At 65.1% G+C, this 448079-nt stretch carries 445 protein-coding genes, 7 tRNA genes and 1 riboswitch (1 of these 453 running past the window's edge); of the genes, 236 read left to right on the forward strand and 216 right to left on the reverse strand.

From position 1 onward, the window contains the following. The 5 genes from A7X65_RS00005 to flaF all read left to right on the forward strand — a co-directional run. Positions 1 to 1499, forward strand: a 1499-nt coding sequence (locus tag A7X65_RS00005; RefSeq protein ID WP_063682341.1) for a DUF1522 domain-containing protein, incomplete at its 5' end; no start/stop codon positions are given. Between the two features lie 360 nt (positions 1500 to 1859). After that, positions 1860 to 4154 (forward strand): DUF1522 domain-containing protein, encoded by a 2295-nt coding sequence (locus A7X65_RS00010; RefSeq protein WP_063682342.1) that lies wholly within the window; start codon positions 1860 to 1862, stop codon positions 4152 to 4154. A gap of 327 nt (positions 4155 to 4481) precedes the next feature. Next, positions 4482 to 6779, forward strand: coding sequence for a DUF1522 domain-containing protein (locus A7X65_RS00015; RefSeq protein ID WP_063682343.1), 2298 nt, complete (start codon positions 4482 to 4484; stop codon positions 6777 to 6779). 219 nt (positions 6780 to 6998) lie between these two features. Beyond that, positions 6999 to 9290, forward strand: a complete 2292-nt coding sequence (locus A7X65_RS00020; protein WP_063682344.1) for a DUF1522 domain-containing protein — start codon at positions 6999 to 7001, stop codon at positions 9288 to 9290. 296 nt (positions 9291 to 9586) lie between these two features. Next, positions 9587 to 9955 (forward strand): flagellar biosynthesis regulator FlaF, encoded by a 369-nt coding sequence (gene flaF / locus A7X65_RS00025; RefSeq protein ID WP_063682345.1) that lies wholly within the window; start codon positions 9587 to 9589, stop codon positions 9953 to 9955. Positions 9956 to 10090: 135 nt separating this feature from the next. Here flaF and A7X65_RS00030 read toward each other — a convergent pair whose 3' ends face one another. The 4 genes from A7X65_RS00030 to A7X65_RS00045 all read right to left on the reverse strand — a co-directional run bounded on the left by A7X65_RS00030 (position 10091) and on the right by A7X65_RS00045 (position 12620). Next, complete coding sequence (locus A7X65_RS00030) at positions 10091 to 10453, reverse strand: hypothetical protein (RefSeq protein WP_063682346.1); 363 nt, start codon at positions 10451 to 10453, stop codon at positions 10091 to 10093. A gap of 159 nt (positions 10454 to 10612) precedes the next feature. Then, entirely contained in the window at positions 10613 to 11110 is a 498-nt protein-coding gene (locus A7X65_RS00035) for a hypothetical protein (protein WP_063682347.1), read from the reverse strand. An 11-nt stretch (positions 11111 to 11121) separates the two neighbouring features. Further along, positions 11122 to 11496, reverse strand: coding sequence for a flagellar assembly peptidoglycan hydrolase FlgJ (gene flgJ / locus A7X65_RS00040; protein WP_063682348.1), 375 nt, complete (start codon positions 11494 to 11496; stop codon positions 11122 to 11124). After that, positions 11496 to 12620, reverse strand: coding sequence for a flagellar basal body P-ring protein FlgI (locus A7X65_RS00045; RefSeq protein WP_063682349.1), 1125 nt, complete (start codon positions 12618 to 12620; stop codon positions 11496 to 11498). Before A7X65_RS00045 ends, flgJ begins: the two co-directional genes overlap by 1 nt. A gap of 270 nt (positions 12621 to 12890) precedes the next feature. Here A7X65_RS00045 and A7X65_RS00050 point away from each other — a divergent pair, with 270 nt between their 5' ends. Then, a complete protein-coding gene (locus A7X65_RS00050) occupies positions 12891 to 13304 on the forward strand; it encodes a flagellar assembly protein FliX (protein ID WP_063682350.1) in 414 nt (137 codons plus the stop codon). A gap of 176 nt (positions 13305 to 13480) precedes the next feature. Here the strand turns inward: A7X65_RS00050 and A7X65_RS00055 are convergent, their stop codons facing one another. Next, positions 13481 to 13852, reverse strand: a complete 372-nt coding sequence (locus A7X65_RS00055; RefSeq protein ID WP_063682351.1) for a winged helix-turn-helix transcriptional regulator — start codon at positions 13850 to 13852, stop codon at positions 13481 to 13483. A gap of 156 nt (positions 13853 to 14008) precedes the next feature. Here A7X65_RS00055 and A7X65_RS00060 point away from each other — a divergent pair, with 156 nt between their 5' ends. Beyond that, the gene (locus A7X65_RS00060) at positions 14009 to 14620 is read left to right on the forward strand and encodes an NAD(P)-dependent oxidoreductase (RefSeq protein WP_063682352.1); all 612 of its coding nucleotides are present in this window, start codon (positions 14009 to 14011) and stop codon (positions 14618 to 14620) included. Positions 14621 to 14836: 216 nt separating this feature from the next. Continuing rightward, entirely contained in the window at positions 14837 to 15202 is a 366-nt protein-coding gene (gene dksA / locus A7X65_RS00065) for an RNA polymerase-binding protein DksA (protein WP_008554760.1), read from the forward strand. A 283-nt stretch (positions 15203 to 15485) separates the two neighbouring features. Here dksA and A7X65_RS00070 read toward each other — a convergent pair whose 3' ends face one another. Next, positions 15486 to 15884 (reverse strand): winged helix-turn-helix transcriptional regulator, encoded by a 399-nt coding sequence (locus A7X65_RS00070; RefSeq protein ID WP_208608592.1) that lies wholly within the window; start codon positions 15882 to 15884, stop codon positions 15486 to 15488. Positions 15885 to 15977: 93 nt separating this feature from the next. Here A7X65_RS00070 and A7X65_RS00075 point away from each other — a divergent pair, with 93 nt between their 5' ends. The 3 genes from A7X65_RS00075 (at position 15978) to A7X65_RS00085 (ending at position 19369) form a co-directional block, all read left to right on the forward strand. Then, a complete protein-coding gene (locus A7X65_RS00075; RefSeq protein WP_063682353.1) occupies positions 15978 to 17006 on the forward strand; it encodes an SDR family oxidoreductase in 1029 nt (342 codons plus the stop codon). Between the two features lie 84 nt (positions 17007 to 17090). Next, the gene (locus A7X65_RS00080) at positions 17091 to 17870 is read left to right on the forward strand and encodes a 2-keto-4-pentenoate hydratase (RefSeq protein ID WP_063682354.1); all 780 of its coding nucleotides are present in this window, start codon (positions 17091 to 17093) and stop codon (positions 17868 to 17870) included. 332 nt (positions 17871 to 18202) lie between these two features. Next, positions 18203 to 19369, forward strand: a complete 1167-nt coding sequence (locus A7X65_RS00085; protein ID WP_063682355.1) for a PcfJ domain-containing protein — start codon at positions 18203 to 18205, stop codon at positions 19367 to 19369. Positions 19370 to 19501: 132 nt separating this feature from the next. Here the strand turns inward: A7X65_RS00085 and flgH are convergent, their stop codons facing one another. Genes flgH through flgF form a run of 4 tightly spaced genes read right to left on the reverse strand, consistent with a single transcriptional unit; the run spans position 19502 to position 22994 of the window. Next, complete coding sequence (gene flgH, locus A7X65_RS00090) at positions 19502 to 20263, reverse strand: flagellar basal body L-ring protein FlgH (protein ID WP_063682356.1); 762 nt, start codon at positions 20261 to 20263, stop codon at positions 19502 to 19504. A gap of 3 nt (positions 20264 to 20266) precedes the next feature. Continuing rightward, the gene (gene flgA / locus A7X65_RS00095; RefSeq protein WP_063684710.1) at positions 20267 to 21406 is read right to left on the reverse strand and encodes a flagellar basal body P-ring formation chaperone FlgA; all 1140 of its coding nucleotides are present in this window, start codon (positions 21404 to 21406) and stop codon (positions 20267 to 20269) included. 21 nt (positions 21407 to 21427) lie between these two features. After that, positions 21428 to 22216 (reverse strand): flagellar basal-body rod protein FlgG, encoded by a 789-nt coding sequence (gene flgG, locus A7X65_RS00100; protein WP_063682357.1) that lies wholly within the window; start codon positions 22214 to 22216, stop codon positions 21428 to 21430. Between the two features lie 16 nt (positions 22217 to 22232). After that, entirely contained in the window at positions 22233 to 22994 is a 762-nt protein-coding gene (flgF, locus tag A7X65_RS00105) for a flagellar basal-body rod protein FlgF (protein WP_063682358.1), read from the reverse strand. Between the two features lie 387 nt (positions 22995 to 23381). Here flgF and fliL point away from each other — a divergent pair, with 387 nt between their 5' ends. From fliL to A7X65_RS00135, 6 genes are all read left to right on the forward strand, one after another. Then, positions 23382 to 23882, forward strand: coding sequence for a flagellar basal body-associated protein FliL (gene fliL, locus A7X65_RS00110; protein ID WP_063682359.1), 501 nt, complete (start codon positions 23382 to 23384; stop codon positions 23880 to 23882). A gap of 30 nt (positions 23883 to 23912) precedes the next feature. After that, positions 23913 to 25115 (forward strand): flagellar motor switch protein FliM, encoded by a 1203-nt coding sequence (gene fliM, locus A7X65_RS00115; RefSeq protein WP_063682360.1) that lies wholly within the window; start codon positions 23913 to 23915, stop codon positions 25113 to 25115. Further along, positions 25112 to 25558, forward strand: coding sequence for a DUF6468 domain-containing protein (locus A7X65_RS00120; protein WP_063682361.1), 447 nt, complete (start codon positions 25112 to 25114; stop codon positions 25556 to 25558). Before fliM ends, A7X65_RS00120 begins: the two co-directional genes overlap by 4 nt. A 9-nt stretch (positions 25559 to 25567) precedes the next feature. Next, complete coding sequence (locus A7X65_RS00125) at positions 25568 to 26329, forward strand: MotE family protein (protein ID WP_063682362.1); 762 nt, start codon at positions 25568 to 25570, stop codon at positions 26327 to 26329. Between the two features lie 63 nt (positions 26330 to 26392). Next, the gene (locus A7X65_RS00130; protein WP_156527566.1) at positions 26393 to 30190 is read left to right on the forward strand and encodes a tetratricopeptide repeat protein; all 3798 of its coding nucleotides are present in this window, start codon (positions 26393 to 26395) and stop codon (positions 30188 to 30190) included. 82 nt (positions 30191 to 30272) lie between these two features. Next, positions 30273 to 30509, forward strand: a complete 237-nt coding sequence (locus A7X65_RS00135; RefSeq protein WP_063682363.1) for a hypothetical protein — start codon at positions 30273 to 30275, stop codon at positions 30507 to 30509. Positions 30510 to 30674: 165 nt separating this feature from the next. On the opposite strand, the gene fliP is transcribed toward A7X65_RS00135, so the two are convergent. Further along, entirely contained in the window at positions 30675 to 31439 is a 765-nt protein-coding gene (gene fliP / locus A7X65_RS00140; protein ID WP_063682364.1) for a flagellar type III secretion system pore protein FliP, read from the reverse strand. Continuing rightward, positions 31436 to 32407, reverse strand: a complete 972-nt coding sequence (locus tag A7X65_RS00145; RefSeq protein WP_063682365.1) for a flagellar biosynthetic protein FliO — start codon at positions 32405 to 32407, stop codon at positions 31436 to 31438. The genes fliP and A7X65_RS00145 overlap by 4 nt, the downstream gene beginning before the upstream one ends. A gap of 346 nt (positions 32408 to 32753) precedes the next feature. On the opposite strand from A7X65_RS00145, the gene flgB reads away from it, so the two are divergent. The 10 genes from flgB (at position 32754) to A7X65_RS00195 (ending at position 42086) form a co-directional block, all read left to right on the forward strand. Beyond that, entirely contained in the window at positions 32754 to 33158 is a 405-nt protein-coding gene (flgB, locus tag A7X65_RS00150; RefSeq protein WP_063682366.1) for a flagellar basal body rod protein FlgB, read from the forward strand. Between the two features lie 39 nt (positions 33159 to 33197). Next, positions 33198 to 33623, forward strand: coding sequence for a flagellar basal body rod protein FlgC (gene flgC, locus A7X65_RS00155; protein ID WP_063684712.1), 426 nt, complete (start codon positions 33198 to 33200; stop codon positions 33621 to 33623). A gap of 16 nt (positions 33624 to 33639) precedes the next feature. Beyond that, entirely contained in the window at positions 33640 to 33957 is a 318-nt protein-coding gene (gene fliE / locus A7X65_RS00160) for a flagellar hook-basal body complex protein FliE (protein WP_063682367.1), read from the forward strand. A 170-nt stretch (positions 33958 to 34127) separates the two neighbouring features. Beyond that, on the forward strand, positions 34128 to 34391 hold the full coding sequence (gene fliQ / locus A7X65_RS00165; RefSeq protein ID WP_011088555.1) for a flagellar biosynthesis protein FliQ: 264 nt from the start codon (positions 34128 to 34130) through the stop codon (positions 34389 to 34391). Positions 34392 to 34408: 17 nt separating this feature from the next. Next, positions 34409 to 35179: a flagellar biosynthetic protein FliR gene (gene fliR / locus A7X65_RS00170; RefSeq protein ID WP_063682368.1), complete on the forward strand. Its 771-nt coding sequence runs from the start codon at positions 34409 to 34411 to the stop codon at positions 35177 to 35179. 10 nt (positions 35180 to 35189) lie between these two features. Beyond that, the gene (flhB, locus tag A7X65_RS00175) at positions 35190 to 36269 is read left to right on the forward strand and encodes a flagellar biosynthesis protein FlhB (protein ID WP_063682369.1); all 1080 of its coding nucleotides are present in this window, start codon (positions 35190 to 35192) and stop codon (positions 36267 to 36269) included. A gap of 154 nt (positions 36270 to 36423) precedes the next feature. After that, the gene (cckA, locus tag A7X65_RS00180; protein ID WP_063682370.1) at positions 36424 to 39012 is read left to right on the forward strand and encodes a cell cycle histidine kinase CckA; all 2589 of its coding nucleotides are present in this window, start codon (positions 36424 to 36426) and stop codon (positions 39010 to 39012) included. A 325-nt stretch (positions 39013 to 39337) separates the two neighbouring features. After that, positions 39338 to 40354: a Tim44 domain-containing protein gene (locus tag A7X65_RS00185; protein WP_063682371.1), complete on the forward strand. Its 1017-nt coding sequence runs from the start codon at positions 39338 to 39340 to the stop codon at positions 40352 to 40354. 145 nt (positions 40355 to 40499) lie between these two features. After that, positions 40500 to 41180 (forward strand): lectin, encoded by a 681-nt coding sequence (locus A7X65_RS00190; protein WP_063682372.1) that lies wholly within the window; start codon positions 40500 to 40502, stop codon positions 41178 to 41180. Positions 41181 to 41378: 198 nt separating this feature from the next. Further along, positions 41379 to 42086 (forward strand): glutathione S-transferase, encoded by a 708-nt coding sequence (locus A7X65_RS00195; RefSeq protein WP_063682373.1) that lies wholly within the window; start codon positions 41379 to 41381, stop codon positions 42084 to 42086. 371 nt (positions 42087 to 42457) lie between these two features. Here A7X65_RS00195 and A7X65_RS00200 read toward each other — a convergent pair whose 3' ends face one another. From A7X65_RS00200 to A7X65_RS00205, 3 genes are all read right to left on the reverse strand, one after another. Then, on the reverse strand, positions 42458 to 43132 hold the full coding sequence (locus A7X65_RS00200) for a methyltransferase family protein (protein WP_063682374.1): 675 nt from the start codon (positions 43130 to 43132) through the stop codon (positions 42458 to 42460). Positions 43133 to 43249: 117 nt separating this feature from the next. Then, on the reverse strand, positions 43250 to 43423 hold the full coding sequence (locus tag A7X65_RS42400; RefSeq protein ID WP_167358184.1) for a hypothetical protein: 174 nt from the start codon (positions 43421 to 43423) through the stop codon (positions 43250 to 43252). A 303-nt stretch (positions 43424 to 43726) separates the two neighbouring features. After that, the gene (locus tag A7X65_RS00205) at positions 43727 to 44200 is read right to left on the reverse strand and encodes a hypothetical protein (RefSeq protein WP_063682375.1); all 474 of its coding nucleotides are present in this window, start codon (positions 44198 to 44200) and stop codon (positions 43727 to 43729) included. A gap of 245 nt (positions 44201 to 44445) precedes the next feature. On the opposite strand from A7X65_RS00205, the gene A7X65_RS00210 reads away from it, so the two are divergent. Then, positions 44446 to 46101 carry a fumarate hydratase gene (locus tag A7X65_RS00210; RefSeq protein WP_063682376.1) on the forward strand — a complete coding sequence of 552 codons (1656 nt, stop codon included), beginning with the start codon at positions 44446 to 44448 and terminating at the stop codon, positions 46099 to 46101. Positions 46102 to 46279: 178 nt separating this feature from the next. Further along, positions 46280 to 47074 carry a hypothetical protein gene (locus A7X65_RS00215; RefSeq protein ID WP_063682377.1) on the forward strand — a complete coding sequence of 265 codons (795 nt, stop codon included), beginning with the start codon at positions 46280 to 46282 and terminating at the stop codon, positions 47072 to 47074. Between the two features lie 15 nt (positions 47075 to 47089). Here A7X65_RS00215 and A7X65_RS00220 read toward each other — a convergent pair whose 3' ends face one another. From A7X65_RS00220 to A7X65_RS00245, 6 genes are all read right to left on the reverse strand, one after another. Beyond that, a complete protein-coding gene (locus A7X65_RS00220) occupies positions 47090 to 48010 on the reverse strand; it encodes a hypothetical protein (RefSeq protein WP_063682378.1) in 921 nt (306 codons plus the stop codon). A 17-nt stretch (positions 48011 to 48027) separates the two neighbouring features. Beyond that, positions 48028 to 48324, reverse strand: coding sequence for a hypothetical protein (locus A7X65_RS00225; protein WP_063682379.1), 297 nt, complete (start codon positions 48322 to 48324; stop codon positions 48028 to 48030). 189 nt (positions 48325 to 48513) lie between these two features. Beyond that, a complete protein-coding gene (locus tag A7X65_RS00230) occupies positions 48514 to 49068 on the reverse strand; it encodes an inner membrane-spanning protein YciB (protein WP_063682380.1) in 555 nt (184 codons plus the stop codon). Positions 49069 to 49080: 12 nt separating this feature from the next. Next, on the reverse strand, positions 49081 to 49656 hold the full coding sequence (locus tag A7X65_RS00235) for a hypothetical protein (protein WP_063682381.1): 576 nt from the start codon (positions 49654 to 49656) through the stop codon (positions 49081 to 49083). 76 nt (positions 49657 to 49732) lie between these two features. Further along, positions 49733 to 49996 (reverse strand): hypothetical protein, encoded by a 264-nt coding sequence (locus A7X65_RS00240; protein ID WP_063682382.1) that lies wholly within the window; start codon positions 49994 to 49996, stop codon positions 49733 to 49735. Between the two features lie 37 nt (positions 49997 to 50033). After that, complete coding sequence (locus A7X65_RS00245; protein ID WP_063682383.1) at positions 50034 to 51431, reverse strand: carotenoid oxygenase family protein; 1398 nt, start codon at positions 51429 to 51431, stop codon at positions 50034 to 50036. Positions 51432 to 51537: 106 nt separating this feature from the next. On the opposite strand from A7X65_RS00245, the gene A7X65_RS00250 reads away from it, so the two are divergent. Then, entirely contained in the window at positions 51538 to 52269 is a 732-nt protein-coding gene (locus A7X65_RS00250; protein ID WP_063682384.1) for a TetR/AcrR family transcriptional regulator, read from the forward strand. Positions 52270 to 52317: 48 nt separating this feature from the next. After that, the gene (locus tag A7X65_RS00255) at positions 52318 to 52944 is read left to right on the forward strand and encodes a DUF6321 domain-containing protein (protein ID WP_063682385.1); all 627 of its coding nucleotides are present in this window, start codon (positions 52318 to 52320) and stop codon (positions 52942 to 52944) included. Positions 52945 to 52954: 10 nt separating this feature from the next. Here A7X65_RS00255 and A7X65_RS00260 read toward each other — a convergent pair whose 3' ends face one another. Then, positions 52955 to 53560 (reverse strand): hypothetical protein, encoded by a 606-nt coding sequence (locus A7X65_RS00260; RefSeq protein ID WP_063682386.1) that lies wholly within the window; start codon positions 53558 to 53560, stop codon positions 52955 to 52957. 160 nt (positions 53561 to 53720) lie between these two features. Between A7X65_RS00260 and A7X65_RS00265 the strand changes: the two genes are divergently transcribed. After that, entirely contained in the window at positions 53721 to 54281 is a 561-nt protein-coding gene (locus A7X65_RS00265; RefSeq protein ID WP_063684713.1) for an SET domain-containing protein, read from the forward strand. A 151-nt stretch (positions 54282 to 54432) separates the two neighbouring features. Here the strand turns inward: A7X65_RS00265 and A7X65_RS00270 are convergent, their stop codons facing one another. Next, the gene (locus A7X65_RS00270) at positions 54433 to 54831 is read right to left on the reverse strand and encodes a hypothetical protein (protein WP_063682387.1); all 399 of its coding nucleotides are present in this window, start codon (positions 54829 to 54831) and stop codon (positions 54433 to 54435) included. A 37-nt stretch (positions 54832 to 54868) separates the two neighbouring features. Beyond that, complete coding sequence (locus tag A7X65_RS00275) at positions 54869 to 55099, reverse strand: hypothetical protein (protein WP_186467385.1); 231 nt, start codon at positions 55097 to 55099, stop codon at positions 54869 to 54871. A gap of 101 nt (positions 55100 to 55200) precedes the next feature. On the opposite strand from A7X65_RS00275, the gene A7X65_RS00280 reads away from it, so the two are divergent. Both A7X65_RS00280 and A7X65_RS00285 read left to right on the forward strand, forming a co-directional pair. Then, complete coding sequence (locus A7X65_RS00280) at positions 55201 to 56019, forward strand: helix-turn-helix domain-containing protein (RefSeq protein WP_063682389.1); 819 nt, start codon at positions 55201 to 55203, stop codon at positions 56017 to 56019. A 43-nt stretch (positions 56020 to 56062) separates the two neighbouring features. Continuing rightward, a complete protein-coding gene (locus tag A7X65_RS00285) occupies positions 56063 to 56887 on the forward strand; it encodes a helix-turn-helix domain-containing protein (protein WP_063682390.1) in 825 nt (274 codons plus the stop codon). Here A7X65_RS00285 and A7X65_RS00290 read toward each other — a convergent pair. Then, the gene (locus A7X65_RS00290; protein ID WP_063682391.1) at positions 56875 to 57675 is read right to left on the reverse strand and encodes a thioesterase family protein; all 801 of its coding nucleotides are present in this window, start codon (positions 57673 to 57675) and stop codon (positions 56875 to 56877) included. The genes A7X65_RS00285 and A7X65_RS00290 overlap by 13 nt on opposite strands. Positions 57676 to 57843: 168 nt before the next feature. On the opposite strand from A7X65_RS00290, the gene A7X65_RS00295 reads away from it, so the two are divergent. Continuing rightward, complete coding sequence (locus A7X65_RS00295) at positions 57844 to 58509, forward strand: DsbA family oxidoreductase (RefSeq protein ID WP_063682392.1); 666 nt, start codon at positions 57844 to 57846, stop codon at positions 58507 to 58509. A gap of 6 nt (positions 58510 to 58515) precedes the next feature. On the opposite strand, the gene A7X65_RS00300 is transcribed toward A7X65_RS00295, so the two are convergent. The 3 genes from A7X65_RS00300 to A7X65_RS00310 form a co-directional block, all read right to left on the reverse strand. After that, a complete protein-coding gene (locus A7X65_RS00300) occupies positions 58516 to 59685 on the reverse strand; it encodes a GNAT family N-acetyltransferase (protein ID WP_063682393.1) in 1170 nt (389 codons plus the stop codon). 146 nt (positions 59686 to 59831) lie between these two features. Beyond that, positions 59832 to 61268 (reverse strand): cytochrome c oxidase accessory protein CcoG, encoded by a 1437-nt coding sequence (ccoG, locus tag A7X65_RS00305; protein WP_063682394.1) that lies wholly within the window; start codon positions 61266 to 61268, stop codon positions 59832 to 59834. A gap of 31 nt (positions 61269 to 61299) precedes the next feature. Further along, positions 61300 to 61620, reverse strand: a complete 321-nt coding sequence (locus A7X65_RS00310) for an ArsR/SmtB family transcription factor (RefSeq protein WP_063682395.1) — start codon at positions 61618 to 61620, stop codon at positions 61300 to 61302. A gap of 93 nt (positions 61621 to 61713) precedes the next feature. On the opposite strand from A7X65_RS00310, the gene A7X65_RS00315 reads away from it, so the two are divergent. Genes A7X65_RS00315 through A7X65_RS00325 form a run of 3 tightly spaced genes read left to right on the forward strand, consistent with a single transcriptional unit; the run spans position 61714 to position 62993 of the window. Next, positions 61714 to 62142 carry a YeeE/YedE family protein gene (locus A7X65_RS00315; protein ID WP_063682396.1) on the forward strand — a complete coding sequence of 143 codons (429 nt, stop codon included), beginning with the start codon at positions 61714 to 61716 and terminating at the stop codon, positions 62140 to 62142. A gap of 5 nt (positions 62143 to 62147) precedes the next feature. Further along, complete coding sequence (locus A7X65_RS00320; RefSeq protein WP_063682397.1) at positions 62148 to 62615, forward strand: DUF6691 family protein; 468 nt, start codon at positions 62148 to 62150, stop codon at positions 62613 to 62615. Between the two features lie 21 nt (positions 62616 to 62636). Continuing rightward, positions 62637 to 62993, forward strand: coding sequence for a carboxymuconolactone decarboxylase family protein (locus A7X65_RS00325; RefSeq protein WP_063682398.1), 357 nt, complete (start codon positions 62637 to 62639; stop codon positions 62991 to 62993). Positions 62994 to 63066: 73 nt separating this feature from the next. Here A7X65_RS00325 and A7X65_RS00330 read toward each other — a convergent pair whose 3' ends face one another. Together A7X65_RS00330 and A7X65_RS00335 are read right to left on the reverse strand one after the other, a co-directional pair. Next, positions 63067 to 63402 carry a hypothetical protein gene (locus A7X65_RS00330; RefSeq protein WP_063682399.1) on the reverse strand — a complete coding sequence of 112 codons (336 nt, stop codon included), beginning with the start codon at positions 63400 to 63402 and terminating at the stop codon, positions 63067 to 63069. A gap of 111 nt (positions 63403 to 63513) precedes the next feature. Next, a complete protein-coding gene (locus A7X65_RS00335; protein WP_063682400.1) occupies positions 63514 to 63918 on the reverse strand; it encodes a hypothetical protein in 405 nt (134 codons plus the stop codon). Between the two features lie 152 nt (positions 63919 to 64070). On the opposite strand from A7X65_RS00335, the gene A7X65_RS00340 reads away from it, so the two are divergent. Continuing rightward, a complete protein-coding gene (locus A7X65_RS00340) occupies positions 64071 to 64313 on the forward strand; it encodes a hypothetical protein (RefSeq protein ID WP_063682401.1) in 243 nt (80 codons plus the stop codon). Positions 64314 to 64606: 293 nt separating this feature from the next. On the opposite strand, the gene A7X65_RS00345 is transcribed toward A7X65_RS00340, so the two are convergent. After that, positions 64607 to 64849 carry a PilZ domain-containing protein gene (locus A7X65_RS00345; RefSeq protein ID WP_063684714.1) on the reverse strand — a complete coding sequence of 81 codons (243 nt, stop codon included), beginning with the start codon at positions 64847 to 64849 and terminating at the stop codon, positions 64607 to 64609. 180 nt (positions 64850 to 65029) lie between these two features. On the opposite strand from A7X65_RS00345, the gene A7X65_RS00350 reads away from it, so the two are divergent. Beyond that, positions 65030 to 65323 carry an HdeA family protein gene (locus tag A7X65_RS00350; protein ID WP_014494092.1) on the forward strand — a complete coding sequence of 98 codons (294 nt, stop codon included), beginning with the start codon at positions 65030 to 65032 and terminating at the stop codon, positions 65321 to 65323. 126 nt (positions 65324 to 65449) lie between these two features. On the opposite strand, the gene A7X65_RS00355 is transcribed toward A7X65_RS00350, so the two are convergent. Next, positions 65450 to 65914, reverse strand: a complete 465-nt coding sequence (locus A7X65_RS00355; RefSeq protein ID WP_063682402.1) for a PaaI family thioesterase — start codon at positions 65912 to 65914, stop codon at positions 65450 to 65452. A gap of 357 nt (positions 65915 to 66271) precedes the next feature. Between A7X65_RS00355 and A7X65_RS00360 the strand changes: the two genes are divergently transcribed. After that, on the forward strand, positions 66272 to 66571 hold the full coding sequence (locus A7X65_RS00360; protein WP_063682403.1) for a hypothetical protein: 300 nt from the start codon (positions 66272 to 66274) through the stop codon (positions 66569 to 66571). Between the two features lie 98 nt (positions 66572 to 66669). Beyond that, entirely contained in the window at positions 66670 to 66924 is a 255-nt protein-coding gene (locus A7X65_RS00365) for a hypothetical protein (protein ID WP_063682404.1), read from the forward strand. An 11-nt stretch (positions 66925 to 66935) separates the two neighbouring features. On the opposite strand, the gene A7X65_RS00370 is transcribed toward A7X65_RS00365, so the two are convergent. Together A7X65_RS00370 and A7X65_RS00375 are read right to left on the reverse strand one after the other, a co-directional pair. After that, the gene (locus tag A7X65_RS00370; RefSeq protein ID WP_063682405.1) at positions 66936 to 67169 is read right to left on the reverse strand and encodes a DUF6894 family protein; all 234 of its coding nucleotides are present in this window, start codon (positions 67167 to 67169) and stop codon (positions 66936 to 66938) included. 175 nt (positions 67170 to 67344) lie between these two features. Then, positions 67345 to 67533, reverse strand: coding sequence for a hypothetical protein (locus tag A7X65_RS00375; protein ID WP_063684715.1), 189 nt, complete (start codon positions 67531 to 67533; stop codon positions 67345 to 67347). Between the two features lie 311 nt (positions 67534 to 67844). On the opposite strand from A7X65_RS00375, the gene A7X65_RS00380 reads away from it, so the two are divergent. Beyond that, positions 67845 to 68084: a DUF2798 domain-containing protein gene (locus tag A7X65_RS00380; RefSeq protein ID WP_063682406.1), complete on the forward strand. Its 240-nt coding sequence runs from the start codon at positions 67845 to 67847 to the stop codon at positions 68082 to 68084. A gap of 765 nt (positions 68085 to 68849) precedes the next feature. Here A7X65_RS00380 and A7X65_RS41370 read toward each other — a convergent pair. Beyond that, positions 68850 to 69017, reverse strand: a complete 168-nt coding sequence (locus A7X65_RS41370; protein WP_063682407.1) for a hypothetical protein — start codon at positions 69015 to 69017, stop codon at positions 68850 to 68852. Between the two features lie 207 nt (positions 69018 to 69224). Here A7X65_RS41370 and A7X65_RS00390 point away from each other — a divergent pair, with 207 nt between their 5' ends. Next, positions 69225 to 69599, forward strand: coding sequence for a DUF7677 family protein (locus A7X65_RS00390; protein ID WP_063682408.1), 375 nt, complete (start codon positions 69225 to 69227; stop codon positions 69597 to 69599). Between the two features lie 124 nt (positions 69600 to 69723). Beyond that, positions 69724 to 69897: a hypothetical protein gene (locus A7X65_RS41375; protein ID WP_156527568.1), complete on the forward strand. Its 174-nt coding sequence runs from the start codon at positions 69724 to 69726 to the stop codon at positions 69895 to 69897. Positions 69898 to 70761: 864 nt separating this feature from the next. Here A7X65_RS41375 and A7X65_RS41380 read toward each other — a convergent pair. Then, positions 70762 to 70908 (reverse strand): hypothetical protein, encoded by a 147-nt coding sequence (locus A7X65_RS41380; RefSeq protein WP_156527569.1) that lies wholly within the window; start codon positions 70906 to 70908, stop codon positions 70762 to 70764. A gap of 435 nt (positions 70909 to 71343) precedes the next feature. Between A7X65_RS41380 and recA the strand changes: the two genes are divergently transcribed. After that, positions 71344 to 72432 (forward strand): recombinase RecA, encoded by a 1089-nt coding sequence (recA, locus tag A7X65_RS00395; protein ID WP_063682409.1) that lies wholly within the window; start codon positions 71344 to 71346, stop codon positions 72430 to 72432. A gap of 111 nt (positions 72433 to 72543) precedes the next feature. Next, positions 72544 to 73548, forward strand: a complete 1005-nt coding sequence (locus A7X65_RS00400) for a hypothetical protein (RefSeq protein WP_063682410.1) — start codon at positions 72544 to 72546, stop codon at positions 73546 to 73548. A gap of 128 nt (positions 73549 to 73676) precedes the next feature. On the opposite strand, the gene gcvP is transcribed toward A7X65_RS00400, so the two are convergent. The 3 genes from gcvP to gcvT form a co-directional block, all read right to left on the reverse strand. After that, a complete protein-coding gene (gene gcvP, locus A7X65_RS00405; protein WP_063684716.1) occupies positions 73677 to 76541 on the reverse strand; it encodes an aminomethyl-transferring glycine dehydrogenase in 2865 nt (954 codons plus the stop codon). 177 nt (positions 76542 to 76718) lie between these two features. Beyond that, positions 76719 to 77087 (reverse strand): glycine cleavage system protein GcvH, encoded by a 369-nt coding sequence (gene gcvH / locus A7X65_RS00410; protein WP_063682411.1) that lies wholly within the window; start codon positions 77085 to 77087, stop codon positions 76719 to 76721. 9 nt (positions 77088 to 77096) lie between these two features. After that, positions 77097 to 78245: a glycine cleavage system aminomethyltransferase GcvT gene (gene gcvT / locus A7X65_RS00415; RefSeq protein WP_063682412.1), complete on the reverse strand. Its 1149-nt coding sequence runs from the start codon at positions 78243 to 78245 to the stop codon at positions 77097 to 77099. A 146-nt stretch (positions 78246 to 78391) separates the two neighbouring features. Beyond that, positions 78392 to 78482: riboswitch (glycine riboswitch) on the reverse strand. 222 nt (positions 78483 to 78704) lie between these two features. Here gcvT and alaS point away from each other — a divergent pair. Next, on the forward strand, positions 78705 to 81386 hold the full coding sequence (gene alaS / locus A7X65_RS00420; RefSeq protein WP_063684717.1) for an alanine--tRNA ligase: 2682 nt from the start codon (positions 78705 to 78707) through the stop codon (positions 81384 to 81386). Positions 81387 to 81392: 6 nt separating this feature from the next. Continuing rightward, the gene (locus tag A7X65_RS00425; RefSeq protein ID WP_063682413.1) at positions 81393 to 82619 is read left to right on the forward strand and encodes a cyclic nucleotide-gated ion channel; all 1227 of its coding nucleotides are present in this window, start codon (positions 81393 to 81395) and stop codon (positions 82617 to 82619) included. A gap of 35 nt (positions 82620 to 82654) precedes the next feature. Here the strand turns inward: A7X65_RS00425 and A7X65_RS00430 are convergent, their stop codons facing one another. The 3 genes from A7X65_RS00430 to A7X65_RS00440 all read right to left on the reverse strand — a co-directional run bounded on the left by A7X65_RS00430 (position 82655) and on the right by A7X65_RS00440 (position 84973). Then, positions 82655 to 83026 carry a hypothetical protein gene (locus A7X65_RS00430; RefSeq protein WP_063682414.1) on the reverse strand — a complete coding sequence of 124 codons (372 nt, stop codon included), beginning with the start codon at positions 83024 to 83026 and terminating at the stop codon, positions 82655 to 82657. Between the two features lie 128 nt (positions 83027 to 83154). Then, positions 83155 to 83655, reverse strand: coding sequence for a DUF3455 domain-containing protein (locus A7X65_RS00435; protein ID WP_063682415.1), 501 nt, complete (start codon positions 83653 to 83655; stop codon positions 83155 to 83157). Positions 83656 to 83758: 103 nt separating this feature from the next. Further along, positions 83759 to 84973: an NADP-dependent isocitrate dehydrogenase gene (locus A7X65_RS00440; RefSeq protein WP_063682416.1), complete on the reverse strand. Its 1215-nt coding sequence runs from the start codon at positions 84971 to 84973 to the stop codon at positions 83759 to 83761. A gap of 336 nt (positions 84974 to 85309) precedes the next feature. Between A7X65_RS00440 and A7X65_RS00445 the strand changes: the two genes are divergently transcribed. Then, positions 85310 to 86509, forward strand: a complete 1200-nt coding sequence (locus A7X65_RS00445) for a TrmJ/YjtD family RNA methyltransferase (protein WP_063682417.1) — start codon at positions 85310 to 85312, stop codon at positions 86507 to 86509. 174 nt (positions 86510 to 86683) lie between these two features. On the opposite strand, the gene A7X65_RS00450 is transcribed toward A7X65_RS00445, so the two are convergent. After that, complete coding sequence (locus A7X65_RS00450) at positions 86684 to 87067, reverse strand: nuclear transport factor 2 family protein (protein ID WP_063684718.1); 384 nt, start codon at positions 87065 to 87067, stop codon at positions 86684 to 86686. Between the two features lie 121 nt (positions 87068 to 87188). Then, complete coding sequence (locus A7X65_RS00455; protein ID WP_063682418.1) at positions 87189 to 87941, reverse strand: SDR family NAD(P)-dependent oxidoreductase; 753 nt, start codon at positions 87939 to 87941, stop codon at positions 87189 to 87191. Positions 87942 to 88056: 115 nt separating this feature from the next. Here A7X65_RS00455 and A7X65_RS00460 point away from each other — a divergent pair, with 115 nt between their 5' ends. From A7X65_RS00460 to A7X65_RS00470, 3 genes are all read left to right on the forward strand, one after another. Further along, complete coding sequence (locus tag A7X65_RS00460; RefSeq protein ID WP_063682419.1) at positions 88057 to 88950, forward strand: LysR family transcriptional regulator; 894 nt, start codon at positions 88057 to 88059, stop codon at positions 88948 to 88950. 94 nt (positions 88951 to 89044) lie between these two features. Continuing rightward, positions 89045 to 90721: a tetratricopeptide repeat protein gene (locus A7X65_RS00465; protein WP_063682420.1), complete on the forward strand. Its 1677-nt coding sequence runs from the start codon at positions 89045 to 89047 to the stop codon at positions 90719 to 90721. Positions 90722 to 91005: 284 nt separating this feature from the next. Beyond that, positions 91006 to 92445 (forward strand): DUF1254 domain-containing protein, encoded by a 1440-nt coding sequence (locus A7X65_RS00470; RefSeq protein ID WP_063682421.1) that lies wholly within the window; start codon positions 91006 to 91008, stop codon positions 92443 to 92445. A 34-nt stretch (positions 92446 to 92479) separates the two neighbouring features. On the opposite strand, the gene A7X65_RS00475 is transcribed toward A7X65_RS00470, so the two are convergent. The 4 genes from A7X65_RS00475 to mddA form a co-directional block, all read right to left on the reverse strand. Beyond that, a complete protein-coding gene (locus tag A7X65_RS00475; RefSeq protein ID WP_063682422.1) occupies positions 92480 to 93688 on the reverse strand; it encodes a GGDEF domain-containing protein in 1209 nt (402 codons plus the stop codon). A gap of 176 nt (positions 93689 to 93864) precedes the next feature. Next, complete coding sequence (locus A7X65_RS00480; RefSeq protein WP_063682423.1) at positions 93865 to 94617, reverse strand: hotdog family protein; 753 nt, start codon at positions 94615 to 94617, stop codon at positions 93865 to 93867. A 36-nt stretch (positions 94618 to 94653) separates the two neighbouring features. Then, positions 94654 to 95631 (reverse strand): NADPH:quinone oxidoreductase family protein, encoded by a 978-nt coding sequence (locus A7X65_RS00485; RefSeq protein ID WP_063682424.1) that lies wholly within the window; start codon positions 95629 to 95631, stop codon positions 94654 to 94656. Continuing rightward, entirely contained in the window at positions 95628 to 96419 is a 792-nt protein-coding gene (mddA, locus tag A7X65_RS00490; RefSeq protein ID WP_063682425.1) for a methanethiol S-methyltransferase, read from the reverse strand. The genes A7X65_RS00485 and mddA overlap by 4 nt, the downstream gene beginning before the upstream one ends. A 148-nt stretch (positions 96420 to 96567) precedes the next feature. Here mddA and A7X65_RS00495 point away from each other — a divergent pair, with 148 nt between their 5' ends. After that, on the forward strand, positions 96568 to 98124 hold the full coding sequence (locus tag A7X65_RS00495) for a bifunctional AfsR/SARP family transcriptional regulator/alpha/beta hydrolase (RefSeq protein ID WP_063682426.1): 1557 nt from the start codon (positions 96568 to 96570) through the stop codon (positions 98122 to 98124). A 75-nt stretch (positions 98125 to 98199) separates the two neighbouring features. On the opposite strand, the gene A7X65_RS00500 is transcribed toward A7X65_RS00495, so the two are convergent. Then, a complete protein-coding gene (locus A7X65_RS00500) occupies positions 98200 to 98838 on the reverse strand; it encodes a TetR/AcrR family transcriptional regulator (protein ID WP_063682427.1) in 639 nt (212 codons plus the stop codon). Positions 98839 to 99085: 247 nt separating this feature from the next. Between A7X65_RS00500 and A7X65_RS00505 the strand changes: the two genes are divergently transcribed. The 3 genes from A7X65_RS00505 to A7X65_RS00515 all read left to right on the forward strand — a co-directional run bounded on the left by A7X65_RS00505 (position 99086) and on the right by A7X65_RS00515 (position 101727). Beyond that, on the forward strand, positions 99086 to 99628 hold the full coding sequence (locus A7X65_RS00505; protein ID WP_063682428.1) for an OsmC family protein: 543 nt from the start codon (positions 99086 to 99088) through the stop codon (positions 99626 to 99628). A 35-nt stretch (positions 99629 to 99663) separates the two neighbouring features. Then, the gene (locus A7X65_RS00510) at positions 99664 to 100776 is read left to right on the forward strand and encodes an acyl-CoA dehydrogenase family protein (protein WP_063682429.1); all 1113 of its coding nucleotides are present in this window, start codon (positions 99664 to 99666) and stop codon (positions 100774 to 100776) included. 72 nt (positions 100777 to 100848) lie between these two features. Continuing rightward, on the forward strand, positions 100849 to 101727 hold the full coding sequence (locus A7X65_RS00515; RefSeq protein WP_063682430.1) for a sulfurtransferase: 879 nt from the start codon (positions 100849 to 100851) through the stop codon (positions 101725 to 101727). Positions 101728 to 101733: 6 nt separating this feature from the next. On the opposite strand, the gene A7X65_RS00520 is transcribed toward A7X65_RS00515, so the two are convergent. After that, a complete protein-coding gene (locus A7X65_RS00520) occupies positions 101734 to 103662 on the reverse strand; it encodes a sigma 54-interacting transcriptional regulator (RefSeq protein ID WP_063682431.1) in 1929 nt (642 codons plus the stop codon). A gap of 163 nt (positions 103663 to 103825) precedes the next feature. Here A7X65_RS00520 and A7X65_RS00525 point away from each other — a divergent pair, with 163 nt between their 5' ends. The 4 genes from A7X65_RS00525 (at position 103826) to cynS (ending at position 107648) form a co-directional block, all read left to right on the forward strand. After that, positions 103826 to 105205, forward strand: a complete 1380-nt coding sequence (locus A7X65_RS00525; protein WP_063682432.1) for a CmpA/NrtA family ABC transporter substrate-binding protein — start codon at positions 103826 to 103828, stop codon at positions 105203 to 105205. 169 nt (positions 105206 to 105374) lie between these two features. Further along, positions 105375 to 106214: a nitrate ABC transporter permease gene (gene ntrB, locus A7X65_RS00530; protein WP_063682433.1), complete on the forward strand. Its 840-nt coding sequence runs from the start codon at positions 105375 to 105377 to the stop codon at positions 106212 to 106214. Positions 106215 to 106219: 5 nt separating this feature from the next. After that, positions 106220 to 107143, forward strand: a complete 924-nt coding sequence (locus tag A7X65_RS00535; RefSeq protein WP_063684719.1) for an ABC transporter ATP-binding protein — start codon at positions 106220 to 106222, stop codon at positions 107141 to 107143. 16 nt (positions 107144 to 107159) lie between these two features. Next, positions 107160 to 107648 (forward strand): cyanase, encoded by a 489-nt coding sequence (cynS, locus tag A7X65_RS00540; RefSeq protein WP_063682434.1) that lies wholly within the window; start codon positions 107160 to 107162, stop codon positions 107646 to 107648. Positions 107649 to 107799: 151 nt separating this feature from the next. Here cynS and purB read toward each other — a convergent pair whose 3' ends face one another. Then, a complete protein-coding gene (purB, locus tag A7X65_RS00545) occupies positions 107800 to 109242 on the reverse strand; it encodes an adenylosuccinate lyase (protein WP_167358185.1) in 1443 nt (480 codons plus the stop codon). Between the two features lie 118 nt (positions 109243 to 109360). Beyond that, the gene (locus A7X65_RS00550) at positions 109361 to 110173 is read right to left on the reverse strand and encodes an isocitrate lyase/PEP mutase family protein (protein ID WP_063682437.1); all 813 of its coding nucleotides are present in this window, start codon (positions 110171 to 110173) and stop codon (positions 109361 to 109363) included. Positions 110174 to 110282: 109 nt separating this feature from the next. Between A7X65_RS00550 and A7X65_RS00555 the strand changes: the two genes are divergently transcribed. Further along, positions 110283 to 111197: a LysR family transcriptional regulator gene (locus A7X65_RS00555; RefSeq protein WP_063682439.1), complete on the forward strand. Its 915-nt coding sequence runs from the start codon at positions 110283 to 110285 to the stop codon at positions 111195 to 111197. A gap of 49 nt (positions 111198 to 111246) precedes the next feature. On the opposite strand, the gene A7X65_RS00560 is transcribed toward A7X65_RS00555, so the two are convergent. Continuing rightward, entirely contained in the window at positions 111247 to 111570 is a 324-nt protein-coding gene (locus A7X65_RS00560) for a DUF1476 domain-containing protein (RefSeq protein WP_063682441.1), read from the reverse strand. A gap of 330 nt (positions 111571 to 111900) precedes the next feature. On the opposite strand from A7X65_RS00560, the gene purC reads away from it, so the two are divergent. Continuing rightward, positions 111901 to 112668: a phosphoribosylaminoimidazolesuccinocarboxamide synthase gene (gene purC / locus A7X65_RS00565; protein WP_172782948.1), complete on the forward strand. Its 768-nt coding sequence runs from the start codon at positions 111901 to 111903 to the stop codon at positions 112666 to 112668. A 13-nt stretch (positions 112669 to 112681) separates the two neighbouring features. Next, on the forward strand, positions 112682 to 112924 hold the full coding sequence (gene purS, locus A7X65_RS00570; protein WP_063682443.1) for a phosphoribosylformylglycinamidine synthase subunit PurS: 243 nt from the start codon (positions 112682 to 112684) through the stop codon (positions 112922 to 112924). 136 nt (positions 112925 to 113060) lie between these two features. Here the strand turns inward: purS and A7X65_RS00575 are convergent, their stop codons facing one another. Beyond that, positions 113061 to 114077, reverse strand: a complete 1017-nt coding sequence (locus A7X65_RS00575) for a magnesium and cobalt transport protein CorA (RefSeq protein ID WP_063682445.1) — start codon at positions 114075 to 114077, stop codon at positions 113061 to 113063. A gap of 166 nt (positions 114078 to 114243) precedes the next feature. Between A7X65_RS00575 and purQ the strand changes: the two genes are divergently transcribed. The 3 genes from purQ (at position 114244) to A7X65_RS00590 (ending at position 116836) form a co-directional block, all read left to right on the forward strand. Further along, positions 114244 to 114945 carry a phosphoribosylformylglycinamidine synthase subunit PurQ gene (gene purQ / locus A7X65_RS00580; protein ID WP_063682447.1) on the forward strand — a complete coding sequence of 234 codons (702 nt, stop codon included), beginning with the start codon at positions 114244 to 114246 and terminating at the stop codon, positions 114943 to 114945. After that, a complete protein-coding gene (locus A7X65_RS00585; RefSeq protein WP_063682448.1) occupies positions 114942 to 115916 on the forward strand; it encodes a tripartite tricarboxylate transporter substrate binding protein BugD in 975 nt (324 codons plus the stop codon). Before purQ ends, A7X65_RS00585 begins: the two co-directional genes overlap by 4 nt. A 182-nt stretch (positions 115917 to 116098) precedes the next feature. Beyond that, positions 116099 to 116836, forward strand: a complete 738-nt coding sequence (locus A7X65_RS00590; RefSeq protein WP_063682450.1) for a tetratricopeptide repeat protein — start codon at positions 116099 to 116101, stop codon at positions 116834 to 116836. A 35-nt stretch (positions 116837 to 116871) separates the two neighbouring features. Here the strand turns inward: A7X65_RS00590 and A7X65_RS00595 are convergent, their stop codons facing one another. After that, positions 116872 to 118752 (reverse strand): TRAP transporter large permease, encoded by a 1881-nt coding sequence (locus tag A7X65_RS00595; protein WP_156527573.1) that lies wholly within the window; start codon positions 118750 to 118752, stop codon positions 116872 to 116874. Next, complete coding sequence (locus tag A7X65_RS00600) at positions 118749 to 119771, reverse strand: TRAP transporter substrate-binding protein (protein WP_063682452.1); 1023 nt, start codon at positions 119769 to 119771, stop codon at positions 118749 to 118751. Before A7X65_RS00600 ends, A7X65_RS00595 begins: the two co-directional genes overlap by 4 nt. 281 nt (positions 119772 to 120052) lie before the next feature. On the opposite strand from A7X65_RS00600, the gene A7X65_RS00605 reads away from it, so the two are divergent. Both A7X65_RS00605 and A7X65_RS00610 read left to right on the forward strand, forming a co-directional pair. Beyond that, a complete protein-coding gene (locus A7X65_RS00605) occupies positions 120053 to 120958 on the forward strand; it encodes a LysR substrate-binding domain-containing protein (protein WP_063682454.1) in 906 nt (301 codons plus the stop codon). Between the two features lie 138 nt (positions 120959 to 121096). Then, the gene (locus tag A7X65_RS00610; RefSeq protein ID WP_063682456.1) at positions 121097 to 122452 is read left to right on the forward strand and encodes an NAD(P)H-dependent oxidoreductase; all 1356 of its coding nucleotides are present in this window, start codon (positions 121097 to 121099) and stop codon (positions 122450 to 122452) included. Positions 122453 to 122478: 26 nt separating this feature from the next. Here A7X65_RS00610 and A7X65_RS00615 read toward each other — a convergent pair whose 3' ends face one another. Further along, positions 122479 to 123444 (reverse strand): DMT family transporter, encoded by a 966-nt coding sequence (locus A7X65_RS00615; protein WP_063682457.1) that lies wholly within the window; start codon positions 123442 to 123444, stop codon positions 122479 to 122481. Between the two features lie 75 nt (positions 123445 to 123519). Then, entirely contained in the window at positions 123520 to 123999 is a 480-nt protein-coding gene (locus A7X65_RS00620; RefSeq protein ID WP_063682459.1) for a PaaI family thioesterase, read from the reverse strand. 184 nt (positions 124000 to 124183) lie between these two features. On the opposite strand from A7X65_RS00620, the gene purL reads away from it, so the two are divergent. Next, entirely contained in the window at positions 124184 to 126394 is a 2211-nt protein-coding gene (purL, locus tag A7X65_RS00625) for a phosphoribosylformylglycinamidine synthase subunit PurL (protein ID WP_063682461.1), read from the forward strand. Positions 126395 to 126507: 113 nt separating this feature from the next. On the opposite strand, the gene A7X65_RS00630 is transcribed toward purL, so the two are convergent. Further along, a complete protein-coding gene (locus A7X65_RS00630; RefSeq protein WP_063682463.1) occupies positions 126508 to 127692 on the reverse strand; it encodes an acyltransferase family protein in 1185 nt (394 codons plus the stop codon). A gap of 180 nt (positions 127693 to 127872) precedes the next feature. On the opposite strand from A7X65_RS00630, the gene A7X65_RS00635 reads away from it, so the two are divergent. Further along, the gene (locus A7X65_RS00635; protein WP_063682464.1) at positions 127873 to 128046 is read left to right on the forward strand and encodes a DUF1328 domain-containing protein; all 174 of its coding nucleotides are present in this window, start codon (positions 127873 to 127875) and stop codon (positions 128044 to 128046) included. Positions 128047 to 128181: 135 nt separating this feature from the next. On the opposite strand, the gene A7X65_RS00640 is transcribed toward A7X65_RS00635, so the two are convergent. Then, complete coding sequence (locus A7X65_RS00640; RefSeq protein WP_063682465.1) at positions 128182 to 128541, reverse strand: DUF427 domain-containing protein; 360 nt, start codon at positions 128539 to 128541, stop codon at positions 128182 to 128184. A 200-nt stretch (positions 128542 to 128741) separates the two neighbouring features. On the opposite strand from A7X65_RS00640, the gene A7X65_RS00645 reads away from it, so the two are divergent. Next, positions 128742 to 128978: a BolA family protein gene (locus tag A7X65_RS00645; RefSeq protein ID WP_015685068.1), complete on the forward strand. Its 237-nt coding sequence runs from the start codon at positions 128742 to 128744 to the stop codon at positions 128976 to 128978. A gap of 26 nt (positions 128979 to 129004) precedes the next feature. After that, a complete protein-coding gene (locus A7X65_RS00650) occupies positions 129005 to 130207 on the forward strand; it encodes a low temperature requirement protein A (RefSeq protein WP_063682466.1) in 1203 nt (400 codons plus the stop codon). A 173-nt stretch (positions 130208 to 130380) separates the two neighbouring features. On the opposite strand, the gene egtD is transcribed toward A7X65_RS00650, so the two are convergent. Both egtD and egtB read right to left on the reverse strand, forming a co-directional pair. Further along, on the reverse strand, positions 130381 to 131352 hold the full coding sequence (egtD, locus tag A7X65_RS00655; protein ID WP_063682467.1) for an L-histidine N(alpha)-methyltransferase: 972 nt from the start codon (positions 131350 to 131352) through the stop codon (positions 130381 to 130383). A gap of 51 nt (positions 131353 to 131403) precedes the next feature. Beyond that, on the reverse strand, positions 131404 to 132702 hold the full coding sequence (gene egtB / locus A7X65_RS00660) for an ergothioneine biosynthesis protein EgtB (protein ID WP_063682469.1): 1299 nt from the start codon (positions 132700 to 132702) through the stop codon (positions 131404 to 131406). Between the two features lie 273 nt (positions 132703 to 132975). Between egtB and grxD the strand changes: the two genes are divergently transcribed. The 4 genes from grxD to A7X65_RS00680 are packed head-to-tail and all read left to right on the forward strand — an operon-like array spanning position 132976 to position 136473. Next, on the forward strand, positions 132976 to 133302 hold the full coding sequence (grxD, locus tag A7X65_RS00665) for a Grx4 family monothiol glutaredoxin (protein WP_063682471.1): 327 nt from the start codon (positions 132976 to 132978) through the stop codon (positions 133300 to 133302). A 4-nt stretch (positions 133303 to 133306) separates the two neighbouring features. Continuing rightward, positions 133307 to 133858 (forward strand): O-acetyl-ADP-ribose deacetylase, encoded by a 552-nt coding sequence (locus tag A7X65_RS00670; protein WP_063682472.1) that lies wholly within the window; start codon positions 133307 to 133309, stop codon positions 133856 to 133858. 46 nt (positions 133859 to 133904) lie between these two features. Then, positions 133905 to 135209, forward strand: a complete 1305-nt coding sequence (locus tag A7X65_RS00675) for a serine hydrolase domain-containing protein (protein ID WP_063682473.1) — start codon at positions 133905 to 133907, stop codon at positions 135207 to 135209. Position 135210: 1 nt separating this feature from the next. After that, positions 135211 to 136473: a serine hydrolase domain-containing protein gene (locus A7X65_RS00680; RefSeq protein WP_063682474.1), complete on the forward strand. Its 1263-nt coding sequence runs from the start codon at positions 135211 to 135213 to the stop codon at positions 136471 to 136473. Here the strand turns inward: A7X65_RS00680 and A7X65_RS00685 are convergent, their stop codons facing one another. The 6 genes from A7X65_RS00685 to murI all read right to left on the reverse strand — a co-directional run bounded on the left by A7X65_RS00685 (position 136474) and on the right by murI (position 141406). Next, positions 136474 to 137541 (reverse strand): threonine aldolase family protein, encoded by a 1068-nt coding sequence (locus tag A7X65_RS00685; protein ID WP_063682475.1) that lies wholly within the window; start codon positions 137539 to 137541, stop codon positions 136474 to 136476. Between the two features lie 89 nt (positions 137542 to 137630). Further along, positions 137631 to 138248, reverse strand: a complete 618-nt coding sequence (gene rpsD / locus A7X65_RS00690; protein ID WP_063682476.1) for a 30S ribosomal protein S4 — start codon at positions 138246 to 138248, stop codon at positions 137631 to 137633. Between the two features lie 204 nt (positions 138249 to 138452). Beyond that, positions 138453 to 139220, reverse strand: a complete 768-nt coding sequence (locus tag A7X65_RS00695; protein ID WP_063682477.1) for a hypothetical protein — start codon at positions 139218 to 139220, stop codon at positions 138453 to 138455. 107 nt (positions 139221 to 139327) lie between these two features. Then, positions 139328 to 139711, reverse strand: coding sequence for a cupin domain-containing protein (locus A7X65_RS00700; protein WP_063682478.1), 384 nt, complete (start codon positions 139709 to 139711; stop codon positions 139328 to 139330). 68 nt (positions 139712 to 139779) lie between these two features. Then, positions 139780 to 140553, reverse strand: coding sequence for an HpcH/HpaI aldolase family protein (locus A7X65_RS00705; protein ID WP_063682479.1), 774 nt, complete (start codon positions 140551 to 140553; stop codon positions 139780 to 139782). A 61-nt stretch (positions 140554 to 140614) separates the two neighbouring features. Next, on the reverse strand, positions 140615 to 141406 hold the full coding sequence (gene murI / locus A7X65_RS00710) for a glutamate racemase (protein WP_063682480.1): 792 nt from the start codon (positions 141404 to 141406) through the stop codon (positions 140615 to 140617). 176 nt (positions 141407 to 141582) lie between these two features. On the opposite strand from murI, the gene A7X65_RS00715 reads away from it, so the two are divergent. Continuing rightward, positions 141583 to 142134, forward strand: coding sequence for a cytochrome b (locus A7X65_RS00715; protein WP_063682481.1), 552 nt, complete (start codon positions 141583 to 141585; stop codon positions 142132 to 142134). Positions 142135 to 142428: 294 nt separating this feature from the next. Next, complete coding sequence (locus A7X65_RS00720) at positions 142429 to 143070, forward strand: glutathione S-transferase family protein (RefSeq protein WP_063682482.1); 642 nt, start codon at positions 142429 to 142431, stop codon at positions 143068 to 143070. 7 nt (positions 143071 to 143077) lie between these two features. Here A7X65_RS00720 and A7X65_RS00725 read toward each other — a convergent pair whose 3' ends face one another. Beyond that, positions 143078 to 143884, reverse strand: coding sequence for a Crp/Fnr family transcriptional regulator (locus A7X65_RS00725; protein ID WP_063682483.1), 807 nt, complete (start codon positions 143882 to 143884; stop codon positions 143078 to 143080). 254 nt (positions 143885 to 144138) lie between these two features. Then, on the reverse strand, positions 144139 to 145236 hold the full coding sequence (locus A7X65_RS00730) for a SecDF P1 head subdomain-containing protein (protein ID WP_063684721.1): 1098 nt from the start codon (positions 145234 to 145236) through the stop codon (positions 144139 to 144141). A 248-nt stretch (positions 145237 to 145484) separates the two neighbouring features. Here A7X65_RS00730 and A7X65_RS00735 point away from each other — a divergent pair, with 248 nt between their 5' ends. Further along, the gene (locus A7X65_RS00735) at positions 145485 to 147392 is read left to right on the forward strand and encodes an acyl-CoA synthetase (RefSeq protein ID WP_063682484.1); all 1908 of its coding nucleotides are present in this window, start codon (positions 145485 to 145487) and stop codon (positions 147390 to 147392) included. 80 nt (positions 147393 to 147472) lie between these two features. On the opposite strand, the gene A7X65_RS00740 is transcribed toward A7X65_RS00735, so the two are convergent. Next, complete coding sequence (locus A7X65_RS00740) at positions 147473 to 148846, reverse strand: extracellular solute-binding protein (RefSeq protein ID WP_063682485.1); 1374 nt, start codon at positions 148844 to 148846, stop codon at positions 147473 to 147475. Positions 148847 to 149066: 220 nt separating this feature from the next. Here A7X65_RS00740 and A7X65_RS00745 point away from each other — a divergent pair, with 220 nt between their 5' ends. The 3 genes from A7X65_RS00745 (at position 149067) to A7X65_RS00755 (ending at position 154320) form a co-directional block, all read left to right on the forward strand. After that, the gene (locus A7X65_RS00745) at positions 149067 to 150920 is read left to right on the forward strand and encodes an ATP-binding protein (protein WP_063682486.1); all 1854 of its coding nucleotides are present in this window, start codon (positions 149067 to 149069) and stop codon (positions 150918 to 150920) included. Positions 150921 to 151112: 192 nt separating this feature from the next. Then, positions 151113 to 152909, forward strand: a complete 1797-nt coding sequence (locus A7X65_RS00750) for a caspase family protein (protein ID WP_063682487.1) — start codon at positions 151113 to 151115, stop codon at positions 152907 to 152909. 85 nt (positions 152910 to 152994) lie between these two features. Then, positions 152995 to 154320 carry an LVIVD repeat-containing protein gene (locus tag A7X65_RS00755; RefSeq protein ID WP_082884793.1) on the forward strand — a complete coding sequence of 442 codons (1326 nt, stop codon included), beginning with the start codon at positions 152995 to 152997 and terminating at the stop codon, positions 154318 to 154320. Between the two features lie 111 nt (positions 154321 to 154431). On the opposite strand, the gene A7X65_RS00760 is transcribed toward A7X65_RS00755, so the two are convergent. Beyond that, positions 154432 to 155601, reverse strand: coding sequence for a M20 aminoacylase family protein (locus A7X65_RS00760; RefSeq protein WP_063682488.1), 1170 nt, complete (start codon positions 155599 to 155601; stop codon positions 154432 to 154434). Between the two features lie 189 nt (positions 155602 to 155790). Between A7X65_RS00760 and A7X65_RS00765 the strand changes: the two genes are divergently transcribed. After that, on the forward strand, positions 155791 to 157095 hold the full coding sequence (locus tag A7X65_RS00765; RefSeq protein WP_063682489.1) for an aminotransferase class V-fold PLP-dependent enzyme: 1305 nt from the start codon (positions 155791 to 155793) through the stop codon (positions 157093 to 157095). Between the two features lie 432 nt (positions 157096 to 157527). Further along, complete coding sequence (locus tag A7X65_RS00770; RefSeq protein WP_063682490.1) at positions 157528 to 158115, forward strand: TetR/AcrR family transcriptional regulator; 588 nt, start codon at positions 157528 to 157530, stop codon at positions 158113 to 158115. 15 nt (positions 158116 to 158130) lie between these two features. On the opposite strand, the gene A7X65_RS00775 is transcribed toward A7X65_RS00770, so the two are convergent. The 3 genes from A7X65_RS00775 to A7X65_RS00785 all read right to left on the reverse strand — a co-directional run bounded on the left by A7X65_RS00775 (position 158131) and on the right by A7X65_RS00785 (position 160575). Then, positions 158131 to 158439: a hypothetical protein gene (locus A7X65_RS00775; RefSeq protein ID WP_063682491.1), complete on the reverse strand. Its 309-nt coding sequence runs from the start codon at positions 158437 to 158439 to the stop codon at positions 158131 to 158133. Positions 158440 to 158546: 107 nt separating this feature from the next. Further along, positions 158547 to 159197: a response regulator gene (locus A7X65_RS00780; RefSeq protein WP_063682492.1), complete on the reverse strand. Its 651-nt coding sequence runs from the start codon at positions 159195 to 159197 to the stop codon at positions 158547 to 158549. Positions 159198 to 159204: 7 nt separating this feature from the next. Next, positions 159205 to 160575 carry a sensor histidine kinase gene (locus A7X65_RS00785; RefSeq protein WP_063682493.1) on the reverse strand — a complete coding sequence of 457 codons (1371 nt, stop codon included), beginning with the start codon at positions 160573 to 160575 and terminating at the stop codon, positions 159205 to 159207. Positions 160576 to 160773: 198 nt separating this feature from the next. Between A7X65_RS00785 and A7X65_RS00790 the strand changes: the two genes are divergently transcribed. The 5 genes from A7X65_RS00790 to A7X65_RS00810 all read left to right on the forward strand — a co-directional run bounded on the left by A7X65_RS00790 (position 160774) and on the right by A7X65_RS00810 (position 165152). Further along, complete coding sequence (locus A7X65_RS00790) at positions 160774 to 161574, forward strand: MotA/TolQ/ExbB proton channel family protein (RefSeq protein ID WP_063684723.1); 801 nt, start codon at positions 160774 to 160776, stop codon at positions 161572 to 161574. Then, entirely contained in the window at positions 161571 to 162257 is a 687-nt protein-coding gene (locus tag A7X65_RS00795) for a DUF2135 domain-containing protein (RefSeq protein ID WP_063682494.1), read from the forward strand. The genes A7X65_RS00790 and A7X65_RS00795 overlap by 4 nt, the downstream gene beginning before the upstream one ends. Continuing rightward, positions 162250 to 162855 carry a hypothetical protein gene (locus tag A7X65_RS00800; RefSeq protein ID WP_063682495.1) on the forward strand — a complete coding sequence of 202 codons (606 nt, stop codon included), beginning with the start codon at positions 162250 to 162252 and terminating at the stop codon, positions 162853 to 162855. The genes A7X65_RS00795 and A7X65_RS00800 overlap by 8 nt, the downstream gene beginning before the upstream one ends. A 117-nt stretch (positions 162856 to 162972) precedes the next feature. Continuing rightward, positions 162973 to 163713, forward strand: a complete 741-nt coding sequence (locus tag A7X65_RS00805; protein WP_063682496.1) for a metallophosphoesterase family protein — start codon at positions 162973 to 162975, stop codon at positions 163711 to 163713. A 5-nt stretch (positions 163714 to 163718) separates the two neighbouring features. Continuing rightward, positions 163719 to 165152 carry a serine/threonine protein kinase gene (locus A7X65_RS00810; RefSeq protein ID WP_063682497.1) on the forward strand — a complete coding sequence of 478 codons (1434 nt, stop codon included), beginning with the start codon at positions 163719 to 163721 and terminating at the stop codon, positions 165150 to 165152. Positions 165153 to 165158: 6 nt separating this feature from the next. Here the strand turns inward: A7X65_RS00810 and A7X65_RS00815 are convergent, their stop codons facing one another. The 5 genes from A7X65_RS00815 to rpe all read right to left on the reverse strand — a co-directional run bounded on the left by A7X65_RS00815 (position 165159) and on the right by rpe (position 167141). After that, positions 165159 to 165350 carry a hypothetical protein gene (locus A7X65_RS00815; protein WP_063195324.1) on the reverse strand — a complete coding sequence of 64 codons (192 nt, stop codon included), beginning with the start codon at positions 165348 to 165350 and terminating at the stop codon, positions 165159 to 165161. A 24-nt stretch (positions 165351 to 165374) separates the two neighbouring features. Further along, entirely contained in the window at positions 165375 to 165554 is a 180-nt protein-coding gene (locus A7X65_RS00820; RefSeq protein WP_063682498.1) for a hypothetical protein, read from the reverse strand. Positions 165555 to 165559: 5 nt separating this feature from the next. Further along, a complete protein-coding gene (locus tag A7X65_RS42405; RefSeq protein ID WP_167358186.1) occupies positions 165560 to 165700 on the reverse strand; it encodes a hypothetical protein in 141 nt (46 codons plus the stop codon). 90 nt (positions 165701 to 165790) lie between these two features. Continuing rightward, positions 165791 to 166390, reverse strand: a complete 600-nt coding sequence (locus A7X65_RS00825) for a hypothetical protein (RefSeq protein WP_063682499.1) — start codon at positions 166388 to 166390, stop codon at positions 165791 to 165793. Between the two features lie 49 nt (positions 166391 to 166439). Further along, positions 166440 to 167141 (reverse strand): ribulose-phosphate 3-epimerase, encoded by a 702-nt coding sequence (rpe, locus tag A7X65_RS00830; RefSeq protein WP_063682500.1) that lies wholly within the window; start codon positions 167139 to 167141, stop codon positions 166440 to 166442. A gap of 251 nt (positions 167142 to 167392) precedes the next feature. Between rpe and A7X65_RS00835 the strand changes: the two genes are divergently transcribed. Then, positions 167393 to 168193 (forward strand): EF-hand domain-containing protein, encoded by an 801-nt coding sequence (locus A7X65_RS00835; RefSeq protein ID WP_063682501.1) that lies wholly within the window; start codon positions 167393 to 167395, stop codon positions 168191 to 168193. A 160-nt stretch (positions 168194 to 168353) separates the two neighbouring features. Here A7X65_RS00835 and A7X65_RS00840 read toward each other — a convergent pair whose 3' ends face one another. Together A7X65_RS00840 and A7X65_RS00845 are read right to left on the reverse strand one after the other, a co-directional pair. Beyond that, positions 168354 to 169352 carry a P1 family peptidase gene (locus A7X65_RS00840; protein ID WP_063684724.1) on the reverse strand — a complete coding sequence of 333 codons (999 nt, stop codon included), beginning with the start codon at positions 169350 to 169352 and terminating at the stop codon, positions 168354 to 168356. A 52-nt stretch (positions 169353 to 169404) separates the two neighbouring features. After that, a complete protein-coding gene (locus A7X65_RS00845; protein ID WP_145660866.1) occupies positions 169405 to 172230 on the reverse strand; it encodes a PAS domain S-box protein in 2826 nt (941 codons plus the stop codon). 220 nt (positions 172231 to 172450) lie between these two features. On the opposite strand from A7X65_RS00845, the gene A7X65_RS00850 reads away from it, so the two are divergent. Further along, a complete protein-coding gene (locus A7X65_RS00850; protein ID WP_063682502.1) occupies positions 172451 to 172837 on the forward strand; it encodes a response regulator in 387 nt (128 codons plus the stop codon). A gap of 79 nt (positions 172838 to 172916) precedes the next feature. On the opposite strand, the gene A7X65_RS00855 is transcribed toward A7X65_RS00850, so the two are convergent. The 5 genes from A7X65_RS00855 to A7X65_RS00875 form a co-directional block, all read right to left on the reverse strand. Then, positions 172917 to 174035, reverse strand: coding sequence for a branched-chain amino acid ABC transporter substrate-binding protein (locus A7X65_RS00855; RefSeq protein ID WP_063682503.1), 1119 nt, complete (start codon positions 174033 to 174035; stop codon positions 172917 to 172919). Positions 174036 to 174185: 150 nt separating this feature from the next. After that, positions 174186 to 174926 (reverse strand): ABC transporter ATP-binding protein, encoded by a 741-nt coding sequence (locus A7X65_RS00860; protein WP_063682504.1) that lies wholly within the window; start codon positions 174924 to 174926, stop codon positions 174186 to 174188. Further along, positions 174923 to 175756, reverse strand: a complete 834-nt coding sequence (locus A7X65_RS00865; RefSeq protein ID WP_063682505.1) for an ABC transporter ATP-binding protein — start codon at positions 175754 to 175756, stop codon at positions 174923 to 174925. The genes A7X65_RS00860 and A7X65_RS00865 overlap by 4 nt, the downstream gene beginning before the upstream one ends. After that, positions 175753 to 177072, reverse strand: coding sequence for a high-affinity branched-chain amino acid ABC transporter permease LivM (livM, locus tag A7X65_RS00870; protein ID WP_063682506.1), 1320 nt, complete (start codon positions 177070 to 177072; stop codon positions 175753 to 175755). The genes A7X65_RS00865 and livM overlap by 4 nt, the downstream gene beginning before the upstream one ends. Before the next feature lie 11 nt (positions 177073 to 177083). Next, on the reverse strand, positions 177084 to 178001 hold the full coding sequence (locus tag A7X65_RS00875; RefSeq protein WP_063682507.1) for an ABC transporter permease subunit: 918 nt from the start codon (positions 177999 to 178001) through the stop codon (positions 177084 to 177086). Positions 178002 to 178287: 286 nt separating this feature from the next. On the opposite strand from A7X65_RS00875, the gene A7X65_RS42410 reads away from it, so the two are divergent. Both A7X65_RS42410 and A7X65_RS00880 read left to right on the forward strand, forming a co-directional pair. Further along, the gene (locus A7X65_RS42410) at positions 178288 to 178458 is read left to right on the forward strand and encodes a hypothetical protein (protein WP_167358187.1); all 171 of its coding nucleotides are present in this window, start codon (positions 178288 to 178290) and stop codon (positions 178456 to 178458) included. A 237-nt stretch (positions 178459 to 178695) separates the two neighbouring features. Continuing rightward, positions 178696 to 179220, forward strand: coding sequence for a hypothetical protein (locus A7X65_RS00880; RefSeq protein ID WP_063682508.1), 525 nt, complete (start codon positions 178696 to 178698; stop codon positions 179218 to 179220). Here A7X65_RS00880 and A7X65_RS00885 read toward each other — a convergent pair. The 3 genes from A7X65_RS00885 to A7X65_RS00895 form a co-directional block, all read right to left on the reverse strand. Beyond that, a complete protein-coding gene (locus tag A7X65_RS00885; protein ID WP_063682509.1) occupies positions 179182 to 179574 on the reverse strand; it encodes a carboxymuconolactone decarboxylase family protein in 393 nt (130 codons plus the stop codon). The two genes, A7X65_RS00880 and A7X65_RS00885, sit on opposite strands and share 39 nt — an antisense overlap. A gap of 111 nt (positions 179575 to 179685) precedes the next feature. After that, complete coding sequence (gene pcaD / locus A7X65_RS00890; protein ID WP_063682510.1) at positions 179686 to 180468, reverse strand: 3-oxoadipate enol-lactonase; 783 nt, start codon at positions 180466 to 180468, stop codon at positions 179686 to 179688. A 20-nt stretch (positions 180469 to 180488) separates the two neighbouring features. Further along, positions 180489 to 181844 (reverse strand): 3-carboxy-cis,cis-muconate cycloisomerase, encoded by a 1356-nt coding sequence (locus A7X65_RS00895; protein ID WP_063682511.1) that lies wholly within the window; start codon positions 181842 to 181844, stop codon positions 180489 to 180491. A 184-nt stretch (positions 181845 to 182028) separates the two neighbouring features. Here A7X65_RS00895 and A7X65_RS00900 point away from each other — a divergent pair, with 184 nt between their 5' ends. The 11 genes from A7X65_RS00900 to adhP all read left to right on the forward strand — a co-directional run bounded on the left by A7X65_RS00900 (position 182029) and on the right by adhP (position 191157). Beyond that, complete coding sequence (locus tag A7X65_RS00900) at positions 182029 to 182475, forward strand: SRPBCC family protein (protein WP_063682512.1); 447 nt, start codon at positions 182029 to 182031, stop codon at positions 182473 to 182475. Between the two features lie 139 nt (positions 182476 to 182614). Continuing rightward, positions 182615 to 183100: a (2Fe-2S)-binding protein gene (locus A7X65_RS00905; RefSeq protein WP_014494194.1), complete on the forward strand. Its 486-nt coding sequence runs from the start codon at positions 182615 to 182617 to the stop codon at positions 183098 to 183100. Between the two features lie 33 nt (positions 183101 to 183133). After that, a complete protein-coding gene (locus A7X65_RS00910) occupies positions 183134 to 183940 on the forward strand; it encodes an FAD binding domain-containing protein (RefSeq protein WP_063682513.1) in 807 nt (268 codons plus the stop codon). Positions 183941 to 184000: 60 nt separating this feature from the next. Then, positions 184001 to 184906: an AAA family ATPase gene (locus A7X65_RS00915; protein ID WP_063682514.1), complete on the forward strand. Its 906-nt coding sequence runs from the start codon at positions 184001 to 184003 to the stop codon at positions 184904 to 184906. Positions 184907 to 185037: 131 nt separating this feature from the next. Next, positions 185038 to 186240, forward strand: coding sequence for a vWA domain-containing protein (locus A7X65_RS00920; RefSeq protein ID WP_063682515.1), 1203 nt, complete (start codon positions 185038 to 185040; stop codon positions 186238 to 186240). Positions 186241 to 186251: 11 nt separating this feature from the next. Then, on the forward strand, positions 186252 to 186575 hold the full coding sequence (locus A7X65_RS00925) for an XdhC family protein (RefSeq protein WP_008564652.1): 324 nt from the start codon (positions 186252 to 186254) through the stop codon (positions 186573 to 186575). A 2-nt stretch (positions 186576 to 186577) separates the two neighbouring features. After that, positions 186578 to 187279 carry an XdhC family protein gene (locus tag A7X65_RS00930; protein WP_063682516.1) on the forward strand — a complete coding sequence of 234 codons (702 nt, stop codon included), beginning with the start codon at positions 186578 to 186580 and terminating at the stop codon, positions 187277 to 187279. Beyond that, the gene (locus tag A7X65_RS00935; RefSeq protein WP_063682517.1) at positions 187276 to 188880 is read left to right on the forward strand and encodes an NTP transferase domain-containing protein; all 1605 of its coding nucleotides are present in this window, start codon (positions 187276 to 187278) and stop codon (positions 188878 to 188880) included. Before A7X65_RS00930 ends, A7X65_RS00935 begins: the two co-directional genes overlap by 4 nt. Before the next feature lie 212 nt (positions 188881 to 189092). Then, on the forward strand, positions 189093 to 189482 hold the full coding sequence (locus tag A7X65_RS00940; RefSeq protein WP_063682518.1) for a DUF4189 domain-containing protein: 390 nt from the start codon (positions 189093 to 189095) through the stop codon (positions 189480 to 189482). A gap of 103 nt (positions 189483 to 189585) precedes the next feature. After that, entirely contained in the window at positions 189586 to 189996 is a 411-nt protein-coding gene (locus A7X65_RS00945; RefSeq protein ID WP_063682519.1) for a DUF2000 family protein, read from the forward strand. A 135-nt stretch (positions 189997 to 190131) separates the two neighbouring features. Continuing rightward, entirely contained in the window at positions 190132 to 191157 is a 1026-nt protein-coding gene (gene adhP, locus A7X65_RS00950; protein ID WP_063682520.1) for an alcohol dehydrogenase AdhP, read from the forward strand. A gap of 67 nt (positions 191158 to 191224) precedes the next feature. Here adhP and A7X65_RS00955 read toward each other — a convergent pair whose 3' ends face one another. Genes A7X65_RS00955 through A7X65_RS00965 form a run of 3 tightly spaced genes read right to left on the reverse strand, consistent with a single transcriptional unit; the run spans position 191225 to position 192444 of the window. After that, positions 191225 to 191638: a GFA family protein gene (locus A7X65_RS00955; RefSeq protein ID WP_063682521.1), complete on the reverse strand. Its 414-nt coding sequence runs from the start codon at positions 191636 to 191638 to the stop codon at positions 191225 to 191227. A gap of 12 nt (positions 191639 to 191650) precedes the next feature. Continuing rightward, positions 191651 to 192112 carry an SRPBCC family protein gene (locus tag A7X65_RS00960; protein ID WP_063682522.1) on the reverse strand — a complete coding sequence of 154 codons (462 nt, stop codon included), beginning with the start codon at positions 192110 to 192112 and terminating at the stop codon, positions 191651 to 191653. Then, positions 192109 to 192444 (reverse strand): ArsR/SmtB family transcription factor, encoded by a 336-nt coding sequence (locus A7X65_RS00965; protein WP_014494205.1) that lies wholly within the window; start codon positions 192442 to 192444, stop codon positions 192109 to 192111. Before A7X65_RS00965 ends, A7X65_RS00960 begins: the two co-directional genes overlap by 4 nt. Positions 192445 to 192561: 117 nt before the next feature. On the opposite strand from A7X65_RS00965, the gene A7X65_RS00970 reads away from it, so the two are divergent. The 6 genes from A7X65_RS00970 (at position 192562) to A7X65_RS01000 (ending at position 199130) form a co-directional block, all read left to right on the forward strand. Next, the gene (locus tag A7X65_RS00970) at positions 192562 to 193248 is read left to right on the forward strand and encodes a TetR/AcrR family transcriptional regulator (RefSeq protein ID WP_156527578.1); all 687 of its coding nucleotides are present in this window, start codon (positions 192562 to 192564) and stop codon (positions 193246 to 193248) included. Beyond that, positions 193245 to 194162 carry an HlyD family secretion protein gene (locus A7X65_RS00975; RefSeq protein ID WP_245323194.1) on the forward strand — a complete coding sequence of 306 codons (918 nt, stop codon included), beginning with the start codon at positions 193245 to 193247 and terminating at the stop codon, positions 194160 to 194162. Before A7X65_RS00970 ends, A7X65_RS00975 begins: the two co-directional genes overlap by 4 nt. Then, a complete protein-coding gene (locus A7X65_RS00980) occupies positions 194159 to 195091 on the forward strand; it encodes an ABC transporter ATP-binding protein (protein WP_063682523.1) in 933 nt (310 codons plus the stop codon). Before A7X65_RS00975 ends, A7X65_RS00980 begins: the two co-directional genes overlap by 4 nt. Then, positions 195088 to 196251, forward strand: a complete 1164-nt coding sequence (locus A7X65_RS00985; RefSeq protein ID WP_063682524.1) for an ABC transporter permease — start codon at positions 195088 to 195090, stop codon at positions 196249 to 196251. Before A7X65_RS00980 ends, A7X65_RS00985 begins: the two co-directional genes overlap by 4 nt. A gap of 103 nt (positions 196252 to 196354) precedes the next feature. Continuing rightward, positions 196355 to 197659, forward strand: a complete 1305-nt coding sequence (locus A7X65_RS00990) for an adenylate/guanylate cyclase domain-containing protein (protein ID WP_063684728.1) — start codon at positions 196355 to 196357, stop codon at positions 197657 to 197659. Positions 197660 to 198215: 556 nt separating this feature from the next. Further along, positions 198216 to 199130, forward strand: a complete 915-nt coding sequence (locus tag A7X65_RS01000; RefSeq protein ID WP_063682526.1) for a PhzF family phenazine biosynthesis protein — start codon at positions 198216 to 198218, stop codon at positions 199128 to 199130. A gap of 16 nt (positions 199131 to 199146) precedes the next feature. Here A7X65_RS01000 and A7X65_RS01005 read toward each other — a convergent pair whose 3' ends face one another. Together A7X65_RS01005 and A7X65_RS01010 are read right to left on the reverse strand one after the other, a co-directional pair. Further along, on the reverse strand, positions 199147 to 199608 hold the full coding sequence (locus A7X65_RS01005; RefSeq protein WP_063682527.1) for a DUF488 domain-containing protein: 462 nt from the start codon (positions 199606 to 199608) through the stop codon (positions 199147 to 199149). Positions 199609 to 199775: 167 nt separating this feature from the next. Then, positions 199776 to 200612 (reverse strand): DUF72 domain-containing protein, encoded by an 837-nt coding sequence (locus A7X65_RS01010; RefSeq protein WP_156527579.1) that lies wholly within the window; start codon positions 200610 to 200612, stop codon positions 199776 to 199778. 103 nt (positions 200613 to 200715) lie between these two features. Here A7X65_RS01010 and A7X65_RS01015 point away from each other — a divergent pair, with 103 nt between their 5' ends. The 4 genes from A7X65_RS01015 (at position 200716) to A7X65_RS01030 (ending at position 204281) form a co-directional block, all read left to right on the forward strand. Beyond that, positions 200716 to 201093: a hypothetical protein gene (locus tag A7X65_RS01015; RefSeq protein WP_063682529.1), complete on the forward strand. Its 378-nt coding sequence runs from the start codon at positions 200716 to 200718 to the stop codon at positions 201091 to 201093. A 105-nt stretch (positions 201094 to 201198) separates the two neighbouring features. Beyond that, the gene (locus A7X65_RS01020; protein WP_063682530.1) at positions 201199 to 201399 is read left to right on the forward strand and encodes a hypothetical protein; all 201 of its coding nucleotides are present in this window, start codon (positions 201199 to 201201) and stop codon (positions 201397 to 201399) included. Between the two features lie 239 nt (positions 201400 to 201638). Next, positions 201639 to 202772: a glycosyltransferase family 2 protein gene (locus A7X65_RS01025; RefSeq protein WP_063682531.1), complete on the forward strand. Its 1134-nt coding sequence runs from the start codon at positions 201639 to 201641 to the stop codon at positions 202770 to 202772. A 6-nt stretch (positions 202773 to 202778) separates the two neighbouring features. Further along, the gene (locus tag A7X65_RS01030; RefSeq protein WP_063682532.1) at positions 202779 to 204281 is read left to right on the forward strand and encodes a glycosyltransferase family 39 protein; all 1503 of its coding nucleotides are present in this window, start codon (positions 202779 to 202781) and stop codon (positions 204279 to 204281) included. A 166-nt stretch (positions 204282 to 204447) separates the two neighbouring features. On the opposite strand, the gene A7X65_RS01035 is transcribed toward A7X65_RS01030, so the two are convergent. Both A7X65_RS01035 and A7X65_RS01040 read right to left on the reverse strand, forming a co-directional pair. Next, positions 204448 to 206334, reverse strand: coding sequence for a CHASE2 domain-containing protein (locus A7X65_RS01035; RefSeq protein WP_063682533.1), 1887 nt, complete (start codon positions 206332 to 206334; stop codon positions 204448 to 204450). A gap of 88 nt (positions 206335 to 206422) precedes the next feature. Further along, positions 206423 to 206944 carry a FecR domain-containing protein gene (locus tag A7X65_RS01040; RefSeq protein WP_063682534.1) on the reverse strand — a complete coding sequence of 174 codons (522 nt, stop codon included), beginning with the start codon at positions 206942 to 206944 and terminating at the stop codon, positions 206423 to 206425. Positions 206945 to 207588: 644 nt separating this feature from the next. Here A7X65_RS01040 and A7X65_RS01045 point away from each other — a divergent pair. Then, a complete protein-coding gene (locus A7X65_RS01045) occupies positions 207589 to 208680 on the forward strand; it encodes a DUF2778 domain-containing protein (protein ID WP_063682535.1) in 1092 nt (363 codons plus the stop codon). A gap of 73 nt (positions 208681 to 208753) precedes the next feature. On the opposite strand, the gene A7X65_RS01050 is transcribed toward A7X65_RS01045, so the two are convergent. The 3 genes from A7X65_RS01050 to A7X65_RS01060 all read right to left on the reverse strand — a co-directional run bounded on the left by A7X65_RS01050 (position 208754) and on the right by A7X65_RS01060 (position 210898). Then, the gene (locus A7X65_RS01050) at positions 208754 to 209578 is read right to left on the reverse strand and encodes an SDR family NAD(P)-dependent oxidoreductase (RefSeq protein WP_063682536.1); all 825 of its coding nucleotides are present in this window, start codon (positions 209576 to 209578) and stop codon (positions 208754 to 208756) included. Positions 209579 to 209653: 75 nt separating this feature from the next. Next, a complete protein-coding gene (locus A7X65_RS01055) occupies positions 209654 to 210292 on the reverse strand; it encodes a glutathione binding-like protein (protein WP_063682537.1) in 639 nt (212 codons plus the stop codon). A gap of 12 nt (positions 210293 to 210304) precedes the next feature. Further along, positions 210305 to 210898, reverse strand: a complete 594-nt coding sequence (locus tag A7X65_RS01060) for a cysteine hydrolase family protein (protein ID WP_063682538.1) — start codon at positions 210896 to 210898, stop codon at positions 210305 to 210307. 128 nt (positions 210899 to 211026) lie between these two features. Between A7X65_RS01060 and A7X65_RS01065 the strand changes: the two genes are divergently transcribed. The 6 genes from A7X65_RS01065 (at position 211027) to A7X65_RS01090 (ending at position 216852) form a co-directional block, all read left to right on the forward strand. Continuing rightward, on the forward strand, positions 211027 to 211860 hold the full coding sequence (locus tag A7X65_RS01065) for a LysR family transcriptional regulator (protein ID WP_063682539.1): 834 nt from the start codon (positions 211027 to 211029) through the stop codon (positions 211858 to 211860). A 194-nt stretch (positions 211861 to 212054) separates the two neighbouring features. Continuing rightward, positions 212055 to 212124 (forward strand) — tRNA-Phe (locus A7X65_RS01070). Between the two features lie 4 nt (positions 212125 to 212128). Beyond that, a tRNA-Asn gene (locus A7X65_RS01075) sits at positions 212129 to 212194 on the forward strand. Positions 212195 to 212527: 333 nt separating this feature from the next. Continuing rightward, positions 212528 to 213679 (forward strand): slipin family protein, encoded by a 1152-nt coding sequence (locus tag A7X65_RS01080; RefSeq protein ID WP_063682540.1) that lies wholly within the window; start codon positions 212528 to 212530, stop codon positions 213677 to 213679. Between the two features lie 149 nt (positions 213680 to 213828). Further along, positions 213829 to 214569, forward strand: coding sequence for a signal peptidase I (gene lepB / locus A7X65_RS01085; protein ID WP_063684729.1), 741 nt, complete (start codon positions 213829 to 213831; stop codon positions 214567 to 214569). Positions 214570 to 214629: 60 nt separating this feature from the next. Next, positions 214630 to 216852, forward strand: coding sequence for a hypothetical protein (locus A7X65_RS01090; RefSeq protein WP_156527581.1), 2223 nt, complete (start codon positions 214630 to 214632; stop codon positions 216850 to 216852). Positions 216853 to 216905: 53 nt separating this feature from the next. Here the strand turns inward: A7X65_RS01090 and groL are convergent, their stop codons facing one another. Together groL and A7X65_RS01100 are read right to left on the reverse strand one after the other, a co-directional pair. After that, on the reverse strand, positions 216906 to 218546 hold the full coding sequence (gene groL, locus A7X65_RS01095) for a chaperonin GroEL (protein WP_024340800.1): 1641 nt from the start codon (positions 218544 to 218546) through the stop codon (positions 216906 to 216908). 45 nt (positions 218547 to 218591) lie between these two features. Next, positions 218592 to 218906: a co-chaperone GroES gene (locus tag A7X65_RS01100; RefSeq protein WP_063682542.1), complete on the reverse strand. Its 315-nt coding sequence runs from the start codon at positions 218904 to 218906 to the stop codon at positions 218592 to 218594. Positions 218907 to 219304: 398 nt separating this feature from the next. On the opposite strand from A7X65_RS01100, the gene A7X65_RS01105 reads away from it, so the two are divergent. Then, the gene (locus A7X65_RS01105; protein WP_063682543.1) at positions 219305 to 219592 is read left to right on the forward strand and encodes an usg protein; all 288 of its coding nucleotides are present in this window, start codon (positions 219305 to 219307) and stop codon (positions 219590 to 219592) included. Positions 219593 to 219775: 183 nt separating this feature from the next. On the opposite strand, the gene A7X65_RS01110 is transcribed toward A7X65_RS01105, so the two are convergent. Then, positions 219776 to 221902, reverse strand: a complete 2127-nt coding sequence (locus A7X65_RS01110) for an O-linked N-acetylglucosamine transferase, SPINDLY family protein (protein ID WP_063682544.1) — start codon at positions 221900 to 221902, stop codon at positions 219776 to 219778. Between the two features lie 194 nt (positions 221903 to 222096). Here A7X65_RS01110 and A7X65_RS01115 point away from each other — a divergent pair, with 194 nt between their 5' ends. Then, positions 222097 to 222624, forward strand: a complete 528-nt coding sequence (locus A7X65_RS01115) for a cupin domain-containing protein (protein WP_063682545.1) — start codon at positions 222097 to 222099, stop codon at positions 222622 to 222624. 270 nt (positions 222625 to 222894) lie between these two features. Further along, a complete protein-coding gene (locus A7X65_RS01120) occupies positions 222895 to 224112 on the forward strand; it encodes a rhomboid family intramembrane serine protease (RefSeq protein WP_082884794.1) in 1218 nt (405 codons plus the stop codon). A 6-nt stretch (positions 224113 to 224118) separates the two neighbouring features. Here A7X65_RS01120 and A7X65_RS01125 read toward each other — a convergent pair whose 3' ends face one another. Further along, positions 224119 to 225369 (reverse strand): NupC/NupG family nucleoside CNT transporter, encoded by a 1251-nt coding sequence (locus A7X65_RS01125; protein ID WP_063682546.1) that lies wholly within the window; start codon positions 225367 to 225369, stop codon positions 224119 to 224121. A gap of 183 nt (positions 225370 to 225552) precedes the next feature. Here A7X65_RS01125 and A7X65_RS01130 point away from each other — a divergent pair, with 183 nt between their 5' ends. Next, positions 225553 to 226791, forward strand: a complete 1239-nt coding sequence (locus A7X65_RS01130; protein ID WP_063682547.1) for an MFS transporter — start codon at positions 225553 to 225555, stop codon at positions 226789 to 226791. 153 nt (positions 226792 to 226944) lie between these two features. On the opposite strand, the gene A7X65_RS01135 is transcribed toward A7X65_RS01130, so the two are convergent. From A7X65_RS01135 to A7X65_RS01160, 6 genes are all read right to left on the reverse strand, one after another. After that, positions 226945 to 227703 (reverse strand): SDR family oxidoreductase, encoded by a 759-nt coding sequence (locus A7X65_RS01135; RefSeq protein WP_063682548.1) that lies wholly within the window; start codon positions 227701 to 227703, stop codon positions 226945 to 226947. 24 nt (positions 227704 to 227727) lie between these two features. Next, positions 227728 to 228486 (reverse strand): proteasome-type protease, encoded by a 759-nt coding sequence (locus A7X65_RS01140; protein WP_018647004.1) that lies wholly within the window; start codon positions 228484 to 228486, stop codon positions 227728 to 227730. A gap of 82 nt (positions 228487 to 228568) precedes the next feature. Further along, positions 228569 to 228976 (reverse strand): carboxymuconolactone decarboxylase family protein, encoded by a 408-nt coding sequence (locus tag A7X65_RS01145; protein WP_063682549.1) that lies wholly within the window; start codon positions 228974 to 228976, stop codon positions 228569 to 228571. Between the two features lie 89 nt (positions 228977 to 229065). Further along, positions 229066 to 229914 carry a transglutaminase family protein gene (locus A7X65_RS01150; protein ID WP_063682550.1) on the reverse strand — a complete coding sequence of 283 codons (849 nt, stop codon included), beginning with the start codon at positions 229912 to 229914 and terminating at the stop codon, positions 229066 to 229068. A 194-nt stretch (positions 229915 to 230108) separates the two neighbouring features. Then, on the reverse strand, positions 230109 to 231053 hold the full coding sequence (locus A7X65_RS01155; protein ID WP_063682551.1) for an alpha-E domain-containing protein: 945 nt from the start codon (positions 231051 to 231053) through the stop codon (positions 230109 to 230111). 4 nt (positions 231054 to 231057) lie between these two features. Beyond that, positions 231058 to 232476 carry a circularly permuted type 2 ATP-grasp protein gene (locus A7X65_RS01160; RefSeq protein WP_063682552.1) on the reverse strand — a complete coding sequence of 473 codons (1419 nt, stop codon included), beginning with the start codon at positions 232474 to 232476 and terminating at the stop codon, positions 231058 to 231060. A 278-nt stretch (positions 232477 to 232754) separates the two neighbouring features. Between A7X65_RS01160 and A7X65_RS01165 the strand changes: the two genes are divergently transcribed. The 3 genes from A7X65_RS01165 (at position 232755) to A7X65_RS01175 (ending at position 234843) form a co-directional block, all read left to right on the forward strand. Then, positions 232755 to 233492, forward strand: coding sequence for a competence/damage-inducible protein A (locus A7X65_RS01165; protein ID WP_063682553.1), 738 nt, complete (start codon positions 232755 to 232757; stop codon positions 233490 to 233492). Positions 233493 to 233531: 39 nt separating this feature from the next. Beyond that, on the forward strand, positions 233532 to 234059 hold the full coding sequence (gpt, locus tag A7X65_RS01170) for a xanthine phosphoribosyltransferase (RefSeq protein WP_063682554.1): 528 nt from the start codon (positions 233532 to 233534) through the stop codon (positions 234057 to 234059). Positions 234060 to 234225: 166 nt separating this feature from the next. Continuing rightward, complete coding sequence (locus A7X65_RS01175; protein ID WP_063682555.1) at positions 234226 to 234843, forward strand: hypothetical protein; 618 nt, start codon at positions 234226 to 234228, stop codon at positions 234841 to 234843. Here A7X65_RS01175 and A7X65_RS01180 read toward each other — a convergent pair. Then, positions 234840 to 235073, reverse strand: coding sequence for a hypothetical protein (locus tag A7X65_RS01180; protein WP_063682556.1), 234 nt, complete (start codon positions 235071 to 235073; stop codon positions 234840 to 234842). The two genes, A7X65_RS01175 and A7X65_RS01180, sit on opposite strands and share 4 nt — an antisense overlap. Continuing rightward, complete coding sequence (locus A7X65_RS01185; RefSeq protein WP_063682557.1) at positions 235073 to 236095, reverse strand: methionine synthase; 1023 nt, start codon at positions 236093 to 236095, stop codon at positions 235073 to 235075. Before A7X65_RS01185 ends, A7X65_RS01180 begins: the two co-directional genes overlap by 1 nt. Before the next feature lie 158 nt (positions 236096 to 236253). On the opposite strand from A7X65_RS01185, the gene A7X65_RS01190 reads away from it, so the two are divergent. The 4 genes from A7X65_RS01190 to A7X65_RS01205 all read left to right on the forward strand — a co-directional run bounded on the left by A7X65_RS01190 (position 236254) and on the right by A7X65_RS01205 (position 238976). Then, complete coding sequence (locus A7X65_RS01190) at positions 236254 to 236955, forward strand: glutathione S-transferase N-terminal domain-containing protein (RefSeq protein ID WP_063682558.1); 702 nt, start codon at positions 236254 to 236256, stop codon at positions 236953 to 236955. Positions 236956 to 237089: 134 nt separating this feature from the next. Beyond that, entirely contained in the window at positions 237090 to 237698 is a 609-nt protein-coding gene (locus A7X65_RS01195; RefSeq protein ID WP_063682559.1) for a 2-hydroxychromene-2-carboxylate isomerase, read from the forward strand. Then, positions 237698 to 238675 (forward strand): NADPH:quinone oxidoreductase family protein, encoded by a 978-nt coding sequence (locus tag A7X65_RS01200; protein ID WP_063682560.1) that lies wholly within the window; start codon positions 237698 to 237700, stop codon positions 238673 to 238675. The genes A7X65_RS01195 and A7X65_RS01200 overlap by 1 nt, the downstream gene beginning before the upstream one ends. 109 nt (positions 238676 to 238784) lie before the next feature. Next, positions 238785 to 238976, forward strand: a complete 192-nt coding sequence (locus tag A7X65_RS01205; protein ID WP_156527582.1) for a hypothetical protein — start codon at positions 238785 to 238787, stop codon at positions 238974 to 238976. A 96-nt stretch (positions 238977 to 239072) separates the two neighbouring features. Here the strand turns inward: A7X65_RS01205 and A7X65_RS01210 are convergent, their stop codons facing one another. From A7X65_RS01210 to A7X65_RS01245, 8 genes are all read right to left on the reverse strand, one after another. Next, positions 239073 to 239963: a crotonase/enoyl-CoA hydratase family protein gene (locus tag A7X65_RS01210; protein WP_063682562.1), complete on the reverse strand. Its 891-nt coding sequence runs from the start codon at positions 239961 to 239963 to the stop codon at positions 239073 to 239075. Positions 239964 to 240124: 161 nt separating this feature from the next. Next, positions 240125 to 241546, reverse strand: coding sequence for an amidase (locus A7X65_RS01215; protein WP_063682563.1), 1422 nt, complete (start codon positions 241544 to 241546; stop codon positions 240125 to 240127). 2 nt (positions 241547 to 241548) lie between these two features. After that, complete coding sequence (locus A7X65_RS01220) at positions 241549 to 242712, reverse strand: M20 aminoacylase family protein (protein WP_063682564.1); 1164 nt, start codon at positions 242710 to 242712, stop codon at positions 241549 to 241551. A gap of 14 nt (positions 242713 to 242726) precedes the next feature. Then, the gene (locus A7X65_RS01225; RefSeq protein WP_063684731.1) at positions 242727 to 244232 is read right to left on the reverse strand and encodes a M81 family metallopeptidase; all 1506 of its coding nucleotides are present in this window, start codon (positions 244230 to 244232) and stop codon (positions 242727 to 242729) included. A gap of 305 nt (positions 244233 to 244537) precedes the next feature. Beyond that, the gene (locus A7X65_RS01230) at positions 244538 to 246187 is read right to left on the reverse strand and encodes an ABC transporter ATP-binding protein (RefSeq protein ID WP_063684732.1); all 1650 of its coding nucleotides are present in this window, start codon (positions 246185 to 246187) and stop codon (positions 244538 to 244540) included. Positions 246188 to 246201: 14 nt separating this feature from the next. Beyond that, positions 246202 to 247089, reverse strand: a complete 888-nt coding sequence (locus tag A7X65_RS01235; protein WP_063682565.1) for an ABC transporter permease — start codon at positions 247087 to 247089, stop codon at positions 246202 to 246204. An 18-nt stretch (positions 247090 to 247107) separates the two neighbouring features. Beyond that, the gene (locus A7X65_RS01240; RefSeq protein ID WP_063682566.1) at positions 247108 to 248049 is read right to left on the reverse strand and encodes an ABC transporter permease; all 942 of its coding nucleotides are present in this window, start codon (positions 248047 to 248049) and stop codon (positions 247108 to 247110) included. 221 nt (positions 248050 to 248270) lie between these two features. Next, positions 248271 to 249401, reverse strand: coding sequence for a M20/M25/M40 family metallo-hydrolase (locus A7X65_RS01245; protein ID WP_063682567.1), 1131 nt, complete (start codon positions 249399 to 249401; stop codon positions 248271 to 248273). Positions 249402 to 249673: 272 nt separating this feature from the next. Between A7X65_RS01245 and A7X65_RS01250 the strand changes: the two genes are divergently transcribed. The 3 genes from A7X65_RS01250 to A7X65_RS01260 all read left to right on the forward strand — a co-directional run bounded on the left by A7X65_RS01250 (position 249674) and on the right by A7X65_RS01260 (position 254804). Beyond that, positions 249674 to 251281: an ABC transporter substrate-binding protein gene (locus A7X65_RS01250; protein WP_063682568.1), complete on the forward strand. Its 1608-nt coding sequence runs from the start codon at positions 249674 to 249676 to the stop codon at positions 251279 to 251281. 85 nt (positions 251282 to 251366) lie between these two features. Beyond that, on the forward strand, positions 251367 to 252989 hold the full coding sequence (locus tag A7X65_RS01255) for an ABC transporter substrate-binding protein (protein ID WP_063682569.1): 1623 nt from the start codon (positions 251367 to 251369) through the stop codon (positions 252987 to 252989). 219 nt (positions 252990 to 253208) lie between these two features. Continuing rightward, positions 253209 to 254804: a glycosyltransferase family 39 protein gene (locus tag A7X65_RS01260; protein WP_347336367.1), complete on the forward strand. Its 1596-nt coding sequence runs from the start codon at positions 253209 to 253211 to the stop codon at positions 254802 to 254804. 9 nt (positions 254805 to 254813) lie between these two features. On the opposite strand, the gene A7X65_RS42415 is transcribed toward A7X65_RS01260, so the two are convergent. From A7X65_RS42415 to A7X65_RS01275, 3 genes are all read right to left on the reverse strand, one after another. Then, positions 254814 to 254954 (reverse strand): hypothetical protein, encoded by a 141-nt coding sequence (locus A7X65_RS42415; RefSeq protein ID WP_167358188.1) that lies wholly within the window; start codon positions 254952 to 254954, stop codon positions 254814 to 254816. Positions 254955 to 255007: 53 nt separating this feature from the next. Next, entirely contained in the window at positions 255008 to 256258 is a 1251-nt protein-coding gene (locus tag A7X65_RS01270) for a multidrug effflux MFS transporter (RefSeq protein ID WP_063682572.1), read from the reverse strand. Between the two features lie 141 nt (positions 256259 to 256399). Further along, positions 256400 to 256987, reverse strand: a complete 588-nt coding sequence (locus A7X65_RS01275) for a TetR/AcrR family transcriptional regulator (protein WP_063682573.1) — start codon at positions 256985 to 256987, stop codon at positions 256400 to 256402. An 88-nt stretch (positions 256988 to 257075) separates the two neighbouring features. On the opposite strand from A7X65_RS01275, the gene A7X65_RS01280 reads away from it, so the two are divergent. The 3 genes from A7X65_RS01280 (at position 257076) to A7X65_RS01290 (ending at position 260641) form a co-directional block, all read left to right on the forward strand. Then, positions 257076 to 257855: a crotonase/enoyl-CoA hydratase family protein gene (locus tag A7X65_RS01280; RefSeq protein WP_063682574.1), complete on the forward strand. Its 780-nt coding sequence runs from the start codon at positions 257076 to 257078 to the stop codon at positions 257853 to 257855. 168 nt (positions 257856 to 258023) lie between these two features. After that, positions 258024 to 259352 (forward strand): hypothetical protein, encoded by a 1329-nt coding sequence (locus tag A7X65_RS01285; RefSeq protein ID WP_063682575.1) that lies wholly within the window; start codon positions 258024 to 258026, stop codon positions 259350 to 259352. After that, the gene (locus A7X65_RS01290) at positions 259349 to 260641 is read left to right on the forward strand and encodes a glycosyltransferase 87 family protein (RefSeq protein WP_063682576.1); all 1293 of its coding nucleotides are present in this window, start codon (positions 259349 to 259351) and stop codon (positions 260639 to 260641) included. Before A7X65_RS01285 ends, A7X65_RS01290 begins: the two co-directional genes overlap by 4 nt. Before the next feature lie 2 nt (positions 260642 to 260643). Here the strand turns inward: A7X65_RS01290 and A7X65_RS01295 are convergent, their stop codons facing one another. Together A7X65_RS01295 and A7X65_RS01300 are read right to left on the reverse strand one after the other, a co-directional pair. Continuing rightward, positions 260644 to 262152 (reverse strand): hypothetical protein, encoded by a 1509-nt coding sequence (locus A7X65_RS01295; RefSeq protein ID WP_063682577.1) that lies wholly within the window; start codon positions 262150 to 262152, stop codon positions 260644 to 260646. 232 nt (positions 262153 to 262384) lie between these two features. Next, a tRNA-Leu gene (locus A7X65_RS01300) sits at positions 262385 to 262473 on the reverse strand. 173 nt (positions 262474 to 262646) lie between these two features. On the opposite strand from A7X65_RS01300, the gene A7X65_RS01305 reads away from it, so the two are divergent. Then, positions 262647 to 263075, forward strand: coding sequence for a hypothetical protein (locus A7X65_RS01305; protein ID WP_063682578.1), 429 nt, complete (start codon positions 262647 to 262649; stop codon positions 263073 to 263075). Between the two features lie 18 nt (positions 263076 to 263093). On the opposite strand, the gene A7X65_RS01310 is transcribed toward A7X65_RS01305, so the two are convergent. Next, positions 263094 to 264296, reverse strand: coding sequence for an FAD-dependent monooxygenase (locus A7X65_RS01310; protein ID WP_063682579.1), 1203 nt, complete (start codon positions 264294 to 264296; stop codon positions 263094 to 263096). A gap of 19 nt (positions 264297 to 264315) precedes the next feature. Then, the gene (locus A7X65_RS01315) at positions 264316 to 264561 is read right to left on the reverse strand and encodes a zinc-finger domain-containing protein (protein ID WP_007602543.1); all 246 of its coding nucleotides are present in this window, start codon (positions 264559 to 264561) and stop codon (positions 264316 to 264318) included. Positions 264562 to 264866: 305 nt separating this feature from the next. Between A7X65_RS01315 and A7X65_RS01320 the strand changes: the two genes are divergently transcribed. Further along, positions 264867 to 266003: a hypothetical protein gene (locus A7X65_RS01320; RefSeq protein WP_063682580.1), complete on the forward strand. Its 1137-nt coding sequence runs from the start codon at positions 264867 to 264869 to the stop codon at positions 266001 to 266003. A gap of 113 nt (positions 266004 to 266116) precedes the next feature. Next, positions 266117 to 266872 (forward strand): alpha/beta fold hydrolase, encoded by a 756-nt coding sequence (locus A7X65_RS01325; protein ID WP_063682581.1) that lies wholly within the window; start codon positions 266117 to 266119, stop codon positions 266870 to 266872. Positions 266873 to 266921: 49 nt separating this feature from the next. Here A7X65_RS01325 and A7X65_RS01330 read toward each other — a convergent pair whose 3' ends face one another. Then, positions 266922 to 267551, reverse strand: coding sequence for a CPBP family intramembrane glutamic endopeptidase (locus A7X65_RS01330; protein WP_063682582.1), 630 nt, complete (start codon positions 267549 to 267551; stop codon positions 266922 to 266924). Between the two features lie 269 nt (positions 267552 to 267820). On the opposite strand from A7X65_RS01330, the gene A7X65_RS01335 reads away from it, so the two are divergent. Next, positions 267821 to 268066, forward strand: a complete 246-nt coding sequence (locus A7X65_RS01335) for a hypothetical protein (protein WP_156527583.1) — start codon at positions 267821 to 267823, stop codon at positions 268064 to 268066. Between the two features lie 108 nt (positions 268067 to 268174). On the opposite strand, the gene A7X65_RS01340 is transcribed toward A7X65_RS01335, so the two are convergent. Then, positions 268175 to 269533, reverse strand: coding sequence for a hypothetical protein (locus A7X65_RS01340; RefSeq protein WP_063682584.1), 1359 nt, complete (start codon positions 269531 to 269533; stop codon positions 268175 to 268177). 275 nt (positions 269534 to 269808) lie between these two features. Here A7X65_RS01340 and cysE point away from each other — a divergent pair, with 275 nt between their 5' ends. Then, positions 269809 to 270633 (forward strand): serine O-acetyltransferase, encoded by an 825-nt coding sequence (cysE, locus tag A7X65_RS01345; protein ID WP_063682585.1) that lies wholly within the window; start codon positions 269809 to 269811, stop codon positions 270631 to 270633. A 124-nt stretch (positions 270634 to 270757) separates the two neighbouring features. After that, positions 270758 to 270976, forward strand: coding sequence for a DUF3126 family protein (locus A7X65_RS01350; protein WP_007602550.1), 219 nt, complete (start codon positions 270758 to 270760; stop codon positions 270974 to 270976). 257 nt (positions 270977 to 271233) lie between these two features. Here the strand turns inward: A7X65_RS01350 and A7X65_RS01355 are convergent, their stop codons facing one another. After that, positions 271234 to 271728: a PaaI family thioesterase gene (locus A7X65_RS01355; protein ID WP_208608593.1), complete on the reverse strand. Its 495-nt coding sequence runs from the start codon at positions 271726 to 271728 to the stop codon at positions 271234 to 271236. Positions 271729 to 271784: 56 nt separating this feature from the next. Continuing rightward, a complete protein-coding gene (locus A7X65_RS01360; RefSeq protein WP_063682586.1) occupies positions 271785 to 272486 on the reverse strand; it encodes a hypothetical protein in 702 nt (233 codons plus the stop codon). A gap of 222 nt (positions 272487 to 272708) precedes the next feature. On the opposite strand from A7X65_RS01360, the gene A7X65_RS01365 reads away from it, so the two are divergent. Then, positions 272709 to 273038, forward strand: a complete 330-nt coding sequence (locus tag A7X65_RS01365; RefSeq protein ID WP_063682587.1) for a DUF6949 family protein — start codon at positions 272709 to 272711, stop codon at positions 273036 to 273038. 109 nt (positions 273039 to 273147) lie between these two features. Further along, on the forward strand, positions 273148 to 273678 hold the full coding sequence (locus A7X65_RS01370) for a gamma carbonic anhydrase family protein (protein ID WP_063682588.1): 531 nt from the start codon (positions 273148 to 273150) through the stop codon (positions 273676 to 273678). On the opposite strand, the gene A7X65_RS42420 is transcribed toward A7X65_RS01370, so the two are convergent. Both A7X65_RS42420 and A7X65_RS43515 read right to left on the reverse strand, forming a co-directional pair. Continuing rightward, positions 273675 to 273839, reverse strand: a complete 165-nt coding sequence (locus A7X65_RS42420) for a hypothetical protein (protein ID WP_167358189.1) — start codon at positions 273837 to 273839, stop codon at positions 273675 to 273677. The genes A7X65_RS01370 and A7X65_RS42420 overlap by 4 nt on opposite strands. Beyond that, entirely contained in the window at positions 273836 to 273970 is a 135-nt protein-coding gene (locus tag A7X65_RS43515) for a hypothetical protein (RefSeq protein ID WP_283806146.1), read from the reverse strand. The genes A7X65_RS42420 and A7X65_RS43515 overlap by 4 nt, the downstream gene beginning before the upstream one ends. Here A7X65_RS43515 and A7X65_RS01375 point away from each other — a divergent pair. Together A7X65_RS01375 and A7X65_RS01380 are read left to right on the forward strand one after the other, a co-directional pair. Continuing rightward, on the forward strand, positions 273969 to 274250 hold the full coding sequence (locus tag A7X65_RS01375; RefSeq protein WP_167358190.1) for a hypothetical protein: 282 nt from the start codon (positions 273969 to 273971) through the stop codon (positions 274248 to 274250). The two genes, A7X65_RS43515 and A7X65_RS01375, sit on opposite strands and share 2 nt — an antisense overlap. 104 nt (positions 274251 to 274354) lie before the next feature. Beyond that, positions 274355 to 274720, forward strand: a complete 366-nt coding sequence (locus tag A7X65_RS01380) for a hypothetical protein (protein ID WP_063682589.1) — start codon at positions 274355 to 274357, stop codon at positions 274718 to 274720. Positions 274721 to 274905: 185 nt separating this feature from the next. On the opposite strand, the gene A7X65_RS01385 is transcribed toward A7X65_RS01380, so the two are convergent. The 6 genes from A7X65_RS01385 to A7X65_RS01410 all read right to left on the reverse strand — a co-directional run bounded on the left by A7X65_RS01385 (position 274906) and on the right by A7X65_RS01410 (position 280500). Further along, positions 274906 to 275400, reverse strand: a complete 495-nt coding sequence (locus tag A7X65_RS01385) for a hypothetical protein (protein ID WP_063682590.1) — start codon at positions 275398 to 275400, stop codon at positions 274906 to 274908. A gap of 177 nt (positions 275401 to 275577) precedes the next feature. Continuing rightward, positions 275578 to 276309 carry an aspartate/glutamate racemase family protein gene (locus A7X65_RS01390; protein ID WP_063682591.1) on the reverse strand — a complete coding sequence of 244 codons (732 nt, stop codon included), beginning with the start codon at positions 276307 to 276309 and terminating at the stop codon, positions 275578 to 275580. Positions 276310 to 276341: 32 nt separating this feature from the next. Then, positions 276342 to 277220: an ABC transporter permease gene (locus A7X65_RS01395; protein WP_063682592.1), complete on the reverse strand. Its 879-nt coding sequence runs from the start codon at positions 277218 to 277220 to the stop codon at positions 276342 to 276344. 2 nt (positions 277221 to 277222) lie between these two features. Beyond that, positions 277223 to 278176, reverse strand: coding sequence for an ABC transporter permease (locus A7X65_RS01400; protein WP_082884797.1), 954 nt, complete (start codon positions 278174 to 278176; stop codon positions 277223 to 277225). Between the two features lie 5 nt (positions 278177 to 278181). Next, the gene (locus A7X65_RS01405; protein WP_063682594.1) at positions 278182 to 279471 is read right to left on the reverse strand and encodes an ABC transporter substrate-binding protein; all 1290 of its coding nucleotides are present in this window, start codon (positions 279469 to 279471) and stop codon (positions 278182 to 278184) included. A gap of 42 nt (positions 279472 to 279513) precedes the next feature. After that, positions 279514 to 280500 (reverse strand): ABC transporter ATP-binding protein, encoded by a 987-nt coding sequence (locus A7X65_RS01410; RefSeq protein ID WP_063682595.1) that lies wholly within the window; start codon positions 280498 to 280500, stop codon positions 279514 to 279516. A gap of 256 nt (positions 280501 to 280756) precedes the next feature. On the opposite strand from A7X65_RS01410, the gene A7X65_RS01415 reads away from it, so the two are divergent. From A7X65_RS01415 to A7X65_RS01425, 3 genes are all read left to right on the forward strand, one after another. Beyond that, a complete protein-coding gene (locus A7X65_RS01415; RefSeq protein ID WP_063682596.1) occupies positions 280757 to 281464 on the forward strand; it encodes a GntR family transcriptional regulator in 708 nt (235 codons plus the stop codon). A 218-nt stretch (positions 281465 to 281682) separates the two neighbouring features. Next, positions 281683 to 283038 (forward strand): metal-dependent hydrolase family protein, encoded by a 1356-nt coding sequence (locus A7X65_RS01420; protein ID WP_063682597.1) that lies wholly within the window; start codon positions 281683 to 281685, stop codon positions 283036 to 283038. Between the two features lie 444 nt (positions 283039 to 283482). After that, a complete protein-coding gene (locus A7X65_RS01425) occupies positions 283483 to 285246 on the forward strand; it encodes a CYTH and CHAD domain-containing protein (RefSeq protein WP_063682598.1) in 1764 nt (587 codons plus the stop codon). 118 nt (positions 285247 to 285364) lie between these two features. Here A7X65_RS01425 and A7X65_RS01430 read toward each other — a convergent pair whose 3' ends face one another. The 6 genes from A7X65_RS01430 to A7X65_RS01455 form a co-directional block, all read right to left on the reverse strand. After that, positions 285365 to 285988, reverse strand: a complete 624-nt coding sequence (locus A7X65_RS01430) for a transglutaminase-like cysteine peptidase (protein WP_063682599.1) — start codon at positions 285986 to 285988, stop codon at positions 285365 to 285367. Between the two features lie 331 nt (positions 285989 to 286319). After that, the gene (locus A7X65_RS01435) at positions 286320 to 286931 is read right to left on the reverse strand and encodes a PilZ domain-containing protein (protein WP_063682600.1); all 612 of its coding nucleotides are present in this window, start codon (positions 286929 to 286931) and stop codon (positions 286320 to 286322) included. A gap of 68 nt (positions 286932 to 286999) precedes the next feature. Further along, positions 287000 to 288163 (reverse strand): MFS transporter, encoded by a 1164-nt coding sequence (locus tag A7X65_RS01440; RefSeq protein ID WP_063684735.1) that lies wholly within the window; start codon positions 288161 to 288163, stop codon positions 287000 to 287002. 78 nt (positions 288164 to 288241) lie between these two features. Beyond that, positions 288242 to 289483 (reverse strand): MFS transporter, encoded by a 1242-nt coding sequence (locus tag A7X65_RS01445; RefSeq protein ID WP_283806124.1) that lies wholly within the window; start codon positions 289481 to 289483, stop codon positions 288242 to 288244. A 198-nt stretch (positions 289484 to 289681) separates the two neighbouring features. Continuing rightward, on the reverse strand, positions 289682 to 290089 hold the full coding sequence (locus A7X65_RS01450) for a nuclear transport factor 2 family protein (protein ID WP_063682601.1): 408 nt from the start codon (positions 290087 to 290089) through the stop codon (positions 289682 to 289684). 188 nt (positions 290090 to 290277) lie between these two features. Next, positions 290278 to 290763, reverse strand: a complete 486-nt coding sequence (locus A7X65_RS01455; RefSeq protein WP_245323195.1) for a GNAT family N-acetyltransferase — start codon at positions 290761 to 290763, stop codon at positions 290278 to 290280. Positions 290764 to 290934: 171 nt separating this feature from the next. Here A7X65_RS01455 and A7X65_RS01460 point away from each other — a divergent pair, with 171 nt between their 5' ends. The 4 genes from A7X65_RS01460 (at position 290935) to A7X65_RS01475 (ending at position 293798) form a co-directional block, all read left to right on the forward strand. Further along, positions 290935 to 292086 carry a zinc-binding dehydrogenase gene (locus A7X65_RS01460; RefSeq protein WP_063682602.1) on the forward strand — a complete coding sequence of 384 codons (1152 nt, stop codon included), beginning with the start codon at positions 290935 to 290937 and terminating at the stop codon, positions 292084 to 292086. 2 nt (positions 292087 to 292088) lie between these two features. Continuing rightward, positions 292089 to 292571 (forward strand): DUF5680 domain-containing protein, encoded by a 483-nt coding sequence (locus tag A7X65_RS01465; RefSeq protein WP_063682603.1) that lies wholly within the window; start codon positions 292089 to 292091, stop codon positions 292569 to 292571. 26 nt (positions 292572 to 292597) lie between these two features. Next, positions 292598 to 293005 carry a VOC family protein gene (locus A7X65_RS01470; RefSeq protein WP_063684738.1) on the forward strand — a complete coding sequence of 136 codons (408 nt, stop codon included), beginning with the start codon at positions 292598 to 292600 and terminating at the stop codon, positions 293003 to 293005. A gap of 280 nt (positions 293006 to 293285) precedes the next feature. Continuing rightward, a complete protein-coding gene (locus tag A7X65_RS01475; RefSeq protein WP_063682604.1) occupies positions 293286 to 293798 on the forward strand; it encodes a hypothetical protein in 513 nt (170 codons plus the stop codon). A 13-nt stretch (positions 293799 to 293811) separates the two neighbouring features. Here A7X65_RS01475 and A7X65_RS01480 read toward each other — a convergent pair whose 3' ends face one another. After that, positions 293812 to 294165 carry a cupin domain-containing protein gene (locus A7X65_RS01480; protein ID WP_063682605.1) on the reverse strand — a complete coding sequence of 118 codons (354 nt, stop codon included), beginning with the start codon at positions 294163 to 294165 and terminating at the stop codon, positions 293812 to 293814. A 109-nt stretch (positions 294166 to 294274) separates the two neighbouring features. Further along, complete coding sequence (locus tag A7X65_RS01485; protein WP_063682606.1) at positions 294275 to 295015, reverse strand: metallophosphoesterase family protein; 741 nt, start codon at positions 295013 to 295015, stop codon at positions 294275 to 294277. A gap of 327 nt (positions 295016 to 295342) precedes the next feature. On the opposite strand from A7X65_RS01485, the gene A7X65_RS01490 reads away from it, so the two are divergent. After that, positions 295343 to 297301: a DEAD/DEAH box helicase gene (locus tag A7X65_RS01490; protein ID WP_063682607.1), complete on the forward strand. Its 1959-nt coding sequence runs from the start codon at positions 295343 to 295345 to the stop codon at positions 297299 to 297301. 74 nt (positions 297302 to 297375) lie between these two features. Here A7X65_RS01490 and A7X65_RS41390 read toward each other — a convergent pair whose 3' ends face one another. Together A7X65_RS41390 and A7X65_RS01500 are read right to left on the reverse strand one after the other, a co-directional pair. Further along, positions 297376 to 297675: a hypothetical protein gene (locus A7X65_RS41390; protein ID WP_063682608.1), complete on the reverse strand. Its 300-nt coding sequence runs from the start codon at positions 297673 to 297675 to the stop codon at positions 297376 to 297378. A 127-nt stretch (positions 297676 to 297802) separates the two neighbouring features. Next, positions 297803 to 298309, reverse strand: coding sequence for a GNAT family N-acetyltransferase (locus A7X65_RS01500; protein ID WP_063684739.1), 507 nt, complete (start codon positions 298307 to 298309; stop codon positions 297803 to 297805). A gap of 146 nt (positions 298310 to 298455) precedes the next feature. Here A7X65_RS01500 and A7X65_RS01505 point away from each other — a divergent pair, with 146 nt between their 5' ends. Further along, positions 298456 to 298842 (forward strand): COG4315 family predicted lipoprotein, encoded by a 387-nt coding sequence (locus A7X65_RS01505; protein WP_063682609.1) that lies wholly within the window; start codon positions 298456 to 298458, stop codon positions 298840 to 298842. Positions 298843 to 298902: 60 nt separating this feature from the next. Here A7X65_RS01505 and A7X65_RS01510 read toward each other — a convergent pair whose 3' ends face one another. Continuing rightward, positions 298903 to 299331: a cupin domain-containing protein gene (locus A7X65_RS01510; protein ID WP_063684740.1), complete on the reverse strand. Its 429-nt coding sequence runs from the start codon at positions 299329 to 299331 to the stop codon at positions 298903 to 298905. A gap of 457 nt (positions 299332 to 299788) precedes the next feature. Here A7X65_RS01510 and A7X65_RS01515 point away from each other — a divergent pair, with 457 nt between their 5' ends. Next, entirely contained in the window at positions 299789 to 300280 is a 492-nt protein-coding gene (locus tag A7X65_RS01515) for a phasin (RefSeq protein ID WP_245323196.1), read from the forward strand. A 277-nt stretch (positions 300281 to 300557) separates the two neighbouring features. On the opposite strand, the gene A7X65_RS01520 is transcribed toward A7X65_RS01515, so the two are convergent. Both A7X65_RS01520 and A7X65_RS01525 read right to left on the reverse strand, forming a co-directional pair. After that, complete coding sequence (locus A7X65_RS01520) at positions 300558 to 301355, reverse strand: Crp/Fnr family transcriptional regulator (RefSeq protein WP_063682610.1); 798 nt, start codon at positions 301353 to 301355, stop codon at positions 300558 to 300560. A gap of 212 nt (positions 301356 to 301567) precedes the next feature. Beyond that, positions 301568 to 302122, reverse strand: a complete 555-nt coding sequence (locus A7X65_RS01525; RefSeq protein WP_063682611.1) for a PAS domain-containing protein — start codon at positions 302120 to 302122, stop codon at positions 301568 to 301570. A gap of 453 nt (positions 302123 to 302575) precedes the next feature. Here A7X65_RS01525 and A7X65_RS01530 point away from each other — a divergent pair, with 453 nt between their 5' ends. Then, positions 302576 to 303382 carry a rhomboid family intramembrane serine protease gene (locus A7X65_RS01530; protein WP_208608594.1) on the forward strand — a complete coding sequence of 269 codons (807 nt, stop codon included), beginning with the start codon at positions 302576 to 302578 and terminating at the stop codon, positions 303380 to 303382. A 191-nt stretch (positions 303383 to 303573) separates the two neighbouring features. Then, positions 303574 to 304002, forward strand: a complete 429-nt coding sequence (locus tag A7X65_RS01535; RefSeq protein WP_063682612.1) for a CBS domain-containing protein — start codon at positions 303574 to 303576, stop codon at positions 304000 to 304002. Positions 304003 to 304102: 100 nt separating this feature from the next. On the opposite strand, the gene A7X65_RS01540 is transcribed toward A7X65_RS01535, so the two are convergent. Beyond that, positions 304103 to 305131 (reverse strand): patatin-like phospholipase family protein, encoded by a 1029-nt coding sequence (locus tag A7X65_RS01540; RefSeq protein WP_063682613.1) that lies wholly within the window; start codon positions 305129 to 305131, stop codon positions 304103 to 304105. A gap of 250 nt (positions 305132 to 305381) precedes the next feature. On the opposite strand from A7X65_RS01540, the gene A7X65_RS01545 reads away from it, so the two are divergent. Beyond that, complete coding sequence (locus tag A7X65_RS01545) at positions 305382 to 306455, forward strand: hypothetical protein (protein ID WP_063682614.1); 1074 nt, start codon at positions 305382 to 305384, stop codon at positions 306453 to 306455. Between the two features lie 675 nt (positions 306456 to 307130). Continuing rightward, the gene (locus A7X65_RS42425; RefSeq protein ID WP_063682615.1) at positions 307131 to 307325 is read left to right on the forward strand and encodes a hypothetical protein; all 195 of its coding nucleotides are present in this window, start codon (positions 307131 to 307133) and stop codon (positions 307323 to 307325) included. Between the two features lie 10 nt (positions 307326 to 307335). Here A7X65_RS42425 and A7X65_RS01555 read toward each other — a convergent pair whose 3' ends face one another. Then, positions 307336 to 308328, reverse strand: a complete 993-nt coding sequence (locus tag A7X65_RS01555; RefSeq protein WP_186467367.1) for a zinc-dependent alcohol dehydrogenase family protein — start codon at positions 308326 to 308328, stop codon at positions 307336 to 307338. Positions 308329 to 308435: 107 nt separating this feature from the next. Between A7X65_RS01555 and A7X65_RS01560 the strand changes: the two genes are divergently transcribed. After that, positions 308436 to 309287, forward strand: a complete 852-nt coding sequence (locus A7X65_RS01560) for a LysR family transcriptional regulator (protein WP_063682616.1) — start codon at positions 308436 to 308438, stop codon at positions 309285 to 309287. Between the two features lie 1227 nt (positions 309288 to 310514). Then, entirely contained in the window at positions 310515 to 312977 is a 2463-nt protein-coding gene (locus A7X65_RS01565; RefSeq protein ID WP_063682617.1) for a putative bifunctional diguanylate cyclase/phosphodiesterase, read from the forward strand. On the opposite strand, the gene A7X65_RS01570 is transcribed toward A7X65_RS01565, so the two are convergent. Further along, a complete protein-coding gene (locus A7X65_RS01570; protein ID WP_063682618.1) occupies positions 312963 to 314225 on the reverse strand; it encodes a serine hydrolase domain-containing protein in 1263 nt (420 codons plus the stop codon). The two genes, A7X65_RS01565 and A7X65_RS01570, sit on opposite strands and share 15 nt — an antisense overlap. Positions 314226 to 314288: 63 nt before the next feature. Beyond that, positions 314289 to 314852: a nitroreductase family protein gene (locus A7X65_RS01575; RefSeq protein ID WP_063682619.1), complete on the reverse strand. Its 564-nt coding sequence runs from the start codon at positions 314850 to 314852 to the stop codon at positions 314289 to 314291. 147 nt (positions 314853 to 314999) lie between these two features. Between A7X65_RS01575 and A7X65_RS01580 the strand changes: the two genes are divergently transcribed. Further along, complete coding sequence (locus A7X65_RS01580) at positions 315000 to 315302, forward strand: type II toxin-antitoxin system HigB family toxin (RefSeq protein ID WP_063682620.1); 303 nt, start codon at positions 315000 to 315002, stop codon at positions 315300 to 315302. Between the two features lie 10 nt (positions 315303 to 315312). Continuing rightward, on the forward strand, positions 315313 to 315684 hold the full coding sequence (locus tag A7X65_RS01585; protein WP_063682621.1) for a helix-turn-helix domain-containing protein: 372 nt from the start codon (positions 315313 to 315315) through the stop codon (positions 315682 to 315684). Between the two features lie 6 nt (positions 315685 to 315690). On the opposite strand, the gene thrS is transcribed toward A7X65_RS01585, so the two are convergent. Further along, positions 315691 to 317733, reverse strand: coding sequence for a threonine--tRNA ligase (thrS, locus tag A7X65_RS01590; protein ID WP_063682622.1), 2043 nt, complete (start codon positions 317731 to 317733; stop codon positions 315691 to 315693). A 186-nt stretch (positions 317734 to 317919) separates the two neighbouring features. On the opposite strand from thrS, the gene A7X65_RS01595 reads away from it, so the two are divergent. Next, positions 317920 to 319095 (forward strand): MFS transporter, encoded by a 1176-nt coding sequence (locus A7X65_RS01595; protein ID WP_063682623.1) that lies wholly within the window; start codon positions 317920 to 317922, stop codon positions 319093 to 319095. 91 nt (positions 319096 to 319186) lie between these two features. Further along, positions 319187 to 319564, forward strand: a complete 378-nt coding sequence (locus A7X65_RS01600; protein ID WP_063682624.1) for a hypothetical protein — start codon at positions 319187 to 319189, stop codon at positions 319562 to 319564. A gap of 32 nt (positions 319565 to 319596) precedes the next feature. Here A7X65_RS01600 and A7X65_RS01605 read toward each other — a convergent pair whose 3' ends face one another. Together A7X65_RS01605 and A7X65_RS01610 are read right to left on the reverse strand one after the other, a co-directional pair. Then, the gene (locus A7X65_RS01605) at positions 319597 to 319923 is read right to left on the reverse strand and encodes a GrlR family regulatory protein (protein WP_063684744.1); all 327 of its coding nucleotides are present in this window, start codon (positions 319921 to 319923) and stop codon (positions 319597 to 319599) included. A 170-nt stretch (positions 319924 to 320093) separates the two neighbouring features. Beyond that, on the reverse strand, positions 320094 to 321419 hold the full coding sequence (locus A7X65_RS01610; RefSeq protein ID WP_063682625.1) for a hypothetical protein: 1326 nt from the start codon (positions 321417 to 321419) through the stop codon (positions 320094 to 320096). 322 nt (positions 321420 to 321741) lie between these two features. Here A7X65_RS01610 and A7X65_RS01615 point away from each other — a divergent pair, with 322 nt between their 5' ends. Together A7X65_RS01615 and A7X65_RS01620 are read left to right on the forward strand one after the other, a co-directional pair. Further along, positions 321742 to 323109, forward strand: coding sequence for an APC family permease (locus A7X65_RS01615; protein ID WP_063682626.1), 1368 nt, complete (start codon positions 321742 to 321744; stop codon positions 323107 to 323109). A 2-nt stretch (positions 323110 to 323111) separates the two neighbouring features. Next, positions 323112 to 324323 (forward strand): hypothetical protein, encoded by a 1212-nt coding sequence (locus tag A7X65_RS01620; protein WP_156527587.1) that lies wholly within the window; start codon positions 323112 to 323114, stop codon positions 324321 to 324323. Positions 324324 to 324339: 16 nt separating this feature from the next. On the opposite strand, the gene A7X65_RS01625 is transcribed toward A7X65_RS01620, so the two are convergent. Then, positions 324340 to 324900, reverse strand: coding sequence for a helix-turn-helix domain-containing protein (locus A7X65_RS01625; protein WP_063682627.1), 561 nt, complete (start codon positions 324898 to 324900; stop codon positions 324340 to 324342). A gap of 356 nt (positions 324901 to 325256) precedes the next feature. Between A7X65_RS01625 and A7X65_RS01630 the strand changes: the two genes are divergently transcribed. From A7X65_RS01630 to A7X65_RS01640, 3 genes are read left to right on the forward strand one after another with little or no spacing between them, the layout of a single operon-like run. Beyond that, complete coding sequence (locus A7X65_RS01630; protein ID WP_063682628.1) at positions 325257 to 326570, forward strand: MFS transporter; 1314 nt, start codon at positions 325257 to 325259, stop codon at positions 326568 to 326570. Positions 326571 to 326625: 55 nt separating this feature from the next. Then, positions 326626 to 327147: an MOSC domain-containing protein gene (locus A7X65_RS01635; protein ID WP_063682629.1), complete on the forward strand. Its 522-nt coding sequence runs from the start codon at positions 326626 to 326628 to the stop codon at positions 327145 to 327147. Further along, positions 327144 to 328100: a PDR/VanB family oxidoreductase gene (locus A7X65_RS01640; protein ID WP_063682630.1), complete on the forward strand. Its 957-nt coding sequence runs from the start codon at positions 327144 to 327146 to the stop codon at positions 328098 to 328100. Before A7X65_RS01635 ends, A7X65_RS01640 begins: the two co-directional genes overlap by 4 nt. A gap of 63 nt (positions 328101 to 328163) precedes the next feature. Here the strand turns inward: A7X65_RS01640 and A7X65_RS01645 are convergent, their stop codons facing one another. Then, positions 328164 to 328370: a hypothetical protein gene (locus tag A7X65_RS01645; protein ID WP_063682631.1), complete on the reverse strand. Its 207-nt coding sequence runs from the start codon at positions 328368 to 328370 to the stop codon at positions 328164 to 328166. Between the two features lie 90 nt (positions 328371 to 328460). After that, entirely contained in the window at positions 328461 to 328799 is a 339-nt protein-coding gene (gene yidD / locus A7X65_RS01650; RefSeq protein ID WP_063682632.1) for a membrane protein insertion efficiency factor YidD, read from the reverse strand. Positions 328800 to 329028: 229 nt separating this feature from the next. On the opposite strand from yidD, the gene A7X65_RS01655 reads away from it, so the two are divergent. Further along, complete coding sequence (locus A7X65_RS01655) at positions 329029 to 329928, forward strand: COG3904 family protein (RefSeq protein ID WP_063682633.1); 900 nt, start codon at positions 329029 to 329031, stop codon at positions 329926 to 329928. 117 nt (positions 329929 to 330045) lie between these two features. On the opposite strand, the gene A7X65_RS01660 is transcribed toward A7X65_RS01655, so the two are convergent. Next, positions 330046 to 330501 carry an iron-sulfur cluster assembly scaffold protein gene (locus A7X65_RS01660; protein ID WP_063682634.1) on the reverse strand — a complete coding sequence of 152 codons (456 nt, stop codon included), beginning with the start codon at positions 330499 to 330501 and terminating at the stop codon, positions 330046 to 330048. 243 nt (positions 330502 to 330744) lie between these two features. Between A7X65_RS01660 and folE the strand changes: the two genes are divergently transcribed. From folE to A7X65_RS01680, 4 genes are all read left to right on the forward strand, one after another. Continuing rightward, entirely contained in the window at positions 330745 to 331425 is a 681-nt protein-coding gene (gene folE / locus A7X65_RS01665) for a GTP cyclohydrolase I FolE (protein ID WP_063682635.1), read from the forward strand. Between the two features lie 29 nt (positions 331426 to 331454). Next, complete coding sequence (gene hisI, locus A7X65_RS01670) at positions 331455 to 331877, forward strand: phosphoribosyl-AMP cyclohydrolase (RefSeq protein WP_063682636.1); 423 nt, start codon at positions 331455 to 331457, stop codon at positions 331875 to 331877. 149 nt (positions 331878 to 332026) lie between these two features. Continuing rightward, the gene (locus tag A7X65_RS01675) at positions 332027 to 333046 is read left to right on the forward strand and encodes a lytic transglycosylase domain-containing protein (RefSeq protein WP_245323199.1); all 1020 of its coding nucleotides are present in this window, start codon (positions 332027 to 332029) and stop codon (positions 333044 to 333046) included. 285 nt (positions 333047 to 333331) lie between these two features. Beyond that, a complete protein-coding gene (locus A7X65_RS01680) occupies positions 333332 to 334507 on the forward strand; it encodes a DUF2336 domain-containing protein (protein WP_063682638.1) in 1176 nt (391 codons plus the stop codon). A gap of 233 nt (positions 334508 to 334740) precedes the next feature. Here A7X65_RS01680 and A7X65_RS01685 read toward each other — a convergent pair whose 3' ends face one another. From A7X65_RS01685 to A7X65_RS01695, 3 genes are all read right to left on the reverse strand, one after another. Further along, complete coding sequence (locus tag A7X65_RS01685; RefSeq protein ID WP_063682639.1) at positions 334741 to 335319, reverse strand: Hpt domain-containing protein; 579 nt, start codon at positions 335317 to 335319, stop codon at positions 334741 to 334743. 28 nt (positions 335320 to 335347) lie between these two features. Beyond that, positions 335348 to 335893 (reverse strand): response regulator, encoded by a 546-nt coding sequence (locus A7X65_RS01690; protein ID WP_008549760.1) that lies wholly within the window; start codon positions 335891 to 335893, stop codon positions 335348 to 335350. An 87-nt stretch (positions 335894 to 335980) separates the two neighbouring features. Then, complete coding sequence (locus A7X65_RS01695; protein ID WP_063682640.1) at positions 335981 to 336760, reverse strand: NAD kinase; 780 nt, start codon at positions 336758 to 336760, stop codon at positions 335981 to 335983. Between the two features lie 249 nt (positions 336761 to 337009). Between A7X65_RS01695 and A7X65_RS01700 the strand changes: the two genes are divergently transcribed. Next, entirely contained in the window at positions 337010 to 338563 is a 1554-nt protein-coding gene (locus A7X65_RS01700; protein WP_063682641.1) for a S10 family peptidase, read from the forward strand. Here the strand turns inward: A7X65_RS01700 and A7X65_RS01705 are convergent. Together A7X65_RS01705 and A7X65_RS01710 are read right to left on the reverse strand one after the other, a co-directional pair. Beyond that, positions 338553 to 339938, reverse strand: coding sequence for a serine hydrolase domain-containing protein (locus A7X65_RS01705; protein ID WP_063682642.1), 1386 nt, complete (start codon positions 339936 to 339938; stop codon positions 338553 to 338555). The two genes, A7X65_RS01700 and A7X65_RS01705, sit on opposite strands and share 11 nt — an antisense overlap. Positions 339939 to 340051: 113 nt before the next feature. Next, positions 340052 to 340597 (reverse strand): tetratricopeptide repeat protein, encoded by a 546-nt coding sequence (locus A7X65_RS01710; RefSeq protein ID WP_063682643.1) that lies wholly within the window; start codon positions 340595 to 340597, stop codon positions 340052 to 340054. A gap of 252 nt (positions 340598 to 340849) precedes the next feature. On the opposite strand from A7X65_RS01710, the gene A7X65_RS42430 reads away from it, so the two are divergent. The 4 genes from A7X65_RS42430 (at position 340850) to A7X65_RS43680 (ending at position 343350) form a co-directional block, all read left to right on the forward strand. Continuing rightward, positions 340850 to 341218: a His-rich protein BRANT gene (locus tag A7X65_RS42430; RefSeq protein WP_063682644.1), complete on the forward strand. Its 369-nt coding sequence runs from the start codon at positions 340850 to 340852 to the stop codon at positions 341216 to 341218. Between the two features lie 212 nt (positions 341219 to 341430). Continuing rightward, complete coding sequence (locus A7X65_RS01720) at positions 341431 to 341862, forward strand: hypothetical protein (protein ID WP_208608595.1); 432 nt, start codon at positions 341431 to 341433, stop codon at positions 341860 to 341862. 274 nt (positions 341863 to 342136) lie between these two features. Next, entirely contained in the window at positions 342137 to 342844 is a 708-nt protein-coding gene (locus tag A7X65_RS01725; protein WP_063684747.1) for an outer membrane protein, read from the forward strand. A 263-nt stretch (positions 342845 to 343107) separates the two neighbouring features. Next, positions 343108 to 343350: a DUF6719 family protein gene (locus tag A7X65_RS43680; protein WP_063682645.1), complete on the forward strand. Its 243-nt coding sequence runs from the start codon at positions 343108 to 343110 to the stop codon at positions 343348 to 343350. A 24-nt stretch (positions 343351 to 343374) separates the two neighbouring features. Here the strand turns inward: A7X65_RS43680 and A7X65_RS01735 are convergent, their stop codons facing one another. Both A7X65_RS01735 and A7X65_RS01740 read right to left on the reverse strand, forming a co-directional pair. After that, entirely contained in the window at positions 343375 to 343629 is a 255-nt protein-coding gene (locus A7X65_RS01735) for a hypothetical protein (protein WP_063682646.1), read from the reverse strand. A 304-nt stretch (positions 343630 to 343933) separates the two neighbouring features. Then, positions 343934 to 344329 carry a hypothetical protein gene (locus tag A7X65_RS01740; protein ID WP_063682647.1) on the reverse strand — a complete coding sequence of 132 codons (396 nt, stop codon included), beginning with the start codon at positions 344327 to 344329 and terminating at the stop codon, positions 343934 to 343936. A 109-nt stretch (positions 344330 to 344438) separates the two neighbouring features. Here A7X65_RS01740 and A7X65_RS42435 point away from each other — a divergent pair, with 109 nt between their 5' ends. Next, positions 344439 to 344609 carry a hypothetical protein gene (locus A7X65_RS42435; RefSeq protein WP_167358191.1) on the forward strand — a complete coding sequence of 57 codons (171 nt, stop codon included), beginning with the start codon at positions 344439 to 344441 and terminating at the stop codon, positions 344607 to 344609. A gap of 3 nt (positions 344610 to 344612) precedes the next feature. On the opposite strand, the gene A7X65_RS01745 is transcribed toward A7X65_RS42435, so the two are convergent. Continuing rightward, entirely contained in the window at positions 344613 to 344804 is a 192-nt protein-coding gene (locus tag A7X65_RS01745) for a hypothetical protein (protein WP_208608596.1), read from the reverse strand. 244 nt (positions 344805 to 345048) lie between these two features. Between A7X65_RS01745 and A7X65_RS01750 the strand changes: the two genes are divergently transcribed. From A7X65_RS01750 to A7X65_RS01760, 3 genes are all read left to right on the forward strand, one after another. Next, a complete protein-coding gene (locus A7X65_RS01750) occupies positions 345049 to 346746 on the forward strand; it encodes a methyl-accepting chemotaxis protein (RefSeq protein ID WP_063682649.1) in 1698 nt (565 codons plus the stop codon). 251 nt (positions 346747 to 346997) lie between these two features. Beyond that, complete coding sequence (locus A7X65_RS01755) at positions 346998 to 347699, forward strand: class I SAM-dependent methyltransferase (RefSeq protein ID WP_063682650.1); 702 nt, start codon at positions 346998 to 347000, stop codon at positions 347697 to 347699. Between the two features lie 50 nt (positions 347700 to 347749). Beyond that, positions 347750 to 348163: a GFA family protein gene (locus A7X65_RS01760; protein ID WP_063682651.1), complete on the forward strand. Its 414-nt coding sequence runs from the start codon at positions 347750 to 347752 to the stop codon at positions 348161 to 348163. A 15-nt stretch (positions 348164 to 348178) separates the two neighbouring features. Here the strand turns inward: A7X65_RS01760 and A7X65_RS01765 are convergent. Beyond that, positions 348179 to 348253 (reverse strand) — tRNA-Thr (locus A7X65_RS01765). 164 nt (positions 348254 to 348417) lie between these two features. Then, positions 348418 to 348882, reverse strand: coding sequence for a hypothetical protein (locus A7X65_RS01770; protein ID WP_063682652.1), 465 nt, complete (start codon positions 348880 to 348882; stop codon positions 348418 to 348420). Between the two features lie 310 nt (positions 348883 to 349192). Here A7X65_RS01770 and A7X65_RS01775 point away from each other — a divergent pair, with 310 nt between their 5' ends. Beyond that, positions 349193 to 349678, forward strand: a complete 486-nt coding sequence (locus A7X65_RS01775) for a hypothetical protein (RefSeq protein ID WP_063682653.1) — start codon at positions 349193 to 349195, stop codon at positions 349676 to 349678. 44 nt (positions 349679 to 349722) lie between these two features. After that, positions 349723 to 350202: a hypothetical protein gene (locus A7X65_RS01780; protein WP_063682654.1), complete on the forward strand. Its 480-nt coding sequence runs from the start codon at positions 349723 to 349725 to the stop codon at positions 350200 to 350202. 80 nt (positions 350203 to 350282) lie between these two features. Here A7X65_RS01780 and rlmB read toward each other — a convergent pair whose 3' ends face one another. Continuing rightward, a complete protein-coding gene (rlmB, locus tag A7X65_RS01785) occupies positions 350283 to 351113 on the reverse strand; it encodes a 23S rRNA (guanosine(2251)-2'-O)-methyltransferase RlmB (protein ID WP_063682655.1) in 831 nt (276 codons plus the stop codon). A gap of 206 nt (positions 351114 to 351319) precedes the next feature. Here rlmB and A7X65_RS01790 point away from each other — a divergent pair. Next, a tRNA-Tyr gene (locus A7X65_RS01790) sits at positions 351320 to 351405 on the forward strand. Between the two features lie 122 nt (positions 351406 to 351527). On the opposite strand, the gene A7X65_RS01795 is transcribed toward A7X65_RS01790, so the two are convergent. Together A7X65_RS01795 and A7X65_RS01800 are read right to left on the reverse strand one after the other, a co-directional pair. Then, the gene (locus tag A7X65_RS01795; protein ID WP_063682656.1) at positions 351528 to 352559 is read right to left on the reverse strand and encodes an LLM class flavin-dependent oxidoreductase; all 1032 of its coding nucleotides are present in this window, start codon (positions 352557 to 352559) and stop codon (positions 351528 to 351530) included. 135 nt (positions 352560 to 352694) lie between these two features. Next, positions 352695 to 353618, reverse strand: a complete 924-nt coding sequence (locus A7X65_RS01800) for a LysR family transcriptional regulator (protein ID WP_063682657.1) — start codon at positions 353616 to 353618, stop codon at positions 352695 to 352697. 112 nt (positions 353619 to 353730) lie between these two features. Here A7X65_RS01800 and A7X65_RS01805 point away from each other — a divergent pair, with 112 nt between their 5' ends. From A7X65_RS01805 to A7X65_RS01815, 3 genes are read left to right on the forward strand one after another with little or no spacing between them, the layout of a single operon-like run. Continuing rightward, positions 353731 to 355089, forward strand: coding sequence for an MFS transporter (locus tag A7X65_RS01805; RefSeq protein ID WP_063682658.1), 1359 nt, complete (start codon positions 353731 to 353733; stop codon positions 355087 to 355089). Continuing rightward, a complete protein-coding gene (locus A7X65_RS01810) occupies positions 355086 to 355589 on the forward strand; it encodes a GAF domain-containing protein (protein ID WP_063682659.1) in 504 nt (167 codons plus the stop codon). The genes A7X65_RS01805 and A7X65_RS01810 overlap by 4 nt, the downstream gene beginning before the upstream one ends. Positions 355590 to 355606: 17 nt before the next feature. Further along, positions 355607 to 356854, forward strand: a complete 1248-nt coding sequence (locus tag A7X65_RS01815; protein WP_063682660.1) for a metal-dependent hydrolase family protein — start codon at positions 355607 to 355609, stop codon at positions 356852 to 356854. 41 nt (positions 356855 to 356895) lie between these two features. On the opposite strand, the gene A7X65_RS01820 is transcribed toward A7X65_RS01815, so the two are convergent. From A7X65_RS01820 to A7X65_RS01840, 5 genes are all read right to left on the reverse strand, one after another. After that, entirely contained in the window at positions 356896 to 357870 is a 975-nt protein-coding gene (locus A7X65_RS01820; RefSeq protein ID WP_063682661.1) for an NADPH:quinone oxidoreductase family protein, read from the reverse strand. Positions 357871 to 357926: 56 nt separating this feature from the next. Then, positions 357927 to 359984, reverse strand: coding sequence for an ATP-dependent helicase (locus A7X65_RS01825; protein WP_063682662.1), 2058 nt, complete (start codon positions 359982 to 359984; stop codon positions 357927 to 357929). Between the two features lie 126 nt (positions 359985 to 360110). After that, the gene (locus A7X65_RS01830; protein WP_063682663.1) at positions 360111 to 361490 is read right to left on the reverse strand and encodes an esterase/lipase family protein; all 1380 of its coding nucleotides are present in this window, start codon (positions 361488 to 361490) and stop codon (positions 360111 to 360113) included. Beyond that, positions 361487 to 362380 (reverse strand): hypothetical protein, encoded by an 894-nt coding sequence (locus A7X65_RS01835; protein ID WP_063682664.1) that lies wholly within the window; start codon positions 362378 to 362380, stop codon positions 361487 to 361489. Before A7X65_RS01835 ends, A7X65_RS01830 begins: the two co-directional genes overlap by 4 nt. Before the next feature lie 10 nt (positions 362381 to 362390). After that, complete coding sequence (locus A7X65_RS01840) at positions 362391 to 363434, reverse strand: CHAT domain-containing protein (RefSeq protein WP_063682665.1); 1044 nt, start codon at positions 363432 to 363434, stop codon at positions 362391 to 362393. On the opposite strand from A7X65_RS01840, the gene A7X65_RS42440 reads away from it, so the two are divergent. After that, complete coding sequence (locus A7X65_RS42440; RefSeq protein ID WP_167358192.1) at positions 363420 to 363617, forward strand: hypothetical protein; 198 nt, start codon at positions 363420 to 363422, stop codon at positions 363615 to 363617. The genes A7X65_RS01840 and A7X65_RS42440 overlap by 15 nt on opposite strands. Then, a complete protein-coding gene (locus tag A7X65_RS01845) occupies positions 363614 to 364204 on the forward strand; it encodes a TMEM175 family protein (protein ID WP_063682666.1) in 591 nt (196 codons plus the stop codon). Before A7X65_RS42440 ends, A7X65_RS01845 begins: the two co-directional genes overlap by 4 nt. Positions 364205 to 364213: 9 nt before the next feature. On the opposite strand, the gene A7X65_RS01850 is transcribed toward A7X65_RS01845, so the two are convergent. Continuing rightward, the gene (locus tag A7X65_RS01850; RefSeq protein ID WP_063684748.1) at positions 364214 to 364594 is read right to left on the reverse strand and encodes a YciI family protein; all 381 of its coding nucleotides are present in this window, start codon (positions 364592 to 364594) and stop codon (positions 364214 to 364216) included. Positions 364595 to 364787: 193 nt separating this feature from the next. On the opposite strand from A7X65_RS01850, the gene A7X65_RS01855 reads away from it, so the two are divergent. Then, on the forward strand, positions 364788 to 364967 hold the full coding sequence (locus A7X65_RS01855) for a hypothetical protein (protein WP_063682667.1): 180 nt from the start codon (positions 364788 to 364790) through the stop codon (positions 364965 to 364967). 20 nt (positions 364968 to 364987) lie between these two features. Next, on the forward strand, positions 364988 to 365191 hold the full coding sequence (locus tag A7X65_RS01860; RefSeq protein WP_063682668.1) for a hypothetical protein: 204 nt from the start codon (positions 364988 to 364990) through the stop codon (positions 365189 to 365191). A gap of 10 nt (positions 365192 to 365201) precedes the next feature. Here the strand turns inward: A7X65_RS01860 and A7X65_RS01865 are convergent, their stop codons facing one another. Next, the gene (locus A7X65_RS01865) at positions 365202 to 365915 is read right to left on the reverse strand and encodes a substrate-binding periplasmic protein (RefSeq protein ID WP_063682669.1); all 714 of its coding nucleotides are present in this window, start codon (positions 365913 to 365915) and stop codon (positions 365202 to 365204) included. Positions 365916 to 366232: 317 nt separating this feature from the next. Here A7X65_RS01865 and A7X65_RS01870 point away from each other — a divergent pair, with 317 nt between their 5' ends. From A7X65_RS01870 to A7X65_RS01880, 3 genes are all read left to right on the forward strand, one after another. After that, positions 366233 to 368644 carry a hybrid sensor histidine kinase/response regulator gene (locus A7X65_RS01870; protein ID WP_063684749.1) on the forward strand — a complete coding sequence of 804 codons (2412 nt, stop codon included), beginning with the start codon at positions 366233 to 366235 and terminating at the stop codon, positions 368642 to 368644. 318 nt (positions 368645 to 368962) lie between these two features. Further along, positions 368963 to 369036 (forward strand) — tRNA-Gly (locus A7X65_RS01875). A 643-nt stretch (positions 369037 to 369679) separates the two neighbouring features. Beyond that, positions 369680 to 370120 carry a cupin domain-containing protein gene (locus A7X65_RS01880; RefSeq protein WP_063684750.1) on the forward strand — a complete coding sequence of 147 codons (441 nt, stop codon included), beginning with the start codon at positions 369680 to 369682 and terminating at the stop codon, positions 370118 to 370120. Between the two features lie 51 nt (positions 370121 to 370171). On the opposite strand, the gene A7X65_RS01885 is transcribed toward A7X65_RS01880, so the two are convergent. From A7X65_RS01885 to A7X65_RS01905, 5 genes are all read right to left on the reverse strand, one after another. After that, a complete protein-coding gene (locus A7X65_RS01885; RefSeq protein WP_245323202.1) occupies positions 370172 to 370459 on the reverse strand; it encodes a hypothetical protein in 288 nt (95 codons plus the stop codon). 57 nt (positions 370460 to 370516) lie between these two features. Then, positions 370517 to 371128: a DsrE family protein gene (locus A7X65_RS01890; protein WP_430642669.1), complete on the reverse strand. Its 612-nt coding sequence runs from the start codon at positions 371126 to 371128 to the stop codon at positions 370517 to 370519. A 22-nt stretch (positions 371129 to 371150) separates the two neighbouring features. After that, positions 371151 to 371771 carry a hypothetical protein gene (locus tag A7X65_RS01895; RefSeq protein ID WP_063682670.1) on the reverse strand — a complete coding sequence of 207 codons (621 nt, stop codon included), beginning with the start codon at positions 371769 to 371771 and terminating at the stop codon, positions 371151 to 371153. Continuing rightward, positions 371768 to 372811: a TAXI family TRAP transporter solute-binding subunit gene (locus tag A7X65_RS01900; RefSeq protein WP_156527591.1), complete on the reverse strand. Its 1044-nt coding sequence runs from the start codon at positions 372809 to 372811 to the stop codon at positions 371768 to 371770. Before A7X65_RS01900 ends, A7X65_RS01895 begins: the two co-directional genes overlap by 4 nt. 95 nt (positions 372812 to 372906) lie before the next feature. Then, positions 372907 to 374664 (reverse strand): coiled-coil domain-containing protein, encoded by a 1758-nt coding sequence (locus tag A7X65_RS01905; protein WP_245323204.1) that lies wholly within the window; start codon positions 374662 to 374664, stop codon positions 372907 to 372909. Positions 374665 to 374844: 180 nt separating this feature from the next. Between A7X65_RS01905 and A7X65_RS01910 the strand changes: the two genes are divergently transcribed. Together A7X65_RS01910 and A7X65_RS01915 are read left to right on the forward strand one after the other, a co-directional pair. Continuing rightward, the gene (locus tag A7X65_RS01910; RefSeq protein WP_082884800.1) at positions 374845 to 376575 is read left to right on the forward strand and encodes a polysaccharide biosynthesis/export family protein; all 1731 of its coding nucleotides are present in this window, start codon (positions 374845 to 374847) and stop codon (positions 376573 to 376575) included. A gap of 304 nt (positions 376576 to 376879) precedes the next feature. Further along, positions 376880 to 377728, forward strand: coding sequence for a methyltransferase domain-containing protein (locus A7X65_RS01915; protein WP_063682672.1), 849 nt, complete (start codon positions 376880 to 376882; stop codon positions 377726 to 377728). 72 nt (positions 377729 to 377800) lie between these two features. On the opposite strand, the gene A7X65_RS01920 is transcribed toward A7X65_RS01915, so the two are convergent. From A7X65_RS01920 to A7X65_RS01960, 9 genes are all read right to left on the reverse strand, one after another. Beyond that, the gene (locus A7X65_RS01920; RefSeq protein ID WP_063682673.1) at positions 377801 to 379132 is read right to left on the reverse strand and encodes a lipopolysaccharide biosynthesis protein; all 1332 of its coding nucleotides are present in this window, start codon (positions 379130 to 379132) and stop codon (positions 377801 to 377803) included. 6 nt (positions 379133 to 379138) lie between these two features. Beyond that, positions 379139 to 380404 (reverse strand): glycosyltransferase family 4 protein, encoded by a 1266-nt coding sequence (locus A7X65_RS01925; RefSeq protein ID WP_082884801.1) that lies wholly within the window; start codon positions 380402 to 380404, stop codon positions 379139 to 379141. Continuing rightward, positions 380401 to 381120, reverse strand: a complete 720-nt coding sequence (locus A7X65_RS01930) for a hypothetical protein (protein ID WP_156527592.1) — start codon at positions 381118 to 381120, stop codon at positions 380401 to 380403. The genes A7X65_RS01925 and A7X65_RS01930 overlap by 4 nt, the downstream gene beginning before the upstream one ends. A gap of 40 nt (positions 381121 to 381160) precedes the next feature. Then, on the reverse strand, positions 381161 to 383167 hold the full coding sequence (locus A7X65_RS01935; RefSeq protein WP_156527593.1) for a hypothetical protein: 2007 nt from the start codon (positions 383165 to 383167) through the stop codon (positions 381161 to 381163). Then, positions 383137 to 384300 (reverse strand): glycosyltransferase family 4 protein, encoded by a 1164-nt coding sequence (locus A7X65_RS01940; protein WP_063682676.1) that lies wholly within the window; start codon positions 384298 to 384300, stop codon positions 383137 to 383139. The genes A7X65_RS01935 and A7X65_RS01940 overlap by 31 nt, the downstream gene beginning before the upstream one ends. 42 nt (positions 384301 to 384342) lie before the next feature. Beyond that, complete coding sequence (locus tag A7X65_RS01945; RefSeq protein ID WP_245323208.1) at positions 384343 to 385131, reverse strand: glycosyltransferase family 2 protein; 789 nt, start codon at positions 385129 to 385131, stop codon at positions 384343 to 384345. Further along, complete coding sequence (locus A7X65_RS01950; RefSeq protein ID WP_063682678.1) at positions 385128 to 386384, reverse strand: SidA/IucD/PvdA family monooxygenase; 1257 nt, start codon at positions 386382 to 386384, stop codon at positions 385128 to 385130. The genes A7X65_RS01945 and A7X65_RS01950 overlap by 4 nt, the downstream gene beginning before the upstream one ends. Before the next feature lie 212 nt (positions 386385 to 386596). Then, on the reverse strand, positions 386597 to 388147 hold the full coding sequence (locus tag A7X65_RS01955) for a glucosamine inositolphosphorylceramide transferase family protein (RefSeq protein WP_063682679.1): 1551 nt from the start codon (positions 388145 to 388147) through the stop codon (positions 386597 to 386599). Between the two features lies 1 nt (position 388148). Then, positions 388149 to 389384, reverse strand: a complete 1236-nt coding sequence (locus A7X65_RS01960; RefSeq protein ID WP_156527594.1) for a carboxylate--amine ligase — start codon at positions 389382 to 389384, stop codon at positions 388149 to 388151. A 184-nt stretch (positions 389385 to 389568) separates the two neighbouring features. Between A7X65_RS01960 and A7X65_RS01965 the strand changes: the two genes are divergently transcribed. The 7 genes from A7X65_RS01965 (at position 389569) to A7X65_RS01995 (ending at position 400446) form a co-directional block, all read left to right on the forward strand. Further along, entirely contained in the window at positions 389569 to 390741 is a 1173-nt protein-coding gene (locus A7X65_RS01965; RefSeq protein WP_063682681.1) for a glycoside hydrolase 5 family protein, read from the forward strand. After that, entirely contained in the window at positions 390738 to 391742 is a 1005-nt protein-coding gene (locus tag A7X65_RS01970; protein ID WP_063682682.1) for a glycosyltransferase family 2 protein, read from the forward strand. Before A7X65_RS01965 ends, A7X65_RS01970 begins: the two co-directional genes overlap by 4 nt. A gap of 57 nt (positions 391743 to 391799) precedes the next feature. Next, entirely contained in the window at positions 391800 to 392897 is a 1098-nt protein-coding gene (galE, locus tag A7X65_RS01975; protein WP_063682683.1) for a UDP-glucose 4-epimerase GalE, read from the forward strand. 115 nt (positions 392898 to 393012) lie between these two features. Further along, positions 393013 to 393225: a hypothetical protein gene (locus A7X65_RS01980; protein ID WP_145660524.1), complete on the forward strand. Its 213-nt coding sequence runs from the start codon at positions 393013 to 393015 to the stop codon at positions 393223 to 393225. A gap of 351 nt (positions 393226 to 393576) precedes the next feature. Next, a complete protein-coding gene (locus tag A7X65_RS01985; RefSeq protein ID WP_063682685.1) occupies positions 393577 to 396276 on the forward strand; it encodes a glycoside hydrolase family 16 protein in 2700 nt (899 codons plus the stop codon). A 110-nt stretch (positions 396277 to 396386) separates the two neighbouring features. After that, positions 396387 to 399035 (forward strand): type I secretion system permease/ATPase, encoded by a 2649-nt coding sequence (locus A7X65_RS01990; protein WP_082884803.1) that lies wholly within the window; start codon positions 396387 to 396389, stop codon positions 399033 to 399035. Next, positions 399022 to 400446 carry an HlyD family type I secretion periplasmic adaptor subunit gene (locus tag A7X65_RS01995; RefSeq protein ID WP_063682686.1) on the forward strand — a complete coding sequence of 475 codons (1425 nt, stop codon included), beginning with the start codon at positions 399022 to 399024 and terminating at the stop codon, positions 400444 to 400446. The genes A7X65_RS01990 and A7X65_RS01995 overlap by 14 nt, the downstream gene beginning before the upstream one ends. 33 nt (positions 400447 to 400479) lie before the next feature. Here the strand turns inward: A7X65_RS01995 and A7X65_RS02000 are convergent, their stop codons facing one another. Continuing rightward, positions 400480 to 401373: a LuxR C-terminal-related transcriptional regulator gene (locus A7X65_RS02000; RefSeq protein WP_167358193.1), complete on the reverse strand. Its 894-nt coding sequence runs from the start codon at positions 401371 to 401373 to the stop codon at positions 400480 to 400482. Positions 401374 to 401865: 492 nt separating this feature from the next. Here A7X65_RS02000 and A7X65_RS02005 point away from each other — a divergent pair, with 492 nt between their 5' ends. Beyond that, a complete protein-coding gene (locus tag A7X65_RS02005; protein ID WP_245323211.1) occupies positions 401866 to 402564 on the forward strand; it encodes a response regulator transcription factor in 699 nt (232 codons plus the stop codon). A 339-nt stretch (positions 402565 to 402903) separates the two neighbouring features. On the opposite strand, the gene A7X65_RS02010 is transcribed toward A7X65_RS02005, so the two are convergent. The 4 genes from A7X65_RS02010 to A7X65_RS02025 form a co-directional block, all read right to left on the reverse strand. Then, positions 402904 to 404292, reverse strand: a complete 1389-nt coding sequence (locus A7X65_RS02010) for a class I adenylate-forming enzyme family protein (RefSeq protein WP_063682688.1) — start codon at positions 404290 to 404292, stop codon at positions 402904 to 402906. Continuing rightward, positions 404279 to 404524, reverse strand: coding sequence for an acyl carrier protein (locus A7X65_RS02015; protein ID WP_063682689.1), 246 nt, complete (start codon positions 404522 to 404524; stop codon positions 404279 to 404281). The genes A7X65_RS02010 and A7X65_RS02015 overlap by 14 nt, the downstream gene beginning before the upstream one ends. Before the next feature lie 36 nt (positions 404525 to 404560). Then, complete coding sequence (locus A7X65_RS02020; protein WP_063684758.1) at positions 404561 to 406351, reverse strand: long-chain-acyl-CoA synthetase; 1791 nt, start codon at positions 406349 to 406351, stop codon at positions 404561 to 404563. A 77-nt stretch (positions 406352 to 406428) separates the two neighbouring features. Next, on the reverse strand, positions 406429 to 406698 hold the full coding sequence (locus A7X65_RS02025; RefSeq protein WP_063682690.1) for a phosphopantetheine-binding protein: 270 nt from the start codon (positions 406696 to 406698) through the stop codon (positions 406429 to 406431). Between the two features lie 242 nt (positions 406699 to 406940). Here A7X65_RS02025 and A7X65_RS02030 point away from each other — a divergent pair, with 242 nt between their 5' ends. From A7X65_RS02030 to A7X65_RS02075, 9 genes are all read left to right on the forward strand, one after another. Continuing rightward, entirely contained in the window at positions 406941 to 408167 is a 1227-nt protein-coding gene (locus A7X65_RS02030) for an acyl-CoA dehydrogenase family protein (protein ID WP_082884805.1), read from the forward strand. Between the two features lie 26 nt (positions 408168 to 408193). Continuing rightward, positions 408194 to 409198 (forward strand): amino acid--[acyl-carrier-protein] ligase, encoded by a 1005-nt coding sequence (locus tag A7X65_RS02035; protein WP_063682691.1) that lies wholly within the window; start codon positions 408194 to 408196, stop codon positions 409196 to 409198. 32 nt (positions 409199 to 409230) lie between these two features. Then, complete coding sequence (locus A7X65_RS02040; protein WP_063682692.1) at positions 409231 to 410505, forward strand: O-acetylhomoserine aminocarboxypropyltransferase/cysteine synthase family protein; 1275 nt, start codon at positions 409231 to 409233, stop codon at positions 410503 to 410505. Positions 410506 to 410532: 27 nt separating this feature from the next. Further along, positions 410533 to 411645 carry a homoserine O-succinyltransferase MetA gene (metA, locus tag A7X65_RS02045; RefSeq protein WP_063682693.1) on the forward strand — a complete coding sequence of 371 codons (1113 nt, stop codon included), beginning with the start codon at positions 410533 to 410535 and terminating at the stop codon, positions 411643 to 411645. 36 nt (positions 411646 to 411681) lie between these two features. After that, the gene (locus tag A7X65_RS02050) at positions 411682 to 412542 is read left to right on the forward strand and encodes a hypothetical protein (protein ID WP_063682694.1); all 861 of its coding nucleotides are present in this window, start codon (positions 411682 to 411684) and stop codon (positions 412540 to 412542) included. A 507-nt stretch (positions 412543 to 413049) separates the two neighbouring features. Next, positions 413050 to 413307, forward strand: a complete 258-nt coding sequence (locus tag A7X65_RS02060) for a helix-turn-helix domain-containing protein (protein ID WP_063684760.1) — start codon at positions 413050 to 413052, stop codon at positions 413305 to 413307. A 320-nt stretch (positions 413308 to 413627) separates the two neighbouring features. Further along, positions 413628 to 414698, forward strand: a complete 1071-nt coding sequence (gene gmd, locus A7X65_RS02065) for a GDP-mannose 4,6-dehydratase (protein WP_063682696.1) — start codon at positions 413628 to 413630, stop codon at positions 414696 to 414698. Beyond that, on the forward strand, positions 414679 to 415638 hold the full coding sequence (fcl, locus tag A7X65_RS02070) for a GDP-L-fucose synthase (protein WP_063682697.1): 960 nt from the start codon (positions 414679 to 414681) through the stop codon (positions 415636 to 415638). The genes gmd and fcl overlap by 20 nt, the downstream gene beginning before the upstream one ends. Before the next feature lie 193 nt (positions 415639 to 415831). After that, complete coding sequence (locus tag A7X65_RS02075; protein ID WP_063682698.1) at positions 415832 to 416035, forward strand: hypothetical protein; 204 nt, start codon at positions 415832 to 415834, stop codon at positions 416033 to 416035. Between the two features lie 5 nt (positions 416036 to 416040). Here the strand turns inward: A7X65_RS02075 and A7X65_RS02080 are convergent, their stop codons facing one another. Continuing rightward, positions 416041 to 416973, reverse strand: a complete 933-nt coding sequence (locus tag A7X65_RS02080) for a diacylglycerol kinase catalytic domain-containing protein (protein ID WP_063682699.1) — start codon at positions 416971 to 416973, stop codon at positions 416041 to 416043. Continuing rightward, on the reverse strand, positions 416957 to 418000 hold the full coding sequence (locus A7X65_RS02085) for an SPFH domain-containing protein (protein WP_063682700.1): 1044 nt from the start codon (positions 417998 to 418000) through the stop codon (positions 416957 to 416959). The genes A7X65_RS02080 and A7X65_RS02085 overlap by 17 nt, the downstream gene beginning before the upstream one ends. Before the next feature lie 102 nt (positions 418001 to 418102). Here A7X65_RS02085 and A7X65_RS02090 point away from each other — a divergent pair, with 102 nt between their 5' ends. The 3 genes from A7X65_RS02090 to A7X65_RS02100 all read left to right on the forward strand — a co-directional run bounded on the left by A7X65_RS02090 (position 418103) and on the right by A7X65_RS02100 (position 420363). Next, the gene (locus A7X65_RS02090; RefSeq protein ID WP_063682701.1) at positions 418103 to 418843 is read left to right on the forward strand and encodes an NUDIX hydrolase; all 741 of its coding nucleotides are present in this window, start codon (positions 418103 to 418105) and stop codon (positions 418841 to 418843) included. Between the two features lie 456 nt (positions 418844 to 419299). Further along, complete coding sequence (locus A7X65_RS02095) at positions 419300 to 420118, forward strand: alpha/beta fold hydrolase (protein WP_063684761.1); 819 nt, start codon at positions 419300 to 419302, stop codon at positions 420116 to 420118. 11 nt (positions 420119 to 420129) lie between these two features. Continuing rightward, positions 420130 to 420363: an NrtR DNA-binding winged helix domain-containing protein gene (locus A7X65_RS02100; RefSeq protein WP_063682702.1), complete on the forward strand. Its 234-nt coding sequence runs from the start codon at positions 420130 to 420132 to the stop codon at positions 420361 to 420363. A gap of 298 nt (positions 420364 to 420661) precedes the next feature. Here the strand turns inward: A7X65_RS02100 and A7X65_RS02105 are convergent, their stop codons facing one another. Continuing rightward, positions 420662 to 421624 (reverse strand): ABC transporter substrate-binding protein, encoded by a 963-nt coding sequence (locus tag A7X65_RS02105; RefSeq protein WP_167358194.1) that lies wholly within the window; start codon positions 421622 to 421624, stop codon positions 420662 to 420664. A 383-nt stretch (positions 421625 to 422007) separates the two neighbouring features. Here A7X65_RS02105 and A7X65_RS02110 point away from each other — a divergent pair, with 383 nt between their 5' ends. The 7 genes from A7X65_RS02110 (at position 422008) to A7X65_RS02140 (ending at position 429123) form a co-directional block, all read left to right on the forward strand. Then, positions 422008 to 423396 (forward strand): MFS transporter, encoded by a 1389-nt coding sequence (locus A7X65_RS02110; protein ID WP_063682703.1) that lies wholly within the window; start codon positions 422008 to 422010, stop codon positions 423394 to 423396. 117 nt (positions 423397 to 423513) lie between these two features. Further along, entirely contained in the window at positions 423514 to 424341 is an 828-nt protein-coding gene (locus tag A7X65_RS02115) for a 3-oxoadipate:acetyl-CoA acetyltransferase (RefSeq protein ID WP_063682704.1), read from the forward strand. Positions 424342 to 424475: 134 nt separating this feature from the next. Then, positions 424476 to 425681 carry an MFS transporter gene (locus A7X65_RS02120; RefSeq protein ID WP_063682705.1) on the forward strand — a complete coding sequence of 402 codons (1206 nt, stop codon included), beginning with the start codon at positions 424476 to 424478 and terminating at the stop codon, positions 425679 to 425681. Between the two features lie 180 nt (positions 425682 to 425861). Then, complete coding sequence (locus A7X65_RS02125; protein ID WP_063682706.1) at positions 425862 to 427091, forward strand: CaiB/BaiF CoA transferase family protein; 1230 nt, start codon at positions 425862 to 425864, stop codon at positions 427089 to 427091. A 278-nt stretch (positions 427092 to 427369) separates the two neighbouring features. Continuing rightward, the gene (locus A7X65_RS02130; protein ID WP_063682707.1) at positions 427370 to 428248 is read left to right on the forward strand and encodes a beta-keto acid cleavage family enzyme; all 879 of its coding nucleotides are present in this window, start codon (positions 427370 to 427372) and stop codon (positions 428246 to 428248) included. A 173-nt stretch (positions 428249 to 428421) separates the two neighbouring features. Further along, a complete protein-coding gene (locus tag A7X65_RS02135) occupies positions 428422 to 428637 on the forward strand; it encodes a hypothetical protein (RefSeq protein WP_063682708.1) in 216 nt (71 codons plus the stop codon). A gap of 93 nt (positions 428638 to 428730) precedes the next feature. Further along, positions 428731 to 429123, forward strand: coding sequence for a RidA family protein (locus A7X65_RS02140; protein WP_063682709.1), 393 nt, complete (start codon positions 428731 to 428733; stop codon positions 429121 to 429123). 193 nt (positions 429124 to 429316) lie between these two features. Here the strand turns inward: A7X65_RS02140 and A7X65_RS02145 are convergent, their stop codons facing one another. Then, positions 429317 to 429988, reverse strand: a complete 672-nt coding sequence (locus A7X65_RS02145; protein ID WP_063682710.1) for a TetR/AcrR family transcriptional regulator — start codon at positions 429986 to 429988, stop codon at positions 429317 to 429319. A gap of 314 nt (positions 429989 to 430302) precedes the next feature. Here A7X65_RS02145 and A7X65_RS02150 point away from each other — a divergent pair, with 314 nt between their 5' ends. Together A7X65_RS02150 and A7X65_RS02155 are read left to right on the forward strand one after the other, a co-directional pair. Beyond that, a complete protein-coding gene (locus tag A7X65_RS02150) occupies positions 430303 to 431538 on the forward strand; it encodes an acyl-CoA dehydrogenase family protein (RefSeq protein WP_063682711.1) in 1236 nt (411 codons plus the stop codon). A gap of 151 nt (positions 431539 to 431689) precedes the next feature. Further along, on the forward strand, positions 431690 to 432748 hold the full coding sequence (locus tag A7X65_RS02155; protein WP_063682712.1) for a phosphotransferase family protein: 1059 nt from the start codon (positions 431690 to 431692) through the stop codon (positions 432746 to 432748). Positions 432749 to 432952: 204 nt separating this feature from the next. Here the strand turns inward: A7X65_RS02155 and argE are convergent, their stop codons facing one another. Continuing rightward, positions 432953 to 434146, reverse strand: a complete 1194-nt coding sequence (argE, locus tag A7X65_RS02160) for an acetylornithine deacetylase (protein WP_063682713.1) — start codon at positions 434144 to 434146, stop codon at positions 432953 to 432955. 1163 nt (positions 434147 to 435309) lie between these two features. After that, on the reverse strand, positions 435310 to 436095 hold the full coding sequence (locus A7X65_RS02165) for an SDR family NAD(P)-dependent oxidoreductase (protein ID WP_063682714.1): 786 nt from the start codon (positions 436093 to 436095) through the stop codon (positions 435310 to 435312). A gap of 134 nt (positions 436096 to 436229) precedes the next feature. Between A7X65_RS02165 and A7X65_RS02170 the strand changes: the two genes are divergently transcribed. Next, on the forward strand, positions 436230 to 436928 hold the full coding sequence (locus A7X65_RS02170) for a histidine phosphatase family protein (protein ID WP_063682715.1): 699 nt from the start codon (positions 436230 to 436232) through the stop codon (positions 436926 to 436928). 84 nt (positions 436929 to 437012) lie between these two features. Further along, on the forward strand, positions 437013 to 437780 hold the full coding sequence (locus A7X65_RS02175; protein WP_063682716.1) for an SDR family NAD(P)-dependent oxidoreductase: 768 nt from the start codon (positions 437013 to 437015) through the stop codon (positions 437778 to 437780). A gap of 144 nt (positions 437781 to 437924) precedes the next feature. On the opposite strand, the gene A7X65_RS02180 is transcribed toward A7X65_RS02175, so the two are convergent. Beyond that, positions 437925 to 439148: a serine hydrolase domain-containing protein gene (locus A7X65_RS02180; protein WP_063682717.1), complete on the reverse strand. Its 1224-nt coding sequence runs from the start codon at positions 439146 to 439148 to the stop codon at positions 437925 to 437927. Positions 439149 to 439297: 149 nt separating this feature from the next. Here A7X65_RS02180 and A7X65_RS02185 point away from each other — a divergent pair. Next, positions 439298 to 439373 (forward strand) — tRNA-Trp (locus tag A7X65_RS02185). Positions 439374 to 439490: 117 nt separating this feature from the next. Here the strand turns inward: A7X65_RS02185 and A7X65_RS02190 are convergent. The 3 genes from A7X65_RS02190 to A7X65_RS02200 all read right to left on the reverse strand — a co-directional run bounded on the left by A7X65_RS02190 (position 439491) and on the right by A7X65_RS02200 (position 441398). Continuing rightward, positions 439491 to 440252: a glycosyltransferase family 2 protein gene (locus tag A7X65_RS02190; protein ID WP_063682718.1), complete on the reverse strand. Its 762-nt coding sequence runs from the start codon at positions 440250 to 440252 to the stop codon at positions 439491 to 439493. Positions 440253 to 440385: 133 nt separating this feature from the next. Continuing rightward, on the reverse strand, positions 440386 to 440892 hold the full coding sequence (locus A7X65_RS02195) for a hypothetical protein (RefSeq protein WP_063682719.1): 507 nt from the start codon (positions 440890 to 440892) through the stop codon (positions 440386 to 440388). Between the two features lie 5 nt (positions 440893 to 440897). After that, positions 440898 to 441398 (reverse strand): hypothetical protein, encoded by a 501-nt coding sequence (locus tag A7X65_RS02200; protein ID WP_063682720.1) that lies wholly within the window; start codon positions 441396 to 441398, stop codon positions 440898 to 440900. A gap of 220 nt (positions 441399 to 441618) precedes the next feature. Here A7X65_RS02200 and A7X65_RS02205 point away from each other — a divergent pair, with 220 nt between their 5' ends. Then, on the forward strand, positions 441619 to 443244 hold the full coding sequence (locus A7X65_RS02205) for a hypothetical protein (RefSeq protein ID WP_245323213.1): 1626 nt from the start codon (positions 441619 to 441621) through the stop codon (positions 443242 to 443244). Here A7X65_RS02205 and A7X65_RS02210 read toward each other — a convergent pair. The 4 genes from A7X65_RS02210 to A7X65_RS02225 form a co-directional block, all read right to left on the reverse strand. Further along, on the reverse strand, positions 443234 to 444268 hold the full coding sequence (locus A7X65_RS02210; RefSeq protein ID WP_063682722.1) for a Gfo/Idh/MocA family protein: 1035 nt from the start codon (positions 444266 to 444268) through the stop codon (positions 443234 to 443236). The two genes, A7X65_RS02205 and A7X65_RS02210, sit on opposite strands and share 11 nt — an antisense overlap. Positions 444269 to 444271: 3 nt before the next feature. Beyond that, on the reverse strand, positions 444272 to 445477 hold the full coding sequence (locus tag A7X65_RS02215; protein WP_063682723.1) for a class I SAM-dependent methyltransferase: 1206 nt from the start codon (positions 445475 to 445477) through the stop codon (positions 444272 to 444274). Next, complete coding sequence (locus A7X65_RS02220) at positions 445470 to 446687, reverse strand: class I SAM-dependent methyltransferase (RefSeq protein ID WP_063682724.1); 1218 nt, start codon at positions 446685 to 446687, stop codon at positions 445470 to 445472. Before A7X65_RS02220 ends, A7X65_RS02215 begins: the two co-directional genes overlap by 8 nt. Before the next feature lie 235 nt (positions 446688 to 446922). Next, positions 446923 to 448079, reverse strand: the 3' portion of a protein-coding gene (locus A7X65_RS02225; protein ID WP_156527595.1) for a hypothetical protein. Its footprint extends 814 nt past the window's final position; 1157 of the gene's 1971 nt are visible here — the last part of the coding sequence; its start codon lies beyond the right edge, outside the window; the stop codon is at positions 446923 to 446925.

The following is a 448079-nucleotide window of genomic DNA, read 5'->3' on the forward strand; positions in this document are numbered from 1 at the left end:
TCTTGACCGCGATCGATCTGGCCAGCGGCGTGGATACGGCGTCCATCACCGCAGGTGCTGCGACGATCACCAACAGCGTCAACCAGACGCCGTCGAGCATTGCCGGTACCGGCAAGGTGACCCTGCAAAGCTCGACCGGTGCGGATCTGAGCGTCACCGGCAAGGCGGACCTGCTCAATGCGCTCGGTCTGACCTCGGCCGTGGGTGGCGGCAATGCCACCATCAACGTCGCCCGGACCACGAGCGCGGGCTCGCTCGGTGCGACGATTGCGGACGGTTCGACGCTGAATGTCGACGGTCACGTGATCACCTTCAAGAACGCGCCGATCCCGGGTTCGACCGGTGCTCCGAGCGTTCCGAGCGGCTTCGGCGCTTCCGGCAACGTCCTCACCGACGGCGCCGGCAACTCGACCGTCTACCTGCAGGGCGGCACGGTCAACGACGTGCTGAAGGCGATCGACCTTGCCACCGGCGTGCAGACGGCAACGATCTCGAGCGGCACCGCGACGCTCAAGACCGCCACCGGCCAGACCAACTCGTCGATCAACGCCTCCGGCCAGCTCAAGCTCTCGACCGGCGTCAACGCCGATCTGTCGATCACGGGCACCGGCAACGCGCTGAACGTGCTCGGCCTCGCCGGCAACACCGGAACCGCGACCGCGTTCACCGCGGCTCGTACCTCCGGCGTCGGCGGCATCAGCGGCAAGACCTTGACCTTCTCCTCCTTCAACGGCGGCACGGCGGTCAATGTCACGTTCGGTGATGGCACCAACGGCACGGTCAAGACGCTCGATCAGCTCAACACGCAGCTCCAGGCCAACAACCTGACTGCGACGATCGACGCCAACGGCCTGCTGACCGTTTCGACCACCAACGACTACGCGTCCTCGACCATCGGCTCGAGCGCCGCAGGTGGTTCGATCGGCGGTACGCTGACCACGTCGCTCACGTTCTCGACGGCTTCCAGCCCCGTCCAGGACACGGTTGCCCAGACCTCGCGTGCCAACCTGGTCAATCAGTACAACAACATCCTGAACCAGATCGACACGACCTCGCAGGACTCCTCGTTCAACGGTGTCAACCTCCTGAACGGCGACCAGCTCAAGCTGGTGTTCGACGAGACCGGCAAGTCGAACCTGAGCATCACGGGCGTGACCTACAACTCGAAGGGTCTGGGCCTCGCCTCGCTGACCAGCGGTGTCGACTTCATCGACAACGCCGCCACCAACAAGGTGCTGTCGAACCTGAACGCCGCCTCGAGCACGCTGCGCTCGGAAGCGTCGAGCCTCGGTTCGAACCTCTCGGTGGTGCAGGTTCGTCAGGACTTCAACAAGAGCCTGATCAACGTGCTGCAGACCGGTTCGTCCAACCTGACCCTGGCCGACACCAACACCGAGGCTGCCAACAGCCAGGCGCTGTCGACCCGTCAGTCGATCGCGGTCTCCGCGCTGTCGCTGGCCAACCAGTCGCAGCAGAGCGTGCTGCAGCTGCTCCGCTAAGTCGCGGCTGACATCGCAAGCAAGATCCGGCGGCGGGGCTTCGGCCCCGCCGCTTTCTTTTTTGCGGCGGCATCGGATTGCCGCTCGGCGACGCGCGGACGATGGATCCGAATGCAGCCAATTGCTCACTCTGAGTTATGGTTGACAAGTCGCAAATGTCTCACCGCTGCACCAAAAAGCGTCATCCGATCATGGCGATATGGGCGAGGGCGATCCGGCCCTAAGCGCGCATATGGTGAATCCGCGCAAGGACTCGCGCGACACGCTTCATGCTTTGTTAGCCCCAAACGTTCACCGTCCCGGCCATCGATTAATCCTAATCGAAGTTTGTTGCGTTGCGTACCAGAAGGGTAACACTCAATGTCCGGTATTGTTCTCTCCTCATCGGTTCGTCAGAACCTGCTCTCTCTCCAGTCCACCGCCGATCTTCTCGCCACCACCCAGAGCCGCCTTTCGACCGGTAAGAGTGTCAACTCGGCCCTGGACAATCCGACCAACTTCTTCACCGCCCAGTCGCTCGACAACCGCGCCAGCGACATCAACAACCTGCTCGATGGCATCGCCAACGGCGTGCAGGTGCTGCAGGCTGCCAACACCGGCATCACCTCGCTGCAGAAGCTGATCGACTCCGCGAAGTCGATTGCCAACCAGGCGCTGCAGACCACCGTCGGYTACTCCACCAAGTCCAACGTCTCCACCACGATCTCCGGTGCGACGGCGGCGGACCTGCGCGGCACCACGAGCTTCGCCAGCGCAACCGCAAGCAGCAACGTGCTCTATAACGGCACGGCCGGCGGCACCACGGCGGCGAACGGCACCACGACGCTCGGCGCCACCATCGGTGCCTTCACGGGCACGGCGGCAACGACCGGCGCGGGCGGCACCACGCTCCTCGGCGGCACCATCACCCTGATCGCCACCAACGGCACGAGCGCCAGCGGCCTTGCCGGCGTCGCCCAGCCCTCCGACGGCGACACGCTGACCGTGAACGGCAAGACCATCACGTTCCGCGCCGGCCTCGCTCCGGCRTCGACCGCGGTTCCGACCGGTTCGGGCCTGAGCGCCAACGGCCACCTCGTCACCGACGGTAGCGGCAACACCACCGTCTATCTGGGCAGCACCGGCACGGCSTCGACGCTTGCGACCGCCGACGATCTCTTGACCGCGATCGATCTGGCCAGCGGCGTGGATACGGCGTCCATCACCGCAGGTGCTGCGACGATCACCAACAGCGTCAACCAGACGCCGTCGAGCATTGCCGGTACCGGCAAGGTGACCCTGCAAAGCTCGACCGGTGCGGATCTGAGCGTCACCGGCAAGGCGGACCTGCTCAATGCGCTCGGTCTGACCTCGGCCGTGGGTGGCGGCAACGCCACCATCAACGTCGCCCGGACCACGAGCGCGGGCTCGCTCGGTGCGACGATTGCGGACGGTTCGACGCTGAATGTCGACGGTCACGTGATCACCTTCAAGAACGCGCCGATCCCGGGTTCGACCGGTGCTCCGAGCGTTCCGAGCGGCTTCGGCGCTTCCGGCAACGTCCTCACCGACGGCGCCGGCAACTCGACCGTCTACCTGCAAGGCGGCACGGTCAACGACGTGCTGAAGGCGATCGACCTTGCCACCGGCGTGCAGACGGCAACGATCTCGAGCGGCACCGCGACGCTCAAGACCGCCACCGGCCAGACCAACTCGTCGATCAACGCCTCCGGCCAGCTCAAGCTCTCGACCGGCGTCAACGCCGATCTGTCGATCACGGGCACCGGCAACGCGCTGAACGTGCTCGGCCTCGCCGGCAACACCGGAACCGCGACCGCGTTCACCGCGGCTCGTACCTCCGGCGTTGGCGGCATCAGCGGCAAGACCTTGACCTTCTCCTCCTTCAACGGCGGTACGGCGGTCAACGTCACCTTCGGCGACGGCACCAACGGCACGGTCAAGACGCTCGATCAGCTCAACACGCAGCTCCAGGCCAACAACCTGACTGCGACGATCGACGCCAACGGCCTGCTGACCGTTTCGACCACCAACGACTACGCGTCCTCGACCATCGGCTCGAGCACCGCAGGTGGTTCGATCGGCGGTACGCTGACCACGTCGCTCACGTTCTCGACGGCTTCCAGCCCCGTCCAGGACTCGGTTGCGCAGACGTCACGTGCCAATCTGGTCAACCAGTACAACAACATCCTCCAGCAGATCGACTCGACTGCGCAGGACTCCTCGTTCAACGGTGTCAACCTCCTGAACGGCGACCAGCTCAAGCTGGTGTTCGACGAGACCGGCAAGTCGAACCTGAGCATCACGGGTGTGACCTACAACTCCAAGGGTCTGGGCCTCGCTGCGCTGACCGGTGGTGTCGACTTCATCGACAACGCCGCCACCAACAAGGTGCTGACCAACCTGAACTCGGCCTCGAGCACGCTGCGCTCGGAAGCTTCGAGCCTCGGCTCGAACCTGACGATCGTGCAGGTTCGTCAGGACTTCAACAAGAACCTGATCAACGTGCTGCAGACCGGTTCGTCCAACCTGACCCTGGCCGACACCAACGTCGAAGCGGCGAACAGCCAGGCGCTGTCGACCCGTCAGTCGATCGCGGTCTCCGCGCTGTCGCTGGCCAACCAGTCGCAGCAGAGCGTGCTGCAGCTGCTCCGCTAAGTCGCGGACGACATCGCAAGCAAGATCCGGCGGCGGGGCTTCGGCCCCGCCGCTTTCTTTTTGTCGCCAATTGGAATCGGAGGAGGGCGGGGAGCGCTCGAAAAAGTAACCAGCGGTTATGGTTAATGGAGAGTAAGCGCGCAGAATCGCCAACGATTTCAGGCTGATTACGCGGCCGACCAGCGCGTCACAATGGTTTATGGTGAACCGGCGCTTATGACTGCGATGTTCGCTTCACGCTTTGTTAGCCATGTCAGCGCACCCTCAGGGCGTCACTCGATCCAGAAGCGATCGAACGAAGACGCGTAAGCCAGAAGGGTAAGAGTCATGTCCGGTATTGTTCTCTCTGCGTCGGTTCGTCAGAACCTCCTCTCTCTCCAGTCCACCGCCGATCTTCTCGCCACCACACAGAACCGTCTGTCGACCGGCAAGAGCGTCAATTCGGCCCTGGACAACCCCACCAACTTCTTCACCGCCCAGTCGCTCGACAACCGCGCCAGCGACATCAACAACCTGCTCGATGGCATCGCCAACGGCGTGCAGGTGCTGCAGGCTGCCAACACCGGCCTGACCTCGCTGCAGAAGCTGATCGACTCCGCGAAGTCGATTGCCAACCAGGCGCTGCAGACCACGGTCGGTTACTCCACCAAGTCCAACGTCTCCACCACCATCGCGGGTGCGACGGCGGCCGATCTGCGCGGCACGACCTCTTTTGCCAGCGCAACCGCAAGCAGCAACGTGCTCTATAACGGCACGGCCGGCGGCACCACGGCGGCGAACGGCACCACGACGCTCGGCGCCACCATCGGTGCCTTCACGGGCACGGCGGCAACGACCGGCGCGGGCGGCACCACGCTCCTGGGCGGCACCATCACCCTGATCGCCACCAACGGCACGAGCGCCAGCGGCCTTGCCGGCGTCGCCCAGCCCGCCGACGGCGACACGCTGACCGTGAACGGCAAGACCATCACGTTCCGCGCCGGCCTCGCGCCGGCCACGACCGCGCTTCCGGCCGGTTCGGGCCTGAGCGCCAACGGCCACCTCGTCACCGACGGTAGCGGCAACACCACCGTCTATCTGGGCAGCACCGGCACGGCGTCGACGCTTGCGACCGCCGACGATCTCTTGACCGCGATCGATCTGGCCAGCGGCGTGGATACGGCGTCCATCACCGCAGGTGCTGCGACGATCACCAACAGCGTCAACCAGACGCCGTCGAGCATTGCCGGTACCGGCAAGGTGACCCTGCAAAGCTCGACCGGTGCGGATCTGAGCGTCACCGGCAAGGCGGACCTGCTCAATGCACTCGGCCTGACGACGTCTTCCGGTGCGGGCAATGCCACCATCAATGTCGCCCGGACCACGAGCGCGGCCTCGCTGGGGGCGACGATCACGGACGGTTCGACGCTGAATGTCGACGGCCACGTCATCACCTTCAAGAACGCGCCGACCCCGGGCTCGACCGGTGCGCCGGCCGTTCCGAGCGGATATGGTTCGAGCGGCGCAGTCGTCACCGACGGTAACGGCAACTCGACGGTCTACCTGCAGTCCGGCACGGTCAACGACGTGCTGAAGGCGATCGACCTTGCCACCGGCGTGCAGACCGCGACGATCAACGCCAATGGTACCGCGACGCTGGCGACCGCGACCGGCCAGTCGAACTCGACCATCAATACGTCGGGTCAGCTCAAGATCTCGACTGGCATCAATGCCGATCTGTCGATCACGGGCACCGGCAACGCACTCAACGTGTTCGGTCTCGCCGGTAACACCGGGACCGCGACCGCGTTTGCCGCATCACGGACCTCCGGCGTCGGCGGCATCGCCGGCAAGACCTTGACCTTCTCCTCCTTCAACGGCGGCACGGCGGTCAACGTCACCTTCGGCGACGGCACCAACGGCACGGTCAAGACGCTCGATCAGCTCAACACCAAGCTCCAGGCCAACAACCTGGCTGCGACGATCGACGCCAACGGCCTGCTGACCATCACCGCGTCCAACGACTACGCATCCTCGACGCTCGGCTCGATTGCGGCGGGCGGCGTGATCGGCGGCACGCTCACTTCGGCGCTGACCTTCTCGACGGCTTCCAACCCCGTCCAGGATGGCGTTGCCCAGACGGCGCGTGCCAACCTGGTGTCGCAGTACAACAACATCCTGAACCAGATCGACACGACCTCGCAGGACTCCTCGTTCAACGGCGTCAACCTGCTCAACGGCGACCAGCTCAAGCTGGTGTTCGACGAGACCGGCAAGTCGAGCCTGAACATCACCGGCGTGACCTACAACTCCAAGGGTCTGGGCCTCGCCTCGCTGACCGTCGGCGTCGACTTCATCGACAACGCCGCCGCCAACCGGGTGCTGACCAACCTGAACGCCGCCTCGAGCACGCTGCGCTCGGAGGCCTCGAGTCTCGGCTCGAACCTCTCGGTGGTGCAGATCCGTCAGGACTTCAACAAGAACCTGATCAACGTGCTGCAGACCGGTTCGTCCAACCTGACCCTGGCCGACACCAACGTCGAAGCCGCCAACAGCCAGGCGCTGTCGACCCGTCAGTCGATCGCGGTCTCCGCGCTGTCGCTGGCCAACACCTCGCAGCAGAGCGTGCTCCAGCTGCTCCGCTAATAAGCGACTGAAATTACTAACGAAAATCGGGCGGCGAGGCGATTTGCCCCGCCGCTCTTTTTTGCGTCCGGAGGCGGGCAGGGGCGTTCACCGGCCATTAACCGTATCCCTTAAACCGCCGTTAACCATACTTTAAAGGACACCTCCTAAAACTGGACGAAAGCCCGCTCTCCAGACCGCGCGGCCGATTCGTATCCGGTTCAAGAGGAAGTCTCGCCAATGTCCAACATCGTTCTCTCGGCGTCAGTTCGCCAGAACCTGTTGTCGCTGCAGTCGACGGCCGACTTGCTGGCCACGACGCAGGAACGGCTGTCGACCGGCAAGAAGGTCAACACGGCGCTCGACAATCCCACCAACTTCTTCACGGCGCAGGGACTGGACAACCGGGCGAGCGACATCAGCAACCTCCTGGACGGCATCAACAACGGTGTGCAGGTGCTGCAGGCAGCCAATACCGGCATCACCTCGCTGCAGAAGCTGATCGACAGCGCGAAATCGATCGCCAACCAGGCGCTGCAGACCACGGTCGGCTATTCCACCAAGTCGAACGTCTCCACCACGATTCCCGGCGCGACGCCCGCCGATTTGCGCGGCACGACCTCCTATGCCAGCGCGACCGCCAAGAGCAACGTGCTTTATACCGGCGCCCCCGGTGGCGTGACCCCGGTGACGGGCACCGCCGCGCTCGGCGCTTCGCTGGGTTCGAGCGCCGGCACCTTCGCCGGAACCGGAGCGGTCGCCGCCGACGGCACCACCGCACTGTCCGGCACCGCCACGCTGCTCGGCACCACGGCATCCTCCACCTTCGGCGCGGCGCCCGCGGATGGCGACACCATCACGGTGAACGGCAAGACCATCACCTTCCGCACCGGCATTGCTCCGGGCACCCAGCCGACCGGCTGGGGCCTCGATGCCAGCGGCCACATCGCCACCGACGGCAACGGCAATTCGATCGTCTATGAGGGCACGCCGACCGCGCCCGGCGCGACCGTCAACGACGTTCTGACCGCGATCGACCTCGCCAGCGGTGTCAAGACCGCGACGATCAGCGCGAGCGCGGCGACCATCGCCATCAGCGGCTCGGCCGGTCCTGTCGGCACGCTTCAGGTGGCATCTTCCGCCACGGCGGGTGCGGTGACGCTGAAGAGCTCGACCGGTGCCGATCTGAGCGTGACGGGCAAGGCCGACTTCCTCAAGGCGCTCGGCCTGACCTCGGCGACCGGCGCCGGCAACGCCACCGTCACCGCCAACCGGTCGACCACCGCAGGCTCGCTCGGCTCGCTGGTGCAGGACGGCTCGACGCTCAACATCGACGGCCACACCATCACGTTCAAGAACGCCCAGACGCCGCAATCGGCGGCGAGCGTGGCCAACGGCTTCGGCGTAAGCGGCAACGTCGTCACCGACGGCAACGGCAACTCGACGGTCTACATCCAGAGCGCGACGCTGACCGACCTCCTGAACTCGATCGACCTTGCCACCGGCGTCAAGACCGCCAGCATCTTCAACGGCGCGGCGACCATCACGACCACGCCGGGCCAGATCCCGTCGTCGGTGAACTCGAGCGGCCAGCTCTCGCTCTCGACCGGCGTCAACGCCGACCTTTCGATCACCGGCACCGGCAACGCGCTCAACGCCTTCGGCCTCAGCGGCAACACGGGCACGGCGACCGCCTTCACCGCGGCGCGCACCTCGGGCGTCGGCGGCATCAGCGGCAAGACGCTGACCTTCACCTCCTTCAACGGCGGCACGCCCGTCAACGTCACCTTCGGCGACGGCACCAACGGTACCGTCAAGACGCTCGACCAGCTCAACGCGCAGCTTCAGGCCAACCACCTGACCGCGACGATCGACGCCAACGGCGTGCTGACGGTGACCACCGTCAACGAATACGCCTCCTCGACGCTCGGTTCGACCACCGCCGGCGGCACGGTCGGCGGCACCATCACCGGTGTGCTGGCCTTCACCACGGCGCAGCCGCCGGTCCAGGATCCCGTCGCGCAGACGGCGCGCTCCAACCTGGTCAACCAGTTCAACAACATCCTCCAGCAGATCGACACGACGTCGCAGGACTCCTCCTTCAACGGCGTCAACCTGCTCAACGGCGATACGCTCAAGCTGGTCTTCAACGAAACCGGCAGCTCGACGCTCAGCATCAACGGCGTGGTGTTCAACGCGGCCGGCCTCGGCCTCAGCAACCTCGTCAACGGCGTCGACTTCATCGACAACGGCGCCACCAACAAGGTGCTGTCCAGCCTGAACGCCGCTTCGAGCACGCTGCGCTCGGAAGGCTCCTCGCTCGGTTCGAACCTCTCGATCGTGCAGGTGCGTCAGGACTTCTCCAAGAACCTGATCAACGTGCTGCAGACCGGCTCGTCCAACCTGACGCTCGCCGACACCAACGAGGAAGCGGCCAACAGCCAGGCGCTGTCGACCCGCCAGTCGATCGCGGTGTCCGCACTGTCGCTGGCGAACCAGTCGCAGCAGAGCGTGCTGCAGCTGCTCCGCTAACTTCGCAGCGCAACGTCTTTGATGCAGATAGCGCGGCGGGGCTAAAGCTCCGCCGTTCTTTTGAGGGAGATCGCTAAGACAAGATTAGCTGAGATCGACGCGCATCACGCGAAGCGAGTTTACATCGTGCGTGCGTGCATCTAGCGTTTGTGCAAACGAAGAAACCCCGCGACCCGTAATAATCCGGGGGGCTTCCAAGCACACACGTAAGCAAATCTTAAGCGGTGCTGCCTAGGGTTGGGAAAGAAATCCTTAAGCGCGTTCAACGGGCTAGGTAAACTTCCAGGGTGTGATTGATGTCGAATTCCGCTGCCTCGGCTTATGCGCGTGTTGCAACAACCACCGCATCTCCTCGCGACATCGAGGCGCAGACCCTGCTCAAGGCCGCCAACAAGCTCCAGGACGCGATCAACAGTGCTGATCCGTTCAGCGAGCAGACCACGCAGGCTTTGATGTTCAACCGCAAGCTCTGGACGATCTTCCTGAGCGAAGCCATGCGCGACAGCAATCCGCAGCCGATCGACGTCCGGCAGAAGATCGCCAACATCAGCGTCTTCGTCCTGAGCCAGACCGCGGCGCTGCAGATGAGCCCGCAGTTCGATCACTTCCGTCCGCTGATCGAGATCAACCGCAACATCGCCGCGGGTCTGTCCGGCCGTCCGTGATGCGGCCCGTCATGGCCCGCATCATCGGCGTCCCGTCGACGGCAAACTAATCCAGCATCGGGAATTTCGCGCGCAGCATCGCTGTGAGAGAGCGCCGGCGCGTCCGGCGCCGTCGTCACGCATCATGGCCGATCGTCAGGCGCTGAGGTCCGTATTGAGCGGACGCGAGGGCTTCGACTTCATGTCTTCCGCATGGAAATAGGCCCGCCGGCGCAGCATCGCTTCGTCGGGGAACTGGTTCACCACCGCATCGGTCTTGTCATTGACGACCTGGAAGACGAAGGATGCGGCTGCCTGGTCGAACACGACCTGCCGCGAGATGTTTTCGTTCTTGTTCGGCAAGTCATTGCGGACAGGCGCGCTGGCATCGCTCGCGGCGACCGTCTGGCTCACGGGCAAATCGGTTTGCACGGCATCGTTCGCCGCCGAATTCGACGTCGTTACGATCTGTACGGGGGCCGGTATCCCCACCGGCCTGATGCTGAAATCTGTACTCATGGCAGCCTCCTGGTTGCCTCACGTGAGTCAAATCCCAACCCCTCTCAATACGCAACCATGGAACACCAGGCCTGAAGACCCGGTAAGTAAACGTGCCTAACCGCACGGCGACAACGCCGCGCGGTTTTTTCTAAAATTGTAGCTGGTTTTCGCGTGTGCTCAGAGCGAGCGGCTGACCGCGAGCGGCGTGATGTGGCGCGGGCCCGGAGCGGCGCGACGTCCCGCGGCGGTATAGGTGTTCGGCACGTTGCGCTTCTGGATCTCGGCGTTGACGCCGCGCACCACGCTCTCGGAGACCGCGTGCGCGGTCGCAAGCACGGTGAGATTGACCTGGAGCATCGCGCGGAACGCATCATGATGGCGATGCAGCGTCGAGAGCAGCTCCGGCGCGGACTTCGCGAGCTGGGCCTGGTTCGCCTTGAGCTGGCTGACCGCGCCGACATAGTTGCGCGACAGCTCCTGCTTCTTGCTCTCCAGCGTCATCGCCTCGCGGACCTTGCCGGCGCGCACGAGCTCGGTCTCGCGTTCGATCAGGGCGAGCAGGGCGTTCATCGCATCCATCAGATCTTCGGCGAGCTTGCGTGCTTCGGCGCTGCCGGGCGCGGTGCCCGGGCGCTGCGCTTGCATCGGCTGACGTGAGGCGTTGAACTGGTTCATCTCGTTGGACCTTATGCCGTACGAAGAGTGGTTTTCGCCTGCTGGATGATCAGGGTACGGTAGACGTCGCGCGCAACGCCGACGCCGCCGGCATTGGCGAAGTTCTTGGAATATTGCTCGGTCAGCATCGAGCGCCACACGCCGGTACCGGGCGTGCTGCCGAACGGGCCATCGCCCTTCAGGCCCGACGTCATCTGCGAGAACATGCTGTTGAGGAACATCGCCTCGAAGTCGGTGGCGGTCTTCTGCGCCTTGGCCTGCTGCTGCGGCGCGACCTTCTGCAGGGCGGCGGCGAGCTCGAAGTCGGGCCGGCCGTTGCGGCTCTCGACGGAGAAGGCCGGGGAGTAGGTCGTGAGGTGCGGGGTGTTGATCGTGCTCGTCTGCATCACATCACCTCGATGTCGGCTTCGATCGCGCCGGCGGCCTTGATCGCCTGCAGGATGCTGATCATGTCGCGGGGGCCGATGCCGAGGCCGTTGAGGCCGTCGACGAGCTGCTGCAGCGAGACGCCGTCCTTGACCAGCGCCAGCTTCCTGCCGTCCTCGGTGACGCTGACGCTGCTGCGCGGCGCCACCACGGTGCGGCCGCGGGACAGCGGGTTGGGCTGGCTCACCTGCGGGCTCTCGGAGATCGTGACGGTGAGGTTGCCCTGCGCGACCGCAACGGTGGCGACGCGGACGTCGCGGCCCATCACGATGATGCCGCTGCGTTCGTCGATGATGATCTTGGCGGCGAGATCAGGGTCGACCTGGAGCTGCTCGATCTCGGTGAGGAAGGCAACGACGTTGCCCTTGAACTCCGGCGGGACCGACAACTGCACCGTCGAGGGATCGATCGGCTCGGCCGTCTTGACGCCGAGATAGTCGTTGACCGCCGCCGCGATGCGCTTGGCGGTGGTGAAGTCGGCGTTGCGCAGCGCCAGGCGGACGTTCGGCAGCCGATTGAGCGCGAACTCGATCTCGCGCTCGATGATGGCGCCGTTGGCGATGCGGCCCACGGTCGGCACGCCGCGCACGATCTTGGCGGCCTCGCCCTCGGCCTGGAAGCCCGAGATCGCGAGCGAGCCCTGCGCCACCGCGTAGACATTGCCGTCGGCGCCGAGGAGGGGGGTGACGAGCAGGGTGCCGCCCTGCAGATTCTTGGCATCGCCGAGTGCGGAGACGGTGACGTCCATCCGCGTGCCCTGGGTGGCGAAGGCCGGCAGATTGCCTGTTACCATCACGGCCGCGACGTTGCCGGTACGGATGGTCGCGCCGCGGATGTTGACGCCCATGCGCTCGAGCATCGCCTGCAGCGACTGTTTGGTGAAGGGGATGTTGTTGAGCGTGTCGCCGGTGCCGTTGAGGCCGACGACGAGGCCGTAGCCGATGAGCTGGTTCTGCCGCACGCCTTCGATATTGGCGAGGTCCTTGATGCGCGAGGTCGCAGCCGCCGACGTCACGGACAGCGCCAGCGCAGACAGCGCGGCGCAGGCCACCCCAACAATCCTCACCCAACGAACGCCTGGCATCCTCTGCTCCCCGAGGCTCCTTAAATCTCGGACCAAACCCCACACTCCCATGTCGAGCTGGTCCGGCGCTTTCCTTGCGAGGGCTGTGCCAACGCGGGGCAGGGGGCTTACGCGGTTGAATAGGTTGAATAAATCTGTTTTGACCGGCGTTAGCGGGCGTTGTCCGTGAGGAGCGAAACTGCCGCCTGTCGGCAGATTTTGCCGGGCTGTTTACGGCTCGTTAACCATAAAACGGCGAATGTGGCGCATCGATCACCCGGATTCTTTCCGATGCGCATCTACGGACCGAACGGCACCACGCTTGGGACGCCCGCCAGCCAGGCCCGGCGGACCGGCTCCGGCACCTTCGTGCTGCCCGACACCTCCTCGGCGCAGGAGACGCGAAGCGCCGCCGCACCGAAGGCCGCCGCCAACATCGACGCGCTGCTTGCATTGCAGGGTGTCGAGGAGGATCCGGTCGAGCGCCGCAAGCGCTCGGTCGCCCGCGGCAAGACCGCGCTCGACGTGCTCGACGAACTCAAGATGGGCCTGTTGTCCGGCAATCTCGACACATCGACCGTGTTGCGGCTGCGCGATGCCGCGGCGAATTTGAAATCGTCCTCGGGCGATCCCGGACTCGACTCCGTGCTCTCGGAGATCGAGTTGCGCGTCGAGGTCGAGCTGGCGAAGGCCGGGCAGGCTTAGTCAGGCATTGCGCGTCGTCATCGCCCGCGAAGGCGGGCGATCCAGTATTCCAGAGGCAGTCGTTATTGAATCGAGAGGCCGCGGCGTACTGGATGCCCCGGTCAAGCCGGGGCATGACAGCGGAGCTTGGGTCGAGACTGCGCGTCGCTTCACACGCACGTCGCTTCATCCCGCACTTACGCCGCCTCCTCCTTCAGTTGCGCGTCGTAGCGGCGCTGGGCGGCGAGCACGTCTTTCAGGTTTTCCTCGGCCCAATCGCGCAGCGGGTCGACCGCTGCCGCGAGCGTCACGCCGAGCTGCGTGATCGAATATTCCACCGTCACGGGAACGGTTGCGATGGCACGGCGGCGGATCAGGCCGTCGCGTTCGAGTGACTTGAGAACCTGGCTCAGCATCTTCTGCGAAATGCCTTCAATCGTGCGGCGCAACTGATTGAAGCGCATCGGCTCTTCACGCAGCAGCAACAGGATCAGCACCGCCCATTTGTCGCCGACGCGGTCGAGGATTTGGCGCGTGGGGCAATTCGCTGCATAGACGTCGGGCTTCATGTCGGGGTCCTCGATCCATTCCGGTCGCCTGCGCGCCGGTTTCGCTCTGCCGGTTACTCCAGCGTAATCAGGTAAGCACAAAGTGCTCTCTTAACACCAGCATTCTTTGCGATATCTAGTAACCGTTAGGTACTACTCAAGCAAAGGAACCTTCCAATGAAAATCGCAGTTGCCGGCGCCTCGGGCCGGGCCGGGTCGGAGATCACCAAGGAGCTGTCTCGCCGGGGTCACGCGGTCACCGCCATTGCCCGGAACCCGGAGAAGATCGCGGGCCTGCCGAACGTCACGCCGACCAAGGGTGACGTGCTCGACCAGGCGGGCTTGACCAAGCTGTGGGCCGGCCACGACGTCGCCGTGAGTTCCGTGCACTTCCTGGCCAGCGACCCGCAGAAGTTGATCGGCGCCGCCAAGGCGTCCGGGGTGGGCCGTTACCTCGTGGTCGGCGGCGCCGGCAGCCTCGAAGTCGCCCCGGGCGTGAAACTGGTCACGACTCCCAATTTCCCGGCCCAGTACAAGGCCGAGGCGGAGGCGGGCTCCGCCTTCCTGGATCTGCTGCGGCAGGAAAAGGACCTGAACTGGGCCTTCATCTCGCCCTCGGCGCTTTTCATCGAGGGGGAACGCACCGGCAAGTTCCGGCTCGGGACCGATCAGCTTCTCGCAGATGCGAACGGCAAGAGCTGGATCAGCTTCGCTGACTACGCCATCGCGCTCGCCGACGAGATCGAGCGGCCGGCCCATCAAAAGCAGCGTTTCACCGTCGGATACTAGGCCTCCGGCCGCGCCCCGGGTCCTCCAGGATAAACCTTCCTGTGCAAGGGCTTGGGGCGGGCCGCCGGGCGATGAGGACAATATTGTCTGTCACAGGAGGCCGCTATATAACGCCCCGCTCAACGGACCCCGTTCCGTTTGCGAGTCGTTGCTTAGACAGATAGGCCGCCCTTGGAAAAGTTGAAAAACTACCGACCGACCGAAAAAGAGCCTTTCATGAACGACCGGCAGAAGGAGTACTTCCGTTTGAAGCTCCTCGCCTGGAAGGATGAGATCCTCAAAGAGTCCAAGCTCACCCTGCAGGCCCTGCAGGAGGAGAACGTGAACCACCCCGATCTTGCCGATCGGGCATCGTCCGAAACCGACCGCGCCATCGAACTCCGCGCCCGCGACCGCCAGCGCAAGTTGATCGCCAAGATCGACGCCGCGCTCCAGCGCATCGAGGACAACACCTACGGGTATTGCGAGGACACCGGCGAGCCGATCTCGTTGAAGCGGCTCGAAGCCCGGCCCATCGCGACGCTCTCGGTGGAAGCGCAGGAGCGCCACGAGAAACGCGAGAAGGTCTATCGCGACGAATAGAGCCCGAGCCGCAGCGATGCGGCTCTTTGTTTTTGAAAGCAAAGGCGCCGTTCCGCGCCGTGATTAGCATTTTGCCTGTCGCTGGCCGCCGCGCGCCTCGATGCGCGGGCGCAATCGCGAAAAGTGAATCGCGATCAATGGGCTAGACTCGACTCCTCCGAGCTCACGTGAGTTCGGATGAGAAACAGCCTTCACTTCAGGTGCGGAAGATTTTGCGAGTCGCATCAACGAGATCGGCTCGGATGCTGAGGGGCCGATCCAGCGGCATCAAGCAGCGCTGCAATCAGGCTTCTTGCGACGCCGCGAGGCGCGCGTCCCCATAAAGCCTCGACCAGCTCAATATTTCCTTAAACGCCGGCAACAGGCCGTAGGCCGCGTCCGTCAGCTCGTACTCGACCCTTAGGGGTTTCTCTGCAAAGGCGGTTCGGGACACCAGCCCGTCCTGCTCGAGCTCGCGCAGTTGCGTGGTCAGCATGTGCTGGGTGATGCCGCCGATCGCGCGCCGCAACGCACCGAAGCGGACCGCCCCGTTCATCAGCGCGAACAGGATCTCCAGTTTCCACTTGCCGCCGAGCGCATGGATCGCGCGCTTGAAGTCGGCGAGCAGGGCGGGGTCGGGGCTGCAATCGCAGTTGCGGTCGCAAGGGCTGGTCAGGTTTTCCATACCGGTCTCGAAATCCATTCTACTTGTCCCCGGGGAGATAGTGACCAGATGCGGCCTTGAGCAGGGTGGCGGAACTCATTCGTGGACCTGCGCAACGAGGGAAATTTTGCAATGAGCACTGTGCTGGTCACCGGCGGGTCGGGCTTCGTCGGCATCCATGTCATCCTGCAGCTTCTGGCCGCCGGCCACACGGTGCGGACGACGGTGCGCCGGCCGGACCGGCGCGACGAGGTACTGGCTATGTTGCGCGAGGGCGGGGCGGCTGCGCCGGAGGGCCTGACCTTCTTCACGGCCGACCTGACCCGGGATGACGGCTGGCAGGAGGCGGTGACGGGCTGCGACTACGTTCTCCATGTCGCCTCGCCCCTGTCGACCAGTGTTCCCGAGGACGAGAACGAGATGATCATTCCAGCCCGGGACGGAACGCTGCGGGTGCTGCGCGCCGCGCGCGAGGCCGGCGTCAAGCGGGTGGTCATCACCTCGTCGCTGGGCGCGATCGGCTACGGCCACCCGCCGCGCGAAAAGCCGTTCGACGAGACCGACTGGACCAATCTCACAGGCAGCGACGTGCAGCCCTACATCAAGTCCAAGACGCTGGCCGAGCGGGCGGCCTGGGATTTCGTCGCGCGCGAGGGCGGCGGGCTCGAATTGTCGGTGGTCAATCCCGCCGGCATTTTCGGCCCCGTGCTGGGGCCGGACTTCTCCGGATCGATCGAGATCGTCAAATCGCTGCTGGACGGCGCCATGCCGGCGGTGCCGCGGGTCTATTTCGGCGTGGTCGAAGTCCGCGATGTCGCCGACCTGCATCTGCGGGCGATGACGGCGCCCGAGGCGAAGGGCGAGCGCTTCATCGCGGTGTCCGGCGAGACGATGTCGATCCTCGACATCGGCAAGGTGCTGCGGCGGGAACTGGGGCCGGCCGCGCGCCGGGTTCCGCGGCTCCAGGCCCCGGACTGGTTGGTGCGGCTGGCGGCGAACCGGATTCCGCTGCTGCGCGCCGTCGTGCCGATGCTCGGACGGGTCAGGCACTCCACCAGCGCCAAGGCGCGGTCGCTGCTCGGCTGGCAGCCCCGCTCCAACGATGAAGCGATCCTCGCCACCGCCGAGAGCCTGATCCGGCTTGGTCTCGTCAAGCGGTAAGGCTGCCCGCCGCTCGCGCTTGTCAGGCCGGACCGGGGATGCTGAACTGCCCTCCTCGATTGCGTAGCGTGGGAGGCGGCGCCGATGGACAAGATTCTCGAAGCCGCAAAGGCGATCGCGCTGGCGCGACGCAACCATGCGCCGCTGGCCGCCCTCGAGGATCCGCCGGTCGACGAGGCCGAGGGCTACCAGGTCCAGCGTGCGCTGCACGACCTGATGCTGCCGCATGTCGGGCCGCTGGTCGGCTACAAGATCGGCTGCACCAGCCAGGTGATGCAGGACTATATCGGCATCCCGCATCCCTGCGCCGGCGGCGTGTTCCAGAAGGGCGTGCACGACAGCGGTGCGAAGCTCGCAGCCTCCAAATATGTCCGCGTCGGCGTCGAATGCGAGATCGCGGTGCGGCTCAAGCGCGACCTTGCCGCCGGCGAGGCACCGTTCACCGCCGAATGGGTCGGCGAGGCCGTCGAGTCCTATCATCCCGCGATCGAGATCGTCGACGACCGCTACGTGAAGTGGGAGACGATGGGTGCGCCGACCCTGATCGCCGACGATTTCTTCGCCGCCGGCTGCGTGCTGGGGCCGTCCGTGCCGCGCTCGTCGGTGCCGGACCTGAAGGCGGTCAAGGGCCGCGCCATCGTCAACGGCGAGGAGGTCAGCCACGGCACCGGCGCCGACGTGCTCGGCCATCCCCACAACGCACTCGCCTGGCTCGCCAACCATCTCGCCGCGGACGGCAAGGGGCTGCGTGCCGGCCAGCTCGTTCTCACCGGGAGCCTGGTGAAGACGCTGTGGCTGAAAGCCGGCGACAAGGTGCGGATGGAGCTGGACGGGCTCGGCGTGGTGGAGGCGGAGTTCAAGTGAGGGCTCTCCGCCGTCATTGCGAGCGCAGCGGAGCAATCCAGAATCTTTCCGCGGCGGCAGTCTGGATTGCTTCGCTGCGCTCGCAATGACGGAGTGTGCGGTGTCGGCGTTGCGATAATGTCGCAGGCCTCTCTCCATTTGTGCCGTTTCTGAATCCCCGAGATAGAGACATCTTGCGCCCGCCGGCGATCGGGTCTATGAGCCCCGTCCTATTCAACCTGTGCGTTCAACGATGAGGAGACCAGCCGTGAGTCCTTTGTGGCGATCGACACGTTCCGTGCCGACGCTCTCAGTGCGTCCGGCTGACAGTCATCCAATCATGTTGAACGACAATGGCACAGTCATTGATTCAGCGCCGCCGGGAGGCCGAGCGCGCGCGGGTTGAAGCGTACGAGATATCGCTGCGACACGTGTCGCAGCGGACGCGTCCTCCGCCGGATTTCGAGACCGCGATCTACGAGGCCAGGCGTGGCTTCGAGGCCGACATCGTGCGCGATGCCGAGGCCTGGAAGCCGCGAATGAAGACTCGCGATGCCGCGCGTCTTCGCCTTGCCGCGGCTCGCCATCTCTTCGCGCGCTATCCTGTCGCAGAACATCTGGAGCAGGTCTGGATCGAAGGCGCGGGACTTGGCGCCGACGAAATCCGTTTGCGCAAGCGCTGGTACATCGCTGCGGCCGGCGGTGGTCCGCTCTACGCCGTCGGTGCGGCCGAGTGGCTGTCGCGCAAGGAGGTCCATGCGTTCCTCAATCCGCTGGGGAACGTCAGCTTCGAGGCTGCGATCTGGCAGGCGATTGCGCGATCCTATGCGACCGATCCGGCCGTTGCGATGCGGATCGCGCGTACCAGGATCACGCAGACGCCGCGGGCCCAGCATCGCTTCTGGCGCGAAGTGGCGCGCTTCTTCTGCGCGCATCCCACCACGGTCGAGGACATGGACGACTTCCACGATTACCTAGCCGATTGCCACCGGCGTGATCCGCAGTACAGCCTCAAGGGGCGTTCGCTGATCTCGCTCGGCCGGCAGATGCGCGAATGGCATCGCGATCTCGATGCGATCGCTCGTATCGAGGCCGCGCGCCGTCGGGCCGAGGCTGCGCGAAACCGTGCGCGTGGGTTGGCAGGAGGCCCCGAGCAGATCGAGGACCGTTGGCTCGGTGCAGCGATCGCGGACTGGTCCTGGACGAAGTTGTCCAAGGACCGGGCCAAGCGTGAGGAGTATGTCGTGCTCCAGTTGCGGACCGCGGCCGATCTCGTCGCCGAGACACGCGGCATGCGTCACTGCGTTGCCACTTACGCGACGAAGTGCATCGCCGGGCATGCGTCGATCTGGTCGCTCCGTCGGCGTTCCGCCGGCAGTGTCCAGCGGCTGCTGACCATCGAGCTGGATCCCCGTTCGCGGGCGGTTCAGGTTCGCGGGTTTGCAAACCGTCCGCCGCTCGCGGAGGAGGGCAAGATCCTCGAGCGGTGGGCGCAGGCCCGCGGGATCATGCTGCTGTGAGAGTTGCCTGCGCCGCCACGGCGGCGCAGGCAAAAGACATGCGGCCCTCGCCAGGGGAGCTAGCGAGGGCCGCGTAGTACACCGTCGTTCGCGCCTAGGTTCGCGAACACGATGTGGGAGCTCGGGAGAAGGTTAGAAGGGCAGCAGCACGTCCATGACCTGCTGGCCGTAGCGCGGCTGCTGCACGTCCATGATCTGGCCGCGGCCGCCATAGGCGATGCGGGCCTGCGCGATCTTGCTGGAATCGATGGTGTTGTCGCTCTGGATGTCTTCGGGGCGGACGATGCCGGCGACCACGAGCTCGCGGATCTCGTAGTTGACGCGGATCTCCTGCTTGCCCTCGACCACGAGGTTGCCGTTCGGCAGCACCTGGGTCACGACGGCCGCGACGTTGGTCTGCAGGGCTTCCGTGCGGTTGACCGAGCCCTTGCCGTCGCTGGAGGCGGTGGAGTCGGCGGTCAGGATGCGGCCGGGCAGGATCTTGTTGGCCTGGGTGATGGTCTTGGATCCGATGAAGTCGGTGATGCCGGAATCTTCCGAATTGGTGCGGCTGCGCTGGGTCTCGTTGGAGAGGTTGGCCTTGTCGGTGATGTTCACGGACACGGTGAGGAGGTCGCCGATCTGATGGGCGCGCTGGTCCTTGAAGAACGCGCGGCTGCCGTTGCGCCACAGCGAGTTCGGATTGTAGGAGGCGACTTCCGGCTTCGGCATCGGCATCTGCACTGGCTTGTAGCCGGGCTGCGTCGTCGGATTGTCGATCGCGGACAGTTTCGGCTGCTCGCCGATCTGCGACAGGCGGTCGATCGAGGAGCAGCCACCCAGCGCGCAAGAGGCCAGCAGCAGGGCGGAGATCGCGATGCGACGAAGACGGGAAGCCGAACTGAACGAGGACATGACTTACTCTGACTTGGCTGGAGCTTGCGAGGCGCGAACTTGCGGGATCTGGGCTTGTGCGACTTGAGCGGGCGAAGCGGGGGGCACGACCAGGCTGCGGACGATGGCTGCGGTGTCGACCGGCGCGGGCGCTTCGTCGCGCTTGAGCGAGGAGGTCTGCTCGACCGCCGGCGCGATCGGCACGGACGCGCTGGCACCCTGCACGGTGATCTGGCCGCGGCCGGTGACGACGCCGGTCAGCGTGCGCTTGGATTGCAGGTTGAGCACGGAGACGGTGTCGCCTTCGGCGCCGCTCTCGACCGCCTTGCCGCGCGTGGTGAGGTAGAGGCCGGGCACCTGGTAGATGATGGTGACGGCCTGGTCGCGCTGCACGAAGTCGGGCTTGACGATGTCGGCGACGCGGATCGGCGTGCCCGCCCGCATCGGCCGGCGCAGCTGCATGCCGACGCTGCGGTCGCGCGAGGCGGGCTCGCCCGTGACCTCGGCCTTCGGCCGCCGCTCCAGCGAGATGTCCGAGGACTTCAGCATGTCGGCGCGGTCGATGTCGCGCGTCAGCACGGCGACTTCCACGGTCTCGATCGCGGTGCCGGTGAGGCGCAGCTTAGTCGGCGTCGGGTTGTTGTCGTTGCCGATCTCGAAGGCGATGTCGAAACGGCCGCCGCGCGCATCGTAGCGGGTGGCGACCGGCAGCAGGGCGCCGGTGTTGGAGGCATCGAGCCGCATGTCGGAGACGCCGCGGTCGAAGGTGACGGCGATGTTGGCGGCATCGCCGAGGCCGAAGCGGCGCTCGAGCGCGAAGGCCACCGCATTCTCGAGATCCTTGTTGGCGAGCGTGCGGGCGAGGCGGGTGACCTGGACTTCCCTGATGTCGCCGGTCATCACGCCGATCACCTGCTTGGCGCGCAGCACGCCGAGGACCTGGGCGACCGGCAGCGCGCCGGTGGTGCCGAGATCGGGCGAGCGGTAGACCGGGATCAGCGCAGCCGAGCCGGCATTGTCGATGAGATCGCCGACCCGAACCACGTCCGAGGTCACGGTGACGTTGGCGCGCAGCGTCGGCGCCGCGATGCCGTCGTCGGCGGCCCGTGCCGGCAGTGCCAGCAGCAGCAGAGCTGAGATCGTGGCGATTGTGGTGCGGATCATCGTCATTGCTTCAGTCTTGGCTCAGCGGAACAGCGCCGTGGTCGATTGCATCATCTGGTCGGCGGCGCTGATGACCTTGGCGTTCATCTCGTAGGCGCGCTGGGCTGCGATCAGGTCGCTCATCTCCGAGACGACGTCGACATTGGCCTGCTCGAGGCTGCCCTGGGTGATCTTGCCGTAGCCCTCGGAGTTCGCCGTGCCGTCCTGCGGCGGGCCGGAAGAGGGCGTTTCGGTGAACTGGTTGCTGCCGACCGGCTGCAGGCCCGCCTTGTTGATGAAGCGGGTCACGCCGATCTGGCCGAGAACGGTGTTGCTCGACGAGCCGGGCAGCGTCACCGAGACTTGGCCCTGCTCGTTGACGGTGAGGCCCGAGGCGTTGTTCGGGATCGTAATCGTCGGCTGCACCGGGTTGCCCTGGGCGGTGACGACACGGCCCTGGTTGTCCATCTGGAAGGTGCCGTCGCGGGTGTACTGGTAGGTGCCGTCGGGCATCAGGATCTTGAAGAAGCCTTCGCCGGACATCGCGAGGTCGAGGTCGTTGCCGGTCTGCGACAGCGTTCCCTGCGTCATGCTGCGCGGCGTGCCGACGGTCTTGACGCCGCCGCCGATGTCGACGCCGACGGGCACGATGGTGCCCTGGTCCGAGGCCTGCGCGCCGACGCGGCGGACGTGTTCGTAGATCAGGTCCTGGAACGCCGCGGTCTGCTTCTTGAAGCCGGTGGTGCGGAGGTTCGCGATGTTGTTGGAGATCACCTGAACGTTGAGTTCCTGTGCCGCCATTCCGGTCGCTGCGGTGTGAAGCGCCTGCATGTCAGTTCTCCCTCAATCAGGCCGGCACGTCGGCGAGCTTCTCGATCGCCGATTTGTGCATGTCGCTCTGCTGCTGCAGCAGGTTGGCGATGGCGGTGTAGCTGCGCATGACCTCGACCATCCGGGTCATCTCGCCGACCGAGTTGACGTTCGACTTCTCGATGTAGCCCTGCTGCACGGTCGACTTGGTGTCGGCCTGCTGGTTCGCCGATCCCGTGGTGTAGAGGTTGGCGCCGAGCTTGGTCAGCTTGGCCGGATCGTCGAACGTCACCATCTTGATCTTGCCGCGGATCGAGTCGGTCTTGGCGGTGCCCTCGAGGACGGTCACGGTGCCGTCGGGCGCGACGTTGATGTCGTGGTCGGTCGGCTGGAAGGTGATCGGGCCGCCGGTGCCGAGCACGAGGTTGCCGTCGGGGGTGACGAGCTGGCCGGTGTTGTTCATCGTGAACTTGCCGTCGCGGGTGTAGCGCTCGGCGCCGCCGGCCTGCACGGCGAAGAAGGCATTGCCGCTGATCGCCATGTCGAGCGGGTTGTTGGTCGGCTCCATCGGGCCCTGGCCGACGTCGCGGTAGGTGCCGCGGTCCTGCACATAGGAGACCCGGCGGTCGGAGCCGACGAAATTGTCCTCACGCGCGTTCGAGTTGAGGAACTCCTCGAACAGCGAATGGTCGGCCTTGAAGCCGTTGGTGTTGGCATTGGCGACGTTGTTGGCGATGACATCCATCTGCCGTTCCAACGTCATCTGCCGTGACAAGCCGATCAGAAGCGCGTTCTGCATCGGAAGATCTCCCCTGAGTGAGATCCGCCATTTCGCTCTCCCAAGCGCCTTGGCCGACCCCGTGAACGAGACTGTCGGGTTCTCCCAAACCCTGCGGTCTCGGTCCTTTCTCAGCGAAAGCCGTGCCAACTCGGAAAGATGTGTAATTTCAATTGATTGGATGTTTCGCGGGGGCGCGGGAGGGCGGCAGAAAGGTTCTGTTAGCCATGTTTGCCCGGCAGATTTTTCCTAGCTGGGGCCCAATCGAAAGATTCCGTTAACCATTATTACCGTAGCGTTTGCGTGCAAGAGGAGCGCATTGCGCTGGGACATTTGTATCGCGTCACTGTCTGCCAGGGGGCTTCGCTCTTTCGACACCTTTAAGAGATGAGCGAGCCTGAGCGACCCATGGCAGAGAATGAAGCGGAAGGCGGCGCAGCCACTGATGGCGCAGAAGCCGCTCCCCCGAAGAACAAGCTCAAGCTCATCATCATGGCCGTCGGCCTGCTCGCCGTCCTCGGCGGCGGCGCGGCGACCTGGTTCTTCTTCTTCCGTCACGGCGACGACGAGCACCATGCCGAGGCGGCGCCCCCGCCGAAGCCGCCGGCCTTCGTCGACGTGCCCGACATCATGGTCAACCTCGCCGGCGCGCCGGGCGAGCGCGTGCAATATCTGAAGCTGAAGATCGTGCTGGAGCTGAAGGAAGAGAAGCAGATCGAGGCGATCAAGCCGACCATGCCGCGCGTCACCGACATCTTCCAGACCTATGTGCGCGAGCTGCGCTCCTCCGACCTCAACGGCTCCGCCGGCATCTTCCGCCTCAAGGAGGAGCTGACCAAGCGCGTCAACGCCGCGGTCTCGCCGATCCAGGTCAGCGCGGTGCTGTTCAAGGAAGTCGTGATCCAGTGACGATGCGGCGGAAGGCAACGGGCTAGCGCCATGGCCGGCAACGAGCAAATGGACCAGGATGCGATTGCCGCCCAATGGGAGGCGTCGCTCGATTCCGAGGATCCCGCGGAGGCGGCGAAGGCCGCTGCCGAAAACGAACTATCGGAGACCATGGCCCTGCAATGGGCGGCCATGGTCGAGGACGGCAGCCGCGATCTCGGCTCCGGCAAGAATTCCGGCGAACGGGTGCTGTCGCAGGAGGAGATCGACAATCTCCTCGGCTTCACCGTCGGCGACGTCACGCTCGACGACCACAGCGGCATCCGCGCGATCATCGATTCGGCGATGGTCTCCTACGAGCGCCTGCCGATGCTCGAAATCGTCTTCGACCGCCTGGTGCGGCTGTTGACGACCTCCTTGCGCAATTTCACCTCGGACAACGTCGAAGTCTCGCTCGACCGCATCACCTCGGTGCGCTTCGGCGACTACATGAACTCGATCCCGCTGCCGGCCGTGCTCTCGGTGTTCAAGGCCGAGGAGTGGGAAAACTTCGGCATGGCGACGGTCGATTCCAACCTGATCTACTCGATGATCGACGTGCTGCTCGGGGGCCGCCGCGGCACCAGCCAGCTCCGCATCGAGGGCCGGCCCTACACCACGATCGAGACCGAGCTGGTCAAGCGCCTCGTCGAGGTGGTGCTGGCCGACGCCGAGCAGGCGTTCCGGCCGCTGTCGCCGGTGACCTTCACGATCGACCGGCTCGAGACCAATCCGCGTTTCGCCGCGATCAGCCGCCCCGCCAATGCCGCGATCCTGGTGCGCCTGCGCATCGACATGGAAGACCGCGGCGGCAATATCGAGCTCCTGCTGCCCTACGCGACCATCGAACCGATCCGGGGCGTCCTGCTCCAGATGTTCATGGGCGAAAAGTTCGGCCGTGACCAGATCTGGGAAGGCCATTTCGCCACCGAGATCGTGCAGGCTGAGATCGCCGTCGATGCCGTGCTCTACGAGGCCGATATCCCGCTCAAGCAGCTGATGCGGCTCAAGGTCGGTGACACCCTGCCGCTCGAGATGCGCGCGGATGCCGCCGTGACCGTGCGCTGCGGCGACGTCACCCTGACCGAGGGGCGGATGGGCCGGGTCGGCGACCGCGTCGCGATCCGCGTGACGAAACCCTTGCGCAAGCCAAGTACGACACTTGCGATGTTCGAGAAGGTGGACGAGCAGAACAAGATGATGGAGGCCCCATGAACCACTCCCTTGGAATGGCAATCGAAACGCTGGTGGCTATCCTGCTGATGCTCACCATCGGCTACTGTATCCTGCTGAACAAGCGGCTGACCCGGCTGAAGGCGGACGAGCATTCGCTGAAAGCCGTGATCGCCGAGCTGATCACCGCGACCGAGATCGCCGAGCGCGCGATCGGCGGGCTGAAGCTCGCGGTGCGCGACGTCAACGAGAACCTCGGCAGCCAGCTCGCGGCGGCGACCCAGATGTCGGACCAGCTCTACAAGCAGCTCGGCGAAGCCGACAACGTGGTGCGGCGCCTGTCCAAGATCGCGATCGCCGCGCGCCCCGTGACGGCCCCGGAAACGGTCGCCGCGCCTGCAGCAAAACCCTCGTCGGCCAAGGCGGTGGCGGCTGCAGCCGAAGCGTTCTCCGAGCGCCGCCGATCCAACGGCCTTGCCGCATGAAGTCAGGGTATGAAGTCCTTTCGTAACATCCGCGTCATTCCGGTCGTCCTGGTCGCCGTCGCAGGTCTTGCCACGCTCAAGGTCGCAGGCCTGGCGATCAATGGCGGCTATGTCTTCGACTACAAGCCGAACCAGACCAAGAAGTCCTGGGCGCAGGAGAATTTGAACTTCCCGACCGGCCGCGAGGACCCCGACATCACCGGCTCGACCCATGGCGCGCCGAAGGAGGCACCGAAACCTGCCGCGCCCGAGACCAAGCCCGAAGGCACCGTGGTCAAGATCGAGGAAGGCCAGCCGCAGGTCTCGGCGTCGGAGCGCGCGATCCTCGAGCGCCTGCAGGCGCGCCGCCAGGAGATCGAGGCCCGCCAGCGCGAGATCGACATCCGCGAGAGCCTGCTCAAATCGGCCGAGAAGCGCATCGAGAACAAGGTCGAGGAGATGAAAGCGGTGGAAACCCGCATCTCCGCGACCCAGGCCGAGCAGAAGGCCGCCGAAGCCCAGCGCATGAAGGGCCTCGTCACCATGTATGAGGGCATGAAGCCGAAGGACGCCGCGCGGGTGTTCGACCGGCTCGAGATGGGCGTGCTGATCGAGATCGCCTCGGCGATCGCGCCGCGAAAGATGTCGGACATCCTCGGCCTGATGTCGCCGGAGGCCGCCGAGCGGCTGACGGTCGAGATGGCCCGCCGTGCCAATGGCGGCGGCGATCAGTCCGCCGCGGCCGGCGACCTGCCCAAGATCGACGGCAAGCCGACGCAAAAGCCGAATTGAGGGCTCATACTTAAGAAGTCCTTAATTGCCAAAACCTACAGTCGAGGGCAGGGGCCGGCACCAATGCCGGCGTGGACCGTCGAACCGGAAGACATGCCGCCAATGGCGCAGAAGGCTGCCGATGGATTGTGGTCGCGAGCCCGCGCTTTGGCGTTCGGGCTGTCGCGCCATGTCCGCGTGGCGCCGCTGCTCGCCGCCTGCCTGCTGACCGGCCTCACGGCGCCGGCCCGTTCCGCCGATGCCGTCAAGGGCGAGGCGAGCTTCTCGGCCGGAGGCGGCTTTGCCCGTCTCGTGATCAAGCTCGGCGAGGACGTTCCCTCCGAGGTGACGACGGCCGGCTCCATCCTCATCATCCGCTTCGACCGGCCGGTCGACGTTCCCGTCGACCGCGTGCCTGAAGGCGCGCCCGACTACGTCAACTCCGCGCGCCGCGACCCGGACGGCGGTGCCATCCGCCTGTCGCTGGCGCGGCGCGTCACCGTCAACACGATGAATGCCGGCGAGCGCACCTTCGTTGACCTCCTGCCGGAGGGCTGGAAGGGGCCGCCGCCGAGCCTGCCGATGGACGTGGTCAAGGAACTCGCCGAGCGCGCCCGGCTCGCCGAACGCGCCTTGCGCGCCCAGCGCGCGGCAGCCGAGACCAAGAAGCGTCCGCAGATTCGCGTCCGGGCCTCGATGCAGCCGACCTTCGTGCGCTTCGTGTTCGAGATGCCCGACGGCGTCGGCGTGTCCTCCGTGCTCAATGAGCAGAAGCTCACGCTGATGTTCAACGCCAACCTCAATTTCGACCTGGCGGACGCCGTCGTCGCCGCGCCGCCGAACGTCGCCTCGATCAAGCAGAAGGCCGACATCGACCAGACCAGCGTCGAGATCGCGTTGATCGGCGATTCCGACGTGCACTCGTTCCGCGACGACAAGAACTACGTCGTCGACGTCTCCTTCCAGCCGGACAAGGGCAAGATGGCTGCGACGGCCGAGTCCGTGATCGCGCAGGCCAAGCCCGCCGGCCACGGACCGGCGCCTGCGCCGGAAAAGCCTGTGGCCGAGAAGCCGAAGGACGCGCATCGCGAGATCCCGCCGCCGACCTCGGAGACGATTGCGCGCGAGGCCAAGATCGACGTGAAGCCCGACGTGAAGCCCGACGTGAAGCCCGAGGCGAAGCCGGAAGCTCCTGCAGCGATGCCGGTCGTCGAAGCGCCGAAACCGGCGCCAGCGCCCGCGGTGACGGCCGAAGCCCCGCAAGTTGTGGAATCGCCGAAGGAAGCTCCCAAGCCCGCGCCTGCGGCTGAAGCTCCGGCCGCACCCGTCAAGCCTGCAACGGCCGAGGCGCCCAAGGAGGCCGTGAAGGAAGCTGCGAAGGAGCCGGTCAAGGAAGCCGTCAAGGCCGCGCCGGCCGAGACGCCGGCGCCGCAGCCCTCGATCGCCAGCGTCGATGCGCGCCGCGACAGCGATGGCCTGCGGGTTACGTTCCCGCTTCAGGTTTCAACGCCGGCGGCGGCGTTCCGCCGCGGCGATACCATCTGGCTGGTGTTCGATACGCCGAAGCCGATCGACGTCGAGGCGATCCGCACCAAGGGCGGCGCGATGATCGGCGAGGTCGGACGCATGCCGCTCGACAAGGGGCAGGCGGTGCGCATCCGTCTCACCCGGCCGCTGGTCTACTCGCTGACGAGCGAGGAGGTCGGCAAGGAAAACAACTGGCTGCTGACGCTCGCCGACAAGATCCAGGCGACGCCGCTGCCGCTGATGATGTCGCGCAACATCACCGATCCCGCGCTCGCCAACATCGCGATTCCCTTCGCCAATCCGGGCCAGCTGCACAAGCTGACCGATCCCGACGCCGGCGACACGCTCTACGTCGTCACCGGGCAGCGGCCGGTGCGCGGCTTCATCAAGCGGCAGGATCTCGTCGATCTCTCGCTGCTGGAATCCGCGCACGGCATCGCCATTCGGCCGAACTCGGACGAGGTCGGCGTCGAGGTCGGTTCCGACAAGGTCATCCTCGGCAAGAAGGGCGGGCTGACGCTGTCGCCGGTCGACATCTCGGCCGAGCGTGCGCCGACCGCGGTGCGTCCGATCTTCAGCCCCGAAGGCTGGCGCAAGGGGCAGTCGGAGAATTTCTGGACGCGGCAGACCGATCTGGTGATGGCGATCTCCGCGGTCGATCCGGCGATGCGTTCGCTGCCGCGGCTCGACCTCGCGCAGTTCTACATGTCGCGCGCGATGTATCACGAAGCCAAGGCCGTCACCGAGTTGATGCTGGCCGATCCGCTCAACAAGGAAGAGAGCGGCGCCCTGATCATGCACGCGATCGCGAGCATCCTGATCGGCCGGCCGGCACAGGGCCTGAAGGACCTCGCCAATCCCGTGATCGGCAACAGCCACGATTCCCAGCTCTGGAAGGCGCTCGCTTATGCGCGCCAAGGCAAGTGGGCGGATGCGCGCGAGAAGTTCAAGAACGTCGAATTCGCCATCGCCTCGCTGCCGCTCGACATCCAGCGCATCGTGACGATGGACGCGATGCGCTCCTCGCTCGAAGTGAAGGACTATGCCGGCGCCTCCAAGCGCCGCAGCGAGCTCGAGGTCGTCGGCGTCTCGCCGGAGGCTGCGCCCGGCTTTGCGGTGTTGCGCGGCCGGCTCGCCGAGGCGCTCGGCCACGACAAGGATGCGCTCGACGACTACAAATTCGCAGTCGGCTCGAACGACCGCCTGGCTGCCGCCGAAGCCAAGCAGCTCGAGGTGGCGCTGCGCCAGAAGCGCGACGAGATCGGCAAGGAAGACGCGCTGCGCGAGCTCGAGACGCTGTCGATGACCTGGCGTGGGGACTCGATCGAGGTCAAGACGCTGCAGATGCTGTCGCAGCTTTATGCCGAGAACGGGCGCTACCGCGACGCGCTTACGGCGGCGCGCACCGCGACAAGGCTGCAGCCGAACGCCGAAGCCTCGCGCCAGGCGCAGGACCTCGCCTCCGAGCTGTTCACGCAGATCTTCCTGGGGCCGAAGGGCGACGAGCTGCCGGTGGTCGAAGCGCTCGGCATGTTCTACGAGTTCCGCGAGCTGACGCCGATCGGCCGCCGCGGCGACGAGTTGATCCGCCGGCTCGCCGACCGTCTCGCCTCGATCGACCTGCTCGATCAGGCCGCCGAGCTGCTGCAATACCAGGTCGACCACCGCCTCGAAGGCGCCGCCCGCGCCCAGGTCGCCGCGCGCTTGTCCATGATCTATCTGGCCAACCGCAGGCCCGACAAGGCGATCTCGGCGCTGCGCGCGAGCCGGATCAGCGATCTCTCCGGCGAGCTCAGGCAGCAGCGCCTGCTGCTGGAGGCCCGCGCGCAGAGCGACGTCGGCCGCCACGATCTCGCGCTCGACATCGTCTCCAACGTCTCCGGGCGCGAGGTGCTCCGCCTGCGCTCCGACATCTTCTGGGCGGCGCGGCGCTGGCGCGAATCCGCCGAGCAGATCGAGCTCTATTACGGCGAGCGGTTCCGCGACTTCAAGCCGCTCAACGCGGTGGAGAAGAGCGACATCATCCGCGCCGCGGTCGGCTACGCGCTCGCCGACGACTCGATCGGCCTGTCGCGCTTCCGCGAGAAATACGCGCCGCTGATGAGCGAGAGCGCCGACCGTCTCGCCTTCGACATCGCCAGCAAGCCGGCGGCGGCCTCCAGCGCCGAGTTCGCCGAAATCGCCAAGCTCGCCGCCAGCGTCGATACCCTCGACGGCTTCCTGCGCGAGATGAAGCAGCGCTTCCCGGACGCCACCGCCCGCGCGCCGGCTTCGCCCCAGGCCAAGGACGAGAGCGACCACACCGGCTCCCTGCCCACGATCCCGGTCGTGCGCCAGATCAAGATGACGCGCTAGGAACCTTGCTACCTCTGGACCCCTCGACAGGCGCCGCGCCAGGCGGCAACCTGAGGCAACTTCATGCCGGGAGAGGGACGATATGAGCAAGCCTGCCAAGACCGAAGCCGAACTCATCGCCATGGCGCGGGCCGAATTGAAGGCCCATGTCGACGGGCCCGACGGCTTTGGCATCTCCATCGTTCGCGACGGCGACAGCTGGGAGTTCCGCGCCGACGCCGATCAGGCGACGCGGGACAAGGCCGGCTTTCCCGAAAGCGTCGCCATGCTGGTGCAGATCGGCGACCATCTCAGCAAGCAGTACGACGTGAAGGGGTAGGGGGCGTAGCCTCGTTCGTTGTAACGCCGAACTCGCCACACGATCGATGTCATCGCCCGACTTGATCGGGCGATCCAGTATTCCAGAGACGGCGGTGATGGAATCGAGAGGCCGCGGCGTGCGGGATGCCCCGGTCAAGCCGGGGCATGACAGCGATGGGTGCTGTTATCCGCCCCCGTAACTCTGCACCAGGCTTCCCGCCACCAGCGACCAGCCGTCCACCAGCACGAAGAAGATCAGCTTGAATGGCAGCGAGATCGTTGCCGGCGGCAGCATCATCATGCCCATCGACATCAGCACCGAGGCGACGACGAGGTCGATGATCAGGAAGGGCAGGAACAGCAGGAAGCCGATCTCGAAGGCGCGCTTCAGCTCGGAGATCATGAAGGCGGGAACGAGGATACGCAGTGCGAGGTCGTCGGGGGTGGCCGGGGGCGGCTCGCCGGAGAGGTCGAGGAACAGCTTGAGATCCTTCTCGCGCACGTTCTTCTGCATGAAGCCGCGCAAGGGGACGGAGGCGCGCTGGAGCGCGTCCTCGACGCTGATCTGATTGGCGACGAGCGGACGGATGCCCTCGTCGTAGGACTTCTGCAGCACCGGTCCCATCACGAAGAAGGTGAGGAACATCGCGAGCGCGATGATCACCGAGTTCGGCGGCGCGGTCGCGGTGCCCATCGCGGTGCGCAGCAGCGACAGCACGACCACGATGCGCGTGAACGAGGTCATCATGATCAGGATCGACGGTGCGATCGACAGCACCGTGAGCAGCGCGATCAGCTGGATCGCGCGCTCGGTGACGCCGCCACCGCCGGCGCCGCCGCCACCGAGATTGATGCTGATGTCCTGCGCATGCGCAAGGGTTGCGAGCGAAGCCGCACCGGCCAGGACAGAAAGGAAAAGAACTCTACGCGGGAGGGCCGGCAGCCTCACGAAGACGGCTTCGGACGGCCGAGCAGCGAGGCCATCTCGTCTTCGAGATTTTCAAAGCTGGTCTTCTCCGCGGCAGGCTTTGCCGGCGGGGCGGCCGGGGGCGCCGGCGGCTCGCTTCGCGCCGCGCGCGGGGGAGCGGACGGCGGTTCCGGTGCCACCGGAGGCGCGACGTCACCGGCCGGGCGGCGTAGCGCAGCTTCCAGCCGCTGCGCCATCTCGGCGAGGTTCTGCTCGGCGCTGGACGGCGCTGCCGGAGCGGGCGCCGGCGGCGGAACGGGGGGCGCCTGCGGCACGGGCGGAGGCGGCGGCGGCGCGGCTGCGCGTTCGGCGCGCACCGGCGGAACCTTCACCGGCTCGCTCTGGCGCGGCGGACGTGGCATCAGCGGCGGCTCGTTGCGGGCAATGCGCGGCGGCAGCGGCTCGGGCCGTGGCTCGCGCTCGGCACGCGGCGCCATCGGTTCCGGCGGGAAGGCCGGCGGCTCGCTGCGGCGTTCGGCCAGCGCGGGCGCGGGCCTGCGCACTTCGTCGGCGAAGGACGGGCGCGCGGGCCGCGGCGGCGGCTCGGGCATTTGCGGCTCGGGATGATCGAGCAGTTCGGGGCGCGGCGCTTCGTCGGCCCAGCCGCCGGCGTCCGGCATCGGGGCGAGCCGCGGCGGCTCGGCCGCGTTGGGACGCTGCGGAAGCTGGTCGCGGCCGGGCGCCGCACGCACGATATTGGGCTCGACGACGATGTCGGTCGGGCCGCCGATCATCAGCAGATGCTCGACATTGTCGCGCCGGACCAGCACCAGGCGGCGCCGGCCATCAACCGCGGCGGCATCGATCACCGCGAGGCGGGGCATCCGGCCGCGCTGGGTGTTGGCGCCGATCCGGTTGCCGGCGAATCGGCGAACCAGCCATGCAGCGACGCCGATCAACGCCAGAACGACGATGAACGCGACGATGAAGGTGATAGGGCTGCCTTGCATACTTGTCCCCGACAAATGGCGCTGATTTCGTGCCCGCGGTCAGCTGCGCCAACCACCGGCATACGATGCCCCAAATTGAGATCTCTTAACGTTCCACGGCAAGTTTTGCCGTCCCCAACTCTTAATAACCCATGAATCGCTCGATCCAAAACGACTTCTTGGCCTGTGCATGCGCCGCCAAGCGGTTGGGTTAATGCCACTTTTGGACGCGTAGAATCACGGTATCGCAAGATCGTGTCCCGCGCGGGGACAGGTCTCTGCGGCATCCTTAACCACCTGTTAACCATACAGGCGGCAAATTCTGCCTAGCTTCGGACACAGGTCCGACGGGCAAGGAGCCGCAACGATGTCCATCAACGACCTCCCGGTGCTGTCGGCGCTTCGCACCAAGATGCAGTGGCATCAGGAGCGCCAGCGCGTCCTGTCCGAGAACGTCTCCAACTCCGATACGCCCAAATTCCGGCCGCGCGACCTCGTGGAGCCGAAGCTCGACAAATCAGGCGCGGTCACGGGCTCGATGGGCCCCCTGGCGATGGCGGTCACCAGCGCCTCCCACATGAAGCCGTCAGGAGCGCCCTCCGGGTTCGACCAGAACAAGAATGCCGGCTTCGAGACCCGCCCCGCGGGCAATGCCGTCAATCTCGAGGAGGAGATGATGAAGGCCGCCAGCAACCAGATGGACTACGCGGCGGCGACCTCGCTCTATTCCAAGAGCCTGCATCTGCTCAAGACCGCGATCGGCAAGGGCTAGGTCGTGATCCGGAAACAGCAGGGCTAACGGAGGCAGATGATGGCGAACGACAGCAGCGACTTTGCCCGTTCCATGGCGATCGCAACCTCCGGCCTGCGCGCGCAGGCCGGGCGCATGCGGGTGATCTCCGAAAACATCGCGAACGCGGATTCGACCGCGCAGTCCGCCGGCGGCGATCCCTACCGGCGCAAGGTTCCGACCTTCTCCTCCGCGCTCGACCGCACGCTCGACGCGCAGGTCGTCACCCTCGGCAGGATCAAGCCCGACCAGTCCGCCTTCCGCGTCAGATACGAGCCGAACAATCCGGCGGCGGATGCCACCGGCAACGTCAAATATCCCAACGTGAACTCGGTGGTCGAGATGACCGACATGCGCGATGCGCAGCGGTCCTACGAGGCCAATCTCAACATCATCAGTGCGACGCGCCGGATGATCCAGCGCACGCTCGACATCCTCAAGAGCTGAACAGGACATTTGAGCCATGGCATCACCGTCAGTCGCCGCCAATGCTTATGCGAGCCTCGCCCGCGTGCTGGACAACACCGGCGCCGGTGCTGCCGGCAAGGGCAGTGAAGCAGGCGGGCAGTCTTTTGCCTCGCTGCTGAAAGACGCCGTCGGCAGCGTCATGGAATCCGGCCGCAAGTCCGACGCCCAGACGGTGGCGATGGCCTCCGGCAAGGCCAACGTGATGGACGTGGTGACGGCGGTCGCCGACACCGACGTCGCGGTGTCCACGCTGGTCTCGGTCCGCGACCGCGTGATCGCGGCGTATGAAGACATCATGAAGATGCCGATCTGATTTTAGCGCTGGCGCTCGCCCCAATTGTCATTGCGAGCGAAGCGAAGCAATCCAGAATCTCTCTGCGGCGGCAGCCTGGATTGCTTCGCTTCGCTCGCAATGACGGGGGGAGGTCTTCGCATCGCTCGGAACAGCGGTGGGAAGGTGGAAATGAACAAGGAAAGTTTGAAATGACCGGACCCGAGACCCTCGACGTCGCCCGCGATGCGATCTGGACCATCGTGATCGTGTCCTCGCCGCTGATGGTGGTTGGCCTGGTGGTCGGCGTCATCGTGTCGCTGTTCCAGGCGCTGACGCAGATCCAGGAGCAGACGTTGATCTACGTGCCGAAGATCCTCGCCATCTTCGCCACGATGCTATTGGCGCTACCGTTCATGGCCGACTCGCTCCACGCCCACATGCTGCGGATATCGTCGCGAATCATCGGCGGCTGAGGCACAATGCGGGTGCTATGCGCATCGACGTCTCGCTGCTGCCGGCGCTCGCCGCTGCCTTCATGCTCGCCTTCGCCCGGGTCGGTGCGATGGTGATGCTGCTGCCTGGCCTGGGCGAGACCAATATCCCGACGCGGATCAAGCTGTCGATCGCGCTGCTGCTCACGCTGATCATCCTGCCGCTGCATCGCAACGCCTATCAGGTCGACATGGGTTCGCTGGCGCCGCTGCTGGTGCTGATGCTGCACGAGATCGCGATCGGCATCGTGCTGGGCGCGACCGCGCGCGTGACGCTGTCGGCGCTGCAGGTCGCGGGCTCCGTGATCGCGCAGCAGATGGGGCTCGGCTTCGTCACCTCGGTCGATCCGACCCAGGGACAGCAGGGCGTGCTGGTCGGCAACTTCCTGACCATGCTCGGGGTGACGCTGCTGTTCGCCACCGACAGCCATCATCTGGTGATCGCGGCGCTGAACGACAGCTATACGATCTTCTCGCCGGGCGAGACGGTGTCGAGCGGCGATGTCGCTTCGCTCGCGACGCGCGCCTTTGCCGCAGCGTTCCGCCTCGGCCTGCAGCTCTCGGGGCCGTTCCTGGTGTTCGGCCTCGTCTTCAACATCGGGCTCGGCGTGCTGGCGCGGCTGATGCCGCAGATGCAGGTCTATTTCGTCGGCGTGCCGCTGTCGATCTTCGCAGGCTTCCTGGTGCTCGCCGTCGTGCTCACCGCGATGATGGGCACGTATCTCGACTATTTCATCGGTGTCATGCACCAGATGATGCCGCTCAAGTAACGAGGGATCGATGGCGGAAGACAACGATCCAGAGAGTCAAACAGAAGACCCGACACAAAAACGTCTCGACGACGCGCTCGAACGCGGCGACGTTGCCAAAAGCCAGGAAATCAACACCTGGTTCATGATCGCCGGCGGCACGCTCGTGGTCTCGACGTTCTCGAGCTCGGTCGGCAGCGGGCTGGTGACGCCGATGCGCAACCTGCTGGCCAATTCCTGGATGATCAAGACCGACGGCGGGAACCTGATCAAGCTGATGCAGCAGATCGAGCTCGCCGTGCTCGCGGCGGTCGGCGTGCCCTTGCTGATGCTGGTGCTGGCGGCGATCGCCGGCAACATGCTCCAGCACCGCCTGGTGTGGTCGGCCGAATCCCTGACGCCCAAGTTCAGCAAGATCTCGCCCGGCGCCGGCTTCAAGCGCATCTTCGGCAAGCAGGCGGCCGCCAACTTCCTCAAGGGGATCGGCAAGCTGGTCGCGCTCAGCGTGGTCATGACCATGATCCTGTGGCCGGAGCGGCATCGCATGGAGGCGATGGTCAGGCTCGATCCGGCCGCCATGCTCGGCGCCAGCACCAGCATGACCGTCCACCTGCTCGGCGCGGTGGTCGCGGCGCTCGCGATCATCGCCATCGCCGACTATTTCTTCCAGTACCGCAGCTGGTTCCAGCGGCAGAAGATGTCGCTCCAGGAGATCAAGGAAGAGTTCAAGCAGTCCGAAGGCGACCCGCACATCAAGGGCAAGCTGAGGCAAATCCGGCAGCAGCGCGCCAAGAAGCGCATGATGGCGGCGGTTCCCAAGGCCTCGGTGATCATCACCAACCCGACCCACTATTCGGTGGCGTTGTCCTACGAGCGCGGCATGACCGCGCCGATCTGCGTCGCCAAGGGCGTCGACAACCTCGCCTTCAAGATCCGGGAGATTGCGCGCGAGCACGACATCCCGATCGTCGAAAATGTCCCGCTGGCCCGTGCGCTCTACGCCACCGTCGAGATCGACCAGGAAATCCCGACCGAGCACTACCATGCGGTTGCCGAGGTCATCGGCTACGTCATGCGGCTGAAGCAGGGATTCCGCGCCGGGCGAGGCTAAAACCCCCGAAAAGTACCGGAAATGGCTGTAAACTGGGAATCAGCGTACCTTTCAACCCGGCTGCCCTTGCGCCTGCGGGTCCTGATGAGGCAGGGAAGGCCCTGCGCGCGCGGCAGCGCGTTGATTCTCTGCCAACAGGCTGCGCCAGCTCGATATGACCGCTGAGACCGACCACGACCTCACACGCGAGCCCGTTGCGGCGCACGAGCCGTCGCCGCGCTCGGGCAGCATTGCGCTGGTGCTGCTGGTGGCCGCCGGCCTCGTCGCGGTCGCCGTCGGGCTGATGACGCTCGGCCGCGCGCAGGCGCAGCCCTACATCCTCGGCATCCTCGCGGTGCTGGCGATGGTCGGCCTGTTCAACCTGTTCGCCTTCGCCGCCGGTATCATCCGCTTCGCCGACCGCAATCTCGACGATCCCATCATCGGCCGCATCTCCGATCACGCCTTCGATGGCCTCGCCGTGACCGATCCGCGCGGCCACGTGGTCTATTCCAATGCGGCCTATTTGACGCTGACCGGCGCCGGCGGTCCGCAGGATGTGCGCCCCGTGGAGCGCGTCTTCATCGGCAATCCCGACGTCTCCGAGGCCGTGTTCCGCCTGCTCAAGGCCGCCCGCGAGGGCAAGCGGCAGCAGGAGGAGGTGCGCCTCTCCGGCCATGACGGCAGCCAGGGCCGCTGGCTGCGCATGCGCGTGCGCCCGCTCGGCGGCGGCAAGCGCGAGTCGAAATATGCGGTGTGGTCGATCGCCGACATCACCCGCGATCGCGAGCGCCAGGAGGACGTGTTCCAGGAGCTCCAGCACGCGATCGAATATCTCGACCATGCGCCGTGCGGCTTCTTCTCGGTCAATCCGGCCGGGGAGCTCGCCTATGTCAACGCCACGCTGGCGAACTGGCTCGACTATGACCTCGCCGAAATCGGCTCGGGCGGGTTGAAGCTCACCGACATCGTCTCCGGCGACGGCGCCTCGCTGCTGACCTCGATCGTGGCGGTGCCGGGCGAGGTCAAGACCGAGGTCTTCGACATCGACCTGCGGATGCGGACCGGCAAGACCATGCCGGTGCGGCTCTATCACAAGCTCGCCTTCGGTGCCGACGGCGCGCCGGGGCCCTCGCGCACGCTCGTCATCAGCCGCGCCCGCGACGAGCGCAGCGATCCCGACCGTGCCGCCGAAGTGCGCTTCATGCGCTTCTTCGACCACACGCCCATGGCGATCGCGACCGTCGACCGCGGCGGCAACGTCGTGCGCGCCAATGCGCGCTACGCCAAGCTCGGGCAGGCGCTCGGGCTCGACAGCGCCTCCAAGTCGATCTTCCGCGCCGTCAATTCGCGCGACCGCCATCTCCTGATCGCAGCCATCAACCAGGCCGCCGAGGGCCAGGCCGACATCGCGCCGGTCGAGGTCGCGCTGGAAGGGACCAAGGAGCGCTGGGGCCAGTTCTTCGTCACGCCGGTGGATGCCGCCGAGAACGAGGCGGAAGCCGCCATCGTGCACATGCTCGAGACCACCGAGCGGCGCGCGCTGGAGAACCAGATCAACCAGTCGCAGAAGATGGAGACGGTCGGCCAGCTCGCCGGCGGCATCGCCCACGACTTCAACAACGTGCTCTCCGCCATCATGATGGCGAACGACTTCCTCCTGAACGCGCACAAGCCGACCGATCCGTCGTTCCAGGACATCATGCAGATCAAGCAGAACGCGACGCGCGCCGCCACGCTGGTGCGGCAGCTGCTGGCGTTCTCGCGGCGGCAGACGCTGCGCCCGCAGGTGCTCGATCTCGGCGATGCGCTCTCCGACCTTGCCATGCTGCTGCGCCGCCTGATCGGCGAGAAGGTCAAGCACGAGACGATCCACGGCCGCGATCTCTGGCCGGTCAAGGTCGACGTCTCCCAGTTCGAGCAGGTCATCGTCAACCTCGCGGTCAACGCGCGCGACGCCATGCCCGATGGCGGCAAGCTGATCATCCGCACCGCCAACGTCACGGCCGAAGAAGCGGCCAAGCTCGCCTACAAGGGCATGCCGCCCGCGGACTATGTGCGGATCGAGGTCGCCGACACCGGCACCGGCATTCCCGCCGACATCCGCGACAAGATCTTCGAGCCGTTCTTCTCGACCAAGGAAGTCGGCAAGGGCACCGGCCTCGGGCTCTCCACCGTCTACGGCATCGTCAAGCAGACCGGCGGTTTCATCTACGTCGATTCCGAGCCGGGGCAGGGCACCTCGTTCCACATCTTCCTGCCGCGCCATCACGCCGAGCAGGAAGCGCAGGTCGAGCAGCCCGCGGCCGCGGCCAGCGCGACCAATGGCGCCGCAAAGGAAGCCGCTGCCGGCGCGCCGGCGGAGGCCAAGCCGCGCACCGATCTCACCGGGCAGGGCACGATCCTTCTCGTCGAGGACGAGGAAGGCCTGCGTGCGCTCAACGCCCGTGGCCTGCGCTCGCGCGGCTACACCGTGGTCGAGGCCGAGAACGGTGTCGAGGCCATGGAGGTGCTGGACGAGCAGAGCGGCGCGATCGACCTCGTGGTCTCCGACGTCGTGATGCCGGAGATGGACGGCCCGACGCTGCTGAAGGCGATGCGCGAGCAGAACCCCGACATCAAGTTCATCTTCGTCTCCGGCTATGCCGAGGACGCCTTCGAGAAGAGCCTGCCCGAAGGCCAGCAGTTCGACTTCCTGCCAAAGCCGTTCACGCTCAGCCAGCTCGTGGCGGCGGTGAAGGAGACGATGACGAAGCAGGGGTGAGGGCGCGTCCTCTTCGTCATTGCGAGGAGCGAAGCGACGAAGCAATCCGGACTGCGTTTGCGGAACATTCTGGATTGCTTCGTCGCAAGGGCTCCTCGCAATGACGGTGGAGAGAGCCGCGACTTTCATGACGAGGATCGGGAAAACGCGGAATTTACCACGGCAAGCCAGCGGTAACCGGCGACCTCGGTTCCCCCGGCGCACCCGGCCAAACCCCCGTCAAATATGGGCTTTTGCCACATCCCCGCGACTGAGGGCCGCAGCTACAAGTTCCGAAACCGGCTTCACTTTTCGGGAAGTCTGCCCATCTTAGGGACACGTCCCCATGCCGGGGATATGGGAAACGCACATGACTTTCTCGCAACGCTCCCGCACTCTCTTCAAGACGATGGCCGTCGTGCTGGCGCTTGCGCTGCCGACCGCGCTCGCCATCTCGTCCGCCGACGCGCGCGTCGGCGGCGGCATGTCGTCGGGCTCGCGCGGCTCGCGCACCTATTCGGCGCCGCCCTCGACCACGACCGCGCCGGGCTCGACTTCGCAGTTCAACCGCACCTACACCCAGCCGGGTGCAGGCATGAATTCGGCCGCAGCTGCGCCCGCGCGCGGCGGTCTGTTCGGCCGCGCCGGCGGCTTCATGGGCGGCCTTGCGGCCGGCTTCCTCGGCGCTGGCCTGCTCGGCATGCTGTTCGGTGGCGGCCTGTTCGGCGGCCTCGGTGGCCTGTCGTCGATCATCGGCCTGATCATCCAGATCGCCCTCGTGGTGCTGGTGGTTCGCCTCGCGATGTCGTGGTGGCAGCGCCGTCACACCCCGCAGACGGCTTACGCCAATGCTGACGCCGGCGCCGGCCAGGGACCGCAGCCGAACTATCGCAGCGGCCTCGGTGGCGGACTTGGCGGTGGCCTCGGCGGCTTCGGCTTCGGTGGTGCCAACAACGCGCCGCTCGAGATCAAGCCTGACGACTACGAGGCGTTCGAGCGCCTGCTCGGCGAAGTCCAGACCGCGTGGTCGAACGAGGACGTGGCCAAGCTGCATACGCTCGCGACGCCGGAGATGGTCTCCTATTTCGAGCAGGACCTCAGCCAGAACCGCGCGCGCAACGTCGTCAACAAGGTGAGCAACACCAAGCTGCTGCAGGGCGACCTCGCGGAAGCCTGGCGCGAAGGCGAGACCGACTACGCCACGGTGGCACTGCGCTTCGCGCTCACCGACAAGACGGTGGATCGCAACACCGGCGCGATCGTCGCCGGCAGCGAGCAGCCGGGCGAGGCCACCGAGATCTGGACCTTCGCCCGTCGCCCGAACGGCGGCTGGGAATTGTCGGCGATCCAGCAGACCAACTGATCGCGGACGAGATGAGAAACCAGGGCGTCGTGCTTCCAGCACGGCGCCCTTTTCTTTTGGGCGTTCCGCATCGCGGCATCGGAATAAGCGGGCGCGCCCCGGGTTGAAGTCAGGCGGCGAACAAAAACACTCCTGGGAGGACAAGATGATCCGTATCGAAAGATCCGTGACGATTTCAGGGCTCGCGCTCGCACTGGCCTTGCTCGCGGCGCCATCCGTGCACGCGCAGTCGGCTGACATGACGTTCTTCGTGACGTCGAACGGCCCGGGCAAGGGTGCCGACCTCGGCGGCCTGGAAGGAGCCGACGCGCAGTGCCAGAAGCTCGCACAGACCGCCGGTGCTGGCGCCAAGACCTGGCGCGCCTATCTGTCGACGCAGGCTGCCGACGGCAAGCCGGCCGTCAACGCCAAGGATCGCATCGGCAAGGGACCATGGCAGAACGCCAAGGGCGCGGTCATCGCCAAGGACGTCGCCGATCTGCACGGCGCGGCCAACAATCTCACCAAGCAGACGGCACTGAGCGAGAAGGGCGAGGTGACCAACGGCCGCGGCGATACGCCGAACCGGCACGACATCCTCACGGGAACGCAGCCCGACGGCACCGCGTTCGGAGCCGGCGACGACAAGACCTGCAAGAACTGGACGTCGAGCACGCAGGGCACGGCGGTGGTGGGCCATGCTGATCGGCAGGGCCTGCGCGACGACGAGCCGTCCAAGTCCTGGAACAGCTCGCACCCTTCGCGCGGTCCCGACGGCGGCTGCTCGCAGGCCGATCTCAAGAGCACCGGCGGCGACGGCCTGCTGTACTGCTTCGCGTCGAATTGAGGAACTGAGCTCTTTCCTTCGTCATTGCGAGGAGCGAAGCGACGGAGCAATCCAGACTATCTCCGCGGAACGACTCTGGATTGCTTCGCTGCGCTCGCAATGACGGTGCTTGAAGCGCAGCTGTTCCGTCGCACCCTGACGGAACTCGAGGCCACATGCTACATTGGTCCGCAGCATCCACGCTCACGGACCCCTCCCATGAAATACGAGCTCTACTACTGGCCCGAGATCCAGGGCCGCGGCGAATATGTGCGGCTGGCGCTGGAGGAGGCCGGCGCCGCTTATGTCGACGTCGCGCGTGGCCCGCGCGGCTCCGGTGCGATGATGAAAATGATGGATGCGCAGAAGGGCACGCCGCCTTTTGCGCCGCCGTTCCTCAAGGCCGGCAAGCTCGTGATCGGCCAGACCGCGAACATCCTGCTCTATCTGGGCGGTCGCCACGGCCTCGCGCCGAAGACCGAAGCCGGCAAACTCTGGGTACACCAGCTTCAGCTCACCATCACGGACTTCGTGCTGGAGATCCACGACACCCATCACCCGCTCGGTCCCTCGCTCTATTACGAGGACCAGAAGGCGCCGGCGAAGAAGCGCACCGCGGAGTTCTGGGATGAGCGCGTGCCGAAATATCTGGGCTATTTCGAGCAGCTGCTCGCCGGCAATGGCGGCGCTTACGTCACGGGCCGCCGGCTCACTTACGTCGATCTCTCGCTGTTCCAGATCGTCGCCGGGCTGCGCTATGCCTTTCCCAAGCGCATGAAGGCGTTCGAGACCGACATCCCGGGCCTCGTCGGCCTGCACGACCGCATCGCTGTGCGGCCCAACATCAAGGCCTACCTCGACAGCCCGCGCCGCATCGCCTTCAACGAGCAGGGCATCTTCCGCCGTTACAAGGAATTGGACGGCTAGAGCGTTTTCGAGCGACGGGGATTCCGGCTCGCGTGAAGGTGCGCGTCCAATAAGAGCTAGCCGGTCCGGATGGAGGCTGGCGGCAGCCCCCGTTCCGGACCGGCCGTATCGGGCGCGATCAATCGCCCGAACGCGTCACGGCTTCCGGGCGCCTGTGAACGCTGCGGGCCGGATGGATGATTTGTATCGCCGGAGGCAGGAGCGGGATCATGCTCGTCGGGGCAGGGAGGCTTGCAGAACATCGTCGCGTCTTCCGCTTGCGTGGATGCGGCTTGCTCTAGCGAGGTTCGATCGCGGCGACGTCAGTCGATCGGAGGATGGCGGGCGCTTTTCCGGCAGATGTCGACGTGGTGCGCGACAGTGGTGCGCCCTCACCACACGCCGGGCACCAGGCGATAGCGCACCCGCGCGGCATAATCGACATAGCCCGGCAGGCCCTCGCGCAGCGTGCGCTCCTCGATGCGGATGCGGACGGCAAACAGGGCGAGGAACAGCGGCGCCATCGCAAGTCCCCACCACGAGCCCAGAGCCAACGGCAGGCCGGCGAAGAACAGCATCATGCCGCTATACATGGGATGGCGCACATACGCGTAGGGCCCGGTCGAGATCACGTGTTGCGCGCGCTCGGCCTGCAGCTTCACCACGGGGGCCGCGAACGAGTTCTCGCGGAACACTGACATCGTGAACAGCATGCAGAGCATGAACAGCACGAAGCCGAGGACCTGGAGTGCAACCGGCATGTCGGACGCAAGCGCGCGCCGGTCGAGCCCCATCACGACCAGCCAGGCCAGCATCACCGCCATGAGCGCGGTGACGAAAACCTTGTCGGCCGGCGGCTGCTCCTTCTGGATTACCGGACGGAGACGCTCCGCCAGCAATGCCGGATCGAGCCGGTAGAGCCACCAGCCGCAGAGTGGACCGAGCGAGGCGGAGGCAGCGAGGAACACCCAGGCCGACGGCCAATGCAGCGTGCCGGCGGAGGCGAACAGCAGCGCGCCCATCGCGACGGTGAAGGTGATGTTCTGCAACAGAAGGCGGGCGATCATGCGCAGCTCTCAGGTTCGAGCGCGCACGAGCATGGTCCCGCTATCCGGCGAAGATGCGGCCGGAGACGCCAAAAGCCCGATCGACCGGATCGGGCGTTTCAGCTCTGGCAAGGCCGATCAGGCGAGCTGATCGATCCGCGTGCCCTGACCCGGCGGCAGCGGCGCGGGCGGCGGCGGCTTGTAGGTCGGGTCGTTGTCCTTGGTCTTGGTCTGGTCGTCCTGCTGCTTGGTCGTGTCGTAGCTCGGCACCACGATCGCGATCGGCGGCGGCGCAACGGTAGAAACGCTCATCCACAAATCCTCACACATGGAAACAATTCAACCTGCCCCGACAGGAGCGAAATTTCCTTCAAGGCAATCGTTAAAATGCGAGGGATTGGGGTGGTGGTGTGCTCTTGTTCGCGCCCTTCATTCTGCAGTTTCGAGGAACACGAGCTCTCTCATCCGTGATTGCGAGCGCAGCGAAGCAATCCAGAGTCCCTCCGCGGAGACGGACTGGATTGCTTCGCTGCGCTCGCAATGACGAAGTGTGTGGCGAGCGGCGTCCCGATGGTGGCGCCGGCGTGCGCGCGGAAAGAGCGCGAGAGCAGTTGCCTACTCGTCCTTGCCGCGTGTGATCGCGATGGAGGCGTCCGTCTTGGTGCGGGTGCATTCCATGTTGAGGCGGCGGTAGCGCATGACGATCTTGTCGCCGCGCAACAGACCCATCCGCTTCAGGCAGCGCGTCGCGCCGGTCGTGGTGTCGTCCTTGGTCACGGTGAAGACGATCGCCGCCATCGATCCCACCAGCGCGAAGAACTCCGGCGTCGGCTTGCGATCGCCCTTGGCATAGAGCTCGATCGAGTATTTGTCGCCGCGGCACCCGACCGACAGCTCCTTGGCCGCCGGATGCGTCAGATAGACGATGTTGCCGGCGCGGAAATTCACCTTGAGGCGATCGACCTGGTTCGCCAGCTCCTTGGCGCTGTCGTCGCAACGATCGGCGCGCGCAGGCGAGGCGAGAGCCACAAGTCCGGTGATGGCGGCGGCGACCAGGATCGCGCCGCGGACGTTCAAGTTGAAAAGCATGATGAAAAGCCCCTGAGGGCGCGCATTCAACCGTCGTCGCGCGCGGAGCGCAAGGGGTGCAACCAGACCTTCTCGGGGACAATGATGGCCACGCACCGCCGCGGCCGTCGATCCGGAAAGGCCGTCTTGTCGCCGATTTGGGATGCCCCGGCCGCGCCAGAACGCCTTCCATTTGTGGCAAAAGAGCTTAAACGCTTCTACGCTTAGAGGCCCGCGCGGGCTCCAAAACCCCTGGATTCGACCCCATGAACGCTCCCACCGCCTTTCCCGACCCGTCAAAGCCCGTTCCGCCCTACAAGCACACCCCGCTGTTCCCGCTGGGCAAGGACGAGACGCCCTACAAGAAGATTTCGTCCGAGGGTGTCAGGGTCGAGAAGGTCCTCGGCAAGGACATGCTGGTGGTGTCGCGCGAGGCGCTGCGGGCGCTGTCGGAGGCGGCTTTTGGCGACATCAACCACTATCTGCGGCCCGGCCATCTGAAGCAGCTCCGTGCGATCCTGGAGGACGGCGAGGCCAGCCCCAACGACAAGTTCGTCGCGCTCGACTTCCTGAAGAACGCCAACATCGCCGCCGGCGGCGTGCTGCCGATGTGCCAGGACACCGGCACCGCGATCATCATGGGCAAGAAGGGCTGCAACGTCATCACCGACGGTGAGGACGAGGCGGCGCTGTCGGAAGGCGCGCGCGATGCTTATTTGCGCCGCAACCTGCGCTACTCGCAGGTCGCGCCGCTCACGATGTACGAGGAGAAGAACACCGCGAACAACATGCCGGCGCAGTGCGAGATCTACGCCGAGGGCGACGATGCCTACAAGTTCATGTTCATGGCGAAGGGCGGCGGCTCCGCCAACAAGAGCTTCCTGTTCCAGGCCACACCCTCGGTGCTGACCAAGGACAGGTTGCTTGCCTTCCTGAAGGAAAAGATCCTCACCCTCGGTACCGCCGCGTGCCCGCCCTATCACCTCGCGATCGTAATCGGCGGCACCTCGGCCGAGCTCTGCATGAAGACGGTGAAGCTCGCTTCCGCCCGCTATCTCGATGCGCTGCCGACCCACGGCTCGCCCGACGGCAACGCCTTCCGCGACGTCGAGATGGAGAAGGAAATCCACAAGATGACGCAGTCGCTCGGCGTCGGCGCGCAGTTCGGCGGCAAGTATTTCTGCCACGACGTGCGCGTGATCCGCATGCCGCGCCATGGCGCGTCGCTGCCGATCGGGCTTGGCGTGTCCTGCTCGGCCGACCGCCAGGTGCTTGGCAAGATCACCAAGGACGGCGTCTATCTCGAGGAGCTCGAGCACAATCCGGCGCAGTATCTGCCGCAGGTCGAAGAGGCGCTCGGTGGTGAGGTCGTCAAGATCGACCTCAACCAGCCGATGAAGGACATCCTGGCGACTTTCTCAAAGAACCCGATCAAGACGCGGGTCTCGATGACGGGCACCATGATCGTCGCGCGCGACAGCGCGCACGCCAAGCTGCGCGAGCGGCTGGAGAAGGGCGAGCCGCTGCCGGATTACTTCAAGAACCACCCGGTCTACTACGCCGGTCCGGCCAAGACGCCCGACGGCTACGCCTCCGGCGCATTCGGTCCGACCACTGCGGGCCGCATGGATTCCTTCGTCGACCAGTTCCAGGCCGCCGGCGGCTCCATGGTGATGGTGGCCAAGGGCAACCGCGCGCCGGCCGTGCGCGAGGCCTGCAAGAAGTATGGCGGCTTCTATCTCGGCTCGATCGGCGGTGCTGCGGCGAACCTCGCCGAGCACTGCATCAAGAAGGTCGAGGTGCTCGAATATCCCGAGCTCGGCATGGAAGCGATCTGGCGTATCGAAGTCGTGGACTTTCCCGCCTTCATCATCATCGACGACAAGGGCAACGACTTCTTCAAGGAGTTGAACCTGGGCTAGGCCCTCCGCTGTTCCGGAAAGGACAGCAGCAATTTGCCCCGGCGCCGTCTTGGCGTCGGGTAGGGCGTTATGACGCGCGACGGATCGCACCGATTGCTGCTTCAGGTTGTGCGGAATTCACGGAACGTTAACTGTCACGGGTGCTCCTCTTGCATGTCGAGGGGAAGTGGAGCAACCGATGCGTGTAGGTGGCGCGGCCCAGATCCAATCCGAGCTCATTGCGCTGCAGATCTTGTCGCGCGCATCGAGTGGGGCCCAGTCGGGTCCGTCAGCTCGCTCGCCGCTCGCGGCCTCCCGCGATGACGGCTTCACTGCATCGAGCCTGAACGGCGGTACAGGCGCTCTCCAGACTTATTCGGCATCCGGTGCTCTGTCCGACGGCGGCAACGCAATCGCCGCCATCAAGGCGATGGCGAAATCGGACGCCTTCCGAAATGCGGCGCAGGGACGTGCGGACGATCAGGTCCGCGCGCTCGTTCGCGATGGCAAGCTCGCCGAGCTTCCCGCACTCGATGAGACGCAATGGGCGAGCCTCAGCAAGAGCGAGCAAAGCATCTACGGTGTGGTTCGCACCTTGCAGGGGCTTTATGACGCCATGCCCAAGTCGATCGAGCAGGCGCTTTCGGATCACGTCAAGACCGTGCTCGACTCCTATCCCGAGTCCATTGCGCGCATGAAGGATGGCCTGGCATCCGGCACGCTGCCCGCCAGTGACGGATGGACCGACATCATTGCCAACTCCGAGGCTGAGCTCGAGGCGGCCCGGCAGGGTCGCATGCAGATCCATGCGGCGTCGGATTCCGGCATGGTGACGGCAACCGAGGAGTTCAGCGCCAGCGGCGGCGAATTCGGCTGGAGCGGCAGAGGCGTGACGGTGCATGCCGATATCCCGGCATTGCAGAAGGCTTACGGCACCAAGAACGTTCTGCCCGGCGACAGTCCGTATTTCGGGACCTATGTGATCACCTGGTAAGACGGTTGCAGCGTTTCAGCTGCAATTCGTGACCTGGTTGGAGCACAGCGAACGCCACCAGCCGCGCACGTTGTCGTGGCTCTCGACCAGGCCCCAGAAGCCGCTGCAGGCGAGCAGGCGCTTCGGGCCGCCATCGCCGTCGATGGGGCCGCCGAGCTCGCGCTGGGCCGGCGTCCATTTGGCATCGACGAACGGCGCCTGGAACAGCCCGCCCGCGCGTGTGTAGCCGTTGGCGTAGTTTGCGCCGACCTTGTTCGAGGCGACCCAGCCGCGCCCTGCATAGGGTTTTGGCGCGTTGCGCGGATAGCGCTTCTCGTCCTCGTAATCCTTGCCCGGCGGTTTTGCGCCTTCGATCAGGAACCAGCCGTCCCTAAAACCGATGATGCGGAATTCGGTGAGCCAGCCGCCGTCGGGCGTGTTCTCGGCGCCGCCGAGCTTCAGCTTGTACGGCGGCGGCAGCGTGCCGAGCACGCGTCCCTTCACCGAGGGCTCGGCGCGGACGTTGAGACCATTCGGGTCCTTGTCGATGGACCAGGCGCCGAGATCGCAGGGCTCGGTGCCTTCGGGCATGCCGGCGCGTTTCGCGGCGAGCTCGGCGTGCAGCTTCGCGAAATCGCCGTCGTCATTGTCGGGATCAGGCTCGGCGCGCGGTTTCAGTTCGGCTGAAACGGCGCGTGCCGCATCCGGCGTCAGCGTAACGACGAGAGTCTGACGCGCGGCGAACACGCTTGCCGGTGTCTTCGGATCGTTCGATATCGCCGGATAGACCGCGAGATAGCCGGTCGCCCCTTCAGTGCGGTAGGCGAGGCCGGCGACATAGCCGGCCGGCAGCATGGCGAGCGCGCTTGCGCGCCACGCCGGTTCGGTGTCGTCCGCGCGCGCCGCCTGTGTCGCGGCACACAGGATCGTTGCCGCGATGAAGCGGAGCACGCGCATCGGTGCAGCCCGGCCCTTTACGCGCGGGCGCCCGTGAACGGGAAGCTGCCCATCGGGCCGATGCCCATCTCGCCGTTGATGCTGTCGCCGGAGACGGTACCGGTGAATTCGAGCGTGAGCGGCATCGGGTTGGTGATCGAGACCTTCCAGGAGACGTTGTCGCCGGAGACGGTGCCGTCGAAAATCTCGGTGGTATCGCCTTCCGCGGCCTGGGTGCCTGTGAGCGTGCCGCCCGCAGCCTTCAGGCTCAGCGTCGTCCGGCGCTCGCCCATCGGCGTCGTCATGGTCAGATTCCAGTTGCCGTCTACGGCCATTCCCGTCTCCCGAACAAATCCCGGCGGGCCGCGACGATCCGCGGCCAGTCCTGGGCGAGCCTATACCCCAACTCGCAGCGCCTGCCTAACGCTCCGATGGGGCATCGAAGCATGATCCGGAAAAGTGTGTGGCGGTTTTCCGAAAAGATCATGCTCAAACGTCAAGCTGAAGCGCGATCGCATCGCGCTTCAGGCGCGGGCGGCCGCACGGCGGCGGCTGGTGACGATGAGCCTGAGCACCACATACTGCACGGCAAAGGCCAGGATCTTGGCGCCGCCCGCGACCACCGTGATGTAGAACGCCCACAGCTTCAGATCGCCGGTGGCGGCGACCGCGATCATGCCGGCGCCGATCACGAACATCAGCGCGGCCCAGGCATAGCCCGCGGCGGTCACGTATTCCGGGACGGTCTCGGTGACGATCGGCGGCATGTAGCGCAGCATCCAGCCGCGCTTGAGCATGATGGCGCCGATCGCGAAATGCGCGATCGAGGGTTTTGCCAGCATGAAGCGGGGATCGTTGGTCAGCAGCGTGACCGTGCCCAGCACGACGACGAGCGCGAGGCTCGCATAGGTCATGTAGTTGAGCTGCTGCCCCTTGACCCGGGCATAGATCACCTGCGCGAACGCGCCGGCGATCGCCACCGACGTCGCCAGGATGACGTTGTCGGTGATGAGATAGACGGCCAGGAAGATGATGGCGGAAAGGAAGTCGGAGGCGAGGCGGGCGAAAACGTCCTTCATCGTCAATCCTGTTCAGCGGGCGTCGGGGAGAGCGCGGGCGGGCGTACCGTACTTGATCTGGCGATACTCGGGATACCATTTTGTGAAGTAGATCGCGCTGTTGCGGGCGGCGAAGGCGACCGCAAGGCTCGACCAGAGCGGCAGGCCGGGCACGTAGAGCAGCACGAGATTGGCGGCCGCCATCAGCAGCGCTGCCGCGGTCCAGGCGGCGGTAATGATGTAGTTGGCGCGGAGAAAACCGGGCATCGCCGCGGTCTCGGCCGGGACGGATTCGAGCGCATATTGCAGCGTGAAGGGACGGCGGAGCAGCATCGATCCCAGTGAAATGACGACGATGCCGACATCGACCGACAGCTTGACGCCGAGCGAGCCGAGCGCGGGGTCGACCAGCGCTAGGTAGAGGCCGATCGCCGCAAAGACGATCGCCGAGCCGACGGCCAGGATCTTCACCGAGCGGCCGCGCGCGACATCGAGTGCGACCGTGGCGAGGCAGATCGCGGAGGCCGCGAGCACGCTGATCGTGGCCGTCGTCACCAGCATCAGGAAGGTGTAGGCGCCGTAGGGCGCAAGGATCAGGAAAATCGCCATGGGCCGCCTCGGTCAGGTCGATCTTTACGATGTAAAGATTAGTAGTCCGCGGACGGCGCCCGGTCAAGCGAAATCTTTACAGTGTCAAAATCACGTAGGCGACCTCCAGCAGGTGGAGGGCTGCAACGGCCTGGTCGGACGCCTCCTCGGCCAATTCCGCCCAGGGCAGGCGCGACAGCAGCGGCAGTGCGCAGGCGAGCAGCAGCCCGATAGTGAGCAGGATGCCGCCGTTGAAGAAGATGGGGCCATTCCGCCGCAACCGGATCATCTGAATTACGAGCGCGCCGCCGGCGAGGGCGAGGAGGGCAAGCCAGGCCGCGATGATCGAGGGCATGTGCATGAAAGACCTCTCTGCGTTCGCGACGTCATTCCGCGCGTTACGCCGCGCCCACCCAATTGCCGTGAAAGCCGTCGGGCACGCGGTGGCCGAGCTGCACCAAGGCGGCGGGCCCGGCCTCGATGTCGGTAGCATTGAACACGGCGAGGTCGCTGCGGTTCTCCCGCGCGCGCCAGACCAAGGCGAGCAGCCAGCCGTCGCCCTCCGGTGCATCCTTCGACCGTTCGACGAAGACAGGCTCTGAAATGGTGTCGCCCGCCGGCAGCAGATAATGGCCGAGCCGCCTGCCGTTGCCGTCGACATGGACGATGCCGGACAGCGCACCGAACATCGGCAGCTTCGGATTGGCGCAGGCGTACCAGCCGTGCCGGCTCTTCAGCCCGGCGCGGCGATCGTCGATGCGCGGGAATTCGCCGGTGAGGTCGTCCAGGTAGGTCTGCTGGAAACGGTCGGTATTCCCTGAGAGATCGAAGCTCCAGCGGCAATGGCGGGCGCGCGATTTATCCGGATCGGTCGGCCGCCCGTCGGGATGCGGAAACAGCGGCGCCTCCTCGAACTGCATGACGTCGGCGACGATACGGTTGTCCTCCTCCCACGCATTCATGATGTGGAAGACGTAGCAGGCCTCGCCGCGAAACCATACGATGTCCTTCGCGGTGCCGCTGCGCTTCATCACGCCGACATAGGCGCCCTTGTCCGGCTCCCAGGCATAGGGCGGCCGTCCGCTCATCGCGCGTTCCATGCTGCCGGTGATGGGCAGGATCGGAAACAGCACATGGTTCGCGGTGACGATGAAGTCGTGCACCATGCTGGCATAGGGCGCCTCGAAACGTTCGAAGCGCGTGGCCCTGCCGGAAGCGTCGATCGATCCGTAGGAGAGGGCTGGTGTCAGCGGCCCCGCGGCGTTGTAGCCGAAGAACACCAGCTCGCCGGTGACGGGGTCGACCTTCGGATGCGCGGTGAAGCTGCCGGCGACGCGGCCCTGATAGTTGTGATAGCCGCGCGTCGCCAGCGTGCCCGGCTCGATCTCGGTCGGCAGGTGCGCTTCTTCGAGTGCGAGCAGCTTGCCGGCGTGGAAGATGATGTTGGTGTTGGCGACGCCGCCGTCGGTGAGGTCTTTCGGTGCATCAGGCAGCTTGCGGCCGAAGCCGCCGAACAGCGCGCGGCCGGCGTCGTGCTCGGCCAGCCATTTCGGCGTGCGGATCCACCGGTTGCGGTAGCTGGCGCGGCCGTTCTCGAGGTGAAAGGCGTGCAGCATGCCGTCGCCCACGAACCAGTGCGCGCCGGGAGATTCGAACTGCGGATTGGGGCCGTTGCGATAGAGCACACCGTTGAGCTCCCGCGGCAATTCGCCGACGATCTTGAGGAAGGGGGCGTCGGCCTCGAACGGGATCGGCGCGATATTGTTGCGGCGCTCGGTGACGGCGTCGTGCTGCACGGCGTAGTCCTCCCCATCTTTACATCGTAAAGATGGAATAGAGCTGATCGCGGCTTTCGTCAAGTGAAATCTTTACACTGTCAATATTGCGTCATATAGCTTGCAAATGGCCAAGACCGACACCAAGAGCGAAACGGCACGAGGCGCGCGTGCCCCCAAGAGACCGACATCGGTTGCGGCATCGCGTCCGGCACGCCGCGCGGCGGGCGCGAAGACGGAGACGCCGTATCATCACGGCGCCCTGCGCGAAGCGCTGCTCCAGGCCGCCGAACGGGTGCTCGAGCGCGACGGGCTCGGAGGCCTGACCTTGCGCGCGGTGGCGCGCGAGGCGGGCGTCTCGCATGCGGCGCCGACGCATCATTTCGGCGATCTCACCGGGCTTCTCAGCGAGCTTGCAGCCGTCGGCTTCCGCCAGTTCAACGCCGCGATGGCCTCGTCCTGCGATGCCGCCACCACGCCGCTCGGGCGCGCGCTGGCGCGGCCGAAGGCCTATGTCGCCTATGCCCAGGCCCATCCCGGCATGTACGGCATCATGTTCCGCACCGAGCGGCTGGATTATTCCAGGCCCTCGCTGCACGAGGCGGCGGAGGCGTCCTTCGCCGGGCTTGCCAATGCCATCGGCGCGATGCGGCAGGAGCAGATCAGCGGCGATGCGCTGACGATGGAGCAGGGCGCCGCGATCGCGCGCGCCTGGTCGATGGTGCACGGCTTCACCACATTGCTGCTCGACGGCCGCCTCGAGGACATTCTGGGGCGGCTGCCCGAGGGCACGACGGCCGAGCGGCTACTCGAGTCGATGTTGACGGCCCCCATCAGCGGCAAGCTGCCGGGGCCCTGATCCCTCGGGTCGGACGCAACCCTTGCCATGGTCGGGCGTTGGACCCGCATGGCCGGAACACCGCGCGCTCCCTGGAAACGCTCGAACCCGCGCAAGCGGGCAGGCAAGGCGTCGAAGCATCTCACGCCCGCGCAGAAATCGGCGGCGAAAGCTCGTGCCCGCCGCGCCGGCCGCCGCTATCCCAACCTCGTGGACAACATGCGCATGGCTGCGAAGAAGACGTCCGGATCGTCGAAGGCAAAGACGTCGGCGAAGAAGACATCAGCGAAGAAGACCCGCAAGCGCACCGCGAAGAAGGCTGCCAAGAAGACCGCAAAGTCCGCGCGCAAGCGCCGTGCCTCGGCGCGGGAGAAAGATCCGCGCGGCGGTCTGACCGCCGCCGGCCGCAAGGCCTTTGCGCGCAAGCAGGGCGCGCATTTGCGGCCCGGCGTCACCAAGAAAGAATCCGAGATGACGCCGCAGGAGATGCGGCGCAAGGGCAGTTGGGCGGTGCGCTTCTATGGCCGCGCGAAACTGCCGCCGCTGGTCGATGCGAAGGGACGGCCGACCCGCCTCGCATTGTCGGCGCATGCCTGGGGCGAGCCTGTTCCGAAGACGGTAGCGGCAGCAAGGCGCATTGCGGCAAAGGGCGAGCGCCTCCTGGCGCACTATCACCGCATCAAGGCGCGTGCCTAGCGCCGGGACATCAGCGCATGGTCGCAAGCTCGACCGCGCGGCCGCGCGCGCCGATGATCTTGACCTCGTCCTTGCCGCAGGTGAAGCCGCGGGCGAAATCGTCGGCGGCCTTGCGGGCGAGCTCATTGGCATTGGTGTTGGCGATGGCATCGACATAGACGACATGGCAGACCGGGCCGGGCGGCAGCCGGGTCACGACCAGCATGGCTTTCGTGTTGGGCCGTCCCTGCTTGTCGGGATCGGTGCTGTCGGCGATGTGCCAGCGCTGGATCATCGCAAACGGTTTTGCGCTAGCGCTGCGCCATTCGACCGTGTTCTCCGATGAATTGAACGGCGCAAACCACAGCTTCGCCGCCGGCTCCTCCGCGGCAGCCTTGCGATTGCGCCCGACCGACACGACCTCGCGCAGATCGTCCTCGGCGATCAGGACGATGAGACCATCCTTGCCCGGACAGGCCCGCGTCGTGCTGCCGTCGAGCTCGCTCGGCTTGCCGATCCGGCGGCAATCCTTTGGCGCGGTGGAGGTGTAGCTGCTGCCTATGGATTGAGCGCCGGCCGTACCGGCGTTCAAGCAAATCAGCAGCGCGGCCAGGGAAATGAACCCAATACGGCTCATGATGATGCCTTGATGGTGCGGGAACTCCCTTCATCAGACGTCTTGATTGTGGGCAAGGTTCAAACAAAGGCGGGATAGACCTGACAGCGGCGCGGAATCATTCTAGAAGGGCGGCTTGCCCGCGCTTACCGCGCTTTCGTTCGCGTCATCTCATTCGATCATGCCAGTCACCGCTTCCAGCAAATCCTACCGCGTCGGCCGCTCCAAGACCGGACTCGGCCTCTTCGCCACCATGCCGATCAAGAAAGGCACCCGGATCATCCGATATTTCGGACCGATTCTGGATTCGCGGATTCCCGAGCAGGACGACATCGAGAACAAATATCTGTTCGAGCTCAACGGCCGCTGGACCATCGACGGCTCGGTGCGCAAGAACGTCGCGCGCTACATCAACCATTCCTGCCGGCCCAACGCGGAGTCGGACGTCCGCCCGCGCGAGCGCAAGGTTTTCATCCGCGCCATCAAGAACATCGAGCCCGGCGACGAGATCAACTACGACTACGGTACCGACTATTTCAAAGCCTATCTGAAGCCGATCGGTTGCAAGTGTCCGTCCTGCGAGAACAAGCGCAAGAAGCAGCGCGCCGAAGCCCGCGCCGAGCGCGCCAAGGTGAAGGCGCGCACCGAACGCAAGGCCGCGAAGGCGGCTCCCAAAGCCACCAAAAAGAAGAAGCTTAACGGTCACGCCGCTGGCAAGGCCAACGGCCGAGCGCGGGCGTAGTCGTCAACCTCGGTGTCATGCCCCGGCTTGACCGGGGCATCCAGTACGCCGCGGCCTCTCCATATCCCTTCAACGTCACTGAAACACTGCATCGCCCGGTCCAGTGCGCAATTGTGCACATGGCCGGGCGACGACAGCAGCGGATGCGGCCTTACGCCGCCACGACACGCTCGCTCTTCCGCAATCCCACAAATTGCAGCTCCGCGAACACGCCGGTGGCGATCGCCTGCGCGACGACCATGAGCTCGCCGGCGATGTTCGGCGACACCGCGCCTGAGAACAGCAGCGCGATGCTGCCGACGGTCCAGGCCGCATTGCCGACCACGACCAGCAGGACCAGCGGCTTCGGCACTGAAGTCCGCGCGGCGAGCCAGCCGACCAGGGCGGTGTAGGCGATCAGGAACAGGCCGGTCTCGCGCAGCAGCGCTTCGGGCAGGTTGAACAGCGCTGCGAACGCGCTCGCGCCGAAGGTGAAGCCGAGGGCGGCGACGCCGCTGAAGATGGCATCGGCGAGCAGTGCGCGGCGCAGGAAGGTGGATGCGTCGATCATCTTTGGTCTCCTTGCTTGGGTTGGGCTGGGGTGGAATTCAATGCAGTCCGCGCCACCAGGCGCGGAGCAGGCGGGCGAGGCGGAACGGGCAGAGGCTCCTGCCGAAGCCGTGCTCGAAGGCGATGACCTGCGCGACCACATAGTCGCCGGTCGAATGCACCAGCGGCTCCGGCATGTTGAGGCTGCGCGCCAGCATCCGGGTTGCGAATGCCATCGCCCAGGGCAAGACGTGGTCTGCGACGGTCCGGTAGAGCAGCAGCGCGATCATGGTCATCTCCTGTTGCGACCGAAGATGCGCCGCCGCGTGGCCCAATTCGATTACCTCGCGGGTAATGGAAGGGCCGAAATCCGCATGCTAGGTTTTTGGTCATGAACGCACATGCATCCACGGCCCAGGCCGAACGTAGCCAGCCGGTTCATATCGGCGACCATTTGCGCGAATGGCGGCAGCGCCGCCGCCTGAGCCAGCTCGATCTGGCGGGTGAGGCCGAGATCTCGGCGCGGCACCTGAGTTTCGTCGAGACCGGCCGTGCCGCGCCCTCGCGCGACATGGTGCTCCGGCTAGCCGAGCGTCTCGACGTGCCCTTGCGCGAACGCAACGTGCTGCTGGTCGCGGCCGGCTTTGCTCCGGCGTTTCCGCAGCGCGCGCTGGAGGATCCCGCCTTGAAATCAGCCCGTCAGGCGATCGACCTCGTGCTTAGGGCGCATGAGCCCAATCCGGCGCTCGCGGTGGACAGGCACTGGAACCTGGTCTCGGCCAACCGGATGGTCGCGCCGCTGCTCGCCGGAATCCCGCAGCAGCTGCTCGGCCAGCCCGTCAACGTGCTCAAGCTCGCTTTCCATCCGGAGGCGCTGGCGCCGCGCACCGTCAATCTCGCGGAATGGTGCGGGCATCTGCTCGAGCGGCTGCACCGCCAATGTGAGGCGACGGCCGATCCAGAGCTGATCAAGCTCTACAATGACCTGAAGAGCTACCCGATCCCGGCGCGTTCGGGGCCGCTGTCGGCCGACAATGTCGCGATCCCCTTCAAGCTGCGGCATGGCGGGGAGATCCTCAGCTTCTTCTCCACCACCATGGTGTTCGGCACGCCCGTCGACATCACGCTGTCGGAGTTGGCGCTGGAGACGTTCTTTCCGGCGGACGAGCGTACCGCCGAACGGCTGAAGCAGATGGCGGCCGGCCTCTAGCCGCGCCGTTTACAGGAGCAAGCGCCGCTCGCATAATCCGCGGATGGACACACGCGCGTTCCGGCGGTTGCGGCCGGCCAATCCCGTCGGTGATCTCCTGCGTGGCTGGCGCACGCGCCGTGCCTTGAGCCAGGCGGAGCTGGCGTTCGAGGCCGGCATCTCGATCAAGCATCTGAGCTATGTCGAGACCGGCAAGGCGGCGCCGGGCCGCGACATCCTGCTGCAGCTTGCGTCCGCGCTCGATCTGTCGCTGCGTGACCGCAATGCGCTGCTCGAGGCCGGAGGCTTCGCGCGGCAATATGGCGAGCGCGATCTGTCGGCGCCAGAGCTGGCCGATGCACGCCGCGCCATCGATCTTCTGCTCGGCCGTCACGAGCCGTTCCCGGCGATCGTCACCGACCGGCGCTGGAACGTGATGCAGGCCAATCGCGCCGCCGCGCGGCTGATGACCATGCTGCTTGGCCCGGCGCGCATGCAGCGACCGCTCAATCACATGCGCATGTTCCTCGCGCCGGACGAGCTCAAGCCGTTCGTCGAGAACTGGCCGATCGTTGCCGCCGCGCTGCTGGCGCGGGCGCGGCACGAGGCGATGGCCGCGCCGCTCGATGAAGCCCTGCAATCGACCTGGCGCGACTTGATGCGGCTGCCGGACCTTCCCGCGCCGGCGACCGAAGATAACGCCGTGCCGGGGCCGCTCTGCGAGGTGCGCCTGCGCAAGGGCGATGTCGGCATCGGCCTGATCGGTGCGGTGCTGACGCTCGGCACGCCGCAGGACGTGACGCTCCAGGAGCTTCGCGTCGAGATGTTCATGCCTGCCGATGCCGCATCCGAGGCCACCCTGACCGCGCTTGCGGCTCAGGACGCCTGAGCCTGCCTCGCCTCGCGCCGCTCGAAGCTCATGGCCTGCATCACCTCCGCAAACGGGCCGTTGCGATCGCTCAGCGTTGCCGTGGTGAGGCCCGCGCCGTTGGCGCCGACGCGCGTCGCGGCACGGATCAGGATCCATTCGCCCTCGGGCGGACGAAAGAAGTAGAGGCTGATCTCGGGATTGATGAAGGTCCAGTCGCGCATGTCGACGATCTGCGCGACGCCGCTGGCGAAGTCCGCGGCCTGCACGGCCTGGATCAGCGGCGCGTTCGGCTCGCCCTCGACCAGCGGCGCATCGAGCCGCATCCAGGCCGCCGCCGGGCCCGGCTTCTCCAGCGCGCCCTCGATCAGGCGTACCGAGACGTTCTGGAAATAGCGGCTCCATTTCTGTGCGAAGGCCGGCGGCGGGCTGCCGGCCTCGGGCGCCGCGTCGATCGCCGCGGGCCTGGCGAAGGGATCGAGAGGCGATTCCGCGCTCGATGCCGTCAGAAGCGCCGTGCAGCGGCCGATCTCGGTCTCGCCGTCCATCAGGCGCACCTGCAAGGTCTTGGCCTTGCGGCCATCGCGCAGCAATTCGGCGACGGTCCTGAACAGGCGCAGGCCCGCCGGCCGCCACAGGTCGAAGGTCAGGCGCCGCACCGCAAAGCCGGATTCGGCGGCGAGCCGCGCCACGTCACGGGTCATCAGCCCTGTGGTGGCGCTTCCCTGCAACATGTCCGGCGACCACGGGCCGCCGGCATGCTCGGTGGCCCGGAACAGTTGGCCTTCCGGCTTGAAAATGGCGGTCATCGCGGTCTCCCCAGGGCTTGATCGTGCCGCAAGTATCGAGGCGAGTGAGACCGCTCACAATAACCGCAGAGGTGAAGTCGTGAGCCATGCAGGACGGGTGCCTTGCGCCGCCCCCGGTTCGGCTTATGTTCGGGCGAACCCTTGCAGTGCCCGAAGGAGGCGCCTGACATGAGCACGCTGAAACCGCTCCAGATCGACGTCGTCTCCGATGTGGTGTGCCCCTGGTGCTACATCGGAAAGCACCGCATCGAGAGCGCGCTGGCACTCGTGCCCGACGTTCCGGTCAAGCTGAATTTCCGGCCCTTCTTCCTCAATCCCTGGGTGCCGCGCGAGGGCATCAGCCGCGAGGCCTATCTCACCCAGAAGTTCGGCTCGGTCGAAGCCTACAAGGGCATCGCCGGGCGCGTGGTCGCGGCCGCGAGCGAGGAGGGCCTCGTCTACAAGCCCGAGCTCGTGGCGCGCCAACCCAACACGACCGACTGCCATCGCCTGATCCTGTGGGCGGAGGCGATCGGCAAGGCGCCGGAGATGAAGCAGCGCCTGATGGAACTCTATTTCCGCGATGGCGGCGATCTCACCGATGTGAACGTGCTGGTGCAGGCGGCGGCCGATGTCGGCCTCGATGCCGAGGACGTGCGCAAGCGCCTTGCCACCGACGAGGACGTCGCACGCGTGTCGGCGGACGCGCAGGAAGCCGCCGAGAAGGGTATCTCCGGCGTGCCGACCTACGTCTTCGCGCAAAAGTACGCCGTGTCCGGCGCGCAGGATCCGAACCTGCTCGCCCGCGCCATCCGTCAGGTCTCCGAGGAGATCAACGCGCAGGCGGCGGAGTAGCTTCGCTTATTTGCGGAGCCGCCGGACCACGCGTCGCGCCGTCTCGTGCGCGGCGTTGAGGCCGACCAGGGCCGCGTGAATCAACGCAACGACCGGATCGTTCCGCCGCAGCGGAATCAGCACGTCACCGATTGCAAACCGCCCGCGCCAGATCGGGTTGATCATGGGGTGATCGGCGCTTGCCGTTGAGTCCGCGCCGGCGATGGCAGGGTCGGCGCAGAGATGGCGGGTGAGGTCGAGCGTAAGCTGCACGCCCGGCGAATGTCTCGCGAAGCGTTCGTCGACACCGAGCTTGAAGAAGAAGGCGCGGTCCTGATGACGCAGCACGATGCCGGCGGCGACCGGTGTCGTGCCGGCGCGAAGCGTGACGATCTCGCACTGTGCGGTCTCCGCCAGCGCCGGTACGGCGCGGCGGATGAAGGCGGCATCGCCGTCATGCTGGACCAGCGCGGTGCCGCGCTTGCCTTTCCAGCCGCTGGCTTCGAGCTGCAGGAAGGTTTCGAGTGCGAGCTTGATCTCATCGGGACTGCGCGCGACCTCGAACGCGACGGGGCCGTGCTGCTCGAGGCGGTGGCGTTGGCGGCGCAGTTCCTTGAGCTTTTTGGCGCCGAGCGCATCGCGCAGCAGCGCCTCGCCATCCTGCGTCGCATCGAGGCTGGCGCGAATGTAGGAGGAGAGGATGCGCGGCTTCAGGCCGTCGCGGCTCAGAACCTGATTGAGAGATTGCATTGCCGCGCCGTCGAGCGCGACGTCGTTGAGCACGAGCGCATGCGCGCCGGCGTCACGCGCCTGCTGCAACAGGCGCATAGCTGCCTCGAGCGGCGCGTCGCGGTCGATCAGCGGGCTGCACAGCGTGCCGTAGGGATGCGCGCTCACCAGCGCGGGCAGGGGAATTTTCAGGGCGCGCCAGAGCGAGATCACCGGCATCAGCCCGATCAGCCGCGGCGAAGATCCGTCAAATGCAGGAAGCGCCGAGGCATTGGTGCGGCCGCGCGCGCCGGCGCTGACGGCGAGCTCCCATGCGGGCAGGTAATATCCGTTCGGTTCGACCGCGCGCTGCGCGAGCGCGCGCCATTGGCCGGGGTCGATCGCGGCGAGCGGGAGGGGCGCGCGCGCCGGCGCGGCATCCCTTGCCGATGCCGGATTGATCGCCGCCTGGTGCGCGATGTCGACCACGTCCCGTCGTTCCCCGTTCAGGAGGCCATGCTTAGCGCAAAGATTGGAAAATACCGTTGGGACGCGGCTTCAATTCGAGTGGTAGTGTTAACACTTCATTCAGCAGCCGAGCCGCGGCCGCGTGCGGCTGCTCAGTGGGATGGTGACTAGTCTCCCGGCACGAAATGATCGCGGGTGCTGGCGCGATCGCCGCCGGCCGTATCGGTGATGGCGATATCGACGTCGCGGGAGGTCTTCGGCAGGTCAGCCGGGCCGACCTGCACCGAGAGCCGGACCTCCCGCGTCTGATCCTGCCCGACCTCGATGACCGGCTTGCCGCCGGGGCTGGCCTCGATCCCGGCGACACGAATGACCGCACCCGGCAGACCGGAGACCTCGAGCGCAAACGATCGCTGGGCGCCCTTGTTGAGGATGCGCACAGTGTAGTCGTTGCGCACCCCGCCATCCGAGAGCTGGACGAAGAGGGGATTGCGCTCGTGCAGCACGTTGACGTCCATCGTCGCGCGGGTGGCCAGGGTGTAGAGCATGATGCTGCCGACGATGGCGATGGCCGCGACATAGATCAGCGTGCGTGGACGGATGATGCGGTAGATCGGTGCCTTGCCCTCGCGCCGGCGCTGCATGTTGATGTCGGTGTCGTAGCCGATCAGGCCCTTGGGTCGGCCGATCTCGCGCATGACGTTGTCGCAGGCGTCGATGCATAAGCCGCACTGAATGCAGCCGAGCTGGATTCCGTGGCGGATGTCGACGCCGGTCGGGCAGACATTGATGCACTGGTGGCAGTCGACGCAATCACCGGCGAGCTCGCCGTGGGCGCGAGCGGCGTCCGCCTTCTTCACTGACATGCGCGGCTCGCCGCGGTCGCGACGATAGGTGACATTGAGCGCCCATTCGTCGGTCAGCGCCGCCTGGATGCGCGGCCAGGGGCAAATGTAGATGCAGGTCTGCTCGCGGGCGTGGCCGGCGAAGAGGTACGTCGTCGCGGTCAGGATGCCGATCCACAAGTAAGCGATGAATGGCGCCTGAAGGGTGGCGAGCTCCTTCACCAGCGTTGGTGCGTCGGCGAAATACAGGACCCATGCGCCGCCGGTCCACCAGGCGATCATGATCCAGATAAAGTGCTTCAGCGCGACCTTCCGGATATGCTCGAAGGTCCAGTAGCGCTTGTCGCCCTGCATGCGCTCGCGCCGGTCGCCCTCGACCCAGCGCTCGACCGCGTAGAACAGGTCCGTCCACACCGTCTGCGGGCACATGTAGCCGCACCAGAGCCGGCCGGCGACCGCGTTCATCAGGAACAGCGTCATCGCTGCGATAATGAGGAGGCCGGTAAAATAATAGACTTCCTGCGGCCACAGCTCGACGAAAAAGAAATAGAAGCGGCGATGCGGAAGATCGATCAGAACGGCCTGATCGGGCAGGCCGGTTCCGCGATGCCAGCGCAAGAACGGCAACAGATAATAGGTCCCCAGCGTGATGCAGAGGATTGCCCATTTGATGCGGCGGAACGGACCGTGCACCGACTGCGGATAGACCTTTCGGCGCTTCTCGTAGAGAGGCCCCTCAATGAAGGTGTTGTCGGTCATCCCGCGCGTCCCCGTTTGCGTCGGCGAATTCCTATTCCGGTGCGCAGAAGAGGCGGTACAAGGTCTCCAGCACCGAACGGACCTCGCGGCTCGCGATGCTGTAGTATATGGTCTGGCCGTCCCGCCGGGGTTTGATCAGGCTCAATGCGCGCATCTTTCCAAGATGCTGCGATAGCGCGGCCGACGACAGGCCGGCGATGTCGGCGAGTTCGCCGACGGACTTTTCGCCGTCCAGCATGTTGCAGAGAACCAACAACCGCTTGGGATTGCCCATGGCGGTGAGGAGGCGGGAGGCCTCTTCGGCCTTCTCCTCCAGAGCGAGCAGTTCCTGATTCCTGGGCTTGCGCTTCATGATCGCCAGATATATTAGTAAATTCGAAAATAAGAAACAACTGAAGTAAATATATATCGCGCCCCGAAGGGTGCTCCCGGCCAGGAGAGGCTCATGGTCACGACATCATTTACGCCGGTCACGTCGCTCGTTGGCGGCGCGATGATCGGCCTCGCCGCCGTTCTGCTGATGTGGGCGACGGGGCGGATTGCCGGCGTCAGCGGCATCGCGGTGCGGCTCTTTCCGCCCTATGAGGACCGCGAATTCGCCGGACGCCTCGCCTTCGTCGCCGGTCTCGTCGTCGCGCCCGTGCTGGTGTGGCTCGTCACAGGAAGCCTGCCGACGCAGACGATCGCCGCGGGGCCGGCCGTCCTGATCATCGGTGGATTGCTCACGGGTTTCGGGTCGGTGTGGGGCAGTGGCTGCACCTCCGGCCACGGCGTTTGCGGCTTGTCGCGGCTGTCGGTGCGCTCGCTGGTCGCGACGATGACCTTCATGGCAGCCGGCATGGCGACCGTCTTCGTGATGCGGCACTGGAGCTGACGGCGATGGCAATCCTCGTTCAATTCGCGATCGGCCTGATCTTCGGCATGGGCCTCATCGTCTCGGGCATGTCGAATCCGGCCAAGGTGCTGAACTTCCTGGACGTCGGCGGCATTCCGGCAGGGACATGGGATGCGAGCCTCGCCTTCGTGATGGCGGGCGCGGTGGCCGTGACCTTCATCGGCTTCCGCCGCGTGCTGAAGCTGGCGCGCCCGTTCTTCGCCGATCGATTCTATCTGCCGACGCGACGAGATATCGATCCCAGGATCGTCACAGGTCCCGCGATCTTCGGTATCGGTTGGGGACTGGCGGGCTTCTGTCCGGGCCCGGCGCTGACCGCGCTCGGATACGGCTCGGTCTCCGCGTTCATTTTCGTTGCAGCGATGTGTGCCGGCATGCTGCTCGCCCGCTTCACCGCCCACCTGCCGTCATTGACGCGCTTCGTCGCGCCGGCCGATCCGCTCGAAACCTGAGGGCACAATAGAGAGTAAGTCATGGACAAGAACTATCCCGAGATCGTCAGGCAGATCTCCGCCAATCTGAAGAAGTTGCGGGGCGACATTCCCGACACCATGAAGGGATTTGCCCTGCTTGCCCAGGCCGCGACGCGCGACGGCGCGCTGGACAAGAAGACCAAGGAGCTGATCGCGCTGGCGCTCGGGGTCGCCTCGCATTGCGACGGCTGCATCGGCTTTCACACCGAGGCGCTCGTCAAGCTCGGCGCAACGCGCGAGGAGGTCGAGGAGACTCTCGGCATGGCCGTCTACATGGGAGGCGGGCCGTCGCTGATGTACGCCGCCGATGCAATCGCGGCCTACGAGCAGTTTCAGCAGCAATCCGTCGCCGCCTGATTCCGTTCCGGGCACAAAAAAGCGGGATCGGGCGAGTTGTCTCGCCCGGTCCCGCCAATCAGTGCTTCATCGCTTACCAGCGGTCGTCGCCGACGCCCACGCCGACGCTGACGCCGGGCGCGCGGATGCCGACGCCGGCGCGCGGGCCGTCATCCCAGTCGCGGTGATAGGTGCGGCGCTCGTAGTAGCGCTCGCGCGGCATGTAGTTATAGGAATCGCGCACGATGACACGGGCGCCGCCTCGCGTGCGGTAGCAGCGGCCGGCGTCGTCGCAGACCAGCCGCACCTGCTGGACGAAATCCGGATTGGTGTATTCGCTGCTTGTGTAGATATCCGAAGCCTTCGCACCCGATGTGGCTGCCAAAGCTCCAACGCCCGCCAACAGCGCAATCGTCAACGTCCTCATCATGTCCTCCTCCGAAACTGCCCTCGGCGGTAACAAGAAGAGGAGGCGGTGATCGTTCCCGCATGCAATGCTGGTTTTTCCCGGAACCGGACCTTCGTGAGCGGCGGTTTGTTCCTAGATCGGCTCGTAGGTCTCGCTGCTGCAGGTGTCGACGGCTTCCGCGCGCCGGCGATCCACGACCTTCCCGCCGTTGATCGTCACGATATAGGTCTGCGGGCCGAGCGCCCCGCCGGTCGCGGAGGTGAGCTGCGCGCGAACGCAGGCGGTCCAGCCCGGTCCTCGCGGCTCGTGACGGGGCGGGGCCACGTGCACCTCGCGCGGGTTCGACGTGGTGAGGAACACCAGGTCCATCTGCTCACGCACCACGCGCTTGACGTCGGGCGGCGGCTCCGGCGGAGGCTGCTCGACTTCCTTGATGCGCATGAATTCGGGCACCGGCGCGCGGCTGTCGGCAAAGCCGCAGGCACCGAGCGCGAGCGCGCCGGCCAGCAGCGCCGCATGGGCAATGATCCGCAACATCCGTGAAGGTCCCCTGCGGGCCAACAAATAGGTACGAATGCGGTCCGACGAAGCCCCGGCCGATCAAGATTTGCTGAAAGGCCCGGAACCGGTGGCATTGCTATTATGGGATTGCGGGCTAGTTTGTACCCCAGGCGAGGGGGATTGCACGAATGAAGATCTTGGTCATAGCGGCTGCGGTGCTGGCTCTGGCGTGCGGCTCGGCCGAGGCGCAGGGGCGGCGTTCTCCCAATGACACCGGCGCCAAGCCGGCGGACAACAAGCCCAAGGTCGACGAGAAGGCCTACAAGGCCGCGCTCGAGCGCATACCCGAGCCCAAGGAAAAGTACGATCCGTGGGGCGGGGCCCGCCCGGCCGAGCCTGCCAAGAACGAGCCTGCCAAGAAACCGAAATGATGTGACGGCTCGCGCGCGCGCCCGCCACGCGGGTTGCGGCCACGCGCGTCACGCTCCTTCCGACACGCAATGTACGCCGTGCCTTCGCACAGCCGGAACGTCAACGCGCCGTTTCGGCGCGCCGTCGCATCTGTGGTCGCACATGGTCGATTGTCCGAACGCGCGCGCGTCAGCGTCGCGTCTCGCGGTCATCGCGCGCGCGATCGCAGTCTCGGCAAGAGACGCCGTCGTCGTATCACGCAGACATAACCGTGTTGTGGATGCGATACGAACCGTCGTTCACATGCGACGCGCTATTGCACGAAAGCGAGACCGACGCGTCTGTCGTCGCGCCAAACGGGACGGCAATTCCGCACGAAATTGTCGCGCGCGATCGAGAGTGTGAATGATTGCGGCAGCGTGACAGCCGCATCGAGGTCGATCGCGGCGCCGCCTTCAGACATATTTCGCACGGTGCACGCGATTCCACTGTTTTCATAGGTGATCGTCCCACCCTTGAAAACACGGTGACGCTGCGTTGTCCGCTTCTCGATCATCCGCATTAATCCATAATGACAATTGTGAAGTAGTGCATAGAAATTGCGTTGATCTAAATTCAATACTGGCGCTACTTGTGCACCGCTTCAGACTTCGTTTACGACGTTTGAGCGGCGACTCCCTGCCGACTTTCCCGACAAGCCTTTCCTTTATGGCGTTACGCGCCGATGGAGATTCCGATGAAGACCACGCTTTCGCTTCTGTTCGCCGCAGCGCTCTCGCTGTCGTCGATGCCCGCTCACGCCGTCAAGTGGGACCTCTCGACCATGACCTGCAAGCAATTCCTCGAGAGCGGTGAAGACAACATCGCCGTCGTGCTGACCTGGATGGACGGCTGGTACAAGGGCGACGAAGACAACGCGATCATCGACACCGAAGTGTTCATCGAGAACGCCAAGAAGTTCGGCGCCTATTGCGGAAAGAATCCGACGGTCAGCGTCGTCACCGCGGCCGACGAGATTCTCGGCAAGTAACGCCCGCGAAGCGTGCCGGCCGAAGCGCGATCGCAATTGCGCTTCGGTCCCTCGCTTCGATGCCAACCTGATGGAGAGCCGCGGAGCGATTGGCGCTGACGCGGCTCTCTTCGTTCTTGGATGTGGTCAGCCCGGCAGCATCGCGAACGCGCTCGACACCATCGCGACCGGCTTGTTGTCGGCAGCCGAGAGCAGGGTGACGCGGCCAAAGCTCATGGTGCGTCCGAGCCGCACCACCCGGGCATCCGCAAGCACGTCCGACGAGGACGCCGCGCGCATGAAATGCGTGGTCTGGTCGACCGTCGTCATCGGGCGATAGCCGCGATTGGCGGCGAGGATCGCGATCACCATTGCGGTGTCGGCGAGGGCCATCAGCGCTTGGCCGCAGACCACTCCGCCGCTGCGGCACAGCCGCTCCGAAAACGCCATGCGCAGCAGCGCGCCCGGCTGCCAGTCCGGGTCTTCCGGGGGCGGCGTATGCTCGATGCGCTCGACCGAGAGGTTGAGATCCTGGACCCAGGGCGCGAAGACCTCGCCGAGGATGCGTCTGGCATCGGTGATGCCGAACTCGGCTTCTGGCTGCGATGGCATTGCTGTCGTGTCCCCCATTGTTGCCGGATGTTTCGGCCATTCTGCGCGCATCGGCGCGGCAAAGTCACCCGGCAGGTCGCGGTCCTGTCGGCTTGAAAATGCCTGACTTGGCCCGATATGATGCCTTGGTTGGGTACGGGTGGGCGATGTTGCGTCGGTATGTCCTCGTCTTTTGTCTGGTGGCGCTCGGTCTTGCGCTGAACGGGTGCACCAAGTGCGGCCCGATCTGGGACGACTGGCTGCGCGCGCCGAAATCGTGCCGATCGTAGCGGATCTTGCGGCCCCCATCGGCGGCCGCGCCGGGATGACAAGGCACGGGCGATCCGCGCCCCCCATGAACGATCTGAGGAGTTAAAGATGAAGCTTTTCCGTATGGCGGCGGTGATGCTGGCCGTGTTGGCTGGACCGGCCTACGCGCAAATGCCCAATCTCAATTTGCTGCAGGAAGGCCCGGGCAAGACCCCGGAGGAGAAGGCCGCGGAAGCCGAGCGCGAAAAGGCCTACAAGGAAACGCTGAAGAAGATCCCGGACGCCAAGACCTCCAACGATCCCTGGGGCGGCATGCGCTCCGATCCGCCGAAGCAGCAGCCGGTTGCGCCGAAGGCGGCCGCCACCACAGCGCCGAAGAAGACCAAGGCGGGCACGGCCGCCAACTGAGCCCTGCGGCCGGCGGCAGGTGCCGTCCGGCCGGGACTCCTCCTCGCCCCCGTCACGCCCTACATGAAGGGTACGTGTTGCGTAGAGGAGGGGAGGTCATGGCCGATCGTCCGCGGGATCTCGCCGAGCGGATGGCTCAGCGGCGCAAGTCCGGCGGCAAGCCGGCTGCGCGCGTCGGCGACGGCTATCTGCGCGAGACCTTCACGCTGCCGCGCCCGGCGGCGCGGGCAAGGGCCGAGGCGTTCTTCGCCCGCTACCCCAAGGCCGGCTATATGAGCGCGGTCGAGTCCTGGCGCGAGCTGCCCGGCGGCGAGATCGAATTCACGATGCGGCGGCTGCCCAGCGCCGATTAGAGGGTGCGCGCCTAGTCGAGCGTCTCGGCGACGATGCGGATGCGGAAGACCGGCTCCTTGGCCTCGTCGAGCAGTTCCATGTGCCACTCGGAATTTTCCTGGAGCTTGCGGGCGATCCCGGCGGCCATGTCGGCGCAGACGCTGGTCATCTCTTTCCAGGCGGAATCGCGATCGGCGAATTCCGACGCCTGGTCCGCACAGCCGGAATAGCGGCCGTTCCGGATTCGGAAGAAGTAGAGCGGCATGGCTGGCACCGATCGCGTGATGGCCCTGTCCCGAAGACCACGGCGCGCAGTGCAATCCCAAACCTCCGGCAGATCAATTCCGGTCGGATACGGAGGACGCCGGCTGCCGCTGCGGCACGCCCTGGCGTGCTGCGGCGCATCAGGCGCCGTCGCAGCCGATGGCCGCCCCGCCGGTTCAGGCCGTCTTGCGCCCGATGGCCTTCAGCTCCCGGTCGATGCGCAACTGCACCCGCCGGATCGCCAGGAGGTCGATCTTGGTCTCGGTCTTGCCGGACTTGACCTGCTCCCCGATTCGGAACTGCCACTGCCAGACGCCGGGAATTGCCGTCTTGGCGACGGTGAACTCAATGCCCCTGTGATTCATGGTCACCTCCCACGATTCACCTTCCATCACATGCACAACATGTTGGCCGTCGTAATATTCCCGCAGCAAGCGAAATTTGCATCTAACTCGTGGAGAATTCACGGAAATTCTGAAAGCACTCGAAACAACCTGCTGCCGAAAGGCCATGTGGCTCTGGCCGGCGGGGTCCAGGAACTTTGTTCATGGCCGGAGAACCACGGGAAGTGAGTTCAGTCCTTGGGTTGCCGTGGATGGTTGATCCGGATCGGCCTCGGTGCGCGGGACGGCATGTGCCTTGCTTGGCGGCATGACGGTAACCACAAGGGCCTGTCATGTTCGGCATTCCCCGCCGCTACAGTCATTTCGTTTTCGGAATCATCCAGTCCGGACTGACCTCGCTGATCGCCGCGGGCATCGCCAGCTTCCCCGCCGATGGCGCGGTGCTGTTCGTCCGGCACTGGGTGGTGTCGTGGCTGATCGCATGGCTTGCGATGCTGCCCATTGTGCTGCTGGCCGCGCCTGCGATCCGCGCCTTCTCGCTGCGGCTGACGCGGGAGGAGAGCGGCGCATGAAAAAACCCCGCTTGGGGAGAGCCAAGCGGGGAGAAGGTTATTGGAGGCTGAGGTGCTGGGCTGCAACACCATAAGCCAAATGACCCTAACCGCCCGAGCTTACGACAGCCTGACAAGCCGATGAATCGGTGCTGGCTTCGCCGCATGCCCAAAAACAGAAAACCCCGCTCGGGGAGAGCGGGGTCGTCGACTGGGTATGGAGGCCCGGTGTTGGTCCACCGAGCCCAGCGACATTAGGCGAGGAGGCTTACACGCGCCTGACGGCCGCACTGGCCCCGGCGCTGGCGCGAAGCCTCAGACTGGCCCCGCACCGGTCCCAATTTGGCCATCCGATCGCACAACTGGAGCCACAGCCGCAGGCGAGATTCCCTGAAGTCCGGTCGTTGCCATGGGGGAACGTGGCGCGCCGGCGACGGGGTGGCATCATGGATAACGTAGAGCGGTCATTTGCCGCCGCGACGGCGGCTGGCTTCGTGGTGTTGGTCATCGGCCTCGCACTGCTCGCGCTGCTGTAAGGCTGCGCAGGAAGGCCGGGAGACGGGCGCCCTCGTCCGCGCGGGGCGGGTGCGTGCACGGCGAGCGTTGCACGGGGCCCTCGCAAGAAAATGCGAAAACAACCCCATGCACAGTAGGGCTTCGCAGCGAAATCAAGGGCTTGGATTGGGTGTTTGGAGGCCTGACGCTGAGGGGGGCCGAGGGCCCCGAGTCGCGCTCGGCAAGACCCGGTTTCAAGCGGTCAGCGAGGGCCCGGCAGCTCGGACAGGCCTAGTGAATCTTGATCGCGTCCAGCGGCAGCTTGAGTTCGGCCGCGCGCTCCTCGCGGTCCTTCTTGCGGAACTCGTTTTCCCTGCGCTCGAACTTGATCATCTCCTCGAGCGCCGCCTCGAGCTGATGATTGCGCCTGGCTGCATCGTGGTGCGTGTCTTCCGTCATGTCCGAGATTCCCAATGATGTTGCGGTCCACCCCAGAGAAGGCCGCAGCGCATCGAAAAGTTCGATGCCACAGGATTGCGGAATTATGACGGCGCGCAGCGCTTTCGTCTTTGATGCGCATCAGCTTGGTCCGAAGAAGGACGTTGTTGCGCCAGGTCTGCGCAGGTGCAGTACGATGCGATCGCGACGTGAGCTGGGGAGGTGCGGATGGCAGGGCTCGGAAATTCGGTCAGCGGCGCGCTTCGTACGTTCGGCTTCTGGCTGGCGAACGGGACCGTGGGCCATCCTGTTCTGAGCGGGATCGATTATTCGTGCATCTTCCGGGAGCCGTCGGCGCTCGAAGCGGCGATGGCCATCTATGCCAACGTGCTTCGCATCGACGAGTCCGGCCGGGTGCTGAATCCCAGAGCCGCGGAGAGGCGTGCCGCGCAATCGATCCGCGCCTACGTGGATCGAACCTACGTCGTCGATCCGCCATTCGAGGCATGGGAAGTTGCGCTTCACGAGCCGCCGGGGCTGTCTGATATCGATGCCGACGCGGCGACGAGACCAGGCTCGAATCCGGATGGCGCCCGATCATGATATTTCGCAGCATCCAGCGAGCGCGCATGCGGGCGCGGTTCGGCCGGTTCATGGATGAACAGGCGCAGGACGAGCTGATGTCGAAACTGTCTGAATGGGATTGCTTCATCCTGAGGAGAGCCAAATGCCGGACTGGATCCTCGCGTCGATCTGTCTTGCGATCCTCGTCGGCTTTATCGGGTTTGCATTTCGGCAGGGATTGAAGGTGCGGCCGGACCGGGACAACACCGAGACCGGGCCGAGCCTCAACAGCGGCCAGTCGGATCCTGGCGGCTTCGATGGTCATTCCGGAAGCTAGGACGCAGCAGGGGTGATCAGGAAGCTCGCCGCCGGGGCGGCGCTGTCCGTTCCGCTTCAGCGGCGGAATGGACTCACACCGCGCCCGGCCTGGCAACCCTGAGAGGCTGCGGAGAGCGCCGAAGCTCCAGTGCTCTTTAGCGACGACGCGCTCGATTTAATATTTGGAATAGGAACGTTTGGCCGATTGCCAAGTTTTCCCGACGCCCTTTCCCCAAAGGGTACCGCAAGCGGCCCCAGCTCATCGCCCCCCAAAATCCTGCGAGCTGGGGCTTTTTGCTGGCGGCAAAATCCATTCCTTGGCGCGCCCGATCAGGGCATCGGGAAGAGGCCTGATCTCGAGACGGTACGTGGATTCCGGTGCTGTCCTAAAGAGGACCACCCGCGGAAGCAGATTGGGACACCTCACAGCAACGCCGCCCGCTTGAAAAAGCGACGGGCGGCGTTGGTCCAGCCCCGGGAGGGTCATGCAAAATCCCGGCTCCCGTTAGTCAGCACATCCCGTGCCAAGGTTTCATGTCGTATTCCGCGAGGCGCAGATTTTAGGGCACCCAATTAAAACCCGCCCTCTGGTGTTTCGTCTTTGCGGGACGCAGAGGGCGGGCGGCAGGAGCATTACTATGCGTTTGGGCGCCAGAAGGAACGCCCGAATGGAACCTAGCGCAACCGGGAAAAAGTGGCAATTCACTCCTGGGGCGGCAAGCGAAGATTGGTTCCTGTCGCCAGCGGATACGGCGATTGCGGCCAGACGATCTTACCCATTCGCTCATATGTGAGCCCGGCCCAGCCTTCAGATTCCGGTGCTGTCCTGATTAGGACACCCGCGAAGGCGGATTAGGACACTCGCCCCACAATCGAGGCGGCCTTACGGTGCGGCGAAATGAAGGATCACGGCGGCCACAATGCATCCGCCAATGGCGATGGCTGCTCCGTAACGCGGATTTGGCCATGCCCCGCCCGAAATCAGCAGCAGCCCGGCCAATGCAGCAAGCTTGAGGGCGTTCGCGATCATCCCTCCAATATGCGCCCTCCGCCGAATTCGGACACTCACAAACTCGAAATAGGACACCCGGGGTCAAATGCGGACAGCCCTCAAATTCGAGAAGTGTCCTAATCCGCCCTCGCGGGCCCTCCAAAAATTAGCCCCAACTCGACGGGCTGGCGGTGAGCTGAGGCCAAGTTGCTGGGCCGAGCAAGGCTTTCGCTAGCCCAGGCACGCCAGCATGCATTAGGGCCGTCACGCAATGCGAGGGGGCGGCTGGAGTAATTCGAATTTTCCAGAGTGTCCTAATTCCCCTCCACGGGTGTCCTAATTAGGACAGCCCCCAGATTCACAAAAGAACATATTGCGAACCTAGAACAAATGGGGTACATTACTTTTATCGACGACCCGCCGCCGCAACCGTTTGTCCCACACGCGAATCCTCGCCATAAGGAGCACGACCCAATGTCCGCCACTGCCCTGCGTATCGTCGAAGGATCTTCCATGGACAAGAGTAAAGCTCTGGCCGCCGCGCTCTCCCAGATCGAGCGGCAGTTCGGCAAGGGCTCGGTGATGAAGCTCGGCAAGAGCGATCGCTCCATGGACATCGAGGCGGTGTCGTCGGGCTCGCTCGGGCTCGATATCGCGCTCGGCATCGGCGGCCTGCCCAAGGGGCGCATCGTCGAGATCTACGGGCCGGAATCCTCGGGCAAGACCACGCTGGCGCTGCACACGGTGGCGGAAGCCCAGAAGAAGGGCGGCATCTGCGCCTTCATCGACGCCGAGCACGCGCTCGACCCGGTCTATGCCCGCAAGCTCGGCGTCAACATCGACGAGCTCCTGATCTCGCAGCCCGACACGGGCGAGCAAGCGCTGGAAATCTGCGACACGCTGGTGCGCTCGGGCGCGGTGGACGTGCTGGTGGTCGATTCGGTCGCGGCGCTGGTGCCGAAGGCCGAACTCGAGGGCGAGATGGGCGATGCGCTGCCGGGCCTGCAGGCGCGTCTGATGAGCCAGGCGCTGCGCAAGCTGACGGCGTCCATCAACAAGTCCAACACCATGGTGATCTTCATCAACCAGATCCGCATGAAGATCGGTGTGATGTACGGCTCGCCCGAAACCACGACCGGCGGCAACGCGCTGAAATTCTATGCTTCCGTCCGCCTCGACATCCGCCGCATCGGCGCGATCAAGGAGCGCGACGAAGTGGTCGGCAACACCACGCGTGTGAAGGTGGTGAAGAACAAGCTGGCGCCGCCCTTCAAGCAGGTCGAGTTCGACATCATGTACGGCGAAGGCGTCTCGAAGATGGGCGAGATCCTCGATCTCGGCGTCAAGGCCGGCATCGTCGAGAAATCAGGCGCCTGGTTCTCCTATGACAGCCAGCGCCTCGGCCAGGGCCGCGAGAACTCGAAAGCATTCCTGAAGGCCAATCCCGACATCACCGCCAAGATCGAGACCTCGATCCGCCAGAACTCCGGCTTGATCTCCGAGCAGATTCTGGCCGGCACGCCCGAGAGCGACGCCGACGGCGAGGAGCCGGGCGAAGAATAAGACCTAACGCGAAAGTTTTTCGCGAGGAGCGGGCGCTGAGGACGTTGAGTTGCCGACGTCGTCAGTGCCCGTTTCGTTTTGGGCGTGACAGTGGGGTGGGGCGCGCCGACAATGAAGCGTGTGATCCTGACCAGTTCGTCCGGCGTCGGTCTTGCCCACGCCGATCGCGCCGACATGGTCATCCCGTTCATCTATCGCTTCGTTTCGGGGCCACTTCCGACACCTGACCATCTCGACGGCTATCTCGGCTGGCGCGAGTCCAGGACTTTTTACGATGAGATGCACTGGTCGGATTGCGTCCGCGTCCGTCAATCGCCCCTTATCAGGCGCCAGGATCGGGCGGGCGCGTTGCTCTGGGTTTGCGAGGCTTACGGGGTCGATCACATCGAACTGTGGTTCGACCCTGAACCCAATAGTCAATTGCAGTTGATCTGGATTCTCGATTACCTACTGCGTTTCAAGCCGTCACTCGCGGAGAGCCTGAGATTACGACGCGTCGATTTCGATCTGCGCGGAGCAGATCCCTCGGAGCTTCGTCATCGTGACGTGCGGCAGTTCGATATCGCGGAAAGCGATGTTGGAATCGCCAGCATGGCCTGGGAGGCCTACCGCGCCCCGACGCCCGAACTTTGTGCCGGGCTGCTCGACCGGCCGCTCGGCAAGCTGTCTTTTTTGAAGCCGGCCATGGAAGACCTGCTCTCGGAACTGCCGTCGACGGCGACGGGACTGAGCGCGACCGAGACGCGGCTGCTCGACCTGATCGCAAGCGGACGCAATCGCACCGATGAGCTGTTTCGGCCAGGTACCCCTGGGGCTCGCGTGTTCGATCCGTGGGAGTTGGGCGCGCTGCTCGAGGGACTGGCGTTCGGCCCGGCGCCGGCGATTGCGGGTCTGGACAGCAACCTGGCGACGCTCGATCCGAACGATACGCGAGGCCGCAACGCCGCCTTTCGCCGAAGCCGGCTGTCGCTGACCGAGTTTGGCCGGGCCGTTCTGGCAGGCCGCGAGGATTTCCGCCGTCACAATCCGATTCGGCGCTGGTGGGGCGGCACGTTTCTGACGAGCGAGCGGCTCTGGCGGTGGGATCGCGAACGCCGTTCGCTGGTGGCGCCTTAAGTTCAGTGCCGTAGGGTGGGCAAAGGCCTGTAGGATGGGTAGAGCGCAGCGAAACCCATCACTGCGCTCTTCCCGACGACACAGAAGGCGATGGGTTTCGCTGTGCTCTACCCATCCTACGCCGCGGCTTATTCCGCGGCTTCCGCGTAATCGCTCACCGGCGGGCAGGAGCATACGAGGTTGCGGTCGCCGTAGACGTTGTCGACGCGCCCCACCGGGCTCCAGTACTTGTCGGTGCGCGAGACGCCGTCGGGGAAGCAGCCTTCGGCACGGGTGTAGGCGCGATTCCAGGCGTCGTCCGCGATGTCGTGCACGGTGTGCGGGGCATTCCGCAGGGGCGAGGCTTCGATCTTGAAGCGGCCGGCCTCGACCTCGGCGATCTCCTTGCGGATCGCGATCATGGCGTCGCAGAACCGGTCGAGCTCGGCCTTCGATTCCGACTCGGTCGGCTCGATCATCAGCGTGCCCGGCACCGGGAAGCTCATGGTCGGCGCGTGGAAGCCGTAGTCGATCAGACGCTTGGCGATGTCGTCCACGGTGACGCCGCTCGTCGCCTTCAGCGCACGGGGATCGACGATGCACTCATGCGCGACGCGGCCCTTCGCGTTCTTGTAGAGCACCGGGAAGTGCGGATCGAGACGCGCGGCGATGTAGTTGGCGTTGAGGATCGCGATCTCGGTGGCGCGCTTCAATCCTTCGCCGCCCATCATCAGGATGTAGATGTAGGAGATGGTCAGGATCGACGCCGAGCCGTACGGCGCGGCCGAGACCGGACCGACCGGGGCTTCGGCCTGCGTCGCGGGATGGCCGGGCAGGAACGGCGCAAGATGCGCCTTGACGCCGATCGGGCCCATGCCGGGGCCGCCGCCGCCATGCGGGATGCAGAAGGTCTTGTGCAGGTTGAGATGGCTGACGTCGGCGCCGTAATCGCCGGGCCGCGACAGGCCGACCTGCGCATTGAGGTTGGCGCCGTCGAGATACACCTGGCCGCCATGGCCATGCACGATGTCGCAGATCTCGCGAATGTGCTCCTCGAACACGCCGTGGGTCGAGGGATAGGTGATCATGACCGCGGCGAGATCGTTCGAATGCTTCTCGGCCTTGGCGCGGAGGTCATTGACGTCGACGTCGCCGTTCTTCTCGCAGGCGACCACCACCACGTCCATGCCGACCATCGCGGCCGAGGCCGGATTGGTGCCATGGGCGGAGGAGGGGATCAGGCAGATCTTGCGATGGCTCTCGCCACGCGCGGCGTGATAGCCGCGGATCGCGAGCAAGCCGGCATATTCGCCTTGCGCGCCCGAATTCGGCTGCAGCGAGATCGCGTCATAGCCGGTGATGTCGCACAGCCATTTTTCGAGCCGTGCGAACAGCGCGTGATAACCGGTGGCCTGCTCGCGCGGCACGAACGGGTGCAGCGAGCCGAATTCCGGCCAGGTCAGCGGCATCATCTCGGTGGTCGCGTTCAGCTTCATGGTGCAGGATCCCAGCGGGATCATGGCGCGGTCGAGCGCGAGATCGCGATCGCTGAGCTTGCGCATGTAGCGCAGCATCTCGGTCTCCGAGCGATGCGCGTGGAACACCGGGTGCGTCAGGAACGGCGTGCCGCGCTTCAGTGCCTCCGGCAGCGCCTCGCGCGTGGTGGCGTCGATCTCGGCGTAGGACAGCGTGCCGCCGAAGGCGCGCCAGACGGCCTCGACCGTCGCAGGCGTGGTGGTCTCGTCGAGCGCGATGCGCAGATGGGTGTCACCGATACCGAGATTGATCTTCTCGGCGGCCGCGCGCGCGACGATCTCGGCGCGCTTGGCGCCGGCATCGACGCTGAGCGTGTCGAAGAAGGCATCGCTGTCAGGCGCAAAGCCGAGCTTGCGCAGGCCGCTCGCGAGCACGGCGGTGCGGCGATGAACATTGCGCGCGATCTGCGTGAGGCCCTCGGGGCCGTGATAGACCGCGTACATCGAGGCGATCACGGCGAGCAGCACCTGCGCGGTGCAGATGTTGGAGGTCGCCTTCTCGCGGCGGATGTGCTGCTCGCGGGTCTGCAGCGCGAGGCGGTAGGCCGGCGCGCCGCGCGAATCCACGGAGAGGCCGACGAGGCGGCCGGGCAGCGAGCGCTTCAGCGCATCGCGCACCGCCATATAGGCCGCGTGCGGTCCGCCATAGCCCATCGGCACGCCAAAGCGCTGCGCCGAACCGATCGCGATGTCGGCGCCGAGCTCGCCGGGCGAGGCGAGCAGCGTCAGTGCCAGCAGGTCCGCGGCAACGATCGCGAGCGCGCCCTTGGCCTTCAGCGCCGCAATCGCGGGCCTGAGGTCGCGCACCGCGCCGGACGAGCCCGGATATTGCAGCAGCGCGCCGAGCACGTCGCTCTTGTCGAGATCGGTGAGGGGATCGCCGACGACGAGGGTCCAGCCGAGCGGCTCGGCGCGGGTGCGCATCACAGCCAGCGTCTGCGGATGCACGTCCTTGTCGACGAAGAAGGCTTGCGCCTTGACCTGCGAGTGCCGCTCGGCGAGCGCCATGGCTTCGGCGGCGGCGGTCGCTTCATCGAGCAGCGAGGCGTTGGCAACGTCCAGCCCGGTGAGGTCGCAGATCATGGTCTGGAAGTTGAGCAGCGCCTCCAGCCGGCCCTGGCTGATCTCGGGCTGGTAGGGCGTGTACGCCGTGTACCAGGCCGGATTTTCGAGAATGTTGCGTTGGATCACCGCCGGCAGGATCGTGCCGGAATAGCCTTGGCCGATCAGCGAGGTGAAGACCTGGTTCTGCCGCGCCAGCTCGCTCATGTGCGCGATCGCTTCGGTCTCGCTTAGGGGTTTGCCGAGATCGAGCGGAGCGGCCTGCCGGATCGAGGCCGGCAGCGTCTCCGACATCAGCGCGTCGACGCTCTTGGCGCTGACGGTCTCCAGCATCGCGGTGACGTCGCGCGCGGACGGGCCGATGTGGCGGCGGGCGAAGGCGGCGGTGTCGCCGTTGGATTTGCGGTGCGCGGTCATCATGGGTCCTCGCTTCAGGTCATCTGTCATCGCCGTCATGCCCGGGCATAGCCGTCCGAAGGACGGCGTCGCTTCGCGCGCCTATGTCCCGGGCATCCACGTTCTTCGTGCCGTGAGAAGGTCGTGGATGGCCGGGACAAGCCCGGCCATGACGATGTGGAAAGATAGTGCTTCATCTCACGCTGTATGCGCCTTGTACGCAGCCTCATCCATGAGGCCGCCGAGCTCGTTATTGTCGGCAATCCTGATCTTGAAGAACCACGCCTTGCCCTGCGCGTCCGAGTTCACCAGCGCCGGCTCGCCGGCGAGCTCGGCATTGGTTTCGAGCACTTCGCCGGAGATGGGGGCGTAGACGTCGGAGGCGGCCTTGACCGATTCCACGACGGCGGCGGCTTCGGCCTTCTTCAGGGTGCGGCCGACCTTGGGCAGTTCGACGAACACGACGTCGCCGAGCTGCGACTGTGCGTAGTCGGTGATGCCGACGGTGGCGACGTCCCCGTCGATGGCGAGCCATTCGTGGTCGGAGGTGTACAGCGTCGTGGTCATTTCAAATCCTCAGCGTTTGTAGGTGTTCTTCACGAAGGGCATGGCGGCGACGGCGAGCGGCAGACGTTGCCCGCGCACCTCGGCAAAGAGCTTTGTGCCGAGCGCGCTCGATGCGGTGGGCACGTAGCCCATTGCGACCGGCGCGCTCAGGCTCGGGCCGAAGCCGCCCGACGTGACCTGTCCGATGGGATCACCGCCCGCTTCGCCGGCAAACAGCAGCGCGCCCTCGCGCACCGGCGCGCGGCCCTGGGCGAGCAGGCCGACACGGCGGCGGGATGCGCCATTGTCGAAATGCGCGAGAATCTTCTCGGCGCCGGGGAAGCCGCCGGCGCGCGCGCCACCGGTGCGGCGGCTCTTCTGCACCGACCATTCCAGCGCGGCTTCGACCGGCGTGGTCGCGGTGTCGATGTCGTGGCCATAGAGGCAGAGCCCGGCTTCGAGCCGCAGGCTGTCGCGGGCGCCGAGGCCGATCGGCATCACGTCGGGGTTTTCCAGCAGCGTCTTGGCGAGACGCTCGGCATCGACGGCGGGGACCGAAATCTCAAAACCGTCCTCGCCGGTGTAGCCTGAGCGCGAGACGAAGCACTTGATGCCGCCGACCTCGTGCGGGCCGGCATCCATGAACTTCATGGCCGGCGCCGCTGCATATAATTTCGCCAGCGCGGCTTCCGCCTTCGGGCCCTGCAGCGCGACCAGCGCGCGGTCGGAAAGCGAATCGATGACGCAGACGTCGGCGAGATTCGCGCGCAGATGCGCTTCGTCGGCGTCCTTGCAGGCGGCATTGACCACCAGGAACAGGTGATCGCCGAAATTGGCGACCATCAAATCGTCGAGAATGCCGCCGTCCGGATTGGTGAACTGGGCGTAGCGCTGCCGGCCGGGCGCGATCGCCACGATGTCCTGCGGCACCAGCCGTTCCAGCGCACGGGCGGCGTCCTCGACCTTGCCCGATTTCGGCCGAAGCGCGATCTGGCCCATATGGGAGACGTCGAACAGGCCGGCTTGGGTGCGGGTATGAAGGTGCTCCTTCAGCACGCCCGCGGGGTACTGCACGGGCATGTCATAGCCCGCGAACGGCACCATCTTGCCGCCGAGCGACACATGAAGATCGTAAAGGGGGGTACGTTTCAGGGAGTTCTTGTCGTCCGACGCAAGCATCACAGGGGCCCTCGGCGGTTCCCCGGGGACGATTCCCCGGAAGCAACCAGTCGAAGCCCCATCTGTCGCTGTGCCTGAGAGTATTATCCCGTCGGCGGACGCTATCCGGGTCCTAGACCCGCCAGCGCCTCTTTCCAGATGTCGTCAAAGCCACGCGGTCCTTTTGCCTGAGAGTTTCCGGGGCGGTTGCTCCTTCGGCGCCGGCTACCAGTTGCCGGTCTCTCCCGACGTGGCCGTACGATACAGATGGGTACAGACCACAGGCCGGCCAAGCCTGTCAACGCGGCCTTTCGGTCTTTCAACGGGATTGCGCGCCTGCGGCAACCCTCTGATCTCCTTGCACAGTTTCTGGACAGCGAAGCTGGCCTTGTCTAAAAGCGCTTTGGCCCGCAGATAACAGCCAAACGCAGCGGTTTGGACGGCAAATTGGCGGGCCCAAGCACACCCGATTGGATGAACATGAGCGGCGTCAACGAGATCAGGTCGACCTTTCTGAACTTCTTTGCCGAGAACGGCCACGAGATCGTGCCGTCCTCGCCATTGGTGCCGCGCAACGACCCGACGTTGATGTTCACCAATGCCGGCATGGTGCAGTTCAAGAACGTCTTCACCGGCGTCGAGAAGCGGCCGTACCAGCGCGCCACCACGTCGCAGAAATGCGTGCGCGCCGGCGGCAAGCACAACGACCTCGACAATGTCGGCTACACCGCGCGCCATCTCACCTTCTTCGAGATGCTCGGCAACTTCTCGTTCGGCGATTACTTCAAGGAGCGCGCGATCGAGCTCGCCTGGAAGCTCATCACCAAGGAATACGGACTGAAGAAGGACAAGCTGCTCGTCACGGTCTACCACACCGACGACGAGGCGGCCGGGCTGTGGAAGAAGATCGCGGGCTTCTCCGACGATCGCATCATCCGCATTCCGACTTCGGATAATTTCTGGGCGATGGGCGACACCGGCCCGTGCGGCCCGTGCTCGGAGATCTTCATCGATCGCGGCGATCACATCTGGGGCGGGCCTCCCGGCTCGCCGGAAGAGGACGGCGACCGCTTCCTGGAATTCTGGAATCTCGTGTTCATGCAATACGAGCAGGTGACGAAGGAGCAGCGCGTCGACCTGCCGCGTCCCTCGATCGACACCGGCATGGGCCTCGAGCGCATGGCCAGCGTCATGCAGGGCGTCGACAGCGTGTTCGAGACCGACCTGTTCCGCCACCTGATCGACGCGACCTCGTCGGCGCTCGGCACCGGGCCGAACGAGCAGACCGTCGCCTCGTTCCGCGTCATCGCCGACCACTTACGTTCGTCCGCCTTCCTGGTCGCCGACGGCGTGCTGCCCTCGAACGAGGGCCGCGGTTACGTGCTGCGCCGGATCATGCGCCGCGCGATGCGCCATGCGCAGCTCTTGGGCGCCAAGGAGCCGCTGATGCATCGCCTGGTCTGGGCGCTGGTCCGCGAGATGGGCCAGGCCTATCCCGATCTGATGCGCGCGGAGAATTTGATCGAGGAAACGCTGCGGCTGGAAGAGACCCGCTTCCGCAAGACGCTTTCGCGCGGCCTGGCGATCCTCGACGAGAAGTCGGCCGGTCTGAAGAAGGGCGACATGTTCGACGGCGACGTCGCCTTCACGCTGTACGACACCTACGGCTTCCCGCTGGATCTCACGCAGGACGCGCTGAAGTCGCGCGGCATCGGCGTCGACCAGGCCTCGTTCACCGACGCGATGGAGCGGCAGAAGGCCAAGGCGCGCGAGTCCTGGAAGGGCTCCGGCGAAGCGGCCTCCGAAGCGATCTGGTTCCCGCTGCGCGAGAAGCTGGGTGCGACCGAATTTCTGGGCTACGAGACCGAGAGCGCCGAGGGCGTGGTCTCGGCGCTGGTGAAGGACGGCGCGGAGGTCACGAGCCTCAAGGCCGGCGACACCGGGGCGATCGTGCTGAACCAGACGCCGTTCTACGCGGAATCAGGCGGCCAGGTCGGCGACACCGGCGTGCTCACGGGCGAGGGCGGCATCAAGGTCCGCATCACCGACGCGCAGAAGAAGCTCGGCGATTTCTTCGTTCATATCGGCACCGTCGAGAGCGGCGAAGTGAAGGTCGGCACCGCGCTGCAGCTCGAGGTCGATCATGGACGGCGCTCGTCGATCCGCGCGCATCACTCGGCGACGCATCTCATTCACGAGGCGCTGCGCCAGGTGCTCGGCGACCACATCGCCCAGCGCGGTTCGATGGTTGCGCCTGATCGCCTGCGCTTCGACTTCGTGCATCCGAAGCCGATCACGGCCGAAGAGCTCGCCCGCGTCGAGGACATCGCCAACGACGTGGTGCTTGAGAACGACGAGGTCACCACGCGCGTGATGGGCGTCGACGAGGCCCGCGAGGCCGGCGCGCGCGCGCTGTTCGGCGAGAAGTACGGCGACGAGGTGCGCGTCGTCTCGATGGGCAGGACCGCGCGCGAGCGCGGCGCCAATGCGCTCGGCTGGTCGGTCGAGCTCTGCGGCGGCACCCATGTGAAGCGCACCGGCGACATCGGCCTGATCACGCTGACCAGCGAGAGCGCGGTCGCATCGGGCGTGCGCCGCATCGAGGCCCTGACCGGCAACTACGCGCGCAAACATGCCAACGACACCATGGCGCTGGCGAAGACCGCGGCGAACGAGCTGCGCACCTCGCTCGACGACGTTCCGGCGCGCATCGCCGCGCTGATGGAAGAGCGCAAGAAGCTCGAACGCGAACTGTCCGACGCCCGCAAGAAGCTGGCGATGGGCGGCGGTGCGTCCGCCGGCAGCAACGGTGCAGCCGCAGGCGTGCGCGAGGCCGGCGGCGTCAAGCTGATGGCGCGTGCGGTCGAAGGCATCGAGATGAAGGATCTCAAGAGCCTTGCCGACGACGGCAAGAAGCAGATCGGCTCCGGCGTGGTCGCCATCGTCGGCGTCACCGAGGACGGCAAGGCCGGCGTCGTGGTCGGCGTCACCGCGGACCTGACCGCGCGCTTCAACGCCGTGAACCTCGTGCGCGTCGCCTCCGAGGCGCTCGGCGGCAAGGGCGGCGGCGGCCGGCCCGACATGGCGCAGGCCGGCGGCCCCGACGGTGCCAAGGCGACCGAGGCGCTCGCGGCGATCGAAAAAGCGATGGGGGCTGCGTAAGCGCCCATGCGCCTCGTTCCGCGAGGACGTGGCTCATCCGATCCCAATCTAAGGGATCGCCTCTATGAATTGCTGGAGCACGATCCGCTGGCCTATTCGGTCGGATCGCGCTTCATCCAGCTCATCATCGGCGTCATCGTGCTCAACGTCGCCGCGATGATCCTCGCCTCGGTGCCGGAGCTGGACGCGCGCTTCGACATGCTGTTCAGCGCGGTCGCGGTCTTCGCCGTCATCGTGTTTGCGCTGGAATATCTGGCGCGGCTGTGGACGGTGGCGGGGCACACCCAGCGCAACGGCTCCGCGCTCTCCGACCGGCTCTCCTATGCCTTCTCGGCGCTCGGCATCGTCGACCTCATGGCGTTCCTCCCCGCGGCGATCGTGCTGGCGACGGGACGGCACGCGACGCTCGCCGGGCTCGGCGTGCTGCCGTTCTTCAAGCTGATACGCTACTCGCCGGCGATGCGCTCGCTGCTCGCGGCCGTGCATTCCGAGCGGCGGGCGCTGATCGGCTGCGTCGTCATCCTGTTCGGCGTGGTCTTGACATTCGCTTCACTGCTCTACGCCGTCGAGCGCGACGTGCAGCCCAGCAAGCTCGGCACCATTCCCGACGCGATGTGGTGGGCGATCGTGACGCTCGGCACGGTCGGCTATGGCGACGTCGTGCCGGTGACGCCGTTCGGCAAGTTCATCTCGGTGTTTGCGATCGTCTCGGGCTTCGCCATGATCGCGCTGCCGGTCGCGATCATCTCCTCGGCGTTTGCGGAGGAAGTGAAGCGGCGCGACTTCGTGGTGACGTGGGGCATGCTGGCGCGGGTGCCGCTGTTCTCGCACCTGTCGGCGTCGGAAATTGCCGACATCATGCGGCTGCTGCGCGCCCGCACGATCGAGCAGGGCGAGGTTTTGGTGAGGCGAGGAGACGCCGCCTCGTCGATGTACTTCATCACCGCCGGCGAGGTCGAGATCGCATTGCCGAGCCAGCAGGTGCGCCTTGCCGACGGCACCTTCTTCGGCGAGATCGCGCTGCTGCACAAAACCAAACGCAGCGGCACGGTGACGGCGACGCGCAAGACTCGGCTGCTGCTGCTCGACGCCCAGGATTTTCACGCCCTGATCGCGCGCATGCCGACGCTCGCCGCCCACGTCCACGAGACCGCCAAAGCGCGGCTGGGGGAGACCGGCGACCTCGCCGCGGCCGAGCTGGCGCAGGCCGAGCGCGAAGGCACGGACCGCTGAACTGGCGCTCGATTGCGTCGGCGGCCGGCTCGATTTCAAGGCCAGGCAGGCCACCAGCTCGGAACGTAGAAACAGGCGGGGACGATCGCAAATCCGAGGACGCTGATGGCGATCACGCGGGGCAGGGCAAGTCCGCGGGCGGCAAGCAGCAAGGTCAAGCCGCGAATGGCGACGCCGGTCGCAAATCCGACGGTCACGATCGCCGGAAATGCCAGGCCGATCGTGCCACCGGCACCATCATGATGGTCCGGGCGAGACAACACGATCCAATGCTGCATCCACAGTGCCGCCAGCAGACTACCGAAGACGCACGTCACCCCCAACCACCATCGCCAACTCGGCATCAGCACCGGGATGGCATAAGGGACCAGGGCAAGCGCGATCAGGAAGAGGATGAAGTTCGTCACGCAGTCGTTCCTCAAACTGAAGCGCAACTGTTAGTCGGGGGGCCGTGACGGCGCGGTAAATCGGCAGACGCGGATGCGCGGCCGCGTCGCTAGAATCCGTTTACCAAGCAGCCGCTCGGCTGCGCTCATCACTTCTTCAGGAACACATAGTCCGCCGAGTAGGGCGCGCTTCTGAACTCGCCGGCCTTGTCGCAGGCGCCGTCGAGCTTGCCGCCATGGGTATTGATGCGCTGGACGGTGGTGACCGGCGTGAGGGTGCCGCTGCCGCGGCGGGAGGCGACCTCCAGCTTGAGCCAGGGGATATCGGCAGGGCTCGCGCCCGGCGCGTTGCCGATGGCCTTGCCGACGACGGCGCTGCCGTCCGCGAGCTCCCAGCTCGGCCCGGCATAGTGGCGGCCGACCGTCTTGCCCTCGGACAGAAGCGTCGCGATCGGCTCGCGGAAGGCCCAGGCGAGCTTGCCGTCGGCGGCAGCCTTGCACTCATAGACCTGCGCGCCCTCGGCGTGGACGCTGAGCACGACGGTCTCGCCGGGGGCGGCGATGGCCTCGGGCAGCGGATCGGCGGCAATCGCCGGTCCGGCCATGGCGGCGAGCAGCATCAGGCAGGGGACGGCTGGCTTGATCGACATGGTCGCATCTCCGCGCGAGGGATCTCTAATAAAAAGAAACGGGCCGCGCTTTTGGCGCGGCCCGTGATGATGTCTGGCCCAGTCGGGCGAAATTGCGGTCGGCTTACGCCGCCATCGCCTTGGTCAGGTTCTCGGCGACCTTGTCGAGGAAGCCGGTGGTCGAGAGCCAGCGCTGGTCGGCACCGACCAGGAGCGCGAGGTCCTTGGTCATGTAGCCGGCCTCGACGGTGTCGACGCAGACCTTCTCCAGCGTGGTGGCGAACTTGGCGAGCTCGGCATTGTTGTCGAGCTTGGCGCGGTGGGAGAGGCCACGGGTCCAGGCGAAGATCGACGCGATCGAGTTGGTCGAGGTCTCCTTGCCCTTCTGGTGCTCGCGGTAGTGGCGGGTCACCGTGCCGTGGGCGGCTTCGGCCTCGACGGTCTTGCCGTCGGGGGTGAGCAGCACCGAGGTCATGAGGCCGAGCGAGCCGTAGCCCTGCGCGACCGTGTCGGACTGCACGTCGCCGTCGTAGTTCTTACAGGCCCAGACGTAGCCGCCGGACCACTTCAGCGCCGAGGCCACCATGTCGTCGATCAGGCGGTGCTCGTAGGTCAGGCCCCTGGCCTCGAATTCCTTCTTGAACTCGCGGTCGTAGATCTCCTGGAAGATGTCCTTGAAGCGGCCGTCATAGACCTTCAGAATCGTGTTCTTGGTCGAGAGGTAGACCGGGTAGTTGCGCAGCAGGCCGTAGTTCAACGAGGCGCGGGCGAAGTCGATGATGGAGTCGTCGAGATTGTACATCTCCATGGCGACGCCGGCGCCCGGAGCCTTGAACACTTCCTTCTCGATCACGGTGCCGTCCTCGCCGACGAACTTCAGCGAGAGGGTGCCCTTGCCCGGGAACTTGATGTCGGTGGCGCGGTACTGGTCGCCATAGGCGTGGCGGCCGATGATGATCGGCTTGGTCCAGCCGGGGACGAGGCGCGGCACGTTCTTGCAGATGATCGGCTCGCGGAAGATCACTCCGCCGAGGATGTTGCGGATGGTGCCGTTGGGCGACTTCCACATCTGCTTGAGGTTGAACTCCTTCACCCGGGCCTCGTCCGGGGTGATGGTGGCGCACTTGACGCCGACGCCGACCTTCTTGATCGCCTCGGCGGCGTCGATGGTCACCTGATCGTTGGTGTGGTCGCGGTACTCCATGCCCAGGTCGAAATAGAGCAGCTCGACATCCAGGAACGGGTTGATCAGCTTGTCCTTGATGTACTGCCAGATGATCCGGGTCATCTCGTCGCCATCGAGCTCGACGACGGGATTGGATACCTTGATTTTTGCCATGATCGGGGAAGCCCTCTTGGGAACGGCGCTAGCGGCGCGCCAACGTGAATATCCGCCGCCTCTTAGCACCTGACCGCGGCGGGCGAAAGCCAAGTGATTATGCACTTTTAGCTCATCCAGCTTCCCCAGATGGGGAGCCGGGCCCGGCCCCGCCGCAGGGGCGGGGATGAGGTTTCAGGAAAGATTCAAAAGTCGAATCCAACCCGTTATTTCCCTTGAGAATTTCGTCAGGACAGGCAAACGACAGGCGTAACGCCCCGGCCGGCGGCCCGGTTTGAATCAATTCCTAAGAGCGCCTTGCCAAGGCCTTGAGAGACAGTGTGAAAGCGAAGCGAGATGTCGGGGACTGACAGAAGCAAGGCGGGCCTTACCCTCGACGGTCCCATCGTCATCCTGGTCGAGCCGCAGCTGGGCGAGAACATCGGCATGTGCGCGCGCGCCATGGGCAATTTTGCGCTGGGCGCCCTGCGCATCGTCAACCCCCGCGACGGCTGGCCCAACATCGCGGCCCAGCGGGCGGCGGCCGGCGCCGACCACATTCTGGAAAAGGTCGAATTGTTCGACACGGTGGAGCAGGCGGTCGCGGACCTCGACCTCCTGTTCGCCACCACCGCGCGCCCCCACGACCAGGCCAAGCCGGTGGTCGGGCCGGAGGCGGCCGCCAGCGAGATCGCCGGGCATGTTGCCACCGGCGGCAGGTGCGGGATCCTGTTCGGCCGGGAGCGCTGGGGGCTGACCAACGAGGAGGTCGGGCTCTCCAACCGCATCATCACCTTCCCGGTCAATCCCGGCTTTGCCTCGCTCAACCTCGCCCAGGCCGTGCTGCTGGTCGGCTATGAATGGTTCAAGCGGGCCACATCCGGCGAGCTGCCGCATGCCATGCCGGAGCGGTCCGAGCGCGCCTCGCAGCACCAGATGCAGGCCTTCTTCGACAATCTCGTGCGCGAGCTCGACAAGGTCGAGTTCCTGCGGCCGGCAGAGAAGCGCGACACCATGCTGGTGAACCTGCGCAACATCTTCAGCCGGATGGAGCCGACCAAGCAGGACATGCATACCCTCCACGGCGTCGTCATGGCGATCGCCGAGGGACGCAAGGGACCGGCCAAGGGCGGCGTGCTCGACGGCGAGCAGGCGACGCGCCTGCGCGCGCTGCTCGCCGAGCACGGCCAGGGCGGCGGGGTGCCCGACAGCGGCTCGACCGTGCGCGGCCTCGCGCGCCTGCTCCGCCGCAACCCGACCGACGCCGAACGGCTGCTCTGGCAGGCCCTGACCCGCGACCGCCGTTTCGCAGGCGGGTTCAAGCGCCAGACCCCCGTTGGGCGCCACATCCCGGACTTCGTCTCCTTCCCGCACCGGATCGCGATCGAGCTCGTCAACCCGGGCGAGGGCGAAGCCATCGCCGCCGACCGCGCGTCGCGACGTAGCTGGCTCGAGGCGCGGGATTATCGGGTGCTCGACATTCGCGCGGCCGACGTGGAGCGCGATCTCGAGGCGGAGCTGGTGCGGCTGCAGGGGATGGTGGAGCAGGGCGCGTAGGTTTTGCCTCGCGAGAGGTCCTGTAGGGTGGGCAAAGCGAAGCGTGCCCACGTTCTGAGTGCGATCAATGAGAGATCGTGGGCACGGCGCTGCGCGCCTTTGCCCACCCTACGAGACCACGTTTGTGGTTTTTAGGGCGGGCAAAGCTAGCCTACGCATAGACGTCTGCGATGCTCACTTCCCCGGCTGGTCGAGGAAGACGTAGAGCGCAGCGATCCTGCCATCCTCCACGATGATCACGTCCCATCCCGTGTAGTCCGGTGCTTCGCCGCGGGGACCCGATCCCCAGGCCAGCCTTCCGGCATTGTGAAGCGCCTGCGGCTCGCCAGTCGGCGTGTAGACGAAGTGGGGATGCGTGGCCCGCACCTCGCCGGCGAACTTGTCGATCGCGTCGCGGCCGGCAATGATTCCTGGCGGGGCGTACAGGACGGGGTTTCCAGTCCAGAGTTCGTCGATTGCGGCGCGCCGACGCTTGGCGTCGCCCTCGCCGAAGACCTCCTGAAGATTGCGGTGCAGCAGTTCGTGGATGCGATCCGCTGGTGTGTTGGGCTGGGTCATCATTGTCTCCAAATTCCACTCGTCTCGTAGGGGGCAAAGCGAAGCGTGCCCACGTCTTCTCGGCCGATCGATCGAGTGGCGGGCACGGCGCTTTGCGCCTATGCCCACCCTGCGAATTGCGTCAGATCTGCGTCTGACCGCCGTCGACGAAGAGCTCCACGCCGTTGACGAAGCTCGCTTCGTCCGACGCCAGGAACAGCACCGCCTTGGCGATCTCCTCGGGCTGGCCGACGCGGCCGGCCGGGATAAGGCTCGCGAGATAGGTCTTGGTGCCCTCCGCCTGCTCGCCGGCGCCGAACAGATGATTGAGGCCGGGTGTCTCGGTGACGCCGGGGCTGACCGCGTTGACGCGGATGTGCCGATCCTTCAGGTCGAGGATCCACGTCCGCGCGAAATTGCGTACCGCGGCCTTGGTCGCCGAATAGACGCTGAAGGCCGGCGTACCCGAGACGCTCGTGGTCGATGCGTTCAGGACGATGGAGGCGCCTTCGCGAAGCAGCGGCAGCGCCTTCTGGACGGTGAAGAGAACGCCCTTCACGTTGGTATCGAACGTGCGCTGATAATGCTCCTCGGTGATTGCGCCGAGCGGTGCGAACTCGCCGCCGCCGGCATTGGCGAAGATCACGTCGATCTGCTGGTGCTTCTTCTGAACGGCGTCGTAGAGCCGGTCGATGTCGGCAAGGTTGGCCATGTCGCCTTGCACGCCGGTCACGCGGCCGCCGATCGCTTTCACCGCCGCGTCCAGCGCATCCTGGCGGCGGCCGGTGATGAACACCGAGGCGCCTTCAGTTGCAAAAGCCTTTGCGGCAGCAAGGCCAATGCCGCTCGTGCCGCCGGTCACCACCACGACCTTGTTGTTGAACCTGTTCGTCATCGTCCGTCTCCTTTGGAAGTATCTGGCGGAACCGCCGTTGCCCTTCGTAGATGCCTACGGAACGATGATGCGAGTAGTAGCCAGATATGATACTCAGCGTTCTATGTGAGGAACGATGAAAACTGATCTGAATGACTTTGCCTATTTTGCCGAGGTGGTTGGGCATGGCGGGTTCGCTGCCGCCGGGCGGGCCTTGCGCGAGCCCAAGTCCAAGCTCAGCCGGCGGATTGCCGGGCTCGAGGAGCGCCTGGGTCTCCGCCTCATCGAGCGATCAAGCCGGCGGTTTCGGGTCACTGAAGTGGGGCAGGCCTTCTACGAGCGCTGTCGGGCGATCCTGATGGAGGCCGAGCAGGCCGAGGCGCTCGTGACGCAAGCGCAATCCGAGCCTCATGGCCGCATTCGCTTCAGTTGCCCGACCGGCATGGTCGCGGAGATGTCCGGGCTCGTGTCGAGTTTCCTGACCCGCTATCCCAAGGTGCGCCTGCAACTCGTTGCGATCGACCGTCCCGTCGACCTGATCGAAGAACGGATCGACGTGGCCCTGCGGGTTCGATCCGTCCTCGTCGGCGATGCTGCGCTCACCATGCGGTCGCTGGGCACCTCCACGCGCATCCTCGTCGCGAGCCCGCAACTGGCAAACCGGCTGCGAACTCTCGACGATCTTGCCGCGCTTCCGACGCTCGCGACATCCGATGACGAGGCGCTGGTCGAATGGCATCTGGAAACGGACGACGGGCGGGCCCGCATCCACAAGCACGAGCCGCGCATGGGCTGCGGCGACTTCGGCGCGGTGCGCGATGCTGCGATCGCGGGCCTCGGTATCGCGCTTCTGCCCGATCACCTCTGCCGGGACGCACTCGATCAAGGCAGGCTTGTCCATGTGCTGCCGGACTGGCGCGGTCATCGCGGCATGGTGCATCTCGTCTTCACGACACGACGAGGCCTGCCGCGGGCCGTTCGCGCGCTGATCGATCATCTCGCGGCAGGATTCTCCAAGACGTTGGTCTAGGTCGTCTCGCAGGAACGGGCCAGCACCGCAACCAGGGGCTGTGCAGACGCGTTGCCGGTTGCTATGAAGTCCCCGGAATGGAAATGGGGACTGCATGTTTGGAACGACAGGCCGCGCGCTCGTCGGTGCGGCAGCGGGCGTGAGTGCGTTGGTGCTGGCGGCCTTGCTCGACGTATCAGGCGCCCGCGCGGAAATGCCTTTGACCGCCAAGTGCAATGCGGTCGGAAATTTTAGTGTCGATGACCGGATTGCAGGCTGCAGCGCGATGATCGAGGCGGCACCGACTGTCACGCAAGGCGTGGTCATGGCCTACCTCCGCCGCGCCATGTTCTACCACCAGAAAGGCGAGATCGACCTCGAGATCGCGGACTACGACCGGATCATCGAGCGCTATCCGGACCATATGAGCGCCCGCATCGCGAGGGCTTCTGCGTTCCTCCAGAAGCGAGAGCCCGACGCCGCGCTGCCGGATTACGGCAAGGTGATCGAGCTCGATCCGAAGAATACCTATGCCTATATCGGACGCGCTCACGTCTATTCGGCGAAGGGCGACTTCGTCCGCGCCATCGCCGACTATGATCAGGCTCTCCGGATCCATCCGGACAATGTCATCGCGTATGTCGAACGAGGTCTCAGTTACGTCCGCAAGGGGGAGCCGGGTAGGGGCATGGCCGACTGTGATCGGGCGGTCGAGATCAGCCCCCAAACCGGCGGTGGCCAGTTGTGCCGCAGCCGTGTTTACATAGCCCAGGGAAACAGAGAACGTGCGCTTGCCGAGCTCGATCAAACCATGCAGATCAAGCCGAGGAACGAGCAGTTCTACTACTTCCGGGCCGAGTCGTTTTCCCTGCTGAACGAACTCGACCGCGCTATCGCCGACTACGATCGGATCATCGAGCTGAACCCGCAAAGCCGATTTGCCTACGGCTGCCGCGGCTTCACCTATGCTCGAAAGGGCGACTATGATCGCGCCATCGCCGATTACAACCAAGTGATCCAGCTGGCACACCAGGCTCAGGGAAATCCCGGCGATCGGCAGACTCAAGGTCAGAACGCTGAGCCGATTTCGACGTCGGTCGCGGGTGAATCAAATGTACTCGGTTCCGGGGATGGCCCCGTGCTGCGCGCTCGGGGAGCTGCCTACCAGGGGAAAGGGGATATTGACCTCGCCATGGCGGACTATGACGAGGCGATCCGTCTCAATCCCAAGGACAAGGAGGCCTTCGGGCTCCGCGCCAACGCCTACAAGGCCAAAGGAGATTTCGACCGCTCGCTTGCGGACTACGATCAACTCGTGCAGCTCGATCCCAAGGATGCGCGCGCCTATTTTCATCGTGCGAGGCTCAATTGGCAGACCGCTTCCTTCGCCCAATCGTTGACCGATCTGGATCAGGCGATCGAGCTCAATCCGAAAGGTGCCTATTCGGTCTTGTGGCGCGAGATTGTTGCCAGGCGCAGTGAGCAGCCGAGCCGGCTGAGCGAGACGGCAAAGCAGCTCGACGCGACAAAATGGCCCGCGCCGATCGTCAACCTGTTCCTCGGCACGATGACGCCGGAGCAGGTGCTCAGCGCTGCCGAGGATTCCGACCCCGTGAAGAGAAAGGGGCAGGTCTGCGAGGCGAATTTCTATATCGCTGAACGGGCGCTTCAGAGCGGCTCGAAGGAAGACGCGTTGAAGCTGTTCGAGCAGGCTGCGGCCGATTGCCCGAAGACCTTTATCGAGAAGCCGGCCGCCGATTTCGAGCTTGGCGCGCTGCGCGCGAGCCGCTGATCGAACGGGCCGCTTCGTAGCTCTCGTAGGGTGGGTTAGCGACAGCGTAACCCACCGCTTCTCTTGTCGGCTCAACGGTAGCAAAGAGGTGGATTACGCCTTCGGCTAATCCACCCTACGAGAGGCCGCCGACGCAGCGCGCGTCGTTGGCCGGGAACGTACCGCTCGTTGATGGGACCGTATTGAGCTGCGCGCTGTGCTGCGCCCCGACCCGCCACATTGATGCAAATCAAGGAAGACGGAACCCCTCCTTCTACGCTTTCAGGCAACAGGGAGGGTTCGAAATGCCAATCAACCGTCGCCAGGCACTTGCCGCCTTCAGCACCGCAATGTCGGCGCTTGCGATGTCCCGCACAGCACGCGCCGAGTTCGACGGTCCTGTGGTCAGGGCCCTGGAGGGTGGCGACGATTTCTGGCTCGCCCAGGACGCCTATATCTACGGCTATCCTCTGGTCACGATGGAGATGACCCGCCGGATCATGACCAACGTTGCGGCGGTGGAAGGCACGCGCGGGCCGATGGGACAGTTCGTCAAGCTGCGCAAGTATCCCGATGCCAGCTTCAGGGATGTCACGGCCCCCAATGCCGACACGCTCTACACGACGGCCTGGATCGACGTGGGAGACGAGCCCTGGGTCCTGACCATGCCCGACATGAAGGACCGCTACTTCCTGTTTCCGATGCTGGACGGCTGGACCAATGTCTTCCAGGTGCCCGGCAAGCGCACCACCGGCACCAAGGCGCAGACCTACGCGATCACCGGACCGGGGTGGAAGGGAACGCTTCCCGCCGGCATTAAGGAATACAAATCACCGACGAGCATGGTGTGGATTTTGGGCCGCATCTACTGCACCGGCACGCCGGAGGATTACGCGGCCGTGCATGCCGCACAGGACGAGTTCAAGCTCGTGCCGCTCAGCGCCTACGGCAAGTCCTATACGCCTCCCGCGGGAAAGGTCGATGCGTCGGTCGACATGAAGACGGCGGTTCGCGACCAGGTCAACGGCCTGGACGCCGCGGCCTATTTCACCCTTCTCGCGCAATTGATGAAGCGCAATCCGCCGGCCGCCGCCGATGCGGCGGAGGTCGCCAAATTCGCGAAGATCGGTCTGGTGCCGGGCAAGGATTTCGATGCTGGCAAATTCGATGCGGCCTTCGCCAAGCGGGTCCCACAGGTGGCATTCGACCGCATCATGCTCCAGTTCAAGGTCAACAAGGCGATCAGGAACGTCAACGGCTGGGCCTTCGATGCCGAAGCCGGTGTCTACGGCACCAATTACTTCAACCGTGCCCTCGTCACGGCAATCGGACTTGGCGCCAACCGGATTCAGGATGCGTGCTATCCGACGTCCCAGAAGGATGCCGACGGCAAGGACTATGTCGGCAGCAACAAATACGTCATGCGCTTTCCCAAGGGGCAGCTTCCTCCGGTCGGAGGGTTCTGGTCGCTGACAATGTATGACGAGAACTACTTCTTCGTCGCCAATCCGATCAACCGCCAGTCCATCAGTGCCCGCCAGAGCCTTAGGGCCAATGCGGACGGTTCGGTCGATCTCTACATTCAGAAGGACAATCCCGGTCCCGACAAGGAGAGCAACTGGCTTCCCGCGCCGGCGGGCAAGTTCGTCCTGATGTTGCGCATGTACTGGCCGAACGAGAAGTCGCCCTCGATCATCAACGGGACCTGGAAGCCGCCGCCGGTGCGGCAGGCGACGAGCAGCTAGGCAGCACGGCGCGTCGCGCCTTTGCTCATCCTTATCAGGCGGCGCTTGCCACTGGGCCTTTCGGGCTGCTCTGCTGGAGACGGCGCAACGCCGCGAGATTGGTCCCGACCGAGGCGAGGCAGCAACGCGATTTGCCGCCCGACTTAGCTTCGTACAGTGCGGCATCGGCGACCCCGAGCAATTCCTCGACCTCGGCGCCATGATCCGGCGACATCGCGATGCCGACGCTGGCGCCGACACTGGCGCGGATCTCGCCGCCCAGCTCATAGGAAATGGCGACTTCGCGGATGAGCCGGTGTCCCGTCTCCCGGGCCGTCTCGGTGGTGACGTCCTCGACGAGCGCGACGAACTCGTCGCCGCCCATCCGGGCGAGCACCGCGCCGTCCGGCAGCGCCCGGCGCACCCGGCCGGCGACGCCTTTCAACACCGCATCGCCCGCCGCGTGTCCGAAGGTGTCGTTGATCGGCTTGAAATTGTCGAGGTCGAAGAACATCACCGCAAACGGGCGTTCGGCGCGCGCGGCAAGCCTCGTGCCGAGCGCCTCGACGAACCCGGCCCGATTGAGCAGTCCGGTGAGTGCGTCATGATGTGCGCGATGGCTGTTCTCGCGCTCGGCGCGCATGGTGGTGACCAGCATCCGGTTGAGGCGGAAGGCTGCGGCGGTCATCGCGGCGAGATACATCGGGACCTGAAGATACACGATGTAGAACAGCGGCTCGCCGGCGAGCGCGGCGCCGGGGATGATGGGACCAAGGCTGAAGAGGATCATGGTGCCCGCCAGGCGCGGCGCGCCGAAATTGCGGAAGCAAATGCCGCCGACCATCGCCGCCGCAGACAGTGATGCCAACATGGCAACGACCCAGTCGCCACTCGCGAGGCTGGCGATGGCGCCAAATCCGACGCTGGCGCTCCAGGCGACCGCAAGCAGGAGATGAAGGTCGGTCGGTGTGGGGCGGTGCTCACGCGCCCTGCGGTTCGCGCTGGCGAGTACGAGGAGACGGGCGAGGCAGATCACGATCTCCATGACCAGCCAGACGATGAATGGTGCGGTCTGCTTGCGGGCGGCGATGACGGCAGCGACCGCAATCGTGTTGACGGCGCCGGCGGCAAATACCGGCAGCGATCCATGGAGCTGGGCAATAAGCGCCGCGCGGATGTCGTCGGGTACCCCGGGCCCCGGTTCGGCAAGCCAGCGCGTCAGGCGCCAGCGTGGCGCACTGTAGAGTCCCTCGTCCGATCGCATTGCAGAGCGTCCCCGTCTTCCGGGCGCCAACAACGCTGGCCGGTCCTAACAGCCTTTTAAGAGCAAGGCCGATCGCTGGCCGTGCTTGACGCAAGGTAAATCGACGCGTGAAGGGCACGCGAGCATGCAGGAAGATGCGAATTGGTGCAGGCGGGTTAACGCACCCGACGAAACCGTCACCCCCGCCCGAGCAGCACCTCGCGCTCCACCGCGATCCATGTCGTCCTCGCGACGGCGAGCAACCTGCCGGCTTCATCATGCAGCGCGGCGTCCGCGGTCCGCTTGCGGCCGTCGCGGCCGGTGGGCCAGGCCGTGATGACGCAGGGTTGGCCGGGGTGCGGGCGGGCCTCGATCCGGGCCGCCATCCGTCCGAGGAGGAGCGGTGTCTTGTCGTAGGTGCCGCTCTGCAGATTGCAATTGCAGGCAAAGCCGGTGGGGCAATCGAGCGCGGACCAGAGGAATTCAGGAGCGACAAGGCCGTCCTCGGCGGCGAGGTTCGGATCCGGCGTCCAGGTCGCCGCGAGAACGGCGTTCTCTCGCCGGCGGCCAAGCGGCCCGGCGAAGACACGCAGGCCGTCGCCTTGGGCACGCGCGGGACCGCAGACGAAACAGTTCGGCAGCGGATGCTCGTGCGGCTCGAACAGCGCCAGCAATCCGGCGGCGCGGGCTTCCTGCAAGCTGGCTGTCTCGATCTGGCCGAGCTCGACATTCGCCGCACGCGCTGTCGCAAGGGCCTTGTCGCCGTCACGAAGCTCCCACGTGCCGTCGGCGGCCGCGATCGCATCGAGCGGCGTGTCCAGCGGAGGCGGCGCGCGCAGCGTCACCTCGCCGCCGCCTGGAATGTGCCGGGCCAGCCGGCCGCAGACATAGCCGCCGTTGCCGGAGTTCGGAGGACCGCAAAAGCGCCTGGCGATGATGATCTCTGTCAATTCTTGCTGTCCTCGTTTTCCGTTCCCGCGTGCATTCTATCTGATCTTGAGCACAATTCTGCCCTGAACCGTGCGGCCCGCCACGGCGCGCATGGCGTTGCCGGCCTCCTCCAAAGGGAGGACGCGATCGATGTGCGGGCGGATTTTTCTGTCGGCCAGCCATTGCACCAGCATGTCGTTCATGCGCGCGGCTTCGTCAGGATATTTCTCGGCCCAGGCGCCGGTGAAGACGCCGATGATGGAATAGTTCTTCAACAGCGGCAGGTTCATCGGGATGGACGGGATCTCGCCGCAGGTGAAGCCGATCGGCATCAGCCGGCCGCCCCATGCCATCAGCCGGGCCATCTGCTCGAAGATCGCGCCGCCGACATTGTCGAAGCCGATGTCGATGCCGGCGCCCGAGGTGATCGACCTGATCCGGTCGCGCAAATCTTCACTGCGATAATTGATGACATCGCCGGCACCGAAGCTCCGCACCAGGGCTGCCTTGTCGTCCGAGCCAACGCCGGCGATGACGCGCAGGCCCAGATGACGGCCGAGGTCGACGGCGGCAAGGCCAACTCCGCCGGCCGCGCCGGTGATGAGCACGGTCTCGCCGGCTTGCGCCCGTGCCCGTTCGACCAGTGCGTAACAGGCCGTTCCGTAATTGTGCAGGACGGTTGCCGCGGTCTCGAACGCGACGCCATCGGGCAGGCGCACGCTCTTGGATTCCTTCGCCGTCATCCGTTCGGCGTAGCCGCCGGTCCAGCTGCTGCAGGCCACGCGGTCGCCGGGCGCGAATGCCGTGACCCTTTCGCCGACCGCGACCACGACACCGGCGGCTTCCGTGCCCGGCACGAAGGGCGTCGGCGGCCGCATCTGGTAGAGGCCCGAGACCAGCAGTTGGTCCATGAAGCTGACGGAGGCCGCATGGACGTCGATCAGGATCTCGTCGGGGGCGGGGTGGGGCTCGTCGATGTCGCCGACGCGCAAATCGCCGGGGCCGGTGAAGGAGCTGCAGAGAACGGCTTTCATTGCGGTGCTCCGACAGCGCGCGATGACGGGCCATCGCCGGTCCGGCGGCGCGTGAAGAGGCGCGGCACCAGCATGGGAACGCGGCGGCGATATTGCCGGTAGGTCTCCCCGAACTCCGCGACCAGGTCACGTTCCTCGAACTGCAGTGCGACCAGGATGTAGGCGGTGTTGGCGACCGCGAACAGCAGATGGCCTGATGTCATCACGGGCGTGGCCCAGAACGCGAGCAGGAAGCCGAGCATGATCGGATGCCGGACGATCTTGTAGAGCAGGGGAGTCTTGAAGGAGTGATCGGGCAGCTCGGTGGCGCGGAGCACGGAGAAGCCCTGCCGCAGGCCGAACAGATCGAAATGATCGATCATGTGGGTCGAGGCAAACGCGATCAGCCAGCCAAGCCAATGCACGCCGGTCAGCAACCACGCTGCAATCCCGCTTGTCTGCCAGACCGGTGCCGGGATCGGACGCCATTGCCAGAACAGCAGCAGCAGGACCAGGCTGGAGAGCAGCACATAGGTGCTGCGCTGGCAGGCCGCGGGAAGGAATTTGGCCAGCCATCGCTTGACGGCCGGGCGTGCCATGACGCTGTGCTGGATCGCAAACAGGCTCAGCAGCAGCAGGTTGATGACGATGGCCGCGGTCACATTGGCGGGACTGCCGAGCTCGACCGGCTTGTCGATGGACTTGGGCACGACATAATTGCCGACGAAACCGAGCGCATAGAGGAATGAAACGGTGAATACGCCGTAGCTCATGATGGCGTAGAGAGGGATCAGGAGGCGTGCGAACATGGTTTTTCCTGTTGTGCCGATGGCAGTGCTGCCGCATGCGGGAGCCTGAACCGCTCGCCGGCGGTCAGGCTCGATCTGCCCTGACTGCTATCGCCGGACCGTCCCCTGCGCGTCCCCCGGGGACGCCGGCCCGGGAAAGAGGTTGTCCATGACGGCTTTCTCGCTGGGGACCTTCGGTTTCCCCGAGCTTCACACGGACGGCCGCCCGATCAAGCTCGCCTTGCGCAAGGGGCTTGCGCTGCTGGTCTATCTCGCGGAGGCCAGAGGCGCAGTCGCGCGGGACGTCATGGCGACGCTGCTATGGCCGGAAACGCCACGCGAAACCGGCCTGGCGCGGTTGCGGCGCCTGCTTCACCGCATCGAGCTCTCGCTCGGCCAATCGATTTTCGAGACCGACCGCACCAGCCTGCGGCTGTCTCCGGAGGTCGCGCTCGAGCTCGACTCGCAATCGTTCGAAAGCGCCTGCGACCGCGGTGACTTCGAAGCGGCCTGCCGGATCTATCGCGGCGACTTCCTGGCTGGCTTCTCCCCGGACGGTTCGCCTGAATTCGACGATTGGGCGTTTTATCGCCGCGAGGCGCTGCGGGGGCGGCTGGTCCATGCGCTGGAGCGTCTGGTGCAGGACAGGAATGCCGCCGGCGATCATTTTGCCGCGACCGCATTTGCGGGACGTCTGGTCGAGCTCGATCCGCTCAGCGAGGTCTATGGCCGGCACCTGATCCGCAGCCTGCTGCTGGCCGGCGACCGCAGCGCGGCGGAGCGGCACCACGCCGCGCTGACGCAGCGGCTGCGCGAGGAGCTTGGCGTTGCGCCGGAAGCCGAGACCGAGGCGCTGATGGCCCCCGCAACGGCGCCGCAGGCCGTGCCGATGACGCGCTACGTGAAGGGCGCCGGCGTGCATCTGGCGTATCAGACCTATGGCAGCGGTCCGCTCGATATCCTGGTCATGCCCGGCTTCGTCTCGCATGTGGAGCGCGCCTGGGAGCATCCGGCGAGCCGCGCATTCCTGGCGTCGCTGATGAAGCTCGGGCGGCTGATCGTGTTCGATCGCCGCGGCATCGGGCTGTCCGACCGGGTCGGATCCGCGCCCGGCATCGACGTGACCGCGCAGGACATCGGCACCGTGTTGCGGGCCGCGAATGCGCGCCGCGTCGTGCTGTTCGGTGCCTCCGAATGCGGGCCGGCCTGCATCAGATTTGCGGTCGACGAACCGCGTCTCGTCGCCGGGCTCATCCTGTTCGGCGCGCTCGCCAAGGGCTGCTGGTCACAGGACTATCCGCACGCGCTGCGCGCGGGCCAGTATGATGCCTGGCGCAAGCATCTGGTCGCGCAATGGGGCGGCCCGGTCGGGATCGAGACCTTTGCGCCGAGCCTTGCCGGCGATGCCCAGGCGAGGGCGTGGTGGGCCGGACTGCTGCGTGCGGCCTCCAGCCCCGGCGGCATCTCCGCCGTGCTGGAAGCGTTCCGAGATGCCGACGTGCGGGAGTTGCTGCCGCGGGTCGCCGTGCCGACGCTGGTGCTGCACCGGCGCGGCGATCGAGCGGTGCGGATCGCGGCGGGACGCGATATCGCGAGCCGGATCAGGGCTGCGAAATTCGTCGAGCTCGACGGCGATGATCACTGGTTCTTTGCAGGAGATCAGCGGCCGGTGCTGGACGCGATCGGGCGGTTTGTGGAAGGAGTGCGGGGAGGCCCGACGTCGTAGCCCGGATGAGCGAAGCGATATCCGGGAAAGGTTCCGCATGTCGCTGCGCTCATGCGGGCTACGAAGCCAGAACGGTCACACCGCCTCCAGCTCGCGCTTCTTCTTCGCCCTGGATTGTCCGAGCAGGGGGCCGGCCGTGAGCGCGGCCGTGTCGGCCACTCCCGGGTCGCGCGAGATCATCGCCGCGACGATGGCGCCGTCGATGAGGAGGCCGAGCTGGTGCGCCAGCACAGCAGGCTCGCTCGAGCCGAGCTCGCCGGCGAGCTTCTCGATATGGCCGAGCACGATCTTCTTGTGCTTCAGCGCGATGTTGCGGAACTGCTTGGCGTCCTTGTCGTGCTCGCCGACGGCGTTGATGAAGGGGCAGCCGTAGAAGCGCTCTTCCGCGAACCAGCTCTTCAGCGCCGGGAAGATGCGCGTCAGCTTCGCCTGCGCGTCGCCGCCGCCCGCTTCCATGGCGCCGATGAACCATTCGCGCCACTGCTTGCCTTCGCTCTCCAGCACCGCGTTGACGAGATTGGTCTTGGAGCCGAACAGCTTGTAGAGCGTCGTCTTCGCCGTGCCGGCTTCCTCGATGATCGCATCGATGCCGGTGGCGTTGATCCCGTTCTTGCAGAACAGATGGGTTGCGGCGCTGAGCAGGCGCCCGCGCGCGGATTCGTCTTCGCCTGCGGCGGCGTGAGGCGAGGTCTTCTTCGATGACGTCTTTGCCATGGTGACGAACTTACCCGCAGCCGCGTTGCATCAGCAAGCCGCATCTGTTCCGCGCTGAAAAGATTCGCAAGGGTGAGGCGATCTGCATCGGCTTTGAGCAAACGGGCGCTGATCAATCCGCAGGCAGGGATGCTTAAGCGGCTCCAATGCCTCGCGTTTTGTTTTTTGCGGGTTCTGGCACGCTCCATGCAAGGAAACAGACCGTTCGGTATCCTGCCGAATTCCACTTCTGCCAGGGAGAAGATTGATGACTGCCGTCGTTCAGAAGACCGTGCTGACGGGTTGCCTCGCACCCATCGACAAGAATGGCCTCGAGCAACTGATCGCCAACGGCAAGGCGAATCCGAAGGTCATCAAGACCTTGAAGTGCAAGACGGTCGCGGAAGGCAAGTTCCGCCACGCCAACTACATCCGCAACCTGCCGCCCTACATCGTCGACGAGCCGCCGGGGCTGCTTGGCGACGACACCGCGCCCAATCCGTCGGAAGCCTCGCTCGCCGCGCTCGGCTCCTGCCTCGCGGTTGGCCTGCACGCCAACGCCGTGCATCGCGGCTGGATCGTCAACAAGCTCGAGCTCGAGCTCGAAGGCGACCTCAACATCACCGCGGTCTGGGGCACCGGCGACATGTCCGATAAGCCGGTCGGGTTCACCGATGTCCGCGTGAAGGTGGACATGGAGTGCGAGGGCATCTCGCCGGACGAGATCAACGCGCTGGTCGCCCATGTGAAGAAATGGTCGCCGGTCGCCAACACCTTCACCCGCCCGGTCAATCTCGAGGTCGGCATCTAGCAACAGCAACACGGACAACGGTGCGGGAGACGACCATGGGTTCACTGGCTTTATCGCGGGCCGAGATTTTGGATCAGCCCGCACCGTCCATTGCAGGAGAGGTGGCGCGGATCGCGCGGGAGCAGCTCGCGCCACTTGCCGCCGGCATCGACGACGGCACAGTCTATCCGGCCGAGGTGCTGCGCGCGTTCGGCGCCGTCGGCGCCTGGGGCAGTCACGTGCCTTACGAAGGTCCCGCGGATCTGCGCTGCGCGATCGAATCGACGGCCGCGATCGGCGAGGTCTGCGGCGCCACCGCCTTCATGGCCTGGTGCCAGAACACGCTGGTCTGGTACGCTGCCAACTCGACCAACCTGAAACTGGCGCGGCGGTTTGGCGATGCGTTCTCGACCGGTCGCGTGCTCGGCGGCACCGGGCTCTCCAATCCGATGAAGAGCTTCTTCGGCATCGAGAAGCTGAAGCTGAAAGGCAAGAAGGTCGAGGGCGGCTATATCGTGCGCGGCGCGCTGCCCTGGGTCTCCAATCTCGGCCCGAACCATTATTTTGGCACCATCTTCGAGCGCGAGGACGAGCTGGGCACGGTGATGTTCCTGGCCGACTGCTCGGATCCCGCGATTACGCTGACGCCGTGCAAGCCGTTCCTCGCCATGGACGGCACCGGAACCTACGGCGTGCAGTTCCGCGATGTCTTTGTGCCGGACGAGCTGATCCTCGCCGATCCCGCCGCGCCCTTCGTCAAGAAGATCCGCGCCGGGTTCATCCTGCTTCAGGCGGGCATGGCGCTCGGCGTCATCAAAGACTGTATCAACATCATGGACGAGGTGGGTAGCCCGCTTGGCCACATCAACCGCTATCTGCCGCAGCAACCGGTGCATTTCCGCGATCTCGCCGCCGAGCTCGAAGCCGAGACCATGGCGCTGGCGCGCGATCCCTACAACGAGGAGGAGACCTACTGGCGCAAGGTGATCGCGCTGCGCCTGCGCGCGGGCGAAGCCAGCGTCGCAGCGGCGCATGCAGCGATGCTGCATTGTGGCGCGCGCGGCTACCTGAAGAGTCACCGCGCGCAGCGGCGCCTGCGCGAGGCCTATTTCGTCGCGATCGTCACGCCGGCCACCAAGCAGCTGCGCAAGATGCTCGCCGATGCCTGAGCTTCACGAGTCCACCCAAGACGACCCGAAGAGACGACCCTGAAGACCCCCAACCTCAACGGAGAGGCTGCCATGACTGACGTCCTGATCACTGCCGTCGAACTCGCCGATCTCTTGAAGACTGAGCCGTGTGTCGTCATCGACACCCGCAATCCCGATGCCTACGCCGCCGGCCACCTGCCGGGCGCCGTGAACGTGCATGAGATCTTCACATTCCTTGCGACCTCGACGCCGGAAGGCATGGCCGAGCTGAAGACCAAATTCGCCGACGCGTTCGGCGGCGCAGGCCTTTCCGGAAAGGAGACGGCGGTGATCTACGAGCAGTCGATGAACTCCGGCTTCGGCCAGTCCTGCCGCGGCTATTACCTGCTCACCATGCTCGGCTATCCCAAGGTGAAGGTGCTGCATGGCGGCTTCGACGCCTGGTCGGCGGCAGGCTTCCCGGTGACGAAGGACGTGCCGGCGCCGGCCAAGGCCGGCTTCGCGATCGTGCCGGAAGCGGGCGACATCCTGATCGATGCCAAGACCATGCTCGGCGCCGTCGGCAAGCCCGGCATCGCCATTCTCGACGTGCGCGACGTCGACGAGTGGATCGGCGACAGCTCGTCTCCTTATGGAAAAGATTTCTGCCCGCGCAAGGGCCGCATCCCCGGTGCCGTCTGGCTGGAATGGTATCGCATGATGAAGCCGACCGCCGAGGGCCCGCGCTTCAAGTCCAAGGACGAGATCTTGGCGGAATGCGCCACCGTCGGCATCTCGACGACAACGCCGGTCTATCTCTACTGTTTCAAGGGCGCGCGGGCCTCCAACACCTTCCTGGCGCTGAAGAACGCGGGCGTGAAGGACGTGCGGATGTATTTCGGTTCCTGGAACGAATGGTCGCGCGACCCGTCGCTGCCGATCGAGCAGGGGTTGCCGATTGCAACTGAGGTGACGACCAAGGCGGCGTGAGCCTCGCTAGCCGATGGCCCGCGGACGAGGCGTGATCCCCAGTGCCTTGATCCGCGAGGCCAGCGTGGTCGGCTTGATGTCGAGCATCTCGGCCGCGCCGCCGGGGCCGAAGACTTTTCCGGCGCAGGCCTCGAGCGCGGCCAGGATATTGGCGCGCTCGTGGTCGCGCATTTCCGACGACGTCATGACGGCCGGGCGCGCGTCGGCCTTCTGACGCGATGCTCCGGCCGTGGGCTGCACGCCCGATGGATCCGGCAGGTCGATGCGCAGGCGGCCGTTCTGCGACAGGATCGCGGCGCGCTCGATCACGTTCTGCAATTCGCGGACATTGCCGGGCCAGTCGTAGCGGGTGAGCCGCCGCGCATCGCCTTCCGATAGGCGCAAATTGGATTTCAGCGCCTTGCTCTCGCGCGTCAGGAAATGCTGGGCGAGCAGGGGAATGTCCTCGCGCCGTTCGCGCAAGGGCACGGTCTCGATCGGGAACACGTTGAGGCGGAAATAGAGGTCCTCGCGAAAGCGGCCGCGCTGCACCTCCTGCTTGAGATCGCGGTTGGTCGCGGCGATGACGCGGACGTCGACGGCGCGGGTTCGCTCCTGGCCGACGCGCTCGAAATGGCCCTCCTGCAGCACGCGCAGCAGCTTTCCCTGCAATTCGAGCGGAATCTCGCCGACCTCGTCGAGGAACAGCGTCCCGCCGTCGGCAAGCTCGAAGCGGCCGATGCGGTCTCGCGTCGCGCCGGTGAAGGCGCCGCGGACATGGCCGAAGAACTCGCTCTCGAACAGTTCGCGCGGGATCGCGGCGCAGTTGACGCGGATCAGCGGCCGGTCGCTGCGGGTGGAATCCTCGTGGATAGCGCGCGCGATCAGCTCCTTGCCGGTACCGGACTCGCCGGTGATCATCACCGCCGCCGCGGTCGGCGCCACCAGCTTGACCTGGCGCAGCGTCTTCTGGATAGCCTCGCTGCCGCCGATGATGCCGCGCGGATTGGTCTCGATGCGGATTTCCTCCTGGAGATAGGCGTTCTCCAGCTCCAGCCGCTCGCGCAGGCGGTCGACTTCAGTGAGCGCGGCATGCAGCTTCTCGTCGGCCTCGCGCCGCTGGCTGACGTCGCGAAACACCACGACCGCGCCGACCACGACGCCGCGGTCGCGGATGGGCGTGGAGGTGTATTCGACCCAGGTGGGCGAGCCGTCCTTGCGCCAGAACACCTCGCCGTCGACCTGGTGCACTGCGCCGTCGCGGAACGCCGCGTAGATCGGGCAGTCATGGTTGTGATAGTGGCGGCCGTCGTGATGGGTGTGGTGGACGATCGGGTGGATCTCCTTGCCGACCAGCTCTTCTGCGGTCCAGCCCAGCATCCGCTCCGCCGCGGGATTGACGAAGGTGGTCTTGCCTTCGGCGTTGACGCCATAGATGCCTTCGCCGGCGGCGCGCAGGATCAGCTGGTTCTCGCGCTCGATGTCCTGGAACACGCGCTCGACTCGCTGCCAGGTCGAGATGCCGCCGCGCATATGGTCCTCGGCGGCGGCGTCGACATTGCGGCGGCGGCGCGCTTCGAGATCGGTCAGCGTGAGGAGCAGCAGCGAGCGGCCGTCATGCGGCAGCAGGCAGCCGGCATATTCGAGCCGGAGCTCTTGCCCCGTCGCATGGCGGGGATTGAGTCCCGTGGTCCAGTAGGCGCCCTTGTGCAGCACGGCCTGGGTGAAGACGGTGAGGGCGGGAAGCTCGCCGGCATGGAGCGTGCTCGCCCTGGTCTGCCGCAGCAGGGCCCGGTCGTAGCCGAGCAGGGCGCAGGCGGCGGGATTGGCGTCGACGATCTGGTCGCCGAAGGGGTCGACCAGCAGTGTTGCCTCGACCGAGGATTCGAAGGCCGCGATACGTGGATCGACCACGGGAGCCACATCGTTGTGGACGGGCATTGGCGTCGTTGCCATTGCGAAATCTCGTAATTGAACTACGAAATCTCGTTTATCACGAGTTTTCGTAGCCGCCAAGCGCGGGCGAAAGTGTTGCGTCATCAAGGCACTGGCCGCGCCGGAGGCGGTGGCATGCTCCTTGCGTAATTACTCCTTGCAATGACGCGCAGGAGGGCCGCCGATGTCCACGTTCGACAATCCGTTTGATCCCGATCGCAACCTTCGAGCCGGCTGCGTCTGCGGCCAGCACCAATCCGCGACGGAGCACGAGCAGGCGACAGCGCTGGCTTGCGAGCCGGTCGCGAGCGAGGAGCAGCGCTACGAGGGCGTCGTTGCGTCTGCCGTGATGCGTGCGATGTTTCCGCAGGACGTGGCGCGGCGCGCCTTCCTGAAATCGGTCGGCGCGTCCACCGCGCTCGCGGCACTGTCGCAATTCTTCCCGCTGAAGACGGCGACCGAAGTGTTCGCGCAAACCGGCGTGCCCGAGAAGAAGGACCTCAAGGTCGGCTTCATCCCGATCACCTGCGCGACGCCCATCATCATGGCGGCGCCGATGGGCTTCTATGCCAAGCACGGCCTCAATGTCGAAGTGGTCAAGACCGCCGGCTGGGCTGTGATCCGCGACAAGACCATCAACAAGGAATACGACGCCGCCCACATGCTCGCGCCGATGCCGATCGCGATATCGCTTGGCCTCGGTGCCAACGCCATCCCCTTTGCCGTTCCCGCGATCGAGAACATCAACGGGCAGGGCATCGTGCTGGCGAGCAAGCACAAGGACAAGCGCGATCCGAAGGACTGGAAGGGTCTGAAGTTCGCGATTCCGTTCGACTATTCCATGCACAATTACCTGCTGCGCTATTATCTCGCCGAGCACGGCCTCGACCCCGACACCGACGTGCAATTGCGATCGGTGCCGCCGCCGGAGATGGTCGCGAATTTGCGCGCCGACAACATCGACGGCTTCCTCGCGCCCGACAACATCTGTCAGCGCGCGATCTATGACGGCGTCGGCTTCATGCATCTGCTCTCGAAGGAGATCTGGGACGGCCATCCCTGCTGCAGCTTCGCCGCCAGCCGCGAGTTCATCACGACGGCGCCGAACAGCTTTGCCGCGCTGACCCGGGCCATCGTCGATGCCACCGCCTATGCCTCGAAGGCCGAGAACCGCAAACAGATCGCGGAGGCCATCGCGCCGGCCAATTACATCAACGCGCCGGTGACGGTGCTGGAGCAGGTCCTGACCGGCACCTATGCCGACGGCCTTGGCGGGGTGAGGACCGATGCCAAGCGCGTCGATTTCGATCCGTTCCCCTGGCAGTCCTTCGCGGTGTGGATGCTCACGCAGATGAAGCGCTGGGGCCAGATCAAGGGCGACGTCGACTACAAGGCGGTCGCTGAGCAGGTGTATCTGGCGACCGACACCAAGAAGCTGATGACCGAGATGGGCCTGTCGCCGCCGGCAAGTGCCTACAAGTCGTTCGCGGTGATGGGGAAGACTTTCGATCCGGCCAAGCCGGAGGACTATGTGGCGAGCTTCAAGATCAGGAAGCAGTCGTGATGGGCCGCACTCTCCCCCCAGCGTCGTCCCGGCGAAGGCCGGGACCCATAGCCACCGAACGCGGTTTGGCGAAGACCCGTTGTTCGGTACGTCGACCGACTGCCATCGATAGATTCCGCGGTATGGGTCCCGGCCTTCGCCGGGACGACGGGTGGAGGGATCTCGCAAGATGAACAGCTCCCTCCGCCTCCGCGCCGGCCTCGTCTCCGTCGCCTTGCTCGCTGCCTTCCTCGGCATCTGGCATCTCGCCACGCGCTCGACCGCTCCGGTGGCGGCGATGAACCCGGAATACGCCAAGCTGATGGGGCTCACCGCGACGCAGGGCAAATCGGCGATGCCCGGGCCGCTCGATGTCGGCGCCAAGCTGTGGGAGCACCTGAAGCGGCCGTTCTACGACAACGGGCCGAACGACAAGGGGCTCGGCATCCAGCTCGCCTATTCCATCGCGCGCGTCGGCACCGGCTATCTGCTGGCCGTGCTGGTCGCCATTCCGCTCGGCTTCCTGATCGGCATGTCGCCGCTGCTGAGCAAGGCGCTCGATCCGTTCATCCAGGTGCTGAAGCCGATCTCGCCGCTCGCCTGGATGCCGCTCGCGCTCTACACCATCAAGGATTCGTCCGTCTCCGCGATCTTCGTCATCTTCATCTGCTCGATCTGGCCGATGCTGCTCAACACCGTGTTTGGCGTTGCGAGCGTGCGCAAGGAATGGATCAACGTGGCGCGGACGCTGGAGGTCGGCACCATCAGGCGCGCCTTCACGGTGATCCTCCCCGCAGCGGCACCGACGATCCTGACCGGCATGCGCATCTCGATCGGGATCGCCTGGCTCGTGATCGTCGCGGCCGAGATGCTCGTCGGTGGCACCGGCATCGGCTATTTCGTCTGGAACGAGTGGAATAACCTCTCGATCACCAACGTCATCATCGCGATCCTGCTGATCGGGATCGTCGGCATGCTGCTCGACCAGATCCTTGCGCGCTTCACGCGCATGGTCACCTTTCCGGAGTAGTGGCCGTGACCGACAAATTCGTCTCCATCGAAGGCATCGCAAAGCGCTATCCGGGCGCGAGCGGCGCCACGACCACCGTGTTCGAGAACCTCTGGCTCTCGATGGCGCGCGGCGAGTTCTGCTGCGTGATCGGCCATTCCGGCTGCGGCAAGACCACGGTGCTCAACATCCTCGCCGGCCTCGATGCGCCGAGTGAGGGCGCCGTCATCGTCGATGGGCAGGCGATCGCGGGCACCAGTCTCGACCGCGCCGTGATCTTCCAGAGCCACGCGCTGCTGCCCTGGCGCACCGTGCTCGGCAACGTCGCCTATGCCGTGAGCTCGAAATGGCGGAGCTGGGACCGCGCCAAGGTGAAGGCGCACGCGCAGACATTTATCGATCTCGTCGGCCTGACGGGTTCGGAACACAAACGTCCGTCCGAACTCTCGGGCGGGATGAAGCAGCGCGTCGGCATCGCGCGTGCGCTCTCGATCACACCAAAGATGATGCTGATGGACGAGCCGTTCTCGGCGCTCGACGCGCTGACGCGCGGCACGCTGCAGGATGAGGTGCGGCGGATTTGCCTGGAGACCGGACAGACCGCGTTCATGATCACCCATGACGTGGACGAGGCGATCTATCTCGCCGACAAGATCTTCCTGATGACCAACGGGCCGGGCGCGGTGCTGGCCGAGGTCGTCGAGAATCCGCTGCCCAGGGATCGCGGCCGCACTGACCTGCACCGCCATCCGCTCTATTATGCGCTGCGCAACCACATCATCGATTTCCTGGTGACGCGCAGCAAGACCTTTGCCGCGGAGACGCCGAACCACGATCCGCGCAATGTGCCCGTGGTGCAAATCGGCAAGCCCGGGCTGACGATCGCTTCAAACGGCGAAGAGCAACGACAGACACGGATGCCCGGGACCAACCCCGGACTGACTGCTTAAGAAGGGAGACCCCAACATGAAACGCGAAGACCTCACCGAGAAGCTGCTCGACATCAAGCGCGAGAAGGGCTGGAGCTGGAAACACATCTGCGCGAAGATCGGCGGCTATTCCGAGGTGCTGATCGTCGGTGCGATCATGGGCCAGATGAAGCTGACGAAGCCGCAGGCCGCCAATGCCGGTGAGTTGTTCGGCCTGTCGAAGGCGGAAACGGCGATGCTCAACGAGGTGCCGATGCGCGGCACCGGCACGCCGATGCCGCCGACCGATCCCCTAATCTACCGCTTCTACGAGATGGTGATGGTGAACGGCCCGGCGTGGAAGGCGCTGATCGAGGAGGAGTTCGGTGACGGCATCATGTCGGCGATCGACTTCGACATGGGGATCGAGCGCGTCGCCAACCCGAAGGGCGACCGCGTCAAGATCACGATGTCAGGCAAGTTCCTGCCGTACAAATATTACGGCGCCAGCGGCAACGTGCCGGAATACGGCTTCAAGGAAGAGTAGGGACTTTCGTCATTGCGAGCGAAGCGAAGCAATCCATCTTGCGAGCTCAAGACTGGATTGCTTCGTCGCGGAGCCTGTCATCGGGCGCGCCTTCGCGCGACCCGTTGGCTCCTCGCAGTGACGGCGTGGCTTGTCGCCACTTGCTGGTCGCTTACAGGATCGCACCCGGCGCGTACTTCGCTGCTTCCGGGTTCGCCTTGGCCAGAGCATCGACCTGCTCGGCGAAGTGGTCGACCTGAGCGGCGGCATCGCCCGAATTGGCGCGGCCATGATCGAACACCTGGCTCAGCTCGGCCTCGCTCATGGCGAGCCGCTTGTCGGCGGCGAGGCGCTGCAGCAGGTCGTTCTGCACGATCTTGCCGGTGCGCAGGTCGCGAATGGCCGCCACCGCATGCTCCTTGATCGCCTCGTGCGCGCCTTCGCGGCCGGCGCCCTTCTTCACCGCTTCCATCATGACCGTTGTGGTCAACAGGAAGGGCAGATAGCGGTTGAGCTCGGTCGCGACGACGGCGTCGAAGATTTCCATCTGGTCGAGCACCGAGAGCAGGGTCTCGAGCAGGCCGTCCATGGCGAGGAAGGTGTCGGGCAGCATCACGCGGCGGACCACGGAGCAGGAGACGTCGCCCTCGTTCCACTGATCGCCTGACAGCCCAGCGGCCATCGCGAGATAGCCCTTCAGCACCACATGCAGGCCGTTGATGCGCTCACAGGAGCGGCTGTTCATCTTGTGCGGCATCGCGGACGAGCCGACCTGGCCCTTGGCAAAGCCTTCGCTGGCGAGCTCGTGGCCGGCCATCAGGCGCAGCGTCTTGGCGAAGCTGCCGGGACCGCTGGCGAGATCGACCAGCACGCTGACTGCGCGGAAATCAAGGCTGCGCGGATAAACCTGGCCGACGGCATCGAAGCTCTTGGGCAGGCCGAGATGCCTGAGGATTTGCTGTTCGAGCGCGCGGGCCTTGCCGGCATCGCCGTTGAACAGGGTGATCTGGTCGAGCCGCGTGCCGACCGCGCCCTTCAGGCCGCGGGCGGGATAGGTGTTCAACACATTGACGAGGCTCTGATGCGCCAGCAGCATCTCCTCGCCGAACATGGCGATGCGCTTGCCGAGCGTCGTGACCTGCGCGGCCACGTTGTGCGTGCGTGCCGTGAACGGCATGTCGCGGAACTGTTTGGCATGCTTCGCGAACCGGATCAGCGCGGCGATGCTCTTGGTCTCGATCAGCTGCAGCCCGCGGTAGACCTGGAGTTGCTCCACGTTCTCGGTGAGGTCGCGGCTGGTCATGCCCTTGTGCAGGTGCTCGTGACCGGCGAGGTCGCAGAACTCCTCGATCCGCGCCTTGACGTCGTGGCGGGTGATGCGCTCGCGGCGCATGATGGACTCGAGGTTCACCTGGTCCTTCACCCGCTCGTAGGCTTCGATCACGCCGTCCGGCACGGGAATGCCGAGATCGCGCTGGCCCTTGAGCACGGCGATCCAGTAGTCGCGTTCGAGGCGAACCTTGCCTTCGCCGCTCCAGATGGCGCGCATGGCAGGCGAGGCATAGCGTTCGGCGAGGACGTTCGAGATGTGATCTTGCTGGGTCATGGCGCTCATTTGGCACTGCTGGGGGCCGGCTGCAAGTCGCGAGCCGGCCCCCAGGCGCCATCCCGGCACATCCGTCCACATTCCTCCCGGCCGAGCCGGGGAGGCGGACTGTTCCGCAGGGCGCCCGTCAGCCGAACGCCGCCCGCACCTCGCCGATCGGCGCCATCTCGCGGACGTAGGTGAAGGCACCCTGATCCTTCATTTCGCGGGCGCATTTGAGGAACGCGGCGAGCGCCACGCGGGCCATGGCACCGCCGACGCTGATGCGCTTGACGCCGGCGGCGGCGATCTGCTCGACCGTCAGCGTCGGGTCGGCAAAGCCCATCACCAGGTTGAAGGGCTTCTTGACCGACGCGGCGACGGTGCGGATGGTGTCGATGTCGTGGACCCCCGGCGCATACAGCACGTCGGCGCCGGCGGCCTCGAAGGCCTGCAGCCGCCGGATGGTGTCGTCGAGATCGTTCCTGCCCTTCAGCAGGTTCTCGGCGCGGGCGGTCAGCGTGAACGGGAAGGGGAGCGCGCGTGCGGCCTCGACGGCGGCCTGCACGCGTTCGACCGCGAGCTGGAAATCGTAGATCGGCTTGCCGGGGTCGCCGGTAAAATCCTCGATCGAGCCGCCGACGCAGCCGGCCTCCGCCGCCCGCGTGATCGCACGTGCCGCGGCTTTGGGATTGTCGGCGCCGCAATTTTCGAGGTCGGCGTTGACGGGAAGATCGGTCGCCTCGGCGATGACCCTGCAGTTCTCGAGGATGGCATCGAGGCTCACGGTGGTGCTGCCGAGCGTGTTGGCAAGGCCAAGGCTCGTGGTTGCCAGCGCCTCGAAACCCATCGCGGCGAGCAGTTTTGCGGTGCCGGCATCCCAGGGGTTAGGAATGATGAAGGCGCCGGGGCGCTGATGCAGTTCGCGAAATCGTGCTGCCTTGTCGGCCTGGCTGCGCATGGGGGCTCCTGTGCGTCTGCTGTTGCGGCCCCAGCGATAGGGCGGTTTCGCCCATCAGACAAATTTGTTATTTCTCTCGATATCATCAGCTTTTTGCATGAGGTCCGGCATGGACAGCGACGCGCTCAACACGTTCCTGGTGGTGCACCGGCGCGGCGGCATCTCCAACGCCGCAAAGGCGCTGCATCGCTCGCAACCGGCGATCTCGCGGCGCATCGCGCTGCTCGAGCAGGAGCTCGGCGTGCCCTTGTTCGAGCGCGTTGCGGGCAAGACGCGGCTCAGCGATGCCGGACGCGTCATGGTGCCCTATGCCGAACGTGCGGTGGCGGCGGCGCTGGACGCCGAGAACGCGGTGCGCGCGCTGCTGCGCGACAGCGCCGGACCGGTCTCGCTGGCGGTGACGGGCACGCTCGCGGGCGGCAGGCTTTCGAAGGTGCTGAAACGCTTCGCCGCCCGGCACAGGGACGTCGCGCTGACGCTGCGCACGGCGACCAGCGCCGAGGTCTCCGATCTCATCCGGCGCGGGGAGGCGACCATTGGCCTGCGCTACGACCGCGACCGCTCGGCGGATCTGGACTGCGAATTGCTGTTTGCCGAGCCGCTGCAGGTGGTGTGCGCGCCGGATCATCCGCTGGCCCGCAAGCGCGTAGCGAGGCTCAGGGATCTCTACGCCGAGAAATGGATCGCGTTTCCGGAAGTGCCGGGCCGCCGCGAGATCACGGCCTCGCATGTCTTCGCGCTGTTTCAGACCGCGGGGCTGGGCGAGATCGAATGGACGGCGGTCGACAGCCTCACCGCGCAGAAGCGCCTGGTCGAAGCCGGGTTCGGAATCGCATTGCTGTCACAGAGCAACGCGGCGGAAGAATTGGCATCGGGGTCGATCGCGACGATCCGCGTCGGCGATCTCAGCGCAACCCACGACGTCGTCGCGGTTGTCCGGCGCGGCGGCTTCCTGAGCGCCGCCTCGCAGCGTCTGCTGGAGATCGTCCGGCGGGAGTTTTCGGAGAGGCGGGCGGCGAGGTAGCAGGTGGAATCGGTTTCCTCGCCGCCGGCCATTGGGGCCGTTATCGGGTCTATTTTCCTGCCTTCACCTCGGCGGCCGCGACCGCGAGCAGCTCGCTCATCTTGGCGCGAATCGCCTGTTCGGTGACGGCGATGTTCTTGGCGGCGAAATCGGCAGCGACCTTGCGCAGGACGTCGGCATCGCCGGCTTCCTCGAAATCGGCCGCGACGACCTCCTTGGCGTAGGCCGTGGCGGCATCACCGGAAATTCCGAGCTTTTCGGCCGCCCACAGGCCGAGCAGACGGTTGCGGCGGGCCTCCGCCTTGAATTTCTGCTCCTCGTCGAGGGCGAACTTCTTCTCAAAGCCTTCCTCGCGCTTGTTGATTTCGCTCATGCGTCTTCCAATTCCCTATTGGCTGGAGCTCAGAACCCTCGTTGCGGGGGCCCGGGCGCATGCCTAGATAGGGGGCAGGAATCGGCAAAACAACGAGCCGTTAAGCCGCAGGCAAGGCGGTATAAGTCAGCACCGGATGGGCCGGATCGATTGTGCTGGGACAGCCAATCGGATAGGTTGCCTGAAGGCGTGGTTCCCCTTCTGTTTCCTTGGTGTTTCCGAGGGTTCCAGACGGGTTCCGGGCCGTTCACGGCAGCTCCGCTGTGGGTCGTAACCTGGTAACCGGAGCACACCAAATACATGGATTTCAACAAAACACGGTACATCCCCATGAGCCGTCGGCGTCGCATTTATGAAGGCAAGGCAAAGGTTCTGTATGAAGGTCCCGAGCCCGGTACTCTGATCCAGCACTTCAAGGACGACGCCACTGCGTTCAATGCCAAGAAGCATCAGGTGATCGAGGGCAAGGGTGTCCTCAACAACCGGATCTCGGAGTACCTGTTTCAGCACCTCAACGACATCGGGGTGCCGACCCACTTCATCCGCCGCCTCAACATGCGCGAGCAGTTGATTCGCGAGGTCGAGATCGTGCCGCTGGAAGTGGTGGTGCGGAACGTTGCCGCCGGCTCGCTGTCGCAGCGCCTCGGCATCGAGGAGGGCACGCAGCTGCCTCGCTCGATCATCGAGTTCTATTACAAGAACGACCAGCTCAACGACCCCATGGTGTCGGAAGAGCACATCACGGCCTTCGGCTGGGCGACGCCGCAGGAGATCGACGACATCATGGCGCTCGCCATCCGCGTCAACGACTTCCTCACTGGCCTCTTCCTCGGCATTGGCATCCGCCTCGTCGATTTCAAGATGGAGTGCGGCCGCCTGTTCGAGAACGAGATGATGCGCATCATCGTCGCCGATGAGATCTCGCCGGACTCGTGCCGTCTGTGGGACATCAAGTCGAACGAGAAGCTCGACAAGGATCGCTTCCGCCGCGACCTCGGCGGCCTGCTCGAGGCCTACACGGAAGTCGCAAAGCGCCTCGGCATCCTCATGGAGAACGAGCGTCCGCAGGGCACAGGCCCGGTGCTGGTGAAGAGCTGAAGAGGATTTTGACGTGAAGGCACGTGTTACCGTTACCCTGAAGACCGGCATCCTCGATCCGCAGGGCAAGGCCATCGAAGGCGCGCTGAAGTCGCTCGGCGTCGACGGCGTCGCCAGCGTCCGCCAGGGCAAGGTGTTCGACATCGAGCTCGCCGGCGCCGACAAGGCCAAGGCCGAAGCCGCGCTGAAGGAAGCTGCCGACAAGCTGCTGGCGAACACGGTGATCGAGAACTATCGGGTCGAGTTGATCGGCTGAGGAGCGTGGCCCCAGCCTCGCTGGGGCCGCGATCTCTTTCCTATCTGCGTGGCGGCGCATCCGCCGCGTACGACCATCATCCCCAACGCGCGCCGAGCCTTCAACCGAAGCGGCACTGGCTACGACCAGTCGAAGCTCACAGCCAGCCGACGCGGCGGAAGCGCCAGTAGAGCGCGCCGCAGGCGGCCAGCATCACGCCGAGCAGCATGTAGTAGCCGTACTCCCATTCCAGCTCCGGCATGTGCTTGAAGTTCATGCCGTAGATGCCGGCAAGCGCGGTCGGGATGGCGATGATCGCCAGCCACGAGGCGAGCTTCTTCGACACCGCGGTCTCCTGTGCCTGTCCGACCAGGAGGCTCGCCTCGAAGGCGAAGGCCAGCACCTCGCGCATGGAATCGATGCGCTCCTGGATGTTCCTGACGTGGTCGGTGACGTCGCGGAACAGCGGCTGCATGGCCTGCCGGACCATCGCCAGCTCGTCATGCTCCAGGCGCCGGCAGACCTCCACCAGCGGGCCGATCGCGGTCCTGAGCCGCAGGAGGTCGCGACGCAGCATGTAGAGCCGCTCGATCTGCGCCTTGCTGATCGGCTTGGAGAGCACGTCGTCCTCGATGCCCTCGACCTCGTCGTGGATGCTCTCGAGCACCGGCGAGTAATTGTCGACGATGAAATCGAGGATCGCATAGAGGATGTAGTCCTCGCCGCGCGCGAGCGCTCGCGGGCAGCTCTCGCAGCGTTCGCGCACCGGCGTATAGGAGGTCGAGGCGCCATGGCGCACCGAGACCAGATAGCCTTCCCCGACGAAGATGTGCGTCTCGCCGAAGGCGATGCGGCCCTCGATCAGCTGCGCCGTCCGCGCCACGATGAACAGGGCCTCGCCATATTGCTCGATCTTGGGGCGCTGATGGGCGTGGTCGGCATCCTCGATAGCGAGGTCGTGCAGGTCGAACTGCTTCTGCACCGCGCCGAGCAGCGCCATGTCCGGCTCGTGCAGCCCGATCCAGACCACGTGGCCGGGCTTGGCCCGCCAGCTCGACGCTTCGCTGATGGCGATGTTGGCAATGCGCCTGCCGTCGACATAGGCGCCGGCGGCGACGACGCCCTCGGTGGATACCGGCTCGGATTGGGATGCAGGCGGCGACGGGACGTTCATGGCTCCAATCCCGGCAATTCGTCAGGCAAAAACGCCCAAGGCTATGGCCTGTGTACAAGGCCGCCCGGCAAGGCTAGCACTGGTAAAATCCCCGTCAAATGGCTATGTCTCTTCACGAATTGGCCCTTTGGCCAGCCCCGATTCCCGTCACCGCCGGAACCTGAACATGAAAGCCGCCTTCCTCGTCTTTCCCGGAATCAACCGTGAGCGCGACATGGCGCGCGCCTTGAGGCTGATCTCCGGCAGCGAGCCCGCGATGGTCTGGCACGCCGAGACGTCGCTGCCGGCGGGCACCGACCTCGTGGTCGTGCCGGGCGGCTTCTCCTATGGCGATTACCTGCGCTGTGGCGCAATCGCGGCGCGTGCGCCGGTAATGGATGCGGTGCGCGACTACGCGGCCAAGGGCGGCCTCGTGCTCGGCGTCTGCAACGGCTTCCAGATCCTGTGCGAGTCCGGCCTGTTGCCGGGCGTGCTGATGCGCAATGCGCGGCTGAAGTTCATCTGCAAGGACGTGCATCTGCGCGTCGAGCGCTCCGACACGCCGTTCACGCGCGGCTACAATGCCGGCCAGGTGATCCGCGTGCCGGTCGCCCATGGCGAGGGCAATTACGAGGCGGACGAGGAGACCATCAAGCGGCTCGAAGGCGAGGGGCGGGTGCTCTATCGCTACTGCTCGGCCGACGGCGTGGTGGACGAGAGCCACAACATCAACGGCGCGGCGCATTCCATCGCCGGCCTCGTCAACGACAAGGGCAACGTGCTCGGCATGATGCCGCATCCGGAAAACCACGTCGAAGACATCATGGGCTGCACCGACGGCCGCGGCCTGTTCGCCGGCCTCGCCCAGCATCTGGAAAAGGCCGCGTGATTGCGCTCGTGTTGAAGCGTTCGCTCGCCGCGCTCGCGGCGCTGTCGTTCGCGACTGCCGCGTTCGCGCAGGATTATCCCAAGCGCCCGATCACCATGATCGTGCCGTTCGCGGCTGGCGGCACTTCCGACGTGATCGCGCGCACGGTGGCCGAGCAGATGAGCGTTGCGCTCGGCCAGACCATCGTGATCGAGAACGTAGCGGGCGCAGGCGGCTCGACCGCGCTGGCGCGCGCCTCGCGCGCCGAGCCCGACGGCTACACGATCGCGATCGGCAACGCCGGCACCAATGCCGCGACCTACACCATCTATCCCAAGCTACCGTTCACGCCCGAGTCCTTCGTGCCGATCGCGATGGTGGCGAAGACGTTCGGCATCATCGCGCTGCGCAAGGATTTTCCGGCGAAGGACCTCAAGGAGTTCATCGCCTACGCCAAGGCCAATCCGGGCAAGATCAATCTCGGCCATGCCGGCGTCGGCTCCTCGAACTACCTGATCTGCAAGAGCTTCGTCACCGCCGCCGGGATCGACGCGACCCTGGTCGGCTATCGCGGCGCCGCACCGGCGCTGACCGACGCCGTCGGTAGCCAGATCGACGGCGTCTGCGATGCCGCGGCCTCCGTCTCGCAGTCGATCAACGAGAAGCTGGTGCGTGGCCTCGTGGTCGGCTCGACCGTTCGGCTTGCGACGCTGCCGGACCTGCCGACGTCGTCTGAAGCCGGGCTGCCGGAGTTCGAGGCGCAGGGCTGGAATGGCCTGTTCGCGCCCAAGGGCACCCCGCCGGCGGTGATCGCCAAGCTGAATGCCGCTGCGCGGACCGCGGTCGAGACCGACGCGGTGAAGAAGCGCTTTGTCGACCTTTCGACCGTTGCCCCCGATGACAACGAGCACACGCCGGAGCTGCTGCAGCAGCTAGTGACGCGCGACGTCGAGAAATACCGGAAGATGCTGGCGGACGACGCCAAGCAGTAAGCGGCCTTCGTTCGCAGCCTCATGAACCTGCAACGCGCTCGGGACGACTGATTCCTCGTCGCCATCAAGGCGTGCGCGTCCCCTGCTGCTGATTTCCAGGGCTGCGAGCAACTCAAAGTTGTTCTGTCGCTGCGATTGCGATATCAGGGAGCGTGCGCTGTCGTTGTGCCCGTGGATGTCACATGCCCGTTGCCCTGATCGTTCTTCTGCTCGATCTCACGCTGATCTATCACGCCTCGCGAACCGGGCGGTTGCGACCCTGGGCTTTCATCATCCTGCTGGTGCCGATGATGGGCGCGCTCGCCTATATCGCGGTCGAGCTCATTCCCGAATGGTTTTCCAGTCCCGGTGCCCGGCAGGCGCGTCAGCGCGTCGCCAACCGGCTCGATCCGGAGAAGCGCTATCGCGAGCTATCGGACCGGCTGGCTGACGCAGACACCATCGCCAACCGCGCGGCACTGGCGGATGAGTGCGTAAATGTCGGCCGGTTCGCCGAAGCCGAGCAGCATTATGACCACATCCTGAAGCTGCCGATGGGGCACGATCCCGCCTATGCGTTTCGCAAGGCGCAGGCCGAGTTTTCCGCCAAGCGTCCCGCCGACGCGCTCACGACGCTCGACGATCTCCAGAAGCAATGGCCGGACTTCGATTCCGCGGACGCGCACCTGCTCTACGCCCGCGCGCTCGCCGAGGTCGGCCGGACCGACGAGGCGCTGGAGGAATATCACGCTCTCACCGGCTATTTCCCCGGCGCCGAAGCGCGGGTGCGCTACGGCATGTTGCTGCAGACGGTTGGACGTAGCGCCGAGGCGCGCATGGTCTTCAACGAGCTGCTGATCCAGATGCGCCGTGCGCCGAAATATCTGCGCAAGGCACAGGCCGAATGGCTCTCGATCGCCGAGAAGCAACTTTCGACATAGGGGAGGCCGGGCCGAGCGGCTTCAGCTTGACGATCTCACAGAAACACCAGCGAGATCCACGGCACGAAGGTGATCAGGAGCAGGCCGAGGAACAGCCAGGCCAGATAGATCCAGATCCGGCGCATGCCCGCGTCCGGCGACACGCCGCCGATGCTGCAGGCGGCGTAATAGCAGAGGCCGAATGGCGGGGCGAACAGGCCAAGGCCCATCGCCAGGATCACCACCATCGCATAATGCACCTCGTTGATGCCGAACGTTGCCGCGACCGGGAACAGCAACGGACCGAACAGCACGATGGCGGGAATCCCCTCCAGCACGCTGCCGAGCACGATGAAGGCGACCACCGAGATCAAGAGGAAGCCGTAAGCGCCGCCAGGCACGCCGGCCATGCGCGCGGCCAGATCATGCGAGAAGCCGGATTGCGCCAGCGCCCATGCCATCGCGCTCGCTGCCCCCACGATGAACAGGATCGAGCCGGAGAGCGACGCGGTCTGCACCAGCATCGGCAGCACGTTCTTCCAGACGAGGCTGCCGCGATAGATGATGAGGCCGAGCACGAGGCAGTATGCGATGCCGATGGTCGAGACTTCGGTTGCGGTCGCAAATCCCTCGACCACCGCGCTGCGGATCAGGAACGGTAGCGCCAACGCCGGCAGCGCCGCCCAGAATGTCTTCGCCACCACCGACATCGGCGCACGCGCGACCTTGACTGCGGCGTTCTCCTCCGTGCCCGCGCGATAGCGCGCGACGAAAGCGAGCACGATCGCCAGCACGATGCCAGGCAGGATGCCGGCGGTGAACAGGGCCGCGATCGAGACACCGGTGACGGAGGCGATCGCGATCAGCACGATCGATGGCGGAATGGTCTCGCTCATCGCGCCCGACGCCGCCAGCAGCGACACCAGCTCGCCATCCTTCATGCCGCGCTTGCGCATCTCGGGAAACAGCACCGGCGCGATGGCGGCCATGTCGGCAGTTTTCGAGCCGGAGATGCCCGAGACCAGCAGCATGGCGCCCAGCATCACATAGGATAGTCCGCCCCTGATATGGCCGAGCATCGAGGCGAGGAACGCGACCATGACGCGCGCCATGCCGGTCTGCTCGACGAGTTGTCCCAGCAGCACGAACAGCGGCACGGCGAGCAGGATCAGCGAGCTCATGCCCTCATCGATCCGCCCGACCACGACCAGCAGCGGCGTCCGCGTCGTGGTGAGCAGGAAGGCGACGGTCGCAAGACAGAAGGAAAACGCGATCGGCACGCCCGCCATCACGGCGCATCCGAGCAGGCCGACGAAGAAGATCAGCAGGTTCCMGTTGCCGAGCGACTTCAGCGATGGACCTGCGAGATAGAGCACGCCGGCAATCGCCGCAAACAGGACGGCGACGGCAAGCAGGTCCTTTGCCGATCGCTTGACGAGCGTAAGGCAGATGCTGGCGAGTGCGATGATGCAGCCGACCGGGATGGCGGCCGCGCGAACCATGCCGGACCAGCCGAGCGCCGGCGTCTCGACGAAGGCCTGGTCTTCCACATAATCCAGTGCCGGATGCAGGATGATGGCGAGGAACAGCGCGACGCCGCCGGCTGCAAGCGTCGAGGCCCAGGCCTCCGCGCGTGGCGACAGATATGAGGTGAAGAAGGTCAGGCGCATATGCGCCGAACGCTGCACGGCAATCGCGCTGCCGAGCATTGCCAGCCAGAGGAACAGGATCGACGCCAGTTCGTCCGACCAGATGATCGGCCGGTGGAAGATTCCGCGTGCGACGATGCCGGTGAACAGGATGACCACCTCGGCGACCACGGCGATCGCGGCCGGGATCTCCACCAGCCAGCGCAGCGACTGCTCCAGCCAGCGTCCCCGCAACGCCTGCGCTTCGCCGAGCGTTGCGGTTTCGTGCATCCCGATCACTGCACTCATGCCAGTGCTCCGGCCGCGGCCTCCAGGATCTTCCAATTGTCCTCGCCGAACTTGCCGCGCCATTCCTTGTAGAAGCCGGCGGCCGACAATTCCTTGCGGAACGCCTCCTTGTCGGAGACCTCGAAAGTGATGCCCTTGGCGACCAACTGGTCCTTCAGCGTCAGATTGAGCTTTGCGGTATCCGCACGCTGCTCCATCGCGGCCTGGTCGAACTCTTTACGGACCAACGCCTGCAGATCGTCAGGCAGCGCCTTCACCGAGCGGCGGTTGCCGAGGATAAAGAAGGGATCCCAGATGTGGTTGGTCTCGGAGATGTATTTCTGCACCTCGTAGATCTTGCCGGCCTCGATGGTGACGAGGCCGTTCTCCTGGCCGTCGACCAGATGGGTCTGCAACGCCGTGTACAATTCGTTGAAGTTGATCGAGGTCGGATTGGCGCCGAGCGACTTGAACAGCGAGGTGAAGATCGGCGACACCGGAACACGGATGCGGTAGCCGGCGAGGTCGGCGGGGGTCTTGATCGGTTTTGCGAACGACGAGATTTGCCGGAACGTGTTGTCGGCGGGTTTCGCCATCACCAGTGCGCCGGTCTTCTCGATCTGGCTTGCGATCAGCTTGCCGAGATCGCCGTCCATTGCATGCCAGACCTGGCCGTAATCGGAGAAGGCAAAGCCGACATTGGCGATGCCGGCGACCGGCGCCACCGTCGACAGCACGGAGCCCGCGATGTTGAGGAAATCGACGCCGCCGCTGCGGATCTGGGTCAACAGATCGGTGTCCGAGCCGAGCTGCGAGGCTGGAAAGAACTTGATCTCCAGCCTGCCACCGCTCGCGTCCTTGATCCGCTTCACGGCCTGATCGAGGCGGGTGTTGATCGGCTGGCTCAGCGACTGGCCGGTGGCCAGCTTGTATTCGAATTCGGCCGCCTGCGCCGGCCTGGTGCGAATGGCAACCAATGGAACGGCGGCAGCCGCCACCATGAAGTTGCGGCGCGAAATCCTGTGGCCCTTGCCCGACATCGTTAGTCCTCCCTGATGGTTTGGTGCGGCGCCTTTGTCGGCGCACGTGCTCGTTGCCGCGCGCAGGCCTTGCTGCGCCGGTCGTCAAGATCGCTTGTCTGCTGAAAGGGCCTGGTCTTGCGTTCCTTCCCCCTGGACGGACCGGCGCTCTGCGCGGTCCTGTTTCCTCTATCGGTACCCGTCTGTCGCGGGCTGCCTCGAGCCTGAAGCCTAGATCGCTGGCCATGGGCGACAATTGAATTATATTCGCCGTCACTTTAGCTGGCCTAAAAGGTTTCCTGATGCAGATCCCCTTCCGCGCCATCATCGTCTTCCACGCGGTGGCGCGCGCGGGCAGCATTTCCCGCGCGGCGGATGAATTGCGGGTGACACCTTCGGCCGTCAGCCAGCAGATCCAGGCGCTGGAGCTGCATCTCGGCACCGCGCTGACCTCGCGGGTCGGGCGCAACATCACGCTGACCGAGGCCGGCGAGCGCTATTTCGAGATGATCAGCCGCGAGATCGAGCACGTCGCCGACGTGACGCAACATGTCCGCGGCATCCGCTCGGCGACCACATTGACGGTGCGCGCGGCGCCGAGCGTGTCGAGCAAATGGCTGCTGCCGCGGCTTGCCGGCTTCGTCAACGCCAATCCGGACATCGAATTGCGGCTCGACGGCACAAATGAGCCGACAGATTTCCGCAAGGAGAACGTGGACCTCGAGATTCGCCATGGTGAGGGTAGCTGGCCCGGTCTGTTCGTCGAAAGCCTTGGCAAGGAGCGCTTTTTTCCGCTGTGCGCACCATCATCCTTTGCCGCGGGCAGCCTTTCCGCCGCAGACCTGCTCAAGCACCGGCTGATCCATTCGGTGAAGTCGCAGATGCAGTGGCCGCGCTGGTTCGCGGAGGCCGGCCTCGAGCCGGTGGAACGCTGGAAGCGCGTGCTGTTCGACCGCAGCCACATGGCGATCGACGCGGCCGTCGACGGCCTCGGCATCGGGCTGGACAGCGAGCTGTTGGCCTGGCGCGAATTGCGCGACGGCCGCCTGGTTTGCCCCGTGAAGAACCCTCCGGAGGTCACGCTGACGACGCAATGGATCGTCTGTCCGCACGGCCATCTGCGTCACCGCAAGACCCGCACCTTCCTCGATTGGCTGCGAGGGGAGCGCGACGCCTGGAGCGCTCAGCACACCGCGCAGATTGTTTAGCGCGCCTACATCGTCGCGACAGATAATCTGAATTGCCCTCGGATTCGCCGCTGCCTAACGTTTCCGAACAAGGCGCGCGCGGCCGCTTGTCGCGGCTGCAACAGCGCCGTCACCCGAGGAACGTTTAAGGAAATCCAGATGAATCTCCATCGCATGCTGCTGGAGCGCAAGGCGGCCGGCAAGCCTGTTACCATTGGCCTGATCGGAGCCGGAAAGTTCGGCCTGATGTTCCTGTCGCAGGTGCGCCAGACCGACGGCATGCATCTCGTCGGCGTCGCCGACCTGAACACCGCCCGTGCCCGCGCGCAGCTCAAGCTCGGCTGCTGGCCGGAAGAGCAATATGCGGCGACCACGATCGACGAGGCGCTCAGGCATGGGCGCACCGTCGTCACCGACAATGCCGACGCGCTGATCACCCATCCCGCCATCGAGGTCATCATCGAGGCGACTGGCGATCCCGGCGCCGGCATCCGTTTCGCGATGAAGGCGATCGAGAACGGCAAGCACATCGTGATGGTCAATGTCGAGGCGGATGCGGTCGCAGGTCCGATCCTGGCGCGCAAGGCGAAGCAGGCCGGCGTCGTCTATTCGCTCGCCTGGGGCGACCAGCCGGCGCTGATCGCCGATCACGTCGACTGGGCCCGCGCCGCCGGCTTCAAGGTCGTCGCCGCCGGCAAGGGCACGCGCTATCACCCGACCTATCACCAGTCGACGCCGGATACGGTCTGGGACATCCTCGACAAATACATGAAGATTAAGGATCGCAACTCGATCAACCCGAAGATGTTCAATTCCTTCGTCGACGGCACCAAGTCGGGTATCGAGATGACCGCGGTCTGCAACGCGACCGGGCTGCATGCGCAAAGCGAGGGCCTGTCGTTCCCGCCCGCGACCCGCTTCGAGCACGCCGAGATCTGCAAGCCGAAATCCGATGGCGGCATGCTGGAGAAATCAGGCGTCACCGAGGTGACTTCGTCAGTCTATCGCGACGGCAGCGACGTGCCGCAGAGCCTCGTGATGGGCACTTATGTCGTGTTCGAGACCGACAGCGCCTATTCGGAGGAATGCTTTCGCGAATACAGCATGCTGCCGGACAAGACCGGCAAATACGCCTCGCTCTATCGTCCGATCCACATGATCGGGCTCGAGCTCGGCATCTCCGTTGCGTCGGCGGCGCTGCGCAAGGAGCCGACCGGTGCGCCGATCGTGTTCAATTCGGACGTGGTCGCGACCGCCAAGCGCAAGCTCAAGGCCGGTGAGATGCTCGACGGCGAAGGAGGGTTCTGCGTCTGGGGCAAGCAGACCCCGGCCGATGCTTCGCTGAAGCAGGGCTATCTGCCGCTCGGCCTCGCTCACCAGGTCAAGCTCAAGACCGACATCGCGGAAGGCCAGCGGTTGAGATGGGAGGACGTGGAGTACGATCCCGACAGTCTCGCCGTGCGGGTGCGCCGCGAGATGGAAGCGGCTTTCCGGCAGCCAAACGTTGCTGCCTGATTGACCCTCGTAAGAAGCGGCTGAAGCTAGCGCAGCTTCAACCGCTCTGCCGGCACCGTCATGGCCGCAACGCCGGCCATGACCAGCAGCAGGCCGAGGGCGAGGTTCGACGGCACGCTCTCGCCGAGCAGCAGCACGGACAGCCCGACGCCGATGGGAATGCGCAGATAGCCCTGCGCGTTCGTGGTCAGCGTGCCGAGGCGGCCGAGGCAGACGTAGAACAGCATCAATCCCAGCGCGCTCGAGACGATGCCCATGACGATGGTGGCGACGATCGCCGTCGGTGTGGGGTGCAGCGTCCAGGGCTGGTCGATGATCAGCGAGGGCGGCAGCAGCACGAGGCCGCCGAACAGCAGCGAGCCCGTCGCCACCACCATCGGGTCGTATTCGGAGAGCCGCAAGCCGAAGATCGTCGCGCAGGCGAAAGAGATGGTGGCGAGCAGGATCGCGAGCTCCGCCACGATCTCGCTGCCGAAGCCGCGCAGCGCATCGAGGCCGACGATGGCGACGGTGCCGGCAAGGCCGAGGATCGCGCCTGCGAGCTTCAGCAGCGTCGCCGGCTCATGCCGCGTGATCAGCGAGGTGATCAGGAAGGCGAAGATCGGCGTCGTCGAGGCAAGCACCACCGTGTTCGACGCGGGGACATAGAGCTGCGCCCAGGTGATGATCAGGAACGGGAAGGTCGAGTTGATCAGCTGCTGGACTGCGAACAGCTTCCAGGCCTCCACGTCGGTCGGCAGCTTGACCCCGCGCACCCAGAGGATGGCGAACAGGAAGGCGGCGGCGATCAGCGAGCGCGCCGAGATGAAGGTCACAGGCGGGATCGTGTCCAGCGCGAGCTTGGCCAGCGGATAGGTCGAGCTCCAGCAGCAGGCCAGCGCAAACAGCAGCGCATAGTCGCGCCAGTTGCGCGCGCCGGTGGCGGGCATGGACGGCAGCGACGACGATACGGAGGCCGCTGCGCGGCCCCTCGGCGATGTGCTCTGCGGCACCTTGTTCCTGCTCCCCGGCGCAACAGCGCTTGCTGCAACTGTGGGCGAGGGGCTGCGAAAAGGGAAGGCGTCGAGCTATGCGTTTGGCTGGGGCTGCGGCTTCCGCTTCATCCGCTTGATCGTGCCGGAAAAGGTGAGCAGCAGCCGCTCGCCGGACTTCATCTGGCCGCGCAGGAAGATCAGCGAGCCGCCGGCCCGGCTCACCTCGCCGGTGCATTCGATCAGCTCGCCCTCGCGTGCCGCGTCGAGGAATTCGCAGGAGAAATTGGTCGTCACCGCCCGGCTGTCCAGGACATGGGTGGCGATCGCAAACAGGGAATAGTCGGCGAAGGCCATGTAGCAGCCGCCATGGACGTTCCCGGAGCCGTTGAGGTGCTTCTTCTCGACCCGGAAGGCGCTGCGGACGCTGCCGTCGGCCTCGATCCGGTGCCAGAAGGGGCCGACATGGGACTCAAAACTGTCGCGAATCCAGGTCCGCCAGCCCTCAAATTCGCCCTCGGTGGCGACATGGAGGTCGGGGCGGCGCGGCGGGGGCGATTTGGTCAATTCGTGCAAAGAAATGGGCCTTCAATTACGGGTCTTTAGCCCTTAAATCCGATCCGTCAGCGCCTTGCAATTCCCGTTCCCGCCGCCCCGCCTTGCAAAACGTGGGACAGCGGGAAAATGCATCACAAAGGGCTTTTCGTCGGCCCTCGATGTTCCTAAGAACGGCCAAACCGCCGCCGAAAGCCCCGAATCCATGAAGAACGAACCCAAGATCACCCCCGAGCTGGTTGCCGCCCACGGGCTCAAGCCCGATGAATATGAGCGCATCCTCAAGCTGATCGGGCGGGAACCGACCTTCACCGAGCTCGGCATCTTCTCGGCGATGTGGAACGAGCATTGCTCGTACAAGTCCTCGCGCATCCATCTGCGCGGCCTGCCGACCAAGGCCCCCTGGGTGATCCAGGGCCCCGGCGAGAATGCCGGCGTGATCGACATCGGCGACGGCCAGGCCGTGGTCTTCAAGATGGAGAGCCACAACCACCCGAGCTACATCGAGCCCTACCAGGGCGCGACCACCGGCGTCGGCGGCATTTTGCGCGACGTCTTCACCATGGGCGCGCGCCCGATCGCCTGCCTCAACGCGCTGAGCTTCGGCGCGCCCGAGCATGCCAAGACCCGGCATCTTGTCTCCGGCGTCGTGGCCGGCGTCGGCGGCTACGGCAATTCCTTCGGCGTGCCGACGGTCGGCGGCCAGGTCCGTTTCCACACCCGCTATGACGGCAACATCCTCGTCAACGCGATGGCGGTGGGCCTCGCCGATGCCGACAAGATCTTCTACGCGGCCGCCTCCGGCGTGAACATGCCGATCGTCTATCTCGGCTCCAAGACCGGCCGCGACGGGATCCACGGCGCCTCGATGGCGTCGGCCGAGTTCGACGACAAATCCGAGGAGAAGCGTCCGACCGTGCAGGTCGGCGATCCCTTCGCCGAAAAGCTGCTGCTGGAGGCCTGTCTCGAGATCATGGAGAAGGGCTGCGTCATCGCGATCCAGGACATGGGCGCGGCGGGGCTGACCTGCTCGGCGGTCGAGATGGGCGCCAAGGGCGATCTCGGCGTCGATCTCGATCTCGATTCGGTGCCGACCCGCGAGACTGGCATGAGCGCCTACGAGATGATGCTCTCGGAGAGCCAGGAGCGCATGCTCATGGTGCTCAAGCCCGAGAAGGAAAAGGAAGCCGAGGCGATCTTCAAGAAGTGGGGCCTCGACTTCGCCGTGGTCGGCTACACCACGCCGAGCAAGCGCTTCGTGGTCAAGCATGGCGGCGACGTCATGGCCGATTTGCCGATCAAGGAGCTCGGCGACGAGGCGCCGCTCTATGACCGTCCCCATGTTCCGTCCGCCGCGCTGCCGGTCGTGCATGCGCGCGACGTGCCGGCGCCGATGGGCCTGGGTGCCGCGCTGGAGAAGCTGATCGGCACGCCCGACATGTGCAGCAAGCGCTGGGTGTGGGAGCAGTACGATCACGTCATCCTCGGCAACACCATGCAGCGCCCCGGCGGCGATGCCGCAGTCGTGCGTGTGCAGGACGGGCCGAAGGGCCTGGCGCTCACCGTCGACGTCACGCCGCGCTATTGCGAGGCCGATCCGTTCGAGGGCGGCAAGCAGGCCGTCGCGGAAGCCTGGCGCAACATCACCGCGGTCGGCGGCAAGCCGCTTGCGATCACCGACAATCTCAACTTCGGCAACCCCGAGCGGCCCGAGATCATGGGCCAGTTCGTCGGCTGCCTGAAGGGCATCTCGGAAGCCTGCCGCACGCTCGACTTCCCGGTCGTCTCCGGCAACGTCTCGCTCTACAACGAGACCAACGGCCGCGCGATCCTGCCCACGCCCTCGATCGGCGGTGTCGGCCTGCTCGACGATTTCACCAAATCCGCATCGCTCGCCTTCAAGGCCGAGGGCGAAGCGATCCTGCTGGTCGGCGAGACCCATGGCTGGCTCGGCCAATCCGTGTACCTGCGCGACATCTGCGGTCGCGAAGAGGGCGCGCCGCCGCCGGTCGATCTCGCGGCCGAGAAGCGCAACGGCGATTGCGTGCGCGGCATGATCCATGCCGGCACCGCGACGGCGGTGCACGACCTCTCCGACGGCGGCCTTCTGATCGCGCTCGCCGAGATGGCGATGGCGAGCGGTATCGGTGCCAAGCTGCTGGCGGCGCCGACCTCGCTGGTCTCGCACGCCTATTGGTTCGGCGAGGACCAGGCGCGCTATCTCGTCACCGTGCCGGAAACCGAAGCCGGCCGCGTCCTCGCCAAGATGCGCGGCTGCGAGGTGCCCTGCGTGCGGATCGGCACCACCGGCGGCGATGCCATCGCGATCGCAGGCGAGGCGCCTGTGTCGATCGATGCCCTGCGCAAGTCGTTCGAGCGCTGGCTGCCGGAGTATATGGGCGGCAAGGCGGCCTGAGGGGCCGCCTCACTCTCGGTCTGGTAGCCCGGATGAGCGAAGCGACATCCGGGACCTTGCTGGCACTGTGTCCCGGATATCGCTGCGCTCATCCGGGCTACGGGTGCGGCGCCTCACAACACGTGCGACGCACCCGGTATCTTCCGTAACGCCGCCGTCAGGCCCCAGCTCAGGATCACCGTGAGCACGAAGCCGATCGCGGCCTTTGCGATCGCGGGCCACGCATAATCGTACAGTGCGTACTGGATCCATAGCGCGATCGGATAGTGCACCAGGAAGATGCCGTAGGCGTCGGCCTGCATGCGGTCGAGCAGGTTCGGTCCCGGCGATTTCGAATGCAGGAAGAAGGCCAGGATCGCGAGCAGGATCGAGGCCGAGAACAGCACGAAGAACGTGCCGTAGAACACATGATACCATGACGGCAGGTGATCGGGATTACCGAGGATCTCGCGCTTGATGTAGATCATGCACCACATCAGGCAGTAGGGGATCAGCGTGATGATCACCCACTGCCAGCGGCTCTTCGGCAACTGTCCCTCGGCGCCGAGGATGCCGCGATCGAAATTCGCGGCACCGACGCTGGCGCCAATGAAGAAATAGGCGAAATAGAGCAGGATCCGGCTCGCCTGCACCGAGAACGGCCCGAACTCGAACCATTTGTTGGTGCCGAAATAGACCAGCGGCGGCAGGTAGACGATGACGCTCACGGCGACGAGCATCAGCCAGAACACCGTAGGCTGCGCGAATCCAAGCAGCGAGATGCGGTTACCGGGATCGACCAGATGCGCCGAGACCCGGTAGAGCAGGCTCGCGGTCAGGTCGAACGCCAGCAGCACCCAGACGAACCAGATCGGGCCGCTCGGCCAAGGGCCGACGGTGACGGTCTTCCACCAGAATGACGCGAAGCTCAGCCCGGGATCGTGCCGCAGCGCGATCGCGTAATAGGCGATGGGAATGACGGTGAGCGCAGCGATCGCGAACGGCAGGCCGAGCCGCAACAGACGGTCGCGCAGGAAGACCGACGGCGCCTTGCGCGCAATGCCCGGCCAGGTGAATAGCCCCGACAGGAAGAAGAACATCGCCATGAAGAAGCTGTCGGTCGCGAGCACGATCACGTCGAAGCCCGCCCAGGAGGCGGGATCGGTGTGACCGAAATGGGTGTAGGGAATGACGGCGTGATGCAGCAGCACCACCAGCGTGAGAAAGGTGCGGGCGCGATCGAGCGACAGATTGCGCGCCTTGGCCTTCGGTGCGGTGTGCGGCTCTGCGCCGATCGCCGCTGTATGTGATATCGTCATCGTAACGCCCCGCGCTCCTGCCCCCGCCGGACTCTGCCGCCGGGAACCGGATTCAGCAAGGGTCGTTTCAATCATCCAACAGTTGCAACTCCCGTTTGGAACCAGTTCCGCGCATCGCAGTTAGCGTTCGCGAAATGGGCGTGAGGGCCGCAAGACGCGGTATCCAGTGCGGAGTTGGCGATGACGATCCTGAAATGGGCACTGATCTTTTTATTGATCTCGATCGTGGCCGGCGTGCTCGGTTTCACGGGTCTCTCGGCCGCCTCCGCCGACATTGCCCGCTTCCTGTTCTACGTCTTCGTCGCGATCTTCCTGGTGCTGCTGATACTGGGGCTCACGATATTCAGAGCGTAGCGGGGCTGCGCGCCACGCACTCAGTCGTCATGCCCGGGCTTGTCCCGGGCATCTACGTCCTTCTGTATTCGCGATTGCCCAAGAACGTGGATGGCCGGGACAAGCCCGGCCATGACGCAGACGCTCGCAGGGGGGCTACCCCACTTCCTCGATCTTCACCTTGTCCGGATAAAAGGCGAGGTGGCCGGAAATCTCGGTCATGGCGGGGAAGGGCGTCTCGTAGGTCCAGATCGCATTGTCGAGCGTCTTGCCGTCGGCCTTGACGCTGTAATAGCTCGCGTCCCCCTTGTAGGGGCAATGGGTGACGCGGTTGGTGCGCTCCAGGAGCGCCATGTTGGCGTCTTCCCGCGGCACATATTGCACCGCCGGATATCTGGCCTCCTTGAGGGTCAGTGCCTTGCTGGTCTCGGCGATCACGATGTCGCCAGCCGTGACGCGGACGCGCCGGGGGTTTTGGGTGATGGTGATGGGGTGGTCCGGCCCTGGAAGCTTCATGATTCACGCCTTTTCTATCATTCTGCCGCGCGCGGCACTTTGTCGTGCCTTTATCCCGATGCGACCAGGGATATAGTGCCGGAAAGCGTGACGTAGAAGGCCGTTCACGCTAAGTTTGGCCGAGCCGGTCCCGGGGACCCCGGCGAGCGATTCGACGACGAGGCTGCTGCATTGCAGCCGACATAAGGAGCTAGACCCGAATGCCCATGGACGCCCACGATATCGAGGCGATGATCAAGGCAGCGATCCCCGATGCCGAGGTGACCATCCGTGACCTCGCCGGCGATGGCGACCATTATGCCGCGACCGTGATCTCGGAATCCTTCCGCGGCAAGTCCCGCGTCCAGCAGCACCAGATCGTCTATCGGTCCCTGCAAGGCCAGATGGGCGGCGTGCTGCACGCGCTGGCGCTGCAAACCGGCGTACCCGGCACCTGACCTGACCAGCGCGACGGGAGGCGATGATGGCTGCGGATGATGCGCGCGGCGCGATGTTTCGCGTCATCCTTCCGAACCAGCCCAGCCGCGTCACCAATGCCGAGCTATTCTTCGACCTGGTCTTCGTCTTCGCCGTTACACAGGTGTCGCACACGCTGCTGCACCATTTCACGCCGCTCGGCGCGGTCGAGGTCACCCTGCTGTTTCTGGCGGTGTGGTGGGTGTGGGTCTACACCGCCTGGGTCACCAACTGGCTCAATCCCGAACTGACGCCGGTCCGTATCCTCATCTTCCTGATGATGCTGGGCGGCCTCGTGCTGTCCACGACGATCCCGACCGCCTTCGACGGCCGGGGCCTCTGGTTTGCGGTCGCCTACGCGACCATGCAGGTCGGGCGCACCGCGTTCTGGCTGTTCGCGACCCCGCGCCACCGGACGGCGGTGCGGCACAATGCGATCCGCATCCTCATCTGGCTTTGCGGCTCGGCGGTCTTCTGGATCCTCGGCGGCCTCGCGCACGGCGAGGAACGGCTGTGGTTCTGGATCGTGGCGCTTGCGATCGAATATGTCTCGCCCGCGGTGCGCTTCTGGGTCCCGAAGCTCGGCTTCTCGTCGGTCGAGGCCTGGGCCGTCGATGGCGGCCACATGGCCGAGCGTTGCGCCGGCTTCATCATCATCGCGCTTGGCGAAGCCGTCGTCGTCAATGGCGCGACCTTTGCCGAGCTGCAATGGACCGCCGACAATATCCTGGCCTTCGTCTCGGCACTGGTCGGCAGTATCGCGATGTGGTGGGTCTATTTCCACAAGGGCGCCGAGGCCGGCTCGGAGCGGCTCTCGAAGTCTGCCGAATCCGGCCGGCTGGCGCGGCTCGCCTACACCTATCTGCATCTGCCGATCGTCGCCGGCATCATCCTGACCGCGGTCTCGGACGAGCTGGTGCTGAAGCATCCGACCGGCCATTCCGACATCCGCACCATCGTCAGCACGATCGGCGGTCCGCTGGTGTTTCTGGTCGGCACCATCCTGTTCAAGCACTCGATCCGCGGCTTCCTCCAGCTCTCGCACGGCATCGGCATCATCCTGCTGCTGGCGCTGTGGTGGTTCGCAGCCGACCTGTCGCCGCTCTGGCTGTCGGTGGCGACGAGCGTGATCATGATTGTCGTCGCGGTGTGGGAGTCGATGTCGCTGCGGTCGAAGCCGGAGGAGGCCGAGGACTCTGGAGCCGCCTGAACAAGCGCCTCGTCCTTCGAGACGACCGCTTTGCGGTCTCCTCAGGATGAGGCTGACCGGCATCGGTGCCAGTTGAACTTGCTGCCGCACACTCCGTCCTCATCCTGAGGAGCCCACCGAAGGTGGGCGTCTCGAAGGATGCGCCGCGAAACGGCTCTGAAAGCGCTGAAGGCTTACTCCGCGACCTCCAGTGCATGCACCGAGAACATCTTCGCCGCGTCCGTCCAGCTCTCGCGCACGCGCCAGCCGGCGCCTTGCGCCAGCGCGGCAAAGCGTTCGATGCTGTATTTGTAGCTGTTCTCGGTATGAATGCTCTCGCCGGGACGGAACGAGAAGCTGGTGCCGAGCAGCCGCACGGTCTGGCTCTTCTTGCTGATCAGGTGCATCTCGATGCGGTGCCGCTCGCGATTGTAGATCGCGCGATGGGTGAAGGCGGACAGGTCGAAATTGCCGCCGAGCTCGCGATTGATACGCACCAGGACATTGAGGTTGAAGCGCGCGGTGACGCCGGCCGCGTCGTTGTAGGCATCGAACAGCACGCGCTCGTCCTTCTCGAGGTCGGCGCCGATGATCATCTGCGCGCCCCTGCCGAGGATACGTCGCGCGCTCTTCAGGAACGCCTGCGCTTCATGCGGCTCGAAATTGCCGATGGTCGAGCCGGGGAAAAAGCCGACCTTCGGCATGGACGCGACCGCCTTGGGCAGCTCGAACGGCGTGGTGAAGTCGGCGGCGACGGGATAGATGCCGAGCGCGGGGAAGTCGCGCTTGAGCCCGTTCGCCTGCGCCTGGAGGAAGTCGCCAGAGATGTCGACGGGGACATAGGCGGCGAACTTGCACTGATTGAGCAGCAGGCGGACCTTCGTGGTCGCGCCGGCGCCGAACTCGACGAGGGCCGCATGCTCCGGAATGATCTTTGCGATCTCGCTGCCGCGCTCCTTCAGGATCGATAGCTCGGTGCGGGTCGGGTAGTATTCCGGCAGCTTCGTGATCGCCTCGAACAACTCCGAGCCGGTCGCGTCATAGAAATATTTCGGCGACAGCTTTTTCGGCTGTTGCGAGAGGTCCTCGATGGCCTCGCGCGCGAAAGCGGTGGTCTGCTCGTCGGGGAGATGGGCTTCGGCCAAAGCGCTGGCGTGCACATTCATGATACTCTCCTGAACGCGCTGTCCGGCGCGCATCTGTCGTCGGATTAAAGACTAGACGTAGTCAGCAAGCCGCAGGCCGGTGAACTGCCAGCGGTGGTGAGGATAGAAAAAGTTACGATAGGTAATACGGCTGTGGCCTTCAGGGGTTGCAAGCGAGGAGCCGCGCAGGACCAATTGGTTGACCATGAACTTGCCATTGTACTCGCCGAGCGCACCTTCGATCGCGCGGTAGCCGGGGTAGGGCGAGTATGACGAGCGGGTCCATTGCCAGACGATGCCGAAGGCGTCGTTGAGCTGACGGGTGCGGGCTGCAACCTCCCATTCCGTCTCGGTCGGAAGGTGCTTTCCGGCCCAGCGCGCGAACGCATCGGCCTCGTAATAGCTGACGTGGCAGACCGGCGCGTCGGGATCGACCGGCCTGAGGCCGGCCAGCGTCATCACCTGCCATCCGCCGTCGACCTCGCGCCAATGGCCCGGGGCCTGCCAGTCTTCCTTGCTGGCCGCGGCAAAGCCGTCCATCAGCCACAGCGTTGCCGTCCGGTAGCCGCCGTCGCGCATGAAGGCGAGCCATTCGGCATTGGTCACGAGATTGCGGGCGACCTTGACGGGGCCGACGAGGGCGCGATGGGCCGGCTTCTCGTTGTCGAAATGGAAGCTGTCATCGACATGGCCGACGGTATGGATGCCTTCGTTGAGCGTCATCCAATCGTCACCGGCGCGCGTCGCGGATGGAAAGCGCCAGTCCGCATCGTAGGCCGGGTAGACCGGGTTCTGTGCGAAGGCGTGCAGGATGTCGGTGAACATCAGCTCCTGATGCTGCTGCTCGTGGTTGAGCCCGACCTCGACCAGCGGCGCCAGGGCCCGGAGCTTTTCCGCTTCCGCTTCCCGAAAAAACTTCACGACCGCCGCATCAACATGGCGGCGATAAGCGCCGACCTCGTCTGCGCTGGGACGGGTGATGTCGCCGCGATGATTGCGGGCATGACGCGGCCCGGCGCTGACGTAATAGGAATTGAACAGGAAGGCGAAATCGGGATGGAAGGGTCGGTAGCCGGGGGCGTGCTCGCCGAGCAAGAACTGCTCCCAGAACCAGGTGGTATGGGCCCGATGCCATTTCGCCGGGCTCGCATCCGGCATGGACTGGATCTGCTGGTCCTCGGGCGACAGCGGCGCCGCCCGGCGCTCGGTCTCGTTGCGGACGGTGAGAAAGGCATCCTCCAGCCGCCGGGCGAGGCTGCCCGGGTCGGAGGACGGTGACGAAAGCGCGGGGGCGGCCGTGGCGGAGGCTGGTTTCGTCACGTTTTTCTCCAGACAGGACAAGAGAACGTTGTTGGCGTTGCCCGGTTCCAAAACCAAGGTTCGTCCTAGATAGGGGCTCCGTTACGGTATGAAAGTCCTCCCCGGCGATGATATTCGTGCCATCATGCAATGAGCCGGCACCGTCCGGATCGGCCGCCCAGGGTGGGACAAGGCTCGGGACAAGGGGCCGGGGCAGGCCCGTTCGCCGCCATTTTACTTTGGATGCACAACGGTTTGGGCTACATATATAGGCAGGTATCGGGTTAGATCGGCTGAGCCGGCCCGAAGCAATTGGTGAGGGCTCTGCCCCAGAAGGACACGGATATGAGCATCGCGGAATTCATCGACAACGAAGTGAAGTCGAACGACGTGGTTCTGTTTATGAAGGGTACGCCGCAATTTCCGCAGTGCGGTTTCTCCGGCCAGGTCGTCCAGATCCTCGACCACATCGGCGTCGGCTATAAGGGCCTCAACGTGCTCGAATCCGCCGAGCTGCGTAACGGCATCAAGGAATTCTCGAACTGGCCGACCATCCCGCAGCTCTACGTGAAGGGCGAGTTCATCGGCGGCTGCGATATCGTCCGCGAGATGTTCCAGGCCGGCGAATTGCAGCAGCTCTTCTCCGAGAAGGGCGTCGTCGTCGCGGCCTGAGGCCGTGACCATGCTGTCGCGCCGGATTGGCGGCGCGGAGCTCGAGGTCATCGTTGCCGACATCACGACACTCGGCGTTGACGCCATCGTCAACGCCGCGAATTCGTCGCTCCTTGGCGGGGGCGGCGTGGATGGCGCGATCCATCGCGCCGCCGGGCCTGATCTGGTCGCCGAATGCCGCATGCTGCACGGCTGCAAGACCGGTGATGCCAAGATCACCAAAGGCTACCGGCTCAAGGCCGCGCATGTGATCCACACCGTCGGGCCGGTCTGGAACGGCGGCACCCTCAACGAGGACGATCTGCTCGCCTCCTGCTATCGCCGTTCGATGGAGCTGTGCGGCAAGCACGAGCTGACCTCGGTGGCGTTTCCCGCGATTTCGACCGGGATTTTCCGCTTTCCTGCCGATCGGGCCGCCAAGATCGCGATTCATACGGTCATCGACGCTCTGCCGGCCGTGCCCTCGGTCGGCCACGTCGTCTTCTGTTGTTTTTCGGAGGCAAGCGCGGCGCTCCATACGGACGTTTTGGCGCGCTACAGCGGCCCTTGTGCCTGATGGCCCGGTCGGTACACTCCGCCGGACCATGTTCCGGGGAGGGGATATGATTTTACGATCTGGACTGCGTGCGTTCGCTTGCGGCGCGTTGTTGTCGCTTGGCGCGTTGTTGTCGCTTGGCGCGATGTCGTTCGCGAAGGCGGAGGGCACCTACGAGATTCCTGCCGGCGCGCATTTCAACCAGGAGAAGCTCGGCAAGATCAGCGAGTTCTTCAAGAACGAGGTCGCGATCGGCAAGATCGCCGGCGCCACCGTGCTGATCAGGCAGCACGGCAAGCCTGTCTACCACGAGGCCTTCGGCGTCCAGGACGTAGCCAGCAAGGCGCCGATCACCGACAAGACGATCTTCCGCCTGTTCTCGATGAGCAAGGCGATCACCTCCGTCGTTGCCGTGCAGATGATCGAGGACGGCAAGATCAAGCTCGATGATCCCCTCTCGAAATACATTCCCTCCTTCGCCAACGTGAAGGTCGGCGTCGAGAAGAAGGCCGACGACGGCACCAAGTCGCTCGAGCTGGTGCCACCGAACCGGCCGATCACCGTGCTCGACCTGATGCGCCACACCTCGGGCATCACCTATGGCTTTTACGGCGACAGCCTGGTCCGCAAGGCCTATCGCGATGCCAATATCTATGCCGGCGATTTCGACCTCGCCGAGTTCGCCGAGCGCATCGCCAAGCTGCCGCTGCACAACCAGCCGGGCGCGCTGTGGCAGTACGGTCATTCGACCGACGTCCTGGCGCGCGTGATGGAGATCGCGGCCGGCAAGCCGCTGATCGACATCATGCGGGAGAAGCTGCTGGACCCGCTCGGCATGGTCGATACCGGATTCTTCGTGACGGCTCCCGAGAAGCAGAAGCTTATGGCGCAGCCGGTGCCGAACGACAGCGATTTCCGCGTTGGCCGGATCAACGATCCGACGGTCGTCAAGAAGATCCAGTTCGCCAGCGGCGGCATGGTGACGACCATGGCCGACTATGAGCGCTTCGCGCAGATGCTGCTCAATGGCGGGACGCTCGACGGCAAGACGATCCTCAAGCCCGATGCGTTCAAGCTGATGACGACCGACAAGATCGGTCCGGGCTCCGGCGTCGATCGCGACTATTTCTACTTCCCCGGCGACGGCTTCGGCTTCGGCCTCGGGCTCGCGGTCCGAACCGATCCCGGCAACGCAAAGCCGCCACCGCCCGGCGATCTCGGTGAATTGAAGTGGGACGGCGCCTCCGGCTGCTACTTCGTGATCGATCCCAAGCAGGACATGTTCTTCGTCCTGCTGGAACAGACCCCGACCGAGCGCCAGCGCGTGCAGCGGACATTGAAGCAGTTGGTTTATGAATCCATGGAGAATTGACATGTTCGGGCGCCGCGCGCTGTTCGCGGCGCTCGTTCTGCTGTCGAGTGCGGCCGGTGCGCAGGCGGGCCCGGACGGGCGCGCGCGCAGCTTCTCGCCCGAAGGCCTCGCCAAGGTCTCCGACTACATCCGCAAGGAGGTCGCCGCCGGAACGTTCCCGGGCGCGATCCTGCTGCTCCAGCAGCACGGCAAGCCGGTCTATTACGAGAATTTCGGCGTCCGCGACGTCGCCACCGAGATTTCGATGAGCGCGGACACGATCTTCCGCCTCTATTCGATGTCGAAGCCGGTCACGACGGTCATGGCGATGATGCTGGTCGAGGAGGGCAAGCTTTCGCTCGACGATCCCGTCGCAAAATACATTCCGGCCTTCGGCAGGATGAAAGTCGGCGTCGAGAAGAAGGCCGAGGACGGCAAGGTTTCGCTCGATCTCGAGCCGCTCAATCGTCCGGTGACGGTCAAGGATCTGATGCGCCACACCTCCGGGCTGCCTTACGGCTATTATGGCGGGGGCCCGGTGAACAAGCTCTATGCCGACGCCGGCCTGTTCGACAACAAGGCCCTGAACAATGCCGAGCTCGTCGCGAAGATCGCCACGCTGCCGCTCGCCGAACAGCCCGGCACGATCTGGGACTACGGCCTCTCCACCGATGTGCTCGGCCGTATCGTCGAAGTGATCTCGGGCAAATCGCTGCTCCAGTTCGAGAAGGAGCGGCTGCTCGATCCGCTCGGGATGACGGAGACCGCTTACTATGTGGCCGATCCCGCCAAGTGGCCGCGCATCGCCGAGCCGATGCCTGCGGACCGCGCGATCAGCCCCATGACGCAGGTGCGCGATCCCCGGCAACCGCTGAAATGGGAGTCCGGCGGCGGCGGCCTCGTCGGCACGGTCGGCGACTACGCGCGCTTCTCGCAGATGCTGCTGAATGGCGGTACGTTCGAAGGCCGCCGCTATCTCAAGGCCGAGACCATCGCGCTGATGGCCAAGGACCACATAGGACCGGACACGAAGGTCTCACGCGAGCAGAACTATTATCCGGGCGCATCGAGCGGCTTCGGTCTCGGCTTCGCCGTGCGCACCTCGGTGCCCGAGGGGACGTCATGGCCGCTCGGCGAATATCGCTGGGACGGCGTCGGCGGCACGTTCTTCTTCATCGATCCCGAGGACGATCTGTTCGGGATCTTCATGGTGCAGACCCCCTCGCAGCGCGGGCGGGTCCAACTCGCGCTGAAGACGCTGATCTATCAGGCGATGGGGCGGTAGTTACGCCCCGCGCACGATCTCGCGCACATATCCGATCGTTTCCTCGACCTGGGCCGCATTGACGTCGAGATGCGTGCAGGCGCGGATGCGGCCGTCCATCATCGCGAGCGTCACGCCGCGCTGGCGCAGCGCCGCCACCATCTTGTCGCCGGGAATGCCGGCGCCGTCGGGCTTGAAGAACACGAGGTTGGTCTCGGGCTCCTGCACCTCGATGCCTGCGATCTGCGACAGCCCGCGGGCGAGTGCGCGCGCATTGGCGTGGTCGTCGGCAAGGCGCTCGACGTGATGGTCGAGCGCGTAGATGCAGGCGGCCGCGCAGATGCCGGCCTGCCGCATCGAGCCGCCGAGGCGCTGCTTCCACTGCCAGACCGCGTCGATGAAGGCGCGCGTGCCCGCGAGCACGCCGCCGATCGGCGCGCCCAGGCCCTTGGAGAAATCGATCCAGGCCGAGTCCCAGCCCGCGGTCATGTCGCGCGGAGAGATGCCGCTGGCCACCGTGGCGTTGAGCAGGCGTGCGCCGTCCATGTGCGTGACGAGGCCGTGCTGCTTGGCGATCGCGACGATCTCGTCGAGCGCTGCCTTCTTCCAGATCGTGCCGCCGCCGATATTGGCGGTCTGCTCGACGCTGACGACGGTCTGCGGCGGCTGGTAGCGCGTGCGCGGGTGCAGCGCCTTGCGGAAGGTCTCCGGCGTGAACTGGCCGTCGGGGCCCTTGAGCTGCGTCACCTGAAAACCGCCGATCGCGGCATGCGCGCCGCCTTCGCGGGCGATGATGTGCGCGGTCTCATGCGCCAGGATCTCGTCGCCGGGACGGCAATGCACCAGCGTCGCGGTGACGTTGCACATCGTGCCCGAGGGCATGTAGACCGCGGCTTCCTTGCCCATCAGCGCGGCGACGCGCTCGCACAGCGCGTTCACGGTCGGGTCGTCGCCGACCTGCTCGTCGCCGACCTCCGCCCGCGCCATCGCCTCGCGCATTCCAGCCGTCGGCTTGGTCTGCGTGTCCGAAAGCAGATTGATGCGCACCGGCGGCGCCTTGGGATTGATAGGGGGAGGGGTGTAGAGCATGCGACGGCTCCTCAAAGCATTGCGGCCACTGAAGTGTGGCTCTTAAGCAAAAAGGCCCCGGCGAACCGGGGCCTTTCGATAGTCAGATCTTAGCGCGAATAGAATTCGACGACCAGATGCGGCTCCATCTGCACCGGGAACGGCACGTCGGAGAGGCCGGGGATGCGCGTGTACTTCGCGGTCATCTTGCCGTGGTCGACTTCGAGATAGTCGGGGGTCTCGCGCTCGGGAAGCTGGCTGGCTTCGAGCACGTGGGCGAGCTGCTTGGAGGCTTCCTTGACCTCGATCACGTCGCCGACCTTGAGCTGGTAGCTCGAGATGTTGACCTTGCGGCCGTTCACCTTGATGTGGCCGTGGTTGATGAACTGGCGGGCGGCGAAGATCGTCGAGACGAACTTGGCGCGGTACACGACCGCGTCGAGACGACGCTCCAGCAGGCCGATCAGGTTCTCGCCGGTGTCACCCTTGAGGCGGCTGGCCTCGACATAGATGCCGTGGAACTGGCGCTCGGAAATGTTGGCGTAGTAGCCCTTCAGCTTCTGCTTGGCGCGCAGCTGCACGCCGAAGTCGGAGAGCTTGCCCTTGCGGCGCTGGCCGTGCTGGCCGGGGCCGTACTCACGACGGTTCACGGGGCTCTTCGGGCGGCCCCAGATGTTCTGGCCCATACGGCGATCGATCTTGTACTTCGCCTCACTGCGCTTAGTCATCGCGTCCTCTTGATAGAGTTAGGTTGGTTTGAGGAAACGCGCCCTCCTGTGTGACGGGATGGATCCCGGCACCGACAGGTCCGATCCCCAAAGCTTAAGGGACTGGACCACGGGTCGCGAAACGCTTCGCGGGCCGAAAACGGCCCGCGAGCAGGCGGCTTTTAGGGGAGTTTGGGGTTCGCTGTCAATGCGAACGGCCCGGAATCACGTCCTGACCGCCCGGATCGGCTTTGAGCCCGCCGCCCGCAATTCGGCAGCGATGTCAGTGTTCAGGACCTGTTCCAGCCGGGTCAGGACCCGGGCGATGGGGGCGGCGTCGGTTACCCGGTGATCCCAGCGGATCACGACATGGATGGTCTGGTCGGGCTCGACCACCCCATAGCTGACGATATAGGGGCCTGGCGTGACGGGATGGAGCTCTCCGCCGCCATAGGCGGCCACCGAGCTCACCGCAAAGCTGCCGAACCAGTTGCCACGCTGGCGGCCGAAATTCAGCCCGATGGACCAGGACAGGCGCCGCAGGGGCAGCGGCAGGCGGGTCGCCCGCATGATCTTGCGGAACATCGGGACGTCCTCGATCGGCGCCGTCTTGGCGCGGCGGATCTCGGCGTCCACCTCCGCCAGCGGCAGGGCCTCCGGGGCCGCGATTCGCTGCGGCATCACGCATTCCTCGCCATCCTCGACCCGGGCAACGGCCACCAGCGCCACGCTCCTGGGCAGCTCGTACAGCGTCGGCCAGGGCCATTTGGCGTAGACGGTGCGCAGGATCGGCTCATCCCTGGCCACGATGGCAAACGCCTTGACGAACATGGCGGCCCAGCCTGCAGGTGCCATCGCACCTGCGCGGGCCTCCAGCAGGGGGCGGATGTTGAGTGAACGGGACAGCGAGACGAACGGCACGTCCATCGACGCGCGCATGAGGTCGCAAATCAGGCGCCGGGGCAGCGAAATGGTCTTGGGCGTCCCGCGCATCTGGTCCTTCGGTTCCCGCAGATGAAAATATGTGCAGCGAGCAGGTTCCTGCCCGCCGCACGCTGTAGCACGAACCTAACCCGCTTGGGGCCGGTCGGTTCGCCGCATCAGGGCGCCGGCGAGGCCAGCGGCTTGGTCTTGTCGACGATGTAAACTCCAAGCACTTTCATGGCCTTATCGCCATGAGCCTTGGCGTCGTGCACGACGCCAGCCGGGATCTGGTAGGAATCGCCGACTTTCAGGGTCTTCTCCGGCTGGCCGTCGATCAGGAGATTGAGCTCCCCTTCCAGCACGTACCCCGTTTCGACCCCGGGATGGGTATGGCGTCCGGCCGCGCCGCCCGCCGGGACTTCCGCGATGGCGGTGATGGTGGCGTAACCGTCGGGGAATTCGACCTTCTGGAGCGGGGTACGCTTGATTCCGGGCTGCTGGGCGAAGGCCGCAAAGGCAATGGCGGCGAAGGACAGAGCGAGCAAAGTCTTTTTGAGCATGGTTTTTCCTCCCTGGGAGGCGGACCCTAGCAGCGCGGCAGTTCCCGGCAAGGTGGCAATCGGCTTGTTCAGCGCCTGATGCCCTCGAAGGCGGCCATGATGCCGCGCTGGAACAGCGACCAGTCGAAGCCGAGCGCGATGGCGCGGTAGCCGCGGTCGACCAGGGCGTTGGCCTGGTCGGCGGTGCGGGCCACGCCGCCGATCGGCACGCCGCTTCTGAGGATGCCGGCCTCCGCGCGGGCGACCAGCGCGAGCAATTCCGGATCGTCCATCTGGCCGCGCTTGTTGATGGACGTGGCGAGATCGCCGGGGCCGATCACCGCGACGTCGATGCCAGGCGTTGCCATGATCTCGTCGATGCGGTTGACGGCCTCGACATGCTCGATGGTGACCATGCAGATCATCTCGTCATCGGCGCCGGCCATGTAGTCGGGCATCGACTGGCCCCACCGGAATGGTGCGTGGAACGGACCCCAGAGCCGGTCGCCGCGCGGCGGATAGCGCACGCTGCGCACGGCCTTCTCGGCGTCCGCGCGATTGCTGATCATCGGAAAGTTGATGCCGAAGGCGCCGATGTCCATCGGCGCTTTCGCAAGCCACGGCTCGTTCGCCGCGATCCGCACCAGGGGTGTGCACGGCGTGCCGGTCGTCGCGGCGATCATCGCGTGTGCTTCGGTGAGCCCGATCGGTCCGTGCTCGAGATCGACGATGATCCAGTCCAGCGAGCGCGCCATGATCTGCACCATCTGCACGCTCGGGATGGTCGCGATTGCGCCAAAGGCGGGGCGGCCCTCGCTCCACAATTGGCGGAGGCGATTGAGCGGCTTTGCGGGGAGCGGCATGGGATGACCTGCGGAGCAATGACGACGGCGAAGCCTAGCAGCGCGCCGTGTCTCCGGAAAGTCAGGCGACCGCGCGCCCGCCGAAGAACGGCGTCAGCGTGGCGCTGAGGCCATGCGCGCGGTTCGACGTGAAGATCATCTCGGCGCCGGATTGCACGATGCCGCCGCTGCGCGCGCCGAGCAGGTCGGACACGCGGCGGGCAATCGCGGGCGCCGGGTCGATCCAGTCGACCGGCCAGGGCGCGAGCTTCTTCAAGCGGTCGAGCAGCAGGGGATAGTGCGTGCAGGCGAGCACCACCGTGTCGGTGCGCGCGCCCGCGGCCTCGCCGACGAAGCAGGGGGCAAGCTCGGCGCGGATGGCGTCGTCGCTGACGGACGTGCCGCTCAGCTCGGCTTCGGCGAGCGAGGCAAGCTCGGGCGAGCCGACCAGCGTCACCTCGCAGCCCTGCGCGAAATCGCGGATCAGCGCCTTGGTGTATTCGCGCTTCACCGTGCCCTTGGTGCCGAGCACCGAGACGCGGCGCGTCTTCGACTGGGCGCAGGCCGGCTTGATCGCCGGCACCGTGCCGACGAAGGGCAGGGAATAAGCGGCACGCAGATGCGATAGGACCAGGGTGGACGCCGTGTTGCAGGCGATGACGACGAGGTCCGGATCATGCGCGCCGATCAGCTCGCCCATCAGCGGCACGACGCGGGCGATGATCTCGTCCTCGCTGTGGTGGCCGTAGGGAAAGAAGGCGTCGTCGGCGACGTAGACGTAATGCGCGTCCGGGCGCGCGGCCACGACCTCACGGAGCACCGTGAGCCCGCCAAGGCCGGAATCGAACACCAGGATCGTCGAGGAGTTGGTCACGTCGTTACCCTAGCCCGTCATGGTTACCATTCGGTTTTTGGGGCGGTTTTGCGGCGGGGGCGGGTCCCAGCCTATTTGGAACGATTCAATTTCGCGATTACCGCATTGTCCCGCTATCAGACAGCGATATCCGCGCCGCGGACGGCGACATATCCGCAAAATTCCGGGGATCCGACATGATCAGAAATACGAGCGCCGGCTGGGGCAGCGTCTCCCGGTGGCTGCATTGGGGCCTGGCGCTGGCCATCATCGGCATGATCGCTTTCGGCTGGTGGATGAACCATATGCCGGCGCGTCCCGACCGCTTCTTCTATCGCTCGATCCACGCCGATATCGGCTATCTGATCCTGCTGCTCACCGTGCTGCGGCTGGTCTGGCGCCTCGTCAACCCGACACCGGCGCAGCCGGCCAAGACCTCGCGCTGGCAGAAGATCGCGGCCCGCGTCAGCCATGGCGCGCTGTATCTCGCCGTGATCGTCGTCGTCATGCTTGGCTGGGCGCATTCCGGCGCGCACACGCCCGACTATTCGGATTTCTTTGGCCTGTTTCACGTGCCGCAATTCACCTCTCCCGACCGCGCGGCGGCGAATGCCTATGAGGACCGCCACATCCTCTTTGCCTATGTGCTGCTCGCGTTGATCGCTGTTCACGTCGTCGCCGCCCTCTGGCACCACTTCATCCGCCGCGACCGCGTCGTGGCGCGGATGGTGACGGACGAGGTGGGGTAGGCTCACTCTCGTGTCCCGGACGCGCTGCAGCGTGCAACGCTGCTGCGCAGAGCCGGGACCCACACCACAGGGCATGCACTCGGCGGCATGGGCCCCGGCTCAGCAGCGCATCGCTGAAGAAGCGCTGCGCTGCGTCCGGGGCACGAGGGGAGGGTGTGGAGCGCTCTCTCCGCGCCGTCATTGCGAGCGGAGCGAAGCAATCCAGAATCTTTCCGCAGGCACCAGTCTGGATTGCTTCGCTGCGCTCGTAATGACGGGTTAGGATAGGGCGTCAATTGGTCCGCAGGAGGCGTCATGCTCACCGTCCATCATCTCGGCAAGTCGCAGTCCGAGCGCATCGTCTGGCTCTGCGAGGAGCTCGAAATCCCCTATGAGCTGAAGCGCTACACGCGCGATGCCACGACCATGCTGGCGCCGCCCGACTACAAGGCGCTGCATCCGATCGGGGCGGCGCCCGTCATCACGGACGGTGATCTCGTGCTGGCCGAGTCCGGCGCCATCGTCGATTACATCATGGCGAAATACGGCAATGGCCGTCTCGCGCTCCGCCCCGACGACGCCGACTTCGCGCAGTTCCTGTACTGGTTTCACTTCGCAAACGGCACGCTGCAGGCCGGCATGGGCCGGCTGATGATCCTGAACCGGCTCAAGCTCACTGATGACAATCCGATGCTGGTCGCGACCAGGGGACGCGTCGACCGCGCCTTCGACCTGGTGGACGCGCGCGTTCGTGACGCCGAATACCTCGCGGGCAAGACCTTCACCACCGCCGACATCATGATCGGCTTCTCGCTCACCACGATGCGCTACTTCCAGCCCTATGATCTTCAGCGCTGTCCGAACGTGGTCAGATATCTCGGCCGCATCGGTGCGCGCCCCGCCTACCGGCGGGCGATGGAGAAGGGCGATCCCGGCATGGCGCTGCTGCTGAGCTGAGCGGGCGTTACGCGATCCTGTTGGTGGTCGGCGCCCGCGCGGTCGCCAACTGCTTCTGCAGGCGATCGATGTTCTGCAGCAGGCGCTGGCTGGTCAGCACCAGGAAGTAATAGCCGAACTGCGGGTCCTGGAAGTAGATCTCGAGCAGGCGGTCATAGGTGATCGTCAGCACCTGGCCGTCCTCGATGCATTCGATCGTTCCGGTGCGGCGGTTGTCCGGCGTGAGGAAGCCGAGCTCGCCCATCAGCGCGCCGGGCCCGATCTCGACATTGATCTCCTTGACCAGGAATTTGCCGGTGACCGTGAGAAGCATCTCCTTGGCGGGATCGCCCAGCTTGAACAGCGTGTCGCCGCTGCGATATTTCCGCTCGGTCATGAACGGCTTGAGCCACTCGATCGACATGTCGCCTTCGGCCGCATGGCGCGCCTTTTTGACCAGCTTGAGCATCTGCCGCAGCCGAAGTGCGTTGATCGGAAGCAGCAGCAGATAGAGCAGGAACGTCGAGACGTTGGCGGTGAGCGCGCCGAACACGGCGAAGAAGGCGCAGCCGACCATGTTGGCGACGCGCAGGGGCACCATGGTCCGCATCAGCAGGGTGGCGACGAAGAAACCGGCGCCGACCGCGGCGAACAGATTGGCGAGGGTGATGTTGTGGATGAAGATCTCCAGCATCCGGTTGAAGATCCCGTCCCAGGTCACGTTGTTGGGATCGAGGCCCATCTGGACCAGGATCTTCGCAATCCTGAGATTGTCCGTCGCCGCATCGAGGATGCGGTCGAGGATGGACGACGTGTCTGCGCTGCCGGACAGCATGGTACTAACCCCGCGTAAGGCCTTCAGTCCTTGGGTACTCGTATAGCGGAAATCGAATGACGACCGCTTGAAATGAAGCCTTTGGCCGTCATGCCGCAAGAGGCAAATTTTAGCCTGATCGGGCGTTTCGGCAATTGCCCGTTGGTTGTGCGTATGGCCGCCGCGCCCGGGTGATTCGCCCCGGGGCGTCGGTGTTGCCTGCAGCCGCGGAAGGCCCGGCGGACCCGGACGGGGCGTTCGGTGGAGGGGCCGCCTCAGGGCTTGGCGGCGGGCTGCACGACCTGCTGGTCGACCAGGCCAAGATGGCCCGGCAGCGCACCGGCGCGCACCATCATGGCGACGCTGTTCGCCTCTTCCAGGGTGAAATTCCCGGAGATCTGGCCGGAGCCGCCGGTGATGGGCTCGCGGATCACGGGAGCCGAGATCACCTTGCCGTCGAGCACGATGGTGAAGGGCTTGCCGATGTTTTCTTCGGTAATGTGGGCGAAGCGGCGCGTACCGCGACCGTTGAAGCGGAACGAGACAATCGGTTCATTCGTGCCGCTCGACATCGCCGGCCCGGCATAGCTGATGTCGTCGCCGTCAAGCGCGCTGTCCCTGGCGACCAGATAGGGGCGCTTGTCCTTGAAGCCGAGCAGGACCTCGCTGCCCGCGGGCGGCGTGCCCGATTGGGCCTGCTCCGCCGGCATCGAGAGATCGACCAGGCGGAAGCCGACCTTCACCTTCGTGGCGAAGATCGCAGTGACGCGCTCGGGCTCCATCATGCCCGGCAGGAAGATGCGGATGCGATCGGTCCCGTCGGGCTGGACGCTGGCGAGATTGATGCCGGCGTCCTTGAGGCGCTGCTCGATCATGGCGATGGAATCATCGACGAGATCGTGCAGTCCCGCGGCCAATGCCGCATCGGTCGGCTTGAGCTTGAGGAGACCGTCGCCGCCGTCGGTCACGGCGAGGGCATGCGACGGCAGGCCTTCAGCGGCGGACGCGAGCTTGCGCTTCAGCTCTTCGCGACCCTTGGCGTCCGCGATCTTCACCTCGACGCCGCCGTCGCGGATCGCAAGACCGGAGAAGGCGATCTTGCTCTCGCGCAGGGTCTTGTAGACCTCGTCGCGCAAATCCGTGACGGCGCTCTCGCGCATACCGTCGCCGTCGACCTTGTAGACGATGCGCGAGCCGCCCAGCTTCTCCATCTTGTCGCCGATGAAGGCCGCGATCTTGGCGCGCATCTTGTCGATCTGGCTGTCCGCAGCGATCGCAGCCTGGGGCAGGGTGACTGCCGGCGCTGCAATCGCCGAAGCCATGGCGAGCGCGAGGATCAGCTTCGTGATGCGGTTTCGCGAGCGCGTGGTCATGATCACCCCAAGTCTTGCGGCAGGACGCTGGCCAGAGAATCTGACGGCAGTTCTTGGTCCCCGGATCGGGCGTGCAGGTTCAAAGGCCGCGTGAACCGAACCTGATCGACGCCGCGGCGAGACAATGGACGAACGCCAAATCATCCATCATTGTGGCCCCGCTCGGCCGGCCATCGGCCGAGGCCTCGTCCGAACCAAATGTCAAAAGACAGGGGGCGGGGCAATGAACAGAGGGAGGACGGAATTCCATGGCGGGCATCCACGCGCTCGATCGGCTGATCGGCGACGACTATCCAGAGCTTTCGACGGACGCGGAGATTCGCGCCTTCGAAGCGGTCCCTTACGCGGATCGCGTTGCGGCCGAGAGCACGTATGACGCCATCAAGCTCGGTGCTGCACGCAACCCCGACGGTGCCGCGATCCAGTTCCTGCAAAACGCCGATCCTGCCGACACGCCGCTCGTAGTCACCTATCGCGATCTGATCGCGCGCGTGACGCAGGCCGCCAACATGTTTCACGCGCTTGGCGTGGAGAAGGGCGACGTCGTCAGCTTCATGTTACCGCTGGTGCCCGATGCCTTCGTGACGCTGCTGGGCGCGGAAGCCGCGGGCATCGCCAATCCCGTCAACCCGCTGCTGGAGCCGCATCAGATCGCGGAAATTCTGGAAGCGGCGAATACGAAAGTGCTGGTGGCGCTCGGGCCGATGCCGGGGACGGACATCTGGCAGAAGGTCGAGCAGATCCGGCCGCAGCTGAAGCACCTCAAGGCGATCGTGCAGGTGTTCGGCGGCGGCGATCCGGACAAGGGCATCTTTGCGTTCAACGACCTGATCAAGCAGCAGCCGGCGGACCGGCTTGTCAGCGGGCGCAAGATTTCGGGTAGCGACGTCGCCGCCTATTTCCACACCGGCGGCACCACCGGCACGCCGAAGCTGGTGCGGCACACCCATGCCAACCAAGTCTATCAGGCCTGGGCGCTCAATCTGCTGCTGAAATCGAAGCCGGGGTCCAACCTGCTGTTCGGCATGCCGCTGTTTCATGTCGGCGGATCTTTGACACAGGTGCTGCTGACGCTGTCGAGCGGCGGCTCGCTGGTCGTGTTGTCGCCGAGCGGCTGGCGCAATCCCAATTCGGTGAAGAACATCTGGAGCCTGGTGGAGCGCTTCAAGCCCGAGGCGCTGTCGAGCGTGCCGACGGTGCTGGCCGCGACGCTCGCGGTGCCGCCGGGCAGTGCCGACATCTCCAGCCTCAAATATGCAGCCGGCGGTGGTTCGGCGATCCCCGTCGCGGTGGGCTCGGCGATCCAGGAGAAGCTGAAGCTGCCGGTGGTCGAGGTCTACGGCATGACCGAGACCTCGAGCGTGCACACGCTCGCTTATCCCTCACGGCCGATCCGGCTCGGCTCGGTTGGCCTTCCCATGCCCTATGCGCGCGTGCGCATCGTGCAGCTCGATGCCGACGGCCGCCTGATCCGCGACTGCAAGCCCGACGAGATCGGCGTCGTGATCATGGCCGGGCCCGGCGTGTTCAGCGGCTATCTTAACGACGAGCACAACAGAGGTGCGTTCGTCGACGACGTCTGGGTCAATTCCGGCGATCTCGGCCGGCTCGATGCCGACGGCTATCTCTGGATCACTGGCCGGGCCAAGGATCTCGTGATCCGCGGCGGCCACAACATCGATCCGGCGCCGATCGAGGAGATCATGTTCCGCCATCCCGCGGTCGGCTTCGCTGCCGTGGTCGGCCAGCCCGACGCCTATGCCGGCGAGCTGCCGGTCGGCTATGTCCAGCTCAAGCCCGGCGCGACCGTCGAGCCGGGCGAACTCGAATCCTGGGTTCGCGAGCGCACGCCGGAGCGCGCCGCCGTGCCGGTGCAGGTCATTCCGATCGATCCGATGCCGGTGACCGGCGTCGGCAAGGTGTTCAAGCCGCAACTGCGCTGGGACGCGGCGCAGCGCGTGTTCGCCAAGGTGCTGGCGCCGCTGACCGAGCGTGGCATCGATTGCTCGGTCAAGGTCGGCGCCCACGGCAGCCACGGCTCGATCGCTACCGTGACGCTTGCGGGCGTGCCTGCGGACCAACGCGAGATGGCGGCCGGTGAGGTGCACACGCTGCTCGCGCCGTTCGTGATGCGGCACGAGGTGGTTTTCGCCTGACCTCCGTGGCCAGGCGGGTTAGCCCCATGGGGCCGTGCACGGCGCGGCCCCAACTCGTCCGATCGAGCACCACATCGCTGCTAGCCGCGGATCGCCGCATTGGCCCTTTCGGCGGCGCCCGTCATCGCTTCCTTCGCCGATTTCGCACCGTTGACCACTTCATTGACGCCGATCATGAAGGCGTCGAGGATCGGTCTCGATTGCGGATGGAAGAGGATTGCCTTGGCGCGGTCGACATCCGCGTTCTGCAAGTTGGTCAGTGCCGCCTCGGCGGCTTGCGAGCCGAACGCCTTCTTGAAGCCTTCGCTCGACCAGGCCGACACGCGCGTCGTCGCCAGCCCCGCCGCAGCAGTCTGAAGCGAGGTCGCCTTGCTCGTTGCCCAGAGCAGAAACAGGAAAGCCGCCCGCTTGTTTCGCGATTTGGAATTGATGCAGGCCTGCCAGTGCGACATGAAGGGGACGGGTTTGCGGCCGGCGAGATGCGGAAAGGTTGCAAATCCAGCCTGCTTGGCGACGCGGCTTTTCGCCGGATTGGAGATGTCGGTTGCGAAGTTGCTGCTGTCGATTGCCATGGCCGTCCGCCCCTGCAGGAAGTCGTCCAGCACGTGGTACCATTCATAGCTGCCGACGCCGGCAGGCCCGGCCTGGCTGAGCAGTTGTCCGTACATCTCGACGGCGGCGATCGCCTCCGGGCTCGCGAAAGCGACCTTGTTGTGCTCGACCATGGCCCCACCATAGGAGAACAGGAAGCCCATGGCCGGTGGGGAGGAATTGCCGCCGGCCTGGGCCCGCATGGCGATCCCCGACATCCCGCCGGTCTTGGCCGCCTTGGCGGTGACGAGCAGCTCTTCGAAGGTCTGGGGGACAGGCTGGTCCTTGGCTGCCAGCGCATCCTTGTTGACGAACAGGGTCATCGCCTCCGAGGTAATCGGCACGGCGTACCGTTCGCCGTCCGACCACAGCGGGAAGGCCCGGGCGGTCTTGAGCAGGTCGCTCTCGTCATACCAGGCGGGGTCGGTCAGCGACTTGTTAGAATAATAGCCGTTCAGCGGCTCCAGCCATCCGTTCGAGATGCCCTGGCCATAGGTCGTGAACATGAAGACGTCTGGCGTGCTGCTGCCGCGGGCGAGCCGGATCGGCAGTGCGCCGAGATAGGTGGTTTCTAGCTGGAAATCGACGGCGACGTTGATGCCGGTAAGGATGGTGAACTCCGGCAACAGCGGCGCGATTGCATTCGACCACGGATGGATCGCGCCCGAAAGCGCGATCGTCTGACCCGCAAACTGCTTCCAGTCGATCGCGGCGTTGGCGCGGGTTGCAGCGGCATTCTCGGCAAAACTCCACCGCGGCAGCACGCCGAGGGCCGGCAGCATCGCACCGGCGCCCAATCCCTTGACGAAACTGCGCCGGCTGGCCGGCATCTGACGGTTCAGTGCGTTGTCACCCTGCGCCATGTCAATGCTCCTTCACCAAGGCAGTCATTCACGACACGTGAGCGGGCCCGCACCCTGCGACATCGCGGCTCTCGCCGGACGACTTGCTGGGGCCGAAGCCGAAGCAACCTGGATCAGGTTTCCGGCTCACCCATGCGGGCCTATTCGTGCTATCATTGTAGCAATGCTCTGGCCTCGGCACCAGAAGACGCGCCGGTCACGCGAGCATGACGCTAGGCAAATGTCAGCCTCTGCTCCGGCTCTGTCTTTGCGATGGTTTGCTCGCCCGCTGATCCTTGCGGTCGCAGTGCTTGTGACCCTGTTTGCCACGACCAGCTTCCTCGGACTGCAATATTGGCAGGAGCGGCAGGCAGCTCATCACTTCATCGAGCATAGCCGTCAGGTCCTCGAAACGCTCGATCGGCTGCGGGCGATCGTCGCGGAGCTGGAGACCGAAAGGCGCGGCTATCTCATGACCCTCGACCCCGCCTATCTCAAGGCCTACGGCGTCTCCGATGAAAGCGTACGACGGGAGGCTCAGGCGCTGCAGATGCTGGTCGCGGACGATCCGTTGCAAGGCCTTCGCGCCGGTCATGTGGCACTGACCATTGCAGCAACGCTGCGCGAGATCGACGAGATGCTGAAGACGGCCGGCGCATCCGGGCTGGCCGCGCTGGCAATGATCCGCAGTATGGACGAGATCCGCTCGCAAATCGACCAGATGGTGGATCACGAGCGCTTTCGGCTCGCCGACCGGGAGGCGCGCGCCGAAGCCTTCGAGCGACGCTGGACCTGGCTGATCGCCGGCGCTGTCGTCCTCGTCGTCGCGTTGGCTGGCGCTGCGCTGGCGCTCGCGCGGCTCGAGGCGAAACGACGGAGAAAGGCGACCGAGGAGAACATTCAGCTCCAGAGTGATCTTGCAGCACGGGACATCAAGATCAGGCGCCTGTTCGACGCCAACATCATCGGCATCATCATCTGGGAGGTCGAGGGGCGCATTCTCGAGGCCAACGATGCATTCCTACGCATCGTCGGATACGACCGGGAGGATCTCGTCTCAGGGCACGTGAATCGGTTCGACCTCACGCCGCCGGAATGGCGCGAGCGCGACGTGCATACCGTAGAGGAACTGAAGCGGGTTGGGACGGCCCACCCATTCGAGAAGGAGTATGTGCGCAAGGACGGAAGCCGTGTGCCGGTGCTGATCGGCGGGACCATGTTTGGAGAGGGCACGGATCAAGGCGTCGGCTTCGTTCTCGATCTGACGGCGCTCAAGCGGGCGGAAGCCGACGCCCGCGAGCACGAACGGCGCTACCGCGAAGCCCTGATGGAGCTCGCGCACGCCAATCGCGTCACCACGATGGGACAGCTCACCGCATCGATTGCCCATGAAGTCAACCAGCCGATCGCCGCGATCGTGGCGAACGCCGAGGCCGGGTTGAACTGGCTGGAGGCGCAACCGCCAAATCTGGAGCGGGTTCGACAGACGTTCGGCTGGATCACCGGCGACGGCATGCGCGCCGGGGACGTCATCGGCAGGATCCGGGCGCTGATCAGGAAGGCGCCCCCGCAAAAGGAGGACATGGAGATCAACCAGGCGGTGCTCGAGGTCGTCGCGCTGACACGCAGCGAAGCGTTCAAGAACGGCGTCTCGGTGCAAACGCAACTTGCCGAAGGCTTGCCGCCCGTTCAGGCGGATCGTGTTCAACTTCAGCAGGTGATACTCAACCTGATCGTCAACGCGATCGAGGCGATGGCGGCGGTCGGCGAGGGGGGACGCGAGTTGCTGATCAGCACCGGCCGGGATGCATCGGACGGCGTGCAGGTCACCTTGCGGGATTCCGGTCCGGGACTGGATCCGAAGAATGTCGAGAGCCTGTTCGAAGCCTTCTACACCACCAAGCCCACCGGCATGGGGATGGGTCTCGCCATCTGCCGCTCGATCATCGAGGCGCATGGCGGACGGATGTGGGCCGGCGCCAACGAGCCGCGGGGCGCCGTCTTTCAGTTCACCCTACCTCTGGCGCCAGAGGAGGCCGCAGCTCGCCTGCTGCGTGCGCGCGAGCCGGCGGATCTACGCTCCGCGGCGCGATGACGGGCCCGGTTTCAGCTCTCGCGGGGCTGGGAGCGTCGCCACATAACCATAGGTCCAACTCCAAGGCTCTGTGTGATGGATGTCACACAGGAAGGATTGGCAATCGGCGACACTCCCGAATAATCTCACGGCATTGCATCCGGGGGGACGCAGGTGATTCCGCTTCGGCTATTTGTTTTATTGATATTTGCGATGGGTTTGGCTTGCGGTCCGGCACATGCCGACCGGCGGGTCGCGCTGATCATCGGCAATTCGGCCTATAAAAGCGCGCCGAAGCTCGGCAATCCCGTCAACGACGCCACGTTGGTCGGCGGAATGTTCAAGAAGGCCGGCTTCGATTCAGTCGACGTCCGGCTCGATCTCAGCGCCAGCGAGATGCGGCGCATGTTGCGCGAGTTCGCCGGCAGGACGCGCGATGCGGATATGGCGGTGATCTACTACGCCGGCCACGGCATCGAGCTCGACGGCAACAATTATCTCATTCCAACCGACGCCACGCTGGAGACGGACGGCGACGTCCTCGACGAGACCATCCCGGTCGAGCGGGCCCTGTTCGCGGTCGAACCGGCCAAGCAGCTGCGCCTGATCATCCTGGATGCCTGCCGCGACAATCCCTTCGCCAAGACGATGAAGCGCACGCTGGCCTCGCGCGCGATCGGACGCGGCCTTGCCAAGGTCGAACCGACCAGCCCGAACACGATGATCGCCTTCGCGGCGAAGGCAGGCTCGACGGCGTCCGATGGAGATTCCAGAAACAGCCCATTCGCTGTGGCGCTGGTTGAGCATCTGCCGAAGCCGGGACTCGATCTGCGCAAGGCCTTCGGCTTCGTGCGCGACGACGTTCTCAAGACGACCGGCTACAAGCAGGAGCCCTACGTCTACGGCTCGCTCGGCGGCGACGACGTGCCGCTCGTCGCGAAGCAAGCCGCAACCGGTCCGCAGGCCAATCCGCAGGAGGCCATTCGCAGGGACTACGAGCTCGCGCTCCAGCTCGCGACGCGCGACGGCTGGGAAGCATTTCTGGCTGCCTACCCGGAAGGCTTCTACGCCAATCTGGCCAAGGGGCAGTTGAACAAGATCGCTGCCGAAGAGACGCGTGCTTCCGCCGAGCAAAAGGCGAGGGCGGCCGAGCAGGAAAAAGCGAGGCTCATGACCGAGCGCGCCCAGAAGGCCGAGCAGGAGAAGGCCGCCGCGGCTGCCAAGGCCGCCGAAGAGGCACGGATCGCAGCCGAAAAGAAGAAAGAGATCGAGCAGGCGAAGGCCGAGGCGGCGGAACGCGAGCGCAAGGCTGCGGAGGCGGCAGCCGCGAAAGCCCTGGCCGAGAAGCAGGCCGCAGAGAAGGCCAAGGCCGAGCTTGCCGCCAAACAGGCGGCCGAGAGGGCGGAGCAGGCTGCAAAGCCAGCGGCCGATCGGCAGATGCCCGAGGTCGAGCAAAAAGTTGCAGCCCTCTCGCCGGCGCCGGCATCCACCTTGTCCGCGGCCGATCTGACCAAATCCGTGCAGAGCGAGTTGCGCCGCGTCGGCTGTCTGTCCGCGTCCGCCGACGGCGACTGGAACGCCGTCTCGCAGCGCTCGCTGACCCTGTTCAACAAATATGCCGGCACCCAGTTCGACGCGAAGCTTGCCAGCATCGACGCGCTCGATGCGCTGAAGGCCAAGCCAGGACGCGTTTGCCCGCTCGTCTGCAATTTCGGCTTCAAGGCCGACGGCGACCAATGCGTCAAGATCACCTGCCGCGCTGGCTATCGCGTCGGCGAGGACAACGAATGCGAGAAGATCCAGGAGAAGAAGCCGGTCGCGCGCGAGGAGTCGCGGAGGCGCGATCAGGATCGCAAGGAAGCGGAGTCCACGGCGGCAAAGCCGCAGGCATCCGGGCAGATGATCTGCGGCAGCTCCGGTTGTAGGCCGATCGCCAAGGGATGTCGGCTCGGATCAGTCCCGCATCCCTCCAATCCAAGCTTCAAAATACCCGGCGAAGTTTGCAACTGAGCGCCTCGCAAAGCTGATGCGGTCAACAAGGCTTGCACGCCTCGCTGCAAGCGCGCATCATCCCCCAAAAAATGGGGGGAAACCGATGCCTCAAGTCTCGCGCCGCCGCCACCTTCAGCAATTGTCGGGTGTGTTCGGGGCCGCCGCATTGTCCGGCTGGTCCGGGCCCGCAGTGTCCGCCGAGGCCGAGATTCCGCCCGAGGGCATCGGCAAGGGCATCAAGCACATCTCCTACAGCGACATCGGCGGCCGGCCCGACAGCGTGCAGGTGATGTTCAACCGGCAGCATGTCTATGTCGGGCACATGTTCAGCGACGGCGTGACGATCCTGGACGCATCCGATCCGCGCGCGCTGAAGCCGGTCAATTTCTTCACCGCGGGGCAATACACCCGCACCCACCATCTCCAGGTGGCTGACGACCTGCTGTTGCTGGCCAACGGCGCCAACATCGTCGCGATGCAGTCCTACGACAACATGCGCGGCTATTTCGAGAACACGCTGGTCGACAGCATCACCAAGGCCAAGAAATTTCGCTGCGGCCTGTCGATCCATGACATCTCGAAGCCGGGCGAGATGCGCGAGATCGCCTTCCTCGAAATGCCGGGCTTCGGCATCAACCGGCTGTGGTGGCCGGGCGGCCGGTACGCCTATGTCTCGGCGCATTTCGACGGCTTCACCGACCACATCCTCTGCGTGGTCGATCTCAAGACCGTCACGAAACCGGACATCGTCGCGAAATGGTGGCTGCCGGGCATGAACCGCGCGGCCGGCGAGCCGGCGACGCCCAAGGGCAAGCGCTTTGCGCTCCATCACATGATCACGGCGGGGGATCGCGGCTATGCCGCCTGGCGCGACGGCGGCTTCACCATCCACGACATCAGCGATCCCGCCAATCCAAAACTGCTGTCGCACATCAACTGGTCGCCGCCGTTCGCCGGCGGCACGCATACGCCGCTGCCGCTGCCGAAGCGCCAGCTCGCGATCGTCGCGGACGAGGCCAATGCGGAGAAATGCGCCAAGGGCCTGTTCCACACCTTCGTGCTCGACGTGCGCGCGCCCGAGAATCCGGTGCCGATCGCAACGTTGCCGACGCCGCGCGATCGCGACTTCTGCACGAGCGGCACCTTCGGCCCGCATAATCTGCACGAGAACCGCCCGGGATCGTTTCAGAGCGAGGAGACGATCTTCGCGACCTACAACAACGCCGGCGTCAGGGTGTTCGACATCAACGACGCCTTCGCACCGAAGGAGATCGCGTACTGGGTGCCGCCGGTCCCGAAGAAGCTCGTCGATCCGCGTCCGAATATCGGCCTCGCGGCCAAGACCTGCGACGCCTATGTGCGGCCCGACGGGCTGATGTTCGTCTCCGACTGGAACGCCGGCATGCACGTGCTGCAATATCAGGGGTGAACTGTCGCCCGGGTGACGCTGCCGTAGGGTGGGCAAAGGCGCAAAGCGCCGTGCCCACCATTCGCGGTGGTGGGCACGCTTCGCTTTACCCGCCCTACGAGACCGGAGCTTTTACGCCGGCATCCGCGTCTCGATCATGCGCACCCAGAACGAGGCGCCGTGGCCGAGGATGTTGTCGTTGAAGACATAGGCGGGGTGGTGGCACTCGTTGCCGTCGCCCATGCCGACCAGCACCATCGCGCCGGGGCGCGCTTCCAGCATGAACGAAAAGTCCTCGGCGCCCATCATCGGAATGAACTTGTCGTTGACGCGCTCGGTGCCGACGATGTCGCGGGCGACGTCGGCGGCAAGGCCGGCCTCGCGCGCATGGTTCATCGTCACCGGATACATCCGCGTGTACTTGGTCTCGGCCGAGCCGCCATAGGCGCGGGCGACGCTGTCGGCGACCTCGCCGATGCGGCGCTCGACCAGATCGCGCACCTCGGGGTCGAGCGTGCGCACGGTGCCGGCGAGCTCGGCCCTTTCGGGGATGATGTTGAACGCCGTGCCGGAGTGAAATTGCGTGATCGAGATGACGGCGGACTTCAGCGGATCGACGTTGCGTGCGACGATCGATTGCAGCGCATTGACGATCTGCGAGCCGATCAGGACGCTGTCGACCGACTTGTGCGGACCGGCGCCGGCGTGGCCGCCCTTGCCGTGCACGATGATCTGGATGTTGTCGGAGGACGCGAGCATCGCGCCGGGCGTGGTGGCGAAATGGCCTTCGGGCAGGCCGGGCATGTTGTGCATGCCGTAGACCTCCTGGATGTTCCAGCGCGTCATCAGGCCGTCGTCGACCATGGCCTTGCCGCCGCCGCCGCCTTCTTCGGCGGGTTGGAAGATCATGATCGCGGTGCCGTCGAAATTGCGCGTCTCGGCAAGATATTTGGCGGCGCCCAGCAGCATCGCGGTGTGGCCGTCATGGCCGCAGGCGTGCATCTTGCCGGGGACCTTCGAGGCGTAGGGCACGCCCGAGGTTTCCATGATCGGCAGGGCGTCCATGTCGGCACGCAGACCGATGGTCTTGCCGGAGGCCGATTTGCGGCCGCGGATCACGCCAACCACGCCGGTGCGGCCGATGCCCGTCACCACCTCGTCGCAGCCGAACTCCTTGAGCTTGTCGGCGACGATGCCGGCGGTACGGTGGACTTCGTAGAGCAGCTCCGGATTCTCGTGGAAGTCATGGCGCCAGGCGGCCATTTCGTCGGAGAGGGCGGCGATGCGGTTGACGATGGGCATGGGTGGGTCCGTTTTTGATTGTTGTCGTGGGATGAGCGAAGCGGCATCCGGGCCCTTTTGCAAGAGATTTCCCGGACAGGGCGTGACTGCCCTGCGTCAAGGCTGGTCCGCGCTGCGGATAAGCCGGCGGCCGTCATGACGCTGTCGTTCCAGCTTGCGACGAAGCGGGCCTGACAACGGGGGCCTGTGATGGATCGGACTTTACATATTTCCCGGCGCGGCATGCTGGGCGCGGCCGCAACGCTGGCGATGGCCGGCACTGCCGGCGCACAAACCGACGCAGCAGCCGTCCCGCCGTTCGTGCGCACGGGGGCCGACGTCGCGCAGGATCGCGCGTTCTGGGACCAGATCGCCGCTCTCTACGACGTCGACCGGACCATGGCCAATCTCGAGAACGGCTATTGGGGCATCATGGCGAAGCCGGTGCTCGCCGAATACATCCGCCAGACGGAAAGGATCAACAGGCAGAACACCGCCTATGCCCGCACCAAATTCGGCGCGGACAGCGACGCTGTCGTCGCCGCGCTGGCGCGCACCGCGGGCGTCGACAAGAGCGAGATTGCGCTGACCCGCGGCGCGACCGAGGCGATGCAGGATCTCATCGTCAACTACAACCGCCTGCAGGCGGGCGACGCCGTTCTCTATGCCGATCTCGACTACGATTCGATGCAGTTCGCGATGGAGTGGCTGAAGGATCGGCGCGGCGTCGGCGTCTTCAAGATCGCCGTGCCGGAACCTGCCAGCAAACAGGTCATTCTCGACGCCTACGCGAAAGCCATCGCCGAGACGCCCCGGCTGAAGCTGATCCTGCTGACACATGTGAGCCACCGCACCGGCTTGATCATGCCGGTCAAGGACATCGCCGCGATGGCGCGGGCGAAGAACATCGACGTCATCCTCGATGCCGCCCATTCATGGGGCCAGCTCGAATTCGACATCGCCGATCTCGGCGTGGACTTCATCGGCTTCAATCTGCACAAATGGATCGGGGCGCCGGTCGGCCTCGGCTTCCTCTACATCCGCAAGGGAAGGCTGGATGCGATCGACCGCCATTACGGCGATGGCAGCTTCGATCCGAACGACATCCGCTCCCGCGTTCATACCGGCACCGCGAACTTTGCCGCCATCCTGACCCTGCCGCTGGCGCTCAGGGTTCACGAGGCCATCGGCACGCCGGCCAAGGCCGCGCGGCTGCGCTATCTGCGTGACCGCTGGGTCGTAAAGGCGCGCGCGTTGTCGAATGTGGAGGTGCTGACGCCGGACGAGCCGGGACTTGCCGCCGGCATCACCTCATTCCGGATCAGGAACAGGGGCTCGCGCGAGGACAACAATGCCCTGGTCGGCGCCCTGCGCGACAAGCACGGGGTCCTGACCGTGCGCCGCGACGGTGTCGCCAAGGGGCAGTGCATTCGGGTCAGCCCCGCGCTCTACACCACCGAGGAGGAGGTCGACCGGTTCGTCGCTGCGCTCGCTGCCGAGACCGCCACGGGATAGCCGGGGCAGGGGCAAATTCCGGTAGGTCCGTTTGGCCCACGATCGGCAAATTAACTGTCAATCACGTATCATTGACTGACAGATATTGAAATCTGTCAGCGAGACGTGTATATCCGTCTCCGGACGCTCCGATTGGGCGTCCCGCGGCAATCCCGTCCGGGGAGCCCTCGGTCCGAAAAATGACAGCGGATTCAAGGGCATATTTGGAGATGGGAGCCGTGGACGAATGGAGACTTAAGACAATGACGACCGAAATCCTCAATTTCACCGGCACGATTGGGCATTGGCTCAATTTACTGGTGGCGCGCCAGATCGCGGCGCAGGCTGCAAAACTGCCTCATTAAGGCATAGGCTTTCCGAAACGACCGGTGAGGGCGCTTCGGAAGCAGCCCTATCGCCGGACGAACCCTGAAACGGGAACAAGGTGCTGGCATGAATGAAGCCGTTGTCTTGACGCCGGAGCGGATCCTCGAAGTCACCGAGGACGTCTTGCGGCGCTACGGACTTGCCAAGGCCACCGTGGTCGACGTTGCCCGTGCGCTCGATGTGAGCCATGGCAGCGTCTATCGCCATTTCCCCAGCAAGGCCTCGCTGCGCGAGGCCGTTGCCAAACGCTGGCTCGACCGTATCGACGCTCCGCTCCTGGCGATCGCTAGGGAGCAGGGGCCGGCGCCCGACAGGCTCGACCGCTGGCTGCGCACGCTGTTCGCGGCCAAGCGTTCGCGCGTGCTCGACGACCCCGAGATGTTCGAGACCTATCTGACGCTGGCGCGCGAGGCCTGCGCTGCCGTGAAGTGCCACAAGGACACCATGATCGACCAGATCGCGGCGATCCTGACCGACGGCGTGACGCAGGGCGTCTTCGCCGTGGACGACGTCAAGACGACCGCCCGCGCGATCTTCGATACGACTTGCCGCTTCCACCATCCGGCCCACGCCGACGAATGGAAGGACGCCGATATGCCGGCGCGTGTCGATGCGACGCTCGCGCTGGTGCTGCGCGGCCTGAAGGCGTGCTAGGCCGCGACGCCTATCCTACCCTCTTGCCTTGTGAAGAAGCGCGCTCTCCCGAATGGGGGGCGCGGTGCTTGCGTGCCTGCGCGGGTGAAGCGCGCCGCCGTTGGTCGCCGGCACGACCGGCGGGCTCTCCGGATAGGCATTGACCGCGATTTCGACGGCATCCTTTGACCGCTTGCGAAGGCGGTAGAATGTCAGCTCCTGCTCGAGCATGGGGCAGCGGAAGTGGACGACAGCCGTATCGGGCAGGCGACACAGTTCGTCGATGAGCTCGCCTACGGTGATGATCGGGGGGTGGTCGACTGCCTTGTGATGAGCCTTACTCATGGCGATTCCTCCACTCTACCCCTAACCGGCGCCGGATGGCCTCTGTTCCATCGCATCAGGCAAATTCAAGATCTTCAAGTGATGTGGAGATTGCGGCAGCGCCGCTGCTAGATCTTCGTCAGCCCGCAGGTCGCGGCGAGCCGCACCAGCTGCGCATCCGTGCGCGCGCCGGTCTTGGTCTTGATCAGGTAGTGATAGTTCTGGACCGTCTTCACACTGAGATTGAGATGCGTTGCGATCTCCTCGGTCGTCGCGCCGCCTGCGAACTGGCGCAGGATCTCGATCTCGCGCTCGCCGAGCTGATCCAGCACCGATCCTGATGACAGACTGTCCTCGGCGAGGATATGCGCGATGTCGTCGCTCATGGCGCGCTCGCCGCGCGCGACGGCTCGGATCGCGTTCACGACCGCGGACGGCTCGCTGCTCTTGGTGACGAAGCCGCTTGCGCCGGCGCCGAAGGCCGATTTCACCAGCACGGCCTCGTTGTGCATGGTGAAGACGAGAATCCGCGCCCGCGGGCTGCGCGCGCGGATGTTGCGGATCGCCTCCAGCCCGCTCGCCCCGGGCATCGAGATATCAAGCACCACGACATCAGGGTCGTGCGCCTTGAAGGCGCCGTAGGCATCCGCCGCATTGTCGGCTTCGGCCACGACATGCAGGTCGCCCTGGCTTTCCAGGACGCGCCGGTAGCCTTGCCGCACGATCGGATGGTCGTCGACCAGCAGCACGGAGATGCCTGTTGCCGCGACCTCGCTCATCCCGGCCTCATGCGGCAAGCGGGATGGTGGCGGCGACGCTCAGCCCGCGATTGGCCGGCAGGATCGACAGCGATCCGCCGGCCGCCGTGACGCGTTCCCGGATGCCGGTGAGGCCGAAGCCGGCCGACTGCGCAACCCGCTCCGCATCGCCACCGCCGTCGTCCTCGACGCGGATCAGCAGTGCATCGTCCTCGCCCGCGCGCCGCTCGACGCGCAAGCTGATCTCGCGCGCTGCACTGTGACGCAGCGCGTTGGTCAGGCATTCCTGGGCGACGCGATAGGCGGTGGTGGCGGCAGGGCCGCTGATGTCGGCAAGATCGCCCCTGAGATCGAGCTGGATCGTCGGCCGCGCCGCGCTGTGCGAACGCCAGCTATCGACGAGATTGACGAGGCTGGCCTCCAGCCCGAGCTCCTCGGGCAGCGGATTGCGCAGCCGCTTCAGCGCGTCGCGCAGCGAGGCCATCAAATGATGGGTGGCCTGCGAGATCATGCGCGCGTCCTGCGCGACGGCGCTGGTTGGGCTCTCCTTCTTGCTCTCCGTCTCGATGGTGTTGGCGAAGGCGAGAATGGCCGAGAGATTCTGCCCGAACTCGTCGTGCAGCTCGCGGGCGAGCGCGCGGCGCTCGTCGTCGCGGATCTCGATCAAGCGTCTTGTCAGCGCGGCGCGCTGTTCGGTCGCTTCCTCCAGCCGGCCGCCGAGCTCGCCGACGGCGCTGCCGATCATCGCCAGCTCCATCGAGCGGAAGCGCGGCAGCTTGGTGCGATACTGGCCACGTGCCATGCGCTGCAAGGCGGTGACGATCGCGCGCGCCGGCGCGAGCGCATGCGCAATGGCGAGCGAGGCGAGCAGGGCGATCGCGGCCGCCATCAGCAGCGCGACGTCGATGACATTGAGGATGTACTCCCAGGCCAGCGAGATGGCGGCCGCGGCGTCCGGCGTTGCCACCACCGTTCCGGCCGAGGCGGCGCGGGGGCTGACCGGCCGCACCACCTCGGCGTGGCTGCCGAGGAAGATCGGCACGATCGATGCGAACCAGCGCGGCGGGATCTTGCCCAGCCCCTCGCTCTGGCCGCAGAGCGGCTTTTCGAACGCGATGGCCGGCTGGAACTCGACGCAGACGCCGGGCGAGATCAGCTTCATCGTCTCCAGCGTGCGCCATTCCGGAACCGGCAGGAGTTGCTCGCGCGTTCTGCTGCTGCGCAACAAGAATTCATGCCAGTACAGTGCCTGGAGCGCCTGCGCGACCCGCTGCGCGGAGGCCGCGGTCGCCCGATCGACGCTGCGATAGGCGTCGAATGTGGCCCACACGGTCGCAGCTCCCAGGCACAGCGCCACGATGAGCAGCAGGCGGGCAACAAGCTGAAGCACGAGGCGCATGCGATCATCCCCGACGTTTGATAAGGTCAGCCTAACAACGCCGTCGCGCCTTGCCAATTGCGGGGTGTGGCAGGATTGCAGCTCGGGCAAATTTCCCAAGCCGGATTGGGCATGGGTCTTTGGACCCCAGACGGCGGCTTTGATCTAATCGGGATGGAATCTTGGCAGCCCAACGGTGCGGGCGAGGAGCGGTACAGCATGAGTTCGATGACGATGGGGCCGGTCACGGGCCAGGCTGCCGATCCATCCGAGCGCAGCGCGCTGCTGTTCTGGATGATCTTCACCGGCCTTTCGATCTTTGCCGTCGTGCTGCTGTGGCGCTTCGGCCTGATCCGTCTGATGCTGACCTCGGACCGCACCTATATCTCGAGCGTCATTGCATTGCTCTACGTCGTCACCTGCGGCCATTGCTTCCTGCGCACCCGGGCGATCGCGCGGGAGGGCGCGGCGGCGCGGCGATGCCGGGCGGCTCTCGCAGCGCCCGGCGGCAGCAAGGCGCTCGACGCGCGTGCGACCTCGCTGCCGCGCGGGCTGGTACGCGATCACATCGAGAGCCTGGTGACCAAGGCGGCGGCGCAGGACTATCGCCCGGTGGACCAGACGCTGCTGCTGCGCACGCTGGCCGACCGGCTGCGCGGCTCCAACGGCTTCGGCGCCTTCGTCTCGGACACGTTGATGAAGCTCGGCCTGCTCGGCACCATCATCGGCTTCATCATCATGCTGGCGCCGATCGCGGGGCTGGATGCCGCCGACAAGGTCGCGATGCGCTCCTCGATGGGGCTGATGAGCGACGGCATGGCGGTCGCCATGTACACGACGCTGGCGGGCCTCGTCGGCTCGATCCTGGTCCGCATCCAGTATTACATGCTCGATGCCGCGACCCAGCGGGTGTTCTCGGACGCGGTGGTGCTGACCGAGACCTATGTGACGCCGGTGCTGGAGCGCCAAGGCGCGGAAATGCGAGGCGCTGGAATCAACGGCGCCGGAACGCCGTCATGATGGATGATTTCGGTCTCTATCCGCGCGAGGAGCCGTTCGATCCGCTCGGCGTGATGCTGTTCAAGGCGCTCCAGGTGATCGCCTTCCTGTTCTTCCTCGCGCTGCTCGCGGTCTCTCCCGATGCCAAGGACGGCAAGATCGACTCCAAGGCGGAGTTCATGATCACGCTGGACTGGCCCGACAACCACCCCGACGATCTCGACCTGTTCGTGCAGGATCCCGCCGGCAACATCGCCTGGTATCGCCACCGCGAGGCGGGCTTCCTCACGCTCGACCGCGACGACCGCGGCGGCGCCAACGATTTCATCATGGTGGCCGGCAAGAAGATCGCCTCGCCGATCCGCGAGGAGATCGTCACGATCCGCGGCATCGTGGCCGGCGAATACACGGTGAACGTCTCGCATTTCGTCGCCACGACCGGCGAGCCGGTGACGGCCAATGTGAAGGTGCAGAAGCTCAATCCGACCGCGCAGGTGGTCTTCGACAACAAGTTCACGCTCGACCATACCGGCGACGAGAAGACCGCGGTGCGGTTCCGCATCGACGCCGAAGGCAAGGTCGTCAACGTCGACCAGCGGCCGAAATCGTTGCTCGAGACGTTCCGCAGCAGCTGGCGCAACGGCGCTGATGTCGATCCGAAGACCGGCGTGAGCAGGAACCAAGTGAGAGTACGCCGTGAGTAATCTGCAGACGGTCATCCTCACACTGTCGGTCGCTTACGCCGTCATCGGTGCGCTGCTGCTGGTCGTGCTGGTCTATGCGCGGCTGCATTGGTCGCTGAAGGCGGTCGCGGTGGTCGTCACCAGCGCGTTCTACGTCGTCAGCTTCACCGAAATGCGCGGCCTGCTCGGCTGGGCCAGCACGGATAGGCTGCCGGCGTCCTTCAAGCTGCTGAAGGCCCGCATCGTCGAGCCTCATTCGCTGGAAGGCGATCCCGGCTCGATCTATTTCTGGGTCGAGGCGCTGGACGAGGACAATCGCCCGAGCGGCATCCCGCGCGCGTTTCGCGTGCCCTACGATGACCGGCTGGCCGACAAGACCCATGCCGCCGAGAACGAGATCGCGCTCGGACATCCGCAAGGCGGCCGCGCGGCCGATTTCGGCGGCGGCGACGGCAGCCTGATCGACATGGTCCGGGAATATGTGACGCCGAAGACCATCCTGGAGACCACCGGCGGCGATTCCTCCACCGGCGAGTTCAATGCCCCGCCGGCCGGTGCCCAGGGCGCCGTGTTCACGCCGATCCCGCCGCCCCGGATGCCGCCGAAGGACGAGCAATAGGCCCTTCACCATCGCGGCAGGGACACGCTGGAAAACCCTGGCGCGCCGGAGCATCCTGTTGACCTCCCTCAATTTGGCCTTATCGGCTTCCAATAAGGATTTGAGGGTGGAGGGTGCGTGCTTCTCGCTGTCTTGTCGGATATTCACGGTAACAGGCAGGCGTTCGAGGCCTGCCTGAAGGTTGCCCGCGCCAGGGGCGCCGAGCGCTTCATCCTGCTCGGCGACTTCGTCGGCTATGGCGCCGATCCGGAATGGGTCGTGGATACGGCGATGGAGCTGGTTGCGCAGGGGGCTGTTGCCGTGCGTGGCAATCACGACCAGGCGGTCAATTCCTCGTCCGAGACCATGAATGCCGAGGCGCAGATCGCGATCGAATGGACCCGCGGCCGGCTCGACGCCGCGCAGCGGCGATTCCTGGCCGACCTGCCGATGCTGGTGGAGGACAGCGATCATCTGTTCGTGCACTCGGAGGCCTCCAGCCCGCAGCGCTGGCACTATGTCCGATCGACCGTGGACGCCGCCAAGAGCCTGATTGCGACGCCCGCCCACGTCACCTTTTGCGGCCACATCCATCGTCCGGCGCTCTATTCGATGTCGGTGACGGCGAAGATGACGAGCCTCGTGCCCAAGACCGATGTTGCGGTGCCGCTGCTGCGCGGACGGCAATGGCTGGCGGTGCTGGGCGCGGTCGGCCAGCCGCGCGACGGCGATCCGTCCGCGGCCTTCGTGCTTTTCGACACGGTGTCGTGCCAGATCACCTATTGCCGCGTGCCCTACGATATCGAGACGGCCGCGAGCCGGATCCGCGAGAACGGCCTGCCGCCTTGGCTCGCCGACCGCCTGTCGCAAGGGCGCTAGAAGCGATGCCGAAACCCCTGGTCAGCTCAGGCGCGGTGATCGACGGCTACACCATCGGCGAATGCGTCCATGCCGGCGGCATGGCGACGTTGTGGACCGTCACCCATCCCGGCATCGACGTACCGCTGCTGATGAAGATCCCGCGGGTGTCGGAAGGCGAGGACCCCGCCGCGATTGTCTCCTTCGAGATGGAGATGATGATCCTGCCGCGGCTTGCGGGGCCGCACGTGCCGACGTGCTTCGGCACCGGCGATTTCGCGCATCAGGCCTATGTCGTGATCGAGCGCATCGCCGGGACCACGCTCTACAAGCGGCTGCCCGACCTGCCGCTGCCGTACGACGAGGCGCGGCAGCTCGTCGCCAAGGTCGCAACCGCGCTTGCCGATCTGCACCGGCAGAACGTGATCCATCACGACATCAAGCCGAGCAGCATCATGTTCCGCGAGAGCGGCGAGGCGGTGCTGATCGACTACGGCCTGTCGCACCACGATCATCTGCCCGATCTGCTGCAGGAGGAGTTCCGCCTGCCTTACGGCACCGCGCCCTACATGGCGCCGGAGCGGCTCCTGGGCGTGCGCGACGATCCGCGCAGCGACCTGTTTTCGCTCGGCGTGCTGCTCTATTTCTTCACCACGGGCGAGCGTCCCTTCGGCGAGGGCGAGACGCTGCGCGCGATGCGACGCAGGCTCTGGCGCGATCCGCATCCGCCGCGCGCGCTTCGCGCCGACTATCCGGCCTGGCTCCAGGAAGTGGTGCTGCGGTGCCTGGAGATCGAGCCGGTGTGGCGCTATCCGACCGCCTCGCAGCTCGCCTTCGATCTTGCCCACCCGGACAAGGTCAAGCTCACGACCCGCTCGGAGCGGCTGAAGCGCGATCCGCTCAGCGTCGCCTGGCGGCGCCGCTTCAACCAGGGCGTCATGGCGCCGCGCGCGAAATCGGATGTCGCAGCCCAGATCGCATCGAGCCCGATCCTTGCGGTCGCGCTCGACACGGCGGAAGGCGCCCCGGAGCTGAATGAAGCGCTGCGCATCACCACCGAGCGCATTCTTGCCACGCTGCCCTCGGCGCGGCTCGCCTGCGTCAACGTCCTCAAGCTCAACCGCATCGCGATCGACCGGACGCTGGACGAGCAGGGCTCCAACAAGCATATCGACCGCATGGTCGCGCTGCGCCATTGGGCGACGCCGCTCAAGCTCGATGAGAGCCGGCTGTCGGTTCACGTGCTGGAAGCGGTCGACCCTGCGGCGGCGCTGCTGGAATTCGCCGAGATGAACTCGGTCGACCATGTCATCATCGGGGCGCGACAGAACTCGTTCAGGCGGACCTGGCTCGGCAGCGTCTCGGCCAAGGTGGCCGCAGAGGCGAGCTGCACCGTCACCGTGGTGCGGCCGCCGCGGATGGCTGCAGCGAAACCGGACACCGGCGTGGTATGGGGCTAGGACGGATCAGGCCGCATGGGCGGTGTGGGCGACGCGCTTGCGTCGGATCGGCCAGGAGAACTGAGGACCGGGCTCGCCGTGATCCGCGCTGCCGCCAAAATACTGGATGATCTCGCGGCAGGGCTCGCAATTGAAAAGGTTACGCGACGCGGATGCCTTGGTCATTTCCTTCAGGCAGTTCGGGCAGTGCGGTTTCATGGCTCAAGTCCGGAAAGAGAATTGTCAGTGCCGGCGCGGTGACTGGAATGGGTGGTCCAGCTCCGCCGCCTCGGGCCCGCTGTCGTCGCCCCGCTCGCCTTCGGGGCGTTCGAGCCGGCCGAAGAAATCGTCGAGGTTCGGATGCGGACGCCGCGGAATACGGCACCTGCGTTTCGGCTGACGCTTCACGAGGGCGATCCGCATGGGCGTCAGGCCCGATTGCGGTCGCGACGGATGCTGCGAGCCGAGCGTGCCGGGGCTTCGACCGGTCCGGCCGACGGGCCGAACACAACGAACGCACAAAAACCAAGCCACAACGCCACGCCAGTCCAAACCAGGGTCGTCGTCATGATGTGCTCCCGCGAAAACAGGCAGGAATCACTTGCAGTGATTTGCACGAATCAGTGAAGCCCGGATGAGTACGGGTCGCGGTTGCAATTTTAGGCATTGCGCGCTGCAGCGCCCGTAGGACCCGCAGCTTTTTCCGGATGCGACCGCCGTGTCCCGCCGGCGCGCGCAGCTTCGAGGATATCGCGCAGGCGCGAGGCGTCGCGAACGCAGCGAAACCCGTAGCGGCCGGTGTAGTCGGTATCGGGCGAGCGGGTCGATCGCCCGGAGGCGAAGTTGAGGTGGCCGGCGCCACGGCCGATGTCGAGGATTTCGAAAACTGCATCCATGGCCTCGAGCGGCGTCTGGCTGACGGTCCGCCGGCCCCAGGCCGTTCGCAGGATGAGCGCGCGGAGATCGGTGATCAGATAGAGCGTCTGCAGGTCCTGCAGCAGCATCACCAGCGGGGCCGCAACCATCGCGATCCCGAGCATCAGAAGAGGGTGGGCTGCCTGGTCGATCCAACCGGCCTCGACGGCGACGATCGTCAGCAACAGCCAGGGACATCCGATCCACCAGAGCCATCGCCACATCATCATGCGGGCGAGGCCGTCGGGCTGGCCCTGCCAGATCACCCGCTCGCCGTCCTGCAGGGCCTCGTCGCGCAGGCGCCGCAGACCTGCGGAAAACAGCGTGTCGCGGATTTCGTCCATTGCTGTTGGTCGCGGCGGCCGCAAGGCCGGTTCGGATCGCGAAGCGCCGTCAGATGGCTTCGCCGCGCGCACCGAGCGCCGCGTTGCGGATGGCGGCGATGTTGGTCTTGTAGGCGTCCTGCGTGCCGCCCTTGAACACCGAGGTGCCGGCGACGAAGGCGTTGGCGCCGGCAGCCGCCAGCGGGCCTGCGACATCCGGGCCGACACCGCCATCGACCTCGATGTCGATCGGACGGCCCGCCGTCATCGCGCGAATGTCGCGGATCTTGGAGATCGCCGAGGGGATGAAGGCCTGGCCGCCGAAGCCGGGATTGACCGACATCACCAGCACGAGGTCGACGAGGTCGAGCACGTATTCGAGCGCGCTGATCGGCGTGCCCGGATTGAGCGAGACGCCGGCCTTCTTGCCGAGCGCGCGGATCGCCTGCAGCGAGCGGTGCAGGTGGGGACCGGCCTCCGCATGCACCGTGATGTGGTCGCAGCCGGCCTTCGCGAAGGCCTCGAGGTAGGGATCGCAGGGCGAGATCATCAGATGCGCGTCGAAGATCTTCTTGGTGTGCGGGCGCATCGCCTTGATGACGTCGGGGCCGTAGGAGATGTTCGGAACGAAATGCCCGTCCATCACGTCGAGATGGATCCAGTCGGCCCCGGCAGCATCCACCGCGCGCACCTCCTCGCCGAGCCTGGAGAAATCCGAGGCCAGGATCGAGGGCGCGATGGCCAGGGGGCGGTGGGCGAAGGCTTGGGTCATGGCGCTGTTCCCGTGGCGGCCGTGAAAGATGGATGTCGCCTAACATGGGCCTCTGCGGCGGGCAATGCAGGGGCGGCGTGCTTCCTGTGGGCGGAAATTTCTGCCGTCGGCGGCATGAATTGCCGATGTTCCCACGGGCTCCGCGGCGCGGCGACCGCGGATTTCATTGAGCTTTTTGCGCTGGCACGACGCTTGCTGACTTCATCTGCAGGACATTGGCTGCGGCGCGCCGCATCGGTTGGAGTTGTGCAATGTTGTTCGCCCTTGGCGCCGTCTCGAGTGCGCTCGACGCGATCCAGTCGCTGACGAACTCGAAGTCGTCCTCGTCGACGCAGAAGTCCGGCGCCTCGCAGGGCGCGGCGGCCAATCCCTTCGCGATCGACAGCAGCAACAGCTTGAGCAGCGGGGCGACCTCGTCGGTCAATGCCGGCAAATGTCCGCAGATCGCGCCGGAGACGATGAACGCGTTGTTCGCCGCGCAGAGCCAGTCCTCGGACGGAAGCAGCAGCGCGACGAGCTCGGCCTCGTCCAGCTCGACGTCCTCGACCTCGTCGAGCCGCGATGCTGCGCTGAAGCACCTGTTCTCGCAGATCGATGCCGACGGCGACGGCAGCATCACCAAGTCGGAATTCGAGGGCGCACTGGGCGCAGGCGGCACCAACCTGGCGCAGGCCGATGACGTGTTCTCGAAGCTGGATGCAAATGGTGACAACAGCGTCAGCCTGGACGAGATGTCGAAAGCGCTGAAGAGCGGTCATGGCGGCCACCACGCCCATGGCGCGAGCGGCGCGGGCGATGCCTCCGGCAACGGCTCGGATTCCTCGTCGTCGTCGGGCGGCGGCTCGACCTCGACCACGACGACGAACGCCGACGGCTCGACCACCACCACCGTCAGCTATGCCGACGGCTTCAAGATGTCGACCACGGTGCCGGGCGCCAACTCCGCCCGCAGTTCGGCCTATGACCTGTTCGCGCAGTTGATGCAGCAGCAGGGCGGGCAGGGGCAGGGCGGCTCGGCCGCCGCCGGCTCGTCGATGTCGATGAGCGTGTGAGCGCGAAGCTTTTTCCGCAAATGAAGCTGTCATGCCCGCGCAGGAGGGGAATCCAGCATTCTGCGGCCTCTCGGCTTAACCACGCCTGTCTCTGGAATACTGGATCGCCCGGTCTTCGCCGGGCGATGACGCGCGACGTGCGGTTGAGAGGCACGCGCCCCTACGCGCCGAACCGATCCTTCCACGCCGGCTGCGCGCCGGGGAACGGCAGCGCCGTCGCGCTGTAGACGCCGCGGGCGATCGCGCGCGCGACGACGTTGGCGGCGACCGTTCCGAGCTCGGTGAGGCCGGCCAGCGGCTCGATCGACTTCTCGCCGGTCGCAGCCGCAAACAGCACGTCGCCGTCGGTCGGCGCGTGCACCGGATAGATCGCGCGGGCAAAGCCGGTGTGGGCGATCATGGCCAGCCGTTTGGCCTGGGGTTTGGTCAGTGCCGCGTCGGTGACGACGGCGCCGATGGTGGTGTTTTCGCGCGCCGCTGCGGCGGGACCGCCCTTGATGCGCATCGCCAGCATGTCGGGCGTGAATTTGGGCGGCAGGCCGTGCCCGCCGAACTCGTCGTTCTCCTCGAACGGCGCGGCCCAGAACCACGGTCCTTCGCCGACGGTCGCGCTGCCGACCGCGTTGACGACCATGATGGCGGCGACCTTGATGCCGTTGTCGAGAACCGCTGACGCCGAGCCCAGTCCGCCCTTGAAGGTCGCGGTGGTTGCGCCGAGGCCCGCGCCGACGCTGCCTTCCGCATAGTCGTGACCGGCGGCCACCGCCGCCTCATAGCCGAGATCGCGATAGGGGGCGAAGCGGCCCCAGTTCTTGTCGCCGCCGTTGAGCAGGTCGAACATGATCGCACCCGGCACCAGCGGGATCACCGCGCCCCGGATATTGAGACCGCGGCCCTGCTCGGCGAGCCAGGCCTGCACGCCGCCGCCGGCCTCGATCCCGAAGGCGGAGCCGCCGGACAGCGCGATCGCATCGACGCGCTCCTGCGTGCTGGCAAGATCGAGCAGCGAACCCTCGCGCGTGCCGGGGCCGCCGCCGCGCACGTCGATCGCCGCGATCGCGGGCGAGTCGAAGATGATCGCGGTCGTGCCGGAGCCGACCTTCGCATTCTCGGCGTGGCCGACGCGAACGCCGGCGATGTCGGTGAGCAAATTTTTCAAGGCCGGCACTCCATGCACTTGCTGTCTGCGATAGCGCAGAGATGCCGCCGGCTCAACTGGCGAGCGCCGTCCTGAGCATCCTGGCGAGCTCGGACTTGCGGTAGGGCTTGGCCAGCAGCAGCACGCCGGAATCGAGCCGGCCGTGATGGACGATGGCGTTCTCGGTGTAGCCGGAGGTAAACAGCGTCTTCAGGTCGGGGCGGCGGCGGGCGGCCTCGTCGGCGAGCTGGCGGCCGTTCATCGCGCCCGGCATGATCACGTCGGTGAAGAGCAGGTCGATCTCCTTGTCGGCATCGATGATGGTGAGCGCTTCGGCGGCGTTGGCCGCTTCCAGCGCGGCATAGCCGAGGCTCTTGACCTGGGTCACCACATATTGCCGCACCAGGGCGTCGTCCTCGACGATGAGGATCTTCTCGTCGCCACCGGCGATGGGGACGTTCTGGGCCGCCTCGTACGCTGTCTCCTGCACGCCGGTCGAGCGCGGCAGGTAGATCTTCACGCTCGTGCCGTGGCCTTCCTCGCTGTAGATCTTGATGTGCCCGCCGGACTGCTTGACGAAGCCGAACACCATGCTGAGGCCGAGACCGGTGCCCTTGCCGACCTCCTTGGTCGTGAAGAACGGATCGAACACCCGCTCGATCAGATCGGACGGAATGCCGCTGCCGGTGTCGCTGACCGCGATCATCACGTAATTGCCGGCGGCGACGTCGGGGTTCATGGCGGCATAGCCGTCGTCGAGGAAGACGTTGCGGGTCTCCAGCACCAGGGTGCCGCCGTCGGGCATGGCGTCGCGCGCGTTCAGCGCCAGATTGAGGATCGCGGTGGAGAGCTGGCCAGGGTCGACCAGGGTCGGCCAGGCATCCTCGGTGAGCTGAGGCAGGATGGTGATCTGCTCGCCCAGGGTCGGATGCAGCAGCTTGGCGGCCTCGAGCGCCAGCGCATTGACGTCGATCTCGCGCGGCTGGAGCGGCTGCTTGCGGGCGAAGGCGAGCAGATGCTTGGTCAGCTGCGCGCCGCGCTCGGCGGCGTCGTCGATCAGCTTGGTGATGGCGGCAAGCTCGGGCCGGTCGGCGACGGCATCGGCCAGGATGCCGATCGTGCCGGTGATGACGGTCAGCACGTTGTTGAAGTCGTGCGCGACGCCGCCGGTCAGCTGGCCGATGGAGTCCATCTTCTGGACCTGCCTGAGCTGGGCTTCGGCGGCCTGCTTCTCGGTGAGGTCGCGGCCGATGAAGAAATGGCGCTTCACGGGCTCCGACCAGGTGCCCATCCAGTTCAGCGTGACCTCGTGACCGTCGTGGTGGTAGTAGCGCGCCTCGAAGCTGCGCTTGACCGCGCCGCGCCGGGCCGTCCGCATCTCGCCGCGCGTCTTCTCGAGGTCGTCGGGGTGGATGAACTCGATCGCGCTGTGCCCGACCATGTCCTCCGGGCTGAAGCCGAGGATGGCCTTCACGCTGGGGCTGACCTGGATGAAATTGCCGAAACCGTCGGTGACCAGGATCAGGTCCTGCGAGGTCTCGAAGATGCGCTGGCGTTCCTCGATCTCCCGATTGAGCGCCATCTCGGCGCGCTTGCGCTCGGTCACGTCGCGGGCCACCTTGGATGCGCCGATGATCTTGCCGTCGGGCGATCGCAGCGGGACCTGGCTCAGCACCACGTCGATCGATTGACCGCTCTTGTGCAGCCGCACCGCCTCCTGCTGGTCGATGACCTCGCCGTTGCGGGTGCGCGCCAGGTTCTCGGCACCCTCGTCGCGCTGGTCGTCCGGCATGATGATGTCGATGGAGCGGCCGACCGCCTCGCTGGCGGAGTAGCCGAACACGCGCTCGGCCGCGTTGTTCCAGGTCGTGATGGTGCCGTCGAGCGACTTGGTGATGATGGCGTCGTTGGAGGATTCGACGACGGCCGTGAACAGGCGCTCGCGCTCGGCGTGGTAGTCGCGCTCGGCGTCCGACCGGCGCTTCAATGCGCCGACCATGCCCGCGGTCTGGGCCTGGAGGCGGACATTCTCGACCAGGAGCACCGCGAGCACGAACGCCGCCGCGCAGAGGCCGTAGAGGCGGCCGGCGTAAAAGCCGAGATCGAAGCGCGCGACATTCACGATGGCCGAAAGCGCGATGTCGAACAGCCAGGCGCACATCACGACCATGAGCCAGATGTCGATCACCGAATGCGGCCTGCGGAACCAGAGCGAGACCAGCGCGGCAAAGCTCAGCGACCAGACGAACGACACGACGCCGATCATGGTCGGCGTGTAATGGCCGTCTTTCAGCAGGACCGGGAGCATGTCGTGCTGGGCCGTGACGATCCAGGCGAACACGGCCATGGCGGCGATAACACCGAACACGATGGTGCAGATCGCACTGGTCGTCGTGCCGCGGATCCTGGGGCCGCCATCGGCCTCCTTCAACCAGGCATAGCCCAGCACGCACAGGGGGAAGCCGGCGTGCCAGATCATGTAGAGCCAGACCGTGGTCTGCGGGCCCGCGCCGAACAGCCCGGTCGGCGTGAACAGGCCGGGGAAGGTGAGGCCATGCACCACCGCCGCGGCTGCGGTGAACAGATAGCCGCCCGCGAGCCACTGCAGCGCGCGGGTCCGCAACACCGAAAACTGCGACAGCAGCAGCACCGCGGTGATGATGTCGCTGACGGCGAGGGCCGACTGGTAGCTCGCGACAAAGGCGGGGACCGGCAAGAGCGGGGTACCTGCGAAGGGGACAGCCAGCGCGAACAGGACCGAGGACACGCCGACAATGGCCAATGCGGCGGTGCGGTCGGTCGGGGTGGCCGGCAAGGTCGACAGGAATGTGCTTCGGTCGATCGGTGTGGGCACGTCCACCTCTTGCAGGCCGGTCTTCGCCATCGTCATCGACGTCATTTTGATCGCCGTCCAGCTCAATGGTAGCCGGTTATAGGCTCGTCTTCTGAACGCTGCGGCTACGACTCAACCGAAGGTTACAGCTTACTTAATTTTGGTGGGAACGCGCAGTAGGGTTCCGGTAAGATGCGCTTTACTGGACGGTGCCATAATGCCCTCCCGCCGTATTGGGTTCCAGGTTTGAATCATTCGATTTGATCTGTTCCGGGAGTTGTTCCCTATGCCCCGCGTTCTCATCATCGACGACCAGAAGGACGTCCGCGCGATGGTCGCGATCGTGCTCCGGGTCAACCGTTTCGAGGTCGTGGAGGCCGACAGCGGTGCGGCCGCGCTGAAGGCCTTCGAGGAAGGCGCGTTCGACGCGGCGATCGTCGATATCTTCCTGGGCGACACCAGCGGCGTCGATGTCATCGCGAGCCTGCGCGAGCGCATGCCGGAGCTTCCCATCATTGCGGTGTCCGGGATGACGACCCTGGATTTCCTGGATCAAGCGCCGCACCTTGCCAATGTGGTCTGCCTGCAGAAGCCGTTCCGGCCGAATGATCTGCTGCAGGCGCTGCGCAAGGCCCAGGCCGCGGCGGGCGGCGAACTGCCCGCAGCCGTCTGATCCCGCCGCAAGGAGAAACGCCCCGGGCAAGCCGGGGCGTTGTGATGGTTGGATGGCAGCTTGAGGCTCCGCGAGCGCGTCAGGTGCCGTTGCCCTTGATCTCGGCGTAGCCGCCCTTGGCGTCCCACTTGTAGACGACGTAGTCGATCTGCTTGATGTCGCCCTTGGCGTCATACTCGATCGGGCCGATCACGGTGTCCCACTTGCCGGCCTTCATCGCCTCCATGACCTTCTTGGCATCGGTGGTGCCGGCCTTCTTGGCCGCCTGCGACCAGACCTGCATCGCCGCGTAGGTGTAGAGGGTATAGCCTTCCGGATCGATGTTCTTGGCCTTGAAGGCGTCGACGATCTTCTTGGCGGTCGGCTTGTTGCGCGGGTCGGGGCCGAAGGTGAACAGGGTGCCTTCGCCGGCGGGGCCGGTGATGGAGGCGTACTCCTTGTCGGCGAGCGCGTCGCCGGCCATCAGCACGGTCTTGAGACCCTGGTCGCGCATCTGGCGCAGGATCAGGCCGCTCTCCTGATGATAGCCGCCGACATAGACGAGGTCGATGTTGTCGCGCTTCAGGCGCGAGACGATCGCGTTGAAGTCCTTGTCGCCCTTGTTATAGGACTCGTACATCTTCTCGGTGATGCCGGCCTTGTTGAGCGCCTTCTTGGTCTCGTCCGCAAGACCCTTGCCGTAGGTGGTCTTGTCGTTGAGGATCGCGATGTTCTTGCCCTTGAAGTTCTTGGCAATGTACTGCGCCGCGATCAGGCCCTGCTGATCGTCGCGGCCGCAGACGCGCGCAACGTTCCAGAGCTTGCGCTCGGTGAACAGCGGGTTGGTCGAGGCCGGGGTGATCTGGAGCACGTTGCCGTCGGCATAGGCTTCAGAGGCGGGGATCGACGACGACGAGCAATAGTGCCCGGCGACGAAGGGCATCTTGGCGCTGGCGATCTTCTCGGCGATCGAGCGGGCCTGCTTCGGATCGCAGGCATCGTCCTCGACGGAGAGCGCGAGCTTCTTGCCGTTGACGCCGCCGGCCGCGTTGATATCGGCAACGGCCATCTCGGCGCCGTTCTTCATCTGGCGGCCGAAGGCGGACTCGCCGCCGGTCATCGGGCCTGCGACTGCGATGGTGACATCCTGCGCGAATGCCGCGCTCGACAGCGCGATCGACGCGCCGAATGCCAGACCGATGAGCTTCAGTGATTTCATGAGATACCTCGCGGGTGGTCGCCTGTGGAAGTCGCCGGGCATGCCCGGTCCAAACCGGCGCCATTCTTGAATGAATTTGGCGAGAAGTCACCGGCAAAATACGGGCATTGACGTAGATATCTCGCCGCATTCGGCCGCACGCGGCCCGCCTCAGCCGTGGCGGCCGCCTTCCAGATAGGCGGCGCGAATCTCGGGGCGCTGCAGCAACTCGGCGCCGGTCCCGGCCAGGGTGATCAGGCCGTTGACCATGACATAGCCGCGATGGGCGAGCTTGAGCGCGTGGTTGGCGTTCTGCTCGACGATCAGGACGGTCAGGCCGTCCTGCCGGTTCAGGGTGCGGATCGCGTCGAAAATCTGGCGGGCGATCAGCGGCGCGAGCCCGAGCGAGGGCTCGTCCAGCAGGAGCAGGCGCGGACGGCTCATCAGGGCGCGGCCGATTGCCAGCATCTGCTGCTCGCCGCCGGACAGGGTTCCGCCGCGCTGGGCATAACGCTCCTTCAGCCGCGGAAACAGCGTGAAGACGCGCTGCAGCGTCGCATCGCGCTCCGCATCGGTGCATTCGGTGGCATCCGCCCCCATCTGCAGGTTTTCCGCCACGCTCATGCGGGGGAAGATGCGGCGTCCTTCGGGCGATTGCGCAATGCGCAAATGTGCGATCTCGTGGGTCGGCACATCGGTGATGTCGCGGCCTTCGTAAAGGATCTGACCCGAGCGGGCGCGTGGCTTGCCGAAGATCGTCATCATCAGCGTCGACTTGCCGGCACCGTTGGCGCCGATCAGCGCCACGATCTCGCCGGCATTGATCTCGACGTCGACGCCCTTCAGCGCCTCGATCTTGCCGTAGGCGGCACGAAGGCTACGGATCGCGAGCAGGGGGGTGGGCGCCGTCACGACCCGCCCTCCATCACGGCCGCGGCTTCGTCCTCGTCGGTGCCGAGATAGGCTGCGATCACCTTGGGATCGTCGCGGACCTCGCGCGGCGAGCCCTGCGCGATCTTGACCCCGTGGTCCATCACCACGATGTGGTCGGAGATTTCCATCACCACCGACATGTCGTGCTCGATCAGCAGGATCGAGGTACCGAGCTCGTTGCGGATCGAGAGCAGCAGTTCGCTTAAGGCGGCGCTCTCGCGCGCATTGAGGCCGGCGGCGGGCTCGTCGAGGCACAAGAGCGCGGGCTCGGTGCACATTGCGCGCGCGATCTCGAGCCGGCGCTGGTCGCCATAGGCAAGGTTGCCGGCGGCATCGTCGGCGCGGTCGAGCAGATTGACGCGCCTCAGCCAGTCGGTGGCGAGATCGATCGCGCGCTTCTCGGCGTCACGGTACACGGGGGCGCCGACGAGGCCGAGGAGGGTGAAGCCGGAGGCGCGCATCAGGGCATTGTGCTGCGCCACCATCAGGTTCTCCAGCGCGGTCATGCCGGGAAACAGGCGGATGTTCTGGAAGGTGCGCGCCACCTTGGCCTGCTTGGCGATGCGGAAATCGTTCAGCCGTTCCAGCGCGATCACCCGCCCGTCGTCATGGCTGAGGCGGATGGTGCCGCCGCTCGGCTTGTAGAAGCCGGTGATGCAGTTGAACACCGTGGTCTTGCCGGCGCCGTTCGGCCCGATCAGCGCGGTGATCTTCTTCCGCTCGGCGGCGAAGGAGAGGTCCTGCACGGCGACGATGCCGCCGAAGCGCATGGTGAGCCGGTCGACGCCGAGAATTTGGTCGCCGCTCATCCGTGCCCTTCCTTGACGAGGTCGGAGGAGATCGCCTTGGCCTTGGTCAGATACACGGTCGGCGCGCGATGGCCGATCAGGCCGCGCGGCCGCCAGATCATGATCAGCACCATGGCCATGCCGAACACCAGCATGCGGTAGCCCTCGAGGCTCCGGAACAATTCGAAGCCGCCGATCATGGCGAGCGCGGCGAGTGCGACGCCGAGCTGCGAGCCCATGCCGCCGAGCACGACGATGGCGAGCACCAGTGCCGATTCCTGGAAGGTGAAGGATTCCGGGCTGATGAAGCCCTGGCGTGTCGCAAAGAACGCGCCGGCGAAACCGCCGAACATGGCGCCGGTCGCGAATGCGGTGAGCTTCGTCGTCGTGGTATTGATGCCGAGGGCGCGGCAGGCGACCTCGTCCTCGCGCAAGGCTTCCCAGGCGCGGCCGATCGGCAGGCGGCGCAGGCGGATCGTCACCCAGTTGGTGAGCAGCGCCAGCGCCAGGATCAGATAGAACAGGAAGACGATGCGGTGGGTCGCCGAATATTCGATGCCGAGTTTTGCAGCGAGGCCGTCGTCGCTGTTGTCGAGCGGGATGCCGAAGAAGGAGGGGCGGGGAATGCCGGAGACGCCGTTGGGGCCGCCGGTCAGATCCTGCCAGTTGATGATGACGAGGCGGATGATCTCGCCGAAGGCCAGCGTCACGATCGCGAGGTAGTCGCCGCGCAGCCGCAGCACCGGAAAGCCGAGCAGCACGCCCCAGAACGCGGCGAGGATGCCGGCAAGCGGCAGGCAGATCCAGAACGACCAGCCGAAATTGGTGGCGAGCAGGCCGTACGAATAGGCGCCGACCGCGTAGAAGGCGACGTAGCCGAGATCGAGCAGGCCGGCGAGGCCGACCACGACGTTCAACCCCCAGCCCAGCATGACATAGGTCAGCACGAGGATCGCAAGGTCGAGGATGTAGCGCTGGTTATAGAAGATCACCGGCACCAGCAGCGTGAAGATCAGCAGCGCGGGCGCGAGATAGCGGCCGAGGAAGGACATGCCGTTCCGCACCGCAGGCGGCACCAGCTTCTCGGCACCGGTGGGGCCGATCCATTGCCGGAACAGCTCGATCACGATCGAGCCGCCGAACACGATGGCGACGAGGGACGCAAGCTCGCCGAAGCGCGTCCAGTAGGTGAGCTGGCCGTCGTGGCCCGCCTCGGTGCGGATGCCGACCATCAGCGAGAACAACACCAGCGCTATGAGGGCGTTGATGAAGGCACTCTTGAGGAGGGCAACGATGCCCGTTGCAGGTTTGGCCGTATGGGTCGAGGGAGCTGTCACGCGCGCGCCCGTCAGACTTTTTCGACTTCGGGACGGCCGAGCAGGCCGGTCGGCATGAAGATCAGCACGACGATCAGGATCGAGAACGCCGCGACGTCCTTGTACTCGACCGAGAAATAGGCCGACCAGAACGTTTCGATCAGGCCGATCGCGAGCCCGCCGAGCATGGCGCCCGGCAGCGAGCCGATGCCGCCGAGCACGGCGGCGGTGAAGGCCTTGATGCCGGCGACGAAGCCCATGAAGAAATCGACCAGGCCGTAATAGAGCAGGTACATCAGGCCGGCGACCGCGGCGAGCGCCGCGCCGATCACGAATGTCATGGAGATGGTGCGGTCGACATCGACCCCGAGCAGCGCCGCCATGGTCTGGTCCTGCTCGCAGGCGCGCATGTCGCGCCCGAGCCGGGTGCGCGACACCAGCCAGGTGAAGATCGCCAGCAGCACGATGGTGGTGACGACCACCATGATCTGGATGTTGGAGAGCTGGATCACGAAGCCGTCCTGGCTCTCATGCAGCGTGTAGCCGCCGGTGATGAAGGGCGGGATCGGCTTGACGCGGGCGCCCTGCGCCACTTGCGAATAATTGGTCAGCACGAAGGACATTCCGATCGCCGACAGCATCGGGGCGAGGCGGAAGGAATGCCGCAGCGGCCGGTAGGCGATACGCTCGATGGTCCAGCCATAGAGCGCCGTGATCGCCATCGAGACCAGCAGCACCACCAGCAGGATCACGGGGATCGCGGTGAGGCCGAACGAGATCAGGATCAGGAAGGTGATCAGGGCGATGAAGCCGCCGATCATGAAGACGTCGCCATGGGCGAAATTGATCATGCCGACGATGCCGTAGACCATCGTGTAGCCGATCGCGATCAGGCCGTAGATGGAGCCGAGCACGAGGCCGTTGATGAGCTGCTGGGCGAAATAATCCATGCGCTGCCGTTACCAAACCTGAGGCGGGCTCGAAGGGAGCTCTTGAGGGAGTGAGTTGAGTTTCTTTCGGGCCCCGGCAGCCCCTAGCATTCTTCCCGTTTTGTAACAGGACGGAACTGGCGGCTGCAACTGGCCAGGGCTCGGCATAAAGGCTTGTACAGAATTCATTTGGCGCCGGATGTCGCCGTTCGGTTCCGCACCTGCGAGGAACCGGGTTCCGCAGGGTAACCAAAATGGTTGCCGGCCGTTATCCCGGCTCTGACGTCCAACAAGGGAGTTTCCCCGAATGACGAAGCAGCAGAACCAGAATCCGGGCCAGCAGAGTCAGAATCCCGGCCAGCGCAACCCGCAGCAGCAGGGCGGCGGTCAGAAACCCGGACAGCAGCAGCAGGACCCGATGCGCCAGGGCGATCGTCCCGGCCAGCAGCAGGGCGGCCAGCGCAATCAGGACGAATAGTTTGGGAAGCCCAAGCCAAGGGAGTGAGGAGGGCCCCGCCGAAAGGCGGGGTCTTTTTCGTGAGCGAGCGCTCCGTCATTCCGGGACGGTCCGAAGGACCATGCCCGGAATGACGGGGATCGCGCCCGGCCAGTTAAGGTAAACAAAGGGTTTAAATTGCCGCCACAGTCTGATGCGAGTTAGCTCCCCGCAAAGCCTTCCCAATGAAGGCGCGTGGCAGGCGAAGCGGGAAGCGGCATGTTCAGGAATTGGCGGATCGACACGGTCAATGGCGCGCTGCTGGCGGCCTATTTCATCCCGGCCTGGGCGCTGGTGGCCTTCAACATCTTTGTTTCACCGGTGCACGGCCTCTACGAGCGGCCCAGTGTCGCAGTGGCGCTGTTCCTCAGCGACCATCTCCAGATGGCCGGGATGGACACGGTGCGCGCGGCCTGGCTGCTGGCACTCGGACGCCTGACCGTCGTTGCGTTCTTCGCGATCTATCTCGTGCTGCTCTGCATTCCCCGCGTCCGCCGCAACGGCGGCAGCGACGAGGCGCTCGGCATTGCGCTGGCGCTCGGCAGCCTGATCTCGTTCGCGAGCATGGTGATGGCCTCGAAGGTCGGCGAGATGGCCGCCCTGCGCCTGCATGCCACCGAGCTGCTGCTACTGCTCGGCGCCGCGATCGTGATGCTGATCGAGCGGCCCACGGCGGCGCCAAAGACCGTTCAGACCGCCGAGCCGCTAGGTCTTGAGCAGGCCGAGCTCCTGCACAATCGCTGAGGCTTCCTTCACGGCGTGATTCGCCGCGGGTACGCCGCAATAGATCGCTTGCTGCAGCAGGATCTCCTTGATGTCCTCTGGCGTGAAGCCGCCCTCGGCGAGCGCCGCACGCACATGCAGGCGGAATTCGTCCCATTGGCCGAGCGCGACCATGGTGCCGATCACGAGCACGCGCCGCGTGCGCTCGTCGAAATGCGGCCGTGTCCAGATCTCGCCCCAGGCGTAGCGCGTAATCAGGTCCTGGAAGTCGGTGTTGAACGCATTGCGGTTTGCGATCGACTTGTCGACCCAGGCATTGCCCAGCACCTTTCGGCGCACATTCATGCCGGCATCGCGGCGCTTCTGGTCGTCCATTTGATCCTCCTCTCCGTTATTGCGAGCGTAGCGAAGCAATCCAGAGTGCTTCCGCGGAGGGATCTCTGGTTTGCTTGGTCGCTGCGCTCCTCGCAATGACGGTTGTTGCAGTTAGCGCTGCGTCAGAAATCCCACCACCGCATCCGTGAATGCGTGCGGCTGCTCGACGTTGGAAATGTGGGCGGCGTCGATGATGGTCATGCTGGCGCCGGGAATGCCGGAGCGGATCAGCTCACCCGCCGAGATCGGCGTCGCCATGTCGTGGCGGCCGGCGATCACCAAAGTCGGGCTCTTGATCTTCGGCAGCAGCGCGCGCTGGTCGAGCGTGGACAGCGCCTCGCAGCAGGCGAGGTAGCCCTCGACCGGGGAGGCCAGCAGCATCGATTTCATCCGCGCGGTGATCTCGGGCTCTCGCTCGCGGAAATCCTGGGTGAGCCAGCCGCCGAGCACGGCATCGGCGACCGACGCGATGCCGCCCTTCTTCACGGCGTCGATGCGCTCCAGCCATTTGGTCGGCTCGGCATAATAGCAGGAGGTGTTGGCGAGGATCAGCTTGCCGAAACGCTCCGGCGCATTGGCGCCCAGCCATTGCCCGACCATCCCGCCCATCGACAGGCCGCACCAATGCACCTTCTCGATGTTGAGGTCGTCGAGGATCGCAAGCACGTCGCGGCCGAAGCGCTCCATCGTGTAGGGGCCGGGGGCTACGGTTGACTTGCCGTGACCGCGGCGGTCGTAGCGGATGACGCGGAACACCTGCGTCAGCGCCTTCATCTGCGGCTCCCACATCTGCAGGGTGCAGCCGAGCGAGTTGGAAAGCATCAGTGTCGGCCCGCCGTCACGGCCCTCGACGGAGACGTTGAGCAGGCAACCGTCGGCATCGATCATGGGCATGCGGCGTCTCCGTCGTGTCTTTATTCGCGGTCGAGGCTGTCGAGCAGCCGGTCGATCAGGGCTTGGGAAGCCCCTTGATAGGCCATCGGCTCGAACAATGCCGCAATTTTTTCCGGCGTCAGATGCGCGGTCACCTGCGAATCGGCCGACAGCACCTCGCGCAGATGCTTTTTCTCGGCGACCGCGCGCTTGCTCGCGGCCTCGATCAAATGATGCGCGTCGCTCTTGCCGATCTTGTCGGCCAACGCAAACGTGACCGCTTCCGCCATGATCAGGCCATGCGTCGCATCGAGGTTGCTGCGCATGCGCGCGGCATCGACATCGAGGCCTTCTGCGATGTCGACGATGGAGGCAAGCGCGCCGGACGCGACCAGCATCAGTTGCGGCAGCGTCGGCCATTCGGCGTGCCAGGGCCCGGCGCTGCGTTCGTGGTCCTGCACCTGCGCGGCGAAAATCGTGGCGGCGAGCTGCGGCGCCATGGTGGCCGCGCCCAGCGCGCTTGCGGCCGCGACCGGGTTGCGCTTGTGCGGCATGGTCGAGGAGCCGCCGCGGCCTTCGCCGGCGGGCTCGAAGGCTTCGCCGACGTCGGTCTGCATCAGCAGCGAGATGTCGCGCGCGATCTTGCCGCAGCTTCCGGCGAGAATCGCGAAGGCTGAAGCGGCTTCGGCGATGCGATCGCGATGGGTGTGCCAAGGCGCTTCCGGTAGCGGCAGGTCGAGCTCCCGAGCCAGTCGTTCCGCAACCACGAGCCCCTTGTCGCCGAGGGCGGCCAGCGTGCCGGCCGCGCCGCCGAATTGCAGCGCGAGGCCCTCGCGGCGCAGCCGCCGCAGGCGGCAGCGGGCGCGGGCGAGGCTCGATGCGTATTCGGCCGCCTTGAGCCCGAACGGCATCGGCAGCGCATGCTGGAGCCAGGTCCGCGCCACCATCGCGGTGTTGCGATGGGTACGGGCGAGCGCGGCAAAGCCCTTGATGGCACGGCTGAGGTCGGCGTCGAGCGCATCGATGCCGGCGCGGAGCGTCAGCATGGTCGCGGTGTCGATGACGTCCTGGCTGGTTGCGCCCCAATGCACGTAGCGCGCGGCTTCGGCGTCGGCCTTGGCGACGCTGGCGGTGAGCGCCTTGACCAGGGGAATTGCGAGATTGCCGGATCGCGTCGCGACCTCGGCGAGGGCAGTGATGTCGAAGGAGGAGGCCTTGCAGGCGGCTTCGATCGGGCCCACTGCGGCCTGCGGAATCACGCCCGTGGCGGCCTCGGCCCGGGCCAGGGCTGCCTCGAAATCGAGCATGTTCTGGAGGGTGGACCGGTCGTCGCAGACCGCGCGCATGGCCGCGCTCGAAAGCATCGGCGCAAGCAGGGGAGAGAGGGCTGTGCTCATGTTGCGCGCGACCTAATCACCATGGCCCGGCTCTGCCAATCCCAAACCGTCAGCGCAAGCTTTTTGCACTTGCGAATATGCATTGCACGTGACCGGGGGTGCCCTTTCCTTTGCGGCCTCCGTGCGTTACTTGAGCAATATTATTCTGAAGCGATCCAAGTCAGATATCTCCGGGAGGCACCCCATGGCCATGACGATGAACGGCGAAGTCCAGCTCGCGGCGCCGCGCGAGGCCGTGTGGGCCAAGCTCAACGATCCCGAAGTGCTGAAGGCCTGCATTCCCGGCTGCGAGGAGCTCGAGAAGACCGACGACGGCGGCTTCCGTGCAACGGCAAAAATGAAGGTCGGACCGGTGTCGGCGCGCTTCAAGGGCAAGGTCATGCTCAGCGATCTCGACCCGCCGAACGGCTACAAGATCTCGGGCGAAGGCGAGGGCGGCGTGGCGGGCTTTGCCAAGGGCGGCGCCGTGGTCAAGCTCGCGGAGAAGGATGGCGGCACGCTGCTCTCCTACGACGTCGAGGCGCAGATCGGCGGCAAGTTGGCGCAGCTCGGACAACGCCTGATCAACGGCACCGCCAAGAAGCTGGCGGACGAGTTTTTCGCGAACTTCGCCAAGGCGGTACAGGGCTGAAACCTATCGCCTTTCGGCATGGCGGCTTGCGTCCGGGGTGATGTTGCCCCCGGACATATTGGCCCATATGATGGGTTGGAATAATTATAAGAAAGAACCGCTTCGACGGGACCCGTCGGGGCGCTGACAGAGAGTGCTTATGGCAAAAATCTCCCTCATCGTGAACGGTAATCCTGTGACGGCCAACGTCGATCCCCGCACGCTCCTGGTGCAGTTCCTGCGCGAGAATCTGCGGCTGACCGGCACCCATGTCGGCTGCGACACCTCGCAATGCGGCGCCTGCGTCGTGCATCTCGACGGCAAGGCCGTGAAGTCCTGCACCACGCTTGCCGTGATGGCGGACGGGCACGAGGTCAAGACGATCGAGGGGCTGGCCGCCGACGGCGCGCCGCTGCATCCGATGCAGGAGGCCTTCCGCGAGCATCATGGCCTGCAGTGCGGCTTCTGCACGCCGGGCATGATCATGACCGCGATCGACATCGTGCACCGCAAGGGCCACGAACTCGACGACCATACGATCCGCGAGGAGCTGGAAGGCAATCTCTGCCGCTGCACCGGCTACCAGAACATCGTCGCCTCGATCTCCGCCGGCGCCAAGGCGATGGCGAAATCCGACCTGGCGTAATCCGCGCACGCATCCCGCGATCAGGACATTCAGATGTACGAATTCAAATATCATCGCCCCGGCACCGTGCGGCAGGCCGCCAACCTCCTGGTGAAGAACGAGGACGCCAAGGTGATCGCCGGCGGCCACACGCTGATTCCCGTCATGAAGCAGCGTCTGGCCAGCCCCCCGCATCTGGTCGACCTCTCCCACATCGAGGGGCTCAACACGATCGAGATGAAGGGCCGCTCGCTGGTGATCGGCGCCACCGCCAAGCATGCCGAGGTCGCGAGCTCCGCCATCGTCGGCGAGGCGATTCCGGCGCTGGCCAATCTCGCCAGCCAGATCGGCGATCCCGCCGTGCGCCACAAGGGCACGATCGGCGGCTCGCTCGCCAACAACGACCCGACCGCAGACTATCCGGCCGCCGTGCTTGCGCTCGGCGCCACCATCGTCACCAACAAGCGTCGCCTCAAGGCCGAGGAGTATTTCCAGGGCCTGTTCACGACGGCGCTCGAAGCTGACGAGATCATCACCAAGGTGATGTTCCCGCTGCCGAAGAAGGCCGCTTACGTCAAATTCCGCAACCAGGCCTCGCGCTATGCACTGGTCGGTGTGTTCGTGGCGCGCCGTCCGTCGGACGTGCGCGTGGCCGTCACCGGCGCCGGCTCCGAGGGCGTGTTCCGCGTGGAAGCGTTCGAGGAGGCGCTGAAGAAGCGCTTCGCGTCGAAGGCGATCGAAGGCATCGAGGTGCCGGCCGAGGGGCTCAACAGCGACATCCACGGCAGCGCCGAATACCGCGCGCATCTCATCGGCGTGCTGACGCGGCGCGCCCTCGATGCCGCCAACGCCAAGGGGTGAGGTGACCTCACCCCCAGCACAAGACTTGCCCCGCGAGGGCGCAAACGAGACTGGCCTTTCATGACTTCAGCGGCGCTGCCGGCATCGGTCGATGCGATGCTCGAACTTTTGACCTCGCGCGGCTATCTGGCCGAGCGGTCGCTGGCGACGGTGACCTACCTGTCGCTGCGCATGGGCAGGCCGCTGTTTCTGGAAGGCGAGGCCGGCGTCGGCAAGACCGAGATCGCGAAGGTGCTGTCGGCGGCGCTGGGGCGGAAGCTGATCCGCCTGCAGTGTTATGAAGGCCTCGACGTCTCCTCCGCGGTCTACGAGTGGAACAGCGCGGCGCAGATGATCGCGATCCGGATGGCGGAAGCCGCCGGCGATACCGATCGCGAGCAGCTCTCAAGCGACATCTTCGCCGACCGCTACATGATCAAGCGGCCGCTGCTGCAGGCGCTCGAGCCCGACGTCGCCGGTCCGCCGGTGCTGCTGATCGACGAGCTCGACCGCGCCGACGAGGCGTTCGAGGCTTATTTGCTCGAAATCCTTAGTGACTTCCAGGTGACCATTCCGGAATTCGGCACCGTGAAGGCGCCGCATCCGCCGATCGTCATCATCACCTCCAACCGCACCCGCGAGATCCACGACGCCCTGAAGCGTCGCTGTCTCTATCACTGGGTCGACTATCCCGCCGCCGAGCGCGAGCTGGCCATCGTCAAGACGCGCGTTCCCGGCATCTCCGCGAAGCTGTCGCAGCAGGTCGTGCGCTTCGTCCAGGCGTTGCGCAACCAGGATTTCTACAAGTCGCCTGGTGTCGCCGAGACCATCGACTGGGCCACCGCGCTGTCGGAGCTCGATGCCCGCTCGCTCACCCCGCAAGTGGTCGGCGACACGCTGGGCGCGCTGCTCAAATACCAGGACGACATCACCCGCATGCAGGGCGACACCCTGCAGAAGGTGCTGAAGGAAGCGACGAGCGACTAGTCGTCATTCCGGGGCGCGCGTCAGCGCGAACTCTGGTGCGCAATTGCGCACCCGAGAATCTCGCGCCACAGGCTCTGGATTCCGGGTTCGTTGTTTTGCGGCGCCCCGGAATGACGGAGCGAGGATAGACCATGGCCATCAACCACCTTGCCCCGGAGCAAACCGAGCAGTTCGCCGACAACATCGTCGGCTTCGCCCGGGCGCTGCGCGCCGCCGGCATGCCGGTGGGGCCGGGCGCGGTCATCGACGCCATGAGCGCGCTGCAGGTGATCGACATCGGCAACCGCGGCGACGTCTTCACCACGCTGGAGGCGATCTTCGTCAAGCGCCACGAGCATGCGCTGATCTTCAAGCAGGCCTTCAACCTGTTCTTCCGCGCCTCGGAGGAATGGAAGCACATGCTGGATTCGGTGCCGCTTCCCGAGCAGGCCAAGAAGAAGCCGCAGGCCGGCTCCCGCCGCGTGCAGGAGGCGATGTCGCAGCCGCGCATGACCGAGACGCCGCAGCACCAGGAGCAGGATTTGCGCCTGTCGGTCTCCGACAAGGAGATCCTTCAGAAGAAGGATTTCGCGCAGATGAGCGCGGCCGAGATCAGCGAGGCGCTGCGCGCGATCGAGCGCATGCACCTGCCGCAGGCCGAGCTGCTGACGCGCCGGCATCGGCCCGACCCGCGGGGCCTACGCCTCGATCTGCGTCGCACGCTGCGCGCCTCGCTCCGCAGCGGCGGCGAGATCATCGACATCCACCGCCGCGGGCGGATCGAGAAGCCGGCGCCGATCGTCGCGCTGCTCGATATCTCGGGCTCGATGAGCGAATACACCCGCCTGTTCCTGCACTTCCTCCACGGCATCACCGACGCCCGAAAGCGCGTCTCGGTGTTCCTGTTCGGCACGCGCCTCACCAACGTCACCCGGGCGCTGCGCCAGCGCGATCCCGACGAGGCGCTGGCGAGCTGCTCGGCCTCGGTCGAGGACTGGGCCGGCGGCACGCGGATCTCGGCCTCGCTGCACAACTTCAACAAATTGTGGGCGCGGCGGGTGCTGAGCCAGGGCGCCATCGTGCTGCTGATCTCCGACGGGCTGGAGCGGGAGGCCGATTCCAAGCTCGCCTTCGAGATGGACCGGCTGCACCGGTCCTGCCGGCGGCTGATCTGGCTCAACCCGCTGCTGCGGTTCTCTGGCTTCGAGGCCAAGGCCCAGGGCATCAAAATGATGCTCCCGCACGTTGACGAATTCCGCCCGGTACATAATTTGAGTTCGATCCAGGAGCTGATCACCACGCTCTCCCGGCCGCTGCCGCCGCATCACCGCAGCCTGATCCGCTCCGCAGCTTGAGAGGCTTGACCATGCTCGATCGCGACGAGGATATCCTGAAGGCGGCGGAGGACTGGCAGAAGGCCGGCCGTGGCGTCGCGCTGGCGACCGTTGTCGAGACCTGGGGCTCGGCCCCGCGCCCGGCGGGCTCCAGCCTCGTCATCAACGACGAGGGCACTTTTCTGGGTTCGGTCTCCGGCGGATGCGTCGAGGGCGCCGTGGTCACCGAGGCCATGGATGTGATCGAGAGCGGCAAGCCCAAGATGCTGGAGTTCGGCGTCGCCGACGAGACCGCCTGGAATGTCGGTCTGTCCTGCGGCGGCACCATCCGCGTCTTCGTCGAGAAGGTCGGCTAGCCGTGAAGCTCGCGATTTTGCACGAACTCAATGCCGAGCGCGCCGCGCGCCGGCCGGCGATCCTGGTGACCGACACCGAGAGCGGCGAGCAGCGTCTGGTGAAATCGGCGGACTTCGCCAAGGATCCGCTGCGGGCCGAGCTGGAAAAGCAGCTTCGCATGGGCAAGAGCGCCAATGTAGAGGCCGGCGGCAAGAAGCTGTTCCTGAACGTTTACGCGCCGACCGCAAAGCTCGTCATCATCGGCGCGGTCCATATCAGCCAGGCGCTGGCACCGCTGGCGCGCTCGCTCGGCTATGACGTAACCGTGGTCGATCCGCGCACCGCCTTTGCCAGCCCCGAGCGCTTCCCCGATGTTCCGCTCGTCGCCGAATGGCCCGACACCGCGTTGCCGCCGCTTAATGTCGACGCCTATACGGCGTTCGTTGCGGTGACGCACGATCCCAAGATCGACGATCCCGCGCTGCTGCACGCCTTCGAGCGCAACTGCTTCTATATCGGTGCGCTCGGCTCGCGGAAGACGCATGCCAAGCGCGGCGACCGGCTGCAGGCGCAGGGCGCCAAGGACAGCGACATCGCGCGCATCCACGCGCCGATTGGCCTTGCGATCGGCGCTGTCTCGCCGTCCGAGATCGCGGTGTCGATCATGGCCGAGATCACGGCGGTGCTCCGCCTGCCTCCCAAAGAAAAAGAAGAAGCGGCATGAAGTTCGGTCCGGCGAGCCCCAAGGATGCAATCGGCGGGGTGACCGTCCACACGTTGCGCCAGGGGCCGCTGGTGCTGAAGAAAGGCACCACGATCGGGCCTTCCGAGGTCGAGGCGCTCACGCGCGCCGGCATCAAGGACATCGTCGTGGTGCGCATGGAGGCGGGCGACGTCTCCGAGGACGTTGCGGCTGCCAGCATTGCGCTTGCCGTCGGCGGCGAGGGCATCCATGTCGAGCGCGCCTTCACCGGCCGCGCCAATCTGTTTGCCGCGCAGCCGGGCGTGCTGGTGATCGACCGCGCCGCGGTCGACCGCATCAACAACATCGACGAAGCCATCACCTTTGCCACGCTCGCCGCCTACAAGCCCGTGGTCGAGGGCGAGATGGTCGGTACCGTCAAGATCATCCCGTTCGGGGTCGAGGGCAACTTGCGCGATGCCGCGGTGAATGCTGCCGGCAAGGACGTGCTCAGGATCGCGCCTTACGTGATCAAGCGCGTCGGCGTCGTCTCGACCCTGCTGCCGGGCCTCTCCTCCAAGGTGGTGGACAAGACCCTGCGCGTCACCGCCGAGCGGCTCGCGCCGGCCGGCGCCAGCATCATCGCCGAGCGGCGGGTCCAGCACGACGAGCGCGCGCTGTCGGCCGCGATCAAGGAATTGCTCGCGCTCGGCGCTGAGCTGGTCATCGTGTTCGGGGCGTCCGCAATCGCCGACCGCCGCGACGTGATCCCCGCGGCCGTCACGGGCATCGGCGGCGAGATCGAGCATTTCGGCATGCCGGTCGATCCCGGCAATCTCCTGCTGATCGCGCGTGCCGGCGAGGTGCCGGTGCTCGGCGCACCGGGCTGCGCGCGCTCGCCGGTCGAGAACGGTTTTGACTGGGTCTTGATGCGGCTCCTCGCCGGCATCAAGGTGACGCGCTCCGAGCTGATGGGCATGGGAGTCGGCGGCCTCTTGATGGAAATCGTGACGCGGCCGCAGCCGCGCGCCCAGCCCGAGACCGAGGGCAACAGTCAGGTCGCCGCCATCGTGCTCGCGGCGGGGCGCTCAACGCGCATGGGCGGTCCGAACAAGCTGCTCGCCGAGCTCGACGGCAAGAAGCTGGTGCGGATCGCGACCGAGCAGGCGCTCGCTTCCAAGGCATCCGAGGTGATCGTCGTCACCGGCCATCAGACCGAGCTGGTCGAGCAGGCGCTGCAGGGCCTGAAGGTGAAGTTCGTCAAGAACCCGGATTTCGCCGGCGGCATCGCGAGCTCGGTCAAATCAGGCATCGCGGCCGTGCCCGACAGCTGCGACGGCGCGATCGTCTGTCTCGGTGACATGCCGTTGATCGACGCCGGCCTGATCGACCGCCTGATCGACGGTTTCGCGCCGGACCGCGGTAATCTCATCGTCGTGCCCGTCAGCGAAGGTCGCCGCGGCAATCCCGTGCTGTGGTCGCGCCGCTTCTTTAAGGAGCTCATGACGCTCGACGGCGACGTCGGCGCGCGGCACCTGATCGCTAAGCACACCGAGGCGGTCGCCGAAGTGCCCGTCGACGGCGAGAGCGCCTTCCTCGACATCGACACGCCGCAGGCGCTGGAAGCGGCACGCCGGGGGTGACGGCGCCGTAGGGTGGATTAGCCGAAGGCGTAATCCACCATTACCTCTCGGCGGAAACAAAAGAGGTGGATTACGCCGAGCAGATGCGCTTCGCGCACCTGCAAGGCTAATCCACCCTACGGCACCTACCGATTTCAACCACCCGTTCACCATCTGGAAACGACCGCCGCTTAGAGTTGCGGCCACTTGCCTTGGGGGTGAGGGGTTTTTTCATGGCTTCGAACGTCGTCGCGCGCCGTTGCGCGATGTTTTTCTTTGCGCTGTCGGTCTGTGTTGCCGGTGCTCGCCACATTACGGATGCGCATGCCGCCGGTGCCTTTGCGGTCGGCAAGTGCGGCGCCTATGGCCAGGCTTTTGACTACGGCGCGGAGCATGAGGCTCGCGCCGCGGCGCAGAAGCAGTGCAAGGGCGACTGCACGACCGTGACGATGAAGCGCGCCTGCGCGGCGATGTCGGTCGATATGGCCAACCCCTGCGGGGCCTATGGCTATGCCGTCAAGCCGAAGATCTCGGCCTCGCTCAATGCCGCGACGCGCGAATGCTACAAATACGGCGGCAAGGAATGCGTGATCCGCGCCTGGGCCTGTGACGCCAAGGGCTGATCTTTCGAGCGCTGAATTTTCTTGCTGTCATTCCGGGGCGATGCAACGGTACCGCGCGGTGCGCGGATCTGAGCAGCGCAAGGAATGACAATCGGGGAAACACATGCAGTTCGACACCAAGATCGCCGTCGTGATCCGCACCGATCTTCAGGCCTGGCAGAAGCTCAACGTCGCGTCCTTTCTCACCAGCGGCATCGCCGCTGCATTTCCCGATTGCATCGGTGAGCCCTATGAGGACGCCTCGGACACGAAATACCACGCGCTGATCGGCCAGCCGATCCTGATCTACGGTGCCGACGGCCCGGCGCTGTCGCGCGCGCTCGACCGTGCGCTGACGCGGGGCGTGAAGCCGGCGGTCTACACCGAGGACATGTTCAAGACCACGCATGATGCCGCCAATCGCGAGGCGGTGAGGGCGGTCGCGCGCCCCGACCTCAATCTCGTCGGCCTCGCCATGCGCGCCGACCGCAAGGTGATCGACAAGATCGTGGACGGCTTGAAGTTCCATAGCTGACGCGGCGTCCAGCTATCCGTCACGACGCTGTCATCCCGTTTTCGCCGACGCATAAAGTTGCGCGGTTTGACTCCAATCAAGGGCGCGCCGCGCGGCATCGCTAGTCTGTCTCTCGTATTGCAATGGAGCAGACCCATGCCGACCATGAAAGCCGCCGTCGTCAAACAATTTGGCAAGCCGCTGGTGATCGAGGATGTGCCGGTGCCGCAGCCCGGTCCCGGCGAGGTTCTGGTCAAGGTGAAAGCGTGCGGCGTCTGCCACACCGATCTGCACGCCGCCTCCGGCGACTGGCCGGTGAAGCCGGTTCCGCCCTTCATCCCTGGTCATGAAGCCGCTGGCATCGTCGCAGCCCTCGGGCCCGGCGTGAAGAATCTGAAGGTCGGCGATGCCGTCGGCGTCGCCTGGCTGCATGATGCGTGCATGTCGTGCGAATATTGCGAGACCGGCTGGGAGACGCTGTGCGAGCACCAGCACAACACCGGCTACAGCGTGAACGGCGGCTTCGCCGAATATGTCATCGCCTCGGCCGCCTTCGCCGCAAAGCTGCCGGCGACGATCGATTTTGCCGGCATCGCGCCGATCCTGTGCGCCGGCGTCACCACCTACAAGGGATTGAAGGAGACAGAAGCCAAGCCCGGCGAATGGGTGGTGATCTCGGGCGTCGGCGGGCTCGGGCATGTCGCGGTCCAGTACGCCAAGGCGATGGGCCTGAAGGTCGCCGCGGTCGACATCGCCGAGGACAAGCTCGCGCTCGCTCGCGAGACCGGCGCCGATCTCGCGGTCAACGCGCTCGCAGCCGATGCCGTGGACAAGGTGCTGGCGGCAACGGGAGGAGGGGCCCACGGCGTGCTGGTCACGGCGGTCTCGACCGCGGCGTTTGCGCAGGCGCTGAAGATGGTGCGGCGGAAGGGCACCGTCAGCCTCGTCGGCCTGCCGCCGGGCGAATTCCCGACGCCGATCTTCGACGTCGTGCTCAAGCGCATCACGGTGCGCGGCTCCATCGTCGGCACCCGCCGCGACCTCCAGGAGGCCATCGCCTTTGCCGCCGACGGCAAGGTCAAGGCCGAGGTGACGAAGGTGCCGCTCGCCGAGATCAACGGCGTCTTCGACCGCATGAAAGCGGGCAAGATCGATGGCCGCATGGTGCTGGATTTTGGCTGAAGCGTTTTCGAGCGAAGCGGATACCGGTTCGCGTCAAGACAACGTGCCGAAACGAGAGCCTGTTGCCTCACCCCGGCGGCATGCCTTCGAATGTCGGCAGGCCGGGGTCGAGCCGGTCCCAGCCATGCCCGCGCGCGGCGTAGGTCACGGCTTGCGGCGTGTAGCGGGCGGGTTCGTCGAGGCTCGCGGCGCGGATGGTGAAGATCTCGGGCATGGCGGCGAAGGTCAGGTAGACCGGCAGGCCGCACTGCGGACAGAAGCCGCGCGTCTTCACGTTGCCGCTGTCGCCGACCATGTCCCAGTGCTTCGCTTCGCCCGTCAGCGTCACGCCGGCGCGCGCGAATGTCGCGTAGGAGCCGTGGCCGCTGCCGCTTTCCCGCTGGCAGTCCCGGCACTGGCAGTGATTGCTGAACAGCGGCTCGCCGACAATCGAATAGCGGATCGCGCCGCAGGCGCAGCCGCCGGTATAGGGTTTGTCCATCGCGATAACTCCTCACTCTTCGCCGCTGATCTCGTCGAGCTGGCGGACGACCTTCTTCCAGCCGCCGCTCATGACCGTGTAGGCCGACTCGTTCCTCGGCAGGACGAAGCCGGCATGAACCAGGCGGATCCGCGTGCCGGCTTCGACCGGCGTGAGCGACCAGGTCACGACCGTGTCGAGCGGCGCGCCGTAGCCGGTGTTGCGCTCATCGCCGCCCTTCCAGGCGTAGACGAGGCGGCTGAAAGCCACGACCTCGAGAACCCGGCAATGGATGACGCCATCCCAGTTGCCGCCCGGGGTGGTCTGGAACGTGAAGGCGTTGCCTTCGACGGCTTCGAATCCGGTCGGCTGCATCAGCCAGCGCGCGATCAGCTTTGCGCTGGTCAACGCCTTCCAGATCGTCTCGGCCGTGTGAGGGAAGACCTCGTCGATGACGATGTCCTGTGTTTCGGCTTTCAACGCGGCTGCACTCACGGATCGATCTCCTTCAAGAGGTCACGCAGGTTCTGGAAGCGCTCGCGCCAGAACACGCCGTAATGATCCATCCAGGTCACCAGCGGTTCGAGTCCTTGCGGCGCTGCGCGGTAGTAGACGTTGCGGCCCTCGGCGCGCTCGGCGACGAGGCCGGCCTGCTTGAGGGATTTCAGGTGCTGCGAGATCGCGCCCTGCGTCACGCCGCTGCCGCGCGTCAGCTCGGCGACGCTGATCTCCTTGCTCTCGAACACACGCTCGAACACGGCGCGGCGCGTCGGATCGGCGAGGGCGCGCATCACGGTCGTGACGGGGTTTGGGGTGGCTTCAATCATGCAATTCAATTAGCAATCGCTAATTCATTAGTCAATGCTAATCGATTTGCCCGAGTTCACGGGATAGGACTGCCTTACTGTCTTGACGATGACTGACCAGTCAGTCATAAATATTAGATGATCAAAAGGCCAACCAAAGCCGCCGCCTTGCCATCCACCCACGCCGGTGCGGAGCGCTCTGCGCCGGCGAGCCGCGAGGAGGCGCCCGCCTCGAGCCGCGCGGCGGAGCGGCGCGCGGCGATCGTGGAAGCCGCGATGGAGGAATTCATCGCGCGCGGCTTTGCCGCGACCAGGCTCGATGACATCGCCAAGCGCGCGGGCGTCGCCAAGGGCACGATCTACCTGCACTTCAAGGACAAGGAATCGATGTTCGAGGAGCTGGTGCGCACCGTGATCGTGCCAGTCGTGGCGAAGCTGAATGCGCTGCCGCCGCCGACCGGTTCGGTGCGGGATCTCATCGAGGCCTTCGCCGGCAACTTCCTGAAAGAGGTCATCGGCACCAGGCGCGGCGATCTCGTCCGTCTGATCGTGGCGGAGGGGCCGCGGTTTCCGTCCGTCGCAGATTTCTATTACCGCGAGGTGGTCTCGCGCGGGATCGCCGGGATGCGCGCATTGATCGAGCTCGGCATTGCCCGCGGCGAGATCCGCGAGAAGGACCTCGCGCGCTATCCGCAGATCCTGGTCGCACCCGCGATGATCGCGGTGATCTGGCAGAGCCTTTTTGCGCGGCATGCGCCGCTCGACGCGCAGGACATGCTGCGCGTCCATCTTGATTTGATTTTTGGCGAACGGAGGACGACATGACGTCGTCGCGGAAAATCTCTCACCTCATCCTGAGGAGCGCGGAACGCGCGTCTCGAAGGATGCAGGCCCGGCTGTGGCTCCTCGCCCTTCGAGACGCGGCTTCGCGGCTCCTCAGGGTGAGGGATCGGCAGAAGTATCTGCCGCAGCTCTGCTCCATCGCAATTCTCGTCCTCGCAACCGGCCTTGCCGGCTGCAAGGAGAAGCGCGAGCCCGGTTTCCAGGGCTGGGTCGAGGCCGACATGATCTATGTCAGCCCGGACGAGGCCGGTCGCGTGACCAAGCTGAACATTCGCGAGGGCGACGAGGTCAAGGTCGGCGATCAGCTCTATTCCGTCGACGACGACCTCCAGCTCGCCGATCTCAACCAGAACAAGGCGACGCTGGCGAACGCGCAGCAGACCTATGACCGGGCGGCGTCGCTGAACAAGACCGGTTCGGGCACGCAGGCCAATCTTGACTCCGCCGTGTCCTCGCTGCGGGTCGCGGAAGCGCGGGTCGCGACGTCGGAGACGCGGATGGCGCGGCGCAAGGGCTTTGCGCCCGTCGCCGGCACCATCCAGCAGATTTACTTCCGCGAGGGCGAGATGGTGGCGGCGCAGCGGCCGGTGCTCTCGATCATGCCGCCCGGCAACATGAAGCTGCGCTTCTTCGTGCCCGAGTCCGAGCTGCCGAAGCTTTCGATCGGCGACACCGTGCGGATCGCCTGCGACAATTGCGCGGCTGATCTCACCGCGAAGATCTACTTCATCGCGACCTCGGCGGAATACACCCCGCCCGTCATCTACAGCCTCGAGGAGCGCAACAAGCTGGTCTATCTGGTGCAGGCGCGGCCGTCGCGTCCCGACGCCCTGCGCGTGGGGCAGCCGATCGACGTCTATCTCAATCCCAAGACCCCAGTGGCAGACAAGCGATGAACGGCGGCAACGGCATCGCGATCGACGTCAAGGGCCTGACCAAATCGTTCGGCGGCCGCGAGGTCGTGCACGATCTGTCGATGCAGGTGAAGCGCGGCTCGATCTACGGCTTCCTCGGGCCGAACGGCTCGGGCAAGACCACGACCATCCGCATCCTCTGCGGCCTGCTGACGCCCGACAGCGGTGAGGGCACCTGCCTGGGCTACGACATCCGACGCGATGCCGACAAGATCAAGCGCCAGGTCGGCTACATGACGCAGCGCTTCAGCCTGTACCAGGACCTGTCGGTGCGTGAGAATCTCGAATTCGTCGCGCGGCTTTACGGTCTCGCCGACGCGCGCGGCGCTGCACGCGACATGATCAAGCGGCTCGGGCTTTCCGGCCGCGAGGAGCAGCTTGCGGGCGAGCTCTCGGGCGGCTGGAAGCAGCGGCTGGCGCTGGGCGCGTGCACGCTGCCGAGCCCCAAGCTGCTGCTGCTGGACGAGCCGACCGCGGGCGTCGATCCCAAGGCGCGGCGCGATTTCTGGAACGAGATCCATGCACTCGCGGCCGAGGGCCTCACGGTGCTGGTCTCGACCCACTACATGGACGAGGCCGAGCGCTGTCACGAGATCGCCTATATCGCCTACGGCCATCTTTTGACGCATGGCACGGTGGAGGAGGTGATCGCGGGATCCGCGTTGACGACCTACACGGTGACCGGTGATGAGCTGAACGAGCTGACCGCGGCACTTGCCGGCAAGCCCGGCGTGGACATGGTCGCGCCGTTCGGCACCTCCTTGCACGTTTCAGGGCGCGATGTCGCCGCGCTTGAATCCAGCATTGCGCCGTGGCGCGACAAAAGCGGCCTGCACTGGCACAAATCGTCGCCCTCGCTCGAAGACGTCTTCATCGAGCTGATGAACCGCTCCAGGGACAATTTCCAATGAGCGCGATCGATCATCCCACGCCGGCGCACGAAGTCCGCGAACGCTTCGGCTTCTGGAAGCGCTCCTATGCGATGCTGATCAAGGAGTTCATCCAGCTGAGGCGCGACCGCGTCTCGTTCGCGATGATCGTGATGCTGCCGGTGATGCAGCTCATGCTGTTCGGCTATGCCATCAACACCACGCCGCATAACCTGCCGAGCGCAGTGCTGCTCCAGGAAGACAGCGATCTCGCCCGCTCGGTGCTGAAGGCACTGGAAAACACCAAATATTTCCGCTTCCTCTACGAGGTGCACGACGTCGATGATTTCGACAATCTGCTGAAGTCGGGCAAGGTGCTGTTCGGCGTCGAGATCCCGCGCGGCTTCGAGCGGGCGGTGCGACGCGGCGACAAGCCGGCACTGCTGGTCGCGGCCGACGCCACCGATCCCGTGGCGGCAAGCGCCGCGCTCGGCTCGCTCGGCATGGTCGTCCAGACTGCGCTCAAGCACGATCTCTATATCGGCGATCCCCCGGAGATGCCGTTCGAGATTCGCGCGCACGCCCGCTACAATCCGGCGGCGAACTCCAGCCTCAACATCGTGCCGGGCCTCGTCGGCACCATCCTCACCATGACCATGCTGATCTTTACCGCGCTCTCGGTCACGCGCGAGGTCGAGCGCGGCACGATGGAAGCCCTGCTGTCGATGCCGATCAAGCCGGTCGAGGTGATGTTCGGCAAGATCATCCCTTACGTGCTGGTCGGCTTTGTCCAGGCCTTCCTGATCATCGGCATCGGCGTGGTCATGTTCGGCGTGCCCGTGCTTGGCAATCTGTTCCTGCTGGCGCTGCTCTCGACGCTGTTCATCACCACCAACCTTTCGATCGGCTATACCATCTCGACGGTGGTGCAGAACCAGCTCCAGGCGATGCAGATGTCGATGATGTTCTTCCTGCCGAGCATCCTGCTCTCCGGTTTCATGTTCCCGTTCGCGGGGATGCCGGCCTGGGCGCAATATCTCGGCGAGGCCCTGCCGCTGACGCATTATTTGCGCATCGTCCGCGCCATCATGCTGAAGGGCGCGACCATGCAGAACGTGCGCTTCGACGCCCTGGCGCTGGCGGCCCTGATGCTGGTCGCCATGACCATCGCCGTGACGCGCTTCCGCCGCACGCTGGATTGAGGCACAATGCCCGGAGTCATTCCGGGGGGCGAAGCGCGAACCCGGAATCTCGAGATTCCGGGTTCGATGCTGTCGCATTACCTCGGAATGACCAGGGGGGATGATGGTCAGCTTTGCGAGCAGGAAGACGCGACAGCACGCCGTCTTGTCGGAGGATTTCGAGCGCGAGCTGACGCGGGAGGTGCTGCGCACCGAGCTGTTGCGGGTGAGGGCGCTGATCACAACCGGCTGCGTCATGACCCTCTTCCTCACCACGATTTATCTGATCGATCCCATCGTGGTGAACCGGGTCTGGCGCGGGGCCGAAGGGCTCGCCGAGGTCTACGGCCTGCTCATCGGCTTCATCCTGTTCGAGGTCTGGGTCCACACCCAGATCAGGAAGAACCTCAAGCTCGATCGCGATCTGCCGGTTGTCAGGCGCTATATCGGTGCGCTGATCGAGACGTCGCTGCCCACCGTGATCCTGATTCTGCAGATCCGGTCCATGGGCGCAAGCCAGGCGCTCGGCTTCGCGGTGCCGCTGATCTATTTCATCTTCGTCATCCTCTCGACCCTGCGGCTCGATTTCTGGCTTTCCACCTTCACCGGCTTCGTCGCCGCCGCCCAGCTGTTTGCCGTCGCGTCGATCTATGATTCATCGAGCTTCGGCGAGCCGCAGACCTATTTCCACGGGGTGCGCAGCACCATCATCCTGATCTGCGGCGTGCTCGCAGGCTCCGTCGGCGCTCAGCTTCGCCGGCAGTTTGCCGCGAGCATCGCCGCCGCCACCGCGCGCGACCGCGTGACCAATCTGTTCGGCCAGCACGTCTCCCCGCAGGTGGTGGAACGGCTGATGGCGGCGGGAACGGGCGCGGGCGGCGACGTCCGCCGTGTCGCGGTGATGTTCGTGGACTTCCGCGGTTTCACCGCCGGCGCCCAGTCGCGCACCCCGCAGGAGGTGGTCGACCGCCTCGACGGCGCCTTCGCGGTGCTGGTCGACATCCTCGACCGCGAGGGCGGCATCGTCAACAAGTTCCTGGGCGACGGCTTTCTCGCGCTGTTCGGCGCGCCGCTGGAGGCATCCGACGCCGCCCATCGCGCGGTCGCCGCGGGCCGCGAGATGCTGAAGGCCATGCACCGCATCAACGCGGAGACCAGCTGGCCGCTGCGGATCGGCATCGGCATCCATTTCGGCGAGGTCGTCGCCGGCAATATCGGCTCGCCCAGGCGCAAGGAGTATACGGTGATCGGCGACACCGTGAATTTTGCTTCGCGCCTGGAAGCGCTGAACAAGGAGTTCGGCTCGCAACTGCTGATCTCCGCGTCCGTCCGCGAAGCACTCGGCAAGGACGGCGACGATGCCGTCGCGCTCGGCGAGGTCGAGGTGCGCGGCTACGACCATAAGGTGCCGGTGTTCCAGCTGGGGTAGGGCACCTTCAAGTGCGCGTCGCATTTCCTTGAAGCGGATCGCGTTCCGTTGATGACACGTGATGAAATATCGCTGGTAATTTTCGGGTCCTGCATTGTGGAAGCCGAACGTCTCGGCTTTCGCTTGTCACCCGGAGAAAGCCAATGACCCGATTGACCCTCGTTGCGGCCGCCCTGATCGCCGCTGCTGCCACCCAGGCTCAAGCCGCATCGATGCGCCACGCTGTCTCGTCGCGCGCGGCGGTAACTCAGACAGCGACCGACGCTTGCGTCAGGGCTCCGGCAGAGGGCTCGTATGCTTCTGCGCCCTACACGCAGCCGCCCTGCCTGCCGAACACGGGCTACTCGTACGCCTACTGACGGTCACGATGGACGATGCCGGGCTGGTGAAATCCGCCAGCCCGCATCGCGAATTGCTGCCGCGAAATAGTCCCCGAAACGTCATTGCCATTGCTCCGATTGCTCCGAATTTTGGGGCATGACGAGCGATGTTTTCGGCTTGTAGACTGCCGCGCGATGCGGCCGGTCGCGGCCGCGATTTGCATGGGGAAGTGACGATGCAGCGCCGCTACATCACCGTCGACGTGTTCACCGATCGCGCCTTCGGCGGCAACCCGCTCGCCGTGGTGCTCGACGCCGGTGGTCTCTCGACCGCGCAGATGCAGGCGATCGCCACCGAGTTCAACTATTCAGAGACGACCTTCGTGCTGCCGCCGCAAAATCGCGGACACGATGCCGAGGTCCGCATCTTCACGCCCGTGCGGGAGCTTCCGTTTGCGGGCCATCCCAATGTCGGCACCGCTTTCGTGCTGGCGCGGCGCAGCAACGAGCCCTGGCCGCGTCTGTTGTTCGAGGAGAAGGCGGGGATCGTCCCGGTCGAGATCTGGCGGGAGCAGGGTGAAGTCGTGGGCGCCGAGCTGACCGCGCCGCAGCCATTGGCCCGCCTTGCGAAGCTGTCCGCCGAGGAGGTCGCCGCCTGCCTGTCGCTGACAGCGGACGACATCAAGACTGATCTTCATGTGCCCGAGGCCGTCGGCGTCGGCACGCCGTTCGTGGTCGCGGAATTGCATTCGCGCGAGGCCCTGCGGCGGGCGAACCCCGATGCTGCCGCCTTCGCGCGGACCTTGCCGCAAGGCGGCGCGTTCTCGGTCTATTTCTACACGCGCGACATCGCCGCGGCGGAAGCAGGTTGCGACCTCCAGGCGCGGATGTTCATGCGCGGCACCGGCGGTTTTTCCGAGGACCCCGCCACCGGCAGCGCAACGGTCGCGGCAGCAGCGCTGCTTGCCACGCTCGATCCCTTGCGCGACGGCGAGCTCAAGCTCACGGTTGGTCAGGGCTTCGACATGGGCCGGCCGAGCATCCTGCGCACGACGGTGGAGAAGGAGGGCGGCGCGCTGCTGAATGCTTATGTCGGCGGCAACTGCGTGCAGATGATGGAGGGGACGTTCAACCTCGCTGGGGAGGCGTAGGTCGTCGCCCCAAGGGTTACACCTGCCGCCCCGCCAGATTCTTCACTGTCACGCCATCGCGCTCCTCGATGATCTCCGCGATCATCTGGCGGTGGCAGTGGGTATGGTCGCGTTCGTAGCAGAGCAGGCACACAGGTCCCGCCTTCTTCACCAGCGCCGAGAGCTCGTCCATCTGTTCGCGGGCCTCCGGCGTCTTCAGGTGCTTTGAGAAGATCTTCTCCAGCACGTCGTATTGCCCGCTGCGGGCGGCGAGTCGGCCCTCCTTGGGCGTGCCGAGCGCGGCGAGATGGACATAGGCGATGCCGCGCTCGTCGAGGCCTGCGGCCAGCTGGTTCTTGGAAAAGCCCGGGCGCCGCGACGACGTCACCGCGCGCACGTCGACCACGAGCTTGACGCCGGCCCCTTCCAGCTCGTCCAGCACCGCCTTGGGCGGCGTCTGCTCATAGCCGATGGTGAACAGCTTCTTCGCCTTGGCCATAGGACACCTCAGGTCGTGTCACGGGGAGTCGTCATGCCCGGGCTTGTCCCGGGCATCCACGTTCTTCGCCCCACGCGGTGAGGCGTGGATGGCCGGGACGAGCCCGGCCATGACGATGCGGAGGCTTCAGCATTCCCCAGCGGGCAGGTCATGGCGACAGCCTTGTTTCAGCTCACCCGTGCGATCAGTTCCATGGCGCCATGCGGTGCGCGCACCTTGCCCTCGTGGATGACATAGGCGAACACGTCGCGCGGCTCCTTCTTCGGCTTTGCCTTGTCGACCTTCGGCAGGTCGTCGGGTTCACTGCCCGAGGCCCAGGCCTGAAAGCGCTCGGCCCAGGCATCGAGCTGCTTCGGCGGATAGCAGGTCTTGATCTCGTCATTGCCCTTCTGCAGGCGCGCATAGACGAAGTCGCCGGCGACGTCGGCGATTGCAGGATATTTGCCGTGCTCGGCGAACACCACGGGCGTCTCGAACTCGCGGATCAGCGCGACGAAATCCGGCGTGCAGAAGCTGTCGTGGCGAACCTCGACCACGTGGCGCAGCGCGCGCCCGTCGAGTTTTCGCGGCAACAGCTCGAGGAATTTGCCGAAATCGGCGCCGTCGAATTTCTTGGTCGGCGCGAATTGCCACAGCACCGGGCCGAGATGGTCGCCGAGTTCCAGCACGCCGGAATCATAGAACCGCTTGACGGAGTCGCCTGCCTCCGCCAGCACGCGACGGTTGGTGGCGAAGCGCGGTCCCTTCACCGAGAACACGAAGCCCTCGGGCACCTCGCTCGCCCATTTACGAAAGCTCTCCGGCTTCTGCGAGCCGTAATAGGTGCCGTTGATCTCGATCGAGGTCAGCTTCGAGGCGGCATAGGACAGCTCCTTCGCCTGCGTCAGCTTCTCCGGATAGAACACGCCGCGCCAGGGCTCGAAGGTCCAGCCGCCGATGCCGATGAAGATGTTGCCGGATTTTTTGGACGCGGTTTTTGCTTTGGCCACGGGAGGTTCTCGCATCGACGGGGGAGGGACCTCATCCTAGTCAAACCAGTTGTGATTGGCCAGTTGCGGCGTCCCGTTTAAGCTCGCGAAAAGATCGTCTGCGCAGAAGGAGAACAAGATGCGGATGCTGATGGTGGGAGCGGCGCTCATGGTGGTGACATCTGCTGCCATGACGTCAGGCGTTCTGGCTGACGATGACGACAAGAACGCGCAGAAGCTCGCCATGCAGGGCCGCGACGATTACTGGCATTGCCTGGCGCGGGAATATTCGCGCGACAGCAATCAGGGCCTGTCGGAACAGGATTTCGGCCGCTCGGTCGCGAGCGCCTGTCCGTCCGAGCGGCAATACTACCGCGTCGCCTTGCTAGGCTATCTCACCGCGCAATATCCCGACATCGATGCTGACGCCCATCTCGCGACCGCGAACAGGGCGGTGGCGTCGGCGCAGAAGGACATCGTGACGGCCTTCGTCAAGCACAGGCCGCCGACGAAGTAGGGCGTCGCTGCTCGCGATTCGCTACGCGCCATTCGCCCCGGGCTCTTCCGGCCGCGCGCTCATCCGTGGTATCACTCGTCGCATCTGGAACGGGGACGGGTTTCCATGTCGTCTGAGTCGGTGGGTGGCATTCTGGGCGCGATCGTCGCGGCGATCGTGCTCGCGGTCGCCGTCGTCTTCGGGCCGATCGGCCAGTACGGCAAGCCGCCCAGGCCGGCGAAGGTCGAGCCTGCGCCCGCCGCGGCGCCCGCAGCCCCCGCCGCGCCTGCGCCGCGCGGGCCGATAATCAAGGAAGTCCCGAACTAGTCCTGAAAAGGGGGTTTTTGCCCCCTTGAAAAGCGGTTTTCCGTCCCCATCTAGGTTCTAACGGCGACGTTGAGAGAAACACTCCGGCGCTGGAACGACCTTGGAATAGCTTGGGCCTGCGCCGGATGTACGCGCGGTCCGCCGTTCCGGGGTCGTTGGCATTTTGGGGGCCCTTTTGGCCCGCTCCCCTGGAAACCCCGGCTTGGCAGTTCAGGACGCGGCGGATATACGCTGCCGTCATGAATGAAGCGATCAGACCGGGCTCCGACCATCCGCAGCAGGCCCAAGAGGGGCCGGAACTGTCGGTCATCGTCCCGACCTTCAACGAGCGCGACAACGTCACGGTGCTGTACCGGCGCCTGGAGGCGACCCTTGCCAACGTCGCCTGGGAGGTCGTGTTCGTCGACGACAATTCGCCTGACGGCACCTGGGACGTCGTGCGCGGCCTCGCGCAGCAGGACAGCCGCGTGCGCTGTATCCGCCGCATCGGCCGCCGCGGGCTGTCGGGCGCCTGCATCGAAGGCATCCTGGCCTCCAGCGCGCCCTTTGTGGCCGTGATCGACGCCGACCTCCAGCACGACGAGACGCAGCTGCCGAAGATGCTGCTGCTGCTCGCCAGCGACGAGGCCGATCTCGTGGTCGGCAGCCGCTATATCGAGGGCTACAAGAGCGAAGGCTTCAACAAGCAGCGCGCCGGCGCCAGCGCGCTCGCGACCGAGGTCGCCAGGAAAATGCTGCGGGTCGAGATCGCCGATCCCATGAGCGGCTTCTTCATGATCCGCCGCGACCGTTTCGAAGAGCTCGCGCCGAAGCTGTCCGTGCACGGCTTCAAGATCCTGCTCGACGTCGTTGCGACCGCGCATGGCGGCCTGCGCGCCGTCGAGATTCCCTACACGTTCGGTGCCCGCCAGCACGGCGAGAGCAAGCTCGATTCCATGGTCGCGCTCGACTTCCTCGGCCTCGTGCTGGCCAAGCTCAGCAACGACATCGTCTCGCTGCGCTTCATCCTGTTCGCCATGGTCGGCGGCATCGGCCTCGTGGTGCATCTCACGACGCTGTTCCTCGGACTTCAGCTGTTCAAGGCGCCGTTCGCGGAGGCGCAAGCCGCCGGCGCGATCGTCGCCATGACCAGCAATTTCATCCTCAACAACTTCCTCACCTACCGCGACCAGCGGCTGAAGGGCTTTGCGCTGTTGCGCGGCCTGATCGCCTTCTACATCGTGTGCAGTGTCGGCCTGCTCGCCAATGTCGGCGTCGCCTTCTCCGTCTATGATCAGGAGCCGATCTGGTGGCTGGCCGGCATGGCCGGTGCGCTGATGGGCGTGGTGTGGAACTACGCGATGTCCGGACTGTTCGTCTGGCGCAAGAAATAGCCTGGGATGGGCGGGGCTGACGCGCGGATCGTCCGCAACACCGCGCTGGTGATTCTCGCGCTGGTGGCCTTGCGGCTTGTCGCGGCCGCGTTCACGCCGATCACTTTCGACGAAGCCTATTACTGGATGTGGTCGCAGAACCTCGCCGGTGGTTACTACGACCACCCGCCGATGGTCGCCTATGTCATCCGCGCCGGCACCATGATCGCCGGCGACACCGAGCTCGGCGTCCGCCTGGTCTCGATCCTGCTCGCGCTGCCGATGAGCTATGCGGTCTATCGCTCCGCGGCGATCCTGTTCGGCGGGGCGCGCGTTGCCGCCACCAGCGCCATCCTGCTCAACGTGACCATGATGGCCTCGGTCGGCACGCTGATCGTGACGCCGGATGCGCCGCTGCTGGTCGCCTCCAGCTTCGTGCTGTTCTTCCTTGCCAAGGTGCTGGAGACCGGCCGCGGTGTCTGGTGGCTCGCGGTCGGCGCCGCCGTGGGCGCCGCGCTGCTGTCGAAATACACCGCGATGTTCTTTGGCGCCGCCATCCTGATCTGGCTCGTTTGCGTGCCGAAGCTCAGGCGCTGGTTTCTCTCGCCGTGGCCCTATCTCGGCGGTCTCGTTGCGCTGGCGCTGTTCTCGCCGGTGATCCTCTGGAACGCCGACCACCAATGGGTCTCGTTCGCAAAGCAGCTCGGCCGCGCCAGGATCGAGGACTTCCGTCCCGTCTACATCGCCGAGCTGATCCCGACCCAGATCGCGTTCGCGACCCCGCTGGTGTTCATCCTCGGCGCGATGGGCCTGCACGCGCTGACCTGGCACCGCGCCGGCGCGCTGGCTTCGCGCGTGCTGATCGAGACGATGTTCTGGACCATCGTCGCCTATTTCGTCTGGCATTCGCTGCATGCCCGCGTCGAGGCCAACTGGTTCGCGCCGGTCTATCCGCCCTTCGTGGTCGCGGCCGCGGCCGCCGCCAACCTCGTGCAGTGGAAGCCGCGCGCGCGGCGCCTTGCGGATTTCTGCCTGCGCTGGGCCGCGCCCACGGGCATCGTGATGTTCGCCGCGCTGATCCTGCAGGCCAATACCGGGTGGCTCTCGGGCTATCGCCGCGATGCGACCGTGCGCAGCGTCGGCGTCGGCTGGCGCGAGCTCGCCGCGGGAATCGAAGCGGAGCGTGTGCGCGTTGGTGCGACCTGTGTGCTCGCGCCGGATTACGGCACCACGGGCTGGCTCGCCTTCTACCTGCCGCGCGGCACCTGCGTCGTGCAGCAGAACCAGCGCATCCGCTGGGTCAACATGCCCGAGCCCGATCCGAAGCTGCTCGCGGGCAAGCTGCTTTATGTCGACGAGCTGCGTGCAGGCGGCAATCCCGCCCTCAACGAGCTCTTTGCCAAGGTGACGCAGATCGCGCAATTGCAGCGCAAGCGCGGGCCGCTCGTGGTCGAGACCTACGGCATCGATCTGCTCGAAGGCGCCAAGGGCGACGTGCTCGACCGCTCGCCGCCGCCGGAAGCGCGGTAGACCTCTATGTCGTCCCGGCGGAGGCCGGGACCCATACCGGCGCAGGTGACGGTACCGCGCGAAGACCTTTTCACTGCCAGTCTTCGTCAAACTTCTGCTTGTGGTTGTGGGTCCCGGCCCCCGTGCGCAATTGCGCACTAGGCCGGGACGATGGCGGAGTGTTCGTTCACTCCATCATCTCGGCCCCGGCCGCCGCCTGGCCGGGCTTGCTCTCGTCACGCCAGAACCATACCGCGACCGTGCCGGAGCGGCCGCGGACCTGCGTGCGCAGCGGGCCTTTCAACGAGCTGTCGGGATCGCCGAGGAAATCGGCCGCATCCAGCAGCGTATCGCTCAGCGCGAGCCGTGCGCCGTTCTGGGCCGCGACCTCCATCAGCCGGTTCGCGACGTTGACGGTGTCGCCCGTCGCCGTGATGTGCTGGTGGCTGCCGCCAAGGCGCGAGGCGACGATCGGCCCGCAATGCGCGCCGATCTTGAAGCCGAGTTGGTCCCCGATTACGGGCGGCAGCGACGCGATCCAGGACGCGACGCTGCGATGCAGCTCGATGCCGCATTTGAGCGCGCGCGCGGCATCGTCGGGCCTCGCGCCGGGCAGGCCGAACAGGATCATGGCGCCGTCGCCGAGGAAGCTCGTGACGATCCCGCCGCACGCGGTCGCCGCCATGTCGATCCGCGCGTGAAACGCATTCAGCATGTCACGCAAGGCATCGGGATCGATCCGCTCGCTCAGCGCAGTGAAGCCGGAGAGATCGATGAAGACCACGGCTGCTTCCTGCCGGACGGGCTTTGCCAGGAAATCGGGATCCCGCGCCAGCCATTCCTGCACCGCCGGTGCCTGGAATTGCGCCAGCGACTGGCTCTTGGCGGTGAGATATTGCGCCTTGCGGCCGCCGACCCAGAGCTGCACGCCGGCGAAGACCGCGACCGGCGGCACCGTCGCGGCCAGCGTTGTCGCGGCATTCAGCCAGAGGCCGTGCGTGAAGGCGAACAGATTGAGCCCGGCCCAGGCCATCATCACGACGGCCGCCGCCATGATGCCGAGCGCGCTGCGGCGCCAGGCGAGCAGGCCCACCAGCAGCACCGGCAGCAGGATCGCGGTGAGTGCGTCGGCGATGTGGACGTTGTGGTCGCGCACGATGCCGTCGCCGGCGACGAGATGCGTGATCGCGGTGGAGATCACCTCGACGCCCGGCATCAGGGAATCGAACGGCGTCGGATAGAAATCGCCGCCGCCGGCGACCGAAGCGCCGATCACGACAATGCGGTTCTCGATCGCCGCGCGATTGAGGGTGCCGTCGAAAATGCTCTGCGCGCTGACCGTGCGGATGGTGCGGCGCGGGCCGTAATAGGTGATCGGGAGCGCGAAGTCGCTGTCGGTCGGCACCGCGCGATCGCCCAGCATGAGACGATCCGGCGCGATCGTCAGCGGCTTGTCGAGCGCGCGCGTGGCGACGCGCAAGGGGAATGAGAGCTCGACCTTGTCATGCGTCCGGAACAGCATCGGCACCGAGAGCGGCGAGCCTGACTGTCCGGTGGCGACGTTGACGACGCCGACCTCGGCGTGATCGGCAAACGCCGGCAACGGCAGCAGGAAGCGCTCGGCCTGCGGCAGGACGGCGAGGGGACCGTGGCTGCTGGGGGTCACGGTCTCGCTGGCGCTCGGGAAGATGGCCGCGGCAGCAAGCACCATCGGGCCGGTGGCGAGCGTACTGGCCAGCGTGGCATCGCCGATCGCAGCGCTGCGGTCGACCAGCAGGAGGTCGATGGCGATCACCTTCGGCTTGAACTGCACGATGGTATCGACCACGCGGGCGAGGTCGGCGCGCGGCAGCGGATAGCTGCCGCCGCGTTTGACGACGGTGTCGTCGATCGCGACGATGGTGACGAGATCCGGCGGCGCCTGCACGCCGCGAACCTGCGTCCGCCAATCCGTCACCGTCGCCTCGAGGCGATCGAGAAAGCGCAGATGACCGTTGGCGTGCGCGGCATAAACGCCGGCGCCCCACAGCGCGGTGAGGACGAGAGCCACCAGGATCTGAACGCGTCTAGTCATTAGTACTGCAATCTTCTTTGTCGCTCGAGCCTTGCTGCGCGAGCCTCAATGGTCTTGGTCTCAAACACCCGGTCTTATTGACCCAGTCCTATTGGCCCAGCCTTGCCATCAGCGCGTCGACGCGCGGCTGGCCCCATGTCTTGACGGTCAGCGGGCCGGCGGCCTCGACATCGACGCCTTCGCCCGGCCCGAGCACAACGCCGCGTCCGCCGCTCCTGCGGGAGACGCCGACACGGCCGTCGGCGACGAACACCGCGGTTTTGGCTTCCGTGACATCGACGGCCCATTTCGTGCCGCGGACCGCGGCGATCGCCCGTGGCGTCAGCACCTTGAAGGGATTGCCGCCGGGCTTTTTGGGCACTTCGACCAGCAGCGCCTGGCTGCTCAACTCAACGGAGTCAATATGTCCGTCGCGGTTGGCGTCCTTTAGTTCAAATCTGGCGCCATTCTCCGCGACAATGGTGATGCCGTTGTCGCAGCGCCAGGTCTGCGTTCCGGCCGCGGATGGTGATGGCGTACACCCGGCACGGGCCTGCTGCGCGGCCGCGTAGTCCACCAACAACAACGACCACGCCAGGGCGAAAAGCCCGGCCCGCGCGATCCCTCTCATGCCAGCCTCCCAGTTACGTGCTCGGCACAGTTCAAGGCGATGTTGATACGGTACCGTATCACACGCAGAGGCTGCTGAAAAGTGCCGCTCTACCAGCTATTTTCGCAGTGCGGCAATTTCCAGCTCGGCGCAATCAACTCTCAGTCACGGTGCCGTGCTGCGTGTGCGCCGGCCGTCTCTCGCAAGCCGGGCGAGGCGAGGATGGAGATGGCGCGCACCAGCTTCGGGCAATGCTTCCCCGTTATCGTCCGGGCATTGAAGACCACGAAAATGACTTGGTTCGATGTGCCTTAAGAGGCGGCCGGAGAGGTGTGCTGAGCGTGCCGATCCAGCCGAGAATTATAGTTAACAAACGCGCCTAAGTCCGTAGTTCTGCGGGCTTTTTTCTCGAAATGAGACAACGTTAACCCGGTGCCCCACATCCGCCCGAACTTAATCTGCATTTAACTAAAAGTCGCCTTAATGACGCTCCGACCCTCTGCGAAATGCTGGTTCCGGATCGTGACCAGCGGCACTTCGAAGGGGGACTGAGTGACACCGTCCTGGACGCAAGGCGAATGAGTACGAGTATCGCTGCGCAGAGTAACGCGGCACGGAAGTCCAAAAATCCTGGCAAGAATTCTCTTCGGAAGCCTTCCCGGAAAATGACCACGACCAATTGGCTCGGCGCCGCAGCAATCGGCTGCGCCGTGATGGGCGCCGGCTGGACCATCTACAGCAACGTCTTCGGCGCGAGCGTCTATCCGACCGTCGGCAGCCTCGGCTACGACGAGCCGGTGATCAAGCGCGCGCCCAAGGTTGCGCTGCGTGAGGCCGGTGAGGCCATCCGGGAGACCTTCGCGCTGCTGCCCGACCGGCTCCAGGTCGCAGCTCCGATCTCGCGCGAGGCGTTCAACGACCGCTTCGCCGCCGCCGCGACGCAAGGCGTAGCCTCGAATGCGGCGAGCGCCGCCCCGGCGACCCAGGTTGCCGTGGCCAAGGACGCCCCGAAGCAGAGCGTGATCGCGAAGGTCGCAGACGCGCTGAAGCCGGCTGCGGCCAAGGTGACGTTGACCGAGAAGGTCGCCGATGTCGCCAAGGCCAAGCGCGCGCCGGAAGGCCAGATGCAGCTGGCCTCGGCCGACCCGGCGGAGATCGTGCCGGCGCCCGAAGCAAAACCGAAATCCTTCGCCGACCGCGCCAAGGCCGCGGTGATGTCGATCACCGGTCCGCGCCAGTCGATGGTGGAGAAGCTCTGGGGCAAGCGTGAGCCGTCCGGCGGGCTGCTCGCTTATGCCTCGGCCGATGCCAGCATCACCTCTGCGATCGCGCCGAAGGAGCAGAACCCGATGTTCGGCGGCGCGCCGCCCTATGAGCGCGACACCGCGGTCTACGACATCACCGCCAAGACCGTGTATCTGCCCGACGGCACCAAGCTCGAGGCGCATTCCGGCCTCGGCTCCAATCTCGACGATCCGCGCTCGCAGCGCACCCGCATGCGCGGCGTGACGCCGCCGCACATCTACACGCTGAAGCCGCGCGAGGCGCTGTTCCACGGCGTGCCGGCACTGCGCCTGACCCCGATCGGCGGCGAGAGCGCGATCTACGGCCGCGACGGCCTGCTCGCGCACACCTTCATGCTCGGACCGAACGGCGACTCCAACGGCTGCGTGTCGTTCAAGGACTATTACGCGTTCCTCGACGCCTACCGCAACAAGGGCATCCGCAAGCTCGCGGTGCTGGCGCGGGTCGAGTAAGCCCGATCAATTCGAGATTATGCAAAAGGGCCGCATCCAGCGGCCCTTTTCTTTTCGCCCGTCGCCGGCGCGCTCAGCCCGGCCAGCACTGCCCGCCGCCGTCGATCCTCAGCACCTGGCCGGAGACGAACGCGGCCATGGGACCGGCGAAGAACTCGACGACGCGCGCGACCTCGTCGACGGTCGCGATGCGGTCGAGCGTGCCGGTCTCGACCATCCTGTCGGGATCCACCGCGCGCGTGCCGAGGAAGCGGCCGGTGCGGGTATCGCCGGGCGCGATGCAGTTGACCGCGATGTCGTAGGGACGGAGCTGGTCGGCGAGGCATCGCGTGTAGTGGGTCACGCCGGCCTTCGATACCGCGTAGATCGAGCCCTGGGTGCGCCCCTTGAACGCGGCGACCGAGCCGAGCGTGACGATGCGGCCACGTCGCCGCTCCATCATGCCCTTCGCGACCGCCTGGCAGGTCAGGATGGTTGAGAGCAGGTTGCGCTCCAGCACCGCGCGCACGTCGGCTTCCTTGATGTGGACGGCGTCGTTCGGGTCGGGCTTGCCGCCGGCGGCTGCGATGTCGCCGCCGGCATTGTGCACGAGGATGTCGATCGGCCCGAGCGCGGCTTCCGTCTCGCCGATCACGCGCGCGATGTCCTCGCCCCTGGTGAGATCGCCGAGCACGCGCTGGCTGCGGACCTTGAACTGCCGGCCGATCTCGGCGGCCACTGCGGTGAGGGTGGTGCCCTCGCCATATTCCGCCGGCCCGTTCTCGCGCATGCCGTGGATAGCGACGTCGGCGCCGAGCGCGGCGAGCTTCTCCGCAAAGGCGCGGCCGAGCCCGCGTCCCGCGCCGGTCACCAAAGCGACCTTGCCTGCAAGAATCTTCGTTCCGTCATGCGATGTCATGATCTTGTTCCCGTTGTAAGACGTCAGCCGGTCGCAAGATCTAGCCTAATCGTGGTCACCTGTTCCAGTGACCTGTCATGCCGGGTTTGTCGCCATGGTTTTGCGCAGCGCCACCTCCGTCGCGATCGCATCCCGCACGGCGGGCCGCGCCTGCATGCGCTGGAGATAGGCCGACAATGACGGCCATTGCGCGATATCGACACCGGCGGGGCGGAGCAGCAGCAAGGCCCAGGTGAGATGCGCATCCGCGACGGTGAAGCGGTTGCCGACGAGGAATTCGCGGTCCTCAAGGTGCGCCGCCGGCACCGACAAGGTCTGCAGAATCCGCGCGCGCGGCTTGGCGAGCGAGCCGTCGTCCTGGTACCAGAAGAACGGAAACAAGAACGCCTTGTGGATCTCGGCGCCGATGAAGCTCAGCCATTCCTGCACACGATAGCGATCGGGATCGCCGAAGCGGGGCGCGAGGCCCGCTTCGGGTTTCGCATCGGCGATGTATTGCAGCACCGCCGCGCTTTCCGTCAGCCGCTCGCCGTTCTCCAGCACCAGCACCGGTACCGCGCCCTTCGGCGAGATGCTTTGAAAATCGCTATCGTCGTCCAGGACCTGCTTGGTCCGCAGATGCACCAGATGATAGCGCGCATCGAGACCTGCTTCCATCAGTGCGATGCGGCTCGCAAGCGAGCAGGCCATCGGCGAGAAATAGAGTTGCAGCATCGCCCATCTCCGTCATGTCAGCGCATCGCCGCGCGCGATGATCGCGAAGCGGTCGGATAGCTCGGCCAGCGCAACCTCGTGGATGGTCCGCGCATCCAGCGTGCCGCCGCGGCCGTCGGGCAGGTCGCGCGTGGCGCAGGCATCGGCATCGATCGTGGTGCGGAAGCCGAGGTCGAGCGCGGCACGCGCCGTGGAGCTGACGCACATATGCGTCATGAAGCCGGCCAGCACGATGTTCTTCCGGTTGGTCGCATCAAGGCGCGCTTTGAGATCGGTGCCGGCAAACGCGTTGGGCAGCTCCTTCTCGATCACGAGCTCACCGGCGCGCGGGGTGAGCTCGGCGACGATCGCGCCGCGGTCGGCGCTGCGATCGAACAGGCTGCCGGCCTTGCCGCGGTGGGCGATGTGGATGATTGCCGCGCCAGCCCTGCGCGCATTGGCCAGCAGGCTAGCTGCCCGCACGATCGCGGGCTTGGCGTCGGGCAAGGCGAGGGGGCCCCCGAGATATTCGTTCTGGATGTCGATCAGCACCAGTGCGGCATCGCCAAGACGCGGCGGGTTGAGGTCGGCGCCGGCGAGCTGGAGCAGGGTCTTTGCGGTCGTCATGGTCTAGGCAATCTCCGGGGCGAAGGGCCTGTCCAACATAGCGCCGGGATCGCCTGCCGATATGCAGGGATATTGCAGCCATCGGCTGCGATATTGCAGGCTGCCCGCAGCCGATGTAGCTTCACCTCATGAACTGGGACGATCTTCGCATCATCGCCGCCGTCAGGGACGAGGGCACCTATGCCGGCGCCAGCGCGCGGCTGCGCATCGACGAGACCACGGTCGGACGTAGGCTGTCGCGTATCGAGCGCGCGCTGGGCCTGCGTCTGTTCGAGGCCGCCGACGGCGTCCGCAGGCCGACGCGGCAATGCGAGGCGGTGCTGGCGCATGTCGAGGCGATGGCGGCGCACGCCGCCGAGATCGGTCGCGTCGGTGAGAGCCTCGCAGGTCCGGTGGGGCGTCTGCGCATCGCCTCCACCAACACGGTCGCAGAAGAAGTGCTGTCGCCGCGTGCGAGCGATTTCCTGCGCGCCAATCCCGGCCTGACGCTGCAATTCCTGACCTCGAGCGAGAACGTCAAATTCTCGCGCTGGGAGGCCGATCTCGCCATCCGGCTGCGCAAGCCCGACAAGGGCGACTTCGCGATCTCCAGGCTCGGGGACATCCGGATCTATTATTTCGAGCCCATTGCGACCGAGGGCGAGCCGATGCTGTGCGCCTATCCGGACGAGCTCGGTGCCATTCCCGAGATGCAATTCCTGCGCGCGAAGAAAGCTCGCGCGCGCTGCGTCACCGACAATGTTCGCGTCATCCGCAACCTGATCCGCACGCATCGGGCCGCCGGCGTTTTGCCGGAGCATGTTTGCGCGGACCTGCTTGCCGATCGCCGCCTGCGCGCGACGCTGCTGCCCAAGCGGCGCGATGCCTGGCTGCTCGTGCAAAACCACCTCAAGCGCGACGCCGCAACCCGCGTGACCATCGACTGGGTGAGGGCGTGTTTTCAGGAGATGTCGCGAGAGTGACGCGACGTCGCGGTGTGACGATCGCGTCACAGTGCATGGTGCGCGACAAAAAAATCCTGAGCCGCCCCCTTGCAACCCGAATGTGCTTCGTTTATTGACGCGCTCCTTCGCTAGGCCATGGGTTCGGGCTCTCTGAGATCCCGACTGGCGCGGGCCGGTCTCCGGTTTCGTGTTCCGCCGAATGAAGGAAAAACGCAGGACGTAGCTCATGGAGAGCGTCGGGCTGAATACCCGAAGGCATCGGTTCGATTCCGGTCTCTTGCACAAAGGATAGCTCAGTTTGGTAGAGCAGATGACTGTTACTCATCCTGTCGCGGGTTCGAATCCTGCTCCAGCGCTCCGTTTCAGCCTGAAAAGCTGATACCTCTGAAGGGGACCGGACGCGCGCTTCAGTCGCCGTCCGGCCGCATTGCCCAAAAGGCTTTCGTCCGAACAATGACACTGTGAGACCGGCTTTGCGCCGCGGGTCGATACCGCTTGCGCCGATGCCGGGTGACTCCGCATGACCGCGCGACACGCGTCGCGCGATCGCGCGCGTGCGCCCGTCGTCATGCAAGCTCAAGCCCCGGTCCGCCGTTGTCATGGGAAGCGTCGTCCGCGTCCTCACATCCTGCAAACGAAACCTATCGTCCGGCATCCGGCCGGGCGCAAACGAAGGAGGCGTGCCATGACCTGGCATTTGCTGACGCTGAACGTGACGGTGAAGGATGGCGAGCGTGCGTTGCTGACGCGCAACGGGCAGCTCGTGCGCGTGCTCACGCCCGGCAAGCACCGGCTGTTCGATCCCCTGCACGAGTTGAAGGCCGAGGTGCTCGACGTGGTCCGCAGTGAATTCTCTGCGGAGCGCTACGCCGTGCTGAGGGCCGCGCGGCCCGATCTTGCCGCCGAGCTGTTCGAGGCGGTCGAGACCGGAGCGGACGAGATTGCCATCGTCAGCCTCGACGGCCGGCCCGTGCATCTGATGACGCCCTGGCAGGCGCGCGTCTACTGGAAGGTCGCAACGCGCATCGATGTCGAGCGCATCGATGTGTCCGGCGATCCCAAGGTCAGCGCGCGGCATCTGGCCATGATCGAGCGCAACCGCTCGGCCGTGACGTCGGAGACGGTGGTCGAGAACCACGAGGCGGGCCTGCTCTATGTCGAGGGCCGGCTCGTCGAGCGGCTCGCGCCCGGCCGGCACGCCTTCTGGACCGTCGGCCGCAAGATCGAGGTGAAGCGCCTCGACCTGCGGCCCCAGGCGGTCGAGATCACCGCGCAGGAGATGCTGACCAAGGATCGCATCGCGCTGCGGGTGACGCTGACGGCGTTCCGCCGGGTGGTTGATCCCGAGCGGACGGTTGCGACCGTGCCCGACGTGGATGCGTGGCTGTACCGCCTGGTGCAGTTCGCGATCCGCGAAGCGGTCGCGGGCCGGACGCTGGACGAGGTGCTGTCTGCGAAGGCGGCGCTGGATGCGGAGCTGCGCGACTATGTGCGCGCACGTGTCGCGGAGTCCGGTGTCGAGGTGACCGAGCTCGGCGTCAAGGACGTGATCCTGCCCGGCGAGATCCGGGAGCTGGTGAACAAGGTGGTGGAGGCGGAGCGGGTCGCGAAGGCGAACCTGATCCGCCGGCAGGAAGAGACCGCGGCGACGCGTTCGCTCCTGAACACCGCCCGCCTGATGGAGGAGAACCCCCTGCTGCTGCGGCTCAAGGAGCTGGAGTCGCTGGAGCGGCTGGTCGAGAAGGTCGGCCGCATCGACCTCCATGCCTCTAGCGGCGAGGGCCTCGACGCCCTCCTGACCCGCCTCGTGCGCCTGAAGGCGCCCGAGGGCGCGTGAAACCGAAGGGCCGCCCACGGGCGGCCCTTCATGCTCCGGTCGTTCGCGATGAACGCGCAAGCGCGTCCATGCGACCAAACTCCTGAGCGGGGATTGCGCGCGCGCGAAGGTTGCGTATTCTCGCGACGAAATTCGAGATCGGGCGACGCATGACCACGCTTCAGGACACCATCCGGCCGCGGTCCAAATTGGGGGAATGGAAGGCGATCGTCGTCCTGATCCTGCTGATCCCGGTGCTGTGGTCACCGCCGTTCCTGGTACGCTTCTTCCTGTATCAGCCGTTCAACATCCCCTCGGGTTCGATGGCGCCGACGCTGATGGTCGGCGACTACGTCTTCGCCGCGAAATATGCCTACGGCTACGGCCGCTATTCCTTCCCCTTCGCACCGTCCTGGATCTCGGGCCGTATCCTTGCCGCCGAGCCCAAGCATGGCGACATCGTCGTGTTCCGCACGCCGAAGGACACGTCGGTCGACTACGTCAAGCGCGTGGTCGGCCTGCCCGGCGACCGCATCCAGATGCGGGCAGGGCAGCTCATCCTCAACGAGCGCCCGGTGGCGCGCGCCGCTCTGAGCGAGACGCTCGCCGGCACCGCCTGCGGAGGCGACCTCAAGGTCAAGCGCTGGCGCGAGACGCTGCCCAGCGGCGTGTCCTACGAGACCTACGACTGTGTCGCTAACGGCTTTCTGGACAACACCGCCGTCTTCACCGTGCCATCAGGCCATTTCTTTGTGCTCGGCGACAACCGCGACAATTCGACCGACAGCCGCATGATGTCGACGATGGGGTTCATCCCGATGGACAATCTCGTCGGCCGCGTGACGCGGATCTTCTGGTCGCTCGACGAAGACGGCGAGCCGCACATCGAGCGGCTGGGCAAGGTGCGGTGAGGGGCGCTCGGTATTGCGGTGCGGCGGTGTGAATCTTGAGGATCGAGTCAGGAACGGCCGATGGTTGATGTAGAAAAAGCTTTACCCGGTTACTCGACCTTCGACGCGTCCGAGCTCGACCTGCTCGAGGGAACGGCAGATTGGGGGAGCGCTCGTTGGGAGGAGGAGTATCAGAAAACGCAAGAGCGCCTGCGGGCTTTTCTTGGTGCTCGCGATCCCTTTGTCGTCCTCGCTAGAACGGCCGCCCGGTACATTGTCGAGTCGTCCAAGCTAAATATACCAAATCGTCTTGAGCAATCAGAGGTAGAAATTGTTCAGGCGCTATTGTTGCTCAATGGCTCGATTCCAAAATCGGTGCCGACTTCGCCGGAAAATTTTGTTCGTTTCTGGCCGCTTGTCAGTCGTAACATCCATGCGTTCAGTCGCAAGCAGAGAGTAGTTCCTGAAAAATCGGAAGCAGGCGATTTCGTGAGCCGTCGGGCGCGAACTCAAACATTATACTATCGGAATCTCTTCACACGCCCCGACTGCGAACGGACTTTGTTGGGTATCCTCACTCGGTTCGATGGTCCTTCTCAGCAGAATCTCGGCTATCGCATCTCGGAATTGTTTCAAGCGATGGTGCGCATCGTCGATATTGTCCTTGAAAGGCTATTGGCGTTCGGCCTTCAGCAACAGACCTTGAGAGCGTCGACCTCGCATATAGAAGTCGTCGCGGCCATTAACTTCTTCCGGTCCGCTTATCCGTTGGCTGAAAAGGTATGGCGAGATCGTACAGATGAATTTGTTGAGATTGAACGCCTGCGATATGCCGGTTTTCAGATGTCTGAGCTTGCCTTTCCATGGGCATTTACGCTGACCGCCGACAAACTCAACTCCGAATTTCCGCGAGAGATAGTCGAGGCATTGTATCGGTTGTCGTTGAAGCCGGGTGATCTGTCGAGCTTCGATCCGCAGCACATCTATCTTAACAATCCGATCTGGCGGAAGCCATATGTTCGCCGTGGGGATGATCTGTTCGTCGCTTTGCCTCAACTCATATTCTCATTCCCATTTGCAATAATTGAGGAGATGATTGACGGCCGCCGCGATTTGGAGGTGGCCTACGAAAATGCGAGAGCTGAGTACCTCGAAGAGGCGGTAGTTCATCTTGTTGGTTCTGCGATTCCCAGTGCAAGAGTCTATCGAAGCGTCATGTGGGATGATCCCAAAACAGGCCAAGCTTGGGAGAATGATGTTCTTGTTGCGGTTGGAAATTTTATTTTCGTCTTCGAGGCGAAGTCGGGCCGGATTAACGAAGTTGCGCGCCGGGGTGGCGAACTGAGTTTGGTAAGGAATTTCCGGGAGCTTTTTGTTGAGCCCGGAATACAAGGATGGCGTCTGCAAAACTATCTTGATGAGCATCAGAGACTGGCAGTCTTGCGCAGCAAGGCGGATGGAAGTCTTGTCGACCTTGGTTTGGATCGTCCGAAGGTCGTCTTTAGGTTCAGTGTTTGCATGGAGCATTTTGCTTCGCTCACGAGTGCCAAACACTATTTTATGGAATTGGGTTTGGTGACTAACGACACCGCATGGGCTCCTGTCCTTTCACTTGGCGAATTGCAGATGATTTGCCGGTATCTGGATTCTGAGGTTTCTCTCATTCACTACCTTACTCGGCGGGCGACTCTCGAGGAGTTGCTAAACTTTGAAGGCGACGAGCAAGATTTGTTATCTTTGTATCTCACCAATGGACTATGCCTTGACGCGAGCGCGCTTGAAGGCCGAAGGGTGATGTTTCACAATGCCGATAGCTTAGTTCGCCGAAACAAGGTGCCCCGCATTAATCGCCGCGAATTTGAGATCCACGGCGTGCAGCTCTCTCCTTTGTGGTCAGCTCTCGTTCGAGAGCTATACCGAGACGACGGCCAGAGGCATCGGTTCGACATAATTAATGTCGTCCTCAATCAATTGCCGCCGGCGTTGGCCGAATTTGAACGTCGTGTTCGCCGCTTCAAACGTGGCGAACCGCACGGTGGTGAAGATCTGCTAATGACGCGTTTCGTCGTTGGTAAGAAGGTCTTTGTTCTAGCGCTCTACTTGGCGAAGAAGATGCCGGATGCGGGCGATTGGAAGGAGAAGGGGCGCGGCATCGTTGGAATGTTTCATGAAGGAAATGAGATGGTGGAATGTGCGGCTTTCATTTTCTTGAGGCGGTCAAAAGAGGCAACGTTCGATGGAGTGAGTTTCTACCGCTACGGATTTCGTCCGGAACCTGAAGATGCTTCCAAACCAACACAATAACAAAAACCCCGGCATCGCTGCCGGGGTTTCGTAGTTCTCGAGGGTAGCTGGACTTAGAAGTCCATGCCGCCCATGCCGCCACCCGGGGGCATCGCGGGACCTGCGCCGCCCTTCTTGGGCAGCTCGGCGACCATGGCTTCCGTGGTGATCAGGAGCGCGGCAACCGAGGCAGCGTTCTGGATCGCGGTACGGACCACCTTGGTCGGGTCGATGATGCCCTTCTTGACGAGGTCGGCATATTCGCCGGTCTGGGAGTCGAAGCCGTAATTATAGGTCTTGTTCTCCAGGATCTTGCCGACGATCACCGAGCCGTCTTCACCGGCGTTGATCGCGATCTGGCGAGCGGGAGCCGACAGCGCCTTGCGCACGATCTCGACGCCGGTCTTCTGGTCGTCGTTCTTGGTGCGCAGGCCCTTGAGCTGCTCGGAAGCACGGAGCAGGGCGACGCCGCCGCCCGGAACGATGCCTTCCTCGACCGCAGCGCGGGTCGCATGCATCGCGTCATCAACGCGATCCTTGCGCTCCTTCACCTCGACCTCGGTCGCGCCGCCGACGCGGATCACCGCGACGCCGCCRGCGAGCTTGGCSAGACGCTCCTGGAGCTTCTCRCGGTCGTAGTCCGAGGTGGTTTCCTCGATCTGCGCCTTGATCTGGGCCACGCGCGCCTCGATGTCGGCCTTCTTGCCGGCGCCGTTGACGATCGTGGTGTTCTCCTTGTCGATCATCACCTTCTTGGCGCGACCGAGCATGTTGAGCGTGACGTTCTCGAGCTTGATGCCGAGATCTTCCGAGATCGCCTGGCCGCCGGTCAGGATCGCGATGTCCTGCAGCATGGCCTTGCGGCGATCGCCGAAGCCCGGAGCCTTGACGGCCGCGACCTTCAGGCCGCCACGGAGGCGGTTCACGACCAGGGTCGCGAGCGCTTCACCTTCGACGTCCTCGGCGACGATGACCAGCGGCTTGCCGGTCTGCACCACGGCCTCGAGCAGCGGCAGCAGCTCGTTCAGCGAGGAGAGCTTCTTCTCGTTGATGAGGATGTAGGCGTCGTCCATCTCAACGCGCATCTTGTCGGCGTTGGTGACGAAGTAGGGCGAGATGTAGCCGCGGTCGAACTGCATGCCCTCGACGACGTCGAGCTCGGTCTCGAGCGACTTGGCTTCCTCGACGGTGATGACGCCCTCGTTGCCGACCTTCTTCATGGCGTCGGAGAGGAACTTGCCGATCTCCTGGTCGCCGTTGGCCGAGATGGTACCGACCTGGGCGATCTCCTCGTTCGAGGTGACCTTCTTGGAGTTCTTCTGGAGGTCCGCAACGACGGCTTCGACCGCGAGGTCGATACCGCGCTTGAGGTCCATCGGGTTCATGCCGGCGGCAACCGACTTGGCGCCTTCCTTCACGATCGCCTGGGCGAGCACGGTGGCGGTGGTGGTGCCGTCGCCGGCCGCGTCAGCGGACTTGGAGGCGACTTCGCGCACCATCTGGGCGCCCATGTTCTCGAACTTGTCCTCGAGCTCGATCTCCTTGGCGACGGTGACGCCGTCCTTGGTGATGCGGGGAGCGCCGAACGACTTGTCGAGCACGACGTTGCGGCCCTTCGGGCCGAGCGTGACCTTCACCGCGTTGGCGAGAACGTCGACGCCGCGCAGCATCTTGTCGCGCGCTTCAACCGAGAATTTGACTTCTTTGGCTGCCATCTGGAATTTTCCTTGAGATGTTTGACTGGAGGGAGGGAGGGGCTCTTAGGCCGCCTTCTTCTTGGAAGCGGGGACGTCGAGGACGCCCATGATGTCGCTTTCCTTCATGATCAAGAGATCGACGCCGTCGATCTTGACTTCAGTGCCGGACCACTTGCCGAACAGCACGCGGTCGCCGACCTTCAGGTCGATCGGGATCAGCTTGCCGGCTTCGTCGCGGCCACCCGGGCCAACGGCGACGACTTCACCCTGAGAGGGCTTTTCCTTGGCAGAGTCGGGAATGATGATGCCGCCTGCGGTCTTCTCTTCTGCGTCGATGCGCTTGACCACGACGCGGTCGTGAAGCGGACGGAATTTCATGCAGTCCTCCTAAGCATTTGCACGAGATGGAGTTTTTCAACTGTTAGCAATCGGCGCCCGCGAGTGCTAGCGCCGGCCGAGCTGAAATAGGACAGGAATTTTGCGGGGGCAAGGGCTTCTAGCAGAAAAATCAGCACCCGGAAGCGCCGACTGCCAGAATCTCTTTCCCATCGTTAACCAGCCCAAGGGGGCCTTGTGGAGCCCCTTGGGGGCCGTATTAGCACGGGGGCATGTCTGCTGCTAACGCATTGAATTTCAACAGCTTGTTAAACTTTTGGGCTTGAGATGGGTTCTCAGTTTGCGTCACATTTCTCTCATGTGAGCGCATCTCCACCGGGGGGCTCGTCGTAGCGTACCGGAAAGCCGCCCCTGAATGCGCTCCTGCAAAGGAGGTTGGCATGGGACTGCGGGTTGGGGGCGTTTCCGAGGACTTCCGGAAACAGATGCTGGGCTACGGGCTGACGACGGCACAAATTCTCTACCGGATGCCGGATCATCCCTCGCTGCTCCAGACCTATGTCTGGCAGAACTACGACATGTTTCCGAAATTCCCTGCGCTGACCGACTTCCTGGCCTTCTGGCAGGAGAAGCTCGAGGGTCCGCTGTTCTCGGTCACCGTCGCCCATTCCAAGCTGATCAAGCCGGCCGAGCTGCGCGCCGTGGACGGCGTGTTCCGGCTGCATTGAGGGCGAGTCAGGTCTCGCGGCGAGCACCGGTCTCGTAGGGTGGGCAAAGGCGCGCTAGCGCCGTGCCCACCATCTCTCCGTGATCGCATCTAACAGTGGTGGGCACGCTTCGCTTTGCCCACCCTACGATAGCTGCGTTGGAGCTGCGTCCGGCGCGCGGCCACGCGAAGCCTACACACACAATCAGGCGGCGCTGTCGCAATAGCGCTTCCACATCGCGCGATAGGCCTCGTCCACCGCCTGCGCGTAGGACACCGGGTTGCATGCGGCCGCAGCCCTGACCTGTCCGGGCAATTCGCCGCGCAGCCTGTCGAGGTCGCCGAGCTCGGCCGCACGGCTCACCGCGATGTCGACATAGCCTTCCTCGCTGTCAGTCACCCAGTCCGGCAGTCCGATCGCGGTGAGGATGGAGCCGGCGGCGCGGCTGGGCAGGCTGTTGCCGAGCTTCGCCACGACCGGCACGCCCATCTGCAAGGCTTCCAGCGTGCTGACGCCGCCATTCTGCGGGAACGGGTCGAGGGCGATGTCGACGCGGTTGTATGCCGCCAGGTGATCGATACGCAGCGTTTTGCCGAGCAGTTCGACGCGTTCGACCGGCACGCCGCAGCTTGCAAGCCGCGCCATCAGATTGTCGCGGACCAGTTGATCGTCCAGCGCGACATCCTTGATCAGCAGCCGTGAGCCCGGCACGCGCTCCAGGATCCTGGACCAGGCCGTTGCGGCCTGGTCCGAAATCTTGCTGACGCGGTTGAAGACGCCGAATGTGACGAAGCCGTTCGAAATCGCCGGCGTCGACACCTGCGCAAGCTCGATCGGCAGCGGCTCCAGCGTCACGAAGCAGGGCACGTCGACGACGGTTTCCGCAAACAGGTGCCGGACATCGGCGGGAATCGCGACCGGGTCCGAGAACAGATAGTCGATCGTCGGCAGCCCGGTGCCGGTGCCGTGGCCCCAGCCATGGGCCTGGATCGGCGCCGGCTTGCGCGCGAACACGCCGAGGCGGTTTCCCTTGGTATGGCCGGACAGATCGATCAGGATATCGATGCCGTCGGCGCGGATCTCCTCGGCGAGGCGATCGTCGCTCCATTGCGAGGCGTCGCGCCAGCGATCGGCGATCTTCTGGAATTCCTCGGTCGCCGGATCCACCTTGGACGAGCACGAGTAGCAGACCACCTCGAACTGATCCCGGTCATGATATTGCAGCACCGGCTTGAAGATGAACGCGGCCGAATGCGCGTTGAAGTCCGACGAGACGTAGCCGAGCACGAGGGGGCGGTCCGGATCGCGGTCGTTGTCGTGCGGCCTCGCAGCTTCTGCCGCGATATTCGCGCCGATCTGCTCCCACCAGACGCGGCGCGCCTGCTGGTGCAGCTCGACGCTGGCATCCGCCAAGAAGTCGAGCGTGAAGATCTTGTTGGAGATTGCGCTCGGCAGGTCCGGCTGGATCTCGAGGGCGCGGTCGAAGCTGGCGATGGCCTCCTGGACCCGGCCAAGTTCGGCAAGGCAAACGCCCCGCAACAGGTGCGCGCGGGCGGCCTCGGGATCGATCTCGAGAGCCTTCTCGCAATCGTGCAGTGCGTCGGCCATTTGCTGGATCTGCAGCGAGACGCCGGCGCGGCCGAGCCACCCGCTCATGTCGTCGGGCGCCAGGGCGATGGCCCGGTTGCAATCCGCCATGGCTTCGTCGAAGCGCAGAAGCTCGCGCAATGCGCCGGCGCGATTTGCCAGTGCCGAGGCATAGTTCGGCTTGATCGACAGCGCGCGGTTCAAGCTTGCGATCGCCTCGTCAAAATTGTTCAGACGATAGAGCACCCAGCCCCGGCCGTTGTGGGCCTCGGCAAGGTTTCCGTCGATTGCGAGCGCCTTGTCGAAGCAGGCGAGGGCCTCCATGAGATCGAGGGTCACGCTCGCATTGCCGAGATTGGACAGGGCCTGGGCGTAGTTGGGGCGCAGGGCGAGGACCCGTCGATAGCTCTCGCGGGCTTCGTCATGGCGCCGCAGCTTGTTCAGCGCGATGCCGCGGCCCATGTGGGCGTCGGCCGATTGCGGATCCACGACGACCGCGCGGCTCAGCAGGAGCTCGGCCTGCTCATAATTCTTGGCGTCGGTCTCCAGGCTGCCGAGCATATGCAGCGCGATGAACTGGTTGGGCGCGAGCTGCAGGACGAGGCGATAGGCAGTCCGGGCCTCGGCGATCAGCCCTTGCTTGTGCAACTGGAGGGCCTGTCCGAGCAACGGCAGCACGTCGGCCTTCTGCCGCTTTTGAAGCCGGGCATTGTGAAATGCACGCTGACCTACGCTGTTGCTCATGAATCAATCCCCCAGAATCTCCCGGCGAGATTAAGTCGGCGAGGGAGCGAATACGAGACGGGGGTCCTTCGGCACGACAGCCTGGGGCAAGCTACGCCGGGGCGGGCCATCACGTTTGCCGCCCCGTCCAGGAGTGGATAGTCTGCGGCCGGGTTGCACCCGTCCGGGCGCGGCCCGGATCAGGGAGGCAGACAATGGCCAGGCAAAAGGCATCAAGACCCGCAACCAAGACCGCGGTGAAGAAGCGGAGCAGCGCCAAGGCGGCGGTGCGATCCTCGGCACGCAAGGCGGTGAAGGCGAAGGCCCGCACGGCAGCACCGAAGAAGGCCGCACGTCCCAGGCAGCGCATCGCGATCAGCCATCACCGCGAGGAAGATTTTCGCGCCGACGGCCTGCGCACCTACGCCAAATACCGCGACCTCGGTATCGCCGCTGCGACCCATGGCCTCGCGCAGGCGCATGTGATCCGCCTGCAAGGCCCCTGCGATCCCGCGGAGGTCTCGAAGCTGCACTTCCACGACGTTGAATTCCAGATGGTCTACGTGCTCAAGGGCTGGGTGAAGACCTACATGGACGGCCAGGGCGAGACCTTGATGAAGGAGGGCAGCGCCTGGACCCAGCCGCCGAAGATCAAGCACATGATCCTGGACTATTCCGATGACGTCGAGTTGCTGGAGGTGATCCTGCCGGCGGAGTTCAGGACGGTCGAGCTGAAGGCGTAGGTGCTCTCACAGCCGTCATTGCGAGCGAGGCGAAGCAATCCAGAAATGTGCCCGGGCAGACGGTCTGTATTGCTTCGCCTCGCTCGCAATGACGGGGAGAGAGTTTCGTAGCATCCGGGCTACTTCAAACCGGTCGCTAAAATCCGCCGGATCGGAGAAACCGGGCAGTCATCAATCCCAGGGTTCCGTTGCGTCCCGCACGGCGCCGCTAACCAGTCGAAAACACCCCGCGCGTCAGTTTGAGGCCGTGAACATGCGGGAAATGTTTTCATGGCGACCAATACGTTTGGCCGACGCGGCGTCGTGGCGCCGCCCCCGAGAGCATCGTTTCAACCTGTCGCCGCGCCGGTCGCGCCGGCGATCATGCGTGACAGCGTCGAACGCTCGTCCGGCGAGGACACGCTTTTCGGCGACAACAAGCTGCTCGCCGATATTCCCTTCCTCACCATTGGCCTGATTTTCGGTCTGCTGCTGATCTTCGCCCTGCAACGCGCTCTGGCCATCGACGTTGGGCGTGACGGCTCGCTCGATGTCCGCTCGCTGATCGCCGATGGCGCGACCAGCTACGATCTGGTTGTCGGAAGGGGAGAGTGGTGGCGGATTGGCCTTGCGCCGCTTCTGCACGGCAGCCATTGGCACCTTCTCGGCAACTGCGTTGCGCTGTTCATCGTCGGCGTCAGGCTGGAGCCGCTGATCGGGCGCGGCTGGTTTGCGCTGATCTTCGTTGCCGGCGCCCTGGTCGGTGAGGCCGGCTCGCTGCTGGGCAATGCGCCGGGCATGCCGGGCGTCGGCGCGTCCGGCGCCATCACCGGCCTCATCGCCGCGCTGTTCGTCGCGAGCTTCGATCCCGAAGCGGACGCCGATCAAACGATGTCGCGACTGAAGACATCGCTGTTCTTCGGCGTTCCTGCATTGCTGCCGCTTGCCTTCGGCGCGTCCGGCAATGTCGACTATTTTGCCCATGCGGGCGGTGCGCTGGCCGGCGGCGCGCTTGCCCTCGCGCCATGGCTCGTCTTCTGTTCCTTCGACGGCCTGCCGCGGATCGCCGGCATGACGCTGCTGGCGGGTTTCGCCGGATCGCTGATCTGCGCCGGCTTCGCTGCCGCGCATTATTCGTCCTACATGACCGATGCCTTGCAGTATGTGCGCGCCTCGGAGCTGCCGGCGACCCCTCGCGAGATGGCCAGCCGGTCTTTCGATCTCGTCACCCGCTACCCCAGGGACCCGCGCGCTCATCTGTTCCGTGCGATCTACTTCATGGAGCAAAACAGCGCCGGTCCCGCCGAGGCGGAAGTGCGAACCGCCATGTCGCTCGCCGCATCGGACGTGGCAGGCGGGCCGGTGCGCACGATGGCGCAGGCCGTCCTGGCGGAATTGCTGCGGGTGCAGGGACGCAACAGCGAGGCGAAGGCCATGGCGGTCGAGTCGTGCAGCGCCAAGTCGGGCGAATTGCGCCGTATCTCGAGGAAGTCGAAGCTGTGCGACTGACGGGACCTACGTCAGCACCCCCACCACCGCGCCCATCAGGCACGTCGTCAGCGTCCCTGACACGATCGACTTCAGCCCGAGGGCGTTGATCTCCTCGCGCCGGTCCGGCGCCATCACACCTAACCCGCCGATCATGATGCCGAGGCTGGCGAAGTTGGCGAAGCCGCACATCGCATAGAGCATGATCAGGCGCGAGCGCGGATCGAGCGTATCGGGTGGCAGCTTCGAGAAGTCGACATAGGCGATCAACTCGTTGAGCACGGTCTTGGTGCCCATCAGGCTGCCGGCCGTCACCGCCTGGTCCCACGGCAATCCCATCAGCCAGCACACCGGCGCCATCACGAGGCCGAGCAGGCGCTGCAGCGAGATCGCGGCGCCGCCGACGTTGGGCAAGAGACCGAGGACGGCGTTGACGAGATAGACCAATGCCACCAGCACCAGCAGCATCGCGACGATGTTGATCAGCAGCTCGATCCCCGCGCTCGTGCCTTTCACGATCGCATCCATCGTGCTGGCGACGTCCATCTCCGGATCCTCCAGCGCGCCGCCGGTGCGCTTGTCCGAGGTTTCGGGCACCATGATCAGGCTGACGAGGATCGCCGCCGGTGCGCCCAGCACGGAGGCGATGACGAAATGCGCGGCGGCATCAGGAATAAGAGGAGCAAGGAGTGTCGCATAGAGCACCAGCACGGTGCCGGCGATGCCGGCCATGCCGCCGGTCATCACCAGAAACAACTCGCTGCGGGACATCTGCGATAGATACGGCCGCACGAACAGCGGCGCCTCGACCATGCCGAGGAAGATGTTGGCGGCGGTCGACAGCCCGACCGCGCCGCCGACCCCGAGCGTGCGTTCGAGCAGCCAGGCCATGCCGCGCACGATCGGCGGCAGCACGCGCCAATAGAACAGCAGCGTCGTCAGCACGCTCATGACCAGCACGATCGGCAGCGCCTGGAACGCCAGGATGAAATCGGCGCCCGGCACCTTGACGTCGAAGGGCGGGGTGCCGCCGCCGACATAGCCGAACACGAAGGCGGAGCCCGCGCGCGAAGCCGCCGAGATGGCGCCGACCGCGTCGTTGATGGCGCCGAAGGCATGGGCGACGACGGGCAGCTTCAGCAGCACAATCGCGGTGGCGAAGGTCGCGACGAGTCCGATCGCCGCCTGGCGCAGCGACACTGCGCGGCGATTCTCCGCGAGCGCGAAGGTGATCAGCAGCAATGCGAAAATGCCGAGTGCCGATTGCAGGCGAAGCATGATGTTCCCAAACCCTCAATGATTATGGCCGCGGGTGCGTTGCAAAGGCAATGCCGGGACGCGCCGGAAGCCGCCGCCTGTTGACAAGCAGGCCGGCCTCAGTCACGCGAGGACCCGTCGACATCAGGGGGCGAGCGGTCCGGGGTGCCCCAAGAGACGGTCGAAGGGACGATCCAACAGCCGATGCCAGAGCAGCCGAGATCCGAAAATCCGCCGGTCAGCGCCGGCGCACTGCTCCGCCATCGCGCCTTCCTGTACTTCCTGCTCTCGCGCAGCCTGTCGCGCTTTTCCAGCCAGATCGCGGCGGTCGCGATCGGCTGGCAGATCTACGATCTCACCGGCTCGGCCTTCGACCTCGGCATGGTCGGTCTCGTTCAGTTCCTGCCCACTGCGCTGCTGGTGTTCGTCGCCGGCCACGCCGCCGACCGTTTCGAGCGCAAGCGCGTGGTCCAGCTGTGCCAGCTCGTGGAAGCCGCGACCGCGCTCTACCTCGCCATCATCACCTATCTCGGCGCGGTCAGCGAGGTGCAGATCTTCATCGCGACCTTCGTGCTCGGGATTGCCGGCGCTTTCGAGAGCCCGACGACCGCGGCGCTGCTGCCGCTGATCGCGCCGCAGGGATCGCTCCAGCGCGCCACCGCCGTCGCGAGCGGTGCGGGGCAGGTCGCGACCATCACCGGTCCCGCGCTCGGCGGCTTCGCGTATGCGATCGCACCGCATCTTGCCTATGCCGTGATGCTGGTGTTCTGGATTCTCGGGATGATCCTGACCGGCTTTATCCGGCCGCGGCCGCAGGCCGTCGCCAAGGACATGGACGAGGCGGACAATATCTTCGCCGGCGTCCGCTTCATCCGCAGCAACCCCGCGATCCTCGGCACCATCTCGCTCGATTTGTTCGCCGTGCTGTTCGGCGGCATCACCGCGCTCCTGCCGATCTATGCCCGCGACATCCTGCAGACCGGCCCGCTCGGCCTCGGCGTGCTCCGCGCCGCGCCCGCGGTCGGCGCGCTGCTGATGACCATGGTGCTGGCGCGTCACGCCATCGCGCGGCATGTGGGCCTGCGCATGTTCCAGGCCGTGATCGTGTTCGGCGTTGCCACCATCGTGTTCGCGCTGTCGCCTTGGATGTGGCTGTCGGTGCTGTCGCTCGCCATTCTCGGCGCGGCCGACACGATCAGCGTCGTGATCCGCTTCTCGCTGGTGCAACTGTCCACGCCCGACGAGATGCGCGGGCGTGTCGGCGCGGTGAACTTCCTCTTCATCAACGCCTCCAACCAGCTCGGCCAGTTCGAGAGCGGGGTCACGGCCGCCCTGTTCGGCACCATGCCGGCGGCCGTGCTCGGCGGCGTCTGCACCGTGGCGGTGGCGCTGTTGTGGATGAAGCTGTTTCCCAGCCTGCGGCAGGTGGACAGTCTGGAGTAGGGGGAGGTCTCGTGTCCCGGACGCGGTGCGGCACGAAGTGACGCGCCGCAGAGCCGGGACCCAGAAGGCCAGGAGCGAAATCGCGGAGGCATGGGCCCCGGCTCAGCAGCGCGTCATTGCATGCCGCGCTGCGTCCGGGGCACGAGATATCGACTAGCCCCGCCCGACGAACGGCATCTTCGTCGCCATCACCGTCATGGTCAGCACGTTGGCGTCGAGCGGCAGGCCGGCCATGTAGGCGACGGCATCGCCGACCGCCTTCGCGTCCATGCGCGGCTCGTGCTTGGTGGTGCCGTCGGGCTGCAGCACGCCGGGGCCGTTGACCATGCGATCGGTCATCGGGGTCGCGGCATTGCCGATGTCGACCTGGCCGACCGCGATGTCATACATGCGGCCGTCGAGATTCGAGGCCTTGGTCAGGCCCGTGATGGCGTGCTTGGTCGAGGTATAGGCCGCCGAGAACGGCCGCGGCGCATGCGCCGAGATCGAGCCGTTGTTGATGATGCGGCCGCCGCGCGGGCTCTGGTCCTTCATGATGCGGAAGGCGTGCTGGGTGCACAGGAACGGGCCGGTGAGGTTGGTGTTCACCACCGCCTGCCACTGGTCGAGGCTGAGGTCCTCGAAGTTCACGGCAGGGGCGCCCATGCCGGCGTTGTTGAACAGCACGTCGAGGCGGCCATAGGTCGCCTTCACCTTGTCGAACAGCGCGGCAATGGAGTCCGGCTTGGTCATGTCGGCGGTGACGCACAGGCTCTTGCCCGCGGGGCCGAGCTTTGCGGTCTCCTCGAGCATCTCCATCCGGCGTCCGACCAGCACCACGGTGAAGCCGGTGTTCATCAGCGCCAGCGACGCCGCGCGCCCGACACCGGTGCCCGCACCTGTCACCACTGCGATCTTCTTTGCTTCACTCATCGTTTCCTGCCTTTTCTTCGGTTGTCAGGTTTTGGGTTCTTTTTCGTTCTTGTAGGGCGGCCGCGGAATGTTCTGGTGCGCGGCGCGCAAGGCCGCCGACCAGCGCGAACGCAGATCGTGGAAATAGGGTTCGCCCGCCTCGATGCGGTGGTTGAGATCGGCCTCGCAGGCGTCCGTGCGCACCACCAGCACGTCGATCGGCAGGCCGACGCCGAGATTGGAGCGCATGGTGGAGTCCATCGAGATCAGGCCGGTCTTCAGCGCCTCGTAGAGCTCGACGTCGTAGTGCATGGCGCGGTCGAGCACCGGCTTGCCGTATTTGTGCTCGCCGATCTGCAGGTAGGGCGTGTCGGTGGTGCACTCGATGAAATTGCCGGCGGTGTAGACCATGAACAGACGCATGCGCGCGCCCTTGATCTGGCCGCCGAACAGGAAGGAGACGTCGAAGGAGACGTCCTCGGATTTCAGCGCGGGTCCCTCGGTCGCGTGCACGGCGCGGATCGCCCGGCCGATGCGCTGGGCGGCCTGGAACATGGTCGGCGCGTTCATCAGCGTCTCGACCTCGCCCGTGTTGGGGTCTTCGAGACCTTCGGTCAGTGTGGAGAGCACCGACTGGCTGATGGCGAGGTTGCCGGCGCTGGCGATCGCCATGATGCGATCGCCGGGCTTGGAGAAGATGTGCAGCTTGCGGAAGGTCGAGACGTTGTCGAGACCGGCATTGGTGCGGGTGTCGGCGATCATCACCAGACCGTCCCGAACCAGGATTCCGCAGCAATAGGTCATTTCCAGTCCCCGAACGCGTTTGCGCGGAATTACTAGCCAATTTCAGGGGCCACTCCAACCCCCGATTCCCGCGGGCGGGGCCTCAGTCGGCGGCATCGGCCAGAAACGCCTGATCGACGGGAACGCCGAGCGCCGTAACCAGCCGGTTGGTTTCCGCGGCCATGCCGACGATCGCGAGCAGCTCGCCATATTCGGCCGCGGTCATGCCCTTGGCCCGGGCACTCGCGGTGTGCGAATGAATGCAGTAGCTGCAACCATGCGCGACCGACACCGCGACATAGAGCATCTCCTTCACCTTGGGATCGAGCGCCCCCGGGCCCATCACCTCCTTGAAGCTCTCCCAGGTCCGCCGCAGCGTCTTCGGATCATGCGCCAGCGCGCGCCAGAAATTGTTGATGAAATCCGACTGCCTGACCTTGCGGATGTCGTCGAAGACGGCGCGCGCCTCGCTGGAGAGCTCGTCGTCCGAAAGCAGTTTTACGGTGGCCATGGGGGTCCTCGCAGGCGCTGGTCTGATCCTGCGATCATAGCACCCCGATGCGGTTCGCCGGCATGCGCCTTGCGACGAGCGCGCCTGCGCTAGCCCTGCCGCTGTGATTGCGACTGCGATTGCCCGCCGCGGCCGGCCTGTTCGACCTTGACGGCCACCGTCAGCGTCTCCGCGCCGCCGCCATAGCGGGTGCCGCGCACGGGGGCCGCGCCGAGATAGTCGAGGCCGATGGCGACGCGGACATGGGCGTCCGTGGTGCAGATGCAGTTGGCGGGATCGAAGCCGACCCAGCCGAGATCGGCGACGTAGGCCTCCGCCCAGGCATGGCCGGCGTCCTGATGCACCGTGCCGTCGGAGCGCAGGAAATGGCCGGAGACGAAACGCGCCGGCACGCCGCCGCTGCGAGCGCAGGCGATGAAGATGTGCGCGTAGTCCTGGCAGACGCCGCGCTTGAGCGCGAACGCCTCGGCCGCCGACGTTCCGCTGTTGGTCGGGTCCTCGTCGAAGGTCATGTGGTCGCTGATCTGGCTCATCAGCGTGTGCAGGAAGCCGAGCCTGTCGCTCTCGGCCTCGCTGCGCAGCTGCCGCGCGACCGCCGCCATCGCCGGATTGACGGTGGTGAGGTCGGTTGCGCGCAGGAACATGCCGGCCGGAAAGCGTTCGTCGGCGCCGCGCAGCACGCCGCCCGTGTCGTGGGTCTCGATCAGCCCCTCGGCGGTGATCTTGATGTCGCTGACGGGCCCGCAGGACAGCACATGGGTGACGTTGCCGAAGGCATCCTCGTGCGTGTCGAGCCTGGTGTCGGTGGAGACGTCGATCTGCCACTCCGCCACGTATTGCCCGTCATGGCTGCACGGCGTCATGCGCAGGATCTGGATCACGCTGGTCGCCGGCGGCTCGTAACGATAGGTCGTGGTGTGCTGGATTCGCAGGCGCATGGTGGACCGTGTCGTTCGTGGTTAGGCCCGACTGCTGCTGTGAAGAAGCTCGTCATGCCCGGGCTTGTCCCGGGCATCCACGTTCTTTCTCATCGCGCGACAGCAAGAACGTGGATGGCCGGGACGTCTAGCGCGAAGACGCGCTTCGCGCTTCTGCCGGCCATGACGGTATCCCATGTCGTCAGTCGGGGACATCAGATCAAATACTGCTTCGTAATGATTTCGCCCAGCCTGGAATTGTCCGCGATGAATTCCTGAATGAATTCATGCACGCCATGCTGGAAAATGTCGTTCATATTGCTGTGTTCGAGCCGGTTGCGGATGCCGCGGGCGTGGCGCTGGGCCGGGCCCTGGCGGCCATAGGCGACGCCGATCTGGTCGAGGTTGCGCGTGAGATTGTCGTAGCAGCTCGCCAGAGAGCGCGGCAGCGTGCCGTTGAGGATCAGCAGATCCGCGACCAGCCAGGGTTTCAGCGTCTCGCGATAGACCCAGTGATAGGCCGTCAGCGCCGACACCGAGCGCAGGATCGAGCTCCATTGATAGAAGTCGAGCGGGCCGCCGACATGCTCTTCCTCGGGCAGCAGAACGTGATACTTCACATCGAGGATGCGCGCGGTGTTGTCGGCGCGTTCCAGGTGCAGGCCGAGCCGCGAGAACCAGTAGGCGTCGTTGCGCAGCATGGTCCGGTAGGCCGAGCCGTCGAAGCGCAGCGAGGTCTCCTGCACGAAGCGCAGGAATTTTGCCAATTCCTCGCGGGTCGAGGTGCCCTTGCTCCAGACTTCCTGCAACTCGATCCAGGCCGAGTTGATGGTGTCCCACATCTCGCTGGTGAGCGCGGTGCGCACCGAGCGCGAGTTCAGCCGCGCCGCCTCGATGCAGTTCCGGATCGAGGAGGGATTGTCCGCCGAGAACGAGAGATAGTCGACGACGTTGCGCTCGTTGGCTTCCTCGTAGGTCTGATAGAAGCTTGTGGCGACGCCGGCGGTGAGCAGCGCCGAGTCCCATTCATTGGTCTTGCCGATATAGGCGGCCGGCAAGGCCGTGACGCGCAGCGTCGCATCGATCGTGCGCGCGAGATATTCGGCCCGTTCGACGTAGCGGGCGAGCCAGTAGAGGTTTTCGGCGGTACGCGACAGCATCTCTCTACTCGTCCAGAATCCAGGTGTCTTTGGTACCGCCGCCTTGGCTCGAATTCACCACCAGGGAGCCTTCCTTCAACGCGACACGGGTCAGGCCGCCCGGCACGATCGTGGTGTGCTTGCTGCCGGTGAGCACGAAGGGCCGCAGGTCGACGTGGCGCGGCGCAAGGCCCGTCGCCGTGCAGGTCGGGCACGTCGAGAGCGCCAGCGTCGGCTGGGCGATAAAGCCTTCCGGCTCGCGCTTGAGCTTCTCGCGGAAGGCTTCGATCGTCGCCTTGGTCGCGGCGGGGCCGATCAGCATGCCGTAGCCGCCGGAGCCGTGCACTTCCTTGACGACGAGATCGCCGAGATTGTCCAGCACGTAAGCGAGATCCTTCGGCTCGCGGCAGCGCCAGGTCTGCACATTCTTCAGGACCGGCTCCTCGCCGAGGTAGAATTTCACGATCTCCGGCATGTAGGAGTAGATCGCCTTGTCGTCGGCGATGCCGGTGCCGACGGCGTTGGCGAGCGTGATGTTGCCGGCCGCATAGGCCGACATCAGCCCGGGCACGCCGAGCGCGGAGTCGGGCCGGAAGGTGAGGGGATCGAGGAAGTCGTCGTCGACGCGGCGATAGATCACGTCGACCCGTTTCACCCCTTCCGTCGTGCGCATGAACACTTCGTTGTTCTTGACGACGAGGTCGCGGCCTTCGACCAGCTCGATGCCGAGCTTGTCGGCCAGGAAGGAGTGCTCGTAATAGGCGGAGTTGTAGACGCCCGGCGTGAGCAGGGCGACGGTCGGCTCGCTCGAAGCGCTGTGCGGCGCGACCGAGCGCAGGGCCGACAGCAGCTCGTCCGGATAGCGCTCGACCGGCGCCACCTTGTGGCGGGCGAACAGGTCCGGAAACAGCCGCATCATGATCTCGCGGTTTTCCAGCATGTAGGACACGCCGGAGGGTGTGCGGGCGTTGTCCTCGAGCACGATGAAGTCGTTGGCATCGACCCTGATGATGTCGATGCCGGCGATGTGCACGTAGACGTCGTGCGGCACCTGCTGGCCGTTCATCTCGGGGCGGAAGACCGGGTTCTGGAAGATCAGGTCGTCGGGCACGATCTCGGCGCGCAGGATCTCGCGGCCGTGATAGATGTCGCGCAGGAACATGTTCAGCGCCTTCACGCGCTGCTTCAGGCCCTTCTCCAGCAGCGCCCATTCCTTGCCGGACATGATCCTGGGGATCACGTCGAAGGGGATCAGGCGCTCGGTGGATTCGGAGTCGCCGTAGACGGCGAAGGTGATGCCGATGCGGCGAAACAGGAGCTCGGCTTCCTGGCGGCGATATTCGAGCGCCTCGGGAGGCGTCTCCTTGAGCCAGCGTGCCAGCTCCTGATAAGCGGGGCGAAGGTCCCCGCCTGGAATATTCATTTCATCAAACGCGACTGCCATAGATCCCGACTTGTCTCCGCAAGGCGTTGCGCCATTGGACAGGCCGCCGGCCCCTGGTGAAGACCGCAACGTCCTGTGGCCATGCATCAACAGTGCATGACTTTCATGTGGTAGCAAGGGCCGGGCCAGCGCGATAAGCATGGACTGGCAGGATTTAGCGGGGACGGACGGCGGCGTGCCTGAAAAAATGGCTGAGGACTGCTTATTTCGGCAGCAAAACCGCGTGACTTCAACGCGTTACCTCGGCAAAGTCTAGGCATAGGTGAGGGACTTAAGGCATGAGCGAGATCGTCACGGCAGGCATTCTGGTCATTGGGGACGAAATCCTGTCCGGCCGGACCAAGGACAAGAACATCGGCTTCATCGCCGAGTACCTGACCAATATCGGCATCGACCTGAAGGAAGTCCGGGTCGTCTCCGACGACGAGCCCGACATCATCGCCGCCTTGGATGCACTGCGGCATCGCTACACCTACGTCTTCACCACCGGCGGCATCGGGCCGACCCATGACGACATCACCGCCGACAGCGTCGCCAAGGCGTTCGGCGTCGGCATCGATCACCATCCGGAGGTGGTTGCCCGTTTCCGCGAGCGCTGGAGCGAGCAGGACCTCAACGAGGCCCGCCTGCGCATGGCCCGGATTCCCGACGGCGCCGAGCTGATCCAGAGCGCGACCATCCTCGCCCCGGGCTTCAAGATCGGCAATGTCATCGTGATGGCCGGCGTGCCCTCGATCATGCAGGCGATGATGGACATCGTCTCGCCCAAGCTGAAGTCGGGCGTGCGCATGCTCTCCGAATCGGTTCGCGCCAATGCGCGGGAAGGCGACATCGGCAGCCCGCTGCGGGCGATCGCGGCGGCCCACCCGGACACCATCATCGGCAGCTATCCCTTCATGGACGAAGAGCAGAAGCCCAACACCAACCTGGTGGTGCGCTCGCGCGATCCGGACAAGCTCTCGGCCGCGATGGCGGCGGTGAAGGAAATGCTGGCGGGATTGAATATCACCCGCTAGCAGAGACAACTGCCCGCAGATCAATGGCAGGAGACGACAATGGCTGCTGACGCACCGGAACTGAGCGCGCAGGAACGGGCCGGCAAGGCCTTTCCGGTCTCGTGGGACCAGTTCCACCGGGATTGCCGGGCGCTGACCTGGCGCCTCAACGAGGTCGGCCCGTTCCACGCGGTGATCGCGATCACCCGCGGCGGCCTGGTGCCGGCCGCGATCGTGGCGCGCGAGTTAGGGGTGCGCGTGATCGATACGGTCTGCATCGCCAGCTACGACCACAACAAGCAGGGCGAGCTCCAGGTACTCAAGGGAATCTCTGAACAGGCAATCAAGCTCGGCGGCGGTACCGGCAAGGGACTTTTGATCGTCGACGACCTCGTCGACACCGGCAAGACCGGCAGGATGGTGCGCGAGATGCTCCCCGATGCGCATTTCGCCACTGTCTATGCCAAGCCGATGGGACGCCCGCTGGTCGACACCTTCATCACCGAGGTGTCGCAGGACACCTGGATCTTCTTCCCCTGGGACACCGCGCTGTCCTATCACCCGCCGCTGCGCGACGGGGCGGCGTGAGTCTTCTTCGCCTCGCCCCGCTTGCGGGGAGAGGCCGGATTGCATCGGAGATGCAATCCGGGTGAGGGGGAGCTTCCGCGAGTCCGACTCTCACCTTATTTGGGGAGGCAGCCCCTCACCCCAACCCTCTCCCCGTAAGAACGGGGCGAGGGAGTGAACTCACACCATGCCCCTGCAAAACCGCGTCACCCCCACCGGCGAGATCATCGCCACACCGCATCGCGGCCTCTTCACCGGCAATCGCGGCATCATCCACGATCCCGCGACGAAGACGCTGTTGAACAAGCGCTGGTCGACGCCAGCCTGGATCACCTGCCTGTGCGAATTCCGGGGGTGGCGCCGTCCGGTGATGGCGCGGCGGAGCTGGACCGAGCTGTTCTTCCTCGACGAGGCCACCGCTTTCGCGGCGGGGCACCGGCCCTGCTTCTTCTGCCGCCGCGAGGATGCGAAGCGCTTTCGCGCGGCGTGGGAGCAGGGCAATGGCGTGAGCAACGTGAGTGCGAAGGCCATGGACGCCGTGCTGCATCGGGAGCGGCTCGATCGTGGCAACAAGCGGCTGCACGAATTGCCGATGCCGCTCGCGCAACTGCCCGACGGCGCGATGGTGCAGCAGGGGGAGGAGAGCTTTCTCGTGACGCAAGGCAGAGCGTTGCTGTGGTCTCTGGCCGGTTACGTCCGCGCTGAGCGCGAACTGGTGAATCCGATGCTGCTCACGCCGCCGTCCACGTTGCGCGCGTTCACCGCCGGATACAGGCCGCTGCTGCATCCGACGGTCCTGAATTAGCGCAGCGGCTTACCCTCTTCGTCCACCGTCGTCCGCGCATCGCGCAGGGCCCATTCGCGGATCACCTGGCGGCAGCGAGCGAGCTCAACTTCGCTTGCCGTGCCCGCGGTCTTCTCCGCGCGCTCCACCATCGCCTTGCAGTTGGCGAGCACGGAGCGATCCTCCGCGCGCGCAGGCAAGGCGATCGCCGCAAGCGCTGCGGCGACGAGTACGGCCCGGGCCACCGTCATCAGCCCAGCTTCTCGCGCGCCAGCGCGGCGCCGGCGCCGAGCGCCATCAGCTTGGCTTCGGCGATGTCGCGCCGCATCGGCGCCATGCCGCAATTGGTGGTGGCGATGATGTTGTTCTTCGGCACGAATTTCGACACCGCCTCGATCACCTTGACGACGTCCTCGGCGCTCTCGACCGTGTCGCTGGCGACATCGATCACGCCGGCCTGCACGATCTTGTTCTTCAGCAGCGCGAGCAGGTCGAGCGGCACCTTCGAATTGCGGCACTCGATCGCGACCTGCTGGATCGGGCTGGCGTCGATCGCCGGGAAGATCTGCTCGTACTGCCGCCATTGGCTGCCTAACGTCTCCTTCCAGTCGGTGTTGGCCTTGATGCCGTAGCCGTAACAGATGTGAACGGCGGTGGTGCAGGTCAGCCCCTGCGCGGCGCGTTCCAGCGCCTTGATGCCCCAGTCGTTGACCTCGTCCATGTAGACGTTGAAGGCGGGCTCGTCGAACTGCACGAGATCGACGCCGTCGGCCTGCAACGCCTTGGCTTCCTCGTTGAGCAGCTCGGCGAAGGCGAACGCCATCTTGACCCGGTCGCCATAATAGCGGTCGGCAATGGTGTCGATGATGGTCATCGGACCGGGCAGGGTGAATTTCAGCTTCTTCTTCGTGTGCGCGCGGGCCGCTTGCGCCTCGAAGGCGTGGACGCGGCCCTTGAGCCGGAGCGGGGCGACCACCTGCGGCACCATCGCTTTATAGCGGTCCTTGCGGATGCCCATCTCGACCTTGTGGGCGAAATCGATGCCCTCGATCTTCTCCAGGAAACCGTGCACGAAATGCTGCCGGGCCTGCTCACCCTCGGTGAGGATGTCGATGCCGGCGTCCTCCTGGATCTTCAGCCAGATCAGCGTCGCGTCGCGCTTGGCGCGAAGCAGCTCGTCGCCTTCGGACTTCCAGGGCGCCCAGAGCATGTTGGGCTCGGCAAGCCATTCGGGCTTCGGCAAGGAGCCGGCGATCGTGGTTGGAAACAGCATGGCGGCCCTCCCGGCAGGTTCAGTTGCGCCCCTTCCTGCCATGTCCTAACGTCGAGGTACAGAACAACGAAAGTCTCTCTCTATTCCTGCGGGGGCGACAGGGAAGGCCGACGAAAAGGCCAAAATAAGAGACCAAAGGGAAGACCAAGGGACAGGTCATGATCGACCTCTATTACGCGCCGACGCCGAACGGCTGGAAAATCTCGATCATGCTGGAGGAACTCGGGCTTCCCTATCAGGTGATCCCGGTGAATATCCGCGCCGGGGAGCAGTTCGCGCCTGAGTTTCTGGCGATCTCCCCGAACAACCGCATCCCCGCGATTGTCGATCACGATCCCGCCGATGGCGGCGCGCCGTTCTCGGCGTTCGAGACCGGCGCAATCCTGATTTATCTGGCGGAGAAGACCGGCCGCTTGTTGCCGGCGGATCTGCGCGGCCGCTCCACCACCATCCAATGGGTGATGTGGCAGATGGCGGGCCTCGGGCCGATGCTCGGCCAGCACGGCCATTTCGCGCTCTATGCGGCCGAGAAGATTCCCTACGCGATCGAGCGCTATCGCGACGAGGCGGCGCGGCTTTATGGCGTGCTCGACCGGCAGTTGGCCAAGACCGGCGCCTATGTCGCCGGCGACTATTCCATCGCCGACATCGCCTGCTTCCCCTGGACCATGACCCACAAGGCGCAGGGCTTCACGCTCGACGACTACCCGAACGTCAAGCGCTGGTACGCCGAAGTGCGCGCCAGGCCGCAGGTGCAGGCGGGGCTCGCGATCGGAAAGTTCGTGAAAGAGCCGTTCGACGAGGAATCACGCAAGATCATGTTCGGCCAGCGTGCGAAGGAAGTGCTGGGAAGGAAGTAGTGTCCATTCCTCATGGTGAGGAGCGCCGCAGGCGCGTCTCGAACCATGAAGGCCCGACTGTCACCCGTAGCCATCCTTCGAGACGGCCGCTACGCGGCCTCCTCAGGATGAGGTCCGTCAGTAAAGGAAACGCCATGATCGAATTCTTCTTCGACTGCTCCAGCCCCTGGACCTATCTCGCCTTCCACAACATCCAGCCGCTGGCGAAAGAGCTCGGGGCCGAGATCGTCTGGCGGCCGATCCTGGTCGGCGGCATCTTCAACACGGTCAATCCCAGCGTCTACGCCCAGCGCGAGACGCCGGTGCCGCTGAAGGCCCGCTATATGAAGAAGGACCTTGCCGACTGGGCGCGTTCCGCGGGCCTGTCGATCAAGATGCCGCCGACGGTGTTTCCGGTGAACAGCGTCAAGGCGATGCGCGGCTGCATCTGGCTCGGCAAGGACATGGTCCCGTTCGCGACATCCGTGTTCGAGGCCTATTGGGGCGGCGACAAGGACATCTCGCAGGATGCGGTGCTGGCCGAGATCTGCAGCAAGATCGGCATCGACGCGCCGAAATTCTTTGCCGGCATCTCCGATCAGGGCATCAAGGATCAGCTCAAGGCCAATACGGAGGAGGTCGTGGCGCGTGGCGGCTTCGGCTCGCCGACGATCTTCGTGAACAAGACGGATATGTATTTCGGCAATGATCGCCTGCCGCTGATCCGCGAGGCGCTCACGCGTGCCAAGGCGAGCGCGGCCTGATGGTGCGCGCAGTCGTCTGCCGCGCGCTCGGCGCACCCGAGACCTTGCGGCTGGAAGAGTTTCCATCGCGCGTCCTGAATCCGGGCGAGGTCCGCGTCGCGATCCGTGCCGCCGGGTTGAACTTTCCCGACGTGCTGATGGCGGCCGGCGAATATCAGCTCAAGCCCGAGCTGCCGTTCACGCCCGGCATGGAAGCCGCCGGCGACGTCACCGAGGTGGGGCCGGAGGCGAGGGGCGTTGCCGTCGGCGACAAGGTCATCGTGAAGATGCGCCACGGCGCGTTCACCGATGAAGCGGTGGTGACACCGTCGCAGCTCACACCGATGCCGTCGACCTTCGACTATGCGGAGGCCGCGACCTATCTCGCCGGCCACGGCACCGCCTATCACGCGCTGATCGACCGCGGCCGGGTCGAGCCGGGCGAAGTGCTGCTGGTGCACGGCGCCGGCGGCGGCGTCGGATTGGCCGCCGTCGAGATCGGCAAGATGCTGGGCGCGACCGTGATCGCAACCGCCTCCAGCGACGAGAAGCTGGCGATCGCGAAATCGCGCGGCGCCGATCATCTCGTTCGCTACGACCGCGAGCCGTTTCGCGATGCCGTCAAGCGCATCACCGACGGCCGCGGCGCCGACGTCGTTTTCGATCCCGTCGGCGGCGAGGTCTTCGAGAACTCGATGCGCTGCATCGCCTGGGGCGCAAGGCTGCTGGTGATCGGCTTTACCGGCGGCATCGGCTCGGCCAAGACCAACCTGCTGCTGATCAAGGGCGCCAGCGTGCTTGGTGTACGCGCGGGCGAGGCCGTGCGGAAAAATCCTGCGCTCGGTGAGGTGCGTCTAAAAGCGCTGTTGCAATGGGCCGCGGAGGGCAAGCTGCGCCCCAATATCTCGCACCGCCTGCCGCTTGAGGATTACGCCAAGGCGATGCGGCTGTTGCTGGATCGCAAGGCGATCGGGCGGGTGGCGCTGGTGATGGAGTGATTGCCTGCAGCCCCACCGAGAGAACGTAGATAAGTTGTATTGTTGACGTATTGAAACTTATGGGAATTGATTGGATAATCGCGGCATTAGCAAACAGGAGATTTTGTTAATGCCCAAGACTTCCATTGATTCCGAGGCGATCGACACTGCTTATCAGAACAAGCTCGGAGATCTGTACGCAGTATTGGTTCGCAATCTGATCGAGTTCCCCGATGATGAGCAGGGGTCCTTGAAGAAGTTCACGACAGGTCTGAACGTTGCGAGGCGCGCTCGAGATTTGGCAAATACTGCCATCAAGTAGGGCCGTAGGGTGGGTTAGCGAAGCGTAACCCACCACGTCTTTGTCCGCGGAGACAAAAGAGGCGGGTTACGCCTTCGGCTAACCCGCCCTACAAAGCTACTTGTACTCCCGCTCCGTCCACCACGGGAAATAGTCCGGCATATCGCTGGACACCTTGTTCTTGAACTGCGCGGGCCGCTTCTCCAGGAACGACACCACGCCTTCCTTCACATCGTCCGAGCGGCCTCGGGCGTAGATGCCGCGGCTGTCGACCTTGTGGGCTTCCATGGGATCGTCGGCGCCCATCATGCGCCACATCATCTGGCGGATCAGCGCCACCGACACCGGCGCCGTCTTGGCCGCGAACTCCTTGGCGAGGGCGCGGGCGGTCGGCAGCAGATCGTCGGGGGCGACGACCTTGCTGACGAGACGGCCGGCGAGGGCCTCCTGCGCCGGGAAGACGCGGCCTGAATAGCACCACTCAAGCGCCTGCGAGATGCCGACGATGCGCGGCAGGAACCAGCTCGAGGCGGCCTCCGGCACGATGCCGCGCTGGGAGAACACGAAGCCGAAGCGCGCAGCCTCCGAGGCAATGCGGATGTCCATCGCGAGCTGCATGGTGACGCCGATCCCGACCGCGGGGCCGTTGATCGCGGCGATCACGGGCTTCAGGCACTTGAAGATGCGCAAGGTGACCTGGCCGCCGCCATCGCGCACCTGCGGATCGCTGTAATCGACCTTGCCGTCGGCGAAGCGCTTGACCGGCCCGCGGCGCGCGTCGCGATCGAACGTATCGGCGCCCGACGAAAGATCGGCGCCCGCGCAGAAGCCGCGGCCGGCGCCGGTGACGATGATCGCGCGGACATTGTCGTCCTTGTCGGCGGCGTCGAACGCGTCGATCAGCTCGGCCTGCATATGCGCGTTGAAGGCGTTGAGCTTGTCGGGCCGGTTCAGCGTGATGGTGAGGATCTGCTCGGCGACCTCGTATTTGATCGTCTCATACGCCATGGGTGGTTTCCTTCCTTTGCTGAACGCGGTCTTGTGTAGACGTCATGCATGTGCGCCCCCGTCCGTCTTGCGCGGACTGGGCATGCGGCTCTGCTGAGTATCCAGACGACAATGGCCGGAGCAAGCCCCGGCCATGTCGCAGTCTGAGCGTATTGAAGCGGTCAGTGCGCCGGCGGCTTGGGCCAGGGCTTCTGCGCGCCCCGCAGGCCCTCGAACGCCTTGGCCATGCCGAGCACGCCGATGTCGTCGAAGCGGCGGCCGACGATCTGCACGCCGATGGGAAAACCGTTGGCATCGAAGCCGCCATTGATGGAGACGGCGGGGTTCTCCGACATATTCCACGGCACGGTATAGCAGATGTGCTCGAACGGTCTCATCGGATCGTTGGTGGGCGAGGCCCATTCCGCCGGGTAGTTCACGTTCGGTGCGGTCGGCGAGATCACATAGTCGAGCTCGCAGAACAGTTTTGAGGCGGCGGCGCGGATCGCCATGGTCTGGTTGAAGCCGCGGATGACATCGACACCCGACAGCTTCGCGCCGGACGCGCCCCATTTGAAGATATAGGGCAGCACCTTTGCCTGTTCGGCCGGCGTCAGCTTCGCCAGATCGTCCCACATCCGCGCGCGCCAGAAATTGTCGAGACCATCGAGCATCTCGCGCGTGAGGATGCCGTCGACTTCGGTAACGACCGCACCTGCGGATTCGAATGCCTTTGCGGCTTTCACCGCGACCTCGCGGACCGGCTTTTCCGCCGGCAGGCCAACGCCTGCATCGAGCATCAGGCCGATCCGCAATTTGCGCGGGGACTTCTCCAGTCCCTTCCAGTTGAGAGGCTCGGCCGGCAGGCTCATGCCGTCGCGCCGGTCGGGCTTTGCGATCACGCTCATCATCAGCGCGCAATCGTCGACGGTGCGGGTCATGGGACCGGCAACGCGGCCGACATAAGCAGGGTCGATCGGCACGCGGCCAAAGCTCGGCTTCAGGCCGACGAGGCCGCACCAGCCGGCAGGCAGGCGGACCGAGCCGCCGATATCGGTGCCGAGATGCAGCGGACCGTAGCCGGCGGCCGCAGCAGCGCCTGCGCCCGCGCTGGAGCCGCCGGGATTCTTGCTGAGATCCCAGGGATTGCGCGCCAGCGCATGGAAGCTCGACAGACCCGATGACAGCATGCCGTAATCGGGCATGGTGGTCTTGGCGAAGATGACCGCGCCGGCTTCGCGCAGGCGTGCGGCGGGCGGGGCGTCCTTCTCGGCCGGCACCAGCTTGACGCTGGCGGCACCCAGCGGCACCGGTACGCCCTTGGTCGCGATGTTGTCCTTCACGGTGACGGGCACGCCGTCGAGCGCGCCCGACGGCTCGCCGCCGCTCCAGCGCGCGGTCGAGGCCTTGGCGGCCTCGCGCGCGCTGTCGGGATCGAATGCATAGAGCGCCTTCAGATGCGGCTCCCACGCGGCGACATGCGTGAGCAAATCCTCCAGCACCTCGCTCGGCGAGAACTGTTTGGCGCGATAGCCCGCGATCAAATCGACCGCGGACAGATCATGCAAGGAGGTGACCGTCTCTTCAGGGCTCTTCTTGTGCATTGCTAGCCCACCGGCATACGCGTTTCGATGATGCGCGCGAACATGCTGGCGCCGATCGGCAGGATCTTGTCGTCCAGCACGAAGCCGGGATTGTGCACCGGCACCGAGCCGTCATGGCCGACCCAGAAATAGGCGCCGGGAATGGTCTGCAGCATGTCGGCGAAATCCTCGCTGCCCATCTTGGGCTGGGTGCGGGTGATCACGTTGGCGGGATCGACGATCGTGCGGGCAACCTCCTCGACCACCTTGGACTGCTCGACCTGGTTGACCAGTACGTCGAAGGTGTCGCGGATGTCGACGTCGATCACGCACTGATAGGCGCTCGCGATGCCGGCGCAGATCGTGCGGATGCGTTCGGCGATCAGGGTGCGGACTTCCCTCGAGAAGGTGCGGATAGTGCCGCACAGATGCGCATCGCCGGGAATGACGTTATAGGCCGAGCCGGCATGGATCTGCGTGATCGAGATGACGGCGGCCTGCAGCGGCTCGACGTTGCGGCTGACGATGGTCTGGATCGCCTGCGCCAGCGTGGTCGCGATGATCACCGCGTCCTTGGAGCGCTCGGGCATCGCGCCGTGCGCGCCATAGCCGGTGATGCGGAGGTCGAAGAAGTCGGCGCTGGCCATGGCGGGGCCGGGCAGGATCGCGATCTCGCCGTGGTTGAGGTCGGGCGCGTTGTGCAGGCCGTAGAGCTCGTCGCAGGGGAACTTCTCGAACAGGCCGTCCTTGATCATCGCGCGGGCGCCGCCGAGGCCTTCCTCGGCCGGCTGGAAGATCAGGTGAACAGTGCCGTCGAAATTCCTGGTCTCGGCGAGATAGCGCGCGGTGCCGAGCAGCATGGTGGTGTGGCCGTCATGACCGCAGCCGTGGAAGCGGCCGGGGATCTTCGAGCTCCATTTCAAATTGGTGTTCTCTTCCATCGGCAGCGCGTCCATGTCGGCGCGAAGGCCGATGCGCTTGGCGCCCGAACCCTTGCCCTTGATGACGCCGATCACGCCGGTGCCGCCGATGCCGCGATGCACCTCGATGCCCCAGCTCTTCAGCTTGTCGGCGACGATGCCGGAGGTGCGCACTTCCTCGAAGCCGATCTCGGGATGGGCGTGAATGTCGCGGCGGATGGCGGTGAGTTCGTCGGCATAGCCGTCGATGCGGTCGATCGTGGGCATGTGGTCCTGTCCAGTTAGCGTGAAGGCGGAGTGAAAACGGGGCCGTTCGGCTTGATGCGGATGCCCGGGCGCAGGCGCGTCCATGGGAGCGAGGCGGTATCGGCCGGCATCGCGCCGGGCGCGGCGCAGATCATCAGCTTTTCGGCGATCGGCTCGAAATCGGCGCGGAAGTGCACCGAGCTCTTGTTGACCAGGATCTTCTCCTGCGTCGGCTCGATGCCGACATAGCGATACATCGCCTGGTCGGCGAGCTGCGCCTTGTGCGAGGAGACGACGACGCGGACGTCGCCGATGCGCAAGGCTGCGGACGGACCCATCTCCATCTCGCGGCCGCCATAGTAAGGACCGGGCGCGATGAAGCGGCCGTCGGAAAGCTTTTCGACCACGAAGGTCTCGCGATAGGGCTCGTCGCCGGGAATGCCTGATTTGCCGCCGAGCGACAGCGTCACGGTGGCGCCGACGCCGGCCGCATGGGCGGCCTTCGCCGATTCCGGATCGTAGATCACGCCGGTCGCGGCGCTGGCCTTGTTGCGCACCAGCGCGCGCAGCATGCCGGTCGTGTCGGAATCGCCGCCGGCGCCGGGATTGTCCTGGGTATCGGCGATGATGATCGGCTTGCTCGCGCTCTTCGAGAGTTCCATGGCGTGGCGCACGCCGTCGTCGGGCGACCAGATCTTGCCGTCGAAATCGTCCTCGTGGCTTTCGATCAGCCTGACGATCGCATCGGCCGCACGGTCGGCGTCTTCCTGCGTCCTGCCATAGGCGAACACGCTCGGCCCGCAATCGCGGAAGTCGGCGGCGGGGAAGCCGGGCGCAAAGGACAGCGTCGGAACCGTGTCGCTCTCCAGCGCGGCGAGCTGCTCGTAGATGCCCTTGGTGGGAAAGTCGTTGGTGCACTGCCAGCTGATCGCGATCAGGAACGGCAATTGGCGGAACGACTTTGCGAAGCGCTGCTTCGTCTTCAAAAGCAAGGCGAGGTGACGCGCAGCGGCGCGGCCGGTGTCGGCCATGTCGACATGGGGATAGGTGCGGTAGGCGATCAGCGCGTCCGAATGTTCCATCATCGCGGGCGTGACATTGGCGTGCAGGTCGAGGCTTGCGACCAGCGGAACATCCTTGCCGATGACGCGGCGCACCCGCGCCAGGATCTCGCCTTCACCGTCGTCGAGATGCTCGGTCACCATCGCGCCGTGCAGGTCGAGATAGACGGCATCGAGCGGACCGGCGGCCTTGATGCCGTCAACCATCACCTTCACGATGCGCTCGAAGGCATCCTCCGTGACATGCGCCGAGGGGCTCGCGCCACACGCAATGGTCGGAACCAGTTCCCAGCCATTGGCTTCGGCGCTGTCGGCGAAACCGGCGAGGCCGACATTGATGCGGCGCATCACCTTCAGCACATCAGGCCCTTCAGTCATCGCCGGCCAGCCGCCGCCATGCTGGAAGTCCGCGAAGGTCGCCTTGGTCGGCGCGAAAGTGTTGGTCTCGTGCAGGAAGCCGCCAACGGCGATGCGTGTCATCAATTCAGTCCAGTCGATCAAAAGTTGCGCGACGTTAGCCCCGCCTTTGCGCGGAGAGCAAGGCGGGAAGCAATCGCGCCGTGCATAGGGTCAAGCTGTTTTGGGAATGCTGCGGATGCGGTGGGTGTTGTGAGTGAAGACGGCGCCGCACCTTCGGTGTCGTCCTGGCGAAAGCCAGGACCCATACCGCGAGGTCCATCGATTGTGTCGGGTGATAATCCCGAACGACCAGTCTTCGCCAAACGTCTCCCTGGGGTAATGGGTCCTGGCTCCCGTGCGCAATTGCGCACTAGGCCAGGACGACATTAAGCCGTCGCCCCCACGCCCTCCGCCACGGGCCGGAAGTTGGCGAAATCCCAGTCGCGGCCGGGGGCGGCATCCAGCAGCGCCTTGGTGTAGGCCTCCTTCGGATGCGTCAGCACTTCGGCGGCAGGGCCCTGTTCGACGACCCGGCCGTGCTGCATCACCACGACCTCGTCGCAGATTTGCGCTGCGACGCGCAGATCGTGGGTGATGAACAGGATGGCGATGCCGAGCCGCTTCTGGATCTCGTCGAGCAGTTCCAGCACCTGCGCCTGCACCGAGACGTCGAGCGCCGAGACGGCCTCGTCCGCCACCAGCACGTCCGGATCGAGCGCCAGCGCGCGGGCAATCGCAATGCGCTGGCGTTGGCCGCCTGAGAACTGGTGCGGATAGCGCGACACCGCGTCGGCGGGCAGGCCGACCAGCTCGAGCAGCTCGCGCGCCCGCTTCATCGCATCGGCATGCGAGGTGCCGTAATTGATCGGGCCCTCCGCGATGCTCTCGCCGACGGTGACGCGCGGATTGAGCGAGCGGTAGGGATCCTGGAACACGATCTGGATCTTCTGCCGGTGCGGCTGCAGCAGGCGGCGCGAGATGTCGGCGATCTCCCGGCCGGCAAGGCGGACGCCGCCCGAGGTCGGATCGATCAGGCGGACGATGCAGCGCGCCACCGTGGACTTGCCCGAGCCGCTTTCGCCGACGATGCCGAGCGTGCGGCCCTTGCGCAGCGTCAGCGTGACCTTGTCGGCGGCGACGACCTCGCGGCCTTTGCCGAAGAACGCGCGCTCCTTGTAGATCTTGCTGAGGTCGTTGGCCTCGAGCACCACGGGCTCGCGGCTCTCCTCGCGCGGCGGCCGCGGCACCAGGCTCGGCACCGAGGCCAGCAAGTTGCGAGTGTATTCCATGGTCGGATTGCGCAGCACGGCCTCGAGCGGACCGGTCTCGACGAGGCGGCCCTGCCGCATCACGGCGACGCGGTCGGCGATCTCGGCCACCACGCCCATGTCGTGGGTGATGAACAGCACGGCGGTGCCGTGGTCGCGCTGGAGCTCGCGGATCAGCGACAGGATCTGCTTCTGCGTGGTGACGTCGAGCGCGGTGGTCGGCTCGTCCGCGATCAAGAGCTTCGGCTCCAGCACCAGCGCCATCGCGATCATGATGCGCTGGCGCTGGCCGCCGGAGAGACGATGCGGGTAGGAGGCGAAGATGCGCTCGACCTGGGGCAGGTGGACCTGCTCCATCATGTCGAGGATGCGCTTCCTGCGCGCCCTGGCGTCCAGCTTGGTATGGGCGCGCAGCACCTCGTCGATCTGGCGGCCGACCGGGACCACCGGATTGAGTGCGGTCATCGGCTCCTGGAAGATCATCGCCATCTGCGTCGCGCGGAGCTGGCGCAGGCGGCGGTCGGTGGCGGTGAGCAGCTCTTCGCCGACCAGCTTGACGCTGCCGCTGGTCGGCACCAGCGTGCCCTTCGGCAGCAGGCCCATCGTGGTGAGCGAGGTCACCGACTTGCCCGAGCCGCTTTCGCCGACGAGGCACAGCGTCTCGCGCTCGCGCACCTGGATCGAGATGCCGTCGATGATCTTGTTTCCACCGGGCTTCTTGCCGACGGAGACGACGAGGTTGCTGATGTCGAGAACGGGGTTGGTCATCGCTTGATTGGTCATTACTTGCCTTCCCGCTGCTTCATGCGGGGATCGAGGGCGTCACGGGCCGCGTCGCCGATCAGGTTGATGCTGAGGATGGCGATCGAGAGCAGAAGGCCCGGCCAGAAGATCAGCGAGGGCTTGATCTGGAAGTACTGGCGGCCCTCGGCCATGATGTTGCCCCAGGTCGGCGTTTCCGGCGAGATGCCGGCGCCGAGGAAGGACAGGATCGCTTCGGTGAGGATCGCGGAGGCGCAGACATAGGTGCCCTGGACGATCAGCGGCGCGATCGTGTTCGGCATCAGGTGCCGCCACATGATCTTCGGCAGGGACGAGCCGACCGAGATCGCGGCCTCGACGTAAGGCTCCTCGCGCGCCGACAGCACGACCGAGCGGACCAGGCGCGCCACGCGCGGAATCTCGGGGATTGTGATCGCGATCAGCACGGTCCAGAGGCTGGCACCGGAGAGCGAGACCACCGCGATGGCGAGCAGGATGCTCGGCATCGCCATCAGGCCGTCCATGATGCGCATCATCACGGCATCGACCAGCTTGAAGAAGCCGGAGACGAGGCCGATCGCGAGCCCGATGACGATCGAGAGGACCGCCGAGCCGATGCCGATCAGGAGCGAGATGCGGCCGCCATAGACCACGCGTGACGCCAGATCGCGGCCATAGGCGTCGGTGCCGAGCAGGAACTGCGCCGAGGCCGGCTTCAGTCGCTGCGACGGCGCGAGCTGGATCGGATCATGCGGCGCGATCAGCGGCGCGAGGATCGAGATCAGCACGATCAAAGCGAGCAGGCAGGTCGCCGTCGCAATGATCGGCGTCGAGGTGAGGAATCCGAAGCGCGGCCGCAGCGGCGACGTGATCGGAATGGAGGACTGGGGAAGGGTATCGACCGACATTTTGCTCTTGTCCTTGCCTCAGTACCGGATCCGGGGATCGAGCAGGGTGTAGGCGACATCGATGAGGAGATTGACGACGACGTAGATCAGCGAGGTCAGCAGGATCATCGCCTGGATCACCGGATAGTCGCGCGCCAGCACCGCATCGACGGTGAGGCGCCCGATGCCGGGGATGTTGAACACGCTCTCGGTGACGACGACGCCGGAGATCAGCAGCGCAAAGCCGGTGCCGATCACGGTGATCACGGGCACGGCGGCGTTGCGCAGCGCATGCCGCATCATCACCGCGACCTCGTTGATGCCCTTTGCGCGCGCAGTCCGAACGTAGTCCTCGCCGAGCACGTCCAGCATCGCCGCGCGCGTCATGCGCGCGATCAGCGCGATGTAGATGAAGGAGAGGGCGCAGGTCGGCAGGATGATGCGCTCGAAGAACGGTCCGAAGCCGGCGCTGATGCTCTTGAAGCCCTGCACGGGGACCCAGCGCAGCTCGATTGCAAACACCTCGATCAGGATATAGCCGACCACGAACACCGGCACCGAGAAGCCGAGCACGGAGAGGCCCATCACGAAACGGTCGATCCAGGTGCCGTGCTTCCACGCCGCGATCACGCCCAGCGGCACGGCGACGATGACGGCGAGGATGATGGTGCACAGCGCGATCGAGATCGACGGCTCGACGCGCTGGCCGATCATCTTGATGACCGGCAGGTTGGAGATCAGCGACGTCCCGAGATCGCCGTGCAGCAGCTTGTTCACCCAGGTGATGAACTGCACGATCAGGGGCTCGTTCAGGCCGAGCGATTCGCGGATGCGCTCCAGACGTTCGGGCGTCGCGTTGTCGCCGGCGAGGATCGCGGCGGGGTCGCCCGGCGTCAGCCGCAGCAGCAGGAACACGAACAGCGCGACGACGCCCATCACGGGCACCGCGGCGAAGATTCGGCGAATGAGATATCCGAGCAAGTTGGATCCGTTGGATTAGAGTCAAATCGGCCGCAAGGCCTTCAGCAGGTTGCCATCAGCCTAACATTTCAGCAATTCCCGTGCCATCCGGGCCACAGGTTTTGCGGGGCACCTAGTCTCGTAGGGTGGGCAAAGCGGAGCGTGCCCACCGTTTCTCCATTCGGCAGAACGGCGGGCACGGCGCTTCGCGCCTTTGCCCGCCCTGCGGAATAGTGTCGCCGCTACTCCAGCGTCGCCAGCAGGCCCGCCATCAGGCGGCCGCGTTCGACCAGGCTTTCGACCTCGATATACTCCTCCAGCGTGTGGCCGTTGGCGCCACGCACGCCCAGGCCGTCGAGGGTGGGGATACCCATGGCGCCGGTGAAATTGCCGTCGGAACCGCCGCCGGAACTGGCATGCGGCAGCTCGGCGCCGAGCGATTTGGCGATGCCGCGGGCCTTTTCATAGAGTGCCATGGTGCCGGCATCCGGCTCCCACACCGGCCGCGTCACGCCGCGCGTCACCTTGAAGGCGACGTCGTTGTTGGTGCCGGACAAGGCCAGCATCCGCTCGACGCCGCGGTCGAGATCGGCCTGGCGCTTGGCCATCGACAGCGCCTCGCCGGTCGCGGTCGTGGCAACGCAGTTGACCCACTGGCCGCCATGCACGACGCCGACCGAGAAGGTGCAATCCTCGCTCGTCATGGCGTCGATCGCGAGAATCTGCCGGGCCATTTCGCGGATCGCCGAACGTCCCGCCGACAGCGTCGCGCCGGCATGGCTCGGCCGTCCGGTCGCCTCGAGATTGAAACGCGCGATGGCGTAACGTCCGGTGGTGACGCCGTTGTCGGCGCGGCCGGGCTCGGGCACCAGCACGTATTTATTGCGTGCGGCTTCCGCCTCGATGATGTCGCGGGTCGACGGCGTGCCGACTTCCTCGTCGGGCGTGAACAGCACGGTGATCGGCAGCGGCGTGGTGAAGGACGCGCGTGCGAGCTGCCGGATCGCTTCCAGCGAGAGGTAATTGCCGCCCTTCATGTCATAGATGCCGGGGCCGTAACATCTGTTGCCCTCGCGCCGCCATTTCAGCTTCTCGATGGTGCCGACCGGATGGACGGTATCCATGTGACCGGCGATCAGGATTCCCGGCTCGCCCTGCTTCGGATGCGGAAAGCGCGCGCGGATCACGCCGCCAAAGCCCTGGCGGCCGGCGATGCGCTCGATCGTCGCACCCATGATCGCCATATCCCGCGCTGCGATATCGAGCATGCGGTTCACCGCATTCGCGTCCCAGGTCGGGCTTTCGCATTCCACCCAGGTACGCAGGCCCTCGAGCATGGCCTCGGAATCGAAGGGAAGATTGGCTGGATTCATCTTAGTCTCTCTCAGGCTGCGAAAGATGGAACGCGCATTGCATCGGCGCGGGGCAGGACAAGCAGGGGAGCGTTGTAGAGCTAAACCGATCTTTGTGGAGCCCGTGCGCGCGCCGCGAGGGCTTGCAGCGAAACCGGATTGACGCGCTCAACACTGTCTGCAAGTCTCGAAAAGATAAAGGCATTGCATGAGGTTAGTTCGCCCAAGGAACGAACCGAATGCTCAATCAATAACCCGCCTTTGACCAGTTTCACGTCAGGAGAAACTTTTCCATGTCCAACTACCTGCGCCGGGGGTCTCGCGCGTTCGCCTCCAAACTTGCGCTGTCGGTCGTCGCGCTTTCGACAGCACTGGCCTCGCCGGTGCTTGCGGCCGGCAAGACCATCACCGCGGTGATGCATTCCGACCTCCGCATCATCGACCCGATCTTCACCACGGCCTATATCACGCGCGACCATGGCTACATGGTCTACGACACGCTGGTGGCCCCGGATTCGAGCTTCAAGATCCAGCCGCAGATGGCGGACTGGAAGATCTCCGAGGACAAGCTGACCTACACCTTCACGCTGCGCGACGGCCTGAAATGGCATGATGGCGCGCCGGTGACGGCGGAAGACTGCGTCGCATCGCTCAAGCGCTGGGCCGCGGTCGACGGCATGGGCCAGAAGCTCATGGACTTCACGGCGAGCATCGAGGCGACCGACGCCAAGACCATCACGCTGAAGCTGAAAGAGCCCTACGGCCTCGTCCTCGACTCCATCGGTAAGCCGTCCTCGCGCGTCGCTTTCATGATGCCGAAGCGTCTCGCCGAAGTGCCGCCGGACAAGCAGATCCCCGAGCAGATCGGCTCCGGTCCCTTCAAGTTCGTGCAGGGTGAATTCCAGCCCGGCGTGAAGGCGGTCTACGTCAAGAACACCGACTACGTGCCGCGCAAGGAGCCGGCGAGCTGGACCTCCGGCGGCAAGGTCGCGAAGGTCGACCGCGTCGAATGGATCACGATGCCGGACTCGCAGACCGCGGTGAACGCGCTGCAGTCGGGCGACATCGACTTCATGGAGAACCTGCCCTACGACATGCTGCCGGTGCTCGAAGCGAACAAGGAGATCACGATCGAGGTCTCCAACAAGTTCGGCTTCCAGACCCTCGGCCGCATGAACTTCCTCTATCCGCCGTTCGATAACGTGAAGGTGCGCCGTGCGGCCTTCCTGGCGATGAACCAGAAGGACGTCCTCGACGCGCTCGTCGGCAACGCCAAGTACCAGAAGATCTGCGGTGCGTTCTTCGTCTGCGATACGCCGTTCGCGACCGATGTCGGCGCCGAGACCCTGGTGAAGGGCAACGGCATGGCGGAAGCCAAGAAGGCGCTCGCCGAGTCCGGCTATGACGGCACGCCGGTCGTGGTGATGGCGCCCGGCGACGTCACGACGCTCAAGGCGCAGCCGATCGTCGCAGCCCAGCTGCTGCGCGAGGCCGGCTTCAAGGTCGACCTGCAGGCGACCGACTGGCAGACGGTGGTGAGCCGCCGCGCCAGCCAGAAGCCGCCGAAGGAGGGTGGCTGGAACATGTTCTTCACCAACTGGGTCGCGGCCGACGTCGCCAACCCGATCGCCAATCTCTCGATCGGCGGCCAGGGCAAGAAGGGCTGGTTCGGCTGGGCGGAAAACGCCAAGATCGAGCAGCTCAAGGACGCCTTCGTCCGCGCGTCCTCGGTCGACGACCAGAAGAAGATCGCGGCCGACATCCAGAAGGAAGCCTATGAGCAGGTGATCTACATCCCGCTCGGGCAGTACCTGCTGCCGAGCGGCTGGCGCAAATCGCTCACCGGCGTGCTCGACGGCCCGGCAACCCCGCTGTTCTGGAACGTCGACAAGTCGGAGTGATGTTGAAGGCGCTTCCCGCGTCTTGCTGACGGACCATCCCGCGGCGCCGCCGTTATCGGCGGCGCCGCTTCCCAGGAGAATGACGATGTTCCAACTCGTGCGGTGGGGGCGTCTTGCGTTCGCCCCAAGACTTACGCTTTCGGTCCTGGCGTTTTCGGTCTTGGCATTGTCGGCACCGGCGTCGCCGGCTCTTGCCGCAGGCAAGACCATCACCGCCGTGATGCATTCGGATCTGCGCATCCTCGATCCGATCTTCACCAGCGCCTACATCTCGCGCGACCATGGCTACATGGTCTACGACACGCTCATCGCCACGGATTCGAGCTTCAAGATCCAGCCGCAGATGGCGGACTGGAAAATCTCCGACGACAAGCTGACCTACACCTTCACGCTCCGCGATGGGCTGAAGTGGCACGACGGTGCACCGGTCACCGCGGAGGATTGCGTCGCCTCGCTGAAGCGCTGGGCGCAAGTCGACGGGATGGGACAGCAGATGATGCTGTTCACCGCGAGCATCGAGGCGACGGACGCCAAGACCATCACGCTGAGGCTGAAGGAGCCGTACGCGCTCGTGCTGGAGTCGATCGGCAAGCCGTCCTCGCGGGTCGCTTTCATGATGCCGAAGCGTCTGGCCGAGACGCCGGTGGAAAAGCAGATCCCCGAACAGATCGGCTCCGGCCCCTTCAAGTTCGTGCAGGGTGAATTCCAGCCGGGCGTGAAGTCGGTCTACGTCAAGAACACCGACTACGTGCCGCGCAAGGAGCCGGCGAGCTGGACCGCCGGCGGCAAGGTGGTGAAGGTCGACCGCGTCGAATGGATCACGATGCCGGACTCGCAGACGGCGCTGAACGCGCTGCAGTCGGGCGACATCGATTTCATGGAATACCCCGCCATCGACATGTTGCCCGCCATCGAAGCCGACAAGGATCTCAAGATCGAGATTCTGAACAAGTTCGGCTTCCAGACGGGCGCGCGGATGAACTTCCTTCATCCGCCCTTCGACAACGTCAAGGTCCGCCGCGCGGCATTCCTGGCGATCAAGCAGAAGGACGTGCTCGATGCGCTGATCGGCAATTCCAAGTACTACAAGACCTGCGCCGCCGCCTTCATCTGCGACACGCCGTTCGCGACCGAGGTTGGTGGCGAGACCCTGGCGAAGGGCGGCGACGTCGCTGCGGCCAGGAAGGCGCTCGCCGAGTCCGGTTATGACGGGGCGCCCGTCGTGCTGATGGCGCCGGGCGACGTGCTGTTGCTGAAGGCCCAGCCGATCGTGGTGGCCCAGCAGTTGCGCGAGGTCGGCTTCAATATCGACCTGCAGGCGACCGACTGGCAGACGGTGGTGAGCCGGCGCGCTAGCCAGAAGCCGCCGAAGGAGGGCGGCTGGAATATGTTCATCACCAACTGGGTCAGCGCCGACGTCGACAACCCGATCTCCAACGTCGCCGTCGGTGGGCAGGGCAAGAAGGGCGGCTGGTTCGGCTGGGCGGAGGACGCCAAGATCGAGCAGCTCAAGGACGGCTTCGTTCGTGCCGCCTCGCTGGACGAGCGCAAGAAGATCGCGGCCGAGATCCAGAAGGAAGCCTACGACCAGGTGCTCTACATGCCGCTCGGCCAGTATCAGGCGCCCAGCGCCTGGCGCAAGTCGCTGACCGGTGTGATCGACGGTCCGGCCACGCCGGTGTTCTGGAATATCGACAAGACCGAGTAAGGCGAGGGCGCATCCCGCGCCTTGCATCTCGACCCATCGCGCGGCGCCGCTGTCATCAGCGGCGCCGTTTTGCGTTGGTTGAGAAGGCGCGCCGCTTTTAACCCTTCTAGTTTCCAATCATTGCTATTTGTTTCTATCCTGAAATAAATGTGCCGTCTTCGCGCATCACTTTCCTTTCCTCATTTGCTTCCCGTGCCGCTCGATTTTGCATTCCAGGCGATGGCCGCACGGTCTGATCGCACGCCCGCGCGCTGGCGCCGGCCCTTCCTGCGGTGGCTCGACGGCGTCGAGGCGGGCTGGGCAGTGCCGCTTCTCATCGCGTGCTTCGTTGCGGTCTGGACGGTCTATCTCGCCGTCGCCTATGCCGGCGGCGGGCTGCATCCCGATACGCTCGAAGCCTGGACGCTGGGGCGGAATTTCGCCTTCGGCTATCACAAGCATCCGCCGCTGATGGGATGGGTTGCGGCGGCGTGGACCTCGGTATTTCCGCTCAGCGACTGGTCGCTGCAATTGATGGCGATGGCCAATGCCGGGCTCGCGCTGTTCTTCGTCGATCTGATCTCGCGGCAGTTCGTGACCGGGCACAAGCGTGTCCTGGTGCTGCTGCTGTTGATGCTGACGCCGGCCTATCAATTCCACGCCCAGCGCTTCAACGCCAACGCGGTGCTGCTTGCGGCCTGGCCGCTGGCGACCTGGTGTTTCCTGCGCGCGTTCGAGACCCGCACGGTGGTGTGGGCCGTCGCCGTGGGATTCACCACAGCGCTGGCGATGGTCGGCAAATATTACTCGATCTTCCTCGTCGCGAGCTTCGCCTTTGCCGCGCTGGCGCATCCGGGGCGGCGCGCCTATTTCTTCTCGGCCTCGCCCTGGATCTCGGCCGTCGTCGGGCTCGCGGTGCTGTCGCCGCATGTCTGGTGGCTCGTGACGACGGGTGCGTCGACCTTCACCTATGCGCTGGCCCACGCCCACGGCAATCTCGTGAGCTCGCTCGGTGAGGTCAGGAACTTCCTGCTGGGGCTGGCGGCGGCGATGAGCGTGTCGGCCGTGTTCTGGGCCTTGATATCAGGCACGCGGCTGAAGCAGTTTCCGGCGGACTTTGCCGCGATGAGCCCGGGCCTGCGGCTTCTCTTCTACGTCGCGATCGGAACCATCGCGCTGCCGGTGCTGACGTCGCTCGCGATGGGTACGGATTTGCCGTCGCTGTGGGCGTTGCAGGGGCTGTTCCTGTTCACCGTTCTCGTGGTCTGCGGCACGCGCTATCCGATCGAGCGCTTCTACACCGTCAATGTCACGGTGATCGCGGCCGGCATCGCGCTCGCCGCGGTTCTGGTCGCAGCTCCGATCCATGCCGTCTATCGCAACGACCACGGCTATGAAGAAGGACGCAATGTCTACGCGCCCGCGGCGAACGAGCTGACGCGCGCATGGCGCGAACTGACCGGCACGCCGCTGAGCGCCGTCAGCGGCGACGATGCGCTGGCGTTTGCGACGGCGTTCTACAGCCCCGACCATCCGCGTTATGCGCGGCCGTTCGCATATCAGTACAATTGGGGCTTGCCGCGCAGGACGACGCTGAGCCGCGGCTGGGCCGCGCTGTGTTTCCGAGACCAGGACGATTGCATCAGCTGGATGGAGTCGGTGTCGTCGCGCGCCGACCATTTCGTCAAGCGCGAGCTCACCGCGCAGGCGACGCTGTGGGGCAAGCCGGGCCTGACGCGGGAGGTGGTGGTGCTGATGGTGCCGCCGCAAGGAAAAAGCGCGGCACCGGAGAGCGCGGCCGAGGATTTCAGCGCAAGCAAGCGGACTACGGAATAGGGCTCGCGCTCAGCAATGGCTGTCGCGCAGGCGTTCGAGGCCTTCGCTGGCGAACGGTGCGGTGAAGGCGGCCTGCTCCGCATTCGGCTCGGAGCGTTTTGATTCCGCCGGCTCCGAGGCGTGATGGTCTTCGCGGAGTTCCAGTTCCATGGCAGCGCCTTTCGAATTGCTGCAGGACAACATCGAGCGCGCCGCGAAGTTCCTCACGCGATGGGGCGGTGATGCGGCCTGAACAGCCGTCCCTTCTCCACCACCAGCACGATCGCGAGCGCTGCCAGCGTCGACAGGAAGAAGCCGATCGAGAACGGCAGCAGCGTGCCGTCGAAACTCTGGCCGATCGCCATGCCGACCACGATGCCGATCAGCGTCGTGATCGAGCCGTAGAGCGAGGAGGCGGTGCCGGCGATGTGGCCCTGCGGCTCCATGGCGAGCGCCGTGAAGTTCGCGACCATCATGCCGAACGAGAACATCATCAGCGCGGAGAGCACCATGAACAGGGCGAGCGGCAGCACGCCGAGGATCTCGGTCAGCAGCATCACGCCCGCCACGACGGTATAGAGCGTCAGCGCGCCATGCGAGATGACGCGCATGCCGAGCCGTCCGACCAGCTGGGAGTTGAGGAAACCTGCCACGGCCGTGCCGGCCGCGATTGCGGCGAAGGCGACCGGAAAATAGTGTCCGAGATGATAGACGCCGGTGAAGACCTGCTGGGCGCAGAACACGTAGGCAAACAGCGCGCCGATGACGCTACCCGCGGCGGTCGCATAGCCGATGGTCTGGCGATTGGTCACGGTCTGGCGGAACGCCGAGAGCACGTCGGCGGGCGCCAGCGACCGGCGTTCCGACTCCGGAAGCGTTTCCGGCAGCCGCAGCACGCACCAGGCCAGCGCGAGCAGGCCGTAGAGCATCAGCACGACGAAGATGCCGCGCCACGCCGTTACCAGCAGCACGGCCTGTCCGAAGGAGGGGGCGATCACGGGGACGGCGATGAACACCATCATCGCGAGCGACATCACGCTCGCCATGCGGCGGCCGACATAGCAGTCGCGCACGATCGAGGTCGCGATCACGCGCGTCGCCGAGGTGCCGAGCCCTTGCAGCGCACGCGCCAGCAGCAGCGTCTCGAACGAGGGCGCGGCGACCGCCAGCACGCTCGCCACCGCATAGACCGCCATGCCGCCGAGCAGCACCGGGCGGCGGCCGAAGCGGTCCGACAGCGGGCCCATCACGAACTGTCCGGCGCCGAAGCCAATCAGGAAGGTCGACAGCACCAGCTGCAGATGATTGGCGACGGGAATCTGGAAGGCCGCGCCGATGTTGGGCAGCGCCGGCAGCATCATGTCCATCGCAAGCGGATTGAGCGCCATGATGGACGCGATCACGATGACAAATTCGGGAAAACCCATGGGCCGGTGTCCCGAGGACACCCAACCGTCGGCATTGACGTCGGACAAGAAGCACCTCTGAAATTCAGGGCACTTTATCTCCCGTCCATGCTGCGTTGCACAACCCTTGTTTCGGGATGGCTGTCAGGCAAGGCGGCGGCGGACACGAGTTGGTGAGGTAGCCCGTCACCCCGGGGCGTTAAAGGCGGCCTAATCGCGGCCCGTCTTCTGCGCGGCCTCGACCAGGCCGCGCGCCAATTGCCCCGCGGTCTCGACATAGGCGAGATCGCGGTGGATCAGCATCACTGTGGTGGCGCCGTCGAGCAGGATCAGGATCTGGCGCGCCAGCCCCGCCGCATCGCGCACCCCATGCGCGTGCAATTCGGTCGCAAGCCACGCCTCGAAGCGCTTCTTGTGGGCCGCGCCGGCCTTGACCGCCGGATGTGCCGGCGTGTTCGCGAGCTCGGCGATGGTGCGGAGAAATCCGCAGCCGCGCCAGCGCGGCGTGTTCACGGAATGGCCGAGCCTGGTGAAGAGACCGCGGACCTTGTCGGCCGCGCTGCCGTCGGTCTCGGCGAACCAGCGCATGTAGAGCTCCAGCGTCGGCTGATCCCTCGCCGCAATGGTCTCGGCGACGAGTTCGTCCTTGCTGGTGAAATGATAGTAGAGCGTCTTCTTGGTGACGCCGGCCTTCTCGGCGACGGCATCCATGCTCACCGCCCTGATCCCCTCGCCATAGAACAGGCGCGTCGCCGCAACGACGATCTGCTCGCGCGTGCCGTCACCCTGTCTCGGCATCGTTCCAATGTATACTGCCTAGTGAGTATACACGGCAAGCCCGCTGTGGCTGACTTCCTGATCTGTTCGACCTGGAAGGAGCCTTCACTTGCCCGATCTCGTCCTCTCGGAAACGCGCGGCACTGTTGCGCTATTGACGTTCAATCGCCCGAACAAGCTCAATGCACTGAACTACGCCCTCATCGACCGCCTGATGGCGCTCCTCGACCGGATCGAGGACGATGCCGGCATCCGCGCCGTCGTGCTGACCGGTGCCGGCGAGCGGGCCTTCTCGGCCGGCGCCGACATCGCCGAGTTCTCTGAGAGCGTGAGGGGCGGGCCCGATGCCGCGGTAAAGGCCTTCGTCCGGCGCGGCCAGACGATGACGGCGCGTCTCGAGGCGTTTCCCAAGCCCGTCATTGCCGCCGTCAACGGCATCGCCTTCGGCGGCGGCTGCGAGATCACGGAAGCCGTGCATCTTGCCGTCGCGAGCGAGCGCGCAAGCTTCGCCAAGCCCGAGATCGCCATCGGCATCACGCCGACCTTCGGCGGCACCCAGCGCCTGCCGCGGCTCGCGGGCCGCAAGCGGGCGCTGGAGTACCTCCTGACCGGCGATTCCTTTTCACCACAGCGAGCCCTGGAGATGGGATTGGTCAACCGCGTCGTGCCGCATGATCAGCTCCTGGATGCCGCCTTCGCGCTGGCGGGTCGCATCAACAGGCATTCGCAACTCGCGGTCGCCCGGGTCATCACCGCCGCCACGCGCGGCCTCAACGTCTCCATCTCCGAAGGCCTCGCCATCGAGGGCGAGCAGTTCGCGCGCATGGCGGCGACACAGGACACGCGCGAGGCGCTCGACGCCTGGCTGGCCGCCCGCGCATCGCGGTAACGGGAGCCGGTTCCGCCGCCGCGGCGCGGGCCGGCAACCAATCATTCACCATAAGGCCTTGCCCGCCGCACCAGGGAGATGAATCCGCAACCCATCCTGCCCATTGTGGGCCTGACGGGGCGCCGCGCAGAGCGCCCCGTGGAACCCGTAAAGACAGGTATTTCGCACGTGTCCGACGCGACCGGCATAGCACGATGGCTCGGCCCTTCGGTCGACACGACCGCGCGTCGGAACACCTGGCTTGCCTGCCTGATCGCGCTGACCGCGCTGCTGGTGCTCGGCAATCTCGTCAGCGATGCCACGCTTCCGCTGAACTACGGCTGGGACGTTCGCGTCAATTGCGCCGCGGTCGATGCCCATGATGCCGGGCTCGATCCGTACTTCGTCAAAAATCTGAAGGGCACCAGGTTCTCCTATCCCTATCTGCCCGTTACGCTCGACGCGTTTCGCCCGTTATGCGCGGGCAATTTTCTCGTCGGTCATTACAGGGGCGTCTATCTCATCCTCGCCGTGCTCTGCGCGCTGATCCTGCCCGGTCTCGGCCGCGCGCGAACCAGCCCGCGCGACGTCGCGCTGAGGGTGCTGTGCGCGCTCGGCGCGTTCGTCGGCTTCGAATGGGTGCTGGCGTCGGGGAATTTCGCGATGCTGGCCGGCGTGCTGACCGCGGTTGCGTTGAGGCTCCTGCTGCGCCCGTCGGCATCCGGTGCTTGGGACCGCGGCTTCCCGCTTCGCCTCGGCGGAGCCGCGCTGCTTGGCCTCGTGACCTCGTTCAAGCTGGTGTTCTGTCCCGTGCTCGCCGCGCTCTATTTCCTGCCGCTGCCGCGCGGCCGCAAGCTGGCGCTGATCGCGGTGGCCGCGCTCGGCTTCGCATTGCCGATCCTGATATCGAAGCTGTTCTACGCCGATCTGTTCGCGAGCTGGCTGCTGGCGATTGCAGGGCAGATCCCGGATCAGCATGCCGTCGATCTCGTGGAAACCAATCCGTCGCTGCTGCTGCTCGCGCACAGCCTGCTGGAGCAGGCCGGGCTCGGCGACAGCAAGCCGCTGATGCTCGTGGTTTATGCGCTCGCGGCCCTTGCGCTCGTGCTCGTGCCGTTCGCACTGTCCGTCCTGCGCGCGGCCCTCGGCGGACCCGCCCGGGCCGGGGGATCGCTCCTGGCGCGGCTCGATCGCTGGCTGATCGACCATCCCCATGCGGCCTCGCGCATCACCGTGCTCGCGATGTTTGCGCTCTACGTAACCTCGCCGCGCCTCAAGGAATATGCCTTCTTCGAGCTCGCGGTCTATGCCGCAGTCCTCATCGCCGATCTTCCGGCCGTGGCACTCGCCGCCATGCTCGGCGCCGGCGTGCTCGCCCCCGGCCTGATCTCGATGACGGGACACACGGTCGAAGGCAGCTTTACCCTCCTCATCGTCGCACTCGCATGCTTCTGGATCCTGCTGCTCGATTTCCGCGCCGAGCCGATGCGGCTCGAGCCGGAGGACTCGCGTCCATGACGAGCCTCGTCTCGTCCGCAGACGCTGGCTCTGCGGCTGCAAGCGCCCCGGGTAGCCGCTGGCAGACCTGGCTGATCCTGGTCGCAGCAATGCTCGTCGTGATGTCCGTCTCTATCGACTTCGCCGCGGAAGACAGCTTCGGTTGGGACGTGCGGGTGAATTGCCTGGCCGTGGACGCGCACGCGGCGGGGGTCGATCCCTATTTCGTCAGGAACCTGAAGGACACCAAGCTTTCCTATCCCTATCTACCTGTTACGCTCGATGCCTTCCGGCCGCTCTGCGCCGGCGGTTATCTCGTCGCCCATTACAAGGCGATCTATCTGGTTCTCGCGCTGATCTGCGCGCTGCTGCTGCCGGCGCTCGGTACGGCGCGCCGCGGCTGGCGCGACACCGTGCTGCGGGCCGCGATTGTGCTCGGCGGCTTCCTCGGCTTCGACTGGGTCGTTGCGACCGGCAATTTCGAGATCCTGGGCGGGCTGCTGACGGCCGCCGCGCTCGCATTGTTGCTGCGTCCCGCGCAGTCCGCGGAGCGGGGCGATGCGAGCCTGGCACCTCAGCTCGCCGGCGCCGCCGTGCTCGGCCTCGTCACCGCGTTCAAGCTGGTGTTCCTGCCGATTCTCGCCGCGCTCTATTTCCTGCCGCATCCGAGACGCCGCAAGCTTCTCCTGATCGCGGTGGCGGCGGCTGCGTTTGCGCTTCCGATCGCGATTTCGCTGGCGTTCTATCCGGATCTGTTCCGGAGCTGGATCAGCGCGATCACCGGCCAAATTCCCGGACAGCATTCGCCCGCGAGCGAGGTCAATCAGTCGCTGCTCCTGCTGGCGTCGTCGCTTGCCGGCTCCATTGGCCTTGCCGGCAGCAAGCCGATCGTCATCGGCCTCTACGCGCTCATCGCGGTGACGCTGGTGCTCGCGCCGTTCGCGGTGTCCGTGTGGCGCATGTTCAGGCGGCAGGCCGGGACAGGCAAGACCGCGCTGCTCTCAGCATTCGACGACTGGCTGGTGCATCATCCTGCCGCCGCGATGCGTATCACCGTGCTCGCGATGTACGCGCTCTATCTCTGCACGCCCCGGCCAAAGGAATACACCTTCTTCCAGGTGGCGCTCTATGCCGCCGTTCTTATCGCCGATCTGCCTGCGGCACTGATGGTCGCCGCGCTCGCGGTTGCGGTCTTCATCCCGATCCTGGCGTCAGCGTCGGTCACCGCCTTCATGGGCGGGTACGGCCAGCTCACGCTCGCGCTGATTTGTTTCTGGATCCTGCTTCCGCGCGCGCCGCAGCGCGCGTGATCTCATTTCGGCGCAGCAGCCTGCGGCGCGATGTAGAGGCTCATATAGGCGCCGGTATAGTCTTCTTTCCAGCCCCTGCGGCCGACGAGAAACTGCCGGAGCTGTTCGTGGCCGCGGACCCAGAGCACCGCATCGATTTTGTATTTGCCGATCACCGTGTCCCAGGCGGTCTCGTCGATGTCCCAGCGCACCAGCTTGAGATAGTCGCGGAGCAGCTCGTCCGGATAGGCGGTCGCGGCCCGGCCGTCCACGAACATCGGCACCTTGCCGTGGGTGCGGAAGATCAGGAGCCCGCCGGAATTCCAGTGGTTCAGCACGCGCGAATGCGTGGAATGCGCGAGCAGGTAGGCAGCATCCTCGTCCGAGAGCATCTCCGGCAGCGCCAGCGCCGGCCTCACCTGCAGGAAGCTCAGCGGCAGCACGACCATTCCGGCGATCCCGGCCGCGAGCATCGCGCGGCTTATGTCGAGCCTCGATAGACGCTCGGGCAGCAGGCGGTCGACGTGAAGCGCCATCGGGACCGCCGAGAAGATGAAGAAGAACGCGATGTACCGGAACTGGTAGAGGCCAAGCGCCAGGAACAGCCATGCCAGCAGGCGCGGCTCCACCGGAATGGGCTTCGAGTTGCGGTAGCGCAGCTCGAGCGCGATGAAGGTCAGCGCGTAGGCGATGCCGGGAATGCTTCCGGGCAGCTCCATGTTGTGGAAGTAGGGCCGCCATTCGCCGATATTGGCCTGGATGAAGTGGCCGAGCGTCGCCATCACGCCATCGTAGATGTGCCATCCCAGCGGATTGACGAAGATCGCGGCGAAGCAGCCGATGCCCGCGAAGCAATAATTCCTGAAGTTCGTCCAGTCCCGCCGCAGCAGGGCCACGCCGGCGAAGACCCCGATGATCGGAAAGGCGAGCATGAAGCCGCCATGCAGATTGACCCACAGCACCATCATCGGCGGCAGCAGGAACCATCTGCGCCGCTGCAGGCATTCGCCGTAGAAGATCACCGCGAACAGCATGGTCGCGATGTTCGGCGATGCCGCAAGATACGTGTTGGGCGCCGCCTCGTAGCAGGGATAGAGCAGGCACGCGGCGAACACGGTGATGCAGACCGAAGCGGCCGATGCGCCGCTGCGCAGGCAGCAATGCGTGATGTATCCGACGATGATCGCGCCGCAGGCGACGACGAGCAGGACAATTCCGGCAAGCCCTGCGTGCTGATACAGCACGCTCGCGATCACGTCCCACAGCCAGGACAGATTGTACCACCGCTTGTCAGCGAGCGTGAACGCCCACGGATCCTGAAATGGAATCCCGCCGCGCTCCCTGATCAGGTCTCCCGCGGCGATGTGCCAGCCGAGGTCGTAATGGCTGAGCTGGACCGGCCCGTTCGAGATGTAGAACACCGACAGGAACGCGATCAGGACGAGGTAGATCTCGTAGCCGTGCAGATGGCCGCCGAACGCCGTGGGCGCCCCGCCAATCCCGGACCGGGACCAATTCTCGCGCGCGTCCATGAGAGCTCTCACCATCGAAGCCGGCGCTGCAGGCTTTCGCGTTTCCCCTGACGTCCGCGGCAACGGGCGGCAGCCATCGTCCGGTTTAGGGGAGGACGATCTAAGGGCGGGTAAAGGCGGGTTGTACTATGCAGGTTCCGCGACGCGACGCCGCCGTTGGTAAACGAGTGGTTGCGCGCGGTTGCCGTCTCAGCCACGCCCGGAAATGACGTCGTCTCCCCGTCAGCTCAGTTGGTGCGGGCAGCCGGGGTCGAACCGGCACAGCGCTTGCGCACCGAGGGATTTTAAGTCCCTTGCGTCTACCAATTCCGCCATGCCCGCTTGATCCAACGAGATCAAACACTTAAGTCCCTTGCCGGCCGTCTGGAATTGGCGCCTTGCCGGTCCGGTGGGTGGTTCTTCCTTAAGCGAGCCGGGCGCACAAGGCAAAGCCTCAATCCGGACACCTGTTGCTGCTTTAGGCATTCTCAATCCACGGGGACTATCTCTCGGGCATGGCTGCTTCGTTTTCCTCTTCGCTGCATTCCTGCGGCGTGCTTCTCGTGCTGCTCGCAGGCAGCGCTGCCCTGGGCGGCTGCGCCGGCATCAGCGAGACCGTCGCTCCGGCCTTTGCCGATCCCGCCCGGTACGAATTGTACGATTGCAAGCAGCTCGAGGCCGAGCGCAAGGCGCTGGCCAACCGGACCGGCGATCTGCAGAGACTGATGGACAAGGCGCAGACCGGGGCCGGCGGCGCCGTGGTGTCCGAGCTCGCCTATCGCAACGACTACGTCGCGGTGCGCGGGCAGGCTCAGCTCGCCGACGACGCCTGGCGCCGCAACAGGTGTCGGGAGACGCCGCCCGACGCAAAGCCCGAGCCCTCGACGCCGCAGCGGCCGGTGATCCAGCCCGCCCCGACGCGACCCGGCAGCACCGCGCGCTGAGCCGGCACGGCCGCAGCCTCAGGGCCGCCAGCCGTAGATCCAGTCCTGACGCGCCAGCATGCGGTCGCGGCCGAGCGCGCGGATGGCAAGGTCGCGCGCCATCGCGAGCGGCCCGCCGAGATGATAGATGCGGCCCTGCTGCCGCGCGGTCCGTTGCACCCGCCGCACGCGGCCCTCGCGCATCCCGCCATATTGCTTCAGCGCCGCCGTGATGCCCGCGGTGCTCTCGGCCGCCTCGCGGCTCAGGCATTGCGCGAGCACGGCGGCATCCTCGATCGCCATGCCCGCGCCTTGCGCCGCGAACGGCAGCATCGCATGCACGGCATCGCCGAGCAGGGCGACAGGGCCCTTGCTCCAGGGACAGCCGTCGGGCACGCCGAACAGCGCCCATTTCCGCCAGCTGTCGACCGCTGTGAGCATCATCCGCGCCGACGACGGCCAGCGCGGCGCCGCGAAGGCGTCCATCACCTCGAGCGGATCGCCGGGCGTGCTCCAGCCGGGCCTGTTCCAGGTGCCCGGCAGCACCGCGACCACGTTGATCTGGCGTCCGCCCGCGATCGGATAGGCGACGAGATGCGCGTTCGGGCCCATCCAGAGCTGCACCCGCCGCGCGGTGTAGTCCTTCGGCAGCTGCGTGGCATCGAGCGTGCCGCGCCAGGCGATCAGCCCGGAGAAGCGCGGCTGCACCTCGGGAAACAGATGCTGGCGTACCGTCGACCAGATACCGTCGGCGCCGATCAGGGCACTGGCGAGATCGCTGCGGCGGATCGTGCCGCTGCGATGGACCACCGTCAGTCCCTTGGCGTGCGGCGCGACGTCCTCGAAGGTCGCACCCAGCTTCAAATCGATGTCGGGGTTTTCCGAGACCGCGCCGGCGAGCGCGGATTGCAGGTCGGCACGGTGAACCACCCAATAGGGGGCGCCGGCGCGCTGCGAGGCGGCTTCACCGAGCGGCATGCGCATCAGCTCGCCGCCGGCCCGCGCGCTCATGATCGAGACCGCCTCGGGCACGACGGCGCGCAGCTTGAGGCGCTCGGCAAGGCCGAGCTCGACCAGCACGCGGCTGGCATTGGGGGAGAGCTGCAGTCCCGCGCCGACCTCTTCGAGCCGCTCGGCCTTTTCCAGCACGACGATGCGGAAGCCGCGCGCGGCGAGCGCAAGCGCCGCCGTCAGTCCACCGATGCCGGCTCCGGCAATGACAATCGTTCGGGAGAGCGCCACCCCTGACCGATGGACGCGGTCAGGCCACCTTGTCCTTCAGGACGCATTCCGGCGGACGGGCTTCGCCCGCCTTCAGGTCGGCGGCGAAGCGGTACAGCGTCGAGCAATAGGGGCAGATGATCTCGTTGTCGTTGCCGAGGTCCAGGAAGACGTGCGGATGATCGAACGGAGGGTTGGCGCCGACGCACATGAACTCTTGCGAGCCGATCTCGATGACGGGGACACCGGCATCGTTATGGAAGTGCGGGACGACATGGTCGGACATCGTAGTTCATCCTGGAGTGGCAATGGCGGCAGACACAATCACGAACTGACGCGGCATCTTTGAGGCGCCGCGGACCATAAAGGCGGGTTCGGATGATTGCTAGTCCAGCGGAACCGAAAGGTTCGCAATTGCCCCATGCTCATTTGCTCATGCAAATTCGACACAATCTTGCGGCCAGAGAGAAGCCCTTCTTTCGTCGGGGACGTTGTGTCGCAATTTTGGCATACTATGTCTCTGGGTGCGCGCAATTGCGGCGAAAGACGAATCATCAGGCGCCAACCATCAGGACTGTCCGGGCTTTCCGCATGAAATGGCTGCGAATCGGCACAGCTTTGACCGGGATTGCCGCATGCAGCCTCCTGCTCGCACAGGTAGTGCCGCAGGCCCGTGAGGCCGGCGCGATCCTCACAGCTCAGGACGATCCGGCCGTGCTCTCCGAGCTCCGGCTCGATGCGCTGCTGCGACAGAATAACCGTCTGGTCCAGGACAATATCGAGGCCGCGCTCGTGGCCGGCGACGCCGATCTCGCCGACAGCTTCGTGGCGCTGGCGCGCGAGCGCAACATCGCGCTTCCGGACGACCTCCTCAATCGCGTCAGCGATGCCGTGAGGTCCGAGAACTCCACCTCGCATTTCGCCAAGCGGTTCGCCACCGGGCTCGTCACGGGCAATGCCGACGATGTCGCGAGCCTGTCCGGGACTGTCGCCGGCGACCTCTTCGTGATCGGCGACATCAGGGACGTCGTGCGCGAGGGCAAGAATCTCGCGATGGGCGAGGAGACCGACCGTCTGGTGCTCGGCCTTGCGACCGCGGGCCTTGCGGTCACGGCGGCAACCTACGTCTCCGTCGGTGGCGCCGCGCCGGTGCGGGCCGGCCTGACGCTGGTGAAGGATGCGCGCAAGGTCGGACGGCTCGGGGAAGGGCTCGCGGCATGGGCCGGCCGGTCCGCGCGCGAAGTGGTCGACACGCCGATGCTGCAGAACGCTGTCGCCAAGGGTTCCGTGTTCCGCCCCGGTGAAACCGTGAGCGCGATCAAGGCCGCGTTCCGCGCCGAGAAGGCGGGGGCACTGGTCCGGCTCGGCAAGGACGTCACGCGCGTCGCCGAGAAGACCGGCACGCGCGGCGCCATGGACACGCTGCGCATTGCCGAAGGCCCGAAGGACGTTGCCCGCGCCGCGCGCCTTGCGGAGGCGCAGGGCAGCAAGACGCGTGCGATCATGAAGCTGCTCGGCCGCGGTGCCCTGCTGCTGATCGGCGGCGCGTTCGATCTGGCGATGTGGCTGTTCGGCGCGGCGCTGACGCTGTTCGGCCTGTTGTCTTCGATCAAGGCGACCACCGAGCGCCTGACCCAGGCCTGGTGTGATCGCAGGCGTGCGCGGCGGCTTCGCCGTGCCAAGGTCGCAGCCGAGGCCGCCCTGGCCAATGCGGCCGCGACGGCCTGAATCGCGCGGCACTTTCGGTTATTGTTTGAGCATGATGTTGCCGGAAAACGGCTGCACAGTCTTCCGGATCGTGCTCTAAGACCCATCACTCCCCACAACCTGCGGAACTGCTGATGCCGAGCTTTCACAACGGCGCCGTTGAAATTGCCTATCTCGACGAAGGCGAGGGCGATCCGATCATCCTGGTGCACGGCTTTGCCTCGAGCAAGAACGTGAACTGGGTCTATCCGACCTGGGTCTCGGAGCTGCGCAAGAACGGCCGCCGCGTCATCGCGCTCGACAATCGCGGCCATGGCGAAAGCGCCAAGCTCTACGAGCCCGCGCAGTATTCGATTCCCACCATGGCCGGCGACGTGCTGGCGCTGATGGACCATCTCGCGATCCCGCAGGCCGACATCATGGGCTATTCCATGGGGGGACGCATGACGGCCTGGCTCGGGCTGAACGAGCCGCAGCGGCTGCGCTCGGCAATCCTCGGCGGCATCGGCATCGGCGGCCTCATCGAGGGCACCGGCCCCGGTGAGACCGTGGCGAAGGCGCTGGAGGTGCCCTCGCTCGACGACGTCACCGATCCCGTCGGGCGCACCTTTCGCGCGTTCGCCGACCAGACCCGTTCCGACCGGCGGGCGCTCGCCGCGTGCCTGCGCGGGACGCGCGATCTGATGACGAGGCAGGAGGCTGCGCGGATCGAGGTGCCGGTGCTGATCGCGGTCGGCTCGACTGACGACGTCGCGGGAAGTGCCAGCGCGCTCGGGGCCATCATCCCCGGCTCTGAAGTGCTGGACATTCCGAACCGCGACCACATGCGCGCGGTCGGCGACAAGGTCTACAAGACCGGCGTGCTGGAGTTTCTGGCACGCCGCGCCTGAGGCAGTGTTGTCCGGGGTACACGTCGGCTATGGGCCAAAAGGCGACCTTTCAAAACGCGAAGTCCACTATGTCAGCCAAATAGTGTCCAAGAACTGCAGGCCAAAGTGCCCCGGATCGGCGGTACAACGTCATCAACAAGCCACCTGTCACCATAGCCGCGCCAATATTCCCGAAACCCGTCCACCAGTGAAAGGCTCCAAACAAAAATGAGGTTGCGAGAACCAAGGCATAGCCGTCATCCAAATAGCTCTTGAGCAGATGACGCGCACAGCGGCGGAATAAGATCTCCTCACTTAAGGCGACTAGCCCAAGACCGAAAAAGATATCGACGACATGTAGCCAGCCTTGCACTTCAGGATATGTCCCGAGCACTGTCGCAGGCAGGGCTCCATTAATGGTTCGTCGGATCCAGCTGCCCCCATAGTGGTCCACGAGGACAATGCCGACAATCCAGATGGTCACTTCCCATCGCGCTATTCGAAGTGATTCAAATCGGAAGGCTATCTTCCGCGCAGCAGGTATGGCGCACAGAACGGCCAGGGCCCCGAGGCGGCCTGCGTAATCCCAGACGATCCATGCGGCCGGATCGGATTGTTGCAGTCTTACAATTTGCGACACAACCATTGGGATGAGGGCCGCCGCGAACCAGAGAGGCGTGGGTATCGGGCGAGCCATCATCACGTATCTTTAGCGCGGCTAATACATTCACCGCAATGCGGCCTAGCGAGCAGGGCACGTCCGCTTCGGGGTCGCAAGCGACGGTCGAACTGAGCGCGCGCCCCGCGGCCGTTTTCCTGGTGTCAGTCTACATCAGGCTAGTTTCAGAGTGTTTCGGCTAAGGCCCAGTGGCGGGAAGTTACCCGCTGCTCACCCTCACCAGAGCTCCATGCCATCGAACCAAACCAGAGGGAGCCGCCACTAACGACCACAGCTTGGAGGTATTCGACGTGAAGTGGCTCAAATGTTACGCGGTCGGCTTCATTGTCACGGCCTTCGCGATCACGGGAATGCAAAGCTATCGTCGGCCCGGCGCAGATCAACCTATCGCTGGCACCATCGTCATGGCAGCGGTCTGGCCGATAGCGGCCGCTATCGTGCTCGGAGGCTCGATCGGGGAAGTCGCGAGTGACGGTTGGGACGCAGAAATAACCGCCGCACGGCTCGAAAAACAAAATGCGGCTTCGCGCCAATAGCGCGCGGGAGCGGGAGCCCCGCTCAACATGACGGTGCCCGGGCGGGCTGAGTACGCGCCGGCGCGCAGTCATGCTTCAAGGAGAACCGCGACGACGCTTCATCTCCTCTCACTTCCCCTTGACGTCATCCCCAAAACGGCGCGCCAGCGCCATCAGCACCACGAAGGTCGCGACCCACACCATGCGCGCGCCGTAGCGGTCGTGCGGACCGGAGATCACGGCGCAGATGAAGGCGTTGCCGAGCAGCGCCAGCGTCACGGTTGCTGCCAGCAGCGTCAAATCGTCGAGGCGGCGGTTCGCGAGCGCACGGCCGAGCAGCGCGACCAGCGCCAGCATCGAGGCCAGCGCGATCGGCACGTGCAGCCAGTTGATGGCGGTGAAGTCGAGCTGCCAGTTCTGCTGGCGCGCGGCGCGCATCGGCGCGGCCTGCGCGGGAACGTAGCGCTCGATGATGCCGCGGGTGTGCGGGATCCAGCCATCGGTGCCTTCGCCGGTCGCCACATGCAGCAATTGCTGGCCCATCGCCCGCAGCGCCGCGCCGGCCTGCCAGGCCGGATAATCCCTCAGCGATTGCACGACGATGGTGCCCATCTCGTCGTTCAGCCCTTCGAACCGGCCGAGCGTGTTGAACATGCTCTTGCCCCACAGGAATTCGTCGGCGGTGGCCGGCAATTGGTTGCGATAGGGACAGAGCTTGAAATGCTCGCGCGGGCAGTGGTCATTGAGAAAGCGCGTGACGATGCCGTCCTGCATCATGCGGCCGAAGGCGACGCCGTAGCCGCCGGGCGTCCAGGCCCATTTCCCCGACAGCGCGTGGTTCGCCGAGACCAGCATCAGCGCGCCTGCGACGATGGTCATGCTCGCCTGCGCCAGTCCTGCGAGCGGCAGCCTGCCGCCGAGGAACGGCCGCAGCATCCAGCCGGCGGCGCAGAGGCCGAGCAGCACGCCGAGCGTGGCGCTGTGGGTCGCGGCGGCAAAGGCGGTGAACACGAACAGCGAGATCTTCTCGAGCATCGACGTCCGTGGCCCGCCGACGACCAGCAGGAACAGCGACAGGATCGACAGCCCGGCAAAGATGTCGGTGAGCAGCATGCTGGCGAGCCAGGGCAGGGCGGTCGACACGATCAGCAGCAGGCTGATCGCGACGAAGCGCGAGGTCTGCATCAGGCCGAGCACGCGCAGGGTGAGCTGCAGCAGCCAGAGCGCCGCCAGCGACTGGACCGCGAGGTTGATCCAGAAGCCGAAGCCTTCGCCATAGTGCAGATAGAGGCCGAACACCGTGGACCGGCTGGGGACGAGATAACCTTCGTACCAGCGCGCCAGATAGCCGCCGGTATCCCATTGCAACAGCGGATAGCCGTTCCAGAACGCCGGCGCGATCATCAGAAGGGGCAAGGCCACCGCCGCCAGCCGCAGCCAGAGCGAGCCTGCGGCGCGCGTGCGCAATTGTTCGGTGGTGATGCTCAAAACCGCTCCGTCCTCGTCCGGACCATGCCCGCATTAGCGGCCGGGAGAGAATTCACCAATAGTTTGACGCGCCCGGCTTGAATTCGGCGAAACTCTGACCACTTTGAAGCAACCTTGCCGCCTGGGGGCGTCAGAAGAAATCTTTGTGTTTCAAGGCGTTGGCATGCTTTCGCGGGGCAAGGCACTGTTCACTCTCAGGCAAGCCGGTCAGGACTTTGTCGCCTAGACTGTGCTATAGAGCCCGCCAAACGAGCCAATTCGAAAGAGCAGATCCCATGGCAGTGCATCAGGTCAATCCGGGAGGAAAGCTCGCATCCCTCGATCCGATCTGGGACCGGGTCCGGAGCGAGGCGGAGGACATCGTCCATCGCGAGCCCGAGCTTGCAACCTTCATCTACTCGACGGTGCTGCATCACAGCCGCCTCGAGGATTCGGTGATCCATCGTCTCGCCGACCGGCTCGATCATTCCGCGCTGTCGGGCGACCTGGTGCGCCAGACCTATGACGAGGCGCTGCGCGACGATCCCGATCTCGGCAACGCCTTCCGCGCCGATCTCGTCGCCGTCTACGATCGCGATCCCGCCACCTCGCGCTTCATCGATCCCTTGCTCTACTTCAAGGGCTTCCATGCGATCCAGACCCATCGCCTGGCGCACTGGCTCTGGCTGAAGGGCCGCAAGGATTTTGCGTATTACCTGCAGAGCCGCGCCTCCGCGGTGTTCCAGACCGACATCAATCCTGCCGCGCGCATCGGCCGCGGCATCTTCCTCGACCATGCCACCGGCTTCGTCTGCGGCGAGACGGCGGTGATCGAGGACGACGTCTCGATCCTGCACGGCGTCACGCTCGGCGGCACCGGCAAGGAGAACGAGGACCGTCATCCCAAGATCCGCCACGGCGTGCTGATCGGCGCCGGCGCAAAGATCCTCGGCAACATCGAGATCGGCCATTGCGCGCGCATCGCCGCGGGTTCGGTCGTGGTCAAGCCCGTGCCGCACAACGTCACGGTCGCGGGCGTGCCGGCCAAGATCGTCGGCGAGGCCGGCTGCGCCGAGCCGTCGCGCACCATGGATCAGATGATCAACGCGATGGGACTTTGAGCTTGCGTGCAAGGGCCGGATTCTCCGGCCCTTTTTCGTCCCCAAATTGTTTGGCAATTCATGCTGGCGGTTCGTCGCGTCTCGTCCTAAAACGCCGCCAACCCATTTCGATCGGAGACTTGCCGTGGACGTCAAAGAAGTCAGAAAGCTCGATGCGTATCTGAAGCGCGTATTCGGCAATCCCAAGATTCGCGTCGTGCCGCGGCCGAAGAAGGATGACTCCGCCGAGGTCTATATCGGCGAGGAATTCATCGGCGTGCTCTTCGTCGACGACGAGGACGATGATCGCTCGTTCCAGTTCCAGATGGCGATCCTCGAGGACGATCTCGTCGATCAGGAATAGTTTTCGGCGCCTCCCGTGTCCCGGCTCCGCAGCGCACCGTCGAAGAGACGCTGCGCTGCGCCCGGGGCATGCACCGAAAAATCGAGGCGCGCTCTCTCCACATCGTCATTGCGAGCCAACGGGTCCGCGCGAAGCGCGGCCCGATGACAGGCTCCGCGAAGCAATCCAGGACTCTTTCCGCTGAGGGAATCTGGATTGTTTCGCTTCGCTCGCAATGACGGGTACTTTTCCCGCGCTCCGCGCTGCAGCCCGCAACTCTACGTCTTCGCAAGAACGCGCAGCCGCGCGGTGGCATCCGCGACAATGATGCCATCCGCATCGGCAAGCTCGGCTTGCACGACCATGTCGCGCTCCGTTCGCTCGACGACGCGCGCCCGCGCAATGATGAGCCCGACCGCCGCGGGTTTCAGGAAGCGCGTGTCGAGGCTCCTGGTGACCACGGTCTGATCGGGACCCAGCGCCGCGAGCGCGCAGATGCCGGTGGCGGAGTCCAGCATCGCCGCCAGAAATCCGCCCTGGACAGTCCCGTGCCTGTTGGTGAACGCAACCTGGGCCTGGAAGCGGATCAGCGCATCCCCGCTCTCGTCGAAGCCGAGCCATTCGCGCCCGAGCAGTTGCGCACCGGGCGGCAGATGTGTTGCCGGATCATTCACGCCGATCGCCCCATCATGACATCCTACCCCTGTTTTGCCCGACAGGTCAAATCGACTTCGAAAAAATCGAAGTCGTGACGGCCCCTCGCTACTGTGCATGGGGTTGTTTTCGAGGTTTTGTTTTGGAAGGGCCCGCGGCAGGGCGCAGACGGGGCTCAGCCCTTCGGCCCGCGCAATTGCGCCGTCAGCTTCTCCATCGCCTCCGCGACCTCGCGCCATTGCGACAGCCAGCTGCGGGGGAAGCGGAAGGTGAGGTCGGCGCCGCCGACGCGGCGCTCGGAGAGGCACATGCCGGGGGTTGCCGCATCGCGCGTGCAGCGCGCGGTCAGCGCGGGACTTGCGGCAGAATAGAGGTCCTCGCTGCCGTAGGGCGTCTCAGTGCGGAACGTCCGCATCGTCAGGCCTTCCTCGGGCTGGGTTGCGGCCTGGTCGAGATAGCGCGGATAGATCGTGGCCGTTCGCTGCTCGGGCGCGAGCGCATCGTGATGGGCCGCGATCGACAGGAAGATGCGGTCGATCGACTGCACCGCCGTCTCCACGGTGTCGGCGGTGACGTGCCTGGGCGCGCCGGGCGGCTCGAGCGAGGGATAGAGCACGTCGAGATCGATGCGCTCCTGCGGCCCGGAGTGGCGCTGGATCTTCATCCGGATCGCCGTGGTCGGCACGTTGAACAACGTCCCGCCGACGCTCACCGGCAGCCGGTCCGGGGCGCTGGCGCCGCCGGCGCCCCAGGTCGGCCACAGCAGATAGGCGACCAGCGCGACCGCGCCGAGCGCGGCAGCGCCGCCGAGCACGATCGGCACGATATGCGCCCGCGTGCGCGAGGGTCTGAGGGAAGCTGCCGAAAACACCGTCATGATGAGCGCGCGTGGAACCCGGGGTCGGCCGATGGCCGACGAATCAGCGGGGAATATGCCACGCGGCGGCGAATTCGCGCAGCCTTGCCGGCTGCGGGGCGGGGAGAGGGCCCTGCACGGACCGGCGGGCCTCGTTAACCTTCTCTTAAGGATAATGTAGCGTTAACCAGCACGATTTGTCACAGGAAGGCTCCGGCGTTGCGTAAGTGCGGACTGTTTCCGATGACACCTGAAGCTCTCAATTCCTTCTTCTCGATCTGCATCGGTTTCGCGCTCGCCGGCGCCCTCGTGAACGGATACCAGGCGTTCGCGCAGCGCCCCGCAGGCTTCGGCCTGTTGCAGGACGGCGTGGCGCCGAAGACCTTCGCGGCGGTGCCGTTCCTGGTGTTCGCCGCTCCCTTCATCATCATGCGCAACACGCTGCGCGGCCTGCAGGTGGAAAGCCGCCGCGTGGAATTCGTGATGATGGCGACCCTCATCGCCGGCTTCTGGAGCATGATGAGCGGCACCTTCTTCCTGATGACGCTGCGCGCCGCCGGCGTTCTGACCTGATCCCAAGACGCCGAGCGTTCCCCGGGACGATAACGTTCCTGACGCCGCCGGACCTTTGCGTCGGGGCTGCCGTTTCGCTATGCCTTGGTCAACCCGACAGGAGACCTTGATGGCGATCTACGAGCTCGACGGGCAGGCGCCCGAACTTCCCGCCGACGGCAATTATTTCATCGCGGAGACCGCGACGGTGATCGGCCGCGTGCGCCTGAAGCCGGGCGCGAGCGTGTGGTTCGGCGCGGTGCTGCGCGGCGACAACGAGTGGATCGAGATCGGCGAGGGCGCCAACGTGCAGGACGGCTCGACCTGTCACACCGATCTCGGCTTTCCCATGGTCATCGGCACCAACTGCACCGTCGGCCACAACGTCATCCTGCACGGCTGCACCATCGGAGACGGTGCGCTGATCGGCATGGGCTCGATCGTGATGAACGGCGCGAAGATCGGCCGCAACAGCATCGTCGGCGCCGGCTCCGTCATCACCGAGGGCAAGGAGTTTGCCGAACGCTCGCTGATCATCGGCTCGCCCGCGCGCGTGATCCGCACGCTCGACGACGCCCAGGTGCAGCGCATGGGAAGCGCGGCGAAGTTCTACGTCGCCAACGGCCCGCGCTTCAAGAAGGGCCTGAAGCGGATCGGCTAACGTCCTTCGGACTCGCGGGCTTCCCTGGCGCTCGCGATCTTCTCGTGGCCCGCCGACCACAGCGCGTGCTCGTCGCTGCCGTCCGTATAAGGATTGGCTTCGGCGGGAATGTTTTGGCGCGCGGCGCGTTCGCCTTCTGCAAAGGGGTCGCGATCGGTCATCGTGATGTCGCCTCCTGGTTCTCAAGCTGATGCCGCGGCATTTGTTCCGGAACCTGCATTCGCGGCAGCGGTTGACGGGCAAAGGAGATTTTTCCGATGGCGTCCTCCGCAAATGCTTCGATCAGGATCATGCTCGTGATCTTCGCCCTCGCGGCGATGCCGGCCGTCTCGTTCGCGCAAGCGACCGGCGGCTCTGCGGGATCGAGCGGTGCCTCGTCGGGATCGGGCGGAGGTGTCGCCAATTCACCGGCACCGCCGCCGGGCACCAACAGCCTGGGGACGGCTCAATCGTCGGGACCAGGCTCAGGCGTCACGACCGGCTCCGGGACCGGTGGCGGCACCGATGCCGCGGTCAACGCCGAGAACCGGCTGCTCGACAAGAAGCTGAAGAGCATCTGTCGCGGCTGCTGATGCTCGCGCGGAAGTGAGACAGTGTGGCTGTCCGGATTGCCCAATGGACGTTAGCTTGATCCCGCTTTGAAGCGTGGAGCGTGTCCACGCGGAGGAATCGAGTGATGTTACGCAAGACAATGATGGCGGCGCTGGCCGTCGCGGCAGTCGGACTGTCGATGCCGCAGATGGCCCAGGCGCGGGGCTTTGGACATGGCGGCGGCTGGGGCCACGGTGGTGGCGGCTGGGGTCATGGCGGCCACGGCCATTGGCATGGCGGCGGCTTCTGGCCTGGCGTCGCCATCGGCGCGGGCCTTGCCGGCGCCGGCTACTACGGCGCCTATTACGGCTACGGCTCCCCGTATTACGGCGATCCCTACTATTATGGGTCCGGCTATGACGATGGCGGCTACGGCGGCTGCTACGTTACCCGCAAGCGCGTGATGACGCCGGCGGGATGGCGATACCGTCGCGTCGACGTCTGCGAGTGAGGCGGGGCGACCTGACCTACGAAAAAACAAGGCCGTTGACGCAGTATACCGTCAACGACCTTGCCAGCCCCGGATATTAAAATCGGCTCACGCCATCCGGTAAGGGCCAGCATCGCGCGGAATCATACGGGGGAATGTGATCCAGTTCACAAGTGGAGAAATTAAAGCCGCCGGCTGAGGCCCGTTTAGCCGCGCGAGCGCTTGCGCGCGCTGGCACTGACGCGGTGACGCGCCGGTTTCCTGCGGGTAACCGTGGGTGTTTCGGCCTCGGTGGCCCGGGCACTGGCGAAGGACTGGCGCAGGCCGTCGATGGATTCGTTCAGCGTCGCCACCTGCTCGGAGAGGCGCTTGGTATCGGCCTGCTGGGACGCAAGCAGGCGCTTCACGGTCTGGAGCTGGTCCTGCACGACCTGAAGCTGGTCGATCGATTCCTGCTGGGTCGCCTCGAGTCCCTTGGTCTTCTCGACCAGCTGCTCGGAAGCCTGCGCGGTGCGGGCCTGGAGCTGCCGTGAGGCCACCACCCGGTCGGTCTCCGGCGCAGAGCCCGTATAGGCGCGCCAGATCGCGATCGAGGTCACGCCGGCGATCAGCAAAAACAGGGCGGCGGCGGTCAGCGCGATGGGCTGGGCGCCAAGGCGAAACAGGGGGTTGGACCGTGTGTCCTCTGCGAGATCGATCATCGCTGACAAAATCCAAATGGAAACTTGGTGAGTGGCGAAGAACCGGCAGCGCGGAACGCAGGACGGGCGGCCGGGATGTCCCGAAAGTGTTACTGTTCGGCAACAATTGGGACCAAAAAGAGGCTGGTGGCCAAAAAAGCGCTCTTTGCCCCTTGCTTATGGCAAGGATAGCCAAATTCAAGGCTGAAACGGCGAAAACGGCCCGGAATAGGTCTTCGGCCGCGGCGCCGCGTAGGGGCCGAGCCGCGATGTCTTCAGCCCCAGCCGCACCAGCGATTCCGCCAGGGTCACCGCGGCAGCGACGCCGTCGACCACCGGCAAGCCGTGGGTGGCGGCAAGCTCGGCGGCGAGATCGGCCATGCCGGCGCAGCCGAGCACGATGGCCTCGGCGCGATCGTCGCGGATGGCGGCGGTGATCTCAGCCGAAATCTTGCCGAGCGCATCGGCATTGCGTTCTTCCAGCGCGAGCACCGGGACCTCGGCCGCGCGCACGCGGGCACAGCGGTCGGCAAGGCCGTACTTCGTCAGATTATGCTCGATCGGCACGATGGAGACACCGAGCGTCGTCACCACGGCAAAGCGCGCCGCGATCAGGCTCGCCATGTGGAAGCCGGCCTCGCCGATGCCGATCACCGGCGCCTTCGCGGCGGCGCGCGCGGCATCGAGGCCGGTGTCGTCGAAGCAGGCGATGATGTGGGCGTCGGCACCGTCGCGATCGGCCTCGCGGATGCAGCCGAGCATGCCGGGCACCGCAAAGGCCTCGTCGTAGAAACCTTCGATGGAGACCGGGCCCATCGCGGGCTGGCGCGCGTCGATCACGGTGTCGGCAAGCGCAACGCTGCGCGCCGCGGCGGCGATCTTCGCCGTCATGGACGCCGTGGTGTTGGGATTGACGACGTGAAGCCGCATCGGATCAGACCAGCCCTTTATGAGACAAGCTATTAAACAAGCCCTTGGCCGGCGTCCGAGCCCTTGGCCGCCTGCCGCTTGTTGAGCACGTGGATGGTGCCGAGCGCAAGCGCGATCACCGTGAACGAGACGGCCGAGATCACGGTGCCGAGTGCGTAGATGTCGGGGTTCGTCACCGTCGTGGTGAGGCCCTGCAGATCCAGCGGCAACGTGTTCACCGCGCCGATCGCCTGGCTGGAGCGGGCGAGTTCGTCCCAGGACAGCGTGAAGCCGAACAGGCCGATGCCGATCACCGAGGGCAGGATGATCGGCAGCACGACATGGCGGAAGGTCTGCCACGGCGTCGCGCCGAGATCGCGTGCGGCTTCCTCGAGGCGCGGATCGAAGCGGTTGAAGATCGCGAACATGATGAGCAGGCCGAACGGCAGCGTCCAGGTCAGGTGGGCGCCGAGGCCTGACGTGAGCAGACCCATCGAGGTCTCGAAGTTCTCGTTCCAGTGCGCCTTGATGAGGTCGTCGATGATGCGGAATTCCAGCGAGATGCCGAGCGACGTAATGATGGAAGGAACAATGAGGCTCGCGATCGCCGAGTAGAACAGGATGCTTTGCGCCCTAAACTTCCTGCGGAAGGCCATGCCGGCGGCGACCGACAGCACGACGGTGACGATCATCACGATGATGCCGAGCAGCAGCGAACGGCGGAAGGCCGCGCCGAGATCGACGATGCCGGTGCCCTGGAACAGCTTTGCAATCCAGAACGTCGACACGCCGTTCATCGGGAAGGTGAGGCCGCCCTGCGGTCCCTGGAACGATAGCACGTAGATCGCGATCATCGGGCCGTAGAGGAACAACACGTAGGCCGCGAAGAAGACCGCGAGCACGTAGAAAGAGCGAGGGCGTCCTTCCTTCATGCTCAGAGCTCCTTCTTGATGTCGACGATGCGCGACATCATGGTGATGATCAGGAAGGTGATGATGAGCAGGATCACGGCGTTGGCCGCGGCTGCGGGGAATTGCAGCGCGTTGACCCGCGTCTCGATGATCTTGCCGGCAGCCGCGATCTGCTGGCCGCCCATCACGCCGATGGTGATGAAGTCGCCCATCACGATGGTGATGACGAAGATCGAGCCGATCACGATGCCGGGCTTGGCCAGGGGAATGACGACATTGACGAGGGTCTGAAAGCCGCTGGCGCCGGCATCATAGGCCGCCTCGATCAGCGACTTGTCGATGCGGATCATCGAATTGAAGATCGGCACCACCATGAAGAAGGTGAAGAGGTGGACCAGCGCGAGCACCACGGAGAATTCGGAGAACAGCAGCCATTCCAGGGGATGGTTGATCACCCCTGTCTTGACGAGGCCCGAGTTGACGAGGCCGTTGCGGCCGAGCAGCGGGATCCATGCGATCATGCGGATCACGTTGGAGGTCCAGAACGGGATCGTGCAGAGCAGCGACAGGCCCATCTGCCAGGTCTTGGACTTGACGTGGAAGGCGAGGAAGTAGGCGACCCAGAAGCCGATGAAGAGCGTGATCGCCCACACCATGAAGCAGAGCTTGAGCGTCTTCAGATAGGTCTTGCCGATCGTGCAGAGATCGGGGAGCTGCGCGATGCAGCCCTCGAACGTGTCGGTGTAGCCGCGGCCGGAGAACGCCGGCAGCAGCTGGTATTCATTGTAGTCCCAGAAGGACACGATGACGACGAAGACGAGCGGAATGAGGAAGAAGGCGAGAAACACCAGCATCATCGGCCCGGCCTGAAGCCAGGAGACGAAGGACGGCGACAGGCGCGTCGGCTTTGCGGCGCGCGCTGTTCCCGACCCCGGGATCAAGCCCGGGGATGCCTGTTGCAGGACTTCTTCCGACATGTCCGTCACGCCGCGATGAACTCATTCCACTTGCGGACCATGTAGTCGTTCTCGTCCATCACCGCGTTCCAGCACGCGACGCCGCCCATGCGGTCTTCGTAGGAGCCGCCGTCGCGCACCGCGCCGGCCTTCTCCAGCAGCGAGCCGTCAGGCGCCTTGATGTCCTTCTCGGCCGCCTTGCCTTCCATCCAGTACGCCCACTCGTAGGGCTCCATGTGCGCCTTGGCGGTGGAGAGCACGGCCGAGTAGTAGCCCTGGCGGTTGAGATAGGCGCCGGCATAGCCGGACAGGAACCAGTTCACGAACTCATAAGCCCATTCGAGCTTGGGGCCCGAGACGCCCTTGGAGACGCAGAAGCCCGAAGCCCAGGAGCGGTAGCCTTCCTTGAGCGGCTGGAAGGTGCAGGGAATGCCCATCGAGCGGACCTTCGTCACCGCAGGCGACCACATCGACTGAATGACGGTCTCGCCCGATGCCATCAGGTTGACGCTCTCGTTGAAGTCCTTCCAGAAGGCGCGGAACTGGCCGGCCTTCTTGGCCTCGGTCATCACCTTCATGGTGAGATCGATCTCTTCCTTCGTCATGTTGCCCTTGTCGGCATATTTGTACTTGCCGGAGGCTTCCACGACCATCGCGGCATCCATGATGCCGATCGAGGGGATGTTGAGGATCGAGGCCTTGCCCTTGAACTCGGGGTTGAGCAGCTCGGCCCAGGTGCTGATCGGGCGCTTGATCAGGTCGGGGCGGATGCCGAGCGTGTCGGCGTTGTAGACGGTCGGGATCAGCGTGACGAATTCGGTCGCCGAGGTCGCGAACTTCTTGGAGTCCTTGCCTTCGAGATAGAGCACCTTCCAGGGCGCGGTGCCCTGGCCGCCGATCTTCTTGCCGCCGGGCGTCTCGCCCTTGGTGAAGACCGGCGTGATGTTGTCGAATTCCTTGATCTTCTTGGCGTCGAGGGCAAGGATGTTGCCCGACGGCACCAGCTTCTTCAGCGAGAAATATTCGGTGTCCAGCACGTCGAACGAGTTCGGCTGGGTCATCACGCGCTTGGTGACGTCGTCGGTGGTCGCGGTGATGTATTCGATCTTGATGCCGGTGTCCTTCAGGCACTGCTTGGAGATGTCGTCGCCCTCGTTCACGGCGGTGCCGAGATAGCGCAGCACCTTCGCATCGGCCGACTTCACATAGGGAAAGCCGGTGATGGCGCCGGAGCCGGCGGCGAGGCCGGCGAGACCCGCGGTGCCCTTGAGCAGCGTGCGGCGGCTGACGCCTTTCGTCCTGGTGGTCTCGGTCATATCAGTCACTCCTCTGTTGCGCATTCCACTGATCGATCGGCGCTATTGCAGGCGCTGCGCCTTGGCGGGATCCCAGGTCGCCAGCACGCGGTCACCCGGACGGAACGGGTGGACGTCGAAGGCGGCTTCCGGAACATGGGAGAACAGGGCGGTGCCGTCGTCGAGCGTGAGCGAGACGGCGATGTAGGAGCCCTGGTACTCGGTCTGGGTCAGCAGCGCCGGTGCGCCGAACGCGCCGTCAGTGATCGGCTTGATGCCGAGCTGATCGGCGCGCACGGCGATGAGCTTGCCGGCGTCGCTGAGCACGTTGTGGCCGCCGATGAAGCGCGCCACGAATTCGGTGCGGGGGTGGTGGAAGATGTCGCGGGCAGTGCCCTGCTGCTCGATCTTGCCGTGGTTCATCACCACGATGTGGTCGGCGAGCGCCATCGCCTCTTCCTGGCCGTGGGTGACCTGGATGAAGCTGATCCCGAGCTCGCGCTGCAGCCGCTTCAATTCGCCCCGCATCTTCACCCGCAGGAACGGATCGAGCGCGGACAGCGGCTCGTCGAGCAACAGGATCTGCGGCTCGGTGATGAGTGCGCGGGCGAGCGCGACCCGTTGCTGCTGGCCGCCGGAGAGCTGGGCCGGCAGCCGGCCCGCATATTGGCTCATCGCCACCAGCTCGAGCAGTTCGCCGGCGCGCTTGTGGCGGGTCGGCTTGTCGATGCCGCGCATCTTCAAGGCGAAGGCGACGTTGTCGATCACGCTGAGATGCGGGAACAGCGCGTAGGACTGGAACATCATCGCGGTGCCGCGCTCGGCGGGCGGAAGATCGGTGACGTTCTGCGCGCCGAGGATGATGTCGCCAGCGCTGACCGCCTCGTGGCCGGCGATCATGCGCAAGGTCGAGGTCTTGCCGCAGCCGGAGGGGCCGAGCAGGCAGCAATAGGTGCCGGCCGGGATCTTCAGGTTGACGGTGTCGACCGCGAGCGTCGTGTCGTAGCGCTTGGTGACGGCGACCAGTTCGAGAGCGGCAGGAATGGCCATGGCGAGTCCGGCAGGAGGGCGGTGTCCGGCCTCTCTCCGCAAGGTCCGTGCCAACAGGCTCCAGCCGGGCAGATTCCAAAAACTGTGCAGCGGAGTCAGATCGTTAGATCGAATCCGGCGGATTCGGGCTGCCTGCCGCGCGCGCAGCCGCCTGCACACAAAACGGGCGAAGATTGTATAAAGTTTCGCCTGTGATTGGATACAGCTCGTCGTCTAACATTCGAGGCCGAACGTTGCCGATCGAGCTCTCACAGCCATGGTTGCCAAGACCCGCCCCAAATCCGACGCGCCAGACGCCAGCGACCGCGTCAGCCGCATCAGGGAGGGCGTGACCGCAGCGATCCTGGAGCATCGCCTGTTGCCGGGCACGAAGCTCGGCGAGGACGAGATCGGCGAGATCTACGGCGCAAGCCGCACGCTGGTCCGCACCGCGCTGCAGCAGCTCGCTCACGAAGGTATCGTCAACATCGAGAAGAACCGCGGCGCCTTCGTCGCGCGCCCCACGCCCGCCGATGCCCGCGAAGTGTTCGAGGCGCGGCGCCTGATCGAGCCCACCATCGTCGACCACGCCGTCGATGCGGTGTCGCCGGCCTGGCTCGATCGTCTCCAGCAACATCTCGCCGAGGAACGCGAGGCCGAGCTGCGCGGCGACGCGCGCGCCTCGGTCCGCCTCTCCGGCGATTTTCACCGCCTCGTCGCCGAGATGAGCGGCCACAGCATCTATCTCGGTTTCCTCAAGGAGCTGATCGCGCGCTCTTCGCTGATCATCCTGCTGTATCGCCGTCACGACACGCCGGCCTGCGGCACCGATCACCATGCGGGTATCGTCGCCGCGATCCGCAAGCGCGACAAGCAGGCGGCGCGCGCGCAGATGCTGTCGCATCTGCGGGAGATCGAGGACGAGCTGTTCCTGAAGGATCCCGCCGCCGACGAGTTGCGGCTCGCCGACGTGCTGGGCGCCTGATCGCGCGTGGCCTGACGTCACAGGCGAATGCTTTGATTCATTTGCTTTAATTCAATTGCAGCCTGACGCCGATCTCTCGTCAAAGCGGATGGCAGCGCTGCATATTGCCGCCATGGTTGTAAGTTGACGTAAGCTAAACGTCGGCGTCAACTGTGAGCAGACGTATGCGTGCCTGCCATCACCCCCTCGCGTAGCCTGAACCTGTAGGGAAGGCTGATATGTCGGGTTTGAGGATATCGGCCAAAGTATTCGCCGTCGCAGCATCGCTTGTCGGCGTTGCCGTGGTGCCCGGCAGCCTGTCATCTGCACAGGCCCAGGAGGCCGCGGTCCTGTTCCGCAACGTCCGGATCTTCGACGGCAAGGGCAGCGCGCTCTCGGCGCCATCCAGCGTCCTCGTCAGAAAAGGGATCATCGAGAAGATCTCGACGGCGGATATCACGAGCGCGTCGCAGGTCATCGACGGCGGTGGGCGGGTGCTGATGCCCGGACTGATCGATGCGCATTGGCACGCGATGCTGGTGCGGCCGACGCCGATGGCCGCGCTTGCCGGCGATATCGGCTACAATAATCTGCTCGCCGCCAGCGAAGCAACCGCGACCTTGATGCGCGGCTTCACCACCGTGCGTGACATGGGCGGGCCGAGCTTCGGGCTCAAGCAGGCCATCGACGAGGATCTGGTCGCGGGTCCGCGCATCTATCCATCCGGCGCCATCATCACCATCACCAGCGGTCACGGCGACTTCCGCCAATTGTCCGATCTGCCGCGCACGATCGGCGGCATGCTGAGCCGCATGGAGCGGATCGGCGGCAGCATGGTCGCCGACAGTCCCGACGAAGTCCGCGTGCGCGCGCGCGAGCAGCTCATGCAGGGCGCTTCGCAAGTCAAGCTCACCGCCGGCGGCGGCGTCGCATCGCCGTTCAGCCCGCTCGACGTCTCCACCTTCACCGAGCCCGAGTTGCGCGCGGCGGTCGAAGCCGCCGAGAATTGGGGCACCTATGTCGCAACCCACGCCTATACGCCGGTGGCGATCCAGCGCTCGATCGCCGCCGGTGTGAAATGCATCGAGCACGGCCATCTCATGGACGAGGCAAGCGCGAAACTGATAGCCGAGAAGGGCATCTGGCTCAGCACGCAGCCGTTCCTCGATCTCGCCGGCGCCGCTGCGCTCGGACCTGCGGAGCAGGACAAGATGCGGCAGGTGGTTGCCGGCACGGATCGCGTCTACGCGCTGGCGAAGAAGTACAAGATCAAGACCGCGTTCGGCACCGACGTCCTGTTCTCGAGGGCATTGGCGGAGAAGCAGGGCTCGATGCTCGCCGCGCTGACGCGCTGGTACACGCCGGCCGAAGCGCTGGCCATGGCAACGTCCGCGAATGCGGAGTTGCTGAGCCTGTCGGGTCTGCGCAATCCCTATCCCGGCAAGCTCGGCGTGGTGGAGGAGGGCGCGCTGGCCGATCTGCTGCTCGTCGACGGCAATCCGCTCGACAACATCGCCCTTGTCGAAGATCCCGCGAAGAACTTCGTCGTGATCATGAAGGGCGGCAAGATCTACAGGAACAGTCTCGCGCGTTGACGCGCGTCGCCTGGTGCGATCCGGCGAATTTGGAACGTTACTGGCGCTCGTCAGGGCGCGGCTGTTCGCGCCGCGCACTGTTCACGCTCTCGGGATTCACGGGCGGGCGCACAGGGCTTGTCACAATTTCGGGCCTGTCATCCCCGGCGTGACTTCTAAGCGTCTCAAGAACCAGAAAGAATTTCTCGGCCAGCATGAGTCAATCTCGTTGACGCGTTCATCTCGCTTTCGAGAACCGCGAGATTCGCTATCGAATTCGATCACTTGTTGCATTTGCCGGCAATTTAATTCGGCGCGACCACCCGATTATGACAAAGCTTGCCGAATTTTTTCGCAGGCCGCGTATGTGGAAGATCATGCATTGCCGCGCAACGTTACTATTCATCGCGGAGCGCTCCCGCTATATGCTGTCGCTCTGTCATTGAACTGTCATGTCACCGTAAAATGCTGAAATCAGACGCAACGCCGGCCCGCAAGACACCGGGCGCGCCGGATGGGAATCCTGACCCGAAGGATCGCAAGAAGACGCAAGTCGTCGCCGGGTTCCTCAGGCAAATTGATCCAGCCGAGCCCGGCGTGGAATCTGCGACCTTCGAGGGCGCTGTGATCGATCCGACGCCACCGCAGATAACGCCGCCGGCATTGGAACCATTGCAGCCGAACGTTGCCGCACGCCCCGCCGGTGAAATCGAGCTCAAGCTTCTCGTCGACGCCGATCGCATGGCGCACTTCGCTGCTGCGCCTGTCATCGCGGCGAACGCCCGCAACAAGGGCACGCGCAAGCATCTGAAATCCATCTACTACGATACGCCGGAGCGAACGCTGCGTCGCGCCGGACTCAGCCTTCGCGTCCGCCAGAGCGGCGCGCGCTTCGTGCAGACCGTGAAGACCGACGCCGCCGACGACCCGCTGCGCCGCGGCGAATGGGAGGCGAACGTGCCGTCGCTCGCGCCCGATCTCGCGCTAGCGATGCCCTTCATTCCGGAGAAGCTTCGCGCGCAGCTCGAAACGCAGCCGCTCGAAGCGGTCTTCACCGCCGACGTCCATCGTCACGCGCGCATGATCGATCTGCCGTCCGGCACCGTCGAGATCGCCTTCGACCAGGGCGTGCTGACATCCGGTGACCGTTCGGTGCCAGTGAGCGAGATCGAGCTTGAGCTCAAGAGCGGCAGCGCGAGCACGATCTACGAGATCGCGCTGCGCCTTGCCGAGCACGGCGCGGTGAAGCCGTCCATCCGCAGCAAGTCGGCGCGCGGCTTCGACCTTGCCGCGGACAAGCCGCCCTCGGTGCAGCGGCCGCGCAAGCTGCATCTCGATCCCGCCGTCGCGCTCGACGAGGCCTTCGCGACGATCCTGCGGTCGTGCTTCCTCCATCTGCTGCAGTCGCTGCCGGCGGCCGAGGACGGCCGCAACCCGGAAGGGGTGCATCAGCTGCGTGTCTCGCTGCGCCGGCTGCGATCGGCGCTCGACCTGATGCGGTCGGCCGGCGCGCTCAGCAATCTCGACGCATTGCGGTCGGAAGCCAGATGGCTGGCGCAGGATCTGTCCGCCGCGCGCGACTGGGACGTGTTCCAGCTCGAGACCTTGCCGGCGATCGCAAGCGCCTGTCCTTCGGTCGCCGGATTCGATGCGCTGGGTCGCGTCGCGGCGCGGCGCCAGTCGGAAGCCTATCGCAAGGCGCACCATGCGCTCGACGATCGCCGCTGCGCCGTGTTCCTGATCAATCTCGGCGGCTGGATCGAGACGCGGGGCTGGCGCAACGACGTCGCGCCCGAGGATCTCGGACGGCTCGCCGAACCGGCGGTCAATTTCGCCGAGCGCGTCTTGTCGGAGCAGCACGCCAAGGTGCTCAAGCGCGGCCGTCGCTTCAAATCGCTTGATGTCGACGAGGTGCACCGGGTGCGGCTCGCGACCAAGCGTCTGCGCTATCTCGGCGAGTTCCTGCTGCCGCTGTTCGCCGATCGCAAATCGTCGCGAAAATTCGCCCGCAGGCTCGCCGGCCTGCAGGAGGAGCTCGGCGCCTTCAACGACATGGCGGTGACGGCCTCATTGCTCGACGGGCTCGGCTCCGAGGATCGCGACAGCGCCATTGCGGCGGCCGCGATCACCGGCTGGCAGGCACGCGCATCGATCGGCGCACACCGGTCCCTGCTGGGCAGCTGGCGAGACTTCACCGCGGCGCGCGTGCCGTGGTCGGCGCAGGGCTGATCGCATATCCCGAAAAAAGTTGCGGCCAGCCATTGGGGGATGGCTGGCCGCGCGCGAACCGGTCTGGGACGGGGAGGGGTGGGGATGTGACCGGGTCGCGTAACCTGTTGTCTCGTTTCTAATCTCTCGCGCTGGCGGTGGAGACCGCCGGCCTGGTATCGCCGAGCGAGACCCAGACATTGGGATCGCCCTGCGACTGGCGCTTGACGAAGCGGTAGCCGGTCTCCGTCCAGGCAACGACGTTCTCGTTCTGATTGTCGAGAACGAACTCGCCCTTGTCGGTCTTCACCGTCAGCACCGCGTGCCCTTCGCCCTTCTTGTCGCGCACGACGGTGATGAGCAGGGCCTCGCGCGGCCAGCCGGCATCCATCAGCATCTTGCGCTTCAACAGCACGTAGTCTTCACAGTCGCCGTAGCCGTCCGAAGGCAGCGACCACTTCTCGATCACGCCCCAGTGCTCCTGGTCGGTCAAAGGCTTGACGGTCTCGTTGACCCAGCGATTGACCTTGACGAGGTCGCGCCATGCCGTCTGCGACATCACGATGTCGCGCGGCTGCGTCGGACCGCCCTGGCACTGCGCGGCGTTGTCCGCACAGAACTCGACCCAGCCGATCGGCGCACGCGTGGTGTCGCCGAGGCTCGCGTAGAGCAGACGGCTTTCGCCGGCCTGCGCTGCCGCGCTGATCCCGAAGAGCATGGCGGCAATCGCCAAGCCTTTCCCATGTCCCTTGAAGTTGAACATTGTCGCCCCCGTTTCTTGTTGGGACCACAATGCGCATCGAGCTTTTGAATTGCCGCTAAGTCGATCAAGTCAAGTCGAGACGAATACAAGTAAAAGGCGCGGCTAATTCGATCTATACTTGAATAGAATTTGCGTAAAATGCAGTATTACTGCAATTGATTCAAATTTTATCGATTAACGCGGAAACGCTGGTGGAACCGCCGTTTCGGCGCGCAAACGGCCCCCGCGTTAACTCGCGCTGGCGCCGTCACAACGCATGAAAAAGGCGGCGTCCGCATCGCGGAGGCCGCCTTCAGGGCTGGAAAATCGCTGGTTTTGGCGCGATTGCGCTTTACCGGGCGGTAACGCTCTCTTCGAGTGTCTCCACCGGCTGCTCGTGCATGAACTCCAGCGCGAAGCCGTCTTCGAGGTTTCGGACCACGCGGCCCTGCACGCGGCCGAGCAGAACGATCGATTTCAGGGGCGGGCGGTTCTCGGCGGCAATGGCCGCACCGGACAGCGAAAGGTCGATGATGCGGCAGGTCATCTTGGTGCCGTCCTCGAGCGTCAGCACCGCGATCGGGTTGCGCGGCACGATACGGTCGTGGCGGCGGTCTTCCGGCAGGTTGAGGATGTCGCGGTTGGCGAGCCAGGTGAGCTGGGCCGCGAGCTTGTCGCGCTTCCTGGGCGTCGCCCCGATCGTCATGGCAAAGCCATTGTCGATGATGCGGGTGATCTTGCCTTCGACGCGGCCGATATGGTCGAGATAGGCGACCACGCGGTCGCCGACATTGCCGATGCCGGGGGCGAGCAAAGCGAGCCCGCCGGGCGACATGTTGATCACCTGGCAGGGGAATTCACGGCGGTCCGGCAGCATGTAGCGGCCGAGCAGGTGGACTTTCACCCGCTGGAAACGCCGACGTTCCTCGGCGGCCGGTAGAAATTTTTTGTTCGCCAACGCCATTTTCACAACCCGACCCCCCGCCTGGCGGAGTCCGGCACGACCCTAAGGTGCACAGGGTTAATGCCGCGTTAGGATTGGGCGTGCCGAACACGCACAGACACAATGCGCTCGAAAAGCCACATCAGGGGCGGGCAGGCCAGCACCGCGAGTGCGCCGAGGTCGAGCGCGGCCGCGGCCGTTCCGGCCGATTTGGCCAGCCGGCCGGCGATTGCCGGCCCCAGCATCATCGCGGCATAGAAGAGTGTGTAGAACACGCCCATCCCGATCGCCCTGGTTTCGGGGGCGAGCACGCGGGCGGCAAGGCTCATGATCGGGCCGGCCGGGAAGCCCCCGACCATGCCGATCAGCACAAGAATAGTGAGCACGGCGTCGGACCGGGTCAGCCAGGCCAGCAGGGCGGCCACGACGAGGCTGGCCGCGATCGTCAGGACAAAGGGCCTGCCGCGATCGGCCAGATACCCGCCCGACGGCACCGAGATCACCGACAGCCACATCACGACGCTGATCGCCGAGCCGGCGGCGGCAATGCTCCAGCCGCGCTCGGCGAGCAGGGACGGGCCGAACGAGAAGATCATGGCGAAGCCGACATTATATAGGCCCCAGATCGTGCCGGCGACGATCACCGCCAGCAGCGCGAGGGGATCGAGCCGGCCCGAGCTGCTCGCGCTGACCGTTGCGCCGGGCGGCGGCTGGTAGAGCGTGATGAGTACAATGCCGATCACGGTCAGTGTGCCGGTCGCCGCGAACACGGCGCCCGCGCCATAGGCCGTGCCGATCGCCGGCAGCACCAGCAGCGAGATCGCAACGCCGGCGGGCCAGGAGTTGACGAAGATTGCCATCGCGGTGGCGATCTCCTTCCCCGCGAACCAGTCGGTGCCCATCTTGGTGAGCTGCACGGTCAGCAGCACGCCGCCGGCGCCGGAGACGAGACGGCCCGCCATCTGCCAGCCCCAGACATCGGTGGTGGCCATGACGAGGCTGCCTGCCGTCATCAGCAATAGCGCGGCAATCGTGGTCGGCTTGTCGCCGAAGCGCCGGCCGATCGCGCCGCCCGGCAGCGCCAGCACCACGCCCGGCGTGAAATAGAGCCCGATCAGGATGCCGATGTCGGCGAGCCCGACGCCGAAGGTCTGCTGCAACAGCGGTGCGACCGCTGCAACGCTCTGGAACTGGAACGCGATGGTGAGACGAACGACGAACAGGATCGCAAGAATGCCCCAGCGATTGCGCAATGCGTCGTCCCCCAAAAGTCCTGAGGGTGCGGTGGGCAGATGCCGGAGTCAACCGCCTGCGGCGTGAGGCCCGCGTCCCTACGCCTTCTTCGTCGCTCGCTGATACAGCAGGCACAGCAGCGCCAGCAGCACTGCGGCGGAGAGCCCGAGCGACCAGTGAATGCCGATCGCAGCGCCGAACACGCCGACGGTGATGCCGCTGAAGGCCCGCATGCCGAGCCCGGCCATGTTGTAGAGGCCGACGACGCGGCCGCGCATGTCGTGCGGCGCGTTCAGCTGTACCAGCGCCTGCGCCATGGTGTTGAACGACAGCTCGAAGAAACCGGCGAAGAACAGCAGCACGATCGCGACCGGATAGATCCGCACCGCGGCGAAGCCGAGCAGCGCGACGCTCCAGAGCATGGCCAGCATGATCGCGGTGCGCGGCGTGCCCTTCAGCCGTCCCCAGGATTCCAGCGCGATGCCGGCGAGCAGCGCGCCGCCGGCATCCGCCGCCAGCAGCACGCTGTAGGAGACGCCGGGATCGCCATGGCCGAGATCGCCGGCAAAGCCCGGCATCTGCGCGTGATAGGCATTGCCGATCATGAAGGAGGTGAGGCCGGCAAGCCAGGTCATCGCCGTCAGCACCGGCTGCGTGCCGATCGCGCGGATGGTGAGCACGATGTCCGCAAACCCGCGCACGGCGAAGCGCCGGACAGCCGCACTCTTGTCGCGGACGGGTGCCCAGAACAGCCACAGCAGCATCGGCAGATAGAACAGCGTGTTGAAGATGATGCCGTGCGAGGTGCCGAGCGTCAGCATGATGATTCCGCCGACCGCGGGCCCGACCAGAATGCCGAGATAGCGCGCCATCGCGTTGAGCCGCACCGCGCTGGGGAGATCCGCTGGGCCGACGAGGTCGTAGAGCAGCAGCTGGTTCGGTGTCTGCCACAACACGCCGGCGCAGCCGTGGATCACCAGCAGCAGCATCGCGTGCCACATCTGGATCGTGTCGGTCAGGAAGAAGAAGCCCCATCCGGCCGAGGCGACGATGAACAGCAGCATGCCGCACTGGATGATGCGGCGCGGATCGAACCGGTCGGCCAGCCCGCCGACCGCGACCGAGAACAGCAGGAACGGCAGCCAGTGCGACAGCACGGCGAAGCCGCCCAGCGTCGGCGAGTGGAATTTCTGGAACACCACCCAATAGCTGATCACATGCTCGATATTGTCGGCCATCATCGCCAGCACGTAGGCGATGAATTGCAGCCGGTACGGCACGGATTTCATCGCCGCGAACGAGCCGGACGCGACCACGGGATTTTGGGGCTGGGGGTTCAAGCGATCACCTGGGATGGGAATATGGTGGTCCCTACACGTTCACCTACTGGCGCTCAAGATATTTGGATGTGCTTGAAGAACAGCTATGTCTTGCATGGAAGTCATAACTTCAGCGAGGTCTATGGACCATGCCTCGGCAGTGCAAGAAGCCGCGAAGGACAAAAACAAAATAGGTGACGTCCCGGACGCGCACCTTGCTCATGCCTTGCGGCGGGTCCAGCTTTCCTGGGGCTCGTCGGCCCATGCGGTACCAAGACCAAGCATCGTGATCCAGGTCTCGGCCAGCTTGCCGCCATCAATGCGGTAGCTTTGCATGCCGGCACGACTACGCTTCTCGCCGGTCGTCGGATCGGGCCAGACGAACGCAAATCGGAACCACGCGCGGTCGATCGTGAAGGAATGATCATACACGACGACGCAGATTCCGGGCCGGTCTCGATGCACCGTCTGCAATTCCGCAGCATATTCGTCCCGTGTAACGGTCCGGTCGCCCCTCTCATCGTGACGGATGTAATGCGAGCCCACGCAGTCCGGGATCAGGTCAAATCGCCCCTCATGCCAGACTTGCTCCCAGCGATCGAAAAGCGCGCATATGCTATCAGTCATGGAACCCCGAATTGAATTGGTGCGTCACGGCACGCTTCGCTGCAAATTTCTTGCCGAAGTTCGGCCTCGCACCATCGAATGTGAGAAACATGCCGCCGGCGCAAGCCGCTCCCGTAGCCCGGATGAGCGAAATCCGGGGCGGCCGGTCCCGCATGTCGCTTCGCTCATGCGGGCTACAAATCCGAATCCTACGCCAGCGACTTCACGTACACCGCATATGGCACGCCCAGAATGTCCGGCGCCTCGCCGCTTCTGACAAATCCCATGCGCAGATACATCGGCAGCGCGACCGTCATGATCGTCGTCGTGTGCAGGGCGATGGCCTGCGCCTGGTCGCGCTCGGCGCGGCGCAGGCATTCTTCGGTCAATTGCCGGCCGATGCCCTTGCCGCGCGCGCCGGGATCGACCACCAGCATGCGGATCACCGGCCAGGCCGGATCGAAGAACGCCGGCTTCGGCGCGCGAGGGCCGATATAGGCCACGGCGCCGGCGATCTCGCCGTCGTCTTCGGCGACGATGATCTCGCCGGTCCTGGCCAGCTGCGGCATCTTCGCGACGTTGGCCGTGAACAGCGGCCAGTCGGAAAAGTGCGGCTCGAACTCGGCGAAAGCCGCCTGCGCGACGCGGACGATCGCGTCGGCATCCTCCTCTCGGTAGTCACGCAGCATCGGCATCCTCACTCGTAGCCCGGATGAGCGCAGCGACATCCGGGACCGCTGTTCCCGCATATCGCTTCGCTCATGCGGGCTACGGCATTACGGCACCTTGGCACGGCAACGCATCTCACATACGCTTCGCTACAGCCCGCACCATCGATCATAACAGACGGGCAGCGAGGACACACCATGGAGCAAATCCGCGTCTGCACCCACGCCGGGCCGGGCAGCGAACCCGTCATCAAGACCGTGTCGTGGCCGAAGGTCGGCAAGAAGGCCGCGCTGATCAAGGTCGGCGCCTGCGGGGTCTGCGGCACCGATCTGCATATCCTGAAGGGGCACTGGCCGAAGCCGCTGCCGTGGCCGTTCACGCTGGGCCACGAGATCGGCGGCGTCATCGTGGAATGCGGCGACGAATTCACCGAAGACTTCATGAGCAAGCCGCTCAAGGTCGGCTCGAAAGTGATGATCCCGCCGCTGATGCCCTGCGGCCAGTGCTATTACTGCATCCACTATCCGCAAACGGCGAACAAATGCCTGACGCCGGTCTATTACGGCCGCTATCTCGGCTTCGACAAGGCGCCGCACATGTGGGGCGGCTGGGCCGAATATGTCTATGTCGATCTCGAGATGCTGCCGGGCACCAAGATCTACAAGCTGCCCGACGACATGTCGCTGCGGTTAGGTGCGCTGTCCGAGCCGCTGACCTCCTGCATCCGTGCCTTCAACCGTGCCACCCGCGCCGGCGGATTCAGCTGGGGCGATACGGTGGTGATCCAGGGCTCGGGTCCGATCGGAATTCTCGCGGTCGCGGCCGCAAAGGAGATGGGGGCAGGGCGCGTCATCTGCGTCGGAGCGCCTGAGGAGCCGCGCCTAAAGCTCGCGCGCGAGTTCGGCGCGGAAGCGACCGTGAACATCGAGGAGATCAAATCGCCGCAAGAGCGGATCGATCGCGTGCGGAAAATCGTCGGCGGCTTCGGCGCTGATCTGGTGATGGACTGCTCGGGCCATCCGACCGCCGGCCCTGAGGGCATCGAGATGCTGCGCGACGGCGGCACCTATGTCGAGATGGGCCAGTTCACCGACGCCGGCTCCATCGACACATCGTGGCATCGCATCTGCACCAAGGACCTCAACGTGCTGGGCTCCTGGGGCTTCACCGGAAACGATCTGCCGCTCGGCGTGGATATGCTGTACCGCACGGCGGGCAAGTATCCCTGGCTGAAGATGCAGACGATCTATCCGTTCACGGAAGCGGGCGTCGCTCAGGCGGTCAAGGACGCCATGGCGATGAAGACGGTGAAGTCGACCATCGTGCCGTGGCCGGAACTGGTGGAGTGAGGATGGCGGCCGTCCCCGGCGATCTCGCCGCGTTCCTGGTCGAGGCCAAGCGGCGCACCTATGCCGGCCTCGACGATGACGCGACCGTGGCGGCGCCGCTGCTCGCCGGCGCGAAGCAACTCGAGCATCGCGCCGCGCCCTATGCCTATCGCGATATCTATTTCGGGATGGGATTCTTCGCCGGGCAGGAGACGGTGTCGCGGGACGAACGCGTCATCTGGTCGATGAGCTACAGCGGAGGGGTTGATGCGGGGATCGGGGATCGCGACACCTTTCTCGCGATCTACAAATTCCTGCGTCAGGCGTTGCTGGCCGTGTCCGTCGAACGGCCCTACCGGGGACCGCACCTGTTCGAGCAGGTGGGCATGATCTATCGCAACGAGGTCGAGGGGGCGCTCGGTCGTTTCCATGGCGTCGAGACGATCGCGCGGCAGAACGGCGCGCCGCTGTATGAATTGCGCTACAGTGGCGGTCTGCTGCGATAGATCAAATGCGCGGCGAGGACGAGATAATGCCAGACCCGGCCCGGCGCTCCCCCTTCAGCGCCATCCGCGCAATCGACTATACCGTGATCTTTGTCCGCGACATGGCGGCGATGCGCCGCTTCTACGAGGACGTCCTCGCGTTTCCGCTGCTGCGCGAACTCTCGCCGAACTGGATCGAGTACGGCATCGGGAGCAACACGCTGGCGCTGGCAAGGCCGAGCCGGACTGCGGCTGATGCGCCGACGCCGCCGGGCAGCGCCTCGCTGCAACTGGCCTTCAAGGTCGCAGCCGCCGAAGTCGATGCCTGTGCCGACGAGCTCCTTCGGCAGGGCGTGGCGCTGCTGTCGCCGCCGACGAACCAGTCCTTCGGCCACCGCACGCTGTTCTTCCGCGACCCCGACGGTAATCTGCTGGAGGTCTATGCGGAAATCTGAGCGTGGAGGGTGGTTTCACCCTCTCCCCTTGTGGGAGAGGGCGGCTCGCCGCGCAGCGGCGAGACGGGTGAGGGGTATCTCTCCGCGAGTCCAATTCGCTTTTGAATGCCGGGATAGATACCCCTCATCCGGCGCTGCGCGCCACCTTCTCCCGCAAGGGGAGAAGGAAGAGTACAGTCGCAACGGCCGCCGCAAAAGTTCCATCCGATATCCCCGAGTTATTCACGTCGAGGTGAAACTTCGGCCCAGGTTCCGGCTTTCACTTCGCAGGAGAGGTGCCGTGAAGCGAATCCTGAAACCGGTCACTTACATCCTGACCGCGATCTATTTCCTGGTGGATGCGGTCTTCATGGCCGTGGCGAGGCCGATTGCGCGCTGGATCGGGTGGCATTTCGAATTCAGGCGGCTGCGCGCCTGGATCAAGTCGCTGCCGCCCTATACGTCTCTCGCCCTGTTCTCCGTGCCGGTCATTATCCTGGAGCCGATCAAGCCGGTCGCGGCCTATCTCGCCGCAACCGGTCAGTTCGTGAGCGGCGCCGTGACGTTCATCGTCGGCGAATTGCTCAAGCTGGTGCTGGTCGAGCGCCTGTTCCACCTCACGCGCGACAAGCTGATGCGAATTCCCGCTTTTGCCTGGTGCTACGGAAAATACGCCGCGGCGAAAGCGTGGCTGCAGGCGACCGAAGCCTGGCGTGCCATCCGCGCCCTGGCCCGCGCGGCGAGGGACGCTGTTGCCCGCGCAAAAGCCAGACTGGCCGGCAGCTTCAGCAAACTGGCGGCCTCCCGGGATTAGGGTGCGCTGTCCGCTATGCGAGCTTGCGCGCGGCGGCGGTCGCCTTGTCGCCGGTGTTCGGCGTGCCGCTCGGCTCGATCAGCATGAGATGGACTTCCTCGCGCGCCACCGGGCGATGCTCGACGCCCTTGGGCACGACATAGAGCTCGCCCGGGCCGAGTGTGACAGTGCGGTCGCGCAGTTCGATATCGAGATGACCCTTCAACACGAGGAAAAAATCATCGGTGTCGTCATGCTTGTGCCAGGTGAACTCACCCTTCACCTTCACCACCATCACGTCGCAATCGTTGAAGGTCGTGACCGTGCGCGGCGACCAATGATCTCCGAAGGTTGCGAGCTTGTCGGCAAGCGATATTGCGTCGGTCATGTTTTCCCCGTTGCTCCCTGGTGAGGCAGGATTTGGGATCGAGGAGGGGGCACGACAAGGCCGTGCTCGTTCATCTCTCGATCCTGCCTGCTGAGGGGCGCGAAAGCCTCTACTTGACGTATCCGGACAGCATCGCGTGCGCCCATTCGGGGCGGCTGTTGGCGAGTGCACGCGCTGAGGCCGCCTGCCAGTCATATTCGAGCGCCAGAAGCTCGACCTGCCAGCCCCTTGCCCGCTTGGTGATGACCGCATACCGCGCGTGCGGCGAGCGATATTCCAGGTTTGCGGCAATAGGAATGTCCGCGAATACCGGGCAGCCGACGCTTCCCGGATTGAGAACCAGACATTCGCCCGGGGCCTGAATGACCGCCTGGCGGTGGCTATGGCCACACAGCACCACGCGGGCCGCCGGCTCACCCGCGAGGCGCGCTGCCAGCACGTCGCGACGGGCCGGCACAAAGCGTCCGTCGTCGAGCGATTCTTCGAGCAGGCACGTCGTATCGCTGTCCGGCGTGCCATGGCAGGCCAGGATCCCGTCGTCCAGCCGGATTTGGGAGGGCAGGCCGTGGAGCGTGCGGCGCTGCTCCGCGGTCAACGCGTTGCGCGCAAACAGGCCTGCCGGCGAGAGCTTGTCGTCCGGAAACTCCTCGATCCAGCGATCATGGTTTCCGCGCACGGTCGGCAACGACAGCGACTGGAGCGCTTCGAAAGTCTCTTTCGGCCACAACGGGCTGGTGACGCAATCGCCGAGGTTGACCGTGCGATCGACGCCCCGTGTCTTGATGTCGGCCAGCACCGCCTCCAGCGCGGCAAGGTTGCCGTGGATGTCGGAAATGATTGCCAATCGCATCGTTGCGCTCCCTTCTTGTTTCGCCCGAACTTGAGTCCGCCAGGTTACCGGACATATCTATCCACTTGGCAGAGGAGGTCACGCGCTCATTCCCGGCAGATCCGGTTGCGCCCACCTTAAGCAAGGTGGCCGGGAAAATCCGCTGCAACCTTCGGGCGCGGCCCTTTCCGCCAAGCCATGCATCAAAGGCATGGTGATTTGGGAGCACTTGGCGTAAAGAGCGCCCAGATCAAATCAAGCGTGCGGCCGGGCCGATTGCCGCGCACGCCCGCTCAGGTCCGCCGGTTCACCGTTTGCGCGCCTGAATTAACCAAGGTTTCCCATCTCGTGTCTCTTCCGGCCCTCACCCCGCCGCTCGCCCGCGCTTTGGCCGAGCGGAATTATGATTCACTGACCCCCGTCCAGCTCGCCGTGCTCGCCCACGAGGCGACCAGCCGCGATCTCCTGGTCTCGGCGCAGACCGGCTCCGGCAAGACCGTCGCCTATGGTCTGGCCATCGCCAAGAACCTGCTCGACGATGCCGAGCGGTTCGAGCAGGCCGGTGCGCCGCTCGCCCTGATCGTGGCGCCGACCCGCGAACTGGCCTTGCAGGTTCAGCGCGAACTCGCCTGGCTCTACGGGCATGCGGGCGGGCGGGTCGTCTCCTGTGTCGGCGGCATGGATCCGCGGCGCGAGCAGCGCGAGCTTGCCGCCGGTGCGCATATCGTCGTCGGCACGCCCGGCCGTCTGTGCGACCATTTGCGGCGCGGCCGGCTCGACATCTCCGAACTGACAGCGGTCGTGCTCGACGAAGCCGACGAGATGCTCAATCTCGGCTTTCGCGAGGACATGGAATTCATCCTCGAAACCACGCCGGAGACGCGCCGCACGCTGATGTTCTCGGCGACGTTCCCGCGCGGCATCGTCGCGCTGGCGCGGCAATACCAGCGCGACGCGTTCCGGATCGAGGTCGCGGGCGACGAGGGCGGTCACGCCGACATCGAGTACCGCGCCATCCGGATCGCGCCCGCCGATGCCGAGCACGCGGTCGTCAACGTGCTGCGCTTCTACGAGGCGCCGAGCGCTCTCGTGTTCTGCAGCACACGCGATCACGTCAGGCATTTGCAGGCGGCGCTCCTGGAGCGCGGCTTTTCCGTGGTCGCGCTGTCGGGCGAATTGACGCAGAACGAGCGAACCATGGCGCTGCAGTCGCTGCGTGATGGACGCGCCCGCGTTTGCGTTGCGACCGACGTCGCCGCCCGCGGCATCGATCTGCCGAGCCTCGATCTCGTCATCCATGCCGACCTGCCCAACGACGCGGAAGTCATGCAGCACCGCTCGGGCCGCACGGGACGCGCCGGACGCAAGGGGACGAGCGTCCTCCTGGTGCCGCCCGCGCGGCGGCGGCGTGCCGAACTGCTGCTCAATCTGGCAGGCGTCGATACGGAGTGGGGTACGGCGCCCCAGGCCGACGAGATCCGCAAGCTCGATCACGACCGCATGAAGGACGTGCTGTTCACCGAGGAGACGACTCCCGACGATCTGGCGCTGGCGCAGGCCTTGCTCGCCGAGCGTTCGGCCGAGGACATCGCCGCCGCGCTGGCGCGGCTCTATCGTGCGCGCCTGCCGTCGCCGGAGGACATCATCGATCCCGGCGAACGACCCACCCGGTCACGCGACGATCGCGGCCGCGACAAATTCCACGACAGGGGCKAGGGCGGCGACGATCGTCCCGGCAAGCCTCGTGCGAAATCGGGGAAGGCGTCGTCGAAGCACGCCATGGCGGAGGGCAGCGTCTGGTTCCGCGCCGCGATCGGACGGCGCAAGAACGCGGAAGCGCGCTGGCTGCTGCCGATGATCTGCCGCCGCGGCGGCATCGACAAGCGCGACATCGGCGCCATCAAGATCATGGACACCACGACCGAGTTCGAGATCTCCCAGCGGGTCGCGGAGTCCTTCGCCGTGAAGGTCAAGCGTCCGGACAAGGAAGACAGCATCCGGATCGAGCCGATGGCGGATGCGCCGCAGGGCCGCGAGCCCCAGGAGGAACGGTCGCACGAGCCGCGGCGGGAAGATCGCGACGGTGATCATCGCGAGCGGCGCGAGCATCGGCCGCGCGAGAAGGGCTTCAAGCCGGGCGGCAAGGGTTTCGGCGAGCGCGGGCCGAAGTTCGAGGATGCCCCGTCATTCGGAAAGAAAAAGAAGCACAAGAACAAGCCGGGCCATGCAGAGCCGTCGGTGACGCCGTGGCCCGCAAAGGGCGGCGCGCCGGGCAAGAAGCCGAAGAAGAAAAAGCACCGCGGCTGAGAACGCCAGACATGCAGACAGCAATGATGCCGCCGGATTGCGCCGGCGGCATCATCCGAAAAACCTGTGTGGGCTCAGCGGCCGCCGCCACCGCCACCACCACCACCGCCGCCACCACCACCGCCGGCATCACGCAGCGCCGAATTGTATCGCGGGTCGGTCTGCCTCATGTAGATGGGCGAGATGTCATGGGTGGTGCGAGCGACGCGACGTGCGCCGCCCTGGTTCGGCAGCTCGACCAGGCCGGCGCAGCCCTCGAAGAAGGCGAATTCGCAGCCATAGGTCCGGTACTGCGCCGCGTTGGCGCTGGTCGCGCTGAACGCCGCCGTCGCAGCAAATGCAATCAAGGCAACTTTCGACAAAGTGAGTTTCATGGATCTTCTCCAGTCTCGGTTCGGCGAAACCGGAACGGCCCGCACAGTTCTTCGACGGGAGCTGACCGAAGCCGGTTCGAGCGCGCGGCTTCACGCCCGCGTGAGCCGCGACTTGCCGGCTGGGACGTTAGGTCGCGGTGAGGTCGCGGAGCATGTAGGTCGCAGCCTCGCCATAGGAGGCGAGCTTTGCGCGCAGTTGCGCATCCGCCGGAACCGCCCGAAAGCCGTGCCGCTCCCACAGCGGCTTCGTGGCATAGACCGAGACCAGCGTGAGCGTCGCGATACCTGACGCACGGGCCAGCCTTTCCATGTCAGCGATATAAGCGCGCGACGCGCCGCCGCGGAAATCCGGCAGCACCGCGACGTCGTGCACATAGAGGCAGTCAGCACCGTCGGGGATTTGCTCGAGAAAAACGTCGAGCGGCGGAATGCTGTGCTGCTTCCAGGGATGCGCCAGCCCATACCCGGCGATTGCATCATCTGCGACGAGCACGCGGCAGCCGTCTGGACAGAGCCGCATCTTCTCCGCGAACACCTCCGCCCGTTCCGGAAGGTCGGGATGGATGCGCGCCGCGATCGCGCTGATCGCGGGAAGGTCGGAGGTGCGGGCGTTGCGCCAGTGCGGCTTGATCATGTCGGTCGTCGCTTTCGTCTCGCTCATTCCAGTTTATTCCGCCGTGCCGGTCCGCGCAGCGAAAAATATCTTGGCGGCTTCCGCAGGAATACGATGCCGTCTGCGGCGTCCTACCCATGCAAGCCAATTGCATGACAGGAGACACCATGACGTCCTCGATCCGCCTCGTGCTCACGCTCGCCGTCTCGCTCGCGCTCGTTCCCGCCGCCTTCGCCGCGCCGCCGACCAAGACCGGCAAGACCGACAAGGGCACCGTGCTCACCGACGCCAAGGGCATGAGCCTCTACACGTTCGACAAGGATGCAGACGGAAAATCGGCCTGCAACGGCCCGTGCGCGACGAACTGGCCGGTGCTGAAGGCCGAGGCCAGCGATGCCGCCGGCGACGGCTACACCATCATCACCCGCGACGACGGCTCGAAGCAGTGGGCCTACAAGGGCAAGCCGCTCTACACCTTCGCCAAGGACACCAAGCCCGGCGACGTCACCGGCGACGGCTTTCTGAACGGCGCCTGGCACCTGGCGATGCCGTAGTCCGTCTCCGGGATGCGCGGGGCGGGCTGTGTGACGCAGCCTGTCCTCGCATCGCACGCTTTACGCGGGCGGTGCTGGCACCAGACCATGGCGCAGCATCGTCTCTTTCATCTTCGCGGGATCTGGCGGCGTGCCGGCCGACAGGAGCGCGGCCATCTCCCTGAAATACTGCGGTCCCAGCACGCCAGGGCTCAGGATGCACAGGCATGTCGCAGGCCCGGCTGACCGGTTGGCGAAGCCGTGCACGACGCCACGCTTGATGAAGACGGATTCGCCGGGACCAAGATCGGTCTGCGCGCCGTCGATCGTCCAGGTCGAGACGCCGGACAGCCCGTAGATCGTTTCGTCCCAGCGGTCGTGATAGTGCGGGATCGGCATCCGCGCATTGGGCTGCAGCGTCATTTCGAAGATGTCGACGCTGCCGGCGGTGTCGTCCTTGCTCTGCAGGAAGCGGAGCTGAAGCGAGCCGAAATCAATGATGTTGGACATGGCTGTTTCGCCTGGATGAAAGGCTGCATCGAGACCGCGGCGCTCGGTCAGTTCGCAACGAAAGCGACCGCCGCCCGTCATACGCCATAAGCCCGCGTGCCTGCAATTTGCTCATCGCGTGCGGCGGACGCTTCTCCGCACCGCGTTCGTCGTCCGGGGGCCTGCAGGCCGGACTGATCTCAAGTTGGCGGATGCAATCGCAGCAACTTTAGAGACGCAGGATACCGTCCGCGGCCCCTCGTCGCTCGAAGCGAAATTATTTCAAGTCGAGAGTCCGAAAGCGAACCGAAGTCACGATCCCGGTTGGCCATAGTGGGCTCAGGCAGGGGGCGAAAGCGGCTTTTCAGCAGCATCGCTCCAATTCGAGAATAGGGGCACTGGTTTCCCGGTGCGGCCCGCACCTGGGAGAGCTTCTGGAAGTCTTCAATCCATTGTCTGGTTTCGCGTGAAGGGATGAATGACGATGAATGATGCCAATGTGAAAGCCGGGACGAATGCCGCTCCGCTGGGCGGGCCGGCGAACGGCGGTGCAAAGTTCAAGTTCGACATGCCATTTTTCAACATCCAGGCGATCTTCGGCGATCTCGCCGAGCAGGGCGCCGCGCGGGCCAAGGCCGATATCGAGCAGATGAAGGCGGCTTCCGAGGAGATCACCGGGGCGCTCCGCGAAGCCTGTTCGAGCAACGCCACGCGTGCAGCCGATTACGGCGCCAAGGTCATCGAAATTTCAAACATCAACACCAGCTCCACGCTGGAATTCCTGTCCCAGCTTGCGGATGCGAGGTCGTTTGCGGACGTCGTGAACCTTTCCACCGCCCACAGCCGCAAGACCTTCGAAGCGGCTTCCAGCCAAAACCGGGAGCTTTGGGACCTTGCCCAGAAGGTCGCCACCGAGACGGCCGAGCCGATCAAGAAAAGCTTCAACCGGGTTCTGCATAGGGCTGCTTGAATCGAGGCGACCGGCCGCGTGAATCGGCTGGACGAGCGTCTTCGCCAGAAGAGACGCCGTCCAGCCGATGCGGCGACAGCGTGCCGCAATGTGATGCCAGGCTGGAGGAGATCAGGATGGGTATGGTGATGATCAAATGCCCGGAAACGGGCCGCGCCATTTCGACGGGCATCGAGATGGATCGCGAGCGGTTTCGGTGCAGTACGGTGTTCTTTTCGCGCACATATTGCGGGATGTGCGCGGCGACGCACGAATGGTTCGCCCGAGAGGCCTGGGTCTATGAATCGGTCTTGGCGAACGGGAATTCCGGGGGCGGCGGGCAGCCGTTCCGCGCCGGCGCGGCGTGAAGCAGCCTGACGGCATCCTGCGAGACGATCCGATCGATCCTGCGGCTCATCACCTTGTAGCACTCGCATGCGACGACCTCGAGCCGTCGCCTGTCGATCTCGAGTTGGCCGCGCCGGTTGGATTTCAGCGCCCGTGACGCGCGAAGTGCGCTCACGACGTGCGTGACGGTGGTCCGCCGGACGCCGAGCAACTCCGACAACGTCTCCTGCGTCAGGGGCAGGACGTCGCCGCAGCCCTCCATCCGATCGTGAATGTGAAGCAGCCAGCGGGCAAGGCGCGCTTCGACGGAATGCAGCGCATTGCAGGCCGCGACGTGCTGGACTTGCGTCATCAGCGCCCTGGTGAAGATCTGAACCGTGGTTGCGAGGGCGGCACTGCGTTCGAGCGCAGCATGAAATCGCGCGGGCGAAATCTGCAGAGCGGTTCCGGCCACGCGGACGACTGCGGTCATGGGTGATCGGGTCGGACCGAGCGCCGTCAGAAGTCCGACGGCGCCGTCGTTGCCGATCACGGCAGTTGCCGCCGTCTGTCCGTTCGGCAACTCCATGATGAGGGCGATCGCGCCGCTGCAGGGAAAGGACAGGTGCTCGATCCTGTCGCCCGATCGCACCAGGACCGCGTCGTGCCGGAGCTCTACTTTTCGCAAATGGGGGGCAAGCAATGCGAAATCGGCCGGCGGTAACGCAGCTAACAACCGATTACCAACTCTGGTCGCTTGCTCCATCACGGGAAGCGTCCCTGGACGGAGGCCCGGCAGACGCGTTTTCACCGGTCGGGTCGCGCTGCCGCTTGCCATGGCAGTCGAAATAAACGCGACTTAAAAGTTAATGTTCCTCGGAGGGATTGGCAAGCCGGTGCGCGAATGTGTCCGATTGCGATCAGGCCGTCGAAGATCGCAGCCGGCCGTTCGCAACTGCGCGTCTGACGCGAGGGTGGTTCCTACCTCAGCCCCTCATAGACCATCAGCCCGCGGGCGACCTGCAATTTGCGGATCGCGCGCGGCAGCAGCTTCTCCGGCTGGTGCAGGTAGCGCCAGGAGGTGAGGGTGAATGCCGACAGCGTGCCGCATTCGTCGTCGAACGGCGCCAGCACGCCGGTGACGCTCACCGGTGTATGCGGGCGGGCATTGAAGGGCAGCAGCAGGAGCTCGAGATAAGCCTTGCTGCCGTCCTCGCGCGTGGCGGTGAGGCCGGCGATTGCGCCCAGCGTTTCGTCGGCGACGATGGTCGTGATCTCCTCGATCTCGCGCCGGCTCGTCTCGGTGAACAGCGCGGCGAAGCTCGCGTCCTTGAGGTCGCGTCCGGTGAGCGCGCAGACACGCGTGCCGGCGACGCGGAACGGGAAGCCGAGATTGGGCTCGCAGGAGAGCACGAAGATGTCGCCGAGCAGCTCGCGGACCGCGGCTGGATCGATGTCCGCCCGGTCGGGCGCCCGCGCGGTGCCACGCTTCTTGTCCCAATACGTGAAGAACGCGCGGCTCGACGAGTGTTTCATGGCTGAACGCTAACCCCGGGGTACGACTTCCGGGACAGATCTGTCCCGCTTCAGTGCACCCGCGATCCCTTCTGTTGTTGTGCAGGAGGCGATTTGCAGCGTCCATGCCGGGACGGCGTTTTCGCGCCCGTTAAGGCCGTCTTTGCGTTGTTAACGTTAAATTAACTATGCGCTTTGTGCCTCGCGCGGCCCTGCTATGGTGACCGCGGTCGCAAGCCTCGCCGCTTTTCTCCAGGTTCTCGGCGAGGTCTGTACACAGGGCGTCAAACAGTTTGGCCACGGGCCGGGGAGGGGTGGGGATACACCTTCATTCCCTGGGGGTTCGGAAGGCCGACACGGACAGGCAGGGCTTTCCCAGGGCCCTGCCTTTTCCTTTTGTGCACTTGCGCCGGGACGGTAAAGGCGACTATCTCCAAGACTGTCGCTCCGATCGGGCCTGAAAGCGAAGCTGCCTTGGATTCCCCGCAAGATTCGTCGCCGGACGTGCCGGCCGTCGTCGAAGAGGCTCCGCGCGAGCCGATCCTGACGCTGCCCGTGGCGCTGACCGCCTATATCGCGCTGCTGGCGGTGATCCATCTGCGGGTGCTGCTGCCGCCGGAGCTGGAGAACTGGACCATCGACGTCTTCGGCTTCATCCCGAAGCGCTACGATTCCTCGCTGCTCAATCTGCAGATCCCGGGCGGGGCCGGTGCCAAGGTCTGGAGCTTCGTCACCTATTCGCTGCTGCACGCCAATCTGACCCATCTCGGCTTCAACGTGCTCTGGCTGCTGCCGTTCGGCAGCGCGCTGGCGCGGCGCTTCGGCGCAGTCAGGTTCTTTATCTTCATGGCGGTGACGGCGGCGGCCGGCGCGCTGGCCCATCTCGTCACCCATGAGCATGCGGTGGCGCCGATGATCGGCGCCTCGGCCTCGGTGTCGGGCGCAATGGCGGCCGCGATCCGCTTCGCCTTCGCCCGCGGCAGCTTCCTGTCCTTCTCCCGTTCGGATGCCGATACCGCCGCGAAAGTTCCCGCGCTGCCGCTGTCGCGTGCGCTGCGCGACGGGCGGGTGGTCGCGTTCCTCGCCGTGTGGTTCGGCGTCAACATCATCTTCGGCGTCGGTGCGATCGGCGTCGATGCCGAAACCACCAGCGTCGCCTGGCAGGCGCATATCGGCGGCTTCTTCGCCGGCCTGCTGCTGTTCGCGCTGTTCGATCCCGTGCCGCGCGTGCGAAGCGATGCTGCGGATGCGTCATCACGGGACGTTTCAGATCGCATCTGAAGCGGCGCTTGCGGGACGGCCCGAATTCATCCATCATTCGCGTGAAGAATGTGCCGAAGCGACAAGCCCATAGAGGCAACGCTTCGACAAGCGCGCGAGCGTGAAACCCGCGCCGAAACTGTTAGTTGAAGACTCGCGAACAAGTCCGGGACCGCCGCCAAGGCGGACGGCTCCGATTCAGGGAGGCGACAATGACGGTACGTTCCATTCTCAACACCAAGGGCCACCAGATCATGAGCGTCGAACCCGACGCCAAGCTGGCTGCCGCGGTCAAGCTGCTCGGCGAGAAGAAGATCGGCGCGGTGCTGGTGATGAACCAGAGCCGGCTGGAAGGCATCCTGTCCGAGCGCGACATCGTGCGCGTGCTCGGCGAGCGCGGCGCCGCCGTCCTGGAGGCGCCGGTCTCGGAGGTGATGACCCGCAAGGTCGTGACCTGCAAGGAGACCGACACGGTGGCCGAGCTGATGGAGACGATGACGACAGGCAAGTTCCGCCATCTGCCCGTCCTCGATAACGGCAAGGTGGTCGGCCTGATCTCGATCGGCGACATCGTCAAATGGCGTGTCCGCGAATACGAGACCGAGCAGGAAGCCCTGCGCGACTACATCAAGACGGCCTGACCGGGGCCCGATCCGGACGAGCGCGCAGCGCGGCGTTCCGGAAGAAAGATCGTGCGCGAACAATCACGTGACGCGCGACAAGCTTCGCTCTCGCCGCGCCTTACTCCTCCACCTTGGGCGCGTGGCCCGCAGGCGCGGGCGCGAGCACCTCGATCGCCTCCTGGATCGATTCCAGCGCGCGCTCGGCGGCGCGCGTGCCGTGCGCGATCAGGTCCTCGGAACGGTGGAAGTCGAACCAGCCGAACTGGCCGACTCGCGGCGTGATCAGCATGTCCGGCGGGTCGCCGGCAAGGCGCGCGCGGGTGATGCGGTCCTGCATGATGTTGAAGGCATCGACCATCACCGAGGAGATGCCGGGCCGTCCGCCGCCGCCGAAGAACTCGCGCTTCATGGTCTTCTCGGGTGAGAACAGGCGCGGGAAGCGCCGCTTGGCGGTGGCTTCCTCCGGCGCGGGCGTGACCGCTTCCGGCGCGGCGCCATGCGAATGGATCGTCGTGGAATGGGTGAAGATGTCGCTGGAAAGATTTGCGGCGATGACGATTTCGGCGCCGAGCGCGCGGGCCGCCGAGACCGGCACCGGATTGACCAGCGCGCCGTCCACCAGCCAGCGGTCGCCGATCAGCATCGGCGAGAAGATGCCGGGCAGGGCGTAGGAGGCACGCATCGCGTCGACCAGGCGGCCGCGCGTCAGCCAGATCTCGTGGCCGGTGCGGACCTCGGTCGCGACGCTCGCGAACTTGATCGGGAGATCCTCGATCTGGATCTGGCCGACCGCCGCCTCGAGCCGGGTTGCCAGCTTCTCGCCGCCAAGCAGGCCGGAGCCGTTGAGGCGGATGTCGAGATAGCCGAGGATGTTGCGCATCCCCTGCAGGCTGCGCCCCCATTCTTCGAACGTCTCGAGCCGGCCGGCCGCATGCAGGCCGCCGACCACGGCGCCGATCGACGTGCCGACCACGACGTCGGGTACGATGCCGTTGGCGATCAGCGTTCTCAGAATACCGATATGGGCGAAGCCGCGCGCCGCGCCGCCACCGAGGGCGAGGCCGATGATCGGCCGGCGGGTCGCGCCGAGGCCAACCTTGTCACCGTTCGAGCCGTTCGCACCGCGGCCCTTCAAGATCTCGAGCACCAGTACACTCTCCTACGCAGGGGGCCAGCCCACCACCAGACTAGGCACCCCCTTTGCACTCCGCCATCTCTGGGGCGAAGCATGGTTTATGCCGCTTTGGGGAGGGCGCTGGGCAGGAGTATGGCGAGAGGCGTTTGCCTCATGTCTAATCACGCAGGCGTCAGCCGGGTTCCACAAGTCCGGCCGGGACCGTATTTCCTGGGGTATCAGAGGCTTGAATTTGCCGCGTTTTCGGTGAAAAGCAGGGAACATGACACGCGGGGGTGACGGCATCATCGGATGGCGGCGCAGCGGCAGGCTGCTGCCGGCGCTGGGTCTTGCCATGTGCCTCGTGATATCGGGCCAAAACGCCGCGCAGGCGCAGCTTTTCTCGGATCGGCCGCCGCCGGTGCCGCCTGCCTCGGTGCCCGATCCCGGCGGGGCGGTCAGCCTGGCGCCGCCCTCCGGCCCGGGTGCCGGACCTCCGAGCCTGCCGCCGACCCTGACCCAGCCGAATACGCCCAGCATGCCGCCGCCCGCGGTCACGACCGTGCCGTCGGCGGCGCCGCTCAATGCGGCCGTGCCCGGCCAGGGCGTGCTGTCGCTGACCGCGCGATACGGCAAGGACTCCGCGCCGATCACCAGCGGCCTGGTCTGGCGGGTATTCGCCGACCGTCCCGACGAGAACGGCACCTTCAAGCTGATCCGCGAGGATCGCAGCGCCACGCCGAACATCGTGCTGCCGCCCGGCAACTACGTCGTCCACGTCGCCTTCGGCCTCGTCAGCGCGGTGCGCACCGTCAGCCTGAAGGCCGAGACCGACCGCGAGTCGTTCGTGCTGCCCGCCGGGGGCTTGCGCATCGAGGGCCGCGTCGGCACCAGCCGCATTCCGCAGAACCAGATTTCGTTCGCGATCTACAAGGGCAGCCAGTTCGAGTCCGGCGAGCGCGCCTCGCTGGTGCCGAACGTCGCCGCCGGCGACGTCGTGCTGCTGCCCGAGGGCACCTACTACATCATCTCCAACTACGGCGATGCCAACTCGGTGGTGCGCTCCGACATCCGCGTCCAGGCCGGCAAGCTCACCGACGTCACCATCACCCACCGCGCCGCCGTGATCACGCTCAAGCTCGTCAGCGACAGGGGCGGCGAGGCGCTCGCCAACACCGCCTGGTCGGTGCTGACGCCCGGCGGCGACGTCATCAAGGAATCGATCGGCGCCTTCCCGCGCGTCGTGCTGTCCGAAGGCGAGTACCGCGCCATCGCCAAGAACGAGGGCAAGGTCTACGAGCGCGGCTTCAACGTCGTGAACGGCGTCGACGGCGAGGTCGAAGTCGTCGCGCGCTGATCGCGTGCTCCGGATGCGGTGCAGCACGAAGTGATGCAGCGCTGAGCCGGGACCTGGGCGTTCTGTAAGCGCTGCAATATCCTGCCGAACTTCTCATCCAGCGCACGAAAAGCCAATCAGACGCTGGCCCCCCTGCGCGGCAAGATCGCTGCGGCGAAGAGGGCGTTGCCGCAGATCGCATTTGGCTGGCTGCCGCGCAGAAGCCGTGGATCGCGCCGATTTCCGACAAGCAAGGCTGCACCGGTCCGAGGAAAATCTCGGCGTGGCAGTGGTAACGTTGTCCGAGCCGATCTTGCCAGCGGTGCTGACCAAGGTGATCGTGCAGGGAGACCGCTATCTGCCTATCTTCAGGCAAGGGCGCGGCCAACGGCTTAACATATATTGCACGCAAGGCCGGTGAGCGTTTGCTTACCGGGCTTCGTCTCTTGTGTTCGGATTTGCATACGCGTTGTGAGCGCTACCAAGCTGCATCGGAGCGCCGTTTAACACCGTCAGCGTCGGCTTATTCCGCGATGTCGTGACATCGCATCGCCGGTGGAAGATACGCAATTCCGATAATCAATTTTATTCTCTTTCCATCCCGCTGCGTTATATGTCGGGCATCCGTCCAATGGGGGACGCCGGAGCAGGCTGGTTGCCTGCGAGACCGGAAGAGCAGGGACCAAGCCCGTCGGCATGTTCGAAGTGATCCTTACCAGGCGCAAACGGTTCGGTTGGCGGTGGCAGGTGTGCGACCAGTCCGGCAAGATATTTGCCGACGGTTTCGAGCGCACGCGGCCGGCCGCCAAATATCATGGCGAGCGCGCGTTGTTCTTCCTGCTGTCGCAAGCCTACTTGCGCAAGCGCTCCGCTGCGTCCAGCGAGGACTAGGGCTACCAGCTCAGACATCCACGATCAGCTTGCCCTTGGCGGCGCGATCGCGGATCAGCGCATAGGCATCGCCGACAGTCTCGAGCATGAAGCGCCTTGTATCGACGAGCGGCACGAGCTTGCCGGCTTCGATCAGGCGCGTTGCCTCGCGCATGATCTCTCCGTGATGCGCGCGGCCTTCGCCTGTCAGCAGCGGCAGCAGCGTGAACACGCCGGAATAGGTGGCGGCACGGAACGACAGCGGCGCCAGCGCATGCGTGCCCCAGCCCAGCGCGCTCACCACATGGCCGAAGCGGCGCACCGCGGCGAAGGACGCATCGAGCACCTTGCCGCCGACGGTGTCGTAGACGATGTCGAAGCCGCGGCCGCCGGTGTGCTCTGCCACGTAGGTCTCGACCGCGGTGTCGCGGTCGATGAAGACGGCGCCGAAGCCTTCGATCGTCGCGCGCTGCGACGCCGAGCCCGTCGCGAACACGTCTGCACCGAGCGCACGCGCGATCTGGATCGCGACATGGCCGACGCCGCCCGCGCCGCCCTGGATCAGCACCTTCTGTCCGGCCTTCAAGGCCGCGCGGTCGATCAGGCCTTCCCAGGCCGTGATGAAGATCAGCGGCAGCGCGGCGGCCTCGCGCATGCTGAGATTGGCGGGCTTCAGCGCCAGCAGGTCGGCATCGACGGCCGCGAACTCCGCGAGCGATCCCTGCACGCCGCCGACGCCGCCGGTCATGCCGTAGACCTCGTCGCCCGGCTTGAACCGCGTGACGCCGCGTCCGGTCTGTTCGACCACGCCGGCGAGATCGATCCCGGGAATGGCGGGCAACGGATGGCGCGCATGCGCTGCGGCGCCCGCGTGGATCTTGGTGTCGAGCGGATTGACCCCGCTCGCGCGCACCCGGACCAGAACCTCGCCGGCGCCAGGCTCCGGCATCGAGATCTGGGAGATGCGCAGCGGCGCATTGTGGGCCTCCAGCACGCCTGCGCGCATCGTCGATGGTCTGGTCATGATGATCGTCCTTGCTCCGTTGTCGGCCTCCAATATGCCCATGAATTTTTGCATGGGAAGAAACAAGGATGTACAATCATCGTGCATTTTTGTATGGAGCTATCGCGATGGACTGGAGCGACCTGCGCATCTTCCTGGCGATCGCGCGCGAGGGCACCCTCGGCGCGGCCGCGCGAAAGATCGGACAGACCCAGCCGACCATGGGACGGCGGCTTCGTGCGCTCGAGGCGGCGCTGGGGCAGACCCTGTTCCAGCGCACCGCCGACGGCTTCGTCCTCACCGACGAGGGCACGGCCGTGCTGCGGCATGCCGAGCGGATCGAGGAGGAGGCGCTCGCACTGGAGCGGCGCGTGAGCGGCGTGGAGACCGAGCTCGACGGCTTGTTGCGCCTGTCGTCGTCGGACTGGTTCGGAACGGTGATGCTGTCGCCGGTGATCGCCGCTTTCGGAAAGCGCTACCCGAAGGTGACTGTCGAGCTCCTGACCGACGCGCGTCTCTACAGCCTGCCGCGCCGCGAGGCCGATCTCGTCTTCCGCATCAAGCCGTTCAGCGAGCCCGAGGTGATCTCGCGCAAGCTGCTCCACATTCCCTACGCGCTCTATGGCCGGAAGGGCAGCAGGGCGCCGCGTGCCGGCGACGGAAGCGGCGTCCGCGTCGTGACCATGAACGCCGAATTCGCCGACATGCCCGACGCGGTCTGGCTGAAGCGCACGCTGCCGAACGCGGAGGTCGCCTCGCGCAGCAACAACAGGCAGGCGCAGGCCGAGCTGTGCGCCGGGGGCGGCGGATTGGCCGTGCTGCCGCGTCCGATCGGCGATCGCGATCGGCGCCTCGTCGCGCTCGACATCGGCGCGCCGCCGCCCGGCCGCGACACCTATGTCGGCTATCACCGCGACCTCAAGCGCCTGGCCCGTCTGCGTGCGCTGCTGGACGTGGTGATCGAGAAGCTGGCGGGGTAAAGCCGTAGCCCGGATGGAGCGAAGCGCAATCCGGGGGCGCTTCATCCGCGGATGCGATCCCGGATTACGCTGCGCTCCATCCGGGCTACGAGACCTTGTGCTGCCCGACGGGCAAAACATCCCATCTCTCGGTCAACGCACGCGGCTGAAAATATTCCACTTTACCGAAATTCGGAAACGGCGTATCCATCGCCGCAACCCGGCCCATGGAAGAGGGGCGTATCGCGATCGTCACGAACGCGGGCCGGAAGGCGGTGGACGCGGATGGCGTTGGCGCGAACGGCCTTGCAGGGCGGGAGACCGTGAGCAAGGACCCCGCGCATACGACCGGTGCCATCAGCGTACGGCAAAATCGTGTGGTCCTGACGCCCGGGGTCTGTGCGTCAAGTCCCAGCGGTGGTGTGGCGGCCCGACCGGGCACGTGCATCAGCCATCTCGCGGGACGACGGGGGCAATAGTGCATCGCTCCCCGGGGAGAGCACGACATAAGCCGTAAAGCCACTGCGCAGGGAAGGCCGGATGTTTGGCTTCACCTGTATGCCGCTGTGCAAATTCTTGTTGCCACCTTCCGCACAGTGGACCGTGGGTGCCCGGCCGGCACCCGGTCTTCCCTGCGCCCTCTTTCATCGGGGGTGACACAAGCAAAGCTCGGGCGAAACCAGCCGCGAGGACGCGAAGGCGTGCCCGGGAGACGTAGGATGGGTAGAGCGAAGCGAAACCCATCATCTCTCCAAGCAGGAAGTGTTGATGGGTTTCGCTTCGCTCTACCCATCCTACGAGCTGCCACCCACGCGCCGTCATTGCGAGGAGCGAAGCGACGAAGCAATGCAGATTGTTCACCGCAGAGAGACTCTGATTGCTTCGCTGCGCTCGCAATGACGGTGTGGATGGGACTGCGGCACCATCTCCCCGATGTCGTCCCGGCGAAGGCCGGGACCCATACCGCGGAATCTGTCGATTGCATTCGATCGAAGTACCGAACCGCAAGCCCGCACCAAACTCACTGCTGTGGTTATGGGTCCCGGCCTTCGCCGGGACGACGTGGAGAGATCTGATCGCCGCTTCACCGCACGCGCAAATCAAACCGTCATAGTCTCTAACGCCCACTAACCAACACCGGACTTAAAACTGTCACAATCGAGAAATGGAACCCGCGTTCGCGCGCTCTTTACACGCCATTAAGTGCACCTGAATTGGATGCGCGGGGAAAGTGCGTTGGGGACTGCGATGACTGCCGCGAAGAAGATGCCGGGAAAACCGGCCGCCGAAATGTTCGATGACATCCCGGTGCTTCAGCGCAAATGGCGTGCGGCGTTGAAGCCGGGTGAGCGGCTGCCGCGCTACGAGGACGTGATGCTCGGCAGCCTCGGCCGGCTGGCCGATCACATCGCGCTCCTGAAGAACGACGGCGCGCTCGAATTGTCGCGCAGCGGCCGCTACGTGCAGAAATGGCTCGGCGAGGAGCGCTGGGACATCCCGGTCGCCGAGCTCTCGCCGGACTGCGCCACGGCGTTGTCGGAAGCTGCTGCCAGCGCGCTTGCGAACGGGCGTCCGCATCAGGCGAGCGCGCATTGCGTGCGCGACGGCATGGTCAGGACCTATGATGTGCTGGCGCTGCCGACCGCCTCGCGCTGGGGTGCCACGCTGGTGGGCGCCTATGTCAACGAGCGCGGTGCGCAATATAATCTGCTGGATGCGATCTTCTCGGCGACCGACGATGCGGTGATCTCGCTGGCGACGCTGCGCGATGCCGCGGGCAGGCCGTTCGATCTCCAGATCGTGCATCACAACAAGAGCGCCGCCGCGCTGCTGCAAGCCGCGGGCGCGGCCCTGCTGTGGCGCCGGATCGGCGAGAGCGGCACGCTGCTCGCAGCGCCGGAGATCATCAAATTCCTGGTCAAGACCGTCTCCGGCGGCCGCGGCGAGCAGCTCGAGATCGAGCACGGCGGCCGTCACCTCCGCCTGAGCGCCACCGCCTTTGCCGATGTGGTCTCGCTGACGATCTCCGATGTCACCGCCCTGAAACGGCGCGACGCCTCCTTCCGGCTGCTGTTCGACAACAACCCGATGCCGATGTGGGTGTTCGACGCACAGACCAAGGAATTCCTCAGCGTCAACGACGCTGCCGTCCAGCATTACGGCTACAGCCGCACCACGTTCCTGCGCATGAAGCTGCACGAGATCTGGCCGGAGGACGAATGGGACAGCCACGCCGAGGCGCTCGAGCGCGTCGGCGACACCTATCACTCCTCGCGCAACTGGCGCCATTTGCGCGCCGACGGCAGCGAGATCGAGGTGCTCACCTTCGGCCGCCGCGTCGCCTTCGACGATCGCGACGGCTACCTCGTTGCGGTGGTCGACATCACCGAGCGGCGCAAGGCCGAGGCGCGCATCGCCCACATGGCGCATCATGACGGGCTCACCGACCTGCCGAACCGCGAATATTTCCAGGAGCGGCTGAAGCAGGCGCTCGACCAGGCCGGGGGCAAGCGGGTCGGCGTGCTCTACATCGATCTCGACCTGTTCAAGAACATCAACGATTCCTTCGGGCATCCCTCGGGCGACCGCCTGTTGAAGGAGGTCGCCGAACGCCTGACCACCGTGGTTCGCGGCGCCAATCTCGCGGCGCGGCTCGGCGGCGACGAGTTCGCCGTGATCCTCGCCGCCGACGTCTCCCCGAACGAGGCGAGCGCCTGCGCGACCTTGCTGATCGACATGCTGAAGACGCCCTATGAGATCGACGGGCAGGAGATGGTGATCGGCGCCAGCATCGGCATTGCGCTGTCGCCGGGCGACGGCACGACGTCGGAGGAGCTGATGCGCAACGCCGACATGGCGCTGTACCGGGCGAAGTCGGACGGTGGCGGCGTGCATCATTTCTTCGAGCGAGAGATGGACCTGCAGGCGCAGAAGCGCCGCGACATGGAGCTCGATTTGCGCCGTGCCTTTGCCAACGGCGAGTTCGAGCTGCACTATCAGCCGCTGGTCTCGATCGCCTCCGACCGCATCTCCGGCTTCGAGTCGCTGCTGCGCTGGCGTCACCCCGACAAGGGCATGATCTCGCCGGCGGAATTCATTCCGGTCGCCGAAGACATCGGCCTGATCACGCAGCTCGGCGAATGGGTGCTGCGCGAGGCCTGCGCCGAAGCGGTGAAATGGCCTGCCGACGTCAAGGTCGCGGTCAACCTGTCGCCGGCGCAGTTCCGCAGCCGCAATCTGGTTCAAGTGGTGATCTCGGCGCTGGCGCAGTCTGGCCTGTCGCCGAAGCGGCTCGAGCTGGAGATCACCGAGTCGATCTTCCTGGCCGAGACCGATGCCAATCTGGCGACGCTGCATCAGCTGCGCGAGCTTGGCGTCAGCATCTCCATGGATGATTTCGGCACCGGCTATTCCAGCCTCAGCTATCTCCGCAGCTTCCCGTTCGACAAGATCAAGATCGACCGTTCCTTCGTCAAGGACCTGGCGCGGCGCCCCGATTGCGGTGCGATCGTGCGCGCGATCTCGGGGCTCGGCCGCAGCCTCAACATCACCACGACCGCGGAAGGCGTCGAGACCGAGGACCAGCTCGACTGGTTGCGCGCCGAAGGCTGTAACGAGGTGCAGGGATTTCTGTTCAGCGCGGCACGGCCCGCCGCCGAGATCGCAAAGCTGCTGGCCGATTTCGGCCAGCGCGCCTCACGGGCGGCGTAGCTCTTCGGGGAAGCAGCCGTAGACCAGCTCCTTGAACGCAGGCGTGATGCGGCTGCGCTCGTTCTGGGTCTGCTGCATCAAGAGGTAGACCATGTCGAGCTTGGGATCGACGCCGAAATAGGTGCCGCTGCCTGAGTCCCATTTCAGCTCGCCGATCGAACCCGCCGGCGGCGGCTTGGCATTGCCGGGATCGGTGCGCACGCCGATGCCGTAGCCATAACCAAAACCGTCGCCGGGGAAATAGAAATAGTCGCGTCCGACGCCGGAGCCGGGGCCGACGTGATCGGTCGTCATCGCTTTGAAGGCCGCCGGGCTCAAGTAGCGCTTGCCCTCGAACTCGCCGCCATTGAGCAGCATCTGCGAGAAGCGCTGATAGTCGGTGATGGTCGAGAGCAGGCCGCCGCCGCCGGATTCCCATTCGGGATGGGCGAGGCGGTCGCGCTCGCCGGCGAGCAGGATCGGATCGTTCGGCAGCGGCCGCGCCATGCGGGCGCGCTCCTCCGGGGTCGTCAGCACGAACTTGGTGCTGCTCATGCCGAGCGGATCGAGAATGCGTGCTTTCAGGAACTGGTACAGCGTCTGGCCCGAGATGATCTCGATGACGGCGCCGAGCACGTCGGTGGAATGGCCGTAGCGCCACAGCGTCCCGGGCTGGCGCGTCAGCGGCAGCTTGGCGATGCGGTCGGCGAATTGCCTGTTGTTGAAGGGGCCCTCGAAGATATTGGCGGCCTGGTAGACCTGCAGGACCCAGGGAGCGCCGATATATTCGTAGCTGATGCCGGAGGTGTGCCGCAGCAGATCCTCGATGTTGACGGGACGGACCGGCGGCTCGAGTTCGAGCTTCGCGCTGCCATCCGGCTCGATGCCGACCTTGGTCTCGGCAAAAAGCGGGATGTATTTCGAGACGGGATCGGTGAGCGCGAGCTTGCCCTCGTCGATCAGCATCATCGCGCCGAGGCACGTGACCGGCTTGGTCATCGAGTGGATCGAGAAGATCGTGTCGGGCGTCATCGCCAGGCCCGTCCTGGAGTCGCGTACGCCGATGCTCTTCAAATAGACCGGCTTGCCGTGCTGCTGCACCATGAGCACCGCGCCGGCCAGCCGGCCGGTCGTCACCTCGTTGTTGAAATAGTCGGTGATGCGATCGAGGCCGCCGGGCGAGGGGGCGGGGATGTTGGCGGCGGCGCTGCTTCGGCCCATCGAGCCGGCCAGCAGCGCGGCCCCGACCAGAAATTCACGACGTTTCATTCCGGCTTCCTCCCTCGCCGGGAACAAAGCCGCAAGACGTCGGAAGCGTCAACAAAACTTCGATTAAAAGCGCGTCACGATTTCCGAAAGGAACGGTCGCGGACGATCCTCGCTCGGCTTGGTCGGCGTGCCCACGTGGATGAAGCCGGCGAGCTTCTCGTCCGGCTTGAGGCCAAGCCCGTCCAGCACGTCGCGGTCGAACGAGAACCAGCCGGTCAGCCAGCAGGCGCCGTAACCGAGCGCGGTCGCGGCCGTGACGATGTTCATGGCGCTGGCGCCCGCCGACAATTCCTGCTCGAACGCCGGCACCTTGGGATGCGGCTTGGTGAAGCTGACGATGCCGATCACCAGCGGCGCGTCCATCAGGCGCTTGCGCTCGGTCTCGATGTCGGCGGCGGGCGCACCGGGATTCTTGCGGGCGAAGACCTTGGCGATCACCTCGCCGGCGCGCTGGCGCGCGTCGCCCTCGAAGATGATGAAGCGCCAGGGCGCGAGCTTGCCATGGTCAGGCACGCGCGCGCCGATGGTGAGGATGGTTTCGAGCTCGGCCGGCGAGGGGCCGGGCCCGGTCATCTCGCGCGGCTTGACCGAGCGGCGGGTCTTCAGGAGTTCGATGGCGTCGGGCACTGCGGGCGTCCTTGTGACTTGCTGTTCCTGCCCGAGATAGGCCTGGCAGAAGACGAATGGAAGGGATTTTAGAGGGATTATGAGGTCCGCAGGTGCGCAGGTCAGAAAGTTGTGGTCCCAAGTTGGGACTATGGTAAGATGAATTGAATGAGGATCATAGCGCTCAGCACGATCAAGGCTTTTCTCGATCGGGCCGACGAGGTCTCCGATGCCCGCGACCCCCTGATGGCTTGGTTTAGGCAGGTGAAACAGGCCGACTGGGCAAGGCCCGCAGACGTCAAGAGGGACATCCGAACCGTCAGTATCCTCAGGGATGGCCGCGTCGTTTTCAACGTCGCCGGCAACAAATATCGCGTCGTGGTCTGGATCAACTACCCTTACCGCGTGGTCTATATCCGCTTTGTCGGAACGCATCGGCAATATGACGCAATCGATGCGCAAACCGTTTAGAAGGTCGATAATGGAAATCGCGCCAATCAAGTCCAACCGAGACTATCGTCGCGTTCTCAAGGAGATTGAGTCGCTGATGAGTGCACGCCGAAACTCGCCTGAGGGTGATCGGCTGGATGTTCTTGTGACGCTGGTAGAGGCGTGGGAGCGTAAGCACTATCGGCTCGACCTTCCGGATCCGGTCGAGGCGATCAAGTATCATATGGAACAGAGCGATCTGCAGCCGAGAGACCTGATTCCGTTTATCGGCAGCCGAAACCGAGTGCACGAGGTGCTTAACCGGCGGCGTGAATTGACGCTCAGCATGATCCGACGGCTGCATGAGGGACTCGGCATTCCCGCCGAGTCCCTCATCAAAGTCGGGCAAAATAGAGCCGCTTAAACCCTGTCAGACCGCGCCGCGGGCCCGCCGGACGTCCGGCGGGGTCGCCTCGTCAACCAGGGCGGCGATCGCCTCCTCGGTCGTCATCACCTTCTGGCCGTCGCTGCCGAGCCGGCGGACCGAGACCGAATGCGTCTCGGCCTCCTTTTTGCCGACCACGAGCAGCGCCGGAATCTTGGCCAGCGAGTGCTCGCGGACCTTGTAGTTGATCTTCTCGTTGCGCAGGTCGATCTCGACCCGAAGCCCGGCGCGCCGCGCCTGCTCCAGCACCACCTTGGCGTACTCGTCGCCTTCGGAGGTGATGGTCGTGACCACCGCCTGCACCGGCGAGAGCCAGAGCGGGAAGTTGCCGGCATAGTGCTCGATCAGGATGCCGATGTAGCGCTCCATCGAGCCGCAGATCGCGCGGTGCACCATCACGGGCGGCTTTTTGCCGCCGTCATGGTCGATGTAGAACGCACCGAACCGCTCCGGCAGGTTGAAGTCGACCTGGGTGGTGCCGCACTGCCAGTCGCGGCCGATGGCGTCGCGCAGCACGTATTCGAACTTCGGCCCGTAGAATGCGCCTTCGCCCGGGTTGATCTCGGTCTTGATGTGATTGTTCTGCGACTGGATCTCGCGGAGCACGGTCGCCATCACCCGCTCGGCGTGATCCCACATCGCATCGGTGCCGACGCGTTTCTCCGGCCGCGTCGACAGCTTCACGGTGAGGTCGCCGGTGAAGCCGAAATCCGCGTAGGTCGACAGGATCAGATCGTTGATCTTCAGGCACTCCTCGGCGAGCTGATCCTCGGTGCAGAAGATGTGCGCGTCGTCCTGGGTGAAGCCGCGCACGCGCATCAGGCCGTGCATGGCGCCCGAGGGCTCATAGCGATGCACCACGCCGAACTCGGCGAGGCGCAGCGGCAGGTCGCGGTAGCTCTTCAGGCCGTGCTTGAAGATCTGCACGTGACCCGGGCAGTTCATCGGCTTCAGCGCAAACCAGCGCTTGTCCTCGGCCTCGTCGCCGGCCGACTGCGCCGCGAACATGTTCTCGCGGTACCAGCCCCAATGGCCCGAGGTCTCCCACAGCACCTTGTCGAGGATCTGCGGCGCGTTGACCTCGCTGTAGTCGCCAGTGAGGCGCCGGCGCATATAGGCGATCAGCTGCTGGAAGATGGTCCAGCCCTTCGGGTGCCAGAACACGACGCCCGGACCTTCCTCCTGGAAGTGGAAGAGGTCTAGCTCGCGTCCGAGCTTGCGATGGTCGCGCTTCTCGGCTTCCTCGATCTGCTTGAGATAGGCGTCGAGGTCCTCCTGCTTGGCGAAGGCGGTGCCATAGATGCGCGTCAGCATCGGGTTGTTGCTGTCGCCGCGCCAATAGGCGCCGGCCACCTTCATCAGCTTGAAGGCGTTGCCGACCTTGCCGGTCGAGGTCATGTGCGGGCCGCGGCAGAGATCGAACCAGTCGCCCTGATAGTAGATCTTGATCGGCTCGGTGCCGGGAATGGCATCGACCAGCTCGACCTTGAAGGCCTCGCCCTTGTCGCGGAACACCTGCTTGGTCTTCTCGCGGTCCCAGACTTCCTTCGTGAAGGGCTTGTCGCGCGCGATGAGCTCGCGCATCTTTTTCTCGATCGCGGCGAAGTCGTCCGGCGTGAACGGCTCGTTGCGGAAGAAGTCGTAGTAGAAGCCGTTCTCGATCACCGGGCCGATGGTCACCTGGGTGCCCGGCCACAGCGTCTGCACGGCTTCCGCCAGCACATGCGCGCAGTCATGGCGGATCAATTCGAGCGCGCGCGGATCGTCGCGGTTGACGAGCTCGATCTTGGCGTCGGCCTCGATGGGATCGTTGAGGTCGGCGAGCACGCCGTCGAGCGCCATCGCAACCGTGCGCTTGGCCAGCGACGGCGAGATGCCCTTGGCGATATCGAGGCCGGTGATGCTCTTGTCATACTGGCGCTGGGCGCCGTCGGGGAAGGTGAGGGTAACTTTTGCGGCGGGGGTCACGGGCTTGAGGTTCGACAGGCTGTACTGGAAACCGGACTCGGATTTGGGCTGATCGGTCATTGCTTTTCTCCTGAGGCTCACTCCTGCGAACGAGCGCAGGTAAGCGGGAACGAGCGATATATCAGGGGATTCGGCCTGCGCAATCCGGCATTTCCAAGAAAGTGGCGCGCAAAAGCGAGGGCGCAGCCCCAACTATTTGGCGCTCCGCCCTTTAACTCGTCATAGGCCGCCGCTACATGCGTTTGCATGGAAAATGCCCCTGCCGCCGGCCGTTTCGCGCCGACCGCCCTGATGCTTGGCAATCTCGTCACGGGCTGCTCGGTGCTGGCGCCGGCCGGCATGCTGCCGGAACTGTCGTCGGGGCTCGGGATAAGTATCCACGCGGCCGGGCTCCTGATCACCTTCGGCGCGGTGACGCTGTGCATCGGCTCGCCGCTGACGGCGTGGCTGACCAGCCGGATCGAGCGGCGGATCCTGCTCACCGTCACGCTGGCGGTGCTCGCGCTCGGCAATTTCGCTTCAGCGTTCGCGCCCGACTATACGAGCCTGCTCGTCATCCGCCTGGTCATGCTCGCGGTCGGCGCGCTCTACACGCCGCAGGCGGCCGGCACCGCGGCTCTGATCGTGCCGGTGGAGCGGCGCGGCAGCACGATCGCCTATATCTTTCTCGGCTGGTCGCTCGCTGCTGCCGTCGGCCTGCCGCTGATCACCTTCATCGCCAGCCGCTACGGCTGGCGCGCGGCCTATGGCGGGATCGGTGCGCTCGGCTGCATCAGCTTCCTGTTGTTACTGCTGCGCTTGCCGGCGGGGCTGAAGGGCACGCCGGTGGATTTGAAGACCTGGAGCGCGGTCGGCCGCAACCGGGCCATCCTGCTGCTGCTGGCGATCACGATGCTGCAAATGTCCGGGCAGTTCGTGGTGTTCACCTTCATGGGCCCGCTGCTGAAGAAGCTGACCGGGGCAGGGCCGGACGCCGTCGGCCTGGTGTTCGCCATTTACGGCGTCTGCGGCTTCCTCGGCGTTGTGATCGCCACCCGCATCGTCGACGGGTGGGGACCTTATCGCACCTCGCTGCTGTTCACCTGCCTGCTGCTTGCGGGCATCACGGGCTGGGCGCTGGGCGCCGGCACGCTGGTCCTGATGGCGATCGCAGTCGCGATCTGGGGGCTCGGCTTTGCCTCGACCAATTCGATGCAGCAGGTGCGCCTGGTCACGGCCGCACCGAAGCTGGCACCGGCGACCGTCGCGCTCAACACCTCCGTCCTCTACATCGGCCAGGCCGTCGGCTCCGCCATCGGCGGATTGCTGTTCGCTCGCGAGCTCCTGCATCCGCTCGGCTTCGTCGCGGCCGGTTTCGTCGTGCTGGCGCTGGTCCTGGTGGTCCTGAGCCGGCCCCGGCGGGCTGCTGCCGTCACGGCCTGAATCCCCCGCTTTCCTGTGCGCAAGGTGCTTGGCAAACAGCGCGCGGGAGGGCTAGAAGGCGAGGCATGGGGACCAAAGAGAGATGACTGAAATGAGGATGATTCTGGCGGTTGCCGCGGTGCTCTATTCAGCCTCGGCGTTCGCGCAAGCCGACAAGCCACCGATGGTGGGGGACAAGCCGCTGGTGCAGGTCAAGCCGAAGGGGACCAAGGCAGCAGCCGCGGCTGCGACGCCGGCGCCGAAGGGCAAGCCGCAATCGATCGCTGCGCGGCTCCAGGCCTGCCTCGAACTCGATGACGGCACCAAGGACCGGCTCAACTGCTACGACGCGATCATTCCGCCGACGCCGAAGCCGAAGCCGGCAAAGGCCAAGGGCTACGCCGATTGCCGTTTCTTCAAGGAAGAGGACGAGCGGCTGGCCTGCTTCAACGGTTTCGCCGAGAGCATTCCGAAGCTGCCCAAGACCTGATATCCAAACCTGAGAAGGTTGGAGCCGGACGGCTAGTCGCTGATCCGGCTCAGCACCGCCCTGAAGGCAACGCCCGGCACTTGCAGCGCGGTGCCTTCGAATTCCGCGGTGTCGCCGTCTTCCCGGCCGGTGAGCGTCAGGGTGATGCGGTCGGTGCCGAACAGCGCCTTGAAGGACGGATCGTCATTGTAGCGCTGGGTCGAGATCTTGACCTTGATGCTGGCGCCTTCGCCCGTATAGGTGCCGATGAAGGCGAAGGCGGAATTGCCGCCGCGCATCTTGCCGTCCACCACATAGACGACGCCGCACCCGGTCCCGTGAACCGTGTGGAAGTCGACCTTGTATAATCCCTGACGCAACGACCCGTCCCCGCAGAATTCGATGTGCAAACTGGCCGGCAAATTATGGCGCTCGCCAGCGGAAACAATCCGGTGGCTCCCGGGGGCCGTCGGCCATCAACATCACATTTTGATCAGCGCCTGAGACAATTGCAGGCAGCGCGGCCAAATCCCGGCCCGCGCAATTTCGATCAGCGGCTCGATGCGGCCGGATTGGTGGAGGCGACGCGCGTGAGCGCGAGTGACGGCGTTGCCGACATCTTGACCAGCACGTCCTTGAGCGGGTCCCGCGTCCAGGCGCGCGTCACATAGTCACGATGGGTGATGCCGTCGCCGGTCTCCACGAACACCACGCTGCCGGGACGCAAGGGGCCGTCCATGTCCTCGGAGACGCTGATGCCCTTCTGCCTGAGCATGCTCATCAGCTCGCGGTCGCGCCGTGCGGTGTAGCGGGTGTAGGAGCTGACGAAGAAGCCGGAGCGGTGGCTCTCGATCCAGGAGGCGAACTTGTCCATCTCGCCATAGACGGCGTCGAGCAGCACCACGCCACGAACGCGGTCGCTGATGCCGCCGACCTCGAGGCTCCAGGCGGTGGGCAGGAAGCCGCCGCTATAGCCGACGATGACGATCGGCATGTTGGCGAAGGTACGTACGCTGTTGGGATCGCCGGTGAGGCGGGCGAGATGGTTCGCCGATTCCTCCATGAAGCGCTTGAAGCCGCCGGCCTGCCAGAACTTTCCGGCGCTAGAATCGGCGGCATCGACCGCCATCTGCGGCGCAAGCAGGATCGCGTTGGCTCCGGAATCGGTGATCTGCCTCGGCACCAGCTGCCGGTCGCGCACGTCGCGCTCGAGCGTCGCGCCGTTGCCGTGGAAGAACACCACGATCACGCCCGGCTTGCGCACGTCGAAATGCTCGGGCACGTGCACCAGCACGCGGCTGTCGCTGTAGGTCTCGTCCTGCCAGTAGACGCGGCCCGAGTAGCTACGGTGGCCGCGGCGATCGCCCTTGGAGATGTTGAGGAAGGGCGCGTCGGAGGCGGGGTTGTTGCCGAAATACGGGAAGGCCGACGATTTCATGCTGACCAGCGTCGTCAGGTCTTCGCGCTCCGGGCGCTGGTAGGGGACCTGCGGCGCGAGCGAGGCCACCTTGTAGGGCGCTTGCTCCGGCTGCGGCGCCTGCACGGCGCGCTTGGGCGAGAAGTCCGACATCTGCCGCTGCAGAAAACTCTCGCTGGCCGAGGGGAAGCGCTCCCTGAATTGCGGGGCGGGGAAGCGGTCCTCGAACGTGTCTGCGCTGGCAACCTGCTGGGGATTGGTCTTGGCGACGACCTGGACATTGGCCTGCGAGTTCGCCGCGAGCGCTGCCGGATTGGGCGCCTTGCCGCATTGAACCAGCGTGAGCGACAGCGGCACCAAGGCTGAGATCAGGCCGGCCCGGAGCGCACGAGCGCGCAGACCGGACGGCGTCCGATCGGCACGAAAGTCAGCTCTCATGTTCGGAACGGCCCCGACCATCCACCCATGACCCCAAAGTCACGTCCATCGGCGATTTCTAGACAATTGAGCCGACTGGCGTTTAGGCGACGTTAAGCGTCCGGAGAAACTTCCCCACATCCGGAACGCTCAAAGGGACCATGCAATCGTGTCGTGATTGTGGGGGTGGGGAGCGGGATTTTCCGGGGTTTGCGCGGGTTTATTGCCCGTGACCGTGCATAAGAGGTGTCAATATACCGATTTCTGTTGCCTCATTTAACCCTTGTTAACCCTGCTTGAATTGACTGGATCAAACTGCACGATGCTTCTCACGAGGCGTGACGCCTGAGGTTCAAGGACCCCGATGACGGCATCAGATGCGGGTAGCGCGCCCTGGACTGGCCGGCTGACCGGAAGCGGCCCCGGCGTCTCCGCTCTGGTCGCAACCGCCATCGTCGTTGCCGACATGATCGGGGTCGGCGTCTTCACCAGTCTCGGATTCCAGGTCAAGGACATCCCCTCCGGCTTCTCGATCCTGCTGCTGTGGACGGTCGGCGGCATCGTCGCGCTGTGCGGCGTGTTCTCCTACAGCGAGCTCGGGGCGATGTTTCCGCGCTCGAGCGGCGAGTACAATTTCCTCGGCCGCGCCTATCATCCCGCCTTCGGCTTTCTCGCCGGCTGGGTCTCGGCGACGGTGGGCTTTGCAGCGCCCGTCGCGCTCGCCGCGATGGCCTTCGGCGAATATGCCAAGTCGGTCGTGCCCGATCTGCCGCCGATCCCGCTCGCCATCGGCGTGGTGTGGCTGGTCTCGCTCGTGCAACTGACCGGCGTCAGGCACTCCGCGACCTTCCAGCTGATCTCGACCATCCTGAAGGTCGTACTGATCGTGGCCTTCCTGGTCGCCGGCTTCATCATCGGCGTGCCGCAGCCGATCGCCTTCACGCCGCAGCCGGGCGATCTCGCACACATCGTCAGCGCGCCCTTCGCGATCGGGCTCGTCTTCGTGATGTATTCGTTCTCGGGCTGGAATGCCGCGACCTACATCATCGGCGAGATGAAGACGCCGCAGCAGAGCCTGCCGCGCGCGCTGCTCGCGGGTACGCTGATCGTGCTCGTGCTGTACGTCGCGCTGAACGCGGTATTTCTCTATTCCACGCCGGTCAGCGCGCTCGCCGGACAGCTCGACGTCGCCAGCGTCGCCGGCACCGCGATCTTCGGCAGTCTCGGGGGGCGGATCGTCGGCGCCATGATCTGCGTCGGCCTGGTCTCCTCGATCTCCGCGATGATGTGGATCGGCCCACGCGTGATGATGACGATGGGAGAGGACATCCCGGCGCTGCGCGTCTTCTCGAAACGATCGGTGAGCGGCGCGCCGGCCTATGCCATCCTGTTCCAGCTCGCGGTCGCAACCCTGTTGCTGTTCACGCGCAGCTTCGAGGCGGTGCTCGACTTTATCCAGTTCGCGCTGCTGTTCTGCTCGTTCTTCACGGTTGCTGGCGTCATCAAGCTGCGTATCACCGATCCGGATCTGCCCAGACCCTACCGCGCCTGGGGATACCCGTTCACGCCGCTCGTTTTCCTGCTCGTGACCGCGTTCATGATGTACTACCTGTTGACCGAGCGGCCGGTGCAGTCGCTGTCGGGGATGCTCGTCATGCTCTCGGGCCTGTTGATTTATGCTGTTTTCCGCGGGCGGCCGGTCGCCGCTGGCAATTCATCACATCGCGAATAGACATGGTCCGACCCTTGAGAATTGCGGCTGTCGCCCTTGCCCTGCTGGCTGCGGCCGTCTCGTCCGCACGTGCCGCCGACGTCACCTTCGACGACACCGCGCGCTTCCTCGCGGGCATGCAGCCCTCGGCGGACTCGCCGCTGGTGCCGCTGACCAGGGATCCCAACTGGCAGCATCACGCCAAATTCTTCGACAACGCCTTCGCCCAGCTCGAGCAGCGGCAGATCGCGAAGATCCGCAGCTGGGCCGACGTCAACCTGGCGGCGCCGCGGCCGACCATGTTCTACATGTTCAGCGGTCCGGACTTCCTCTACGCCAATGCCTTTTATTCCAAGGCGAGCACCTACGTGCTCGGCGCGCTGGAGCCGGTCGGCGCCGTGCCCGACCTGACGAAGCTGCCGCGTGGTTCGGTCGGCGCCGCGCTCTACAATGTCGAACGCTCGCTCGGCTCGATCCTGAGCTTTTCCTTTTTCATCACCAAGCAGATGAAGGTCGACCTGCACACCAACCAGGTCAACGGCACCTTGCCGATCCTCTATGTCTTCCTCGCCCGTTCCGGCAAGACCATCCGCAACGTCGAGATGGTCGCGCTCGACAACAAGGGCGGGATCCATGTGGGGAACGACAATCCAGGACCGAACGCGACGCGCGGTGTCCGCATCACCTTCGCCGGCAGCGACGGAGAGGTGCGCACGCTGTATTATTTCTCGACCGATCTTTCCAATCAGGGCGCGCGCGCGACCGGCTTCCTGAAGTTCTGCGAGACGCTCGGTCCCGGCAACAGCCTGCTCAAGAGCGCGTCCTATCTGCTGCACTCCGGCAATTTCACGGTCGTCCGCGACTGGCTGCTCGCCAACAGCGCGACCATCATCCAGGACGATTCAGGAATTCCGCTCGCGAACTACAGCGCGAAGCAATGGCGGTTCTTCCCGTTCGGCCGCTATCTCGGACCGATCAGCGAATTCCCCGGACGCTACCAGGAGCGCTACGCCGAACTGTTCACGCGCGCCCAGCCGATCGATTTCGGCGTCGGCTATCGCTGGCGCATGCAAGAGTCGAACCTGCTGTTGTCGGTGAGGGTGCCGGGCAGCGAGACCGCACCTGCTCCGGAGACAGTTTCGTCCACCGAGCCGGCGCCGAAGCCGCGCCCGAAGCGGCCTCGTCCGCCGGAGTCAGTCCCGCCGTCGTCCGGACGCTTTTTCTGGTTCCGCTAGTCGCGGCACGCGGCCGCTAGGTTGGACTCTGGGCGACGACGACGAGAACCTCTGCCTTCTGCCGCCCGAGGCTCCTGACCTCGTGCGGGGTCTCGCCTGAGAAATAAAGGCAGTCGCCCTTGCCGAGCGTCAGCTCCTCGCCGTCGAGCTTGATCGCGATCCTGCCGTTGATGACGAACAGCAGCTCTTCGCCCGCATGCGAGGCGCGCGTCGCCGCCTTGTGCGGCGGGCTGAGCAAGAACGGCTCCATCATCTTGCGGGTGCGGCCGGTTGCCAGCGGCACCACGCCGAACGTGTCCTTGAACAGCGGGACGTTGCCGCCCTCGCGCCGGAACAACGTGTAGCGCGGCGCCGGCTCGGCGTTGGGGTCGAAGAAGTTCGCGACATTGACCTCGAGCGCGGCGGCCATGCGAAGCAGCGCGGCGAGCGAGGGAATCTTGAGGTTGCGCTCGACCAGCGAGATGTAGCCGCGCGTGAGATCGCTCTGCTTGGCAAGCTGGTCCAGCGTCAGGCCCTTGGCGATCCGCGCCTGGCGGATATTGGCCCCGACCGCTGTCGCTTTGCTGACGTCAAGCACGCATGAGTCTCCCGAACTGCTGAGGCCTCTTTTGCAACAGATGCCGCCGGACCGCCAGCCCGGCGGCGCGCGCTGCCCATTTGGGCTGCGTGGTCATGTATTCCAAAAGAAAACTCCTGAGCGGAAATTTCGAGCAAGAGAGCGGATATTGTGAGCATGTGAGCTGGTATATCGCTGAATTGCGCTGAAAAATGGTGCAAATCGTCGGCTTTGCTGCGATCGGCGGCATTTGCCGCGTCTCGTGGCGTTGATTTCTAATAGTAAACATGATCGATTTTTACCGTCGCGGCCGCCGATGGGCTCCGCCGACCGAACCAACTGCTTTTCCCAGGCGCCGGTACCTTTTGGAGAGATCGATGACCGTAGCAGACGACGTAACCCTGAACGTAGCGCCGGACGAGGCGGCGAGCTTGCGACGGATCGTGTGGTCGAGCGTGATCGGCACCGCGGTCGAATGGTACGACTTCCTCATCTATGGCACGGCGACCGCCCTGGTGTTCAACAAGGTGTTCTTCGCCGCCGGTAACCCCACGCTCGCCACCATCGCCGCCTTCGGCACCTATGCGGTCGGCTTTCTGGCGCGGCCGCTCGGCGCTGCGATCTTCGGCCATTACGGCGACCGGGTCGGCCGCAAAGCGATGCTCGCGATCACGATCATGGTGATGGGCATCGGCACCTTCCTGATCGGCCTGCTGCCGACCTATCAGCAGATCGGTATCGCCGCGCCGCTGCTGCTCATCGGCCTCCGCTTCCTCCAGGGCATCGGGCTCGGTGGCGAATGGGGCGGGGCGGTGCTGATGGTGGTGGAGAACTGTCCGACGCATCGCCGCGGCCTGCTCGGCAGCATGGTGCAGGTCGGCAATCCCATCGGCAATCTCGCCGCGATCGGCATGTTCGCACTGGTGGCGAGCCTGCCGGAGAGCGACTTCATGACCTACGGCTGGCGCATTCCCTTCCTGATCTCGATCCTGCTGGTCGGCGTCGGTCTCTACATCCGCCTCAACATGGAGGAAACCGCGGCCTTCCGTCAGGTCCAGGCCAAGAAGGACGTCGCGACGATGCCGTTGGTCGAGATTTTCAGGCATCACCGTCGGCCTTTCTTCACGGCGGTCGGCCTGAAGATCTCGGAGATCGCCTATGCCAGCATCGGCGGCGTGTTCGTGATGTCCTACGCCACCGCCAATCTCGGGCTGCCGCGCACGGTCGTGCTGAACGGGGCGTTCGCTGCTTCGCTAGTCGCGCTGCTCGCTATTCCGCTGTTCGGCTGGCTGTCCGATCTGGTCGGTCGCAAGACCATGTTCTATGCGAGCTGCGTGTTCTCGGCGCTGTTTGCCTTCCCGCTGTTCTGGCTGCTCGACACCCGCGACCCCGCCATCGTCATCTGCACCATCGTCGTCGCGATCACCTTCGGCCAGATGGTGATGTTCGGCATCGGCGCGCCCTGGTACTCCGAGCTGTTTTCCGCGCGGCTGCGTTACAGCGGCGCTTCGCTCGGCTTTCAGGTCGGCGCTGCCGTTAGCGGCGGCTTGACGCCATTGATTGCGGCCTCTCTGATGGCGTGGAGCGGAGGAGCCACTTGGCCGGTCTCGCTGCTGCTGATCGTCTGTGCCGGTATCACCGCGACCGCGACCACGTTCGCGCCGGAGATGGCGAACAAGGAACTGACCTGATCCCGCGGCGCGCCGCCGGCGGCGGCGCGCCATCCCTTCTGACAAGGATTCCGTCATGCTTGATACCGTCAACGCCGGCCCGGCGCAAAAGGCAGCACAACTCGGCTGGACCGGGGTCGTGCGCTTCCTTCATCTTGCTCCGCGTGCGTTCCTGCCCATGCGGGCGGCCGAAGCCATCACCCTCGTCGCCGGCAAGGGCATCGAGGGCGATCGCTACATGATCGGCAACGAGGAGGGCTTTTACTCGCACAAGCCCGAAGAAGGCCGGCAGGTCACCTTGTTCGAGCTGGAAACGCTGGCCGCGCTGAAGCGCGACGCCGGCATCGAGCTCGGTCCCGAAGAGCACCGGCGCAATGTCACGGTCGAGGGCGTGCCGCTCAATCATCTGGTCGGGCGCCCCTTCTGGCTTGGCGAGACCCTGCTGGAGGCGACGCGGCTGTCGGTGCCGTGCCGGCATATCGAGGAGATCACCGGCAAGGCGATCTTCGATCCCCTGATCAACCGCTCCGGCCTCAATTGCAGGATCCTGCAGGGCGGCATCGTCCGGGTCGGCGATATCGTGCGGAACGCGGCATGAGCGCGCGCGCCATCACGACGGTCAAGACGATCGTCGCCAGCGTTGAAGAGGCTGGCGCAGGCACAAAGCTGTTCACCCTGGTCGATCCCGACCATTGGGAGCTGCCGCCGTTCAGGCCCGGCGCGCACATCGATCTGCATCTGCCGAACGGTCTCGTCCGCACCTATTCGCTGTGCAACGCGCCCGCCGACAACAAACGCTATGTCATCGCGGTGAAGCGCGAGGCGGAGGGACGCGGCGGCTCGCGTGCGCTCCACGATGATGTCCGCGTCAGCGACGTCATCGGCGTCTCGCTGCCGCGCGGCGGGCTCGGACAGGATGCGAATATCACGCGCCATGTATTTGTCGCAGGCGGCATCGGGGTGACGCCGTTTCTGTCGATGGCGCGACATCTCGAGGCGACGGGGCAGGCCGACTTCACGCTGCATCTGATCGTGCGCGAGGAAATACCGCTCGCCGTGCATCTCGCATCGCTGATCGATCAAGGCCGCGTCGTCGTGCATCGGACGTCCATTGCCGGGCGTCCTGATCTCGCGCAACTCGTCGGGGAGGGCGGATCGCAGACATTGGTCGCGTGCTGCGGACCGGAAAGCATGACGTACGATTTCGAGCAGGTGACTGCCGCTTGGCCCGCGGCGAACGTTCATATCGAGCGGTTCGTCGCGCCGCCACCGGTCATCGATCCCGACGCCAAGCCGTTCACGCTGTCGCTGGCGCGCACGGGGACCGAGATCCAGGTTCGCGCCGGCCAGACCATGCTGGCCGCGTTGCAGGAAGGGGGCATCGAGGTTGCGACGTCCTGCTGCGGCGGCATCTGCGGCGCCTGCAAGGTCGGCTGGCTGGAGGGAAAGCCGGTTCACCGCGACCGCATCCTCTCGCCCTATGAGCGCGAGCGCTATCTCATGGTCTGCGTCGCCGGATCAGATGGGGAGCGGCTGGTGCTGGACCTCTAGAGTCTTGCGCCAACGTGTTTCCTTGGCGCGACCCGGTAGTCGCGTCGCTCGAAAACGCTCGCGCTACCAGTGCACGCTCTGGCTTGGCACGACGAAGGCCGTCGTGCTGGGCGGCGTTGCAAAGCTCGTCGCGAGATACCAGCCGGAACCGACCGCGAGCGCGAGCAGCGCGATGATGGCGAGCAGGTCCAGGGTTCTGGGGTCGTGCGGTCTGTGACCGGGGTGGGGGCCGGGCCTGAAGTGAAAGAGGGGGCTGATTTTCCAGCGCATTGTTGTTCCTCCCGCGGGAGCATCACAACAACGCGAGGGAACGTTTTGGGTTCCACCGGGAATAGCGATCCACAAAGCACCGCAGCAAGGCTACGACGGATTGACCCCGCGCCAGCGCGCGTAACGCCAGGGCAGGTACCAGCGCGCGTTTTGCGGCGCGGCAAGGGGCACATTGTCGATGCCCGACGTGCCGAACGGATTGCAGCGGAGCAGGCGCGCGAGCGTCATCCAGCCGCCGGCCCAGAGCCCGAAGCGCTCGATCGCCTCGTCGCCATAGACGGAGCAGGTCGGCAGGTGCCGGCAATTGTAGCCGACCAGCGGCGAGAGCGTATGGCGGTAGAGCCAGATCAGCGCCCGGCCGAGTCTTCGCGGCAGACGAAGGACACCTTCGACCGGAGTGGTGCAGTGCTCGCAGGTTGAATGCTTCATGTGCGCGTTGCCGCGAGGTTGAGCGAGGACTTGCGCGGTTCCAATGCAGGGAACTGCAAGCTGTTGTTTTGACGCCATATTTACCGTGCTTTTTGGGAGCAGTGCAGCAAGTATCTATGGACGGGCTGTATTCCCCCGGATACCATTTTTGTGACGTTCACGTGTAGACTCATTGAACGCCGAACGGGGCTTGCCTGAATCGCCTTGGGGGCTTGGGGAAGGGACCAGTTTGAAACTACTGAAGTCGCTCAATCGTCGCGGCTGGTTGCTTGTGGGAACCGCCGTATGTGGGATCGTGATGGCGGGGGCCATCGCGACGTTCGGATCGTCGGCCCGGGCGGGGGCCGCCCTCGAAGAGCGCAAGCTGCCGATGAAATTCGGCTGGGTCTCCTGCGAGCCCAACTGCCGCGGCTGGATCAGCGCGGTCGGCATCATCACCGCTGACACCCCCAGGGATTTCGAGGAGTTTGCGCGCGGACGCCAGCTGGGCGGCGCCACTGTGGTGCTGGATTCCAGCGGCGGATCGGTCAACGACGCGATCTCGCTCGGCCGGCGCTTCCGCAATCTCGGGCTTTTGACCACGGTCGGGATCAGCCTGCAGAATCGCAGCGGGCAGTCGGCCCGCCCGGCGGTCGCGCCTGAGGCCTATTGCGAATCCATGTGCGTGTTCCTGCTGCTGGCCGGCAAGAAGCGCTACGTGCCGGATGCGGCCCATGTCCGCGTCCACCAGATCTGGATGGGCGACCGCGCCGACGATGCCAAGGCGGCGAGCTACAGCGCGCAGGATCTGATGATCGTGGAACGCGACATCGGCCGTCTCGCCAAATACACCTTCGACATGGGCGGCGCCGGGGACCTGCTGTCGCTCGCGCTCAGCGTTCCGCCGTGGGAAGATCTCCACGAGCTCGATTCCGGCGAGCTGAAGCTCACTAATCTCGTGACGACCGACCTTGTCGCCGACGTGCTGCCGCATGTGGACGTCACGGCGCCGGCCATGGCGGAGCTCGCACCGAAGACGCAGGCGCGGTTCGGTGCGGAACCGGAGCAGCCGGCCAAGTCGACCCAGACGGCGGAAGCCCTGGTGCCGACCGGTGGCGTCGCGGCGCCTGCTGCGGCGGCGCAGAAGTAAGCCCTTAGATCCAGGCAGTCATTCCGGGGCGTCGCGAAGCGACGAACCCGGAATCCAGAGATTGCTGATTGAGATTCCGGGTTCGCGCTACACGCGCCCCGGAATGACGGCCGAATGTCAGCCCTGCGCTGCGGCGGGCTGCTTGGCCTTGGCCTCGATCTGGCCGATCGCATCGACCACCGCATCGAAGGTCAGCAGCGTCGAGGCGTGGCGCGCCTTGTACTCGCGGACCGGCTCGAGGAACTTGATCTCCTCCCACTTCCCTTGAGGAGGGGCGCCGTTCTCCTTGAGCATCTTGCGAACGGTTTCGCGTAACTCACGGAGTTCGCTCGCAGTCGAGCCGACCACGTGACTTGCCATGATGGATGAAGAGGCTTGTCCGAGCGCGCAGGCCTTCACGTCGTGCGCGAAGTCGGTGACCGTGTCGCCATCCATCTTGAGGTCGATCTTCACGGTCGAGCCGCACAGTTTGGAGTGGGCAGTCGCAGTGGCATCGGGGGCCGGCAACCGTCCGAGACGCGGAATATTCCCGGCCAGCTCGATGATCCGCTTGTTATAAATGTCGTTCAGCATGTGATGGAGTCCAGGACTTCCCGGCCGGATCGGCCTTGGCGGGCGCCGTTCACGGTCTTATATAGGGTCGGAACTGGCGGAAAAACAGCCCAGCGGTGCGGCGGCAGCGGCCCAGATCTGCGCAGCCGACGTGATGACCCAAGGGCTTTTTTCGTCAAAACTGTTTCTCTTCAGGCGTCCGGCGGCTTGCCGCCCCGTCTGCCGGTGACACTCCGGCCTTTGAGGCCGTCGAACGGAGTAGACATGGACGCGACCATCAAGCCGATCCGCCCGACCAAGCAGCCCGAGGCCCGCCCGGCCGAGCTTGACCCCGCCGAATTCCTCGCGGCCGCCGTCCGCGCCGACCAGCCGCGCCCGGCACGTGCCGAAGCGGAAGCGGCGGTGAAGACGCTGCTCGCCTATATCGGCGAGAACACCAACCGCGAGGGCCTGCTCGACACGCCGCGCCGCGTGGTCGAGGCCTTCGACGAGCTCTATCAGGGCTACCACCAATGCCCGGCCGAGGTGCTCGACCGCACCTTCGGTGAAACCGCCGGCTACGACGACTTCGTGCTGGTGCGCGACATCGAGTTCACCTCGCAGTGCGAGCATCACATGATGCCGTTCTACGGCAAGGCGCACATCGCCTACACGCCGGTGGAACGTGTCGTCGGCCTGTCGAAGCTGGCCCGCCTGACCGACATCTTCGCCCGGAGGCTCCAGACCCAGGAGCATTTGACGGCGCAGATCGCCGCGGCGATCGACGAGATCCTCAAGCCCCGCGGCGTTGCCGTGCTGATCGAGGCCGAGCATACCTGCATGTCGGTGCGCGGCGTCGCCAAGCATGGCGCCTCCACCTTCACCAGCCGCTACACTGGCATGTTCCGCGACAATCCGGCGGAGCAGGCCCGTTTCCTGTCCATGGTGCGAGGCCTGCAGCGCTGACCTCGCGACTGTATTAAGCGAGGGCGCCCGTGTCCGCTCACTCCCACGAGATCGAGGAAGGCCTTGCCTTCCTCCCCAGGTTCGACGCGAACGGCCTCGTGACTGTTGTCGCGACCGACGTTGCGACCGGCGACGTGCTGATGGTCGCGCACATGAACGACGAGGCGCTGCGCAAGACCATTGCGACTGGCGAGGCCTGGTACTTCAGCCGCTCGCGCAATGCCTTGTGGCGAAAAGGTGAGACCTCAGGTCAGACCCAGCGCGTGGTCGAGATGCGCACCGATTGCGACCAGGATGCGGTCTGGCTTCGGGTCGAGCAGATCGGTGCCGCCTGCCACACCGGCCGCCGGTCGTGCTTCTATCGCAAGGTCGAGGCCGAGGGCGGCGGAGCCAGGCTCGTCTTCACCGACGCCGAGCGGCTGTTCGATCCGGACGCGGTCTACAAGAAATGATCTCCGTGATTCCGGGCTTGCGCTACGCGCGCCCCGGAATCACGGGGAAGCCCGAATTAACTCCGCATTAACCATACCTGTCCCACGGTGAGACGACAGGCGCCGAATTGCCGGTGCCGCTCAACGCCGCGCGGGGCGGGCACTCCATCATGTCGGTCGACAACTCCAGTGCCTCACAGACGGCGGTTCTCGATCCGACGCGGGCGCGCGTCGCCGGCGCGATCAAGCAGGCCTCGAACATCTCCGGCGTCAGCTTCCAGTACATGCTGACCACCGCCAAGATGGAATCGGACTTCGATCCGACCGCAGGTGCCACCACATCGTCGGCGCACGGGCTCTATCAGTTCATCGACCAGACCTGGCTCGGCACCGTGAAAGAGGCGGGGAGCCAGCTCGGCTACGGCAACTATGCCGACGCCATCACCAGGACCGCGTCCGGCACCTACACCGTTGACGACCCCTTCATGAAGCGGTCGATCATGAAGCTGCGCGACGATCCGGAGGCCGCATCCGGCATGGCGGCGGCGCTGACGCAGTCGAACAGCTTCAAGCTCACCGGCTTGCTTGGCCGCAGGCCAAGTGACAGCGAGCTCTACATGGCGCATTTCATGGGCGTCGGCGGGGCTGCAAAACTGATCGCCAATGCCGAGGACAATCCGCAAGCCGTCGGCGCGCGGCTGTTTCCCAATGCGGCATCCGCCAACCGCTCGATCTTCTATGCCAGGGACGGTCGCGCCCGCAGCGTCTCCGAGGTCTATTCGGTGCTCGATGCGCGCTATGCCAGCGCGGCGAATTCGAAAGTGACCCGCAGCGCGATGGCGATGTACGGCGGCACGCCCTCGACCACGGAGGTCGCCAGCGCCAACGGCGTGCAGCCCACCGCGCCAATGATCAACAACGCCGCTTATCTCCAGACCTTTCCCAATACGAATGCCGTGACGCCGGTGAGTGCGACATCGTCAACGACAGTTGCAGACAACACGCCGATCGCGCCCGCATTCCGTTCGATCTATCAGCCCGGCGACACCACCCAGCCGGTCTCGACCACGGTGCAGAAATTGTGGGGCAATAATGCCTCGCTCACTTCGGTCGCATCGGCGACGCCGGACGTGCGGCCGCCGCAACCGCTCGATCTCTTCAGCGATCGCAGCGGCACGTTCTCGAGCTAGCCGAGCTCTCGTGTCCCGGACGCGCCGCAGCGTGAAACGCTGCTGCGCAGAGCCGGACCCAGCCGTACGCAGTGCTCCCGGAAATTCTGGGCCCCGGCTCAGCGGCGCATCACTCGCGTGCTGCGCTGCGTCCGGGGCACACATCCCAGGCCTCTTTGTTCCCTTAACAAAACGTCAATAAAACCAGCCAGTTATGGTGAACGCTTTGTTAAGCGTCGTGGTTTATTTTGTGTTGCAGGTGACGAGCCGTCACCATTTTCGTTTGTTGTGTAAGCCGGAAGCAGCATGATTGTTCGGCAGTTCATCAATTGGATCAGGACGGCGCCCGCCGGCGAGCGGGCCGAGGCGACGCGGGCGTTGGCCCGGGCCTGGCTGATCTCGGATCTTTCCACCGACGACCGCATCGCCGCCGAGGGCGCGCTTCTGATGCTGCTCGACGATCCCTCGCCGCTGGTGCGGCAGGCGATGGCCGAAGCGTTTGCGCGCAGCCTCGATGCGCCCGCCTCGATCGTACGGGCGCTGTCGGCGGACCAGCCGACCGTCGCGCTGCCCGTGCTCGAACATTCGCCGCTGCTGATCGACGCCGATCTGGTCGACATCGTCGCGACCGGCAATCACGAGGTGCAGTGCGCGGTTGCCCGCCGCATCGCGCTGCCGGTCTCGGTCTGCGCGGCGATCGCCGAAGTCGGCTGCGCGGCGTCAGCGCTCGAGCTGATCGAAAATCCGCACGCCGAGCTCGCGCCATTCTCGTGGAATCGCATCGTCGAACGCCACGGCCATCTCGCCGCGATCCGCGAAGCGATGCTGGTGCTGGACGATCTGCCGGCGGCAACGCGCGCGGCCCTGGTGGCGAAGCTCTCCGAGACCCTCGCGCAATTCGTCGTGGCGCGGAACTGGCTGAGCGCCGACCGCGCCGAGCGCGTGACGATCGAGGCGCGCGACCGCTCCACCATCAACATCGCGGCGCGCTCGCGCGGCGACGACATGCAGGGCCTGGTGCATCATCTGCGCGTTACCGGCCAGCTCACCGCCGGTCTCATCCTGCGCGCGCTGCTGTCGAGCAATCTCGACCTGTTCGATGCGGCGCTGGCCGAGCTTGCCGACATGCCGCTGGCGCGCGTCACCGCGCTGCTGCACGATCGCGGCGGCAACAGCCTGCATGCGCTGCTGCGCCGCGCGGGCCTGCCCGAGGCGACGTTCGCGGCGTTCCAGGTGGCGCTCGATGCCTGCCACGAGCAGGGCTTCGTCGACAGCGACGACGGCGCGGCGCGGCTGCGCCGCCGCATGGTCGAGCGCGTGCTGACACATTGCGAGACCGACCGCGGCGCCGCCGAGCCGCTGATGGTCCTGCTCCGCCGCTTCGCGACCGAATCCGCGCGGGAAGAGGCGAGGCTGTTCTGCGACGAGATCGTCGCCGATGATGCGATCGATCCGGTGTACGACGATCTGATCGCGGCGTAACGAGATGCCGTAGGGTGGGCAAAGGCGCATAGCGCCGTGCCCACGATCTCTCAGTCATTTAGATTCGTGGGCACGCTCCGCTTTGCCCACCCTACGATCCTGTTCGTGTTGATAGAGCCGGCCTCCCAAAACTCCGTCATTGCGAGCGCAGCGAAGCAATCCAGACTGTTCCCGCGGAGGGATTCTGGATTGCTTCGCTGCGCTCGCAATGACGAGGGGAGAGCGGCGAGCCCTTACTCCGCAGGCACGATGCTCGGCGCGAGGATCGCCTCGAGATGCTCGGGGCGGTCGCGGTTGACCTGGGCGAGGTAGTCGTCAGCGACCTTGCGCAGGCGGCGGCTCAGCTCGGCGGAGACGCTGATGCTGTCGAGCCGGGTGTTCTCGTGCACGATGGCGAGGATGGCGTTGATGTGGTGCGTGAACAGCTCGGCCGGCACCTTCTCCAGGTCAGGCGCGTGCTCGATGACGCGGCACAGGCTCTCGGCGACGCCCGCCGCCGCCGGAAAACCGAACGTCGCGGCATCACCCTTGATGTCGTGCGCGGCGCGGAACAGCTCGTCGCGCCGCTCCTTGGTGAAGCCGTCATTGCGGATGGCGACGTAGGCGGCCGACAGGCGGCCCACCTCGGTGGCCATCCAGTCCCCGAACTCGCCGGAGAGGCTGGCCAGCGCCTGCTCGGCGCGGGCGACCGGATCGTCCATGTCCTTGTCTTCGACACGGCGCAGAACTTTGCGCAGCGGGTTCGGCTGCGTGATGACCTGATGCGTGGCGAAGGCCGTGACCTCGATGTCCTTTGCGCTGTTCTTCGCCATGATGCCTGCCTCGTCTGAAGACGTTGCGCTAGATGGAGGAGCGGGCCTTGTCGAGCAGCGAGGGCTGCTGCAGCACCTCGTGCTTTTCGCCGACGCGGCGCTCCGGGCCCATATAGGCGGAGTTGGTGTTGCGGCGCCGGTCCGGACCGAAATAGGTCTTGGTCTTGATGAAGGGACGGGGATTGGCGACGACGTTGAGGATGCGCTGGTACAGGCCCTTGGCCGAGATCGGCTTGGCCAGGAATTCGGTGACGCCGGCATCGCGCGCGACCGTGACACGGCGCTTCTCGGAGTGTCCAGTCAGCATGATGATCGGCGCGTAGGGATTGCCCTTGGATTCCGGCTGCCGGATCATCTGCGCGAGCTCGAGCCCGTCGAAGATCGGCATCGCCCAGTCGGTGATGACGATGTCGGGCACGTAATGGCTGTACATTTCCAGAGCCGTGGCGCCATCCTCGGCCTCATAGACCTCGCGCGCACCGAACGAATGCAGCAGCGTCCGCAGGATGCGGCGCATGTGCGGATTGTCGTCGCAGACGAGAAAGCGCAGCTTGTTGAAATCGATGCGGAACATGTCGCCCGGGCCGAAGCGGTCAATCTTCGTTAACCATATCGCGCCGGGGGTTAATGAAGGGTTGCCGGCGGGCGCCGGGCGGGAGGCTCAGGTGCCGAACTGCTCGCGCAGAATGCGCTCTTCCAGGCTGTGGCCGGGGTCGAACAGCATCCGCATCGAGATGCTCTTGTCCGAGAGCACCTCGACACGCCGGACCCTGCGCACTTCCTCGTGGTCGGCGACCGCCGCGACCGGGCGCTTGTCGTCTTCCAGCACCTCGATCACGACGTAGGCGGTGTTGGGCAGCAGGGCGCCGCGCCAGCGCCGCGGACGGAAGGCGCTGATCGGCGTCAGCGCCAGCAGCGCCGCGTTGATCGGCAGGATCGGGCCCTGCGCCGACAGATTGTAGGCGGTCGAGCCGGCCGGCGTCGCCACGATGATGCCGTCGGCGATCAGCTCGGGCATGCGCTCGCGCTCGTCGATCAGGATCCGCAGGCGCGCCGCCTGGGAGGTCTGGCGGAACAGATAGACCTCGTTGATGGCGTGGTGCAGGTGCACGCGGTCGTTGACGTCGGTCGCGCGCATCAGGAGCGGATTGATCTCGGATTCATGCGCGGTTTCGAGCCGCGCGCGCAGATCGTGCGCCGAATACTCGTTCATCAGGAAGCCCACCGTGCCGCGGTGCATGCCGTAGATCGGCTTTCCCGTGCGCATGTGGTGGTGCAGCGTCTGGAGCATCAGCCCGTCGCCGCCGAGCGCGACCACGACGTCGGCCTCGTCGGGATTGCAATTGCCATATTGCGCGGTGAGCTGGTTGAAGGCGGTCTGTGCCTCGCTGCTCGGGCTGGCAACGAAGGCGATCCGGTCGTATCGCGATGGCTTGGTCATGGCTGGTCGGGCAGGCCCGCTGGCTCGAGAAAGTTCCGCCGGGCTCGTCTATACGAGGTCGCCCTCCATTGTCGAGGATGACCGCCCGTCAAGGCAAACGACCGGCCGCCCGATCCGGGGGAAACCGGGGCGTTTCCAGCCCGATCGGCCTCGTTCGGCACCGTCGGGCCTCTGATCCCCCAAACCGTCGCAATTTCGCGCTACCCTTTCGGCCTCACCGGCTGTCACGGCCGGGCAGGGAGGACGAACATGGTCACGAGCTTGCCGGCACTGCGACGAACGGGGATGGTGCTGGCTGTATCCGCGATCGCGTTTGCCGGCTTTGCGCGTGCGGACGATCCGCCGCAGCCGCGCTCCGAGACAGCGGCGCCGGCCGGGCAGAAGGGCGGGCGCGGCAGTGGCGCGCAGAATTCGTCGGCGTCCGAGCCGCACCGCCTGCCGCCGGATTCCACCACCAGGCAGACGCTCGATCTGCCCGGCCGCTCCCTCAACTTCGCCGCGACCGCAGGCTCGATCCGCGTGTTCGACGGCAAGGGCGAGCCGCTGGCCGATATCGCCTACACGTCCTACGAGCTCGACGGTGCCGACCGCGCGACGCGCCCGGTGACCTTCCTGTTCAACGGCGGACCCGGTGCGTCCTCGGCCTGGCTGCAGTTCGGCGCCGTGGGCCCGTGGCGGCTGCCGCTCGATGGCGAGGCTCTCTCGCCCTCGGCATCGCCCGAGGTGAAGCCGAACGCGGAGACCTGGCTCGACTTCACCGACCTCGTCTTCATCGATCCCGTCAGCACCGGCTATAGCCGCTTCGTCGCGAGCGGCGAGGACGCGCGCAAGTCCTTCTACTCGGTCGACGGCGACGTCAATTCGATCGCGCTGGTGATCCGCCGCTGGCTCGAGAAGCATGATCGCCTGGTCTCGCCGAAATACGTGGCGGGCGAGAGCTATGGCGGCATTCGCGGGCCGAAGGTGGTGCGCCAGCTGCAGCTCCAGCACGGCGTCGGCGTCAGGGGATTGATCCTGGTGTCGCCGCTGCTCGACTTCCGCGAGTTCACGGGCACCAGCCTCCTGCAGTATGTCGCAACGCTGCCGAGCTACGTGGCGGTGGCGCGCGAAGCCAGGGGGCCGGTCAAGCGCGCCGATCTCGCCGATGTCGAGGCTTACGCGCGCGGCGAATTCCTGGCCGATCTCGTCAAGGGCGAGGCCGACAAGGAGGCGACTACCCGATTGGCGGACAAAGTCGCCGAGCTCACCGGCATCGACCAGGCGGTGAGCCGCAGGCTCGCCGGCCGCTTCGACGTCGGCGAATTCCGCCGCGCCTTCGACCGCAAGAACGGCAAGGTGACGGGACGCTATGACGGCTCGGTGCGCGGCTTCGATCCCTATCCGGATTCAGGCAGTTCGCGGTTCGGCGATCCCTCGGGCGATGCGCTGCAGGCACCGCTGACGAGCGCCGCGGTCGATGTCCTCACGCGCAAGCTGAACTGGCGGCCGGATGGCTCCTATGAGGTCCTGAACGGGAACGTCGAGGGCAACTGGGATTTCGGCCGCGGCATCAACCCGCCGCAATCGGTGTCGGACTTGCGCCAGATCCTCGCCACCGACGCCAGGCTGAACGTGCTGGTCACGCACGGCCTGTTCGATCTCGCCACGCCCTATTTCGGAACGAAGCGGGTGCTCGACCAGCTGCCGGCGTTTGCGAACCAGCGCGTGAAATTCGTGGTCTATCCCGGCGGCCACATGTTCTATTCGCGCGACGGCTCGCGGCAGGCGCTTCGCGGCGAGGTCGAGGCGCTGATCAGGGAGTAGGGCGACGCTTGCGCGGCGGGTACCGGCGCGCGAGCTCGCGGGCCACGACGCTTTCCGGCTTCACGTTTGCGCCGGCAATCCAGATGTCGCTGACCTTGCCGCGCGCGTTGCGGACGCGGCGGACCGGCTCGCCATGGCTGGCATAGCCGGCCGCCGAGACGATCTTGCCGGTATCGCGGCCGGTGACCTCGATCTCGCCGGCATCCATGAACGGATTGTTGAACTGGGGATTGGCGACGAGCACGCGGTTGCCGGCCGGTACGAGATCGCTTGCGCCCCACATCGTCCACCAGCGGCCGGTCCAGTCACGCACGCGGCGATCGGGTGCGCCGCGCGTCCTGAAGACGCGCAGGATCTGCATCGCGCCGTCCATCCAGAACGGCGCGGCGCCATCGAGTGAGTTGCTGAGGATGCTGATCGCGAGGTCGCAGGCGGGAATCGCAGAGGTCCGCGAGATGTAGCCCTGAAAACCGCCGCCATGGCCGAACCAGTCCCAGCCGTCGGTCTTGCCGGCGTTGACGCCCAGGCCGTAATAGGCCTCGAAGCTCTGCGGGATGCGCCAATGGTGCCGCGTCATCTCGCGGCGGCTGGCGATCGACAGCACGCTCTTCTTTGCATTGGGCGCGAGCTGCGCGAAGAAGCGGGCGGTGTCGGCGGCAGTAGCAACGAAGCCTGCGGCGGACGCCATCGCATGCGCGGGGTTGTCGCCCGGGATCACGCAGCGCTCGCCGAGCGGCAGCTTTCGCGTATGGCCGCGCGCGAACAGCGCGCCCCTCGGCAGCGGCGCATTCGGCTCGGTTTCGCGCAAGCCCGCAGGCTCGATGATCTCGCGCTTGATCCAGGCGGAGTAGGGCTCCTTGGTCACGGCTTCGATGACGAGGCCGATCAGGGCAAAACCGTGATTGGAATATTTGAAGCGTGTGCCCGCGTCGATCGCGGTCGGCAGCTTCAGCTCCGCGAGCAACTCCTTGGCGTTGAGATAGGGGCGGCTGTCGATGAACTGGCCGGAATCGGCGCCGTCCCGCGTCAGCCCGGCACTGTGCGAGAGCACCTGCGCGATCGTGGTTTCGGCGACGCGCGGATGCAGGCCGCCGACATATTGACCGACCGTGTCGTCAAGCCGGAGCTTGCGCTGCTCGCGCAGCTTCATGATGCCGGCCGAGGTGAAGCTCTTGGAGTGCGACGCGATGCGGAAGCGGTGGCGCGGGGTGAGCTTCTCGCCGGTGTCGAGATTGGCGAGCCCGAAGGCATGCTCCGCGACGATCTCGCCGCGATGGACGAAGGCGATGATGACGCCGGGCTGCTGGATTGTCGTCTGCTGGAATTCGATCCAGGAGCCGATGTAGTCGATCGCGGATCGCAGCCACGTATCCATTGCGCACCAATTGTGGGGGAGAGGATTCGTGCGCGAAGGCTAGCCGAGAAAGCAGAACCGGCACAACCCCTGGGGTTGTGCCGGTTCGCTTCGTTCTGACGACAGGAGATGACTTAGTAGACGAGCGTCGCGCCGGTCGGCTTGTCGAGCGCTGCGGCAAGCGAGCGATATTCCGAGCTGTCGGTGCCGGCGAGCGAGGCGATCTTGTTCAGATGATACTGCGCCTGTTCGCGGTTGCCCTGCTCGAGCTGCCAGAGGCCGTAATACTGCCAGGTGCGGACGTGGTTCGGATCGTCCTTCAGCGCCAGCTCGTAATAGACCTTCGACGACTGATAGTCGCCGAGCTTGCGATAGGAATAGCCGATCAGGTTCGCGACGTCGGCAACGTCATCGCGCTTGAGCGACTTCAGCTGACCGATCGCGCCGGTGTAGTCGTGGTTGTCGTAGATCGTGGTGTACGCGGTGCGATAGGCCGCAAGGAATTTCGGATCGCTGACGGAAGAGCTCTTCTTCTTGCCCTTCTTGGACGAGGAGGAGTCCGATTTCGGCGGCGAGGACGGCTCGTCACTGCCAGCGGCGTAGGCGCTGGACAGCACCGGAGCAGCCGCCAGCGACACGGCGACAAGGCCCGGCAGCAGAAGCATTGAGAGTTTGCGCATCTAAGTTCTCCCGTATGGAACGTGGCGATCCTACACGATTGCCCGAAGACCGGAACACCCGGGGGACGAAAACATTCCCGCTTCGCACGATCTATTCCCCGAAAGCCGGATGACAAACTTGTCATCCAGATGAACGGAGGCCTGCAACCGGCTTCAGACTGGGTTCAGCGCGCGGCGCCTAGGCTCCCACCTACGATCGAAGGGTTGGCGAGAGGGCGCCGCCTCAAGATCCTTCCAAGAGGAGACCACACCATGCTGAAGACCATTTCCGCAGCCTTGCTCGCAGCCTCCGTGATCGCAGCCCCGGCCTTCGCGGCCGAGGCCGGCAAGACCACAACGACCGCGCCGGTGATCAAGGCGGACCAGAGCCAGACCAAGGCGGCCACCACTGCCGCGAAGCCGGACGCCGGCGTCAAGGCCGACACCAAGGCCGCCGACGTCAAGGCGGATGCCAAGGTCGACACCAAGTCGAAGGCGATGAATGCCAATGCGGCGGTGACGCCCGACGAGCACAAGATCGTGCGCAAGCATCGCCATCACCACAAGCAGGTGTCATCGAAGAAGTCGCCGAAGGCGCAGCCCGACGTCACCAAGCCGGTGACGACCGAGAAGCGCAGCTAAGTCTGATCCCGCGCGGCGGCATCCCTGGCATTGCCCTGCTGCCGCGTGCGGAGTTCAGGCCCGTCCCGCCGTTCGGCGTCTTGCGCGAAAGCGCGAGGTGCCGGCGGCGGGCCGGTGCGTTGTGCAAGCGAATTCCCTTCGCGCTGCCTTGGAGCCAGGCGGTGTTGGAGCTAGAACGTCTCCTGATTGTGGGCGAGCGGAGACCGTGACCGGTGGGGCGATTGGCGAAACGTGCGGCGAAGCCGGCACTGATCCTGGCATTGCCGCTGGCGCTCGCAGCGTGTTTCGGCAGCGGCGGTGATCGTCCCGGCCTGGACGGGACCCAGGCCGGAGGCCCGCAGCCGTTTCCCGACAATTTCCGCAGCGACACGCTGGCCTTGATGCGCGCCTATCTCAACAACCCCGTCGGCGTGCGCGACGCCACCATGTCCGAGCCGGTGCTGCGCGAGATCGGCGGACGGCAGTTCTATGTCGCCTGCCTGCACTTCACGCCACGCGAGAGTGACGGCAGCTACAAGGCCATGCGCGAGCGGGCCGCCGTCTTCGTCAACGGACGGGCCGATCGCGTCCTCGACCGCGCCGGCGAGCTCTGCGCGGGCGCGGTTTACGGTCCCTTTCCGGAACTGGAAAAGATGACGCGGTAGCGCAAAGCCCGCCTTCATCGCCGCCTGCTAGAACGATGCCGGCCGGAGCCGCCGGATCACATTTTGGCGAGCTTTGAACGGGGCGGAATTGCCTTGCGACTAATCGTGACGGCAGGTCTTGCGCAAACGACGAAATTGGTCGGTGCAAGGCAACGTGACGATGTTGCCACCCCGTCACAGTTGCGAACGATCAACGTTCCGGCATCGCCGCGAAGCAACCAAATTCACGCCACGTTGTTTGCTGAGGGTCGATTTTGAAAGAACGGGGATGCACATGAAGACGATTTTGCTGGGCGCAGTCGCCTTGCTTGCGCTGGCCGCGCCGGCCGCAGCGGCGGACATGCAGCCGCGCCCCTACACCAAGGCACCGGCCTATACGCCGCCGCAGGTGATCTACAACTGGACCGGTTTCTACATCGGCGGCCATGTCGGCGGCGCGTTTGCCGGCGACAGCAGCTTCCAGTCGAGCGACGCCCGCTTCCTGGGCGGCGTGCAGGGCGGCTTCGACTACCAGTTCGCGCCCAATTGGGTCGTGGGTATCGAAGCCCAGTACTCCTGGCTGCCGACCAACAATAACGGCGTGACGTTCCCGGCTGGCACCCAGGTGACCTCCAACACCGACCAGCTCGGCTCGGTGACGGGCCGCATCGGCTACACCTGGGGTCCGACGCTGCTCTACGCCAAGGGCGGTTACGCCTGGCGCAACGGCGGCCTCGGCGTCAACGTCGCGGGCGTGCCCACGGGCTTCACCGCGACCGGCAACAACAAGGACGGCTATACCGTCGGCGCCGGCCTCGAATACATGTTCGCGCCGAACTGGTCGGCCAAGGCCGAGTACCAGTACTACAATTTTGGCAGCACGACCTTCACGGCCGGTCCGGCCGACATCGTCGGCGTCCGCGGCCGGGACGACGAGCATACGGTCAAGGTCGGTGTGAACTATCGCTTCGGCTGGGGCGGCCAGCCGGCCTCGCGCTACTGATCCGCCAGCGGGTCCAAAGGCATCGAATATCTGACAAAGGCCGGCTCCCAGCCGGCCTTTCGTTTGGCGGCTCCTTTGCGTCCCGGTCCGCCGTTTGCTTTGCGTGAACCATCTGGCGCGTCATTTGCAAGCAAACATTCCGGCACGCGGTTTCTCACGCGTGTCATGGGGCGGGCGTAAAGCAAAAATAATTTTTGCCGCTTACGGAACTCGCGCTCCGGAACGCGTTATATGACAATTACCGGGCTGGTGGGACGACGGTCATGCGTATCTTGGTGTCGGCGACAGTGCTCTCGTGCTTCCTCACCCTGCCGTGCGCTGCCCAAACAATCCTCAAATCCGAGCCTCTGATGCTGGCACCCTATGAGGTGGCCTTCGTCAAGGACGCCTCGTGTCCGTCCGGCAAGGTGCTGAAGGTGACCGGCGCGATCCGCGGGCTGCACCGCCGCAAGGCCTGCGTGGTGCTGGCTGGCGAGCAGGCTTCGCTGGCGACCGCGACGCCCTGATCTTTCCGGCGTCCGGGCCAGCCTTCAGGAATTCAGCTCGAGCTCCATCCGGGACTGGTGCTCGGCCTCGGCCTTGTTCTTCGCGGGGTCCTCGCCCTGGGCGGCGCGGCACGGCTTGATCTCGTAATCGTTGTCCAGCACTCGGCGCGGCCCATGGCGCTCCTCGTCGGTGCTGACATCCACGACCAGGCCACTCCGCTGCGCGAGTTTCCAGACGTCGGCCTCGTCGGGGTAGGCCTTGCTGATTTGGGCATCGTTGCAGAACAGGGCGTAGGGCATTCTTTCCGCTCCGGGAAAGCCCGTTAACGACTCCGGCGGGCCAGGGGTTCCGGCCCGATGGACGATCACGGGGCCGTGAACGGGCTGCCCGGGCCTTGAGTCGTAAACGAGTCCTGAATCCCTAAAAAAAGAATCCGTGGGACTCTCCGGCTGGAATCAGCGGATGTTTTGGCCCATGACGAGCGACCTCAAAACCTCCTGCGGGCACATGCTCCTGCCGCTGACGCTGGCGCTGTTCAGCGCCTGCGCAGCCAATCTCTGGATGGTTTGGTCCTGGTTGTAGGTGCCCGCGGACGGGCCGGCCTTACTTTTCGGCCGGCGGAGGCGGGGCGACGTCGCGGATGGCCGCGCGGAGCTTTGACAGGGTCGCCGCGCAATATTCCTCGCGCTCGCGTTCGAACCGCTCCTGGTGCTTGCGGAAATTCGCGATCCGGGCCTGCATCTCGGTGCGGAAATCGCTGGCCATGCGAGACGGCGGGACCGGGAGGGGCCGAGGAGGCTCCGGCGGAGGAGGTGTCGGCGTGGGCGGCTCAGCCTCGACCGCAACCGTAACCGCCTGGATGGTCACGATCTCCGTGGTTACCTCGAAAGCAGCAGGCGAGGGCTCCGGCGGATGGAATTCATCCTTCTTGCCGGTGACGGATTGGACGAAGGCCATTGTCTGCGCGATCAGTGCGTCGCGCTCTCTGATCCACTTCATGGGCTAATCCACCCCTTGCTGCGACCATTCCACCAAAGGTCGAGGACCGAATCAAGAAGGTATCCCGCAAGGGATTGCATATTTTTCCCGGTCGCCCGACAGTGGGCGAATGGAAGCCGGGAAAGAAATAGAAGAGTCGGACGACGTGGAAGGCTTGAGACTGGTTCGTGCCTTTCTCTTGTTATCGCCCGACAGACGAGCTGAGGTGATCGCGTTCGCCGAGGAACTGGCCCGTGCTCATGCCGACGCCAAGGAAGGCGAGGGCACGCCGGCGCGGTGAGGGCTATCGCTGGCGCGGATTGACGTTGGGCACGAAGGGCGCCCCGATCACCCGCACGGGCTCCAGGGCGGTGGTCTCGATCGACCCTCTGTCGGCGACCTGCCGCTCCGGCGGCGGTCCGACCACCGGCTCGAGCAGCGCAAGCGTGCCGGCCACGATGGTGCAGCACAGCGTCACTGTCCCCAACAGAACCATGTTTCGATTTTCTTCCCGGATCCTCATGGGCCGAAAACGACCGGCGCGAGCACTTTGTTCCGGCGGGGCTGGCGGCCCGGACGCCGGCGAAAATGCGCCCAAGCTGACGTGAAGCTTACGGGAAGGCGGCAGAAGGTTATTTTTCCGTATGACTACCCGCCTCAACTGGCATCAAATTTTAACGATGACCGGTTCCAATGCACGTTGCTGGGATTATGCCCTGAAAAATCATTGGACGGCTGAGATGAGCTTTTTGAACAATCTGAAGATCGTGTGGAAGGTCGCGTTGATCGTGGCCGTGATGGGCTGCGCCATGATCGCTGTCGCGGGCTTCGGCGCGCGCGAGCTCTCCGCGACCGTCGACGGATTTGGCGAGCTCGCCGCCGCGCAGTCCTCGGCCCTCAACCTGACGCGCGCCCAGCGCCGTGCCGAGACCTATCACGCGGCGCTCTATGCGGTTTTCACCGAGGCGACGGAGGCGGGCAATGCCGGCCGCCTCAAGACCGCGAACCAGAACCGCGCCGAGATCGCCCAGTATCTCGATGCCGCGGAGAAGGACGATCCGTCCCGCTCGAGCCAGATCAAGAGCATCGCAGACCAGCTCAAGGCCGCCTTCACCAGCTGCGATCCGGTGCTCCAGGCGGGCGCGCAGGCGAGCAGCATGGACGAGAACGCCAAGGCTGCCGAACGCGCGCACAAGGAGTGCGATCCGGTGCTGGATGCATCGCTCGCGCGCATCGTCCAGTTCGTGACCGAGACGGCGCAGGCGACGGCCAAGCGCAAGGAAGCCATCATCCGCGATGCCAGGTCTGCGACCTGGACCGTGATGGGCGTCAGCGCCGGCGGCCTCGTGATGGGCATCGCGATCGCGCTGTTCATCGGCTTCAACGCGATGTCGCGGCCGATCGCCCGGCTCAAGCTCGCCATGGAGGGCCTTGCCCGCAACGATCTCAAGATTGACGTGCCCGAGAAGGAGCGCCGCGACGAGATCGGCGACATGGCCAAGACCGTCGAGATCTTCAAGACCAACGGGCTCGAGGTCGAGCGGCTCAAGGCGGCGCAGGCGGAAGCCGAGAAGCAGGCGGCAGAGCAGCGCCGCCGCGACATGGTCAACCTTGCCGACGGCTTCGAGCGGGCGGTCGGCGAGATTATCGAGACGGTCGGCTCGGCGTCCACCGAGCTCGAGGCATCGTCCTCGACGCTGGCCACCACCGCGCATCGCGCACAGGAGCTGACCTCGGTCGTGGTCGCCGCTTCGGGCGAGGCCACCGGCAACGTGCAGTCGGTCGCGACCGCGACGGAAGAGCTGTCCTCGTCCGTGAACGAGATCAGCCGCCAGGTGCAGGAATCGGCGCGGATGGCGGGCGAGGCCGTCACCCAGGCGCGCACCACGACGGAGCGCGTGAGCGAGCTCTCGGTCGCGGCCACGCGCATCGGCGACGTCGTCGAGCTGATCAACACCATTGCCGGCCAGACCAATCTTCTGGCGCTGAACGCCACGATCGAGGCGGCACGCGCCGGCGAGGCCGGCCGCGGCTTCGCGGTCGTCGCCTCCGAAGTGAAGACGCTGGCCGAACAGACCGCGAAGGCGACCGGCGAGATCAGCCTGCAGATTTCCGGCATCCAGACCGCGACGCAGGAATCGGTGAACGCGATCCGCGACATCTCCGCGACGATCGAACGGCTCTCTGAAGTGTCGTCGACCATCGCTGCGGCCGTCGAGGAGCAGGGCGCTGCGACCCAGGAGATCTCGCGCAACGTGCAGCAGGCCGCGCACGGCACCCAGCAGGTCTCCTCGAACATCACCGACGTGCAGCGCGGCGCGGCCGAGACCGGCTCGGCCTCCTCGCAGGTGCTTTCGACCGCCAAGATGCTGGCCACCGACAGCAACCGGTTGAAGGACGAGGTCGGCAAATTCCTGCGCACGGTGCGCGCGGCCTAACGGCGCGCGGCGGCATCCGTCCGCCGCGCTATCGCGCCAGCAGAAATGCCATGGCGACGATGAACAGGACGGCCGTCGCGACGACGGCCGCAGCCGCGCCGGCGGCTATTTTCGCTTTCTCTCGGGTGGTCGTGGAGCGCATCGGGAGCAGACGGGCCGGATGACGCGAGCAGCTTCGCGCGCGATGATGTCGGACGTTGTTCTGCCAGTATAGTCTGGTTGCCTCCCAATTCCGAGTCGCGAGCGGTCCGATGATCCCCAATCGTCCACCGGTGCTGGCCCACGAACGCTTCGTCGCCGACCGCGAGAATTTCGCAGGTCTCGATCTCGCCGCGCGCTTCGAGCGGATCGAGCGGACCAATCTTTGGGGCGCGGCAAGCTCGGTCTCGGGCCTCGGCTCGGAGGATGTCGCCACGAGCGCAATCCGGGAAGCGCTTCCGCCGCTGTTGCAACGGCTCGGTGTACGCTCGCTGCTTGATGCGCCCTGCGGCGATGCCGGCTGGATCGGCCGCATCAAGCTCGATCTCGACTACACCGGCATCGACATCGTGCCGTCGCTGATCGCTGACAACAGCGAGCGCGCGGCGCGCGGTGAGCTTCACGGCCGCTTCCGCCTCGCTGACATCACGCGCGATGCGCTGCCGCCTGCCGATTTGATCCTGTGCCGCGATTGCCTTGTGCATTTGAGTTTCGCCAACATCGCGCACGCCATCGGGAATTTTCGTGCGAGCGGCGCGCGCTTCCTGCTGGTCACGACCTTTCCGGAATGGGACGGCAATGCCGATTGCGAGGACGGCGACTGGCGTGCCCTGAACATGGAGCATGCGCCGTTCAACTGGCCGTCACCGCGCGAGTTGATCAACGAGCGCTGCGAGGAGGGCGAAGGCGGCTGGCGCGACAAGAGCCTTGGGCTGTGGCGGTTGGATCAATTGCCCAACGCGGAAGCCACGTAGCCGCTCGAAACAGGGCGGCAGGCATCCCCGGGCTGACGAGGAGTGTTCAGATGACCGATGCCAGATGCAGCTGCGGCGCGCTCGCGCTCTCGCTTCCGGGGCCGCCCGCTCTGGTCGCGGCCTGTCATTGCACCGACTGCCAGCGACGAACCGGCGCGCCGTTCGGCGTCGGCGCGTTCTATCCAATCGATACCGTCACGATCTCGGGGCGGCCAAAGGAGTTCGTCCGCGACGGCGGCAGCGGCGCCAAGGTCCGCAACTATTTTTGCCCCGACTGCGGTTCAACGGTTTATTGGCGGGCAGACCGGCTGCCGACCATGATCGGCGTTGCCGTCGGTGCGATCGCTGACCCGAAATTTCGTCCGCCCGCGATGTCGGTGTTCGAACAATCCAAACATGCCTGGGTCGAGATCACCGACGCCGAACATTTCGAGCAGGGCAGTGCGGCAAAGGCTTCGCGCTGAATGGCATCGCAGAAGTGGTGCCGGCTGAGGGGATTGAACCCCCGACCTTCGGTTTACAAAACCGCTGCTCTACCGCTGAGCTAAGCCGGCGACGCTGGGAAGCGGGTGGGGCCGGCCTGCGCCGGGCTGTCCGCCCGCGCGCCGCAATATCAGACTTGATCGGAAAGTGCCAGAACCCGCGTGGGCGTTGAGCCGGCACGAAACAGGCGGCCCAAAGGGGCCGCCTGAAACCTTTCAACCGATCGAATAAGGCCTTACTGGCAGATGTGCCGGAGGCCGTCCGCTCCCTTGTACCAGGTCCCGGGCCGGCAAACGATGCCATTGCGGGCTGCGTAGGTATCCCAATTGCCGTACCAGCCCATTCCGCCGCGGTTGTAGCCGCCGGAAGTGTCATAGGCGTAGGAATTGCTCCAGCCTTGGAACGGTGCCGACGCAACTGCTGCCGCGGTGCCGACTGCGGCGCCGGCAACTGCGCCCGCGGTGTTCACCGGCCAGAACCCACTGTCATTGCGGCTTTGCTGCCGATAGGCCGCGTTCCGGTTTTGCCGCTGTTGGCGGCTGGTCGCATAGGGGCTGCCAGCGCCCGTATTCAGGCAGTTAGCGCTGGCGAACATGGATTCGCAGGCGGCCGGATTGGTGATGGCTGATTGACCCATTGCGGGTGCAGCAAGTGCGGATACGGCGATCGCAGCCGCGCCGATCAGTTTCAGGCTCGTCATGGCATCGACTCCATCCTGGTTGGCAACGGTTGCTAATTGTGCCGGCGACAGAATGGTTCCGCCGTTTCGTGTAAGCGGTGTCACATCGCTGTGAACCCGCTGAGGATGTGCAGTTTGTGCCAAGCAACTGGTTGCGCTTTGCCGCCTGTCGCGGATTTGCCTCCCCGTTAACGCTTCGCTAGCGCGCCTTGCGACATTTGAGCGGCGCGCAATCCTTACGCATTAGGCTTACCGGAATTTGGTGAGGAGGCCTTAACCCTCTCTGCGCAGCGATCGGATAGGTTGCGCTCCGGATAACCGGGGCCTTCTCATGCGCGCCATGGCGCTCGCTGCCATTCTGATCGGACTGCCCGCGACGGCGTTTGCCGACGGCGGCTTCGATATCGTGGTGCCCGGCCGTCCCGGCGTGCCCATCATCATCAACAACATCGATGCGTCCTATGCCGTCGTCGAAGGCGTGTGGGGCCTCGGCAAGAACGTCCAGGTGCAGCCGACGATCTATGGCGGACGTTATGTCGCCGAACGTCAACCCTCCGACGTCGGCCATTACTATCCGACGCTGGGCTTGCGGCCCGGCTACGGCCGGCTCGAGGTCGAGCCGCCCGCGAACCGCAAATTGCCCAAGCCCGCCGAAGGCTATCACCAGAGCTGGGGCGCGTCGTCCGCGCCGCTGCCGGTGCAGATGGATCCGCCCGTCGATCCGCCGCCGGTGATCTACGCGCCAGAGATCAACGATCGTCCGCGACCGCCCCGGCCGCGGCCGCGTGCACAGGTGCCCGGCAGGCCGCCGGGTTAAGAAACGACAAGATCCAACAAAACGGAAATCAACAGGAGAGAGTAATGCGTCAAATGATTTCGGGACTGGTCGCGGCGGCTGCCGTGATGTTTGTCGGGGCCGCGCCTGCCGCGGCTTGCGGCTTCAGCACGTGCGCCCCCGTTGCGCCGGTCTATAGCGGCTGCAACACCGGCTGCGGCGGCTATGGTTATGGCTACGGCGCCTATGAGCGTCTCGCCGAGCCGACCACGCAGTACTATTACGTCAACCAGGGCCCGACCTATACCGGCCCGGGCGCCTTCGCCCCGTATCCGACCTATCGTGAGGACGCGGTCGTCGCGCCCGCCAATTACGGCTACGGCTATGGCTATCGCGCCGCCGTGGCTCCGTATCACCGCCCGTACTACCGTCCGTACCGCTACGGCTACGGCCCGCGTTACGGCTATCTGCCGCGCACGCATTACGGTTACGGCCCGCGCTATGGCTACGCGCACCGTCACGCGCCGTATTACGGCGGTCACCGCGTGCTGCGTCGCTACTACTGATCTCTGATCGGCTGAGTTAAGCAAACGCCCGTCCGCGAGATGCGGACGGGCGTTTTGTTTTTCTCCGATGCGGCCGGGGCCTACCGCTTCATCAGCCCGAGCCGGCTGGCGCCGACATAGAGCGCGAGCACGGCGGCGTTGGAGACGTTGAGGCTCTTGATCTCGCCGGGCATGTCGAGCCGCGCCACGACGCTGCAGGTCTCGCGCGTCAGTTGCCGCAGGCCCTTGCCTTCGGCCCCCAGCACCAGCGCGAGCGGCTCGCGCAGCGTGACGTCCGCAATGTCCTCGCTGCCTTCGCTGTCGAGGCCGACGGTCTGGAAGCCGCGCTCGTTCAGGGCGGTGAGGGCGCGGGCGAGGTTTTGCACGGTGATCACAGGCACGAGTTCCAGCGCGCCGGAGGCGGCTTTCGCCAGCACGCCGGTCGCTTCCGGACTGTGGCGCGCGGTGGTGACGATCGCCTTCACCGCGAACGCCGCAGCCGAGCGCAGGATCGCGCCGACATTGTGCGGGTCGGTGATCTGGTCGAGCACCAGCACCATGCCTTCCTGCTCCAGGGTCTCGATGTCGGGCGAGGGCAGGGCATCGGCCTCGGCGAGCAGGCCCTGGTGCACGGCGTCGGGCGACAGCAGCCGGTCGATCTCCTGGGGACGGACGATTTCGGGGGTGACGCGGGTCGCGATGTTCTCGTCCGCGAGGCGCTTTGCGGCGTTCTCGGTCAGGGTCAGCTTGCGGATCCGCCGCGCCGGATTCTGCAGCGCCAGGGTGACGGTGTGCCAGCCATAGAGGATGACCGGCCCGTCGGGGTGCGAATCGCGGTCGCGCCAGGCCGGCCGGCCGGCCGATTTCCCTGTTCTGTTGAAGGGCTTAGCCCCGCCGCGGGGGCCCCTCGGGGCGAATTTTTTGTCCTTCATGGGCTCGCTTGTGTCACGGGTGCCGGAATATGGCAATTTGGGTGCCTCCGAGAGCGATTTTAGCTGTTCGCCTCGGTTGACTTTGCCCCACCGCTTCGCCCATAAACGCGCCCGGTCGCGCCCCGTTCGGGTTGTCGCGGCCTTCACGTTCCATGGCCGTCTTCGGTCCGCCGGCAAGGTCCGGCCCGATTGTGCTGCCGTCGAGCGGGGGAGTGTCCCGAGTGGCAAAGGGAGCTGACTGTAAATCAGCCGCCTCATGGCTTCGCAGGTTCGAGTCCTGCCTCCCCCACCAGCCTTCGCTCGCTTCGCGAGCTACGGCTGGGCAAGATGACCCAATCACCGTCACGCGAAGGTAGCGAAGGCTGTCGCGCCGTAGCCCGAAGGGCGCAGGCGGACTGAGGCCGCCCCCGGCCGCTATTCCATCATCTCCCGCACCAGCGGCACCACCTTGCGCCCATAGAGCTCGATGCTCGTCATCAGCTTCTCGTGCGGCAAGGGGCCGGCCGAATATTTCAGCTGGAAGCGCGAGATCCCGAGCGCCTTTGCGGTCTTCGCGATCTTGCGCGCCACCGTCTCCGGCGAGCCGACATAGAGCGAGCCGTGCTCGGCCTCGTTCACGAACTCGTCGCGACCCATTGGCGGCCAGCCGCGCTCCTTGCCGATGCGGTCGCGCATCGCCTTGTAATGGGGCCACAGCTCTTCGCGCGCCTGTGCATCGGTCTCGGCGACATAGCCGGGCGAGTGCACGCCGATCGGCTGCGCCGGGCGCCCGAACTCCTTGAAGGCGCGGTGATAGAGATCGACGAAGGGCGCAAAGCGCGCGGGATCGCCGCCGATGATGGCGAGCATCAAGGGCAGGTCGTAATGCGCGGCGCGGACCACGGATTGAGGGCTGCCGCCGACGCCGATCCAGGTCTTGAGCCGGCCGTTCTCGACCGGCGGATAGACCAGCTGATTGCGCAGCGGCGGACGCAGCTTGCCCTCCCAGCTCACCGGCTGCTGCGGCAGCAGCGCCGCGAACAGGTCGAGCTTCTCCTCGAACAGCTCTTCGTATTTGCGCAGGTCGAAGCCGAACAGCGGAAAGGATTCGGTGAACGAGCCGCGGCCGAGGATCACCTCGGCGCGGCCGTTGGAGAGCGCGTCCAGCGTCGCAAAGCGCTGGAAGACGCGGATCGGATCGTCCGAGCTCAGCACCGTCACGGCCGAACCGAGATGGATATGCTTGGTGCGCGCCGCGGCCGCCGCCAGCACGGTCTCGGGCGAGGAGATCGCAAAATCAGATCGGTGATGCTCGCCGAGCCCGATGAAGTCGAGGCCGAGCTCGTCGGCCAGCACGGCTTCATCGACGACGTTGCGGATCACCTGCGCATGCGCAAGCATGCTGCCGGTGGCGTCCTTGGTCACGTCGCCGAAGGTATCCAGTCCGAATTGAAGCGGTGCGGTCATCGCTGAGGCCTCTGGGCGCGCTTGCGCCTGTCGCATATGGGGGGAGATCGTTTTGCGGAGGAGCTAGGCCGCAGCGGCCGGTGCAACAATGCTGTTCCGGGAAACGCAGCGTTTCCTCTTTTTCATCTCCCGCGCTCAATCCGAGCTGGCGAACATCTCGACCAGGGTCTCGCGCAGCCAGCGCTGCGCCGGCACGGTGTCGTTGCGCTGGTGCCAGAACAGGCTGACGATCCGCGGCGGCGCCTTGAGCGGAAGCGGCATCGCATGCAGGAACGGCGCATGCCGGGACTGCGAACGCAAATCGCTCGGCAGCACGGCGATCAGGTCGGACTGGCGCACGACTTCGTAGGCGGCGCTGTAATGATTGACGGTCGCGACCAGATTGCGCGATTGGCCGCGCGAGGCGAGGAAGAGATCGTAGGACGGCATGGTCTTGCCGGCGAGGCTCACGTCGACATGGCCCGCGTTGAGGAAGGTCCGCGTGCTCAGCCGCTTCTGCGCGGCCAGCGGATGGCCGCGCCGCATGAAGCAGGCGTAGTCGACGGTCCAGAGCGAGCGCGAGCGAATGGAGGCCGGCTGCTGCGCCTCGTTGACATAGACGCTGAGCACGCAGTCCACCCTGTTGTCCTCGAGCTGGTCGGCGATCTCGACAACGGTGTTGGGCACGGTGTGGACGCGCGTCTTGGGCGCGACCTTGCCGAGATGGCCGAGCAGGTTCGGCATCACCAGCGAGGAGACGTAGTCCGACATCGACAGGCTGAATTCGGTCTGCGCGCGGGCGGCATCGAACACCTGCTCGTCAAGCGCGCCGCGCACGCTTTCCAGCGCCTCGCCGATCGGCTCCCACAGCACCACGGCGCGCTGGGTGGGGCGGATGCCGGTGCCGGACCTGACGAACAGGGGATCGCCGAGCGCGTCGCGCAGCCGCGCGAGTGCGTTGCTGACCGCGGGCTGGGTCATCGTCAGCGCGCTCGCCGCGCGCGTGACGCTGCCTTCGGTCATCAGCGCCTCGAAGACTTTCAGCAGGTTGAGATCGAGCGCGCGGAACGACACGAACATTCACCATAGTGATATATTAGATCATAATTATAAATTATGACGATAATGTCACTTTGTCTATGGTTCCCTCCCGAGCGGCGCGCCGGGCCCGTGACGTCAGAGGGGGACTTTCATGTCGATGATATCGGCGCGCATCGAGCGCCTTCCGTTCGCACGCTTCCACATGCACCTGTTGCTGATGGGCGGGCTCGGCTACATGTTCGACGCGATGGACGCGGCGGTGCTGGCCTTCATCCTGCCGGTGCTGCGCACGGCGTGGAACCTGACCAGCGTGCAGATCGGCGTGCTCGGCAGCAGCACCTATATCGGTTTCCTGTTCGGCGCGTTGTTCGCGGGCACGCTGGGCGACCTGATCGGTCGCCGTGCCGTGATGATGTCGGCGCTGGCGCTGTATTGCGTGGCATCGATCGTCAGTGCGATGGTGGACAGCTGGCCGTCCTTCTTCGCCGCCCGCGTCGTCGCCGGCATGGGCACCGGTGCTGAGAGCGCGATCATCGCACCTTATCTCGCCGAGTTCGTCGCGCGGCGTTACCGCGGCAGCTTCACCGGCGCGCTCGCCGGTTTCTTCTCCTTCGGCTTCGTTGCCGCGGCACTGCTCGGCTACTTCATCGTCCCCGCCTATGACAATGGCTGGCGCATCGTGCTGGTCATCACCGCGGTGCCGGTGGTCATGCTGCTGTGGTGGCGCCGGGCGCTGCCGGAATCGCCGCGCTGGCTCGAAAGCCGGGGACGGGAGAAGGAAGCCGAAGTCGTGCTCGACAGGATCGAGGCGAGCTTTGCGCGCGAAGGCCGTGTGTTGCCGCCGCCGGTCGTCGAAGCCGCAGCGCCCACGGGGACGGGCGGAACGCTGCTGGCGAATTTCGCGGCGCTTCTTGCGGCCCGCCAGGCGCGCATCACCATCATGACCTGGATCATGTGGCTGGCGATCACCTTCAGCTATTATTCCTTTTTCGTCTGGATCCCCGGCCTCCTGGTCCAGAACGGGATGAGCATCACCAAGAGCTTCGCCTACTCGATCGCGATCTATTGCGCGCAGATTCCCGGCTATTTCAGCGCCGCGTATTTCAACGAGCGCATAGGCAGGCAGGCGACTATTGCGACCTACATGGTGCTCGGCGGCATCAGCGCGCTCGGGCTTGCCTTCGCGCAGAGCGACCAGCAGATCATGGCGGCGGGAATCTTCCTGTCGCTGTTCATGAACGGCACCTACGCGGGCGTCTATGCCTATACCGCCGAAGTGTTCCCGACGCCGGTCAGGACCACGGGCGCGGGGCTCGCTTCCGCAATCGGCCGGATCGGCGCGATCGTCTCGCCGATCCTGGTCGGCTATCTCTATCCGAATTTCGGCTTCGCCGGCGTGTTCGGTATCACCACCAGCGTGCTGCTGATCGGCGCGCTCACCGTTGTGGTGATGGGCGTGCCGACCCGCGGCCGTTCGCTCGAAGAGATTGCGGCGGGCGAAGTCGCATGACGCGGACGAAAGTTACGGCTGATCCATTGCTGTGCGCCGTCGCGGCGTCGCAGGGCAGGGTAGATCAGCCGGCTGCGTTGTTCGCGGCGCTGGATGGCGCAACGAAGTCGGCGATCGGGCACAAGCTGTTCACGATCCTGACCTATGATGACGACACCGGCGAAGCGGCGAGGGTCTATTCCAATCTGCCCGGTCCCTATCCGACCGGCGGACGCAAACGCCTCGCGCCGGGCCCGTGGACCGAGGCCGTGCTCGATCGCGGCGAGGCCTATATCGGCTACAACAGGGATGATCTGCGCACCGTCTTCGCCGATCACGAGCTGATCGCCTCGCTCGGCTGCGAGAGCGTGCTCAACATGCCCGTGCGCTGGCGCGGCCGCACGCTCGGCTCGCTCAATCTGCTTCACGAGGCGGGCTGGTACGGCTACGACGATGCCGCCGCGTGCCTTCCCTTCGCCCAGCTCGCGCTGCCCGCGCTGCTGACGGCGACTTCATCCTGACCGGACAGGACACAACCATGCCCAGCATCCTCTTCAAGAACGCCGCTCTGCTCGATCCGCTCCAGCCGGATTTGCTGGAGGGACAACACGTGCTGGTCGAAGACAATCTGATCAAGGAGGTCTCCGACCGGCCGATCCAGGTCACTGCAGATCGCACCATCGATCTGAAGGGCAAGACGCTGATGCCCGGCCTGATCGACCTGCACGTGCACGCGATTGCGGTCGAGCTCAATCTGGCGCAGCAGGTGCACATGCCGAACGTGCTGGTGACGCTGCGCTCGACGCTGCTGCTGCGCGGCATGCTCAGGCGCGGCTTCACCACGGTCCGCGATGCCGGCGGTGCCGGCCATGCGCTGAAGCAGGCGATCGAGACCGGCCTCACCGACGGGCCGCGGCTGTTCGTCTCCGGCCGCGCGCTCAGCCAGACCGGCGGCCACGGCGACATGCGGGCACGCTCGGATTACCTCGCGAGCGACGCACCCTGTCCGTGCTGCGTGCGCGTCGGCGCGCTGGCGCGCGTCGCCGACGGCGTCGACGGGGTGCGCAGGGCTGCCCGCGAAGAGCTGCAGATGGGGGCCGACCAGATCAAGATCATGGCCTCCGGCGGCGTGGCGTCGCCGACCGATCCGGTCGGCGCCTTCGGCTACTCCGAGGACGAGATCCGCGCCATCGTCGAGGAGGCGCGGGGCCGTCAGACCTATGTGCTCGCGCACGCCTACACCGCTGCCGCGATCGAACGCGCGGTTCGCTGCGGCGTACGCACCATCGAGCACGGCAATCTGGTCGATGCGCCGACCGCGCGGCTGATGGCCGAGAAGGGCGCCTATGTGGTGCCGACGCTGGTCACTTACGAGGCGCTGGCCAATGAGGGCGCCCAATACGGCCTGCCGGCCGAGAGCGTCGCCAAGATCGCCGATGTCCGCGACGCCGGCCTGCGCTCGCTCGCGATCTATCGCGATGCCGGCGTGAAGATGGGCTTCGGCAGCGATCTGCTCGGACCGTCGCAGCGCCTGCAGAGCGACGAGTTCCGCATCCGCGCCGAGATTCTCGGGCCCCGTGCCGTCATCGCCAGTGCGACATTGATCGGTGCCGAAGTGTTGGGCATGGAAGGCAAGCTCGGCCGCATCGCACCGGAGGCCATCGCGGACCTGCTGGTGGTCGACGGCAACCCGCTGCGCGACGTCGCCTGCCTGCTCGGCCAGGGCGAGCACATTCCGATGGTGATGAAGGCAGGCAAGGTCCAGTTCGACCGGCTGAACGCGTAATCGCCGCCGCATCGCGCGCATGTGCGCGCCGATGCGGCGTCCTATTTCGCGATGCGCACGACCATCTTGCCGAGCGCCCCGCGCGTCTGCATGGTCCTGAACGCCTCGCGAAATTCTTCCAGCGCGAAGACGCGGCCGACCACGGGCTTCAGCTCGCCGTTGGCGAGCCAGTTCATCAGCTCCGACATCAGGCGCTTCTGCAACTCGGGCTCGCGCGTTGGAAGCTGCGCGAGGTCGACGCCGAGCAGGGCGCCGCCCTTCAGTAGCGGCAGATTGAACGGCAGCGCGGGGATGGCACCCGCGGCGAAGCCGACCACCAGATGGCGTCCGCGCCAGGCGATCAATCGAAAAGCCTGCACCGAGATTTCGCCGCCGACGGGGTCGAAGATCACGTCGGCGCCGTGCCCGTTGGTCAACTCCTTCAGCGTGTCGCGCCAGCCGGTCTGCGTGTAGTCGATGTCGGCGTCGGCGCCGTGCGCCCGTGCGAAGTCGCGCTTGTCCGGCGTCGATGCTGCGGCGATCACGCGGGCGCCGAGCAGCTTGCCGATCTGGACCGCCGCGATTCCCGTACCGCCGGCCGCGCCCAGCACGAGCAGCTGCTCGCCTTCACACAGCGAAGCGCGTCCGCTCAGCGCATAGAGCGCAGTCAGGTAGTTGGCGCGAAACGAGGCAGCGACCTCGGCCGCAACGCCGTCCGGCAAAGGATGGAGCGCTGCGGGACCAACGACGATCTCCTCGGCAAGCGCGCCCGACCGCGTCATGCCCATCACGCGCATGCCGGGTTCGAAGCCGCCGGCCATGCCTTCAATCACGACGCCTGCGAACTCCGTGCCGGGAATGAAGGGCAGGGGATCCTTGGTCTGATAGCGTCCCTCGATCTTCAAGCCGTCGACAAAGCCGATCCCCGCCGCCTCCACCCGGACGCGCAGTTGTCCGGCCTCGATGCGCGGGGACGGAACGTCCTTCAGCTCGATCTGATCGATGGACGCGTATTGCTCTACGACGACGGCTTTCATGTCGGACCTCTGTGGTTCCAGTTATCCTGACAGGTCCGGATGGCGGTCTCTTGTGTCTACCGCCACATCCCGCGCATCTTCGCGCCGATGTCGATCTTCGGTCCCTGGGCCGCTGTACGTGCTGCACCCGCTGCGGCCTTCGGCCAGGCGGTGCGCTCGAACAGGTAGACTAGGGATTCCGGGATGAAGCGGGTGCGCGAGGCGTAGACGTGGCGGTCGCCCTTGGCGGCCTGGCCGTGGACGAAGAAGCGCTGGGGCACGACGAGGTGCAGATCGTCCTTGGCGCGCGTCATCGCGACATAGAGCAGACGGCGCTCCTCTTCGATTTCGGCGCTGGTGCCGGCACCGAGATCGGACGGCATGCAGCCGTCGACGACGTTGAGCACGAACACCGATTTCCACTCCTGGCCCTTGGCGGAGTGGATGGTGGACAGGATCAGGTAGTCCTCGTCGCGGAGCGGGGGCCCGGATTTGTCGCTGGTCGCATCCGGCGGATCGAGCGTGAGCTCGGTCAGGAATTTTTCACGCGAGGCATAGCCGCTCGCGATCTGCTCGAGCTGCATCAGGTCGGCGCGACGCGTCTCGGAATCCTCGTGGATGCGATCGAGATGCGGCTCGTACCAGAGCCGGACGCGTTCGAGATCGGCCGGCCATTCCGAGTAGCGCAAATTCTCGACCGTGCGGACGAAGGCGGTCCAGTCGTCGCCGGTACGCGCCGGCACGGGAAACCGGCCGAGCGCGGCAAGCGGGTCCATGCTCTCCGCCATCTGGTCGAGCACGCGCTGCGCGGTGGCGGGGCCGATGCCGGGCAACAGGTGCAGGATGCGGAAGCCGGCGACGCGGTCGCGCGGGTTCTCGGCAAAGCGCAGCAAGGCCAGCACGTCCTTGACATGCGCGGCATCGAGGAATTTCAGCCCGCCGAATTTGACGAACGGGATGTTGCGGCGGGTCAACTCGATCTCGAGCGGACCGGAATGCGAGGACGTCCGGAACAGCACCGCCTGCTGCTTGAGCAGCGCGCCTTGCTCGCGGTTGGCCAGCACCTCCTCGACGATGTAGCGGGCCTGGTCGGCCTCGTCGTGCACGGTGACGAGCTGCGGCTTCGGCCCGGAGGTGCGGTCGGTCCAGAGGTTTTTGGTGAAGCGCTCGCGCGCAAGGCCGATGACGCCGTTGGCCGCCGCCAGCACCGCCTGCGTCGAGCGGTAGTTGCGGTCGAGCGTGATCATCTCCGCGCGCGGCGAGAAGCTCTGCGGAAACTCCAGGATGTTGCGCACGGTGGCGGCGCGGAACGAATAGATCGACTGCGCGTCGTCGCCGACCACGGTGAGGCCGCGGCCCTCGGGCTTGAGCGCCAGCAGGATCGAGGATTGCAGGCGGTTGGTGTCCTGATATTCGTCGACCAGTACGTGGTCGAAGCGGCCGCCGATCTCTTCGGCGATCAGTGCGTCGCTCATCATCTGCGACCAGTAGAGCAGGAGGTCGTCGTAATCGAGCACGTGCTGGGCCTGCTTGGCCTCGACATAGGCCGCGAACAGGCCCTTCAGCTCGGCCGCCCAGCCCGCGCACCAGGGATAGTGCTGGCCGAGCACCTTCTCGATCTCCATCTCGGCATTGACGCAGCGCGAGTAGATCGACAGGCACGTGCCCTTGGCCGGAAAGCGGCTCTCGGTCTTCGACAATCCGCGCTCGTGTCGGACCAAATTCATCAGGTCGGCGGAGTCCTCGCGATCGTGGATGGTGAAGGCGGGATCGACGCCGATCCGCTCGGCATATTCGCGCAGGAGCCGCGCGCCGATGCCGTGAAACGTGCCGGCCCAGGCGAGGGCGTCGCGCATGATCGCGGCATTGTTCTCTCCCAGCACCTTGCGGGCGATGCGCTCGACCCGGCCGGCCATCTCGGCCGCGGCGCGGCGGGAGAAGGTCATCAGCAGGATGCGTCGCGGATCGGCGCCGGCAACGATCAGGTGCGCGACGCGATGGGCCAGCGTGTTGGTCTTGCCGGAACCCGCGCCGGCGATGACGAGCAGGGGGCTTCCCACGGTCGCGCCGTCGGCCACGCCATGCTCGACGGCGCGGCGCTGCTCCGCGTTGAGCGTATCCAGATATGTCGCCACGAATCGCCCCGGTGAAAGGGGCAGACTCGGCAATCCGGCGGCGCTCCGCAAGGCATACGTGGAGGGCGGGGGACCGCTGGCGCGGGGGACGGCGCCGGCGTCGGCCGCTGCACCACCGGCCGCAACTCAGCTCGGCCGTACCATGAACGGCATGCTTTTGGCGTCGGGCTGGCCGGTGACCTTGAGGACGAGGCGGTAGATTCCGGTCAAGGTCGGGGCCGTCAGGCGCAGAACCGTCACTCCCATCGGAGGTCCGGAGTAGCGGATCGGCTTGGCAGGCGGGGGCGCGAACGGCTTGAAGTCGCTCTCGTCGAGTTCCGCCTTGCCCGGTGACTGGACCGCGCGCTCCCAGGAGAGTTCGCCCTGCAGCGATGTCGCGGGGGAACTCGACTGGATGAGGACCTCGAACGGCGCCTGGACCGGGACGATGACATCCTGGACGGTAATGTCGAACCGCTCGTCTTCCGCCGCCAACAGACCGTCGGCGCCGAACAGTTCCTGAAAGGCAAACCTCGCCTCTTCGGCGGCGATCAGGCTCACATGCGACTTGTCGGTGAACTGGATCTGCTGTCCCGGCAGGAAGGCGCCCTGCAACGACACCGTGCCATCGCCGGCCGACTCGGTCTCGATCTTGTCGACAATTCCACCGTTCCAAACGAAATGCGTGATCGTGCTGAAACGCGTTCCGACCATCAGAAAGGTGCGGACATGCGCCGGAATTGGCTTCGTCGCGATGTCGATGGCGTCGCGAAAGGCCTTGGCAAGATCGAGGGTCGCCGCGCTGAGCTTGAGCTCGTTGACCGCAAATGCCCGGTCGCTGAGCGAAATCGGCCCGAGGCCGCCTTCCACCTCCCGCTTCCAGATGATCGGTTCATGCTGAAGCGGAAATGTCTGATAGAGGGCGGTGTAACGCGGATCGTTGGCCAACCGTTGTGATTGGTCGGCGTTGAGGAAATCCGCCGCATGCAGCCCCAATGCGCCGGCGAGCGCGACAGGCGCGCCGTTGTGCGGCGTGCCGAACGTGGTGAGCGAGCGAATGGCGGCAAAGCCAGGCTCGTTCGTAAACTTGCCGCTTTGCAGATAATACCTGGTGACGAGCCCGCCCATGCTGTGGGCGACGATGTGAATCTCCGCCTTGCCGTTCCAATCGGCATGGATCTGCCTGATCCTGGGAGCCAAGCGCTCTTCGGCGGATTTCGTCAGATCGATGCGCCAGTCATAGGGCGCGGTATAGAGGGTCTTGTCCCGCGCCGAGAACATCGCCTGGCGGTTCTTCCTGTCGCGCAGCCGCGAGAACGCCTTGAGCCATTGCGCGTAGATGTCGACGACGTATCCGACCTTTCCGATGACTTCGCCGACGACGAGGTTCGGCTGAAGCAGGCGCTGAAACCGCTCTTCGTCGAAGCCCACGATTCCATTGAGCAGCGAGCCCGGCCAGACCATTCCCTCGCCATCCGAAAGTTCCGAGCCGAGCAGTCCCGGAACGAAGAGCAGCACCTTGGTCATGGCGTGTACTCCCGGATCGCCTGGATCATCTTCACGACGCTCGCGCGCGCGTAGTCCGGTAGTTCCTCGAGGCTGTGCGGGCAGATTTCCATCTTCTTCAGCAACACCACAATGTCCTTGCGGTCGTCGCAATAGTCCATGATGCAGCCGCGCGTATCGTCGTGCTCCTCGAGATCGAAATATTCGGCGAGGACCTGGGCGACGATCAGGAGTGCGAGACAGGCCTCGAACGACCGCCCCGCCTTCGCGGCGTAGCCGCGCAACTCGTAGGCGGACACCAGGATGATGCGCTTGCTCGAGACCGAGAAGAAGTCGATCTCAACGCCGTCGCGGTCGAATGGCGGGTTGGTCACGCGGTCCGCAATCAACGGCGCCAGCAGGCAGACCAGCAGATCGGTTCCGGTCGATTTGAGGATCGGCCGGGCAACGGGATAGATGTCCTCGGCCCAGACGCTGTTTTCGAGCTGCGGGTCTTCGGCAGTTTTGGGATCGAGCTTTTGGATGATCTCGCGGGTGCGGCGGCCCGACATGGTCAGTCCCATCGGCACCGTTGCCTCGATCCGGACGAACCTGAACAGCTTCTGCTTCCGGTTGATGGCGTCCAGCACGCGATTGACGAAGCCGGAATGGACGTCGATGTCCCAGACCGCGACATCGTGCGTCCGCGCCTCGCGGGCGCTGGCCGCGCGAGGCTTCGCGACGGACTTGGCCGCGGACTTTGCTGGAGACTTGGCCGCAGACTTGGCTGCAGATTTGGCCGCGAACTTGGCGGCGGGCTTCATGGCCGCGGCTTTCTTCGCAGCCGTCGTCTTCGCGGTGGTCGGCGTCTTGCCGGCCGGAGCACGCGAGCCGGACCGGACGAAACGTGTGGCTTTTTGCTTCTTGAACATCAGGACCCCTTCAGGGGGTGAACAGCTGGCTGCAGCCCGGCCGCCGGTACAGGACAGGAATTCCCCACTCGATGGCGGCGAATTTGAGCGCCTCCATTTCCTTGACCAGGGCGATCCGCCCCTTGTTGACGGCGACGTCGATGTTGCCGTCGGTGAGGAGCGAGCGATAGAGCGCGCCGGTGAAATCCGCGATCGAGCTGACGGAAATCGGCAACTGGTTGGCGACGACGGCCGGTACCCCTGAACGCACCAGGTTCTCGGCGATCGTGCCGAGCGGCTGCACGTCCTCGATCAGGGCGGTGTCGCAGGCACTCAGGATCACCAGGGCCGGTTCGGCATCCGAGATCATTTTCGAGAAGGGCTCCGTCCCGAGGACGATGCCGCCCTGCTGTCCTGCGCCGCGCAGCAGGATGCCGTCCGGCCGGCCATGACCGATGAAGTGAACGATGTCGTAGGGCCTCTCCTCGAGCGCGTCGCGAACCGTCTTCCTTGTTGCGCCCTCGACGAGGTTCATGGTGATCCGGGCGGCTCCCGGCCCCTGGATCCTCTCGCCGATGATGCGCTCGAGGTTTTCCTTGGTCTCCGTCCAGGGAATCCTTTCCCGGCCGAGGACGTCAGCACCGATGACGAGCACGGCAATCTGGGAATTGCCGATCGGCTTCGGCTTGCGCTCGGCGCCGTTGGCGACCGGAACGCTTCGCGCAAACGTACGCTTGGCGTGAGGCCCTTCGTTGACATCAGGCCATACGATGAATTCCCACGGGACCCGCTTGAGGCGGTTGTCGGAGGTGCAGAGCGTGATCTGGATGTTGCGCTGGCTCGCCGCATAGTAGAGATCGTTCACCGAGCCGGAAAACAGCGTGCGGCTCAGCTCGAGGCCGAAGTCCTTGAGTTGCGCGAGGGTCGGGCGATCGTCATCGTCCGTCAAGCTCTTCTCGAGCCTGTCTCGTGTGTCGATCAGTCCCTTGAGGACCTGATCCACGATGTCCGGCCCGTAAGCGAGCGAATAGTCGTCTGCGGCAACGGGGAGTGCCCCGCCTTGCTTCTCGGGCAAAAGAAAAAGATTTATCCTTGCGGCATCCAGCGCCACTGGAAACGTCCTGTCGCAATTGGCGTCACGGGTCGAAAAAGGGAATGCAATATGAAGTCGCAGGAATGGTACATTACCATCCAAAAGATGCAAGGTGCCGCCCGCGCCACCGCTGGCGTCGGCGCCGCGACAAATGATCCGGCATGACCGAGCTCAGGCCCGACCAGTTCGAGATGCGGCGGCTGGAATCGCTCAGCAACACCATTTTCGGTGTCGCCATGACGCTTCTGGCCTATGACCTGCCCAAGGCGGCGGTGTTCACCACTGCGCCCGATTGGAGCGATCTCGCCCGGGTCTATTCCGGCAAGCTGGCCGGCTTCGCGCTCAGCTTCATCATCGCCGGCGTGTTCTGGATCAGCCATCACCGCCGGCTGGCGCGCCAGCCCGTCGGCGGCCGCGGCTGCGTGATCCTGAATCTGTTCTTCCTGCTCTCGATCGTGCTGCTGCCCGTCACCAACGGGCTCTACACCAATTACGGCATGAGCAGCGCAGTTGCGGTGCTCTACGGCTTGCATCTGACCGCGATCGCCGGCCTCAATGCCTGGCTGTGGTGGACCATTCTCGGCCGCTGGAGCCACGAGATCATGGCCTCGATGTTTCCGCTGGCCGTGTTCATCCCGGGCACGATCGTGGCGGCATTCGCGCCGCAGGTCGCGCCCTTCGTGTGGTTCATCGCTTTCGGCGGGCTGCTGATCCAGCGCTTCTACGTCGCACCGGCCGGGCCGGGCGCGTAGGCCGGTGTCTCAGCCTCGTGTCGTGCCGAACCCATCTGCCGGCACGTAAAGCTTGACCGGGCGGATTTCGTAGACGGCGGACGGATTGACCGCGCGCAGCTTCCGTGCCGCCGCGACCGCCTCGTCGTCCGTGGCGCAGTCGACGAGGTGGAAGCCCAGGAGTTGCTCCTTGGTCTCGGAAAACGGGCCGTCCAGCACCATCCCGGCGCCGGGGCCGCGCAAGGTGCGGGCCTTTCGGGTCTCGTCCAGGCGGGCGGCCGGTCCGAGCAGTCCGCTGGCCCGCATGGGCGCCTGAACCTCGATGACCTTGGCGACGACCGCGGCGTCCTGTTCGGGCGACCAGGACAGGATTTCGTCTTCCACGTGATAGGCCAGGATGGCGTAGAGCATCGTCACCTCGTTATTTTTGCTGCGCGCGTCCACAGGACGTATCACGGCAGCTTGGGCCGACAATGGCGGCACGGAAAATATTGCGTCCGTCCCCTGCGACGAAACCGTCCGGAAACCCGATTGCGGCCCTGGGGTGTGAACGTCGCCCGAAACCGGCGCGACTGATGGCCACAAGAACACTTCGGAGGCGGCCATGTCGACCATCAAGATCATCTGCGACGCGCGTCGGGCGGGAAGATCCGAGCCTGCGGATCTGCACGACCAGAGCGGCCACCACCGCTATTACGGCAGCTCGGCCGAAAACGGCGGCGAGCGCATCGTCGAAAGCCGCCGCGGCAAGCAGCCGCGCGCCGTCAATGTCTGCGGTTTCTGACGCCCCCACGACGCGCGACCATGAGCGTCCTGCAGATATCGATCGCTGCGATGCCGTTCCTGCTCTCCCTCGTGAGCCGGAACAGCAAGGCGATCGCTCCGTGCCTGCTCACGAGCATCTTCACCGTGCTGCTCGCCGACGAGCCGCCCCGGGCGGCCATGGCCTGGTGCATCGGCGTGTTGATCGCCGCCGTCGCCCTCCGCGAACGGCTTCGCGCGACCTGAGCGGGCACCGTTACGGTGCGCTCAGGATCTGCTTGACGAGCGCCTCGCGCAGCGTTGCAAGTTCGCCGCTCGCCTCCATCTGCGCAATCACCTTGCCGACCTCGGGCACCAGAGCGCGATGGCGTTCGTGCAAATAGTGATAGATGTGGATACGATCGAGCGGCGGCGAGAGCGGGTAGATCCTGGCCTGCAGGTTGAGCTTCCTCACAGCGACGAGACCGCTGAAAAGATCGGTGATCATCACGTCGAACCGATCGGCGTCGAGCATCTTGACCATGCTCTCCAGGCTGGTCGTCGCCGTGACGCGGGCCATGCCGCGCGTGCCGGCCTCCGATGAGCCGACGCCGCGGACGATGCCGATGCTGTAGTCCCGGATTGAATCCCAACCCGCGACATCGAAATGGAGCCTCGTCGTGAACACCGCGGGCTCGATGTAGTTGATCGCCGGCGTGACCTGGACCAGGGTCGGGTAGTCGCGTGAGAGCGTCCCGATCCGCTGGATCTCGCCGTCCACCTCGCCGGCACTCGACAGTGCGAGCGCCCGCTTGCCGGGGACGTCCTCGAATTCGAGCTTGATGTTCAGCTTGGCGTAGACGGCCCGCAGCATCTCGCCGCCGACATATTGATCGGGGATGTCGGCGATGCGCGCCAGCCGGATCAGGTCCTGCGCCTGCGATGGAGCAGCTAGCAGCAAAGACAGCCAGACGACGGCAATCCGCCACATCACGCTTCTCCCTGGTCGAACCCTTGCTACCGCTGGATTCGGAGGCCCACGCGATCTACCGGGGGTCGCGCCTGCGCACCGATCAACGCTCGCCTGGGTGATGCGGCTCCAGACTTTCACCGATGTCATTCTAGCACGCGAGGTGGTAGCTTGCGCGGGAATCCTGCTCGCTGGGCGCAAGACATGACCCTGCCGACCTCAAGCAGCCCATGGGCCGACAGGATCGCCACGCGCCGCGCGTGAACAGCATCTCAACTGTCGAACTGCTCGTGGCCGCGACCGGCCGGAGCAGTGCCGCCGTTCCCGGGACATGGTGCATGGGCAACTCAGGCGATGAGGATTCCAAGCGCGGCCGCGCCGTTGCCCCGGCCGCCGCGGAGCAGGATTTGGGCGGGATCGGCGCTGCACTTGCGCCGCCGATGACCGGAGCGTGGCTGTCGCGGATCTTCAACTGGTCACGTCGCGGCGTCGGGCCGCGCCTGCTGGCCGCTGTGCTGCTGTTCAGCTCCGTCGTCACGCTGGTGCTGACCGCACTCCAGCTCTATCTCGACTACAGCCGTGAGGTCGGTGTCATCGAGACGCGGCTCGACGAGATCGGCCGCAGCACCACCGGCAGCCTCGGCGAGAGCCTGTGGAATCTCGACCAGAACCAGCTCCGGCTGCTGCTCGACGGTATCCTGCGGCTGCCCGACATCCGCGCCGCCGAGGTGCGCGAGATCGCCGACCGTACCAATCCGATCCGCCTGGCGGTCGGCGAGCCGAACACCCGTTCGATCGTGACGCGCGACTATCCTTTGACCACCACGGTGCAGGGGGCGGTGCGCACCATCGGCGCGCTTCACGTCGAGGCGACGCTGAGCGAGGTCTACCGGCAATTGATGAACCGCGCCCTGGTCATTCTCGCGAGCCAGGCGGCGAAGACGTTTCTCGTCTCGCTGTTCATCATCTACATGTTCCATCTGCTGGTGACGCGGCATCTGGTCGCCATCGCCGACTTCGTCAGCAGATACAGCCTCGCGCAGCCACCGCCGCCTTTGCATCTGGAGCGCCGGCCGTCCTCCGATCCCGACGAACTGGACAAGGTGATCGTCGCCTTCAATTCCATGTGCGCCAATCTCGAGCGCGCTTATGGCGAGCTGCGCGAGGCCAACGCCAATCTCGAGCGTGACCTCAAGATCCGTCGCAGCGCCGAAGAAGACGCGCGCGCGAGCGAGCAGCGCTTTCGCGACTATGCCGAGACCGCGTCCGACTGGTTCTGGGAAACCGGACCGGATCATCGGTTCACCTACATATCCGAGCGGGCCGGCGCCTTCGGCATGGACCAAAAGGCGCTGATCGGCAAGCGCCGTACCGATGCCGCTTTCGACCACGACGCAGAGCCGGAGAAATGGCGCGTGCACGTGGCGACGCTGGACCGTCACGAGCCGTTCCGGAAATTCGAGTATCGCGGTCGCGATGCGAACGGACGCATGCATCATTTCAGTGTCAACGGCCAGCCGGTGTTCGCGTCAGACGGACGCTTCATGGGCTATCGCGGCTCCGCCACCGACCTCACGGAGCAGCACGAGACCGAGGAGCGGCTGCGCCAATCCCACAAGATGGACGCGATCGGCCAGCTCACCGGCGGCGTCGCGCATGACTTCAACAACGTGCTCACCGTCATCACCGGCACGATCGAGATCATTCAGGAGGGGGTTGCGGACAAGCCCCAGCTGGCTGCCATCGCGCAGCTGATCGACGATGCCGCCGCGCGCGGCGCCGAGATCACCTCGCAGCTTCTGACCTTCGCGCGTCGCCAGCCGATGGAGCCGCGCGAGATCGACGTCAATGCCCTCGTGCTGGAGACGGCGAAGCTGCTGAAGCCGATCCTGGGCGAGCATGTCGAGATCGTGACCCGGCTCGCGGACGACGCCTGGTCGGCGATGGCAGATCCGTCGCAGCTCTCGTCCGCGATCGTCAATCTCGCCGTCAACGCGCGCGACGCGATGCCGGGCGGGGGCAGGCTCACGCTCGAGACCGCGAACCGGGAGCTCGACGGCACGGAAGGTGCCGGCGAGGGCGAACCCATGCGCGGCGCCTTCGTGATGGTCGCGGTCAGCGACACCGGCCATGGCATTCCGGCCGACATCCGAGAGCGCGTGTTCGAGCCGTTCTTCACCACCAAGGGCGTCGGTCGCGGCACCGGGCTCGGGCTCAGCATGGTCTATGGCTTCGCCCGGCAGACCGGCGGCACCGTCGCCATCGAGAGCGAGGAGGGGCACGGCACGGTGATGCGGCTGTTCCTGCCGCGATCGAAGGGCGAGGCGCCAGCCAGGACGGCGCCGGTTCAGGCGCCGGCCACGGCGCGCGGGCGTGAGACGATCCTCGTGGTGGAGGATGATCCGCTGGTGCAGGGCTATGTCATCGCCCAGCTCGGCAGCCTTGGCTATCGCACGCTCGCCGCCGGCGACGGCGCATCCGCGCTGGCGCTGGTCGACCAGGGCGCCAAATTCGATCTCCTGTTCACGGACATCATCATGCCTGGTGGCATGAACGGACGAGAACTAGCCGACGCCGTCCGGGCTCGCCGACCGGGGGCGAAGGTGCTCTATACGTCCGGCTATACCGACGACACCATCGTCCACGAAGGGCATCTCGACCCAGGTGTGGCCCTGCTTCAGAAGCCATACCGCAAGTCGGAGCTGTCGCAGAAGATTCGCGAGGTCCTTGCGGGCGAGCCGCCCGCCTGAGCCGCGCCGACAGACGAAAAAGGCGCGGCGGGGAGGCCCCGTCGCGCCCGATTCTTGCTCGCTGGTCCAGGGCTGAGAGCGCCCCGATGCCAGGCCCTTTTCAGAGCTTAGCGGGCGATCCCAGCGAGGTGACAGCGCTTGAGATAAGACACTGGATCACCTCCTTTCGTTGGTTTCGGGACCTCCAATATAGGTCGAAATCGCCCGGCCGTTAAGGGGGAGGGCGTTTGGCCTGGAACAAAGGGCGTTTTGAGTGCGGGAAAGACCGCCCGGGGGCAGTTGAGACCGCCGCCCGGCCGTGTTAGGGGATCGCCCAACGCGGGTGTAGCTCAATGGTAGAGCAGCAGCCTTCCAAGCTGAATACGAGGGTTCGATTCCCTTCACCCGCTCCAGTCTTTTCAGGTCCCTCTCGGACGATTAAGCCGCGATCCGGACAAATGTCCGTCTTTCGTTCGAGACGCGCGCCGCCCTTTCGCGCCGTTAACAACTTGCCGAGGGCCCGCTTGGCATAGCTCGACCCGTGACGTTCGTGGAGCGGCCTGCGCCTTCATCTCGCGGTCGGCCAGTTCCGCGTCGTCGTCGAACTTCAAAGGCCATGCGAGGCATAGGGCCAAGGCGCACGCCGAGCCTTGACGCTCAGCATGATCACCTTGCTCGGCCGCCGGCACTCGTCGGCAAGCAGACTCCGGATGACGGTTTCGAGATCTGTGGTCTCAAGGTCGGCCTCGCGTCCGGCGCGCCGAAATCGTCCGTCACAAGATCGACCGTCGATTCGTCGGGAGGGACGAGGGAAGCGGCGTCAAGCGCGATCGTCCCGAGGCGTTGGCGGCAGCAAGCCATCGCAGGCGAGGGGCGTTTCGAATGCTGTCGATGCTGCCGACGAGGTAGCTCCTAATAGTGCTCGTCTTCGGGGGATTGCGGCAACCGGTCTCATTCACCCAAACTGCTCGTAGCCTCAGGATGGACGTCGCCGGCGAGAGAGGGTCTAGCGCCGGAAGCTCTCGGAAGAAATGCTATCCAGCCATCGAGGCGTTGATGCGTGGTTCTATTGAAGTAGGACATCGCGAGACGGACGATCTCAAGCCTGCGCCGATCGAGCCGTCGTGGATCGTTGAAGGCAATCCAGAGGCTCGCTCACGCCTTCTGTCGACGAGCGCCTGTGGGACGGCCTGGACCATGCTCTGGTCCTGCACCCAGGGCAAATTCAACTGGAACTACGATTTCGACGAAACCGTTGTGATCCTCGAAGGATCTATCGTCGTAGAGATGGATGGTAGACCGGCGGAGCGCTATGCGGCGGGTGACGTGATCTTGTTCCGCACCGGGACGCGTGCCAAGTGGCATGTCGAAGATCATGTCAGAAAGGTCGCCTTTTGCCGGCTGGACAATCCGGTCCCGCTCGGTTTCGCCATCCGTGCTGTCAACAAGCTCAGGTCACTGGTCAGGGGGCAGCCTCAATCATCCCAATTGAGTTGAGCAGCTGCAGAGTCGTTATCCGCGATATCGGGTGAACGAACTCGCTTGCAATCAATCCGATTCCGTGGAGCCGATATCCATGTCAATCGGCGCCAGATAGTCGGCATGCAGCGTGATTCGAACCTTTGATCCGTCCAGGACCAGGCGCACGCTTCTCGGATAGTACCCGCCGCCGATCACCGTGCCGCTCTTTCCGGCCAAACGGGAGCCTGCGGCAGGCGTGACACGAACGCGCGAGCCTGGTGGATATCCGAGGTTGGCTTGGGCCGGTTCCGGCCTGGCTCTCTCGCCGGGAATGAGGCCTCGGCGCGGCGAATGCACTTTCACGGGTTTTCGCATCGCAGCTCTCACCGAAGGTCGTGATCCCTTCAGACCCACCGCGGCGCCGGCGACGGCCTATGGCTTGACGTAGGTCCAACCCATCTCCTGCAACTCCATCACGCGCACGACGCCCGATTTCACGATCTCCGCTTGGCGAACGATCGGTATGTCCTTGTTCTCGGCCTTCTTCATTTTTTCCTGGGTGTTGCCGCAGGCCTTGAATGACACCTCGGGCATGCTCAGGGCCATTTCCTCGATGCGCGCCTTCACCGGGGATGTGTCTTCGCGCAGCATGTGCAGGCCAGGCCCAAAGGTGACGACTTCGATCTTCACTTTTTCGCCGGCGTCCTTGAAGTATTGCGCCACGTTGGTTGCGTTGTTCAGCGCGAGATTCATTGCCGGGGGATCGTTGGAGTTCACCTGCAGGATCAAACGATGTTCTTTCGTCTTCGGTGCCGCCGGCGCCTCCATGCGGGCAACCGCAGACCGTTGCCGTGTCGCCGTCGCCGGCTTCGCGACATGATGTCTCTCATGCGTCGTCCTCTGCAGGACGGGTTGCGTGTCTGCCGGCGTCCAGTATCTTCCGCCCTGCTCAGCGCTCGCAAACGATGTAGAAACCAGAACAGCAATGGTTGCCGTCGCAAACGCTGCGGCAATATGTTGGAACCTGACCATATCCGCCTCCATCAAAAAAATCCTATGCACGTCATCAACGATTGGGCGTTGCGATCGCGCGCGGCCATTTGCACGCGGCGGCCATCTTCGTGCGCGCCGCGTCGAGCCCGGCGAGAGAGAATGTTCCATCAGGGGCACCGCCGCCCCGTGACGAGAGCTGGACGATGAAGTCCCCGCTGTCGGGAAGGGATTGCAGCAAGCGAACGATGTCCCCCGTGAACGCAATGCCGGGCCCGGAGGCCGGGCTGCCTGCCGCGACCTGCACCGCCGCGTTGTTGTTGATGCGATAGGAAATGGCACCGGCGCCGCCTTCGCGCGAGATGCCGGGGCCTGTCAGCACCAATTCGGTCCGGCCGCCGCGGCAACGGATCGACATCTGCATCGCGGACTCGGCGGTCCCGCCGCGCGACGATGTCGTAGCGGTCGCGATTGGAGAATAGTCTATCGGCGAGGTCGTCTGGCTGACGATCCATTCGTCGTCTGAGGGCTGGCGTTGATGGGGGGCGACTGTGCGCGTCAGTTTGTCCAGACACGCGAGGCGCTCGGTGTGCGGCTTCTGCAGGCAGGAGCCGAGCTCCGTCGTTGAATCCTGGGCCGACGCCGTGCCGACCGTCGTCTCGACCGCAAAGAGAAGCAGGATTGCGATGCGGTTCATTGCGATGCTTGTGTTGCGCGGTGCTGACGATCCAGCCAGGCCTGCGCTGCAGGGACGCGCGCGAGGCCGGGAACTGTCGCGGCGAGATTGATGGATTTCCACTTCGAGTCGAAGCCGGGCGCCTGCAGTTTGTCGATCCGGGAGAACAAGTGGTCGATGAAGCGCGAGACGCGCTCGGCGCGATTCGATTTGGCCGGCCAATTGAACGCGACCAGAGCGGTCGACACGGCGATGGTCGAAACGCGTTCGCCCGGCTTTATCAGGTTGGGATAGTCGGCGTCGCCGAGCGCGGCCGGAAGATAATAGTCTTCGAACCTGCCGTCATAGGGGAGGGACAAGAACTTGAAACCGGGCTCCCAGCGGCCCCGCACGAAGGCATCCACCGGCTTCGATGTAATGAAGACAACGGCTGCCATATCGCCCTTGCGCATCTGCTCGAGCGCGACCTGATGTGGGATGAACGTCTTCTCCACATCGAGATTGAGTCGGCTGAAGATCAGCGGCCCCGAATAGGCCGCAGCGGTGCCCTGCGTATTGAAGTTGACCTTCTTGCCGGCGAGATCGTTCAAGCTCTGGATCTCCGGCCGAACGAAAATATGGAGCTCGGACGGAAACAGATTCAGGACATATGCGATCCTTCGCTGGATATCCGGCACCTGGCTTTTGTATTCCTCCAGCGCGTCGGAATTGATGATCGCCGCATCGATCCCGCGCAGATAGAGCAGGGAATTCAGGTTTTCCGTGGCTCCGCGGGTGACGACCGGCAGAACGTGCAAATTATCCCCGTCGTCGACCACGCGCGCGATCTCCGCTGCGAGGCGGATCGGTGCGCCCTCGAGCAGGCCTCCAGCCAGGCCGATTGTCCAGGCATTCATCAGGACCGCCTCAGGCCTTGGCTGCGGCGCCTCGGGCTGTGCCTGGCGAACCTTGTGAGGCCGATTATTCTGTGGCCGGGCATCCGCCCATGAATGGAGCGCCAGGAGGAATGGTGCGAACGCGGCGAGCAAGAGCAGCCGATGCAATCCAGTGAGCTTTCTCATCGACCATCATCCTCTCTACATGCCTCATGCGTATTGGACGCGTTCGAATGTCGATAGCGCGTGGCCGTTCTGTAGAATGGCCGCACCGGACAGCGCTATCGGCCCAGCGCTTCGATCCGCGCTGTCGCCTCCTTGACTCCTCCGGCTTCGGCCCGCGTATAAAGATCTCGCGCCTTTGTCGCGTCGCCGTGGGTCCCATACGTTCCGAAGCTGGGGAGGACCCGCGGATCATAGGTTTCCGCGAGCACGAAAATTGCCTGCGCATTGCCCATTCGGGCGACGTGCTCCAGAACGACCCGCGCCGCTCCGATGTCTCCCTGTTCGAGCAGCAAGCTCGCGCGTGCGATCAGCCTCGCGACTTGCGCCGCTTCGTCGGGATTGGCCCGGACCTCCGCTGCGCCGCGCGGCACCGTGCTTGGATCCTGAAATGTCTCATCCCGCACCGGCGCTTCCTGCACGGGCTCGTTCTTGAGCTGTTGCGGCCGCGCGCCGATTGGCTCCTCGCGCACAGCCGTTCCGACCGTTGCCGGCTGAGGCGCGGGAGGAGGAAATCTCGCCACGAACGCGCCGTTGTCGAGACGGGCCAATGCAATCTCGGTTTCCAGCCCCTGGGCCCGTTCGCGCTCACGCTGCAACATGCCGCGCAGCTCGGCTGCGTCCCGCTCCCCGGCCTGCTTGAGCCGCAGGACCTCCTCGCTCGCCTTGGACGCTCGCTCGGTCTGTACCTCGAGATCGCGGTTTGCTTTCGCCAGATCCCGTGCCAGCCGCTCGGCCCGATCGCGCTCCGCTTGCTGCGATTGGCCCAAGGAAGCTGTTTCGCTTTCTTGCGCCTGTTTGAGCTGCGCCGCGCTCTCGGCGGCTTTGGCGGCTTGAGCTTCGTATGCGTAGACCTTGCTGCGTGCGATCGAGAGATCCTGCGCCAGCGCTTCGGCTCTGTCATGCTCCTTCTGGATCGACCGTGTCCGCTCCGTGGCGCCGGCTTTTGCCGCCTGCGTCAGCCTGCTGATCTCGTCGCTCGCTTTGGTCGCCAGCGCGGTTTGCGCATCGAGCTCGCGCTGGGTGGCCGCCAGTGTGCGCTCCAGTTCGCCGGTCCGATCCCGCTCCTGTTGCAGGGAGTTCCGCAAGTCGACCAGGCCGCCATCCGCGGCCTTCTTGAGTTGGGTGACCTCATCGCTCGCTTTGGCCGCCAGTGCGGTTTGCGCATCGAGATCGCGCTGTGTGGTCGCTAGTGTCCGCTCCAGCTGGCCGGTCCGATCCCGCTCCTGTTGCAGGGAGTTCCGCAAGTCGACCAGGCCGCCATCCGCGGCCTTCTTGAGTTGGGCGGCCTCATCGCGGGCCTTGTCCGCCAGGGCAGTCCGATCTTCGACGTCGTGCCGCGTTGCTGCCAGGGCCTGTTCCAGCTGCTCGGCTCGATCGTGCTCCTGCGCGAGACGTTGCAGTAGCTCGATATCGTGCTTTGCGCTGCCGAGCTCGCACGACAGCGCTTCAGGTTTGCGCGGTTCCGGCTGCGGAGACTGCTGGGGCTCGCCGCTGCCAGGGACGGCCGCTTGCGCTAGTCGAATTGAGCCGTCTCTGCCGTGGCGGTGAGGCGGCTGCACGACGAATATGTTGCAGCCCTCGAGCCGGTAGGGCGTGGGGAAGCTGGAGACATTCTGCTGGGACGCATCCATGGGGCATCGCGCCGGATCGGCGAATGCCGCGCCGGACGCAGACGTGATCACGAGGACGGCCGTCGCCAGCTGCGGAATTGCCGAGCATCTCCGCACGGGCAGGGGCCTTTCCGTCCTCGCAGCGCAACGCGGCACGCCTGCGACGTCGCCATCGGCCAGAGAAAGAATAATCGTGCGACTCATTTGCATGGTCCGTCGCATGATCGGGGTGCTTGGGTATGGACGCATCATTATGCGCGCCGCCCATTCGCCTTCCAATAACCCGCATGGAGGAGCCTCGCTTACCCCTTTTTGCTGCCCGGAAGGAGTACCTCCAGGGATGCCCACAAAGGGTCGTTGTGTCCCTGCTCACCAGAGATCACGATGGCGCGCGTTGTCGTTCTGATTGCTCACGTTTGCAGCCAGTGGCGCGGTCGGACGGAATCGCCGCCGCTGAAATCGAGACTATTCGCCATGGACGCCAAGGGCAGCTCAGAGCGTGCTATCCGACACCCCAGCATGCCGCTTCGCAAGACAAGAAAGCGCTTGCTGCTGCTCGGGGCGGTCTCCGGGATCGCCCTTCTGGGGGTGGGTACGGTCAAGAATTGGAAAGCGATCGAGGTTGCTTCCGCAGCTGTCGCACGGTCGCTATCCGCTGCAGGCGGTGCGCCGCGAGAGCGGTCCGTTGACGCTGCGGCCGAAGCCGACACTGCGTTCGCAGCCCAAGCGCTGCCCGCAACGACGATCGACGGCAGTTCCACTCTCGCCGCCTCTACCATCACCGAGCCCCCGAAATTGGCCGGAACGCAGGTGGACGCATCGCCGGCAGCCCCGCTCGTGGTCGGCGATCGCCTCAAAATTGCGTTCTATGAGCGAGTGGATGTCGAAGAGGATAAGTGGGGGCGTTCCTCGTCGACGTCGGCTCTGCGCGGCATCCTCCAGCGTCCGGAACTGACCGGGGAATATGTGGTCCAGGAGGACGGTACGATTTCCGTGCCGTTGCTCGGTCTCGTTCCGGTCCTCAATCATTCAGCGCAACAGGTGCAGGAAGCGCTGGTGGACAGATTCGAGCAGCTGCTGGGGCGCAGGGGAATGGTCACCGTCTTGTCGGTAGAGCGTTCCCCCATTTACGTGCTCGGGCCGGTCAAGAACGCGGGTACGTTCAAATACGTGTCCGGCATGACCGTCCTGCACGCAATCGCGTTGGCGGGCGGGCTCGATCGCGGCACTAACGACCCCTGGCAGAAGATCGAAGCCGTGCGCGAGATCCAGAAGCGCAGCGGCGCCGTTGATGCGATGCTGAAATTGCTGGCGCGCGGGGCGGTGCTCAAGGCGGAGCGCGACGGGATTGCCACCAAGATCCCGCTCAGGCTGCTGGAACTGGTCGGCGCGACCGAGGCCGCCAACATCGTCAACGAGCAGAGCGACCGACGCAAGGCCGTTGCCACGGCCCGCAAGAATCGCGAGCACGCCATCCAGGCTGCATTGGAGTCGGCCAAGCAGGATGTTGCGGTCTATGGGCGCACGGAGGCGCTCGATGAACTGGTCAAATTGCGCCAGGATCGCGTGAACAGTATGCGCTCCCTCGTCGACCGCAACGTTCTCAGTATGACGGTCCTCAATCAGGTGCAAAGCGAGCTCACCGACGCGGAGCAGCGCCGGAGGGACGCGCTCAATCAGTACGGGATGGCCAAGCAGCGCCTTGCTTCCATGGAGGCGGAGGTCATGAAGGTCCAGGCCGACGTCAAAAGCGAATTGGAGAACGAGATCGAGCTGGTCGAGCGCCAGATCGCGGACAATGAGCGCGAGTTCAACATCAGTGAGGGGGTCCTGGGCACGTTGCCGGCGACACGCGGCCAATTCGCAAAGGAAGCGAACCGGGTGACTTACGAGATCGTGCGACAGACCGCGACCGGGCCGGTCGCCACACCGTCGAGCGGGACGAGCGTGCTGAAGCCCGGCGATCTCGTCAATGTCATCACGGGTGAAAGCGAGAGAGCGCAAAGCGGCGGGCCGGTCTCGGCCGCGAGGGAGGAACGATCGACAACCGGGCGTGCCGACTACTCGGAGACGACGGGTCGCGCCGTCGCGGAGCAGAGGACAGGCCCGAAGTGATGACCGTCCAGGACATTCGAGAGCAAAGGCTGGCCCGCATGGACAGGCTAGTCGGGGCCTGGCAATTCGTCTTCCGGTCGGGCCGGTCGGTTGCATGGTAGACTTTCAGTCATGGATGGTCATGTCCCCTTCTCGCCAACAACTAAGGCGGCATAAGCAAAGCGTGGCGTCGGCGAAATACATCGACGGTTTGCCCGAGCCCGGGCCAACCGTGCTCTCCGCCGCAGATGGACCGAGCCCGCCAGTCGCTGCAATTTCAGACCACAAGGACGAGAGATCGGAATTCGGAGCGTCCACACCGGTCATGCTGAAGCCGGACTACAGGGCGATCCAGCGGCGCTGGAACGATACCCGATCACCCGATCGCTTGATTGCCCACTATGAACTCGAGCGCCGGCTCGCAGATCGCCTGCGATCCGCGGCCCGGCACGAGCGTTCGCAGCTCTATGCCGAGGTCTATTCGGAGCTGTTCAACAGCCTGCCGGATCATCCCCAGCTTAGGGGAGGCGACAGGTCACGGCCCGAACGCGTTGCGAGACAAGTCAGGCTCCTCAAGCCCCTGATGACGCGCGGCGGCGTGTACCTGGAAATCGGCGCCGGCGACGCCCTGCTGCCCTATGCGCTGTCGACGATCGCCCGCGAGGTGCTCGGTCTCGACGTCACGGATGCTCTTGTGGACTTCACCACCGCGCCGGAAAATTTCCGGTTCGTGAAGACGGACGGGATCGGCATTCCCCTCGCGGACAACTCCGTGGACCTGGCCAACTCCGATCAGCTCATGGAGCACCTGCACGACGACGACGCCAGAGACCAGCTCCGGGAGATCCATCGCGTCCTGAGACCCGGCGGACGTTATGTATGCACGACGCCGAGCATCGTTACCGGCCCGCATGACATATCGGCTCTCGTCGATGACGTGGCAACGGGAATGCACATGCGCGAGTACGACTATCGCTCCCTCCGCGCCTTGATCCTGGCGGCGGGTTTCCGCCGGGTCAAATTCCCCCTGGTGATCGCCGGCTACAGGCTGGCCACGCCACCTTATTGGCTGTTGCGCGGCATCGAACGGGCTCTCGGACGGCTCCCGATGCATCTGCGGCGCAGTCAAGTGGTCGGCGCGTTGATGGGCATCACGGCGATCGCAACAAAATGAATTGTGAAGTTTCGCGGAGCCGAATGACGGCGATCGGCGCAGATCGACATTCTTTCTGCGGTCGAGGGCCGCTCAAGTCTGGAGCAGCTTGGGGGACGGGCTTCGCGCATCGGGCTCGCTGGCCGAATCCAGCGTTGTCGCAAAGAACAAGACAAGAGCCGCGCATGCGCCCTCAATGTTGACGGCGACCGTCCAAGCCACGGCCAGGCCTTGAAGCCCGCCAAGCTTCGCACCCGCGATTGCGGAACATATCTCCAGCAATCCACCGAATGCGAACCAGTGGGATGCTTTGCCCATTTTGTTGCGAAGCCGCGCCAGGCTGCAGGCATGATACTTGAACGTCGATCCCAGCAGACTGAACCCGAGCAAGCACAGGCTCGTGCCCGCAATCCGCGGATAAGCCGGATTGAAGACCGCAAGAATCTGTTGCGAATAGAAAAAGACGACGCTGGCGCAGACCAGTGAGAACAGCAATGAGACTGTCAGCGACACGAGCATATGGTGCCGGAATTGCTTCGCGTTTGCTCTGATCACGGGGAACAGGACGGTGGACATGGCTGCGGGGATCGTGCCGGCCATCGTCACCAGCATCCACAGCGACACGAACGCGGCATTCGTGGTCGCCGACAGGAGAACCAGCACAAGGTAGGGCATCACGATAACGGGCGCCTGGATGGTAACATCGAGCGCGTAATGACCGAATACCTTGTGTCGAAGATTGTAGAGCGCCCGGAAGTCGGGCGGCCCAAGGAGGCGCCGGGCTCTGCCGTGGGTCAGGACATCAAGTCCGATCCACGATATCAGCAACCCGGCCAACCATGTCAGCACGATCGCGGCGGTGGAAGCAAAGCCCGCGAGGGCGGCAACTGCGATCAGCATCAGCTTGCACGTGGAGAACAACACTTGTCGGATCATCCGGCTGGAGCTGTGCAGATCGCCGACGAGTGCCGCATCGCCGAGTTCGATGGGAACGGTCAGGCAGCACCCGAGGACGAAGGCAGTCCCCACGAGCCAATTGTCGATCGGACTGTTCGAACTGTTGAGCTGCGACTCTCCGACGACAAACGACAAGGCCAGGCCGAGCGCCAGCCCTAGCCCGATCGATGCTGCTGCGCTCACAAGACCGGCCACCCGGCCCGGGTGCCTGCCGATTTCGCCAATCAGCAACGTCCCAAGCCCAGCCTCTCCCAGCAGACCGATGAGGCCCATCACGGATAGGAGAGCGGAGGCCGTGCCGATGACCTCCGGCGGGAAGAGGCGGGCGGCAAGCCACCAATAGGCAAATCCCAACACAGCCGTGACCACCGTGCCGATGGCCATTGCGCCCGAGTTGATAACGAAGACCGCACTTTTCTGCACCGTCCCTAGAAGGCGCGTCATCGCGGTTCGGGTGGGCGCTGACATCGTGGCTCACCCGAATGTTGGTGCGCAGGGAGCATGATCCTGAGCGGTGGCTGGGTGCAGCACGTCATGGTAGACCTGCTCGATCCTCGTTACCACCGCTCCGGCCTTGAGCCGTTCGACCCTGGCGAGACTTCGCGATTCCATGCGGGTCAGCAAGGCGCGGTCGTTCAGAAATGATTGCATCGCACGGGCCAGAGCCGGTGCGTCACCCGGCGGAACGAGAAGTCCCGTCTTGCCGTGATCGACCAGATCCGGCATGCCGCCGACGTCGGTTGCGACGACGGCCTTGCCGGATGCCATCGCTTCCATGATGACGGTCGCGCAGGCTTCCGGCCCGACCGACGGCAGGACGCCAAAGAGCGAGCGATGCCATGCATGCATGATGGCGGCGTGTGGCCAGTTGCTGAAGACGCGGACGTTCGGCGGAAACTCGGCGGGCGTGTCGGCGAGCCGGCGCCCGATCAGGACCAGCGGCGGTGCTTGCTCGAGGCGGGCGTAGGCGCTGAGAAGAACGTCGATGCCCTTGAGCCGCATCATGTCGCCGACGAACAGAATGAAGTTTTCCTCGGGCAGTTCCCGCAGGCAGGGATCCTCCGCGCCAAGCACGCCGACGTCGTCAGGGACAAAATTGGGTATGACCTCGTACGGAGCGTGGCCGTCGGTCAGACCTGTATGACGCGCCACGGCATGGCTCACTGCGATGAATCGGTCCACCACCCGCCTGGCGAGGAAACTCGACGCGCAATTGCCCAATGTCGTCGCGATGGCCTTCGTCGTTCCGTAGTGGGCGGCGGCGCAGGGCAGGCACTTCGCGAGCTGCGGACCGTCGCACAGATCTGTACCCAGATGCATGAAGTTCTTCTTGGCGCAGACGAGGCCGTAGTCGTGCAGCGTCACCACCAGCCGCGCGCGACCGAGGGGCTTGATCGGCAGGAACGAGGCATAGATCCAGTTGTGAGCGTGGACGACGTCCGGCCGCTCCTGTGCGATCAGCCGCTTCAGAGCGAATACGAGCTCCGGGTCTGGAAACGGCGGCGCGTGGCGGCGTTCGGAATCGGCGTGGAGAGCCGAGAGGCGTTGAATTGTCCCACGCAGGCGATGCACGCGGACCGTGCCGTCCAGCTCGCTCCCCGGCGATCCAGCACGCATCAGAGTGCCGATGCTCACGTCATGGCCGCGCTGCGCCAGCGCCCTGCCGAGATTGCGAACATGCCGCTCCTCCCCTCCGATTGCCGGAGGATAGAATTGCGAGAGCAGCAGGACGCGCATCATCGAGCCTCGTCTTGACGGCGTGGCACCAGGGTTGAAACGCTGCGATAGAGTCGATTGTCGTCCGGGCGGTAGAGCCGGGCGTCGGCCCTCTGCGAAGTGGCCGAGATAGGGACCTGGATCTCTCGCGACCAGGTTTCGCCAGGCGCAAGTGTGAGCGAGTGGAATACGGCAAATGGCTGGCCGCCGAGGTTTATCTCCAGGTCGAAGCGCTGGGTGTTGGCCTCGGCGCTGCGGACGCCGACGGTCATCCGAGCCGGGCCGCCACTTGCCGGCGGCAAGATCCAGAACGCGGTATAGCTGAACTGCCGGTAAGTCGCCTCGTCGTGGACGGCCAGCGCGTAAGCGCCGCTAGCCAGGAGCAGTGCGGCGGCCATCGCGGTGCCCTGGGAGAGGCGCACCGGCACCGAACCGGGCCAGGGCGGCAGATCGGGAGCGTCGCTGCGGCGGCCGGCCACCAGTGCAGCGGCCACGGTGACGGCGCAGAACCAGCTCGCCCAACCGAGCGGCGTCAGCAGACCCGCAGCGTTCAGGATGAATCCCCCGGCAATGCCAATGACGAGGCTGGCGCCGACAGCGTAGGCGAGATGTTCGGACAAGGAGCTGGTCTTGATGCCGATCGCCCGCAGCATCGCGTGGCCGGAGACAAGAAAGACCATTGGCGCGACCAGGACTGTACGCAGCAGCACATTGCTGCTGAGGCCGACGGCAGCCAGCATGACGAGGGCCCAGAGCAGGGCGGCCCGAAGGTCTCGTTGGCTAGGAATTCTCATGCAATCCCCTGACGTCGTAGATGACGATCCAGCCGTTGTCGTAGATGCGCGAGACGCCCTTGATGTCGTTGAATTTGAGCAGATCGCTGCCGGAAAGCGCCTTTCCGTGTGCTGGTTGCCACGGCTCGAAGTAGAAGCCGAGCATCGGTGGAGCCGTGGACAAGCGCAGATCCACCAGCAGGAAATCGATGTCGCTCCTCGCCAGCACCCTGAGAATATCCGGGTCCAGCGTCTCGGCTTCGAACAATCGCGCCGTGTCAACGCCTGCGACGATCCTGACCCTCGCGTCTTGCCGGCCATAACTGGCAAGCAGAAGGCGATTGACTCGATCGGCAGTGAAGCGGTTGCCTGCCGCAAGCCATTCGTTGGTCCAGCGCGCGGTGTCTATCCCCATGGCCTCGACAGATTGCTGGTCGGCCCCGACCTTGTAGCGTCCCCGGATCGGGTCGGGTGCAGAGCTTGTGATGCCGCCCATGACGATAATGGAGAGCGCAACAGCCGGCCCCGCGCGGCGCCACCCGCGCGCCTCGCGGCCCTGCCAGAAATGGACGATGCTCACCGCGACGACCAAGCCGACCGAGATGAACACGAACGTTGCCATGCGGTTCGCGATCTCCCATGCCGATTGGGTCAGGCGCAAGATCACCGAGACCGGAAATCCGAAGGCAAGGATCGTGAGGAATACGATGCGGCTGTCGCGCCAGCGTCGCTTCAGAATGTCCCCGATCGGACGCCAACCCGATGGCGCACCGCTCGACGTGGCCAGAGCAAGCGACCTGAAGAAACCCGTCGCCAGTCCGAGCGACAACAGCAGGACTGCGATGGCGGTCGTCAGCCGCATGCCGAGGGGCTGGGATATTGCGCTGACCTCCGGCCGATGCGTGACCCCGCCCGAGAATTTCCGCATCAACGCTCTGAGACCGCTTTCGACCGCAGGGCCAAGGTAGCCTGAGAGAGGGTTGCCGCGGGCCATCACCCAGAGGACCGGCAGGGCGGCGGCGAGCGCGGCGATGAGGATGATGGCGAGCGTCGTGCCGATCCGCGACGCCCCCTGTCGGCGAAGAGCTTCGAAGGCCGCCAGCATGGCGAAGTAGAAGGCGGCAAAGGCCGCCGTCACGTGATGCGTCACCGCGAGGCAAGCCAACAGCAAGGCGATCAGCCCGAGTGCTCGCAATCTCGCGCGGGGATCGAAATCCCTTGACGCTGCTTCGACCGCGAAGGTCAGCATGCACAGCACGACGCCCAGGCTTTCGTACGAGAACATCGAGTCGAAAATGACGAAGGTCATGCAGCCCATGTAGGCCAGGCAAGCAATGGCCGAAATGCGGGGCGATCCCGTGATGGCTTCGTAGAACAGGAACAGAGCAACGACGAACGTGCCCTTCAGGATGACCAGGAGCAGCGTCCCCGCCAGGAAGACGGATAGTCCGGTCAGATTGACGATGGCAGTCGTCAGGATCTCCAGGGCCGGATAGGTCGGGCCGATCGGAAGCAGCGAATTGGACAGAAAGAGACGGCGCGCGGTCAAGAGATCGTCGGCCGCGACCCAGTGCAGGAATTCGTCGTGACCGATGAAGCTCGTCGGCGAGTACACAGTCTTGTAATAGAGCAGGAGTTCGGCAAACAGGAACAGCAGGAAGAGGCGTTCACCCCGAGCAACGCCGGGCCAGCCGATGCGAAGGCTGATAGGGACGACCAGCAGGACGACGCCGGACCAGAACAGCAGAGGCGTCACGTCGTAGGCTCGGCGCCCGGCCGCGTGCCCCGCTACGACCAGCAACAGAGCGACGGCCGCCGTCAGGCACAAGGCCGCGATCCAATCGCAGTTCACCGGCCGTGTTGGAGCATCGGAGCTGCTGCCGCGAAGATCTGGGCCAATGACTGCCGAGACGAGTTGGACCGCGCCTTGGACCGCGCCTTGGAGCGGACCTGGCCCCGTCGCTGCGGTCAAACGAGCAGGCATCATCTTCGCGCCTTCGTCGCGGGGGGCCACGATGGGATGCCGTCAAGCGAAGGGCGATGCCTTGACCGGCGGCTCAGAAAGTCAGTGTGAACATCGTCGTAGACTTCGCTCAGCATTCGTGCGCAGGCATCCCAGTCCGGCAGCGCCCAGTCCGGGACGTCCCGCTGGGCCTCCAGCTCTTCGGCCATGGCCGCAGCGAGGGTGCTCGCGCTTGCGTCCCGCGCGACCGCCCGGCAGAGCCCTTTGGACGCCAGCTCTCCAAGCCCGGAGGTATCGGTAACAAGGACCGGGCGCCGCAGCGCCAAGGCTTCCATGACGGCGACCGGATGAGCTTCGTATTCGCTGAACAAGACGAACAGTCCGGCGCTCGCCAGGATGTCCGCCATTTTCTGGCGTTCGGATCCGGGGATGCTCGCGATCGTAACCCGTTCTTCAAGCCCAAGCCTGGCGATCAGGCGCCGTAAGTCTGCTTCATGCGGACCCGATCCGACGATGTGAAGCCGCGCTTCCGGTCGCCGTTGGATCAACTCGGGCATGGCTGCAATCGCCCGGTGATGGCCCTTGTAGCGCTCGAGCCGGCCGCCGGAGACGATCAGATGAGGGTCGACCTTGACGGTGGGACTCGCAGCCGGCATTGCCGCGCCGTTTGGAATGACGACGAAGCGCTCGCGCGGTACGCCCATCCTGGTGCTGAAGAAGCTAGCCTCGAATTCGGAGACGCCGATCAGCCGCGCGGCTCGGGTCACGAGCGGGCGGAGCATTGCCTGCTGGGCCCCGCGTATGGCGTTGCGAAGCCGCGAGGAATGTCCGCCGCTGTGGAAGGTCAGGACGAAAGGCAGGCCGCCGCGAATGGCCGCAAGCATCCCGACCGGTGCCACGAAGGTGTTGTAGCCCTGGAAATGGACCAGATCCCAGACGCCGCGCCGGATCGCGGCGTAGATGCCCGGCGACACATACAGGTCCCATTCCCTAGGCCAGGCCCGCATGCGCTGCACGCGCATGCCGCGCATATATTCCTCAACCGGCAGCTCTCCCGACGGATCCGTGGTGAGGACATCGACCACGTGGCCGCGCGCCACGAGCCGTGGTCCGACTTCGTGGATGTGGGTCTCGATGCCTCCCATGAAAGGGTGGCAACGGGCGGCGACCATCAGGATTCGCATTAGCTATCCCTTCACCGGACGATCCCTCGATTGTCCCCGCCTTCAGGGGTATCCATAGGAGACCAGCGAGACCGGCGAAAGCACCCGCTCGCGAAGGATCGTCTTGAGCACCCGCCAGCCGTCCGGGATCGCGCGCAGATTGCTCCTGCCGCTGATGCGCGGAGCCTCGAAACTCGCCACCTCGACGATGTTGAGATGGTTCTTCAGCGCGCGCACATTGATGAGGGTCTCGATCTCGAAGCCGTCGCAATCGCAGTCGAGTGTGACGACGTGCTTGGTCCAGAACGCCATGTATCCGTAGCAAAGATCGGAGAATACACCGCCATAAAGCAGCCGGACGGTCTGGGTGAGGCCCCAGTTGCCCAGCATACGGAACAGCGACATATCGTCGGTACCCGCCCCCTGGATGAAGCGCGAGCCCTTGACGAGATCGGCGCCGGCGATCAGCGCGCTCACGAATATCAGGGATTCTTCCGGGATCATGGAGCCATCGGCATCGATCATGACGATGATGTCGCCGGCGGCAGCGCGGAATCCCGCACGCAGGGCCGCGCCCTTGCCTCGTCGGGGTTCCATGACGACCTTCACGTCACGCATTCGGCGCGCGACCGCAACGGTGTCGTCTGTCGAGCGACCGTCGACGATGATGATCTCATAGGCCCAGTTCGGGATGCGGGGCAGCAGCCAAGGGAGGTTTTTGGCCTCGTTGAGCGTCGGGATGACGAAGCTCACGCGAGGGAGAGTCAGCGACCGTCCCGGCGCGATATCCATCGGGTGGGGGAGCGGCGCGACGCCGAGATGGGCGAGAATGCTCGGTACTGGCGCGTTCATGGCAACACCGTTCGGTCAAGCGGCCTGAGCTGGAGCGCGGGCCGGTAGCGAGCCAACACAGCCGACAGGTGGCGGGCGAGATGCCGGGCTGAATGATCCGTGCCGCAGACGAAGCGACATACCGGGCCAAAGCTGTTGGCCGCAGCCGGACCGATAAAGTGCAGACCCGGTACGGTCGTCTCGTAATGCGCCGACAGTTGCGGGGCGCCGTCGACGAGCTGCAAATGCTGCAACAGCGCCGGGTTCAGGAAGCGCAATCGGCTGACGTCGATCTTGTAGCCGGTTGCGAAGATGACGTGGTCGGCTTTCATCAAACGCTCCGCACCGCAGGGATCGACGAGGTTGAGCATGACCTTGCCGTTGTGTGTCCCGACGTGACGGATCTCTTGCCCGAGCAAGGCTGGAATTTTTCCGACAACGCGATCCCTCACGAACGCGCCGCCCAGCGGGCCCAGTGCCCGGTGGTTGGCGAGCCGGATCCGCAGGTCCTTTGATAAATGCTGGATCAGTTGCGGATATTTGGCGCAGGTTGCCAGTGTCCAGCCATGGCCGATGCCGCTCATCGGAGCAATGGCGCGCGACAACCAGGAGCGGTGCCGCGGGCCATCGGCGAATTGGAGCTTTGGTCGGCGTGCAACCAGAGAAACCGAGATGCCTCGTTCGTGGATCAACGCCGCCAGATCGGACGCAGATGATCCGGATCCAACCACGACGACCTCTCTTCCGTCCAGGCCATCCAGTGAGCCGTATTCGCTGCTGTGCGAGCATAGCTCGGCAGGCAGAAGTGCAGCCTCCGGCGGCAGGCGCTTGAAGGGAGACAGGCCGATAGACACCACGACGCGGCGCGCCTCGACCGTTTCGCCGTCGTCGAAGGTGGCACGCAGGAAGCCCGCGCCGGGCTCCAACCCGATCAGAGCCTTGCGCTCGACGGCAGGCACATAACGTGATTGGAAGGCCTCGCCGTAGTCGACGAAGCGGCTCAGCGGCAGCGGCATCAACTCGTCATGATAGGGCAGGGCACGTTCAGCGCAGAAGCGTTTCAGGTCGAATTCCGAGTCCGGGTCGGAGAGGCTCGTTGCCCAGGGATAGGATTTGAGCAGCATGCCGGGAGGCATGTTGGTTTTCCAGGGACCCATGGGCTCCCCGAAAATCCGGTGCTCCACCGCGCGCCGGCGCAGGTGCGCGGCCAGCGACAATCCGTAGGGGCCTGCTCCAATGATCGCCACATCTACGAACGTACTTGACCTCGCCATCTTCGGCCTCAGGTACTGTGTACAACGCGAACGAGATCAAGGGAGATCGAGGCGAAATGTCTTGGGCGCTTCTCCCGACCTGAACGACCGGAGCATCCCCGATGGCAGGCTGCAATGAAAGCACGATAGTTGGTTAGCTCTTTGTGGTTATGCCTTCACGGCGTATCGAGTCTGCAACGTCCCGCATCCTTGACGCTTCATTCGCATCTGCCTTACGGCGTGGCCGAATCCGACTCGACCGCGGCAGGAGCCGGCCCATGGGCGCCGGTGGGACGGGATGCGAGCGGGCCATAGGAGGCCGTCACCTCTCGCAAGCCGTTGACGCGGCCGAAGAGATCCAGCACCTCCAGGCCGGACTGGCGGTTATATGTGTGGCATCCGAACGCGCCGGTCCGGATGCGGCCGACCGGCGTCTGCATGAATTGCGACCGGTCGAGTGCATCGATCCGGCAAAACGTTACCGCTCCGCCATACTGGCGCGAGCAATCCTGGACAGGGCGCAGCGTGCGCCCGCCGTGTCGAACGAACGCGCCTGCGGGACGGCTGAGAGCCGCGTCGATCAGCAAGGGATTGTGGACATGCGGCGTCCAATGACCTGACAGGCTTTCGGCGCGGTAGATGCTGAGGATGTCCCAGGACGTCGACGCCCATACTCGCGAGCTGCCGAAGAACCATAAGCCGCCGGCATGCTGCAGCAGCGTGGAATCGTAGAGTTCGATGCCTTTGGTAAGGCATGCCTCGCGTGTCCATCGGTGTGGGAATTCCACGGCTCTATAGAGGTTGACACTCCGGGCCGCGCCCGATTCCGGAATCATCCAGATCTGCCCGTCATGCTCGAACACGAACGGATAGGAGAGATGATAGGGCTCCTCGATGATGATCTGCGGCGGGGTGATGCCCGTCCGGTCCACTGTCGCGACAGCAATGCATCCCCGGCGCTTGGTGTTGAGATACTGTTCGACGAAAATGAAATGCCGTCCCTGGTGCTCAAACGGGAACGGGTCGGCGATAAAACCATTGGCGTGCGAAGCGAGGACACGGAAAGTCGCCTCATCCTTCTCGAGCAGGCTTGTCCCTTCGTCGAAACGCCAGGCGATTGCCCAGGTCTTGCCGCCCCGCGCAAGGATATCTGCGAACTTGATTGCCTTTGATGCGGCTGTGCTGGTTGCAAATGCCAGGGCCGAAAACGCGCCAAGGCGCCGCGTGGTCTTTGCCCAGGTTGTCCTGCAGACGTCGGGCGCGGTATCGCCGTGCAGCGCCTTGAAGATTAACGCCACGGCGCAGGAGAGCGCACTGTCGAGGCCAGCCGCAAACACGTTGCGGTCCAGCCGGGCCGGCCGGGCCGTCCACGCGCCCGAAGGAGACGCCGAGTCGTGCAGCTCGACGACGAGGTCCTCGCCATTGGCGAGCGCGGCCAAAACACCGACCTCGCCGGGGATGTCGTTGAAGAGCGGCGTCAGCACGCGTCCTGCTGCCGCGAGCTGCGCCTCGCCGCCGAGATTGATGATCGTGTCGGCATCGCCGATCGGAAGAGGCGGTAGAGATCGCAGCTCCGTTTCGACGGGGTCCGTGGCGCCATTCGCGCCGAAGCCATAGACCTGCCGTTCGAGATCGATCAGCAGACGGCATACCGATGGCAGAGGGCGCTGCGCAACCGCGAACGCGCACGAGACTTCATTCTCGCGCGTTCCGGCAAGCGCCTCCGCCAGCCAGTGATGCCAGCGCAGAAGTCGTGATGGATCGAGATACAGGCAGATGCGCATGTTACTCTCGCCCCACGGAGAGACGCCGGCTTACGGCCGCCCCGAATTTCTGCTGCAGCACCGTGACCCAAGGTTGCAGATGCAATTTTACGCCGCATGCCGCGTCGTGCGGATAGTGCACGCATGCCGGCAGCGGATCTTTTCGGCGCCAATAGCCATCCACCACAATGGACCGGGGCGGAATCGATCTTGCCGTCCGGCTGACCCGCTCGATCCAGGAGCTCTGCCAGACCATTCGACTGTCGACCGGCTTGTCGGGAAGGGGCCGCAGGTCAAGTTCGTGCCGATAAGCGATCAGGGGGATATTGATCCCGGCGAGGGTGGCCACCTCTTCCTGCCAATCGGTGCGCCCGACCGTCGGCTCGATGATCAGGAAGCGTCCGCTCCCGGCATCCCGCTTGTATTCGATGCCGCCAAAGCCAGAGTAGTTGACCTGGTCGAGAATGCCGATCGTCGCACGCTCCAGCTCCTTGTTGGCCGCGGCCGTGCAGAAGGCCGTGCTGCCCGTTCCTCGCGGCGTGCTGGCGAGCTTTCGCCCGGTGAACATGCCGAGTGTCTCCTGGTCGCGGCCCCGGTAGAACAGGCAGAAGAAGATGTTGTCATCCGCTCCCTCGACAGTTTCCTGCACCAGGACCTCACCGGCCTGAGGCAGAAGCTGCTCGGCGGCCGCGATTGCGTCGGCGCAGCTCGCTGCCGTGACCAGGCGAGGAGCGCGTCCGGCATGGACGTGGCGTTTGTCCGCGGGTTTGATGATCATGGGCGGACGGAGCGCTGCGATCCCCGGGATATCCGAGGAATTCCGGACGATCGCGCCGTTTGGCACGGGCCAGCCGTGCAAGCAGGCGCTCTCGTGAAACCTGGCCTTGTCGTGCAGCATGAGAACCGTCTCGTGAGCCGGCAGGCGGAAGCGATAGAGCTTCTCGAGCTCCTTGCGATGCTCCGAGATCGTCAGCAGCGCCAGCTCGTCCGTGACGGCCAAGAACGGTGGCTCTCCTATCCGGCGTTGTAGATCGCGCAGAAACGCAACGAAGGCGGGGCCATGCAGGGCGTTCGTGAGCACCCGATGGGCGTAGCGCGACCACAGCGCAGGCTTCGAGCGCTTGCAGTCGACGACCCAAATGGGCATCCCACCCATGGCAAGGCTGCGGCACACTCCAAGCCCGTTGAGCTCGCCACCGATCACGACCGCGGGAACGCGCCGCTCCGACGAGTGGGACAATTGGTTGGTTGCGGACAACACAGGGCCCTACCGCGACGACCGGGACCGCCAAAGCACCACTATGCCTGATTGGCGGCGAATCGTGCCGCGCCAGGAGAGGTAATCCTTCGGAGCGGTTGCGCTCGGCCTCGGGCGAAGGTCACGTGGAGAGATGAATGTCGATTGGAAACGGGCGGGAAACAGGCTGCGCGAGAGCGTGCGAATGCTGGTATTCGCGCTGCTGTGCGCTTCGCCCGCTGCGAATGCCGCCGACAATCCGTCGGCGACCTCCTTCGTCAGGATTTCCGGCACGAACTTCACGGTCGATGATCGGCAGTTCTTCGTCGTCGGCGTGAACAACCATTATCTGACGTACAGCTCGCGGAACGAGGTCACGCGGGTTCTCGATGATGCCGTGACCATGGGAGCCAATGTTGTCCGTATCTTCCTCCAACCGGTGATCGGGTCGTTGGATGGAAGTACGGCAACGGTCTGGAATTGGAAGAGCGGGGGCGACGCCAGCGATCTCGCGGTCAAAGGTTCATATCTGCTGTATTGGGACCCTCGCGCCGGCGGGATGGCGATCAATGATGGCCCGAATGGCATGCAGAAAGTGGACTTCGTCATTGCCGAGGCGGGCAGGCGTCATCTGAGGCTTGTCATCGGCTTCCTGGATTTTTGGTCTTACACGGGCGGCGCCCAGCAGATGCGGGCCTGGTATGGGAGTCAGGACAAGTCCGGATTTTTCTTCAGGGATCCGCGCACGAAGCGCGACTACAGGAGCTGGGTCAGTCATGTCGTGCAGCGGGTCAACCCGCTGACCGGGCTCGCATACCGCGATGATCCGACCATTATGGCCTGGGAGCTGATGAACGAAGGCAATGCGGAGCCCGAGGCGCTGCGATTGGCCTGGACTGCCGAAATGTCGGCCTTTGTGAAGTCCCTCGATCCCAATCATCTCGTCAGCTCGGGCCACGCGAATGTCGAAGCGAAGCTGTCCGATCTGACGATCCCGACTCTCGATTTCGGGACATGGCACGGCTACCCGCTGTTCTACAAGCTCACCGTCAGCCAGTTCAACGACAAGATCACCGAGTTCTGCCAGTTGGCGGCGCGCGCGAACAAACCGGTCCTTCTGGAGGAATTCGGCTATGCGCGCTCCAATCCCGACTCGGCACAGGCTTATGCGATGTGGCTCGACACCCTTGCGCGCGATTCAAACTGTGCCGGCTGGATGGTATGGCGACTGGTGTCGCGGCAGGACAGCGGACGCTATCCGATCGATGAGTATGACCAGTTCGATGTCCGCAACGATGGCGGCGCGATCTGGAATGTCTTCAAGGCTGCGGCATCGCGGGCAGCACAGGTCCGGAAAACTGCTGCGAGAACCCCATGACCGAGGCCTCCGTCGTGATCTGCGCGCATACGCTCGACCGCTGGAGCGAGTTGACGCGCGCGGTCAATTCGGTCCGCAATCAAACGCGCGCCGCGCGCGAAATTGTCGTGGTGGTGGACAACAACGATGCCTTGCGGGAGCGAGCCGCACGGGAGCTCTCCGGCGTGACCGTGCTCGCCAATGCGAAGGAAGCCGGCTTGTCGGGCGGACGCATGACGGGAGCAGAATGCGTCACGGCGCCTGTGATCGCCTTCCTCGATGACGATGCCGTCGCCGACCCGCACTGGCTGGAGGAACTGCTTGAGGCTTACAAGGATCCGGCCGTGCTCGGAGCAGGCGGCCCGGTCGAACCGTTGTGGCAGGCGCCACCGCCCTCCTGGTTTCCCGGTGAGTTCCGCTGGGTCGTCGGCTGCACCTATACCGGCATGCATGTGCGCGATGGCCGCATCCGCAATCCGATCGGCGCCAACATGTCGGTGCGCGCCGACGTGCTCCGCCGCACCGGCGGGTTCACGTCGCAGCTCGGACGCCGAAAGCTTGGATTTTCCGTCAGCGGCCGCGGCAGGATTGGTGGCAAGGCCGAGAGCTGCGAGGAGACGGAGTTCTGCATACGTGCCGCCCGCCAGCATGCTGGCGGCTATTGGGCGTATCGTCCCGGGGCGCGTGTGCATCACGCCGTGCCTGCCCACCGTTTGACATGGAAGTACTTCGTGCACCGTTGTCTGGTCGAGGGCAGCGCCAAGGCGGTGTTGACGGATCTTGCAGGCTCCAAGGATGGCCTGCGCGCTGAAGGGCGTTACGTACGCGAGGTCCTGCCGCGCGCGGTCGCGACGAACCTGCGGGCTGCCATGCACGGCAGGTTCAGTGAAGGGCAGAGGGCTGGAGCGATCATCGCAGGCTTCACCATTACGGCGTTTGCGTACGCGGCGGCCCGCCTTGGTGGGACCACCGAAGCGCTCTCGCGGCACTTGGGATCGCGGGCCCGGGTGTGGAGGGCGTAGCTGACACGACTCCAGGGGAGGCGCGGAGAACGGTGGGGGAAGGCGGAAGGTGTCAAAATGATCCTGGTCACCGGAGGCGCCGGCTTTATAGGGACCCACGTCTGCATCGCGCTGCTCGACGCCGGGCTCGACGTCGTGGTCCTCGACAATCTTTCGAACAGCAACAGGGCCTCGCTCGAGCGGGTGGAGGCCATCTGCGGGCGGTCGGTCATCTTCCGCCACGCAGATATCCGGGACGAAGAGGCGATTTGCGGCACGCTGCGTGCTTGCGGCGTGACGGCGGTCATTCATCTGGCGGGGCTCAAGGCGGTGGGCCAGTCCAATGCACAGCCTGTGACGTACTACGAAAACAATGTCCTGGGCACGATGCGGCTCGTGTCGGCCATGATGAGGGCGAATGTAAAGACGCTGGTATTCAGCTCGTCCGCGACCGTTTATGGCGTGCCGAAATACCTGCCGCTCGACGAGAGGCATCCCCTGGATCCGACCAATCCGTACGGTCGCACAAAGCGCGTCATCGAAGAGATACTGATGGATCTCTGCAGGTCCGACGACAGTTGGTGTATCGGCAATCTGCGCTACTTCAATCCCGTCGGCGCGCACGATAGCGGGCTCGTCGGCGAAGACCCGCTGGGTGTGCCGAGCAATCTCGTGCCGTTCGTGGCGCAGGTGGCGATTGGGAGACGCGAGAAGCTGCAGATATGGGGGAACGACTATGACACGCCCGATGGCACCGGGATCCGCGACTACATTCATGTGGTCGATCTCGCGGCCGGTCATCTGAGTGTCTTGCGTCACCTCGGACAGCCGGGTCTGATCACGATCAATCTCGGCACCGGCAAGGGCAGCAGCGTTCTGGATGTCGTCCGTACTTTCGAAAAGGTAAGCGGGCGATCCATCCCTTATGAAGTCATGGAGCGTAGAGCCGGTGATGTGGCTGTCTGCCTTGCCGACCCCGCCTTTGCGAAGCAGGTGCTGGGTTGGACGTCGACGCGATCGCTGGAGCAAATGTGTGCGGACCATTGGCGCTGGCAATTGCGCAACCCCAATGGCTATCATTGCGACGATCTCGCGAAAGCTGTTGGGCGACCGAAGCGTGTCCGTCACGTGCGATCGTCCGTGGCCGAACCCGGGGAGAAGCGCCAAAGGGCCTGATCGGACGAGCCGCGGCAGCCATATGCCGCCCATCGGAGGTAGCTCGTAATGACGCAAAATCTCCACGTCGCAGCACAAGCCTACAGGTAATATGCAGTCCGCATGGGGACTTGCGATGCCACACTATCGTGCATTCCTTCTCGACAAGCACGGCCAACTGGGGAGCGTGGTCAATCTTCATTGTCCCGACGACGCGTCCGCAACCGAACGGGCCGGGCGCCTGGCGGACGGCCATGAGGTCCAGCTTTGGCGCTTGGTCGCCGAGCTCAAGTTTGACGATCCGCAGCAACGGCACAAGCGGCGGAGCTTCCGTGCACCGATGCACTGACTGAATGCGTGCGTTAGCTGATGCGACCGTGACCGTTTGCGTGCGCATGACGGCGACGTCATCAAGCTCAGAAGCAACGCTTGCGTGCAATGGCCGCTGTATGATCACGCAGCTCGAAAGCAGCACCACATACCTATGTATGTGCGAATTCTTCTGTAAATTTCACATTTAGAAACATTTTTCGCCACGTTTCATTAATACCCCGTCCGCACCAGCAGTCGGGGGGGCACTTCAAAACCCACTGCTTTGAAATGGTGCTCGTCAAGCGAGAGCTTCGAGCATGCGGTATGTCGCGCGCCTTCGCGCTGCGGCAGTGGAATTCCCTGTCATCAACGTCAAGAGGATACCGGAATGACCCTTTCCGCACCGGCGGGCTATAGCTCCAGCGATCTCGTGTTCCAGGAAGACTTCTCCGGCACGACGCTCAGCAGCTATTGGCACACTTACCTCACGAGCAACGCCGCCAACGGCTGGGCGTGGAATAGCAATGGATCCGGCGGTAGCGGGATGGGCAACCAGAACAACGCCGAATACGACATGCCGAGCCAAGTCTCTGTGAGCAACGGAATGTTGGATCTCACGGCGATCCGGCAGCCCGTCAATGGTATCGCTGGTGGGACGCCGTATACATTTCCGGTCACATCGGGTTCGGTCACCAGCTACAACAACTTCGAATTCAACGGCGGCTACCTTCAGATCAGCATGAAAGCGCCGAGCGGCGATGGCGCATGGCCAGCCCTCTGGCTGTTGCCGGGCGCTGGTGCAGGCAGCAGCGGCGATAATTTCGAAATCGACATGCAGGAAGGCGGAATGCTCGGCTCGGGGCCGGCGAACCAGAACTTCGCCTGGCACCTTCACACGCCGTCCGGGACGTTCGGTGGCGTGGTCAACACGGGCGTCGACCTCACGGCGGATTTCCACACCTACGCCATCGACTGGCAGCCGGGTAAATCGATCACCTGGTATCTCGACGGGAAACAGGTCGGGCAGGTCACCAGCGCGCAGGCTCCGATCCCGAATGAGCCGATGGAATTGATGTTGAGCAATACCGTCGCAAATTCCAGCACATCCGGGTGGCATACGGCTCTCGATAGTTCGACGCCTTCGACGATGCAGATGCAGATCGACTCGATTCAGCTCTATCAAAAGGCGGGCAGCGGCGAGACGGTCAAGGGTGCGAATGTCACTCCGGGGACGCCCACGACTCCCACGGTCACACCCGCGGTGACGCAGGCCACCGCGTCTCCGTCGACGGGCATCGAGCATGCAGGTGATGTCATCACCCTGTCGCTCGCCTTCAACGAGGCCGTGACGGTGACGGGCACGCCGACGCTGTCGCTCAACGACGGCAATGTCGCCACCTATGCGGGCGGGTCGGGCACGAGCACGCTCACCTTCAAGACCACGGTTGCTGCGACCGACACCAACACCTCGGCGCTCGCCATCACCGGCGTCAATCTTCCGAGCGGTGCGGCCATCAAGGACGCCTCCGGTGTCGCCGCGAACCTGTCGGGTGCGGTGAAGACGTTCACCGGTCTTCAGATCGATCCGGTCTTGCCGGCCGTGACGCAGGCTACGGCTGCTCCGGGAACGGGCATCGAGCATGCCGGTGATGTCATCACCCTGTCGCTCGGCTTCAACGAGGCGGTGACGGTGACGGGTACGCCGACGCTGTCGCTCAACGACGGCAATGTCGCCACCTATGCGGGCGGTTCGGGCACGAGCACGCTCACCTTCAAGACCACGGTTGCTGCGACCGACACCAATACCTCGGCGCTCGCCATCACCGGCGTCAATCTTCCGAGCGGCACGGCCATCAAGGACGCGTCCGGTGTCGCTGCGAACCTGTCCGGTGCAGTGAAGACGTTCACCGGCCTTCAGATCGATCCGGTGTTGCCGGCAGTGACGCAGGCGACGGCTGCTCCGGGAACGGGCACCGAGCATGTCGGCGACACGATCACCCTGGCACTCGGCTTCAATGAGGCCGTGACGGTGACGGGTACGCCCACGCTGTCGCTCAATGACGGCGGAACGGCCACCTATGCCGGCGGTTCCGGCACGAGCACGCTCACCTTCACAACCACGGTTGCCTCGACCAACACCGCCACCTCGGCGCTCGCCATTACCGGGGTGAATCTCTCGAGCGGCGCGGCGATCAAGGACGCTTCCGGTGTCGCTGCCAATCTTGCCGGAGCCGTAAAGACGTTCTCCGGTCTGCAGATCGACCCGACGTCAACGACTCCGACGACGCCAACCACTCCGACCACGCCGCCGCCCGACGTGGTGACACCTGTCCTCACCATCGCGGACGACTCGCTCTGGGTGGCCGGGAGAGGCGGTACCGTCGACCTCGGGACCAAGGTGACGACGACCGATTCCAATGATGTCGTGACCGTGCACATCACCGGGCTGCCGAAATATGAAACGATCACGGACAAGCTCGACGGCCGGACGTTCAGCGGCAAAGACATCACGTTGACGGCTGCGCAGGTCGACAGCGGACTGACGCTGACGTCGACCTACAGGGGCGGGGGGCATCCGGTCGCGACGCTGACGATGACGGCAAGCGCGAAGGATCCGTCAACCGGTGCGGTCGCGACGGCTGCGCCTCAAACGATCACCGTGACCGATCCCCGACCCACGACGACTACGACAACGTCGTCACACGACCACCACTCTGCGACGGGTCACCAGGTTGTTGCTACCACGGCCGCGTCCCCGACGACCTCGCAGGCGATCGAGCCCGCGGATCATCAACCGACGGCCGCTGCAATCGCGGGGTTGGCCAGCCGGGGCTTTGCGCTGCTCCAGCAGCATTTCGACCCGTCAGCTCGTACTCTGGCAACGGCCTCTGCCGATCCGATAGTTGCGGCAGATCATCCGTCTGCGACGGGGACCGCGATGGCCTCGCTCGCAAGCCAGAGCTTTGCGCTGCTGAACCAATATCTGGCCGGTCACACCGGCCAGGTGGATCCCGGTCAGATCATTGCGGCCGTGTCGCAGGGAACCGGTTGGGCGCACGACGCCTTGCTGGCCCGGCCACAGCACTAAGGACCGAACCGCACCCGGGCTCAGTGCCCGGGTGCGGCACCGTCAATGTTTGGGAATGCATGAGAAGGAACATCGTACGCGGCCGGTAGCCGCGAAGGGTTGAGTTATATATGGCGATCCAGAATGGAAATGCCCATGCCGCAGATCTCGGGCTTAGATCTCTGGTTCTGTTCCTGCGCCTTCATGGCGTGAACGCCGAGCCCGATCAGCTCCGCGACCGCTGCGGAGACAGCGCAATCGGCATCCGTGCGATGATCAGCTGCGCCCGCGATTTCGGGCTGAAGGTCGCTTCGCGCACGACACATTGGAAACAGCTCGCAGGCATTGGCCTTCCCGGAATCGCAGCGCTGCGTGATGGCGGGTTTCTGCTGCTCGGGAAAGTCGAGGAAGACGCCGCGCTTGTGCTGCATCCGACCTCGACGCATCCGAAGTTGATGCCGCGTGCGGAATTTGAAGAGATCTGGGACGGTCGCTTGATCCTGAGCGGATCTGAAGGTCTCGCCGGCCGGGCGCATGATGCATTCACCGGCCTCGTCGCGTACGGGCGCGATCTGGCTGGGAGCGCCGGTTCCGCCCTGGCGCGCATGAATCCCTTCAATCGTCGCGATGTGCCGGTCCAGGAGCCGGGCTTCGAGCCTTCGGACGGCGATGAATCGGGCCTGATTGCAATGGCGATCTTGCTGCGGTGCCATGGCGTTGCGGCCGACCCGGAGCAAATTCGCCATCGCATGGGCACGTCGCGCATTGGCGTGACCGAGATCCTGCGCTGTACCAGGGAATTCGGCCTCAAGGCCCGGGCTCAACGCTCGAGCTGGAACAGGCTTGCCGTTACGCCGCTGCCGGCCATCGCCGCGCTGCGCGATGGCAGCTTCATGATTCTGGGCAAGGTCATCGAGGACAGGATTCTCGTCCAACGTCCATTGGCCCCCCGACCGGAATCGATGACGCAGGCCGAACTCGAGGCCGTCTGGGATGGCGACATCATCCTGATGACCCGGCGCGCGGCCTTGACGGACCTCTCCAGGCGGTTCGATATCGGCTGGTTTCTCGGAGCGATGCACAAATATCGCCGCCTGCTCGGCGAAGTGCTGATCGCCTCGTTCTTCCTTCAGGTCTTCGCCCTCGTAGCTCCGCTGTTCTTCCAGGTCGTGATCGACAAGGTGCTGGTGCATCGAAGCATCAGCACGCTCGACGTCCTGGTCGCGGGCCTCGTTGCGCTGACCGTGTTCGAGACGGTCCTTGGCACGTTGCGCGTCCATTTGTTCGCGCACACGACCAACCGTATCGACGTCGAGCTCGGTGCGCGGCTGTTTCGTCACCTGATGGCGCTGCCGATCGCGTATTTTCAGACGCGCCGCGTCGGCGACTCGGTCGCACGCGTTCGCGAGCTCGAGAACATCCGTCAGTTCCTGACGAGCTCGGCGCTCACGCTCGTGGTCGATCTCCTGTTCACCGTCGTCTTCCTTGCGGTGATGTTCTACTATTCGACGCTGTTGACGCTGATCGTTCTGGCCTCGTTCCCGTTCTACATCGGAATCTCGGCCGGCGCCGCGCCGCTGTTTCGCCGGCGCCTCGACGAGAAGTTCAATCGCGGCTCGGAGAACCAGGCCTTCCTGGTCGAGAGCGTCACGGGCGTCGAGACCCTGAAGGCGATGGCGGTCGAGCCGCAGATGCAACGCCGCTGGGAGGAGCAGCTCGCCGGCTATGTGGGGGCGAGCTTCCGCGTCCTCAGCCTGAACAACACCGCGAGCCAGGCTGTCCAGATGATCAACAAGCTGGTCACGGCTGCAACGCTCTATTTTGGCGCCAGGCTCGTGATCGGCGGCGACCTGAGCGTCGGCGAGCTGATCGCGTTCAACATGCTGGCGGGGCGGGTGAGCATGCCGGTGCTTCGGCTCGCGCAGATCTGGCAGGATTTCCACCAGGCCCGTCTGTCGGTCGATCGTCTCGGCGACATTCTCAACACCATTCCGGAGCCGAGCTTCAGTTCGGCGCGCGCGGCGCTGCCGCCGATCCGCGGCAAGGTCGTGTTCGATCACGCGACGTTCCGCTACCGTACCGACGGCCCCGAGGTGCTGCACGACGTGTCCTTTGCGGTCGAGCCTGGGCAGGTCGTCGGTATCGTCGGTTCTTCGGGCTCCGGCAAGAGCACGATCGGCAAGCTGATCCAGCGGCTCTACGTGCCGGAGAGCGGACGCGTGCTGGTCGACGGCGTTGACCTCGCAACGGTCGATCTGACCTGGCTTCGGCGCCAGATCGGCGTCGTCTTGCAGGAGAACGTGCTCTTCAATCGCTCCATTCGCGAGAACATCGCGCTCGCCGACCCCTCCATGCCCATGGAGCGGGTCATCGAGGCGGCCTCGCTGGCTGGCGCCCACGACTTCATCCTGGAGCTGCCGGAGGGCTACGACACCATCGTGGGCGAGCGCGGAAGCAGTCTGTCCGGCGGGCAGCGCCAGCGTGTCGCGATCGCTCGCGCGCTCATTACCAATCCGCGCATCCTCATTCTCGACGAGGCGACCAGTGCGCTTGATTATGAGAGCGAGCGTGCCATCCAGCAGAACATGAGGCGGATAGCCGCGGGCCGGACGGTGTTCGTGATCGCCCACCGTCTCTCGACGGTCCGAAATGCGAACCGGATCATCACGCTCGAGCACGGCCGGATCGTCGAGGACGGCAGCCATGATGAGCTGATCCGCTCGAACGGGCGCTACGCCAATCTCCACTACTTGCAGGCCGGTATCCATGACGTCCGCTAGCCGAAACATCGTTCCGTTTCCGAGGGCCGAGGTTCGACGGCGCCAGCACGAGATTGCGTTTCTTCCTGCGGCGCTCGAGATCACCGAATCGCCACCGTCTCCGATCGGACGCGCGATCGGGGCCAGCATCATCGCGGTGTTTTGCGTCGCGTTGTTGTGGGCATCCCTGGGCAGCGTCGATATCGTCGCCACTGCGACGGGCAAGATCGTGCCCGGCGGGCGCACCAAGGTGATCCAGCCGTTCGAGACGGGCGTCGTCCGTGCGATCCATGTCCGCGACGGCCAGAGCGTCAAGGCCGGCGACGTCCTGATCGAGCTCGATCCGACAATGACGGAAGCCGATCAGGAGCGTCAGAAGAGCGATCTCGTCGCGGCCGAGCTCGACGTCGCGCGGCTGCGTGCTGCGCTCACCGACGATCCGCTTGCCGCCTTCCGGTCACCGTCGGGCGCAAGTGCCGCGGAAGTCGAGATGCATCGGCAATTCCTGATCAGTCAGCGGGCCGAACAGAGCGCCAAGCTCGCGGAGATCGAGCGTCAGCAGGGCCAGAAGGAAGCGGAGCGGGCGACCACCTCGGCCAGCGTTGCGAAACTCCAGGCGACGATACCGGTGCTCCAGGAGCGGGTCGACATTCGCAAGAATCTGGTCGACAAGGCCCTGGCTTCGAAGGTCGTCTATCTCTCCGAGTATCAGGAACTGGTCGGCCTCCAGCAGGATATGGTGCTCCAGCAGAGCCGGCTGCGCGAAGCCGACGCCGCGATCGCCTTGCTGAAGGAAACGAAAGAGAGGACCGCCGCGGAGTATCGACGCACGACCTATGACGCGCTCGCGAAAGCCGAACAGAAGGCGGCGAGCGCCGCACAGGAGGTGGTCAAGGCGGAACGGCGTACGAAGCTCCAGCATCTGACCGCGCCGGTCGACGGTGTCGTGCAGCAGCTCGCCGTTCACACGGTGGGAGGCGTGGTGACGCCGGCGCAGGCACTCGCGGTCGTGGTTCCGAGCGAGAGCCAGCTCGAGATCGAGGCCATGCTCTCCAACCGCGATATCGGGTTCGTTCATCCCGGACAGAAGGCGGAGATTAAGATCGATACGTTCAATTTCACGCGTTATGGCCTGCTGCACGGGGATGTGCTCAGCGTTTCGACGGATGCCATCACGCGCGACAGGCAGGGCGGGCCGAACGATCGGAGTTCAGGAACGGCGCAAGGGAGCAGCGAGCCGAAAGGCCAGGAGCTCGAATATGCCGCGCGCGTTTCGCTCGACCGGACGCACATGCAGGTGGAGGACAAGCTTGTCAAACTCGGCCCCGGCATGGCGGTGACGGTGGAGATCAAGACCGGCGCGCGCAGGATCATCAGCTACCTGCTCTCGCCGCTGGCGAGATACAAGCAGGAGTCGCTGCGGGAGCGTTAAGACAAGGAGTCGCTCCCGTCTCCCGCCGCCCGGCTATTTGTACAGCCGTACCGCTGCGCCCGTCCGTTGGGCCGTTCCCTTGCGGAGTAGACCGTCGACAGGGGGTACCGCCACGTGACTGGACTGGCGGACCAGGTGAGCGGTCTCGTCGAGATGCTCCGGTTCGGGGATCGCCCCGTGACGCCTCACGATGGGAGCGCCGGCTTCACCGGCCGCCGTCGCGTGGTCATTTGCGGCGCGCACCTGCGATCCATGGTTCATTCCCCAGATCGCAGCCTGCGTCCGGTTTTGAACCCGTATCTTTCGCAGAATCGCCTTGACGTGGACTTTCACGGTCGCCTCGGCGATATCGATCTTTCGGGCAATGCACTTGTTGGAATCGCCTTCGATGAGGCAGGCGAGGATCGCGTTTTCGCGCGGGGAAAGTTGAGGCGAGGTAACGGTCTCTTGAGGGACGAGGGGCGCATGTTCATGTTGGGTGCGCTCCATCGTCTCACGTTCACGATTGCCGTCGAGAGCGAACGACAGGAATGCAGGCGGGAAGACCGTCTCGCCCATCGTCACCAGTTCGACCGATTTGATGAAGGCATCGCACGAATTGACGTTGACGAAGTAACCGCTGGCACCCGCACGAAATGCGGAGGCGAGCTCGACCGGCCGGTAGTTGTCCGACACGATCGCAACGGGCGCGTTGGGATATCGATCCTTCACATATCCGATCTCCGATACCGCAAGATCGAAATCATCGCCGGTGTGAACGATGAGAAACATCAGTTGCTGAGCTTGAAGCGAGCTTGGCAAGTCCTCCGGGGACGACACCGATATCGGCATTCGAAAATTGGCTTCGTGCAGTATTCTGGCAATGCCTTCTCTAATCAAAACGCTCTTTCCGATAAGAGCTACTTCGTAAGATTGATACCTCCTCATTGGGGCCTCCAGCCGACGCAATGACACACAACAGAAACGCAACAAAATAACGCAATCAAATTGGGTCTCACGAGAGACGGCCAGCCATCGGTGGTTGGCCGTTTGCGCTCGGGCCGTAGACGTCCGGGTATATGTGGCTACTCCGAGCGGGCGCCTTCCCGAAACGTCACCGGCAAATTCGTGGTTCCTATATTGTTTAAGCTTTTTAGAGTGTTAATCTCGAATTTACGATCGCCTATATGTCGTTCGTTATAGACGCGGAGCGCGTTGGAGACACGCAGACCTTTTGCTGCCGGCGCGGCGCTATCTGAGATCGTGTGTTCGTTCGTCGTTTGCGGAGCTCGCTGATTGCAGATTGGTCACGAACTCTCGCGGGCATTCGGTGCAAGTTGCGGGCGGAAGGCGGGCGCGCCAACCTGCTGATTGTATTGCATTGCAGCGGCGACGTCCGTGTCGGACGAAATTTTCGACCTATTGTTTGGAAATAGGAGTATGTTCAGCGCGTTGCTTGGGGGGACCTCGGCGGAGGAGCGCCCAATGGCATGTACCAATGTCGTCATTGCACACCGACATCCGATTGTCCTGGAGGGGCTGAGCATGGTGCTCGGCGCCCTGGCCGATTTCAAAATCGTCGCATCCTGTGAGAGTACTCCAAGCTGCATCGAAGCGATTAATAACCTCGCTCCCGATATCGCGATCGTCGACCCCGCGATGCCCGAGTGTGCCGAGCTTTTGGCCTTTTCGTCGCACGCATCACAAAATCGTTTGCCGGAAAGTCATTCGACACATTTAATCTTTTTTGGCTCGAGTGAAGATTGCGCGCTGGTGCTGGAATCCGGCCCCCCGACCTGCAGCATCATCCTGACAGACGCGGAGCCCGAGGCGCTGGTCGGGTTCTTGCGGCGCATCGCCGACGGCGACAGCCTGGCGCCGCCGACGTCACCCGACCCTGTCGCGTCGCAAGAGGAGAGGGCGAACGCGGACGACATGCTGGCAACGCTCACCGACCGCGAGCGCCAGATCATGCATCTGGTCTCCAAGGGATTGTCGAACAAGGAAATCGGGCGGCGGCTGAACATTGCCGACGGCACGATCAAGCAGCATCTTCACAACATCTTTCAAAAGCTTGAGGTCAGCAATCGGACGGTGCTCGCGGCCCTCGCGATCGCGCAATATGGTCGCGCGACGTGAACGACGGCGCGATGCCTTGAAGCTTTGTGGGTAGTCCGTTGGACCAGACCGCTGATCCGGAATCGCAGCCCTCGTATCGGCTGGAACGTGCTTTATTCGACGCCTGCGGGTCTGGGTCGTTCGCGTTGCCCGCTGTCAGTAACTCGTCGCGGTTCATAGCGAATGGCTCCAGTTGCGCCCCGCAGGGGTGTGCCACTGGGTTTCGGCATATTCAGAGCAGCGGCCCTGATCCTTTCCTGCCCTGCCCCCCAGCGATCAGGGCCGTTCTCTTTCCCCGACCTGCCAGCAGATCGCAGGCGCGCAAGGCCGATCCCGCGGCTGCCGCCGGTGACGAGGACATTACGCATCGGTGCGCGCCAGTTTCCCGGCCGCCGTAACGTCGAGCCGCTCCACGAAGCGGATCATCGCGGGCACCTTCCACACCGCCAGGCGATCCCTGCATTGGCCAAGAATCTCGGCGCGGATCGCCGCGTGGCGATTCTCGTCGGTCCCGTTCGCGAGGATGACGTCGGCGACCACGATGGCACCCGTAATCGGGCTCCTGCGCGATCGCGCGCGCGACATCTGGACGGAGGCGTGCCGGTTGATCACCGCCTCGACCTCTTCCGGATGCACCTTCAACCCGCCGATGTTGATGATGCCGCCGCGCCGGCCGACGAAGTGATATCGTTCGCCGCGCAACTCGACCATGTCGCCGGTATCGACGAACCCCTCGGCGTCGACGAGCGGCGGCGCATCCGCCCCGACATAGGCGCGTGCGGTCCGCCGCGAACGGATCCGCAGCGAGCCCTCGATCACTTTCATCTCCACGCCGCCTTGATTTTGGCCGATGAGGTGGGCGGGAAATCCCTCGCGCCCGTCGTCGACGCTGAAACCAACCCCGGCCTCGGTCGAGGCATAGGCATGACCGATCGAGGCGTGCGGAAATGCCTGAGCCAGGCCATCGAGCACGGCCTGGTCGGCGATTTCGCCGGACAGGCGGACATAGCGCGGCGAGAAATCGGCGGCCGCGCCGCTCATCAGGAGCTTGCGCCAGTGAGAAGGCGTTCCCGAAATGTGGGTGACGCCGCCCGCGCGCAGGCGTGCCACATGGGCCACGATGGCTTCCCCGGGTTCTGAAAGCACCATCGACCCGCCGCCGATCAAGGCACGCAGGAAGATCTGCAGGCCGCCATAGCGGCGGATGTCGTAGAACGTCGCCCAGGTCGCGCCGCGGCGGTGCGCAGGCCCGTCGGCGATGATGGCGCCGGCCAGTCCATCGAGCGTATGCCGGACGATCTTCGGCAGCCCCGACGTCCCCGAGGTCAGCATCAACCATTCGGTCGCATGGTCGGCCTCCGGCTTTATGGCTCTGCGTGCGGGCAGGTCGATGCCGAGGACAGCGCATTTTCCGGAGAGGTATTCGGATGGCGGGCGGTCGGTGACAATGGTATCGATGCCGGCCTGCGCGACCAGAATCTGCAGACGCTCCCAATCGACGTCGGGCGGGCAGAGGAGCATGCGGCGGGCTATCCCGTCGAGCTCGATCATGGCAAGCGCGGACAGCAGCTGCCTCGATGTTGCAAGCAGCACCGAGCGGCCTGACAGCTCGCAGGACGATCCGCCGATCAGGCAGCTGTGCTCGCTAAGGTCCGTCAGACGTACACTTTGCTGGGCATCGGAAATCGTGCGGTCCGTCGGACCCTCGTCGAGATACCGACGCAGCGCGATGACGTCAGGCGGGGACATTCTCGTAGGCCCTGACAAACTCACCGAGGGTCGAGGGGAAGGTTGCGTCTTCCGCGACAGTGAAGGGGTCGATACCGAGCTCGTCCTCCAGCCGCGCGACCAGGATGGCGAAGGCCAATGAATCGAATCCGGTTTCGTTCAGGCTCAGGTCATCCTCAAGCCGGGGAAGCGTCAATTTCTGCTCGTCGGCAATCTGCTTCATCGCGGAGAAGATCTTCGTTCTGACCAGCATGGTACTCACCTCACATTTGCGGCTTCCGAGCAGACGTCACAGCCTGATTGCGCCCTCGATGATGCGCGCGAAAACGGACGGGTCGATCGAATGATAGTCACCGGTCGCCGCATCACGGAAGAACAGCGGATCGTCCACCACAGAGGGATCGAATGCCTCGCGGATCAGCCGCTGCTTCTTCTTCCTGAAGGTGTCGGTCATCTCGAGCGACGGGCACAGCCTGACGAAGGCCGGAATTGCATAAGGCGGCAGCCTGCGCGAAAGGTGTTCGCGGAAGACACCGAAATCGAAATCCGGCTTCACCACCAGGGCCACCATGCCGGCGCGGCCATCGGTCCCGGACACCTCAACTCCATAGGTCGAGGCATCGAGTATGCCGGGGCAATCCGTGATCGTGTCGTTCACCTCGCTGGTCGCGACGTTCTCGCCCTTCCAGCGGAAGGTGTCGCCCATGCGGTCGATGAAGTGCAGATAACCGTGTTCGTCGCGCATCATCAGGTCGCCCGTGCGGAGCCAGGCATCACCCGCAGCGAAGACATCGCGCAGGATCTTTCTCGCGGTCTCCGCGGGATCCGTATAGCCCTCGAAACCCCAGCCGTCGCGACCGGCGCCGCCGATACGGCCTACGGCTTCTCCGGTCTCGCCGGGCGCGCAGGCGATGCAGAGCCCGTCGGTGTTCCGGACCGGGCTGCCGCTATCGGCATCGACCTTGATGATCGCGGCCGGAAAACGATGGGCCAGAACCGGCGGGATGCGGCCGACCGCGCCCGGCTTTCCATCGACGTTGAAGAGTGAAAAATTGCCCTCGGTCGCGGCATAGAATTCGATGATCTGCGGAATCGCGAACCGGCCGGCAAACGTCTCCCAGATGTCGCCGCGCAATCCGTTGCCGACGGCCAGACGCAGGCGGTGTCGCACCTCTTGTTTGGACGCCGGCGCCTTCAGGAGGTAGCGGCAGAGTTCGCCAATATACTGGAAGACGGTGCAGTCGAACCGCGCGACGTCGTCCCAGAACCTGCCGGCGGAGAACTTCTCGGCGATCACGACCGAGCCGCCCGCGAACAGCATGCTGCAAGGGGCTGCGACACCGCCCACGGAGTGATGGAGCGGCAGGCAATCGTAGAGACGATCGTCGATTGACGCGTCTGTCAGTCCGGCAAACCAGCCGCCCCAGGCGAGAACCCGGCGGTGACTGACGTTCGCCGCTTTCGGAAGGCCCGTGGTGCCCGAGGTGTAGATGAGGAGCGCGCGTTGGTCGATCGTGACGTCGCCGCGCTCGGCGGACGGCAGCGGTCGCGGCTCGAAGGCGGCGAGCGCGGCGTCCAGGTCGTGACCTGAACCGCCGGCGCAAAATGTCCAGCATTTCGGCACGCCATGCAGATGCGGACGCGCGCTATCGAATGCGTCCGCGCACTCCGGCGCCAGGATGAGGTGATCGGCATGAGCGACGTCGATACAATGGGCGAGCGATGGACCGACGAGCCTGGTGTTGATCAGCGCCACCGTCCCGCCAACGCTGCTGATACCCAGCCAGCAGGCAAGGTAGTCCGGCCGGTTCGGCATCAGCAGGCAGACGGTGCCGCCGGCATGGAGGCCGAGGCCCCGCGCCCAACGCGCATAGCGGTTGATCCGGTCGGCGAGCTCCCGATAGGTGAAGGACAGGCCATGCCCGAGCAGGGCGGGGCGATCGGGCTGACGCCGGGCCCAGTCCTGGACGATATCGGCGAACAGGTGGTGGGGCTGGGTCTCCGGCCGTGCGGTTAGCGCGATGGCTTTCAGCCAACTCTTCGCGGCGGAGCGTCTGCGTGGCGGAGCGTCCACTCTCATCGCCGGCTCGGCATGCGCGCGCACCCGTTCGATGCGGCTCGCCTCGTTGTCGAAGCAGGAGCTTTGTTCAGCCGGCTTCATCCCGACCCGGATCCAAGCTGATTGAGTATCATCCGCTCCATCGCCTTCACCGATTGGAAATTTTCGGGCGTGATCTCGAGTTGGGGAAGGATGAGATCGAACTCGGCCTCGACCTTGAGCATCAACTCGACCATGCCCATCGAGCTCAATCCGATGTCCACGAGTCGCGACTCCGGATGGACATCGGCCACGATCTCGTTCTGCTGAAGGACGTTCCTGACGACCGACAGAACGCGGTTCTGAACGTTGACGGCAAAGCTGTGCATGTCAGCCGGTCTCCTGCCGCGGCCAAGCGTGATCGCAATGGATGCGACGATACCCAACTGTTGCTCGGGTCAATAGCTCTGCTTCGGAGGTACCTCGCCCGGGACTGGAAGCCTCCTGATACCCACTTCTGCGCCAACGACGCGGTAGGGGAAGTGAGCTAGTTGTCGGTCTCGAGGGGAGATCTCCTCAATCTGTCTCGCATCGACTGGTCACGAAAACCATGAGACGGGAGGCCCGGCCTATGACTGTGCAGGAAGTCCAGTTTCGCGATGTCGCCAAGCAAATCGGGCGAATAGCGTTCTCTCCCGACAACTCCTCTTTCCGGCTGCGAACGGCAAAGGTCGCGGAAGTCGCTGCGGCAGAGGCCGAGACGGTCGATCGCACGGCGTGCTTCCCTCGGAAGGCGATCGACGCGGCGCGCAAGGAGAGATTACTCGGGGCTCAGATTCCGATCGAGTACGGCGGTGGCGGGGCGTCGATCTCCGAGGTCGCCGACATGTGCTATATGCTCGGCCGTGCCTGCGCTTCGGTCGGGATGATCTTCGCGATGCATCAGACCAAGATTGCGTGCCTGGTTCGTCACGGCGCCGGCAGTGGCTGGCACGAGAATCTCATGCGCCGCGTGGCCGCCGAGCAGTTGCTGCTGGCATCGTCGACCACGGAAGGCCAGAACGGTGGAAACATACGCTTCAGCTCGGCTGCCGTGGAGCACGCCGGCACCGAGATTTCGTTGGTGCGGGACGCCACGGTGATTTCGTATGGCGCGGAGGCGGACGGCATCATCACCATCGCCCGCCGCTCCGACGCTGCTGCCGGATCCGATCAGGTGCTGCTGGCCATCACCCGTGATGACTATACGCTGGAGCGCACCCTTGAGTGGGAGACGCTCGGCATGCGTGGGACCTGCAGTGCCGGCTTCAAGCTGAATTTCAGGGGAGCCGCGGAGCAGATATTCCCGGTGCCATACGAGAAAATCCACGCGCAGACGATGACACCCGTCGCCCACCTGTGTTGGTCCTCGGTCTGGGCGGGAATTGCGGCAGCCGCGGTGGACCGGGCGCAGCTCTTCATCCGCAAGGCTGCCCGCGGGGCGGGCGGCAACCTGCCTCCTGGTGCGACGCACTACACTGCCGCCAGGATGAGCCTGAACAAATTGCGCGCCGTGATCGCGGCGTGTCTCCAGTCCTATGAAGCGCGCGAACGCGATCTGCGCGCGATCTCGTCCGTCGATTTCCAGTCCTCGATCAATCTTCTCAAGGTGGAGGCTTCCGAACTTGCGGTTGCGACCGTCATGCATGCGATGCGCACCTGCGGCCTGTCTGGATACCGCAACGACACCGACGTGAGTATCGGCCGCCACCTGCGAGACGTGCTTTCCGCTCCGATCATGATCAACAACGATCGCATCCTCGCCAGCATGGGTACCGCCACGCTGATGAGCGCGGTTCCAGAGTCTCTGTGCGATTGATGTTGTTTTGAGAAGGAAAAGGCCCGATGAAGGTCGCCATCGTTGAAGCGCCGGCGGACGCCAATTCGCTTACGGCCGATCCGTTGGACCATCTTGCCGACACGCTGTTCCATGAGATGGGCTCGCCCGGCGTCTACGGCCGCACCGCGCTCTACGAAGACGTCGTGGAGCGGATTGCGGCGGTGATCTCGCGGAATCGCGAGCCGGACACCGAGGTGATGCGCTTCCCGCCCGTCATGAATCGCGCCCAGCTCGAGAAGTCCGGCTATCTGAAAAGCTTTCCCAATCTCCTCGGCTGCGTCTGTGGCTTGCACGGGTTGGAGAGCGAGATCGACGCGGCGGTCAGGCGCTTCGATTCCGGCGGTGACTGGACCGCGTCGCTGTCACCGGCGGATCTCGTTCTGTCGCCGGCCGCCTGCTATCCGGTTTATCCGATCGCCGCGAGCCGGGGACCCGTGCCGCCAGGCGGCTGGCGCTTCGACGTGGCCGCCGATTGCTTCCGTCGCGAACCCTCGCGCCATCTCGACCGGCTGCAGTCCTTCCGGATGCGCGAATTCGTCTGTATCGGCAGTGCCGATCTCGTGTCGGGATTCCGCGAGCGCTGGATCATGCGCGCGCAGAAGATCGCCCGGGATCTCGGGCTGACCTTCAGGATCGACCATGCCAACGACCCGTTCTTCGGCCGGGTTGGGCAGATGATGGCGGTGAGCCAGAAGCAGCTGTCGCTCAAGTTCGAATTGCTGGTGCCGCTGCGCTCCGAGGAGCGGCCGACCGCATGCATGAGCTTCAACTACCACCGGGATCATTTCGGCACGACCTGGGGCATCGTCGATTCCGCATCCACGCCGGCCCACACGGCCTGCGTGGCCTTCGGAATGGACCGTCTCGCCGTCGCCATGTTCCACACCCACGGCAAAGACGTCGACCTGTGGCCGATCGCGGTGCGCGATCTGCTGGGCTTCCCGGAGGCCGACCGCCGGCCGACTTCGACAATCGAGGAGTTGCGATGCGCCAAGGAAGTCGGGAGCTAGCCCGGGACCGGAGAGCCGTAGGGCCGGCGACCATGCGAAGAGAAACGCTCGCGGTCCACGGCGGCTTCGAAAGCGACCCGGCAACGAAAGCCGTTGCCGTGCCGATCTACCAGACGGCTTCCTATGTGTTCGACAGCGCCGATCATGGAGCCGCGCTCTTCAATCTCGAAGTGGACGGTTTCCGTTACACCCGGATCGGCAATCCCACCAACGCCGTGCTGGAGAAGCGCGTCGCCGCGCTCGAAGGAGGGATCGACGCACTCAGCGTTGCCTGCGGTCAGGCCGCCGTGAACTATGCGGTCGTCAACATCGCGGAGATGGGGTCCAACGTCGTCTCGGTGCCGCAGCTCTACGGCACCACGCATACGCTGTTCGCCCACATCCTGCCGCGGCAGGGCATTGCGGTCCGCTTTGCGGAAGACGACCGGCCGGAGAGCGTCGCCAGACTCATCGACGACGATACACGGGCCGTGTTTTGCGAGAGCGTCGGCAATCCCGCCGGAAACGTCTGCGACATCGAGGCGATGGCCGATGTCGCGCACCGTCGGGGCGTCCCGCTGATCGTCGACAACACCGTGCCGACGCCGATCCTGCTCCGGCCGATTGAGTACGGTGCAGACATCGTCGTGGAGTCGCTGACGAAATTCATGGGCGGGCATGGCACGACGCTCGGTGGAATTATCGTCGACGGCGGCAGATTCCAGTGGGCGGAGCATCGCCGGCGCTTCCCGATGATGAACGAGCCGGAGAAATCGTACCACGGCCTGGTCTTTACCGAGCGTTACGGTGCCGCCGCCTACATCGCGCGTTGCCGCGCCGTCTCTCAAAGGACCACCGGGGCCGTGCTGGCGCCGATGAACGCTTTCCTGCTGCTTCAGGGCATCGAGACCGTCGCCCTCCGGATCGAGCGGCACGTGGAGAACGGCGAGAAGGTCGCACAATTCCTGCGCCATGACCGTCGCGTCGGATGGGTGAATTATGCGGGCTTTCACGACAATCCCTATTTCGCGCTGACGCAGAAATATCTGGCCGGTCGGGCATGTTCGCTGCTGACTTTCGGCGTGGCTGGAGGATTTGAAGCAGGCAAGAGATTTTACGACAGGCTGAATCTCTGCAAGCGGCTGGTCAATATCGGCGATGCGAAGACGCTCGCCTGCCATCCCGCATCGACAACGCACCGGCAAATGTCGGTCGAGGAACAGCACAAAGCCGGCGTACGACCGGAGATGATCAGGCTGAGCGTTGGAATTGAGCACATCGACGACATCCTCGCGGATCTCGACCAGGCCCTCGGCGCCGCGAACTGATGCTTCGTCAAGCATAGAGGCAATCGAATGACTGTCCTGATCGACATCGAGTCGCACGAGCACCACCTCTCTTCGAGAGCGTCGGGCGCCGCCGACGCGAAGGCCTCACCGGGAAGGCGGGAGGAATATCTCGACATCGGGCTCGTCAACAACATGGCGGATGCAGCCTTGATGTCGACCGAGCGCCAGCTCTTCGACCTGCTCGATGCCGCTGCCGGACGGCTCTGCGTCAGGCTGCATTTCTACACGATGGAATCGACGCCCCGTTCGGATTGGGGACGCGATTACGTGCGTCGGTACTATCGCGGCATGGGCGATCTCCTGAACGGACGCCTGGATGGCGTGATCGTGACAGGTGCCGAACCCAGGGCCTCCTGCCTGACGGAAGAGCCATATTGGAGCACCTTCGCCGAGATCGCGGACTGGGCGACGGAGAATACCGTGTCGTCGATATTTTCCTGTCTGGCCGTCCACGGGGCGGTCCTGCACCTGGACGGCATTCCGCGCCACAAGCTGCCTGCCAAATGCTTCGGCGTCTTCGCTCAAACGAAGACGTGGCATCATCCGTTGATGCAGGACGTGCCGCGGACCTTCCGGATACCCCACGCCCGGTGGAACGAGGTGCAGGAGGAGGATCTCTCGGACTGCGGATATCAGGTTCTGACCTGGTCGACGGAGGCCGGGGTGGACTGCTTCGTCAAGCCGCAGAAGAAGAGCCTCTTCGTGCATTTCCAGGGTCACCCGGAATACGAAACCCAGAGCCTGCTGGGTGAATTTCGACGGGATATGGGACGCTTTCTCCGTGGCGAGAACGAAGTCTGTCCGACGATACCGCGGGGGTATCTGAACGAGGACGCGGAAGAAATCCTGATCGCTTTCCGGCAGAAAGCCCTTTCCGGCAGACAACCGGAGCTGTTCGCCGAGTTTCCGGTCGATCGGCTGGCGAAGGACCTGAGCAACGTCTGGCGTCTGCCGGCCCAGCGCATATACCGCAACTGGTTGCTGTACCTGGCGTCGCAGCGCGCCGGGCGTTCAAAGTCATCGGGAGCGCGAGACGAGACCTTCTCTGCGGCACGGCGCCACGGACGCAGGTTGGTTGCCGCGCGATCGGCTCATCCGGCGCGTGCGCAAGCCCGGTGACCAAAGGGCGCGCCGGGTGCCGCGGGCGAAACGAACATGATCCGATGTCGTGAGATAGAAATCGTCGATCTCGACGCCATCGCCGATCTCTTGGCAAACGGCTTTCCGGTCCGTCCGCGCGACTACTGGATCGATGGTCTCCGACGCCTGGCCGTGCGCGAGACGCCCGACAGCTTCCCGCGCTTTGGCTATATGCTCGAGCATGACCGGACGCCGGTTGGTGCTCTGCTCCTGATCCACACCGCCAGGTGCGATGGTGGAAATATCTCGATCCGGTGCAATCTCTCCAGCTGGTACGTGCAGCCCGCCTATCGCAGCTACGCACCCATGATGACCAAGGTCGCGCAACGTCACAGGGACGTGACGTACGTCAACATCAGCCCGGCGCAATGGACGTGGGATGCCATCGAAGCGCAGGGGTTCCGCCGTTATTGCGCCGGCCTGTTCTTTTCCTTCCCGGCCTTATCGCGACCTCCAAGGGATATGCGCGTGGAAGTCGTCCGGCAGGATACGCAGGCTATTGACGGATTATCGGAGTCAGACGTCGCCTTGCTCGCGCGCCACGCGCTCTACGGCTGTCTCGTTCTGGTGTGCCGCGCCGCTGATGGCCGCGCCTTTCCGTTCGTTCTGCAGCCGATGCGGCTGGGCCGCGTCAGCTTGCCATCGATGCAAATGATCTATTGCGCCGATGTGGCCGACTATATCGCGTGCGCCGGCGCCATCGGTCGTTTCTTGGTTCGACGCGGTTGGATATCGGTTGCTCTCGACGCCAATGGTCCCGTGACCGGCCTCGTCGGTATCTACAGGGAGCCGATCGGTCGCAAATACTTCAAGGGTCCGCATTGCCCCCGGCTTGCCGATTTGTCGGACTCTGAACTGGTGATCTATGGGCCATGACTGGGGCTAGGCGCCCAAACGCGGCGCCGGCCGAGCGGCTTTCCAGGTGGATTGAGCGCCGGACGCCTTGAGAGTCTTGCTGTCGCATCTCGTTTGGTCTCGGCAAAGTGAGGTTCCAAATGGAACCCCGCTGTTTTTTCCAGATTTGATTCAGGGAGGGCGAACGAAAGTCACGGGCGAATGCCTCGATCCTGCGAGCCCATTGATCATTCGAGGAGAGGCGTCAATTGACCGATAAAGCGCCGATGCAGAGTAGATACTTCATTCGGATGGGCGGCAAAGGGTGGATGGTCTACGATCGAGAGCGCAGGGGGCCGGCAATGATTGGGACGGACCTGGCTGAGAATCTGACCAGGGAGCGAGCCGAGGAAGTGCGGCACATGCTGGCGGCCTCAGGGCGAGGGCAAACGGGATCATCTTGATCTCCCGAGTTTGTTGAAAAGGGCGGGAGGGAGTTGATCGGTCGCGCTTCTGGGTGATACTAAAAGTATCAATTTGGAGCCCGCGGTGTCAATACGAAAAGTATCAATTCGCCAGATCAAGGCGGCCCGTGCTCTCTTGAATTGGAGCCAGGACGATCTGGCAATGCACTCTCAAGTGTCGTTGCCCACCATCAAGCGTTTGGAAGCCAACGACGGTGACGTGGGCGGTCGTCCCGAGACCCAGGAAGCCATTGTCGCAGCACTGCAAAGGGGCGGGATCGAGTTCATCCCGGAAAATGGCGGCGGAGCGGGAGTTCGCCTGACAAAACCCGGCAATCCATAGGTCGGTGCGGTGCCAACGGGGCCAGCCGGTCCTCCTGGGTCAGAGCGGGTCAGTAACGAAGCTCGTGGCGCGCCATGACCGGAAGCATTGCGTTTCAGCGCGCGCATTCGACACGATTTGCCGAACGGGCACTGAAACGACTGCATTGCCCTGACCCGCCAGGCTGAATACGAGGGCTCGATTCCCTTCACCCCCTCCAAATCCCCACGGCATTTCCGAGAGTTGACCGCAGCGGCCGTTCTGTCAAAGAAGGACGTCAAATCGAGGGTTGCCGCGAAGGGGCGGGCTGCCCGCGCGGTCAGCGGGAGTTAAGGGTTCATATGTCTGAGCGGATCGCTCTCATCACCGGCGTTACCGGCCAGGACGGCGCCTATCTCGCCGAATATCTGCTGTCGCTCGGCTATGTCGTGCACGGCATCAAGCGGCGCTCGTCCTCGTTCAACACCGCGCGCGTCGATCACCTCTACCAGGACCCGCATGTCGGCAACGTGCCGTTCCTGATGCACTATGGCGACATGACGGATTCGACCAATCTGATCCGTCTGGTGCAGCAGATCCGCCCCACCGAGATCTACAATCTCGCGGCCCAGAGCCACGTCGCCGTCAGCTTCGAGAGCCCGGAATATACGGCGAACGCCGATGCGATCGGCGTGCTGCGCCTGCTGGAAGCCATCCGCATCCTCGGCATGGAGAAGGAGACGCGGTTCTACCAGGCCTCGACCTCCGAGCTCTATGGCCTGGTGCAGGAGATCCCGCAGAAGGAGACGACGCCGTTCTATCCGCGCTCGCCTTACGGCGTCGCCAAGCTCTACGGCTACTGGATCACGGTGAACTACCGCGAGGCCTACGGCATGTTCGCCTCCAACGGCATCCTGTTCAACCACGAGAGCCCGATCCGCGGCGAGACCTTCGTCACCCGCAAGATCACGCGCGGCGTGTCGCGCATCGAGGTCGGTCTGGAAGACACGCTCTATCTCGGCAATCTCGAGGCCAAGCGCGACTGGGGCCATGCCAGGGACTACGTCGAGGGCATGCACAAGATCCTGCAGGCCGACAAGCCTGATGATTTCGTGCTCGCCACCGGCGAGATGCATTCGGTGCGCGAGATGGTCGAATTGTCGTTCGCGGAAGTAGGCCGCCGCATCGCCTGGCGCGGCAAGGGCGTCGAGGAGACCGGCATCGACGAGGCGAGCGGCAAGACCGTCGTGAAGGTCGATCCGACCTATTTCCGCCCGACCGAAGTCGATCTCCTGATCGGCGATGCCAGCAAGGCGCGCGACGTCCTCGGCTGGAAGCCGAAGCGGAGCTTTGCCGAGCTCGTCGCCGAGATGATGGCGAGCGATCTGGCCGAGGCAAAGCGGGACGCGGGCGATGGCAAACGCACCGTTTGAGCTGAAGGGCAAAAGCGTCTACGTCGCCGGCCATCGCGGCATGGTCGGCGGCGCACTCGTGCGCCGGCTCGAACGGGAAGACGTCCGGCTCGTCACGGTGACGAGGGGCGAGGTCGATCTCTGCAACCAGGCCGCCGTGTTCGACTGGTTCGCGAAGGTGCGGCCGCAAGTGATCTTTCTCGCCGCGGCAAAAGTCGGCGGCATCGTCGCCAACGACACGCTGCGCGCCGAGTTCATCTACGACAACATCGCCATCGCAGCGAACGTGATCCAGGCCGCGCATCAGAATGGCGCCGAGAAGCTGATGTTTCTGGGCTCGTCCTGCATCTATCCGAAGCTGGCGCCGCAGCCGCTGCGCGAGGACTCGGTCTTGACCGGCCCGCTGGAGCCGACCAACGAGCCCTATGCGATCGCCAAGATCGCGGGCATCAAGATGGTCGAGGCCTATCGCAGCCAGTACGGATGCGACTTCATCAGCGTGATGCCGACCAATCTCTACGGTCCCGGCGACAATTATCACCCCGAGATGAGCCACGTCGTGGCCGCCCTGATCCGGCGCTTCCATGAAGCCAAGGTGTCGGGCGCGAAGAACGTCGTGGTGTGGGGCACCGGCACGCCGCGGCGCGAGTTCCTCTATGTCGACGACATGGCCGATGCTTGCGTGCACCTGATGAAGACCTATTCCAGCCCGGAACTGGTCAACATCGGCACCGGCGAGGACATCGCCATCGCCGAGTTCGCGCGCGTGGTCGCCGACATCGTCGGCTACAGTGGCGAGATCAGCTTCGACACGTCGCGGCCCGACGGCACCCCGCGCAAGCTGCTCGACGTCAGCCGCCTGGCAAAGCTCGGCTGGCGCGCGACGACCTCGCTTCACGACGGCTTGAAGCGTGCATATGCGGCGTATCAGGTCGAGGCGCCCGGGGCCGCGCAGAGGTAGGAACCTTCGCCACAAGCGCGAGTTGGCCGGTCGGGTCAGGCGAAAGCCACACGAGGCCAACCGTGCAGGAAGCTGTGCGCGTGCGCTCCACCGCGCAAATCGCGGGCCATCTGATTCATCCGATGCTGGTGCCGATTCCGATCGTGTGCGCCAGCGATAGAGCGTGAATTCGAGAGAGCTGGAGGAGAAGACCATGGGCCTTGCTCAATACGCGATCGTGCCGGTGCAGGACGAATGGGGCGTGCTGCACGACGGCGACGTCAAGAGCCGATATGCCACCAAGGAGGCCGCCTTCGAGTCGGCGGTGGCTGCGGCGTCGCTGGCCCTGCGCGAGGGCCACGAGGTCCATGTCAGCGTGCCCGGCCGCGAAGCCGGCGAGAACGCGCTCGGCATCTAGCGCGATCACACGATCAGCCGCCCGCGCCGCGCGGCAATTCCGATCGTGACCTCGGCGCCCGCGTTGAAGTCGAGGCGGTCGGCCTCGACGCCGTCGCTGAAGATGACGCCGTTTTCCGCCATCAGGGACCGGATGCGCAATTGATCCTCGGACGCCAGCCGTCCGCAGACGAGATTGGTCTGCGAGTGGCGGCTCGGGAAGGGTTCGCGCACGGCGAAGCGCAGCTCGGCTGCGTCCCAGGGCAGGGCGTCGTAGCTGGCCGGCGAGGGCTGGCCGAAACTGCCGGCGATCGCGAGCGAGCCGGTGACGATGCTCTTGAACCAGGCGGTCGAGCCGAGCCCGGTCGAGACGATCAGCCCGCTCGAGGACTGCCGCTCCGTCATCCCGCCGGCAGCGATCTCGTAGACCGCGGAGACGTGCGTGCGTGCGCCGACGAACAGGTCGTTCACGGCATGCAGCACCTGCCCGTCGGAGAGCCGCGCCTCCGCCATCGTCACCGCCTGGCTGTCACGCTTCTCGGCGGCGACATCAGGCAGGAGCTTTGCGAGGTCGCCCGGCACGAAGGGCAGGAGAATGCCGTCAAAGCGCGTCGGGTCCGGATTGACCCCGATCAGCGGATGGCCGTCGAGATACTTCATCGTGTTGGCGACGACGCCGTCCTGACCGAGCGCAACCACGATGTCATCGGGCGCGAAGATGAAGTTGGGCAGGAAGCCGCGCTCGATGACCTGATAGCGTCCCCATTGCTCCAGCACCTGCAGCGTCGTGCGACGCTGCGCCTGGTAGACCTCGTGCTCGCGCTCGTAGTCGGAGAAGTCGGCGCCGAGGTGCTCGACGTAGAACCGCGCCTGCGCCGGCGTCAGGTAGCGCGCGATCAGGTCCTCCAGCCTGGTCCGGCGCGTCACCAGCACGATCTTGCGGTCATTGGCGGCGGGCATTGGCGGCCTCGGGCTTCGGCTTCTCCATCAACTGGCTGAGCAGATCCGGAGAGACGTTGAGCTGGCCGATCTTCTCGGCCTTCTCGGCGATGCCGGTGAAGGCTTGCGCGATCAGCTGCCCCGGCTGCATGCCGGATGCGGCGAGCGCCTGGATCACCCGGGTGTCGACGCCCTCGAAGATCTTCATCAGCGCGCCGACCCGATAGGCCTCTGCGTCGGCCAGCGTCCGGGTGTTCTCGGCATTGAGGCCGACGAAATCCTTGCGCTTGCCTTCCAGCACGATGTCCGCGGCCATGCCGGCCTGCCTCAGTTCGTTGCGCTTGGCGGCAACGCTCGCCTCGGCGTCCATCTGGGTCTCGCGGATCGACCGTTTCTTCTGCTCGACCGCGATCTCGGTGTCGAGCTCGCTTTCGCGGATGGCGCGCTCCTGCTCGACGGCGAAGTTGCGCCGGGCGAAGATCGCTTCGTCCGCAGTCTTCAGGATCGCCTCGCGCGCTTCCGCCTCCAGCGCCTTTGCGGTGTCGGGCGTCGGCTTGATGCCGCGAATGGACACGCCGAGGATCTCGAGGCCGAGCGCGGCGATGTCGGCGCGCGCCCGCAAGCCTGTCGCGATGATGTCGGCGATGCGGTCGGAGGACTGCAGCGCGTCCTTCAGCGTCAGCTCCTTGATCGCCTGCTGGGCGAGGACCTCGACCGTGCCGAGGATACGCTGCGGCAGCTTCTCGGGATCGTCGGTCTCGTAGGTCCTGCCGTCGGCCTTCAGGGTGAAGTCGAGCATCGCGGCCGCCTTCTTCGGCTCGTTGATGCGGTAGGTGACGTGGCCCTGCACCGTCAGCGTCTGAAAGTCGCGCGCGATCTGCTGGAAGATGAAGGAGGCGTCGCGGCTGCCGATCGGCACGGCGACGAGCATGGTCACCGGCGCGTAGTAGAGCGCGGACAGACCGGCGCCCTCGGCGACGACAGCGCCGGCGCGATACTTCATCAGATAGGTGGTGGGCTGGGCCTTGATGAACCTGACGCCAAACATGGCTTTCTCCGTGGGGTCCTTAGTAAGTGTGTCTGAACAACTAAGTAAGTTGGACTGTACAACTAACTATGCTAGTGTCAAGGCCGATCAGCGGAGGTGGCAATGGCAGGTGAGCCCAGAAGCAAAGACCTTGGCAAAGACCTTGGAAAGTCGGGGCAATTGGACTTTCCGCGGCCCCTGACCACGGTCGACGTCGTGATTTTCACGATTTCGGGCGACAGCCTCCAGGTGTTGCTGGTGCAGCGCCCGGCGGACGAGGGCGAGCCGTTTCCGCAAGCCTGGGCGCTGCCGGGCGGCTTCGTCGATGTCGCCAAGGACCGCGATCTCGCGGCCTGTGCGGCGCGCAAGCTTAGGGAGAAGACCGGCGTCACGAGCCCTTATCTCGAGCAGCTCGGGAGCTGGGGCAGTGCGACGCGCGATCCGCGCGGCTGGTCGGCCACGCACGCCTATTTCGCGCTGATCCCGGACGACGCCGGCACGCTCGCATCCGATGCGCGCTGGTGTCCGATTCAAGGGGGCCGGCTCAAGGACAAGCTCGCCTTCGACCACGGCGACATCCTGGCAACGGCTATCCAGCGCCTGCGCAACAAGGTGGAGTACACCTCGCTGCCGGCCTATCTGATGCCGGCGGAATTCACGCTGCCGGACCTGCAGCGCGTTTACGAGATCGTGCTCGACCGCCCGCTGGAGAAGAGTGCGTTCCGGACCCGGATCCTGTCGGCCGACATGATCGAGGCGGTCGCAAAGATGCGGCGCGGCCCCAACCGTCCGGCGCAGCTCTACCGCCTGAAGAAGGGCAGGGAGCCCGTGTATTTTGTGCGGACGTTCAATCCGCCAGAATGATGTCGCGGCGACCGAGTTCGTGACGCATGATCCGAGGCTCCGGTTCGGCGCTTGAATCACGTCTTGGGGCGGCTGCACCAATGGTCCGTCGCTGATGTCGCTCCTGATCTGACTTCACTTCGGCTTTTGGGGCAAAGCGGCCGTGACTGGACCTGCTGCTGGCTGGCTCCAGTCGTGAATTGATCCATCTCGGGCAGTCGCATCGATTGGTGCAGCGAGGGAAACCTGACAGTGAGAGACCCGACCGGTCAGGCTTCTACTTCGGGCTTTTTCGAAAGACGTAGCTGTGTCCTTCCACCATCATCACGCTGAGGTTGTAGCCGCGACGTTGCTTCGGCAAAGTGATCCCGAAATTCTAAAACTCTGCCCGCGAAATTGAATAACGCGTGGGCAATGGATCAATTAATCGCTTGTCCTTTCAACAAAACGTCTGACAGCGCAGATGGGGGCGACTCGATGTCCACGATCACGACCAACGACGGTATAAACATCTTCTACAAGGATTGGGGATCAGGTCAGCCGATCGTCTTCAGCCACGGTTGGCCGCTGTCAGCGGACGACTGGGATGCCCAGATGATGTTCTTCCTTCATCACGGGTATCGGGTGATCGCCCACGACCGGCGCGGCCATGGCCGGTCCGACCAGCCGAGCACCGGCAACGACATGGACCGTTGGGTTGCGGACCTCGCGGCCCTGACTGAACACCTCAACCTGCGCGACGCGATCCACATCGGGCACTCGACAGGTGGCGGTGAGGTGGCTCGCTATGTCGCTCGCCACCAGGAGCGCGTCGCGAAGGCGGTCCTGGTCGCTTCACTGACGCCGAACATGTACCGGAGCGAGACCAACGCGTCCGGTCAACCGCCGGAGTGGTTCGCAGCGATCCGAGCAGGCGTGCTGGGCAACCGGTCGGAATTTTACCGTTTCGTCCCTGAGAATCCGTTCTACGGGTACAACCTCGATGGGGCCAAGCCTTCGGAGGCAATCATTGCGAACTGGTGGCGCCAAGGCATGGCCGGCGGTGCTCTCGCTCACCACGCGACTGTCGCCTCCTGGCTCGAAGATTATACTGAAGACCTCAAGAAGATCACCGTGCCGGTGCTGGTGATGCATGGCGAGGCTGATCAAGTCGTCCCGTTCGGAAGCTCCGTGCCGCGTGCAGTCAACTTGCTCAAGAACGGGTCGTTGAAGACCTATCCCGGCTACCCCCATGGCATGCTGACCACGCATGCGGATGTCCTCAACCCCGACCTGCTATCATTCATCAGGTCTTGACGGCATCTCTCATGCCGGCGGAATTCACGCTGCCGGACCTGCAGCGCGTCTACGAGATCGTGCTCGATCGCCCGCTCGAGAAGAGCGCCTTCCGGACGCGTATCCTGTCGGCCGACATGATCGAGCCGGTGGCAAGGATGCGGCGCGGCCGCAACCGTGCGGGCGCAGCTCTATCGCCTGAAGAAGGGCAAGGAGCCCGTGTATTTCGTGCGGACGTTCAATCCACCGGAGTGATGTCGCGGTGACTGTGTTCGTGACGCATCGTTCGAGGCTCCGGTTCGGCGCGTCAATCACGCCTTAAGCGACCGCATGGTCCGTCGCCAATGTCGTTCCTGATCTGGCTCTACTTCAGATCCCGTGGCAAAGCGGCCGTGACTGGACCTGCTACTGGCTGGCCCCAGTCGTGAATTGACCCGGAGCGGTCACTTGCCGTCCGAGACAACCTCATGTCTTCGCACGGCCGTTCGTCCGCATCTGACCCGACCTTCGGCTTATGACCCAACGCGGACTTGGTCCAACCTTCATTTCTCGTAAAGGCGATCTCTACTCAATCACTCGATCCGCCATCAGAAGCACTTGTTCCGGGACAGTCAGCCCCAATGCTTTGGCCGTGCGGAGATTGATCACGAACGCAAACTTCGTTGGCTGCTCAACCGGCAAGTCCGCTGGTTTCGCGCCTTTCAGGATGCGATCCACATAGTTGGCCGCAAGTCGAAAGAGGGCCTTGAGGTCTGGCCCATAAGCCATCAACCCGCCGCGGTCTGGGTAAGTGTCGATCTGATATACCGTGGGCAGCCGATACTTCAGGGCGATTGATGGCAACGCATCGCGCGGCGGATCTGCAAGGACATAAACGACCTCGCAATCCGCCGCTTTCATGTCGATGAACGCCTTTTCAAGGTCTTCCGGATTCGGCGCAATGAAACGTTGCACCGAAATGCCGACGGCTTCTGCGGCCTTGGTTGCAGTTTGTGCCATAGCCGGGTGCACGGGGTTGTTTGAGGTGAGTATGCCGATCTTCTGCACCTTGGGAAACAGCAGGCGAATAATGTCCAGCGTCTTGGCCGTTAGATCGGCGAACATATTGGCTGTGCCGGTTATGTTGCCACCTGGTCTGGTAAAACTCTTGACGAAGCCTGAGCCGACAGGATCGGTAGCTGGCGACATAACAATCGGAATTGTCGAGGTTGCTCGTTGTGCTGCTGCGATCGCAGGTGTCGCTTCAGCAATGATAACGTCCGGCTTCAGAGCGATGAGCTCCGAAACTAGATCGGGCAGCAGAGAGTAGTGACCTTTCGCCTCCCGCAGATCAATGATGAGGTCGCGTCCTTCTCGGTATCCCATCGACCTGAACGCTTCTCTGAACCATCCGATTATCCGCTCGCCCGAGCCTGAGGTAACCAACCCGATGCGCCATGGCCGCGATGAATCGGCATTTGCCAGAGCGACGATAGCAATCGAACAAGCGGTCGTAAGCACCGTGCGACGCGCTACTATTCGACTCACGATTTCCTCCTGATGTACGGCGATCCAAAGGTTAGCACGATCATTGCGGAGATGGCTCGCTTTGGCGGAGGTGTCTGCAATTGGCCCTTCGCGCCATTTGGCTGCGCACAGCATTCGGCCGATATTGGTGCACCGCGAACCTCTGCACACCTCCGCCCGGCAGATTTTTGGGCCCAAGGCCCAGATAACATCATGTTAGGTTTATCGCATAACAGGGTAATTGTGTTACCCCGGCGATAGCCTATTGTCGCAGTCAATCAGACACCCATCGGCAGTGACCAGCGCTCGCGGACATCCGCAGAGCGCTAGGAGAGTGCTGTCCAAATTCCCCAAGAAGCCCGCCAACGGGACGTCAGAGAAAAACGCAGTGGAGGAATTTTCAGATGACCGCGACCCATCAGATGAGTCAGTCCCGGAAGGCTGCCGCCAGCGGCTGGATCGGTTCGGCTCTCGAATATTATGACTTCTTCATCTACGCGACTGCCGCCTCGCTGATCTTCCCGCAAATCTTCTTTCCGTCCGAAAACCCCACCGTCGCGATCGTCGCATCGCTGGCGACCTATGGCGTCGGTTATGTGGCGCGTCCCATCGGCGCCTTCGTGCTCGGGCATTGGGGCGACACCCACGGCCGTAAGACCGTTCTCATCGTCTGCATGTTTCTGATGGGCATTTCGACCATGGCGGTGGGCCTGCTGCCGACCTATCATCAGGTCGGCATCCTCGCGCCGATCCTCCTCGTCATCCTGCGCCTCGTGCAGGGATTTGCCGTTGCCGGTGAAATCTCCGGCGCGAGCTCGATGATCCTGGAGCATGCGCCGTTCGGCCGGCGCGGCTTCTACGCGAGCTTTGCACTCCAGGGTGTGCAGGCCGGACAAATTCTGGCAGCCGCGGTCTTTCTGCCGCTGGCGGCCTACATGCCGACCGAGGCCTTCAACAGCTGGGGCTGGCGCATCCCCTTCCTGCTCAGCTTCTTCGTCATCGTCGCCGGCTACATCATACGCCGCGAGGTCGACGAGACTCCGGCCTTCGCCCGCGAGGGCGAGCGGGGCGAGACGCCGCGGGCGCCGATCGTCCAGGCCATCAAGCTGAGCTGGCGCGACATGCTCAGGGTCATCTGCATGGCGCTGATGAACGTCATCCCCGTCGTCGCGACCATCTTCGGTGCGGCCTACGCGGTGCAGCCGGCCTATGGCATCGGCTTTGCCAAGGACGTCTATCTCTGGATCCCCGTGCTCGGAAACATGCTGGCCGTGTTCGTCATTCCCTTCGTCGGCCATCTCTCCGACAAGGTCGGCCGCAAGCCTCCGATCATCGTGGGCGCGCTGCTCTCCGGTCTGCTCGCCTTCGGCTATCTCTACGCCATCAGCATCAGGAACGTGCCGCTGGCAATCTTGCTCTCGCTGCTGATGTGGGGCGTGGTCTATCAGGGCTACAACGCGATCTTCCCGAGCTTCTATCCGGAGCTGTTTCCGACCCGCACCCGCGTGTCGGCGATGGCGATCTCGCAGAACATCGGCACCACCATCACCGCATTGCTCCCGGCGCTGTTCGCGACAGTGGCGCCTCCCGGCTCGGCCAACATTCCCCTGACGGTGGGCGCGATCGCCTTCGGCATCACGGTCATCGCCGCGCTGGCCGCCGTCACGGCCCGGGAGACCTACCGGATCAGCATCGACGATCTCGGCAATCCCAAGGCCGTGCCGATGCCGCGCGCCGACTACGAGCGGCGGCGCGAGGAGGCCGCAAGCGGCGCGGCCGCCATTCCGACCTGACGGCAACGTGACGAGGCCATGCCGCTGCGAACGTCGATGTTTGCAGCGGCAGGGCTTCAGGCGTTATGTGTCTATCCGGCTTTGTGCGCGCGAGCGCGATCCTCATGAGGTCTCAAGATGAACCCCGTCGTCGTTGCCGTCGCCATCACCGGCTCCGTTCCGCGCAAGAAGGACAACCCGGCGGTGCCGATCCTGCCGTCCGAACAGATTGAATCGACGCATCAGGCCTTCGAGGCCGGCGCCACGCTCGCCCATATCCATGTTCGCAACGACGACGAGACGCCGTCCTCCGATCCCGAGCGCTTTGCCCTGGTGCAGCAGGGCATCAAAAAGCATTGCCCTCGGATGATCGTTCAGTTCTCGACCGGCGGGCGAGGGCGCGATCCCTCGGCGCGCGGATCGTCCCTCTATCTGAAGCCGGACATGGCTTCGCTGTCCACGGGCTCGGTGAACTTTCCGACCATCGTCTACGAGAACAGCGCCGCCCTCGTTGACTCGCTCGCCATAGGCATGAAGACGAACGGCATCCGGCCGGAAATCGAGATCTTCGATCTGTCGCATCTGCACGGCGCGCGCCGCCTGATCGAGGCGGGGCTGATGGACCAGCGTCCGCACGTGCAGTTCGTCATGGGCGTCAAGAACGCGATGCCGGCGGACGAGCATGTGCTCGACATCCTGCTGGGCGAATTGCGGCGGCTGATCCCGAAGGCGACCTGGACCGCCGCCGGGATCGGACGCCACCAGGCCGAGGTGATGGGCTGGGCGCTCGCGCGCGGCGCCGACGCGGTGCGGACGGGGCTCGAGGACAATATCCGGATCGACAAGACGCGCCTTGCCGCCAGCAATGCCGAGCTGGTGTCCGTCGCCTGCGAGGCGGTCGCGCGCCACGGCCGGCGCGTGGCGACCGCGGCCGAGGCGCGATCCCTGCTCGGTTTGGCGGCATAGAGGCTGCTGCCTCCTCCTGACATGCTTCCGGCTGCCGACTGCCATTCGGCGGCCGGCGTTCCCGCGCGCCGAGTCTGCGGGTAAGACGGGTACCTCGGGCGTGATCGGCGCCTGCGGGGCAGGCGACGTTTGGAATGCGATTCTTGAAAACCGACGGCAGGCTCATCGGCGTCCTGCTGGTTCTCGCGATCACCCAATTGATCGGGTGGGGCACAATAGGTCTTCCGGCCGTGGTCGGTCGCGAGCTTGCCGATGGCCTCGGCATGAGCCTGCCGGCGGTGTTCGCGGGCAGTTCGGTGCTTTACGTCACGATGGGGCTGTGCGCCCCATGGCTCGCCAAGGCCTTTGCGCGGCACGGCGCGCGCAAGGTGATGATGGTGGGCACGGTCGTCTCCGCGCCGGGCTACATCGTCCTGTTCTTCGCGCGTGAGCCGATGCTCTATTTCGCCGGCTGGGTCATTCTCGGCATGGGCGGCAGCGCCACGTTGTCGACCGGTGCCTACATCATGCTCAACGAGGTTGCCGGGCGAGGGGCCAAGAACGCCATCGGCGGGCTGATGCTGGTGACGGGCCTGTCCAGCAGCATCTTCTGGCCGACCACCTCGTTCCTGAGCGGTCATGTCGGCTGGCGCGGCACCTGTCTCGTCTACGCGGCCATGATGCTCCTCATCAATCTCCCGCTCTACGCGTTCCTCGTTCCGCGCCGGAAAATTGCGACCGGCGAAGGCGGCGGGCCGGTCACGGCCGCGCCGCCGCCTGCGATTCCGAGAAGCACCTTCGGTCTCGTCGTCTGCGTGATCACGATGAACGCCTTCGTCAATTTCGGCATCAGCGCGATCCTGATCGAGCTGCTGCGGGCGGAGGGCCTTGCGCCGGCGCAGGCGCTTGCGTTCGGCTCGATGCTGGGCGTGATCCAGGTCAGCGCCCGCGGGCTCGACCTCCTCGGCGGCGGCCGGTGGGACGGGATCACGACCGGGCTGGTGGCCGGCACCGCGCTGCCGGTCGCCATGCTGCTGTTGATGACGAGCGAGGGCGCGACCTGGGCGGTTGCGGCGTTCATCCTGATCTATGGCGCCGGCAGCGGCGCGATGGCGGTGGCGCGGGCGACGATTCCGCTCGTGTTCTACGACCAGGCCGAGTTCGCCAAGGCGATGTCGATGATCGCGCTGCCGCTCAATCTGGCGTCCGCTATCTCGCCGCCGCTCCTCGTCGGCCTGCTCACCCAGTTCGGCAGCCGCGGGGCGCTGGGTCTCACCTTCGTGTTCTCCTGCGCCACGGTGCTGATCCTGGTCCTGCTCGGCCGGCGGCGGCCGCATGTGGCTGCGGCGGCCGCGACCTGAGGCGATATTCGCGGCACGGAAATTCGCGGCACGGCCGCTCCTGCGCCGGGGCAGGGATGGCCGTATGTCCGCAGTGCAGTGCTCGGGGCCCGAAAATGGTGTATCCGCAGGGAGCGCGGCCCGCGATCTCGCCGCCGCGCCAAGATCAGCTCTAAGATCCAGTTCCCGGAGGAATTCGACATGTCGGCCTTGCCGCTCTCAGGCATCAAGATCCTTGACCTCACCCGCGTGCTTGCCGGGCCTTTGTCCGCCCAGATGCTGGGCGACATGGGTGCGGAGGTCATCAAGATCGAGCGGCCGGGCACCGGCGACGACGCGCGCGCCTTCGGCCCGCCTTACCTGACCGACCCCGAGGGCAAGGCAAACAACAACAATTCGTTCTACCTCTGCGCCAACCGCAACAAGAAGTCGGTGACCGTCAACATCGCCAAGCCCGAGGGGCAGGCGATCATCCGGGAGCTTGCCAAGGACGTCGACGTCTTCATGGAGAACTACAAGGTCGGCGACCTCAAGCGCTACGGCCTCGACTACGAGACGATCAAGGCGATCAACCCCGGCATCATCTATTGCTCGGTCACTGGCTTCGGCCAGACCGGCCCGTACGCGCCGCGCGCCGGCTATGACGCCATCCTGCAGGCGATGGGCGGCCTGATGAGCGTCACCGGCCATATGGACGGCGAGCCCGGCGAGGGGCCGATGAAGGTCGGCCCGTCCATCGTCGACTACATGACCGGCATGAACACCTCGATCGGCATTCTCTCCGCGCTCTACCATCGCGACGCCAATGAGGGGCAGGGCCAGCACATCGACGTCTGCCTGTTCGACACCGTCATCGCCTCGCTGTCGCACTGGCTGCAGATCTACCTCGTCAACGGCAAGACCCCGCCGCGCCGCGGCACCTGGGGCAATGGCGGCATGCCGGCCGGCGTGTTCCGCTGCACCGACGGCGAGCTGATGCTGGTGGTCGGCAATGACGGCCAGTTCCGGAAGACCTGCGCCGTGCTCGGCGAGCCCGAGCTCGCCAGCGATCCGCGCTTCGTCAAGAACAACGACCGCGTCACGCACGGCAAGGAGATCATGGCGATCTTCGCCGGGCTGTTCCTGAAGCAGCCGGTGGCCTACTGGCTGGACAGGCTGGAGGAGGCCGGCGTGCCCTCGGGCCCGATCAACAATTTCGAGCAGGTGTTCTCCGATCCGCACGTCCAGTCGCGCGGCATGCGGGTGAAGACCGAGCACAAGTTCGAGCCCGAGCTGTCGCTGATCCGCAACGCGCTGACCTTCTCGGAGACCCCGATCAAGACCTACCGCGCCCCGCCGCTGCTGGGCGAGCACACCCAGGAGGTGCTCGGTGGCAAGCTCGGCTACGACGCCGGCAAGATCGAGGACCTGAGGAAGCAGGGGATTATCTAGGCTTAGCGGAGCGGCGCGCGAGCTTTCTTTCCCTCTCCCCTTGTGGGAGAGGGTGGATCGCCGCGCAGCGGTGAGACGGGTGTGAGGGGTATCTCTCCGCGAGCCCAACTTTCGCTTGAGCTTGGTGATAGATACCCCTCATCCGGCGCCATAGCCGAAGCTTTGCTTCGGCGTTCTTAAGAACGGCGGCCGGAGGCCGCCTATGCCACCTTCTCCCGCGAGGAGAGAAGGGAAGACGGCAGCGATCGGGTTGAGATAGACGGGCAGAGGCAACTCAGATGACCACCGGCAAGACCATCATCACCTGCGCCATCACGGGCAATCTCACAAAACCCGAGCAGTCGCCGTATCTGCCCATCACGCCCGAGCAGATCGCGACCTCCGCGCTGGAGGCGGCCGAGGCCGGCGCTGCTATCGCCCACATCCACGTGCGCGATCCCGCGACGGGGCGGCCGTCGATGGAGATCGAGCTCTATCGCGATGTCGTGGACCGCATCCGCGCCCGCAACAAGAGCCTCGTGATCAACCTGACGACCGGCCCCGGCGGACGCTTTGTTCCCTCGCACGAGGATCCCCGCGTCGCCGGCCCCGGCACCACGCTGCTGCAGCCCGAAAAGCGCGTCGCGCATGTCGAGCTGATCAAGCCCGACATCTGCACGCTCGACCTCAACACCATGAATTCCGGCGGCGAGGTCGTGATCAACACGCCGCGCAACGTCCGCATCATGGCCGAGCGGATGAAGGCGGCCGGCGTGCTGCCGGAGATCGAGCTGTTCGATTCCGGCGACTGCCATCTGGCGCGTGACATGCTGGCCGACGGTTCGCTGAAGGGGCCGGGCCTGTTCTCGCTCGTGCTCGGGGTGAAGTACGGCTTCTCGGCGACATCAGAGACGATGTTCTACGCCCGCAGCCTGCTGCCGCCGGGCGCGATCTGGTCCGGCTTCGGCATCGGCCGCGCCGAGTTCCCGATGGTGGCGCAGGCCTGGCTGCTCGGCGGCCATGTCCGCGTCGGCATGGAGGACAATCTCTATATGTCCAAGGGCGTGCTGGCGAAGACCAATGCGGAACTGGTCGCGCATGCCGCGGGCATTCTAAAGAGTCTTGGGGCGAGTGTTGCGAGCGCCGAGGATGCGCGTGCCATTCTGGGACTGGCATGACGCTGCGCGGCACCGGATCATAGCGCATGGACCGGTGACCACAACGTGACGCTGGCGCGGCCTTGTCTGGAGCTTGCGCGCAATCCCCAGATAAACCCTGTCCGTAGTCGCACAGGCTTCCACTTCGCGCGCGACTCTGATTCGATCTCTCCACGTGAGCCGGGAGGGAATGAATGTCCTACACGATCGGGTTTCAGTCCAAGAACCAGAAGTCCATTCTGGCAACCGAGGCGGCGACCGCCAATCAGGCCGTTGCCATCATTGCCGCGCTGCGGCAAAGCGCCGACGAAATAAAGTTCATCCGCTCGCCGCAGGAAGGCGAGATGGGCATCGAGATGCTGCTGCTGCTCGCCAAGGAAGAGGCCGAGGAGATGCCGCAGCGGGCCTGAGCCCGCCACCACCACAGTTCGAGCAGAAGCGAAACATGCCGGCTGCATGATAATGTAGTCAGGCCTCAGTCTCGCTCGAACTGAAGGTGCCACATGAAACGCGAAGCGATCCGCGTCGAACCGATCTCGTCCTTTCTCGATCGCGTGAAGGCGCCGACCTCGCCGGTGACGCGCGCCGGCAACATGATCTTCGTCGCGGGCCTGCCGCCGTTCGACCCTGATACGGGCGAGATCGGCGGGATGGCAATCGAGCGGCAGAGCGAGATCATCATGGAGCAGATGAAGCTGTGCCTTCAGGCGGCCGGCGCCTCGTTCGACAATGTCATGAAGTGCAACGTCTACTGTACCTCGACGAAACACTTCGCCACGTTCAACACGGTCTATGCCCGCTACTTCCCTGTCGATCCGCCGGCGCGGATCTTCGTCGTGACGCCGGAATGGTTCGGCCCCTTCGACGTCGAGATCGACTGCATCGCGATGATGTGAGGGGAAGCGGTTGCCCTTGGCTTCGCCGCGGCCATCCTTCGGGACGCCCGCTTTGCGGGCTCCTCAGGATGAGGACGGCGTGCGGGGCTGCAGTTTCATCGGCCTAGAATGCCGCTTAGCCTCATCCTGAGGAGACCGCGAAGCGGTCGTCTCGAAGGACGAGGCGAGCGCTCGGTTCACTTGGGCTTATTCGTCAGCGCGCATCTCGCGCCAGCGCGCGCGCCGGCGCCTTCGCCTCGGCCTTGCCCGCCGTCAGCGCCATCGTCGCCACGCTGACGACGCGGGCGACCACGTCCTCGACGTCGTCGAGGTCGCATTTGCCTTCCGACAGCTTTGTCAGCCGCTCGCTCTCGCGGATGGTGTGGTGCGCCATGGCGAGCGCGAAGTTGAGGCCCCAATAGATATCGACGTCGCTGCGGTCGGGCAGGGACCGTCGCATCGCGCCGGCGAATTTGCGCAAATGGTCGATCTCGCGGTTCTTGATGCGTCGGATCGGCGGCACGGATTCGATCGAGGCGCGGATCATGAAGCGCGCCGCGGTGGAGCGCTGGTTTTCCGGGCCGAGGCAGCCGCGTAGCGTTGGCCCCACCAGCGCGCGCAAAATCACCTCGATCGGCGCGCGGCCGCCGCCGTCTTCCTCAGCCGCCTTCAGCTCCCGCAGGCGCTCGCGGTTGGTGGCGATCGAGCGGGTGACGAACAATTCCGCGATCAGCTCGTCCTTCGAGCCGAAATGATAATTCACCGCCGCGAGGTTGACGCCGGCCTCCGCGACGATGTCGCGCAGCGTCACGTCGCCGAAGCCGCGATCGGCATAGAGCCGCTCGGCGGCGGCGAGAATGGCAGACCTCGTATGATCGCTGGCCATGGCCCTTGTCCCGTCATTCCGGAGCGACGCGTGAGCGTCGAACCCGGAATCTCGCGCCACGACCTCGAGATTCCGGGTTCAGCCCTGCGGGCTGCCCCGGAATGACGTCGGAAGCGAGGGAGTTGCAATTCAAACAGTTGTATGAAACTATCGTTTGAAGGCCGGGAAAAGTCAATCCGCAATCGGGACTCGTTCGCAACTGCGACCGGTTCCGCTGGTGCTCGCAAGCAGCGCATTCGCGCTTGCGGGTCGCGCGCGGCGGGAGGACAGTCCGGCGCAAAACGACAAAGCGAGAGAGAAACGAGGAGCGTCCCATGGATTTCGATCTGTCCCCCAAGCAGAAGGAATGGCTCGACCGCGTGCGGTCCTTCATGGCCAAGCACGTGCGCCCGGCGGTGCCCGTCTATGACGAGCAGGATCGCACCGGCGAGCGCTGGAAGGTCATCCCGGTGCTCGAGGATCTCAAGAAGAAGGCGAAGGCCGAAGGCCTCTGGAACATGTTCATGCCGCCGAACGAGCATGAGGATGATGAATTCCGCGGCGCGGGATTGACCAATCTCGAATACGCGCTGCTGTCCGAGGAGATGGGCCGCGTCACCTGGGCCTCCGAAGTGTTCAACTGCTCGGCGCCCGACACCGGCAACATGGAAGTGTTCATCCGCTACGGCTCCAAGGAGCAGAAGCGCAAATGGCTGCGTCCGCTGATGGACGGCGAGATCCGCTCGGCCTTCCTGATGACGGAACCGGCGGTCGCCTCGTCGGATGCCACCAACATCGAGACCCGGATCGAGAAGGACGGCGATCACTACGTCATCAACGGCCGCAAATGGTGGTCGTCCGGCGTCGGCGATCCCCGCTGCAAGATCGCGATCCTGATGGGCAAGACCGATCCGTCGCTCGCCAAGCATCAGCAACAATCGCAGATCCTGGTTCCGCTCGACACGCCCGGCATCAAGGTCGAGAAGATGCTGCCGGTGTTCGGCTTCGACGACGCGCCGCATGGCCACGCCCAGGTGCTGCTCGAGAACGTGCGGGTGCCGAAGGAGAACATCCTGCTCGGGGAGGGCCGCGGCTTCGAGATCGCGCAGGGCCGCCTCGGCCCCGGCCGCATCCATCACTGCATGCGCACCATCGGCAAGGCCGAGGAGGCGCTGGAGAAGATGGTGAAGCGGCTCTCCTCGCGTACCGCGTTTGGCAAGAAGATCATCGAGCACAGCGTGTGGGAGCAGCGCATCGGCGAAGCCCGCACCGACATCGAGATGAACCGCCTGCTGTGCCTCAAGGCCGCCGACATGATGGACAAGGTCGGCAACAAGACCGCGCAGCTCGAGATCGCCATGATCAAGGTCGCCGGTCCCAACATGGCGCTGAAGATCATCGACCAGGCCATCCAGGCCTTCGGCGGCGCCGGCGTCTCGGACGAGGCGGGCCTTGCCAAGGACTACGCCCACATCCGCACGCTCCGTCTCGCCGACGGTCCGGACGAGGTGCATAACCGCGCCATTGCCAGACTTGAACTTCGGAAGTATGCAAACTCTCCGCGTCACTGAGCAAGTCACGAGAGGGAGCGCCGCCCGGTGCTCCCGGCTTGCAGACAGGGCATGACCGGCATGGGCAACCGCTTGACGCAAGTGCGTCAGCGGTTACCCATTAGGATCGTGCCGGACCTGAAATGGTCGGGACTGAAGAGGGAGCGTCACCGTGGCTGACGGCGTCAGGAAAGACGAAGAGTTCTCCGGCACCAAGCCGGTCGAGGAGCGGCATCGTTTCGACGAGCTTCGCCTCGAGGCATGGATGCACGAGAACGTCGAGGGTTTTGAAGGCCCGCTGGTCGTGCTGCAGTTCAAGGGCGGCCAGTCCAATCCGACTTATCGCCTCAACACGCCGAAGCGTTCCTACGTGATGCGCCGCAAGCCGTTCGGCAAATTGCTGCCCTCGGCGCACGCGGTCGATCGCGAGTATCGCGTCATCGCGGCCCTCGGAAAGCAGGGCTTTCCGGTCGCGCACGCCTATGCGCTGTGCCAGGACGACAGCGTCATCGGCGCTGCCTTCTACATCATGTCGATGGAGGAGGGCCGCGTGTTCTGGGATCCGACGCTGCCGAGCCAGGATCCCGACGCGCGCCGCAAGATCTTCACCAGCAAGATCGAGACGCTGGCCAAGCTGCACATGTTCGATCCCGTTGCGATCGGGCTCGGCGATTTCGGCAAGCCCGGCAATTACTTTGCGCGCCAGATCGATCGCTGGACCAAGCAGTACCGGGCGTCCGAGACTCAGCACATCCCGGAGTTCGAGAAGGTCGCCGAATGGCTGCCCAAGACCGTGCCGGAGCAGGCGCGCGTCTCGATCGTCCACGGCGACTATCGCCTCGACAACATGATTTTCCACGCGACGGAACCGCGCGTGCAGGCCGTGCTGGACTGGGAGCTGTCGACGCTCGGCGATCCCATGGCCGACTTCACCTATCTCTTGATGCAGTGGATCATGCCGGGCCTGCAGGGCGCCGACCTCAAGGCGCTCAACATCCCGAGCGTGGAAGAGGCCGCGCAGATCTATTGCAACGTCACCAAGATGACGGTGCCGGACCTCAACTGGTACTTCGCCTACAATTTGTTCCGCCTCGCCGGCATCACCCAGGGCATCGCCGGCCGCGTCCGCGACGGCACCGCCGCCAATGCCAAGGCGCTGGAGTCCGCCAAGCGCACCGTCCCGTTGTCGAAGGCATCATGGGAATACGCGCAGAAGGCGGGCGCGGTGTAAGAACGACAAGGGCGCGGCTGATGGCCGCGCTTTTTTTCTTTTGAGCTTCGCTGCTGCTCCGTACTCGCTGTCATTGCGAGCGAAGCGAAGCAAGTCGCTTCGCTGAGTCTCGTAGGGTGGGCAAAAGCGCGGAGCGCTGTGCCCACCACCTGTCTCCGTAAACGAATCTGGTGGGCACGCTTCGCTTTGCCCACCCTACGGCACCTACGCCGCCGTCTTCGCGCAATGCGCGATCAGCTTCTCGACGAACCCCGCGCATTTCTCCAGCTCCGCCATCTCCACGAACTCGTCCGGCGTATGCGCCTGCGCGATCGCGCCCGGTCCGATCACCACCGAGGGGATATCGGCGATGCTGGTGAACAAGCTCGCTTCGGTGCCGAAGGCGACCTTGGCGTGGTCGTTGCGGCCCGCGAGGCTCTTGGCCAGCGTGACGATCGCCGCGTCGGCGGCGGTGTCGAGCGCGGGGTAGTCGAGAATCTCCTCGAAATCGATGCCGCACGCGGGATTCCTTGCCTTCATCGCCGGCTCGAGCTCCGCCCTGGCCCAGGCCACGATCGCGTCCGTCACCTCGCGCGACTCGGTGATGCCGATGCCGCGGCATTCGAAGTCCACCGTGCAGGTATCGGGCACGATGTTCAGTGCGGCGCCGCCATGCACGATGCTGGTGAGCAGCGTCGAATGCGGCACGTCGTAGAGGCTGTCGGACGAGCGCGTCGCGGCAAGCTTCTCGGCACGGCGGCGGATCTCGACGATCAGCTCCGCCGCATATTCGATCGCGTTGACGCCCTCAGGCGCGATCGAGGAGTGGCGGGCGAGCCCATGGAACGTCGCGCGCACGCCATGCTTGCCCTTGTGGCCGATGATGACCTGCATCTGGGTCGGCTCGCCGATGAAGGCGCCGAGCGGCCTGATCTTCTTCTTGGCGACTTCGCGCAGCATCGGCCGCACGCCGACGCAGCCGATCTCCTCGTCATAGGAGATCGCGAGGTGAATAGGCATCGTCAGCTTCGCCTCCAGCATCTCCGGCACCATGGCAAGGCACACCGCCACAAAACCCTTCATGTCGGTGGTGCCGCGGCCAAACAGCTTGCCGTCGCGCTCGATCAGCTTGAACGGATCGTGGCTCCAGTCCTGCCCGACCACGGGCACGACGTCGGTGTGGCCCGACAGCACGAAGCCCGGCCGGTCCTCCGGCCCGATCGTCACCCAGAGCGCAGCCTTCTCCCCGGTCTCGTCGACGATGCGCTCGCCCTTGAGGCCGAGGAAGGCGAGATAGCTCTCGATATGGGCGATCAGGGGCAGGTTGGTGCGATCGCTGATGGTGTCGAAGCCGACCAGATCGGCGAGAAGGTGGCGGATGCGATCGGGTCGTGAACTTGGGAAGATAGGGTTCGGCATTGTCATTTCTTGTCGTGGGAACAGAAGCAGAAGCGCTTGCACGAACCATACCAATGTGCGCGTCAAATGGGCAAATCAACACGGGCCTGTAGCCCGCATGGAGCGCAGCGCAATCCGGGGCCTTGGTACCGCATGGATGGATTCCCGGATTACGCTGCGCTCCATCCGGGCTACGGGGGTCCTCGGGCTACAAGACCTTGCGTTGCCCGACGGGCAAAACACCCCCGCGATCGGTCAACCGGCGCGGTCGAAAATATTCCACTTTACCGAAATTCGGAAACAGCGTATCGATCGCCGCAACCCGGCCCAAGGAAGAGGGGCGTATCGCGATCGTCACGAACGCGGGCCGGACGGCGGTGGACGCGGATGGCGTTGGCGCGAACGGCCTTGCAGGGCGGGAGACCGTGAGCAAGGACCACGCGCATACGACCGGTGCCATCAGCGTACGGCAAAATCGTGTGGTCCTGACGCCCGGGGTCTGTGCGTCAAGTCCCAGCGGTGGTGTGGCGGCCCGACCGGGCACGTGCATCAGCCATCTCGCGGGACGACGGGGGCAATAGTGCATCGCTCCCCGGGGAGAGCACGACATAAGCCGTAACACCACTGCGCAGGGAAGGCCGTGTGTTGGGCTTCACCTGTATGCCGCTGTGCAAATTCTTGCTGCCACCTACCGCACAGTGGACCGTGGGTGCCCGGCCGGCACCCGGTCTTCCCTGCGCCCTCTTTCAATCGGGGGTGAGGCGACGGAAGCAAAGCTCGGGCGAATGAGCCGCGAGGATGCGAAGCTGTGTCTGGGAGACGTAGGATGGGTAGAGCGCTTGCGAAACCCATCATGCTTCCGCGAACGGGAAACGTCGATGGGTTTCGCTGCGCTCTACCCATCCTACGAGCTGTTGCCTTACACTTCGTCATTGCGAGGAGCGAAGCGACGAAGCAATCCAGACTGTCTCCGCGAAAGGATTCTGGATTGCTTCGGTACGCTCGCAATGACGATGCAGTTGCGCGCCACAGTCCCGCTCTCGTGCCCCGGACGCAGCGCGGCGTCGCTTCGACGGTGCGCTGCAGAGCCGGGGCCCATGTTGCGCTGTGCCCGGGGCCTGCTGGGTCCCGGCTCGGCGGAGCGGCACTGCGTGCCGCACCGCGTCCGGGACACGAGACCCGTGCTACACCGGCTTGCCCGTATACGGCATCGACGCCGTCAGGCCGCCGTCCACCGGGAACGCCTGGCCATTCACATACGAGGCTTCGTCGCTGGCCAGGAACAGTCCCATCGCCGCGAGCTCGTGCGGCTGGCCGGGGCGCTTGAGCGGATTGAGCTGGCCGATCTTGTCCTGGGTGCCGCGCTCCTTGGCGCGGTCGAAGATCGGCTTGGTCATGCCTGTCTCGATCAGGCCCGGGCATACCGCGTTGATGCGCACGCCGGTGCCGGTGAGCGAATAGGCGGTGGTCTGCACCAGGCTGATCACACCGGCTTTGCTCGCGGCATAGGGATGCCCGCTGGCGCCGGCCTTGAGGCCCGCGACGGAGGCGGTCAGCACGATCGCGCCGGACTGCTGCTTCACCATGTGCGGCATCGCATGCTTCACCGCGAGGAACGGCCCGATCAGGTTGACGCGCAACACCTCCTGCCACTGCTCCACGGTCTGCTCGCCGAGCGGGACCAGCCCGCCGGAGACACCGGCATTGGCCCAGATCACGTCGAGCCGGCCATGCGTCTTCACCGCCTTGTCGATGACGGCGATCACGTCCTTTTCGGAGCCGGCGTCCGCAACCATCGCGTCCGCGACACCGCCGGCCTTCTTGATCTCATCGACGGTCTCCTTCACCGCTTCGGTGCGATCGACCGCGATCAGCTTTGCGCCTTCCCTGGTGAACAGCAGCGCGGCCGCACGACCGATGCCGCTGCCGGCGCCGGTGATGATGACGGATTTGCCTTGCAGACGGCCCATGCGTTTCTCCCTGTGGTGCCTCGCACGACGCTTGCCGCGCGACGGAATTTCAAACAAGATTTCAAACGGTAAAGTGTCTTGAGACACGTTGCCTACTCACGTACAGCGACATCAGACGGGATGGAAGGGTTTCGATGGCAGCCGAAGACAAGCCCAATGTGGTCACGACACGGTGGTGGTGGGTCCGTCACGCGCCGGTGCGCAACGACGGCGGCAACATCTACGGGCAGAGCGATCTGCCCTGCGACACCAGCGACACCTACGTCTTCAACGCTGTTGCCAAGGTGCTGCCACGCAAGGCGGTCTGGTATTCGAGCAATCTGATGCGCACGCACCAGACCGCGGAAGCGATCTGGGCGGCGGGCTACCCGAAGCCCGCATCGATGCCGTGGGAAGCCGATCTCGCCGAGCAGAATCTCGGAAAATGGCAGGGCATGAATCGCGCCCAGTTCATCGCGAGCCGTCCCGTGGGCTCGAGCTGGTTCGCCGACATCAACGAGCCCGCGCCCGGCGGCGAAAGCTTCATGGACCTCTACAACCGCACGCGCCGCACCATCGAACGGATCAACAGCGAGGCGGGCGGTCAGGACATCATCGCGGTCGCGCATGGCGGCACCATCAAGGCAGCGATCGGCCTCGCGCTTGAAGGCCAGGTGGAGAGGGCGCTGTCGTTCGACATCGACAATGTCTCGATCACGCGGCTCGACTATTTTTCAAGTCCCGGACGCTCGGTGTGGCGGTTGCCGATGGTCAATCAGCAGCCGTGGATCGCCGATGACGCGCACGCGGAGATGCATCAATTGGCGGGACCGGAAGTCAAGAAGCTCGCGTGAGTTAAGCTGTCATTCCGGGACGGTCCGCAGGACCGGACCCGGAATCCCGAAGTGAAAACGACAATCAAAATCTGGGAGAGAAACATGACCTTGTTCGACATGAAGGGGAAAGTCGCCGTCATCACGGGATCGACGCGCGGCATCGGGCTCGCGATCGCCGAGCGCATGGCCGAGCACGGCGCCAAGGTCGTGATCTCCTCGCGCAAGGCCGACGTCTGCGAAGAGGTGGCCAAGGGGATCAACGCAAAGTTCGGCAAGGGTACCGCGGTCGCGATCGCCGCCAACATCTCCTCGAAGGAGAATCTGCAGAACCTCGTCGACGAGAGCAACCGCGCCTTCGGCAGGATCGACGTGCTGGTTTGCAATGCCGCGTCCAACCCGTATTACGGCCCGCTCGCCGGCATCTCCGATGATCAGTTCAGGAAGATCCTCGACAACAACATCGTCGCCAACAACTGGCTGATCTCGATGGTGGTGCCGCAGATGATCGAGCGCAAGGACGGCTCGGTCATCATCGTGTCCTCGATCGGCGGCCTCAAAGGCTCGACCATCCTCGGCGCCTACGCGATCTCGAAGGCCGCCGACATGCAGCTCGCGCGCAACCTCGCCTGCGAATACGGCAAGCACAACATTCGCGTGAACTGCATCGCGCCCGGCCTGATCAAGACCGATTTCGCGAAAGCGCTGTGGGACAATCCGGAGAACCTGAAGGCCTCGACCTCGCGCTCGCCGCTGCTGCGCATCGGCATTCCCGACGAGATCGCGGGTGCGGCCGTGTTCCTGGGCTCGAAGGCCGGCGACTTCATGACCGGCCAGACCATGGTGATCGACGGCGGCGCGACGATCAGTTGATCTCTCGTGTCCCGGACGCGGTGCGGCACGCAGTGCCGCTCCGCAGAGCCGGGACCCTGAAGGCCAAGACCGAGGTCGCAGAGACATGGGCCCTGGCTCTGCGACGCACCGCTGCGCGCTGCGTCGCGTCCGGGGCACGAGACCTCAATCCACCGCCGCGTACACGAGATCCCGCACCAGCGTGCGCGTAAAATCGCGCTGTCCCGGCCCCTGGCTCATGAACACCGCGAACAGATCCTCCTTCGGGTCGATCCAGAAGAACGTGCCGGCAATCCCGCTCCAGAAATAATTGCCGACGCTGCCGGGGAAGGGCGCGATGCCGGCGTCGCGGCGCACCGCGAAGCCGAGGCCGAAGCCGTGGCCGGGCGACAGCAGCGTGCCGTTGGTTTTGACGTCGGGCCCGAGATGATCGGATGCCATCAGCTCCAGCGTCTTGCGGCCGATGATCCTGTTGCCGTCGAGCGTGCCGCCGTTGCGCAGCATCAGCGCGAAGCGGGCGTAGTCCATCGTGGTCGAAACCAGCCCGCCGCCGCCGGACTCCATCACGGGCTGCTCGAGCATGTTGAACAGCGCGACCTTGTCGCCGGTCCAGGGATCGGCCGCAAAGGGTTCGGCAAGCCTGTGGGCATTGGCCTCGGAGGTGGAGAAGCCGGTCTCGGCCATCTGCAGCGGGGCGAGGATGCGTTCGGTCAGGAACGCGCCGAGCGACTTGCCGCTGACGACCTCGATGATGCGGCCGAGGATGTCGGTGGAGCGGCTGTAGTTGAACTCGTCGCCGGGCTGGCAGACCAGCGGGAAGCTCGCCACCAGCGCCGCGTGCTCGGCATTGGTGATCTTGCGGCTGCGGACGCGGGACTCCTGGTAGAGCTTGTGCACGGGCCCGTCGCCCTGGTGCTCGTAGGTGAGGCCGGAGGTGTGGCGGAGCAGGTCCTGCACCGTCATCGGCCGCTTCGGCGGAACCAGCTCCAGCTTGCCGCCGCTGACCACGCCGACCTTCTGGTCGGCGAACTCCGGAATGAACTTGGCGACGGGATCGGCCAGCAGGAGATGGCCGTCCTCCACCAGCGCCATGATGCCAACCGAGACGATCGGCTTGGTCATCGAGAAGATCCGGAAGATCGAATCGCGCGCCATCGGCGCCGGCCCGGCCGGGCTCTGCTTGCCGAGGGCCTCGAACCAGCCGACCTGGCCGCGGCGCGCCACCAGCACGGTGAGCCCGGGAACGGTTCCCTTGTCGATCTCTCGCCTGAACGCGTCCGACATGGCCTGGAGGCGGGCGCGCGACAGGCCCAGCGTCTCGGGGCGGGCCTCCGGCAAAGGCGGCGTCTGGGCTGCGGAGGCGGGATTGAGGGCGGCTTGGGCGTTCATGAGGGCTCCCGGGTTGTTATTGTCGTTCGGACCGAACTGTCGCCCAGAAGTCGCGGTGTGAACAAGCGTCCTTGGCGCGCTTCTCCCTTGCAAAGCGGTCGCCCTATGTGCTTGAAAGCGGCCCTGATCCGCGGCAACGCCGGGTCCGTAGGAGTGTAGCTCAATTGGTAGAGCACCGGTCTCCAAAACCGGGGGTCGCAGGTTCGAGCCCTGCCACTCCTGCCAGCAAAATCAATGGTTTAGATTGAAGGCTGGCAGGGCGGGACGTAAGTCCCGCATGTCAAATCCCAAACCGGACGCCGCCCCGACCGGATAGTCCCGATCGAGGCCTTCGACTGCCGCTCAGAGCGCCGCGGTCCGGCCTGCCTGCGTGGAGATCTGGCTGATGTCGATGTTGCGGATCGGCTTGCGGAACACCAACGCGACGATGGTCTGGGCGAGCTGCAGATAGGTGCGCATGCGCAGTGCGCGCGACGATCCCTTCAGCTCCGCGTTCAGGCTCACGGGCACCTGGACGTGGGTGAGACCGAGCTGGAGCAGCGAGATCAGGGAGCCGATCTGGTAGCCGTAGCCGTCGACGTTCACCGCGATCTGGCGCAGCCATTTCACGGGGTAGATGATCATGCTGTGATAGTCGGACAACCAGAAGCCGAACAGGCAGTTCAGGATGAAGCGCAGCGCATGCGACTGGATCGAGCGGTTGACGGATCGGTCCGACTGGTTGTCGCGGTAGGTGATGACGAGGTCGGCTGCGCCCGCCGCCTTGAACATCCTGGCAATGCCTTCGTTCTGGAAGGCGTGATCGCCGGGGATCAGGGTGATGGCATCGAACTTGGCGCGCGACAGGGCATATTCAAAGCCGGCGCCGACGCCCCGGCGCTCCGCGTTGTGATGCACGATGATGCGCGGCTCGCTGGCCGCGAACTCGTCCATGATCGCGCCGGTGGCATCGGTGCTGCCGTCGTTGATCAGGAAGATCTCGAAATCGTCCAGCAGTTCGCGTGCGAGCGGCAGCACACCATCGATGGTATCGGCGATCTTGTCCTGCTCGTTCAGCGCAGGAATGACGATCGTAAGCCGTCTTGCCGCCCTCGAAGGTGTCATCGGATGCTGCCCCGTTTCCGGCCACTCTGTACTGGTGGAACCCCGATAGAACTTTAGGTCATCTGGGCCGGGCGAACAACGCCGGGCGTGCAGGTCTGGGTCCCGGAACTGGGGAAGTGTGTATTTCGCGCAACTAATCGGCGAAATCGTAGAGACCGGTGTCGCCGATACCAAAGACGTGGCGCAGCCGTCCGACCCGGCCGGCCATGCTCCGGCCTGCCGCTGTAGGGGAAAAATGCGAGTTTTCGGGCTTCACCAGGCCCCCGTCGACGAGGACGTCAATTCGCCCCTGGAACAGACGTGGAACCTGCTGCTCGACGATCACGGAGAGCGGTGCGCTCTGTTCAGGCCGGTTGACGAGACCGAGGAGGATGTCCAGCGAAACCGATTTGTACACCGCGCCAAAGGCGAAAACATACGCCATGACGAAAAATCCGAAAATCGATGCCGCGTCCCAGTAGTGGAACTGCGCGAGGAGGAGCGCGCCGAGGATCACGCCGAGAGCATGCGAGACGACCGCGGCGATCGCGATCAGCGTCACGGGCGCCAGCGGCCAGGCGCGAGCGCGCGCGATGAGCTGCAAGGCCGGTGCGAGCAGTGCGAAGATGACGACGCCGATGAGTCCGATGACGAAAGACATGGCGCCTACCCAAGACCCGTCGACAGACGAACAAGCTTGACGAGACGCGCAACCGCCAGCCCCTTCGCCGTCGGGGCGAGCCGTCCGTCGGTCGTCATCACCATGCCCGAGCCGATCAGGAGCTTCAGGCGGTTGTGCGTGAAGGTGCCGAGGTCTCCGCCTTGCATGTAGGCTGCGGCCCATTGCTCCGAGGTGAGGGGACGTCCGGCCTGGACCAGCGACGTGAGTAGCGTCAGCGTGAAGCCCCAGGCCAGCAGGCTGAACAGGACGTAGAAAAACATGATGGCCGTCGCCAGCAGGAAGGCTCCGCCGACCACGTCGTCAAGATGCCGCTGACCCGGGAGTGCGATGCAGGCGACCACGAACAGGATGATCACGCTCAGGCAGCCCAGCCGGAAACGACGGCCGGATCCGCGAATGATCCGCGCGTAGCAAATCAACAGCAGCGGAAGCGCGGCACTGAGACAGATCGCAGCGATCTGCGCGGGGCCTGGTAGCATGTTCATTTCGGCAAATCGTCCCGGTTGCCTCTGCGGCCCGGCGAGGGTGGAAACCCTATAGGAGGTCGCATTTTTACGGTCAAGGGAGGCCGGCATCGCTCTCTTGCGGCGCCCCGGCGGGCGTGCCAAATCTGCGCCGATGACCTCCCCATCCCGTCCGGGCAAATCCTCACTGCTGCGCCCGATAGCCATCCTCCTCCTGGCTCTGCTGGCAGCGCACGCACCGATGCTGCTGAACGACGGGCTGTTCATGGACGACTGGTGGGTGCTCAAGCCGCGTCCGGATTTCGTCATCGACATCGATTTCCTCCTCACCGGTGCCGGCCACCCGATCTTCTACAGTTACGACAGGTTCGCGAACTGGACCGGCGCGCCTGTTGCCGTGATGGTGTCGATGGCGCTTGCCGGGATTTTTCTCGGCGCGACCTGCTTGGTGCTGACGGCAACGCGGCTCGACCTGCTCGACCGCGCCGAAGCGGTCTGCTTCGCGCTGATCGTCTGGACCTATCCCGGCTATCAGCTCTGGGCGGGCAAGGCGAATGCGGTCTACGTGTTCAGCTTCGGTCTCCTGTTCGTCGGAACGTGGCTGCTGACGCTCGCCTTCGGCGCGCAGGGGCTGCAGCGTGTGCTGCTTCGCGTCGCCACTGCGCTCGTGTTCATCCTGAGCTTCGCGCTCAACTCGACGATCGTGCTTTATGCCTTCGCGATGCTTGGTCTGTTCGTTGCGACATGGCGGAGCGGCGAGGCGGCACACGGCTTCGTTCGTCGCACCTGGCGCGCGGGCTGGCGATGCGCCCTCGGCTATCCGGAGCTGGTCGTGCTCCCTCTGGTCTATTGGGGCGCGCTCAATATCTGGTTCAAGCGGATCGGCGTGTACGCGCAGCACTATGGCGCCCATTTCCCGACGCCCGGCGAGCTGGTGAACGGCTGGAAGGCGTTTTTCGTCACGAGCTATTGGGATCTCGTGACCAGTGCGCTCAAGCTGGCGATCGAGGCACCCGCGTTGTTCGTCGTCGCCGCGCTCCTCGTCGGTGCAGCCCTGTTCCTGCTGCGCTCCGAGCCGGAGCCGACCGCTGCCAAGGACGCGACCTCTGCGAAGTATGCGGTTGCCGCGCCGTTCCTGCTCGCCGTCGTCTTGTTCCTGGCCCTGTCGTTTCCCTATCTGGTCGCCGGGTTGCGGCCCTCCAGCCTGCACTTTTACGAGAGCCGTCATCTGCTGATGTTCGGGCTGCCGTCGGCGCTGATCATCCTTGGTCTCAAGCGATGGGGCCAACACTTGATCGGCTCGAAGACAGCCCTCGTGGTCGTGCTCGGACTTGGATCGGTGCTGTCGATCGGCCTGCTATGGAACACCTACATCTTCATGCAGGCGAGGACTCTCAAGCTGGAAGCGCTCGCTAGCAATCTGGCGGCCCGGCCACAGCCGGCAGCAACGGTCTTTGCGCTCGACGACGGTTTTGTCGACTATCCGTCGCGGCACGTGCCGTTCGGCCTCGCCGAGGTCACCGGCATGCTTCGCCTGGCTTGGGGAAATCAGCCTTTCTTCGGATTTGCGCTGCGTGCCGAGCGGCCGACCATCCTCCAGGAAATGGAAGTGGCGCGGACGTCGCCGGGAAGCGCGTTCACTCATATCGATCCGTCGGGGCCGCAGGCGACGATCTCGTTCCAGCCGGGGCCGGGCGCTGTGCCGAACCTGGCTCTGGTGCGCAAATATTACGGATGCCGGCTGCTGTCGCGCTGCGACGTATCACAGCTCCTGCAGCAACTTGCGGACGTCACCATCAAGCCGGGCCCGATCGCGGGAATATTGCCGGTCGATCGCTCGAAAACGGATGCGGCGCCTAGCCGCTGACCTTCGGCTTCCAGATCGCTTCGGCAAGCGCGATGTCGGTCACCGAATCTTCGCCTGACGCAACCGGTGTCCCTCGTCCGACGATGTCGGCGACGAATGCATTGGCCTGACGCCGAAACGCCCAGCTGCCTTCGCCCGCCAAGCGCGCGATTTGTCCGCCCTGGTCGATGATGACCTCCGCCTCCTGCTCGGCAAAAGGCGGGGGCAGCTCGATGGTCACTGCGCCGCGTTCGAACTCAATCCTCAGCCCCTCGCGCCAGGTGCCTTCGGAGCCGTTCACGAGCTGCAGCGCGCAGGCAATTCCCGCGAAGTCGAGCGTCACGGTCGCAGCGCCGGAGGTCTCGACGCTGCTGGCGGCGACCGTCGGTGATGATCCGAGCGCGTAGCGCGAAAGATTGATGATATGGCTGAACACGTTCAGAAAATTGTCGTAGCCGGGCCGCAACGCGCCCGGCATCCAGTCGGGACCATCCTGCCAGAGCTCGAGCCCGTCCGGCCGCGTTTCGCCGGTCATGACGAAATTGTCGTGCGATCGCCCGGTGTCGCCGCCGAAGCACCAGCCTCTGGCTCCGACGACGCGTCCGAGGGAGCCGTCGCTGCGCAAGCGCTTCAGTTCGGCCAGCGCGCGCGCCACGCCGGCGTCGTGTCGCTTCATGTAGCCGATGCTGTAGACGAGGCTCCGCCGCCGCGCGGCGTCGGCCAGCGATGCGGCCTGAAGCGTCGTATAAGCCATCGGCTTCTCCGACAGCACGTGGCGGCCGCTGTTCAGCGCGTCGAGCACGATCGGGCCGGTGGCACGGCGCTTGGTCACGACGACGACCGCGGAGACCTCGCCGTCAGCGAGCAGCTCCCGATGCGTGGCGTAGATCCGTGGGACGCCGAATTTCTGTGCAGCCGCGGCGGCGAGGTCCGGCCGCAGGTCCGCGATCGCAACGACGCGGCAGGCGGGATTGGCGGCGAAATTGGCGAGGTGGCACATCTGGCCGACCATGCCCGTCCCGATGATGCCAATCCCTGGCTTCACTGGTTACGCTCCCTCGGAGCGCTTCCGGACAACGAGGAAATGCGCCGGCTGGCCCCAGGTGTTGATGAACGCAGGATCCGACTGGGTGAGGGCAGCGATCGCCGAGGCGTCGCGTCGTCCAATCGCGCCGAAGATGCGATGGAAGCTGTCGAGCGTTGCTACGATGGCTTCGATGTCGGCAGCATCATCGGCGAGGATGTCGGTCGTTCGGACCGCCTCGCGCAACGAGGCGAGGCTCGCGACCACGCGGGGCAGGCTGGCGCCGAAGGGGTCGTCGATCATAGCGTCGACGTCGAGAACCAGCGCCTCGATCGATGCCGAGATCGCCTCGACCGCGTCGATCCCGCCGGCCAGATAGAGCTTGCGCCCGCCGAGGAAGCTCAGGCGGCTGCGGCCGAGATGGCGCGTCGTGCGCCGCAACTTATCATCGGCCGACAGGACTTTCTTGTGCCAGTAGACCTCGAGGCCGTCGCGATAGGAGGGCCACGCCGAATGGATGGCGAATCCCAGGCCGTGCGCCGCGCTGCACAGGGCGGTCGCGTCGAGGAAGTAGCGGTGGCGCACGAACGGATTTTCCAGCACGTCCATCAGCCAGGATTCGAAGCTGCGGGTATGCGGAATGCTGTTCCACTTCGGCTCAAACAGCAGCTTCGCCGTTTCGAGCGCCGGGCGCCCCGTCAACGCCTTGCCGGCAGCATGGATGGCCTTGAGCGCGAGCTCGAAGAAGCCGCCATAGCGTTCGTAATAGGACACGACGGCGTAGCCGTCCGGGTTGAGCAGCCGATGGAAGATGCCGAGCCAGTTTTCGGTCGGCTGCACCGTGTAGATAAAGCCCTCGGCATCGATGATGTCGAAGCGGCGCTCGCTGCGAAATCCCTCGACGTCGGCCAGTACGAGTTCCCGCAGGCGCCCGGTCAGGCCGAAATGCGCGAAGTAGGCCTCGATTTTCGGATGCGCGTGCCGGTTCGGCTCGGCCAACGTCATGTTTGCGCCCCAGCCGGCAAACACCAGCGCGTTCTCGCCGGAATCGGGGCCGAACTCGAGAACCTCCGCGTCGCGGAACAGCCGCGGCGGCAGCACGAGCTTGTCCGAAAACAGCTCGCGCCGCTGGCTGGCGTATGCATCGAGTTCGGCGGCCGATTTGAAGTTCCCGAACGTCGGCAGGACGTCCTGACGTTCGTAGTAGTTGAAGAGCTTGTCCTCAGCCATGCCGCGTCCCAAGCGCCGCCTCGAGCTTGTCGAGCTCGCTCCAGATGTCGGAGGGCGCGAAGATGGAAACGATATGCAGCGGCCGCTTCACGTTCTCGCGCAGCCGGCTGCTCACCTTGGCCTCGTTCTCCTGGTTCACGGCGAGCAGGCAGACGAGCGGATCCGACTTGGCGGCGAAGTCGTCGGGCGAGCGGATCGGGATGCCGGTGCCGGGCAGGAACAGTCCCTGACGCTCTTTCTGGTCGTCGACCGAGACGTCGACGAGGTCCGCCAGTTCGTGCGCATTGGTGAAGGTGCAGGCGCGGCAGCCCGCGCCGTAGATGGCGATCTCGGTGCCATTGGCGCGAGCCTTGGCGAGGATCGGCCGCAGGCGGGCGCCGTACTCCCTGGCGCGCTGACCGAATTTCTCACCGACGCCGGCCGGCGCGGGCGGCGCCGTCACCGGGCCCGCGGCACGGCGGGCGGCGATCGCGAGACTGCCGCCGCTGAAATTGTATTTCTTCACGGACACCGTTTCGAAGCCATGGCGCGCGAGCAGCGCGACCAGCGTCGGCTCGGTGAAGTAGCTGACGTGCTCCTCCCAGAGCACCGAGAGATCGCCTGCCGTCGAGCCGGGTGCGAAATCGGGCACGTCGATGAACAGCAGCCCGTCGTCCTTCAGCGCGATCTTCACGCAGGCGAAGAAGTTCTCGAAATCGACGATGTGCTCGAGCACCTGGCGCGAGACGACGAGGTCGAACTTGCCGGACTGAGCGACCGCGTCGTGGGCCATCTCCGGGCTGAGCATGTCGGCATAGACCTTGATGCCGCGCTCGCGGGCGATCTTGCCCGACACCGGATTCGGCTCGACGCCGACCATGACCTTGGTGCCGCGCTCGCGAAGCTTGTCCATGAACAGGCCGTCGTTGCAGCCGATCTCGAACACGGATTGATGCTTCGAGAATTTCGCGATGGTGTCGAGCTCGTCGACCTGGTGCGGCTCGGGCTTCCAGCTGCTGAAATTGTAGTTGAACTGCCGGTACAGAATATCGGGATCGATCGGCTTGACGATCTGCGGCAGGCCGCACTCGCCGCACGCGAGCACCTCGAACGGATACCGTTCGTCCTGCTCGTTCCGGCTGTGTCGAAGCCGATGCGCAATCGGCATCATTCCGAGGTCGATGACCGGTCGCAGGTCGGTCGAATGGCAGAGGCGGCAATGATCGGTCACGGCTATTCTCGCATTTGGACAGGTCTGACGAGACGATTCTTGATGAAACCGGCCCGGCAGGCAATGAGACGGTCCCGGATACATCCAATCCGGGGCGCACGGAGCAGTCCTTCGGCCGACGCGTTCCCTGTCGAAGCAGGTAGCAGTCGTCGGTAGGTCTTGCAAGACGTGTCGCCGTCCATCGACGGGAGGTAGATACGGCTCCTTACTTGCGGTTTTGTCGGCGCGACGTTGGTCAATGCCGCCTTTCGTAGAGTGTCAAATTACCCTTGGTCTCCACGGGCACGAAATCTTGCTTGATTCGTTCCATGGCTTCGCGGACGCGGGGAGACTCTGGCCGCCGCTCGACGATGTTATCGTAAAAGAGCTTGTTCGCGGCGCTCATCGAGCGATTCATGAACTGCGCATCAAAGGACACGAGGAGCGGCATGAAATAGGCTTCCGGGGCCCGATGGGCCTGCGCCAGATACGCCCAATCCATCATGGCAATGACCAGAACCCGTTCGTCGGGCTTGGTGTTGTCCTGGATGAACTTGGTTTCGGTCTCGGTGATCCGGCCAAAATCCTCCTGCCAAGTGCCGGGAGAGGGCGATACGAATGGCCACGTCAGAAGGCTGGGATAATTTGCGTACGATCGCAGGCCGTAGAGGTGTGGATTATTTCTATCTTGCACGAACAGCAGCGCGAGCACGGTTGCGACGGCCACCGAAGCACCGGCAGCATTCCGGAACCTCGGTTGCCATGCAGCCGAAAATTGACGAATCCACCAGGCCGCGACGATGACCAGCGGAAGCGCGTTCTGATGCCAGACGGCATCGAGGGTTCTGTTGACCCATTTGATCATCAGCGCGATGCCGATCATCGAGAGCGTCAGCAGAACGCCGGTCACGAACAGGTCGCGCTTGGAATCGGACGCCCGTGACAGCCGTATTGAAGCCCAGCCGATGGTAATGCATCCGACGATCTGGAGCGGCAGATTGTAGAGAATACTCCAACTCAGAGCCCATTTGATCGGCGTACTACCCCACCCCGTGCCGTAGAGCACGAGCGGGCGGAAGCATTCGATCAGAAACGTCAGGGAAAGGACTCTCGAGCCGAACAGCAGCAGGCACAGCAATAGTGCGGTCGCAATCGAGGTGACAATGAACAAGAGCGCGTTGCGATAGTCTGGAAAGCCTCCCGCGACCGCGGCGACGAAGGCGCCGGTCAGGAGGAAGAACAGTCCGATCTCGGTCTGCCAGAGCAGAGAGACGGCGCACATGATTGCTGACACGATGAGCCATGCGGGCCGCCTGGGCGCAGAGCAGTGGAGACCGATCGCCAGAGCAAAGACGATCAACAGAGGAAATCGCGTAGGATAGGCGGACGGCGAGTAGAAATGATTGGCAGTGG

It is taken from the genome of Bradyrhizobium stylosanthis (assembly GCF_001641335.1).
Lineage (GTDB): Bacteria > Pseudomonadota > Alphaproteobacteria > Rhizobiales > Xanthobacteraceae > Bradyrhizobium > Bradyrhizobium stylosanthis.

Bases quoted from the DNA above. Each gene is read 5' to 3' on its own strand.
- A7X65_RS00015 (WP_063682343.1), top strand. From the start codon at position 4,482: ATGTCCGGTATTGTTCTCTCTGCGTCGGTTCGTCAGAACCTCCTCTCT.
- A7X65_RS00020 (WP_063682344.1), top strand. From the start codon at position 6,999: ATGTCCAACATCGTTCTCTCGGCGTCAGTTCGCCAGAACCTGTTGTCG.
- flaF (WP_063682345.1), top strand. From the start codon at position 9,587: ATGTCGAATTCCGCTGCCTCGGCTTATGCGCGTGTTGCAACAACCACC.
- A7X65_RS00030 (WP_063682346.1), bottom strand. From the start codon at position 10,453: ATGAGTACAGATTTCAGCATCAGGCCGGTGGGGATACCGGCCCCCGTA.
- A7X65_RS00035 (WP_063682347.1), bottom strand. From the start codon at position 11,110: ATGAACCAGTTCAACGCCTCACGTCAGCCGATGCAAGCGCAGCGCCCG.
- flgJ (WP_063682348.1), bottom strand. From the start codon at position 11,496: ATGCAGACGAGCACGATCAACACCCCGCACCTCACGACCTACTCCCCG.
- A7X65_RS00045 (WP_063682349.1), bottom strand. From the start codon at position 12,620: ATGCCAGGCGTTCGTTGGGTGAGGATTGTTGGGGTGGCCTGCGCCGCG.
- A7X65_RS00050 (WP_063682350.1), top strand. From the start codon at position 12,891: ATGCGCATCTACGGACCGAACGGCACCACGCTTGGGACGCCCGCCAGC.
- A7X65_RS00055 (WP_063682351.1), bottom strand. From the start codon at position 13,852: ATGAAGCCCGACGTCTATGCAGCGAATTGCCCCACGCGCCAAATCCTC.
- A7X65_RS00060 (WP_063682352.1), top strand. From the start codon at position 14,009: ATGAAAATCGCAGTTGCCGGCGCCTCGGGCCGGGCCGGGTCGGAGATC.
- dksA (WP_008554760.1), top strand. From the start codon at position 14,837: ATGAACGACCGGCAGAAGGAGTACTTCCGTTTGAAGCTCCTCGCCTGG.
- A7X65_RS00070 (WP_208608592.1), bottom strand. From the start codon at position 15,884: ATGGATTTCGAGACCGGTATGGAAAACCTGACCAGCCCTTGCGACCGC.
- A7X65_RS00075 (WP_063682353.1), top strand. From the start codon at position 15,978: ATGAGCACTGTGCTGGTCACCGGCGGGTCGGGCTTCGTCGGCATCCAT.
- A7X65_RS00080 (WP_063682354.1), top strand. From the start codon at position 17,091: ATGGACAAGATTCTCGAAGCCGCAAAGGCGATCGCGCTGGCGCGACGC.
- A7X65_RS00085 (WP_063682355.1), top strand. From the start codon at position 18,203: ATGGCACAGTCATTGATTCAGCGCCGCCGGGAGGCCGAGCGCGCGCGG.
- flgH (WP_063682356.1), bottom strand. From the start codon at position 20,263: ATGTCCTCGTTCAGTTCGGCTTCCCGTCTTCGTCGCATCGCGATCTCC.
- flgA (WP_063684710.1), bottom strand. From the start codon at position 21,406: ATGATCCGCACCACAATCGCCACGATCTCAGCTCTGCTGCTGCTGGCA.
- flgG (WP_063682357.1), bottom strand. From the start codon at position 22,216: ATGCAGGCGCTTCACACCGCAGCGACCGGAATGGCGGCACAGGAACTC.
- flgF (WP_063682358.1), bottom strand. From the start codon at position 22,994: ATGCAGAACGCGCTTCTGATCGGCTTGTCACGGCAGATGACGTTGGAA.
- fliL (WP_063682359.1), top strand. From the start codon at position 23,382: ATGGCAGAGAATGAAGCGGAAGGCGGCGCAGCCACTGATGGCGCAGAA.
- fliM (WP_063682360.1), top strand. From the start codon at position 23,913: ATGGCCGGCAACGAGCAAATGGACCAGGATGCGATTGCCGCCCAATGG.
- A7X65_RS00120 (WP_063682361.1), top strand. From the start codon at position 25,112: ATGAACCACTCCCTTGGAATGGCAATCGAAACGCTGGTGGCTATCCTG.
- A7X65_RS00125 (WP_063682362.1), top strand. From the start codon at position 25,568: ATGAAGTCCTTTCGTAACATCCGCGTCATTCCGGTCGTCCTGGTCGCC.
- A7X65_RS00130 (WP_156527566.1), top strand. From the start codon at position 26,393: ATGCCGGCGTGGACCGTCGAACCGGAAGACATGCCGCCAATGGCGCAG.
- A7X65_RS00135 (WP_063682363.1), top strand. From the start codon at position 30,273: ATGAGCAAGCCTGCCAAGACCGAAGCCGAACTCATCGCCATGGCGCGG.
- A7X65_RS00145 (WP_063682365.1), bottom strand. From the start codon at position 32,407: ATGCAAGGCAGCCCTATCACCTTCATCGTCGCGTTCATCGTCGTTCTG.
- flgB (WP_063682366.1), top strand. From the start codon at position 32,754: ATGTCCATCAACGACCTCCCGGTGCTGTCGGCGCTTCGCACCAAGATG.
- flgC (WP_063684712.1), top strand. From the start codon at position 33,198: ATGGCGAACGACAGCAGCGACTTTGCCCGTTCCATGGCGATCGCAACC.
- fliE (WP_063682367.1), top strand. From the start codon at position 33,640: ATGGCATCACCGTCAGTCGCCGCCAATGCTTATGCGAGCCTCGCCCGC.
- fliQ (WP_011088555.1), top strand. From the start codon at position 34,128: ATGACCGGACCCGAGACCCTCGACGTCGCCCGCGATGCGATCTGGACC.
- fliR (WP_063682368.1), top strand. From the start codon at position 34,409: ATGCGCATCGACGTCTCGCTGCTGCCGGCGCTCGCCGCTGCCTTCATG.
- flhB (WP_063682369.1), top strand. From the start codon at position 35,190: ATGGCGGAAGACAACGATCCAGAGAGTCAAACAGAAGACCCGACACAA.
- cckA (WP_063682370.1), top strand. From the start codon at position 36,424: ATGACCGCTGAGACCGACCACGACCTCACACGCGAGCCCGTTGCGGCG.
- A7X65_RS00185 (WP_063682371.1), top strand. From the start codon at position 39,338: ATGCCGGGGATATGGGAAACGCACATGACTTTCTCGCAACGCTCCCGC.
- A7X65_RS00190 (WP_063682372.1), top strand. From the start codon at position 40,500: ATGATCCGTATCGAAAGATCCGTGACGATTTCAGGGCTCGCGCTCGCA.
- A7X65_RS00195 (WP_063682373.1), top strand. From the start codon at position 41,379: ATGAAATACGAGCTCTACTACTGGCCCGAGATCCAGGGCCGCGGCGAA.
- A7X65_RS00200 (WP_063682374.1), bottom strand. From the start codon at position 43,132: ATGATCGCCCGCCTTCTGTTGCAGAACATCACCTTCACCGTCGCGATG.
- A7X65_RS42400 (WP_167358184.1), bottom strand. From the start codon at position 43,423: ATGAGCGTTTCTACCGTTGCGCCGCCGCCGATCGCGATCGTGGTGCCG.
- A7X65_RS00205 (WP_063682375.1), bottom strand. From the start codon at position 44,200: ATGCTTTTCAACTTGAACGTCCGCGGCGCGATCCTGGTCGCCGCCGCC.
- A7X65_RS00210 (WP_063682376.1), top strand. From the start codon at position 44,446: ATGAACGCTCCCACCGCCTTTCCCGACCCGTCAAAGCCCGTTCCGCCC.
- A7X65_RS00215 (WP_063682377.1), top strand. From the start codon at position 46,280: ATGCGTGTAGGTGGCGCGGCCCAGATCCAATCCGAGCTCATTGCGCTG.
- A7X65_RS00220 (WP_063682378.1), bottom strand. From the start codon at position 48,010: ATGCGCGTGCTCCGCTTCATCGCGGCAACGATCCTGTGTGCCGCGACA.
- A7X65_RS00225 (WP_063682379.1), bottom strand. From the start codon at position 48,324: ATGGCCGTAGACGGCAACTGGAATCTGACCATGACGACGCCGATGGGC.
- A7X65_RS00230 (WP_063682380.1), bottom strand. From the start codon at position 49,068: ATGAAGGACGTTTTCGCCCGCCTCGCCTCCGACTTCCTTTCCGCCATC.
- A7X65_RS00235 (WP_063682381.1), bottom strand. From the start codon at position 49,656: ATGGCGATTTTCCTGATCCTTGCGCCCTACGGCGCCTACACCTTCCTG.
- A7X65_RS00240 (WP_063682382.1), bottom strand. From the start codon at position 49,996: ATGCACATGCCCTCGATCATCGCGGCCTGGCTTGCCCTCCTCGCCCTC.
- A7X65_RS00250 (WP_063682384.1), top strand. From the start codon at position 51,538: ATGGCCAAGACCGACACCAAGAGCGAAACGGCACGAGGCGCGCGTGCC.
- A7X65_RS00255 (WP_063682385.1), top strand. From the start codon at position 52,318: ATGGCCGGAACACCGCGCGCTCCCTGGAAACGCTCGAACCCGCGCAAG.
- A7X65_RS00260 (WP_063682386.1), bottom strand. From the start codon at position 53,560: ATGAGCCGTATTGGGTTCATTTCCCTGGCCGCGCTGCTGATTTGCTTG.
- A7X65_RS00265 (WP_063684713.1), top strand. From the start codon at position 53,721: ATGCCAGTCACCGCTTCCAGCAAATCCTACCGCGTCGGCCGCTCCAAG.
- A7X65_RS00270 (WP_063682387.1), bottom strand. From the start codon at position 54,831: ATGATCGACGCATCCACCTTCCTGCGCCGCGCACTGCTCGCCGATGCC.
- A7X65_RS00275 (WP_186467385.1), bottom strand. From the start codon at position 55,099: ATGATCGCGCTGCTGCTCTACCGGACCGTCGCAGACCACGTCTTGCCC.
- A7X65_RS00280 (WP_063682389.1), top strand. From the start codon at position 55,201: ATGAACGCACATGCATCCACGGCCCAGGCCGAACGTAGCCAGCCGGTT.
- A7X65_RS00285 (WP_063682390.1), top strand. From the start codon at position 56,063: ATGGACACACGCGCGTTCCGGCGGTTGCGGCCGGCCAATCCCGTCGGT.
- A7X65_RS00290 (WP_063682391.1), bottom strand. From the start codon at position 57,675: ATGACCGCCATTTTCAAGCCGGAAGGCCAACTGTTCCGGGCCACCGAG.
- A7X65_RS00295 (WP_063682392.1), top strand. From the start codon at position 57,844: ATGAGCACGCTGAAACCGCTCCAGATCGACGTCGTCTCCGATGTGGTG.
- ccoG (WP_063682394.1), bottom strand. From the start codon at position 61,268: ATGACCGACAACACCTTCATTGAGGGGCCTCTCTACGAGAAGCGCCGA.
- A7X65_RS00310 (WP_063682395.1), bottom strand. From the start codon at position 61,620: ATGAAGCGCAAGCCCAGGAATCAGGAACTGCTCGCTCTGGAGGAGAAG.
- A7X65_RS00315 (WP_063682396.1), top strand. From the start codon at position 61,714: ATGGTCACGACATCATTTACGCCGGTCACGTCGCTCGTTGGCGGCGCG.
- A7X65_RS00320 (WP_063682397.1), top strand. From the start codon at position 62,148: ATGGCAATCCTCGTTCAATTCGCGATCGGCCTGATCTTCGGCATGGGC.
- A7X65_RS00325 (WP_063682398.1), top strand. From the start codon at position 62,637: ATGGACAAGAACTATCCCGAGATCGTCAGGCAGATCTCCGCCAATCTG.
- A7X65_RS00330 (WP_063682399.1), bottom strand. From the start codon at position 63,402: ATGATGAGGACGTTGACGATTGCGCTGTTGGCGGGCGTTGGAGCTTTG.
- A7X65_RS00335 (WP_063682400.1), bottom strand. From the start codon at position 63,918: ATGTTGCGGATCATTGCCCATGCGGCGCTGCTGGCCGGCGCGCTCGCG.
- A7X65_RS00340 (WP_063682401.1), top strand. From the start codon at position 64,071: ATGAAGATCTTGGTCATAGCGGCTGCGGTGCTGGCTCTGGCGTGCGGC.
- A7X65_RS00345 (WP_063684714.1), bottom strand. From the start codon at position 64,849: ATGATCGAGAAGCGGACAACGCAGCGTCACCGTGTTTTCAAGGGTGGG.
- A7X65_RS00350 (WP_014494092.1), top strand. From the start codon at position 65,030: ATGAAGACCACGCTTTCGCTTCTGTTCGCCGCAGCGCTCTCGCTGTCG.
- A7X65_RS00355 (WP_063682402.1), bottom strand. From the start codon at position 65,914: ATGCCATCGCAGCCAGAAGCCGAGTTCGGCATCACCGATGCCAGACGC.
- A7X65_RS00360 (WP_063682403.1), top strand. From the start codon at position 66,272: ATGAAGCTTTTCCGTATGGCGGCGGTGATGCTGGCCGTGTTGGCTGGA.
- A7X65_RS00365 (WP_063682404.1), top strand. From the start codon at position 66,670: ATGGCCGATCGTCCGCGGGATCTCGCCGAGCGGATGGCTCAGCGGCGC.
- A7X65_RS00370 (WP_063682405.1), bottom strand. From the start codon at position 67,169: ATGCCGCTCTACTTCTTCCGAATCCGGAACGGCCGCTATTCCGGCTGT.
- A7X65_RS00375 (WP_063684715.1), bottom strand. From the start codon at position 67,533: ATGAATCACAGGGGCATTGAGTTCACCGTCGCCAAGACGGCAATTCCC.
- A7X65_RS00380 (WP_063682406.1), top strand. From the start codon at position 67,845: ATGTTCGGCATTCCCCGCCGCTACAGTCATTTCGTTTTCGGAATCATC.
- A7X65_RS41370 (WP_063682407.1), bottom strand. From the start codon at position 69,017: ATGACGGAAGACACGCACCACGATGCAGCCAGGCGCAATCATCAGCTC.
- A7X65_RS00390 (WP_063682408.1), top strand. From the start codon at position 69,225: ATGGCAGGGCTCGGAAATTCGGTCAGCGGCGCGCTTCGTACGTTCGGC.
- A7X65_RS41375 (WP_156527568.1), top strand. From the start codon at position 69,724: ATGCCGGACTGGATCCTCGCGTCGATCTGTCTTGCGATCCTCGTCGGC.
- A7X65_RS41380 (WP_156527569.1), bottom strand. From the start codon at position 70,908: ATGATCGCGAACGCCCTCAAGCTTGCTGCATTGGCCGGGCTGCTGCTG.
- recA (WP_063682409.1), top strand. From the start codon at position 71,344: ATGTCCGCCACTGCCCTGCGTATCGTCGAAGGATCTTCCATGGACAAG.
- A7X65_RS00400 (WP_063682410.1), top strand. From the start codon at position 72,544: ATGAAGCGTGTGATCCTGACCAGTTCGTCCGGCGTCGGTCTTGCCCAC.
- gcvP (WP_063684716.1), bottom strand. From the start codon at position 76,541: ATGACCGCGCACCGCAAATCCAACGGCGACACCGCCGCCTTCGCCCGC.
- gcvH (WP_063682411.1), bottom strand. From the start codon at position 77,087: ATGACCACGACGCTGTACACCTCCGACCACGAATGGCTCGCCATCGAC.
- gcvT (WP_063682412.1), bottom strand. From the start codon at position 78,245: ATGCTTGCGTCGGACGACAAGAACTCCCTGAAACGTACCCCCCTTTAC.
- alaS (WP_063684717.1), top strand. From the start codon at position 78,705: ATGAGCGGCGTCAACGAGATCAGGTCGACCTTTCTGAACTTCTTTGCC.
- A7X65_RS00425 (WP_063682413.1), top strand. From the start codon at position 81,393: ATGCGCCTCGTTCCGCGAGGACGTGGCTCATCCGATCCCAATCTAAGG.
- A7X65_RS00435 (WP_063682415.1), bottom strand. From the start codon at position 83,655: ATGTCGATCAAGCCAGCCGTCCCCTGCCTGATGCTGCTCGCCGCCATG.
- A7X65_RS00440 (WP_063682416.1), bottom strand. From the start codon at position 84,973: ATGGCAAAAATCAAGGTATCCAATCCCGTCGTCGAGCTCGATGGCGAC.
- A7X65_RS00445 (WP_063682417.1), top strand. From the start codon at position 85,310: ATGTCGGGGACTGACAGAAGCAAGGCGGGCCTTACCCTCGACGGTCCC.
- A7X65_RS00450 (WP_063684718.1), bottom strand. From the start codon at position 87,067: ATGACCCAGCCCAACACACCAGCGGATCGCATCCACGAACTGCTGCAC.
- A7X65_RS00455 (WP_063682418.1), bottom strand. From the start codon at position 87,941: ATGACGAACAGGTTCAACAACAAGGTCGTGGTGGTGACCGGCGGCACG.
- A7X65_RS00460 (WP_063682419.1), top strand. From the start codon at position 88,057: ATGAAAACTGATCTGAATGACTTTGCCTATTTTGCCGAGGTGGTTGGG.
- A7X65_RS00465 (WP_063682420.1), top strand. From the start codon at position 89,045: ATGTTTGGAACGACAGGCCGCGCGCTCGTCGGTGCGGCAGCGGGCGTG.
- A7X65_RS00470 (WP_063682421.1), top strand. From the start codon at position 91,006: ATGCCAATCAACCGTCGCCAGGCACTTGCCGCCTTCAGCACCGCAATG.
- A7X65_RS00475 (WP_063682422.1), bottom strand. From the start codon at position 93,688: ATGCGATCGGACGAGGGACTCTACAGTGCGCCACGCTGGCGCCTGACG.
- A7X65_RS00485 (WP_063682424.1), bottom strand. From the start codon at position 95,631: ATGAAAGCCGTTCTCTGCAGCTCCTTCACCGGCCCCGGCGATTTGCGC.
- mddA (WP_063682425.1), bottom strand. From the start codon at position 96,419: ATGTTCGCACGCCTCCTGATCCCTCTCTACGCCATCATGAGCTACGGC.
- A7X65_RS00495 (WP_063682426.1), top strand. From the start codon at position 96,568: ATGACGGCTTTCTCGCTGGGGACCTTCGGTTTCCCCGAGCTTCACACG.
- A7X65_RS00500 (WP_063682427.1), bottom strand. From the start codon at position 98,838: ATGGCAAAGACGTCATCGAAGAAGACCTCGCCTCACGCCGCCGCAGGC.
- A7X65_RS00505 (WP_063682428.1), top strand. From the start codon at position 99,086: ATGACTGCCGTCGTTCAGAAGACCGTGCTGACGGGTTGCCTCGCACCC.
- A7X65_RS00510 (WP_063682429.1), top strand. From the start codon at position 99,664: ATGGGTTCACTGGCTTTATCGCGGGCCGAGATTTTGGATCAGCCCGCA.
- A7X65_RS00515 (WP_063682430.1), top strand. From the start codon at position 100,849: ATGACTGACGTCCTGATCACTGCCGTCGAACTCGCCGATCTCTTGAAG.
- A7X65_RS00520 (WP_063682431.1), bottom strand. From the start codon at position 103,662: ATGGCAACGACGCCAATGCCCGTCCACAACGATGTGGCTCCCGTGGTC.
- A7X65_RS00525 (WP_063682432.1), top strand. From the start codon at position 103,826: ATGTCCACGTTCGACAATCCGTTTGATCCCGATCGCAACCTTCGAGCC.
- ntrB (WP_063682433.1), top strand. From the start codon at position 105,375: ATGAACAGCTCCCTCCGCCTCCGCGCCGGCCTCGTCTCCGTCGCCTTG.
- cynS (WP_063682434.1), top strand. From the start codon at position 107,160: ATGAAACGCGAAGACCTCACCGAGAAGCTGCTCGACATCAAGCGCGAG.
- purB (WP_167358185.1), bottom strand. From the start codon at position 109,242: ATGAGCGCCATGACCCAGCAAGATCACATCTCGAACGTCCTCGCCGAA.
- A7X65_RS00550 (WP_063682437.1), bottom strand. From the start codon at position 110,173: ATGCGCAGCCAGGCCGACAAGGCAGCACGATTTCGCGAACTGCATCAG.
- A7X65_RS00555 (WP_063682439.1), top strand. From the start codon at position 110,283: ATGGACAGCGACGCGCTCAACACGTTCCTGGTGGTGCACCGGCGCGGC.
- A7X65_RS00560 (WP_063682441.1), bottom strand. From the start codon at position 111,570: ATGAGCGAAATCAACAAGCGCGAGGAAGGCTTTGAGAAGAAGTTCGCC.
- purC (WP_172782948.1), top strand. From the start codon at position 111,901: ATGAGCCGTCGGCGTCGCATTTATGAAGGCAAGGCAAAGGTTCTGTAT.
- A7X65_RS00575 (WP_063682445.1), bottom strand. From the start codon at position 114,077: ATGAACGTCCCGTCGCCGCCTGCATCCCAATCCGAGCCGGTATCCACC.
- purQ (WP_063682447.1), top strand. From the start codon at position 114,244: ATGAAAGCCGCCTTCCTCGTCTTTCCCGGAATCAACCGTGAGCGCGAC.
- A7X65_RS00590 (WP_063682450.1), top strand. From the start codon at position 116,099: ATGCCCGTTGCCCTGATCGTTCTTCTGCTCGATCTCACGCTGATCTAT.
- A7X65_RS00600 (WP_063682452.1), bottom strand. From the start codon at position 119,771: ATGTCGGGCAAGGGCCACAGGATTTCGCGCCGCAACTTCATGGTGGCG.
- A7X65_RS00605 (WP_063682454.1), top strand. From the start codon at position 120,053: ATGCAGATCCCCTTCCGCGCCATCATCGTCTTCCACGCGGTGGCGCGC.
- A7X65_RS00610 (WP_063682456.1), top strand. From the start codon at position 121,097: ATGAATCTCCATCGCATGCTGCTGGAGCGCAAGGCGGCCGGCAAGCCT.
- purL (WP_063682461.1), top strand. From the start codon at position 124,184: ATGAAGAACGAACCCAAGATCACCCCCGAGCTGGTTGCCGCCCACGGG.
- A7X65_RS00630 (WP_063682463.1), bottom strand. From the start codon at position 127,692: ATGACGATATCACATACAGCGGCGATCGGCGCAGAGCCGCACACCGCA.
- A7X65_RS00635 (WP_063682464.1), top strand. From the start codon at position 127,873: ATGACGATCCTGAAATGGGCACTGATCTTTTTATTGATCTCGATCGTG.
- A7X65_RS00640 (WP_063682465.1), bottom strand. From the start codon at position 128,541: ATGAAGCTTCCAGGGCCGGACCACCCCATCACCATCACCCAAAACCCC.
- A7X65_RS00645 (WP_015685068.1), top strand. From the start codon at position 128,742: ATGCCCATGGACGCCCACGATATCGAGGCGATGATCAAGGCAGCGATC.
- A7X65_RS00650 (WP_063682466.1), top strand. From the start codon at position 129,005: ATGGCTGCGGATGATGCGCGCGGCGCGATGTTTCGCGTCATCCTTCCG.
- egtD (WP_063682467.1), bottom strand. From the start codon at position 131,352: ATGAATGTGCACGCCAGCGCTTTGGCCGAAGCCCATCTCCCCGACGAG.
- grxD (WP_063682471.1), top strand. From the start codon at position 132,976: ATGAGCATCGCGGAATTCATCGACAACGAAGTGAAGTCGAACGACGTG.
- A7X65_RS00675 (WP_063682473.1), top strand. From the start codon at position 133,905: ATGATTTTACGATCTGGACTGCGTGCGTTCGCTTGCGGCGCGTTGTTG.
- A7X65_RS00680 (WP_063682474.1), top strand. From the start codon at position 135,211: ATGTTCGGGCGCCGCGCGCTGTTCGCGGCGCTCGTTCTGCTGTCGAGT.
- A7X65_RS00685 (WP_063682475.1), bottom strand. From the start codon at position 137,541: ATGCTCTACACCCCTCCCCCTATCAATCCCAAGGCGCCGCCGGTGCGC.
- rpsD (WP_063682476.1), bottom strand. From the start codon at position 138,248: ATGACTAAGCGCAGTGAGGCGAAGTACAAGATCGATCGCCGTATGGGC.
- A7X65_RS00695 (WP_063682477.1), bottom strand. From the start codon at position 139,220: ATGCGCGGGACGCCCAAGACCATTTCGCTGCCCCGGCGCCTGATTTGC.
- A7X65_RS00700 (WP_063682478.1), bottom strand. From the start codon at position 139,711: ATGCTCAAAAAGACTTTGCTCGCTCTGTCCTTCGCCGCCATTGCCTTT.
- A7X65_RS00705 (WP_063682479.1), bottom strand. From the start codon at position 140,553: ATGCCGCTCCCCGCAAAGCCGCTCAATCGCCTCCGCCAATTGTGGAGC.
- A7X65_RS00715 (WP_063682481.1), top strand. From the start codon at position 141,583: ATGATCAGAAATACGAGCGCCGGCTGGGGCAGCGTCTCCCGGTGGCTG.
- A7X65_RS00720 (WP_063682482.1), top strand. From the start codon at position 142,429: ATGCTCACCGTCCATCATCTCGGCAAGTCGCAGTCCGAGCGCATCGTC.
- A7X65_RS00725 (WP_063682483.1), bottom strand. From the start codon at position 143,884: ATGCTGTCCGGCAGCGCAGACACGTCGTCCATCCTCGACCGCATCCTC.
- A7X65_RS00730 (WP_063684721.1), bottom strand. From the start codon at position 145,236: ATGACCACGCGCTCGCGAAACCGCATCACGAAGCTGATCCTCGCGCTC.
- A7X65_RS00735 (WP_063682484.1), top strand. From the start codon at position 145,485: ATGGCGGGCATCCACGCGCTCGATCGGCTGATCGGCGACGACTATCCA.
- A7X65_RS00740 (WP_063682485.1), bottom strand. From the start codon at position 148,846: ATGGCGCAGGGTGACAACGCACTGAACCGTCAGATGCCGGCCAGCCGG.
- A7X65_RS00745 (WP_063682486.1), top strand. From the start codon at position 149,067: ATGTCAGCCTCTGCTCCGGCTCTGTCTTTGCGATGGTTTGCTCGCCCG.
- A7X65_RS00750 (WP_063682487.1), top strand. From the start codon at position 151,113: ATGGGTTTGGCTTGCGGTCCGGCACATGCCGACCGGCGGGTCGCGCTG.
- A7X65_RS00755 (WP_082884793.1), top strand. From the start codon at position 152,995: ATGCCTCAAGTCTCGCGCCGCCGCCACCTTCAGCAATTGTCGGGTGTG.
- A7X65_RS00760 (WP_063682488.1), bottom strand. From the start codon at position 155,601: ATGCCCATCGTCAACCGCATCGCCGCCCTCTCCGACGAAATGGCCGCC.
- A7X65_RS00765 (WP_063682489.1), top strand. From the start codon at position 155,791: ATGGATCGGACTTTACATATTTCCCGGCGCGGCATGCTGGGCGCGGCC.
- A7X65_RS00770 (WP_063682490.1), top strand. From the start codon at position 157,528: ATGAATGAAGCCGTTGTCTTGACGCCGGAGCGGATCCTCGAAGTCACC.
- A7X65_RS00775 (WP_063682491.1), bottom strand. From the start codon at position 158,439: ATGAGTAAGGCTCATCACAAGGCAGTCGACCACCCCCCGATCATCACC.
- A7X65_RS00780 (WP_063682492.1), bottom strand. From the start codon at position 159,197: ATGAGCGAGGTCGCGGCAACAGGCATCTCCGTGCTGCTGGTCGACGAC.
- A7X65_RS00785 (WP_063682493.1), bottom strand. From the start codon at position 160,575: ATGCGCCTCGTGCTTCAGCTTGTTGCCCGCCTGCTGCTCATCGTGGCG.
- A7X65_RS00790 (WP_063684723.1), top strand. From the start codon at position 160,774: ATGAGTTCGATGACGATGGGGCCGGTCACGGGCCAGGCTGCCGATCCA.
- A7X65_RS00795 (WP_063682494.1), top strand. From the start codon at position 161,571: ATGATGGATGATTTCGGTCTCTATCCGCGCGAGGAGCCGTTCGATCCG.
- A7X65_RS00810 (WP_063682497.1), top strand. From the start codon at position 163,719: ATGCCGAAACCCCTGGTCAGCTCAGGCGCGGTGATCGACGGCTACACC.
- A7X65_RS00815 (WP_063195324.1), bottom strand. From the start codon at position 165,350: ATGAAACCGCACTGCCCGAACTGCCTGAAGGAAATGACCAAGGCATCC.
- A7X65_RS00820 (WP_063682498.1), bottom strand. From the start codon at position 165,554: ATGCGGATCGCCCTCGTGAAGCGTCAGCCGAAACGCAGGTGCCGTATT.
- A7X65_RS42405 (WP_167358186.1), bottom strand. From the start codon at position 165,700: ATGACGACGACCCTGGTTTGGACTGGCGTGGCGTTGTGGCTTGGTTTT.
- A7X65_RS00825 (WP_063682499.1), bottom strand. From the start codon at position 166,390: ATGGACGAAATCCGCGACACGCTGTTTTCCGCAGGTCTGCGGCGCCTG.
- rpe (WP_063682500.1), bottom strand. From the start codon at position 167,141: ATGACCCAAGCCTTCGCCCACCGCCCCCTGGCCATCGCGCCCTCGATC.
- A7X65_RS00835 (WP_063682501.1), top strand. From the start codon at position 167,393: ATGTTGTTCGCCCTTGGCGCCGTCTCGAGTGCGCTCGACGCGATCCAG.
- A7X65_RS00845 (WP_145660866.1), bottom strand. From the start codon at position 172,230: ATGACGTCGATGACGATGGCGAAGACCGGCCTGCAAGAGGTGGACGTG.
- A7X65_RS00850 (WP_063682502.1), top strand. From the start codon at position 172,451: ATGCCCCGCGTTCTCATCATCGACGACCAGAAGGACGTCCGCGCGATG.
- A7X65_RS00855 (WP_063682503.1), bottom strand. From the start codon at position 174,035: ATGAAATCACTGAAGCTCATCGGTCTGGCATTCGGCGCGTCGATCGCG.
- A7X65_RS00865 (WP_063682505.1), bottom strand. From the start codon at position 175,756: ATGAGCGGCGACCAAATTCTCGGCGTCGACCGGCTCACCATGCGCTTC.
- A7X65_RS00875 (WP_063682507.1), bottom strand. From the start codon at position 178,001: ATGGATTATTTCGCCCAGCAGCTCATCAACGGCCTCGTGCTCGGCTCC.
- A7X65_RS42410 (WP_167358187.1), top strand. From the start codon at position 178,288: ATGACGAAGCAGCAGAACCAGAATCCGGGCCAGCAGAGTCAGAATCCC.
- A7X65_RS00880 (WP_063682508.1), top strand. From the start codon at position 178,696: ATGTTCAGGAATTGGCGGATCGACACGGTCAATGGCGCGCTGCTGGCG.
- A7X65_RS00885 (WP_063682509.1), bottom strand. From the start codon at position 179,574: ATGGACGACCAGAAGCGCCGCGATGCCGGCATGAATGTGCGCCGAAAG.
- pcaD (WP_063682510.1), bottom strand. From the start codon at position 180,468: ATGCCCATGATCGATGCCGACGGTTGCCTGCTCAACGTCTCCGTCGAG.
- A7X65_RS00895 (WP_063682511.1), bottom strand. From the start codon at position 181,844: ATGAGCACAGCCCTCTCTCCCCTGCTTGCGCCGATGCTTTCGAGCGCG.
- A7X65_RS00900 (WP_063682512.1), top strand. From the start codon at position 182,029: ATGGCCATGACGATGAACGGCGAAGTCCAGCTCGCGGCGCCGCGCGAG.
- A7X65_RS00905 (WP_014494194.1), top strand. From the start codon at position 182,615: ATGGCAAAAATCTCCCTCATCGTGAACGGTAATCCTGTGACGGCCAAC.
- A7X65_RS00910 (WP_063682513.1), top strand. From the start codon at position 183,134: ATGTACGAATTCAAATATCATCGCCCCGGCACCGTGCGGCAGGCCGCC.
- A7X65_RS00915 (WP_063682514.1), top strand. From the start codon at position 184,001: ATGACTTCAGCGGCGCTGCCGGCATCGGTCGATGCGATGCTCGAACTT.
- A7X65_RS00920 (WP_063682515.1), top strand. From the start codon at position 185,038: ATGGCCATCAACCACCTTGCCCCGGAGCAAACCGAGCAGTTCGCCGAC.
- A7X65_RS00925 (WP_008564652.1), top strand. From the start codon at position 186,252: ATGCTCGATCGCGACGAGGATATCCTGAAGGCGGCGGAGGACTGGCAG.
- A7X65_RS00935 (WP_063682517.1), top strand. From the start codon at position 187,276: ATGAAGTTCGGTCCGGCGAGCCCCAAGGATGCAATCGGCGGGGTGACC.
- A7X65_RS00940 (WP_063682518.1), top strand. From the start codon at position 189,093: ATGGCTTCGAACGTCGTCGCGCGCCGTTGCGCGATGTTTTTCTTTGCG.
- A7X65_RS00945 (WP_063682519.1), top strand. From the start codon at position 189,586: ATGCAGTTCGACACCAAGATCGCCGTCGTGATCCGCACCGATCTTCAG.
- adhP (WP_063682520.1), top strand. From the start codon at position 190,132: ATGCCGACCATGAAAGCCGCCGTCGTCAAACAATTTGGCAAGCCGCTG.
- A7X65_RS00955 (WP_063682521.1), bottom strand. From the start codon at position 191,638: ATGGACAAACCCTATACCGGCGGCTGCGCCTGCGGCGCGATCCGCTAT.
- A7X65_RS00965 (WP_014494205.1), bottom strand. From the start codon at position 192,444: ATGATTGAAGCCACCCCAAACCCCGTCACGACCGTGATGCGCGCCCTC.
- A7X65_RS00970 (WP_156527578.1), top strand. From the start codon at position 192,562: ATGATCAAAAGGCCAACCAAAGCCGCCGCCTTGCCATCCACCCACGCC.
- A7X65_RS00975 (WP_245323194.1), top strand. From the start codon at position 193,245: ATGACGTCGTCGCGGAAAATCTCTCACCTCATCCTGAGGAGCGCGGAA.
- A7X65_RS00980 (WP_063682523.1), top strand. From the start codon at position 194,159: ATGAACGGCGGCAACGGCATCGCGATCGACGTCAAGGGCCTGACCAAA.
- A7X65_RS00985 (WP_063682524.1), top strand. From the start codon at position 195,088: ATGAGCGCGATCGATCATCCCACGCCGGCGCACGAAGTCCGCGAACGC.
- A7X65_RS00990 (WP_063684728.1), top strand. From the start codon at position 196,355: ATGGTCAGCTTTGCGAGCAGGAAGACGCGACAGCACGCCGTCTTGTCG.
- A7X65_RS01000 (WP_063682526.1), top strand. From the start codon at position 198,216: ATGCAGCGCCGCTACATCACCGTCGACGTGTTCACCGATCGCGCCTTC.
- A7X65_RS01005 (WP_063682527.1), bottom strand. From the start codon at position 199,608: ATGGCCAAGGCGAAGAAGCTGTTCACCATCGGCTATGAGCAGACGCCG.
- A7X65_RS01010 (WP_156527579.1), bottom strand. From the start codon at position 200,612: ATGCGAGAACCTCCCGTGGCCAAAGCAAAAACCGCGTCCAAAAAATCC.
- A7X65_RS01015 (WP_063682529.1), top strand. From the start codon at position 200,716: ATGCGGATGCTGATGGTGGGAGCGGCGCTCATGGTGGTGACATCTGCT.
- A7X65_RS01020 (WP_063682530.1), top strand. From the start codon at position 201,199: ATGTCGTCTGAGTCGGTGGGTGGCATTCTGGGCGCGATCGTCGCGGCG.
- A7X65_RS01025 (WP_063682531.1), top strand. From the start codon at position 201,639: ATGAATGAAGCGATCAGACCGGGCTCCGACCATCCGCAGCAGGCCCAA.
- A7X65_RS01030 (WP_063682532.1), top strand. From the start codon at position 202,779: ATGGGCGGGGCTGACGCGCGGATCGTCCGCAACACCGCGCTGGTGATT.
- A7X65_RS01035 (WP_063682533.1), bottom strand. From the start codon at position 206,334: ATGACTAGACGCGTTCAGATCCTGGTGGCTCTCGTCCTCACCGCGCTG.
- A7X65_RS01040 (WP_063682534.1), bottom strand. From the start codon at position 206,944: ATGAGAGGGATCGCGCGGGCCGGGCTTTTCGCCCTGGCGTGGTCGTTG.
- A7X65_RS01045 (WP_063682535.1), top strand. From the start codon at position 207,589: ATGACCACGACCAATTGGCTCGGCGCCGCAGCAATCGGCTGCGCCGTG.
- A7X65_RS01050 (WP_063682536.1), bottom strand. From the start codon at position 209,578: ATGACATCGCATGACGGAACGAAGATTCTTGCAGGCAAGGTCGCTTTG.
- A7X65_RS01055 (WP_063682537.1), bottom strand. From the start codon at position 210,292: ATGCTGCAACTCTATTTCTCGCCGATGGCCTGCTCGCTTGCGAGCCGC.
- A7X65_RS01060 (WP_063682538.1), bottom strand. From the start codon at position 210,898: ATGACGACCGCAAAGACCCTGCTCCAGCTCGCCGGCGCCGACCTCAAC.
- A7X65_RS01065 (WP_063682539.1), top strand. From the start codon at position 211,027: ATGAACTGGGACGATCTTCGCATCATCGCCGCCGTCAGGGACGAGGGC.
- A7X65_RS01080 (WP_063682540.1), top strand. From the start codon at position 212,528: ATGACCTGGCATTTGCTGACGCTGAACGTGACGGTGAAGGATGGCGAG.
- lepB (WP_063684729.1), top strand. From the start codon at position 213,829: ATGACCACGCTTCAGGACACCATCCGGCCGCGGTCCAAATTGGGGGAA.
- A7X65_RS01090 (WP_156527581.1), top strand. From the start codon at position 214,630: ATGGTTGATGTAGAAAAAGCTTTACCCGGTTACTCGACCTTCGACGCG.
- A7X65_RS01100 (WP_063682542.1), bottom strand. From the start codon at position 218,906: ATGAAATTCCGTCCGCTTCACGACCGCGTCGTGGTCAAGCGCATCGAC.
- A7X65_RS01105 (WP_063682543.1), top strand. From the start codon at position 219,305: ATGGGACTGCGGGTTGGGGGCGTTTCCGAGGACTTCCGGAAACAGATG.
- A7X65_RS01110 (WP_063682544.1), bottom strand. From the start codon at position 221,902: ATGAGCAACAGCGTAGGTCAGCGTGCATTTCACAATGCCCGGCTTCAA.
- A7X65_RS01115 (WP_063682545.1), top strand. From the start codon at position 222,097: ATGGCCAGGCAAAAGGCATCAAGACCCGCAACCAAGACCGCGGTGAAG.
- A7X65_RS01120 (WP_082884794.1), top strand. From the start codon at position 222,895: ATGGCGACCAATACGTTTGGCCGACGCGGCGTCGTGGCGCCGCCCCCG.
- A7X65_RS01125 (WP_063682546.1), bottom strand. From the start codon at position 225,369: ATGCTTCGCCTGCAATCGGCACTCGGCATTTTCGCATTGCTGCTGATC.
- A7X65_RS01130 (WP_063682547.1), top strand. From the start codon at position 225,553: ATGCCAGAGCAGCCGAGATCCGAAAATCCGCCGGTCAGCGCCGGCGCA.
- A7X65_RS01135 (WP_063682548.1), bottom strand. From the start codon at position 227,703: ATGAGTGAAGCAAAGAAGATCGCAGTGGTGACAGGTGCGGGCACCGGT.
- A7X65_RS01140 (WP_018647004.1), bottom strand. From the start codon at position 228,486: ATGACCTATTGCTGCGGAATCCTGGTTCGGGACGGTCTGGTGATGATC.
- A7X65_RS01145 (WP_063682549.1), bottom strand. From the start codon at position 228,976: ATGGCCACCGTAAAACTGCTTTCGGACGACGAGCTCTCCAGCGAGGCG.
- A7X65_RS01150 (WP_063682550.1), bottom strand. From the start codon at position 229,914: ATGCGCCTGCGAATCCAGCACACCACGACCTATCGTTACGAGCCGCCG.
- A7X65_RS01155 (WP_063682551.1), bottom strand. From the start codon at position 231,053: ATGCTGTCGCGTACCGCCGAAAACCTCTACTGGCTCGCCCGCTACGTC.
- A7X65_RS01160 (WP_063682552.1), bottom strand. From the start codon at position 232,476: ATGGCAGTCGCGTTTGATGAAATGAATATTCCAGGCGGGGACCTTCGC.
- A7X65_RS01165 (WP_063682553.1), top strand. From the start codon at position 232,755: ATGAGCGAGATCGTCACGGCAGGCATTCTGGTCATTGGGGACGAAATC.
- gpt (WP_063682554.1), top strand. From the start codon at position 233,532: ATGGCTGCTGACGCACCGGAACTGAGCGCGCAGGAACGGGCCGGCAAG.
- A7X65_RS01175 (WP_063682555.1), top strand. From the start codon at position 234,226: ATGCCCCTGCAAAACCGCGTCACCCCCACCGGCGAGATCATCGCCACA.
- A7X65_RS01180 (WP_063682556.1), bottom strand. From the start codon at position 235,073: ATGACGGTGGCCCGGGCCGTACTCGTCGCCGCAGCGCTTGCGGCGATC.
- A7X65_RS01185 (WP_063682557.1), bottom strand. From the start codon at position 236,095: ATGCTGTTTCCAACCACGATCGCCGGCTCCTTGCCGAAGCCCGAATGG.
- A7X65_RS01190 (WP_063682558.1), top strand. From the start codon at position 236,254: ATGATCGACCTCTATTACGCGCCGACGCCGAACGGCTGGAAAATCTCG.
- A7X65_RS01195 (WP_063682559.1), top strand. From the start codon at position 237,090: ATGATCGAATTCTTCTTCGACTGCTCCAGCCCCTGGACCTATCTCGCC.
- A7X65_RS01200 (WP_063682560.1), top strand. From the start codon at position 237,698: ATGGTGCGCGCAGTCGTCTGCCGCGCGCTCGGCGCACCCGAGACCTTG.
- A7X65_RS01205 (WP_156527582.1), top strand. From the start codon at position 238,785: ATGCCCAAGACTTCCATTGATTCCGAGGCGATCGACACTGCTTATCAG.
- A7X65_RS01210 (WP_063682562.1), bottom strand. From the start codon at position 239,963: ATGGCGTATGAGACGATCAAATACGAGGTCGCCGAGCAGATCCTCACC.
- A7X65_RS01215 (WP_063682563.1), bottom strand. From the start codon at position 241,546: ATGCACAAGAAGAGCCCTGAAGAGACGGTCACCTCCTTGCATGATCTG.
- A7X65_RS01220 (WP_063682564.1), bottom strand. From the start codon at position 242,712: ATGCCCACGATCGACCGCATCGACGGCTATGCCGACGAACTCACCGCC.
- A7X65_RS01225 (WP_063684731.1), bottom strand. From the start codon at position 244,232: ATGACACGCATCGCCGTTGGCGGCTTCCTGCACGAGACCAACACTTTC.
- A7X65_RS01230 (WP_063684732.1), bottom strand. From the start codon at position 246,187: ATGACCAACCCCGTTCTCGACATCAGCAACCTCGTCGTCTCCGTCGGC.
- A7X65_RS01235 (WP_063682565.1), bottom strand. From the start codon at position 247,089: ATGTCGGTCGATACCCTTCCCCAGTCCTCCATTCCGATCACGTCGCCG.
- A7X65_RS01245 (WP_063682567.1), bottom strand. From the start codon at position 249,401: ATGAATCCAGCCAATCTTCCCTTCGATTCCGAGGCCATGCTCGAGGGC.
- A7X65_RS01250 (WP_063682568.1), top strand. From the start codon at position 249,674: ATGTCCAACTACCTGCGCCGGGGGTCTCGCGCGTTCGCCTCCAAACTT.
- A7X65_RS01255 (WP_063682569.1), top strand. From the start codon at position 251,367: ATGTTCCAACTCGTGCGGTGGGGGCGTCTTGCGTTCGCCCCAAGACTT.
- A7X65_RS01260 (WP_347336367.1), top strand. From the start codon at position 253,209: ATGGCCGCACGGTCTGATCGCACGCCCGCGCGCTGGCGCCGGCCCTTC.
- A7X65_RS42415 (WP_167358188.1), bottom strand. From the start codon at position 254,954: ATGGAACTGGAACTCCGCGAAGACCATCACGCCTCGGAGCCGGCGGAA.
- A7X65_RS01275 (WP_063682573.1), bottom strand. From the start codon at position 256,987: ATGCCGAGACAGGGTGACGGCACGCGCGAGCAGATCGTCGTTGCGGCG.
- A7X65_RS01290 (WP_063682576.1), top strand. From the start codon at position 259,349: ATGACGAGCCTCGTCTCGTCCGCAGACGCTGGCTCTGCGGCTGCAAGC.
- A7X65_RS01295 (WP_063682577.1), bottom strand. From the start codon at position 262,152: ATGGACGCGCGCGAGAATTGGTCCCGGTCCGGGATTGGCGGGGCGCCC.
- A7X65_RS01305 (WP_063682578.1), top strand. From the start codon at position 262,647: ATGGCTGCTTCGTTTTCCTCTTCGCTGCATTCCTGCGGCGTGCTTCTC.
- A7X65_RS01315 (WP_007602543.1), bottom strand. From the start codon at position 264,561: ATGTCCGACCATGTCGTCCCGCACTTCCATAACGATGCCGGTGTCCCC.
- A7X65_RS01320 (WP_063682580.1), top strand. From the start codon at position 264,867: ATGAAATGGCTGCGAATCGGCACAGCTTTGACCGGGATTGCCGCATGC.
- A7X65_RS01325 (WP_063682581.1), top strand. From the start codon at position 266,117: ATGCCGAGCTTTCACAACGGCGCCGTTGAAATTGCCTATCTCGACGAA.
- A7X65_RS01330 (WP_063682582.1), bottom strand. From the start codon at position 267,551: ATGATGGCTCGCCCGATACCCACGCCTCTCTGGTTCGCGGCGGCCCTC.
- cysE (WP_063682585.1), top strand. From the start codon at position 269,809: ATGGCAGTGCATCAGGTCAATCCGGGAGGAAAGCTCGCATCCCTCGAT.
- A7X65_RS01355 (WP_208608593.1), bottom strand. From the start codon at position 271,728: ATGCACAGTAGCGAGGGGCCGTCACGACTTCGATTTTTTCGAAGTCGA.
- A7X65_RS01360 (WP_063682586.1), bottom strand. From the start codon at position 272,486: ATGACGGTGTTTTCGGCAGCTTCCCTCAGACCCTCGCGCACGCGGGCG.
- A7X65_RS01365 (WP_063682587.1), top strand. From the start codon at position 272,709: ATGACACCTGAAGCTCTCAATTCCTTCTTCTCGATCTGCATCGGTTTC.
- A7X65_RS01370 (WP_063682588.1), top strand. From the start codon at position 273,148: ATGGCGATCTACGAGCTCGACGGGCAGGCGCCCGAACTTCCCGCCGAC.
- A7X65_RS42420 (WP_167358189.1), bottom strand. From the start codon at position 273,839: ATGACCGATCGCGACCCCTTTGCAGAAGGCGAACGCGCCGCGCGCCAA.
- A7X65_RS01375 (WP_167358190.1), top strand. From the start codon at position 273,969: ATGCTCGTGATCTTCGCCCTCGCGGCGATGCCGGCCGTCTCGTTCGCG.
- A7X65_RS43515 (WP_283806146.1), bottom strand. From the start codon at position 273,970: ATGATCCTGATCGAAGCATTTGCGGAGGACGCCATCGGAAAAATCTCC.
- A7X65_RS01380 (WP_063682589.1), top strand. From the start codon at position 274,355: ATGTTACGCAAGACAATGATGGCGGCGCTGGCCGTCGCGGCAGTCGGA.
- A7X65_RS01385 (WP_063682590.1), bottom strand. From the start codon at position 275,400: ATGATCGATCTCGCAGAGGACACACGGTCCAACCCCCTGTTTCGCCTT.
- A7X65_RS01390 (WP_063682591.1), bottom strand. From the start codon at position 276,309: ATGCGGCTTCACGTCGTCAATCCCAACACCACGGCGTCCATGACGGCG.
- A7X65_RS01395 (WP_063682592.1), bottom strand. From the start codon at position 277,220: ATGAAGGAAGGACGCCCTCGCTCTTTCTACGTGCTCGCGGTCTTCTTC.
- A7X65_RS01400 (WP_082884797.1), bottom strand. From the start codon at position 278,176: ATGTCGGAAGAAGTCCTGCAACAGGCATCCCCGGGCTTGATCCCGGGG.
- A7X65_RS01405 (WP_063682594.1), bottom strand. From the start codon at position 279,471: ATGACCGAGACCACCAGGACGAAAGGCGTCAGCCGCCGCACGCTGCTC.
- A7X65_RS01410 (WP_063682595.1), bottom strand. From the start codon at position 280,500: ATGGCCATTCCTGCCGCTCTCGAACTGGTCGCCGTCACCAAGCGCTAC.
- A7X65_RS01415 (WP_063682596.1), top strand. From the start codon at position 280,757: ATGGTTGCCAAGACCCGCCCCAAATCCGACGCGCCAGACGCCAGCGAC.
- A7X65_RS01420 (WP_063682597.1), top strand. From the start codon at position 281,683: ATGTCGGGTTTGAGGATATCGGCCAAAGTATTCGCCGTCGCAGCATCG.
- A7X65_RS01425 (WP_063682598.1), top strand. From the start codon at position 283,483: ATGCTGAAATCAGACGCAACGCCGGCCCGCAAGACACCGGGCGCGCCG.
- A7X65_RS01430 (WP_063682599.1), bottom strand. From the start codon at position 285,988: ATGTTCAACTTCAAGGGACATGGGAAAGGCTTGGCGATTGCCGCCATG.
- A7X65_RS01435 (WP_063682600.1), bottom strand. From the start codon at position 286,931: ATGGCGTTGGCGAACAAAAAATTTCTACCGGCCGCCGAGGAACGTCGG.
- A7X65_RS01450 (WP_063682601.1), bottom strand. From the start codon at position 290,089: ATGACTGATAGCATATGCGCGCTTTTCGATCGCTGGGAGCAAGTCTGG.
- A7X65_RS01455 (WP_245323195.1), bottom strand. From the start codon at position 290,763: ATGCCGATGCTGCGTGACTACCGAGAGGAGGATGCCGACGCGATCGTC.
- A7X65_RS01460 (WP_063682602.1), top strand. From the start codon at position 290,935: ATGGAGCAAATCCGCGTCTGCACCCACGCCGGGCCGGGCAGCGAACCC.
- A7X65_RS01465 (WP_063682603.1), top strand. From the start codon at position 292,089: ATGGCGGCCGTCCCCGGCGATCTCGCCGCGTTCCTGGTCGAGGCCAAG.
- A7X65_RS01470 (WP_063684738.1), top strand. From the start codon at position 292,598: ATGCCAGACCCGGCCCGGCGCTCCCCCTTCAGCGCCATCCGCGCAATC.
- A7X65_RS01480 (WP_063682605.1), bottom strand. From the start codon at position 294,165: ATGACCGACGCAATATCGCTTGCCGACAAGCTCGCAACCTTCGGAGAT.
- A7X65_RS01485 (WP_063682606.1), bottom strand. From the start codon at position 295,015: ATGCGATTGGCAATCATTTCCGACATCCACGGCAACCTTGCCGCGCTG.
- A7X65_RS41390 (WP_063682608.1), bottom strand. From the start codon at position 297,675: ATGAAACTCACTTTGTCGAAAGTTGCCTTGATTGCATTTGCTGCGACG.
- A7X65_RS01500 (WP_063684739.1), bottom strand. From the start codon at position 298,309: ATGATCAAGCCGCACTGGCGCAACGCCCGCACCTCCGACCTTCCCGCG.
- A7X65_RS01505 (WP_063682609.1), top strand. From the start codon at position 298,456: ATGACGTCCTCGATCCGCCTCGTGCTCACGCTCGCCGTCTCGCTCGCG.
- A7X65_RS01510 (WP_063684740.1), bottom strand. From the start codon at position 299,331: ATGTCCAACATCATTGATTTCGGCTCGCTTCAGCTCCGCTTCCTGCAG.
- A7X65_RS01515 (WP_245323196.1), top strand. From the start codon at position 299,789: ATGACGATGAATGATGCCAATGTGAAAGCCGGGACGAATGCCGCTCCG.
- A7X65_RS01525 (WP_063682611.1), bottom strand. From the start codon at position 302,122: ATGAAACACTCGTCGAGCCGCGCGTTCTTCACGTATTGGGACAAGAAG.
- A7X65_RS01535 (WP_063682612.1), top strand. From the start codon at position 303,574: ATGACGGTACGTTCCATTCTCAACACCAAGGGCCACCAGATCATGAGC.
- A7X65_RS01545 (WP_063682614.1), top strand. From the start codon at position 305,382: ATGACACGCGGGGGTGACGGCATCATCGGATGGCGGCGCAGCGGCAGG.
- A7X65_RS42425 (WP_063682615.1), top strand. From the start codon at position 307,131: ATGTTCGAAGTGATCCTTACCAGGCGCAAACGGTTCGGTTGGCGGTGG.
- A7X65_RS01555 (WP_186467367.1), bottom strand. From the start codon at position 308,328: ATGACCAGACCATCGACGATGCGCGCAGGCGTGCTGGAGGCCCACAAT.
- A7X65_RS01560 (WP_063682616.1), top strand. From the start codon at position 308,436: ATGGACTGGAGCGACCTGCGCATCTTCCTGGCGATCGCGCGCGAGGGC.
- A7X65_RS01565 (WP_063682617.1), top strand. From the start codon at position 310,515: ATGACTGCCGCGAAGAAGATGCCGGGAAAACCGGCCGCCGAAATGTTC.
- A7X65_RS01570 (WP_063682618.1), bottom strand. From the start codon at position 314,225: ATGAAACGTCGTGAATTTCTGGTCGGGGCCGCGCTGCTGGCCGGCTCG.
- A7X65_RS01580 (WP_063682620.1), top strand. From the start codon at position 315,000: ATGAGGATCATAGCGCTCAGCACGATCAAGGCTTTTCTCGATCGGGCC.
- A7X65_RS01585 (WP_063682621.1), top strand. From the start codon at position 315,313: ATGGAAATCGCGCCAATCAAGTCCAACCGAGACTATCGTCGCGTTCTC.
- thrS (WP_063682622.1), bottom strand. From the start codon at position 317,733: ATGACCGATCAGCCCAAATCCGAGTCCGGTTTCCAGTACAGCCTGTCG.
- A7X65_RS01595 (WP_063682623.1), top strand. From the start codon at position 317,920: ATGGAAAATGCCCCTGCCGCCGGCCGTTTCGCGCCGACCGCCCTGATG.
- A7X65_RS01600 (WP_063682624.1), top strand. From the start codon at position 319,187: ATGAGGATGATTCTGGCGGTTGCCGCGGTGCTCTATTCAGCCTCGGCG.
- A7X65_RS01610 (WP_063682625.1), bottom strand. From the start codon at position 321,419: ATGGTCGGGGCCGTTCCGAACATGAGAGCTGACTTTCGTGCCGATCGG.
- A7X65_RS01615 (WP_063682626.1), top strand. From the start codon at position 321,742: ATGACGGCATCAGATGCGGGTAGCGCGCCCTGGACTGGCCGGCTGACC.
- A7X65_RS01620 (WP_156527587.1), top strand. From the start codon at position 323,112: ATGGTCCGACCCTTGAGAATTGCGGCTGTCGCCCTTGCCCTGCTGGCT.
- A7X65_RS01630 (WP_063682628.1), top strand. From the start codon at position 325,257: ATGACCGTAGCAGACGACGTAACCCTGAACGTAGCGCCGGACGAGGCG.
- A7X65_RS01635 (WP_063682629.1), top strand. From the start codon at position 326,626: ATGCTTGATACCGTCAACGCCGGCCCGGCGCAAAAGGCAGCACAACTC.
- A7X65_RS01640 (WP_063682630.1), top strand. From the start codon at position 327,144: ATGAGCGCGCGCGCCATCACGACGGTCAAGACGATCGTCGCCAGCGTT.
- A7X65_RS01645 (WP_063682631.1), bottom strand. From the start codon at position 328,370: ATGCGCTGGAAAATCAGCCCCCTCTTTCACTTCAGGCCCGGCCCCCAC.
- yidD (WP_063682632.1), bottom strand. From the start codon at position 328,799: ATGAAGCATTCAACCTGCGAGCACTGCACCACTCCGGTCGAAGGTGTC.
- A7X65_RS01660 (WP_063682634.1), bottom strand. From the start codon at position 330,501: ATGCTGAACGACATTTATAACAAGCGGATCATCGAGCTGGCCGGGAAT.
- folE (WP_063682635.1), top strand. From the start codon at position 330,745: ATGGACGCGACCATCAAGCCGATCCGCCCGACCAAGCAGCCCGAGGCC.
- A7X65_RS01675 (WP_245323199.1), top strand. From the start codon at position 332,027: ATGTCGGTCGACAACTCCAGTGCCTCACAGACGGCGGTTCTCGATCCG.
- A7X65_RS01680 (WP_063682638.1), top strand. From the start codon at position 333,332: ATGATTGTTCGGCAGTTCATCAATTGGATCAGGACGGCGCCCGCCGGC.
- A7X65_RS01685 (WP_063682639.1), bottom strand. From the start codon at position 335,319: ATGGCGAAGAACAGCGCAAAGGACATCGAGGTCACGGCCTTCGCCACG.
- A7X65_RS01690 (WP_008549760.1), bottom strand. From the start codon at position 335,893: ATGTTCCGCATCGATTTCAACAAGCTGCGCTTTCTCGTCTGCGACGAC.
- A7X65_RS01695 (WP_063682640.1), bottom strand. From the start codon at position 336,760: ATGACCAAGCCATCGCGATACGACCGGATCGCCTTCGTTGCCAGCCCG.
- A7X65_RS01700 (WP_063682641.1), top strand. From the start codon at position 337,010: ATGGTCACGAGCTTGCCGGCACTGCGACGAACGGGGATGGTGCTGGCT.
- A7X65_RS01705 (WP_063682642.1), bottom strand. From the start codon at position 339,938: ATGGATACGTGGCTGCGATCCGCGATCGACTACATCGGCTCCTGGATC.
- A7X65_RS01710 (WP_063682643.1), bottom strand. From the start codon at position 340,597: ATGCGCAAACTCTCAATGCTTCTGCTGCCGGGCCTTGTCGCCGTGTCG.
- A7X65_RS42430 (WP_063682644.1), top strand. From the start codon at position 340,850: ATGCTGAAGACCATTTCCGCAGCCTTGCTCGCAGCCTCCGTGATCGCA.
- A7X65_RS01725 (WP_063684747.1), top strand. From the start codon at position 342,137: ATGAAGACGATTTTGCTGGGCGCAGTCGCCTTGCTTGCGCTGGCCGCG.
- A7X65_RS43680 (WP_063682645.1), top strand. From the start codon at position 343,108: ATGCGTATCTTGGTGTCGGCGACAGTGCTCTCGTGCTTCCTCACCCTG.
- A7X65_RS01735 (WP_063682646.1), bottom strand. From the start codon at position 343,629: ATGCCCTACGCCCTGTTCTGCAACGATGCCCAAATCAGCAAGGCCTAC.
- A7X65_RS01740 (WP_063682647.1), bottom strand. From the start codon at position 344,329: ATGAAGTGGATCAGAGAGCGCGACGCACTGATCGCGCAGACAATGGCC.
- A7X65_RS42435 (WP_167358191.1), top strand. From the start codon at position 344,439: ATGGAAGCCGGGAAAGAAATAGAAGAGTCGGACGACGTGGAAGGCTTG.
- A7X65_RS01745 (WP_208608596.1), bottom strand. From the start codon at position 344,804: ATGGTTCTGTTGGGGACAGTGACGCTGTGCTGCACCATCGTGGCCGGC.
- A7X65_RS01750 (WP_063682649.1), top strand. From the start codon at position 345,049: ATGAGCTTTTTGAACAATCTGAAGATCGTGTGGAAGGTCGCGTTGATC.
- A7X65_RS01755 (WP_063682650.1), top strand. From the start codon at position 346,998: ATGATCCCCAATCGTCCACCGGTGCTGGCCCACGAACGCTTCGTCGCC.
- A7X65_RS01760 (WP_063682651.1), top strand. From the start codon at position 347,750: ATGACCGATGCCAGATGCAGCTGCGGCGCGCTCGCGCTCTCGCTTCCG.
- A7X65_RS01770 (WP_063682652.1), bottom strand. From the start codon at position 348,882: ATGACGAGCCTGAAACTGATCGGCGCGGCTGCGATCGCCGTATCCGCA.
- A7X65_RS01775 (WP_063682653.1), top strand. From the start codon at position 349,193: ATGCGCGCCATGGCGCTCGCTGCCATTCTGATCGGACTGCCCGCGACG.
- A7X65_RS01780 (WP_063682654.1), top strand. From the start codon at position 349,723: ATGCGTCAAATGATTTCGGGACTGGTCGCGGCGGCTGCCGTGATGTTT.
- rlmB (WP_063682655.1), bottom strand. From the start codon at position 351,113: ATGAAGGACAAAAAATTCGCCCCGAGGGGCCCCCGCGGCGGGGCTAAG.
- A7X65_RS01795 (WP_063682656.1), bottom strand. From the start codon at position 352,559: ATGACCGCACCGCTTCAATTCGGACTGGATACCTTCGGCGACGTGACC.
- A7X65_RS01800 (WP_063682657.1), bottom strand. From the start codon at position 353,618: ATGTTCGTGTCGTTCCGCGCGCTCGATCTCAACCTGCTGAAAGTCTTC.
- A7X65_RS01805 (WP_063682658.1), top strand. From the start codon at position 353,731: ATGTCGATGATATCGGCGCGCATCGAGCGCCTTCCGTTCGCACGCTTC.
- A7X65_RS01810 (WP_063682659.1), top strand. From the start codon at position 355,086: ATGACGCGGACGAAAGTTACGGCTGATCCATTGCTGTGCGCCGTCGCG.
- A7X65_RS01815 (WP_063682660.1), top strand. From the start codon at position 355,607: ATGCCCAGCATCCTCTTCAAGAACGCCGCTCTGCTCGATCCGCTCCAG.
- A7X65_RS01820 (WP_063682661.1), bottom strand. From the start codon at position 357,870: ATGAAAGCCGTCGTCGTAGAGCAATACGCGTCCATCGATCAGATCGAG.
- A7X65_RS01830 (WP_063682663.1), bottom strand. From the start codon at position 361,490: ATGACCAAGGTGCTGCTCTTCGTTCCGGGACTGCTCGGCTCGGAACTT.
- A7X65_RS01835 (WP_063682664.1), bottom strand. From the start codon at position 362,380: ATGTTCAAGAAGCAAAAAGCCACACGTTTCGTCCGGTCCGGCTCGCGT.
- A7X65_RS01845 (WP_063682666.1), top strand. From the start codon at position 363,614: ATGACCGAGCTCAGGCCCGACCAGTTCGAGATGCGGCGGCTGGAATCG.
- A7X65_RS01850 (WP_063684748.1), bottom strand. From the start codon at position 364,594: ATGCTCTACGCCATCCTGGCCTATCACGTGGAAGACGAAATCCTGTCC.
- A7X65_RS01855 (WP_063682667.1), top strand. From the start codon at position 364,788: ATGTCGACCATCAAGATCATCTGCGACGCGCGTCGGGCGGGAAGATCC.
- A7X65_RS01860 (WP_063682668.1), top strand. From the start codon at position 364,988: ATGAGCGTCCTGCAGATATCGATCGCTGCGATGCCGTTCCTGCTCTCC.
- A7X65_RS01865 (WP_063682669.1), bottom strand. From the start codon at position 365,915: ATGTGGCGGATTGCCGTCGTCTGGCTGTCTTTGCTGCTAGCTGCTCCA.
- A7X65_RS01870 (WP_063684749.1), top strand. From the start codon at position 366,233: ATGGGCAACTCAGGCGATGAGGATTCCAAGCGCGGCCGCGCCGTTGCC.
- A7X65_RS01880 (WP_063684750.1), top strand. From the start codon at position 369,680: ATGCGTGGTTCTATTGAAGTAGGACATCGCGAGACGGACGATCTCAAG.
- A7X65_RS01885 (WP_245323202.1), bottom strand. From the start codon at position 370,459: ATGCGAAAACCCGTGAAAGTGCATTCGCCGCGCCGAGGCCTCATTCCC.
- A7X65_RS01890 (WP_430642669.1), bottom strand. From the start codon at position 371,128: ATGGAGGCGGATATGGTCAGGTTCCAACATATTGCCGCAGCGTTTGCG.
- A7X65_RS01895 (WP_063682670.1), bottom strand. From the start codon at position 371,771: ATGAACCGCATCGCAATCCTGCTTCTCTTTGCGGTCGAGACGACGGTC.
- A7X65_RS01900 (WP_156527591.1), bottom strand. From the start codon at position 372,811: ATGAGAAAGCTCACTGGATTGCATCGGCTGCTCTTGCTCGCCGCGTTC.
- A7X65_RS01905 (WP_245323204.1), bottom strand. From the start codon at position 374,664: ATGAGTCGCACGATTATTCTTTCTCTGGCCGATGGCGACGTCGCAGGC.
- A7X65_RS01910 (WP_082884800.1), top strand. From the start codon at position 374,845: ATGGCGCGCGTTGTCGTTCTGATTGCTCACGTTTGCAGCCAGTGGCGC.
- A7X65_RS01915 (WP_063682672.1), top strand. From the start codon at position 376,880: ATGCTGAAGCCGGACTACAGGGCGATCCAGCGGCGCTGGAACGATACC.
- A7X65_RS01920 (WP_063682673.1), bottom strand. From the start codon at position 379,132: ATGTCAGCGCCCACCCGAACCGCGATGACGCGCCTTCTAGGGACGGTG.
- A7X65_RS01925 (WP_082884801.1), bottom strand. From the start codon at position 380,404: ATGATGCGCGTCCTGCTGCTCTCGCAATTCTATCCTCCGGCAATCGGA.
- A7X65_RS01930 (WP_156527592.1), bottom strand. From the start codon at position 381,120: ATGCTGGCTGCCGTCGGCCTCAGCAGCAATGTGCTGCTGCGTACAGTC.
- A7X65_RS01940 (WP_063682676.1), bottom strand. From the start codon at position 384,300: ATGCGAATCCTGATGGTCGCCGCCCGTTGCCACCCTTTCATGGGAGGC.
- A7X65_RS01945 (WP_245323208.1), bottom strand. From the start codon at position 385,131: ATGAACGCGCCAGTACCGAGCATTCTCGCCCATCTCGGCGTCGCGCCG.
- A7X65_RS01950 (WP_063682678.1), bottom strand. From the start codon at position 386,384: ATGGCGAGGTCAAGTACGTTCGTAGATGTGGCGATCATTGGAGCAGGC.
- A7X65_RS01955 (WP_063682679.1), bottom strand. From the start codon at position 388,147: ATGCGCATCTGCCTGTATCTCGATCCATCACGACTTCTGCGCTGGCAT.
- A7X65_RS01965 (WP_063682681.1), top strand. From the start codon at position 389,569: ATGCTGGTATTCGCGCTGCTGTGCGCTTCGCCCGCTGCGAATGCCGCC.
- A7X65_RS01970 (WP_063682682.1), top strand. From the start codon at position 390,738: ATGACCGAGGCCTCCGTCGTGATCTGCGCGCATACGCTCGACCGCTGG.
- galE (WP_063682683.1), top strand. From the start codon at position 391,800: ATGATCCTGGTCACCGGAGGCGCCGGCTTTATAGGGACCCACGTCTGC.
- A7X65_RS01980 (WP_145660524.1), top strand. From the start codon at position 393,013: ATGCCACACTATCGTGCATTCCTTCTCGACAAGCACGGCCAACTGGGG.
- A7X65_RS01985 (WP_063682685.1), top strand. From the start codon at position 393,577: ATGACCCTTTCCGCACCGGCGGGCTATAGCTCCAGCGATCTCGTGTTC.
- A7X65_RS01990 (WP_082884803.1), top strand. From the start codon at position 396,387: ATGGCGATCCAGAATGGAAATGCCCATGCCGCAGATCTCGGGCTTAGA.
- A7X65_RS01995 (WP_063682686.1), top strand. From the start codon at position 399,022: ATGACGTCCGCTAGCCGAAACATCGTTCCGTTTCCGAGGGCCGAGGTT.
- A7X65_RS02000 (WP_167358193.1), bottom strand. From the start codon at position 401,373: ATGAGGAGGTATCAATCTTACGAAGTAGCTCTTATCGGAAAGAGCGTT.
- A7X65_RS02005 (WP_245323211.1), top strand. From the start codon at position 401,866: ATGTTCAGCGCGTTGCTTGGGGGGACCTCGGCGGAGGAGCGCCCAATG.
- A7X65_RS02010 (WP_063682688.1), bottom strand. From the start codon at position 404,292: ATGTCCCCGCCTGACGTCATCGCGCTGCGTCGGTATCTCGACGAGGGT.
- A7X65_RS02015 (WP_063682689.1), bottom strand. From the start codon at position 404,524: ATGCTGGTCAGAACGAAGATCTTCTCCGCGATGAAGCAGATTGCCGAC.
- A7X65_RS02020 (WP_063684758.1), bottom strand. From the start codon at position 406,351: ATGAGAGTGGACGCTCCGCCACGCAGACGCTCCGCCGCGAAGAGTTGG.
- A7X65_RS02025 (WP_063682690.1), bottom strand. From the start codon at position 406,698: ATGCACAGCTTTGCCGTCAACGTTCAGAACCGCGTTCTGTCGGTCGTC.
- A7X65_RS02030 (WP_082884805.1), top strand. From the start codon at position 406,941: ATGACTGTGCAGGAAGTCCAGTTTCGCGATGTCGCCAAGCAAATCGGG.
- A7X65_RS02035 (WP_063682691.1), top strand. From the start codon at position 408,194: ATGAAGGTCGCCATCGTTGAAGCGCCGGCGGACGCCAATTCGCTTACG.
- A7X65_RS02040 (WP_063682692.1), top strand. From the start codon at position 409,231: ATGCGAAGAGAAACGCTCGCGGTCCACGGCGGCTTCGAAAGCGACCCG.
- metA (WP_063682693.1), top strand. From the start codon at position 410,533: ATGACTGTCCTGATCGACATCGAGTCGCACGAGCACCACCTCTCTTCG.
- A7X65_RS02050 (WP_063682694.1), top strand. From the start codon at position 411,682: ATGATCCGATGTCGTGAGATAGAAATCGTCGATCTCGACGCCATCGCC.
- gmd (WP_063682696.1), top strand. From the start codon at position 413,628: ATGTCTGAGCGGATCGCTCTCATCACCGGCGTTACCGGCCAGGACGGC.
- fcl (WP_063682697.1), top strand. From the start codon at position 414,679: ATGGCAAACGCACCGTTTGAGCTGAAGGGCAAAAGCGTCTACGTCGCC.
- A7X65_RS02075 (WP_063682698.1), top strand. From the start codon at position 415,832: ATGGGCCTTGCTCAATACGCGATCGTGCCGGTGCAGGACGAATGGGGC.
- A7X65_RS02080 (WP_063682699.1), bottom strand. From the start codon at position 416,973: ATGCCCGCCGCCAATGACCGCAAGATCGTGCTGGTGACGCGCCGGACC.
- A7X65_RS02085 (WP_063682700.1), bottom strand. From the start codon at position 418,000: ATGTTTGGCGTCAGGTTCATCAAGGCCCAGCCCACCACCTATCTGATG.
- A7X65_RS02090 (WP_063682701.1), top strand. From the start codon at position 418,103: ATGGCAGGTGAGCCCAGAAGCAAAGACCTTGGCAAAGACCTTGGAAAG.
- A7X65_RS02095 (WP_063684761.1), top strand. From the start codon at position 419,300: ATGTCCACGATCACGACCAACGACGGTATAAACATCTTCTACAAGGAT.
- A7X65_RS02100 (WP_063682702.1), top strand. From the start codon at position 420,130: ATGCCGGCGGAATTCACGCTGCCGGACCTGCAGCGCGTCTACGAGATC.
- A7X65_RS02110 (WP_063682703.1), top strand. From the start codon at position 422,008: ATGACCGCGACCCATCAGATGAGTCAGTCCCGGAAGGCTGCCGCCAGC.
- A7X65_RS02115 (WP_063682704.1), top strand. From the start codon at position 423,514: ATGAACCCCGTCGTCGTTGCCGTCGCCATCACCGGCTCCGTTCCGCGC.
- A7X65_RS02120 (WP_063682705.1), top strand. From the start codon at position 424,476: ATGCGATTCTTGAAAACCGACGGCAGGCTCATCGGCGTCCTGCTGGTT.
- A7X65_RS02125 (WP_063682706.1), top strand. From the start codon at position 425,862: ATGTCGGCCTTGCCGCTCTCAGGCATCAAGATCCTTGACCTCACCCGC.
- A7X65_RS02130 (WP_063682707.1), top strand. From the start codon at position 427,370: ATGACCACCGGCAAGACCATCATCACCTGCGCCATCACGGGCAATCTC.
- A7X65_RS02135 (WP_063682708.1), top strand. From the start codon at position 428,422: ATGTCCTACACGATCGGGTTTCAGTCCAAGAACCAGAAGTCCATTCTG.
- A7X65_RS02140 (WP_063682709.1), top strand. From the start codon at position 428,731: ATGAAACGCGAAGCGATCCGCGTCGAACCGATCTCGTCCTTTCTCGAT.
- A7X65_RS02145 (WP_063682710.1), bottom strand. From the start codon at position 429,988: ATGGCCAGCGATCATACGAGGTCTGCCATTCTCGCCGCCGCCGAGCGG.
- A7X65_RS02150 (WP_063682711.1), top strand. From the start codon at position 430,303: ATGGATTTCGATCTGTCCCCCAAGCAGAAGGAATGGCTCGACCGCGTG.
- argE (WP_063682713.1), bottom strand. From the start codon at position 434,146: ATGCCGAACCCTATCTTCCCAAGTTCACGACCCGATCGCATCCGCCAC.
- A7X65_RS02165 (WP_063682714.1), bottom strand. From the start codon at position 436,095: ATGGGCCGTCTGCAAGGCAAATCCGTCATCATCACCGGCGCCGGCAGC.
- A7X65_RS02170 (WP_063682715.1), top strand. From the start codon at position 436,230: ATGGCAGCCGAAGACAAGCCCAATGTGGTCACGACACGGTGGTGGTGG.
- A7X65_RS02175 (WP_063682716.1), top strand. From the start codon at position 437,013: ATGACCTTGTTCGACATGAAGGGGAAAGTCGCCGTCATCACGGGATCG.
- A7X65_RS02180 (WP_063682717.1), bottom strand. From the start codon at position 439,148: ATGAACGCCCAAGCCGCCCTCAATCCCGCCTCCGCAGCCCAGACGCCG.
- A7X65_RS02190 (WP_063682718.1), bottom strand. From the start codon at position 440,252: ATGACACCTTCGAGGGCGGCAAGACGGCTTACGATCGTCATTCCTGCG.
- A7X65_RS02195 (WP_063682719.1), bottom strand. From the start codon at position 440,892: ATGTCTTTCGTCATCGGACTCATCGGCGTCGTCATCTTCGCACTGCTC.
- A7X65_RS02200 (WP_063682720.1), bottom strand. From the start codon at position 441,398: ATGAACATGCTACCAGGCCCCGCGCAGATCGCTGCGATCTGTCTCAGT.
- A7X65_RS02205 (WP_245323213.1), top strand. From the start codon at position 441,619: ATGCTGCTGAACGACGGGCTGTTCATGGACGACTGGTGGGTGCTCAAG.
- A7X65_RS02215 (WP_063682723.1), bottom strand. From the start codon at position 445,477: ATGGCTGAGGACAAGCTCTTCAACTACTACGAACGTCAGGACGTCCTG.